The following is a 449,880-nucleotide window of genomic DNA, read 5'->3' on the forward strand; positions in this document are numbered from 1 at the left end:
GGCGCTGGCGCAAAACGCGCCGCCTGCGCCCGCCGACAAGAGCGAGCAGCAGAAGGCCGCCTACGCCGCGCTGGCCGATCTGCTGCAAGACGACAAAGCGCGCGCGGAACTCATCAATCACCTGAAACAGACCGCCGGCGACGCCCCCGCCGCAGCGCCGGCAACGTCGGAGGAATCGACGCCAGCCACGCTGAGCGACAGCCTGAACTCGCTGGCGCAGGAAGGCATCGGCACCTTTAACCAGAAGCTCGGCGCGCTGCAAAAGCTGATCGACTCCGGCCCGAAGCGCGTTTTCAATCCCGCCGGCTTTTTCCGCGCGCTGGGCTACTTTCTGCTGACGGTGGCGGTCACCTTTGCGCTGTTCCACCTGATCCGGCGGTTGATCGCGCCGCTGTACAAACGCATGGGCAGTTGGGGGCACAATGCGCGGCTGCAGCGCGGCCCGTGGTATAAGCGCCCCGCCGCCATTCTCGGCGCTTTCGCCGTCGATCTGCTGGTGCTGCTGCTGGCGCTGGCGGCGGGCAATCTGTTCGCCCGCCACGTCCACGCCGACAGCGCCACCATTCTGCGGCTGCAGACCCTGTTTCTCAGCGCCTTCGCGGTGATTGAATTTTTCAAGGCGGTTCTGCGGCTGATTTTCGCCCCTAACTTCGACTACCTGCGTCCCTTCCCCTTCAGCGACCAGAGCGCACGCTACTGGAACACGCGCCTCGCCTGGCTCAGCGGGCTGATCGGCTACGGTCTGATGGTGGTAGTGCCGGTGGTGGCGGTACAAATAAGCTACCCGGCCGCCGCCGCCGTCAACCTGGTGGTGATGCTGGCGCTGACGCTGTACGCCATTTGGCTGATCCTGCACAACCGCAAACCGATACAGCAACAGATCAACCTGCTGGCCGAACGGTCGATGGCGTTTTTCAGCGTGATCCTGCGCGGCCTGGGGCATATCTGGCACCTGCTGGCGATCGCCTATTTTCTGGTGTTGTTCGTGCTGTCCCAGTTCGACATCGGCAACAGCCTGCGCTTTATGATGAGCGCCACGGTGAAAAGCCTGCTGGTGGTCGGCGTCGGCGCCCTGCTGTCCGGCATGCTGACCCGCTGGATCTTCCGCCGCATTTCGCTGCCGACCGACGTCAATCTGCGCTATCCGATGCTCGAGCGGCGCATCAACTCCTACATCCCCAACGGGTTGAAGATACTGCGGGTGATGGTGGTGCTGGCGGTGACGCTGTTTCTGCTCGACGCCTGGCACCTGATCAACCTGTACCAGTGGGCGGGCAGCGAAAATGGCCAGCGGACGCTCGGCGGGCTGGTGCATATCCTGCTGATCCTGCTGATTGCCGTCTTCAGCTGGACGCTGATGGCCAGCATCATCGAACACCGCCTGGCGCTGGAACTGAGCAACGGCGTGCGGCCGAGCGCGCGTGAACGCACGTTGCTGACGCTGTTTCGCAACGTGCTGGCTATCGTTATCAGCACCATTACCGTGATGATCGTACTGTCGCAGGTCGGGCTGAACATCGCGCCGCTGCTGGCGGGCGCCGGCGCGCTGGGGCTGGCCATCAGCTTCGGCGCCCAGACGCTGGTGAAAGACGTGATCACCGGCGTGTTCATCCAGTTCGAAAATGGCATGAACACCGGCGAATACGTCACCGTCAGCGGCATCACCGGCACCGTGGAGCGCATGACCATCCGCTCGATCGGCCTGCGCGACGACTACGGCGTCTATCACATCGTGCCGTACTCTTCGATCACCACGCTGGCCAACTATGCGCGTGAGTTCGGGGTGTATCGCGCCAACTACACCGTCAGCCGCGACGAGGACATCGATCGGGTCAATGAGGTGCTGCATCAGGCCATCGAGGCGCTGAAGCAGGATGAACAGGTGAAGCATTTCCTGATTGGCGAGCCGGTCTTCAACGGCGTGGTGGCGCTGGGCGATCGCTCGTTCACCACCCGCGTGACGGTGCGCACGCAGGCGCTGAAACAGTGGGTGGTGCAATACGCCCTCGACCGGCTGGTGAAAATCCATTTCGATCGGGCCGGTATCGGCATGCCGCAACAGGCTATGCAGATCTCCCGCGCGCCGCAGCCGCACGAAGAACAGGCGCCGCCCGCGGCGATCTGAGGTTAGCGCCCGCGCCCGCAGGGCTGAGCGGCCAGGAAGGCCGCCACGTCCTGTCGGTAGGCATCGTATTGCACCGAGCGCGGCGCAAACAGGCCCACCACGTTGATCAGCCACGGATGGCGCGCGAACAGCGGTTTGATCATCACGTGGTCGGCTTCGTCGATGCGCGTCACCGTCAACAGCGAGGCCGGGACCGTTTGCCGATAAACGCGCTCGGTTTCGTCCGTGTCCACGTTGACGTCACGCCCGCCCAGTATCAGGTGTACCGGCGTGTTGAAATTTCGTAATCCCGCCGTCGCATCGCTGGCCATGTTGGCGCGAATAAAGCGCCAGCGGTCGGCGCTCAATGCGGCGGTGGCGCCATACTCACGGCGGTACTGCGCGTAGCCGTCCGGTTGTTCGAGCAGCGTTTGAATGTGGCGCCAGTGCGCCTCGCGCGCGGCGATCGACGCTTCATTGTCCCCTGCCGCCACCATCGCTGCCCGGGTGTTATAACGCCCTTGCCGCAGCCAGTTGATCGCCGGCGCCAACGCCAGCGTGAAGGCGATGTCGGGGCGCAAACGCGCCACCTCCGGCATCACCCACCCCGCCTGGCTGGTGCCCCAGAGCCCCACGCAGCGCGCATCGAAGCGCCCGTCCCGCCGGGCCCAGTCGATGATATCGGCGGTTTCCCGTGCGCGATCCGCCATGGTCTGATGCAGCCAGTTGCCGCCGGAGCCGCCAACGCCCGGCTTATCGAAGGATAAAACCGCATAGCCCTGCTGCGCCATCGCCTCCCAAATGCCGTAATAGCCTTCGTCGCGGCTGGCGTTAGCCGGCCCATCGCCGTGCACGAACACCACGATGCCGGGCTTGATCGGCGCATGCTGCGGCAACACCAGCGTGCCGGTCAACCGGTTGCCGCCGGCGGTCACCACGACCGGTTCGGTGACAAAGCGAAAGTCGTTGACGTAAATCACCCAGCCAAACGCCGCCAAAACCAGCGCCACGAGGCACAGCCCTATTTTGCGCACGTCGCCTCCCCGTTGCGTTTCTCCATCAATATCCAATCGGCCTGGCCGAACAGTAAGCCCAGCGAGGCGTAATGCTCTTCGCGCCGCACCTGAAAGCCGCAGCGCCGGTACAGACGCTGCGCATCCACGTTGCGCCGGCTGACGTGCAGGCTCAGACGCCGGCCTGTGCCTTGTTCGGCGGCGTAGTCGTTCATCCACTGCAGCAGCCGCCTGCCCACCCCTTTACCGCGCTGGTTCTCGGCCACCGCCAGGTAAGAGAGATACAGCTCACCGGCCGCCGGAGTGTGCTGCAGCACCGCAATTTGCAGATACATGCGCCAAACGTTCAGCCAGCCATAGCGGCGGCACATATTGCGCGCGAAATCATTTGATATCATTTTGAAAAAAATTTGATACTGTGCGTGCGATTAGAAAATAAAACATTTGATACCAAAGGTAAGATGCGGGTCATTAAATTTTAACAACCCGCGAGTTGAATGGCTTGTGAGTTATATTCCTAGGCGTGATGCAAGCACCGCATCCGCTTCAGACGCCGAATGTAGGTGTAACATATCCCTGAATGTTCCATAGCAGCCCGTTGTAGTGCTGCCAGGTGTACCGACTACCAGGGCAGCAGTCCGATCGCGCAGGTCTGCCAGGGCACCCGTTGACGAGGTCGTTTTCATCGCGAACTTACCCTTTTCATAACCGGTGATAACACCGGATGTCACATCGAATAATCCAGCCGCTGGCACGTAGTCTTCATACAGTGTGGCTGCAACCATCAACGCGCCACCAACATCCGCTGGCCAGCCTGAATCACGAGTACCAAAACGCCATGACTCAGTGATGGCTTGGTTGTTCGTAATCATCGTTCGCATATATGTCATCGGGAGCGATCCTATCGGATAGCCGAAAGTTAAACCGTTGCCATCAGCGCGACTACTATCGCTCATGCATCCGGCAAGCAGATAAGTTGCGGCCTTCTGCATCACGATACTGCCCCGGCTTTGGAGCCAGGTACCACCGTTAGACGTAATTTGAACATTGATCGAACGGGTCGATGTGTCATACAGCATCTGGCCAGGTGGTGTGCCTTTTGATACTGCCAATAGGTCGCCTGCCTCACCGAGCAAGTTATATACGGTCAGAACGTTACCCGCGCTGTCCGTTTTGATGCCAAAGGCCGGTGTCAGAGATACAACAGTTCGCTCATACATTGCATTGAGCAAAAGAAATTTAAACCGTTCGATACAGCCTGATTCGTCGGGAATATGCCCGCCGTCCGCCAGCACGCGGCTCTTGTAGCTAGCAAACAATGCTTGCGGATCAAGAATCGACGCTGAAAGATCAAGTGCGGGGCGGAACCCTGCATAGGCTTTTCCGGTGTTAATTGCAGCTACCATCAGATTTCTCCAGTCAAAGGAATACGGTCTAAGCACATCCAGTTATAAAGCGGGAACGGAACCCCGGAACGCGTCACCCATTTAGAAATGACAGGCGACGAGTCGCGGAAGCACGTTGTGGGGTAAACACTGCCGTTTGTGTGTGGTTGCGTATTCGTAAATCCGATTAGCAACACGTCGTCAGTAGCCGGAGCCTTATCAAATTCAACACGGATCGTATTACCGTCTACGATTGAGACATTCACCACGGTGGCGCTGTTGTGCTCCAGGCTGATGCCTTTACCAGGGCAGTCACGGATAAATGCGCTGTCGATGACAATTGGGGTGTAAGGGACATCACAGAGTAAATCCGCAATCGCGCCGTTCAGCGTTACATTTCGAATTTTCAGCCCAGTCCACGTGCCTTTCTTTTCCGTGTCGTAGAGATGCCAGTGGATAGCCTGCGCCGTATATTCGCCCTGGAGGACTTTACCGGCCGCATTTAAATGGCTCATCGTGCCGTCACTAAACAGCCAGTTCAGGGGATATTTGGGGCCATACATGATGGCTGTATCCGGGTTGTGGCGCACATACGCGGTCTGGTCAACCGCAGTGACTGAATATGGCTGTACGACGATAGTTTCCCCGGTAGGGTTTCCCTCTTCGTCAATTTCACCCGCTTTGGTATTCACACGGCTTCCAACCTGCCCAATAACAACCAGGAACGGTTCGGTTTGCCCCGTGATAGGCGTTACATCGGCTTGGAAATCAGAGAAGTACTCCGTCTCTTTAGCCAGATAATCGCCTGGATTTGGGTTATCGCCATTGTCGTTGTCGCTTTCACCATGCTCAATGGTCAGGAATTTAAATGAATAGGGTTTTCCAACGGCATCAGCAGCGGTTTTATAGAGTTGAATTAATGCCAACCCCTTGTTGTAAGGGACAGTGCCTTTTTTGATTTTGGAGAACGGGGCACCACCAACGGCGAACCCAGCGTGCATAAAGACCACGTTACCCGGTGTAAATGACATCAGCTTATTGTAGAGCGGCAAGACATTACCCTGCCGATAACCTGGGTATGACATATCATTAATCGTCGTTCTGTCAGCGTTCCCCATACCGCGCCCGCCATCACCTTCCGGTTTACCGTTGGTGGCGGCGAGTAACCGCCCACGATAGGCTGGGTCACGGTTCACCACGTTTGTATTGCCGGTTTTGTCGTATGGGGTATTCAAGGATTGGCCTGTCGATCCACCGCCATGAATTTCAGTCGCATCGAGCGGCATTTCACGAATAGACGGGATATACATTACTCCAGCACCAGAGGCAGCTTCTCCACCCGGCAAGTAGCTGAAAACCATCCCGGCATCAGTCAGTTTCTGAACGGTAAGAACGGGGCGCTCAGACCACACCACCGTATTATCCCATGCAGCCGCAGGAACCCCGCCAGAGGTCACCAGTTTGGCTCGTGATTCGCCCAATTTGTCTTGCAGCGGCCCATCAACCCCAGGAATGAATACGCCGCCATTATCATCAATAGCGAATAGAGCCGTTTTCAAATCAGCGGCAAAAATGACGTGCTGGAACCCCACAATGGTGCGAGAGAACGTTGTTGAACAGAGTGTGTCTAAGCGCTCTTGCAGTACATCATCGGTGCCGACGATGCGAATGTCGCCGTTGTCGTTAATCGTCAACAGGCCATCAATCCCATTTCTGGCAACGATAGCGTACTGCAAATTTTGATAGCGATTCGCCAGGTCTTTCGGAATAAGCTGCTCGACATAATCTTGCAGTGATGACGTCAGTCCGGCTACCCACAGGCCAAAATCATTATCAAGTGCGAGCGCCGTTTCAGAAGGCCCACGTAGGCTCGATAATATCCATTGCCAGTTGTTTGAACTGTACTGATTTAGAACTTCGGTCGTCTTCTGCAACGACGCCTGTTGTGCAGACAGTACAGCCATAAAGTCATTCAAAATCCTGACGGAGTTCGAGCTGGGCGCGTCAGTAATGAGTAACGCAGTGCCATTGTCGTTCTGATAATATTTGAACGATTGTTCGCTATCCAATCCCTGAGGAACACTAAAATATTGTCCATTTTCGGTTTTACTCAGCCCTTCCTCAACCGTATCAAATACGCTGGATTGCGCCGAAAGGCGTTCATTTATCAATGAAACAATAACCGTTGCGATTTGGTTATATTTAAACTTGTCTGGCGCGACATTTGATAGCTTGAGAATATTTAACAGCTCAAGCATGACGATATTAAACCAGTCTGCGCCTGGGTAAGACGCCTTGTCTTTTTCTTCGGTAAAAAAGCGAATGCTGGTGCTTTCAACATCGCTAACCTTTGGCATTACTTCGACGCCGCTTGGGTTGTCAATATGGAACATGATGGAGCTTCCTTAAGGCTTCGCAGGCCATTCAATGTTGGGGGCAAGTTCAGGTTCAACACGCATCAGCAAGACGCGGTAGCGGCTCCAGGCTTCAAGTTTGGCAATCTCATCTTCAGTGGCGATGCCGTATTTAACGGCGTCACTGAGGACGGCAATTTCTTCATCGGCTTCATTGCGTAATGCATTCTTTTTCATGCGGGCCTGCTCGACCTGGTTTTTTACCACTGCGTCCTGATTGGTTACCCAGCCGGTGCCGTTCCATTCGTCAAAGGGAGTGGCGGGCATAATGAATGTCAGGGTGTCAGGCAACGCGCCAACATCTGAAATGACGACAGGCGAGCCATCTTCAATGTGATAGGCAGTTTTTCCCCGGTGGTCTTCAACATAAACCCAGTCCAGACCTGCCCATTGGGTCGCGAACCCTAATTTAGGCTCTGGTGGTTCAACAAATGTATTACCTTCCGGAAGTATGAAATATGGCTCAGGGACAATATGAATACCGCCGAGATTATCGTAATATTTTTGCCCGGTTTTATCCTCAAGCTGTTGCCATTCCCCATGCTCGAACAGTAATACATATCCCGCGAGTTTTTTAGGTGGCTCAATGAGCGTCATACCGTCAGGAATAACGTCACTCAATTCCACGATAACTGAACCATTACCGAATTTATCCCAGTAGCGCGTCCCACGGTTATCACGCATGTAATCCCAGCCTGTCCCATTCCAAACGCCGGTAAAGCCACTCTGCGGATCACATTTAACTGTAGTGGTATTGGCAGGTAATCCCGTACCCGCCGGTATGATGGTCAGCCCACTACCGATAAACACACCCTTGGCGTCGAAGTGGAACAACCACAGAGCCTGGTTAGTGTCAGAGAAAGAAAATTCACTCATTACGCGAGCCTCACGATGTAATTAAATGCGATGTTCTTGACGGTGGTTTCTGGGTTGCCGTCGCCGTTAACCCGCCCTGTATGGCCGTGCCATCCCAGCACCATGGTGTGAAGGTGTTGCCCGGCCCAGCTCGTTAAATTCTTTGAGTAATCGCCGGTGTTATCCGTACCGGTATAAAATGGCGCATAAGCTGCCCCAGGAGCGGCAACGCCACCTTGGTGGTCGTGGCCCGGGTCGGTTGAGGTCTCTTTAGTTCCTAAATCGGTGCTGTCGATTTCCAGCCCATGGGCATGATATTTGTTGCCGTCAGCCTCATAGCTCAACAGCGCCCTATTTGCCGCCGGTAAGCCCTTGATACTTTGGCCGCGCATATCGGGGATGACCAGACCAGGATAGGCTTGTGCCAGCTTCGGATAGGCTGCGCCGTCGAACGCCTGGCCAACCATCAACGCGAACCCCGCAGGAGCAGACGAACCCGGCCATGGGTACGGGATGCCGACCGGCATCATGTAGTCGGTGGACATAAGACGAATGGCCTGGGCAAACTGATCCAGCTTGGTTTTGTCCGGTGCAATGCCCGCCAGCGTCAGCACGTTGAGCATTTCGGCCTGGATGATGTTGAACCAATCGCAGCCTGGGTAAGTTGGCTCTATGCCTTCACCGCCTTCGGTAAACCATCTGGGCTGAGTAAATAACTGCGGGTGAACCGTGGGCATTTCCGCCACACTGCTTGCATTATCGATATGGAACATTAATTCACCTCAAAAATATATTCGTAGCCGTAACCAGCCAGGCGATATTTGGTTAATACGCACTCCAGCATTTGGGTGTGGTATTCAATCAACGGCGTCAGCACATCTTCCACCACGGTAAACCGAGTGACCGGCGTGTCATGTACCGTAATGGACAGTAAAAACCGGTAGCGCTTGGGGTAAATACGCGCCATGCAATTACGCAGACAGTGATGCGGTAATATTTCCCGCACCGTGATATCGAATCCCAGCGCGTGCGCCACGTTTTGAATTTGCCACGGTGCCAGCCCGCCTTTGCGGTGATATTTCTCAACCACCGCAGCCCGGCGCGATAAAAAATCATTATTGGGAATATTGCACTCTGGCAATCCCAAATAATTTTCCCACTCAGGCAGGAGCTGAACGGTAGTTTCCGGGCGCATTTCCGCCAGCAATAAGTCGGCGTTAATTTCAAGCCGGTTTAAACGGTGGCTAACCCCCCTTATCAGCGCGGTTAAATTCGCCGTCTCTTCACGCGGCCAGGCACGACCGTGCGGCATCATTTGCTGAAGGGCATCCTGCCACTCGGTTACGCTGTGGGCCATACCACCTCCGTCAGGGTGATCAGTTCGCCACTGGCGCTGGTGATATCGCTGTTGATGTCGAGCTGGTAATCAGTCACGCCGGTGGCGGTACCGATAGCGGTGCGCAGGCTGGACAACAACAGCGTTGACCCGGGCGACAGGGTCTTTTGGAGTGCGATGAGGTTCGCCAGCGTGGCTTTGCGCGTCTCGTCGGTGTCCGGCACCAGTTTGATGGCGGGCCGGACTGGCTTGAGGGTCAGTGTGATGATCCACACCTCGATGCCGCCGGGCTTGCCGACAAAGTTGCCGGTCGCCGGATCGGCGTGGCGGAACAGGTAGGCATTCATCGCCGTGCGGTCTGCTGCCGTAGGCGTAATGTCAGGGCGGCTGTCGTACACCCATGCAAGGCCTACCGTACCGCCGCCGTGCCAGGCATCCCACGCCCAGGCACGAGACACCCCAGCCACCTCACGCGCCCAGATGACAAAGTCATGGACGGCACCGCCCACCGGTGGGTTGCGCTTGCGGAACAGCAGCCGATCAAGCAGCTCGCTGATGGGTTCAATATCGGTACCGCCGCTAAGGCCGTTGCCGTCTACCACGCCGGTGCTCTCGACACCGGGAATGGGGGAAACCAGCGTTAGCTGGGCGTCGGCATCAAGGTTGCCGGACGCGCCGACGTCGTCAGCCTGGATAGTGACGCTCTGCACACCGTTGGCCGGAGCGCTCGCGGTAATGACGTGGTAACCGTTACCGTTACGGGCCTGCATCTCGGTGTTGAGCGGTATGGGCTGAGCCCCTTTGAAGATGGCCTTGCCGGTGGCATAGGTCGCGGCCTTGCGGATGACGCCTTCGGCGTTGGCGGTGTCGATGATGGTCTGATCGTCAGACCGGGGTGACGGCACCACTTGATCGGCAATCCAGGTCTGGTGGTCGTACACGTCCCGAACGGCACCACTGAACGCGATGTTGAGGGCACGCTCAACGCCAACTGGCGGTAACTGCTCATCCAGTTCAATCTCAATATCCTGCTCGCCGGTCTTGATGATTTGGCGCAGGCTCTGCACGTTAAAGGGCATGGTCTAAAGCCTCCCAGCGTTTTTTAATGTCAACGGTCAGGGTTGATTTACCTGGGCGGGTCAGGACGACAGTGAAGTCGATACGTTCTGAAGAGACGATGGCGGCGGTGACCTGGGCAGTGCGGGCATAGCCGGATTGCAGCAGGGGCTGCATCGCCAGGCTGGCGTAGTTCTCCACGCGCAGGCGCACGCTCTCTGTGAGCTTCTCGCGGTCGAGCAGCCACAGCTTGGAACCCCATGAGAAATCACTGAATGAATCGCCAGGCCAGCCCCGACGGTCATCGGTGCCGTCTGGGATGATATCGCTGTTGGATGCCTGGGCGTCGGTAAAGAGACAAATCAGCACTAAAGTAACAAGGCCTTCGTCAGACGAAAGCCCATTGTGGGTTACTTCGATATCACCGCCTGCGGGGAGGTGCCAATTTATTCTGATGGTCATAACGGTTTCGTTGTATCAGCACCGTCGCCATCCTTATGAATATGGTCAAGGAAGCTTTTTTCCCCAACCGTTATATCTTCACTGAAGGTGGCTTTACCGGTGAAATTAATGAGTTTACTCACAATGTCACAGGATTCTTCAGCAACCAGATTAACCGCTTTCCCCCTAATTTCGATGATACCGTCTTTCTTCAGGGTGATGGTGTGGCCATCACGGTGATACACGCAAACGTCGCCGGGGTCCAGCCCTTTCGGCCGGGTAGTTTTGTCCTCGACGGCGATGGCGACCATGCCCGAGCGTCGCCCCCCAACGGCCACCACAATCGCTTCCGAGCCTGGGGGCGGCACCGATGACATGCCGTAGTTCTGGAAGCGTTCGACGCTGTCGTTGGTCTCGTTCGCCAGGGTTTGCACCTGGAGGTTTTGCCGCCCCAGGCTGTCGGTCACGATACGCACCACTGCGCGGTCCACCATCAGGCGCACGCGGCGTCCCATGGCGGTGATCGAGCGGGCGACGTTCGCCGGGTTCAGTCCCATGTAGCCTCCGTTTTGGCGGTTTTCTTCTTGCCTTTCTTGCCCTTGGCCTTCTCGGCGGGCAAGTCCATCGACTCCGGCGGCACCAGGCTGAGCACGGTTATGCGGCCATTGCTGCCGTGAGAAAACGATACGGTCTTGACCAGCCAATCCGCCTTCAACTGCTGAATGGGGTCATCGACTGACACCAGAATGTTGGTTTGCCATAGCGGGCCTGTGTCGCCGTTTTCCCGCCACCCGGTCACCGTAATCTCGGTGGTGTTGGCCTCGCCCAGGGCGCTGGCCTTGTACCACTCCCCACGTGCGCTCGCGCCGCCCACCGTCAAGTTATCCTCATTGACCAGGATTTTCGGGCGATAGCGGTTGATCTCCGGGTCGCTGACCACCGTTTGCCGTCCGCCGACGACCTTCACCGGCTGGTCATCCCAGGTAGCACCACCGGCGGCCACCGAGCCTTTGACGATGTACTGACTCGCTCGCTCGCGCCAACTGAAGCGGCCCCGCGCTGCCAGGATATTTCGCCCGAGCACCAGCGAGACGGTGGCTCGGCGGGTGGAGGCGCGGGTAATGACCAGTCGCCCCAGGGCGTCGGAGGTCATCAGCACCCCGCGCTGTTTCGCCAGGCGATCGAGCAGCTCGAAAGCCGTTTCGCCCTGTTCCAGGGTGACGCCGCCAAAGGCGTCGCCGGTGTCAGTCTCGGTGATGACCTGGATACCGTAGGGCTTGCATATGACCGTGGCGACTTGCTCCAGCTTCTGGCCGCTCCACTGGCCGGATTTATCCACCACGGAACTGTCCACCAGGTCACCGGTCTTGTCGCGCCCCATGACCCGCAGGGAAACGTTCCTGTCATCGTAACTCGGGATAAAGTCGTCGATGTAACCGGTCAACACGCGCTCCTGGCCGATATTGACGCTGCACGCCATCCCCGGCTTGATGGAGCGAGGTGCCGCCTGCGACCACTGCGCCGTCACCTCCAGGTCGAACTCTCCGGCAATGCTGTCCAGGCTGCGGTTGATGCTCATCTCCGTCCAGCCGCCCCAGATTTTGTTGTCCACGTTGAGGGTTAACTCATCAGACATTGTCGATCACCTCGATGATTTGCCCAGGTTGAATGAAGGAGGGATGGCGCAGCCGGTTACGCTGCACCAGGCTGTCCCGCTGCTCGGCATCGCCGCGTTCGCGCCAGGCCAGCAACATCACCGGCGTGGTGCGTACCGGATATACGCGACGCAGCTCCGGCAACTGAACGCTGCGCAGGCGGACGTCGTTGACCACGGCAAAGCGCAATTCACGCAGCGCACGCCACAAATCACGTTGCCCGGATTCCACCGCCACCGTGGCCTGTGTGCCCAGCAGCGCCGCCAGGTCGTCACCGGCACGGCGGGCTTCCTGGCTGGTCTCAAAGGTAGCGGTGGCGATGGTCTCTGCCTTGGCAATCAACGCAGCGGTGACCACCATCAGGGTAAAGTCGTCGATGTTGGCGGCCATCGGCGCAGAAATATCGACCAGGGCGGTGGGCGTCACGCTGCTGGCAAAACCGGTTTCCGGATTGACGGCCACGTTGTCCGACAGGGACTTGGTCGCGGCCCGCGCGGCCCGGTCTCCAGCCCACTTGTCGCGGAGTTGGTCATAGACGCGCAGCGCCCAGGGGGCTTCGGTGACCAGGTCTTTGATGTCGCTAACGAGGTTCGTGACATCGCGGATCAACTCACCGGGGGTCGCAACGATGATACCGGCCATGTCCTTGAAGCGGTTGAGGCGGTCCATCCAGTCGTTGAGCGCATCCGGCAACGTGGGCAAATTCGCCACCAGACCCTGCATATCATCCAGCAGCGTATCGACCATGCTGCCCAGGCCGTCGAGCGCCTCGAAGTAGTCACCGTTCGCCAGGGCGGCCTTGGCCTGATCGGCGGCGCTGAGCGTGGTGGCCGTGGTGTCTTCCTGGGCAGAAGGGAACAACTGCTGACCGGCTTCGAAGACCTCAAAGCTGATATAGGCGATGCCGCCTTCCTCAGTGCTCAGACGGTGGGTGACCTTGCCGACCTGCACCAGTTGCACGCCATACCAGGGATGCACCAGCTCGCCCGACCCGGGGGTATTGAGAGCGGCCAACAACTGCTTGAGCTGCGTCAGGTAGTCGTTGCCCAGGAGAATGCCGGTGACCTGCTGCTGGGTCAGTTCCGCGCCGTTGTCTTCCGTCCAGCCGACTTCCTTGCGCGGGTATGCCCGGGGAATGGCGCGACGGCCACCGTTACCCTCGATATCCTTGACGTAGAACGCCACGCCCCGGAACGCGGCATCATGCAAGTCTTCCCATTTTTCGTTCATCAGTCTTGCTCCACATTACGCACGCCGCTGGCGGCACTCAGGGTGACGCCGGGCGCATTCACATTGACCTTGGTGACCTGTACCCGGTCATCCTTCACCGTCACCTCAATGCTGCCTTGAAGCTGCTGGGGTACCATCGGATAGGTCGGGTTCTGGTTCTGTGGCTGGAGGGAGGCCCAGGGGGATGGGTCATGAAATTCTGGCGCCGACGTAAACCAGTTTTTGACGTCATCCCACATGGTCGAACGTTCGGCGTTCTCTTTGGCACGCTTGAGAATAGCGGCACGCTTTTCATCGGTATCCGGGAAGTCAATAAGGGAGGCAATTTCAGTGGCGGTGTTGATCGCCACCCCAAAGAGGCCTCCTTTATCATGCCTATTTTTACCTGGTGACTCAGGAAGTCCTAAACCGCTATCACCACTCCCCATGCCGCCCTGCATATTGGTGACGTACACTGGCATCACGCCTGAACCAAACACGTCGGCGATACCGGTTGGGATACCTTTTTTGCCGGGGCGTAGAAAGTCATAGGCACCTTTACCAATCTGGAAAGCTTTACGGGTGGCGACCAGTCCTGCACCAGCGATAGCGACGTTCTTTCCTATCTCCAGCCAGTTCTGGACCGTTTCCTGGTCAAGAGAATTCAACGCATCAGCTAGTTCCTGAACGGGGTGGGCAAGATTACTATTGGCAAATTTTTTCCAGGTCGTATTGAGTGACGACATCGCGGAAGTGAAGTCCTTAGATGCATACTCGGCATCTTTCATAATCCCTTGCCCATCGGCCACAACGCCGTTGTAGCGCTTGAGATTCTCTGCTCCCTTGCCTGACGTCACGCTACTTAACAACAGGATACTGTCCTGATTAAAACCCGCGCCAAGCAATCGAGCATTCTGTTTCTCTGCACCTTTACTACCTGACTTTTGGGCTATTTCCCCCATCAGCGTGGGTAAGTGGCGCATTTTCCCTTCTTTGTCGTAAACGCTGATGCCATTTTGTCGTAACGTCTTAACGACCTTCGGAATCTGTAAATCACGGATCAGGTTTTCAACCGCTGTGGAGGCCGTTGTTGTGTCGCCTGTAGCATCAACAGCACTTTCCAACGCCACACCAACACCCTTGATACCTTGAACCCCAGTTGCGCCTGCTGCGGCGTACATAGAGAACGCTTTAACACCGCGCTCGGCAATATCTTTCAGCTCAAACGCGCCTTCCTTACCGAGCTGATTAAGCGTATCCATTGCCTGTAAGGTTTCTTTTTCGCTGCCCAGATTAAATTTGGTGAACTGTGAAAACAGAGCGCCGATGCTTTCGCCATCAGAGCCGGATGCAGCAATCGACGGTGCGATGATGTTGCGGTTTTTGTAACCGAAATCAATGTCGCCGGTAACGGTGCCGACCTTCTCGATAGCGCTCACCACCTCAGAATCATCGACCCGAAACTTGATCGCCGAATCTTGCATACCGCTGTACATCTCGGCCATTTCTTTGCGTGTCTTTTCCGCCGCCAGCCCCATGCGAGTAATGCGGCGGTCGGTGGTGGCGAAGTCTCTCAGCATGGCGCTACCCGCAAATCCCGCGATTATCCCCGTGTAGCGGTTGCCGAGCGCATCCAGCCCACGACCCGCTGCTGCACTGGTGGCCTTCACCACGGACATGGCCCGCTCGTTACGGCGGGCGAACTCGGACATGTTGGCCCCGTATTGGCGTGCCTTGGCGGTCAAGTTGCCCGCCAGATTGATGATGATTTCAGTATCAAGGCGCTTTGCCATGCTGCTTCCTCAACTGAGCTGTAATGCGGAACAGCTGCCGCAAGGGCAACTGTTCCAGGTAAGACACGCTGAACCGTGCGGAGAGGTTGACGAGAAGGTTACTGAGCGCCGTCGCCATCGGCATTAGGTCGCCCCCGGTCGGCGACCTCCGTCAGCAAGTCGTCCAAGGCATCAGCCTTTGCCGTCAGCAGCTTCAGGTCTTCGGGGTGGAGCTGGTAAAGCTGTTTCAGACTCAGCGGCCCCGGGATGCTGCCGATGGAGGCAATCTGACGGCGGAGCAGTTCCAGGCCCATCAAGACCTCAGAGCAATAGGCTACCGCCTTGCCGTTCTCCCCAATCACTACGCGCTCAGCTGCGAGCTGCGCATCAACGATGTCTTTCGACCCCAGTTCACGCAGCGCCACCTCCTTGTGGGTGGTTTCATCCGTGGTGCCTTTGCCGGTTACCAGGCCGTGGATCAATGTCTCTGTCATCTGCGCCATGCTTACACCTTCACGCACTTGGTGCCGATGAACGTGACACTGATCTGGCCATTGTCTTCGCTCAGTTCAGCCGGGTTTTCTGCGGCGGCACCCGTCACCATATAGCTCTGGCCGTTGTCGCCCTCGAACATGACGGTAACTTGCTCCCACTGGCCAATCTCAATCACGTCCACGTCATCCCGGGCCGCCAGCGTGACCTGGACTGTCGGGTGGGTGGTCTTGCGGGAGTAGCCCCAGTTCTTGCCGCCGCCGCTGTGCATCGTGCGGTTATAGCCGCCGGGGTTCAGCGTGGACGTCCCTTTGGTCGGCAGTTCGCGTCCGTTCACGCGAATCGATGCTTCACCTAAAATCATGTTGCCCCCTTAGAGCTTGAACTGGATGAGGCCTGCCAACACACGCAGTTGGTTCACCAGGTTCGGGTGGATGATGAAATTCAGCCGGTTCTTGTCAGCGGTATCCCGCGTGACCTGCAATGTGGCTTTGTAGTCGTCGAAGTCCTCGACCAGCCCGGCAGGCTCCAGCTCGGTGATGAAGATATCCAGCAACTCCTGGGTGCAGAGTTTTGGGGTCATCACCGGCTGCCCTGGCTCCAGCGTTGCCAGGACATCATCGTCCGCCAACTTGTGACGCGGGTAGCGCGTGGTGAACCGGTTCTTGATGACGTACCGGATATGACCCAGCGTCGCCGGTGACGTGATATCCAGGTACGACACATCCGCATCGCCGAAGCGGTTGACGCGATATGTGGTAATTTCCCGCTCGATGCAGACGTTGCCGCCGGCATCCACGTAGTGTGTCGCCACGCCATCAAACAGGTGCAGGTTGCGCTCCGGCATGTCCCAGCGCACGGACTTGTCCGGCGGCAAAATACCCGGCAAGGCCAGCGTCTGGAGCGGACGCGCCGGGTCAATCGCAAGGTGGTATGCGGCAATCCCCGCATAGGCGGCTGCCCACAGGTACGACGGTTGCGGCGCGATATTGGTACCCATCGCGGTGATGAGGAAGTCATTGCGCGTGCTGCCCCAGGTGCCGGTTTGTGCATGGGTACCGCGCACGGCGGTGTAGGCGACAGCCTCAATCATCTTGAGCGCCCCCCAACGTTCCAGCAGTTCGTCACGCAGCGTGTTGAGGCTCGCCACGTCGTTGAACGGACAGACGATATGGTTGAACCACTCATCGCCCAGGGCGGCGACCACCGCCGTCAGGTCCGGGGTGCCGGTGCCGCCGGTGAATGGCGCAGCGGTGACGACGAGACCCGCCGGTGTCTGCTCGCCCGGGTAGTAATTGACGCGCACGTCGAGGTCGTTTCCGGTCTGCCCGCGCCAATTGGCCGTCAGGGTGAGTGTCTCCGGTGCATCGGCCTTAGCGGCTGCGGTGATCGGCAAGGTGGTATCCGCATTTACGGCCGCCAACACAGCAGCTGCAACGGTGGCGGCGCTGTCGTCCGCCTTGATGCCGACCTGGAGAGATTTGCCGCAGACCAGCAGCGCCAGTGTCCCGGCTGCGCTCGCCTTGCCGGTGACCGTCAGCGCAGACGTCGCCGCCGCGCCGGTCTGGTCACCCGGCTCGGCAATGCCCATGGCCCAGGTCTCGGTGTAGGTGTTGCCCTTGCGCAGAGCCTTAAGCATCTCCGCCAGCATCGAGCCACGGCCATACAACACCTCGGGGGCGCTGTCGCTGGTAATGCGGTTTTGCGTCAGCGCTGGAACGGTCGCGCCTTGACCCTGGTAGCCGATCACCAGGATTTTATGTTGTTGTGCCGGAGCGCCGTCCAGCGCCTGCGAGTTGTCGATCTCAATCGCAACCAGCGGCACGCGCAGATCATTGGGAATAGAGCCTAATGACATCGGTTACTTCTCCGCTTTGGTGGGTTTGGTGGCCGGGGCATTAACCTCGGCCGCATCGGTTTTTGGTACAGGGATGTCCTCAACCGTCACATCGCCTTCGGCATAACGTCGCCGCCAGAATGCGGTTAACATCAGCTCCTCGCCATCCGGCGACAGTTGGGTGCCGTCCGGTTTACGTACTTGCAGCGCCTCGGCACTGGGCTTAATCAGTTTCTTTTTCATCGTCGTTTTGCTCTCGCACGTTGATCACGCCGTTGATTTCTTCGCCGCCGTGGGCGGAGACCGTCATGCCCAGGCGTAGGAAGTCCGGCAGCGTGGTGATATCCACTTCCTCATCCAGCCTGAATGCCTGGTTCCAGGTCACCGTCCAGATGGTCACCCCCAGGCTGTCGAGACTGCCGCTGTAGATGTTGTCGGCGGTCATGTCCGTCGCCTTGCTCTCCGCCCCCAGGTTTTTGGCCGCACCGGGATGCGTTAACCGACGCGCCACTTTGCTCACCATGACCTCCGCCCGCAGGTCACGGCCATAGGCCCAGGCATCGGTGGTCATCACATACGCCGCCCAGGTCACCAGGCCGACCATGCCGCCCGATTGATGATGGATGTCCCGCACCCGTAACGCTGCCAGGCGGATACAGCCATCACGACCCGACAAATAACGCTTCACGTCCTCCGGGCTGCTGAACTGGCCGATATGACGCTCGACCATCTTCACCTGGTCAGGGTCGTCTCCCAGCAGCTCAGGCTTCAGCCAGGCAACAATTCGCTCGGCGGCACTCACTGTGCTGCCGAGGGTCACCAGGCTCGGGCGTTCGGTACTCATGGCAATACCTCCTTCCAGAAATCGCCAATCACGTGCAACAGCTCGTTGCTGTTAGCGTTCGACAGACCCAGCCATTCACGCTGGGGAATGTTCATCATGCGGCTATGTGCGCCAACGCTTTGCCACACCGGGTGTTTCAGCGCACGGCCAAACGCCTGGCGGATAAGACGTTGATGTGCGCCGACCGACACGCTACCGCTGAATCCTTCCTGGTGAACGCCCGCATAGCGCAGCGGCGTCCCGACGTGTACCCGGTCGCGTTCGACGACAAAGGTGACGCTGTCGAGCAGATCGCCGTTGCCCTGGAGCAAGCTTTGATTCCCGTGGCGGGTTTTGGCGTAACGGACGCTCCAGTCCTGCCACGGCTCGCCGCCGGGGGAGGCTTTCTCATCGGTGATGCGGCGGCGGGTTTGGGACTCGGCCACCGCACCGATGCTGTCGAGTAGCTCCGCACGCAAGCCGCTGTCGGCGAGGCGCTCCATGGCCATCTTGATATCGGCAAGCTTCGCCGTACCCAGGACTTCTACCTGAATGCCCATCAGAGCACGCCTTTCAGGCTGTTACGGGTGAACAGACGTGTGTTCTCGCCGACCATGATGACCTTGCCGCCGGTACCTTCCGTGGGTTGTTCCGTTGTCGGCAGGCCCAGGTCGCGTTGGCCGTTGGCGATATCCTTCAGCGTCTTGACCGCCTCGTCATAGCGCTTTTGCACCAGCTCGGTAACCTGGTTGTCTCGATCGGCCAGCCAGTAAAAAGCGATGGACACCGCCACCCGTTGCAGCAGACGCGGCACCGTTGTTTCCAGCGGTAACTTGAAGCGACGTGACAACCAGGAGTTGATCTCCTCGTCGGTGTCGTCCAGCGCCTGGCTGATGGCGGCTTCGTCAAGCTGCTCCGTCTCCGGGTTCATGGCGACGTTCCAGACAAAAGAGCCGTCAGCCGTCAGCAGGTCTTCACGGGTGGCGTATCTCATCATTCCCCCTTGTCGTCGGTGCTGACCGTTTCGACGACGGTAACATGGAGGTTTGGCTCTGCTTTGAGCCGTTCGGCAGTCGCAACGTTAATGAACGGCGTTGCGCCGTCTTCCGCCAGGCTGGCAGCATTATCGCCGTCCGGATCATCGCTGACGAAAGCATGGACACCTTCATGCGGCCAGAACCGCCCGGCCCGCCAGAAGCCATTGCCTGACACGGCTTTTACCAGCAACACCTCAACGCCTGCCGGAGTAGCAGCGCCGGGCGCTGCCAGCGTCTCAGTGGTCAACGTCTGTGCCTGATTGAGCTGCTCAGCGTCGAGTTGAGTACCGGTGGCGTCACCCGTTGCGGTTCCGGGGGTACCTTCGCCGGTCAGCTCAGGTGCTGGCGTATCCGGTTGCGATGGCGCACCGGGCTGGGTAACGGCCTGATAGTGTCCTGCAACAGGCGGAGTAATAACCGGCGCTTCAGGCGCTTTAACTTCTGCTGGAGCTGCCTGACCGGCTTGCTCCTGCTGTTTCTTGTTTGGCTTCCCACTCACTTTTCCATCCTCTTTCTGGTGGCTTTATCGGGTGTTTGTACACCCGATAAAGAGGGTGTAAACGCTGGTTAACCCGGCTTAGCCGCCGGACGGTGGCGCAGCAGGCGTCACGATGAACGGGCTGTTGAGGATATCCACATCCTTGTAATAGATGTTGGAGTCACCGCCATCGACCAGCATGGCGTCGATAACCCGTTTCGCGGCTGCGCGGTTTTTGCGCCCGACAACCAGCGTGGTCGGCCGGATGCCCAATGGGGAACCATCGGCACGTTGCATCCCCTGAAGGACTTCAACGGCTTTTTCATAGTTCGCCACGTTCAGCTGCGCGCGCGAACCCACGGCGGTTTGCCAGAAACCGAAACCAACGTTGCAGCGACCATCTACCCCATACAGAAACTCATTCTTCAGGAAGGTGTGCTCGCTGTTGAGGTCATCCAGGGAGACGAACTTAAAGGGACGACGGTTTTGGTACAGGATGGGCTTCAGCACTTGAGACTCATCAATCAGGAACCACGGCTCACCCGTCTCGGTACCGTCACCCACGATGTTGCTGTAGGTGCCACCGGCCATCGGGTGGTCAGTGTCGAAGAAGTTCTGGCCGTCAAAGCACAGCGTGTTGAAGCCTGCGACCAACAGCGGGAAGCTCAGCGTGTCCGGGAACTCGCTCACCTGGCGCCCGAACGCCTTGGCAATCACGCTGTATTGGCCAATCTGGTCATCTTCGATGTTTTCGCGCTTCACACGGATGGAGCTTTCCCAGGTCTTGTTGCTGATGGTGTAACCCTGCTGGCTCAGCACGGCGAGCTGGCGGTCGCTAATCCATTCCTTGATGCCCGGTAAATCTGACAACCAGCCGTAGGTGTTGGAGGCGGACCCGCTCGGCACTTCTGTGGCGATACGCAGGTATTGCGGCTCTACGCCTGACAGCCCGGCGGTAAACGCGGCGCTCAGGGAGGTTGTCAGGGCGTGCAAAATCTCTGCATTAGGTGTTGGCATTACGGTTATTCCTCAGTGGCGTTAGGTTTGGCGGCCAGGAACTCCGCCTCGGTGATACCCATGGAACGGCACATGGCCACCTCGGTTTCGGTCAGCGCCTGCTTGTCCTTCTGGCCTGGCTTTTTCGCCGTTTCGGTGTTCACAATCACCGGAGCGGCCTCGGTGAACGCACCGAACTGCTTGCGTCCTTCCTCAGTTCGGCAGGTTGCCAGGTACATATCACGGTTGGCCGGGGCGATTTTGCCTGCGGCAATCGCCGCATCCACCAGGCCTTCCGCGTCTTTCTCTGCGCGTTCTTTCAACGCGGTCTCCGCCGTTTCCGCACGATTGAGCGCCAACTGATGGGTCTCTTTCGGCACCCAGGACGTCAGATCGGGATTTTGCGCACGGTTCAATGCGATCTGTTCGGCGGTCTTCAGGCTCTGGATAGCAGTGACACCGGATTCAACGGTGGCATCTGCGCCCAGGCCCAAAGCTGCCGCAATCAGTTCAGGCAGTTTCATGTCGGTGTTCTCCGAGTTAAGGGCAGGTACAAATAAATTGGGTTTGTTGGTCAGACCGACGCTGGACAATTTCGTGACCAGGCCGCTGGCGGTGAAATGGAATGCCGGACTGTAGTAGAGGTACTTTTTCCCCTGGATGAGCGCAGCCCCCTCGGGGGTCCACTCAACGCGTGCCCAAATTTGATCACCGTCGATTTTCAGGTCGGTGATCCAACCGTAGGCGGGCGCGGGGTCGCCTTGCGGGCCTTTCAGCTCGGTGGCGTGCTCCATATCGAACGGCAGCTTGTTGTATTGCAGCGACGCGGCAATGACGGCTTCCGGTTCGTTGGTGATCCACGAACGGCCATCGCGCCCGGTGAACGAACCGATAGGCAGCATCGGCAGCCATTCAGGCAGCTTGTTGTCAATGGTGTCCGGCAGCTCGAAACAGAGCGCCAGCAATTCAACGGACATGGGGTCATCCACACAAAGAAATCGTATGGACAGTGTGCGGGGGAACGGAGGGAAAGGTGGATTAACCGCTTTCCCTCCAAATGCGGGAGAGAACCGTGTTTAAAACACGTTTAAAAGCGCACAGGAACGTTTAACAAATTTTCTATGCGCCATCGTACCACAGAGCGCGTTAGCGTCACTACGCGCGTTACAGTGAGGCTATCCGCCGGAGTTAGCGACCAGCATCAAAAGCCTGCTGCTTGGCATGGAGCTGACGCTCCAGTGCGGCCTGGCGACTGATGCCGGGGTTGTAGTTCCACCCAGGGTCAATGCCTTCCGGCACCAGTTCCTCCTCGCCAGTGCGCTTGTTCAACCATTTGACGTTCTTGACTGGCGGAGCCTGCGTTTTCAACGGCACCCTGGAGCGACTGACCTGTCCGGTGGGCTGGCCATTACCGTCGTACACTGGCGCAGCCTCTGTGACGCCGTTTTGCACCATCTGGTCATACTCGTATTTGCTGACCTGGCGCACACCGCATTTGCAGCCCCAGCCGTTCGGGCCGATGTGAGTCAACCAGAACGGGTGATCGACAGGCAGGCAAGTGTTGGCCCATTGGAGATGATCCACGCGGTGCTCCCTGGACGGCCCCAGGGTATAAATCAGGTACGGCATCGCGCGCTTGGTTCGCTCAATACGCTGCCACTGCCCGGCGCTGCGGGCGGTGCGCATGTTGGTGTTGTAGATAGTGCGCAGGCGGCTATCGCTGCCGAGCTGCACGACGCGGGTTTCGCCGGTCAACGGGTCGTCCATCTCCCGTACTCCCCACCATCCGCGTTTGACCAACAGCGGCTCCAATACTTTCTGAAAGTCGCGGAAGGTCTGGCCCTCGGCCAGCGCCTGGGTGACCAGGGCTTTCACATCGCTGAGCAAATCGAGCTGCGTCATCTTCGCCACGGTAAATGCGGCGCTGTGTTCCTCCAGCCACACATCACGATAATCAAAGCCAGGTTTAAGCTTTTTGGCCTTGAACCAGGTCAAGGCCTCCTTAGGGACAATGTCGTTATCAGCCATCGTTCATATCTCCCAGGCCGCGCGCCTTGAAGCACAGTTGCGTCAACCCTTCGATAAACTCGCTGGCATCCAGGCTGGCTTGCAGCTCCGGCAATCGCGCCAGGAACTCTTCATAGCTGCCAACCTCATTGACCAGTGCTAATACCGGATTGGTGAACGCCGTGCCAACGCGCTGCCAGTCGTTGATCCCCTCGTTGGCCAACAGGTCAATATCATCCGGTGCCGACTCGCGATTCAACGCCAACTGTTCGCGGTTAAGGGCGGGCAACATGGCATAGCCACTCTGGCTCCCGGCAGGTTGCAGGATATCGGAACCTTCTTCCGGCTCGTCCAGGCCAAACTTGTCACGCAGCGCCGACGACTGGATCTTCATCCCTCGGTCAATCAGCGGAACCAGCGCCTCCACCATGGCCTTCAGGTCTTCCGGCTCATTGATACGCAAGCAGACTTTCGGGTAATTGGCCTGCGGGCCATAGTTGAGCATGATGAATGGTCGCACCAGGAACTCATTGAGGGTGTTCTCCAGTTGGCGAGCATCCCACCTGGCGATATCCATGCGCACCCGGTCATGCACGTTGGCCTGGCTCTGACTGCTGCCGTTGTCGGTGGTCATCGTCTGCCCGAGAACCGCCTTACTGGTCTGCGCGTCACACCATTCCGCCATGCCCTTGAACAAGTCGCCGCCGCCCTGGCGGCTGGCGGTCTCGACCATGTCCACCTGCATGGTGGACGGGATGGCGCACCCGGCATCGGAAGCCAGAGACGCGATGGCGTCAATCAGGGTCTGAATATCTTCAGCGCTGGCGTTGTTACCATATTTGCCGATGGTGATCGGCAAACCGAACTTCTCACCGAACGCCCACCAGTCGCGCACCGTGAATGACTTCAGCATATACATGACCGCCACCAGACGCGCCAGACCGTTGCGCAGCGGCAAGCCGGATTTAAGGCGGGGCTGATGGATGATGTATTTGTACGCGGCCAACGGCTCGCCGTTGAACGGCTCCGCTTCGGTCAACACATGCACCTGGCGCAGCGTATCCGCGTCCATCTTGAGGAAGCGTGGATCAACCCAGGAATAATCACGCGGCATCCATGGCACGGTTGAGGTGTCCCAAAGGATCTCCGCCACACCAATGCCTTTACCCAACCCGTCAAGCAGGTCAAACAGCAGCTCAGGGAGCTGCGGGCGCTCAATCATCACGCGGACAGCATCGGCCAGCTCGACGTCGCGCGCATCATCGCTGGCGGCCTCGACCGTCGGGATAATACCGGCGACGGTGAGCTTGCGGGTGCGCAGCACGCTGGAGTAGTGGAGATCGCGCTCCTCCATCTCTTCGGCCAAGATGAAATAATCCAGCGCATTGCCGTCAGCCGCGTTGCGCAGCACCCCCGCCAGGCGTTGCGGTGTGATGGTGCTGGCGACGCTGATACCGGCGTTGGCACGGCGGGTACCGGTGGCGCGGGCGCGGGTTTGTTCTTCCTTCAGCAGGTCTTGACTTACCTCTACCTTGTCACCGGTGGCGGGGTGAAACAGGTTACGGATGGCTCCGGTCAGCTTGTTTAACATTACAACAGCCCTCGTTGATTTTTCAGCCCGCGCGTGATGCGCATTTGGCGGCGCTCATCGCGCTCCTCCGGCCGTTCGGGTTGATTGAGTCGGTGCAGCTCATAACGGCGGCAATCCTCTTTACTGGCCAGATAGGCCAGGAAAATAGCATAGGCGCTGTCACCGTGCCGCTTGTGGCCATCGCTGCCGGTATTCTCCCGGTCATCGATACCCGGCACGCCGCGCAAGACGACAATCTGTCCCAGGTCGTTGACAACATCCTCATGCTTCGGCACGACTAGTTCATCGTCTTCAAACGCTGCCTTGAAGCGCGGCATGTTCTCGCGGTAGTGGGCGACAGACGGCATCACAACTTCCACTTCGGCCCCGTAGCGTTCGGCGGCCTGCTCGGCCAGGTAGTTGCCGTTGCCGCGCCCATCAAGCTTGATGCCGTCACGATGCGGCAGACGGTCGCAGATGAAGAACAGCGCCTGCTCCTGCTGCTTGTAGGGGACGTTCGCCAACTCGACCAGGAACGGCACCGTTCGCGTGGTGTCATCGTTGATAGTGATCGGCGCAAAGACCGTCAGGTGACCGGAGCGCGCGAAGTCTTCGCCCAGCGCGTGGCGTTTATCGGGGAGCTGGTTAAGTACCGGCAGCACGGTGTTCTCCAGCCATTCCCGCATATCCAGCGCCCGCATCCCTTCCGGCAGAGCGTTGAACTCCGCCGAGCCGGTAAAGCGCAGAACGGGGCCGTCACCGCGTGCGGCACGCTCTCGGATTGAGCGGGCCAGGTAGGTGCCGCTGCCGTTCTTCGGTACGCAATAGTATTCCTCCAGCGCGTCATCTTGCGTGGCGGTATCACGCAACAGATCGGCTTTCCATTGGTCTTCGGCGGGCTGGCTCCATTCGCGCTTTTTCACCTGGCAGATGCGCTTGTACAAGCCATCGCGGCACGCATCATCCAGGGTGATGGTATGAACGGAATAGCGTTTCTTCCCGGCGCGACTGTCCTGGATCAACTCGTTGAACAGATTGTCCGTGCCGTTATGGGTGCTGATAAGGCGGACTTTTGCGCCCCACATGGTGAGCGCCAGCGCCGCCTTCAGCACCTCCGCCAGGCGTTCATGGAACGCCGCTTCGTCGATGGTCACGTTGCCTTGCATACCGCGCAGGTTGCTGGGATTGCTGGACAGCGCCTGCACCTTGAACCCGCTGGCGAAGTAGATGACAAACGTCAGAATGTCCTTATCGTCATCGGCCAGGACTTCTTCGCAAACGTCAGCCGCTGCCAGGTCGTAGGCTTTGGCCCACATCGCCGCCGCATCGATAAACTCGCGTGCCATCTCCTTGTTGGAGCCGACGTAAAAGTGGTTGGTGCCACCGGCGGTTTTGGCTTTCGATGCCGTTAAAGCGGCGTCTGCCGCTTCCGCCCAGGTGATACCGGTTCGGCGGGATTTCTCCGCAATCTTCAGCGGTGAGTCGTCGGCGATCCAGCGCCGCTGATAACCAAGGAGGACTTCGTTTTCATCGAAGTCCTCCCCGCCGTTAATGCCGGTCGCAATGGCGTTTAAGCTGGCTGTTAGCATCATGCAATCCCCAATATCTGGCGTTTGATATCTGCTGCCTTATCCGCAGACAGTCCCGCCTGAGACACGATTTTCTCCGCTGTGGCCGCCGCTTCTTCCGCGAATGCCTGGCGGATCTCTTTCTCGCGTTTGTGGCTGACCATCTGCGCGGCCTCGATACGCTGCGCGACCAATGCCAATTGGCCTAGCGCCTTAGGCTCAACGGTTTTCTCGGTCTCGGCCAATGCCATTGACGTTTCAAACGCCAGGGTTTTCACAAACTCCATCAACAATTTGCCGACGTCAGACGTCGGCGCGGAACCCAGCTTGGCAGCCCAAATTTCCGCCATCTCGCGGGAGGCGCGAATTTTGGAGCCGATGGCCTCCATGCGGCTGGCGTAGCGATTCAGGCCGGTACGGCTGAGCTGCATGTCGTCCGGCAACTCATGCTGGTCAATCAGCGCGTTGATAGCCTCGCGGATTTCTTCCTGGGTATGGCGTTTGTCGCGCAGCATCTGGTGCAGCGCATCACGGATGCTTTCCGGCAACAGGTCAATCTTTGACGGACGGCCACGGGTCGGCTTGTCATCGGCCATGCTTCGTTCTCCAGGCAGATATCTGCGCTTTACGCTCTTTGCCAATGGCCCGTCGTAGCGTATCCATGGCGCGCTTGTAAGATGGGTTGTTGTTCAAGAACGTGTTGGTGAAGCTGTCTGGTGACTCCCGGTCATAGGTTTTGCCGGTGGCCTTCTCAAAGGCTGGCGCAACCACATCGGACTCAATCTCCAGACAGACCATAACGGCGGCAAGGTGGTGGATCAGCCGCCGTTGTGCATCGGTATAGGGCTTAAGCTTTGCCATCCGTTACCCCCGTGCCCGTGGCTTTTTGACACCAGGCACGACGGCCCGGCCGTTGGCCACATCGTCGCCGCGTCCGGTGATCGTCGCGACATAACATCCGGCCACATCGCGCAGACTGACAAGTCGCTGCTCCGCCAGCCAGGCCAGATGCGTCCGTACCACATCACGGGATGTACTGTGCCCATACGCCTCAAGGCAGGTTTGCAGCACGGATTCGTTCGCGCTGTCACCGCACTCCAGCAAGGAACGCAGGATGACCAGTCGCTGATCGCTATCAAGAATTTCTCGCATGGCCATGGCCTCACTTATCCTTCAATTCGTTTTCCAGTAGGAGATCGCTGACGTGTTTCACCTGGCGAATGGCCGGGCCGAGTTCTCGTAGGTCTCCCCGTAAATTGCTCATTTCAAGCTGCAACTGGTGCAGGTCTTTTTGACTCGGTAGCCCGGCGATGGTGTTCTCCATCGATTGCAGACGTGTGCGGAACAACTCCAGCTCCTCACGCTTCACATAAGTTTTGGCGAGCAGTAACTGGATCACGTTGACGGCAGACATGAACAACGCCCAAATGATGGCCCAGTTGCCTTTAACGACTTCCCAATCCACGTTGGGCCTCCCGTTGCTCTCTGATTTGTTGGCAGGTCATGCAGCAGACAGCATCAGGTAACGACGCCAGCCGCCGCGCAGGAATGTCGTCACCGCAGTCATTGCAATAGCCATACTCGACAGGCGCCTCTTTAACCCGGTTTAAATGGGTATTTAACGCTCGCTTACGGTCTTCCATTTCCAGTTCGCTGGCGCGGTCGAACGCATCACCCATTACTTCACCACCGGCAGTTTGTGCTTGCTGGACTTGCTGAAGCGGGCGAACCCATCCAGCGTGCGGAAACCGAGATACCCCAGTGCCGGGGTCGCCAACATCAGGGCGATATCCCAATCCGGTGCAGGCATCGTCAGCGCATGACCGACAGCAGTGGCAATAGCCGCCGCTTGCTGTCCGACAGCCAGCAACAACACATAAGCGATGGAGCTGTAGAGTGACAGACGCGCCATCAACGGGCGGGTGCGGCGCACATAGTCATCAACGGCGTTGTCACCGTTGCGGATAGTTTCCTGCTGTTCGTGGTGGGCTGCCTGCTGATCGGCAAACCGGTTACGTTCACGTTCGGCCTGGATCTTCTCCAGCTCAGTCTTGAGTGACTCGAGCTGCACGAACTGCTCCGGCGGGAGTGACGCCAGCTTCTGCTCCAGGACGCGCTGGCGGTCCTGCGGGTTGACCGCACTGTTGACGGCTTCCACCATCCCGGCGACGGTGTCCGCTGTCTTGGCTGAGGCACTGCCGAACAAACCGCCGACGGCACGCAGCACGGATGGACCGGCTTTCATCAGCACCCCGGCAACGGTAGACACGGTTATTGGATCCACGGCAGCAGCCCCTTATAGCAAGCCAGACGTACAGCCAGCAGGCCGGTGGCAAAGGCCAGCAACTGGATACCGCCGAATGGCGCGATGAAGAAAGCCACCATCCCCAGGAAGTTACCGAGGGTGCTAAGCAATACGGAAAGCATCTCCCGGTGGGAAAATGCATTGCTTTTGTCCTCAAGCCAAATCCCCAGGTAAGCCAAGCCACCGCCGAGCAGCGCCAGCAGCCAATACCACAATGAGGCCTGCGGTAATCCGGTGGCCAGAATCAGGGAGATCAACAGCAAGATGCCGACCAACCAGGCAGAGTTAACGATGTTGTTCACGGTGTTCATGGTTATCACGGTGTTGTTCCTTGTAACGCTGGCACTGCCAGGCAATATCGCGTGGGCCGACGGACTCCCAGCCCTTCATGTAAAAGCTGGCATGAGTGCCGTCACAGCCCCGGTAGTTCACCGGCTCCGGTTTTGGGCCACCGGCCATGCGGTGGAGCACCTCTTTTTTGAGGCGATCGCGGCGGCCCTGGCGCATCGACTCATCCCAGCCTTTACCCATGGTGATTAGTTCCGAGCGACCGACGCCGAGCCGCCGACGACTTCCCATGCGGTATTCGCCACACTGTCCAGGCGGTTGAACCAACCGTTGAGATATTTACCCTGGGACGGATTGGACTTGATGATGTCGGCGTAGTAGCGGGCGCGGTAGACCAGGAAACGGGCCAGCAGCCATTCAGGGTCGGCACTGACAACGGCGGCTCTGGTTTTGGGACCAATGATGCCGTCAGCGGTTACACCTGCTGCCGACTGCAACATGGCGATGGCTTTCTTGACGCCATGCTGAACGGCGGCATCAAAGACCAACAGCGAGATGCCGTCCGGCCAGTCCGGGCAGTAGGCTGGATACCAGTAATCGCGGAAATAAATCTGACTGGCTTGTTCGAGGGTCAAGTCTTTGATGCGTGTGTCGGGCTTGCCGTCACCGTTAACGTCGGTCATGCCGTCGGCGATGCCATCGCGCTTGTCGGAAATGCCGTACTTGGTCTCACCGCCCTTGTCGGCAGGGTCATTGACGTAGCCGCCTTCTTTGCCCAGGACAAAAGCAACGGCGTGGGTAAACGCTGGGGTAGGATTGAACTGACTCACATTTGCACCTCTGGAAAGCTCGCTGTAAGAAATAAGCTGAGGCTTCCATAGTGCGACAGGCGTAAAAAAAGCCGGATTTACCGGCTTCCATTAAATCAACAGAGATTAGATGAACAAGATGTCTCTAAATGAGAACATCAGCAGAGCCGAGGTTATCAGGAAAAGAATAATAAAACCTGTACTCTTGTCAGTATCAACTGGGTTATCTATTGCTGATGTGATTAACGCTTTTCGGCGCACCAGATAAATAAAGAACATGAAAATGAATAGAGAACCAACCCCCCAAACTATAGGGGACAACCCCGTACTGTAGCCTTTGCTGTGTCCTTCTTTAATTTTATAAACACCAACTTTATGATTCGCTGCATCGTTAAATACCCAAAATGCACAAACGATTATCACCAAATTGACAAAAATAACACCTGCCATTTCTTACTCCATATCCAGAGATAGTTGCCTTTTCCCGACTTCAAGCTTACGCATCCGCTTGATGGCTTTATACACCGTTTTGTATGTGACATGGTATTTTTCTACAAGCTCATGAACATTGTCTCCAGTGAAATCACGCCAGATTCGCATATCACGAACAAGGTATTCTAACGCCTGGCCTCGTGGAAAATACACCTGCATACCGCCAATCTGTTTACTGATGGCTACAACCAGCTCAAGCGAATGGCGTGGGTCATAGCCTAATCGTACCAATTCAGTACGGAGCAGCGCGTTAAGCTCGGCTAATAGTGCAGGAAAACGACTGCCTTCATCGGCGTCGTCAAGATGGCTCAGCAGACTATCATCCTGGTCGTCGTCGAAAAGTTCAAGGTTATCAGCCATGGTTTCCCCCTCCATTACGTTCCAGCCACTCTGCACCGCCAGGCAATTTTGACACGTCCTGACCCAGGCGGTGCATATGGGCTAGATAATCGTCGCGGCTCTTATCCTGGTCAGTCTCACGCTTGCTTTCGTCGCGTTCACGTGCAGCGATATTGCTGGTCTGCGCGAACATCTGTTCAGAAGTGCGGTAAACCTCCCGCAAATAGCTGTGGCCACTCAGCGGCTTTTTGTCACCCTTGATGCGCTTTGCCCGTATACGCTCAACGGTTTCGCTCAGGGCATGGGTCAGCACTCGACCCGGCTGATGCTGTGCAAGCACTTCGTTGATGAGTTTCACAGCCCGAGAATGGGACAGGTTCGACTTCTCCGGGCGGAATAACCCTATATACGCCACCATCGCTTTGGCTGCTCCCCCCGGCAGTTTGGTTAACAACGTCAGCAACTCACGCCCAGCGTCGTCTTCCAGGATGGCGTCGAGATGCAAATCAGAATGACAGACAGGACAGCGGCCTAGCTTCATAGTGAATCCTCGTAAGCATCAAAGATAATGTCATAGCTCCGTGCCTCTTCACCGGTCAGCGGGTGTTGCGGGCGGGGCTTCTTGCGGGCGTCCAGCGTTGCCAGCATCATGCGGATATGCCATTGCTTCAGGCATTCCAGCACACGAAACGCCAGATAGCCGTCGAGCCAGCCCACCTCATCTACACCGGCACCGCCATTGAGCTGGCGACTCATGCGCTTGACGTAGTTGTTCAATGCGGTCTCTTCACCGCTTTCGACAAAGCCGTGACGGTGCATGGTGGCCCAGATGGCTCGAAGCTTGCTGATCTCCTCCACACGCGGTGCGCCCTTGGCGTTCTCACGCACACGCTTTGTGGTTTTCTTGAAGCTACGTTTGAACCCTTTACCTTGTAGCTCGGCATAGACGTCACGCAGCTCCATAACCGACATCTGGCTGCAACTGGTTTTCCCGTTTGCGGTGTTCGCCAGCAACGCACGATAGGCATCGTCAGGGATACTCAGCTTTCCCTTGGCTACATGAATCAATCGGATTAATTGCGGTTTATTCATATTAACTCCGAACCCATAAAATAAAGATTAAGCCCAAGGCCCAAAAGCATAATGAAGCGGCGAAAGTACAAATCCAGGCTGTCCGTTTCATTTCTGTCCTCCTCGATTTAGGCGTGAGTGCCCCCTGGCGCGACCACGCCTGATGAATTTGTTGAATTAATTAAACTGGGATAAGTGCAGTTACTTTGACGAAATATGGCGCTTTGTTTATTTCAACAACAGTGCCAGATTTTTTAAAGTCTCGTGCAGGCCCCAGTGTTTTAACCAGAATGAATAAAATTTCCTGTTCAGGCTGATATCGAAATACCGCCCCGATTTTATGCTGCCGATTAAACTCGTTGGCACTGACTGTCTTCATATCAGACCCCGGCAATATCTAGGCTAATTTGCTCGTACTTGCCGTTTGGCTGCCGCTCGTAAATCCGCAGGTACTGACTGGTACCTGTGACCCGGATAGAATCGGCGATGGCGTCCATCGCCTCTTGCCAGCGTGCGTCATCGATTTCAACCTGTCGCAGACCCAACACTTCATTCACATCAATGCGGCCTTGCTTGTTGACGCGAAAAGCATGGTCCACCAGCGCTTTCAGGTTGTCATTCGCACCGTCAGACCAGGCGATGACACAGTCATCAATCAGCTTTTTCGCCGCCTGAATGCGCTCATCGAAAACGCGGTGGTCACCCACGGCGCGCAGGATTTTGAACTGTCCGTCAAAACTCGGCAAGGTGACGTTGCCCTTGGTACCACCATACTCCACGCCGTACTCCTTCGATGACAGGTCAGTAAAATCACCGATTTTTTGCATGGAAGCGGTCTTGAAATCTACCATCGCCTGGCGCAATACCTTGGCGGCTTCGACGATGTCCAGTACGACATCGTCACGGAGCTTATCGACCGGGCGGATCAAGTCCTCGGGAACCAGATAACCCTGGGCGTTTTTGCGGTAGCCGGTTTGTTCAATTTCTTTATTCATGACGTTCACCTTTAATTAAATCTGCGTGTCGTTTGTTAGCAAGATTATAAAAATCAATTAATGCATCCATCGCTGAATGCTGGTCATCAGCTTCCGGTACGCCCGGAACCAACAGTTGCTCATTGGTACGGGAGTGTCGGGCTAATACCTCAATGACTTTTTTTACTTCTTTTTCTTGCCCAATGAGAATTGGCAATGCGCCACCAGGGAGAGTGCTGCCAAACTCGATTAAGCCGCTAGCCCAGGCATAGGCGATAAATTTCATGAGTTACCTCCAGTAAATAATGCAGCCCTGAATGGTGGCAGCAGAGATTGCGTGATAGTTGTGCGCTTTGCGCTTCAGGTCAGCATCAGGCGCGGCCACCTCGACAATGGGGTGTGAACGAGTGACGTTCACATGTTTGATTTCGACGTTGCGGCGTTGCAACCAGCCCAGTGCGTTTACCAACTTGGTCGGGTTAATCATGGTGTTAGCCTCTCAACAGGGTGGAAACATCAACATCCAAATCCAGATCGCGGAAGGCTTTCAGGATGTAGCTTTCGTTCACGGACTCACCGGCCCCGTGGGCGGTCATAGCAGCAAGGCGCAGGGAATGACTGAGGATGCGCAGCGCTCCCGGCTTCTGAGCAATTTGTTGCAGCAACTCCCGCTCTTTCTCACCATGGATGTGCCAGGCATCAGCAATAGCAGCCACATCCGCCTTTTTGGTTTTGTTGATGGCGACACGTTTGGCGATACGGGAGAACAGACGGGCGAACTCCACGGTGCGGTTGCCGCCGGTCATGTTGGAATAGACACGATGGTTTCCCATCAGCACCAGTCCGACACGTGTGGCTTCCTGCATCAGTCGCAGTTCTTCGAGGGTTTCAGCACCCAGGTGGTCGGCCTCATCGATGATGATGAGGCCCTGTGTACCCTCCAGGCGACGACGCAGCGCACGCGCCAGCGGCCCCTTACGGCGCGGGGCATCGTTCATGCCCAGTTCATAGGCTAACTCGGTCAGGCACTCAAGCACGCTGGCACAGGCTGGCGTGATGGTAATCATCCAAACGTTGTCGTTGCTGCGGCGGTATTCCCGCGCAGACTCAGACTTACCGACGCCAGGGTTACCGCAGACCACGCCGATGCATTCCGTCAGGTGTGCATAGCGGAAGGCTGTCCATATCTGCTTGACGGTCGGCGTCTCAATAAAGCGCGGAGGCTCCGGCAATTCGGCTACTGTGTGTTGCTTCTCGACCCAGCGCTGAATAGCCTTTTCCACACGGTCATTATCCCCGGCGTATTTGTTATTCATAAAGCCACTGACCACACTGGTAGACAGGCCGATTTCACGTGCCATACGGGCGAAAGTTACGCGCTCACCATCCACCAAGTTGCGGACAGCCTCGCGAATATCAGTAATATTCACTTCAGACATAATTAACTCCATTATTTGAACTGTATTTAATTGCTGTTAAATCGCGTTCTTGCGCTTATTTGATTCAAGAATATCCAGCGAGTTATTGAGATATTCATCTTCGCTGTACTCAGCATCCTCCACGTCTGCCAGCATCACAGGTGCTGTTCGTCGCACCGGTTTATAGACATTGCCTGGAAGCCAGTCCTGCTCTGCCGGTGCTGCCAGCGTATGCACGTTCTCAGCTTCAGCCAGGCGGACCTTCTCTTCTCCACGCTGCCGCATCCCTTTGATACGTTGTTGACGCTGGTGATATTCGGCAGTAACCGGGAATGCCTGCTGTTTGTTGCCATCCCAAATGGCTTCGCAAATAAACGAACCATCCAGGCGACGGACGATAACCTTTGAGGCATCATGCAGGTCATAATTCACCAGCACCTGATTACCGTGTTCATTGTTTAACTCGGGTGAGTAATAGAAGTTATTAAATAACCGAACTTCGCAGCGGCTTACATGACGCTCAATCTGTGGCATAAACATCTCACGCAGCTCCAGGTCAGACAGCCATTCGATCGCCGTGGCTTCTTTTTCCAACTTGTAGCGACGGAACTGCGCCGGAGTGAAGTGTTCGCCATCACCACGCAGGGGCAAAGAGTCGTGGGGGCGGTTGTTGTACCACTCTACGCCAGCCTTAATGGCATCAATCAGCGCCTCCCATGACGGCAGATCACGCAGGGTTTTCTCTTGTTTTGCGCTCAGTTCTTTACCCTTATTGGCAGCATTCGTTGCCGATTGCAGGGCCTTTGTCATGCGACGAACGGTGCTACGGTCTGCGCCGGTGCCGTAATAGGTGGCAAACTGGCGGGAGATGCGCATAGCCAATGAGCGGTTGAGTCGCTCAATGATGCCGCGACCCTGCGGATTCTCAGGGATACCCAGGCGGTGATCGATTCCCAGGCGGGGTAAAATACCGGTCAGCTCAGCATCGAAGGTGTTGTTGGTTTCACCGCCGCCGTTATCGGAGTAGTACAGGAAAGGCTTCCCGTGATTTTTGATGCCGTGGCGCAGCGCATCAGCAACGGCAATGACACTTTCCGACAGCGCCAGACTCCACCCGACAATAAAGCGACAGCTACCATCCAAAATGAACGTCACCTCTGGAGAGAACGGGTTGCCGTGGTCAGGGTGGGCAACCTTCATTTTCATGCCGTGACCGTCACCAATCCAGACGTAATTCACCGGCAGCGACTCCCAGTCACGGCGAATAAACCCCTCATACTGACGGAATTCACTGCCGGTGATGCGACCTTTTTGTTTGACGACAACAGGTAACTTATTCATGGCATAGCACACCTGATCATAAGAGGGGATGGCAGCGCGCATCAGGAGATCATCCTGATATCGCTCGACCCACTCCTTTGCGAAATCATCATAGGCTTCTTGAATGCCGCGCCCATCCGGTCGGCGATAGAAGCTAAGGAACTCGGGCAACCACTTGATTTCCTCCGGTTTAACGACTTGACGCTTACCGGGAGCAAGCAACAGCAGGCGCTCAGCGGCAGAACTCGTTTTATTGAAGTCTGCCACCCAGCGTTTGAGGGAGATTTCGCTCAGGGAGCGTGATGTTCCTTTCTTGGCATTTGCGGCGGCGGCCGCATTAGCCAGGCGTTCAGGCAACTCGCTTGCCTGAGCTTGACGCACGATCTCCCGGATAGCTTTGGCACGGCTGAATCCCGGCAAATCCCCGAGACGCATCACCTCAACAACCAGGGCCATACGGGCATCAGCGGTTTGGCGTTGGGCTGCCGTCAGAGTGTTCAGTTTCTGCTCCAGCAACGCCGGACACTTACGATAGACCGCGATTTTACTTTCGTCAGCGCCTTTGGCACGGGGTGCAGCCGGAGACTGAGGTTTCGCCGCTGGAAGTTCTTTTGCGGAATCGTTCATCAGTTCTTTAATCTGGCGTGCCCGCAGCGATTGCTGCGCAACATCCGGCAGGCAATCGATGTGATATTCGAAAGCCTTGCTGCCGGTACGCTTGCGCACAAGTGACTCTGAACCGGCAGAGAATCGGCACAGCGCTTCTCTGATGCCTTTCGCCGTTTTTGGCAGGCCTGGAATACCGACCAACTCCTTAGCAACAAAGAACATGATCAGACCGCCTTATTGATGTAACTGGTTGTTGTGTAACGGCTCGGCCAAATAGCTTCCGGTGTTACACCGAGAGCGTCAGCAACGATCTGTTGGTAGGGCTTGCAGGGAGTGCGCAGCACGCTCTTCAGTGAATCCTTACTGTATCCAGCCTGAAGGGAGAGCGCCCGGAAGGACAATCCACGCTTGTGGATCTCGGCTTTGATGGTCTCAGGATGCCAGTCGGCATTCAGATCTTCATTTCGGCTCATGATTCCTCTATCCTAAAAAGTTATCCGCGCGGATAACTGCGCGGGTATCCGTATGGATAAATCATAAGAACACAAAGAACACAAGTCAATGTTCTTTTGTGTTTTTCATGAGCATCGAATTTAGTTCACTGATATCAATTGGTTGCACACAAAGGAACATGGAATGAGAAAAGAACACGAACGTTCTTTACCTGATGATAGAAAAGAACCGATTATCGAGCGGATCTTTGCTCTGGTAGAGCGCTACCCTTCACGGAATGAAGCCGCAAAAGCTTGGGGTATTAATATCAATACGTTACAGAACTACTATAAGAGACGGGAATTAGCACCTACACCTAGGCATCAACTACTTGAAGTGATTGCCAATCATGAGGGTGTATCACTCGAATGGCTTACTGATGGTATTGGTGAGGCTCCGGTGAACACAAAGAATGAACACAAAAAAGAACACACCTCAACCGAGGTCGTTGATCCTGATGCAAGACTTGCCACTTTGTTTTCGATTCTGTCAGATCGCGAAAAGCAATCCCTGTTTGAAATCATTGTTCGCAAAGGGGTTGATACAGTGTTACGTCTTAGTGATGAACGGAACATCAAGTTGCTTCAATGCAATGATATGGAAAAGGAAAAATTCTTGGCTGGACTTGAAGGGAATATCAAAAAAGAGGCACTTACACATAGTCAGGACGTAGTAGCATCGAGCCTTTCAAACACTGGTAAGAAGGCCGGTTAATCTCTACATAGCTGTGTCAACCAGTACCGATTTTTTAACCGGCCTTTGGTTCTAGAAGTGTGTTAGAATTGATTTTGAACGCAGTACTTTAGTTTTAAACGTTAGCAACCAATAGTATCAAAAGTTTTGCCGATCGGCTCAATTTCCCCCTGGCTGGTATCAAATGCCTAAACTAGGCGAAGCCAGTAAATCCGCGAATTTCCGCCAAATCCCTTTTCTTTCCGGTAATATCAAATGATTTCCTTCATCACACACAGCCGCCAAATCGGCAAGGTGCGCGGACGCAGCCCGACGTTGTTCTCGCCAGCGGCCGCATTGAGCGCAAAGGCCGCCACCACCTGTTCATCTTGCTTCACCACGAAGCTGCGCTCCCGGCTGCCGCTTTGCTGCCAACTCCACAGCCGATAGAACAGACGCCACTGAAGGCGGGCGCTGAGACGGCGCGCGCGCTGAAACTTGTCGCTGAACGCGGCGTAGATCAGCGCCGCCGTTTGCAGGCGATCAGCGTCGCGATAAGGATCAATATGCAACATATCAACCTCGTCTAGGGTTGGCGGTAGAGCAGCTGCTCCAACAGCCGCACCGGCGCGGTCTCCTCCGGCGCAGGCGACGCAAAGATCGCCTGCCGCCAGGCCTGGCTTTCGATCACGTCCAGCACCAGCTGCGCGAGCGGTAACGGCGCTATCGCCGCTGCGATCTCACCGGTTTGCTGAGCCTCGGCGATCGTCGTCGCCAGCGCCTCAATCAGTTGCCGCTGGTTGGCGCTGAACGGCTCGGCCAACGCCGGGTTGCGTGCCACCTCCGCCACGATCTCCGCCGACAGTTGCACATTGGCCGGCTCGGCGACAAAGGCGTGATAGGCGGTGAAAAAGGCCGACAGCGCCTGTTTCGGCCGCGTTCTGTCGGCCCGCAATCCGGCGGCGAACTCGGCGAATATGCCGTTTTCCAGCAGCGCAATTTCGCCGATCAACGCCTCCTTGCCGGAAAAATGGTTATAGAGGTTGCCGACGCTGACGCCCGCTGCCTGCGCGATATCTCGCATGCTGGTCTGGTGAAATCCCTTATGGGTAAAGCTGTGCAGCGCGGCCTCGACAATCTTTTCTCGATTTCCCATCGTCAGTTCCCGAAACGGTGAAGGGGCGCCTGGCGCCACAAATTGACATCAACAAATGAACGAACGTTCGTTCATTATCAAGTCTAGCATAGACCGATAAAATTGAACCGCAGCTCAACGGCGCAGGAATCGGTAGGAAGAGGCAAACGCCGCCCCGCTTTTAGGAGCGGCGCCCGGCACACTCAGTGCAGCGCGTCGCCCTGCTTCACCGACGTAAACGCCTGCATCAGCTTCACGACGTCGTGCATGCCGATGTTGACCTGGTTGATCACTTCTCCGGCGTCATGGGTCAATGCCACGCCGCCGCCAGCCTGTTCCACGCAGGTCGCCATGCCGGCGATCGCCGCCGCCACGCCCTGCTGGATAGACTTGGTCATGCGTTCGATCTCGGTCGCCGCCTTGCGCGACTGCTCCGCCAGCGTGCGCACTTCGTTGGCCACCACGGCAAAACCGCGCCCGTGCTCACCGGCGTGGGCGGCTTCGATGGAGGCGTTAATCGCCAGCAGGTTGGTTTGGGAGGCGATTTTACGAATGGCTTCGACGATGGTGCCGATCTGCTGAGAGCACTTACCGAGCTCGGTGACCACGTCTGAGGTTTCGCGCGCCGCCGCTTCGACCTGCTGCATGCCCTTCACCGCCTGCTGCACGATGATCGCGCCCTGCGCCGCCTGCCGATCGGTATCGAGCGACAGATGATGCGCGTTGCGCACCATCTCTTCTTCGTGCTGCTGCTGTTGCATCAGCCGGGTGATGTCCTGGGCGATCTTCACCACTTTCACCACCTGGCCGTCGTTGTCGAGGATCGGGTTATAGCTGGCCTCCAGCCATACCCGTTCACCGCGCCGGTTGACGCGCTCAAAACGCCCGGTGATGAACTCGCCGCGCGCCAGGCGCTGCCAATGCCGCCGATAATCGTCGGAAGCGGCGAACTCCGGCGGGCACAGCACCGCATGCGACTGCCCACACGCCTCTTCCAGCCGATAGCCCATCAGCGCCAACATATTGTCGTTGGCGCTGACAATGGTGCCCTGCGGCGTGAAAGAAATCATCGCCATCGAGCGATTCAACGCCGCCAGCAGGCTGCGGTGTTCCTGCGCCTGCGTCACTCGCTCGGTCACTTCGCTGGCGATCTTGACGATTTCCACCACCTTACCCTGTTTATTCAGCACCGGCGCATAGGTGCCCTGCAGCCACACCGCCTCGCCGTTTTTCGCGATGCGCTTTATGGTGTCCGTGATGGGTTGGCCTTTATTCAGCGTCTCCCAATGTTTGCGATATAACGGGCTGGCGACATAGTTCGGATCGCAGAAAATACGGTGATGCTGACCTATCACGTCATCGCGTTGAAATCCCAGCGTGCTGAGGAAAAGATCGTTGGCGCGCAAGACCGTGCCGTCGAGCGAAAATACGATCATCGGAACGGCGTGTTCTATCGCGCTCAGCTCGGCGCCTTTGTGGGTAGTTAACTGACTGAATCGTAACAGCATAAGGTGTAGTCCTTGTGGCAGATGATGGCGCTTTTCTTATTTTTCCTGGCCACATGCCGCGCCCACACGCAGACGTGCCATCGCGGAAGGAACGGGCAGCGCCGCTCCTTCTGGTTATTGCTCTTAACCGGATTAAATTTATTTATTCAGTAAAGTAATTATTCGAATTTAAATAAACCAACAACCTAAGATTTTTATTATGAAAACTGTATTGAGAATAACGTAAGTGATGAAAATTGAAAGGTAAAATGCGGATTTTTGTCGGCGCCGGCAGGATAACCGGCGCCGGGAAGATTAACGCCAGCGTTCGGCTGCCCAGGCGGTCTGTTGCTCGGCGTCGTGGAAGGTCCAGGCGACGAAGCGGCTGATCTTCTGCCCTTGCGCCATCTCGATGGTGCGTACCTCGGCCGCCCCCGCCACTTTCAGCGCATGGTAGATGGCCGGCAGCGTGGTGTTTTTCGAGATGAGCGAAGTGAACCACAGGCAGTTGTTGGCCTTGCTGACGCTCTCTTCCACCATCTTGCGCACAAAGGCTTCTTCGCCGCCTTCGCACCACAGCTCGTTGTTCTTGCCGCCGAAGTTTTGCACCGGCTTGTCGGCCACTTCCCCTTTGCCCAATTTATGCAGCTTGCGGCGGGTGCTGGCGCGCGCTTCCTGCTCGGACGCGTGGAACGGCGGGTTGCACAGGGTGGCGTCGAATTTCTCGGCCGCGCCGATGATGCCGCTAAAAATCAGCTCAGGCTGTTTTTGCAGCCGCAGACGCACGCTATTGCGCAGTGTCGGGTTCATCTCGACGATCATCTTGGCCGCGTTGAGCGACACCGGATCGATTTCAGACCCGGTGAAACGCCAGCCGTATTCGCGCAGGCCGACGATCGGGTAGATGCAGTTGGCGCCGACGCCGACGTCGAGGATCGCCACGCCCTTGCCGCGCGGGATCTCGCCGCCGTTGCTGGTCGCCAGCAGATCCGCCAGGTGGTGCAGATAGTCGGCGCGGCCGGGGATCGGCGGGCACAGGTAATCAGCCGGAATATCCCAGTGTTCGATGCCGTAAAAGTGTTGCAGCAACGCACGGTTGAGCATTTTCACCGCCGCCGGATCGGCGAAATCCACCGAGACATCGCCCCAGGCGTTCGGTTTTACGAACGGCGCCAGCGCCGGGCAGCTGGCGATCAGCGCCGGGAAGTCGTAGCGCGAACGATGACGGTTGCGCGGATGCAGGCCGCTTTTCTGCTGCGGGAAGGTTTTCTTTTTTTCCACCGTGACGGGCTCTCTTGAAGGGATTTCCGGCGCGTAAGATAACACATCCGGCCCGCAATGGCGCAGCGGCGGGAAACCCGGCACAATGAAAGCTTCATCGATTGCCACAGGGGCCCCCATGAGCCGTGAATCTCGTTACTATTATGAACCCGCCGCCGGCCACGGCCTGCCGCACGATCCGCTGAACGCCATCGTCGGCCCGCGCCCCATCGGCTGGATCTCTTCCCGCAGCGCCGCCGGCTTGCGTAATCTCGCCCCCTACAGCTTTTTCAACTGCTTCAACTATCGCCCGCCCATCATCGGTTTCGCCAGCACCGGCTGGAAAGACAGCGTGGCGAATATCGTGGAAACCGGCGAGTTCGTTTGGAACCTGGCGACGCGCCCGCTGGCGGAAGCGATGAACAACAGTTCCATCACCCTGCCGCGCGGTGAGGACGAATTCGCCTTCGCCGGCGTCACGCCGCTGCCCGGGCGCCGGGTCAAAGCCGAGCGCGTGGCCGAAAGCCCGGTGAACTTCGAATGCCGCCTGACCCAGTGCATTCAGCTGCAAACCGCCGCCGGGGAACAGGTGGAAACCTGGCTGGTGTTGGGCGAAGTGGTGGCGGTGCACCTCGATCCGGCGCTGCTGGATGAACACGGCGTTTACCAGACCGCCGCCGCCGAACCGATCCTGCGCGCCGGCGGCCCGACCGCCTACTACGGCATTTCCGAACAGCACCGTTTCGATCTGACGCGCCCGACGCGCTGATCGCCTCCCCCCGTTTATCTCGAATGTGAACGGGGGAATTAATAATCAAAAATTCTGAACAAAACCATCAACACTCTCCGATTTCATCCCGCCTGTCACTGCGCAATAATCTTCCCATCGAAAGGCAAACCCCTTTCTCCCTAATTCACTTTGACAGGAATGACGAACATGAAATTCATCAAAACTTTTGCTGCTGTTATCGCTCTGGCTACCGTTTCTTTCACCACTTTCGCCGCTGAACACGTCAGCGCCCAGGATGCCGCCCAATTCGAAAAAGCCGGCGTGATCGTCGCCAGCGGCGCAACCGACCTGAGCAGCCTGACCTCTCAGCTGGCCGCCAAAGCCGATGCCGTAGGCGCCAAGGCTTTCACCATCACCTCTACCAGCGGCAATAACCTGATGCATGCCACCGCGGTTATCTACAAATAATCGCCGCCCCAGACGTCAAAAAGCCCGCCGGATATCATCCCGGCGGGCTTTTTTTATGTTCGCGTACGTCAGCGCTGAATGGGTACGACAGCAATTTTCCTATCGTCCGCTTTGTCAGCAACCCACGCGTCAACGACCCGGAAAATACCGTCGCCAACAGGCAGAAACCCTTTATTTAATGGGGTTTGCAGGCAGTTAAGCACACATTTTTTTACCACCCCATTGCTGGACTAACGGGAGAGGATGATTATCATGTTACGCAGACTACAGATGCAGAGAGCGTTGTATGCAACATATCATTGAAGGTTTCCTCAGTTTCCAGAAAGAGATTTTCCCGCAGCGTAAGGAACTCTTTCGCAGCCTGGCCTCCAGCCAAAATCCTAAAGCGCTTTTCATCTCCTGTTCTGACAGCCGTCTGGTGCCCGAGCTGGTGACGCAGCAAGAACCTGGGCAGCTTTTCGTTATCCGTAACGCCGGTAACATCGTCCCTTCCTTTGGCCCGGAGCCGGGTGGGGTTTCTGCGACTATCGAATACGCGGTGGTGGCGCTGGGCGTGACTGATATCGTGATTTGTGGCCACTCGAACTGTGGCGCCATGAAGGCTATCGCATCCTGTCAGTGCCTCGATCCCATGCCTGCCGTTGCCCACTGGCTGCACTACGCGGATGCGGCCAAAGCGGTGGTCGAGAAGAAAACCTGGGATAGCGAAACAGACAAAGTGAACGCTATGGTGGAAGAAAACGTCATAGCCCAGCTAAATAATATCAAAACCCACCCTTCTGTGGCGGTGGGTCTGCGCAACAGTGGGCTGCGCCTACACGGCTGGGTATACGACATCGAAAGCGGCGAAATTCGCACGCTGGATAGAAACACCAAGAGCTTCGTGTCTCTGGCCGATAATCCCGACGTCTATTTCGAATAAAATAACGCCCGGTTTTTATCATTAAATAAAATCCACGCCGCGGCGTGGATTTTATTGTCAGCCTTAAGGCAAGCGCGCCTCTATCGCCGCAGCGAAGTCGCGGCACATCCGCTCGTCACCCTCGGCGTTGTCCGCCAATACCGTCTCGCCATCCACCACCCGGATGTGCGCCTGCAAATCGAAATCTGCCGGCGGCTGCGGGCGCTTGGCTGCGGCGGCCATCGTCTGCTGCGCCTCATGCCACGCCTGTGCCACCGTCTGGTTGCAGGCCTGCGCCAGATAGTCAGGGTTAAACCCTTCGCCGGTCAGGCTGCGCAGCGTGTCGTCATGGCTGACGCTGTTGCCCGGCAACCAGTAGTGTTGCGCCAGATCCGGGCCAATGGCCGGGTTGTCCGTCAGGTAACCGTCGCGCTGCAGGAAGAAGTGACGGGTTTGCTCTACCGCCATCATCGCCAGCAGATAGCCCTGGTAGGAACAGGCGGATTCTAGCGACAGCAGGTGCGGGATCGCCAACGTCGGACGCGGGCTGCCGCTGATGCCGAGGATCTTTTGCTCGACCTCGCGCGCCAGCGCGGTAATGGCTTCCGGCGTGCGCTGCTCGTCATCCCACTGGTACAGCGCCCACTCGAAGTACGGCACCAGCAGGATGTGGCGTTCGTTGAACGCACGCATCGGCTGGCGCGCCGCGATGCCGGCCTCGATCAGCGCATCAGGCACCGCTTCGCCGGCGGCGTTTTTCGCATAGCGTTTCAGCCAGTCGGCGTCGTCCAGCAGGCTGTCGCAGAACATCGACTGGGTTTCGGCATAGGCCATCGAGGTCGGTGGGAACTCCTGCGAGAAGCACGGCGCATTCTGGCGAATGTTGGCGAAGTGCGCCGCGTGGCCGCCCTCGTGGAACAGGGTGTTGAGCCCGTAAGCGCCGCTGCCCACCTGCCCCGGCTGCGCCAGGCTGGTGAAGTTGATGCGCGCCGGCACCCATTCCCCCTGGCGCACAAACGGCGGCACCGGGCCGTGCATAAAGCCGTTCTCATACTTGCCTTTGCGCACCAGCAGATCGAGGTTCATCTCGGCGCCGCCAAAGCCGATGTGCAGGCGTTTGAAGCTGTCGACCCAGCGTTCCAGCGAACGAGAAAACGGGAAGTAAGGATCCAGTTGACGGGTGACGTCGCCGGCGCTGGCGAAGCGTACGTTCCACGGCTCCAGCGCCTGGCCGCCCTTGTCGGCCGCCAGCTGTTGCAGGCTGCGCGCGTTGGCCTCGCGGGTTTCCCGCTCGAAACGATCCAGAATGGCGAACAGCTGCTCCGGCGTCATGCGCTCGGTTTTGTTCACCTTGTAGTCGAAATAGTTGCGATAGCCCATCTGGCGCGCAAAGCGGTTGCGCAGGCCAATCAGCTCCGGCAGGCCGTTATGCAGCAGCCATTGCTCCAGGTCGCGCAGCGCCTGCTGCGAGCTGCGGCGGTAGTCTTCGTTCGGGTTGGTCGCCTGGTTGGTCAGCAGCTCGCCGAGCGAGGCCGCCACCCGCTGGCCGTCGGCGTTCAGGTGCGTGACCTGATAGCCCTTGCGGCGCGAGTAGAGATCGGATTCGGCATGGATGATCTGATCCAACAGCGCCTGCGCCTGCGGATCTTCAATGGCGTTACAGTCGAAGAAACGCAGCCAACCTTGCAGACCGAGGATCAGCGCATCGCGCTGCGCCTCCTGCGGCAGCGCTTCCAATCCGGCCAGCAGATTGCGGATCTCGGCCAGCCGGCGCGGTTCGGCGATAAAGCGCTTATAGGCGCTTTCCGCGGCGGAAAAGCGCGCCGACACGTCTTCACCGCCGGTGCCCATGTAGTTTTGCCAGAACAGCTCTTCTTTGGCGCGGTGAACGTCGAGGTAATCCTGGTTCAATTGATTGAAGTAATCGAGAGCCTGTTGCATAACCGTCCTTCTCAGCCGATGAGGAAATATCCCAGTATAGTCGCGCTTAGGCCTGACGCAGCCGCTGCAGCCCCTGCTCGAGCGTCTCGCTCTCGCCGGCGGCCACCAGACAACAGGCGACCTGCCGCTGGATGGCCTGCGGGATCGCCACCTCGCCCGCCAGGCAGCGCTCGGTCCAGCGTGCGGTGGTTTCCGCGTCTTTCGCCGCCGGCAATGCCGGCGTTTCATCCTGCAAGGTGCGCTCCAGCAATACGTGCTGTTCGCAGCCGACGATGTGGTGAATCTGCGGGCAGCGCTGCGGGTTGGCGTAGGCTTCGCCTTCGGTGCCGTGCATCAACAGCCCGCGGGCGCCGATCTGGCGGAAAAACGACGCCACCCGGCCAACATACTCCGGGTGAGAGACGCTGGCGAGGCGCAGCGCATCCTGTTCGCCGAACGGCGTCGCCAGCTTGGCCAGCGTATGGGCGCTGTTGCGCACCCCCATGCGCCAACGCAGCCCAAGCTGCTGCGCCAACGGCGCCGACAGCGCGGAAACCGGCATGAATACCGCCTCGCCGTTATCGAGGCGCTGCTGGGCATGAGCGGCCTGTTCCGACCACGGCAGCCCCAGGGCACGGAAAATCTCGGCGCTGGTCACACGGGTGCTGTCGTCCAGGATGCCGTGCACCACCACCGGCAGGCCCACTTTCGCGAGCAGCAGCGCCAGCAGCGGCGTCAGGTTGGCCTGCTTGCGCGCGCCGTTGTAGCTCGGCAGCACCACCGGCAGTGGCCGCCCCTGCGGCGCCTGCAGCGGCAAGACCTGCTGCTGCATCGCCTGATAGAAGCCCAGCATCTCCTCTTCGGCTTCGCCCTTGATGCGCAGCGCGATCAGAATGCCGCCCAGCTCCAGCTCGGGGACCTCCCCGGCCAGCATCGCCTGATACAGCTCAAAGGCGGTCTGCCGGTCCAGGTCGCGCGCATGATTTTTGCCGCGGCCTATTTCTTTGATAATTTTGGTGTAATCCATCCGAAGGTTCCCTCAGCTCACTCTTCGGTTAGCATACCCTATCCGCGCCGCCGCTCAACCTCCGCCGCCAGTCGCCGCTGCGCGTCATCGCCCTCGCGCAGCCCGGCGATCACCCCGCCGGCATCGTCGGCGCTGCGGTTTTGGCTCATTTTCCATTTGCCTTCGCGCCGGGTGACAGCAATCTCGATACCGACGATGCCTTTAAGCTGTGCGGCGATATAGTTGGCCGGCGCGTCGTCGAGCCGCCAGGGCGCCGGGCGGCGCCCTTCCTGTTGTGCCGTCAGGTCGATCAGCTGGCGGCGCAGCCAGGCCGGGTCGTCCATCACCGTCGGCACGCCATACAGCTGCACCATGCTGTAATTCCAGGTCGGCACCACTTTGCCGGTCTGGCGCTTGCTCGGGTACCAGCCGGGGGACACATAGCCCTCCACGCCCTGAAAAATCACCAGGCATTCCGCCGCGTGCTGCAGCCGTCGCCAGTGCGCGTTGGCGCGCGACAGGTGCGCCCGCAGCCGGATCTGCCCCTGTTCGACATCGGCCAGAAACGGCAGCGGATCGGCCGTCAATCCCTGCTCGCCGTGGCTGACCAATAGCCCCAACGGGTGGGCCCGCACCAGCGCCAGTTGGGCATCCAGATTGTCTTCGCGAAATGTGGCGGGTTGAAACATCAGTGTGGCTCCTTATCGCTCTCTCATGATGACAACAGTAAAGCACCCGCCGGCGGCCTACTTAAGATCCGCTTTCTGAGTATTTCGAGTGATCCGGTTTAACAACAGCAGGGCGATGCCCATCGCCAACAGATTAAATACCATGGCGCCGGCAAAGGCCTGGACATAGCGTTCCGCTGCGCCGCCGCTCGCCAACAGCGGCACAAAACCGACGCCGCTGCCCACGATGCCCAGCGCGCCCCCCACCTGCTGCACGGTGGCAACCAGACCCGCCGCCATGCCCGCCTGCCGCTCCGGCGCCAAACCGAGCACCAGATTCAGCAGCGGCGTCATGCTCAGCGCCTGACCGAACCCCAGCACCACTAACCCAGGCAGCAGCCGCAGCGGATGCGCCAGCGCCTCACCCCACAGCGCCTGCGCCATCAATAGCGCCAACCCGGCGGCGTAAATCGCCACGCCCACGCTCAGTACGCCATTACCCCAACGCAGCGCTAACCGGGGCGCCAACATCGAGGCCAGCATGAAGGCCGCGCTGGCCGGGGCGAACAGACTGCCCGCCTGAAAAGGCGTCAGCCCCGCCCCCGCCTGCAGCAGCAGTGCGAAACACAAGAAAAACGAGGAAGCGGTGGCATAAATCGCCAGCACCACCGCCATGCCCGGCGCGAAGCCCGCCTGACGGAACAGCGCCGGATCGAGCACCGCATCATCACCGCGCTGCGCCAGACGGCGCTCCCAACGCAGAAAGCCCCACAGCGTCAGCATCGCTAACGCCAACATCGGCGCTATCCACCACGGCCAGCCGCGCGCCGGCCCCTCCAGCAACGGCAGCAACAACAGCGACAGGCCGGTCGCCGCCAGCCACAGGCCAACGCCGTCCAGCCGCTGCGCCTGCGCCACGCGCGATTCGGGAATGCGCCGCGCCGCCCACAGCGCCAGTGCGCCGATCGGCAAATTGATCAAAAAGATCATGCGCCAGCCGCTGCCGAACAGGTTAGCCTCGATGATAAATCCGCCGAGGATCTGGCCGAAGATCGCCGCCAATCCCAGCGTCATGCCCAGCCAAGCGAAGGCGCGCCGCCGCTGTTGCGGCGCGTACAGGACCCGCATCAAGGCGTAAATTTGCGGGAACAACAGCGCCGCCGTCGCCCCCTGCAGAATACGCGCGGCGATCAGCAGGCCGAGCGATCCCGCCAGCCCGCACAACAGGGAGCTCAGCGTGAATCCCAGCATGCCGAGGCTGAACAAGCGCCGACGCCCGAAGCGATCGCCCAAACGCCCACCGGCGATCAACAGCACCCCAAACGCCAGCTCATAACCGGCGACGATCAAACCGATCCCGGCGAAATCGGCGGCGAACTGCCGCTGGATCACCGGCGCCGCCACGTTGACCACGAACAGATCGAACACCGTGACGAACCCGCCCAACAGCAGCACCGGCAGGCCGGGCAGCCCTCGCCGCTCACGAGATAATGAATGTTCCATACCACCTCCAGAGATTATGATGGCCGCAGTATGGAACAAGGTTTAAACTGTTACTATATAGCCATTTATACTATTACTGACAGCAACAGGACGGCCGACATGCCCCCACGCACCCTCGAACGCACCCGCCACGAACTGGGGGATTTTCTGCGGCAAAAGCGAGAACAACTGTCACCAGAGTCAGTCGGCTTGCCAAGCGGCAGCCGCCGCCGCACGCCGGGATTGCGGCGCGAGGAGGTGGCGGCGCTGGCCGGCGTCGGCCTCACCTGGTACACCTGGCTGGAGCAAGGCAGGGAAATCAATGCGTCGGTGACGTTTTTGGAAAATCTGGCGCGGGTGCTGCAGCTCGACGCCGCCGGCCGCTACCACCTGTTCTTATTGGCGCATCAACGCCCGCCGGTGCCGGTTGGGCATCAGTGGTGCCAGGTTTCGCCGTTGGTGCGGCGCCTGCTGGACGATTTGACGCTGCGGCCGGCCTACGTCATGAACCTGAGTTGGGACATCATCGCCTGGAATCCGGCGGCGCAGCGGCTGTTCGCCATCGGCGATCGCCCGGCGCAAGAGCGCAACATGTTGTGGATGCTGTTTGCCGATCCGCAGCTCAATGCGCGCCTGCTGGAGTGGCGGGCGCAGGCGCCGCAAATCCTGGCCAGCTTCCGCCGCGACTACGCCCGTGCGCCGGAGGATGAGGTGATGCGCCAACGGGTACAGGCGCTGGAGCAGGTATCGCCGCAATTCCGCCAGCTCTGGCGGCAGCATGACATTCACGGACGTTGCCAGGGGCGGCGCAGCTTCATCGTCCCGGCAATCGGCCCGGTCACCTTTGACCACGCCTCTTTCATCGTCGACGAAGAGAACCACCTGCGGCTGGTGATGTACAGCGCGCTGCCGGACGAACCGGCCAGCGCGGCGTTTGAAGCGCTGCTGCGCGAGGGTTAGCGGCGGCTGTCGAAAATGAGTTTGCAGGCCAGCCCGGCGAATACGCCGCTCAGCAGGTAGTTCGGCCAGCGGGCGCTGAAGCGGCGGCCGGCGAAGCGGCTTTTCATGCCGCTGACCGCCAGGATCACCCCGCCGTTAATCAGCAACCCCACCAGATTCAGCACCGTCGCCAGCGCCAGCATCTGTACCACCACCGAGCCGGCGCGCGGATCGATAAACTGCGGGAACAGCGCCAGCACGAACAGCGCCATTTTCGGGTTGAGGATGTTGGTGAACAGTCCCTGCCGGAAAATTCGCGCCGTCGGCACGGCCTGCAACCCGGCAGAAGCCTGCAGACTGCTGCCGGATCGCAGCGTTTTCCACGCCAGGTAGAGCAGATAGGCGGCGCCCAACATTCTCACCGCGTCGTAAGCCAGCGGCACCGCGACGAACAGTTGCGACAACCCCAGCGCCGCCGCCAGCGCATGGCAGTAAGTACCGAATTGAATGCCCGCCAGCGAAGCGAAACCGGCCCGCCGCCCCTGGCTGACGCTGCGCGAAGCGATCAGCAGCATATCCGGGCCGGGGGTCAGCGCCAGCGCCACGCAGGCACCGGAAAACAACAACAACGTTGCGGCATCAATCATGAATCACCTGATAAGAAGACGGACGGGGATGGAGCGTCCATCATAGCGACGCCGACGTGGCTTGTCAGCGCCGCTCACCTCAGATCACCCACAAATCGAGATACTCGTTGACCGGCATCTGCGCCAGCCGCTGGCGGTCCAGCGACACCTCGAGAATGCGCTGCTGCTGCAGGGCTGGGAACTGGCGCGCCAGGTTGGTTTTGAACTTCTCGATCAGCAGCGGGATGCCCTCTTCGCGCCGCCGCGCATGGCCGATAGGATACTCCACCGCCACCTCATCCAGACGGCTGCCGTCGGCGAACTCCACCGTCAGCGCATTGGCGATCGAGCGCTTTTCCGGATCGTGATAATCGCGCGTGAAAGCGGGATCTTCATGGCAGTGGATCTTGCTGCGCAATGCGTCGATGCGCGGATCCTCGGCCACCCGATCCTCGTAGTCCCCCGCCGTCAGCCGGCCGAACAGCAGCGGGATCGCCACCATATACTGAATGCAGTGATCGCGATCCGCCGGGTTATCCAGCGGCCCCTGCTTGTCGATAATGCGCAGGCAGGCCTCGTGGGTGCGGATGCTCACTCTGGCGATGTCGGCGGCGGTTTTGCCGGCGGCCTGCATCTGGCGGTGCAGCGTCATGGCCGCCTCCACGGCGGTCTGGGCATGGAACTCCGCCGGGAACGAAATTTTAAACAGCACGTTCTCCATCACATACGCGCCGTACGGCCGCTGGAAGCGGAAAGGCTTGCCGTTGAACGAGACGTCGTAAAACCCCCAGGTCGGCGCCGTCAACGCCGAGGGGTAGCCCATTTCGCCGGTGGCGGCCATCAGCGCCAGCCGCACCGCGCGGGCGGTTGCATCCCCCGCCGCCCAGGATTTTCGGGTGCCGGCGTTCGGCGCGTGGCGATAGGTACGCAGCGACTGCCCGTCCACCCACGCCAGCGACACCGCATTCAGGATCTCCTCGCGGTTCAGGCCGAGCAGCTGTGCCACCACCGCGGTGGACGCCACCTTCACCAGCAGCACGTGATCCAGTCCCACCCGGTTGAAGGCGTTTTCCAGCGCCAGACAGCCCTGGATCTCATGCGCCTTGATCATGGCGATCATCACCTGCCGCATGGTCAGCGGCGCCTTGCCTGCCGCCACCGCCTGGCGCGAGAGCCAGTCGGCCACCGCCAGGATCCCGCCCAGGTTATCCGACGGGTGGCCCCACTCCGCCGCCAGCCAGGTGTCGTTGAAGTCGAGCCAGCGGATCATGGCGCCGATATTGAACGCCGCCTGCACCGGATCCAGCTGGAAACGGGTGCCGGGCACCCGGCTGCCGTTCAGCACCTCGGCGCCCGGCACCACCGGCCCCATCAGTTTTTTGCAGGCCGGATAGCTCAGCGCCTCCAGCCCGCAGCCGAGGGTATCGAGCAGGCAATAGTGAGCGGTGCGGTACGCCGCCGGGGTATCGACGGCCTCTTTCATCACATAATCGACGATATCGACCATTTCGCGATCGAACGGCGGACGGCGGGTATTGGCAGACTCAAGCATCATGATTCCCAAAGGCTCCAGAGTGAAAATGACACGATAACGATCGGCGCTCAGCGCTGATCCAGCGGTACGAACGCCCGCGCTTCCGGCCCGGTATAGTTGGCGGACGGGCGAATGATTTTGTTGTCCTGCCGTTGCTCGATGATGTGCGCCGACCAGCCGCTCACCCGCGCCATGACGAACAGCGGCGTGAACATTTCGGTGGGCACCCCCAGCTGGTGGTAAGACACCGCCGAGAACCAGTCGAGGTTGGGGAACATGTTTTTGGTGTCGTGCATCACGCTTTCCAGCCGATCGGCGATGTCATACAGCTTCATCGCGCCCGCTTCCTGCGACAGGCGCAGCGCGATCTCTTTGATCACCTGATGGCGCGGATCGGAGACGGTGTACACCGGGTGCCCGAAGCCAATCACCACCTCTTTGTTGTCGATGCGGCGGCGAATGTCGGCTTCCGCTTCGTCCGGCGTTTCATAGCGTTGCTGGATCTCCAGCGACACCTCGTTGGCGCCGCCGTGCTTCGGCCCGCGCAGCGCGCCAATGGCGCCAACGATCGCCGAATAGACGTCGGATCCGGTGCCGGCGATCACCCGGCCGGCGAAGGTCGAGGCGTTGAATTCATGCTCGGCGTACAGGATCAATGACGCGTGCATCGCCTGCTCCCAACTGGCGGAAGGCGCCTCGCCGTGCAGCAGGTGCAGAAAGTGGCCGCCGATGGAATCGTCGTCGGTCTCCGGCTGAATGCGCTCGCCGTTGTGGCTGTAGTGATACCAATACAGCAGCATCGATCCCAACGATGCCAGCAGCCGATCGGCGATATCACGTGCGCCGGCCGCGCCGTGCTGCTCTTTTTCCGGCAGCGTGCAGCCGAGGGCCGAAACGCCGGTGCGCATCACGTCCATCGGGTGAGACGCCGCCGGTAGCGCCTCCAGCACCGTGCGCACGCTGGCGGGCAGGCCGCGCAGCGCTTTGAGACGGTGTTTATAGGCCTGCAGCTCGTCGCGGTTGGGCAACTTGCCGTGGATCAGCAGGTGGGCGACCTCTTCAAACTCGCAGTGGCGCGCGAGGTCGAGGATGTCGTAACCACGGTAGTGCAGATCGTTGCCGCTGCGCCCTACGGAACACAGCGCGGTATTCCCGGCGGGCACGCCGGATAACGCCACGGATTTTTTCGGCTTAACGCCAGTCGGGCTTTGCGGGGGGATCGCTTGGCTCATACTGTCCTCATTTGGCTTCTGCGTGAATAGCGCCTATTCGTCGCGCTGGCGAGCAAACAGGGCGTCGAGTTTCTCTTCAAACAAATAGTAGTTGATGCTTTCATACAGCTCGTTGCGGGTCTGCATGGTGTCGATGACGCTTTTCTGCGTGCCCTCCTCGCGCAAAGCGCGGTACACCCGCTCCGCCGCCCGGTTCATCGCCCGGAAGGCCGACAGCGGATACAGCGCCATATCCACCAGGGCGCTGCGCAGCTCCTCGGTCGTAAACAGCGGCGTCGCGCCGAATTCGGTAATGTTGGCAAGGATTGGCACCTGCGTCGCCTCGGCAAAGCGGCGGTACATGCCCAGCTCGGTGATCGCTTCCGGGAACAGCATGTCGGCCCCGGCCGCTACGTAAGCCTGAGCGCGCTCGATGGCCGCCTCCAGCCCCTCCACCGCCAGCGCATCGGTGCGCGCCATGATCACGAAGTCCGGATCGCTGCGCGCATCTACCGCCGCCTTGATGCGATCCACCATCTCTTCGGTGGAGACGATGGCCTTATTGGGCCGATGACCGCAGCGCTTGGCGCCGACCTGATCTTCGATATGCAGCGCCGCCGCCCCGGCCTTGCTCACCGAGCGCACCGTGCGGGCAACGTTAAACGCCGATGCGCCGAAACCGCTGTCGACATCCACCAGCAGCGGCAGCGGGCAGACGTCGGTGATGCGGCGAATATCGGTCAACACATCGTCCAGCGTCGAAATGCCCAGGTCCGGCAATCCCAGCGAACCGGCCGCCACACCGCCGCCGGAAAGATAGATGGCCTGGAATCCGGCCCGCTGAGCCAGCAAGGCATGGTTGGCGTTGATCGCGCCGGCGATTTGCAGGGGTTTTTCTTTACTCAGGGCCTGACGAAAGGCGAGCCCGGGTGAGCGCAGCGTCATGACGTTTTCTCCGATTAGCCAGATGAAACAGACAGAGCAAGGAGCGGGCCAGGTTTCACTTCGGTGAGGGGAAAAATTAAAAACGATAAAAATAAGTGAGTTACAACATATTCAGCGCCATTGGCCTGGCAAAGGGATAAAAAACGTTTCAGTTAACGTTTCAATCGTTGTTTCACACAGTAAATTTGAAACATAACTGAAACCGGGCTACACCTAATGCAGCCACTTCCATTCGGTAACCCACCATGAGCGATCACATCACGCCATCCCGCGCGCCGGACAAACCGGTGATCTGGACCGTCTCCATCACCCGCCTGTTCGATCTGTTCCGGGACATCAGCCTCGAGTTCGACCATCTGGCGACCATCACCCCGATCCGTCTCGGCTTCGAGGAGGCGGTGCAGCACATCCGCGCACGCCTGGCGACCGAACCGTGCGACGCCATCATCGCCGCCGGCTCCAACGGCGCCTACCTGAAAAGTCGCCTGTCGGTGCCGGTCATCCTGGTCAAGCCCGGCGGCTTCGACCTGCTGCAGGCGCTGAGCAAGGCGCGCAGAACCGCCGATCGGATCGGCGTCATCACCTATAAAACGCCTTTGCCCGCACTGATGGAGTTCCAGCAAACCTTCGATCTGCCGCTGGAACAGCGCAGTTACGTCACCGAAGAGGACGCCCGCGGCCAGATCGCCGAGCTGAAAGCCGCCGGTATTCAGGCGGTGGTCGGCGCCGGCCTCATCAGCGATCTGGCGGAAGAGGCCGGGCTCACCGCCATTTTTCTCTATTCCGCCGCCACCCTGCGCGCCGCCTTCAGCGATGCGCTGGACGTAACGCGCCTGATGCTGAGCGGCGGCAAACGCGGCGGCGATTACGCCGCACGCGATACCCTGCAGCCACGCTATGGGCTGGGCGATTTGCAGGGCGACTCCCCGCAGATGGAGCAGACCCGGCGCACCATCATGTTGTACGCCCGCTCGCCGGCGGCGGTATTAATTGAAGGAGAAACCGGCACTGGCAAAGAGCTGGCGGCGCAGGCAATCCACCGCGAATACTTTTCCCGGCGCGGCGCACCGTCCAGGGGGGCGACGCCGCCGTTCGTCGCCATCAACTGCGGCGCCATCGCCGAATCGCTGCTGGAGGCGGAACTGTTCGGCTATGAGGAAGGCGCCTTCACCGGATCACGGCGCGGCGGCCGGCGCGGGCTGCTGGAAACCGCCAACGGCGGCACTCTGTTTCTGGATGAGATCGGCGAAATGCCGCTGCACCTGCAAACGCGACTGCTGCGCGCGCTGGAAGAGAAAACTATCACCCGGGTGGGCGGGCAACAGCCGGTAACGGTCGACTTTCGCGTCATCAGCGCCACCCACACCCGCCTGGAGCAGGCGATTCAACGGGGCGGTTTTCGCGCCGATCTGTTTTATCGCCTGAGCGCCCTGCGGCTGCAGCTGCCGCCATTGCGGGCGCGCGGCGACGATATTGCGATGCTGGCGGAACACTTTCTGAAACAGTCGCTGGCGGCGCTCGATGTGCCGCTGACGGAGCCGCTGCGCACCGCCCTGGCCGGCTGTTACGCCGCGCTAAGCCATTACGCCTGGCCCGGCAACCTGCGCGAACTACGCAACATGATGGAACGGGTAGCGCTGATGCTGAGCACCGGCGCAGCGCCGAGCGGTGAAACGCTGCAGTGGCTGTTGCCGGAGCTGGCGGCGGTCACGCCGCCCGAGACGCAGGCGGCGCCCATCTCCGCCCACGAAGCCCTGGCGCGGTGCGGGGGCGACCACGCCGCCGCCGCCCGGTTGCTCGGGATCAGCCGCACCACCTTATGGCGCCGGCTGAAAAAACCGAACTGAGCATCAGCCGGCGCGCCGGCCGTCCGAGGCCGGCAGCAGTCGCGCTCGCCGATCGCCCAGCAGGTTCATGCCCGCCGCCGCCAGCAGGATGATCGCCGCGCCCAGCAGCTGCCACGCCGACAGGCGGTGGTCAAACGCCAGGCGATCCACCAGCATGGCGGCGATCGGGTAGATGAACGACAGCGAGCCGATCAGGTGAGTCGGCAGCTTCTGCAACGCGCCGTACATCAGCACGTACATCAGGCCGGTATGCAACACGCCGAGCGTCGCCAGCATCCCCCACTGCCCCACGCTGGCCGACGCATGAAAATCCACCAGCGGCAGCAGCATCACCGCCCCCACCGTTACCTGGATCAGCGCAATAAGATGGGGCGGCGTGCCCTTCAGCCGCTTGGCCGCCAGCGCCATCAGGGCGTAGAAAAACGCCGCGCCGAGCGCCAGCGCGATGCCCGCCAGATAATGGCTCTGCTCCCCCGCCTGCCGCGGCTGCGCCAGCACCACCAGCATCATGCCGCCGAACGCCAAGCCCAGCCACAGCAGCTTGCGGGCGGTCAGCCGTTCCCCCAGAAACAGCGCCCCCAGCCCCACCAGCATAAACGGCTGGGTGTTGTACACCGCGGTGGCGATGGAGATAGAGGCATAGGAATAGGCGGCAAACAGCAGCAGCCAGTTGATCACCAGCGCGACGCCGCCGGCGATCGCCAGCAGCAGCGTGGCGCGCGTCAGCGCATCGCGTCGCAGCTGCCCCAGTACGCCGCACACCGCCAGCAGCACCAGCGCGCCTACCGCGCAGCGCCAAAACACCACGTTGATAACCGGCTGGCCGGACATCAACACAAACCAGCCGATAGAGCCGGAAATCAACATCGCCGCCGCCATCTCCAGCGATCCGCGTTTTATCTCTGCATTCATTCTGCATTCCTCGAAGCTTGCCCAGAGACATAGCTTGCGGCTTCGCGGGGCGGCTTTCCATAGCATAAAAAAGGCAGATATGCTTAACTGCCTTTTTCTCGCAGCTATAATAAAGAAAATACCTAACGGAGGCGTTATGGATGATATCGATCGCCAAATCCTGACCATTCTGGCGGAAGATGCGCGTGCATCGTTGAAGACGCTGAGCGCGCAGGTGGGGCTGTCGTCGCCGAGCACGTCGGAAAGACTGCGGCGGCTGGAGGAAAGCGGCGTGATCCAGGGTTATACCCTGAACGTCAATCTGCAGGCGGTAGGCTATGCCTTCGAGTCGCTGGTGCGCATCAAGCCGCTGCCGGGCATGCTGAAGAAGGTCGAGCAGCTGATTCAGGCGATCCCGGAAGTGGTCGAATGCGATAAGGTGACCGGCGAAGACTGCTTTATCGTGCGGCTGGTGGCGCACTCGATGGAACAGCTCGACCATACCCTCGATCGGCTGGCCGAGCATGCGCAGAGCAACACCTCGATCGTGAAAACCACGCCGGTCAAGCGCCGCCTGCCGCCGCTGCTCTGATCAACGCCGCCGTTTGCGGGCGAACGGGTTGCCGCGCTTCTTCTCTTTTTTGGCCGCGTCGGCGGCGGATTTCAGCGCCGCCAGATGCGCCTTGTCGGCCTCCGGCACCGCGCGCTGCTCAATCGGGAACACCGGCAGCGACGCCAACAGCCGCGAACCGTAGTTTTTGGTCAACAGCCGGCGATCGTAGATCACGATCTCGCCGTAGCATTGGTTACTGCGGATCAGTCGGCCGACCTGCTGGATCAGGTTGAACGAGGCGCTCGGCAGGCTCTGCACTTCGAACGGATAGCGCTTCAGTGATTTCAGCCACTCGCCTTCGGTGATGATCACCGGGCTGTCGATCGGCGGGAACGCGATTTTGTGAATATGCACCTGGGTCAGCAGTTCGCCTTTCAGATCCAGCCCTTCGGCGAACGATTGCAGCCCCACCAGCACGCTGGCGACGCCCTTCTCCACCCGCTTGCGGTGCTCTTCCACCAGCCGGTAGCGCGGCTGGTCGCCCTGCACCAGCAGCATCAGCCGCAGATCGGTCACGTAGCTGAGGAAAGTCTGCATCGCCCGGTGGCTGCTGAACAGGATCAGCATGCCTTTGTGCTTGCCGCTCGCCTGCTCGGCGCGGAAAAACCGCGCCATCTCCTCGAGGTGCTCCGCCTCGTTGGCGAGCGCCGGTTCATAGCGCATCTGCGGAATGACAATTTTGCCCTGTTCGACGTGATTGAACGGCGAAGAGAGCGTTTCGAAGCGATCGCCGGCCTTCTCGCTCAGCCCGCTCATCTCCTGCAAACGCGCGAAGCTGTTCAGTGAACGCAGCGTGGCCGAGGTGACCACCACGTGCGGCACCTTGCGCCACAGCAGCTTCTCCAGCTGGTCGCTGACGCGGATGCCGACGCAGTGCAAATACAGATGGGTAACGTTATCGCGCAGCTCGCGCGTGACCCATTTGGAGATCGGCGCGTTGGACGACTTGTCGAGCGCCGCCAGCCGCCACAGCTTGCTCATCGCCTCCAGATAGCCCAGCGTGCGGCTCATCTGAATGATCGCGCGATGCAGACGCACGATGTCGTGCTTGCCGGTCTGCTCGGTAAGATCGTTAAGCACGAACTCCGCCAGCCCGCGTAATGCATCGGTCAGTTTAAACAGCCGCGCGCAGCTCTCCACCATCTCCGCGGGCAGCTCGCCCATTTCAAAACGGTGCTCGGCCGCCACGCTATCGCCGGGCAGGTAGGCGCTGACCTGATGCTCGAAGATCTGCACCAGCTCGCGCAGCTCTTCGCAATGGTTTTTCAGCCGTTCGCTGTTGGCCAGCCCCGGCGGATTCTTCGGCCGGTACTGCGTCATGCACTGCTCGACCTGGCGCACGATCATGTCCAACTGCAGGTTGGTCGACAGCGCGGTGATTTCCCCGTCGATCTCCAGCGCGTCGCGCGCCACCTCAGGCAAATGATGGCCTTCGTCCAGCACCAGCAGCAATTCTTTCGGGTTCGGCAGCACCGATTCCGTCTCCAGCGCCGCCATCACCAGCGCGTGGTTGGCCACCACCACGTCGGCGCTCTCGATCTCTTTGCGGGCAATATAGAACGGGCATTCGCGAATGTAGTGGCAGTTGCGCCCCAGGCAGTTGGCCTTGTCGGTGCTCAGCTTGGCCCACAGCGGATCGTCGATGCTCTGCTGATAGTGATCGCGCAGCCCGTCCCACTCGAAGCGAGCCAACGCCTTGGTCAGTTTCTGGCACAGCGCCTGCTCTTCGCCGCTGGACGGCGCCAGTTCGTCGTCGAGGAACAGCGTCAGATCGCCCTGTTGACTGACGTCGGTGCTCATCGCCGCCAGGTTACGCGGGCAGACGTAACGCCCGCGGCCAAAGGCACCGGTAAATTTCAGATCGGGGATAATCTTCTTCAGCAGCGGCAAATCTTTGCTGTAGATCTGGTCCTGTAGCGCCACGTTGGCGGTGCTCACCACCAGCGGCTTGCTCTCCGCCCGCCCGACGGCGATGCCCGGGATCAGATAAGACAGCGTTTTACCGACGCCGGTCGGCGCCTCGATCGCCAGATGGCGCGGGTAGTCACCGGCCAACGTCTTCGCCACCTCGGCGATCATCTGACGCTGGGGCGCGCGGGAAATGAAATCCGGTATTTGCTGCTGCAGGGCTTTGTACCACTGGCCAATCTGATCTTTAACTGCGGAGGAGAGCGCCATTCAACTCTTATCTAAACGAAATGATGGCGCTATTGTCCCACAGACCGCCGGCGACGTCAGCCCGAGTTACGCCTGCGGCTCGATCATCGAGACGCGACCACCGCCGAACGACCACTCGTCCAACTGGGTGGTGGCGATCACCACCATCACATCCTCGGGGTTCAGCCGCAGCTTTTCCATCAGCAACGCCGCCAGCCGTCGGTAGAAACGCCGCTTGGTGTCGCTGTCGCGCGGCCGCCCGGCGGTGATGTAAAACAGCACGAAATCCGCGCTGCGCGGCCCGCCGAGATAGTCGCGATCGTAGATAAGCTCACCGGGGCGGTATTGATCGATCACCTGAAATTTGTCCGTCGGCGGCACCTCGAACGCCTCTACCAGCGCCTGATGCAGGCTGTCGGACAAGGTTTGCAGGTAGTCAGCGGATTTGCCCTGATGCAGGGCGATGCGGCTAAACGGCATGGGGCGCCTCCGGTTCCAGCTCGCGCAGGCGCGCCACGGCCGATGCCGCTGCAGGCCAGCCGGCGTAGAACGCCAGATGGGTGATGAGCTCGGCCAGTTGCTGACGCGCCACGCCGTTGCGCTGCGCCAGCTGCAGGTGAAACGGCAGCTGTTCCACGCGGTTGAGCGCCACCAGCGCGGCGACGGTGATCAGGCTGCGCTCGCGCGGGCTCAGCTCTGGCCGCTGCCAGACATCGTCAAACAATATGTTGTCGCTGAGCTGCGCCAGCTTGGGGGCAATATCGCCGAACGCCTGTTGCCCGGCCTGGGATTCTGATGGCATCACACTCTCCTGTCAGTTGCGGATAGCCTTACGCTACCCGCCGCCGCAGCGAGTGAAAATCGGGATTTTCGGCAGTCTCGATTCAGAAAAACGAGAGGGTTCCCCGCCGGGCGGCGGGGAGGTTTCACGATTCCAGTGGGGCAACGCCGTCGAAATGGGCGCTCAGCAGCGCATTCAGCTCCGGCCGCTGCTCTACCCGTTCGGCGATGGCGTACAGCCGCGGGCAGTGCTGCCGGAACCATGCGCGGCCCGGCCGCCAGTTGCACATCACCGCCACGTACAGATCCAACGCGCTGAAGCTCTTGCCGAGAAACCACGGGCCCGCTGCGCCGGCGGCGGCGTTCAGCTGCTGCAATAAACGCTCGCGATAATCCATCACCGCATTTTTCAGCTGCTCCGCCCCCGCCGCCTGCGGCTGCCAGCGCTGCGGATGGTCGGCATAGGTGAAGGTGGGGTAAATCTCCGCGTTAATGAACAGCAGCCAGCGCAGAAAACGCGGCAACAGCGGCGAGCCGCCGGGCGGCGCCAGTTCAGCATGCGGTGCGCGATCGTGCAGCAGCAGGATAATCGCCGCGCTCTCCGTCATCACTTCGTCATTGGGCAACACCAAGGTAGGCACCTGGCCCAGAGGGTTTAGCGCCAGCAGGCGATCGCGCTCCGGGCCGTCCTGCGTGTAGTCCACCTCCTCATAGCCCCAGGGGAACGCGGTCAACGCCAACGCGGCGGCCACGATCGTCGAACCGCAACCCTGCGTGCCGAACAAAGTATAAGTATCGTGCATGATTCCTCCCGCAGCGGAACAAGGTATCGATAACTGTAGACCAGCCGCCGACCGTCGGCTGAAGAAAAAATTCACCCTTTGCGCGACTTTTTTAATCGTTCGACATGAAAATGAATTTTTTGTCATAAATGGATCACATTACTACGGTAAAAATTCTCCGCCGCCAACAATCAGGCGGCACAGTGAAACAGCAATGCAACTGATGATAAGCGTCTTTCAATCGAATAAAGCAGGGTAACCCATGAAACGTAATCTTCTGGCCGTTATTATTCCGGCACTTTTACTTGCGCAAGCGGCACAGGCAGCAGAAATCTACAATAAAGACGGCAACAAGCTCGATTTTTACGGCCGTGTAAAAGCCCTGCATTATTTCTCCGATGATGCCGGCAACGACGGTGATAAAACTTACGTCCGCATCGGCTTTAAAGGCGCGACTCAGATTAACGATATGCTGACCGGCTACGGCCAGTGGGAATATCAGATCGCCGCCAACCATACTGAATCCGACGGCACTAAAGACACTAAAACGCGTCTGGGTTTCGCCGGTCTGAAATATAAGGATCTCGGCTCCTTCGACTACGGCCGCAACTACGGCATCATTTACGACGTCGGCGCCTGGACGGATATGATCCCTGAATTCGGCGACGATGCTTATATCAAGACCGACAACTTCATGAACGGCCGCACCAACGGCGTCGCCACCTACCGTAATAACAACTTCTTCGGCCTGGTTGACGGCCTGAAATTTGCCGTGCAGTACCAGGGCAAGAACGAAAACGACGGCCGCTCCGCCAGCAAGGCGAACGGCGACGGTTGGGGCCTCTCCTCCAGCTACGAAATCATCGACGGTCTGAGCGTGGGTGCCGCCTATGCCTCTTCCAACCGCACCGCCACGCAAAAAGCGGGCACCTTCGGTAAAGGCGACAAGGCCGATATCTGGGCCGGTGGTCTGAAATACGACAACAACAACGTCTACCTGGCCGCGACTTATTCGCAGAGCCGCAATATTGCACCTATTTCCGGCACCGCCACCATCAATAACAATTCGACCTCCGTTAGCGGCTTCGCCAATAAAGCGGAAGGGATTGAATTGGTCGCGCAATATCAGTTCGACTTCGGTCTGCGCCCATCGCTGGGTTACGTTCAGCAGAAAGGCAAAGATATTGAAGGCATCGGCGATGTCGATCTGGTGAAATATTTCGACGTGGCGGCGACCTATTACTTCAACAAAAACATGTCCACTTATGTCGAATATAAAATCAACCAGCTCGATGACGACAACAAGCTGGGCCTGAAAAACGACGACGTCGTTGTTCTCGCCCTGACCTACCAGTTCTGATGTGATGAATGAATAACCACCACTGCAAACTTTAGCGTCACTTGATACCCAGAGTTTTATTTCGCCGGGCGGCTGCGTCCGGCTTTTTTGTTTTTATTTTCCCCGCCAACGAATCCCCCCGCTTGCCTTGCAAAACAAACGGGTCTACATGTATAGCTTTCCCCCGAGCGGAATCAGCCATGCACAACGACGGACGCTTCGACTTCCACAACGCCGTGCGCTACAGCAGCGACGAGCTGGCCAATATCCTCACCCACTGTTTTGAAAACTACATTGTGCGCTTCGTGCTCGACGGGCCGGCCTTCGCCGCCCGCTTCGGCGCCGAAGACCTCAGCCTGAACGACAGCCTGATCGTCACCCATCGCCAGGAACCGGTGGCGGTGGCGCTGATCGCCCGTCGCGGCCGACACAGCCGGGTCGCGGCCTTTTCCATACGCCCCGAGATGCGCGGTCAGGGGCTGGGTAAGGCGCTGATGCAGCGGGTGGTGGCGGATGCCCGCCAGCGCGGCGACCGGCGGCTGTCGCTGGAAGTGATCGAAGGCAACGAAGCCGCGCTGGCGCTGTACCATCGCGCCGGGCTGCGCATCGTGCGCACCCTGACCGGCCACCAGGCGCCGGCGGAAGTGCCGCCAGGCACGGCGGTGCTGCAGGCGGTCGATCCGTTGACCGTCAGCCATCGCCTGACGGCGGAAGGCGCCACCGACCTGCCCTGGCTGATTGCCCCCGAATCGCTGTTCAAGCTGCCGGGCACACCGCGAGCCTATACGCTCAATCGTCAGGCCTACGCCGTGGTGATGCCCGGCGCCGAGCACTGCTGGCTGCGCCTGATCTACGTGCCCCCGCAGCACCGCGGTCAGGGACATGCCCGCGCCTTGCTAGCCGCCCTGCAAGCGCAGTTCGCCCCTTTGCCGCTGACCGCCAACGTCTTTGTGCCCGAGGTGGCCGCCCCCTTCTTTACGCATCTTGGCTGGCGTCAGGAGCCCCTGCGCCAGTTCGAGATGGATATGCTGCTGGACAGCCCACAAGACTAAAACCGAGAGAGAGAACGATGGCAGGAAAACAGGCAAGGAAACTCACCCTTGGCGCGGCAGTTGGCGTCGCGCTGCTGACGCTGGCCGGTTGCGCGCAGCCGCCGTATACCGACGCTCAGGCCCAGCAGCAGCTGGCGGATCAGTCGGTGCTGGCGGTGAACTGGTTCCAACAGTCCGGTGAATACCAGGCGCTGGCGCATCAGGCGTTCAACAGCGCGCAGCGCGCCTTCGATCAGGCCAAGGCCGCACCGGGCCGCAAAAAGGCGGTGGTGGTCGATCTGGATGAAACCCTGCTGGACAACAGCGCCTACTCCGGCTGGCAGGCGCAGCAGGGCCAGCTGTACGACGGCGCCACCTGGGCCCGGTGGACGCAGGCCGAACAGGCCGGCGCGGTGCCGGGTGCCGTGTCGTTCGCCCGCTACGTTAACGCTCATCAGGGAACAATGTTCTACGTCTCGAACCGCAAGCAGAGCGAATACGCTGCCACGGTGGCCAACATGCAGAAGCTCGGCTTCACCGGCATGTCGGAAAAGACCGTCTTGCTCAGTACCGACACTTCCAATAAGCAGGCGCGCTTCGACGCCATCAAACAAGCCGGCTATGACATCGTGGTGTACGCGGGCGACAACCTGAACGACTTCGGCGCCGCGACTTACCACCAGGATAATGCGCAGCGCCGGGCGTTCGTCAGCGAGAACCAGAACAAGTTCGGCACCGAATTCATCGTGCTGCCCAACCCGCTGTACGGCGATTGGGAAAGCGGCCTGGCCCGCGACTACAACAAGCTGGCGCCACAGCAGAAGCTGCAGGTGCGCCAACAGGCGATCAAAGCCTGGCGCGGGCGCTAAGCCTCACAGCAGTTTGTACATATAGCAGGTGGCCTCCAACGCCCCGCCATCGCTGGCGCGGGCGTATTGCGGGATATCGCCCGCCGCCTCGAACCCCAATTGACGGTACAATCCCTGCGCCGCGCTGCCGCTCAGGGTGTCCAGCACCAACAGGCTGCGCCGATGACGCGCCGCCAGCGCCTGCACTTCCTGCATCAACAGCCGGGCGATGCCCTGCCGCCGCGCCTGCGGATGCACCATCAGCTTGACCACTTCCGCCCGGTGACGGCCGTTGTCCGGCATCGCCAACAGCAGTTGCACGGTGCCGACCGGCCGACCGTTCTCGAGCGCCACCAGCATCGCACGCTCTCCCCGCACCAGGGCCGGCAGCAGCCCCAGCCAAAACGCCTGCGCCTGTTCCAACGTAAAGGGCATGACAAAACCGATGCTGGCGCCGTGCGCCACGCTGGCGTGCAGCATCTCGGCCAACTCGGCCATGGCACTTTGCGCCGCATCGGCGTCCCACTGTTGCAATTCAATCATGGCTATGGCCTGCAGATAACGAGCGTGTAATGGGCCGGCTCATCGCCGGGGACATGGAAACGGGAGGCGCCGAACAGGCGGTAGCGCAGGCAGTCGCCGGGCGACAGCCGGAAAACGCGCCCTTCCAGCGTCAATTCCAGCTGCCCGGACAACAGCCAGAGGTGGTGCTCCAGCGCTGGAATCGACGGCAGGTCGTAATCGATCTGCGCGCCGGCATCCAGCCGGGCTTCGATAAACTCGGCCTTATACAATGCGGCGGGCGGGGAAACGGAGCGACGGTGAAAACCACTGGCCCGATCGACCCACACCGGCTGTTGCGGCGGCCGCAGCAGCTCCGGCGGTTCGTCTTCGATTTCGCTCAACAGGCGCGACATGGTTAACCCGTAGGCGGCGCACAGCCGGTTCAGCAACGATGCCGTCGGGCTGGTCTCGGCGCGCTCCACCCGCGAGAGCGTCGCCCGGCTAAGGCCGGTGCGCCGCGCCAACTCCTCCAGCGACCACGCCCGCTGCTGGCGCAAATCCGCCAGCCGCTGCGCCAACCTCAGGTCGGCCATCTCCAAACCGTTATCCATCGTTCATACTCCGCCTAAAAATCCCATATAAGAGAAGTAATCTCAGATTAGAGATATGGCAAGCGAATTTTAAAAAATGCCGCGCAGCGCGATGAAAATCAGCATGCTCAGCAACACCACCGCCAGCATATTGCGTAGAAAGAACGCCAGTATCACCGCAAACACCGCCCCCCACAGGTAAGGGTTATCCGGCGCGGCACGCAGCTGGTCGCCGCTGAAGGCGACAATCGGCCCGCAGATCGCCGTCAGCACCGCCGGCACGGAAAAGCTCAGCAGGGTTTTAACGCGCGGCGACAGACGCAGCGGCAACCCGGGCGCCAGAAAACAGTAGCGGTTGAAAAACACCACCAGCCCCATCAAAACGATCGTCAGCCAGATCATCGGCGCCCCCCGCTGCACAGCAGCCCGACCAGCATCGCCGCCACGGTGGCGATCACCAATGCGCCCGGCGTCTGGAAATGGTGCAACACGATGGAAAGCAGCAGCGCGGTCAGCACGCAGGCCAACACCGGCAGGCTGCGCACCAGCGGCACCACGATGGCGATAAAGGTGGCGGCGATGGAGAAATCCAACCCGTAACCGTCCAGATCGCCGGCGCTGCCGGCGGCCACGATGCCAAGCAGCGTGGAGAGAAACCAGCACAGGTAAAAGGTCAGCCCGGCGCCCAGCGCATACCAGCGGTTGAAACGCGCCGGCGTCTGTTCGCCGGTCAGCGCGAACAGTTCATCGGTGAGCAAGAATCCCAGCGCCAGCCGCCAGCGCAACGGCAGCGGCGCGATACGCTCCCGCAGCCGCAGCGCGTAAAGAAAATGCTGGGCGGTGACGAAAAAGGTCGACAGCAAGATCGCCAGCAGCCCGGCGCTGCCCTTGATCATGCCCATCGCCACCAGCTGCGACGCCCCGGCGAACACGATGGCCGACATGCCCAGCCCCTGCGCCGGCGTCAGGCCGCTTTGCAGGGCCATCGAGCCCGCCAGTACTCCCCACGGCACCACCGCCAGGCACAGCGGCAAGATAGCCACCCCGCCCTGCAGCGCGGGGCGCAGGCGGGCGGAGGGCGGCGTGATGAGGGGGATTGAATCAGTCATGGGCTTCTCCTTGAGTTGAAGAAGCCAGCTTACGGCGCAGGCGTACACGGGTATTGCACCCGATTGCCCGGCTATTTCAGCGATTTGACGTAGTCGCCCGGCGTGACGCCCATCGACTTGCGAAAATGGCGGTGGAAATGGCTTTGATCGTGAAAGCCGCAGCTCAACGCACTGTCCAGCACGCTGTTGCCGGCCTTCAGCATGCCGCGCGCCTTGCGCAGCCGCGCCTGAATTTGATAGGCGTGCGGCGGCAGGCCGGTGGCCTGCTGAAACTGCCGCAGCAGGTAATAAGGACTGAGCGCCACGCGCTCCGCCAGCTCCAGCAGCGAAATGTCCGCCTCGGGGAAATCGTCGAGAAAGGCTTTCACCCGCGCCACTTGGCTTTGCGCCCGGCTCTGCGGCGCAGGATCGATACGGCTTTTGCCGTGCCGCAGCATCAGCCAGGTCAGCGCCGAGAACACCATGGTCTCCTTCATCAGCCGGTTCTCATCGCTGCGCAGCAGGCTGAACGCCATGCGCAACTGGCCAGCCAGGCCGACGTCGTGCACCACCGGGTTGGGAAAATAAGGCGTCGCGCCGGCGCCGGTTTTCAGATCGCGCGATAAAAAGGCCAGTAGCTCCGGCGCCGGGTACATCGCCTGATACGACCAGCCCTCTTCGGTGGCGGAACTGCCAGTATGAATATCGTCGGCGTTGACCAGAATGATGCTGCCCAGCGGCGCCACGTGTTCGCCGCCGGTGCGGTAGAAGCGCTGGGCGCCATCGTCGATGACGCCCACGCAGAAGCCTTCATGGCTGTGGCGCGAGAAGGTTTGGCGGCGGTAGGTGGCCTGCAGCACTTCCAGCCCGCCAAGATCGTCGACGTGCATAAAATGAGCCTGCTCCCGGGATGCTTTGCGCGCTATGCCTTCCGCCTTCATCTTGCCTACCTCCGCTGAATGAGAGGCATTCTAGCACTCGCGCGAGGGCGGGTTTTGTACAAAATTGCCCGTCTCGGCCCCCGGCGGCGCGATCGCCGCGCAGCGCCAGGCGCTGAATACCGCCAGCAGCGGCGCCAGCGCGAACGCCAGGAACAGCCAACGCGCCGCCGATGCCGCGCCCGTCGCGCCACCCGGATCGTTCAGCCCCGCCAGGTTGGCGATCATCCCGGCCAGCGCCGCACCGAATGCGGTGGCGAACAGCTGCACCGTGGTAATTGAAGCGCCGGCGATATCTTTGTCCGCTTCAGGCGCCACCTGCAAAATGCGCGTCAGCAGGTGCGGCCAACCGAAGCCGATGCCGAATCCCACCAGCAACAGCGCAATGACGATCGGCGCCAACGCCTGCCAGTGGCCGCCGGACGGCATCGGCATCAGGATCGCCAGCGCCAGCAAGCCCACCAGCACGAACAGCGGCCCGCTGACGATCGCCCGGCGAATGCCCGCTCCGCGCCAGCCGGAGCTGAGGATCTCGGACAACGTCCAACCGGCGGCCATAGCGGCGGCGATATAGCCGGAGATCAGCGGCGACTGGCCGTGCAGCAGCTGCAGGAAATAAGGCACGAAGATTTCGCTGGTCATGCCGATCACCAGCAACGCGGTCGTGATGTACAACGCCGCCAGCGATGAGCCGCGCCGCAGTGCGCCGTGCGGCAACAGGCGGGCGCGCGAGTGCGCTTCGCGCTTCAGCAACCAGGCCATCAGCACCAGCGAGAGCGCGATGCCCGCCAGGTTGATCCAGGCACTGTGCGCCAGGCTGCCGGCGGACACCACCAGCACCGCCACGGTCAGCAACAGCAGCTGTGCGGTCGGCAACGGTGCGGCCGCCTGCTGCGCTTTGCCCTTGGGCAGGATCAGGAAGGTAAACGCGGCGTACAGCGCCATGATCGGCAGCAGAATGCCGAAGGCCCAGCGCCAGGCGTTCAGTTCGGCGAAAATACCGCCTACCGCCGGCCCCACCAGGGTGGCGATGCCCCACATCGCCGAGATGAGCGCCATGGCGCGCGGCCACAGCCGCTGCTCGAATACCAGATTGATCATCGCGTAGGAGAGCGCAAAGATCAGCCCGCCACCAAAGCCCTGCACCGTGCGGCCGATCAGCATCACCGGCATGCTCGGCGCCAGCGCGCACAGCGCCGCCCCGGCGATGAAGAACAGCGAAGCCACCAGATAGGCGCTGCGCGCACCGTAGCCGCTGAGCAAGCGGGCCGACAGCGCGGAGCCGAGGATAGACGCCACCACGAACAGCGTGGTGTTCCAGGCATAGAGATCCAGCCCGCCGATATCCTGCACCACCGAGGGCAAGATGGTGGTGGCGACCAGAATATTGATGGCATGCAGCGCCACGCCGAGCGAGAGCGCGATCGCACTGGCCGCATTTTTGCCAGAGAAAAGGTCGCTCCAGCGGCTATCGTCATGGGTTATCACGGTTGTCGTCCTGTTTTCAGAGGAATGGCATTGAGTTGATCATAAGATTGCGTTAAATTTAACAAGAGTTATCTTGGAATAAGTTAGGGCGAGGCGGAGAAATATGTCAAGAATAAACTTGGAAAATAGCGGAAAGACCGCACAATCGGTCAGTGACCGCTTGCTGACGCTATTGAAAACCCGCGGCCCGCAGCAAGCTTCTGACGCAGGAAAGGTGCTCGGCACCACCGGTGAGGCGGCCCGCCAGCAGTTCGTCAAGCTGGCGAAAGAGGGGCTGGTCGAAGCGGTGGCGGAAACGCGCGGCGTAGGCCGCCCGGTACAGCTGTGGCATTTGACCTCGGCCGGCAATGCGCGCTTTCCCGATACCCATGCGGACCTGACGGTTCAGCTGCTGCGCACCGTGCGCGACAAGCTGGGCGAACAGGCGCTCGACGTGCTGATCGAAACCCGCGAGCAGGAAAACCGCATCAACTACAAGCAGGCGATGATTGGCGCCGCCGATCTGCAGGAGCGCGTGGCGCGCCTGACCGAGATCCGCTGTCGCGAAGGGTATATGGCCGAATGGCGCCAGGAGGAGGACGGTGCCTATCTGCTGGTGGAAAACCACTGCCCGATCTGCGCCGCTGCCACCGTCTGCCAGGGCTTCTGCCGGGCGGAGCTGAGTATCTTCACCGAAGTGCTGCAGGCGCAGGTGGAGCGCGCCGAACACATTCTGGCCGGCTCGCGCCGCTGCGCCTACCGGATTTCGCTCCTGTAACACCGGTTTTTGCCCACGTTTTCAACCGGTACAGATTATTCTGCTTGTGCACCCCACACCTTCCCTTCTAAGGTTGAATTAACGAACATTCAGGCAAACAGCGGGCCTCGCGCCCGCTTGGCAAATCCGTCGGCGCTAAGCGCGCAGCGGCAGAGTAACCCCACGGGAGTTGAACGATGAAGAAGCCGCATGCCGGATTCTGGCTGGCGACGCTGGGACTGGGCGTTTGCTGGCTGCTGGCGCTGCTGACTCGCGATCGGCTCAACGGCCTACTGCTGGCCGGCGCGGCGCTGGCGCTGATCTTTACCCCTGCCACCCGCCGTAAGGGCGCGGCTCTGGCTGCCCTGGGCGGTATCGGCATGGATGGGCTATGGAGCTACAGCGGCGTGCTGCACTACAGCGGGCAACACGGCCTGCCGCTCTGGACCCTCGCGCTGTGGATCGGCTTCGGCTGCTGGTGGTATTGGCTGCTGGACGTGGTCAGAGCGGCGCCCTGGCCGCTGGCGGTGCTGGGCGCCGCCGTCGGTCCTTTCGCCTACGCCGTCTCCTGGAAGCTGGGCGTGTTACTGCCCGGCGTGCCGCCGGAGTTCATGCTGCTGTTGCTGGCCGTCGGCTGGTCGATTTACCTGCCGGCCGTCAGTTGGCTGCAGTGGAAGCGGCGGAACAGCTGAACGGCTTGCGGCAGTCGGGAAAAATAATGCCGAAAGCCATTGCTTATCGGTTGCCCAATCGGGTTTACTGAGCGTTCTAATAATAATCATCCCTGCAAAAACACATCCCTATGCTTAGCCAACAAAGCCGTAGCGTCCTGCCGTTGATCGGGGCGTTGTTCACGTTATATATCGTTTGGGGTTCCACCTATTTCGTCATTCGCCTCGGCGTCGCGCAGTGGCCGCCGCTGATGATGGCCGGGATTCGCTTTCTGATTGCCGGCATCGTGCTGTTCAGTTTCCTGGCCTGGCGCGGCCACGCGCTGCCGACGCCGAAGCAGTGGCTGGCCGCCGGCGCCATTGGCATTCTGTTGCTGGCGGTAGGCAACGGCCTGGTGACGGTGGCGGAACACCAACATGTGCCGTCCGGCATCGCCGCGGTGATGGTGGCGACGGTGCCGCTGTTCACCCTCTGCTTCAGCCTGCTGTGGGGCATGCGCAACACCAAACTGGAATGGGCCGGTATTGCGCTCGGGTTAGTGGGCATCGTGCTGCTCAACACCGGCAACAACCTGGTGGGCAACCCGACCGGCGCGCTGTTGATCTTGCTGGCGTCGGCCAGTTGGGCCTTTGGCTCGGTATTGGGATCGCGCATCTCGCTGCCGGCCGGGCCGATGGCCGGCGCGGCGGAGATGCTGGTCGCCGGCGTGGTGTTATTGGTCGCCAGCCGGCTGAGCGGCGAGCACCTGGCTCAGATGCCGAGCACCGGCGGCTTTCTGGCGCTCGGGTACTTGATTGTCTTCGGCTCGATGCTGGCGATCAGCGCCTATATGTTCTTGTTGAAGAATGTGCGCCCGGCGGTCGCCACCAGCTATGCCTACGTCAACCCGGTGGTGGCGGTGCTGCTCGGCATCGGTTTCGCCGGTGAATCGCTGGCGCCGCGCGAGTGGCTGGCGCTGGTGATCATCGTGGCGGCGGTGGTGCTGGTGACGCTGGGAAAATACCTGTTCGCCCGCCCGGCCAACGTACAGGCCATCGACTGCGAACGGCGGTGATCACAAAGGGCGGTCTGCGGGCCGCCGTTAAAAACGATTCTTGTTTCACCCGGCGAAGGGGCTATAATTCCCGCTGTTCCAAGCAACCTGCGAAATTATTCCTATGCTGAAAAAAGCGTTCCTCATCGTCATCGCCCTGTGCGCCTTCGGTTCTCTGGGCGGCGTATTCCTCGCCGGGCTGAACATCTACACCCGTTCCACCACCCCGCATGAAGAAAGCGCGCCTGCCGGGGATACCGCCGCCACGCCGGCGCAAACCGAAACCCTTCAGGCCAAGTGATCGTCCATCCAACGCTGACAGCGCTGCTGTAAAAAGCGCTGCAGCTGCCTGACGCGTTCCGACACCTGCGAGCGATGCGGGCAGACCAGATTGATCGGCACCGCGTCGCTGCGCCATTCCGGCAACAGCTGCACCAGCCGCCCGGCGCGAATGTCGGCCACCACGTCGATCGCCGACTTGCGCACCACCCCGTGGCCAGCCAGCGCCCAGCGCCGCGCCACCTCGCCATCATCGGTAAAATAGCTGCCGTTCAACGGCACTTCGATCAGTTCCTCACCGCGCCATAGCCGCCATTCCACCTGTCGTTTGCCGCTGGGCTGATACACCAGAATGCTGTGCCGAACCAGATCGGCCGGCGTTTGCGGCGCGCCATGCCGCCGCAGGTAATCGGGGCTGGCGCAGATCAGCCGCCGGTGCTGCGGCAAAATGGGCAGCGCCACCAGCGAAGAGTCGGCCAACGGCCCGAAACGGAGCGCCACATCCACCGGTTCGCGAAACAGATCGGCCTGCCGATCGTTGATCAGGAGCTGCAGCTGAATATGCGGGTGCTGCAGGCGGAACTCATCCAGCCAGCAGAGCAGCAAATTGCGGCCAAAATCCGACGGCGCGGAAATCTGCAGTACCCCGGACAGCCCCTGATGCTTCTCGCGGATCGCCTGCTCTCCTTCGGCCAACGCGCCCAGCGCCAGGCGCGCGCTGTCGAGATAGCGGGCGCCCTCCTCCGTCAACCTCAGGCTGCGGGTGGAACGCACCAGCAGCCGCGCGCCCAGCTGCTGCTCCAGCCTTTTCACCGCGATGCTGGCCGCCGCCGGCGTCATGTCCAGCGCGCGCGCCGCGGCGGAAAAACTGCCGCCATCCACCGTGCGGACAAACACCTCGAGATCGACAAATGAGGTCATGTATTTCCCCTCTTTTTAGCCCAATCAATTATTAATATTAATTTACAAGTGTTTGCTATTAGGCGGGCTTTTTTCCTCATTTTCAATCAGGAAAGATAGATCCCGTTGAAACTTACCTAAAAAGAGGCCTTAACATGACGATTCCCGACTCCCCCCTGAAACGACAAAAGCTGGTGATCCTGGGCGGCACCAGCGGCATTGGCGCCGCGGTGGCCTACGCGGCGGCGGCGCGCGGCGCTGAAGTGGTGCTGGCTTCACGTCGCCTTCCCCACGCCGGGGAGAAAAACGACGCGCTGCATCTGATGCAGGCCGACCTGACCGATGAAGCATCACTGCATGCGCTGTTTGCCGCCGTCGGCGCTTTCGACCATCTGGTGATCACCGCCGGGCCGTTGGTGGACGCGAAACCGCTGGCGGAGACTGCCTTTGAGCAGGCGCAGGCCGACTTCAACGTCAAATTCTGGGGCAGCTTGCGCGCGGTGCAGGCGGCGCTGCCGACGCTGGCGCCGCAGGGCTCGATCACCCTGACCTCCGGCCAACTGTCGCGTAAATACCTTGGCGGTCAGTTGATCAAAACCGGCATCAACGCCGCGCTGGAAGCGGTCGGCAAACAGTTGGCGAAGGAGCTGGCGCCGCGGCGGGTGAACGTGGTCAGCCCCGGCATCACCGCCACCGAAGCCTACGACGGCATGAGCGCCGCGCAGCGTCAGGCGCTGTTCGAGCGCGTAAGCGGCAGCCTGCCGGTCGGCCGGATCGGCCAGGCGGCCGACGTCGCGGCGGGTTACCTGCTGGCGATGGAGAACGGTTTCGTCACCGGCAGCGTGATCGACATCGACGGCGGCGGCCTGCTGTAACGGCGGCTAGAGCGCCGTCACGCCCTGTGCGGCGGCCTGCTGCTCCAGCACGGTGATAATCTGGTAGGCCGAGCGCGGCACCAGGCTGAAATCGCCGATCAGCAGGCGGTCGCTGACCGCCTCATCCAGCATCGCTCGGGCGCCGGCGCGCAGGATGTCCACCTGTTCCGGCGGCGTGCCGGCTGCGGTGATCAGCGGCAAACCGGGCACCGCCGCCGTGCGGCCGATGATTTTCAGCCCCTCCAGCGCCTGTGGCTGCGCGCGGCGCAGCAGTTCCATGCTGATGGAATCGATGGCGGCGATATCCGCCTGCCCGCTGCGGATCAGCTTCAGCGACTGGTAATGCGCCCCGGAGGCGATAGCCGCACCGAAGAATTTCCCGTCCTGCGCCAGCGGCGCGATCAGCGCGCGCAAGCCGTTGTAGCCGGACTGGGAATCGGTGCTGTTATACGCCACCGTCCGGCCGCGAAAATCCGCCAGCCGTTCGCCGGGGTCGCCCGCGCGCACCACCAGCCAGCTGCGGTAATTTGGCCCGTCGCACCCTTCCACCCGATAATGATAGGTTCCGATCAGCTGCACCTGCGGCAGGCTGCTGACCAACGGATAACCGCAGGTTTGGCTGAGCAAGAGATCCTCGCGCCGCCAATGCTGCGCCAGATCGTCCGGCCAGCTAAGCCGTTCCGGCGCCGCCGGCAACCCCAGCCGCAGCAGCTTGCCGCGCAAGACCTGCCAGAAGGATTCGGCCTGCTCCCGGCCAACGCCGTACATCGGTAGAGACACCTGCATCATTTCCCCCTTACTCCGCCGGAGTGGTCGCCAGCGTCTGCTGGCGCCAGGCGGTGAGATAACGCACCCAACGTTCGAACAGCATATCGGTGATAATAGCCAACAACGCCACGACCGCCGCGCCCTGGATCACATAGGCGGTGTTAAACCCGCTCAGGCCGATGATGATCGGCGAGCCGAGCGTCTTGGTGCCGACGGTGGAAGCGATGGCCGCCGTACCGATGTTAATGATCACCGACGTGCGGATCCCGGCGACAATCACCGGCGCCGCCAGCGGCAGTTCAACCCGCCACAGAATTTGCCAGGCGCTCATCCCCACGCCGCGGGCGATCTCGCGCGTGGCGGGCGGTACCGATTCGATGCCCGCCAGCGTGCCCTGCAGGATCGGCAGCAGGCCGTACAGCACCAACGCAATGATCGCCGGCTGCTCGCTGAAGCCCATCACCGGCACCGCTACCGCCAGCACCGCCACCGGCGGGAAGGTCTGCCCCACCGCCACTACCGTTTCCACCAGCGAACGAAACTCCCGGCCGCTGCGTCGGGTCACAGCGACGCCCGCCGCCACGCCGATTACCACCGCGATCAGGCTGGAGATCGCCACCAGCGACAGGTGCGCCCCCACCAGCGCGATAAAGCTGTCCTGCTGATAAATGGGCCGCTCCAAATCAGGGAACCAGGCGGCGAACAGGCCGCGCAGATGATCCATGTCGAACACCAGTGCCAACAGCAGCGCCAGCGTCCAGGGCAGCGGATCGCGCAGCAGGCGCCCGATGCGCCCGCTCATGACAGCGCCTGCCCGGCGATCAGATCGTTGAAATGCAACACCCCCAACGCTTCGCCCCGTTCATCCACCACCGGCAGGCAGTCGCTGCCGCGCGCCACGAACACCGACAGCGCCTCGCGTAGGCTCATGGCGGCGGCGATCGGCTCGCCCCCAGCGACGCCGGGCCGCACCCGCTCCGCCACCGTACCCAGCGACAGCAGCTTGATGCCGCGATCGCTGCGCCCGAAGAAATCGCGCACGAAATCGTTGGCCGGGGCGGTCAACAGCGTCAGCGGCGTGCCCTGTTGCACCACCCGCCCCTGATCGAGCAGCACCAGGCGATCCGCCAGGCCCAGCGCCTCGTCAATGTCGTGCGTCACCAGCACAATGGTGCGGCCCGAGATCTGATGAATACGGGCGATCTCCGCCTGCAGCGCCGCGCGGGTGACCGGATCCAACGCGCCGAACGGTTCGTCCATCAACAACACCTCGGGATCGGCGGCCAGCGCGCGCGCCACTCCGACCCGCTGCTGCTGCCCGCCGGACAGCTGGTGCGGGTAGCGATGGCGAAACAGATCCGGCTCCAGATGCAACAGCTCCAGCAACTCGGTAACCCGATCGCGGATGCGCGCACGCGGCCATTTCAGCAGTTGCGGCACGGTGGCGATGTTCTCCTCCACCGTCCAGTGCGGGAACAGACCGATCGATTGGATCGCATAGCCCATGCGCCGCCGCAGATCCTGCGGTTTAAACGACTGGATCTCTTCGCCGGCAAAGAGGATCTTGCCCCGATCGTGTTCGATCAGGCGATTGATCATTTTTAACGTCGTGGACTTGCCGGAACCCGAGGTGCCGATCAACACGGTGAATTCGCCCTCGGCGATGTGCAGCGTGAGATCGTCGACTGCCGGCTTGCCCTGAAAAATTTTGCTGACTTGCTCAAAGTGAATCATCGGCGCGATACGTCCAGGATTGAAACCCAAAATTTAAACAGCGAATCGACGATGACCGCCATCATAACCACCGGGATCACCCCCAGCAGAACCAGATCCAGCGCGCTGCTGAGCAGCCCCTGGAACACGATGGCGCCAAAGCCGCCGGCGCCGATCAGCGCCGCCACCACCGCCATGCCGACGGTTTGCACCGCCAGGATGCGCACGCCGGTCAGGAACAGCGGCAGCGCCAACGGCAGCTGCACGCGCAGGAAGATCTGTCCGCGCGTCAGCCCCATGCCGGTGGCGGATTCGATCACCCCGGCCGGCACGCTTTGCAGCCCCGCCACTACGCTGCGCACCAACGGCAACAGCGCGTACAGCACCAGCGCCACGATCGCCGGCGCCATGCCGATGCCGCTGACGCCGTGCTCCGCCAGCCAGGGCACCGCCGCCGCCAGCCCCGCCAGCGGCGCAATCAGCAGGCCGAACAGCGCGATGGAAGGCACGGTCTGGATAATGTTCAGCGCGGAGAAAATCGGCCGCTGCCAACGCTCGGAGCGAAAACACAGCACCCCGAGCGGCACGCCGATCGCCAGCGCCGGGGCCATCGTCGCCAGCAGAATGGTCAGGTGCTGCAACAGCGCGGCGTCAAACACCTCCTGACGATTGTGGTACTCCTTCAGCAGCGACAGCTGATCGAGCTGATGCCCGAACAGCAGCAGCGCCGGCGGCACCAGCACCAGCGCGTTGCCCAGCATGCGCCACAGGTGCGACGCGGTGAGGCGCGCCATGGCGTCGGCCGCGATCAGCAGGCTCAGCGCCATCGTCAGCCAGCAGCCGCTGCCCCAAGAGGTGCGCGCCAGGCGCGACCCCTCCTGCGCCAGGCGTTCGGCGGCCTGCCCGCTGATCCAGAACGCCAGCGTCAACACCCCGCAGGCGGCCAGCGCCGCCAGCAGCGCCCGCCCCCGCGTCGGCGGCAACAGGCTGAGGCTCGCCAACGCCGCCAGCGGCAACAGCAGCCACAGCGCCGGGCCGTGCAGCAGGGAGAACAAGGAGAGACTTTTGCCCGACAACAGGCGATTGGGGGCATAACTGAGGAACGGCAGGCCGAACGCGGCCAGCAGCAACAGCATGAACAGCGTCAACAAGACGCGATGTTTTACGGCGATAGTCAAAGAAACGCTCCGGCTCCCTCGGTTAACCCCCTCTCCCGACGGCAGAGGGGGCACCTCGGCATTATCCCTTAACAAACCCTTTCTCTTTCAGGTAAGCGGCCGCCACCTGTTTGGCGTCCTGGCCTTCCACGGCGATCTGCGCGTTGAGTTTTTGCAGCGTGGGCCCGTCCAGCGAGGCGAACACCGGCTTCAGCAGCTCAGGTAGATTGGCGTGCGCTTTCAGCGCCGCTTCGCGCACGATCGGCGCCGGCGCGTAGATCGGCTGTACGCCTTTCGGGTCCGCCAAGGTCTGCAACCCCAGCGCCGCTACCGGGCCATCGGTGCCGTAGGCCATCGCCGCGTTGACGCCGGAGGTCTGCTCCGCCGCCGCCTTGATGGTCACCGCCGTATCACCGCCGGCCAGGGACAGCAGCTGATCCTGATTCAGTTTGAAACCGTAGGCACTCTGGAACGCCGGCAGCGCATCCGGCCGTTCGATAAATTCCGCCGAGGCCGCCAGCTTGAACTTGCCGCCACCGTTGATCCACTTGCCGAGATCCGACAGCGTTTTCAGATGATTGGCCTCCGCCACGTCCTGGCGAATAGCGATGGTCCAGGTGTTGTTGGCCGGCGCCGCGTCCAGCCAGACGATTTTGTTTTTGTCGTAGTCGAGCTGTTTCACTTTCTCGAAGCCGGCCTGGGCGTTCTTCCACGCCGGATCTTTCTCATCGGAGAAGAAAAACGCGCCGTTGCCGGTGTACTCCGGGTAGATGTCGATCTCACCGGAGGTGATGGCGCCGCGCAGCACCTTGGTGGTGCCGAGCTGCAGCTTGTTGGTGGTCTTGATGCCGTTGGCTTCCAGCACCTGCACGATGATGTTGCCGAGCAGCGAACCTTCGGTATCGATCTTGGAGCCGACGCGCACCGAGTCGGCCGCCTGCGCCAGGCCGCCGGTGGCCAGCAGAGCCAGCGCGACGGCAAAGGAACGTCCGCGTGATAAGGTGATTGCCATACTTTTCCTCTGGTTATACGTTTTCCGGCTCATGGGCCAGTTAGGTTGGAAAATCCTGAGAAACGCGCTTCCAGCGCGCAATAAATTTTTCCGTCGGCAGGGCATCGCCTCCCCCCTGCGGTTCACCGGCGCGCAACGGATGCACGCCGACGTCGATCGGCGTCAGGGCGTAATCGCGCAGCCACTCGCCGTAACCTTGCGCGACAAATCCCTGACTGCGCCGCTGATACGCCTCACGCTCCGCCAGATAGACTTCGCGCAAACCATACCAGGGCAGGCCGGGCAGATCGTGATGCACTAAATGGTAGTTCAAATTGAGAAACAACAGCCGCCACGGCCAGCCCGCCTCATTAATAATAGAACGTGCCTGCGGTGCGTCCACGGCGCGATGCTCAAAAAACGATCTCACCTTGGTCAGCGCCAACGCCGGATAGCTGATGGCCAACAGGTAAAACGCCGTGCCGACACCCTGCATCTGCAACCAGTGCAGCAGTACCGCCAACAGCGACAGGTGCGCTAACCACCTCGCCCAGGCGCGCCACTCCCCTCCGGCGAGCGCTTTCACCGCCCCGGCCAGGGTCGCGGCAATATCCAGCGCCGGGCCGAGGAGCACCCGGCCGATCAGCGTATTGCGCACGGCGGCCAACAGCGGCAACAGGCGGGGATAACGCCGCCACTGCGCGGCGCTGAAGTAATAGCTTTCGGGATCTTCGTGCGGATCGGTCAGGTGGTCGTTGCGGTGGTGGCGCAGATGCGAATCGCGATACAGCCCATAGGGATACCACACCGCCAGCGGCAACAGGCCGAACAGCTGATTGACGCGCGGCCAGCGCGTCGGGTGGCCGTGGATCAGCTCGTGTTGCAACGACAGGTACCAGGTGGTCAGGAGGATCAGCAGCGGTGCGCCAAGCCACGGGCCCAGCGCCTGCCAAGAATACGCCACGCCGAACCAGCCGCCGTACACCGCCGCCATGATCCCCCAGGTGGGCAGCTCCAGCCGCCAATGCCGGCGCCGATAAAGCTGCCTGATTCGTTCGCGCTGTTCGGGGTGCAAATAGTGGGCGTGGGACATGCTGCGGCTCGCGGTAAGAGATTTTCTCTCAGTATCCGTGAGCCGTTGCGGCGTTCAAAATAACGAAAATGGCAAAGCTAAGTGAAAATTCAGCGGGTTGCGTACGCGGCATGCGGCTCACACGCCACCGGGAAATTCACCGAGTTGGCGATAAAGCACAGGTGATGCGCCTTCTCGTGAAGCTGTTGCGCCAGCTGCAGATCGTCGCCATCGCGCACCGTGACCTGCGGCCGCAGCGTCACCGAGGTGAAAAAGCCGCCGCGCGCGGCGTCTTCGCGCATCACGCCCACGGCATCGTCCTGATAGGCCAGCACCGAAATCCCCGAGGTGGCGCACAGATGCAGGTACCATAATTTGTGGCAAGCGCTGAGCGATGCCACCAGCAAATCCTCCGGATTCCAGCGCGTCGCGTCACCGCGGAAGGCCGGATCGGCTGAGCCGGCGATATCTGCCTTGCCCACGGCGCCGATCCTGTGATCGCGTCCATAAGCGCGATAATCTTCCGTGCCTGCGCCTACATTCCCCTGCCAGGTCACCGAGACCTGATAATGATGCTCGCCTTTCATGTCTTTTGCTCCCGTTGGCCGGCCAATGAAAAATTGTCTGGGTGCATGCCCGGAGAACACTATTGGCGGAAAAGCGTGAATACGCAAACGGCGAAACGAGAAAAAACGGGCCGCGCAGGCGGCCCGTCGGTCACATCCCTTCAGGGAACGAAATCGAGCACCACGGCGTTGAACAACGCGTACTCGGTGGCGTTGGCCATCGGCGGAAACTGCGCGTGCTGCACCGCCGCGCTGGCCGCCGCACACAGGGGCGCATCGCCCCTCACGATCTTGCTGCTCACCAGCTTGCCGTCCGGGCGCAGCCGTATGCTGATGGTGCAGCGTTGGCCGCGCGCGTGTTCCGGCAAACGCAGCTCGCGGCTCACCGCGTTATGCACCCGCACCGGATAGCTGAGCGGCATCGCAGTCTGCGCCTCGGCCTGCGGCCCCGGCAACGGGGTGCCGGCCTGATGGCCGGCCCCCGCGCCGCAGCCGCTCAACAACAACAGCGCCAACAGGCCTAGTGTCTTTTTCATTCCCGATGTCCTTATTGGGGATTAATCTTTATCGAGCGCCCTTACTGCGCCGCTGGGTAAGCCTCACCGTCATCCGCGTAACGCTGCAGGCGCTCGCGCCACCACTTGGCCGCCAGGCCGCTGGCGCTTTCACGCCAGCCGAAATAGGCAGCGTCGCTGCAGCGCTCAGATTCAACGCGTTTCGCTACCAGTTCGCCGCTGTTCAGGTAAGGTTCCGCCAGAGAACGCGGCAGATAGCCACAGCCCAGCCCGGCCAACTGCGCCTGCAGTTTGGCGTCAAAGCCGAAGACCGTCAGCGTATCCTGTTCTTCCAGCAGGTTCAGGCTCTGCGGCGCGTTGACGCGCGAGGTATCGCGCACCACCACCGCCCGGTGCTGACGGATCTCATCCTTCGGCAACGGTTCCGGCAGCGCCGCCAGCGGATGCTGCGGCGCGACGGCGAACACGTAATCCAGCTGCCCCAGGCGGCTGAACGCATAGCCCACCCGCGACGGCGGCTCGCAAATGGCGCCGATGATAATGTCGGCGCAACCGTAAACCAGCGACTCCCAGGAACCGGCCAGCACCTCGTGGCTGAAACGCAGCCGGGTATGGTGATGCTGCCGATAGAACTCGTCGATCAGCGGCAACAGGCGGGCAAACGGGAAGGAGGCGTCGATCCCGAGCGTGATCTCGCTTTCCCAGCCGTTCTCCACGTAGCGCGCCTGCTGTTCCAGATCCTGCGCCGCGCGCAGCAACACCCGCCCTTTTTCCAGCATCAGCTTGCCGGTATCGGTGAACTTCGCCCGATGGCCGGAGCGATCGAGCAGGGTGATGTCAAGATCGTTCTCGAGCTTTTGCACCATATAGCTCAGTGCCGAAGGGGTTTTAAACAGTGCGGCGGCCGCGGCGGCGAAAGATCCGTGCCGGTCCAGCGCGTCCAAAATCAGCAGCGCTTCCAGGTTTAATCTCATGCTTTCTCCCGTGTATAAAAAAACTCAACAAGTCGGCAAAAATTCTGCGGTATCTTTGAAATCGCCCTCTGCCTACCATGGGTTTTATCGGCGTTACACTCATCAGATGTTCAACCGAAATATCACTGGGAAGGTAAATTATGTCCAAGTTTCAACTGCTTGATAAAGACAATTCCGCACTGATTTTTATCGATCATCAACCACAAATGGCCTTCGGCGTGGCTAATATTGATCGTCAGCAACTGAAAAACAACGTTGTTGGTTTGGCGAAGGCAGGCAAAATTTTCAACGTCCCCACCCTTTTCACCTCGGTCGAAACCGAAAGCTTCAGCGGCTATATCTGGCCGGAACTGCTGGCGGTACACCCTGAAATCACCCCGATTGAACGTACCTCGATGAACTCCTGGGAAGACGCGGCCTTCGTTAAAGCCGTGGAAGCCACCGGCCGCAAAAAGCTGGTGATCTCCGCGCTATGGACCGAAGTTTGTTTGACCTTCCCGGCGCTGATGGCGCTGGAAGCCGGCTATGAAGTGTACGTGGTGACCGACACCTCCGGCGGCACCTCCGTCGATGCGCACGAACGCTCGATCGATCGCATGGTGCAGGCCGGCGCCGTACCGGTGACCTGGCAACAGGTGCTGCTGGAGTACCAACGCGACTGGGCACGCAAAGACACCTACGACGCGGTGATGGCGCTGGTGCGCGAACACAGCGGCGCGTACGGCATGGGCGTCGACTACGCTTACACCATGGTGCACCACGCACCGGCCCGCACGGTGAAATAATTCCCCCTGCCCCGGCCCCGCGCCGGGGTATTTTCAGGAGTCGGTTTTATGGCCCATCCGCAGCATGTCACGCTGGTGATCACCCACCGTTTGGCGCCGGGGAACGAGCAGGCCTATGAGGCCTGGCTGAACCGCATCATGCCGGACGCCGCGGGCTTCACCGGCCATCTGGGCGTCAACGTCATCCGCCCATCCGACAGCGAACAGGCCTATACGGTGCTGGTCCGCTTCGACAATGTCGACAATCTCTACCGCTGGCTCAACTCGCCGCTGCGCAAGCAATACATCGAAGAAGTCACTCCGCTGTTGCTGGAGAACGACCATATCGAGATCCGCCCCGGCGCGGAGTTCTGGTTTACCCCGCCCAACCCCAACGTGCGCCAGCCGCCCCAGTGGAAGCAGTTCATCATCACCCTGCTGGTGATCTTCCCTTCCACCAATCTGGTGCCCTGGTTTTGGGGGCTGGCGCTGCCGCAGTTGAACGGCACGCTGCTCGGCCATTTTCTCAATGACGCCACCGTGGTCGCCCTGGTGGTGTACCTGTGGATGCCCATCGTGACTCGCGTTTTTCATCAATGGCTGACCCGCCGCTAGGCGGTTCGCCGGGAGAATGTTATGAACCACCACGCTTCATTGATCATCACCAACGGCAAGTTTCACACCGTCGATCGCCAAAATCCTACCGCACAGGCGGTCGCCATCCGCGACGGCAAGTTTCTGGCGGTCGGCAGCGAAGCCGAAGTCATGCAGCACGCCGGGCCGGAAACCCAGGTGATCGATCTGCACGGCCACACCGCCATTCCGGGCCTGAACGACTCGCACCTGCACCTGATCCGCGGCGGCCTGAACTACAACCTGGAGCTGCGCTGGGAAGGCGTGCCTTCGCTGGCCGACGCGCTGCGCATGTTGAAAGAGCAGGCGCTGCGCACGCCGAGCCCGCAATGGGTGCGGGTGGTCGGCGGCTGGACCGAATTCCAGTTTGCCGAACGCCGCATGCCGACACTGGACGAAATCAACCAGGCGGCGCCGGACACGCCGGTATTTATTCTGCATCTCTACGATCGCGCGCTGCTCAACCGCGCGGCGCTGAAGGTAGTCGGCTACACCAAAGACACGCCGAACCCACCGGGCGGCGAGATCCAGCGCGACGCCAACGGCAACCCGACCGGCATGCTGATCGCCAAACCCAACGCCATGATCCTGTACGCCACGCTGGCGAAAGGGCCGAAGCTGCCGCTGGAACAGCAGGTCAACTCCACCCGCCAGTTCATGCGTGAGCTGAACCGCCTCGGCCTCACCAGCGCCATCGACGCCGGCGGCGGTTTCCAGAACTACCCGGAGGATTATCAGGTGATCGCCGAGCTGCACGAGAAAAAGCAGCTGACCATCCGTATCGCCTATAACCTGTTCACCCAGCGGCCGAAGCAGGAACTGGAAGACTTCGAGCTGTGGACTGATATGCTCAAGCCAGGCCAGGGCACCGATTTCTATCGCCACAACGGCGCCGGCGAGATGCTGGTGTTTTCCGCCGCCGACTTCGAAGACTTCCTGCAGCCGCGCCCGGATCTGCCGCCGGGCACCGAAGACGAGCTGGAGCGGGTGGTGCGCCATTTGGTCGAGCACCGCTGGCCGTTCCGCCTGCACGCCACCTATGACGAGTCCATCAGCCGCATGCTGGACGTGTTCGAGAAGGTGAACCGCGACATTCCGTTCAACGGGCTGCACTGGCTATTCGACCACGCCGAAACCATTACCGAACGCAATATCGAACGGGTCAAGGCGCTGGGCGGCGGCATTGCGGTGCAGCATCGCATGGCGTTCCAGGGCGAATATTTCGCCGATCGCTACGGCATCGAAGCCACCAAACATACGCCGCCGGTAGCGAAAATGCTGGCGGCTGAGCTGCCGGTCGGGCTGGGCACCGACGCCACCCGCGTCGCCAGCTACAACCCGTGGACGGCGCTGTACTGGCTGGTCTCCGGCCGCACCGTCGGCGGCATGGCGATGTACGACGACAGCGCCCGTCTGGATCGCGAAACGGCGCTGATGCTGTGGACGCAAGGGAGCGCCTGGTTCTCCACCGAACAGGGCAAGAAAGGCCAGATCAAGGTCGGTCAGTTGGCGGATATGGCGGTGCTGTCGCAGGACTATTTCAGCGTGCCGGAAGAGCAGATCAAAGGCATCGAGTCGGTGATGACGGTGGTGGATGGCAAAGTGGTCTACGCCGCTGGCAGCTTCTCGCCGCTGGCGCCACCGCCGCTGCCGGTGCTGCCGGAGTGGTCACCGGTCACCCAAGTGCCGGGCCATTACCGCTCCGCGCCGCCGTCGGCGGCAGCTCGCGTCGGGGTCGTGAGCCAGGCGCACCAATGCTGCGGCCCGTGCGGCGTACACGCGCATCAGCATGACATTGCGCGCCGCTCCAGCATCCCGGTGTCGGACGAGAATGCCTTCTGGGGCGCGTTCGGCTGTTCGTGCTTCTCGTTCTAAGTTGCCAGCCCAGCAACTTATTACGTAACTAGCTTAATAAGATACTAAGTTAGTAAAGTAGCAAATTAATGGCGCTGTCCGCGGAGAGCGCCATTTTATTGTCAATCGCGGTTGATCTCCAGCCAGCGCCGCTGCTCGGCGGAGGCGGCTATCGCATCCAGCACGCAAGACACCTTCCAGCCTTCTTCAAAGTCCGGCCACATGCGATCGCCCGCGGCGATGCCGTTGACCAGATCGCGGATCTCCACCGTCTTCTGATCGTTAAAACCAATGCCGTGCCCGGCGCTGATGCAAAACGCCGCATAGTCCGGGTGCTTCGGCCCCACCAGCAGCGTCTTGAACCCCTGCCGCTCCACCGGTTCATCGTGCCGATACAGCTTCAGCTCCGCCATCCGTTCCTGGGTATAGCTCAGCGTGCCTTTAGTGCCGGTGACCACATAGGTCAGCCCCATCTTGCGCCCGCAGGCGATGCGCGACGTTTCGATCGTGCCCATCGCCCCGCCGGCGAAACGCAGCAGTGCACTGGCCTGATCTTCGTTTTCCACCGGCAGCAGGCGCGCCGGGTCTTTCGGGTCCGGGCGCTGCTTGATCACGGTCTGCATATCGCCAGAGACCGCCACGATATCGCCCACCAGGTAGTGCGCCATGTTGACGATGTGCGCCGCCAGATCCCCCAACGCGCCCAGCCCGGCGCTGGCGCGGCGGCAGTGCCAGTCGATCGGCGTGCGCGGGTCGGCCAGGTAATCCTCATTGTGGGTGCCGTAAAAATGCACCACCTCGCCGATTTCGCCGTTGGCGATGATCTCGCACGCCAGCTGGCTGGTCGGGTTCTTCATGTAGTTGAAACCGACCAGCGTTTTCACGCCCTTGGCGCGGGCGGCCTGCACCATCTCCGCCGCGTCGGCGGCGTCCAGCGCCAGCGGTTTTTCCGAATATACGTGCTTGCCGTGGCGGATCGCCTCCAGCGCCATCTCTTTGTGTAAGAAGTTGGGGGCGCAGATGTCTACCACGTCGATCGCCGGATCGGCCACCAGCTGCCGCCAGTCGCCGGTCGAACGCGCAAAGCCGAACTCGGCCGCGCGCTGCGCCGCCAGCTCGGGCGTCACCTCCGCCAGCATCTCCAGCACCAGATCCCCTTTAAGGGGAAATACCGTGGGGGCCTGCGCATAAGCGATAGCGTGACAACGCCCGATATAACCGGTGCCGATTAACCCAACGCGTACCTGTTTCATCATTTTCTCCCGTGACCGAAATTCTGTGTAGAACCAGGCGCGGCTCAATGAAACGCGCCGATTGATAACGGGTTTATATGGAATATAAATTTCAATAACAAGCACGCGGGAAAATAAAGTTCATATTCGTGATGCCGTTCATGAAACGTTGACGGGATGATGCAATGAGGAAAGCCCGGACGCGGCTGGTCGTATCCGGACGGGATAAAATGAACCATTTATTTCATATTACGGCAAACCGTTGGCACCGTGTTGCACGTAACCAGGGCGTTGCAGCAGGCGCTGCTGATAGGCCGCCAGCGCCGCATAATTCGGCCGCTCGAACGGCGTCATCAGCCAGCGGTTCAGCGACAGCCCCAGCACCACGTCCGCCAGCGTGAAGGTAGCGCCGGCGGCATAAGGGCCGTGCTGCGCCAAATGCCTGTCCAGCAGCCCCATCAGCCGATTCCACTCGCGTTCGGCGGCGGCCAGGCTGGCGGCATCCTGGTAATCCGCATGCCCACGTACCCGCGACATGAACACATAGCGCCAGGCGCCGTTCAGATCGGTGGCCTGCCAGTCCATCCACATCTCCACCGCCGCGCGCGCGCCGGGTTCCTGCGGCAGCAGATCGCGGCGCCCTTCCCGCCCCACCAGATAGCGGCAAATGGTGTTCGACTCCCACAGCACCCGCTCGCCGTCAATCAGCACCGGCACCAGGCCGTTGGGATTCAGCGCCAGAAACGCCGGCTCCTGCGTGGAGCGAAAGCCGCTGCCCCAGTCTTCCCGTTCCAGCGTCAGCCCCAGCTCCTGACAGGTCCATAACACTTTGCGCACGTTGATTGATGAAGCCTTGCCCAAGACTCTCAGCATCGGTTTTCCTCTTATCTATTCTTTCCAGAAAGGTTTACATCCTTCACGCAGCGCTTCTGCACGCGACAAACCAATATCGATCAGCCGCGCATCGTCCAGCAATAATAATTCTTTTCGCGTCCTGTAGCGTTGCAGATACAGACGCCAGCGTGACCCACCGAATGAGCGCCGCCGCGGCGCGCCAGTAAACAGAGCCATCTTGTTATTCTCCCTGATGTTTTCGCGTTGCAGTCATCATGCTCGCCGAGAGAAAAACAATACAGATTCACGCTGGCGCTATTTTTTTCATACAGCTGCACCAAAAAACCCACTGAATGGTTTACTTTGAAAGCATCTGTACCGGTTTTTTAATTCTTACCGCCGATGAGAGGCCTCTGTATGACACGCTACGCCACGCTGGCCGCCATTCTCAGCCAACGCATTCAGCAAGGGTTGTATCCGGCCGGCCATCGCCTGCCTTCGGTGCGCGCATTGAGCCAGGAGCACGGCGTCAGCATCAGCACGGTGCAGCAAGCCTACCGGCTGCTCGAGGAACAGCGCCTGGTGGAAGCGCGGCCGAAGTCGGGCTACTTCGTGCATACGCGGCGCGCGCAGGCCGAGCTGCCCGCTATGACGGCGCCGGTGCAGCGGCCGGTGGACATTTCGCAATGGGAGCAGGTGCTGGAGCTGGTGCGCAGCCGGCCGCGCGAAGGCCTGATCCAACTGGGGCGCGGCATGCCGGACGTCGCCGAGCCGACGATGAAACCGCTGATTGTCGCCCTGCGCAACGCCGCCCGCCACGGCGACCTGCGCAGCCTTTATTACGACAGCATTCAGGGCGTGACCGCGCTGCGTGAACAGGTCGCTCGTCTGCTGCTGGATTCCGGCTGCCATATCGGTGCCGATCAGTTGCTGATCACCACCGGTTGCCAGGAAGCGATCTCCGCCGGGCTGCGCGCCGTTTGCCAACCCGGCGACATCGTGGCGGTCGATTCCCCCTGCTTCCACGGCACCATGCAAACGCTGAAGGGATTGGGCATCAAAGCGCTGGAAATCCCCACCGATCCGCTCACCGGCGTCAGCCTGGCCGCGCTGGAGATGGCCCTTGAACAGTGGCCGATCAAGGCCATTCTGCTGACGCCCAACTGCAACAACCCGCTGGGCTACATCATGCCCGACGCCCATAAACAGCGGCTGCTGACGCTGGCGCAACGCCACGATGCGGCGATCATCGAGGATGACGTTTACGGCGACATCGCCTATCACTACCCGCGGCCGCGCACCATCAAGTCGTTCGACGACGACGGCCGCGTGCTGCTGTGTAGCTCGTTTTCCAAAACGCTGGCGCCGGGACTGCGCGTGGGCTGGATCGCGCCCGGCCGCTATCTGGAGCGGGTGCTACACATGAAGTTCATCGGCTCCGGCGCCACCGCCACCCAGCCGCAGCTGGCGATCGCCGAATTTATCCGCAGCGGGCACTATCTGCAGCACCTGCGGCGCATGCGCGCCCGCTACCAGCAGAACCGCGATCGCATGACCGATCTGATCCTGAAATACTTCCCGGTCGGCACCCGCGTCAGCCGGCCGCGCGGCGGTTTTATGCTGTGGATCGAATTGGACGAGGCGTTCGACACCCTGCGGCTGAACCGCCATCTCGAGCAGCAAGGCGTACAAATCGCCGTCGGCAGCATTTTTTCCGCCGCCGGCAAGTACCGCAACTGTCTGCGCATCAACTATGCGCCGACGCTGACGACGGAGATCGAACAGGCGGTACAACGGGTCGGCGCCACCATCCAGGCGCTGATGCCAACCGACAGTTTGGCGCAATCGGATTAAATCTTGACGCGATCGGATTATCGGCGCACGGACAGGCTGTTTTAGAGTAATGCCTTCTCTTACCACTGGCAGGCAACAACCATGAGCAGCGATCAAATTCCGGTTTCCAACGCGTTGGCGGTGCGCCTCGCGGCGCAAGGCGTCGATCTCGAACGGGTCGGTCAGTTAGCCGGCTTGCCCGCCGGGCTGCTCAGCGAGCGGCGCGTAAAAGTGCGGTTGACCACCCACCAGTTCTTCGCCGTCTGGCGCGCCCTCGCCCAACTGAGCGACGATCCCGCCTTTGGTCTGCGGCTGGGCGGCGACGTCGCGCCGGAGCATTACGATATCGCGTCAGTCGCCGCACTGCACTCCGCCACGATGGGCGAGGCCCTGCGTAAAGTCGCGCGCTACAAACGGTTGGTGTGCCCGGAAGAACTGATGCTGGAGGAAGATGGCGACAGCGTTCGGCTGCATACGCGTTGGACGATGATCGAGGACCATACGCCGGAATTGCTGATAGACACCATGTTCGCCTCTATCACCACCCTGTGCCGCCGTGGCACCGGTTTACCGCTGCAGCCCAAGGCGCTTGAGGTGACCCGCCGTCGCGATCCCCACTCACCGCTGCTGCGCCACTTCGGCTGCCCGGTGCGATTCGATGCGCCGCAGGACGTGCTGGTGTTCGATCGCGCGCTGATGCGGCAGCCGCTCATCACTTATGATCAGGACATGTTGGCGCAGCTGCTGCCGGAGCTGGAGGCCGAGTTGGCCGAGGTGTGCGCCGAGCAAAACTTACCGATGCAGGTGATGGCGATCCTCGGCCGCAGCATGCGCGGCCAGCGCCCCAGCGTCAACAGCGTGGCCGCGGAGCTCTATCTCAGCCCGCGCACGCTGCAGCGCCGTCTGCAACGGCACGGCTACAGCTACCAGCAGCTGCTGGACAAAACCCGCCACCGCACCGCCTGCCGCTTGTTGGCGGATACCGATCTTGAGCCTGGGGAAATTGCCTTTGTGCTGGGATTCGAAGAGCTGAATTCGTTCAGCCGCGCCTTTATTCAGTGGGAAGCGCTGACGCCCAGCCGCTGGCGCACTCAGCGTGCAGCCGACCATCGGGAGGACAGAGCATGAAAGTGATTATCTTCGGCGCCAGCGGCATGGTGGGCCAGGGCGCGCTGCGAGAATGCCTGCGCGATCCGCGGGTCAGCGAAGTGCTCAGCATCGGCCGGCGCCCGTTGGCGCAGAGCCACGCCAAACTGCGCCAGCTCTCCCTGCCCGACCTGCGTGACCTGTCGGCGCTGGAGCCGCAGCTCGCCGGCTACGACGCCTGTTTCTTCTGTCTGGGGATTTCGTCCGCCGGCCTGAGCGAAGCCGAGTATCGCGCGGTGACTTACGACCTGACGCTGGCCGCGGCTCGCCCGTTGGCGACGCTGAACCCGACGATGGTCTTCATCTACGTTTCCGGCGTCGGCACCGACAGCAGCGAACGCGGCCGCAGCATGTGGGCCAGGGTCAAGGGCGCCACCGAAAACGCGCTGCTGGCGCTGCCGTTCCACGCGGTGATGTTCCGCCCCGGCGCCATTGTGCCGCTGCACGGCATTCGCTCCAAAGTCCGTACATACGATCTGATTTATCGGCTGTTCAAACCGCTGTGGCTCGGCGCATTGCGGCTGTTTCCCTCGCAGGTGAGCAGCACCGAACGAATCGGGCTGGCGATGCTGGCGGTGGCGCGCCGGGAAACCGCCTTGCGCATCCTGGAGCCGCCGCAGATCAATCAACTGGCGACGCGCTGAAATACCGTCATCAACCGCGCCGCCGCCAATACGCCGCCACCCGGCGGCGCAGATGCTCGATGCCCTGCGGATGCTCAATAAACTGCGCCACCGGCATCATCCGCCAGCGCTGGCCTTCGTCGCCAAAGCGAATGGCGGCGATCTGCGCCGGGGCGATCTCGCCGGCCATAAACCAGGTCGGCGGGGAGTCGGGCAGAACGCCAACGTAGCGCCGCCGCCAGACAACCTGACATTCCGCGATCGTCACGCCGAACTCTTCCTGCGTTTCCCGCTGCACGCACTGCAGCGGCGTTTCGCCGTTTTCCCGCCCGCCGCCAGGCAGATCCCATTGACCGGGCCATGGAATGCCCGGCTTGTCGTCCCGTTGGTAAACCAGCAAGCGATCGTCGCACAGCAGCGCGATCTTGGCCCCGCCAAACGCCTCGTCCGTCATGATTTCTCCGCTCCCGGCCCATCGCCTTTGACCGAACATCATACTTCATCCCCGCGCGGCCTGGTGTATAGTGAAAATCCGTTTTCACAACAGGCGAACAATAACGATGAACTCTCCGTTTCTGGTGACTCCCCAATGGCTTGCGCAACATATCAACGATGAAAATCTGGTGGTGATCGACGTTCGGATGTCGCCGGTGGGGCTAACGCCGAAAAAGGACATGCTTGCCGAGTTCGAACGCGGCCATATCCCCGGCGCGGTCTATTTTGATATCGACGACGTGGCGGACAAAAACACCGCGCTGCCGCACATGCTGCCGACGGCGGCGGAGTTTGGCGCGGCGGTGGGCAAGCTGGGCATCAGCGAGCGCGATACCCTGGTGATTTACGACGAGGGTAACCAGTTCTCCGCGCCGCGCGGCTGGTGGACCTTCCGCAATTTCGGCGCCCAGCATGTTTACGTACTGGACGAAGGGCTGAACGGCTGGACCGCGCTGGGGCAAGCGCTGGCAACCGGCCCGGCGCAGCCTGCCCCGCAGACGTTCAACGCCCAGTTCAACGCCGACGCGGTGGTGGATATGCAGCAAGTGGAACAGGCACTAGGCACGCCGGTGCAAATTCTCGACGCGCGCGCCGCGCCGCGCTTTTATGCCGAAGCGCCAGAGCCGCGCCCCGGCCTGCACCGCGGCCACATTCCGGGCAGCATCAACATTCCGTACGGCGAGCTGCTGGAGAACGGCCGTTTCAAATCGCTGGAGGCACTGCGCCAAACCTTCAGCGACAAGGGGGTGGACATCAACGGCCCGATCATCACCAGCTGCGGCTCCGGCGTGACGGCGGCGGTGCTGGCGTTTGGCTTGTTGTCGCTCGGCGCGCCGCAGGTCAAGCTGTATGACGGTGCCTGGAGCGAATGGGGCCAGCTGAGCGGCAAGCAGCCAATCGCCCAAGATTAGGTTTCGATCCGCTCGACCACGATCTGCGCCAGCCGCTGCACGGCGGCCGAAGGCTGATCCTCGGCGCGGTGCAGCACCACGCCAAGTTGGCCAAGAGCGGGCAGCAGATCGGGGGCCAGCGGTGACAGGCCGGGCGGTAAGCCCGCCGCCGTGCGCACCGTGACGCCCAACCCGGCGCTCACCGCCGCCCAAACGCCATTCAGGCTGCGGCTGGTAAAGGCGATGCGCCAGGGAATACCGGCGCGATCCAGCGCCTGCGTCGCCGCGCTGCGCATCAGACAGGGCGCGTCGAACATCACCAACGGCAAGGGCTCATCCCCTTCTCGCCACGGCGCCAGCGCGAAGCCGGGCGAGGCGATCCAGTGCAGCTGCCGCTGCCCCAGCGCCTGATGAAACGGCGTGCTCAAACCGCCATCCCACGCCAGCGACAGATCCAGCTGGCCTTTCAGCACCCAGTCGATCAGCTCGGCATTGCGGGCGATGCGCGCCTCGATGCGCACCTTCGGATTGGCGCGCGCGAAGCTGCCCAACACCTGCGGCAGAAACGTCTCGCCGAAATCCTCCTGCAACCCCAGCCGCACCGTGCCCTGCAGATCCAACCCGCGCACCGCGGCGGCGGCTTCGTCATTGAGCTCCAGCAGACGGCGCGCGTAGCCGAGCAGGGTTTCCCCCGCCTCGGTCATCACCATGCCGCGCCCAGCCTTGCGCAGGATCGGCGCGCCGACCTGCTGTTCCAGCTTTTTCAGGTGGGCGCTGACCGCCGACGTCGAACGCCCCAGCCGTTCAGCCGCCTTGGCGAAGCTGCCCAGCTCGACGCCGGTGACGAAGCTGCGCAAATCCTCGAGATCGAACGTTATTCGCCCCATGCTGACCGTCCTGATTTTTTGAACCATCAATCAAAATAATACCGATTTTACTGATAAAGATGGCGTGTCACGCTCTCCGGGTCAATGTCTTTCCGGAGAATCCTTATGCTCGCGATGCAATACCGTTTCACCCTGCCCGCCGATTACGACATGGCGATCGTCCGCCGCCGTATCGCCGATGTCGGCCACCGGCTCGACGCCTGCCCGCAGCTGATCGTCAAAGCCTATTTGTACGCGCAGCGCAGCGAAGGCAGCGCCGAGAATCTCTACGCCCCCTTCTACCTGTGGAACAGCAGCGCCGGCATGAGCGACTTCCTGATCGGCGAAGGTTTCAGGGGCCTCAGTCAGGCGTTCGGCTGGCCGCGCGTCAATCACTGGCTGCCGTGGCTGACGCATTTCGATCGCCCTCATTTGGCCGAGGCCGCCTGGGCGACCTGTCAGGAGCAGGTTATCGCCCCCTACAGCGATCTGCCTGCGCTGCGGCGCCAACAGCAGGTGGCGCCCGGTGCGCTAGCCTCCATCGTGGCGTTCGATCCCGCCGAGTGGCGGTTAGTGCGGCTGGATGTCTGGCGTGAACCCCCGCTGGCAGGGCCGCAAAACGGCCAACTGTTCCGCGTCGGCCATCTGTCCGCCCCCTTTGACCACACTGCGCCGCGGGTTGACAGTCAAACTTGATATTGATAATCATTATCAACATTAAACATTCACTTGCGGCTCGCGGGATGCGGGCCGCTCTCCGGGGTCAACCGCCATGTCGTCATCACCGATCACACCTTACGCCACCACCTGCTGCATCGTGGGGGGCGGCCCCGCCGGGCTGATGCTCGGCTATCTGCTGGCGCGGGCGGGGATCGACGTGACGGTGCTGGAGAAGCACGCCGATTTCCTGCGCGATTTTCGCGGTGACACCATTCACCCGTCGACGCTGGAAGTCATGCATCAACTGGGCCTGCTCGACGAACTGCTGACGCTGCCGCATCAGCGCGCGGAATCTCTGCACGCCGAAGTCGCCGGACGCGACATCAAGCTGGCGGATTTCACCCGCCTGCCGACGCGCTGCAAATTTATCGCCTTTATGCCGCAGTGGGAGTTCCTCAACTTTTTGGCCCAGCAGGCCGCCGCCTTCCCCAACTTCAGGCTGCTGACCTCAACGCAGGTTCACCAGCTGCTGTACGACCGCGGCCAGGTGTGCGGCGTGCTGGCCGACACGCCGGAAGGCCCGATCCGCGTGCGCAGCCAGTTGGTGATCGGCAGCGACGGCCGCAACTCGGTGGTGCGCGAACAGGCGGCGCTCAGCAGCCGATCCTTCGGCGCGCCGCGCGACGTATTGTGGATGAAGCTCAGCAAGCAGCCGGGCGATCCGGCCTGGTCGATGGGCCACACCGGGCCGAAACAGAACTTCATCATGATCGATCGCGGCGACTACTGGCAGTGCGGTTACTCGATCGACAAAGGCAGCTTCGATGCGATCCGCCACAGCGGGCTGGAGAAATTTTTACTGCACCTCGCCGAGGTGGCGCCATTCCAGGACGATCGCCTGCAGGAGATCGTCGAGTGGGATCAGGTCAAACTGCTGAGCATTCGCATCGATCGTCTGGATCGCTGGGCCAAACCGGGGGTGCTGTGCATCGGCGACGCCGCGCACGCCATGTCGCCGATCGGCGGTGTGGGCGTCAACCTGGCGATTCAGGACGCGGTGGCCGCCGCCAACGCCCTGATCCCGCCGCTGCGCCAGCATCGGCTGCAGCTGAAGCATCTGCTGAGCGTGCAGCGCCGGCGCGAATTCCCCACTCGCGCCATCCAGTTTTTGCAGATCAAAATGAGCCAGCGCAAGCCGGGCGAACGCCGCGCGGCGGGCGGCTCGCGCTTGATCGCCCGCGTCGGCAACAGCCGCTGGCTGCCGCGCCTGTTCGGCCGCATCATCGGCCTGGGTTTTCGCCGTGAAACACCGCGGCATCTGTCCAATGAAACCTGCCCGCCGGAATAGCATTGGTGATTTTTTCATCGCGCCGTATAATGGTTAAATCGAACGATTTAATTAACTGGAGCGATTAAATGTACGCACTCACCGCGAACGAGGCCAAAACCCAATTCGGCGATTTGCTGCTCAAGGCGCAGCGTGAACCGGTGCAAATCAATCGCAACGGCAAACCGGTCGCCGTCGTCATGTCTGTAGAAGATTACCAGGCGCTGGAAGATCTCAAATTAAGCGCACTGCAGCAAAAAATCGCGCAGGCTACCGCCGAGGAAGACGCCGGTAAAGCGGTAGACGGCGATGCCTTCTTCAACCGTCTGCTCACCGATGAAACAGACTGAGATGCCCGCGTTTCGCCTCACCCCGCAGGCCCAACAAGATCTGCTGGCTATTCGTCATTTCACCATCGAGCACGGGGGCCAAGCGCAATCTCGCCGCTATCTTGAGCAGTTGAGAGAGGTCATGCATCATTTGGCAGATATGCCGGAAGCGGGTAAAGCTCACTTCCACGATCTGGGCGAAGAGATACGCAGTTTTCCTTACGCCAGCCATAGGATCTACTACCGCAACCGCCCTGCCGGCATCACCGTTCTCGCCATTCTGCATCAGGCGATGGTGCCTCACCGGCATCTGGAACAACGGCTGTAATTTTTCTTACTCAAAGGGGCACTGATGTTCACCGTTCGTCAGGCATTGCTGGAAGATTTAACGCAAGTGCGCGATATCGGCATCCGCACCTACCGCGCCCACTTCGGTGAGCTGTGGCACTACCCGCACGAGCTGGAGGCCTTTTTGGCCGAGGATTTTTCCGTCTCCGCGCTGGAACAGACGCTGCGCGATCCCGACGTGTGCTGGCTGTTGGCCTATGAGAATGACGCCCTCGTCGGCTATGCGCGGCTCAACGTCGACAGCCTGCTGGCGCCAACGCAAACCCGTGGCGCAGAGCTGCAGAAAATCTATTTCCTGCCGGGCCATGCCGGCAATGGCTATGGCCAGCGCCTGTTCGAACAGGTGCAACAGCGGGCCATCGAGCGCCGGCAAAAGACGCTGTGGCTGGAGGTGCTGCAACGCAACACCGGCGCCCAACGCTTTTATCAGCGCCAGGGATTGAGCATTTGTGGCGAGACCTGCTACACCAGCGCCCAGGGCTCGATAGGCATCTGGTATATGAGCAAGGCGCTGTAACCGCGCCCCGCTCCGCCGTCGTTAGCGCGGCTCCCGCTGCAGCATCAGGAACAGCAAGGCAAACGCATTGGGCGCCAGGTAGATCAGCGCCCCCAGCTGCACCGCCAGCGGATCCTTCTTGGCCTGCCAGGCCATAAACCAGTCGCCGGCGACCACCATAAAACCGACGCCCCACACCGCAATTGCGCAAAGCGCCCCCAGCATCGCCCAGGCTTTGCCCTTGGCGAAGGCGGCGTAAGGGCCTTTCAATCGCCCGATCATCAGCACCACGCCCGCGGCCGCGAATAGGCCGGCCAGCGTTTCCAGCGTGGTGATGACCGCCAACCCCAACATGCAGGCCCAGTCGGCGCGGATCGCGCGCCACATCAGCCCCGGCGTTTGATAAGTATCCTGCATGGCAAGCAGCGGCCCCACCGCATTGCGCGCGGTGCCGGCGAAATCCGCCGTATTGTTCAACAGGCTGAACAGCCCCCACAGAGCCGGAAACAGAGACAGGACGATGCAACCGAGGCGTGACACAGTGATTTCGTTCATGGTTATCCTTAATGAATAAACGGGTGGCTCCCGTCCTCATGACGGGACCGCTATTGAGATCCTGATAGTTTGACGTGCACAATGTAAGAACTAATCTTACAATGACGCAGCATAGCCGAAAGTGAGGAGGAACAATGGGCAGAACACTAACGGTAGATCTGGGTGACGAACTGCGTAGCTTCGTCGAAGACCTGGTGGCCAGCGGCGATTACCGAACGCCCAGCGAAGTCATCCGCGAATCCGTGCGCACTTTGCGCGAACGTACCGCCGCCTCAAAACTGGAAGAGCTTAGGCGCTTGATCGCCGAAGGAGAGAACAGCGGCGAAGCCGTCGAATGGGATCGTGATGTGTTCATGGAAAGAATACGGAGCAAAGCAAAAGGATGCGCAGGAGAGTAACCGTTCGTCCAAAAGCGTTGGACGATATGGAAGAGATCTATTTTTACGGGTTGGCGCACTTTGGCTTGCAGGTGGCCGAAGATTATCTGCGCCGCCTGCATCAGGCTTTCGATAACCTTAGCCACCACCAACTCGGCAGAAACATCGATGCAATCGGCCCCGGCCTATGGGTATTGCCCGTCGCCAACCACCTGATTTATTTTCGACAGCACAGGCGGGAGGTGAATATCATCAGAGTGCTGCATCATTCCCGCGATCCGCTCAGCCAATCCTTTTTCAGCTGACCCAACGTTAAATCGCCACCAGCGCGCGGACGCCGTCCTGTTCCATAGCGCTGCCGGCGCCGCGCTGCACGATGCTGCCGCGCGACATCACCAGATAGCTATCCGCCAGGTCAGCGGCGAAGTCATAGAACTGCTCCACCAGCAGGATCGCCATATCGCCCCGCGCCGCCAGCTGTTTGATCACCGCGCCGATCTCCTTGATCACCGAAGGTTGGATCCCTTCCGTCGGTTCGTCGAGGATCAACAGCTGCGGCCGGCAGGCCAGCGCCCGGCCGATCGCCAGCTGCTGTTGCTGCCCGCCGGAGAGATCGCCGCCGCGCCGCTCCTTCATCTGCCGCAGCACCGGAAACAGTTCATAGATCGGATCCGGCACCGCGCGCGCGTCAGCGCCGGAAAAACGCGCCAGCCCCATCAGCAGATTTTCCTCCACCGTCAGGCGCGGGAAAATCTCCCGCCCCTGCGGCACATAGGCGATGCCCGCCTGCACCCGCTGATGCGGCTTTTTACCGGTGATGGTTTCGCCCCGCCAACGGACGCTGCCGCTGCGCGCCGGGATCAGCCCCATCAGGCATTTCAGCAGCGTGGTCTTGCCCACGCCATTGCGCCCCAGCAGGCAGGTCACCTCGCCGATACGCGCCTCGAACGACAGGCCGCGCAGAATGTGGCTGCCGCCGTAATACTGATTCAATTCCTCTACCTGCAGCATGATTACGCCTCCTCAGCGCCCCAGATATACCTCAATCACCCGTTCATCGGCCTGCACCTGCGCCAGCGATCCTTCCGCCAGCACCTGCCCCTGATGCAGCACCGTCACGCGATCGGCAATGGTTTCCACAAACCCCATGTCGTGCTCCACCACCATCAGCGAATGCTTGCCCGCCAGCTCGCGGAACAGTTCGGCGGTGTAGTCGGTTTCAGCGTCGGTCATGCCGGCCGCCGGCTCGTCGAGCAGCAGCAGGTGCGGCTCCTGCACCAGCAGCATGCCGATCTCGAGAAACTGTTTCTGCCCGTGGGACAGCAGCCCGGCGGGCCGGTGGCGCTCATGCCCCAGCCGCAGGGTCTTCAGCATCTCGTCGATGCGGTCGCGCTGTTCGCTGCTTAGGCGGGCGCGCAGGCAGGCCCACACCGACTTACGGGTTTTCTGCGCGATCTCCAGATTTTCGAACACCGTCAGCGCCTCGAACACCGTCGGTTTTTGAAACTTGCGGCCGATGCCGGCGTGGGCGATCTGCATCGGCGCCAGCCGGGTCAGATCGACGGTCTGATCGTAAAACACCCTGCCGCTGTCCGGCCGGGTTTTGCCGGTGATCACATCCATCAGCGTGGTCTTGCCGGCGCCGTTGGGGCCGATCACGCAGCGCAGTTCGCCGACGCCAATGCGCAACGACAGATCGGTCAGCGCGCGAAAACCGTCGAAGCTGACGTTGACGTTGTCGAGCTGCAGCACCGGATCGGTTTGCTGCCGGTATTTGTCCGCCGGCAGCGGATGAGTAAACAGTTCGTCGGTCACTTGCATCGCCTTCATGAGGATTTCCTCCGCCGCAGCAGGCCAATCACTCCTTTCGGGAGAAACAGCGTGACGACGATAAACATCAGGCCGAGAAAAAACTGCCAGTATTCGGGAATGGCCATGGTGAACCAGCTCTTGGCGCCGTTGACGATGCCGGCGCCGAGCAGCGGCCCCACCAGCGTCCCGCGCCCGCCGAGGGCGACCCAAATGGCGGCCTCGATCGAGTTGGTCGGCGACATTTCGCCGGGGTTGATGATGCCGACCTGCGGCACATAGAGCGCGCCGGCCAGCCCGCACAGCACCGCCGACAGCGTCCAGACGAACAGCTTGAAGCCCTTCGGATCGTAGCCGCAGAAGGTCAGGCGGTTTTCCGCATCGCGCACCGCGGTCAGCACCCGGCCGAACTTGCTGCGCGCCAGCGCAAAGCCGATGGCCAGGCTGGCGGCCAGCAGCAGCACCGTCGCCAGGAACAGCGCCACCCGCGTGCCGGCGGCGGTGATGGGAAAGCCGAGCAGCGTGGTGAAACCGGTAAAGCCGTTATTGCCGCCGAAACCGGTCTCGTTGCGAAAGAACAGCAGCATGCCGGCATAGGTCAGCGCCTGGGTCATGATCGAGAAGTACACCCCTTTGATTTTCGAGCGAAAGGCGAAGTAGCCGAATAGAAAGGCCAGCAGGCCCGGCACCAGCACGATCAGGCACAGCGCCCAGGCGAAATGCTGGGTGCCGCTCCAGAACCACGGCAGCTCGTTCCAGGAGAGGAACGCCATAAACGCCGGCAGCCCGTCGCCCGCCGCCTGCCGCATCAGGTACATGCCCATGGCGTAGCCGCCGAGCGCGAAGAACAGCCCGTGGCCGAGCGACAGCAGCCCGGCATAGCCCCACACCAGATCGAGCGCCACCGCCACCACCGCGTAGCACAGGATCTTGCCCGCCAGCGTCAGGGTATAGGTGGACACCGCCAGCGGATGATCCGCCGGCAACAACGTCATGAACGGCATCACCAGCAGCGCCAGCAATGCCAGCCCGCCGATGCTCAACGCCAGCCGGGGCGCTTTCTGCACGCCGGTTACGGTCAATGGTTGGCTCATCAGTCAATCACCCTGCCCTTAAGGGCGAACAGCCCCTGCGGACGCTTTTGAATAAACAGAACGATCAGCACCAGGATCAGGATCTTGCCCAACACGGCGCCGATCTGCGGCTCGAGGATCTTGTTGACGATGCCGAGGCCGAAGGCCGCCGCCACCGTCCCCGCCAGCTGGCCGACGCCGCCGAGCACCACCACCAGGAACGAATCGATGATGTAACCTTGCCCCAGCTCCGGCCCGACGTTGCCCAACTGCGACAGCGCCACCCCGCCAAGCCCGGCGATGCCGGATCCCAACCCGAAGGCCAGCATGTCCACCCGCCCGGTGGGCACGCCGCAGCAGGCCGCCATCGCGCGGTTTTGCGTCACCGCGCGCACGTTCATGCCGAGCCGGGTCTTGTTCAGCAGCAGCCAGGTCAACGCCAGCACCAGCAGCACGAACGCGATCACCGCGATGCGGTTCCACGGCAGCACCAGGTTCGGCAACAGCTGCACGCCGCCCGACAGCCACGCCGGGTTGGCGACCTCGACGTTCTGCGCGCCGAACAGCACCCGCACCAGCTGGATCAGCACCAGGCTGATGCCCCAGGTGGCCAGCAGGGTTTCCAGCGGCCGGCCGTACAGGTGGCGGATCACCGTGCGCTCCAGCAGCATGCCGATCCCGGCGGTGATGGCGAACGCCACCGGCAGCGCCGCCAGCGGGTAGAGCGCCAGCCACTGCGGCGCAAATTGCTGAAACAGCCCCTGCACCAGATAGGCGGAATAGGCGCCGAGCATCAGCATTTCGCCGTGCGCCATATTGATGACGCCGAGCAGGCCGTAGGTGATCGCCAGACCAAGCGCCGCCAACAGCAGGATCGAGCCGAGCGACAGGCCGCTGAACGCCTGGCCGAGCAGATCGCCGATCATCAGGCGGTGCTGCACGTGCTGCAGGCTGCGCTGTGCCTCGGCGCGCACCGCGGCGTCCGGCTCATTGGCCGCGTCGGTCAAGGCCTGCAGCCGCGCGCGGGTTTCCGGCTCGCCCGATTCCCCCAACAGCCGCACCGCATTGAAGCGCACCTGCGGGCTGGCGTCGGCCAATTGCAGGTTCGCCAGCGCAATGCTCAGCGCGTCGCGTACCTGCGGGTCTTTCTCCTGCGCCAGCCGCCGGGTCAACAGCGGCAACTGCTCGCCCTGCGCCTCGCGCTGCAGCGCGGTCGCCGCCTGCAGCCGCACCGCCGCGTCCGCGCTGACCAACCGCTGCGCCGACAACGCGTTGGCAATCAGAATGCGCAGCCGGTTGTTCAGCCACACTTTCTTCGGCTCGCCAACCGGGGCCGCCTCACCTTCAAGCGGCAGATAGCGGTCGCCCTGGCGGATAAAGGCGCGCTTCGCCTCGTCGATCGCCACGGTTTCCTGCTGCAGCCCCTGCAGCAGCGGCAGGCGCGCGGCGTCCGGCTCGGCCGCCCACGCCTGCAGCAGTTTGGCCTGCTGCGCGCGATTGGCCGCAGCGAACTCATCGGCCGGCCCGGCCTGCGCCAGCAGGGGCCAGGCGCACAGCAGCCACAGCCCGGCGCGCAGAGAGGATAAAAACGGAGATTGCATCAGCTGCCTCTTCTGTTGGGCCGGCGCGCGTCGAGCCGCGCCGGCGCTGAGTGACGTTACTTGCCGCCTTTCACCGGGTAATCCGGTTTTTTGTCGTTGCCGGCGATATACGGACTCCACGGCTGCGCGCGCACCGGCGCTTCGGTCTGCCACACCACGTTGAACTGCCCGTTGCCCTCGATTTCGCCGATCATCACCGGTTTGTGCAGGTGGTGATTGGTCTTGTCCATGGTCAGCGTGAAGCCCGACGGCGCGGCGAAGGTTTGCCCGGCCATCGCCGCGCGCACCTTATCGACGTCGGTAGTGCCGGCTTTTTCCACCGCCTGCGCCCACATGTGGAGGCCGACGTAGGTGGCCTCCATCGGATCGTTGGTCACCGCGGTGGCGTAATTCGGCAGATTGTGCGCCTTGGCGTAGGCTTTCCACTGGCTGACAAACTGTTTGTTGGTCGGGTTATCCAGCGATTCGAAGTAGTTCCAGGCCGCCAGGTTGCCCACCAGCGGTTTGGTGTCGATGCCGCGCAGCTCCTCCTCGCCGACCGAGAAGGCGATCACCGGCACGTCCGTGGCCTTGACGCCCTGGTTGGCGAGTTCTTTGTAGAACGGCACGTTGGAATCGCCGTTGATGGTGGAGATCACCGCGGTGTTGCCGCCGGCGGCGAATTTCTTGATGTTGGCGACGATGGTCTGGTAATCGCTGTAGCCGAACGGCGTATAGACCTCTTCGATATCCTTGTCCTGCACGCCTTTGCTGTGCAGGAAGGCGCGCAGGATCTTGTTGGTGGTGCGCGGATAGACGTAATCGGTGCCCAACAGGAAGAAGCGCTTGGCGCCGCCGCCGTCCTCGCTCAGCAGGTATTCCACTGCCGGGATCGCCTGCTGGTTCGGCGCCGCGCCGGTGTAGAACACGTTCGGCGACATCTCTTCGCCTTCGTATTGCACCGGATAGAACAGCAGCCCGTTCAGCTCCTCAAACACCGGCAGCACCGACTTGCGCGACACCGAAGTCCAGCAGCCAAACACCGCCGCCACCTTGTCCTGGCTCAGCAGCTGGCGCGCCTTTTCGGCGAACAGCGGCCAGTTGGAGGCCGGATCCACCACCACCGGCTCCAGCTTTTTGCCGAGCACCCCACCTTTGGCGTTGATCTCGTCGATGGTCATCAGCGCCACATCCTTCAGCGGCGTCTCGGAAATCGCCATGGTGCCGGAGAGCGAACTCAGAATGCCGACCTTGATGGTGTCGGCGGCCTGCGCGCTCCAGGCCAGGCCCAGGCCGACAGCGGCGGCGGACAGCGCAAAAGCTTTGATAAAACGACGACGTTGCATAGTTCAAACTCCTGATGTGTGTGAAATCAAAATCGTTACGCCGAGCGCGCTGGCTGCTGAGCCCGCGCCTGGTGCAACATGTGCAGCGTTATTTTTCGCACTTCTGCCTTGCTGACGGCGATATGCTCGCCGAGCAGCGTTTGCGCCTCCCCGCTTTGCCGCCGCAGGATCGCCTGCAAAATGGCGGCGTGCTCGCGGTAGGTGGCGTCCACCCGCGCCTGCTGGGTGAAATCCAGCCGGCGAATGATGCGGATCTTTTCGGTCAGCTCGCGGTGGATGCGCGCCATTTCGCCGTTGCCCGCCGCGGCCACCAACGCCTGATGAAACTGCTCATCGTGCTGCGACACCGCCTTGCCGTCCGCCAGACGCGGCGCTTCGGTCCAAAAACGGCTCAGCGCCGCCAGCGCGTCCGGCGTTTCCCCGGCCGGGCGTTCGCACAGCCGTTTCACCGCCTCTTGCTCCAGCACGATGCGCAGGTCGTACAGCTCTTCGAAGTAGGCGAAGTCGAACGGCCGCACCTGCCAGCCGCTGCGAAACAGCACCTCGACATAGCCTTCGCGCTCCAGCCGAAACAGCGCCTGACGCACCGGCGTGCGGCTGGCCGCCATGCGCTGCGCCACGTCGCTTTCGCTGAAGCGATCGCCTGGCAGCAGGCGAAACTCGAAGATGTCGGCCTTGAGCTGCAGATAAATGCGCTCCGCCAGCCCCTCCGGCCGCGCCTTGTGCTCTCCGTTGGTGATTTGCATCATCGCTCCTCCGTTCAGACCGCCTTTTCCAGCCACAGCAGGGCGTCGCCCGGCCCGACCGGCCGCCCCTGCCGGCAGCTGATGCGTTTAACGATCCCGGCGCGCGGTGCGGTGACCGCCAGCTCCATTTTCATCGCCTCGACCACGATCAGCGGCTGCCCGGCCGCCACCGCCTGCCCCGGTTCCACCAGGATCTTCCACACGCTGCCGTTCAGATCGGCGCTGACCAGATCGCCGTCGATGGCGTCTTCTTCCTCCGGCGGCAACAGCTGCGCCTCGGCCTCGTCGTCATCGCTGCGCCAGCGCGCCACTTCGGCGCTGAACGCCTGCTGCTGGCGATGCTGGAAGTCGGCGATCGCCCCGGCGTTGTCGGCCAGGAAACGGGTGTAGGCGGCGAAGTCGAATTCGCTCTCTTCGATGCGCACCTGCATGCGCCCTTCACGGAACGCTTCGCGCTGCTCGTCCAACTCTTGCTCGCTGACCGGATAGAAGCGCACCTGATCGAAGAAGCGCAGCAGCCAGGGTTCACCGGCGGTGAACTGCGGGTTTTTGAGGAATTTGTTCCAGATCGGCAGCGTGCGCCCGACCAACTGGTAACCGCCCGGCGAGTCCATGCCGTAGATGCACATGTACATGCCGCCGATGCCGACCGTCCCTTCGGCGGTGTGGGTGCGCGCCGGGTTATATTTGGAGCTCAGCAGGCGATGGCGCGGATCGAGCGGCACCGCGCAGGGCGCGCCGAGGTAGACGTCGCCCAGCCCGAGGATCAGGTAGCTGGCGTCGAACAGAATGTCGCGCACCTGCTCGCGTCGGCTCAGGCCATTGATGCGCTGAATGAAATCGACGTTGTTCGGCAGCCAGGGCGCCGAGGCGCGCACCGTCTGTTGATAGCGATCCACCGCCCCCAGCGTGGCCGAATCTTCGAACGCCATCGGCAGCCACACGGTGCGCGTCGGCACCTTCAGGTGGCTGACGTCCCCCAGCGCCCGTTCACGCGCCAGCAGGCGCTGCAGCAAGTCGGCCTGGCTAATCTGCCGGCTGTCGTAGCGGATCTGCAGTGAACGCACGCCCGGCGCCAGCTCCGCCACGCCCGGTATCACCTCCTCCCGCAGCGACTGCATCAGCAGATGAATGCGCAGCCGCAGCGCCAGATCGAGCACGTTGTCGCCGTACTCCATCAGGATGTAGCCGTCCCCCGCCTGGCGATACGCCACCGCCGGGCGCCCTTCCGCCGCCGGCAGCGCCGCCAGCACCGCGGCGGAAACGGTCTCCGCCGGGGCCAGATCCGGCGGCGGCAGGGTGATGGCCTTCACCGCCGCCAGCGCTTCGATGCTGCCGAGCTGCGCCTGCTCCAGCGACTGCGCCTGCCGGAAGCCGATCGGATGGAAACGGATGCGGTCGCCCGGCTTCACCTGCCCCACTTTCCATAGCTCGGCCTTGGCGATGGTCACCGGGCAGACGAAGCCGCCAAGGCTGGGCCCGTCGCGGGTTAGGATCACCGGGAAGTCGCCGGTGAAGTTGATGGCGCCGATGGCGTACTCGCAATCGTGCACGTTGGAAGGATGCAAACCGGCCTCGCCGCCGTCCTCCCGCGCCCACTCGGGCTTCGGCCCCGCCAGGCGCACCCCGAGGCGGTTGGAGTTGTAATGCACCTGCCAGTCGGTGGCAAAAAAGGCCTCTATCGATTCAGCGGTGAAAAAGTCCGGCGCGCCGTGCGGCCCGTACAGCACGCCGATGTGCCACTGGTCGCCGTAGTGCGGGATCAGGCTGTCGTCCATCGCCTGCGGCGCGGCGATCGGCGCCGGCGTAGTGCTGGCCGCCAGCGCCGGTTGGGCGATCGCCAACATGTCCGCCACGCGCAAGGTGCGCCCGGCGTGGCCGCCGAACTGGCCCAGCGCGAAGGTGGAGCGGCTGCCGAGATACACCGGCACGTCAAAGCCGTTACGTACCGCCAGATAGGTGCGGCAGCCTTGCGTGGCGCGCCCCAGCGTCAATACCTGCCCGGCCCGCACCGCGATCGGCCGCCAATACGCAACCGCTTCACCGTCCAGATCGGCCGGGCAGCTCGCGCCCGTCAGCGCGAGGGTGGCGTCGCAGTGAAAGCGCAGCGTCGGCCCCTGCAGGGTAAACTCCAACCCGGCGGCCGCCGGGTGGTTGCCGACGATGCGGTTGGCCAGCCGAAACGCGAAGTCGTCCATCGGGCCGGACGGCGGCACGCCGATGTCCCAATAGCCGAGGCGGCCGGGATAATCCTGCACGCTGCTGTAGGTACCGGGTTGCAGCACTTCGAGGCAGTGCGGCTGGAAACGCACATCGTCCAGCAGGCGCGTCCAGACGTCGCCGCGCTGAAATTGCGGCGTGGCGATCACCTGCCGCAGATAGTCGAGGTTGGTGGCGATGCCGTGCAAACGGGTCGCCGCCAACGCCACGCGCAATTTTTCCAGCGCCTGCGCCCGATCGGCGCCGTGCACGATCAGCTTGGCGATCATCGGGTCGTAAAACGCCGACACTTCGCTGCCAGTCGCCACCCACCCGTCGAGGCGCACGTCGTCAGGGAAATGCACCTCGGTCAGCACGCCGGGGCTGGGCTGGAAGTTTTTCAGCGGATCTTCGGCGTAGAGGCGCACTTCGATCGCCGCGCCCTGCGGCGCGCGCTGCAACGCCGCCCAATCCAGCGCGTCGCCCGCCGCCACCTGCAGCATGCATGCGATCAGATCCAGGCCGGTGACCATTTCGGTGACCGGGTGCTCGACCTGTAAGCGGGTGTTCACTTCCAGGAAATAAAACTCGTCGCGCGCGGCGTCATAGATAAATTCTACGGTGCCGGCGCTGCGGTAATTCACCGACTCGCCCAGCGCCACCGCCGCCCGGTGCAGCGCCTGGCGGGTCGCCGCCGGCAGATGCGGCGCCGGGGTTTCCTCCACCACCTTTTGGTTGCGCCGCTGCAGCGAACAGTCGCGCTCGCCGAGCGCCGCCACCCGCCCCTGGCCGTCGCCGAAAATCTGCACCTCGACGTGGCGCGCCCGATCGACGAAGCGTTCGATAAAGGCGCCGGCGTCGCGGAAGAACTGCTCTCCCAGCCGTTTGACGCTGTCGTACGCGTCGCGCAGCGCCGCCTCGTCGTCACAGCGCGTCAGACCGATGCCGCCACCGCCGGCGGTGCTTTTCAGCATCACCGGGTAGCCGATGCGCGCAGCGGCCGAGACCGCCTGCTCAACGCTCTCCAGCAAGCCGGTGCCCGGCGTCATCGGCACCCCGGCCAACGCCGCCAGCTCGCGCGCCCGGTGCTTGAGGCCGAACTCGCGGATCTGCGCCGCCGTCGGGCCGATAAAGGCGATGCCCGCCGCTTCGCAGGCATCGGCAAACTCGGCGCTCTCGGACAAAAAGCCGTAGCCGGGGTAGATCGCCTGCGCGCCGGTGGCCGCTGCCGCCGCGAGGATCTTGTCGATGCGCAGGTAGCTGTCGGCGGCCTTGTCGCCGCCAAGCGCCACCGCCCTGTCGGCCTCGGCGACGTGCGGCGCATTGCGGTCGGCGTCGGAATAGACCGCCACGCTGGTTACGCCCAGGCGTTTCAGGGTGCGAATGGCGCGGCAGGCGATTTCGCCGCGGTTAGCGATCAGTACGGTAGTAAACATGTTCATGCCCCCTTAACGCTGGCGAGATAGTCGCGCCAGCCGCCAAACTCAGTGATATCCGTCGCGTCTTCCAGCGCCCAGGCTTCGCAGATAAACCCCTTCACCCGCCGGCCGTCCGCCAGCAGCAGCGTGCCGATGCCCAATGGCGCCGGAATTTCCGCCACAAACTCGCCGAAACGGGCCAGCGGGATGTCCCACAGCTCAACGCGGATCGCCGCCCCCTGCGCCGCGCGCGCCAGCCCCGGCTTCGGCGGCTCGGTATCGGCCAGCGCATACAGGCGATAGCAGGGGGCGGTAGCGGTTTGCTCCACCTGCACCGCGTCGCGCTGTGTCAGCTGGACGTTGAGCGGCATGCCGCTAAGGTGAGCGCCCACTACCGCCAGACGCACGTGCCCTGTGGACGGCACAGGCACAGGCTGCGGCGGCAATGCCCGGCCGATAGCGCCGAGCGGCAAGGCGCTTTGCCGTTGCCAGCGCAGGCCAAACGCCGCCAGCGCCCGGTCATGCCAGGCGGGCGCAATCAGGGTGATGCCCGCCGGCAGGCCGTCTTCGCGCAGCGGCCCCGGCAGCGCCAACGCGCTCAGATCGGCCAGGTTGGTGAAATTGGTGTAAGTGCCGAACTGCGAATTGAACAGCACCGGCTCCTGCGCCATCTCCGCCAGGGTGCGGATAGTGGGCGCGGTCGGCACCACCAGCGCGTCGAACGGCGCCAGCCGCTGGGCGATTTGCCGCGCCAGCTCGGCACGCAGGTATTCCGCCTTGTAGGCGTCGCAGGCGCTGTAGCCCAGGCCGTTGCCGACGATGCCGCGCACCACCGGGTCGATAGCCTGCGGGCTCGCTTCCAGCACCTGCTCAATCGCCACGGTGCGCTCCGCCACCCAAGGGCCGTAATACAGCTGCTCCGCCAGGGTGCGAAACGGCGTGAAATCGAGGGGCTCCAGCGTGGCGCCGCCCGCCTGCAGCTGCGCCAGCGCACGGTGAAACGCCCGCTCGGCCTGAACGTCGCCGAAAAACTCCAGCTGGGCGGGAACGGCGAAACGCGGTGCGGCGGGGATATCCGCCGGCGCGGTATGCGGATCGGGGCGGGAATACGGGTCTGCCGCGTCAAAGCCGCTCGCCAACTCCGCCACCTGCGCGGCGTCGGCCACGGTCAGCGCGAAGACCGACACCGTATCGTTCAACCGACAGGCCGGCACCACGCCGCGGTTGGACAACCGCCCCTTGGTCGGCTTCAGCCCGACGATGTTGTTGAACCCGGCGGGCACGCGCCCCGAACCGGCGGTGTCGGTGCCGAGCGCGAACGGTACCAGGCCGCGTGCCACCACCGAGGCGGAGCCGGAGCTGGAACCGCCGCTGACGTAGCGGCTGTCGAAGCTGTTGACCACCGCGCCATACGGTGAGCGAGTGCCTACCAACCCGGTAGCGAACTGGTCGAGGTTGGTTTTACCGAGGGCGATCGCCCCGGCGGCGCGCAGGCGGGCGACCACGGTGGCGTCCGCCGCGGCCTGATAGGTGAACGCCGGGCAGGCGGCGCTGGTCGGCCAGCCGCCGACGTCGATATTGTCTTTGATGGCGAAGGGCACGCCGAACAGCGGCAGGCGGCTGAGATCGCCGGCGACCGCCTCGAGCCTCTGTGCCAGCTGCCGATACTGCTGCTCGCGCTGCGCCGGCGTAGCGAGATACAGCCAGGCGTTATCGTCTGGGTTCAGCCCGGCGACCAGCGTTTCGATCGTCGCACTGACGCAGGCAAGGCGCTCGCCCACCGGGCGGGTTTGGTAATGGTGCTGCCATTCACTGAGGGTAAAACCGCACGCTTCAACAGGGTCGCTCATCGGCTGAATTCCATCTGGTACACAAGATGGGATTCAACAGAGCAACCGGCGTGCCAATTTTTAATCTCATGATTTCAATAAATTATAATTAAAACTTATGACGACGAAGGTGAACGGCCTGCACCAGCGGCGCGCAGCGGGAGAACAAAAAGAGTGCAATGGCGGGATGACGAAGCGGAAAAACCGGGGCGGCGATACTTGCCGCCCCGCAGGTCGATGGGGATAGGTCAACCGCCAGCCGCAAGCTCAGTACCTACCATGTGGTGAGCGCTACCCTTCTCCAGGTATTGGCCGCCGTGCAAATATAAAAGAACGTGGAGTCTGCCGACCATTGGCCTATTTTACCGGGCGCAACGGCCGAAGCGGGGACAGCAACTCTGACACCTACAGGATCTCCGTTCACGTTCGCTGAATCATAAATATTCAACACTTTTATGTGGCCGGAGGAGAATTGGTTATTCGGCCCACCAATAGGATAAGCGCCGTTACCGGCCGGATAGATGCCATTATCCGCAACCGTTAACTGCTTGGTGTACAACCCGCTCCATTTAAATGAGGGTTGTCCTAAGGCGGTCGCGATATCCTTCTGCGGCGAAAAATCCGCCGGGGAGATGGATACGCCGCTGCTGGTCGTATTGTTATTAGCGCCAAGCGTAAACTTAGGTGAAAAACTAATTAAAGAAGCCCCGTCCTGAGCCAACCTGACGCCCGGTTCAAACCCCTGAAGGTTATTGCCTGGAGAAATGCCGCCAAAGTAATGGTAGCTGGTACTCCCTCCTTTGGCGGCATAGAACAGGTTATCGGAGCCGTCCTTGATACCATGGAAAATGGCCGGATAAGCGCCATGGCTGGCCCTGTCCGCCAAGGACCACGGAAGTTGCCTAGGAGCCATATCGGCGATTGCCGCGTTGGCGAATCTTGTCGTATTGCTCAGCATGTTATCAAACACAAATGCCGCCGCGATGCCGTTTACCGGTTCTGCAGCCACATTGTAAGTGGTATTACCCACGTTATAGAAACCGCCCCGACATTCAAAGGTGCTTCCATCACTCTGAAGAATGGTTTCACCTTCGCAAGTAAACTGCCCCAGGATGTTATCGGTGTTGGTTCGGGTGAGTTTGATCGCCGTAGCGCCGACGCCGCCGAACAGGTGGATATAGCAGAAACCGTTGTACCACGTTACGCTGTTGGCGTTTCCTCTCAACTCCAGCCCCACGCCGGCATCCGTATTTGTGCCACTATCGCCCGGATTGCCGGAGACCTTGATCTGACATTGAATTTCATGGAACCCCACGCCGTGGAAGGAGCTATCCCCGCCATTGCTTTCCATCAAGATGTTCGACAAGCCACGGTGGAACCGGCAAGAGTGAAAACTGACGAACTCGGTAAACGCACCGGCATAGCCGTTCAACAGATGTAAGTTCACAAAAAACTTCATAATCAGCAATCTTTCATGCCGCATGAAACAGGAACCATTGATCCGATAGCCGGTGCCCGTATATAACGCGCCCTTGGCCGGCGTAATCGTCACATCGCTGATATATCTGTTGGTATGGATCCCGGAACCGCCTTTCGACTCAAAACACGCATGATCATTAGACGTCGGCTTAAAGAAGAATTTCGTACTAATCCAATTTTCGCCCTCTATCGCAATGCCTTTATCTCCGGTGTAGTTTTCTCCCCCTAAATTTAAGGTATCTGTAATGTAATAGTTACCGGCAGGAACATAGAGCTTCTTGCAGCCTTGGCTAATCGCATAAGCGATAGCCTGTTTAAACGCCTGCGTATCATCCGTACCAACGCCAGCTGTATCATTCCAATCGCCCTTCGCGCCGAACATCTGAGGGGTAATGTGGGGCACGCCTTCATTCGGGAAGGAATACTGAATGAGTTGATTGCCCGTTACCCCTGCAATCGTAGAGAGAATCGGTTTAAAAGCGCAATCCCAGACGTTCTTGCCAATGAGAGTCGTTTCGTCAAATGCCCCGCCTAACTCCAGCGCCCGAGCGGGAGAAGCAAGCTTAATCACATTCCCTTCAATAATGGCGTTTTTCCCATTCAAAAAGCGGATATAGCCAAAATCAGAGTCCGTTACCCGGTTGCCGGAAAACACCGTACGGTCGCCATAGAGCTTGATCCATACCTGGCTGCTGGCCCACCCGGAGTTGGTTATCTTGTTACCGGTCATCACGCAGCTATTGGCGAACAGAGCGACCTTACAGTTATTGATAATATTGCCTGAAAGGGTCGCCTCCGTTGCGGCAATGCCATTGAAGGCCGACGTCGTGGAGGTACCACAGTAATTTAAAAAGTTATCTGCGATAACAGACTCCGCGACAGAAATATCGTTATTGCCGTGATAATCGATGCCATTCTCAACGGTATCTTCAACGTGATTCCCGATAATTCGTGAATTATTCGTAGGGATTTTGGTGGGGTTATTCACTAAGGAATAGTCGATCTGAATGCCGAACCTTTCGATCGTTTTGATGTAGTTATTAGAGATATTAATGTCACTGATTCCACCCAGCGAGATGCCATAGCTGGTATTAACAATATGGTTATTGGCAACGGTCAGGTTAGTGAATGAATGAGGCGTGCCGGTCACTTCATTATTCAATGTCACCCCGCCCCCTCTTTGCGTATGCCCGGCCCCAGCGGGTTTAGCGGGTTTATGTCCATCATGAATATGATTGTTCACAATCAAGATGTCATAAGCATCTCGGTTCACGCCCGTTTTCAGCAGGATCCCGTCACCCTGATGATTCGTCAGTTCGTTATTCTGGATTGTAATATGGCGTCCGCCACGAACGGCGATAGGTTCTTCACCCAGATCTTTAAGTAAATTGTTCTCAAGGGTAACTGACGTACAGTCAGAAAGGCCCAAAGCATCGGTATGCATGCTGATGACGCAATTTCTCACGGTGAAGTTTTCACAACGGGTGAAAGCCATGCCGGTACACGCGCGAGTGGCATACCACCAAATAGGATCTGCATCTTTCTGAGTCACCTTTCTCGTGATCCTCAGATCTTCCACGATGAAATTCGACTGTTCCACGGTATTAAAAATATTGATTTGAGGCGTATCGTCATCCAGGTGAATTTCACCACCGCCATAAATATGGCAGTTGCTGGGGATCTGTAGAGGCTGCCAAGCCGAACCCAACGTCAACCGATAGACATTCGCCATTCTGACCTGGCGTTTTTTCATCGAGTTAGCGGCGTCAATCGCCACTTTAGCGAACATGGCGCTGACGGCATCTCTATCGTCAGCCAGGCCATCGCCTACGGCGCCGAACTGTTCAGGGGTATATTCAGCGAATTCGCCGCCGTCATTGACCTGAGCGGCGGCATTTTTTGTGTTGAACTGTGGATCTTCTTTTGACATTTGAGCCATTGAATTACTCCTCTGGATTTTACGTTTCAATCGACATTGAACGAACCCTAGAAAAGTAACCGGACGGGCGGCACGCCCTCCATCGATGACGGGTGGCTGAGGGCCAGTACAACAACGGCGAGCGGGAGAGCGGCAATAAAAAAGGCGCAACCTTACGATTGCGCCTGATGTTCGGTGAACGCTGCGCGTTACTCGCCGCGAACGCGCTGCGCCAGCCCTTTGAGGAAGTAGCGCAGCATCTGATCGCCGCACGGGCGGTAGTTCTTGGTGCCCTCTTTGCGGAACAGCGCGCTCAGCTCCGGCTTGGAGATGCGGAAGTCCACCGCGGTGAAGATCTGGTGCATGTCGGTGTCTTTCAGCTCGAACGCCACGCGCAGCTTTTTCAGCACCAGGTTATTGGTGATCGGCAGCTCAACCGCCGGCGCCGGGAACTTGTCGTCCTTACCGCGCTTGAAGAACACCAGGCCGTTGAGGAAGTGCGCCATCACTTCGTCCGGGCACTTTTCGTAGCCCGGCTCGCCTTCTTTGATCACGTAAGCGTCCATCGCCGACACCGCCACCTCGAAATCGTCCAGTTTGATAATCTCGACCATTTTGGCGTTGTTAATGCTCAGCATATAGCGCACGCTGCGCAGCACGTCGTTGTTCATCATGGGATTGCATTGCCTTTACTTGTCTAACGGGGACGTGCGCATTGTAAAAAAATGCCCCATACCCAAAATAATTGGAGTTGCATCGCGGCGGCAAATTTGTAAGCCCCCGGAGCATAGTTAACTATGTGACCGGGGCGCGCAAATGCAGCCAACAAAGAGGCAGCTCCAAGTATGACGGGTATGGCCGCACACCTTGAATGTGCGGCAGTATAGGGATCGGCAAGGGGTTTCTCAATCGATTTGGCTTTTTTGCTGATACAGCGGGATGTCTTCGCCGATGATGTACTTGTTGCGCAGCATCGACGAGACCTTGTCCATGATCATCACCACCACCACCAGGATCAGGGTGATGAACATCACCACGTCCCAGTTCCACAGCCGCATATTCTCCGCATACACCAGGCCGATGCCGCCGGCGCCGACGAAGCCCAGCACCGCCGCTGAGCGGGTGTTGGACTCGATCTGGTACAGGCTGAGCGCCAGGAAGGTGGGGAACGACTGGGTGAAGATGCCGTAGCGGTGCTTCTGCAACCCGTTGGCGCCCACCGCCGTCAGGCCGCGGCTGGGGGACTTGTCCACCGCCTCATGGCCTTCGGCGTACAGTTTGCCCAGCAGCCCGACGTCCTGCATCACGATAGCCAACACCCCGGCCAGCGGCCCCATGCCGACGGCGCGCACGAAGATCAGCCCCCAGATCGCCATGTCGATGCCGCGCAGCACGTCCAGCAAGCGGCGCACCAGCACGGAGATCGGCCGCAGCAGCGGCGTCGACATCACGTTGCGCGCGGCGAAGAACGACAGCGGCAGCGCGATCAGCGACGCGGTGATGGTGCCGGCGAACACAATGGCGATGGTGATGCCGGTCTGCTGGAAGTAGTACATGAACGGCCAGTTGGCGAAGTCGTGCCAGACGAACATGCGCAGGAAATAGCGCCCCAGCTGCTGGCAGCCGTTGATAAACTGCGGCCAGCTAATGCCGAAGACCAGGAAGAAGAACACATAGTACAGCACGATCGCCAGCGCGATCAGGCCGACGGTGCGCAGGTAGCGCCCCTGCTGCGCGAAGATCGCCGGATGCTGCTGTTTCAACTGGCGCAGCGTTTCCGCCGATGCCGGAGTGCCCGCTATCATTTTGCCCCCTCCACCACACGCTTGCGCAGCTCGCCCGACACGTAGTCGAGCACGGAAACCACCACGATGATCAGCAGCAGCGTCATGCTGACCTGATCGTAACGGTCGAGTTTAATGTTGGTCATCAGCTCCTGGCCGATGCCGCCCGCGCCCACCAGCCCCAAAATGGTCGACTGACGAAAGTTGATCTCCAGCCGCATGAAGCTGTAGGAGAGAAACACCGGCTTCACCTGCGGCCACAGGCCAAAGCGCATGCGCTGCAGCGGCGTGGCGCCGCAGGCCGCCAGCCCGCGCACCGGCTTGTTGGAGGCGGTTTCGATCGATTCGTAGAACAGCTTGGTCAGGCTGCCGATGGTGTGCAGCGCCAGCGCCAGGAAGCCGGGAATGGCGCCGATGCCGAACGCCATCACGAACATCACCGCCCACGCCAGCTCCGGCATGGTGCGCAAGAACGCCACCAGCGTGCGGATTGCCAGCCGCACCGAGGCCGGGGTATAGGTATTGCCGGCCGCCAGAAACGCCAGCACGGTCGCCACCAGCACCGAAAAAATGGTCGCCGCCAGCGCTAGCTGCAGGGTCTCCCAGATCAGCGGCAGCTGGATGTTCAGGCGGTAACCCCAATAGGCCAGCGAACCTTCGGTGCGCCCATCGGCGAACATCAGGTGCCAGTGCAGCGTCGGCACGGTTTCGGCCAGGTAGTCGAAGAAGTGCGGAATAGACACCCAGACGGTGTGCAGGTTGAACTCGGCGAGGTTGCCGGCGCCCAGGTACAGCACCACCAGCCCGAGCGACCACAGCAGCGCTTCGCGTTTTTGCTTGCTGCGGATCCGTTGGTAATAGTGTGCGAAATCGGTATTCAAAGCAGGTCTTCCATCTTGATGGAACAAGGGGTTCAGCACGCTGAACCCCTTCATTCGGACGGCCGAGGCAGCCGGGAATTAACGGTCGCCTTTGGTCAGCTCGCGCTTCATATCGATGATGGTCTGGTATTCCGCCAGGGTAGTGTCGCCGATGTGCTGTTTGCCGCCCATCGCTTTGATAAAGCACTGGTGATCGTCTTTATCCAGCTTCTTGATGGCGGTGACCACTTTGGCTTTGAAGTCGGCCGGCAGCGAGTTGCTCACCAGGATCGGGCCGTTCGGGATCAGCGGCGACTGCCAGATGATGCGGATCTGTTTCATCAGGTCCGGGTGATCCATGCGGATCATGCGGGTGAACGCGCCGCTGGTGTAGCCGGTGTTGTAGTCGCCGATCATCGACGCCCAGGTCACCGCGCCTTCGAACTGGCCGTTCAGCACGCCAAGGATATCCTGCTCGTGGCCGCCGGAGAAGGTGACGCTGGAGAAGGTGTTGTTGTATTTGTTGTCGACCGTGCCGCCGAACAGCTTTTTAAACGCCTGATTCGGGATCAGGAAGCCGGAGGTGGAATCCGGATCGGCGAAGCCGATGGCCTTGCCCTTCAGATCTTCCAGTTTCTGGTACGGGCTGCCGGCCTTCACCACCACCACCGAGTGGTAGCCGCGCGACTGGTCGACGTCGTCGACCGCGATGCCGACGATGTCCACCGCTTTCGGATCCTTGATGTAGACCGAAGCGAACGATGACGGCGACATGCTCAGCACCAGGTCAATCTTGCCGCCCAGCAGGCCCTGGATCACACCGGAATAGTCGGACGAGTTGCGCAGCTTGGTATCGACATTCAGTTCCTTGTCCAGGAACTGCTTCACGCACTGGTTATCGCCGATCTGCTGGGTGGCGTTCTGGCCGCCGAGAATGCCCAGGTTCAGCTCTTTCGGCGCATCCGCTGCGGCAGCATTAAATACCATCATCACGCCGGCCATCAGGGTGGTCAGACTCAATACTTTTTTCATTAGGTGTGCCTTGTGTGTAAAGGTAAAGGGTAAAGGTCAAAAGTGCTTCAATGGATCTGATTGGCTTCTTCGCCATACAGCTGGTGCAGGATCCGTTCGTTCAGTTGCGAAGGATGCCCGTCAAACACGATCTTCCCGTGGGCGATGCCGATCACCCGCGAGCAATACTCTTTCACCAGTTCGACCGAGTGCAGGTTCACCATCACCGCGATGCCGTCTTCGCTGATTTTCTGCAGCGCGTCCATGATGCGGCGGGTGTTTTTCGGATCGAGCGACGCGACCGGCTCATCGGCCAGCAGGATTTGCGGGTTTTGCATCAGCGCGCGGCAGATGGCGACGCGCTGCATCTGGCCGCCGGAGAGGTGCTCGGCGCGCTGCAGCGCGTGTGGCAGCATGTTGAGCCACTGCAACAGCTCGATGGCGCGAGCGCGGTCGGCGTCATCGAACAGTTTGAAGAAGGATTTCAGGGTGGAGGTGTGGCTCAGGCGCCCCAGCAGCACGTTGGTCATCACGTCCAGCCGCGGCACCAGGCAGAAGTCCTGGAAGATCATGCCGCAGCGCGCGCGCCATTGGCGCATCTGGCGGCCGGCAAGCTGGGCGATATCCTGCGCCACGCCATCGTCTTCGAAGTGCAGCATCTCGCCGCAGCTGGAAGGAATGGTGCCGTTGAGGGTATGCAGCAGCGTGGACTTGCCTGCGCCGGAGCGGCCGATCACCGCCACGAACTCGCCGGCGTGCAGATCGAAATTGATGTCATCCAGCACGCGCTGCTGCGCTTTATAGGCCTTGCCGAGTCCCTTTACCGATAATACTTTGCGAGATGCGGCGGCGTGCTGCCCTGGAAAGTCGTGCTGTGCCAATTTTAACAGTGCCTGAGCCATATGATTTCTCTGGTTTCAGTGGCTAATCATTATGGGCACCTATTAACGGATAAGTTTATGACAGTGGGATGATGGTTTTATGGCCGGGGCGTGACGCGTGCCGCCCCGGCGTGCGCATCATTCCAGGCTAAAGAAGTCCAGCCCCAGCGCCATCTTGACCTGCTGCAGCGTCTGCTGGCTGACCTGATGCGCGCGGCGGGTGCCGTGCTGCAGGATACGCGTTAGCTCGCCTTTATCGGCAATGAATTCGGCGCGGCGGGTGCGGATCGGCTCGAGCAGGCTCTGCAGGCAATCCTCCAGCAGCCGTTTGATTTTCACGTCCCCCAACCCGCCGCGCCGATAGTGCGCCTTCAGCTCCGCCACCAGTGCGGCGTCTTCGCAGAAGGCGTCCAGATAGGTGAACACCATGTTGCCCTCCACCCGGCCGGGATCGCTGACGTTGAGATGGCCAGGATCGGTGAACATGCTCATCACCGCCTTGTGAACCTCGTCGGCGCCGGCGCCAAGCGGGATGGCGTTGCCGCGCGATTTCGACATCTTGCCCTGCCCGTCCAGCCCCGGCAGACGCCCGACGTTGCTCAACAGCGGCTGACACTCCGTTAATATCGGTTGGCCAACGATGTGGTTGAAGCGCCGCACGATCTCGTTGGTTTGCTCCAGCATCGGCAGCTGATCCTCGCCGACCGGCACGTGGGTGGCGCCGAAGGCGGTGATGTCCGCCGCCTGGCTGACCGGATAGATCAGAAAACCGGCCGGCAGGCTGCGGGCGAAATCCTTCTCGGCGATTTCGTTTTTCACCGTCGGGTTGCGTTCCAGCCGCGCCACGCTGACCAGATTGAGGTAGTACATCGTCAGCTCGGCCAACGCCGGCAGAGCCGACTGCAGGCAGATCGTGGTCTTGTGCGGATCGATGCCGACCGCCAGATAGTCGGCCACGACATTGAGCACGTTGGCGCTGATTTTTTGCGGGTTGTTGCCGTTGTCGGTCAGGCCCTGCAGATCCGCCACCATCACCGTTTGGTTATGCTGGTGCTGCAGTTCGACGCGTTGGCGCAGCGAGCCGACAAAGTGACCTAAATGCAGTGGGCCGGTAGCGCGATCGCCGGTAAGAATGGTGTAGCTCATGACAGTGCTCCTGAAGGTCTGTAGACCGCCGGATCAACGCCACAAAAGATAATGCCGCCAAACCGGCGGCATTAAAAAGAGATGTGAATACTCGTGCCGCCTCAGAAGAGGCGCCACCATGACTGATTGTGGGTGGAGTGCATCGATATATTCATGCCATCAAGGTATACCCGCAGCGGCAATGCGTCAATAGCCCGCCGCCGGCGCGTAAGACGGCGTTACACTCCAGCATTTGCGTTCCTGGCCCGGCGCGCTAGGGTAAAACCTTCAACCTGAAAAAGGAGCGCATGATGAAGATCGGATTTGCCGGACTGGGTGGGATGGGCAGCGCCATGGCAACTAACCTGGTGCAGGCGGGCTTCGCGTTGACGGTATGGAACCGCTCGCCGCAGGCGGCGCAGCCGCTGGTAAACGCCGGCGCGCGGCAGGCCGAACGGCCGGAGCAGTTGGCCGATGCCGACGTGCTGATCACCATGCTGGCCGACGATGCCGCCACGCAACAGGTGGTGGTGGACAGCGGATTGCTGCAGCGGATGAAACCGGGCGCGCTGCATATCAATATGGCGACCATCTCGGTCGAGCTCGCCAAACGCCTGACGACGCTGCATGCGGAACACGGCATCGGCTATCTCGCCGCACCGGTGCTGGGGCGGATCGACGTGGCCGCCGCCGGCAAGCTGAATATTCTGGCAGCCGGCGATAGCGAACGGCTGAAGCAAGCGCAGCCGCTGTTCGATGCCCTCGGCCAGAAAACCTGGCACTTCGGCGCCGACCCGGCGCAGGCCAACGTGGTCAAAATCGCCACCAACTTTACGCTGGCCAGCGCCATTGAAGCGATGGCGGAAGGCAGCGCGCTGGTGCGCAACTACGGCGTTTCCGGCGCCGACTACCTGCAGATGCTGAGCAGCACCGTCTTCGCCGCCCCGGCTTACCAGGGCTATGGTGCGCTGATCGCCGCCGAGAAGTATTCACCCGCCGGATTCCGGCTGGCGCTGGGGCTGAAGGACGTCGGGCTGGCGCTGGCCGCCGGCGCCGACAGCCATACGCCGATGCCGTTCGCCGGAGTGCTGAAGGACAACTTCCTCGACGCGATGGCGCAGGGGGATGCGGATCTGGACTGGGCCGCGCTGGCCAAGGTGGCGGCGCGGCGGGCGGGCCTGAAATAACGAACGGGGGCGCTGGCCCCCGTTTTCCGTTCTCAGAACACGATGTCCGCTGCGGGCACGGCGCGGATCGGCACGCCGAAGCTGTCGATATTCGACAGCGTCTCGTTATGGTGGGTACGGATCAGCAGGCCGTCGGCATAGGATTTGTCGTGGCAGGTGTGGGCATCCGCCGCCAGCGTCACCGGATAGCCGTGCGCCGCGGCGCTGCGCACCGTGGAATCGATGCAAAACGGCGTGGAGTAACCGCAAACCACCAACTGCGATACGCCGTTGGCGATCAGCAACGCGCCAAGCGAAGTGCGCAGGAACGAGTCCGGCGTGGTTTTATCCACCCGATGGTCGCTTGGCGCCACCTTCAGCGCCGCGAGCACTTGCCAGGCGGCGCTGCCGTGCGGCAGCTCGTCGTCCGGCGTATGGTGCTGAATGACGACAACCGGCACGCCCGCCCGGCGGGCGCGCTCGCTCAGCTGATTAATGCGCGTAACGGTGCCCGTGGCATCCGCCGGCGGCGGCGTAAACAATCCTTCCTGCACATCGATAATCAACAGCGCGGTGGTCATGGCGGCTCCCGAAGATTAAGCCGCGTCAGCACACCGGCTGGCGCGGGCGGAAAATATGATCGACGCCCTGCTCACGCAACCGGTTCACCAGATCGTGCCCGCCGTTCGGCGTGGCGTGCGCCAGCTGGCGCTCGGCGGTAAACACCGGGCTGGCCCAAAACAGGTTCACCGGGTCGCCGTACTGCTGCGGCAGAGTCAGGTGCGCGTGATGCGGGTAGAAGGACGACGATAAAATATAGCCCTCGTAGCCCAGCGGCGCCACGTCCGACTCCAGCGTATGCCCTTCGCCGATCCAGGTCAGCCGCGCCCAAGGCGCGTGCGCGAAACCGGCCAGCGCGCTGGCCATCTGCACCGCGTTGTCTTCGGTCATGTATTGGCTGTCGATGGCGATCGCCATCTCCATGCGGCGATAGCGCGAAGCCTCATCGTTGAACAGGATCTCCACCCACGGCATCGGCCGAATGCTGACGCCCATGGTGAGGAAGTAATAGATGCCGTCGCGCTCGTGCTGAGTGATGGCCATCGGCGGCCACTTGCCCTGATCGATGGCGTAGTATTTTACCGAAGGGCCGAAATGCGGCTCATAGCGCGCCTGAAAATCGCGCTGCATCTTCGGCCACGGATTGCCCTCTTCACGCTGCCAGCTGCGCCAAAACTGGCGGGTGCTTTCCGCCTGCGCATATTGCGTGTTGGTCGAGGCCGAACCGAGCGGATAGGCCAACGGGCTCTCCTTGATGCAGCTGGCCGAATAGCACACCGAATGGTCGATATACAGGCTCCAGCCGGGGATCACCGCCAGCAGTTGGCCGTAATACCACAGGGCCGCGCCGTCGTCGCTTTCGCTCCACACCACCATCAGCCCTTCCGGGTTCAGCGGCGCTTCCCCTTCCAGGTTGCGGCAAAATTCCGCCGCCAGCATCGGCGGCTGCCCCTGCTCCAGCGCGGCGCGATCTTCCTGCAGCGGCGCGGCGGCCAGATTGCGCAGCCAACAGGCGCGCACCTGATAGCGATCGCTGTAGGCTTCGGCGGGATAGATGTAAAAATAGGCTGCCCGGTGATCTTGCTGAACCACCGCGACCAGCGTCTGGTTCTCATTGCTGACTTCAGCAAGTACGTATGACTCGTTCATATCACCTCAATAGGGTCAGGGCGCGGCAGAATCGGCTGCGCGCAAAAAATGGAATGTGGCTTTGCCCCCAAGTGTAAAACGCATTACTGGCCGGATCACCCGTAAAAGTCTCAAAAGCGGCCGTAAACGAAGATAAACAAAGACTAATTATAGCGGCTGTGGCTCATGACGGCCGAGTAATGCGCCTCACCGCGCGCTGATAGGAACCGTTGCGCATCGACGCGCCCAGCACTTTGCCGAGGCCTGCGGCCCCCGTTCGCACCAACCGCCGCCGCAACGCGCCCGGGTGAAAGCCGAACTGCCGCTGCGCCCAATCGGGCAACAGATCGATGCCCGCCTGCATCACCACCCCGCCGAGCGGGCGCGCCAATGCGCTAGGTGCCGGCGCTTTCAGCAGAATGCGCGCCACCTCTAGCGTGCGTTCATCGCAGACCAGCTGCGGCCGCATCGCCTGCAGGTACTCTTCGACCTCCGCGCAGGACTGAGGAATGGCGGTCGCCCCCAGCGCGGCGGCCACGCGCGCCGCTTCGCGGTAGTATTGATCCTGCAAATCGCGGGAAAGATGCGGGTTACGGTAGCGCAGGTGGCTGGCCAGAAAACGGCTGCTCTCCGCCACGTGCACCCAGGTGAGCAGCGCCGGATCGCTGGCGGCATAAGGCGTGCCGTCGCTGCCGACGCCGGTCACCCGCAGATGGATGGCTTTGACTTTGGCGATCAGCCGCTCCGCCTCGGCGGTCGGGCCGAAGGTGGTGACCGACACGAACTGGCTGGTGCGGCGCAGGCGGCCAATCATATCGTCGCGGAAGTTGGAGTGATCCCATACGCCGGCCAGCGCCAACGGGTGCAGCATTTGCAACAGCAAGGCGCTGACGCCGCCGCACAGCATCGGGGTGAAATCGCGGTGTACCTGCCAGATGACCGACTGCGGGCCGAACAGCCCCGGATCGCCGGGCGGATTCTCAAAATCGACGCCGCCGAGCGCCAACCCGGTCAGGCTGAGCACCTGTTTTTCTATCGCTGCGCGTACCGCTTCCATCCTGCCGCCCTCTTGCTCATTCAGCGGCCAGTGTATCACGCGGCGAGCGCCTCATTGCGCCCTGCGGCGGTTGAAAGCATTAACTTACTGAATTACAGTTGTTATACCGCTTGCAACTAGGCGGGCCTATTCGATCCACTGCAGAGGCGCTTTGCAGGGCGTTAACCCACGTTAATTCGGCACTAACCCCACAAAACCTCTATCTAGTTTCTTTTCCTTCAACTTAGATAGCAGAGAGTTCGATGATTACCATCAGAGCACGCGCGGCGGAAGACAACGCGCAATTGGCAGATATCTGGCTGCGTTCGGTGCGCGCCACTCACCACTTTTTAACCGAAGACAACATCGCACAGCTGTTCCCGCTGGTGCTGAACGATTACCTGCCGGCGGTCAACGTTTGGGTGGCCGAAGAGCGGCCGGGGCATCCCTGCGGCTTTATCGGTCTGAACGGCAACAAGGTGGAGATGCTGTTTATCGACGCCGATCAGCGCGGCAAAGGGGTGGGCAAAGCGCTGCTGACCCACGCGGAAACGCTGCACGATGAGCTGCAGCTGGACGTGAACGAGCAAAATCCGCAGGCCAGCGGCTTCTACCGCCACTACGGTTTTGTCATCACCGGCCGCTCGCCGCTCGACGGCCAGGGCAACCCGTTCCCGCTGCTGCACATGAAGCTGGAAAAACGCTAGCCCTCCACCGGCCGCCCAGCGGCCGGTTTTCTCCCCCCCATGGCGCCCGCCGTTTAATATATCAAATCAGAATAAGTAATAGATTTTACATTCTTCCTGTCACTATCAACCCTCGGTAGGATTGCCCGGTATTCACCCGCAACAGAGGTTCCGTCCGCCACTTCCCGCCGGGTCGTGCCCCGCCGAAAAGCCGAACGATCCCTGTCCGGCGCAACGCGCTCCGGACGGAATGCTGTGATGTATCGATAAGGATCCGCTTCGTTATGATCGTTCTTTCGAACGTTTGCAAAACTTTTGACAGCGCACAGGGCCGCGTCGTGGCGGTAGACGACGTCAGTCTGGCGGTGGACGCCGGGCAAATTTACGGCATCATCGGCTACAGCGGCGCGGGCAAAAGCACGCTGATCCGCCTGCTCAACGGCCTGGAAACGCCCACCAGCGGCCGCATTGACGTGGGCGGTTTCGATATTGCCCGCGCCAAAGGCAGCCATCTGCGCCAGGCACGCCTGAAAATCAGCATGGTGTTCCAGCACTTCAACCTGCTGTGGTCGCGCACCGTCAGCCAGAATATCGCTTTTTCCATGCAGATCGCCGGCGTGCCCAAGGCGCAGATTGCGCCGCGCGTGGCGGAACTGATCGCGCTGGTCGGCCTGCAGGGGCGCGAAAACGCCTATCCGTCGCAGCTCAGCGGCGGCCAGAAACAGCGCGTCGGCATCGCCCGCGCGCTGGCCAATAACCCGAGCGTGCTGCTGTGCGACGAAGCCACCTCGGCGCTCGATCCGCAAACCACCGACGCCATTCTCGACCTGCTGCTGGACATCAATCGCCAGCTGAAATTGACCATCGTGCTGATCACCCACGAGATGCACGTGGTGCGCAAAATCTGCCACCGCGTGGCGGTAATGGAAAACGGCCGCATCGTCGAAGAAGGCCCGGTGCTTGACGTGTTCACCCGGCCACAACAGCCGATCACCCGGCAATTCGTCAAACAGGTGTCGCAGTATGCGGACACGGAAGAGAGCTTCAATCCACTGCTCACCGCTCATCTGCCGGGGGCGATTTTCAAGCTGACCTTCGTGGGCGTGCAAACCCATCAGGCGGTGATCTCCGAAGTGATCCGGCGCTACGCCCTGACCGTCAACATTCTGCACGGCAAGATCAGCCACACCCTCAACGGTTCGTTCGGCGAACTGTACATTCACGCCGAAGGCAACGAACAACAAGTCGCCGACATGCTCAGCCTGCTGCACGAAAGAGATATCGCCGTCGAGGTTATCCAACATGATTGAATCCCTGTTCCCCCACCTGCGCCTGGACCAACTGTGGGACGCCACCTGGGAAACGCTGTACATGACCGGCATCGCCGGTTTGGCCACGCTGGTGCTGGGCATCGTGCTCGGCGTGCTACTGTTTTTAACCTCGAAGGGCCAGTTGCTGCAGAACCGGGCGGTCTACTCGCTGATCTCCGTACTGGTCAACGTCTTCCGCTCCATTCCGTTCATCATTCTGATCGTGCTGCTGATCCCGTTCACCAAGTCGCTGATCGGCACCATTCTCGGTGCGGACGCCGCCCTGCCGGCGCTGATCGTCGGCGCCGCGCCGTTCTACGCCCGGCTGGTGGAGATCGCGCTGCGCGAGGTCGATAAAGGGGTAATCGAAGCGGCGCGCTCGATGGGCGCCAAAAACCGCACCCTGATTTTCCGCGTATTGCTGCCGGAGAGCTCGCCGGCGCTGGTTTCCGGCATCACCGTCACCCTGATCGCGCTGGTGAGCTACACCGCGATGGCCGGGGTGATCGGCGCCGGTGGCCTGGGCAACCTGGCCTATCTGGAAGGCTTCCAACGCAACCACAGTGACGTGACGCTGGTGGCGACGCTGACGATTCTGCTGATCGTTTTCGTCATTCAGTTCATTGGCGACACCCTGACAAGAACGCTCGATAAACGTTAATTAACCAAGGAAAACGATGATGAAAAAGCACTTACTGATGTTGGCTTTCGCCTCTGTCGCCACCCTCGCCTCTTACGGCGCCGCCGCGGCGACCAAGCTGGTGGTCGGCGCCTCCAACGTGCCGCACGCCGAGATCCTCGAACAGGCCAAACCGATACTGGCGAAGGAAGGCATCGATCTGCAGATCAAGCGCTTCCAGGATTACATTCTGCCGAACACCGCCTTGGCCAGCCACGACATCGACGCCAACTACTTCCAGCACGTGCCTTACCTGAACTCGGTGCTGAAAGACCACGCCGACGACAAGAGCTACGACTTCGTCAGCGCCGGCGCGATCCATATTGAGCCTATCGGCATCTACTCGAAGAAGTACAAGAGCCTGAAAGATCTGCCGGAAAACGGCAAAATCATCATGCGCGACGCGGTGGCGGAAGAAGGCCGCATCCTGTCAATTTTTGAGCAGCAAGGCGTGATCAAGCTGAAGCCAGGGGTGAGCAAGGTGGACGCGCGCATCACCGACGTGGTGGAAAACCCGAAACACCTGAAGTTCCAGGCGAACGTTGAAGGCGCGCTGCTGCCGCAGATGTACAACAACAACGAAGGTGACGCGGTGGTGATCAACGCCAACTACGCCATCGACGCCGGGCTGAATCCGACCAAGGATCCGATCGCGGTCGAAAGCGGCGAAAACAACCCGTACGCCAACATCATCACCGTGCACAAAGCTGACGTGAACAAGCCGGAGATCGTGGCGCTGGTGAAGGTGCTGCACTCCAAGCCGATTCAGGACTTTATCCGCGAGAAATACCAGGGCGCGGTGATCCCGGTCAATCAGTAGTAGGTTATACGGCCCGGTGAAAACCGGGCCTGTTGTTACACCTTATTGCCAATCTGGCTGAGCCGCGGCCACACCAGCATCAGCGCCTCCAGCAACCGCAACAGCTCGCTCCGGCTTGCCCCTTCTCGCGCCTGCACCGACATGCCTTCAATGGTGCAAATGACGTATTTCGCCAGCAGCGCGGTATCGGTTTTCGCCAACAATTCGCCCTGCTGCACCTTGCGATCGAAGCAGACTTTCAGCGCCGCTTCCTGGGCATGATGTTTTTTGCGCAGCATCTGGGCGACGTCGTCGGAAGCAGACGACAGTGCCGCGGAGGCGCACACCATAAAACAGCCTGACGGCGTATCGGGGTCGGTAAACACTTCGACGGAAGAGCGCACGTAGGCCTCGACGATCTCGGCCACCGGCACATCCTGTTCCAACAGCTGGTTGGTGCAGGTGGTGTATTTTTGCAGATAGCGTTCCACCGCCGCGCGGAACATCCCCTCTTTGTTGCCGAATTCCGCATACAGCGTCGGCGCCTTGGCGCCGGTCACTTCCACCAGATCGGCCAGCGAGGTGGCTTCATAACCGTGCCGCCAGAACAGATCGAGCGCGCTTTCCAGCGCCCGGTCGCGATCAAATTGTTTTGGTCTGCCACGGCTTTTCTTGCCGCAGACCGCTTCATTGATGCTCATCGTTCCTCTCCTATCCCGCTCCACGGCAGGCTTAGCACAAATAACTTAACGATCATTATAAAAAAATATTGCGCGTTCGTCGAGAACCGATTAGCATTTAGTTATCGATCGTTAAGATAATTTAACGAAGCAGATTAAAACCCTCTATTGACCGTTATCAGAAAGGAATTAACATCATGAAAAATTTAAAATTAACCTTAGCAGCTCTCACTCTGGCCAGCGTTTCCTTCGGCAGCTTCGCCGCCGATTTAGTCCAGAACCAACCGGCAGATCAACAGAAAGTGGGCGTCATCACCGTCAGCGGCGCATCCGATCTGACCTCGCTGGAAAGCAGCCTGGCCGCTAAAGCCGATCAGGCAGGCGCAAAATCCTTCCGCATCATCGGCGCCGGCGGTAACAACCAGCTGCATGGTACTGCAGAAATCTATCAATAACAAAGCATTAATCCTGTGGACTGCATACCCTTATTGCTCACAGCGCCAGGGCGTAAAAAAAATTAATTAACGAGCATTAAAAAAATACTTGCAATCCGTCAAACCGGCATCTAACATTAAATTATCGATCGTTAATCAATTTAACGACCTTACAAAACAAACATCGTAAAGAACAAAGATAGGAAATAAGACCATGAAAAACCTGAAAATGACCATCGCAGCCATCGCACTGGCTTCCGTCTCCTTCGGCAGCTTCGCCGCCGATCTGGTTAACGCACAACCCGCCGACCTGCAAAAAGCCGGCGTCGTCACCGTCAGCGGTGCGTCCGACCTGAGCAGCCTGGAAAACAAACTGGCGGCCAAAGCCGACGCGGCGGGCGCCAAATCCTTCCAGATCATCGCCACCACCGGTGACAACAAACTGCACGGCACCGCGATCATCTACAATTAATGGCCAGATAGGCAATCGTGCAAAAGGGCGGCTCAGGCCGCCTTTTGTTTGTTTTGACGCCAACGTTCTGTTGTAAGCTGTAGCCACCTTTTCTTGCTGAGCCGAGCAACGCCATGACTCCCCTGCTGTTTCACAAATATCACGGCCTGGGCAACGACTACCTGGTCTGCCACCGTTCGGTCGCCGATCGTCTGAGCCAGGAACAGATCCGCCTGTTGTGCCACCCGCATTACGGCATTGGTTCCGACGGCCTGCTGATCGACAGCGGTGACGCCGTCAATCCCACCCTGCGCATCATCAACCCGGACGGCTCCGAAGCGGAGAAAAGCGGCAACGGCCTGCGTATCTACGCGCGGTATCTGTTCGACAGCAGACGCGTGGCGCATCAGCCGTTTCTGGTGCACACCGCCGGCGGCGACGTGCGTTGCCAGGTGGCGGAAGACGCGCATCAGATAGCCGTGGAGATGGGGCGCGCCAATTTCAGCCCGGCGGCGCTGCCGGCCTTGATCGATCTGCCGGAGGTGCTGAACTATCCGCTGCCCCTGAAGGAGGAGACGTTAAGCGTTTCGCTGGTGTCGATGGGCAACCCGCACTGCGTGGTGCCGGTGGAAAAACTGGATCTGGCGCAGGTGCATCGGCTCGGACCGCAGATTGAGCGCCATCCGCTGTTCCCGAAACGCACCAATGTACAACTGGTGGAAGTGGTCGATCGCCAGACGCTGCGCATCGGCATCTGGGAGCGCGGCGCCGGCTTTACCCTTGCCTCCGGCAGCAGCAGCTGCGCCGCCGCCAGCGTGATGCGCAAGTTGGGACGAGTCGGCGATCGGGTTAGCGTGCGGATGCCGGGCGGCGAACTGCAGATCGCCTTCAGCGGCGATTTTCAGGTCAGCATGCGCGGGCCGGTGCATAAAATCGCCACCCTGACGCTGGACGAAGATTGTTTTGCCGGCGGTGCGGGGCTGTTTACGGGATCCACCCCAGCAGCCGGAACCACAGATAATCCAACGGCACCAGCAGTGCGAAGCTAAGCACGGCCAACAGCAGGCACAGCTTTAGCCCTTCGCGTGCCGGCACTTTGCCCATCCCCATCGCCACCACGATCGGCGAGGCCTGATACGGCAACAGCGGGGTGGCATAACCGATCACCTGGGTCATCAACACCGTCAGCAGCGGCAGGCCGCTGCCCGCGGACAGCGCCTGCGCCAGCGGGGTAAACAGCGCCGGCACGCCGTTGGCGGTCACCACGAAATTCAACAGCGCGGTGATCCCCACCAGCGAACCGAATGCGGTAAACGGCTTACCGTGCAGATCCGGCATCATCGCCAGCAGCGCGCCACCCAACCGATCGCCGAGCCCCGAGTGGCTGACCAATGCGGTCAGCCCCAGGATCCCCGCCACGTAAATGCAGGTGCGCACGTTAACGCCGGCGGCGAACTGTTCGCCGTTGAGAAAACCGATGCGCGGCAGCAGGCAGACGCAGGCCGCTGCCAACCCTATCCAGGCCGGGGCGATGCCGTGCCAGCTGTCGGTCATCCACAGCAACACCGTCATGCCCAACAGCGCGATCAGTCGCCACTCGGCGGCACTGAGCGGCGTTTGCCCCGCCTCGGCCACCACCGGTTGCGGCCGCGCCCGGAACAGGCCGCAGATGCACAACGTCAACAATGCGCCTTTGGCCACCCCGAGCACCGGGGCATGCAACAGCAGATAAGAGAGATAAGCGAAGTGGCTGCCGTAGGCGCTTTCCGCCGCGCCGCTCATCACCAGGTTGGGCACGTTGGCCGGCAAAATGCTGGCGGAGAGCTGGAAGGTGCCGAACCCCACCGCCAGCGCCAAACCGATGCGGCCGCGCGAGCCTTCCGCCAGACCTGCGCGATCGGCCAACGCCATGACGATCGGCATCAGCAGCGTAATCCGCCCCATGTTCGAGGGCATGACAAACGCCAACGCGTAGCTTATCGCCACCACGCCGCCCACCAGGCGCGGCCAGGAACCGGCCAGATGCGGCAAGAGGCGGTTGGCCAGGCGATCCGCCAAGCCGGTGCTGCGGATGGCGCTGCCCAACACGAAACCGCTGAGCACCAGCCAGAATGCGGAGGACGCGAAACCGGAAAAGGTCACCGCAGCGGGCGCCAGCTGCAATACCATCACCGCCGCAAAGAACAGCAGCGCGACCAAATACTCCGGCAAGCGGGCGCTGGCCCATAGCGCGATGACCACCAGCGTGACCAGCGCGGACAGCGCCATGGGATCCCCCAACATAGTTTCCTCCCTGATAAAACGTTGTGATTGTTATCAAACGGTTAACAGGGTGACACAAGGCGCGGGCGTTAACCTTGAAACCGCTCACATATCGTCGTTCTGCAGATTTTTCAGCATGCACACATTACAGCCGTGGTGGCCGGTATTGCCGCGCCGTTCCGTCAACAGCGTGAAACCCAGCGCGTAATACAGCCCAATCGCCTCTTTCAACTGTTCGGTGGTTTCCAGATAGCAATAGCGATACCCTGCCGCCCGCGCCGCCTTCAGCGCCTGCACCACCATATAGCGCGCCATGCCCAACCCACGCACACCGGGTTTGAAGAACAGTTTCTGCAGCTCACAATAGCCGGGCTCTTCGCCGGCCAGCGGCGCCATGCCGACGCCCCCCACCACCTGCCCGTCCCGCTCCAGCACCCAGTAGCGGCCGCCGTTGTCGTGATACAGGCCGGTCAGCCGATCGAGATCCGGATCGTGCAGGCTGACCCCTTCCATCTTGTCCATGCCGTACTCGCGAAACACGTCGCGAATGATCGCCGCCATCGCCGCATCGTCGCGCGCGGCGATCGGCCGCACCCGCAGGTTGGCGTCGCGCTGTTTGCGCGCGCTGTGCAGCGCCGCGGTCATCTTTTTCATCGCCGCAGTGGTGCTCGCCAGCTCATCGTCATCCAACTGCGCTAGCGCCGCCTGCATAAAACCGTCGGCGTCGCTCTCGATGCCGGCCAGCGCCTTGCCGCCCTGTTTACTCAGCCGATGCAGGTTGTGCCGCTTGTCATCCGGATGATCCACCGTTTCTATCACGCCGGCGGCGACCAGGCTGCGCAGCGCCCGGCTGGCGCTGGCCTTGTCGATGCAAAGCCGGGCCGCCAGCTCGGTGACGCCCAGCGGCTGCTCGCTGACTTCGATCATCAGATGGATCTGCAGCGGCGAAAAGCACGAGCCGTTGCTCTGCTTGTTCAACATGCCGAATTCTCTGACCAAACTGCGCGCCAATGCTCTGAAATCCCTGATGTTCACGGCGTTATGCTCCCTTGTACTTCCACCTTCACGCTGCGTTGGATGGATTATTGGTTGATAGTGTTACCTAATTTAGAACATAACGATAACGCATAAACAATTGCGAATGAATAACCAACGGGGCATCTGAATATGTCAAAACATTTCATTAACCAGAATTTAAAACCATTTAATTGATTATTTTAAAAACTTAAATACAAATTAATATTTAAAATTAAAATAAAAAACCAATAAAAATGAGATTAAAAACATCAAAATTTGACATAACAAAAAACAAAGCAAATATCTATTTGAAAAATAGTTAATAAAAACTAAAACGTGAAAACTTGATAGCAGCAACTTAATCGCTATCCCGTCAATATCGGTTACATATTTACGCCTGCCTTCGCGCGCCCCCCTACGCCATTGTCCCTTTTGCCAAAAGTAGCCCATGCTTTAACTGCTCCTTTCCTTCTGGCTAACCGGGACGCTGGCTCATGACGAAAAAAACCACCCTGCTGCAATTCTTCCACTGGTACTACCCCGACGGCGGCAAACTGTGGCAGGAGGCCGCCGAGCGCGCCCCGCACCTTGCCGAACTGGGCATCACCGATCTGTGGCTACCCCCCGCCTGCAAGGGCGCTTCCGGCGGCTACTCCGTCGGCTACGACACCTACGATCTGTTCGATCTGGGCGAATTTGACCAGAAAGGCAGCGTGGCCACCAAATACGGCGACAAGGCGGCGCTGGAACATGCCGCCACTACGCTGCGCGAACACGGCGTGGGGGTGATCTACGACGTGGTGTTCAACCACAAGCTCGGCGCGGACGAAAAAGAACGGGTACACGTGTTCAAGGTGGACGCCAACAACCGCAACGACATCAACGACCAGGGCTTCGACGCGCTGGCCTACACCCGCTTCACCTTTCCCGGCCGCCAGGGCGTGCATTCCGAGTTTATCTGGGATTACAAATGCTTCAGCGGCGTCGATTACGTTGAGCAGCCGGACGACAAAGGGGTGTTTAAAATCGCCAACGACTACGGCGACGACGGCTGGAACGATCAGGTCGACGACGAGAAAGGCAACTATGACTATCTGATGGGCGCCGACGTGGAGTTCCGCAATACCGCCGTGACGGAGGAGCTCAAATACTGGGCGCGCTGGCTGCTGGACACGCTGCCGTGCGACGGCTTCCGCCTCGACGCCGCCAAACACATCCCCGCCTGGTTTTTCAAAGAGTGGGCGGATCACGTGCGCGACAGCGCGCAGCGCGATCTGTTTATCGTTGCCGAATACTGGTCGCACGACCTCGGCGCGCTGCAACAATACATCGAGTTGGTGGACGGCAAGGTGATGCTGTTCGACGTGGCGCTGCACCTGAAGTTTCATCAGGCGTCGAAACAGGGCGACGGCTTCGACATGGCGCAGATCTTCACCGATACCCTGACCGCCGCCGATCCGGCCCACGCGGTGACGCTGGTCGCCAACCACGATACCCAGCCGCTGCAATCGCTGGAGGCGCCGGTGGAACCCTGGTTCAAACCGCTGGCCTACGCGCTGATCCTGCTGCGCGAACAGGGCGTGCCCTGCGTGTTTTACCCCGACCTGTATGGCGCCAGCTACCGCGACAAGGGGCGCGACGGCGGCGAGTACCAGATTGACATGCCGGCGATCCCGGAGCTGGAGAAGCTGATCGCCGCCCGCCAGCGCTTCGCCAACGGCCCGCAAACCGACTACTTCGATGACAGCCACTGCGTGGCCTTCAGCCGCGCCGGCACCGCCGAGGCCCCCGGCTGCGTGGTGGTGCTGACCAACGGCGGCGAGAGCGGCAAGACCGTCGCGCTGGGCGCCGATTTGGCGCACACCGCCTGGCGCGATTTCCTCGGCAACCGTCAGGAGGAAATCACCACCGACGACCAGGGCAGCGCCCATTTCCCGGTCAACGCCGGCAGCGTCAGCGTCTGGGTGCCGGCCGCCAGCCTGTGAGGACCCGCCGCCGCGCAATGATGACGCGGCGGCAAAACTAATGTTTGCCTTTCGGGTCTAACTTACGCTATCAACTGCGCAAGCCATTCACACCGGAGCCTAAATAGGGTACAAGGCTGCATGAAAATTCCAAAACGACTCCAGCCGCTGGTTGATGACGGGTTAATCGACGACGTCATCCGCCGGTTGAAAAGCGGCAAAGAAGCCGACGTGTTTATCGTGCGCTGCGGCGATGAGATCCGCTGCGCCAAAGTGTACAAAGAGGCCGAGAAGCGCAACTTCAAGCAGGCCGTTCACTATCAGGAAGGGCGCAAGGTGCGCAACAGCCGCGACGCGCGCGCCATGAGCAAAGGCTCCAAATTCGGCCGCCAGCAGCAGGAAGAAGCCTGGCAAAACACCGAAGTGGACGCGCTGTATCTGCTGGCCAAGGCCGGGGTGCGGGTGCCGCAGCCGGATATCTGCCTGGACGGCGTGCTGCTGATGGAGCTAATTACCGACGAAGAAGGTCTGGTGGCGCCGCGCCTGAGCGATGTCATCCTGACGCCGGAACAGGCGCGGGCCGATCACGCCCTGATGATGAACTACGCGGTGCGCATGCTGTGCGCCGGGCTGGTGCACGGCGATCTGTCGGAATTCAATGTGCTGATGGATAAAGACGGGCCGGTGATCATCGATCTGCCGCAGGTGGTGGACGCCGCCGCCAACAACCACGCCAAAAGCATGTTCGAGCGCGATATCAACAATTTGGCGGAATATTATGGCCAATTCGCGCCGGAACTGCGCGACAGCCAATACGCCAAAGAGATTTGGGCGCTGTATCAGGAAGGCAATCTGACGCCGGACAGCGCCCTCAGCGGCCGGTTCAGCGAAATCCAGAAGTGCGCCGATGTCGGCTCGGTGCTGGAAGAGATCCAGGCCGCCAGCGAGGAACACCAGCGCCGCATCATGGCGCGCAACGCGGAAGAGTAACGCGCCGCGCTATTCGACGCGAAACACGTCCGGCCGCTGCGGCGTCGCGGCCTCGTGATAAATATCCCCCAGATAGCCGGCGATCTCCTCTTCGCGCAGATCGGCCGGCAGCACGATATCGTGGCTGGGGGCATACTTGCGCTCCGGCAGCGTCACGCGGAACAGCCGCCACTCATCCCCGATGCGCTTCACGCCCAGCAGACGGCCGAACACGTTAAAAATCATCATCCGCCATTCCCCCTCTCGTCGCTTTCAGGCTATAACACTGTGATGCCACCGCAGTGAAAAGGAAAGCGTATGAGTGAAAAAACGCCGCAGTTCTGGCGCGATCCGCAGTTGCCGTTCGTCGAAGCCCGCGCCATCGCGGATGGCCGCCAGGCGTGTTACAGCCTGCACAGCCACGAATTCTTTTCCATCGGTGCCATCACCGGCGGCGTCAGCACCTATGTCAACGGCGAGCGGCGCATGCAGGTTAGCGCCGGCGATCTGGTTGTCATCAACCCGCAGCAGGCGCATGCCTGTAATCCGATCGCCGACCGCCGTTGGTCATACATCATGTTCTATCTCGATCTCGCCTGGATCGGCGCGCTGCAGCAGGAGCTGCTCGGGGGCGAAGGCGAGCGTTTTGTTCCCTTCAGCCAGCCGCACAGCCGCGATCCGGCGCTGTTCCACGGCCTGAATCGGCTTTATGCGCTGCTGACGGATCCGCTGTGCAGCGCGCTGGAAAAACAGATCGCCATGGTGGAGTATTTCAGCGCCCTGCAGCTCGGGCTGGGCAGCGGCCGCCAGCCGGAGACACCGCCGCATGCCCGGCTGGAAGCGGCGGCGGCGTTTATCGACGCGCACTGCACCCGGCCGCTGACGCTGGACGATATTTGCCGCGCCGCCGCGCTCTCGCCCTCTTACCTGATCCGCGCCTTCCGCCAGCGTTACGGCATGACGCCGCACGCCTATCTGGTCAACCGCCGCGTGCAGCACGGCCATCGGCTATTGAAAAGCGGCCTGCCGATCGCCGCGGCCGCCAGCGAAAGCGGCTTTGCCGATCAGGCGCACTTTCAGCGCACCTTCAAACAGCTGCTGGCCGCCACGCCCGGCCAGTATCAAAAACCCTCCGCCAACAGATAGCAGGCGCTGGCCGCCAGCAACGCCGCCATCACGCGGTTGAAACGCTGTACGTTGCGCGCCTGCCTGAGCAGGCCGCGCAGCATCGCACCGACATAGGCCCAGCAGGCCACTGAGGCATAGCAAATCACGAAGTAGAGCCCGGCGAATTGCCACAGCAGCCGGATGTCGCCGTCGCCGACAAAAGCGCCGAGGCTGGCCACCGACGCCAACCATGCCTTGGGATTCAGCCATTGCATCAGCGCGCCGTACCAACAGGAAGGCGCCTGCGCCGCGCCGTTGCCCAGCCTGCCGTCGTCAAACGCCAGCCGGTAGGCCATAAACAGCAGGAAGGCCACGCCGGCCCACTGAATCAAGCGGGTCAGCGCCGGCCACAGGATCAGCAGTTGGTGCATGCCCAATCCCAGCAGTAACAGCAACAGGGTAAACCCCAGCGTGGCGCCGAATACGTGACGCTGGGTCGCGCCAAAGCCGAATTGCGCCCCGGCGCTCAATGCGACGATGTTGACCGGGCCGGGGGTGATGGAGGCCGCCAGCGCGAACGCGGCCATGGAAAGGTAGATATTCATGATGGGCACCTGAGAAAATATTCACAGGTGCCAGAGTGCCGGGCCGCGCCGACAACGTATTGAACAGAATTGCCCTGTTCAATTTAGCGCACGGCGACGGCCCGGCGGCGCGGCAGCCCAAAGGTGTTGACCGCCATGCCGGCCAGCACCAGCAATGCGCCGCCGAACTGCGCCGGCGACAGCGCTTCGTCCAGCAGCAGCCAGGCGGCAAACAGCCCGACCAACGGTACCAGCAGCGTCAACGGCGCGACGCGCCAGGTTTCGTAGCGCCCCAGCAGGCTGCCCCACACAGAATAACCGAACAGCGTGGCGGCGAACGCCAGATAGGCAATCGCCAGCCAGGTGCCGACCTGCACATGGCTCAGGCTGGCGAGCACCACCTGCGGGCCGTCGAACAGCCAGCTGCAGACCAGGAACGGCACGACCGGGATCGGCGCGCTCCACACCACCAGCGACAAAATGTTGCGCTGCGGGAAACCGGCCAGGATCTTCTTGTTGGTCAGGTTGCCCAGCGCCCAGGAAAACGCCGCCGCCAGGGTCAGCAGCAGGCCCGCCAGGGGGACCGCGCCGCTGCCCGGCTTATGCAGGCTGGCCTGCGCCAGCACCAGCATGCCGCCGCTGGCGATAGCAATGCCGACGAAATGGTTGACGCGCAGCTTTTCGCCCATCAGCACGACACCCAACAGCAGGGTGAAAAACACCTGCGCCTGCAGCACCAGTGAGGCCAGCCCCGCCGGCATGCCCACCTTGATGGCGACGAACAAAAACGCGAACTGCGCGAAGCTCATGGTCATGCCGTACAGCAACAGCCATTTCCACGGGATCGTCGGGCGCGGAATAAAGAAGATCGCCGGCAACGCCACCAGCAAAAAGCGCATCCCAGCCAGCAGAAACGGGGGCATGCCCTGTAAACCGAACTTGATGACGACGAAATTCACACCCCAGATCACCACCACCAACAGCGCCAACAGCCGATCGCGCAATGTCATCCTCGCCCCGCTTATCCCATTGAAAATTCGCTTTACCTTGCAGATTACAACCAAACCGGGGACATGGACACCGGCAAACGCCGGCGCTTATTCCGGCATCAGGCCGATAAAGGTGGTTTTCTTGCGCGGGCCGGTCATCAGCGCTTCCAGCTTCTCCACGCACTGCAGGTAATGCGGGGTCTGCTTATGCGCCGCCACCGCCTGCTCGTCGCGATAGGCTTCGTAGATGTAAAACCGCGTCGGAATATGCTCATCCTGCAGCACGTCGAAGCGCAGGTTGCCCGGCTCTTCGATCGCCCCCAGATGATTGGCGCGGAAAACGTCGATAAATTCGTCGATTTTGTCCTGTTTAACGTTGATCTCTACCAATGTGACGTGCATGACAGCTCCTTGTTTGAACGGCGCGCCGTAGCATGGCGCTTTCCAACCATAGGTTCATTCCCGTCGATTGCCCTGCCGCAACGGCAATTTTGCCGCCTGGCTCACAAATCGCACCGGCGATGCCCACCCCACCCCCGGCGAGGGAAGACGGCGGCATCTATAGTTAACACTCCTCCCCCTGAGAGCATAGGCTATGGATAACTACTTGATGGCGCTGGATGCAGGAACAGGCAGCATTCGCGCCGTGATCTTCGATTTGGCGGGTAACCAGATCGCGCACGGCCAGGCGGAGTGGCAACACCTGGCGGTGCCGGGCGTACCCGGCTCAATGGAGTTTGACCTCAACCGCAACTGGCAGCTGGCCTGCCAGTGCATCCGCCAGGCAATGCAACGCGCTGGATTGAGCGCTCAGGCGATCCGCGCGGTGGCCTGCTGCTCGATGCGCGAAGGCATCGTTCTGTACGATCGCAACGGCGTGCCGATCTGGGCCTGTGCCAACGTCGATGCGCGCGCCAGCCATGAGGTCAGTGAACTGAAAGAGCTGCACAACCACGGCTTCGAACGCGAGGTGTATCAATACTCCGGCCAGACGCTGGCGCTGAGCGCCATGCCGCGCCTGCTATGGCTGGCGCACCACCGCCCGGACATCTATCGCCAGGCGGCGACGCTGACCATGATCAGCGACTGGCTGGCCAACATGCTGAGCGGCGAGCTGGCGGTCGATCCTTCCAACGCCGGCACCACCGGCATGCTGGATCTGAGCAGCCGTGACTGGCGGCCGGCGCTGCTCGATATGGCCGGGCTGCGCGCCGATATTCTGTCGCCGGTGAAAGAGACCGGCAGCGTGCTGGGGTGCGTCACCGAACAGGCGGCGCAGGAAAGCGGGCTGCTGCGCGGCACCCCGGTGGTGATGGGCGGCGGCGACGTGCAGCTCGGCAGCCTGGGGCTTGGCATCGTGCGCGCCGGGCAGACGGCGGTGCTCGGCGGCACCTTCTGGCAGCAAATCGTCAACCTGCCGGAGCCGGCCATCGATCCGGAGATGAACATCCGCATCAACCCTCACGTCATTCCCGGCATGGCGCAGGCAGAATCCATCAGCTTCTTTACCGGCCTGACCATGCGCTGGTTCCGCGACGCGTTCTGCGCCGAAGAGAAACTGCTGGCGGAGCGGCTGGGCGTCGATGCCTATAGCCTGCTGGAAGAGATGGCGGCCAGAGTGCCGCCGGGCGCCTACGGCGTGATGCCCATCTTTTCCGACGCCATGCATTTCAAAACCTGGTATCACGCGGCGCCGTCGTTCATCAACATGTCTATCGATCCGGAGCGCTGCAACAAACAGACGCTGTTCCGCGCGCTGGAGGAGAATGCCGCCATCGTCTCCGCCTGCAATCTGGAGCAGATCGCCGCCTTCTCCGGCGTGCAGGCGCGCTCGCTGGTGTTCGCCGGCGGCGGTGCCAAGGGCAAACTGTGGAGCCAGATCCTCAGCGACGTCACCGGGCTGACGGTACGGGTACCGGTGGTGAAAGAGGCCACCGCGCTGGGCTGCGCGATCGCCGCCGGCGTCGGCGCCGGGTTATACGAGTCGCTGGCCGAAACCGGCGAGCGATTGGTGCGCTGGGAGCGCGAGCATCAGCCGGACATGACCCACCACGCGCTGTATCAAGAACAGAAAGAAACGTGGCGGCGGGTCTACGCCGATCAGTTGACGCTGGTGGACAACGGCCTGACCACCTCGCTGTGGAAAGCGCCGGGGCTATAAGCGCCACGCGGCATTCGGTCATAACCTTATGCCGTTTTATTCCTTTCCCTTAGGCGCGGCGCAAGCCGCGTTTTCACTCGCCGCCGCGATTGTTCCCCCTCAGAAACAGTGTAACCACCGCAGATGGATTTATCCGCGACTTACACCTGCCGTAGATTGTGACTTCGGTCACACCGTGCCCCGAGCGCGGCCTGCGTATTCACCTGAGACGAGCGGCATTATGCTGAATAATAAAGATAACCCTGCATCATCCCCGTGGCCGGCGATCTTCTCGCTGACGGTCGCCTGTTTTGTCATGGTCACCACCGAGTTTTTGCCGATCGGCCTGCTGACCAACATCGCCCCTTCGCTCAGCGTCAGCACCGGCACCGCCGGGCTGATGGTCACCATGCCCGGTATCGTGGCCGCGGTGGCCGCCCCCGTATTGAGCCTGATGTCCGGCCGTCTGGATCGGCGTTTACTGATGCTGGGGCTATCGCTGCTGCTGATCGTCTCCAATCTGGTGGCGGCGCTGGCCGTCAACTTCCCGATGATGCTGCTGGGCCGCGTGCTGCTGGGCATCTGCGTCGGCGGTTTCTGGTCGTTCGCCGCCAACTACGGCCGCCATCTGGTGCCGGAAGCCAGCCAGGGCCGCGCCACCGCGCTGATCCTCAGCGGCATCTCGGTCGGCGCGGTGTGCGGCGTGCCGGCCGGGGCGCTGATCGGCGATCTGTTCGGCTGGCGCGCCGCCTTCTTCGGCGGTGCGGCATTGGCGGTCGGCGTGCTGTTGGCGCAGCTGCGTTTGCTGACCTCGGTACCACCGTCCCGGCCGGTCACACCGCGCGATCTGGTACTGCCGCTGCGCCTGCCGATGGCGCGCATCGGCCTGATCGCCATCGTGCTGTTGTTCATCGGCCACTTCGCCGCCTACACCTACCTGCGGCCCCTGCTGCAGCAGGTGTTCGTCCTCAGCCCATCGGCTATCTCACTGCAGCTGTTGGCCTATGGCGCCATCGGCCTGCTGGGCACCTTCCTCGGCGAGCGTCTGGGGGAATACAGCCTGCGCGCCACCTTCATACTGATCGCCGCCATGCTGGCGGGCATTTTGATCGTTTCGCCGCTGCTCAGCGGCCTCGCCGGCGCCACGCTGATGGTGCTGGTATGGGGGCTGGCCTTTGGCGCCGTGCCGGTCTGCGCCACCAACTGGATGTTCGCCGCCGTGCCGCAGGCGCCGGAAGCCGGTCAGGCGCTATTGGTGTGCGTCATCCAGATCGCGCTGGCTTCCGGCGCCCTGCTGGGCGGCGAGGTGGTGGACTGGCAGGGCGTCAGCAGCGCCATGCTGTTCGGCGGCGCGCTGATCCTTTCCGCCACGCTGGTATTCGGCCTCAGCTTGCGCTCCGGCGCGATTGGCGCTAAACAGTGTTAATCATTATCTATCTGCAGAAACATGCCCCGGCCGTCGCCGGGGCATGGCGTTGAGAACCTATGGACCATCATTTGCTCGCTATCCGGGTATTTAACCGCGTGGTGGAAACCGGCGGCTTTACCCGCGCCGCCGAGTCGCTGGGCATGCCGAAAGCGACGGTCACCAAGCTGATCCAGAATCTGGAGGATCACCTGCAGACCAAGCTGTTCCAGCGCACCACCCGCAGCGTGTCGGTCACCCGCGAAGGTGAATGCTATTACCAGAATACGGTGAAATGGCTGGCGGATTTGGAGCAGATGGAAGGCTGCCTGACCGAATCGCAAAGCTCTCCGCAGGGCGTGCTGCGTATCGACACCGGCGGTGGCACCGCACGTCGCTTACTGCTGCCGGCACTGCCCGACTTTCTGGCACGCTATCCGCAGATACAGATCGATCTGAGCGTCGGCGACCGCGTGATCGATCTGATCAGCGACAGCACCGACTGCGTGATCCGCAGCGGTCCGTTGGCCGACTCCAGCCTGATCGCCCGGCGCCTGTTCGATTTGGACTGGGTCAGCTGCGCCACCCCAGCCTACCTGGCGCTTCACGGTACGCCGCGCCACCCGTGCGATCTGGAACAGGGTTTTCCGATGGTGCACTATCGCCACCCGCTTAACGACCGCATCCACCCGCAGCGCTATGCCGAACACGGCAAAGAGATCGCCATTCAACAGCGCTCCCCGGTCAGCATCAATGAGGGCAACGCGCTGCTGGCGGCGAGCCTGGCCGGATTGGGCATCATCCAGATCTATCGGTTTATGGCGCAGCCGCACCTCGACAGCGGCGAGCTGGTCAGTCTGCTGCACGATTGGCAGCCGCCGCCGGAGCAAATGTACGTGGTCTACCCGTCCAATCGCCACCTCAGCGGCAAGCTGCGGGCGTTTATCGACTGGGCGGTGGAGACGTTTGACAACGGCAAGATGAGCCGCACGTTGTAGCCGCACGCAGTGTGGTATTATTTGCCGCATAGCTATTCACGACGGACAACCACCATGGCCTATATCCCCAAAAACTATGCGAAGCTGGAAACCGGCTACCGCGAAAAAGCGCTGAAACTGTTCCCCTGGGTGTGCGGGCGCTGCTCACGCGAATTCGTTTATTCCAACCTGCGCGAACTGACGGTGCACCATATCGATCACGATCACAGCAACAACCCCGAAGACGGCAGCAACTGGGAAATGCTGTGCCTGTATTGTCACGACCACGAGCACTCGAAATACACCGAGGCCGATCAATACGGTTCAACGGTGGTGGCCGGTGAAGACGCTCAGAAAGATATCGGCGTCGCCACCCACAACCCGTTCGCCAACCTGAAGGCGATGATGAAGAAGTAACGCCATCGACAGCTTAATGAGCCACTAACTTATTAAGCTGTTAAATTAACAAAAACTCTCTTCCGTTCCGCCACTTCCCAGAGAATTCCTACTTACCCACCCGGCCGATTCACCGCAAAATAAGCTGCGCAGTTAACAACATACTGGCTTGGCAAGCCGCCGCAGTTGGTGCATATTGTTCGCGAGTTGTTCTTGTTAACCTGTTTGATTATCAACCTAATAAGCATATTAACTTAATAAGTTATCAGCTTAATAACTTGAGAGATGGCAGCATGATTGTCCTGATTGGCTCGCAAAAAGGCGGCGTCGGCAAGTCGACGAAAGCGGTGAACATCGCCGGGTATCTGATTCTTAAGCAAGGCAAGACGGCGATCATCGTCGATGCCGACGACCAGAAATCGATCATGACCTGGTACAACGACCGTCAGAACGTCGAGGGGCTGCCGCACATTCCGGTGGTGGCCGCGTCGGGTAAAATCAAGGAAACGCTGCTGGAGCTCGATCGCCATTACGACTACGTGATCGTCGACACCGCCGGCCGCGACAGCGCCGAACTGCGCTCCGGCCTGCTGGCCGCCGATCTGTTCCTCTCGCCGCTGCGCCCTTCGCAGATGGATCTCGACACCATTGGCTATCTGTCGGAGATGTTCTCCACCGCGCAGGAATACAACGAGAAGGTCAAAGGCTACATCGTATTGAACATGTGCCCGACCAATATCTTCATTAATGAAGCCAACGAAGCGGCGCAGGTGCTGAGCGAATACCCGGAGTTCACCCTGGTGAGCAACCGCCTGTGCGACCGCAAGATTTACCGTGACGCCTGGGGTGAAGCCATCACCGTGCACGAGGCGAACAACGAAAAGGCGCAGAGCGAAATTGAATGCCTGGTGAAAGAGGTGATCTTGTGAAAAAACGCACCCCCTCCCACCGCATGTCGGAAGACGAATTCATCAACAGCGCCACCTCGCACACGCTGCCGGTCGCGGCGCCCGCGCCAGAAGCCAAACCGGCCGGCCGCAAGCGCACCTATAAGGCGATCTCCGTCAGCCTGACGGACAACCACATTGAGGCTATCGATGAAGTGATCGTGCAGGCGGCGCGCAACGGCATCGTGCGCATCACCCGTTCCGACATCATCAAACTGGCGATCGACGGATTGGCGGAGAAAAGCGAAGCGCAACTGCTGGCGCTGCTGAAAAAGCTCTGACCTCAGGACAACCGCCGGCTGGCCAAACCGGCGGCTGCCGTTACACCGACGAGAACTCGCGTGGGAACGGCATAGTACGATAGGTTTTACCGGTGGCCTTATGCAGCGCGCTGGCTATCGCCGGGGCGACCACCGCAGTCGATACTTCCCCGCATCCCTGCGGTGCACGCGCGCTATCGAGCACCACGACCTCCACCTTGGGCATTTCGGCGATCGCGAGCAGCGGATAGCGATCGAAATTCCCTTCCACCACGCCGCCCCGTTCAAAATGCAGCTCGCTGTGCAGACAGGTGGTCAGCGCAAAGCCGATGCCGCCCTCTACGTTGGCACGCACCAGGTTCGGGTTTATCACCTTGCCACAGTCAATCGCACATACCGCGCGCAGCACCCGTAGTCGCCCCCCCTGGATGGCGATTTCAACCACCAAACCGACGTAGGTGGTGAAAGCGTTATTGCGGCCGACCCAAATATTGCACGCCATACCGCGATAAACGCCCAGCGGCGGCTCATGCTGCCAACCGGCCGCCGCCGCGGTGGCGTCCAGGACGCGCAACGCTTCCGGGCTGTCCTGCAACAGATGCCGCCGATACGAATATTCGTCCCGGTTGGCCTTATGGCTGAGTTCGCTGATAAAGCTTTCCAAAAAGAACAGGCTGGCGACGCTGCCGACACCGCGCAGATAGCTCAGGGAGATCGGCTGATCGACGATGCCGGCCTCCACCTTCAGGTGTGGGATGCGATACGGCGTGCTGTAAACGCACTCCACCATACTTTCATCCCATCCCCCGGCCTCGTTGACCGTTTCGCGCCGCATTTGCCAGAAGAGAGACTGCCCGGCATAGCGCGCCCACAGCGCCTGCGGATAGTCGTTTTCATCCAACAGCGCCCGATAATGGCTGATACAGGCCGGACGATAGTATTCATGCCGCATGTCGATCTCGCGCGGATAGATCACTTTGACCGGTTTCCCCACCACCCGGGAGGCGGCGGTAGCATGCATCACGGCATCCGGCAGATATTTGCGCCCAAAGCTGCCCCCCAGATAGGTCGTATTCACCACCACATCCGTCGGCTTCAGCCCGAACATTTTCGCCAGAACGTTGCGTACCATGTCCTGGCCCTGGAAAGGGCCCCAGGTTTCGATACGGCCCTCGCCGTAATGGCTGGTGGCATTGCAAGGCTCCAGGGTGGCGTGCGCCACATAAGGTGCGCTGTAACGCGCCTCATGCAAGCGTGAACCTTGTTCAGCGCCACGAATCAACGCCGACGCCTCGCCGCGATCGACCGCCGGCACCAGCGTATCGCCATCCAGCATCGCCAGATTCTCTGCCGCAATCGCGCTATCGGTCAGCGCTTTTCCTACGCCCGGCAGCCAGTCGACCTCCAGCAAATCCGCCGCCTTTTTGGCCTGCCAGTAGCTCGCCGCCACCACGATCACCGTATTGAGCGACATATCGTGATCCAATCCGACCATGTTGTTCATCGACCACTGCCGGGTCAGCACCAGATCCACCACGCCCGGCATGGCCCGAATCTGCCGTTCATTGCGCACGGCGACCAACTTTCCGCTGAGATCGGGCACCATCCAGGGGACGCCGATCAGCATCTCCGGCAAGTCGATATCGATACCGTAAATCGCACTGCCGTCCACTTTCTCCGGCGTATCGACCCGCAACAGCGGCTTGCCAATGACACTCTCTCGCTCTTGCGCCTCACTCTTTAAACCAGGCTGCGGATCCAACGGCAGCTCGGCGGCATAGCGCACCAGATCGCCGTAGGCGACCTTGCGCTGTCCGCCTTTCTCAAGCACCCAGCCTTTCTCCGTGCGGCACTGCGCCGGTGAAAGCGCGAAATGTTTTGCGCCGGCCCGCAGAAAAAAATCTCTCGCCTGTGCACCGGCCAGCCGGGCACGCTGATAAAATTTGGTCATGGAGGTTGAGGCGGCGACAAACTGTGCGAAAGCCTCGCCCCCGGCAACCTGACGGTAAGCGTCACGGCCGGTGACGAATTTCACCGTCACCTGCGCCCAATCGGCATCCATCTCCGCCGCCACCACTTCGGCTAGGCCGGTGTAAATCCCCTGCCCGACCTCACATTGCGACACGCCGATAACGATGCGCCCATCGCGATCGATCCAGATCCAATCGTTCAATTCATGCTGACCGTCCGGTGGCGCCACGTCCTGTGAAACCACGGCCGCCAGGCTGCGCGTCGATATCGGCAGCAGCATGGCGGCCACTGCCAACGCGCTGCCTTTTATCAAGGCTCTGCGGGTGATCGCCATACTCAAGATCCTCCCTTGTCCGCAGCGCGGTGCACCGCCGCACGGATCCGGTGGTAGGTGGCGCAGCGGCACAGATTGGTCAGGCCCGTATCTATCTGCCGATCGTCCGGCCTCGGGTGTTCCGCCAGCAGCGCGCTGACCGCCATGATCATGCCTGATTGGCAGTAGCCGCACTGCGGCACATCCTCCGCAATCCAGGCCTGCTGCACCGGATGACGGCGATCGAGGGACAGCCCTTCGATGGTGGTCACCTGCCGATCGCGCACCAATTGCAGCGGATAGCAACATGAACGCACTGCCTTACCGTCGACATGTACCGTACAGGCGCCACAGGCGCCAATACCGCAGCCAAACTTGGTGCCGGTTAACTTAAAATGTTCTCGGATCACCCACAGCAGCGGCGTATCCGGCTCGCCGTTAAATTCGACCGCCTGGCCGTTCAAATTGAACTTCATGCCATCCTCTCTTGGATCAATGCTTCACCCGACGTTTCACCCACGCCCCAATGACGATCAATACCAGCAATACGCCGCCCCAGAACACATAAGGCAATGACGTAATCAACAACGGTTTTTCACCGCCCGCCCGCTGCCGAGCCACTTGCTCCGGCGTTATCCTGACCGCCGGATTGCCGAATTGCTGCAATACGTAATTGCCCAACTCGGCCAGTTGCCGGTCATCCAGGCTATCGGCGAACCCCGGCATCCAGGTCTGCAGCGTCTCCCCCTGGCGCTGCACGCCATGCAGCATCACCATGATCAGGTTATTGGCCTGCTCGCTGCCTACGGTGGAGTTGTGCGTCAAAGAAGGGAAATGGCCGTCGTAAGCCCCCTCGCCGCCCAGGCGATGGCAGCTGGCGCAGGCAGCGGCATACAGCGCCTGCCCAGCAGGGTCGCCTTGGCCACCTCCCTGATAGTGATAGGCCGCTTTCGTTCCTTGTACGGTGACAAGCGGCGGCGTCTGTTTGAGCCAGTCGGCGATGGCGTCGAGATCGTCGTCACTCAGGAAACGCAGGCTATGCTCCACCGCCTCCGCCATGCCGCCGGCCGCCTGAGCTTTATCATTGCGCCCGGTACGCAGATACTGCACCAATTCTTCCCGGCTCCAGCCGCCGATGCCGCTCACGGGATCCGAGGTGATATTCGGCGCGATCCAACCGCCTGCCTCCCCGCCCGCCAGGTAGCGATCGTCGCGTTCAGCCATCATCCCATTACGTGGGCTGTGACACGCCGAGCAATGCCCCAACACATCCACCAGATAGCGACCACGCGCCTTCTTCTCGTCTGCATCGACGGGCGTTTTTTTCAGAAACAGCCAGTTCCAGCCGTGGATCGCATAACGCCAGGAAAAAGGGAACCTCAGTTGGGTCTCAGGCACCGCACGATCGACCGGTGCGACCCCGGCCATAAAATAGCGATACAACGCGTGCAGATCGTCATCGCTCAACCCCTGATAAGCGGTATAGGGCATGGCGGGATACAAGGGTTGACCGTCCCGCCGAATGCCCTGCGTTAAGGCGCGGCGAAACTCCGGTTCACTGTAGTCGCCAATGCCGGTTCCTTTGGCGGGCGTGATATTACTGGCGATGATGTCGCCCATCGGCGAAGCGATGGCATAACCGCCGACATAGGGGGCGTCCTGTTGGGCGCTGCCGCGGTGACAAGCCGCGCAATCTGCGGCGGTAGCCAGATATTTTCCCCGTGCGATGACCTGTTGGTCATTCTGGCTGGCGAAGACCGAGCAGGAGAAGATCCCCAACGCGATAACGCACCGCTGTTGTGCTCTCCGCCAGCGGCCGTTCACGCTTCACCTTCCGGCTTCATCGCCCCCGCTCGCTCCTCCGCCAACAGCGCAAACTCGTCCGGCAACAGATTGTCCTGTTCGAGCATCGCTATCGCGTTATGTTTGATGCCAAACAATACGCGGTAAAAAGCCTCCAGATCGTCGGCCGAAATACCGTTGAGCAGTTTTTCCCGCGCTTGCTGGCTGGAATGATCCAACTGCGCCAACATCTCCTGCCCGGCCTCGGTCATTCTCACGCCTTTGGCGCGCTTATCTTCGGACAGAGCATCGCGAGCGATAAGCCGATTTTTTTCCAGAAACAGCAGCGCGCGCGACATCGTCGAGACTTCGGCGTTCAAATGCTGCGAAACGTCTTTCAACGTGCAGCCCTCCCCCAAGTCGGCAATCGCACTTAGCGCCAGCCAGTGCGGACGCGTCAGATTGGTCATTTTCACCGACTGGTCCATCGCCGTGCGCCACAGGCGATTGGTCACATCCAGATGGATGCCCAGTGCAGCAGGAAGTTTACGTGGTCGCGACATGTCGGGTTACTCTCGATTATTTATTTGCTTGTGCAAACAAATAATAGATCGAACATGAGAACAGGATCAAGCAGATGAGGGAAAATAAAGTAAAAACGAGTTAATACACTTGGTTAGTTTGTATCGCACGGCATACGCTCCCCCACGACGGGGAGCGATAAGAAAAACTCAGTTCCCCGCGACCTCGCACCGGTAATCCTGAATTTCACCGGCCGACCCCAGGTTGAGATCGGTCAACTTCAAACGGTTTGCCAACAACAGCATCTCGCCCTGCGGGCTGACCGCCAGCGCCAGGCCGTAATTGCCGATGCTGTCGCCCTGCTCGACCACGTAGTTTTGCAACAAGCGGAAAGGATCTTCGTGGGTTAAATCGGTGCCCGCCAATTTTCTGGCCAGATAGTGATGGCCGACCAATTTCACCGCCAGCGGCCGCCACTGTTGATCTAATTGCTCAGCCTGTTCCCCCAGCGCGTTATAGACATCCTGGCGCAAGCAGGCAACGTGAATATGCAACTGATTTTGAGAGCGGCCATATTTCGAATTGACCGCCAGAGAAACCCATGCGTCTTTTAACGGTTTACCCAGCTCGTTGGATATATGTTCGCGGTTATTCCAGGCCTGGGCGAAATAAGGCGGCGTTCGATCCGCTTGCAATATCGGGCTCTCGATGCCGCTGACCTTTTCGGTCGGCATCACCAGATCGTGATAGGGGCCTTTGCTGTCCTTAAACAGCACATAACCCTCGGTTAAATCAACCTTTAAGCAGGGCGCCGGATCGTGGTTTTGCTGCTGATTGGGCACGCACTGTTGGCTGACGATTTGCCACAGCGCATTCGGATTGCCGCGCCCAAAGAACCACCACAGCACCGCCGCCATCAGCAAAATGACAAGCAAAATAATTAATAGTCTGAAAAGTCTTTTCATCGCGACGCCGTGTTTATCTATTCCATACCGAAAGGAGCGCCAGCATAAACCAAGGCTCTGGCATCGACCAGAATATTATCCTTAATGTCACCTTTCATTGACGTCTTGTTAGCAATGGATAATTAAAAATAAGCCTCCACCTGAGTAATTTAAGGTAAATTAATACCGCAGGTTGAATATGAGTGTGATATAAGCAGCCGGGACTCTCTTTATATAAGGAACCGATAAGATGCCAACGATGGGCAAATCCCTCCATTACCTCGACGTAGGGTCGGGCTTTCCGTTGCTGCTGGGCCACAGCTATCTGTTCGATCTGAATATGTGGGCGCCGCAGTTTGAAGCGCTGGCTAAACGCTACCGCCTGATCGTGCCGGATCTCTGGGGCCACGGCGATTCACCGGCGCTGCCGCCCGGGCGAAATAGCCTGTCGGATATCGCCGCCGACCATTTGGCGCTGATGGATCGTTTGGATATCGAAGAGTTCGGCATCGTCGGCCTGTCCGTCGGCGGCATGTGGGGCGCCGAACTGGCGGCGCTGGCGCCGGAGCGGGTGAAAGTGCTGGCGCTGCTGGACAGCTACCTGGGCGACGAAACCCCAGAAGCGCGGCAGCGCTATATGGGCATGTTGGCCGCCGTGGAGCAGGCCGGCGCCATCACGTCGCCCCTGCTGGAACATGTCGCGTCGCTGTTTTATTCCGATGATGTCCCCGATGCCTTATTGCAATCGCTGTTGTGTCAGCTCCAGAACCTGCCTGCCGATCGCCTGCGCGAGAGCATCGTACCGCTGGGCCGGATGATCTTTGGCCGCCCCGACAAGCTGGCGCTGCTGGAACACATCTCCGCCGCCAGCATCGTCATTACCGGCGCACAGGATAAGCCGCGCCCACCGGCAGAGGGCCAGCGCATGGCGGATCTTCTCGGCTGCCAACATGTGCTGATCCCCAACGCCGGGCATATCAGCAACAAGGAAAACCCGGCGGCGGTCAACGAAACGCTGCTGGCATTTCTGGCTGAAAACACCACGCCGCTGTTCTGGTAAGATTCTCCGGGCCGCCAGGCCCGGCGAGTCATTCCGTACGCCGCATAAATCCGTGTCGGCTCAGTATGCCCTGCCCTTGTTCGCTCAAGATAAATGCGGCCAACCGCTGCGCACCGTCATCCAACAGGCATAAACCATAATCCGCCTCGATATCCAACGGTGGCGCCAGCGGCCGCACCGCCAACGCCGGGTAGGCCGCCAACGCCGGAGCATAGCTGGCGTAGCCGAGAAAAATATCTGCCTGCCCGCCGGCTATCAGATATTCCGCCGCCAGTCGGCCTGCCGGCACCGGGGCAGAATCTATCCCGCCGACTAACGGTAACGCCCGCCGGCGTAGCGCTTCCCCCTGCCCCGGCCAGTATTGCTCGCAGCGTTCAAAAAGCTGCAGCGCATAATCGCCGGAAGGATCCGCTCCCGGTGTCGAAGTGGCCAGCCGCCAGCGCGGATCGCACAATACCTCAGGAAGCGGACGCTCGGTTAATGCCGGCACGTTGCGAACCGTCACGCAGAGCCGATTGCGCGCAAAAACTTGCACCGCCCCCGCCATCCCGAGATCCGCCAACCTTTGCGGGTGCGCCACGTTGGCCGAGGCGAACAGCTGTGGCCGCTCGCCGTTCTCTATCCGTTGGCGCAACAACCCCGCCGGGCCGAATTCCGCCGAAACCTTTTGCCCGGTGTCGCGCTGAAATGCCGACAGCAGCGGCGTAAACGCCAGCCGCAGGCTGCCGGCGGCAAACAGCAGGATATCACTCATCATGTCGCTCCAATTGGCTGCGATACAGCGGCACCAGCGTCGCGTAGCGGCGGCCCGCCACCGTCAGCGGCACCCGTTCGATCGCCAGGCCGAACAAGGGTGACAGGGAATGTGCCGTTAACACCTCGCGGCAGGCACCGAGCTGGCTGCGCCCTTCCTTGCCCAGCAGCAAAGCCCGATCCGCCACCGCATGTGCATGGTTGGGCTGATGCGTGGAGAACACCACCGCCAACTGCTGTTCCCGCGCCAGGCGCGCCATCAGGCTCAATACCCGATCCTGGTAATGCAGATCCAGCGCCGAAGTCGGTTCATCCAGAATCAACACCTCGCAGCGCATCGCCAATGCGCGGGCGATCATCACCAACTGGCGTTGGCCGCCGGATAGGCTGCCAAACTCACGCTCTGCCAGGTGCTGTAAATCCAACGACTGCAACGCTTCTCTGGCCAGCCGATGATCCTTGGCTGACGGTGAACGGAACAGGCCAACATGGCGTGCTCGCCCCATCAACACGATATCCAGCACCCGATAGGCAAACGGCGGCGAAAAGTGCTGCGGGACAAAGCCTATCTCGCCGCGGCGCTCAATCTCGCCGGATTGCGGCGTCAGGCTGCCTAACAGCAGCTGCAGCAGCGTGCTTTTACCGCGCCCATTCGGGCCCAATACCGCCAGCACTTCACCGCGCCGCAGCTGAATATCCAGGTGTTGGAACAGCGGGGGCCCGCCAGGCCAGGCAAAACTCACGCCCTTGGCGGCCAATAACGTGTCAGTCATGCCAGCCTCTCACTTGCGCGCGGCGCAGCAGCAGTGCGAACAATGGCGCGCCAATCAGCGCAGTCAAAATGCCCAGCGGGATTTCGCTGCTGCTCAACGTGCGCGCCAAATCGTCGATCAACAGCATGTACAGGGCGCCCAGGCAAAGCGAAGCCGGCAACAGGCGCCGGTGATCCGGCCCCACCAGTCGTCTTGCGACGTGCGGGATCACCAAGCCGACCCACCCGATGCTGCCGCTGACCGCCACCTGAGCGGCCACGATGGCGGCACACAGCGTCAGTATCAGCCAGCGGGTACGCTCAACGTTGATGCCGAGCGCACCGGCATCTTCATCGCCTAACGACAGCAGATTGATGCGCCAGCGCAGCGCCAGCAGCAGACCGCCGGCCAACAGTAAAGGTAAAAACAGCATCAGCAGCTTTTGCCGATCGGCGGTGGCAAAGCTGCCGAGCAGCCAAAACACGATGCTCGGCAGCTTCTCTTCGGTATCCGCCAGATATTGCATCAGGCTAACGCAGGCGGAGAAAAAACCGCTGAGGATCACCCCCGCCAGTACCAACGAGAGAATATTGCGCCGTGCAATGACGCTGGTGAGGGTGAAAATCAACAGCAGTGCCGCCATGCCGAAAACAAAAGCCGACAGCAGCAGCGCCGCCAACGGCAGGCTGAGCAGGATAGCCAGCGTACCGCCAAAGGCCGCGCCGGAAGACACGCCGATAATATGCGGATCGACCAGCGGATTGCGAAAGACGCCTTGCAAAGCCGCGCCACACAGGGCCAGCGCCGCGCCGGCGCCCATCGCCAACAGCACCCGCGGCAAGCGCACCCCCAGGATCACCTGGCGTTGGACAGCATCGATGCCGGCATAATGCTGCCCGGTGAATGGCTCCAGCAAAATCATCAGGCTGTGCGTAATCGGCACCTGAAAGCGGCCAACGCCGAGCGAAAACAGCGCGCAGCACAGCGTCAGCAGCGCCAGCCAACCCAGCTTCATTGCCCGCTCTGGCAACAGGTGGCGCGGTAATAGCGTTGATAGTAAGTATCGACCCGCTGCTGCAGATGGATATCGGCAAAACGCTGCGGGTAAAGTTTTTTCGCCATCCACAACTCACCCAACGCCATCGCCTCCGGCATCGGATATCCCCAGGCCTTGGCGTACTCCGGCATCAGGTAGACCCGCTTATTCTTCACCGCGTCAATCGGCTGCCACTGCGGTGACGTCAGGATCTGTTTCACCACGTCCGGGTAGCGTTCTTGCACGAAAATCACCGCCGGATCCCACTTCAGGACATCCTCGATAGAAACCTGTTTAAACCCCTGGATCTCTTTCGCCGCCACGTTGAGCGCACCCGCGTGCCGCATCATCAACCCGGTATATTTGCCGGCACCGTAGGTGGTGAGATCGGGGTTGGCCATATACACCCGCACCCGCCGATCGTCCGGCAGCGTGCCCAGCCGTTCGGCGACCAGGGCACGCTGCTGAGTGACGTCCTTAATCAGCGCTTCGGCCTGAGGCTGACGCTCCATCACCTCGCCAATCAGCCGAATACCGTCCTGCAGCCCCAGCGTATAGGCCCGATCTTCATCGCTCAGTTGAGGGTTCATTTTGCCCGCCTGATCGGCCGCCTCGCGGCGCAGCGAGATAGCCACCACCGGAATGCCCACCCGTTCGATCTGTGCAATCATTTCCGGCGGCGCATAGTTGGCCACAAACACCACCTGTGGATGCAGGCCGAGCAGGCTTTCAATATTCACCGAAGTCAGATCGCCCGGCATCGGCAGGGTTGCCAGCGTCGGTGCCAGCCGCAGGTAGTTTGGCCCCAGCTGCTTTTTCCAACTGCTAAGCACGCCGACCACCTGCGGCATCGCATCAAGCTGCACCAATAGGTTCAGCGTCTGGTGTTGCAGCACCACGGCACGGGTAATGTGATCGGGCAGCGTGACCTGACGGTTGAGCTGATCGGTGACCTGGCGATCCGCCAGGGCGGCGGTAGAGAACAACGCGAGCGCCAGCATCAGGCGCGGGAGAAAGTTAAACATGGCAGTGACCGGTTGATTATCGTTATATATCTAATAATATAGCGATGAGCATGGCGAAACAATCAGCGAGATCAAACCCTATGCCATGTATGCAGGAAGAAAAACGAGGAGATAACGATGGGAAAGAAGCGGATCCGCCGGAACGCCGGCAGATCCTGAAAACCAGAACGAGCGCGTGAAAAGCGCTTATTGGCCGATAGACGTCAGGCCCTGGCGGATCCCTTCGTCAGCCTGCTGGCACCACGCCTGCAGACCCTGTGGCGCTTCCTTCTCCAACGCGACCACTTTGCCGTCGTCGTTCAGCACATTGCCTTCACGGCCCATCGCTTCACGCTTGTCGCCATCGCGGGTATCAACGCCGCCCGGAATAGCCGCCACGTAGGCCACCATTTTCTTGGCGTTGTCGATGCTCTCCGCTTTCAGGAAACCTTTATCGACGCAGTAGGACATCAGCCCGGCGGTATTACGCGTGATGTCATAGACGTTCTTCAACGCGGCAGGATCCATCCCTTCGGCATTGGCGGTGTTAAACAGGCCCAGAGTCGCGGCAATCATGCCGGTCAGAATGCTCTTTTTCATTGTTATCTCGTTTTAATAATGAAGTAGTTAATTTTTAATTATTCACAAAAAAATGTGAATGCCGGTACGATATAACGGCGCCCTAGATTAACACAACACTAACGCGTTAATAACTGTGGTTAAGTTAGCGCCTAATAAAATAAAAACGCATGGTGGGGTTATTGCCTCCTCTCGGCGTCAGTTTTTTACGTTCGACATTGACCGCGCTCAATTCAAATTTAAAATAGTCTCATCATGGAATTATTCGTAACGAAATCGTTGGCCCGCGGTCAATCACGTTCCGCACTTTGCCAACCCGCCCCGGCGTGGCATAGCCTGTTAAGACGCGCCATACCATAGTGGAAGGGGATTCGCTTGAACCCTTCCGTCCGGCCGCCGCAATGCGACGATAAAACCCTTCTCGATATCACGATGAATTTATATCTTTATCCGGCGGTGCTTATTGCGCACCGCTTGGGCATCTTTGAGTTTATTGCTCAGCCCCCCGCAGCCTGGCCAATATATGCACTCAGGCCAATCTGGAAAGACGCCCAGCGGAAACGTTGGCCATGGCGCTATTGGCATTGAAATTGATCGCCAGAGACGGCGATACATTCTCTCTCTAGCCGGAAGCGGAAACCTTTTTGTTAAAAAACAACCCGCATTACTTCGGTTATTTTTGGGATTTGATGATTGAAAACAGCGAGATTTTCTCGCTGAAAAACCTGGAAAACGCCATCAGAAAAAATACCTCGCCGATCTACGACGAGCAGGAGCTGTTCGAAGCGCATACGCTCGACGCCGACAGAATGCGGCGTTTTACCCACGCCATACCCAGCCTGAGCGTGGGATCGGCCAGCGTTTGGCCGCGCTGCCCCCCCTCGCTCGGCGCTGGATATCGCCGACCAACTGCTCGACGTCGGCGTCGGGCCTGCTCAATTACTGCCGTCGCTCGGCTACTACAGCATCGTGACGGCGCAAAAAACCCAGGCTTAGCGGTTCACCGAACGCGCCATGCGGCTGTAGGTGTGGCGCACGCCGCGAATCGCCACGCTGTAGGCGAAGATGTTTTCCGGCAGCGCCAGCCCCAGATAGCCGGTATCGCCGATATGGTGCAGGTCCGCGCCGGCCATTTTGCTCATCAGCGCAATCTGCCGCACGGTCTGCACGTCGGCCCCCTCTTGCGAGGTGCCGATCGCCGTCATCGCCAGCGCTCCCTGCCGCTGGGCATAGGCGATCAGCGCCGCCACTTTTTCCTGCGACATGCCGGGAATGGTGCCCGGCGCCGGCAATAGCACGATATCCGCACCGTTCTCCACGAACAGCGCGATGTCCTGCTCGCCGATCAGCTGGCTGCCGCTTTCGCGCACAATGCCGGCGCCGTGCATTTTGCCGGTCACCAGCACCATCTCGTCGCCCACTTCATCACGAATCGCTTTCAGCGCGGCGGCGATCGCCTGATTGCTGACGCCGTTGTTCGGGTTGCCGGTCAGCACCAGCATGCGCGCACCGAGCTGATACAGCTTGCGGGCATTCTCGGCGGTGGCGGCGCGGCCCGCCGTCATCTGCCAGAAGTCGTTATGTTCGGTGGCGAAAGCCGGATCGACGGCCTCCAGGTTCACCCCGATCACCCGCCCGGTCAGGCGCTGCAGCGTGCGCAGCGCCTCCTGCGGCGACACGTCGGCGGGCAGGCCCGCGATATGCGGACGATCGACGTCGAACAGGTTCAACAGCAGCAGGTCGGCGCCCTGGCTGGCCGCCAGTTCGGCGTTGGTGACGTTATTGAGCAGCGGCTGAGTGACCGCGATGGTTTCGCTGACCAAGATGCGCCCTTCGCTGGCGCGGATGGCATAGAGCAGATCGGCTTTGCCGATATCGGCCAGATCGCTGGCGCTGCAGTCCAGATAGCGTTTCATGAGGCAAGCTCCGGTGACGTTAGCGGAAAGGGATGGATGCCCCCTCTCCCACCGCAGTGAAAGAGGGGGAAAAGGTTACTTCAGCGTAAAGCTTTGCGCCTGCACGTTGTCGGAATCCAGGCCGACGAACACGTTGAATTTGCCCGGCTCCGCCCCCCATTTCAGGCTGGCGTTGTAGAACTTCAGATCGTCTTCGCTAATCGGCAGCTCAACCTGCTGCGACTGACCGGCCTTCAGCGTCACTTTCTTGAAGTTGCGCAGCTCTTTCACCGGGCGGCTGACCGAGGCGGTCACGTCCTGCAGATACAGCTGCACCACCGTGGCGCCGTCGTACTTGCCGGTATTCTTCAGCGTGACGCTGGCGGTTAACTTGCCGTTGCGCGCCATCGTCGGGCTGGACAATTTCAGGTCCGACAGGCTGAAGGTGGTGTAGCTCAGGCCGTAGCCGAACGGATACAGCGGGCCGTTCGGCGAATCGAAGTAGCGCGAGGTGTACTTGCCCGGATTCTCCTTGCCGAACGGCCGACCGGTGTTCAGGTGGTTGTAGTACATTGGGATCTGGCCGACCGAGCGCGGGAAGGTCATCGGCAGCTTGCCCGACGGGTTGTAATCGCCGAACAGCACGTCCGCCACCGCGTTGCCGCCCTCGGTGCCGCTGTACCAGGTTTCCAGCATCGCGTCCGCCTGCTCGCTCTCCCAGCTCAGCGCCAGCGGCCGGCCGTTCATCAGCACCAGCACCAGCGGCTTGCCGGTGGCTTTCAGCGCGGCAATCAGATCGCGTTGGCTCTGCGGGATCGTGATGTCGGCGCGGCTGGAGGCCTCGTGCGCCATGCCCTGCGATTCCCCCACCACCGCCACCACCACGTCGGCCTTGTTCGCCGCCTGTACCGCTTCGTCGATCATTTGCTGCGGCGAACGGGTATCGAACGCCACCGCCGGCTCATACTCGTTCAAATAGTCGATGATGCCTTTATCCTGCGTGACGTTGGCGCCCTTGGCGTACAGAATGCGCGCCTTGTCGCCCACCGCCCGCTCCAGCCCCTCACGCAGGGTGACCGACTGTTTGACCACCCCGGCGGCCGACCAACTGCCCATCACGTCACGCTGGCTGTCGGCCATCGGCCCGACCAGCGCGATGGTCGCCTGCTTGCTCAGCGGCAGCGTCTGCTTATCGTTCTTCAGCAGCACCATCGTCTTGCGCGCCACCACCCGCGCTTCGGCGCGGTGCAGGCGGCTTTCGGCGTTGGTGTCCTGCGGATCGGAACCCGCCGGGCCCAGATGCACGTAAGGATTGGTGAACAGCCCCATGTCGTATTTGGTGTTCAGCACGTCGCGGCAGGCGCGGTCGATATCGCTTTCAGGCACCAGCCCGTCTTTCACCAGGCCCGGCAGGTATTTGTCGTAAAACTCGTCGCTCATGCTCATGTCGACGCCGGAGGTGATCGCCAGCCGCACCGCGTCGCGCGCATCGGCGGCCACGCCGTGTTTAATCAGCTCTTTGATCGCGCCGTGGTCGCTGATGGTGATGCCTTTAAAGCCCCACTGCTCGCGCAGCAGATCTTTCAGCAGCCACGGGTTGGCGGTGGCCGGCACGCCGTTGATCGCGTTGAGCGACACCATCACCCCGCCGCTGCCGGCGTCCACCGCCGCTTTGTAAGGCGGCAGATAGTCCTGATGCATGCGCAGCGGGCTCATGTCGACGGTGTTGTAATCGCGGCCGCCTTCGACGGCGCCGTACAATGCAAAGTGCTTGACGCTGGCCATCACCGAACCGGGTTTGGCCGGATCGCCGTTCTGGAAACCGTCGACCATCACCTTGGCGATTTTCGAGACCAGCCAGGTGTCTTCGCCGAAGCCTTCGGAGACCCGGCCCCAGCGCGGATCGCGGGTGATATCGACCATCGGCGCGAAGGTCATGTTCAGGCCGTCGTCGCTGGCCTCTTGTGCCGCGACCCTGGCGCTGAGCGCGATGGCTTCCAGATCGAAGCTGGCCGCCAGCCCCAGGCTGATCGGGAACACGGTGCGCTGGCCGTGCACCACGTCATAGGCAAAGAACAACGGGATTTTCAGGCGGCTGAGCTGCATCGCCTGATCTTGCATCACCCGGATATCCGGCCGGGTGACGGTATTGAAGATGGCGCCGATCTGCCCTTTGCGAATTCCCTCGCGGATCGCTTCTTTCGGGTTATCCGGCCCGACGCTGATCAGCCGCAGCTGGCCGATCTTCTCTTCCAGCGTCATCTGCTTCATCAAATTGGACACGAAGGCGTCGCGCTGCTGGGCGTGAATGCCCTGCGTTATCGGCGTTTCCTGCGCAAAAGCCGGACTGAGGGCCAGACCGGACAACATACTCACCACACAAAGCCATTTCATCTTGTTTTATCTCAGGCGTGTTTCCGCCGCTAAAGCCGCGGGGTTTAATCGGAGTGAAGAAACAGTTTGCCACACTCTGTTTCATCGCCAAGGGAATTCGCATCGCTAATGTTTACAAAGCATTACAGGTCATCGGCAGGTAATTCTGTAGCCGGGCGCGGCTGTCGGCGGCCTCCGCCGCCAGAAAATCGACCAGCGCGGTTAACGTCGGCGGCGCCACCGTGCGTTCAGGATAGACCAAATAATAGGCCGCGCCGCTGCTGACGCAGAGCGGGAACGGCGTCACGATACGCTGCGCCTGAATATCCTCCTCCAGCAGGCACAGATCGCCGATGGCGATGCCAAACCCCTGCAGCGCGGCGCTCATCGCCAGATCGAGGGTATCAAAATGCTGGGCCTTGCCGGACGGCAACGCATCGGCGCCCGCTGCCTTCAGCCAGCGCAGCCAGTCGCGCCGATCGCGCGTCGGGTGCAGCAGGGTTTTGTCCGTCAAGTCCGTCAGCCGAGGCGTCGGCGGCAGAAATGTCGGCGTGCAGACCGGCGTGAGGATTTCATCGAACAGCAGATGCGCGGTCAGCTTTTTACCCGGCGGCCGGCCGAATACCACCGCGGCGTCAAACTGCTCGGTACTGAAATCCAGGCCGTGCGACACCGAAGCGGTCAGCTCGATATGCATGTCCGGCCGTTCATTTTGCAGGCGAATAATGCGCGGCAGCACCCAACGCATGGCGCAGGTCGGGCATTTGATGCGCAGCGCCCCTGGCGGGGCGGCGGCCCGCGTCAGGGCTTCATCCAATTGCCCCAGCGCTTGCTGCACCGGCGCCAGCAGCTGCGCGCCCTGCAGCGTCAGCGCCAAACCGCGCGCCTGACGGCTGAACAGCGGATAGCCCAGACGCTGTTCCAGCCCGAGAATTTGCCGGCTGACCGCCCCCTGCGTCAGGTGCAGCTGCCGGGCGGCATGGGTAAAGTTGAGGCGTTGCGCCACCACCACAAAGGTTTTCAATACGTCGAGCGACGGCAGGGATATCGGCATAGCGTGCCTCGATTAGGTATGATCGTAGTGCATGGCAAGTATGACAAACTTTCCCTTGTCCGCCTACGCCGGCTGATGCTTAATCGCTCAACACTTCCCTGTTTGCCTGGAGCCCATCATGCAGAGCGCCTGCTCACCCCGCTCGAAGCTGCCGGACGTCGGCACCACCATCTTCACCGTCATTGGCCAACTCAGCGCCGAACATCAGGCCCTCAACCTGTCGCAGGGCGCGCCCAATTTCGCCGGAGACCCGCAGCTGATCGAGGCAACGGCACAAGCCATGCGTGCAGGTCATAACCAATACGCGCCGATGAGCGGCGTGGCGGCATTACGTGCTGCTCTGGCGGAAAAAGCTGAACGATTGTATGGCGCGCGCTATGACGCCGACGAAGAAATCACGGTGATCGCCAGCGCCAGCGAAGGGCTGTACTCGGCGATCAGCGCGCTGGTGCATCCCGGCGACGAGGTGATCTATTTCGAACCGGCGTTCGACAGCTATGCGCCGATCGTGCGCCTGCAGGGCGCCACGCCGGTGGCGATCAAACTGTCGCTGCAGGATTTTCGCGTCGACTGGGACGAAGTGGCCGCCGCCATCAACGGCAAAACGCGCATGATCATCGTCAACACGCCGCACAACCCGACCGGCGCCGTGTTCGACGCGCAGGATATCGACCGCCTGACCGCCCTGACCCGCGACACCGACATCGTGATCCTGTCCGACGAGGTCTACGAGCACGTGGTGTTCGACGGCGATATTCACCACAGCATGGCGCGCTATCCGCAGTTGGCCGAACGCAGCGTGATCGTGTCGTCGTTCGGTAAAACCTACCACGTCACCGGCTGGCGCGTTGGCTATTGCCTGGCGCCGGCGGCGTTGATGGACGAGATCCGCAAGGTGCACCAGTTCATGGTGTTCTCCGCCGATACGCCGATGCAGCACGCCTTCGCCGCCGCGCTCGCCAACCCGCAGAGTTACCTGGGGCTGGCGGCGTTTTACCAACAAAAGCGCGATCTGCTGGCCAGCGCCCTGCAGGATTCGCGCTTTGAGCTGCTGCCCAGCCGCGGCAGCTTCTTCATGCTGGCCCGCTTTAGCGGCTTCAGCCACGAAAGCGACAATGATTTCGCCGTGCGCTTGATCCGCGAAGCGAAGGTGGCGACGATCCCGCTGTCGGCGTTCTACAGCGACGGCACCGATACCGGCCTTATTCGGCTGAGTTTTTCCAAAGATAACGAGACCCTGCTGGAAGGCGCGCGCCGTCTGAGCCAGGTGTAATTTTTTGTCCGACCATGGGAAAGGGGCACTGCCTATGAAAGCTTTAAAAACGCTGTTCGCCGCCGGATGCCTGCTGGCCGCCGGCTCTTCTCTGGCGGCGGAAAACAGCCTGCGCTTCGGTCTGGAAGCGCTGTATCCGCCGTTCGAATCCAAATCCGCCAGCGGCAAACTGGAAGGGTTCGACATTGAACTGGGCGACGCGGTGTGCGCCGCCGCGCAGTTGCAATGCAGCTGGGTGGAAACCTCGTTCGACAGCCTGATCCCGGCGCTGCAGGCGCGCAAGTTCGACGCCATCAACTCGGCGATGAACGTGACCGAACAGCGGCGCCAGGCGATCGCCTTTACCGACGCCATCTATCAGGTGCCGAACCGCCTGATCGCCAAGGCCGACAGCGGCCTGCTACCGGACGCCAAAGCGCTGGCAGGCAAACACGTGGGCGTGCTGCAAGGCTCGATTCAGGAGATTTACGCCAAAACCCATTGGGCGCCGGCGGGCGTGGACGTGGTGTCTTATCAGGATCAGAATCAGGTTTACCTTGACCTGGCGGCCGGTCGGCTCGACGCCACGCTGGTGATGGCACCGTCGGGGCAAAGCGGCTTCCTGTCGCAGCCGGACGGCAAGGGCTTCGCCTTCGTCGGCGAGGCGGTGCGCGACGACAAGATCCTCGGTGAAGGCATTGCCTTCGGCCTGCGTAAAGGGGATGAGGCGCTGAAGAAGAAACTGGATGCCGCCATCGCCAAAGTGAAACAGCAAGGCACAGTGGCGGCGCTGTCGAAGAAGTATTTCGGCGATATCGACGTGACGGTGAAGTGATGGACGGGGGCGGCACCGCCGCCCCCTGCCGCGTTTAGCGATCGAACACCGAACTGTTCAGCGCGCGATCCTGCTGGTGGCGCTCCAGCGCCAATTCGATCAGGCGCGTGATCAGCGCCTGGTAGCTGACGCCGCTGGCGGCCCACAGCTTGGGATACATGCTGATGTTGGTGAAGCCCGGCAGCGTGTTGATCTCGTTGATCACCACCTGGTTATCCGGCGTCAGGAACACATCCACCCGCGCCAGCCCGAAGCACTCCAGCGCGCGGAACGCCTTCAGCGCCACCTCACGGATGTGGTCGCTCACTTCCGGCGCGATCGCCGCCGGCACCACCACCTGAGCACCCTGCTCATTGATGTATTTGGTGTCGTAGGAGTAGAAAGCGTCGCTCAGCACGATCTCGCCGCACACGCTGGCCTGCGGATCGTCGTTCCCCAGCACCGCGCACTCGATCTCGCGGCCGACGATCGCCGACTCCACCAGCACTTTGTGATCGAAGCTGAAGGCCAGTGCCACCGCCGCGTCAAACTCGGCGCGGTTTTCCACCTTGCTGACCCCGACCGACGAGCCCTGGTTGGCCGGCTTGACGAACAGCGGCAGGCCTAGGCGCTCGCTCAGTTGCTCAAACGTGAACCCGGCGCGGTTGGCGCGGGTCAGGGTGACGAAAGGCGCCACCGCCAGCCCGGCGTCGCGCAGCAGGCGCTTGGTCACGTCTTTATCCATGCTGACCGCCGAGCCGAGCACGCCGGCGCCGACGAACGGCATATTGGCCATGCGCAGCAGCCCCTGCAGCGAGCCGTCTTCCCCCAGCGTGCCGTGTACGATCGGGAAAATGACGTCGAGCTGGCCCAGCGCACCGGCGCTACCCGCTTCGATCAGCTGCTGTTTTTCCTGGCCCGGGATCAGCGCCACGTTCTTGTTCGAGCGGTTCAGCGCGATCAGCGCCGGGTTCTCGGCGTTGAGCAGGTAGTTGGAGGCGTCGTTGATGTGCCACTGCCCCTGTTTGTCGATCCCCAGCAGCGTGACGTCAAACTTCTCTTTGTCGATTGCATCCACAATGTTTTTGGCCGACTGCAGCGACACCTCATGCTCCGCCGATTTACCGCCAAAAATCACCCCAACACGTAGTTTAGTCACGCCTTAAATCCTTCTGAAAAAATCATGGCAAAAAAGTCGTTCATCACAATAAACGCATTGCCTGGCGGCGGCAATCGTTGTTGCCAGAATCTTCTTACGCCACGGAATGCCACATCGCGACCATCCTAAACGTATACACTTCATATATTGTTTACTTATGGAGACGCCGATGGGCATCGTAAAAATTTCGGACGCGCTGCATGACGATCTGCGCCTCGCCAGCCTGACCATGACGCGTTCGATCAACGCGCAGGCCGAGTACTGGATCAAGATTGGCATGTTGGCGGAGTTCCATCCGGAACTGACTTACCCGCAACTGGTAAAAAAAATGATGAAAGATAACGCGCTGACGCTGAAGGAGATTGTCGGGTGAAAGAGATTGTGATTAAAACGCCGGAAGAGATTGCCAAAATGCGCCATTCCGGCGCCCTGCTGGCCAAAGTCTTTGCTATGCTCGATGAGGTCATCGTCGAAGGCATCTCCACCATGGAGATCAACGACCGCGCCGAGGCGTTTATCGTCGAAGAACTGAAATCGCGCCCGGCCAGCAAGGGGCAGTATGATTTCCCCTATGTGCTCAACACCTCAATCGACGATGTGGTGTGCCACGGGGTGCCGTCGGCCAGCAAAATCCTGCGTTCCGGTATGATTGTCAACGTAGATATCACGCTGGAAAACGGCGGCTACATCGCCGACTCCAGCAAGATGTACTGCATCGGCCAGGTGACGCCGCTGGCCAAACGGCTGGTGAACAACGTCTATGAATCGATGTGGCAGGGCATTCGCGCGGTGAAACCGGGCGCCACCCTGGGTGATATCGGCCACGCCATCCAGCGGCATGCCGAGCAGGCCGGCTACAGCATCGTGCGGGAGTATTGCGGCCACGGCATCGGCCGCGACATGCACGAAGAGCCGGCGGTATTGCACTACGGTCAACCCGGCAGCGGTCTGGTGCTGCAAGAGGGCATGATGTTCACCATCGAGCCGATGATCAACCAGGGCGACCGCCGCATCAAGCAGAAGAAGGACGGCTGGACGGTGGTGACGCGCGACAAAAAACTGTCGGCGCAGTGGGAACACACCGTAGCGGTCACCGCCGACGGCGTGGAGATCCTGACGCTGCGCGACGAAGAGCGCCGCGCCGGCTACGCCGAACGCTACTAAATACGCAAGCCATTAGCTTAACAAGCTGATAGCTTAATAAGTTATTCACTTGATAACCTCTTAGCTTATGTGCGGCACTCCGGCGCCGCGGTTAAAGCGACGGAGATGACAGGGAGACAGGCAGCATGCAGTCAGGCAATCAGACGTTTATCAATCAGCTCAAAGACATCGTCGGCGGCCCGCAACTGTTGACCGGCGATCGCAACACCGAGCGGTATCGCAAGGGGTTCCGCTCCGGCGAAGGCCAGGCGCTGGCGGTGGTGTTTCCCACTAGCCTGCTGCAGCTGTGGCGCATTTTGCAGGCCTGCGTGGCTGCCGACAAAATCGTCATTATGCAGGCCGCCAATACCGGCCTGACCGAAGGGTCAACCCCCAGCGGCAACGACTATGACCGCGACATCGTCATCGTCAGCACTCTGCGCCTCGATCATATTCAGGTGCTGGACAACGGCAAGCAGGTGGTCGGCTTCCCCGGCAGCACCCTGCACCACCTCGAGAAATTGCTCAAACCCTACGGCCGCGAACCGCATTCGGTGATCGGCTCCTCCTGCATCGGCGCCTCGGTGATCGGCGGCGTATGCAACAACTCCGGCGGCTCGCTGGTGAAACGCGGCCCGGCCTATACCGAAATGGCGCTGTACGCCCAGTTAGGGGAAGACGGCCAGCTGCGCCTGGTGAACCATCTGGGCATCCGGCTTGGCGACACGCCGGAAGAGATCCTCACCCGGTTAGAAAAAGGCGACTATCGCCCGACAGACGTCGAGTACGGCGAGTTGCGCGCCTCGGATAACGAATACGCCAGCCGGGTGCGCGACGTCGATGCCGACACCCCTTCCCGCTTCAACGCCGACAAACGCCGCCTGTACGAAGCTTCCGGCTGCGCCGGCAAGCTGGCGGTGTTCGCGGTGCGGCTCGACACCTTCGAGAAAGAAGGCAAAGAGCAGGTGTTCTATATCGGCACCAACCACACCGCGGTGCTGACCGAACTGCGCCGCCACATGCTGAGCAAATTCGAAAACCTGCCGGTGGCCGGTGAATACATGCACCGCGATATCTTCGACATCGCCGAGGTGTACGGCAAAGACACCTTCATGATGATCGACAAGCTCGGCACCGATCAGATGCCGCGCTTCTTCACCCTGAAAGGCCGCATGGATGCCAGCCTCAACAAGCTGCCGCTGCTGCCGCACAACCTGACCGATCGGCTGATGCAGGGCCTGAGCCATCTGGCACCGAGCCACCTGCCGAAGCGCATGAAGGAATACCGCGAACGTTTCGAACACCACCTGCTGCTGAAGATGGCCGGCCCCGGCGTAGACGAAGCACAGCGCTATCTGACCGACTATTTCGCCCAGGCCGAAGGCGCCTTCTTCGCCTGCACGCCTGACGAAGGCAAAAAGGCCTTCCTGCACCGCTTCGCCGCCGCCGGTGCCGCCGTGCGCTACCACGCGGTGCACGCCGACAAGGTGGAGGATATTCTGGCGCTGGATATCGCCCTGCGCCGCAACGACACCGACTGGTTTGAAACGCTGCCGCCGGAAATCGACAGCCAGCTGGTGCATAAGCTGTATTACGGCCACTTTATGTGCCACGTCTTCCATCAGGACTACGTGGTGAAAAAAGGCGTGGACAGCCATGCGCTGAAAGAAAAGATGCTCGAGATCCTCAACCGGCGCGGCGCCGAGTACCCGGCGGAGCATAACGTTGGCCACCTGTACCACGCCAAACCGGATCTGCAAACGTTCTACCGCACCGCCGATCCAACCAACAGCTTCAACCCTGGCATCGGCAAAACCAGCAAACGCAAAGGCTGGGCCGAAGACCCCCGCTAAACGCCTCACGATCGGCCCGCCGCCGCACCCGGCGCGGGCCTCCTCTGCCCTACCTGCCTCATCGCGATCTTTCTGCGCCTTTAAAGATGCATTTTTATTGCAACTTATAAAATTCCCGATTACCATTCACCCCATCATCGCAAATGAGAATTAATTACAAAGCTGTCATGACGGATACATGACATCCGCCGTGGCATTCACCGCGAAGTTAATGAGAAGGAACCTACCATGAGTCAAACCCTCGATTCCGCCCAGCTGCTGGCCGCGCTCGATAAAGTGATGGTGATCTCCACCACCGATCTGCAGGGCACCATCACCTACGTCAATGACCTGTTCTGTCAACTGACCGGTTTTTCCCGGGAAGAGCTGGTGGGCCAGCCCCACAGCATCGTGCGCCACCCTTCCGTGCCGAAAGCCGTTTACAAAGCGATGTGGGACACCATCAAGGCGGGCGGTATCTGGACCGGCATCATTCCGAACGTCGGCAAGGGCGGCGTGCTGTACGTGGTCGACACCACGGTGCAGCCGCTGTATGACGCCCAGGGCAATATCGAGGCCTATATCAGCATCCGCCGCGTGATCAACGATCTGATGACCGACTTCGAATCGGTGGAATTCGCCAAAGAACAGTTCGACAACCACTACGACAAGTAACCGCTATGGCCGACATCATCGAACGCATCCTGATTGGTTACGGTTCGGAGTCGGGCAACGCCCGGGCGCTGGCGATGCGCCTGGGCGAGCAAAGCAGCCTGCAACCCTACCGCCCCATGGTTAAAGAACTCAACGCCATCCAGCCCGCCGATGTGGGCGAGCGTGACATCCTGTTGATCGTCTCGAGCTCATTTGGCGACGGCGAACCGCCCGCCAACGCCGAGCGTTTTTCCGACGCGCTGGCGCAATGGCCGGATCCCCCCCGGTTGCGCTACGCCATCTTTGGTCTCGGCGACACCGCGTACCCGCATTTCTGCGGCTTCACGCAGGCGCTGGATGCGCGCCTGACGCAATACGGCGCCCGCGCCATCGTCAATCGCGTCGACGCCGACGTTAACTTCGAACCGTTCTTCACCACCTGGCTGACGACGCTGGGTAAGGTGCTGGCCGGCGATGCCCAGGCGGGTCGCGACTTGCATCTGCGCGTGACCGCCTACGGTGAAGACCATGCGTTCAGCGCCGCCCTCCTCGAACGACGGCCGCTCAGCGCTCGCACGCCGCAAGCCTGGCATCTGCGGCTGAATATCGCCGGCAGCGGCATCGTTTACCGGGCGGGAGATACCGTCTATCTGTTGCCGGAGAACGACGAAGGATTATTGTCCCGGCTGGCAGACTGGCTCGGCAGGCCGGAGGCCGTCGACGCGCTGCGGCGCCGGGAGCTGCGCCAGCTCAGCAAAACGACGCTGCGCGAACTGGCGCAGTTGGCCGACAGCGAAGAGCTCAAAGGCCTGCTGAAGATCCGTCAGCGCAAAGCCCTGGAGAGTTATCTGTACGGCGCCGATCTGCTGGACGTGCTGCACGATTTTTGCCCGCCGAACGCGATCACGCTGGAGAACCTGTTGGCGCTGCTGCCCGTTTGCCTACCGCGCGCCTACTCCATCGCTTCGGCAACGCGGGAAGAGAGCCTCGATCTGTGCGTTCGCGACGTGCGTTATGAACGCGGCGGCCGCACGCGGCGCGGCACGGCAACCGGCTGGCTGCTCAAGCATCCCGGTCCTTTCCGCCTTTTCTGCCGCGCCAACCCCGGCTTTTACCTGCCGCGCGACACCGCCTTGCCTGTGCTGCTTATCGGTACCGGTACCGGCATCGCACCGTTGATTGGCTTGCTGCGCGAAATGGCCGCCCAGGGCGAACGGCGTGAAACCGTCCTGATCTTCGGTGAGAAAAGGCGCGATGAAGACTTCCTGTATGGCGAGGAGTTGGTCACGCTGAACGCGACGGGCGTACTCACACGGCTCATCACGGCATTCTCGCGCGACGCCGCCGACAAGTATTACGTGCAACACGCCATCGACGATCGCGCCGATGTCGTCAGCGGCCTGCTGCAGCGGGGCGCGCATGTCTACCTGTGCGGCAATCGTCAGTATCTGGAACATGCCGTAGCGACGGCGCTGGAGCAAGCCTGCGGGGCGGAAAACCTGTGGCAGACGCTGATTGAGCAGCAGCGCCTGCACCTGGAACTCTATTGAGACAGGGCGGCGTTCACCGCTCCGCGCGCAGCAGCAAGGAGACGATGAACGCGCCCCCCAGCCCCGCCGTAATGATGCCGATGGGCAGCTCCTGATGGGGGATCAGGCTGCGGCTGAGCATGTCGCCGCCGGTCAGCAGCATCGCCCCCAGCAGGCCGCACATCGGCACGGACAAGCGATGGCGCACGCCCACCAGGCGCCGGGCCAGATAAGGCACCATCAGCCCGACAAACCCAATCACGCCCGTCAGCGAAACGAGAAACGCCGTAGACAATGCGCAGCACAGAAAGATCTCGGTGCGCAGGCGCGCCACATTGACCCCCATCGAATGGGCGGTTTGCTCGCCCGCCAGCAGCGCATCCAGCGCCCGCCAACGCAGCGCCGTAAACCCGGCCAGCAGCACAAAACTCGCCAGCGGAATGAACAGATTATCCCAACGCGCCAACCCCAGCCCGCCCAGCGACCAGAACAACACCGAACCGGCCGCCCGCTGATCGCCGGAAAACACCAGGTAGCTGGTGAGCGCGCTGAACAAAAACGAGACCGCCAGACCGCAGACGATCAGCTGCTCGGCGCGCCTGACCCGGCTGACGCGAAACAGGATCATCACCGCCATCGCCGACAAAATACCGCCGGCGAAAGCGGACAGCGGCAACGTCAGCGCGCCCAGCGCATCGCCAAAGCGCGTGATGACCAGCACCGCGCCGGCGGAGGCGCCGGAGGAGAGCCCAAACAAAAAAGGATCGGCCAGCTCATTGCGGGTGGTGGTCTGCAGCAGCGCGCCGGTCATCGCCAGCCCGGCGCCGGTTAACGCCGCTAACAAGGCCCTGGGCACCCGCAGTTGCACGACGATGGTGTCCAGCATGCCGGAAAGCGGCGCCGAACCGAGCCCTAACGCCGCAAACGCCTGTCGCCATGACAACGCGACGCTGCCCAACTGCAGGCTCCAGATCATTAGCCCGCACAACACTGACAGCGCCAGCGGTGCGAGCAGCATAAACCGCCGGGTCGGCAAATTCATTCAGCCTCCGGCGCGTACAGCGCCCGCGCCAGCTTTTCCACCGCGCCGATGTTGGCCGGCCCCGGCGTCAGCTCCGCATACTGCAGTTTCAGATAACGGTGGTGCCGTACGGCGGGGGTCAATTTCATCAACGGGTGAGACTCGAGGAAGCGCCGCAGCGCATCGGCGCCTGACCCGGTCTGGTAATCCAGCAGAATAATGAAGTCGGGCTCGGCCGCCGCCACCGCTTCCCAGGACGCCGTCGTCCAGCTCGCCGGCAAATCGTCCATCACGTTGCGGCCGCCCGCCGCTTCGACGATCGCCGTCGGCATAGCGTATCTGCCGCTGGTGAAAGGCTTCTCCTCCCCCGAGTCATAGACGAACACTTTAAGCGGCGGCTGGCCCGCCGGCCTGGCGGGAAGCGCAGCCAACCGGCGCTGCCAGCCCGCAACCAGCGCGGTGGCCTCTTGCTGCTTGCCGAAAATCTTGCCGAGCTTCAGCTCATCGTCATACAGCAGGTTCATATCGGCCTTTTGCGGCCGCCCGCCGGCCTGTACGCAGCTCTCGCTCAGCACCAGCGTTTTGATGCCGAACGGGGCGAGCGTCTCCGGTGTGACGTCACCGCCGATCTTCATGCCGTAATTCCAGCCGGCGAAGAAGAAATCCGGCTGCGCTGCCAGCAGCGTTTCCAGAGCAGGATATTTCGGCGCCAGTTCGGGAATGGCGCCCATCGCGGCCTTGAAGTCGGGCGTCAGTTTGTACCAGCCGGTGATGCCGGTCAGCCCGACAATGCGATCCTGCAAATGGAGCGCAAAGGCCATCTCGGCCATATTGATGTCGTTGATGACGGCGCGTTGCGGCGCCTGGTTGAAGGTGACCGGCGTACCGCAGCTTTCTACGGTGACGGGAAATTTTTCGGCCGCCGCCGCCCCGCCGGCCAGCAGCAGGAGCAGGGGGAATACGCGTGTGTTCATGTTTCTCTCTGGTTTATCAAGCGCAATGGGGAACGTCAAAAATACGCAGCGTTTTCCCGCTGACGGGGTGCGCCACCTTGAAACTGTTCATGCCGAACACCGGCAGAATCACCGGGGTCTGCAACACCGCCTCGGGCGTACCACAGGCTACCTGGCGGCTTTCGTTGAGCACCAGGATCCGATCGGCAAACGCCTCTGCCACGGGCAAATCGTGCAGCACTGCAATCACGGCAATGTCTTTATTTTTCACTAACGACAGCAGCGCCGAGCGCCCGGGCGGATCGAGGTGATTGGTCGGTTCATCCAGCAACAACAGATCGGGAGACTGCGCCAACGCCCGGGCCAGTGCAGCACGCTGACGCTGACCGCCCGAGAGCCGCCCCAACGGGCGGTGCCTGAGCGGCGCCAGCCCGGTTTCCCCGATGGCCTCGTCAACAATGCGCTTTCCCGTCGCAGAGCGTTCGCCATGCGGTAAACGGCCCAACGCCACGTAGTCCTCAACCGACAGCCGCAAATCCGGCAGATCGTTTTGTGCCAGAAAGGCGATGCTTCTGGCACGTTCCGCCGCCGACCACTCGGACAAGGCGCGCCCTCGCCAGTAAATGCCGCCGCTGTCCGGCCGCGTTTCGCCGATCAGGGCGCGCAACAGGCTGGACTTGCCGCTGCCGTTAGGGCCGATCACCGCCAGCTTTTCACTGGAACGGAGCGCGAAATGGATGTTGTCGAGTATCAATGCCCCGCCGTGGCCGGTCAGGCTAACGCCATCAACGCGGAGGGTGTCGTGAATTGAATTCATTATGCGTCAATTGTTATATTATAACATATCAATATTTTTACCACGATTCCGCGCCTTCTGCAAAAGCGAATCGCAACCTCTTTTGCCGCACGCGCTGCGTGCCGCGAGACTGGGAGCAAGCCGCGCCCCTGCGTCAACACTGCGCGGCAAAAGCAACATAGCACACCTTTTAATTAATGATAATGATTTTCATTATCATTTGAATCATTGTGATTTCCGATTGCACGCACCGCTGAACTTGGTTATGTTTGAAGCGATTAGTTTTATTTCCGGTTTGCAGGAACCCCTATGACTCCGTTGGCGCACAGCACAGATCCGACTCTTACGACCGCTCCGGCCGTCGTTTTGCTGTGTGCTTCCTCTGCCCCACCCGCCGTTTCCTCTGTCGTTTCAGCGGTTGCCGCTTACCCGCCACGCATTGTGGTTGTGCGCTAAGCCACACCGACTTTTACCTCCGGCTTATTGATCTGTTGCGTTCAGGCGTAGACCGCCGCGCGCGCCGGAGCCTGTAATTTTCACGACAGGTGAAATTGATATGCGATTACCTTCTCTCTGGGCCAATGCCGGCCTGGCTACGCTGTTCGTCCTGCTTTGGAGCAGCGGCGCGATCTTCTCCCGTTGGGGGTTGGAGCACGCCTCCGCCTTCGCTTTTCTGTTCTTCCGCTGCGCCATCGCGCTGGCGGTGCTGTTGGTCATCGGCCTGTGGCAGCGCCAGTGTCTCCCCGCCCCCGGCACCCGCTGGCGCGTCGTGCTGATCGGCGTGCTGATGATCGGCAGCTATCAAATCTGCTATCTGCTGGCGCTGGAACAAGGTATTACGCCCGGCGTGCTGGCGACGCTGCTCGGCGTACAGCCGATCCTCACCCAGTTCATCACCGAGCGGCGTTGCACCGGGCTGCGGGCACTCGGCCTGGCGCTGGCGATGGTCGGGCTGACGCTGGTGGTGTACCAAAGCCTGATGGTGGCCCACTTCTCGCTGAGCGGCATGCTGTTCGCCTTTATCGCGCTGGGCTGCATGACCGCCGGCACCCTGCTGCAAAAAGGCATGACGCAGCCGCCGCTGGCGGTCTTGCCGCTGCAGTATGCCGTCGGATTATTGATGTGTACGCTGGCACTGCCGTTTGAGCCGCTGCGGGTCGAATGGCGGCCGGCGTTCGTGCTGCCGCTGCTGTGGATGGCGGTGGTGATCTCGGTGCTGGCGACGTTCTTGCTGTATCGCCTTATCCAGCGCGGCAATCTGGTGCAGGTGACCAGCCTGTTCTACCTGATCCCGGCGGTGACCGCCCTGCTGGATTACCTGCTGCTCGGCCACGCGCTAGCAGCGCTGAGCCTGCTGGGCATGGCGGGCATCGTGCTCGGCGTGATGCTGGTTTTCCGCCGCGCATAAAAGCAAAAGCCCCCGCGCCGTTCCACCGGCGCGGGGGCAACAACAGCCGTTAACTCAGAACAACCAGGAACCGTACCCCCACAGCAGCACCGTCACCCCAAGCAGCAGCTCGAGCAACAGAATGCCGATGGCGAAGGTCGAGCTGGAGAAGATGAACCCTTCCTTACTGTCGATATTCAGGAAGTGCGGGATCCCCAGATTCAGCAGATAGCCCGAATAGCACAGGCCGATAATGCCGACAAACAGACACAGCCAGACGACCGGATAGAGCGCCACTACCCCGCTGAGGAACATCGGGGTCGCCACGTAGCCGGCGAACACCATGCAGCGGTGCAGGCTGGGGCGCGATTCATAACGCCGCGCCATCCAGTGAATGACTTTCCCCATGGCCGCTACGCCCGCCAGCATCAGCAGGTAGAACGCCACGGCGGTATAAAACGCGGTAAACATGTCGAGCCTGATGGCATGTCCCTCGCCGGAGAGCCAGCCCAACTGGGTGGTGCCGATAAAGGCGCAGACCACCGGGATGGCTGCCAAGAGCAACACGTGATGGGTGTATAGGTGCGAGACGCTTTCATTCTCGCTTTTGATCTGTTCGAACTCGGCGCTGGGATGCGCCAGAAGTCCCCAAACATGACTGACCATGAGACACCTCCTATCTCGCCGTAGGCCGCGATCGGCGAACGAATTTCACACCTCCGACGGACTGCTACCCGTGCGAGGATTGCGGCCACGGGGCTCTCTCCCCTGTACTAATTATAGTCTTTCGGCGAAAAAACGTGCGGAAAGCGCAACGCCGCAGCGCTTTGTCTTATACTCCCACCATAAAAACCAGGCTGCGAGGAAGGTCATGTCATCCGTAATCACCACCCGTCAGGCGGGGATCGTCGACGTCGACGCCGGGCGCAACGTTACCGTTGTCGAGCCCTGCAATCTTTACGGCTGCCGGCTCGGCGACGATGTCTTCGTCGGCCCGTTCGTCGAGATCCAGCGCCACGTCAGCATCGGCGCGCGCAGTAAAATTCAGTCGCACAGCTTTATCTGCGAATACGTCACCCTCGGCGAAGCGTGCTTTGTCGGCCACGGCGTTACCTTCGCCAACGATCTGTTCCGGGACGGCGCGCCCAACGCCGATCCGGCCAGTTGGGGGCGCACGCGCATCGGCGATCGGGTGTCCATCGGCTCCGGCGCCACGATCCTGGCGGTAGAGATCTGCAACGACGCGGTGATCGGCGCCGGGGCGGTGGTGACCCGCGATATCACCCGCAAGGGGATCTACGCCGGCAACCCGGCGCGTCTGCTGCGGGAGCTGCCGTAATGAACCCGGCCATCCGCATCGCGGCCATTGAGGCGTTGCCCGACGATTATCTGGCCCGCGGCGATTTCAGCTTCACCATCGCCTGTTACGCCCTGCCGCAGTTCGACAGCCCGGTGGACAGCTGGCCAACCCGCCCGGTGGCGCCATTTCGCAAACGGTATCCGCTGGCGCCGTTCGCCAACGAAGACAGCGTGACCTTCCTGGCGTATCGTCAGAACGACGCCGTTGGCCATATCACGCTGAGCAAAAACTGGAACGGTTACACCCTGATCGACGAGATCGCCGTCAGCGCTCATGCGCGCCGTCAGGGCATCGCCGGGGCACTGCTGGACTGCGCCAAACGGTGGGCGCGGCAGCAGGAAACCTCAGGTATGATGCTCGAAACGCAGAACAACAATCTGGCGGCCTGCCGCTGTTACCAGCATTACGGGTTTATCCTCGGCGGCATCGACCGTTTGCTGTACCGCGCCGAACCGGAGATCGCCGATCACGAAATCGCGCTGTTCTGGTATTTGCCGTTCAATAGCGAAATCGGTTACTGATTTATCGATTGCCATTGAGGTGATGTTTACTTTTTAACCCCTACCATCGGATGAGAACTGTTATCACTTACTCTGATAAGCCAGCGACACCCAGGGAGGGCCGTATGAACAAGAACAAGGCTGTTTTACTGATGTTAGCTATCGCTATGAGCGGATGCGCCGAACGCTCCACCGCCGTCTCCCCCGCGACGCCGCCGACCGACGTCACCGTTTCGCCGCCGGGCGTGCAGCCGGAGATGGACGCCAGCACCCGCAGCAAGCTGCGTGAGATCCTCGCGCTGCGCGCCGGTTGGCCCGCCGCGCAGCCGCATGGTCGCACCGTCGATTTGATTTCGCGCGAGTTTCTCGGCACGCCGTATCTCGCCAACCGTCTGATCGGTTCGCAGAACACGCCCGAGCAGCTGGTGATCGACTTCCGCGGACTGGATTGCTTCACCTACATCGATTATGTGGAAGCGCTCAGCACCGCCCGCAGCGAAGCCGAGTTCGTTCAGCGCCTGGTAGACATTCGCTACGTCGACGGCAACATCGCCTTCCCGCAGCGCAAACACTTCTTCACCGACTGGGCGCAGCGGCCGAAAAAAGTGGCCGAAGACATCACCGCCCAGCTCAGCCCGCACGCCGTCAGCCTCGTGAAAAACCTCAATCAAAAGGCGGACGGCAGCAGCTACCTGCCCGGCTTGCCCAACGTGCAGCGCAGCGTCACCTACATTCCCAGCGACAACGTCGACGACAAGGTGCTGGCCCAGCTGCGCACCGGCGACTACATCGGTATTTACACCAACCTCGCCGGGCTGGACGTGACCCACACCGGCATCTTCGTGATGACCGACCATGGCCCGGTGCTGCGCAACGCCTCCTCGCGCAAGGCCAACATGCAGGTCGTCGACTCACCCTTTATGGATTACGTGATGGCTACGCCGGGCATCGTGGTGCTGCGTTCGCTCAGCCGATAATCACCGCCGCATAACGGCTATAAGCTATAGCCGTTTATGCTGAACGAGCGTTTGACTTCGCCGGCGGTTCAGGCTTAGCTGTAAGGACAAAAACCAACTGATTTTATTGTTTTTTTCAGGGAGACTTCGATGACCTTACGCTGGCGTATCACCCCTCTGGCGGCGGCCTTCGCCGCCGTATTGGCGCTTCAGGGCTGCGATCAAAAAACCGACCAAAACCATATCAAAGTCGGCGTCATCAACGGCGCGGAACAGGACGTGGCGGAAGTCGCCAGGCAGGTGGCGAAAGAGAAATACGGGCTGGACGTCGAGCTGGTCGGCTTCAGCGGTTCGCTGCTGCCGAACGACGCCACCGACAAAGGCGAACTGGACGCCAACGTGTTTCAGCACCGCCCGTTCCTCGAACAGCAAAACAAAGATCACGGCTATAAGCTGGTGGCGGTCGGCAATACCTTCGTGTTCCCGATGGCCGGCTACTCCAAAAAGATAAAATCGCTGAAAGAACTGCCGGACGGCGCGGTGATCGCCATCCCGCTCGATCCGACCAACCTGGGGCGCGCCCTGCTGCTGCTGGAAAAAACCGGGCTGATTAGCCTGAAGCCTGGCAAAGGGTTGCTGCCCACCGCGCTGGATATCAGCGCCAACCCGCATCATTACCAGATCATGGAGCTGGAAGGTGCGCAGCTGCCGCACGTGTTAGACGATCCGAAAGTCACCGTCGCCGTCATCAGCACCACCTACATCAACCAGACCGGCCTGTCGCCGACCAAAAACGGCATCTTCATCGAGGATAAGGACTCGCCGTACACCAACATCATCGTCACCCGCGAAGACAACAAGGACGCGCCAAACGTACAGAACTTCATCAAGGCCTATGAGTCGGACGAAGTCGCCAAAGCCGCCGAGAAAATCTTCAACGGCGGCGCGGTGAAAGGCTGGTAAATTCGGCCACCATCAAGGCGGATTCTGCGCACGAATCCGCAATATTTCACTTTCATTCCCCGTTTCCTTACGCCACACCTTTCTCTAAAAGCAAAACGCCCGCATGCTCATTCCTCCATAACACGGATTGTTCACAACAAAGGAGTGTATCGATGCCGATCAAATTTGCCCCCAAGGTCGGGGAAATTCTCGAGTGCAACTATGGCAACTATCCCCTATCAGTCTGCCAACCGCATGAAGCCGGCTTTTATGATGGCCACATTCCACCAGAAATGGTGAAGAACCGTTTAGTTGTTGTGTTAAACGGCAAAATTAACGGCAACGCCTGCATTATCGTACCGCTGTCGACCACCAGAGATTCGAACAAGATCGAACGGGGATTGCACATCGAAATCACGCGTGAACTCATCGAAGATATGAGATTCCTTCATCCGCAAACGCGCTGGGCAAAGGGCGATCTGGTGCAGCAAGTCAGCCGCCAACGGCTGAACAGAGCCCGTAAAGAGAGAGGCTTTCTTACCCAGTGTCTGTCGCGCGAGCTTGTTGCTGACATACAACGCGCCGTCATTAAGTCGATCAATGCCAAAAATATGCTGTTCTGACCAGTACGCTGTTGTTGACAAAACAGACAAATCAGGTGAAATTGTCGCCGTAGCCGATAAAGGCCCTTATGCTATACCCTCCCTTTCAGGGACCTGCGAAGCCCAGCCATCCAGCTGGGCTTTTGCCTCTCTGGCGCCTACCGATTTTTAAAACGTCATCTTTTCTTCCCGCTCTTGACCCTTACGTGGCGTCAGGCTTTAGTATCCCGGCACGCACAAGGGAGGAGCTACATATGTTATTGAAAGTCGGCGAACTGGCGCGCCGTTCCGGCATTACCGTTCGCACACTGCATCACTATGACAGCATTGGTTTGCTGGTCCCTTCTGCGCGTTCCGACGCTGGTTATCGTTTATACAACCGGGCTGACATCACCCGCTTGCACCACATCCAGGCGCTGCGCCGGATGGGCGTTTCGCTGGCGGAAGTCGGGGCAATTCTCGCGCGTTCAGGGCCAGCGCTTCCGGCGGTGATTGAGCAGCAGATCGCCATGTTGGAGCAGCAGTTGGCACAGATCGCCGCATTGCGCGGCCGGCTGCAGCACATGCATGCCCAACTTTCCGCCGGGCACGAACCGGAACTGAACGACTGGCTGACTACGTTGGAGTTAATGACCATGTACGATAAATACTTTACCGCCGATGAGCTGATGCAACTACCATTCTACCAAGCTGATCCCACCCGCAATCAGGAATGGGCTGCATTGGTGAGCAGCGTGGGACAACTGATGGCGGAAGGCATCGAACCTCAGGCGCCACAGGCTCAGGCGATGGCACGCCGCTGGATGCTGATGCTGGAACGCGACACCGCCGGCAACCCGGCCTTTCTCACCCGGCTTAACGCCATGCACGCCGACGAACCGTCGATGCGCGAACAGACCGGCATTACACCGACGATGACGGACTACATCACCCGCGCCTTTGCCGAAACCAAGCTGGCTGTCTATCAAAAATACCTGTCGGTGGAAGAGTACGCCTACGTGCGTCAACACTATTTCACCCGCCTGCAGGAGTGGCCGGCTCTGATCGCTCAATTCCATCAAGCAATGAACGACGGCATACCTGCCGATTCGCCGGAGGCGGTGCGATTGGCGGCCGATTGGCTGGCGCTGTTCCAATCCTATGCCGGCACCAACCCGGCGACGCAGATGAAGATCCGTGAAGCGATGGAACGGGAACCCTCGCTGACCGAGGGCACCTGGCTGACTCCGCCGTTGCTGGCCTATCTGCGCCAGGCCGTGGCCCGGCTGATGCGCGGCTGAATAGCTCATAGGATTTTCTTATCTCACCATAAGAAAACCCGATTTATCCCGGCGGCGAGCGGCGCGCATAATGGCGTTTATCTGCTGATTTCCAAGGTAAACAGGCATTACCATGACGCTCTCCGCTCCCGTACTCAGCCTCCTCGATGCCACGCCGGACGATATGGCCGCCGTGCTGCAAATTTACACTCACCACGTGCTGTACGGTGCCGCCTCGTTTGAAGAACAGCCGCCGACCTTGGCGGAAATGCAGCTGCGGCTAGGCAAGGTGCGGGAAGCCGGGTTGCCCTGGCTGGTGGCGAAAAGCGAAGGCCGTGTTATGGGCTACTGCTATGCCACGCCATATCGCCCCCGGCCGGCCTATCGCTTTACCGTAGAAGACTCGGTGTATATCGCCGAAGGGCAACAGGGGAAAGGCGTCGGCAAGGCGCTGCTGAGCGCGCTGATCGCCCGCTGCGAGCAAGGCCCCTGGCGCCAGATGCTGGCGATCGTCGGCGATTCCGCCGCCAACCACGGCTCGCTGGCGCTACACCAGTCGCTCGGCTTTACCAGCGCCGGAACGTTAAAGGCCGTGGGGTTCAAACTGGGGGAATGGCGTGACACGCAGATTATGCAGCGCGCGCTGGGTGACGGCGACAATCGGCATCCTTGAATGCATGGCGACGCACGATAGGAAGTTAGCGTCTATAGTGAAGAGGGATTTCATTGAGTTAGCGCCAATCGCGCACGCCATCTAACCGGTAAGGGAGAAGTGAATGAAAATTATTCTGTGGATTGTCGCCATCATCTTCATCGTGGGTTTGTTGACGATTACCGGCGTTCTCAAACTGATCTTTTAATCCGTCTCATACGTCCCGCCCCTTCCGGGGCGAGACTTTTCATCATGCCTTGAAACGCGCGCGTACCGCGCCCAGCGCCGACACCACCGCCAGCACCACGCCGCCGGCCACCAGCCCGAACGCCACGTTCAGCAGTGCCGGAACCACACCCTGCAAAAGATGGCCAAACGTCGGCACCACGGTGGTGTACGAGGCCCAGTCTTCGAACAGGTGATGCACCGGCGGCAGGCCGTGGGTCAGGATGCCGCCGCCGACCATAAACATGGCAACAGTGCCGACGATCGACAGCGTTTTCATCAGATAAGGCGCGGCGCGCACGATGCCGCCGCCGAGGGAGCGCGCCACTGCGCTGCGTTTGCGGCTCAGATATAGCCCCAGATCGTCCAGCCGAACGATGCCGGCGACGATGCCGTACACGCCGAGCGTCATCACAACGGCGATGCCGCACAAGACGATCACCTGCTGGCTAAAGGTGGCGCCGGCGACGGTGCCCAAGGTAATGGCGATAATCTCGGCGGACAGCACGAAGTCGGTGCGTATTGCCCCCTTCACCTTGCGCTTCTCATAAGCCGCGGCGTCCTTATTGGCGCCGGGCCCGTCCGATTTTTCCTCCTGCGCCGCCTTGCCGTGGCTCAGGCTGTGAAACACCTTTTCGAACCCTTCGTAACACAGATAGGCGCCGCCCACCATCAGCAACGGCGTAATCGCCCAGGGCGCGAAGGCGCTGATCAGCAGCGCCAGCGGCACCAGGATCGCCTTGTTGATCAGCGAGCCTTTGGCGACGCTCCACACCACCGGCAGCTCGCGGTCGGCTTTAACGCCGGTGACCTGCTGCGCGTTGAGCGCCAGATCGTCCCCCAGCACCCCGGCGGTTTTTTTCGCCGCCATCTTGCTCATTAACGAGACATCGTCCAGCAACGAGGCAATGTCGTCGATGAGGGTAAGTAAGCTACTTCCTGCCAAAATAATTCATCCTTTTCATATTCACGGGCCATTCTATGTTTAGCATAGCGGTAAAGCATCATGAAAGGATATGGGAGGATCTCGGAAAATGCCGGGCGGGCGATTGCCGCCCGGCGCCGGCGTTAAAGCGCTACGCTGCCCAGGATGAAGGTGACGGTAATCACCGACAGCAGCGTCGTCCAGGTGATGATGGAGGCCATCGCTTCATGATCGCCCCCCATTTGCCGCGCCAGGATATAGGCGTTGCCGGCGCAAGGCACGGCGGAGTAGAGAATGGCGATGCTGGCCGGCACGCCGGTGGCGCCGAAATAGTGCACCAGCGCAATGGTAATCAGCGGCATGGCCACCAGTTTCAGCACGGTCGCATAAGAGATGGAAACCAGCTTGCGAATATGCATGCTGACGATCAACCCTGCGCCGACCGACATCAGGCTCAGCGGCGTGGCGGCGTTGGAGAGATAAACGAACAGCTGTTTAAGCGCGCCGGTGATGTGCAGGTTGCACAGGTTCATCAGCACCCCGAACAACGCGCCGATGATCAGCGGGTTTTTCGTCAGCGCCAGCAGCGCGCCGCTCAGGCTTTTCTTGCTGCCGGTGCCGTAATGGTTCATCACCAACACGCTCATGATGTTGGTCAGAATGATCATATAGGCCACGAAGAAACCGGACAGCGCCACCCCCTCGCTGCCGAACAGCGATTGCGACAGCGCGATGAATACATAAGAGTTATATCTGACTCCGCCCTGAAAAATGGAGGTAAACAGATCGGCCGACGTATTGAAAAACAGTTTGCCAACGAAAATAATCAACGCGATGGCCAGCGTGGAAACTATGGTCGCCACAACGGGATAAAAGCTGTCCGCGCCGCTAAAATCCGCCTCGCTGATATCCAATATCAACAGCGCCGGAAAAAACAGGTAATAAACGAATTTGTCTGAAAAGCCCCAAAATACGGCAACGTCTTTAACATAGAGCTTTGACAAATAGCCCAGCACGATTAACAAAAAAATCGGTAATATAGAAAGAAAAACGTTCAGCATGAATAATAACCTTAAATCGAGAAAATGCGCTCTTCAACCTGATTGAGGTTGCGGTGATTCCACAAGCTTGCCGAAATGAAGACGCGTTGTACCCAGCGCAACGGCGTATCTCTTTCATCGAAAGATGGCGTGAATTTATCGCGTGAATGCAGCGCAAAACGGTTATCGATATACACCAAATCGCCCGGGCAAATATCGATGCCGATGGCATTTTCTTTCACCAGCCCGTAGAAACGCTCCAGCGCGGCTTCCGCTCGCGGCGTGCTGGCGGCAATCATGCCGGGATAGAAAACGGCGCTCACATCCGGCAGAACATGGTTTTGCGAAATCAGCGGCACCAGCGCGGTTTCTTCGCGCCCGGCCTGCGTGGACTGGCGCCAACGGTATGGCAGCTTGATGCTGTACAGCGGGCTGGCCAGCGTTTCGACGTCCTCGCGGCTCAGTTGAGCGATAGCCAAACGCGAATCGGAGATACGCGTCATCGGGCTGTGCGGATCGCGGCGCACGCCGGCTAACAGCAACCCCATCGGCGAGACGTTGAACTGCTCCAGGTGTTTCAGGGCCGCATTTTCAATATGGAAATCCAATTCAACATCGAACCCCAGACCGGTATATTCTTTTTTGGCTTCGCGTTTGGGGATCAGATTATTAATCAGTTCTTTCCCTTCGAAATACATCGAATAGGGTTCACCAATTAGCGAAGAGATGCCGACCAACAGGTTTTCACTGATATTCCCTGATTTGGCCGAAGGCGTATATTGGTTCGGACAAGGGGAAAAGAACACTTCTTTATCCACCGGCACATTTTTTAAAATAAGATAAGGCCGTGGTTTGATTGACGCCTTTTGCTGGCTTAATGCGGCGCTTAATCTGTGGGGTAAGTGGGTGATCATGGCCGAACGTATAGCGTGAATATACGCATCACCGCCGGCGGGATCGTAAGCAATTTTATCTAATGCCGAAAATAACTCGTTTCTTTCCTGATCCGTCAATTGAAAGACGTTTTGGTAATCCATCCTGAGCATTCCTTGACAATAAGAATATCATTAGCAAGCCTAATGAAAGCGGCAGGATGTTAACATTATGCAATCAAATTCATAAAGATTTATTAACTAATTTCGTGATCTTAATCACCACTCCTCCGTCCAGTTAGCGGTGGAGAAGAAGTGATTAATAAACAAACAGCTACGCGCATACGTCTCAATCGGATGCGATAGCGAATACGCCCGAGAGATAGCGCAGGACATGACCGTGGGCCTCAAAAACGCACGATAAATGCGTACTGCCCTCAAGCAAGCCAAAGGCAACATGCGCACTGCCATGCTGTTCGACGAAGCGCTGCATCGCTTGCGCATTGAACAGCTCATCCTGCGCTGCCGCCAGCAGCAAGGTCGGTAATCGCAGCGCCGCCAGTTGCTTGGCCGGGGCGCGAGGCGTCAAGGCGTTAGCCATATTGACACTGTATTGGCAGACAAAATCAGGGGCGGCGGCCAGCACGGCTGGGGGAAAATTCAGGCTGACCGCCCGAGATTGCCCGAACCAGCGCCCACCGCTGAGCGCATTGGCCACAAAGGGCCATTGGCGCACCTGAGCAAAACGGGCCGCCGCCGTCAGATCGCGGGCTATGCCGGAAAATGGCCCCAGCTCCGGCGCCAGCATGATCAGGCTGTCCGCCTGCTGCTCGCAAGGATAACGGGTCAAGTAGTTGAGCAACATCCCGGCGCCGCTGGAATGGCCAAGCAGGTGCCTGCGCGCCATCGGAAACCGGCGGCGCATTTCTGCCAGGATGATATCGACATCGCGCCAAATACGCTCAGGCCGCTCAACCGTCCCCCGCTCTCCCGTGGAATCGCCATGTCCGCGAATATCGACCAGACACACCGCGAGCGTCGGCTCGGCGGCCAGCTGGCGCGCAAGGACATCATACCCGGCGGCGCTGTTAACCCCGCCGCCGTGATAGACCAGGATCACGTCTTCACTCTCGGCAGTGTGCCGATACAGACGATAGCTCAACCCATCTATACGACCGGACGACATGTCCACATGCCCGCCCGGCCACTCACCGTAAGACTTCGCTTGCTCAACATAGCGGTCAAAATCAATCAAAGCGCACCTTTCCATGAATATTGTCGGTATTTCCTACGGCAAAGCTCCTCGCCAAAATGGTTATAACAATATGAAATAACAGCAGTAATTACCATTCTTTTGCACATTCTCCCTTAGCGTCAGGGCAGATCGCCCGCCGGCACATTGAGCTGCCAGGAAAGGCCGAAACGATCGTTGAGCCAGCCGAAACGGGCGCTGAAGCCGTAGTCATCGAGCGGCATCAGCACCTTGCCGCCCTCCGCCAGCCGGTGGAACGCCCGCTCCAACGCTTCTTCGTTAGGCAGGTTGATGAACAGCGACACCGCCGGGGTGAAGCTAAAGTCATGGCTGATCGGGCTGTCGATAAACACCAGGTTCTGCCGATCGAAATCGATGGCAGCATGCTTGATCAATCGCCGGCCGTCCGGCGTCGGGTCGTAATGCTGTACCTGCATGAGCCGAAAACGCTCGAACACCTGGCTGTAGAGATCGATCGCCCGCTGCGCCTCTCCCTGGAACATGACAAAGGTCGAAACCTGACTCATAACATCCCCTCCGGCAAACGTTGTGGTATTAATGGAGGATAGCGGATTACCGTTGAAGCGGCGGAAAGGAGCAACCATGAGCATCATTCATCGCCTGGCGCAGCCGGACGATCTCAACGGCCTGTTAGCCTTGTATCGCGAGCTGCGCCCGCAGGACGCGCCGCTGCGCGCCGACGATGCGCGCCGAACCCTGCAACGTCTGCTGGACGATCCGGCGATCCGTCTGGTGGTGGCAGCGGACGAGGAACAACCGATCGCCACCTGCATGCTGGCGCTGATCCCGGGGCTGGCACACCAGGCGCAGCCGTTCGGTGTTATTGAGCATGTGGTGACGGCGGAGCCCTATCGCGGCCACGGCGTGGCGCTCGCGATGATCGAATACGCGCTGCAGCTGGCCTGGCGCAAGGGCTGTTACAAGGTGATGCTGCTGTCGGGGCAGCAACGCACCGGCGCGCACCAGCTTTATCTCAAAGCAGGTTTCGACGGCGATCGCGAGCGGGGATTTGTCATCAGGCGGCCCGAGGGCCGATAGCGGCCTGCTGCAAATGAGCAGGCCGCCAGGCGGGTCATTCGGTGGCGTTTTTCGCCAGGCTGGCGTCTTTTTGGCGACGATAGTCGCGGGCGGCGGCCGGGATCGGCGTCACCTTGCCGGTTTCGATCCAGCTGCGCAGACGGTTGGCGTCGGCGAAGTGGGTATATTTGCCGAAGGCGTCCAGCACCACCAGCGACACCGAGCGGTTACCGATCATGGTGCGCATCGCCAGGCAGTGCCCCGCCTGGTTGGTGAAGCCGGTCTTGGTCAGCTGAATGTTCCATTTCGGGTTGTACACCAGGTGGTTGGTGTTGCGGAACGGCAGCGTGTAGTTGGGATCCTTGAAGCTGGCCATGCGTTCGGTGGTGGTACTGAGCTGGCCGATCAACGGGTATTGTTTGGTGGCGATCAGCAGCTTGGTCAGATCGCGCGCCGTCGACACGTTATGAATAGAGAGCCCGGTCGGTTCCACATAATGGGTATTGGTCATGCCGAGCGCCCTGGCCTTGGCGTTCATCGCTTTGATGAAGGCGTTGTAGCCCCCCGGATAGTGGTGCGCCAGGCTGGCGGCCGCGCGGTTTTCCGACGACATCAGCGCGAGCAGCAGCATGTCCTTGCGGCTGATTTCGCTGTTCAGCCGTACCCGCGAATACACCCCTTTCATCTCCGGCGTCTGGTGGATGTCCACTGACAGCATCTCGTCGAGCGGCAGGTGCGCGTCCAGCGTGACCATGGCGGTCATCAGCTTGGTGATCGAGGCGATCGGCACCACTTCATCCGGGTTGCGCGCGTACATCACCTTATGGGTTTGCATATCGACAACCATCGCGCTGCCGGAGGCCAGCTCCGGCTGGGTGGCGTGTACGGCGGCGGCGTTGTCGCTGGCCAGCGCGCGCGGCGCAAAGCCTGCGCCCGCCTGCAAAGCGAGCAGGGTCAGAACCAAAACACGTATTTTCACAGGCATTACTCTGAAATGGGGGCTTGAACTCAGCGAATTATATGTGAGGGTTCAGCGCTTGGCACTGGGATTGTATGGCGGATTTGTGACAAATTCTGTCGGCCGAAAAACGACGCAGCCCGCGGGCGCTCTGGGATGAACGCCCGCGTAGAAAAAGTTACAGCGCCGGCTGCCAGGCCGACTGAGGCAGCAGGTACAGCCCCGGCGTTTGCCGCGCCCCGGCGCCGACGATATGGCCGATGCCGGCCGCCATCACCGCCAGCGTCACGTCGAAGGCGTTGAGGCTGTCGCCATAGCCGGCGGTCAGGTTGAACATCGAGCCATTGGCCAGCAAATAGACCGTCTTTTCATTCAGTTGGTAAGCGTTCACATAAGGCATCGGCTCGTGGTGCGGCAAGCCCTTGAGGAAGCCGACGTCGATCTCTTCCGCCACGTGGCCGACGTTGAGGATAAACACGCCGTCCTGCGCCTGTTGCAGATGCTGCGCCGAGAGCACGTTTTTCGCGCCGGTCGCGGTGGCGATCACGTCCGCCTGCGCGATCGCGCTCGCCAGATCCACCACCTGCCAGCCGTCATAACGCGCCTGCAGCGCGCGCGCCGGATCGATTTCCGCCACCATCACCTGGCCGCCGTAGGCCCTGGCCGCCGCTGCCGTCCCCTGCCCGACCAGGCCGTAACCGATCACCAGCACGCGCTTCTCGTGCAGCGTCAAATGGGTGGTCTGGAAGAAGGTATGCCAGGCGGTCAGCCCAACCATATGCCGATTGTGCAGCCCTTCTTTCACCGGCAGATCGTCCCAGTTGAAGATCGGATAGCGCGGCGCCACGCCGTTCAACCGGCTGATGCCCGAGCCGGTGGCCTCCAGCCCGGCGACGATCTGCGGGCCACCCGGCGACTGGTGCAGACGGGTGGTCAGATCCGCCCCCATTTCGCACAGGTGGGTCGGCCGCCAGGCCAGCGCGCGGTCGAAAGATTCCGACCATTCGCCGGCGCTCATGTCACGCCAGGCATAGGCCTGCGCGCCCCGCCGTTCCAGCCAGGCCACCACATCGTCCTGCACCGTGGTGGGATTGCAGGTGGTCAAGAAGATCGCCGCGCCCTTGTCCAGCAGGCCGGCCACCAGCGGCGCCATTTTCAAATCCAGGTGCATGTTGCACGCCAGCCGCACCCCGTGCAGGTCCGGCAACGCCGCCATCGCCGCCCGGGTGCGCGGCATATGACGCGTCGCCCAGCTCAATTCGCTCTCAAAGTCCTGATACATCCGTTGCTCCTCTGATGTGCCCCGCCGCCAGGCGTGGCAAAAAATTATCCCGCGCGGCCGAGCCGGCGGATCGCCTGCGGCGACAGGCCAAAGACGCGGATAAACGCCCGTCTCATGCGTTCTGGATCGCTGAACCCCACCGAACGGGCGATCGCCTCCAGCGGCTCGGCGCTCTCTTCGACACGTACCCTGGCCGCCTCTACCCGCAGCTGCTCGATCACCTTGGCCGGCGTCTGCCCGGTTTCGGCGCGGAACAGCCGGCCGAACTGACGCTCGCTCAGGCAGGCGGCGTCAGCCAGATCCGCTACCGACAGCGGCAAGTGCAAATGTTCGCGCGCGAACGACAGCGCTGTACGCATGCGATCCGACGACGGATTCAGCGCCAGCAGCAGCGAGTACTGCGACTGCCCGCCGGGGCGTCGGTGGTAGACCACCAGCTGCCGCGCCACGGCCGCCGCCAGGGTGGCGCCCAGATCGTCTTCGATCAGCGCCAACGCCAGATCGATGCCGGCACTGATGCCGGCCGAGGTCCAGATATCGCCATCGCGAATGAAAATGCGGTTGCTGTCGACACGGATACGCGGATAACTCTGCTGCAATCGCGCCGCGTGATACCAGTGGGTGGTGGCGCGCTTGCCGTCCAGCAAGCCGCAGGCCGCCAGAATAAACGCGCCGGTGCACACGCTGGCGATGCGCCGCGCACGCCGGCTATGGGTTGTCAGGAACCCCGTCAGCGCCGGTGACTGCGCCGCCATCACGTTGCCGCTGCCGCCAGCCACCACCAGCGTATCGAAACGCTCGTCGCCGCATGGCTGCGTGGCGAGCTCCACCCCGGCCGAGCTGGCGACCATGCCACCCTGCGGCGAAATCGCCACGCAGCGGTAGGCCGGCGGATCGGTAAACTGGTTGACGTTATCGAACGCCGCCAGCGGGCCGGCAAAGTCCAGCAGGTTGAAACCGGGAAAGACCACAAAACCGATCGTTTTCATGATGGCGCTTTTTGAGGGTTATCTGTCATATCAGCCAAAAACAGGGCGGCTATTATGGCCCAGGTCCAACGATAAAAATGAGGCGAATGTCATGTCTGAACCACTCGTGATTGTATTTCCCATCTATCAAGGCGTCACCCAACTCGACTTCACCGGCCCGCTGCAGTTTCTGCGCCGCATGCCGGGCGCGGAAATCATCGTCGCTTCGGTAGACGGCGCGGATGTCGAATCGGAAGGCTTGCACTTCACTCAGCTGCGCCCGCTGCCGGAGATCGCGCGCTGCGACGTGCTGTGCGTGCCGGGCGGCAGCGGCTGCACCCAGGCATTACAGGATGAAGCATTCATGCGGCAAATCCGTCGGCTGGGCGCCGATGCTCGCTACCTGACCTCGGTGTGTACCGGTTCGCTGATCCTAGCCGCCGCCGGGCTATTGCTGGGTAAACGCGCCGCCTGCCACTGGTCTATGCGCGATAGCCTGAAACTGTTCGGCGCCATACCCAGCGCTGCTCGCGTAGAACGCGACGGCAACGTAATCAGCGGCGGCGGCGTCACCGCCGGCATCGATTTCGCGCTGGCGCTGATCGCCGAACTGCACGGCGAAGACACCGCTCAGACGATCCAACTTTATCTGGAATACGCCCCGGCCCCGCCGTTCGAGAGCGGCACGCCGGAACTGGCCCCGCCGCACATTTACGCCAAGGTACAGGCACAAATGGCGGAAAGCCTGGCGTGGCGCAGAGCGTTGGTGGCCCAAATCGCCCAAGGCTAGCGATCGGGCGTATACTTGCCCTTATGCGTCAGCCACATAAGGAGTAAGGAATGACCGATTTGGCCCACTACATTACGGACTACGGTTACTGGGCGTTGTTTATCGGCTGCCTGGCGGAAGGGGAGACCATCACGCTGCTGGGCGGCATCGCCGCCCACGAAGGGCTGCTGCACTGGCCGTGGGTGATCGCGGTGGTGGCGCTGGGCGGCATGATGGGAGACCAGTTGCTGTACTTCGCCGGCCGCCGGTTTGAAGGCCGCGTCATCTCGCGGCTCAAGGGACAGGAAAAGCGCATCGCGCGCGCCAGAAGGCTGATCGCTCGCCACCCGATGCTGTTCGTTATCGGGGTGCGCTTTATGTACGGTTTCCGCATCATCGGCCCGGTGCTGATCGGCGCCAGCCGCCTGCCGCCGTCGCGCTTCGTACCGCTCAATATCCTCGGCGCTATTTTATGGGCGACGATCTTCGTCATGCTCGGTTATTTTGGTGGCCAGGCGATCGAACGCTTCGTTACCGGCTTCGACAAAAAACTCTCCGGCCTGCTGTTTGTCGCGCTGGCGATCGCCGCCATCCTGCTGGTGCGTTTCTGGTGGCGTAAACGCCACCCGGAATGAAGCTCAGCGGCTAAGCATCAGCTTGATGCCCAACAGCGCCAGCACGCCGCCGCTCAGGCGATCGAACCATGCCTTGAAGCGCAGATAAATCCGGCGCGGGCGCGGCGAAGAGAGCACGAAGGCGACAAAGGCGTACCACGCCACATCGACCGCCAGCGCGATCAAGGGTAGCGCCACATACATCCACGGCGCGATCGCGTGGCTGAGCAACGCGGCGAACACGCTGGCAAAGACGATGGCCGTATTCGGGTTGCCCAATTGAGTCAGCAGACCGGTGGTGAAGGCTTTACGCCATCCCAGCGGCTGCCCGCCCACTCCATCCACGTTTAGCGGCCGATTGGCGCCGCGCAACATGTTGAACGCCAGATAGATAAGATAGGCGCCACCCAACAGCTTCAACGTCCCGTAAAGCCACGGCAGCGCCAGCAACAACGACTGCAGACCAAGCAGGGCCAAGAGTGCAAAGACAAAGCATCCGACGCCCATTCCCAGCGCGACCGCCATGCCGTCGCCCCGTGAGGAAGCCACCGCCGTGCGCGCCACCAGAATAAAGCTTTGCCCCGGGCTCATCGCCCCCAGCGCAATCGCGCCGGTAATGCTTATTATCGACAGCACCGTCTCGCTCAACATGCCCACTCTCCCGTTGTCATTTTTTATTCAAACTAGCGCAGAGGTGAAAACAAAAGCAATGGCGATGCATCAAGATCCCTGCGGCGCCGCGCGCATCAGCTCGACCAGCTCGCGCGCCGCCTTGTCCAGCGGGCGGTTCTTCAGCCAGATCAAATGCATCGGCAAGCGCAGCTCGTTCTTGGTATTTTTGAATTTCAGCCGCACCAGCCGCCCCTGCGCCAGCAGCGGCTCGGCCAGCGACAGCGGGAAATTGCCCCACCCCAGCCCCGCCTCCACCATGTTCAGCGCCATCGGTAGGCTGTCGGTGCGCCAATACGCCTCCGCCACCTGCGGACGCAGATCGCCGATCGGCAGATCGCGGCTGGCCACCATGATCTGCCGCACGTTGACCAGATCTTCGAGAAACAGCTCACCCGCCGCGCCGTCCAGCGCCGGATGCTGCGGCGACAGCATCGCCACCAGCGATTCCGCGCCGACGAAGTGAAACTGTTCCGCGCTGTTGACGTTCAGCCCGCCGAACGCCAGACAAACGCCGATGCGCTCCTGATGCAGCATGTGCAGCACGTCGTCCTGCGGCGCGCTGAGCACTTCAATGTTCAGCAGCGGATAACGCTGCGACAGCGTTTTCACCGCCGCCAGCAGGCCGGCGCCGTTAATATCCGACGCCACGCCGATCGAAAGCCGGCTCTCCAGCCCCTGGGATAGCTCGATGGCGTGCACCTGCAGCTGCTTGAGCTGCCCGGCGATCAGGCGGGCGTGCGGCGCCAGGGCCAGCGCCAGCGCGGTCGGCGTCGGTTCGCGGTGAGAACGGTCGAACAAGGCGAAACCGAGCTCCGCCTCCATGTTGGCGATGCCCATGCTGACCGCAGACGGTACGCGCCGCAACGCGCGGGCGGCGGCGGAAAATGAGCCGCGGTCGAGCACCGCCAAAAACAGTTCGATGTTGTCGCTGGAAAAATTCATCGCTCAACCTGTCAGAAAAACTGACAGCTCCTGACTTTTTCTATCAATGTGATTGACGTTATCTTAGCCGCCGTCGCCACAGAGGCAACTAAAAACAGATCGGGAGAAAACGATGCAAGGCGTCAAACGCAAACTGGTGTATGTCACCGCTTATGAAATCATCGGCATGGCGATCTCGGCGCTGGGGCTGGCGCTGCTGTCGGGCCATGCGCCAAGCAGCACCGGGCCGCTGGCGGTGGTGATCACCACCATCGCGGTAAGCTGGAACTTTATTTACAACTATTTATTCGAGTGGTGGGAAAGCCGCCAGGTGTCGCGCACCCGCACGCTCAAACGCCGCATTTTGCACGCCGTCGGCTTTCAGCTGACGCTGGTGGTGTATCTGATCCCGCTGATCGCCTGGTGGATGGGCATCACGCTGTGGCAGGCGCTGCTGCTGGATATGGCGCTGATCGTCATCATTCCTTGCTACACCTTCCTGTTTAACTGGGCGTTCGACAAGCTGTTCGGCCTGCCGGCTTCGGCTCTGCCGGCCGGTGAATCCGCCTAAGCCTGCTCCTCGTCCGATTCGCCTGCGCACGCTCATTGCCGCGCAGGCGCCATCGCTTTATTTTCCGCCCGCCTTCCCCCCTCACGCGAAATAACCTCCAAATCCCTTTAATTTGCACGGTAATTATTATTCTGTGATTTCAATCACTTTTATCGTTCGATATTTCCGTGTTGATAATGAGACTCATCTTACTGAATAATATGCGCTTTTGTTTTCAGTTTAAAAAATACACACCATTGTTCACACTTTGTACGCAGGTTTTTTTGCCACATTTATCGGGAAACGGTAGCATGCCACGCCGTTATTTAATGGCGGCTGTATACACAATAAACAGCGGAATGATGCCACGACCTCATTCTCATTACGATTGTTAATGGCAATCGTTTGCTCTGCAGCTCAGAGCGGAGTTCATCATAGACAGGTAAACAGGACGGATAATGCACTCACAAAAAAAGTCGGCGGATGACAAACACGCCGCCAGAAGACGCTGGCTAGACTCTCATGAATCCGGTTATCACAAAAGCATGGGCAACCGGCAAATCCAAATGATCGCCATCGGTGGCTCCATCGGTACCGGCTTGTTCCTCGGTACCGGCGGCCGTCTCGAGTTGGCCGGGCCGGCGCTGGCGCTGGTCTACCTGGTGTGCGGGATTTTCTCTTTCTTCATCCTGCGCGCGCTGGGCGAACTGGTGCTGCATCGCCCTTCCAGCGGCAGCTTCGTTTCTTACGCCCGCGAGTTTCTCGGTGAGAAAGCCTCTTACGTCGCCGGCTGGATGTATTTCCTCAACTGGGCGATGACCGGCATCGTCGACATCACCGCGGTGGCGCTATATATGCACTACTGGGGCACCTTTGCCGACGTGCCGCAGTGGCTGTTTGCCCTCGGCGCGCTCGGCATCGTCGCCACCATGAACATGATCGGCGTGAAGTGGTTCGCCGAGATGGAGTTCTGGTTCGCGCTGATCAAGGTCGTCGCTATCGCGCTGTTCCTGATTGTCGGCGTCGTCTTCCTCGGCACCGGCACCCCGGTCGCCGGCCACACCACCGGCATGCACCTGATCACCGAAAACGGCGGCATGTTCCCGCACGGCCTGCTGCCGGCGCTGGTGCTGGTGCAAGGGGTGATCTTCGCCTTCGCCGGCATCGAGCTTATCGGCACCGCCGCCGGCGAGTGTAAAGATCCGGCTAAAATGATGCCCAAAGCGATCAACAGCGTGATCTGGCGTATCGGTCTGTTCTACGTCGGCTCCGTGGTGCTGCTGGTGCTGCTGCTGCCGTGGAACGCCTATCAGGCCGGCCAAAGCCCGTTCGTGACCTTCTTCAGCAAGCTGGGCGTGCCTTACATCGGCACCATCATGAACATCGTGGTGTTGACCGCCGCGCTGTCCAGCCTCAACTCCGGCCTCTATTCCACCGGCCGCATCCTACGTTCACTGGCGATGGGCGGCTCCGCGCCGAAGCTGATGGCTAAAATGAGCAGCCAGCAGGTGCCTTACGCCGGCATCCTGGTTACCTGCGGCATCTACGTGATCGGCGTGGTGCTCAACTACCTGGTGCCGTCGCGGGTTTTCGAGATCGTGCTAAACATCGCTTCGCTGGGCATCATCGCCTCCTGGGCGTTTATCATCGTTTGCCAGATGCGCCTGCGCAAAGCCGTGCGCGAAGGCCGTGCGCAGCCGGTATCGTTCAGAATGCCGGGCGCGCCGTTCACCTCCTGGCTGACGCTGGCGTTCCTGCTGGTCGTCGTGGTGATGATGGCGTTCGATTATCCGAACGGCACCTGGACCATCGCCACCATTCCGGTGCTGGCGGTGCTGCTGACGCTGGGCTGGTTCGGCCTGCGCAAGCGCGCGCAGGAAGTGAAGCGGGAGCAGCAGGCTCACGAAGAGCAGAACCCGCACTGAATCGACAAACCGCCCTCCGGGGCGGTTTTTTTATCCGCTATAACCGGCCGTAAAACGTCATTCTGGCGCTTTCCGACAGCATGACATCCGGCTGCGCATTGTAGGCCAGCACCACCAGCATGCGCGTGGTGTCGCCTTCGGTCGGCGTCACCCGGTGCATGGCGTTGCGCCCGCGAAACAGCACTAAATCCCCCTCCTCCATCGCCAGCTGTTTGACCGCCCGCTCACCGTCCAGCACCTGCGTGACCCCGGCATAGTTCATCTCGCCGCGGTCGGCGTCGCGCAGGTTCTCCACGTATTCGAAACGGCCGCCCCCCTGCGGTTTCTGGATCAGCAGCGCGATGGCGAATGAGGAGTTGTCAAAATGCCAGCCCAGTTCCTGACCGGTGTGGGCGTAATGCAGGTTGATCGACGACAGCCGATCGGCGTAGGGATACAGCTGCGCCTCATCCAACACCGCGCAGAGAAACTCGCGAAACGCAGGAGCATCGTACAGCGCACGCAGCGGCGACTGCGATGGGATATCCTCGTCGGTAATGCAGCCCTTGGATGACACCACCAGCCGGTTGCGCGCATGGTCGGCCGGCAGCGCGTCGTCCTGCGGCCGTAGATACACGTTGTGTTTGCTGCTGGCGTAAAACGCCGCGTGGTGCTGTTCGGCACCTTCCAGCCTTACCGTCGCCAGCGCGGCGGGGCGCAGAAATCCCGGCAGCACCAGCGCGCCGGCGCGCGCCAGCGTTTGCCTGCAACGGGCGCGGAATGCGGCGTCGTCGATGGGATGGGCGGACAGATCGATAATATCGGCAAGTTGCGGCATGACGTTCCCCTCGTGTGCGATAGCCGGATGCTTCTCACTGTAGCGAATGGCGCATTGCCGCCATAACAAAAATACGTTATGGATAAGCTAACGAATTCTTAGCGATAGTCCTGCCCATGCCGCCACCGTCCCGTGCTCGCCTGCCCAAGCTGAGCGCCATTCTGGCGTTCGAAACCGCCGCTCGCACCGGCAGCCTGGCCCGTGCGGCGGATGTGCTGGCGCTGACCGCCGCCGCCGTCAGCCAGCAAATCCGCCAGCTCGAACAGCATCTGGGCATCACGCTGTTCATTCGCGCCAAAAGCGGCGTCACGCTGACCGAACAGGGCGCGGACTACCTGGCCTACGTGCAGGAGGCGTTCGAAACGCTGCGCGTGGCGCAGCAGCACGTCGAACGCCAGCGCGGCAAACAGGCGCTGACGGTGTTCGCCCTGCCGGCGCTGGCGTCTAAATGGCTGAATCCGGCGCTGGGCGACTGGCTGGCGCAGTGCCCCGACGGCGATTTGCGGCTGCACGCCACCCATGCGGCGGTCGATTTCGCCCATTCGGCGGCGGATTTCGCCCTGTGCTTCGGCGCTCAGGATTACCCGCTGCTGGAAAAGGTGCAGCTGTTTCAGGATTGGGTGCAGCCGGTGTGCAGCCCGGCGCTGCGCGAGTGCGGCGACTGGACGCAGCTGCCGCTGATCCACGTCGACTGGGGCAAGGAGAGCCAGTTTTTGCCGGGCTGGCACGAGTGGTTCACCGCCGCCGATCGGCCGCCGCCGCCGCGGCGCGGGCTAACCTATAACCTGACGTCACTGGCCATCGACGCCGCCGTGCAAGGGCGCGGGGTGCTGCTCGGCCAGCGGCGGCTGATCGCCCGTGAACTGGCGGAAGGCCAGCTGGTCACCCTGGCCGAACCGGCGCTGCGGCTCAGCAAACCCTACTACGTAGTTTACCCGCCGCGCACGCTGGAAAAACCCGGCGCAGCGGCGTTTCTGGCCTGGTTGCAAACCCTCGTATCTACAGACCAAACCTGAACCCCGGCGGCGATGTTTGCTGGCGTCAGGCACAACCCTGAACGCTTAAGCCTCTCACCTCAGCCTGTTAATTTATCTCTGCCGACCGGGATCGCGAACCGATTCGCCCTTCGGCCACAATGTCATTTCCCTATGCCGCCGCCCCTGCAATCGCCATATTGCATCGGCCTCTTATTGTCCAAAACGAGGGCTATTCCATGATTTCATTAAATGATTACGCCAACCTGCGCAGCTATGCCGGTAGCGAAACCGCGGTGATGCTCGAAAACCGCTACCATCACGGCGTATTTACCCGAGACGATGCGGATACCACCAGCCAGGACAACGGCGTCACCCTGCTCGTCGACGCGCAAAACCGCCGCTGGAAGCGCATCATCAATGACGGCGATTACAGCATCGATTGGTGGCACCTGCCGGGCGATGAACTGGATTACTCGCTGACCATTACCCGCGCGTGCAACTTCTTGCAGGTCAAAGGCGAAGAGTGGTGGCAGTTGCCTATCCCAACGACCCCGGCGGGGATTACTCTGGTTGGCCCCGGCGGCGTTCGCTCTTGTAAAACCACCGCGAACCTGAAGCTGTGGAAAAACGCCGTCGATTTTAAGGGCACCATTCTGGACTTCAGCGGCGCCACCAACATCGAGTGCGTACGCGTGCAATATTCGCTGGGAGCGCCGGCGATTTATAACCTGCGCATCGTGGGTGCCCCTGGCGCGGCGGCCAACCTGCGCGGCCTGTGCGTCTACAGCGATGCCTCAAACATGCACGGCCTGCCGGCCTGCCAACTGCTGGTGCAAAACGTCTGGCTGACCAACCTGTATAAAGGCATCGTCTTTGGCAATAACGCCTATATTCAGAGCTGGCATAGCATCATGGTGCGCGGCTGCTTCTGGCCGATCTGGTCTGAAACCACCGCTAACGCCGGCGAAAAAATCGTCTTCTACAAATGCCTGTTCGGCGACAGCAGAAACTATTATCAGGGGGTGCATGCCTTGGCCTTCCGCGATTGTTCATTCGACTACAGCGGCTTTAGCAATGAAACCGAACAGTTGGCCAATACCGACTATGGTTTGTTCGACCTTAAGGGCGGCACGCTGGACTTCAAAAATTGCCACTTCGAATGGGGCAACGCCAATTGCCGCAACTACCGGCCGGTCTTTACCAGCAACAACGGCGGTACGGTAAAAATCAAAGACAGCCAATGGTACAGCGTGATGACCAACAACACCGATGCCGGCAGCAACGTGCCCTACCAATACGTCGAGTATTTCTTCTTCGATAAGTCCAGCGATCTGAGCGGAAAATGTTATATCGACGGTTTCGATCTGGTGAACGCCGACATTAAAAAAGGCTGGTCCAACAACCATATTGAGATGAAAAAGATCGTCGCGCCCGGCTACATCAACATGTGGCGCCTGCTCTATCTGGGCGATGGCGTCAACCATCTGCCGGAGCCGAGCTGGAAAGAGAGCGGCGCGCTGGCATTGAATAACGTCTATGCCTTCGGCGGCGCACGCCTCTCGCAAACGGAGACCGCCGATCTGGCGGTGACGCTGCAAAACGGCGTGCTGACCGCCACCACCAAAACGGCGACGACAACGGACAAACGCGTCGAGATCTACTTCCCAATCGCGAAAAACGATCTGGTACTGTGGCGCGCCACGCTGGCAAACCTGAAAGGCCAGAGCAGCCTTGATGTCACCATCGGCACTTACCAAGGCAAGTATGTCCTGAATGGCGATGCCGGCGTCACTACCCTACTTGAAAAAGCTTGCCAGTGGGGGCGCACCGGCACGGTAACGCCGGCCGCTTCGGCAACGATGACCTCGGATCGCATCACTGCGCTTAACTCGTCGGAATATTTGCCGTTGCCTGAGGGCTATGTCAATTATGCCCGCATCGCCATCGTGCTGAAAAACTTTGTCGGCAGCGCCGCTCAGCCCACCTCGGTGGACATCACCCAACTGTTGTGTCAAAAGATCGACATCGTCTCCCGCAACCCGCGTAAATCCTGGTAACCGAACGGGCCCCGTCAGGGGCCTGTTTGCCATTAACGCGCGGTATAACCGCCGTCGATGCTGTAAAACGCGCCGGTGGTGAAACTGCTGTCGTCCGAAAGCAGGAAAGCCACCGTTTTCGCCACCTCTTCCCGCGTCGCCATCCTCCCCATCGGGTGCGAAGCGGCCATCTGCGCCCGCGCCGACGCTGGCAGTTTCCCCATCGCTGGCGTATCCACATAGCCCGGCCCGACGGCATTAACGCGCACGCCGCGCGTGGCGAATTCCAGCGCCGCCGAGCGCGTCAGGCCCAGCACGCCATGCTTGGCGGCGGTATAAGGTGCGATCCCGGCAATGCCCACCACGCCGTTGGCGGAAGAGAGGTTCACCACCGCCCCGCCGCCGCCGGCGACGATCGCCGGCAGGCCGTACTTCATGCCGAAAAACGTGCCGCTCAGGCAGGTGGCGATCACCTCATGCCAATCGTCGACCGCGTACCGATCGATATCCACCTCGTGCGGGCCGGTGATCCCGGCGTTGTTGACCAGCAGATGCAGCGCGCCGCAGCGCCGCACGATCTCTTCAATACCCTGCCGCACCGACGGCGCATCGCGCACGTCCATCCGCAACGTCATCACCCGTCGGCCGTCGGGATCGAGCCGCGCGGCGGCGGCGGCGAGAGGCACTGCGTGGCGGCCGGTCATCACCACCGTGGCGCCGCGCCGAAACAGCTCGCCGGCGATCGCTTCGCCAATGCCGGTGGACGCGCCGGTCACCAGCGCCACCCGATGTTTGAAATCTTGCATAGCCGTTCTCCTGCAACGTTGAACTCAGGGGAACAGGCTAGCGCCGGCAAGTGACAATTTGCGGCAGCAGTGACAACGCAGCACGTAATGCGCTCACAAACGCCGCAAAGCCCGCTATTTTATGCCTACTTTTTCTCATGCGAGACACCCTGTGGATACCCAACGCTACCTGCAGCATATCGGCTTTACCGGCGGCGCCCGCCCTGACCTCCCCACGTTGCAACAGCTGCACCATCGCCACATGCTGAGCGTACCGTTCGAGAACCTGAGCATTATTTATCATCAGGGTATTCAGCTGACGCCGGAGGCGCTGTTCAGCAAGGTGGTCGAACGTAACCGCGGCGGTTTCTGTTATGAGCTGAACACGCTGTTTGCCCTGCTGCTGCGGGAGATCGGTTTCAAGGTGAGCTTCATCTCCGGCGAGATCCGCGCGCGCGACGGCCATTTCGGCCCGCCCTACGACCATCTGGCGCTGCGGGTGGATCTGGCGGGGCAGGCCTGGCTGGTGGACGTCGGTTTCGGCGATTCCTTCCTGACGCCGCTCAAAATCGTCGTTGCCGAGCCGCAACCGCAGGCCAGCGGCACCTTCCACCTGGAGCAGGAAGGCGAGTATTACCTGCTGGAGCGCCGCAACGGCGACCAACGCTCGCATGCCAAAACCCTGTATCGCTTTACCGTTCAGCCGCGCGAATTGCCTGAGTTCGACGAGATGTGCCACTTCCACAGCACCTCGCCGCAGTCGCATTTCACCCAACGCCTGGTGTGCTCACGGCCGACGGAGCACGGCCGGGTGACCCTCAGCGACATGAAGCTGATCGTGACCGAAGATCACCAGCGCCACGAAACGACGCTGCATTCGGAAGAGGAACGCCGCGCCGCGCTGTGGCAGCATTTCGCCATCGATTTGGATCGTTGACGACGCCGGTGGCGCCCTTTTATTACGATTCTGTTACATCGATTGCATAACCGCGCTTGGCTGATTGCCAGCACCGCGGCGGCAGGCATCATAGGGTCATGATTCGGCAACAGAGTGCGAAAATGATCCGTGTGATACTGGTGGATGACCATGTGGTGGTGCGCTCCGGCTTTGCGCAATTGCTCAGCCTCGAGGACGATATCGACGTGGTGGGGCAATACAGCAGCGCGGCGGCGGCCTGGCCGGCATTGCTGCGCGACGACGTCAGCGTCGCGGTGATGGACATCGCCATGCCGGATGAAAACGGCCTGAGCCTGTTGAAACGCCTGCGGGCGCAGAAGCCGCAGTTCCGCGCAATCATCCTCAGCATCTATGACTCCCCCACCTTCGTGCAGAGCGCGCTGGACGCCGGCGCCAGCGGCTATCTGACCAAACGCTGCGGGCCGGAAGAACTGGTGCAGGCGGTGCGCTCCGTCGAGATGGGCGGCCATTACCTGTGCGCCGACGCGCTGCGGGCGCTGCGCGGCGGCGAGCAGCCGGCCACGGCGCTGGAAGTGCTGACCCCGCGCGAGCGTGAAATATTCGATCTGCTGGTCAGAGGCGACAGCGTAAAGGAGATCGCTTTCAAGCTCGATCTCAGCCATAAAACGGTACACGTACATCGCGCCAACGTCCTGGGCAAGCTGCAGTGCAACAGCACCATTGAGCTGGTGCATTTCGCCCTCGATCATCAACTGCTGGCGGGGCATTGATGTCACTCCGTTCACGGCGCTGGGTTATCTCGCTGTTTATCCTGTTGGCCTGGGGCAGTGGCTGGCTGATGCTGTGGACGCTCGGCTTCTATCTGACCCACAACGGCAATCAGGCAGCGCTGTTTCTGTCTCACGGCGTCTATCTCGCGCTGCTGATCTTGCTGGCGCGCCGCTATTGGCCCGCTCTGATAATACCGCCGGTGCTGCTGCTGTTCTGGCTACACGGCGAACGCCTGCTGAGCGGCTACGGCCTGCTGGCCGCGCCGTTCATCACCCTGCTCCCGGCCGCGCTCGCGCAGCGATGCTGGCGCCGTTTTCCGCTCTACTGGCAGCGGCTGACGCTGCTGCTGGCTACCGTGACCGCCGCCTCGCTGCTCAATACCGCCCTGCTGTCGCCTTTCGCGCACAGCCCGGCGATGTTGCTCGGCCTGGCGTCGTTTACCGGCGGCGTTTTGCTGACCCCGTTCGTCTACCTGATCTTTGAATTTCTGCGCCAACAGCACCGTTACCACCTGCTGGGGCTGGACACCACCAATCCGCCGCTGCGCGCCTCCTTAATCATCTGGTGCAGCCTGTTTTTCGTTATCGGCATCGGTACGCAGATGGTGCTATCGCCGGAAATCGAGCGCCTGCTGCTGATCGTGGTGTTTTTGCCGAACGTGGTGATGGCGTGGAAGTTCGGTTGGCAGGGCGGCGTGTTGTCCGGCCTGCTCGGCAGCATGATGATCACCCTCGCCCGGCAGGTCGGCGTGGGGTTCGGCAATCTGGTCGAGCTGGAAATCTTTCTGGCGACGCAGGCGCTGCTCGGCATCGGCCTGGGCATCGCCATCAGCCGCCAGCAACACCTGGCGCAAAACCTGCACCATTATCGCCGACGCCTGGAAGAAGAGCTGGCGGCGCGGCGGGCGCTGACCGAAAAACTGATCCACACCGAAGAAGACACGCGAAAAAACCTGGCGCGCGAGCTGCACGATGAAATCGGCCAGAACATCACCGCGATTCAAATCCAGTCGCAGCTGGTCAAGCGGGCGCGCGATCCGGCGCAAACCCAGGCCGCCGCGAACCAGATAGCCGATCTCGCCCGGCGCATTCATCACTCCACGCGCCAGCTGCTGCGCCAGCTTCGCCCGCCCGCGCTGGACGAGCTGGCGTTCAAAGACGCGCTTCACCACCTGCTGAATGAATTCGCCTTTAGCGAACGGGGCATCCGTTGCCATTTCGACTACCGACTCATCGACACGCCCGCCGGCGAGACGGTGCGCTTCACCCTCTACCGGCTGCTGCAAGAGCTGCTCAACAACGTGTGCAAACACGCCGAAGCCAGCGAAGTCGCCATCGTCTTGTATCAACAGGGTGAGCTTTTGCACCTCGAGGTGCGTGACAACGGCATCGGCATCCGTGCGGACAAGGTGCCTGGCTTCGGCATTCAGGGGATGCGCGAACGGGTCAGCGCACTCGGCGGCGAACTGACGCTGGAAACGCAGCGCGGCACCCGGGTAATTGTTAACCTGCCCACAAATTTGCAACAAACCGCCGACTAACTAGGAAAAAGTCTTAGCCACTCCGGACTTTCTCTCATCCCCTTTCCCTTTCACCTTCTTATAGTCAGCACCAGGGAGGCGGCTATGCAAGCACGCTCGGCATCTGAAATCGATCATCGTTACCGCGCGCTGCGTCCGCGACTGCTGCTGTATATGGTCATCGGGTACGCCGCCTTTTACCTGACGCGCAAAAGCGTGAATTACGTGCTGCCGGCGCTGCAAACGGATTTGGGGCTGGATAAAGGGGACATTGGCCTGCTCGGCTCGCTGTTTTATCTGAGCTACGGCCTGTCGAAATTCGCCGCCGGGTTGTGGCACGACGGCCATGGGCAGCGCGGGTTTATGGGGATCGGCCTGTTCGCCACCGGTTTGCTGAACGTGGCGTTCGCCTTCGGCGAATCGCTGACGCTGCTGCTGGCGGTCTGGGCGCTGAACGGCTTCTTTCAAGGCTGGGGCTGGCCGCCCTGCGCGCGGCTGCTGACCCACTGGTATTCGCGCAATGAGCGCGGCTTCTGGTGGGGCTGCTGGAATATGTCGATCAACCTCGGCGGCGCGATCGTGCCGTTGATCAGCGCCTTCGCCGCCCAGCGCTGGGGCTGGCAGGCGGCGATGTTGATCCCGGGGGCCGTCAGCATGGTGCTGGGCATCTGGCTCACGCGGCAGCTGACAGGCACGCCGCAGGAAGAAGGCCTGCCGTCGGTCGGCCAGTGGCGCCACGATCCGCTGGAGCTGCGCCAGGAACAGCAAAGCCCGCCGATGGGGCTGTGGCAGATGTTGCGCACCACGATGCTGAAGAACCCGATGATCTGGCTGCTCGGCGTCTCTTACGTGCTGGTCTACCTGATCCGCATCGCGTTGAACGACTGGGGCAACCTGTGGCTGACGGAAAGCCACGGCGTCAACCTGCTCAGCGCCAATGCGACGGTGATGCTGTTCGAGATAGGCGGCCTGCTCGGTGCGCTGTTCGCCGGCTGGGGTTCGGATGTGCTGTTCGGCGGGCAGCGCGCGCCGATGATTTTGCTGTTCACGCTCGGGCTGATGGTTTCCGTCGCCGCGCTGTGGCTGGCGCCGGTGCATCACTACGCGCTGCTGGCGGGCTGTTTTTTCGCGGTGGGCTTCTTTGTCTTCGGCCCACAGATGCTGATTGGCCTCGCCGCCGTGGAATGCGGGCACAAAGGCGCCGCGGGCTCCATCACCGGCTTTCTCGGCCTGTTCGCCTATCTGGGGGCGGCGCTGGCGGGCTGGCCGCTGTCGCGGGTTATCGAAGGCTATGGCTGGTCAGGCATGTTCAGTTTGCTGTCGATCGCCGCCGTTCTTATGGGTTTATTGCTGATGCCGCTGCTGATGGCGAGCGTTACCACCTCTACCGAGAGAAGGATAAAACAATGAAAAAAACGTGGGTCACTACCCTGATAGCATCCGGCATCGCACTGGCCACGCTGAGCGGCGCCGCGCACGCCAAGGGCCGCCTGGTGGTTTACTGCAGCGCCACCAATGAAATGTGCGAAGCGGAAACCAAAGCCTTCGGCGAGAAATATGACGTGAAAACCGCGTTTATCCGCAACGGTTCCGGCAGCACGCTGGCAAAAGTGGACGCCGAGAAGAAGAACCCGCAGGCGGACGTCTGGTACGGCGGCACGCTCGATCCGCAATCCCAGGCCGGTGAAATGGGGCTGCTGCAACCGTACAAATCGCCCAACCTCGAACAAGTCATGACGCAATTCCGCGATCCAGCCAAGCTGAAAGGCAACTACTCCTCGGCGGTCTACGTCGGCATTCTCGGCTTTGGCGTCAATACCCAGCGCCTGAAAGAGAAAAACCTGCCGGTGCCCAAGTGCTGGAAAGACCTGACCAAACCGGAATACAAAGGCGAGATTCAAATCGCCGATCCGCAAAGTTCCGGCACCGCCTACACCGCGCTGGCGACCTTTGCCCAACTGTGGGGAGACGATCAGGCGTTCGATTACCTCAAGCAGCTGAACGCCAACGTTTCGCAGTACACCAAGTCCGGCATTGCCCCGGCGCGCAACGCCGCCCGCGGTGAAACGGCGATCGGCATCGGTTTCCTGCATGACTACTCGCTCGAAAAAGAACAGGGCGCGCCGCTTGAGCTGATCTCGCCGTGTGAAGGCACCGGCTACGAAATCGGCGGCGTCAGCATCCTCAAAGGCGCGCGCAACCTCGATAACGCCAAACTGTTCGTGGACTGGGTGCTGTCGAAAGAGGCGCAGGAGCTGGCGTGGAAGAAAGGCAAATCCTATCAGATCCTGACCAACACCACCGCCGATACCTCGCCGAACTCGCTGAAGCTCGACGATCTGAAACTGATCAACTACGACATGGACAAGTACGGCTCGACCGAGGTCCGCAAGGCGCTGATCAATAAATGGGTCAGCGAAGTCAAGATGGGTAAATAAACCCACATTCTGCGCCTGTTGCCGGGTAAGCTTCACGCCTTACCCGGCCTGAACATCCGGGAAACTTATGTCACATACACATGCACTCCATCTCGTGAAAAAACGAGATGCGATATTCCTTTGGGTTTTGCTTGGCTGGCTGGCGTTCGCCCTGCTGCCGAGCTGGAGCCTGGATTACGGCCTGCTGGAATCCACCGGCGATGAAATCCTCGCGGCCTACGGCTGGTCACACCGCAATATCAGCTGGCTTTGGTGCCTGTTGCCGAGCCTATTGCTGCTTCGCCCCTACGCCGCGGCGGGCGGTGAACGGCGGCGGCGGCACGCGTTCGATGCCGGCTGGGCGCTGCTGTGCATGGCCTTTATCGTCGTCAGCGCCACGGTGGCGGGACGCGGTTTAGGCTACGCCACCCTGGTGCAATTGACCGCGCTGGGCGCCATCATGACGCTGGCGCTGACCCGCCTCGACTGGCTGGGCGGCGACCGTTTCGTTATCGGTGCGCTGGTCACCATCGTGGCGCTGATCGGCGTCTTCATCGTCTGGCCGAGCATCGCGATTTTCATTCCGATGTTCACCGACCAGACGGGGGCATTCGCGCCGCTGGCGTTTATGAACGTGCTGTCGCAGGCGCATATCGTTCAGGTGATCCTCAACTCCATCGCCCTGTCGATCGCGGTGGGCGCCGGCTGCACCTTCTTCGGCCTGGTGCTGGCGATTTACACCACCCGCATCGCCAAGCGCAGCGCCATTATCGGCCGCATCTTCTCCATCCTGCCCATCGTCACGCCGCCGTTCGTCGTCGGCCTGGGCGTCACGCTGATGATGGGGCGTTCCGGCTACGTCACCGAGTGGATGGTGGCCTGGTTCGGCCTGACCAACACCAACTGGCTGTACGGCTTTACCGGCATCTGGCTGGCGCAGGTGCTGGCATTCACGCCGATGGCGTTCATGATCCTCGACGGCGCGATCAAGACCATTCATCCTTCGCTGGAAGAGGCCTCCTACACCCTGCGCGCCAGCCGCTGGCAAACCTTTAACGGCGTGTTCGTGCCGCTGCTGAAACCGGCGCTGGCCAACGCGTTTCTGATCGTGGTGGTGCAATCGCTGGCCGACTTCAGCAACCCGCTGGTGCTCGGCGGCAACTTCGACGTGCTGGCGACGCAAATCTATTTCTACATCACCGGCTCGCAGCTCGACTATCAGGCCGCCAGCACCCTCGGCGCCTTCCTGCTGCTGTTCTCGCTGCTGGTGTTCTGCATCCAGTACCTGTGGATCGGCAAGCGTTCCTACGTCACCGTGTCAGGCAAATCCTACCGCGGCGACGTACAGCCGCTGCCGGTCACGCTGGTGTGGGGCGTGATCGCGTTGCTGGCGGTGTGGATAGCCTTTAACGCCCTGCTCTACGGCAGCATTTTCTACGGCAGCTTCACCGTCAACTGGGGGGTGGATTACACGCTGACGCTGGATAACTTCATCAAGCTGTTCGGCCAGGGCATGAGCGACGGCGCGTGGCCTTCGCTGCTCGACACGCTGCTGTACGCCGGGATCGCCGCGCCGATCACCGCCGCCTTCGGCCTGCTGATCGCCTGGATCGTGGTGCGCCAGCAGTTCAAGGGCAAAAAGACCATCGAGTTCACCACCATGCTGTGCTTTGCGGTGCCGGGCACCGTGGCGGGCGTCTCTTACATTCTCGCCTTTAACAGCGCGCCGGTGTACCTCACCGGGACGGCCGCCATCGTGATTATCTCGATGGTGATGCGCAACGTGCCGGTGGGCATTCGCGCCGGGATCGCCGGGCTGGGCCAGATAGACAAATCGCTGGACGAAGCCTCGCTCAGCCTGCGCGCCGGCTCGCTGCGCACCATCACGCACATCCTGCTGCCGCTGCTGCGCCCGGCGATCCTGTCGGCGCTGATCTACAGCTTCGTGCGCGCCATCACTACCGTCAGCGCCATCGTCTTCCTGGTCACCCCCGATACCCGCGTGGCCACCGCCTACATCCTCAACCGCGTGGAAGACGGCGAATACGGCGTGGCGATCGCCTACGGTTCAATTCTGATCGTGGTGATGCTGGCGATTATTTTCCTCTTTGACTGGCTGATCGGTGAGGCACGCATCTCCCGTTCAAAAGCCAAAAACCAGGCGTAATGGAGCCCATGATGAGCCAGAAAAATTTCGTTGAACTGCGTAACGTCTCCAAACGGTTCGGCAGCAACACGGTAATCGATAACATCACGCTCACCATCCCACGGGGGCAAATGGTGACGCTGCTCGGCCCTTCCGGCTGCGGCAAGACCACCATTTTGCGCCTGGTCGCCGGGCTGGAGAAACCGAGCGACGGGCAGATATTCATTGATGGTGAAGACGTTACCCATCGTTCCATCCAGCAGCGTGACATCTGCATGGTGTTTCAGTCTTATGCCCTGTTCCCGCATATGTCGCTGGGGGAGAACGTCGGCTATGGGCTGAAGATGCTCGGCATTCCGCGCGCCGAAGTGAAAGCGCGCGTGCAGGAAGCGCTGGCGATGGTGGATCTGGCGGGGTTCGACGATCGCTATGTCGATCAGATCTCCGGCGGCCAACAGCAGCGCGTGGCGCTGGCGCGCGCGCTGATCCTCAAGCCGAAAGTGCTGCTGTTCGACGAGCCGTTGAGCAATCTCGACGCCAACCTGCGCCGCAGCATGCGCGAAAAGATCCGCGAGCTGCAAAAGCAGTTTGATATCACTTCGCTGTACGTTACCCACGATCAGAGCGAGGCTTTCGCGGTCTCCGACACCGTGCTGGTGATGAACAAGGGCCATATCATGCAGATGGGCTCGCCGCAGGATCTCTATCGGCAGCCGGCGTCGCGCTTTATGGCGAGCTTTATGGGGGACGCTAACCTGTTCCCGGCCAACTTCAGCGCCGATCATGTCGATATCAGCGGCTACCGCCTGCCGCGCCCCGCGCATTTTGCCGCCGAAGGCGCCGGCACGGTGGGCGTGCGACCGGAGGCGATCACGTTGAGTGAGCATGGCGATGAAAGCCAGCGCTGCGTGATCCAACATGTCGCCTACATGGGGCCGCAGTATGAGGTGACGGTGGCATGGCACGGGCAGCAGATTTTGCTGCAGGTTAACGCCACCCGCCTGCAGCCGAACGTCGGCGAGCACTATTATCTGGAAATTCATCCCTACGGCATGTTTATGCTGGCGGACGCGGCATAATAAGCATCACCCTTAAGCGTTAGAATAACGGTCATTCCGTATGGAATGACCGGAAATAATTGCCAAAAAAAACCGTATTTATCTATTTTTACAATTCCGCCCAACTCCTTGTTCAGCCGAGAAATAAATACATTCGCATTCATTAAAAAATAACCAATAAGGCCACCGAGGGTGATATTTTTATTTGGATAGGGTAAGCTTAATCCCGCAGTCGAAATTATTTAACGGCCAACTCAAGGAGAAATTCATGAGCAACAATGCAAACGCACAGGCGCAGCTGGATAATTTACGCAACGTCGCTTCCCAGCTGAAGGAAATGCGCCACTATGCGCAGGCGAATACCGAGACGCTCTCCGCACACTGGCTGGCCTTCGATCAGGGGGAATGCAAAAATAAGGCGTTCGCCGAAGCCATTAACGACCTGTTGAATAAACAGGGCGCCTGCCTGGAAGGGCTGGAAAAAACCATTCAGGATATCGAGATAGAATTAAATCGTCTTGATAAAGCCGCCTGATAATACATATTTAAATAAACCCGCCGCGCGCGGGTTTATTTTTAGCTGCGGCAGATGACGCGCGCAATATCCCCTGACGTCGTCAGCACGCGTATTTCGCTGAACAGTTCGGTAGCTTCGTCATATTCTTTACGCAAATAGCCCAGCCACTGTTTGATGCGCGCCACGTGATACAGACCGGTGTCGCCCTGCTTTTCCAGATGGACGTATTTTTGCAGCAGCTCAACCACCTGCGGCCAGGGCATACGCGGTTCGTTATACTTCACCACCCGGCTCAGGTTCGGCACGTTGAGCGCGCCGCGCCCCAACATGATGGCGTCGCAGCCGGTCGCCTGCAGGCAATCCTGCGCGCTCTGGTAATCCCAGATCTCGCCGTTGGCGACAACCGGGATGCTCAGCCGCTGACGGATCTCACCGATCGCCGCCCAGTTGATGCGATCCGCCTTGTAACCGTCCTCTTTGGTGCGGCCGTGCACCGTCAGTTCGCTGGCGCCCGCCTGCTGCACCGCATCGGCGATTTCAAAGCTGCGGCTGGAGGAATCCCAGCCCAGACGCACCTTCACCGTGACCGGCAGATGGGCCGGCACCGCCGCGCGCATCGCCTTGGCGCCCTGGTAGATCAATTCCGGATCTTTGAGCAGCGTCGCCCCGCCGCCGCTGCCGTTCACCAGCTTGGACGGGCAGCCGCAGTTGAGATCGACGCCGTAAGAGCCCAGCTCTACCGCACGCGCGGCGTTCTCCGCCAGCCACTGTGGGTACTGCCCCAGCAGCTGTACCCGCACCTGCGTGCCCGACGGCGTGCGGCTGGCGTGACGCAGCTCCGGGCACAGCCGGTAGAACGACTTGGCCGGCAGCAGCTGATCGACCACGCGCAAAAATTCGGTGATGCACAGATCGTAGTCGTTCACTTCGGTGAGCAACTCACGCACCAAAGAGTCGAGAACGCCCTCCATCGGAGCCAATAATACGCGCATGACCAATCCCAGCTAAAAAAAGACCCGCAATGATACGGGTGAATGCCCGCGCCAGACAAGCCTCTGCGGGCATTAAAAATGCCGTCAGCCTAGCCGGCGAATCGGTTGATCCGCGAGGAACGCCGCTATGTCCTCGACCGCCTCGGTGAAGTAGGCGCGATAGTTGTCGTCCGCCACGTAACCCACATGCGGCGTCGCCAGCACGTTGGGCAATTGACGGAATGCATCGTCGGCCGGCAGCGGCTCCGTCTCGAACACGTCCAGCCCGGCGCCGGCAATCTTCCGCTGTTGCAGCACGTCCACCAGCGCCACCCGATCGACGATCCCCGCGCGCGAGGTGTTGATCAGGTAAGCAGTGGGCTTCATCGCCATCAATTCGTCGCGCCCCACCAACCCGCGGCTGCGATCGCTCAGCACCAGGTGAATGGAGACAAAATCGCTCTGCTCAAACAGCGCCCGCTTGGACGGCGCCAGCAAAGCGCCCTCCTGCGCCGCCCGTTCCGCCGTCAGGTTCTGGCTCCAGGCCAGCACCCGCATGCCGAACGCCTGTGCCACCTTGGCCATTTGGCCGCCGATCTTGCCCAACCCCAGCAGCCCCAGCGTCTTGCCCTGCAGGGTGACGCCGAGATCCCGTTGCCACGGACCGTTGTTTTGCAGCCCGACGCTTTCCGGCACGATATGCTTCGCCAACCCGAGCAGCAGCGCCCAGGTCAGCTCCATCGGCGCCGCCGATCCGCTGCTGGTGCCGCATACCACCACGCCGCGCTCGGCGGCGGCGGCCAAATCGATAGAAGCGTTGCGCATGCCGGAGGTGATCAGCAGCTTCAGCTTCGGTAGCCGCGCCAGCAGCGAGGCAGTCATCGGCGTGCGTTCGCGCATGATGACCAGAATGTCGCACTCCTGCAGATGCACCGCCAGCTCCGTCTCATCGGTAAAGTGCGCGCTGATGGCGGACACCTCCACCCGATCGGCCAGCGCCGACCAGTCCGCCATCTTGAGCGCCACCTGCTGGTAATCATCGAGAATTGCGCACTTCAATTTCATCTCCGTCTCCTGGAATGTAGGGTTAGCCACCGTCCAGCCTAGTACGAAAATGCCGTTCCGCCAGGCAAAAAAAAAGCCGCCCGTATCGGCGGCTTACTCTTTGAGCAATCAGGCTTATTCGGCCGGTTTGCGACTACGTGGACGACGCGAGGCCGGCGCGCCGGAACGGCGTTGACCGTCACCCTGCGGGCGAGCGTTACCGTTACCGTTGCCACGGTTTTCACGCTGGCCGCCGTTCGCGTTACCGCTGCGCTGACCGCCGCCGTTACCGGAACGCTGGCCACCGCCGTTGCCGCGCGGCGCGCCGCGTCCGCCGCCCTGGCGGCCGTTGATGATCGGCTCGGCCTTGATGGTCGGATCCGGCTCGTAGCCCGGCAGCGCAATGCGCGGAATTTCACGCTTCAGCAGACGCTCGATGTCGCGCAGCAGCTTGTGTTCATCCACGCACACCAGCGAGATAGCTTCACCGGTGCGTTCCGCGCGGCCGGTGCGGCCGATGCGGTGCACGTAGTCTTCCGGCACGTTAGGCAGCTCGTAGTTCACCACGTGCGGCAGCTGGTCGATATCCAGACCGCGCGCCGCAATGTCGGTCGCCACCAGCACGCGGATGCGGCCGTCTTTAAAATCGGCCAGCGCACGGGTACGGGCACCCTGGCTCTTGTTGCCGTGGATCGCCGCAGCGGTGATGCCGTCTTTGTTCAGCTGTTCCGCCAGGTGGTTGGCGCCATGCTTGGTGCGGGTAAAGACCAGCACCTGTTTCCAGTCGCCTTCGCCGATCATCTGCGACAGCAGTTCCCGCTTACGCTTCTTGTCGACGAAGTGCACGCTCTGCTCGATCTGCTCGGACGCGGTATTGCGGCGCGCCACTTCCACCGAGGCCGGGTTATGCAGCAGTTTGTTGGCCAGCGCCTTGATGTCGTCGGAGAAGGTTGCGGAGAACAGCAGGTTCTGGCGCTTGGCCGGCAGCTTGGCCAGCACGCGACGGATGTCGTGGATAAAGCCCATGTCCAGCATGCGGTCCGCTTCGTCCAGCACCAGAATTTCGATTTTGGACAGGTCAACCGCGTTCTGATGTTCCAGATCCAGCAGACGGCCCGGCGTTGCCACCAGAATATCGACGCCGCCGCGCAGCTTCATCATCTGCGGGTTGATGCTCACGCCGCCAAACACCACCAGCGAACGCAGGCGCAGGTGTTTGCTGTAGGCCTCGACGTTTTCGCCGATCTGCGCCGCCAGCTCACGGGTTGGCGTCAGGATCAGCGCGCGCACCGGGCGGCGGCCTTTGACCGGATGGTCATGCTTGCTCAGCAGCTGCAACAGCGGCAGGGTAAAACCGGCGGTTTTACCGGTGCCGGTCTGGGCGCTGGCCATCAGGTCACGACCTTCCAGCACGACAGGGATAGCCTGACGCTGAATTGGCGTCGGTTCGCGATAGCCCTGTTCTTCAACAGCGCGCACAATTTCAGCACTTAAGCCGAGGGTTTCAAATGACATAAAGAGAAAAACTCCAGATCCCCCCTAACCTAACGGTGTTCGGTGCAGTTTCCTGGGAGGATGATCAGACGGGGCATTAAGCATGACCACGAGGGATTGGCACAAACTGCAGTGCACCAGGCGCCGATTGTAACAGAAGTCGCGCAATAAAAAGCACTTTTACGCACCTAGAGCACAATCTGCCGTAAATTCAGCATTGTCTGAAGCCGATCACATAACTCATTGTGGTTAGCGGTTGCGTTTTAGACAATCTGGCATAAAGTTAATCATATGATTGATTAACTTCGAGCGTGACCCATGTCAGCTTCCGTCCCTCATCAGGCCGCCGGCCGGGCGCGCGGCGAGCAAACGCGCCGGCAACTGCTCGCCGCGGCGACCGAACTGTTCGGTGAATATGGCCTGGAAGGCGCCACCACGCGCGACATCGCCCAGCGCGCCGGCCAGAATATCGCCGCCATCACCTACTACTTCAGCTCCAAAGAGGGGCTGTACCTGGCCGTGGCGCAGTCGCTCGCCGATTTCATTCAGCAGGCGTTCGCCCCGCTGGTCGCGGAAGTCGATCGCTTCCGGCAAGAACCAGCCGCACAACGGTCATCTGACGCGGCGCTGCGCTTGTTGCAACGTGGCCTGCTGGCCTTCAGCGAGCTGATGACCCAACCGCACACGCTGAACCTGAGCAAAATCATGTCGCGCGAACAGCTCGCCCCGACCGAGGCCTATCCGCTGATCCACAGCCAGGTGATCGCGCCGATGCACGAGCGGCTGTGCCGCCTGCTGTCGGCCGCCACCGGCATCGACGAACACGCCCCCCGCCTCGTATTGCATACCCATGCGCTGATCGGCGAGGTGCTGTCGTTCCGCGTGGCGCGCGAAACTATCCGCCGTCAGGCAGGTTGGCAAGACATTGGCGAGGGCGAAGCGGCGCAAATCGCGGCGGTACTGAGCGAACATATTGAGATTCTGGTTACTGGGCTGCGCCAACGTCATGGCGCGTAAATTCAGGCAGGGAGTGTTATGAACAAAAAACGCAGTGCCTTGATCGTGTTGTTAATTCTGCTGATCGCGGCCGTCGCATACGGGGTTTGGCATTACCAACAGCAGCAGGATCGGCCGCTGACGCTGTACGGCAACGTCGATATTCGCACGGTCAACCTCGGCTTTCGCGTCGACGGGCGCCTGGCGTCGCTGACGGTGGATGAAGGCGATACCGTTCAGCCGGGCCAGCTGCTTGGCAAGCTGGACGATGCCCCCTACCGCAACGCGCTGCAGCAGGCCGAAGCCAACGTCGGCAGCGCGCGCGCCAAACTGTCGCTGCTGCAGGCCGGCTACCGCAGCGAAGAGATAGCCCAGGTGCAGTCAGAAATGGCGCAGCGCCAGTCCGCCTTCACCTATGCCGACAGCTTCCTGAAACGCCAGCAGGGGCTGTGGGCGAAAAACGCCACCTCCGCCGACGCGCTGGAGGATGCGCGCACCGCCCGCAATCAGGCGCAGGCCAACCTGCAGGCGGCGAAGGACAAGCTGTCGCAATACCGCAGCGGCAACCGCCCGCAAGAGATTGAACAGGCCAAGGCCGATGTGGCGCAAAGCGAAGCGGCGCTGGCGCAGGCGCAGTTGAACCTGCAAGACACCACGCTGATCTCCCCTTCCGCCGGCACGGTGCTGACCCGCGCGGTGGAGCCGGGCACCATGCTCGGCGCCGGCGGCACGGTGTTCACCCTGTCGCTGACCCGGCCGGTGTGGGTGCGCGCCTACGTCAACGAAACCAGCCTGAACCAAGCGGTGCCCGGCACCGAGCTGGAGATCTACACCGACGGTCGCCCCGGCAAGCCTTACCACGGCAAGATCGGTTTCGTCTCGCCGACCGCGGAATTCACGCCGAAAAGCGTTGAAACGCCGGACCTGCGCACCGATCTGGTATACCGCCTGCGGGTGATCGTCACCGACGCCGACGACGCGCTGCGCCAGGGCATGCCGGTCACCCTGCGCTTCGCCAAACCCTGAGGCCGGCCATGGAACAGGCGCACACCATCGAGTTGGAAGGGCTGGAAAAGCGCTTCCCGTCGCTTGAGAAATCGGCGGTCGCCAGCCTGACCACCACCCTGCGCAGCGGCGCGGTCATCGGGCTGGTCGGCCCGGACGGCGCCGGTAAAACTACCCTGCTGCGCATGCTGGCCGGGCTGCTGCAGCCCAGCAGCGGCAAGCTGCGGGTCGCCGGGCTGGATCCGATCGCCCAGGATCGTCAACTGCACGCGATCCTCGGCTATATGCCGCAGAAGTTCGGGCTGTATGAGGATCTGACGGTGATGGAGAACCTGACGCTGTACGCCGATCTGCGCGGCGTCACCGGCGATCTTCGCCGCCAGACCTTCGAACGGCTGCTGAAATTCACCGATCTGACCCGCTTCACCGAGCGCCTGGCGGGCAAGCTGTCCGGCGGCATGAAGCAGAAACTCGGCCTGGCCTGCACGCTGGTGGGCGAACCTCAGGTGCTGTTGCTGGATGAACCGGGCGTCGGCGTCGATCCGATCTCGCGCCGCGAGCTGTGGCGCATGGTGCACGAGCTGGCCAACGACGGCATGTTGATCTTGTGGAGCACCTCTTACCTCGATGAGGCCGAGCAGTGCCGCGAAGTGCTGCTGCTCAACGAGGGCGAGCTGCTGTTCAGCGGCGCGCCGCAGGCGCTGACCCGCCGTATGGCCGGGCGCACGGTGTTGATCGCCGCGCCCCCCGGCAGCCATCGATCGTTGCTGCAGCGGGCGATCTGCCTGCCGGCGGTCACCGACGGCGTGATCCAGGGCAAGTACCTGCGCCTGATCCTGAAAGAAGGCGAAGATCACCGGCAGCTACTGCAGGCGCTGGATCTGCCGGACGCCGAACTGAACGAAGCGGATCCGCGCTTCGAGGATGCGTTTATCGATCTGCTCGGCGGCGGCCCCAACCATCGCTCGGCGCTGGCGGAGATCATGCCGACCGTTGACGGAGAAAGTGGTGAAACGGTGATCGAAGCGGTGCAGTTGACCAAGAAATTCGGCGATTTCGCCGCCACCGATCACGTCGATTTTCAGGTGCGGCGCGGCGAAATCTTCGGCCTGCTCGGCCCGAACGGCGCCGGCAAGTCCACCACCTTCAAAATGATGTGCGGCCTGCTGGTGCCGTCCGGCGGCAAGGCGCTGGTGCTGGGGATGGATCTGAAGACCAGTTCCGGCAAGGCGCGCCAACGCCTCGGCTACATGGCGCAAAAATTCTCGCTGTACGGCAACCTGACGGTGGCGCAGAACCTGAAGTTCTTCTCCGGGGTCTACGGCCTAAGCGGCAAGGCGCAGCGCGACAAAATCGACGAGATGTCCCGCGCCTTCAACTTCGCGCCGATCCTCGATCAGACGCCGGATGCCCTGCCGCTCGGCTTCAAGCAACGCCTGGCGCTGGCCTGCGCGCTGATGCACGAACCGGATATTCTGTTCCTCGACGAACCGACCTCCGGTGTCGATCCGCTGACGCGGCGCGAGTTCTGGCTGCACATCAACGGCATGGTCGACAAGGGCGTCACGGTGATGGTGACCACCCACTTTATGGACGAGGCGGAATACTGCGACCGCATCGGCCTGGTGTATCGCGGCAAGATCATCGCCGCCGGCACGCCGGACGATCTCAAACAGCAGGTAGCGCGCGACGACAACCCCAACCCCTCGATGGAACAGGCGTTTATCGAACTGGTGCAGGGCTACGACGAGGAGGAACCACGGTGAGCGACAACCGAGCCCCAATCGACGACGGCGGCTTCTCCTGGCGCCGACTGCGCGCGCTGTGCCTGAAGGAGACGCGGCAAATACTGCGCGATCCCAGCAGCGGCCTGATCGCCTTCGTTATCCCGCTGATGCTGCTGTTTATCTTCGGCTACGGCATCAACCTGGACTCCAGCAAGCTGCATCTGGGCATTCTGATGGAGCAACAGAGCGAAGACGCGCGCGATCTGGCCCACGCCTTCGCCGGTTCGCCCTATATCGAACCAACCATCAGCGACAACCGCCAGCAGCTGATCCAGCAGATGCAGGCCGGCACGATCCGCGGCCTGGTGGTGATCCCGGTGGATTTCGACCAGCGCATGGCGCGCCCGCACGACAGCGCCCCCATCCAGGTGATCACCGACGGCAGCGAGCCGAACACCGCCAACTTCGTGCAGGGCTATGCCCAGGGCGTATGGCAAGTTTGGCAGCAGCAACGCGCCGCCGATCGGGGGAGCAACGACAAGCCGCTGATTGACGTGCAGATGCGCTACTGGTTCAACCCGGCGGCCATCAGCCGGCACTACATCATCCCCGGCGCCATCACCATCATCATGACGGTGATCGGCGCCATTCTCACCTCGCTGGTGATCGCCCGCGAATGGGAGCGCGGCACCATGGAAGCCCTGCTGTCCACCCAGGTGACGCGCAGCGAGCTGCTGCTCTCCAAGCTGATCCCGTATTACTTCCTCGGCATGATCGCCATGGCGCTGTGCATGGCGGTGGCGGTGTGGGTGCTCGGCGTGCCCTATCGCGGTTCGCTGCCGATCCTGCTGCTGATCAGCAGCCTGTTCCTCGCCAGCACCCTCGGCATGGGCCTGCTGATCTCTACCCTCACCCGCAACCAGTTCAATGCGGCGATGGTGGCGCTGAACGCCGCCTTCCTGCCGTCGATCATGCTGTCCGGCTTCATCTTCCAGATCGACAGCATGCCAGCCATCGTGCGCGCGGTGACCTACATCATTCCGGCGCGCTACTTCGTCAGCACGCTGCAAACGCTGTTCCTGGCGGGTAACGTCGGCACCGTGCTGGCGATCAATCTGTTGTTCCTGATTGCTTCCGCCGTGGTGTTCATCGGCCTGACGGCCTGGAAAACCCAGCGCCGGCTGGATTGAGGAGAAAGAGCGATGTTTCATCGTCTGTTGACGCTCATCATCAAGGAAATGCAGGCGCTGCTGCGCGATCCGCAAACCCGTGCCATTTTAATCATGCCGGTGATCCTGCAGGTGCTGCTGTTCCCGTTCGCCGCGACGCTGGAAGTCACCAACGCCACCATCGCGGTCTACAGCGAAGACAGCGGCCAGGCCTCGGTGGAGTTGACCCAGCGCTTCGCCAAGGCCAAGGCCTTTCAACACGTGCTGCTGCTGCGCAGCCCGCAGGAGATAAAGACCACCATCGATAACCAACGGGCGCTGATGCTGATCCGCTTCCCGGCGCAGTTCTCGCGCGATATCGCCACCGGCAACACCGCGCCGCTGCAGCTGCTGCTCGACGGGCGCAACTCCAACAGCGCGCAGATCGCCGCCAACTACGTACAGCAGATCGTGCAGGAATATCAGAAGGAGCTGCTCGGCAACCGCGCCAAACCCAACAACAGCGAACTGGTGGTGCGCAACTGGTATAACCCGAATCTGGACTACAAATGGTTCGTGGTGCCGTCGCTGATCGCCATGATCACCACCATCGGCGTGCTGATCGTCACCTCGCTGTCGGTGGCGCGCGAACGCGAACAGGGCACGCTGGAACAGCTGCTGGTCTCGCCGCTCACCACCTGGCAGATCTTTATCGGCAAGGCGGTGCCGGCGCTGATCGTCGCCAGCTTCCAGGCCAGCATCGTGCTGTTGATCGGCATCTTCCTGTATCAGATCCCGTTCGCTGGATCGCTGCTGCTGTTCTACGCCACCATGTTGATCTACGGGCTGTCGCTGGTCGGTTTCGGCCTGCTGATCTCGTCGCTGTGCGCCACTCAGCAGCAGGCGTTTATCGGCGTGTTCGTGTTCATGATGCCGGCGATCCTGCTCTCGGGGTATGTCTCGCCGGTGGAGAATATGCCGGTGTGGCTGCAGGATCTGACCTGGGTGAACCCGATACGCCACTTCACCGACATCACCAAGCAGATCTACCTGAAGGACGCCAGCTTCAGCATTATCTGGCGCAGCCTGTGGCCGCTGCTGGTGATCACCGCCACCACCGGCAGCGCCGCCTACGCGCTGTTCCGCCGCAAGATCGCATAAAAAAAGCTCTGCATGTCACATGCAGAGCTTTTTGATCGCCAGATACCCTAAGGCTTGAAAGACAAGGGATTTAGCGGCGGTTGCCGAAAATGCGCAGCAACATCAGGAACAGGTTGATGAAGTCGAGATACAGCGTCAGCGCGCCGACGATGGCGTACTTGCGGAAGCTGTCTTTATCATCGGCGTTCAGCTGCTCACCCATCGCCTTGAGTTTTTGCGTGTCGTAGGCGGTCAGACCGACGAACACCACCACCCCGATGTAGGTAATCGCCCACATCAGCGCGGTGCTTTTCAGCCAGATGTTCACCAGCGAGGCCAGCACGATGCCGATCAGCGCCATGAACAGCATGCTGCCGAAGCCGCTCAGATCGCGCTTGGTGGTGTAGCCGTACAGGCTCATGGCACCGAACATGCCGGCGGTGACCACAAAGGTGCTAGCGATCGAGCTGTAGGTGTAGGCGATGAAAATGCTCGACAGCGTCAGCCCGGTCAGCGCCGAGTAAAGCATGAACAGCGAGGTGGCCACCGCGCCGCTCAGGCGGTTGACCATGCCGGAAATCACGAACACCAGCGCCAATTGGGCGATGATCAGACCGAAGAAGGTGATCTGGCTGGAGAAGATGAAGTTGAGGATCGCGGGCGTGTTGGCCGCATACCAGGAAACGAACGCCGTCAGCAGCAGACCGCAGGTCATCCAGCCGTAAACCTGCGCCATGTAGGCCTGAATGCCGCTGTTGGCACGTTCGACGATTGAACCATTAGAGCGTGGATATCGGTCCATGACGGTTACCTTTTGCGTTATAAACAAGATTCCGAAGCCCCGCGAACGGGGCTTCGCCTGCTATAAGCGTACCACAGAATAGGCCGCGCGAAAGCGGCAAAGGTCTTGATTTGTTTCCGCTGTTGACGCGTTATTTAGCCGCGTCGTGCCAGCGTTGCGCGGCCTCGCGATCGCTGTCGCGAGCGTCCACCCAACGATCACCCTGGCCCGTGGCTTCGCGCTTCCAGAATGGGGCGCGGGTCTTCAGATAGTCCATGATGAATTCGCTGGCGGCGAACGCCATGCTGCGGTGTGCGCCGGTCACGCCGACGAACACGATCTCGTCGCCGGGATACAGCGCACCGACGCGGTGGATCACCGTCACGCGCTGCAGCGGCCAACGGCTGCGCGCCTCGGCCACGATCTCCGCCAGCGCCTTCTCGGTCATGCCGGGGTAGTGTTCCAGCGTCAGCGCGCTGACGTCGTCCCCAAGGTTATGGTTGCGCACCTTGCCGGTGAAGGTCACCACCGCGCCATCGGCGTCGCACTGCGCCAGCCACTGGTACTCATCGCCGACGTTGAACGGCGCTTCGCCCACGCGAATGCGGGTATTTTCCATGCTTACCCCCCGGTAACCGGCGGGAAGAAGGCCACTTCATCGCCGGCGCGTAGCGGGTGATCCGCCGCCACCAGCGACTGATTGACCGCCGCCAACAGCTTGCCGGATTCCAGCGCCAGCGCCCAGCGATCGCCGCGCGCACACAGCGCCTGGCGCAGCGCCTCGACGGTCGGGTAATCCGCCGGCATCGACAGCGCGCCGGTGCCCACCAGTTCGCGCACCTGCGCGAAGAAAAGAATATCGATCATGCGTTCACCTTAAAATCACCGGATTTGCCGCCGCTTTTCGCCAGCAGGCGCACCGGGCCGATCACCATGTCTTTCTGTACCGCTTTGCACATGTCATAGATGGTCAATGCCGCCACCGAGGCGGCGGTCAGCGCTTCCATCTCGACGCCGGTTTTGCCGGTCAGCCGGCAGCAGGTTTCGATGCGTACCCGGCTGTGCTCCGTTTGCGCCTCTAGCTGCACTTCGACTTTGCTCAACATCAGCGGGTGGCACAGCGGGATCAGTTCCCAGGTGCGTTTGGCCGCCTGAATGCCGGCGATGCGCGCCGTGGCGAACACGTCGCCCTTGTGATGGCTGCCGTCGACGATCATCGCCAGCGTGGCGGGCAACATCTCGACGAAGGCTTCGGCGCGCGCCTCGCGCACCGTTTCGGCCTTGGCGGATACGTCGACCATATGGGCTTCGCCGGCGGCGTTAATGTGGGTTAGCTGTGTCATGACTCAGGGCTTCTTCAAATGGGGCTGGAAGTTGCACGGGCGATGGCGCGCGTCCAACTGCTCTTCGATAATCCGCTCCCAGGCGGTGCGGCAGGCGCGGGTGGAGCCCGGCATGGCGAAAATCACCGTGCGGTTCGCCAGGCCGGCCAGCGCGCGCGACTGGATCGTCGCGGTGCCGATCTCTTCGTACGACACCATGCGGAACAGTTCGCCGAACCCTTCCACCTCTCTGTCGAACAGCGGCAACAGCGCTTCCGGCGTGTTGTCGCGCGCGGTAAAACCAGTGCCGCCGGTGATCAGCACCGCCTGCACGTTGTCATCGGCGATCCACGCGGAAACCCGTGCGCGGATCTGGTAAATGTCATCTTTGACGATGGCGCGATCCACCACCTGATGGCCGGCTTCCTGCGCCGCGTCCTGCAGATATTGGCCGGAGGTGTCTTCCGCCGCGCCGCGGCTGTCGGACACGGTCAGGATGGCGATATGCGCCGGAATAAACTCGCTGCTCGCATGGCTCATGGTTCAATAAGCTCCTATTGGCTGTCAGCCGCCGATAAACGACAGGTTCTGGGTGATCCCGCTGTTGCCCTGATGCAGGAAATGGGTCTGCTTCTTGCTCAGCAACCCACTCTGGATGCGCGCCTTCAGCGCATCGAGCTGGCCGTCGTCCGCCAGCAGATCGCGCAGAGGCACCCCCTGCTCGCCGAACAGACACAGGTGCAGATTGCCGATGGAAGAAACGCGCAGCCGGTTGCAGCTGGCGCAGAAATCTTTTTCATACGGCATGATAAGACCCACCTCACCCTGGTAGTCCGGGTGGCTGAACACCTGCGCCGGGCCGTCGCTGCGGCCGCGCGCCTGGCGCTGCCAGCCCTGCTGCTCCAACTGCCGGCGAATCACTTCGCCGGAAACGTGGTGTTTGCGAAACAGCTCGCCGCCCTCGCCGGTTTCCATCAGTTCGATAAAGCGCAGCTGGATCGGCCGATCCTTGATCCAGGCGAGAAAGGCGCCAAGTTGCTGGTGGTTGACGTCGCGCATCAGCACCGCGTTGACCTTGACCTTGCTGAAACCGGCGCTGAAGGCGGCGTCGATGCCGTCCATCACCTGGCGGAACTTGTCCTGGCCGGTGATGGCGTGAAACTGGCGGGGATCCAGGCTGTCGACGCTGACGTTGATCGCCGTCAGACCGGCGTCACGCCAGGCGGCGACGTCGCGCGCCAGACGGTAGCCGTTAGTGGTGACCGCCAGGGTACGGATGGCCGGGTTTTCCCGCACGGCGGCGATGATCTCGGTAAAATCGCGGCGCAGCGAAGGCTCGCCGCCGGTCAGGCGCACCTTTTCGGTGCCCAGTTCGGCAAACGCGCGGCTGACGCGGCGGATTTCATCCAGCGACAGGAAGCTTTTCGGGCTGCCGCTCGGCTTGTAGCCGTCGGGCAGACAATAGGTGCAACGAAAGTTGCACACGTCGGTGATCGACAAACGCAGGTAATAGAACTTGCGCTCATAAGCATCAATGAGTTGCGGTACCATAACACCTTTCCAAAGTCGGGAGATGCGAGCGTTTCCCCTCTGCACCCTGGTGGCTAACTTCGCCACGGCCCAGGCGCCATATCGTTCCGGATGAACAACGTAGGCGCAGGGGCTAGGAGTTTGATTTCTCTTCCCGCTACCTTGAGTAGCCGGAATGAAACCGTGGTTTTCAGCAGAATTCTAGCGCTAATCGGCAACGATAGCCAACGCGTTAATTCGCTATATAATTTTCTATACAGCGTTTTTAGACGCCGCCTATTCGGGTAAACCATGATAAACATCGCTTGCGTGGACGAATTGACCAGAATCACGCAAATGACACTCTTTATCGCGTTTTTATGCCGGATCCGCTACCTTATGCGGGCAGTTCAGACCCTTTGTAAGGAAATTTATGCGTAATCGTACCCTGGCCGATCTCGACCGCGTGGTGGCGTTGGGCGGCGGACACGGCCTGGGCCGTGTGATGTCGGCCCTGTCGTCCTTAGGCTCCCGCCTGACCGGCATCGTCACCACCACCGACAACGGCGGTTCCACCGGCCGCATCCGCCGTTCGGAAGGCGGCATTGCCTGGGGCGATACCCGCAACTGTCTCAACCAGCTGATCACCGAACCGAGCGTCGCCTCGGCGATGTTCGAATACCGTTTCAGCGGCAACGGCGAACTGGCCGGCCATAACCTGGGCAACCTGATGCTGAAAGCGCTGGATCACCTGAGCGTGCGCCCGCTGGAAGCGATCAATCTGGTGCGCAGCTTGCTGAAGGTGGACGCGGCGCTGATCCCGATGTCGGAGCAGCCGGTGGATTTGATGGCGCACGATCACGAAGGCAATCACGTTTACGGTGAAGTGAATGTCGATCAACTGGCCCACATGCCGCAGGAGCTGATGCTGTCGCCCCCGGTCAACGCCACGCGCGAAGCGCTGGACGCCATCGCACAGGCCGACGTGATCCTGATCGGGCCGGGCAGCTTCCTCACCAGCCTGATGCCACTGCTGCTGCTGGACGATCTCACCCAGGCGCTGCGCCGCAGCAGCGCCAGCATGATCTATATCGGCAACCTCGGCCGCGAGCTGAGCGTGGCCGCCGCGGCGCTGTCGTTAAAGGATAAGCTGACGCTGATGGAAGAGAAGATCGGCCGCCGGATGATCGATGCGCTGATCGTCGGCCCGGCGGTGGATGCCAGTGAAGTGCAGGATCGGGTGGTGATTCAGCAACCGCTGGAAGCGAGCGACATCCCCTACCGCCACGATCGCCAGCTGCTGCGCCAGGCGCTGGATCACGCGCTGGTGGAGCTGGCCGCGCGCCGCTGACCGAATTTAACCGTCTCGCCCGCGCAGCCAGGGATTATCGCTGGCTGGGGCGGGATGGCTGACCATATCGATATACAGATCTTCCACCTCTTTGCGCGCCCAGGGCGTGCGACGCAAAAACTTCAGGCTGGACTTGATGCTCGGATCGCTGCGGAAGCAGTTGATGCGAATGCGCGCGCCCAGTTCGGACCAACCGTAGTGATCCACCAGTTTATTCAGCAGTTGCTCCAGCGTTACGCCGTGCAGCGGGTCTTTAGACTGGTGTTGGCTCATGTTCGGTACTCTTCGTGGTCAAATCGGGCCGCACACCATAACAGCTTTGGCGCGGCCGACAAGGAATTTTGACGCCCACGGCGCGGGCGCCGTCCAACGGTCAGGAAATCGCGATGAACTGCTCGCGCAGCTGGTGGATTTCGTCGCGCAGCGCAGCCGCCTGCTCGAACTCCAGGTTTTGCGCGTGGGTGTACATCTGCGCTTCCAGATCGCGAATTTTCTGATCCAGCGCTTTCGGCGTGAGGTTCTGCAGCTGAGCGCCGCCCTCCACCGCCTTGCCCTTGCCTTTGCTCTTGGTGCGGTTGACCGGTTGGCCGATCTGCAGAATGTCGCCGATCTTCTTGTTCAGCCCCTGCGGCACGATGCCGTTGGCTTCGTTGTAGGCCTGCTGCTTGGCGCGGCGCCGCTCGGTTTCACCGATCGCCTTGGCCATCGAATCGGTGATGCGATCGCCATACAGGATCGCCTTGCCGTTCAGGTTACGCGCCGCGCGGCCGATGGTCTGGATCAGCGAACGCTCGGAACGCAGGAAGCCTTCCTTGTCGGCGTCCAGAATCGCCACCAGCGACACCTCAGGCATGTCGAGCCCCTCACGCAACAGGTTGATGCCCACCAGCACGTCGAACTCGCCCAGACGCAGGTCACGGATGATTTCGACCCGTTCCACGGTATCGATGTCCGAGTGCAGGTAGCGCACGCGCTCGCCATGCTCTTCCAGGTATTCGGTCAGGTCTTCCGCCATGCGTTTAGTCAGGGTGGTCACCAGCACGCGCTCGTTGATCGTCGCGCGCTTGCGGATCTCGGAGAGCAGATCGTCCACCTGGGTGGCGACCGGCCGCACTTCCACGATCGGATCCAGCAACCCGGTCGGCCGCACCACCTGATCGATCAGATCGCCGCCGGATTTCTCCAGCTCATATTTGCCCGGCGTCGCGGAAACATAGATGGTCTGCGGCGCCAGCGCCTCAAACTCCTCGAAGCGCAGCGGGCGGTTGTCCAGCGCCGACGGCAAACGGAAGCCGTACTCCACCAGCGTTTCCTTGCGCGCGCGGTCACCCTTGAACATCGCGCCGATCTGCGGAATGGTGACGTGGGATTCGTCGACCACCAGCAGGCCGTCCGCCGGCAGGTAGTCGAACAACGTCGGCGGCGGCTCGCCCTCGGCGCGCCCGGACAGATAGCGCGAGTAGTTTTCGATGCCCGAGCAGTAACCCAGCTCGTTCATCATCTCCAGATCGAACTGGGTGCGCTGCGTCAGGCGCTGCTCTTCCAGCAGCTTGCTGTTGGCCAGCAGCACCTTGCGGCGGTCCGCCAGATCAACCTTGATCTCTTCCATCGCCTGCATGATCCGCTCACGCGGCGTCACGTAGTGCGATTTCGGGTAGATGGTAAAACGCGGCACCACCTGCTCAATCTGCCCGGTCAGCGGATCGAACAGCGACAGCCGTTCCACTTCTTCATCGAACAGTTCGACGCGCAGCGCCAGCTCGTCTGATTCCGCCGGGAAGATATCGATCACCTCGCCGCGCACGCGGAAGGTGGCGCGCTGGAAAGCCTGATCGTTGCGGGAATACTGCAGCTCCGCCAGGCGGCGCAAAATGGATCGCTGATCGATGATCATGCCCTGAGTCAGGTGCAGCATCATCTTCAGGTAAAGATCCGGATCGCCCAGGCCGTAGATCGCCGACACCGACGCCACCACCACCACGTCGCGCCGCTCCAGCAGCGCCTTGGTGGCGGAAAGACGCATCTGCTCGATGTGCTCGTTCACCGAAGCATCTTTTTCAATGAAGGTGTCGGAGCTGGGCACGTAGGCTTCCGGCTGGTAGTAGTCGTAGTAGGAGACGAAGTACTCCACCGCATTCTCCGGGAAAAACGCTTTCATTTCGCCGTACAGCTGCGCCGCCAGCGTCTTGTTCGGCGCCAGTACCATGGTCGGCCGATTCAGATCGGCTATCACGTTGGCGATAGTGAACGTCTTGCCCGAACCGGTAACCCCCAGCAGCGTCTGGTGCGCCAGGCCGTCTTCCAGCCCCTCTTCCAGCTTGCGGATGGCTTCCGGCTGATCGCCGGCCGGTTTGAACTCGGAATGCAGTTTGAAAAGTTTACTCATTGCTCGGCTACCCTGTGGAGATGCGCGCGCTCAGGCGGCCAGCCGGCTCTGCGCCGGATATGGCCCCTAATTATGGAAAGTGTCGGCGATTTGCGCCAGTGCCCATGATACTGGATATAAAACCAGCTTCAAGCGGATTCGTCGCTGCACCCGGCACTGCGGCAATGTCGTTGCACCGTGACGTTACAGCCGGGTGACATTTTTATTGTCAATAACAGATTTATCCCCAGAACTTGCCGCGAATTAACTTATTGATAGCACCGCGTCGAAAAATCATACATAGAGACCTGATCAATACCCCTGCGTCTTGATTTTAGTTAATATATTGATATATAACAGTTTTAATAAAAAGACGAGAATGCGGGCAAAGCGAACAGAACCCGCGTCCGCTCTCGCTTTACAGCGTTTTTCTAAATCTAATACACAAGGTTATCCACAGGAATAGTGGATAACTCTCACCGTCCCGCCCGGGGCGGGAGTTACGGAAAGAAAGCTTTTCGCCCTTTACACCCGCTAAAATGGCTTTTTTAGTTATTTTTTCATAAAAATATCGCTTTGTTTATGCCGATTAATACTAAAAATCCCCATTGCCAAAATCGCATCGGCCCCTTTCTCGCGGATCGCTCTTGACGGCGGCGCAATGCCTTGCACCATGTCCTCACCAAAGGGCACCACAAGAGTGCAAAAAACGTCCGGGTTAACTTCTCGGCGTATTTTCAGGCCACCGCGGCAGAGCGCGTCAGGCCTGGCAGAGGGTTAACAAAGCGATAACATCCCCCCTTTTCGGCCAGTAGCAAAACTGGCCTGGGAGTTGCTTTATCTTTCAGCATGCGAACGAGGCGCGACAGCATAATGCGCTGCCGAATGCGGCGTGCAACCACCGCCTGGCTACCCCTCGTAAAAGCGCGAGAACGACACCAAGTCGTCATAAACGTCGTTTTTCACGACATACTGACTGTCTTTCCGTCCACCGCAGACATTGCTCAGGTGAATCGGATGGACGGCATTTTGTTCCAGACATTGCCACACTCGGGAAATCAACCGCCAATGCGGCCTTTGTTGCACCCCACCAACGAGTGGATGGGCGCCTGTGTCTATGAGGAGAATGCCAAATGCTGAGCCTGAGATCGGTCAATCAATTTTACGGGCAAAATCATACCCTGTGGGACATCAACCTGGAGCTGCCGCGCGGCCAGTGTACCGTGCTGCTTGGGCGCAACGGCGTGGGCAAGACCACGCTGGTCAATTGCATCATGGGGCATGTGCCGGTGGTGAGCGGCAGCATGACCTGGCAGCCCGCGGATCAGCCGCCGCAAAATCTGCTGCTGCAACCGATGGAGCGCCGCGCCGCACTCGGCATCAGCCTCGTCCCGCAAGGGCGGCAACTCTTCTCGCAGCTGAGCGTGGAGGAGAATCTGCAGGTGGCGCAGATGGCCGGGCGCGGTGCCCCTCGCCGCATTCCGCCGCTGATCTACAGCCTGTTTCCCAATTTGCGCCAGATGCGTACCCGCCGCGCCGGCGATCTGTGCGAAGGCGCTCAACGCCAGTTGGCGATCGGTCGTGCGCTGGCGCAGGAGCCGGCGCTGCTGATCCTCGACGAACCGACGACGGGCGTGCCCCCTTCAATCGCCGCCGACATCGGCAACGTGATCCGCAGGCTCAACTATGAGTTGGGCATGACCATTTTACTGGTAGAGCATCAGCTGCCGTTCGTGCGCCGGGTGGCGGATCGTTTTTGTCTGTTGGATAGCGGTCGCACCGTGGCGCACGGCGCGCTGGCGCAGCTGGATGAGGCGCTGATCGGCGCCGGACTGACGGAGTAAGTGTTCGGGTGACCGATTAGGTTGCTGTTGTATCAGTCACGGCCGGTCTGTGCCTAATAGGCATGGGCCCGCCGTCTTTTCATACTCGATAGGGGCCACACCGACACCATAATATCGAGGGATATAAGCATGACAGACAACAACGCAGCATTTATTCAATACGTGGATTTACGCGACAAAAACTGGAGCCTGCAGGAACGTCTGAATATTGAAGGCATTTACGTCAGTTCGCGCGACGAACTGGTCGGGGCGCAGGACTTTATCATCAAAACGTTGAAACGTCCTGCGATTGTCAGATTCGCCGCACCTTTTGCCCTTTGGACGGCGCCTAAAACCGATATTAATGTCGGATTCGTCTATATCGACGGCAACGGCGTCAACATCACTACCGAGATCCCTAACGGCACGGAAAGCGACCATAACTACTTCCTGCGCTGCTATACCAGCAGCGGCGCGCTGGATAACAACGTTCCTATTCGACCGGCGCCGATCTTGAAAGATTTCACCGTCAAAGGCATTGGTGCCAAGGTTAACAAAGACAAGAATGAAACCCCGACCGAATATAACTATACCGATGGTATCCGTTTCCATTCGCCTGAAGGGCCGCTGGGCAACATCTCGGTGAATAACATCTATGTTTCCGGCTTCTACTTCGGTCTGTACTACGGAACCAATGCCTATATCGCCCACCATTACGCCTGTGAAATCATCCGCTGTTTTGAAAGTCTGCATATGCCCTCAACGAGCAGCGGAGCCCAAAACTTCGGCGAAGGTATCAACTTCTTCGGCGGCACCCTCGGCAATTCCCAGGGGCTGGCCGTTCGCAACGCTAACCCCAACGGCGCCTTCCGCCTGTTCGGCACCTCGATCGACTATGCCGGTTCGATAGCCTACGTTCAAGCCGGTAGCATTGAATTGCATGGCTGCCATATGGAATTCAACAACGATAATAGCCCGCTCACGGAAATCCCTTTCCGTTGCAGCGCCAATCAAAATGCATCGCTGTTGATTCACGGCGGCGAAATCATCGTCGCCGGCAGCCGACTGGCGCAAGCATCACTGTTTTACGCCGAGGCAGGCAGTAGTGGAATTATCGTCGACAGCGTGAAGTTCTATGGCGTAAGAACTGCCAGCGGTCGCTATTTCAGCGGTACCGGCGACTTTGTCATCGCCAATAGCCGACTGGATGGTGGTGGGGGTGGGGCCGGGATCCAGACGCTGGTCGGCGCCGTGAATAACAAACTCAAAGACGGCGATTTCGCCTTTTCCGCCAAACCGTTCGGCTGGGAAGTGACTGGCGGAACGATCGACGATCCCTTTACCTCTGACGCGGTGACTATCGGTATCGAAGCCGGCGCGGGCATCGGCGGCGGCAACGCCCTGAAAGTGAGCAAATTGGGCAACACCAATACCAACGCCGGGGTGAGAATGAGCGTGCCCGTCGCGCAGTATGAACAGCTGGGCGCCTGTTTTACCCTGAAAACGGTCAATGGCGGCACCGGCAATCTGTTTGCGACGCTACAGTACGCCTGTATTCAGGAGCATGCGGACAACGGCATCTCTATCGTTGCCAAAGCCGCGCCGGCAGCCTGGGATGCCGTCATGAAAGCCGATGCTTACACCGAGTACGCCGAATATCGTTTCAACGCCAATCGGCGAAAAGTCCCGGTCTGGGCGACCCATGTCGTCCTGACGTTCAACCTGTTTGCCCTGGCGAAAAATGGCGTGCTTTATCTCGATAACGCCTGCATTACCGCTATGTAAAAGCCAACGCCGGGCCATAAAACCCGGCGTTGTTACCAATCAGCCAGAACCTCTCACTGCGTCAGCAGGCTGATATCCAGATACTCCCCCAGCGGCGCCCGTTCGGCCTGCGGCAGGTGTGGTATTTCACCCAGCAGCGGCGCGGGCAGCATGCGGCGCAGCGTGGCCAGGTATTCCTGATGCCGCCGCCCCGGGGGCGCCACGTCGTTGGCGATCCAACCGGCCAGCGTCAACCCCGCCTGTTGCACCGCCTGCGCCGTCAGCACTGCGTGGTTGATGCAGCCCAGTTTAATGCCCACCACCAGGATCACCGGCAATTGTTCCTGCTGCACCCAGTCGGCGAAGGTGTACTCCGCCGACAGCGGGGTAAACCACCCGCCGGCGCCTTCGACCAGCACCCAGTCGGCGCGCTGCTCCAGCCGGCGCAGGCCGTCGGACAGCCGCGCCGCGTCGATCGGCCGACCTTCATCGGCGCTGACGATATGCGGCGAGGTCGGTTCGGCAAAAACGTAAGGATTCACTTCGTCGTAACGGAGCGCCACGCCGCTGTTGGCTTGCAGCGCCAGCGCGTCGCCGTTGCGCAGCCCCTCGGCGGTCATCTCGCTGCCGGAGGCCACCGGCTTATAGCCGGCACTGCGGTAGCCCGCCCGGTTGGCGGCCTGCAACAAGGCGCTGCTGGCAACGGTCTTCCCCACCTCGGTGTCGGTGCCGGTCACGAACCAACGTTTAATCACGATAAATCACTCCATAAGCCAGATGATAGCTGAGGGGGAACTGCCCCTGCCGGCACGGGTAAGCCGCCTGCAACGCGGCGAGACGGCCTCGCGACATCAGGCCGCCCTCGCGCCCCTGATGCAAATGCGTCGCCCCGATGCCCTTGAGCGAGCGCATCAGCGTCATCACGTCCGGGTAGTTCAGGGTGCGTAACTCCGTGACCAGCTCGTGCCGGTATTCAGCACAGGCGGCGCGGATCTGCGCCAGCGGCAGGAAGGCGTTCACGTGGCGCTCGCCGTCCACCTGTTGCCAGGCGTCCCCCAATTCCTGCAGCGATCCCGCCGCCAACGTGGAAAACAGGATCACGCCGCCGGGGCGGGTCACGCGATACAGCTCCGCCAGCGCGGCGGGCAGATCGCTGCACCACTGCACCACCAGGCTGCTGAAACAGATGTCCATCGCCGCATCGGGCAGCGGTACCTGTTCGATATCGCCCAGCAGATAATGGTGCGCCGCCTGCCGTTGGCGGGCGACCTCCAGCATGCCCGGCGCCAAATCGAGCGCGGTCACCTGCTTGCCGCGCTCGCGCCACAGGCGGCTGAAATAGCCGGTGCCGCAGCCGGCATCCAGCAGCTGCTCGCCCGGATGGGGACTCCCCATCCCCAGTAAGCGCTCGCCAACATCACGCTGCAGCGCGGCGGCGGCGTCGTAGCTGCCGGCCGCGCGGCTGAAGGCCGAGGCGACCGCCTGTTTGTTCACCGTGTCATTGGCTGACGTCATTCAGCACCTCCAGCAGGCGATCGATATCCTGCGGCTGATGCGCCGCCGTCAGGGTAATGCGTAGCCGCGCGCCGCCCGGCGGCACCGTCGGCGGGCGAATGGCGCTCACCCACAGTCCGCACTCGCGCAGGCGGGTCGCCAGATCGAGCGCGCGCTGATTATCCCCCACCAGCAGCGGCTGGATGGCGGTGTCGGAATCCGTCAGGGTCAGCGCCAGCGGCGCCGCGCCCTGACGGAAACGCCGAATGTTGTCCTGCAGCCGGGCACGCAGTTCATCGCCCTCGCGAATGCAGGCCAGCGCCGCCTGCAGCGCGCAGGCTTGCGCCGGCGGCATTGCGGTGCTGTAGATTAGATGGCGGGCGAACTGCAGCAGATACTCGGCGGTCGCCTCATCGCACAGCACTGCCGCGCCGCTGACGCCGAACGCCTTGCCGAAGGTCGCCACCAGCAGTTCAGGGCGCACGCCCTGCTGCCAGCAGCTGCCGCGGCCTTGCTCACCGCGCACGCCGACGCCGTGGGCATCGTCCACCATCAGCCAGGCGCCCGCCGCGCGGGTTAAGCGATGCAGCTCCGCCAACGGTGCGCCGTCGCCGTCCATGCTGAACACCCCTTCGGTCACCGCCAGCCGCTGCCCGTCGCAGGGTTTGGCCAGCAGATCCGCCAAGGCCTGCGGCTGATTGTGCTGGAACCGGCGCAGCTCGGCCGGCGACTGCGCCGCCGCCTCCAGCAGCGAGGCGTGGCTGAGGCGATCGGCCAAAATGCGATCGCCCTTCTGCATCAACGCCGCCAGCACCGCCTGATTGGCGGCATAGCCGGAGATGAACAGCAGCGCGCGCGGATAGCCGAGCCACGCCGCCAGTTGCTCTTCCAGCGCCTGATGCGCCACGCTAAAGCCGGTGACGTGGCCCGACCCGCCGCTGCCGACGCCGTAACGCTGCGCGCCCTGCTGCCAGGCGGCGATCACCCGCGTATCCTGGCTCAGCCCCAGGTAGTCGTTGCCCGAGAAGTTCAGATAGAGACGATCGCCGAGCCGGATCTGGCGGCCGTTGCCGCCCTCGGTGGTCTGTCGCCGACGGTAGGCGGCGTTGAGACGCCGTTCTGCCAGCGCCTGTTCGATACGTTGTTGCCAGCTCATCACAGCGCCGCGTTGTAAAACTCGGCGGTATCGGCGTTCAGCAGCTGCTTAGCCAGCACCTGCTGTTGCTGGTTGTCGCCATGTTCGGTGGCGGTCTGCTGCGGGTTCAGCCCCAGCTTGCGGAACAGCTGCAGATCCTTGTCTTCTTCCGGGTTCGGCGTGGTCAGCAGCTTGCAACCGTAGAAGATCGAGTTGGCGCCGGCCATAAAGCACATCGCCTGCGTCTGTTCGTTCATCTGTTCACGGCCGGCGGAAAGGCGGACATAAGAGGACGGCATCATGATGCGCGCTACCGCGATGGTGCGGATGAAATCGAACGGATCGACGTCGTCGTTATCCGCCAGCGGCGTGCCTTTTACCTTCACCAACATGTTGATCGGCACGCTCTCCGGCGGTTTCGGCAGGTTAGCCAGCTGCACCAGCAGCCCGGCGCGATCGCGCACCGTTTCCCCCAGCCCGACGATGCCGCCGGAGCACACTTTGATGCCGGCGTCGCGCACCTTGTCGAGCGTATCCAGGCGTTCCTGGTAGCTGCGGGTAGTGATGATGCTGCCGTAGAACTCCGGCGAGGTGTCGAGGTTATGGTTGTAATAATCCAGCCCGGCTTCCGCCAGCCGTTCGGCCTGAGTGCCGTCCAGCGTGCCCAGCGTCATGCAGGTTTCCATGCCCATCGCTTTCACGCCCTGCACCATCTGCTGCAGATAAGGCATATCGCGCTCGTGTGGGTTCTTCCACGCCGCGCCCATGCAAAAACGGGTCGAGCCGTTCGCTTTGGCCTTGCGTGCCGATTCCAGCACCTGCTCGACCTGCATCAACCGCTCCGACTCCAGGCCGGTCTTGTAGCGTGAGCTCTGCGGGCAGTATTTACAGTCTTCCGGGCAAGCGCCGGTCTTGATCGACAGCAGCGTGCTGACCTGCACCTGACGCGGGTCGAAGTGCTGGCGGTGTACGGTTTGCGCTTCGAACAGCAGTTCCAGCAGCGGTTTATCAAACAGGGCCTGGGCTTGCCCTACTGTCCAGTGAATGCGGTCGGCCATCATGGCGTCTCCAAAACGAAAAAGTGTCGCCAGTTTAAATATTGTGGATATACTGTCAACCAATCTTAATTCAATTTGGTTTACAAGTATGTCTGTGACCGCTTCCGACCTGGCGTTTGACCAACGTCATATCTGGCACCCCTACACCTCCATGAGCCGCCCGTTACCCTGTTACCCGATCGAATCGGCCAGCGGCGTCGAACTGCAGCTGGCGGACGGCCGGCGTCTGGTGGACGGCATGTCCTCCTGGTGGGCGGCGATCCACGGTTACAACCATCCGCACCTGAATCAGGCCGCCAGCCAGCAGTTGGAGAAGATGTCACACGTGATGTTCGGCGGTATTACCCATCCGTCCGCCATCTCGTTGTGCCGTCGGCTGGTGGAAATGACGCCAGAGGCGCTGCAGTGCGTGTTCCTGGCGGACTCCGGTTCGGTGGCGGTGGAAGTGTCGTTGAAGATGGCGCTGCAGTACTGGCAGGCGCGCGGCGAGCGCCGGCAGCGCATCCTGACGCTGCGCCACGGCTATCACGGCGATACCTTCGGCGCGATGTCGGTCTGCGATCCGGACAACTCGATGCACAGCCTCTATCAGGGCTATCTGGCGCCGCACCTGTTCGCGACCGCGCCGCAGTGCCGCTTCGACGAAGAATGGCGTGAAGAAGATATTGCACCGTTCGCCGCGCTGCTGGAGCAGCACGCCGGTGAAGTGGCGGCGGTGATCCTGGAACCGGTGGTGCAAGGCGCCGGCGGCATGCGCATCTACCACCCAACCTACCTCAAGCGGGTGCGCGAGCTGTGCGATCGCCATCGGGTGCTACTGATCGCCGACGAGATCGCCACCGGCTTCGGCCGCACCGGCAAGCTGTTCGCCTGCGAGCACGCGCAGGTGGTGCCGGACATTCTCTGCCTGGGCAAGGCGCTGACCGGCGGTTACATGACCCTGTCCGCCACCCTGACCACCCGCCATGTGGCGGAGACCATCAGCAACGGCGCGGCCGGCTGTTTTATGCACGGCCCGACCTTTATGGGCAATCCGTTGGCCTGCGCGGTGGCGGACGCCAGCATGGCGCTGCTGGCGGAAAATCGCTGGCAGGCGCAGGTGAGCGCCATCGAAGCCCAGCTGAAACAGGAACTGCTGCCGTTGGCGGCGCTGCCGAAGGTGGCGGACGTGCGGGTGCTGGGGGCGATTGGCGTGGTGGAAATGCGCGAACCGGTGAATGTCGCCGAGCTGCAGCGCGGGTTCGTCGAGCGCGGGGTATGGATCCGGCCGTTCGGCAAGCTGATTTACCTGATGCCGCCTTACATCATCGAAGCGGAACAGCTCAGCCGCCTGACCGCCGCCGTGGCCGCCGCCGCGCGTTAATGCCTTACCAATGCTGGTCCAGATAGCGGGCCAGCAACCCCAGACACAGCAGCCAGAGTAAAATGATCATCGCCGCCGCCATGCGGCCGGTGGGGTTGTCGACGCGTTTTTGCGCCTTCTCGCGCAGCTCGGCCATCAGCGGCTTGGGGATCAGGCGAACCGCCAGCATGATGCCCAACGGCACGATGATCACATCGTCCAGATAGCCCAACACCGGAATAAAATCCGGGATCAGATCGATCGGCGAGATCGCATAGCCGGCCACCAGCAGCGCGATCAGCTTGGCGTACCACGGGGTGCGCTTATCACGGGCGGCCAGCCACAGCGCGTAAATATCGCGCTTGATGCCTTTGGCCCAACGGCGCAGCCAGCCGAACCACGGCGTGCGTTTTTTCAGTGAAATCATGATTACTTCATATAAGAACGTAAAACGGTCATCAATTGCTCGATGTCCTGCTCGCGCTGATGTGGCGTAGCGTCCGCGGCAGCCAGATGTTCGCGCACATGCCCTTCCAGCACCTGCGCCATCAAACCGTTGACCGCGCCGCGCACCGCCGCGATCTGCTGCAGAACAGCCGAACATTCGCCGCCGCTCTCCAGCGCGCGTTCCAGCGCTTCGGCCTGCCCTTTAATGCGGCGCACCCGCGCCAACAGCTTCTTTTGATCTCTGTGGGTATGGCTCATCATTTCCGCCTGATTGTTATTTACTATACTGGGGTATAGTATATTTCAGCACACTATCTTTTGCTGAGGAACTTCACCATGACGTCTCACGCGCCCGTTTTGCACCGCGAACACAGCCACGTTTTTGACGATGGTAACCCATTGGCCGAAAGAAACACCAGATGGGCGGTGATACTCACCGCCAGTATGATGGCTATCGAGATCGCCGGCGGCTGGCTGTTTAACTCGATGGCGCTGCTGGCCGACGGCTGGCACATGAGTTCACACGCGCTGGCGCTGGGCCTGTCAGTGCTGGCTTACGGCGCCGCACGCCGGCTGGCCAAGGATCGCCGCTTTAGCCTCGGCACCTGGAAGATCGAAGTGCTGGCCGGTTACACCAGCGCGGTGTTGTTGGTGCTGGTGGCGGCGCTGATGCTGTTTCAGTCTGGGCAGCGGCTGCTGAATCCCAGCCCGATTCATTACAACGAAGCCATCGCCATCGGCGCGATCGGGCTGGCCGTCAACCTGCTCTGCGCCTGGCTGTTGCGCTGTGGCGGCCATCATCATCATCACGGGGATGACCACGACGACACTCATCATGACCTCAACCTGCGTTCCGCCTATGTTCACGTGCTCGCCGACGCCGCCACCTCGGTACTGGCGCTCATCGCGCTGTTCGGCGGTAAGCTTTGGGGCGCCGCCTGGCTCGATCCGCTGATGGGCATCGTCGGTGCGGCGATGGTGGCCGCCTGGGCCTATAGCCTGATGCGCGATAGCGGAAAGATTTTGCTGGATGCCGAAATGGACGCCCCCGTGGCGCAAGACATCCGCCAGGCCCTGGCCGCTTCCGGCCACGCGCTCACGCTGACCGATCTGCATGTAGGCCGCATCGGCAAAGGAAAATATCATTGCGTCCTCGCCCTGAGCAGCGCCGATCGCGCCCTCACCGCCGATCGGGTGCGCCAACTGTTGGCCACGCATCCCGAACTGGTGCATGTCACCGTCGAGATCAACCGTCCGCCGTTGGCGCAAGGGGTTGTATTGTTCCACCGAAAAGATCTAGCTTAAGGGTCCGCGTTTATCGACAACTGGGAGTCATTATGGCTTTTCGTTTGTACAGCAACGATCTGCAGGACGGCGGCACAATGCCGCAGACGCAGGTCTTCAACGGCATGGGCTACCACGGCGATAACCTGTCGCCGCACCTGGCCTGGGACGGCGTGCCCGCCGGCACCAAGAGCTTCGTCGTCACCCTGTACGATCCCGATGCCCCGACCGGCTCTGGCTGGTGGCACTGGGTGGTGGCCAATATTCCGGCCGACGTGCGTGAGCTGCCGCAGGGCGCAGGCTCCGGTAAAGCGCCGCTGCCGAGCGCCGCGCTGCAAACCCGTACCGACTTCGGCTCAGCCGGTTACGGCGGCGCAGCGCCGCCGAATGGCGAAAGCCACCGCTATCAGTTCACCGTGCATGCGCTGGACGTAGAAAGCATTGAGGTGGATGAAGGTTCCAGCGGCGCGCTGGTGGGCTTTAACGTGCATTTCCACAGCCTCGGCAGCGCCACGCTGACAGTGATGTTCAACTGATCTCCCACCCATAAAAAAGCGCGGCTCAACCGAACCGCGCTTTTTCCATACTCGTCTGACCGCCGAATTACTTCGCCAGCACGCTGACCCACATCGGGCCTTTGCCCACCGGATAACGTGCCAGCGTGGTCAGCTCGCCGCTGGCCTGGTCAATTTCATGCACCGCGATGTGATCGGACTTCTGGCCGGACGAAATCACGAAGCGGCCGCTGTGATCGATATTGAAACCGCGCGGCTGCGTTTCGGTCGGATAATAGCCGACCACGCTCAGCGTGCCGCCGTCTTCGGAAACGCTGAAGAGGGTCAGAATGCTGGCGGTGCGATCGCTGGTGTACAGGAAACGGCCGTTCGGCGTGATATGAATGTCCGCCGCCCAGCGGGTGCCGTCGAAGTCGGCCGGCATGATATCCAGTGTTTGCGTCACGGTGTATTTGCCGCCGTTTTCCGAAATGGCCAGCACGTCCACCGTGCCGTTCAGCTCATTGACACAGTAGGCGAACTTGTCGTTGTGGTGGAATGCCATATGGCGCGGACCGGCGCCGGCGGCGATATCCACCGCCTCCTGCACGTGCGGCGTCAGCTGGCCCGCCAGGCTCAGGTTGAACAGGCGGATGCGGTCCTCTTTCAGACACGGCACCAGCACCAGTTGGTTGGTCGGGTCGATGTTCGCCGAGTGCGGCGCGTTCAGGCCGTCAATCTGCTGAATAGGCGCCGTCACCACGCCGTCGTGGCCGATCGGGCTGATGCTGGCGCAGTTGCCGCTGTAGGAGGCGGAGAACAGGTAACGCCCCTGCAGATCGGTGGAGATATGGGTCGGGCTGCCCGGCAACGGCGCCATGCCCGCCTGCTGCAGCGTGCCGTCCGCCTCGATGCGGTAACTGACGATGCCGAACGCCGGACGCACGCCGACGTACAGGTGGGTCTTGTCCGGATGAAGGGTCATCGGCTGCACCTGGCCCGGCACGTCAACGGTTTGCAGCAGCGCCAGCGCGCCGGCGTCGTCCAACTGCCAGACGTGGATCTGCTGGCTCTCCGGGCTGGCGACATAAACGATTTGCTTCATGTGTTCTCCTTGCAAAGGGTAAAAGAGGAACCGGTTTCAGGCCGTTCGATTGCTCCTAGCTTACCGCACATCCGTCGCATGGCAACCCTGCTTAGCACCGGATGTTCACGCGGTTTTCTCCGTTGGCTATCCGGTGTACCATCGGATTAATTTTATGGCTAACGATAACGAGAACCCTATGAGCTACCGCGTCATCGCCCTCGATCTTGACGGCACCCTGCTGGACAATCAAAAACGCATCTTACCGCAGTCGCTGGAAGCGCTGGCGCAGGCGCGCGCCGCCGGCGTCCAGGTGGTGGTGGTCACCGGCCGCCATCACGTCGCCATCCATCCGTTCTACCAGGCGCTGCAGATAGACACGCCGGCCATCTGCTGCAACGGCACCTACCTGTATGATTTTCAGCAGAAAAAGGTGCTGGCCGCCGATCCGCTGGCGAAAGATCAGGCCAAACAGGTGCTGCAGATGCTCAAACAGACCGACATTCACGGGCTGATGTACGTTGACGACGCCATGCTGTATCAGGAACCGAGCGGCCACGTGACCCGTTCGCTGGCCTGGGCGGAAACCCTGCCTGCGGCGCAGCGCCCAACGCTGCTGCAGGTCGGCAGCCTGGCGCAGGCGGCCGACGACGCTCAGGCGATCTGGAAATTCGCCACCTCGCACGCCGATATTCCGGCGCTGCGCGAGTTTGCCGACACGGTGGAAAAAGAGCTGGGGTTGGCGTGCGAATGGTCCTGGCACGATCAGGTGGATATCGCCAAAGGCGGCAACAGCAAAGGCAAGCGCCTGCGCCAATGGGTGGAATCGCAGGGACTGAACATGGATCAGGTGGTGGCGTTCGGCGACAACTACAATGATATCAGCATGCTGGAAGCGGTCGGTTTGGGCGTGGCGATGGGCAACGCCGATGACGCGATCAAGGAACGCGCCGATCTGGTGATCGCCGATAACCTGCAGCCGGGCATCGCCGAGGTGATCCGCACCCGCGTACTCTAGTCTTTTCGCCCTCCCGCCGGGAGGGCCTGTCTTAGCGGCTCTCGCGGCTGATCGACACGCTCTTCACCTGCGCGTACAGCCACTGCCCGGGGCGGATCGCCAGTTCGTCTCGCGCCCACGGCGTGATCCGCGCCCACAGCACGTGTTCCCCGACCGCCAGCTTCACTTCCACCTGCCCGCCCACGTCCAGACACTCGCTGACCTTGGCCGGCAAAACGTTGCGAATGCTGCTGTTGACCGGCGGTTGCAGCACCAGCGAGACGTCGGCGGCATTGATGCGAATGCGCAGCTGAGTGCCCAGTTCGGCGTCGATGCCGCTGACCCACAGCCGCTGATCGCCGAGCGCCAGCGCGGTCATAGCATAGCGTTGATGATGCTCAATCACGCTGACGCGCAGCACGCTGCTCTGATCTTCACGCTGCAGCCACGGCCGCAGCGCGCTGCTGGCCCAGACGGCTTCCAGCCCGCCGAACGCGCGCACCTCGCCGCGATCCAGCACCATCACCTGCTCGGCCAGACGCAGGATCTCGTCCAGGCTGTGGCTGACGTAGAGGATAGGGATGTTGACGTCCTGCGCCAGCCGCTCCAGATACGGCAGCAGCTCGCGTTTGCGCGGCAGATCGAGCGAGGCCAGCGGTTCGTCCATCAGCAGCAGTTCCGGCGCGGTCAGCAGCGCGCGGCCGATCGCCACCCGCTGTTTTTCACCGCCGGAGAGCGTCAGCGGCAGCCGATTGAGCAGCGGCCCGATGCCCAACAGCTCGACAATAGTATTGAACTGCGCGCGCATGCCGGCCGCCATGCCGTACTGCAGGTTGCCGCGCACCCGATAATGCGGGAACAGGCGCGCATCCTGAAATACATAGCCGATACGGCGCTTTTCCGGCGGCAGGCAGAGGCCCGCGGCGGTATCCACCAGCGTGCGGCCATTGAGCGCGATGCGCCCCTGTTGCAAACGGGTCAGGCCGCCGATGGCGTTGATCAGGGAAGTTTTGCCCGCGCCGGACAGGCCGAAAATCGCGGTGATGCCCTGCGCCGGCAAATCGGCGCGGACGTTGAGATTAAGGTCGCCCAGCTGCTGCGAGAAATCCAGCTCCAGCATTTACACCCCCATCCGTTTGCGGCCCCAGCGGGCCAGCCATTCGGACACCATCAGGGAAGCCAGCGACAGCACGATGGCGATCACGCACAGACGCGCGGCGGCGGCTTCCGCCCCCGGCGTTTCGATCAGCGTATACATCGCCAGCGGAATGGTGCGGGTTTCACCGGGAATGTTGGAGACAAAGGTGATGGTGGCGCCGAACTCCCCCAGCGAACGGGCAAAGGCCAGCACCACGCCGACAATGACGCCGGGCAGCGACAGCGGCAGCGTGATGGTGAAAAACACCCGCCACGGGTTGGCGCCCAGCGTGCGCGCCGCCTGCTCCAGCCGGGTATCCACCGCCTCCAGCGCCAGCCGGATGGCGCGCACCATCAGCGGAAACGCCACCACCGCCGATGCCAGCGCGGCGCCGCGCCAGCTAAAGCTGAAGCTGAAGCCGAACCAGTCGTACAGCCACTCGCCGATGACGCCGCGCCGCCCCATGGCGATCAGCAGCAAATAGCCGACCACCACCGGGGGCAGCACCAGGGGCAGGTGAATGACGCCGTCCAGCAGCGCCTTGCCGGGAAAGCGGCAACGCACCAGCACCCAGGCCATCAGAATGCCGAACGGCAGGCTGCAGACCACCGCCAAACCGGAGACTTTCAGGCTCAGCTCAACCGCCTGCCACTCGTACTCACTCAGGATCATTTACGCGGGGTGAATCCATAATGTTCAAAAATAGCGGCGGCTTCCGGGCCCTTCAGATAGGTATAGAAAGCGCTGACCGTCGGATTTTGACGATCTTTCACCATCGCCATCGGATATTCAACAGGTTTGTGGCTGTCTTCCGGGAACACGCCTACCACTTTCACCTTGTCGCTGGCGACCGCGTCGGAGCCGTAGACGATGCCGAGCGGCGCTTCACCGCGCTCCACCAGCGCCATCGCGCTGCGCACGTTGTTGGCGCGCGCCAGTTTCGGCTCCAGCGCGCTCCAGGCGCCCAGATGCTCCAGCGCCTCTTTGGCGTAGATGCCGGCCGGCACGTGATCCGGATCGCCCACCGCCAGGCGGCCGCCGCTGAGCAACTTGGCCCAGTCGGTCTGCTTGTCGATGGCGATCTTGTCTTGTTTATCGCTCTTGGCGGCGATCAGCACCAGCTCGTTACCCAGCAGCGTGTAACGGGTGTCTTTCACCATCTGCTGCTTGTCGATGGCATAATCCATCCACTGCTGATCGGCGGAGATAAACAGATCGGCCGGGGCGCCCTGCTCAATTTGGCGCGCCAGCGTAGAAGACGACGCGAAGGAGGAAACCACCTGCACGTCCTTGCCTTTTTGATATTGGGTGGCGATGTCCTGCAGCGCGTTGGTCAGCGACGCGGCGGCGAACACGGTGATCTTTTCCGCCGCCGAGGCCTGAGCCACCAGGCCCGATGCCAACACGATCCCGCCAACCCATTGGGTCCATTGCTGTTTCATTGTTTTTCTCCGCAAGTTAACGTGCATTATCACTCTTCGTTATATAAAAAATAATATAACGTGGCGCGAAAGCTTGTCATGCGGTTTATCGGCAAAGCGTGAGATAACTTGAGGAATGCCCGCCGGGCGATGCCGACGGGTATCGGGATAGGGAACGGTCAGTGCTGGGTGCGGTTTTCTTTCGAACGGCCCACTTTGGAGAAGACGTTGAACACTTCGCCAAAACCGTAGATCAGGCCGAGAATGAGCGCCATGACCACCGGCACCATCACCACGGCGAATAACAGACTTTTCAATAATTCCAACATGATAGCCTCGCTTAACTGCCCATTGAGCGGCAAATGCCTTTCACCGCATATCGGGTTATTCTAACCCAAAAAAATCGCTAAAACCGGAGTTATTTTAGCCAGCGAGGCGAAATTGTGATCGGCCAAACGTGCCCTTTTGACCGATCTCATCCTGCCGCAGGGTAATAGATCAGCGGCGGCGCATAGCCGTCGGGCGCTGCCAGCCTGGCCTCCACCCCGTATACCGCGCGAATGTGCTCCGGCGTCAGCGCCTGCTGCGGCGTGCCCGCCGCACAGATCCCGCCCCGCTGCAGCAGCGCGACCCGATCGCAATAACAGGCCGCCAGATTCAGATCGTGCAGCGTCACCACCACGCTGAGCTTCAGCCGCCGCAGCAAGGCCATAAACTGCTGCTGATGAGCGATATCCAGATGATTAGCGGGTTCGTCCAGCAGCAGCCACGGCGTTTGCTGCGCCAACGCGCGCGCCAGATGCACCCGCTGCCGTTCACCGCCGGACAGCCGTTGCCAATCACGATCGGCCAGGTGGCTGATGCCCACTTGTTCCATCGCCTGCCCGGCGAGGCGGCGATCCTCGGTACCAAAACCGCGCCAGCGGCCGATGTGGGCCAGGCGCCCCAACAATACCGCCTCCTTCACCGGCAGCGCGAAGGCGCCGGGGGCGGATTGCTCGAGAAAGGCGATGCGCCTGGCGCGCTCCCGCGCGGAAAACGCGGCGATTTCGCGCCCTTCCAGCCAAACGCGGCCGCCGGCGGCGGGCTGCAGCCCGGCCAGCAGCTTGAGCAACGTGGATTTACCGCTGCCGTTGACGCCGAGCACGCCGGTGATTTCACCGGGCAAGGCGCAGAAACTGAGGTTTTCCAACACCGTGCGTTCGCCCACTCGCCAACTTACCGCCTCGGCGCACAGACCGGATTGCGTTTTTTCAACCGTCATGCATTGACCTTCCGATACAGCAACAGCAGGAATACCGGCACCCCCAACAGCGCCGTCAACACGCCGACCGGCAACTCGCGCGGGGCAAACAGCGTTCTGGCCAGGGTGTCCGCCGCCACGGCGAACAACGCGCCGCACAGCGCGCTGGCCGGCAACAGCTGACGATGCCGCGAGCCGACCAGCCGCCGGGCGACGTGCGGCACCGTCAACCCGATAAACCCCACCGCGCCGCTGAACGCGACGATCGCCGCCGTTAGCGCGGTGGTCGCCACATACAGCAGCAGCTTCAGCGGGGCCACCGCCACCCCCAGCGAAGCGGCGGTCACGCCGCCGAACGCCAGCGCGTCCAGCTCACCCGCCCGCAGCCAGCAAAGCAGCAGCGTCGCCGCCAGCGCCAGCCCGCACAGCCCGACCTGCGGCCAGCGCGCGTCGCTGAACGATCCCAGCAGCCAGAACATCACGCCGCGCGTGGCGTTGGCGTCCGCCTGCCAGAGGGTGATCAGCGAAGTCAACGCAGAAAGCAGCTGCGTCACCGCCACCCCGGCCAGAATAAACAGCGTGGACTCCCCCTGCAGCGAACGCCCGGCCAGCAACATCACCAGCGCAAATGCCCCCAGCGCGCCGCTAAACGCCCCGCCGGACACCGACAGCAGGCCGCCCCCCAGCCCCAATACCAGCACCGTCACCGCCCCCACGCCCGCGCCGGAGGAGATCCCCAGCACCCAGGGATCGGCCAGCGGGTTGCGGGTCAGCGACTGCAGCACGGTGCCCGCCAACGCCAGCCCGGCGCCGGCCACCGCCGCCAGCAGCGCGCGCGGCATCCGCAGCGACCAGATGATGCGCTGATACACCTCGGCATCGGTCGCCGCGCCGCCGCTAACGCCGAGCACGATGCGCCAGGCGTCGTGCCACGCGATCGGCGCAGGCCCCGACAAGGTGGCGCTCAGCAGGGCCATCGGCAGCGCCGCCGCCAGCAACAGCAGCCAGCCGGCCTCACGGCCGGGCAGTAACCGCCGGCTCATGCTATTTCCAGCCTGCGATCACATAGTCGTCCAACAGCTGCCACACCGTCCCCGCCTCGCTGAAACCGGCCTGCCTAAGGGCCGCGAGCTGGAAATCCACCGGCGTCGGCGGCGGCACCGGGCGGCCGGCGAACAGCGCCTCACGCTCGGCCTGATAAGCGGCCAACGCCGGTAATTGCAGCGCGCCGGCGAACCAGCGATCCCAATCCTCGACGCCGTTGTACCAGGCGCGTTGCTGGGTCTGCTCATCGTGCCGCTCGGCCAACGCCTTCAGCCGTGGCTGACGGTGGTCATAGCGCTGATGATCGGCATTGAGGAATACGCCGCCGTCGGCCAACAGCCCGGCGACGTTGCGGTACAGCGCCAGTTGCTGCTCCGGCATCAGCCAGTGCAGCGCCGTGCTGGACACCGCCGCCTGCGGCGCAGGGCCGGACAGCGCGGAAAAACAGGCAGGATCCGCCAGATCGGCCTGCAAAATGCGGATCCGATCGCCATACTCCGCCAGTGCGCCGCGCGCCACCGCCAGCAGCAACGGATCGAGATCGATGGCGGTTACCCTGGCCTGCGGAAAGCGCTGCAAAATGCGCAGGCTCAGCGATCCCGGGCCACAGGCTAGATCCACCACGTGAAAATCCTGGCCGGCGGCCAGCGCCAGCACCTCCAGCTGGGCGTTAAAACGCGCTTCCCGCTCGGCGATGTAGGCCGCCTGCTGGCGATCCCAGGAGTCCAGCAGCGAAGATAATGAAACGGCAGTCATATCAAGGTTCCTTGTTGGAAAAAGTCGCAGCCTGCGGCGGCAAGGCCGCCAGGCCTCGAATCAAACGGCCCAGCGCCGCCACGGTGCGGGCGGAAGGGTCCATGTCGTAACCGGGGAGGATCACGTAGCGCCGCTGACGCACGGCGCGCAGCGTAGCGGTCAGCGGGTGATGCTCCAGAAAGGCGATCTTGTCGGCCGCGCTGTCGCCGAAGCCGCCGCGCGGCAGATCGCCAAGCACGATCGCATCCGGATCGCGGGCGGCGATAACCTCCCAGGATACCGTCGGCCACAGCTCGGGCAGATCGCCGAACAGGTTCTCGCTGCCGACGCTTCGGCTCAGCGAACCTGGTGCGCCGCAGCAGCCCGCCACGTAGGGCGTCTGCGTGCCGGCATACCACCACAGCAGACGTAAATGCGGCAGCGGCGCGCGCTGCGCCTCAAACGCCTGGAGTTGCCCACGTAGCCGCGCGATCAGCGCTTCACCGCCGCGGCTGACGTTGAAAATGCGCGCAAGCTCCCGCAGCTCGGTGAAGATGTCTTCAAACGTCAGCGCAGCGGCGATCGCGCTTTGCTGGCCGCTGCAGGCGCCGGGAGAGAGGTAAGTGCCGATGCCCCATTCCGCCAGCCGCGTCCGATCGGGCGTTTCCGGGCTGTGCAGCCAGTAATAGCTGGCCGAATAGACAAAATCCGGCCGCATCAGCAGCAACGCTTCCGCCGTGGGCGGCGCCGGGCTGGTGGGCGCCCGCAGCGCATCGGCCGACGCCGTCGGCGCGGGATCGCGCATGCGGTCATACCCGACCACGCCGATTGCACGGGCGGCCAGCCCCAGCGCCAGCAGGTTTTCCAGCGCCGGATTGGCATAAACCAGCACCCGCTGCGGCGGCTGCGGGTAATCGCGCGTGACCCCGCAATTTTGCAGGCTGACGCTATCAGCACGCAGCGGCACGCCCCCGCCCAACCCCAGGGCGCACAACAACAGGCAAAGCCGGCGTTTCACGCCGTCAGAACCTGACCGACACGAAGGTTTCATAGCTGCGCGGCGGCGCGATCAGCGCCTGATCCGGGTAGGTGCGCTGATAGGCGTACAGCTGGTTGGTGGCGTTGCGAATGCGGAAACCGACATCGACGATCGGCGTCAGCTGATAATCCGCCGCCAGATCGAGCGTGGTGTACGCGCGCATCTTGCGCTGGTTGGCGTCGTCGTTATAACTGCTGCCGACGTAGCGCAGCGAAGAAGCCAGCCCCAGGCGCGCCGTCGCCTGATAATGCACGCTGAGGTTGGCGGTCCAGTCCGGGATATAGGCCGGGCGATTGCCGTTGTAGCTGCGCAGCGGGCTACCGCCGCGATAGTCGTCGTAGCGGGCGTGCGTGTAGGCGGCATTGCCGGCCAGCTCCCAACGATCGTCGGGACGCAGCACCACGCCAAGCTCGATGCCGCGCGACGTCTGCCTGCCTACCGCGTTCAACGCATCCGGCCGCTGCGCGTCGGGCACAAACAGGTTGTCCTTGCGCAGTTCGTACAGCGCCAGCGTCGCCTCGCCCTTGTTATCCCAAAACTGCCCTTTGGCGCCGGCCTCCCACTGGCGCGCTCGCGTCAGCGGCAGATCGGTCTGCGTCGGGCTGAGGAAGAACAAATCGTTGCCCGGCTCCTGGCCGGTGGTGTAGTTGGCGTAAAGCGTGAGGTTATCGGTCAGTGCATAGCTGGGGCCCAGGCTCCAGGTGCTGAAAACGTAGGTGCGCGCGCGGCTCTCTTCCTGCGGCCCCTGGAAGCGCCAATCCATGTTCATATGGTTGTAGCGCAGCTGGCCCAGCAGCGCTAAACGCTCGGTCAGGCTGAAGCGGTCTTCAAGAAAGGCGGCGTACTGATTCTGAGTGACGTGGCGCACCGGCGCACGCTGGCTGGCAGTGCCCTGAGCGAACGGCTCTCTGGGCGGCGCGCCGAGCGGCACGTCCTCGGAGCCGGGGAAACCGTTGGAGTAGTACTGAAAATGCCGCTTGCTCAGATCGAAGCCGACCAGTAACCGATTATCGAAACCGGCGATAGCGCGATCGAACACCAGCGAACTGCGGTTGCCGATCAGATCGTCGTCGTGCGCCAGAGCGCCGAAAGAGTCGCGGTTGACGTCGCCGGGCCGGGCCGCCGCCGCGACGCGGAAACGCTCGACGTTGCGCCATTCGCGAAAGCCGCTGTAGTAATAGAATTGGTTATGCCACTCCACTTCGGGCGTCATAAACCAGTCCAGACTGGCCTGAAATGCGGTGGCGTTGCTCTGGATACGGCTGTCGGTCAGGTTGTTGTAATTGATGTCGCGCAGCTCGCCGGCAATGCGCCCATTCAGCAGCGGCGTGCCGTAGTAAGGGTTGTTGGTGCGGTTGAGCATGCGGTCCAGGCTCAGCGTCAGCAACGCTTCGTCCGTCAATTTAAACAGCAGCGAGCCGGAAACCCGCTTCTGCCGATCGCGTTCATACTGCACGTTGCTGCCGCTGTCGTTGCCGCTGACGTCCAACCGGTACGCCACCGCATCGTCCACCAGCGCGCCGCCGGCCCCCAGATGCAGACGCTGGCTGCGGTAGCTGCCGAAGCCATAATCAAGCTCAACCGGCTGGCGGCTGAAGGTTGGCCGCCGCGAGATCAGGTTGACGCTGCCGCCCGCGGCGCTCAGCCCGTTCAATGCAGACCCCGGCCCGCGCAGTACCTCGATGCTGTCGTAATGCGCCGGATCGCCCAGTTGCAGCGTGCTGCCGGGCATCTCTACGCCGTTATACAGCCAGGCGATCGGCCGAAAACCGCGTGCGGAAAAGTTGTTGGACAACGTTGGCGAAGCGACGCCGGACAGACCGGTGGCGTGCTCGACGGCGGCGGCCAGCGAGCGATCGCCCCGCTGTTGGATCGCCCGCGCGCTGATAATATCGACGCTGCGCGGCGTCTCCCGAGCGCTCAGCCCGAGCTGTGACGCGCTGCGGCTCACGGCGTTCAACGCATCGTAACGCCCGGCGGGGGCTGCCGCCTCCACGGTGAGATGTTCTTCACATCCCGTGGCATTGCGGGCTTTATCGCAGTCGGCGGCGAAAGCCAGCGGCGCCGCCAGTGCACCGCCGACCCAGGCGGCGGCGAGGCATAAAGATTTCCTGGGCGCGTGAAGGCGCCGGCGTGTCGTACTCATATGGAGCATCCCTGTGGTGAAATAAAAATCGGCCGCAGCCGGAATAAAGCTTTATCGTTTCTTGTTATGTTATATTATTACAATATTGCAATACCAGTCTTTATTGCCCCGCTCTCCCACGCACGGCGTTTGGCGCTTTGCCGCCAAATCGGCGACAATAAGATTTTTGCTGCCGACAGGATGTGCGCAATGCAGGCCGAAATTCTTCTGACTCTCAAACTCCAGCAAAAGCTGTTCGCCGATCCGCGCCGCATCGCGCTGCTGAAACAGGTGCAGCACACCGGCTCCATCAGCCAGGGCGCCAAACTGGCGGGCATCAGCTACAAAAGCGCCTGGGACGCCATCAATGAGATGAACCAACTGGCGGAACATACGGTGGTGGACCGCGCCACCGGCGGCAAAGGCGGCGGCGGCGCGCAGCTGACGCACTACGGCCAACGGTTGATCCAGCTGTACGATCTGCTGGGCCAGGTGCAGCAAAAGGCCTTCGACGTGTTGCAGCAGGACGATCTGCCGCTCGACAGCCTGCTGGCGGCCATCTCGCGCTTCTCGCTGCAAACCAGCGCGCGCAATCAGTTCTTCGGCACCGTGATCGAACGCGATCATCAGCAGGTGCAGCAGCACCTGGCGATTTTGTTGAACGACGGCACCACTCGCCTGACGGCGGCCATCACCCAGCAAAGCGCCGACCGGCTGCAACTGGTGCCCGGCAAAGAGGTGCTGGCGCTGATCAAAGCGCCCTGGGTGCGGTTAAGCATCGAGACGGGGGAGCATACCGGTGCGGATAACGCGCTGGCGGGCGTGGTAGCCGGCATTCAGCCGGGGGCCGAACACAGCGAGGTGCTGGTGACGCTGGCGGGGGGCGAAACCCTGTGCGCCACCCTGACGACGGCGGAGTTGCAGCGCCTGCAGCTGAGCGTCGGTACCGCCGTACACGCCCTGTTCAACGCCGACCACGTGATTATCGCCACGTTGTGTTAAGCGCAACGTAACGTTGCGTTTTTGCTGATTGACATCACCGTGCAATGCGCCTATTTCTAAGGCAAATAATTGCAAAAAAAGGAACAGGTGATGTCGTCGTTGCACATTTCGCAAGGTTCATTCCGCTTAAGCGATACCCGTACCCTGACGCTGGATGCACTGGCGATCCAGGCCGGCGACAGCTGGGCCTTCGTCGGCGCCAACGGCAGCGGCAAATCCGCCCTGGCGCGCGCGCTGGCCGACGAACTGGTTCTGCTGAGCGGTGAACGCCGCAGCGACTTTCAGCATGCGGTGCGCATCTCCTTCGAACAGCTGCAAAAAATGGTCAGCGACGAGTGGCAACGCAACAACACCGACCTGCTCAGCGCGGACGAGGACGATACCGGCCGCACCGCGGCGGAGATCATTCAGGAAGAGGTGAAAGACGCCGCGCGCTGTGAGCGACTAGCCGCGCAGTTCGGCATCACCGCCCTGCTGACCCGCCGCTTTAAATACCTCTCCACCGGCGAAACGCGCAAGACCCTGCTGTGCCGGGCGCTGATGCCCGAGCCTGACCTGCTGATCCTCGACGAACCCTTCGACGGGCTGGACGTGCACTCGCGCGCACAGCTCGCCGCGTTGCTGAGCGAGCTTTCCTCCCAGGGCCAGACCGTGGTGCTGGTGCTCAACCGGTTCGACGAAATACCGGATTTTGTCCGGCAGGTGGGCGTGCTGGCGGACTGCACCCTAACCAGCCGCGGGCCGCGCAGCCAGGTGATGGCGGACGCGCTGGTGGCGCAGCTGGCGCACAGCGAAAACCTCAGCGGGCTGGCGCTGCCGGAAACCGAGGATCCGACGCAAAAAGTAGCCCTGCCGACGGACCGGCCGCTGATCGTCCTGCGCGACGGCGTGGTCAGCTATAACGATCGGCCGATCCTCAATCACCTCAACTGGCAGGTTAACCCCGGCGAGCACTGGCAAATCGTCGGTCCGAACGGCGCCGGAAAATCCACGCTGCTCAGCTTGATCACCGGCGATCATCCACAGGGCTACAGCAACGATCTGACGCTGTTCGGCCGCCGTCGCGGCAGCGGGGAAACCATCTGGGAGATCAAGCGCCATATCGGCTACGTCAGCAGCAGCCTGCATCTGGATTATCGCGTCAACACCAGCGTGCGCAACGTGGTGCTGTCGGGGTTCTTCGATTCGATCGGCATTTATCAGGCGGTCTCGGATCGTCAGCGGCAGCTGACCGAGCAATGGCTGGCGCTGCTCGGGCTCGACGGCGCGCGTGGTGATGCCCCGTTCCATAGCCTTTCCTGGGGCCAACAGCGGCTGGCGCTGATCGCCCGTGCGCTGGTGAAACACCCGGCGCTGCTGATCCTCGACGAACCGCTGCAAGGGCTGGATCCGCTCAATCGCCAGCTGGTGCGCCGCTTCATCGACGTGCTGATCGGCCAGGGCGCCACCCAGTTGCTGTTCGTTTCGCACCATGCCGAAGACGCGCCGCAGTGCATCACTCACCGCCTCAGCTTCGTGCCCGACAGCGAGGGCGGCTACGGCTATCAACACCAGCGGCTGGAGGCGGCCTCCGCCTGAAACGCGGCGTAAACATATCCGGCAACACTTCACCGCAGCACATCACATTTGGCCTTTTATCATAGAAAGAAAGAAGGCCATTTTCTGGAGACGCCATGTCCGCTGCGTTGATTATCATCGACCTGATCGAGGATCTGATCGGGCCCAAAGGGCGCGCCAGCCACTGCCGTGAACAGGTGGTGGCAACCCACCTGCTCGCTAACGTCAATGCCGCCACGGCCTATGCCCGGGTGCGAAAAATTCCGGTGATCTGGGTGCGGGTGGGATTCGCCGACGATTATCATGATATCCCGCCCCACTCGCCGTTGTTCAACCATCTCAAGCAGATCGGTGCGCTGCGGCTAAATGGCCCGGGCTGCCGCTGGGTGCCCGAACTGCATCAGGAAGAGACCGATCTGCAGTTTGAAAAAACGGCGGTTAGCGCCTTCTCCGGTAACAATTTGTTAGCCTGGCTGCGGCAACATCGGTGCCACCATTTGCTGCTGGCGGGTATCAGTACACCGCTCGCCATCGAGAGCACCGCGCGTCAGGCGCACGACGCCGGCTTTCAGGTGACCGTACTGCACGATCTGTGCGCAGCCCCTACGCAGGAGATCCACCAGCAGAGTCTGGATACCCTGCAAAACCTGGCCGAAATCACCCGTTCGCAGGCATGGATGAAAGGCTGACCCGCATCGCCGGCGATCGTGTGGGCCGGCATCATGCACGAATGCATCACTGCCCCGACCTTTAGCGTCATCCTGGTGTGCTACTATCCGCTCTAGCGCTCAATTTCGCCATCATCGCACGCCGCAAAGGCGCTGAGCGCCGTGTACATATTTTAAAGGGACATATTATGTGGGGCGTACTGGCTGCTTCGTTATTTTTCTTGCCGTTTAACCGGCTGATAGCCTGGGTGATCCTGGCCGCCTCGGCGGGTATGGGGCTTTATCATGGGGTACTGACGCCGCTCAGCCTGAGTTATATGCTGGCGATCGTAGCGCTAGCGGGGTTGCGTCACCATTTTCGCGCGCAGCGCAATCTGGCGATCGTGCTCGAAGGGTTGGTGGTCGCCGGCTGCGTGGCGCTGTTCTTGCATCTGGTGCCGGGCATCCACAACCAGCTGATGATCGACGGCGAAAGAGCCGGCCCGCTCAGCGCGCCGTTCACCATGTATTACAACTTCGATAAGGCGATGGTGCCCTTCCTGCTGTTCGCCTGCTTGCCCACGCTGTTTTCCGCCGAACCCGGCGGCAACGCCGGCAAAGTGGGCTGGATTGCGCTGCTGCTGGCCGTGCCGGCGCTGTTGCTGCTGGCCGTGGCGCTGGGCGGCTTAAAAATCGAGCTGCATGCGCCCGCCTGGATCCTGCCTTTCGTGATGGCGAACCTGTTCTTCGTCTGCATGGCCGAGGAAGCGCTGTTTCGCGGCTACCTGCAACAGCGCCTCAGCCAGTGGCTAGGCGCCTGGCCGGCGCTGATCGTCGCCTCCCTGGTGTTCGGCGCCGCACATTTGGCGGGCGGTATGCTGATGGTGATCTTCGCAACCCTCGCCGGGGTGATCTACGGCCTGGCGTGGATGTGGAGCGGCCGTCTGTGGGTGCCGATTCTGTTCCATTTCGGGCTTAATCTGACCCATCTGCTGTTCTTCACCTACCCGCTGTATCAGCATTCTTAACGGCTGACGCCGGCAGAGAGCCCCTTTCTGCCGGCTGGTCGGGTGAAAACGCTATCACTAGCACCTCACCGTATGACCTCAATCATGCCGCCCCCTGCTTTTCTCCGCCCGTACAGTGCTTTTCAATGAAGTGTAAACGATTCCATTTTTCGCGTTAGATCACCTTTTTACCGTCGCGAGCGTGCTATCTTTTTGCGCAATGACTTCTCCCTGTTCAGCAACGGGCGTATTAAAACGGTAATTGGAAGCGATTACACCCTTGTCGACGCCAAGAAGGAACCGTATGACGGAATTTAACCCTATCGACCATCCGCACCGCCGCTTTAACCCGCTGAGCGGCCAGTGGGTGCTGGTCTCACCGCACCGCGCCAAGCGCCCCTGGCAGGGCCAGCAGGAGACTGTCCCCACGGAAATGCTGCCGGCGCACGATCCCGACTGTTTCCTGTGCCCGGGCAACGCGCGCGTCACCGGCGATCGCAATCCGGAATATCGCGGCACCTATGTCTTTACCAACGATTTCGCCGCACTGATGAGCGATACGCCGCCGGCGCCCGACAGCCACGATCCGCTGATGCGCAGCCAGAGCGCGCGCGGCGTCAGCCGGGTGATCTGCTTCTCTCCCGATCACAGCAAGACTCTGCCCGAACTGACGCTGCCGGCGCTGGAGCAGGTGGTCACCACCTGGCAGGCGCAAACCGAGGAGCTGGGCAAGCACTACCCCTGGGTGCAATTGTTCGAAAACAAAGGCGCGGCGATGGGCTGCTCCAACCCGCACCCGCACGGGCAGGTCTGGGCCAACAGTTTTCTGCCAAACGAGGCCGAGCGCGAAGATCGCCTGCAACACGACTATTTCCGGGAACATGCCTCCCCGCTGCTGCTGGATTATGCGCAGCGCGAGCTGGCCGCAGGCGAACGCATCGTGGTGAACACCGAACACTGGCTGGCGGTGGTGCCCTACTGGGCCGCCTGGCCGTTTGAAACGCTGCTGCTGCCGAAAACGGCGGTGCAGCGCATCACCGATCTCAGCGCGGCGCAGAGCCGCGATCTGGCGCTGGCGCTGAAGAAGCTGACCAGCCGCTACGACAACCTGTTCCAGTGTTCTTTCCCCTATTCGATGGGATGGCACGGCGCGCCGTTCAACGGCGCCGACAACCGACACTGGCAGCTGCACGCCCATTTCTATCCGCCGCTGCTGCGTTCAGCCAGCGTGCGTAAATTTATGGTCGGTTACGAGATGCTGGCGGAAACCCAGCGCGATCTGACCGCCGAACAGGCCGCAGAGCGTCTGCGCGCCGTCAGCGATATTCATTACCGTGAAGCCGGAGCCCAAGCATGAGCCTGAAACCGCTTACCCATTCCCTGTTTACCGAACACTTCGGCTACGCGCCGGCGTTGACCATCCAGGCGCCGGGGCGGGTGAATTTGATCGGCGAGCATACCGATTACAACGACGGCTTCGTGTTGCCCTGCGCCATCGATTACCAAACCGTCATCGCCTGCGCCAAGCGCGACGACCGCCAGATCCGCGTACTGGCCGCCGATTATCAGAATCAGCAGGATCAATTCTCGCTCGACGAGCCGATCGTCAACCACCCCGATCAGCGCTGGTCCGACTATGTGCGCGGCGTGGTGAAACATCTTCAGCGACGCAACCCCGATTTCGGCGGCGCGGATCTGGTGATCGCCGGCAATGTGCCGCAGGGCGCGGGGCTCAGCTCCTCCGCCGCGCTGGAAGTGGCGGTAGGCCAGGCGCTGCAGGCGCTCTATCAGCTGCCGCTGGACGGCGTGGCGCTGGCGCTGAACGGCCAGGAGGCGGAAAACCAGTTCGTCGGCTGCAACTGCGGCATCATGGACCAGCTGATCTCCGCGCTCGGCCGGCGCGACAGCGCTCTGCTGATCGACTGCCGCTCGCTGGAGACCCGTGCGGTGCCGATGCCGGACAGCGTCGCGGTGGTGATCATCAACTCCAATGTGCAGCGCGGGCTGGTGGACAGCGAGTACAACACCCGCCGCAAACAGTGTGAAGAAGCGGCTCGGTTCTTCGGCGTCAAGGCGCTGCGTGACGTCAGCCCGGAACAGTTTGAAGCACGTCAACATCAGTTGGATCCGTTGGTGGCCAAACGCGCGCGCCATGTCATCAGCGAGAATGCCCGCACGCTGGCGGCGGCCGATGCGCTGGCGGCCGGCGATCTGCAACGCATGGGCCGGCTGATGGCGGAGTCCCACGCCTCGATGCGTGACGACTTCGAAATCACCGTGGCGCCAATCGATCGGTTGGTCGAGATTGTCAAAGCGACGATCGGCTCGCGCGGTGGCGTGCGCATGACCGGCGGCGGCTTTGGCGGTTGCATCGTCGCGCTGATGCCACAGGATCTCGTGGAGACGGTGCGTGCCGCCGTGGCGCACGAGTATCCGCGGCAAACCGGCGGATTACAGGAAACGTTCTATGTCTGCCAGGCTTCGCAGGGGGCCGGTACATGCTGACGATGAGCACGGCAGCGGCGCCCGATGGGGAGCCTTATCAGCTGACGCAGCTGCAAAACGCCGCCGGCATGACGGTGACGCTGATGGACTGGGGCGCCACCTGGCTGTCCGCCGTCTTGCCGCTCAAATCCGGTGAAAAACGCGAACTGCTGCTCGGCTGCCGCAGCCCGGCAGACTACCCGCGTCAGGGCGCCTATCTGGGCGCCACCGTCGGCCGTTACGCCAACCGCATCGCCAACGCCAGCCTGCCCATCGATGGGACTCCCCATGCGCTGGCCGCCAATCAGGGCGTCCACCAGCTGCACGGCGGCCCCGACGGTTTTCATGCCCGCCGCTGGCGCCGGGTCCAGCAGGATGCGCAACAGGTCTGCTATGCGCTGCACTCGGCGGAGGGCGATCAGGGTTTCCCCGGCAATCTCGACGTGCAGGTCTGCTACCGTCTGACCCCGGATAATCGTTTGGAAATCAGCTATCTGGCACAGGTCGATCGCCCCTGCCCGGTCAACCTGACCAACCACGCCTATTTCAATCTGGACGGCGCCGGCACCGACGCCCGCGCCCAGCGGCTGCAGCTGTTCGCCGATCGCTATCTGCCCGTCGACGCCGAGGGCATTCCCTGCGCCGATCTGACGCCGGTGGACGACAGCGGCATGGATTTTCGTCAGCCGAAAACGCTGCTGCAGGATTTCCTGCGCGATCGCGACCAGCAGCGGGTAAAAGGCTACGATCACGCATTCTTGCTGCACCGCACCTGCGGCGCGCTGGAGAGCCCGGCAGCCCATTTGTGGTCCGCCGACGGCCAGGTGCAAATGAGCGTGTTCACCGACGCGCCTGCACTGCAACTCTACAGCGGCAATTTTCTGGCCGGCACGCCGGCGCGCGATGGCGGCAGCTACGCCAACCATGCCGGCGTGGCGCTGGAGAGCGAGTTTTTGCCGGACAGCCCGCACCATCCCGAGTGGCCGCAGCCGGACTGCTGGCTGCAACCGGGGAGTCGCTACCGCAGCGCCACGCATTATCAGTTTTATCCTATCTGACCCGCTACGCCCCTCGCCGTGCGGCCGGGGGCAATTTGTTATAAATGCTTACCTTTTAGCGCTATCCCCCTACCGGCGCCCACCTTCCCTTATTCCAAAGCGCGCACTACACTCAGGCTACCGTGATAAGCACAACGCCTTGTGCAACGTCACCATTTTCGGCCGATGGCGGCCAATCAATAGCTGAAGGAACACCTATGCGTCTGATTACTGCACTTACATTGCTGGCGGGCTTAATGCTGAGCACCAATCTGATGGCGGCCGACGCGACGACGGCGACGAAAACGCCTTCTCCGGCGCAGGCCGCCCAACAGAAACGCATGACCGATTGCAACCAGCAGGCATCCACCAAATCGCTGAAAGGCGCCGATCGCTCCACCTTCATGAGCACCTGTCTGAAATCCGAAGGCTCCGCCGCGGCGGGCAAAACCCTGACGCCGCAGCAGCAGAAAATGAAAAGCTGCAACGCCGACGCCAAGACCAAGGATCTGAAGGGCGACGCGCGTAAAACCTTCATGAGCAACTGCCTGAAAAAATCGGCCTGATTTCCCCCACGCCACGGCGCGCCCGGAGCGATTTCGGCGCGCCGTTTCCCCCTCACAGCGCCAGCCTGAACGATTCAGCTTTTTCCTTTCGCCAGCCCTTACTTTGCGGCAAGAAATTGGCTATGGTTAGACACTATCGATTGCCGAGCCCCGGCCCGCGGCAATATAATGATTTTCGTTATCATTGAAATGTCAGATTATTAAGGAGTTAAGCTATGGCTGTAACTAAGCTGGTTCTGGTGCGTCACGGCGAAAGCCAGTGGAACCAAGAAAACCGCTTCACCGGTTGGTATGATGTTGATCTGTCCGACAAGGGCCGCACCGAAGCGAAAGCCGCAGGCAAGCTGTTGAAAGAAGAAGGTTTCACTTTCGACTTCGCTTACACCTCCGTACTGAAGCGCGCGATCCACACCCTGTGGAACATCCTCGACGAGCTGGATCAGGCCTGGTTGCCAACCGAAAAATCCTGGAAGCTGAACGAACGTCACTACGGTGCGCTGCAGGGTCTGAACAAAGCCGAAACCGCTGAAAAATACGGCGACGAGCAGGTGAAGCAATGGCGTCGCGGCTTCGCGGTGACCCCACCTGAGCTGACCAAAGAAGACGAACGTTACCCTGGCCACGATCCGCGCTACGCCTCCCTGACCGAACAAGAGCTGCCGCTGACCGAGAGCCTGGCGCTGACCATCGATCGCGTTATCCCTTACTGGGACGAAGAGATCCTGCCACGCATCAAGAGCGGCGAGCGCGTGATCGTTGCAGCACACGGCAACTCGCTGCGCGCGCTGGTGAAATACCTGGATAACCTGAGCGAAGACGAAATCCTCGAACTGAACATCCCAACCGGCGTGCCGTTGGTGTATGAGTTCGATGAGAACTTCAAGCCAACCAAACGTTACTACCTGGGTAACGCCGACGAAATCGCTGCAAAAGCGGCCGCCGTGGCGAACCAGGGTAAAGCGAAGTAATTTCGCCCGTTAACGAAAAAGCCCCCGGTTTTCACCGGGGGCTTTTTTATTACTGTCGCGGCTGCTGCGCCATCGCCTCGTTCACCGCGTCCAGCCGTTCCTGCATCGCCGGATGGGTGCTGAGCCAGGCAGGCAGCGCCCAGTCATCGGTCTTTTCTCGTTCAGGCACCTGCGCCAACGCGCGATAGATCGCCGCCATTTCCGCCAGCGAACGCCCCTGGCGCTGCATTTCCGCTATCGCAAACGCATCGGCCTCACGCTCCATCCCGCGAGAAAACTGCATCTCATTCACGAAGGACGCGGACTGCAGCAACGTGTCGCCGATGCCGCTGACGTCACCCGTCATCCACATCAGCGTCAACGCCACCAGTGACGAACGCACCAGCATGCGCATCGGATGACGATAAGCGTGATGCCCCATTTCGTGCAGCATCACCGCCGCCAAGCCATCGTCGTTTTTCGACAAAGTGACCAGCTCATCGCTGAGCACCAGCGTGCCGTCTGGCAACATAAAGGCGTTCGGCGCACCGGGCACCGCCATCAACTTCAGCGACAGCGGCGTGCGCTCCTGGCGCATCTCAGGCGGCATCACCTGCCGGAACAGCTGTTGCAACGCCTGCTGCCTCTCGACCGGGAGTGCGGAGGGCGCGAAGCCGCTCTGGTCCAAAAACGTCTGTGTATGCTCGCCCAGCGTCTGTTCCACCGAGGTGGGGATGCGCATGGCGATCTCGCTGCTCGCCCACGGCAGCACCACGTAAACGTAAGCCACTACCGCCAGCAGCGTCATCAGCAGCGCCAGGGCAACGCCGCGTTTATGGCGTTCCAGCCGATGTACCCACCCCGGCGAACGGCGCTGATAGAACCAGCGGCGAAAGGCCGCATCGTCATCCGGCACAAAGCGCGCACCGTCGCTAAAGGTGAGCGTCAGCGGAATATTGCCCAGCGCGGCAGAAACGGTGATGTCCGCCAGCGGGATGTAACGCTGTTCATCCTGCCGCTGCAGCGTCACGCCTTCGCCGCTTTCGTTCACCAGTAAACGGGCCGCCTCACGTGCGGCCCGCCCCGGCAATTGATAAGCGCCTTCAAGGATCATCGGCGCCTCAGAAGCTGCCGCCCAGATCCAGCGCCTGCACCGCTTCTTCGGCCACCGCGCTGTTGGCAGTTTCCTGATGCGCAGTAATGTTCAGCAGCGCCAAATCGCCTTCAACCGCCGTGCAGGCCGCCAGATAACGGGCATGGCGCACTTCCGCCACCGGCGCCGCCAAACCGAGCGAGAACAGGGTAATCAGGGTATTGGTGATCAACAATCCCATGTACGGCATCGTTTTCATTGAGGAATGCAGCTTGATGTCGCCGTTCAGCCTTGCCTGGTTAAACAGGTAGTTGCGTTGGGCGACAACCTGGTAACTGCTGGCCACCAGGGCGCCGATCAGCAGCACCACCATCATCAGCAGCAGGCTGCTGATATTGTCCAGCACCAGCACATCAATGGCTTCATTGGTCAACATGCCCATCAACACCATCTGATAGAGGGTAAGGAAGAACGAACCGATGCACACCAGCGCGACCAACATGAACGGCAGGAATATGAGCAGGCCAACCAAGGCAAATTTGATAAAGGCCGATTTCTTCAGTTCGGCAATAAACGGTGTCTTCCCGAAAAACAGGTTATTAACGTACAAGTCATGCTGCAGTGCGCTAATAATGCCGTTTACCGCCGCAAATGCCGGCACGGCCAAAATCAGCGTCAGCACCAGCATAAAAGCAATGGCGTTGATGCTGCCAAGACCGCTGCCAATGCCGAGCAAGACGATCAGACCGACATACAGCCCGATAATCAGCAATAACGGGCAGAACAGTAAAGCCCAATAGGCGCGCCCGGTGCGGCAGACATAATTAAAACGCACGCCGCGATAGCTCGACATAATCGCATTGTAACGCCAGCTGCGGATAACGATCCACGGCAACAGGGCAAGCAACACCAGCAAAGCCAGCAGCCCCAGCAGAGGCGTTATCGCCAGCAAGATATAAAACACGATGATGCCGCCGATCACCAACAGCCGCCCTTTCAGAATTTGCAGCGGTTGTGCATGATAATCGAAACGATCGCCGTCCAATTCCGTGTTGCCGTAAAAATAGCGACGACGACGCACCGTCGCCCAGGCGGAATAGATGCCCAGGGTCAGAGCCGTCAATAACGCGTTGACTAACCAAATAGCGAAGTACTCACCACCTTTCCCATGGAATTTAATCCGGTGCAGCCCCAGCGGCTGCGAGGTATTACTTGTCATAATTCTTTCGTCCTGAAAGGAATAGGTCATACCACTCCCCGCTTATTCGTCATGCGGAGTTTGTGGAATAAAAAAGCGTCTTATATAAGCACAATGCCGAGAGCGGTGACAATTATTCTTTTATTAAATAGGAATAATGCGAAGACGGTCGCTTAATGATTTAATAAGCCTATTAACTGTAGGCCTTAAATTGACAGGAGATATAAAAATTTAAGATAAATAGAAAAGGGCCCGCTGCCGGGCCCTTTCATTTTTGCGATTATCCGCGGCGCGCTTTCACCGCCGCCGCCAGATCGCGCAGCACGGTTTCGGTGTCCTGCCAACCGATGCAGCCGTCGGTCACGCTCTTGCCGTAAACCAGCGGTTCGCCGCTTTCGAGGTTCTGGTTGCCTTCCACCAGGTGGCTTTCGATCATCACGCCGATGATCGCTTTTTCACCGCCGCTGATCTGCCCGCAAACGTCAGCGCTCACGTCCATCTGCTTTTTGAACTGTTTGCTGCTGTTGGCATGGCTGAAGTCGATCATCACCTGCGCCGGCAGCCCGGCCTTGCTCAGACCGGCTTTGACGTCCTTCACGTGCGCCGCGCTGTAGTTCGGCTCTTTGCCGCCGCGCAGGATAATGTGGCAGTCGCCGTTGCCGCTGGTGTTAACGATCGCCGAGTGGCCCCATTTGGTCACCGACAGGAAACAGTGCGGCGCGCCGGCGGCGTTGATGGCGTCGATCGCCACCTTGATGGTGCCGTCGGTGCCGTTTTTGAAGCCGACCGGGCAAGAAAGGCCGGAGGCCAGCTCGCGGTGCACCTGCGATTCCGTGGTGCGCGCGCCGATGGCGCCCCAGCTCATCAGATCCGCCAGGTACTGTGGCGTGATCATGTCGAGGAATTCGCCGGCGGCCGGCAGGCCGCTGTCGTTGATCTCCACCAGCAGCTTGCGCGCCAGGCGCAGGCCGTCGTTGATGTTGAAGCTGTTGTCCATTTGCGGATCGTTGATCAGGCCTTTCCAGCCCACGGTGGTGCGCGGTTTTTCGAAGTATACGCGCATCACCACTTCCAGCTCGCCGCTCAGTTCTTCACGCAGCGCCAGCAGGCGCCCCGCGTACTCTTTGGCGGCTTGGGTATCGTGGATGGAGCAAGGGCCAATCACCACCAGCAGGCGATCGTCGCTGCCGCGGAGGATATTGTGAATTGCGCTGCGGGCTTGGGACACCGTCTTTGCCGCGCGTTCAGTGGCCGGGAATTTCTCCAGCAGAGCCACCGGCGGCAGGAGTTCCTTAATATCATTAATGCGTAAATCGTCGTTTTGGTAATTCATAGCTTTTCCATTCGGTATCGAGGGGTATTTCGCAGTGCGTAACGGTGTAGATCCCAACAATCTAGCCTGTGAGAATGGCGCTGTAAATCACCTTTGCCCCCCTCCGCTGGAACCGTCAAATTAACAGCAGATTGTGCTGTTTCATCTGGCGAGCGCAGAGCCTCCTTTTTCGCTATGCTAGCGATCGGAATATAAAGTGACCCGAGTTGAACATGCCCTCTCTGCTATTAGTTGATGACCACCCGGTGGTTCATGTCGCACTGGAAGCGGCGCTAATGAAATCATCCCGCGCCTACCGCCTGCAGGCGGCGCACGACGACGTTCAGGCGCTGGCCCTGCTGGCCGAGGCCGTTTTCGGTCTGGTGATCCTGGATATCGGCCTGCCGCAGGTCGACGGGCTGCAGCTGTTGAAAAAAATCCGCCGCCGCTATCCGCAACAAAAGATCCTGATCTATACCGCGCAGGAAGCCGATGTCTATGCGCGCATGGCGCATGCCGCCGGCGCCAACGGTTTCGTCAATAAAGGCAGCTCGCTGGCGGAATTGCTGCAAGCGATCGAGCAGGTGCTGGACGGTGAAACCTGCTTCCCCGCCGCCGCGCTGGCCGAAGAAGCGCCGACGGCGGACGGCGGGCTGCTCACCCCCAAGGAGCTCGAGGTGCTGGGCTTGCTGAGCCAGGGGCTGTCCAACCTGCAGATCGCCGACCGGCTGCACATCAGCAACAAGACCGTCAGCACGCACAAGAAAAACATCCAACGCAAAACCGGCGCCGGTAATTTGCTGGAGCTGGTGGCGGTGTTTAAAGAGCTGGCGCCATGATGCGCCGCGCCCTGCTGCTGCTGCTGTGGTGCGGTCTGGCGCAGGCGGCGGAGCCGGTGCGCTATCAGTTGGTCAGCAATCTGAATACCCCCGAGAACATGCTGATCGTCGGCGAGAAAAACCCCTGGCGCGACCGAACGCTGCGCGTCGGCATCATCAGTGAGAACACCAGCCCGTACAACATCATCGTGGATGACGATCTGTATGGGCTGAACGCCGATTATCTCGGCTATATCCAGCAGGTGACCGGCATTCGCTTTGCCATTTACGGCTTCGCCGATCTGACGCAGCTGGAGCAGGCGCTGCACGACGGCAAGATCGATCTGCTGTACGGCATCCCGCAAAGTGAAGCGCTGCACGGATTGGCGATCTCTCAGCCCTATTACGTCAGCAACCTGCGCGTATTGCGCGATCGCAGCAACGATCGCCCGGTGATGCTCAATTCCGCCAACGCCCGCGTCGCGATCGGCGCGCTGACCGACATGCAGTCCGGCGGCGCTTTGCAGGCGGTCGCGTCGCAGATCCAGCGCTATGACAATAATCTGCAGGCGGTCTACTCGCTGCTCAACGGCAGCAGTGACTACTTTATTGCCGATGAGGCCAGCGCCAGCTTTATCATCGACCAGCTGCAGCTCGGCCAGCTCTATCAGATTGAAAGCAACGAAAACCTGGGCAACCTCTCCTTCGTGTTCGCCGCCGCCGACCCGCGGCTGATGGACACGCTGGACACCGCCATCGCCGACGCGCCGATGGAACTGATGAACGCCCTGCAGAGCCGCTGGAGCAAGAAGATCCCCAGCTACCTCGACACCGGCAATGCCGATCTGACGGCGATGGAGAAAAACTGGGTGGCGAGCCACCGCGTGGTGTACTACGCCGCCATCGAGAACAACTTCCCGTTCGCCTACCGCGGCTCCGACGGCCAGCCGCGCGGCTACGCCATCGACATTCTCAACATCATCGCGCAAAACACCGGGCTGCGTTTCGCGCCGCTGTGGGCACGCAATGCCGAACAAGCCGATCAGCTGGTGCAGTCCGGCCAGGCCAGCTTCCGCGCCGCCCTGCCGCTGGCGCGCGGCGTCAAGGCGCGCTACGGCGCCAGCATGCCGATCCACCGTTCGCTGTGGGGCGTTTACGTCGGCCAATACGCCAACGGCATCTCGACCTGGAGCGATTTGGCCGGTAAGCGCATCGGCGTGCTGCAGGGCGATTTGGCGCAGGGGCTGGTGCCGGAACGGGAACCAACCATCAGCTTCGCCGACAGCAAGTCGATGTATGATGCGCTGGCCAACGGCCAGTTGGATGCGCTGGTGGATAACGTTATCTCCGCCAACTTTTTGGCGCTGTCGCGCTATTCCGGCGCCATCAAGCTGGCCTTTGCCGCCAACAACATCCCCTACCCGGTGGCCTTCGGCGTGCGCCGCGATCAACCTCTTCTGTTGGCCATCCTCGATAAGAACCTGATGCAGATCCCGGCGGACACCCTGCAATCGCTGCGCGACGAGTGGATCGTCGACCGCAGCAATCTGATCGACGCGGTGAACGACAACCGCATGCCGCCGCAGACCACCTGGCTGCTGGCGCTGCTGGCCGCCGCCACCGTGCTGCTGCTGGCGCTGACGCTGCGCCGTTTCATGCTGCAGCGCCGTGAAAAACGCGAACGCGAAGAGCTCGAGCACGCGCGCCGTCGCGCCGAAGCGGAAAACCGCATGAAGAGCAAATTCCTCGCCACCGTCAGCCACGAGTTGCGCACGCCAATGCACGCCATCCTCGGCCTGCTGGAGCTGGAGCTCAAACGCCAACCTGCGCCGGAAGGCCTGCCGGTGATATACAGCTCGGCCTCTTCGCTGCTCAACCTGCTCAACGACCTGCAGGATCACGCCAGGCTGGAAACCGGTTCGTTGACGCTGTCGCCGAAACCGGTGGCGCTGCGCCCCTGGGTCGCGCGCATCGACGCCCTCTACCGGCCGCTGATCGGCGAACGCCCGTTGACGCTGAGCGTGCTGGCGGATCCGGCGCTGCCGGAGGCGGTGATTATTGATGGTGAGCGTTTACTTCAGGTGGCTAACAACCTGATAAACAACGCGATAAAGTTCACGCCGCGCGGCGCCATTCAGGTCGAGGTCGGCTGGCGCGCGCAGGATGAGCGGCAGGGGGAATTGCATCTGACGGTGAACGACAGCGGCTGCGGCATCGCCGCCGATGAGATAGGCAAGCTGTTCCAACCGTTTTACCGTACGCGCAACGCGCAACGCATCTCGGTGCAAGGCACCGGTTTGGGGCTGTCGATCTGCAAAGAGATCGTCGAACAGATGGGCGGTCGCATCGAGCTGCAATCGCAACCGGGCGTCGGCACCCGTGTAGAGGTCGCGATACCGGTCGAGCTGAGCGGCACCGCGCCGGCTGCCGCCCCAGAAGAGCGTGCCTTTACTCTTCTGCCGTCTTCCGCCTTGCGTACCGCGCTGATCGACGATCATCCCACCAATCTATTGCTGCTGGAACGCCAGCTGCGCCACTTCGGGCTGCAGCCGGCCCGCTTTGAACAAGGCTACGCGCTGCTGAAGGCCCAGCGCCGGCAGCCTTTCGATCTGCTGTTTATCGACTATAACATGCCGCGTCCGGACGGCCTGACGTTGGCCAGACTGATCCGGCGCGACGAACAGCGGCTACGGCGCCCGCCTTGCCGCATCGTGCTCTGCTCGGCAGACGTGCAGGAGTTTACCCGCATCCCGCCGGGGCTGGTGGCGATCGACCACTTCCTGACCAAACCGATTTCGCTGTCGGCGATCGGCCAGGTATTGGCTCAACAGCCGCAGGCTCAGGAAGAAAAGTCAGTCCTTACTGACCTGCGGCAAACGCTGGCCGAAATGGCGGGTGGCGATCGCGCCATGCTGCAGCGGCTGGCGCAGACGCTCGGCGATACGCTGCGGCAAGACCGGCAGCGGCTCGCGGACGCCGTCGATGCGAACGACTGGCCGCGCCTGGAGCAGGCGGCGCACCGCATCAAGGGCAGCCTGCTGATGCTGCAGCTGCCGGAAACCGCGCAGCTGTGCCAGCAGCTGGTGGAAACCGCACGTCGGGGCGAGCTTGCCGGTACCGCTTATACTAAATTAAAGGCGTCAGTGGCGCGGATAGTGCCGGAGCTGGACGCTCTGCTCGCCGCCGCCCCCTCTTTGGCTATGCATAAGGATGAATAATGTCGGACACTCCACACGTACACCTGCCGAAAGACAGTAATAGTAAACGCCTACTGACCGCTTTTTTAGTCACCGCCGTTTTTATGGTGGCCGAAGTGGTCGGCGGCCTGTTGTCCGGGTCGTTGGCGCTGTTGGCCGACGCCGGCCACATGCTGACCGATGCCGCCGCGCTGTTGGTAGCATTGATGGCGGTGCACTTCTCTCAGCGCAAGCCCAATGCGCGTCACACCTTCGGCTATCTGCGCCTGACCACCCTGGCGGCCTTCCTCAACGCCGCGGCGCTGCTGGTGATCGTGGTATTCATCCTGTGGGAGGCGATACGGCGTTTCTTCGAACCGCAGCCGGTGATGGGTACTCCGATGCTGATCATCGCCATAGCGGGTCTGCTGGCGAACCTGTTCGCCTTCTGGCTGCTGCATCGCGGCAGCGAAGAGAAAAATATCAACGTGCGCGCCGCCGCGTTGCATGTGCTGGGCGATCTGCTCGGTTCGGTGGGCGCCATCGTCGCCGCCATCGTTATTCTTGCCACCGGCTGGACGCCGATTGACCCGATCCTGTCGGTGCTGGTCTCCTGTCTGGTGCTGCGCAGCGCCTGGCGACTGCTGAAGGAGAGTTTCCACGAACTGTTGGAAGGCACGCCGCAGGAGATCGACATCGCCAAGCTGCAAAAAGACCTGTGCCTGAATATCCCGGAAGTGCGCAACATCCACCACGTACACGTCTGGCAGATTGGCGAGCAGAAGCTGATGACGCTGCATGCTCAGGTGATCCCGCCGCATGATCATGATGGGCTGTTGCAACGCATTCAGGCTTATCTGTTGGAACACTACAAGATTGGCCACGTGACCATTCAGATGGAGTACCAACACTGCGAGACGCCGGACTGCGGTATCAACCGGGCGCCGGAGCCGAGTGAACACTCACATGCCGAAGCGCACTCCCATCTGGGACATCATCACTAAGTCAAAAGGGCGCCATCACGGCGCCCTCTGCGTTATTACGGTGCGGAAGAGAGCGGGTTGGAACGGTTGAGCCCTGCGCTCTTGATCCACAGCCAGGAGCCGTTCAGGGCGATCAGCGTCAGAATGACATACTCCAGCGCCATCGCGTACACGCCCTGGTAGGCGAAGATCGCCACGCTGATGACATCGATAACCACCCACAGCAGCCAGTTTTCCACGTATTTGCGCGTCATCAGGATCATCGCCACGATGGAGAGCACCATCATCGCCGAATCCCAGAACGGGAAGGCGTCCGGCTGCAGCTCAGGCATCTGTACGTTCAGCCCCAGCCCTTGCATCACCGCCACCGCAACCTGCGTCAGCCAGGCGAACACGCGGTCGATGTTAAAGGTCATCAGGCCGATGCCGATGACGCAGACCGCCGCCCAGGCCAACGCTTTCGGCAGCGGCAGCCAGCGGATCTGCAGCTCAGCCTGATTGTCCTGGGTCTGGCGGCTCCAGGCATACCAACCGTAAATGTTGGCACCGAAGAAGAACAGCTGCAGCAGCAGGCTGGCGTACAGCTGGATCTGGAAGAAAATCACCGCGAACAGCGTGACGTTGATCAGGCCGAACAGGTAGTTGATGATTTTTTCCTTGCTGGCGTACCAGATGCACAGCAACCCGAACAGCGTGCCGATGGCTTCGATCCACGACAGATCGTAACCGCCCGCGCCAAGCGGAATGTGCACCAGAATATTGCTGGTACTGAAGAAGCTCATGAGGTCATCCTTTTAAACGGTTAAGCGTTGCCTTTAACCTGCATCTTAAGCTGAGCGGCGAAATCCAGCATGCGGTTCAGCGGCACCAGCGCCTTTTCACGCAGCGCGGCGTCCACGTGGATTTCATGCTGCGCGCCCCCCTGCTCCAGCCCTTCGGCAATTGCCTTCAGGCCATTCATCGCCATCCACGGGCAATGCGCGCAACTGCGGCAGGTCGCCCCTTCTCCGGCGGTCGGTGCCTCGAACAACTCCTTGTCCGGGCAGGCCTGCTGCATCTTGTAAAAGATACCGCGATCGGTGGCGACGATCAGCTGTTGATGCGGCAATGTTTTCGCCGCCTGAATCAGTTGGCTGGTAGACCCCACCGCATCCGCCAGCTCGACCACCGCCTGAGGCGATTCGGGATGCACCAGGATCGCCGCCTGCGGATAAAGCGCCTTCATGCGCCGCAGCGCCTGGGTCTTGAATTCGTCATGCACAATGCAGGCGCCTTGCCAGCACAGCACGTCGGCACCGGTTTGCTTTTGCACGTAGCTGCCGAGATGGCGATCCGGCGCCCAGATGATCTTCTCGCCCAGGCTGTCCAGGTGTTCGATCAGCTCAACGGCGATGCTGGAAGTCACCACCCAGTCGGCGCGCGCTTTGACCGCCGCCGAGGTGTTCGCATAGACCACCACGGTGCGATCGGGATGGCTGTCGCAAAACGCATGAAACTCCTCTTCAGGGCAGCCCAGATCCAGCGAACATTCGGCAAACAGCGTCGGCATCAGCACCTGCTTTTCCGGGCTGAGGATTTTGGCGGTTTCCCCCATGAAACGCACGCCGGCCACCAACAGCGTGGAAGCCGGATGGGCGCTGCCGAAGCGCGCCATTTCCAGCGAATCCGCCACGCAGCCGCCGGTTTCTTCCGCCAGCGCCTGGATTTCCGGATCGGTATAATAGTGGGCGACCATCACCGCATTGCGCTGCTTGAGCAGGGTTTTGATCTTCTCGCGATAAAAGGCTTTTTCGGCTACGTCCAGCGGTACCGGTTTAGGCGGGAAGGGATACACCGCCGCATTGACATCAAACATTTCACTCATCGCTGCAATCTCATGCTAGGCTGGGCGCCTGCCGCGTGAATATCGCCTACCGCAACGCCCTTCGTTTTATATACTAAACAAAATACCTAAAATCGCGCGAAAAGTCCGCTGATATTTTCAATTTTGCGCACTCAATGTTTAATAGATTAAAAACATAGGCATTAGCCGCGCAGTTCACAGCGGATTAACAGCCTGAGGAGAACGTATAGCCGTTCAGAAAAGAGCGGGATGATAGTCGGTGTCATGTTGAAACGAGAAAGCAGCGGATTCAGATTGCGGTGATGCGGATACGAAAAAAGCGCCAAAAGGCGCTTTTTTCTGAATGGGTGGGTCGTGCAGGATTGATTCGGCCTGTGGCCTCACCCTACGGGCAACGCTGCGCGATGCTCGAACCTGAACGCAGGATCTCACCCGCACGACTCAGAGGGCTATGTCAGCAAGAAGATAAAGGTAGAGTCAGGTGGCGCAGATGCGAAAAAAGCGCCAAAAGGCGCTTTTTTCTGAATTGGTGGGTCGTGCAGGATTGATTCGGCCTGTGGCCTCACCCTACGGGCAACGCTGCGCGTTGTCGTATCGCTGCGCGATGCTCGAACCTGAACGCAGGATCTCACCCGCACGACTCACTGGGCTATGTCAGCAAGAAGATAAAGGTAAAGTCAGGTGGGCGCAGATGCGAAAAAAGCGCCAAAAGGCGCTTTTTTCTAAATTGGTGGGTCGTGCAGGATTCGAACCTGCGACCAATTGATTAAAAGTCAACTGCTCTACCAACTGAGCTAACGACCCGCAGTGTGGTGGGTGATGACGGGCTCGAACCGCCGACCCCCTCCGTGTAAAGGAGATGCTCTACCAACTGAGCTAATCACCCACTGCTGTGGTACTGCTATTTTCACTCTCAAAGAGTGGTGGGTCGTGCAGGATAACTCGGCCTTGGGCCTCGCCCTTCGGGCCATCACCGGAGTGATGTTGTCTCGCTTCGCGAGACTCGAACCTTTACGGTTCTCATCCTGACGATTTAACACCTTGCTCTATTAAAGAGTGGTGGGTCGTGCAGGATTCGAACCTGCGACCAATTGATTAAAAGTCAACTGCTCTACCAACTGAGCTAACGACCCACTGATGTGGTTTACTGCTGATGGCGAATAGGTTATTGGAACCGACTCGCGGAAAACAAGGATGGGGATGTTCAGGACAACTCGACGGGTACTCGACTCGGACCTTTACTTGCCACATCAAACCGATTCTGAAGCTGCCATTCTTAAAGAATGGTGGGTCGTGCAGGATAACTCGGCCTTTGGCCTCGCCCTTGCGGGCCATCACCGGAGTGATGTTGTCTCGCTGCGCGAGACTCGAACCTTTACGGTTCTCATCCTTTACGATTCTCTATCGCAGCCATTCGCGAAGAATGGTGGGTCGTGCAGGATTCGAACCTGCGACCAATTGATTAAAAGTCAACTGCTCTACCAACTGAGCTAACGACCCATAACAGTGGTGGGTGATGACGGGCTCGAACCGCCGACCCCCTCCGTGTAAAGGAGATGCTCTACCAACTGAGCTAATCACCCACTGTTGTGGTTACTGCTACTTCAGAAATTGGTGGGTCGTGCAGGATGACTCGGCCTTTAGCCTCGCCCTGACGGGCCATCACTTCGTGATGTTATCCTTCCCGATTCCACTTCATTTCTTGCTTCAAAATTGGTGGGTCGTGCAGGATTCGAACCTGCGACCAATTGATTAAAAGTCAACTGCTCTACCAACTGAGCTAACGACCCAATTTCCCTGCCGCTTTAACATCTTGCAAGATGTCTTGGCAACGGCGGCATATATTACTAATTTATCTTGGCAGCGCAACCTAAATTTTTTACCGATGCGTTCAACTGCTTGTTCTTCACGCGAATGAGCCCAGAAATCGGTCAAATCGACTAACTTCTGGGCTCATTTTTCTGACTGTTAACCGCCTACGCGACTTTTCGCCTGTTTGGCCGCCGCACTGGTTGGGTATTGTTTAATCACCTGCTGGAACACGGCTTTGGCTTTATCGGCCTGCCCTTTCTCCTGCATGATGATACCCACCTTGTACATGGCGTCCGGCGCCTTCGGTGATTTAGCGTAATTCTTCACCACCACCGCAAAATAGTAGGCCGCGTCGTCTTTTTTACCCTTGTTGTAGAACAACTGACCCAGCCAATAGTTGGCGTTGGGCTGATAGGTAGACTTCGGGTACTGTTTTACGAAGGACTGAAAGGCAGAAATCGCCTGGTCATACTGTTTTTTTTCCAGCGCCAGAGAAACAGCGGCGTTGTAGTCGCTGTTCTCATCACCGCCGCTCGGCGTTGCAGACGCGGCTGCAGGCGCGCTGCTGCCCGCATCGGAAGATGCGCCTGCGGCTGCCCCACCGGCAGCGCCCGCGGCCGCAGAGGCGCTCTGAGCGCCGCCCTGGCTGAGGCTATCCATCTGCTGATAGATTTGCTTCTGGCGTTCAACCACCTGATTCAACTGATACTGACTTTCCTGGATTTGCCCACGGAGAGAATCAATGTCGCGTTGGTTATCAGAGAGTTGTTGCTGGAGTTGGTTTAAAAGCTGGCCTTGAGCATTGCTGATGCGCTCAAGCGAGGTGACGCGGTCTTCGACCGAGCCGGAGCCGACATTACTGATTGGCGCTTGGGCAGTAGCGGCCCAGGGGGCCGCTACGCCAACCAGTAACGACAGACTCAACAGGTGACGTCTGAAGTTACTGTTCATGCGATTCTCTTAGTAAACCAGAACGGCACGACGGTTTTTAGCATAAGCCGCTTCGTCGTGGCCCAGTACTGCTGGTTTTTCTTTACCGTAAGAAACGATAGAGATCTGGTCAGCGGAAACGCCTTTACCCTGCAGGTACATTTTAACGGCGTTAGCACGGCGCTCACCCAGAGCGATGTTGTATTCCGGCGTGCCGCGTTCGTCAGCATGGCCTTCAACGGTCACTTTGTAAGACGGGTTGTTACGCAGGAATGCAGCGTGCGCGTCCAGCATCTGAGCGAATTCGGAGCTAACGTCATACTTGTCCAGGCCGAAGTAAACGATGTTGTTCTTCTGCAGTTCTTGCATCTGCAGACGAGCTTGTTCTTCGGAAGACAGGTTGCTGCTGCCGTTTTCCATACCAGTGCCAGCGCCCATACCAGATTGGTCGTTGTTCGCGCTTTTGTTAGAACTACAAGCTGCTACAGCCAGAACTGGCAGTGCCAGCAGAAGCCCTTTCAGCACTTTGTTCAGTTGCATTTCTTTGATCCTTTTATAGTTTGCCATACATATTTACACATGCATCACAGATACGGCGACCAGGCAGGGAATTTGACCTGTCCATCAGTTGCCGGAAGACGCGCTTTGAAACGCCCATCAGTTGACACCAACTGCAGCACGGAGCCCATACCTTGCGTGGAGCTATAGATCACCATGGTGCCGTTTGGCGCAATACTAGGCGTTTCATCCAGGAAGGTGCCGGTCAAAACCTGAACGGCGCCCGATCCAAGATCTTGTTTGGCGATGTGTTGTGCACCACTGTTGGTGCTCACCATCACCAGGAATTTACCGTCGGAGCTGACTTCAGAATCCTGGTTCTGAGAGCCTTCCCACGTCAGACGCTGTGCGGCACCGCCGCTGGCGCTGATTTTATAAATCTGCGGACGCCCGCCCTGGTCGGAGGTAAACGCCAGCGACTGGCCATCCGGGAACCAGGTCGGTTCGGTGTTGTTGTTGCGACCATCGGTCAGCTGCGTGATTTGGCCGGAGCCGAGGTTCATCACGTACAGGTTCAGGCTGCCGCTCTTGGACAGCGCGAACGCCAGCCTGCTGCCGTCCGGAGAGAACGCCGGCGCACCGTTGTGGCGCGGGAACGAGGCGATCTGGCGGATAGCGCCGTTAGCCAGGGTCTGTACCACCAGCGCGGAACGGCCGCTCTCGAAGGTCACGTAAGCCAGTTTGCTGCCGTCCGGCGACCAGGCCGGCGACATCAGCGGCTCAGGCGAACGGTGCACCGTGAACTGGTTGTAACCGTCGTAATCCGCTACGCGCAGCTCATACGGGAATTTCCCCCCGTTGGTCTGCACGACGTAGGCGATACGGGTACGGAACGCGCCCTTGATGCCGGTCAGCTTCTCGAACACTTCGTCGCTGGCGGTATGGGCAGAATAACGCAACCACTGTTTGGTCACTTTATACTGGTTCTGCGCCAATACGGTGCCCGGCGAACCCGAGGTGTCCACCAGCTGGTAGGAGATCAGGTAGCTGCCGTCGGCGCCAGGCTGAACCTGGCCGACAACCACGGCGTCGATGCCCAATGCAGTCCAGGCCGCCGGCGTCACTTCAGACGCGGAGGTCGGTTGCTGCGGCATGCGCGCCACGTCGATCGGGTTGAATTTGCCGCTGTTGCGCAGATCCGCGCCGACAATCTTGCCGATATCTTCCGGCGGCGTGCCTGGGCCCGCCCACTTAAACGGCACCACGCCAATCGGGCGAGCGGAGTCGACCCCTTGGGTGATTTCAATGCGAACTTCCGCGTGCAACACGGACGCCCACAGAATTAAAAAACCTAGCGCTACTCGAAATGCCTGCTTCATCTCATCTCCCTTATCCAGGCGGGATGCCTGCGATAAATTAGCAGAATTTTAACAAACCAACTTACGTAAAACTACATAATCCCTGTTGGTTACCTTAGTACATCCCTGTGATCTTACTCAGCTCAAACAACCATTATTAAGGTTTGAATTCAAGGGTAGCATTCTTAACATGCTGATAAACGGCATCGCTCGGCGGCTTCGGTATATGCGCCAACTTGGCGGCAGATACCGCGGCCTGGCACAATGCCGGATCGCCTCCCGCCGGTTGTACACTTATCAGCAGGCCGTCCGGCGCCAGCTTGATACGCAGGTCACAGGTTTTTCCGGCGAACGAACTGGCATCATAGAACTTGCTTTCAATCGCGTTTTTAACCTGCCCAATATAACCATTGATATCCGCCCCGCTGGCGCCTGCCGCCTTGGCATTGCCCTGCCCGGCCGGTTTACCATCACCTTTCGATTTGGCACCGCCGCCCTTCGGCGCGTTCTTGCCGTCCGCCAGGCCGCCAAACAGATCGCTAACTTCATCCGATTGTTTCGCAGCCTCAGCGGCGGCCTTCTTCTTGGCGTCCGCAGCGGCTTTCTTGGCTGCCGCAGCTTTCTCAGCGGCGGCCGCTTTCTTCTCTGCCTCAGCGGCAGCCTTCTTCTCGGCTTCCGCTGCGGCTTTTTTCTCGGCTTCAGCGGCCGCTTTCTTCTCCGCGGCCTCTGCGGCTTTTTGCTCTGCGGCGGCAGCTGCGGCTTTCTTCGCCTCTTCCGCCTGTTTCTTGGCGGCGGCAGCGGCGGCCGCTTCTTTCTTGGCTTCCGCTTCGGCTTTCTTCTGCGCGTCCGCCTGTGCCTTGGCGACCTTTTCCGCTTCGGCCTTCGCCTTGGCGGCGGCGGCTTCGGCGACCTTCTGTTGCTCTTTGGCCTTGGCTGCGGCGGCTTCCGCCGCTTTTTGCTGCTCGGCGGCCTGTTTCTGCTGCTCCGCTGCCTTCTGCTGTTGCTCAGCCTGCGCCTTGGCGTCCTGCGCAGCTTTCTCCTGCGCCGCCAAACGCTCTTTCTCCAGCTCCTTCAGGCGCTGCTGCTGCTCCGCCTGCTTCTGCTGAAGCTCTTCGGCCTGTTGCTCCGCCTTTTTCTGGCGCTGCTTCTCGGCACGCTGCGCATCGTTGCTCTGCTGCTGCTGGCGGTTGTATTGCTCCACCACCGCGCCAGGATCGACCATCACTGCGCCCACCACGGTGCCATCACCGCCACCGCCGGCGCCCATGTCGACCTTTTCCTGCAGCGATCCCCAAATCAGCAGGGCAATCAATATGAAGTGCAGAACGACCGAAACAATAACGGCGCGGTTCAGCTTATCGTTTTGCTCAGTTGCCTTTACCAAAATAGATTCCCAAAAACTGGTGTTGCTTATACGGGGTTCCTGGGCCGCAGCGCAGGAACCGGGTTGCCGTTCGCCTTACGGTCAGATCGGCTGGGTCATCAGCCCCACGGAAGCCACGCCCGCCTGATGGAGAATATTCAATGCCTTGATAATCTCATCGTAAGGGACTTCCTTCGCACCGCCGATCAAAAAGACCGTTTTCGGGTTAGCCGCCAAACGCGACTTGGCTTCGGCCGCGACTTGCTCAGGCGGCAGCAGCTCCATACGGTTGTGATCCACCACCAGGGTGTATTGACCTACGCCGGAAACCTCAAGGATCACCGGCGGATTGTCATCGCTGGACACCGTTTTGGAATCGGTGGCGTCCGGCAGGTCAACCTCCACGCTCTGCGTGATGATTGGCGCGGTTGCCATAAAGATCAGCAGCAGCACCAGCAACACGTCGAGCAGCGGAACAATGTTAATTTCGGACTTCAGCTCGCGCCGACTACGTCCACGTACTCTCGCCATGCTACCTCCTACTTATTTGCTGTCGCTGGAGAAGGCCTGACGATGCAGAATAGCGGTGAACTCTTCCATAAAGTTGTCGTAATTCTGCTCAAGCTTGTTGACGCGCTGGTTGAGACGGTTGTAGGCCATTACCGCCGGGATAGCGGCGAACAGACCGATCGCGGTGGCGATCAGCGCTTCGGCGATACCCGGCGCTACCATCTGCAGCGTGGCTTGTTTCACCGCGCCCAGCGCGATAAAGGCGTGCATGATCCCCCACACGGTGCCGAACAGGCCGATGTACGGGCTGATCGAACCGACGGTGCCGAGGAACGGAATATGGGTTTCCAGCGTTTCCAGCTCGCGGTTCATCGAAATGCGCATCGCGCGCGACGCCCCTTCGATCACCGACTCCGGCGCATGGTTGTTGGCGCGGTGCAGGCGGGCGAACTCTTTGAAGCCGGAATGGAAGATCTGCTCGGAACCGGTCAGGCTATCGCGACGCGCCTGACTTTCCTGGTACAGACGGGAAAGCTCGATACCGGACCAGAATTTGTCTTCAAAGGCTTCGGCGTCACGCGTCGCCGCATTGAGGATGCGGGTGCGCTGAATGATGATCGCCCAAGAGGCTACCGAGAAGCATATCAAAATCAACATGATAAGCTTAACCAGCAGGCTCGCCTTCAAGAATAAATCTAGGATGTTCATGTCAGTCACTGCTTAAACTCCGCGACAATAGACTTAGGAAGCGCTCTTGGCTTCATTTGGTGTGGATCAATACAGGCAATCAGGACATCTGCCTGGCTCAGTAGGGCCCCGTCAGAATTGACAATGCGTTGAGCAAACGTGAGAGAAGCCCCGCGCAGAGAGGTGATTTCACTCTGGACTTCCAGTTGCTCGTCGAGACGAGCCGGAGCCAGATAATCCACCGTCATGCGCCGGACGACAAAAGCGACTTGTTCACTGAGCAGCTGCTGTTGATGAAAGTTGTGCTGACGCAGCATCTCTGTGCGCGCTCTTTCAAAAAAGGCGACGTAGCGGGCGTGATAGACCACACCACTGGCATCGGTATCCTCGTAGTAAACGCGAACCGGCCATCGAAACAACGTATTACTCACTCTACTTCCCAGCAATGCAATTTAACGCTGCTACTATACGCAAGACGGATCGGGTTGGGAATGGGTTACAAGATGGGAATGAAAATAATTATGGGCCGTGAGGGCCCATAACAAGGGGACATCGGGGAGATTATAAAGAAACGTAAAGTAATCCTGCGCACAAGATCACAATGGCGGGAAGCGGCGCGAAAAAAGCGCGCCAGACGCTGCGCTGCGGGCGGAATCCGAAACCGTGGATCACCCCGGCGCACACCGCCCAAATCAGCAACAGCCCTTCCCAAATCTCCAGCGAGCTGGTTTTGGCGGCGAAACGCGTCGGATCCCAGAACACGCACCCCGCCAAAATCAACGCCAGCACCAGGGAAAGGGCCCGGATCGGGCCCTTGTCGGTGACAGCATACAGCTTGTCAATCACGGACGAGCTCATCACTTACCGTCTTGCTGAGCTTTGGTCGCTTCGCTCTGCTCAAGCGCCAGCGCCGTGATGATGCCGAAGGCGCAGGCAAGAAGCGTTCCGAGAATCCAGGCAAAATACCACATGGTTTAGCTCCTTATCCTTAGTACAGCGAGTGCTTGTTGTTTTCGATGTAGTTCTTGTCGAGGCGACCGAACATTTTGTAGTACGACCAGCTGGTGTACGCCAAAACGATAGGCACGAAGATCGCCGCCACGACGGTCATCACTTTCAGCGTCAACAGGCTCGAGGTCGCGTCCCACATGGTCAGGCTGACGTTAGGCACGGTGCTCGACGGCATCACGAACGGGAACATGGTGACCCCGGCGGTGAGGATGACGCAGGCGATGGTCAACGACGAGGTGACGAACGCCAGCGCGCCCTTCTCCAGACGCGAGAACAGGATGGTGAACAACGGCAGCACCACGCCCAGCGCAGGCAAGGCCCACAGCAGCGGATACTTGTTGAAGTTGATCAGCCAGGCACCGGCCTGGTGCGCCACTTCTTTACGCATCGGGTTGGATTCCGCCAGGGTGTCCAGCGCCGACGTCACGACGAAGCCGTCGATGCCTTTCACCAGCCATACGCCCGCCAACAGGAAGCACACCGCCATGATCAGCGTCGCGATCTGTGCCGCAGCGCGTGAACGCAGGTGGATCTCGCCGGTGGTGCGCATTTGCAGGTAGGTCGCGCCCTGGGTGACCAGCATGGTCAGGCTGACCACGCCCGCCAACAGACCGAACGGGTTCAGCAGTTGGAAGAAGTTGCCGGTGTAGAACAGGCGCATGTACTCGTCCATGTGGAACGGCACGCCCTGCAGCAGGTTACCGAACGCCACACCGAATACCACTGCCGGCACGAAGGAGCCGATGAAGATGCCCCAGTCCCACATGTTGCGCCAGCGGCTGCTCTCCAGCTTGGAGCGGTAGTCGAAACCGACCGGGCGGAAGAACAAGGCGGCCAGCACCAGGATCATGGCGACGTAGAAGCCGGAGAAGGCCGCTGCGTAGACCATCGGCCAGGCGGCGAACAGCGCGCCGCCGGCGGTGATCAGCCACACCTGGTTACCGTCCCAGTGCGGAGCGATGGAGTTGATCATCACCCGGCGCTCGGTGTCGGTTTTGCCGATGATGCGCACCAGAATGCCGACGCCCATGTCGAAACCGTCGGTGACGGCGAAGCCGATCAGCAGAACGCCAACCAGGACCCACCAAATAAATCGCAGTACTTCATAGTCAAACATACGTGGACTCCTGTTTAGCGCGCTTCCTGCACGGCGGCAGTCGGTTGTTCAAAGTGATAGCGGCCGGTTTTCAGGCTGCTTGGACCCAGACGCGCAAACTTAAACATCAGGTACAATTCAGCCACCAGGAACAGGGTGTACAAGCCGCAGATCAGCCCCATTGAGAACAGAATGTCGCCCGCGGTCAGCGAAGAGTTGGCGACCGCCGTCGGCAGCACCTCACCAATCGCCCACGGTTGACGGCCGTATTCCGCCACGAACCAACCCGACTCGATCGCGATCCAAGGCAGCGGCAAACCGTACAGCGCCGCGCGGTGCAGCCATTTTTTCTGGCCGATGCGGCCGCGGATCACGTTCCAGAACGACAGGCCGATGATCAACAGCATGATCACGCCACAGGCCACCATGATGCGGAAGGCGAAGTACAGCGGCGCCACGCGCGGAATGGAGTCCTTGGTCGCCAGCTGGATTTGCGCTTCCGTCGCGTCGGTGACGTTCGGGGTATAGCGCTTCAGCAACATGCCGTAGCCCAGGTCTTGCTTGGTTTTGTTGAATTCGGCACGCACCGCAGGATCGGTATTGCCGCCGCGCAGCTCTTCCAGCAGCTGGTAGGCTTTCATCCCGTTGCGGATACGCACTTCATGCTGCGCCATCAGATCTTTCAGGCCGGTGACCTGAGTGTCCGTGGAGCGGGTGGCGATCAGGCCAAGCGCATACGGGATCTGAATAGAGAAGGAGTTTTCCATCTTGTCCTGATCGGGAATGCCGAACAGGGTGAAGGAGGCCGGCGCCGGCTGGGTGTCCCATTCCGCTTCGATAGCGGCCAGTTTGGTTTTCTGCACGTCGCCCATTTCGTAGCCGGATTCATCACCCAGAACGATAACGGACAGAATGGCAGCCATACCAAAGCTGGCAGCGATGGCGAAGGAGCGCTTGGCAAAGGCGATGTCGCGGCCTTTCAGCAGATAGTAGGAACTGATACCCAGCACGAACATCGCGCCGCAGGTGTAGCCGGAAGCCACGGTGTGAACGAATTTCACCTGCGCAACCGGGTTAAGCACCAGTTCGGAGAAGCTGACCATCTCCATGCGCATGGTTTCGAAGTTGAAATCCGAAGCGATCGGGTTCTGCATCCAGCCGTTGGCGACCAGGATCCACAGCGCGGACAGGTTGGAGCCGAGAGCCACGAACCAGGTTACCGCCATGTGCTGCACCTTGCTCAGACGATCCCAGCCGAAGAAGAACAGGCCGACCAGCGTCGATTCAAGGAAGAACGCCATCAGACCTTCGATAGCCAGAGGGGCCCCGAAGATATCGCCGACGTAGTGAGAGAAATACGACCAGTTAGTCCCGAACTGGAACTCCATGGTCAAACCGGTGGCCACACCCAGAGCAAAGTTAATCGCAAATAACTTTCCCCAGAATTTGGTCATGTCTTTATAAATTTGTTTGCCAGACAGGACATATACCGTTTCCATAATTGCCAGCAAGAACGCCATACCGAGCGTTAATGGGACAAATAAGAAATGGTACATCGCCGTTAAAGCAAACTGTAAGCGCGACAGTTCGACAATATCAAACATCTTGACTCCTTGCTCCTCGCAGGAAGACTCCGACACGCGGTTATCGGCACGCTTCTTTCAAAGCTGCCAGTAACGCCCCGCAGTGAATGCCCTTAAACACAACAAATTTGATCCAGCTTCTCCGCTTTCAACCGCACACTCGGCCAATAGCCCCTCGGGCCCTCGACAAGCACGCCACTGAAAACCGACAACGGGTAACAAATGCAACAAGATCAACCATCCATAATCACAACATGGATGATACTCGCCCAATCCCACACAATAAATAGGTTTTTACGTGACGTGGGTTAGACTTTTGGTTACAGGTCAAATCTTAGCCGAAAGAGGTACTTCGGGCTAATTTGATCTGAGACAATTTAAGCCTATCCGCATCTTATTTCCATATTCATCAGCACATTTCGCATAATTTTCTTAGGGTCATGTTGCGCAATGGTTTAATTGTTTTTTAATGATATTTTTGTGTTAAATAAATGTAATTTAAAAGAGCCGCCATTGTATTATTACGCGCTTATTATGCGACATAATTAACCTTTTATTTCCAATAAGCCGTGACAGTGATAGCAGTCACAAAACAACAAATCTCTCTCCAATATTAGTCTATTTCTCGCGATGGGATCGTAAAGGTTGCGATTTTGTAGCAAAATGACCAATAATGTTAAAATTACATTGAGTGACAATAACTTATGAAAAAAATCATCTTTGCCTCTGTATTGGGACTCTCGGGAAACGTCATGGCCGCCGAAACGGTAAATATCACCTTGCTGGGTACTTCCGATCTGCACGGCACTTTCGTGCCCTGGGACTACGCCAGCGACACGGAAAATCTGGCGGGCAGCCTGAGCCAGATAGCCACTCAGGTCAAACAGGTGCGGGCCGAGCAGCCCGACCTGATCCTGGTGGACGCCGGCGACACCATTCAGGGCAACTTCGTCGAAACCTTCAAGCATGAGGCCGTCAGCCCGATGATGCTGGGCCTCAACGCGCTCAATTATGATGTCTGGGTAATGGGTAACCACGAGTTCGACTTCGGCCTGCCGGTGCTGGCGACGCCGCTCAAGCAGTTCAAGGGCGCGGCGCTGGCGGGCAATATCGTCTGGGACAGCGGCAAGCCCTACCTGCCGGCCTACACCATCGTCGAACGCCAGGGCGTGAAAATTGGCATTATCGGTATGGATACGCCGATGACCGCCGAATTCGCCAAGGGCACCGATCGCATCAAAGGGCTGAACTTCACCGATCCGGTGCAGGCGGTGAAACAGGTCATCAGGCAAATCGACGGCCAGGTCGACGCCATCGTGCTGGTGGCGCATATGGGCATCGACAACGAGAACCAGCGCCCCGGCACCGGCGTGGCCGACATCGCCAACGCCAACCCGGAGCTGGCGGCGATCGTCGCCGGCCACATGCATGTGAAGATCGATAAAGCGGTGGTTAATGGCGTCATCATCACCGAGCCGGATAAATACGGCCGCGCACTGTCGCGCATCGACCTGCAGTTTGAACACCGCGACGGCAAATTCACGCTGATCGACAAAAACAGCTACACCTACCCGATCAAAGGGCTGGCGCCGGACAGCGCCATGCAAGCGCTCTACCAGCCGTACCATGACATTTTGCGCGCCAACGCCAACCGGGTCGTGGCGAAGCTGAGCGGCAGCGATCTGGTGCCCGCCGACGAGTTTCGCGGCATTCCTCAGGTACACGTGCAGGATACCGGCATCAGCGCGCTGTTCCAGCAGGCCGCCCGCCACTATGCGCCGCTGGCGCAGGTGATTGCCCTGCAGATCGACAACGATCGCGCCAAATTGGACGTCGGCGACATCAAAGCTAAGGACATCGCTTTTAACTACCAATACGCCGGTGGCGAGATCACCGTGTATCAGCTCAACGGCAAAGCGCTTAAACGCTACATGGAGTGGTCCGCCGACTATTTCAATCAGCTGCAGCCTGGCGACGTCACCTACAGCTTTAACCCGGCGCGGCGATCGTCCAAATATTCCACCAACGATTTCTTCGGCGGCGTCACTTACACCATCGATCTGCGCCAGCCCGCCGGCTCGCGCATCGTCGATCTGCGCCTGGCGGACGGAACGCCGGTCACCGACGACATGCCGATCCGCCTGGGCATGAACAGTTACCGCATGGGCCACCTGACGCAAAAGGGCGGCGCGCTGGAGGGGCAATCCTTCCCGGTGCTGTTTGACAGCAAAGCGCAATACGGTGAAGAAGAAGGCACTATTCGCCACCTGGCTCTGCGCTACCTGACGGAAGTGAAACACGGCCAGTATCAGGGCGTGACGCCGCAGCGCTGGAAGCTGGTCGGCCTGGAGGGGTACGAACCGCAGCGGGCGATCGTCAAACGGTTGCTCAATGAAGGCGTTATCCAAGTGCCGACCACCGACGATGGCCGCTACACCAACGTCGCCTCGATCAACGTCAAAGACGCGCTGTTCCGCAACGCCGACGATTACCGCACCGCTCTCACCTCGCTGGAAAAACAGCGGCAAACTACCGTGGATCCGGTACAACAGCGCCGCCTGCAGGATCGGATCGCGCTGATCAAAGCACTCAACGATTTCTGATCTTCGCCCATAAAAAAGGCCACCCAATGGGTGGCCAAACATGTCGAGATATTATTATTTCGTACTAAGATCTTAGCGCTTCAGCACCGCTTTTACCGCGTCGCCGATGTCCGCCAGGCTGCGAACGGTTTTCACGCCCGCCGCTTCCAGCGCAGCAAACTTCTCGTCCGCCGTGCCTTTGCCGCCTGCGATGATGGCGCCCGCGTGGCCCATACGCTTGCCTTTCGGCGCGGTTACGCCGGCGATGTAGCCGACAACCGGTTTAGTGACGTGTTCTTTGATGTAAGCTGCCGCTTCTTCTTCAGCGCTGCCGCCGATCTCACCGATCATCACGATCGCTTCGGTCTGCGGATCCTGTTGGAACATCTTCAGGATATCGATGAAGTTGGAGCCCGGGATCGGGTCGCCGCCGATACCCACGCAGGTGGACTGGCCCAGACCGGCATCGGTGGTTTGTTTCACCGCTTCATAGGTCAGGGTACCGGAGCGGGAAACGATGCCCACTTTGCCCGGCAGGTGGATGTGGCCAGGCATGATGCCGATTTTGCACTCGCCCGGGGTGATCACGCCAGGGCAGTTCGGCCCGATCATGCGCACACCGGCTTCGTCCAGCTTCACTTTCACGGTCAGCATATCCAGGGTCGGGATGCCTTCGGTGATGGTGATGATCAGTTTGATGCCGGCATCGATCGCTTCCAGGATGGAGTCTTTGCAGAACGGCGCTGGAACGTAGATGACCGAGGCAGTCGCGCCGGTCGCTTCAACCGCTTCGCGCACGGTGTTGAACACCGGCAGACCCAGATGCTGAGTGCCACCTTTGCCCGGGGTGACGCCGCCAACCATTTTGGTGCCGTAAGCGATAGCTTGTTCGGAGTGGAAAGTCCCCTGGCTACCGGTGAAGCCCTGGCAAATTACTTTGGTGTTTTTATCGATTAAGATGGACATTATTTACCCTCCACTGCTGCAACAACTTGCTGAGCCGCATCAGTCAGGCTGGTCGCAGCAATGATATTCAGGCCGCTGTCCGCCAGTTTCTTGGCGCCCAGTTCGGCATTGTTCCCTTCCAGGCGCACCACGACCGGGACGTTAACGCCCACTTCGGCCACTGCGCCGATGATGCCGTCGGCGATCAGATCGCAACGTACGATACCACCGAAGATGTTAACCAGAACCGCTTTCACCTTGTCATCGGACAGGATGATTTTGAACGCTTCGGTCACGCGCTCTTTGGTCGCGCCGCCGCCAACGTCCAGGAAGTTGGCCGGTTCGCCGCCGTGCAGTTTAACGATGTCCATAGTGCCCATTGCCAGACCGGCGCCGTTAACCATGCAGCCGATGTTGCCGTCGAGGGCAACGTAGTTCAGCTCCCACTGAGCCGCACGGGATTCGCGCTCGTCTTCCTGCGAAGGGTCACGCATTTCACGCAGTTCCGGCTGGCGGAACAGGGCGTTACCGTCGGCGCCCAGTTTGCCGTCCAGGCACACCAGATCGCCCTGCTTGGTGATCACCAGCGGGTTGATCTCAACCATCGCCAGATCGCGCTCCAGGAACAGCGTCGCCAGGCCCATGAAGATCTTGGCGAACTGGCTGACTTGCTTACCGGTCAGACCCAGTTTGAAGGCCAGCTCACGACCCTGATAAGGCTGTGGACCCGCCAGCGGATCGATGGTCATTTTGTGGATCAGTTCTGGGGTTTCTTCCGCCACCTTCTCGATTTCCACGCCGCCTTCGGTAGACGCCATGAACACCACGCGACGGGTAGAACGATCCACTACCGCGCCCAGGTACAGCTCTTTATCGATGTCGGTCGCCGCTTCTACCAGGATCTGGTGAACCGGCTGGCCCAGCGCGTCAGTCTGGTAAGTCACCAGACGCTTGCCCAACCAGGCTTCCGCGAAAGCACGGATATCTTCTTTGCTGTTGACGACTTTAACGCCGCCCGCTTTACCGCGGCCGCCAGCATGAACCTGACATTTCACCACCCACGGGCCGGAGCCGATTTTGGATGCGGCTTCTTCTGCTTCACGCGGAGTGGTACAGGCGTAACCGGTTGGTGCCGGCATGCCATACCGAGCAAACAGCTGTTTTGCCTGATATTCGTGTAAATTCATGATGTTCTATCCATTCAGTTCTGAAGGTTTTTAGCCGGACCATTATTACGCGGTAAACCGCATGGTTTTCCGGCCACATAGCACAGAGTGCGGGCGCGGCACGCCGCGCCCGGCAAGGGTTACTAGACGTCCAGCAGCAGACGAGCCGGATCTTCCAGCATCTCTTTGACCGTCACCAGATAACCGACGGATTCTTTACCGTCGATCAGGCGGTGGTCATAAGACAGCGCCAGATACATCATCGGCTGGATCACCACCTGACCATTGACCGCCATTGGGCGATCTTTGATGGCGTGCATGCCCAGGATGGCGCTCTGCGGCGGGTTGATGATCGGGGTAGACATCAGGGAGCCGAATACGCCGCCGTTGGTAATGGTGAAGTTACCGCCGGTCAGCTCTTCAACGGTCAGTTTGCCGTCGCGGCCCTTAACGGCCAGCTCTTTGATTTTCTTCTCGATGTCAGCCATGCTCATGGCGTCTACATCGCGCAGTACCGGCGTCACCAGGCCGCGCGGGGTAGAAACCGCGATGCTGATGTCGAAGTAGTTGTGGTAAACCACGTCGGAACCGTCGATCGACGCGTTCACTTCCGGGAAGCGCTTCAGCGCTTCAACCACGGCCTTGATGTAGAAGGACATGAAGCCCAGACGCACGCCGTGGCGCTTCTCGAAGGCTTCGCCGTACTGCTTGCGCAGGTCCATGATCGGCTGCATGTTGATTTCGTTGAAGGTGGTCAGCATCGCGGTGCTGTTCTTCGCCTCCAGCAGACGCTCGGCAACGCGTTTGCGCAGGCGGGTCATCGGCACGCGTTTTTCGCTGCGGCCGGCCAGAACAGGCTGCGGTGCGGCTTCAGCGGCGGCGGCCGGTTTGGCAGCGGCGCCGCCTTTGGCCAGGTGCGCTTCCACGTCTTCACGCGTGATGCGGCCACCCACGCCGGTGCCTTTGATGGCGCCAGCATCGAGATCGTGTTCAGCAATCAGGCGGCGAATCGCCGGGCTGAGCGCGTCATTGCTTTCTTCTTCCAGGCTCGCGGTAGCGCGCTGTGCAGGCGTGGCTTCTTTCTCTTGGCTCTTCTCAGCGGTCGGCTTGCCGGAGCTGTCGCCCGGACGGATGCGGCCGAGCAGCTGGCGAGACAGCACGGTCGCGCCCTCTTCTTCCACGATAGCATCGAGAATACCCGCTTCACTGGCCGGCACTTCCAACACCACTTTGTCGGTTTCGATTTCAACCAGGACTTCATCACGCTGCACGCTGTCGCCCGGTTTTTTGTGCCAGGTGGCTACGGTCGCATCGGCAACCGATTCAGGAAGGTCAGGAACCAGAATATCTACGCTACTCATTTAGCTTTCCCTTAAGTTTTTTATCATCTGCTTGCCGGCCCTCGGCCGGCAAGCGAGCGAACATTAGTCAATATTCAGCGCGTCGTTCACCAGAGCCTGCTGCTGCTTCTGGTGTACGGACATATAGCCCACCGCCGGAGAGGCGGAGGCCGGACGTCCTGCGTAACGTAAAGAAGCCCCGAACGGCACCACTTCACGGAAGTTGTGTTGGCTGCAGTACCAGGCGCCCTGGTTCAGCGGCTCTTCCTGACACCAGACGAAATCATGCACGTGCGAGTATTGTTCCAGCACGGCCTGCACGGCCTGATGCGGGAACGGATACAGCTGCTCGATACGCACGATGGCCACGTCTTTCTGCTCGTTCTTGCGACGCTGTTCCAGCAGGTCGTAGTAGACCTTGCCGGAGCACAGCACGACGCGCTTGACCGCTTTCGGATCCAAGTCGTCGATCTCGCCGATCGCCGGCAGGAAGGTGCCGTTGGCCAGCTCGTCCAGCGAAGAAATCGCCAGCGGGTGACGCAGCAGCGACTTCGGCGACATCACCACCAGCGGACGGCGCATACCGCGCAGCGCCTGACGACGCAGCATATGGTAAACCTGCGCCGGCGTAGACGGGACGCACACCTGCATGTTCTGCTCTGCGCACAGCTGCAGATAGCGTTCCAGACGCGCGGAAGAGTGCTCAGGGCCCTGGCCTTCATAGCCGTGCGGCAGCAGCATCACCAGGCCGCACATACGGCCCCATTTTTGCTCGCCGGAGCTGATGAACTGGTCGATAACGACCTGTGCGCCGTTGGCGAAGTCACCGAACTGCGCTTCCCAGATGGTCAGCGTGCGCGGTTCCGCCGTGGCGTAGCCGTATTCGAACGCCAGCACCGCCTCTTCGGACAGCACGGAGTCCCAGACTTTGAATTCGCCCTGGCCGCTGTGGATGTTCGCCAGCGGAACATAGACGGAACCGTTTTTCTGGTTGTGCACCACCGCGTGACGGTGGAAGAAGGTGCCGCGGCCGGCGTCTTCACCGGAGATGCGGATCGGGATGCCCTCATCCGCCATGGTCGCGTAAGCCAGCGTTTCGGCAGCGCCCCAGTCGAACGGCTTGTTGCCCGCCGCCATCTCGGCGCGGTCAGCGTAGATTTTCGCCACGCGCGACTGCATTTCAATCGCTTCCGGCACGGTGCTGATGCGACGTGCCAGCTCTTGCAGGCGCTTCATCTCAACCTTGCTCGGGTACTCCTCGTCCCACTCATGGTTCAGATACGGTGACCAGGTGAAGGAGTGCAGGTTCATCGGACGCCACTCTTCAACCACGCAATCGCCGCGGTCGAGCGCGTCGCGGTACAGGTTGACCATTTCCGTGGCATCTTCCAGGCTGGCCACTTTCTGCTCGGTCAGCACGTCAGCGTAGATTTTGCGCGGCGTAGGGTGTTTCTTGATCTTCTGATACATCACCGGCTGGGTGGCGCTCGGCTCGTCGGCCTCGTTGTGCCCATGGCGACGGTAGCAGACCAGATCGATCATCACGTCACGCTTAAAGGTGTTACGGAAATCCAACGCCAGGCGGGTGACGAAGGCCACGGCCTCCGGATCGTCCGCGTTAACGTGGAAGATCGGCGACTGAACCATTTTGGCGATGTCGGTGCAGTATTCGGTAGAGCGCGCATCCAGCGGGTTGGAGGTGGTGAAGCCAACCTGGTTGTTGATGACGATACGCACGGTGCCGCCCACTTCGTAACCGCGAGCCTGAGACATGTTCAGGGTTTCCTGAACCACGCCCTGGCCGGTGATGGCGGCGTCGCCGTGGATGGTGATCGGCAGCACCATGTTGCTGCGCGCTTCGTCCAGACGATCGCGACGGGCACGTACCGAGCCCATGACCACCGGGCTGACGATCTCCAGGTGCGACGGGTTGAACGCCAGCGCCAGGTGAACCATGCCGCCTTCGGTTTCCACGTCGGAAGAGAAGCCCTGGTGATATTTCACGTCACCGGTGCCGAGGTGTTCTTTATGCTTACCGGCGAATTCGTCGAACAGATCGGCCGGCTTTTTGCCCAGCACGTTGATCAGCACGTTCAGACGGCCGCGGTGGGCCATGCCCAACACCACTTCGCGCGTGCCGTTCTTACCGGCGTGGCGCACCATCTCTTTCAGCATCGGCACCAACGCGTCGCCGCCTTCCAGCGAGAAGCGTTTGGCGCCCGGGAATTTGGCGCCCAGGTAGCGTTCCAGGCCTTCCGCCGCAGTCAGCTCGTTCAGGAAACGGCGTTTTTCGTCGGCGGTAAAGCTGGCGCGCCCCACCACCGATTCGATGCGCTGCTGGATCCAGCGTTTCTCTTCGGTGTTGGTGATATGCATGTACTCAGCACCGATCGACCCGCAATAGGTCTGCTTCAGCGCGGCGTACAGATCGCCCAGCTTCATGGTTTCTTTGCCGATGGCGAAAGAGCCCACGTTGAAGGTTTCCTGGAAATCGGCTTCGGTCAGGTTGTGGTAAGCGGGATCAAGGTCAGGAACTTGCTCGCGCTGCCACAGGCCGAGCGGATCGAGGTTGGCATGCTGATGCCCGCGGAAGCGGAAGGCGTTGATCAGCTGCAGTACCTTGACCTGTTTGGCGTCGGTTTCCGGATCGGTGATGGTGGTATTGTAGCGCGCGGAGTCTTTCGCCAGGCGGCGGAAGTAATCGCGCGTTTGAGAGTGAAGCTGATCGGGTTTGACACCCGCGGTTGGTAGCTGTTGAAAAATGGAACGCCAGCTATCTTCAACGGAACCCGGATCGGTTAAGAAGTCTTCATAGAGCTGTTCTATGTAAGACTGGTTCGCGCCCGCCAGATAGGAGGAATCCAGCCAGGCCTTCATTGCGCCGTTCTGCATCATGATCCCTTAAGCTTTGAAGCTTTAGTTTTCGCCGTGGTTAACATAATTACCGTGATGAATACGGTTTGCCGTAAAACGGTTCACTCGACGTACTTGCGGCCATGACGGCCCGATACGTTCTGTTATGGACCTTGCGGTCCCTTACAAGGAACCTCTAAAAACCGGCGGAAGAACCAGGCTGCATAGCGCCGCAGCCGCGGGTCAGTTTTTAGAGGTTCCCTCCCCTATGGGATGTGCGCCGGAAAAGAGCCCGGCGCAGCATCTCATTCCGTTTATGCGCCGCGTTGCAGCAGCATGGACTTGATATGCCCGATCGCACGCGTCGGGTTCAAGCCTTTAGGACATACACTGACACAATTCATAATGCTATGGCAGCGGAAAACACTAAAAGCGTCGTCCAGATCATCTAAACGTTCTTGCGTTTCCGTGTCACGGCTGTCGATCAGGAAGCGATACGCCGCCAACAGACCGGCTGGGCCAATGAACTTGTCCGGGTTCCACCAGAACGATGGGCAAGAGGTCGAGCAGCAGGCGCACAGGATGCACTCGTACAGACCGTCCAGCTTGGCGCGTTGGTCCGGCGACTGCAGGTGCTCGCGCGCCGGCGGGTTCTTGCCGTCGTTCAGCAGGTATGGCTTGATCTTTTCATACTGGGTATAGAACTGGCCCATATCCACCACCAGATCGCGCACCACCGGCAGGCCCGGCAGCGGACGGATCACGATCTTGCCGTTGCCTTTGCGCAGCGACGAAATCGGGGTGATGCACGCCAGGCCGTTTTTACCGTTCATGTTCAGGCCATCGGAACCGCATACGCCTTCACGGCATGAGCGACGGAACGACAGGGTCGGGTCTTTTTCTTTCAACTGGATCAACGCATCCAGCAGCATCATGTCGCGACCTTCTTCCGCTTCCAGGGTGTAATCCTGCATGTGCGGCGCGTCATCGACATCCGGGTTGTAGCGATAAATGGAAAATTCGAGTTTCATCTGTCGATCTCCGCAATTAGTAAGAACGCACTTTCGGCGGGAATGCCGGGCGCAGCTTCGGTTGCATGTTCACTTCACGACGCGTCATGCTTTCCGATTGCGGCAGATACAGCGAATGGCACAGCCAGTTGGCGTCATCGCGTTCCGGGTAGTCGAAGCGGCTGTGTGCGCCACGGCTCTCGGTACGGAAGTTGGCCGACACAGCGGTGGAATACGCGGTCTCCATCAGGTTATCCAACTCCAGGCACTCGATGCGCTGGGTGTTGAACTCGCTGGAGGTATCGTCCAGGCGTGCGTTCTTCAGACGTTCACGGATCACTTTCAGTTCTTCCAGGCCCTTGGCCATCGCATCGCCTTCGCGGAATACCGAGAAGTTGTGCTGCATGCAAGACTGCAGCGCTTTGCGAATTTCGACCGGGTCTTCACCGGAACGGGTGTTGTTCCAACGGTTCAGACGGTCCAACGAGGCTTCCACGTCGGAGTCGCTGGCGTCACGGCTCACGCCCTGCTCTTCCAGCGATTCCTGCAGGTGCATGCCGGCGGAACGGCCGAACACCACCAGGTCGAGCAGCGAGTTGCCGCCCAGGCGGTTGGCGCCGTGCACCGATACGCAGGCGATTTCGCCCACGGCGAACAGCCCCGGGATCACCACGTCTTCGCCCTTCTCGTTCACGGTCAGCGCCTGGCCGGTCACCTTGGTCGGAATCCCGCCCATCATATAGTGACAGGTTGGGATAACCGGGATCGGCTCTTTCACCGGATCGACGTGCGCGAAGGTGCGGGACAGCTCCAGAATGCCCGGCAGACGGGATTCCAGTACCTCTTTGCCCAGGTGATCCAGCTTCAGCTTGGCGTGCGGGCCCCAAGGACCGTCGCAACCGCGGCCTTCGCGGATTTCGATCATGATCGAACGGGCAACCACGTCGCGGCCCGCCAGATCTTTGGCATTCGGCGCATAACGCTCCATGAAGCGCTCGCCGTGTTTGTTCAGCAGGTAACCGCCTTCGCCGCGGCAGCCTTCAGTCACCAGTACGCCCGCGCCAGCGATGCCGGTCGGGTGGAACTGCCACATTTCCATGTCCTGCACCGGCACGCCAGCGCGCAGCGCCATGCCGACACCGTCGCCGGTGTTGATGTGGGCGTTGGTGGTGGACTGATAAATACGGCCTGCGCCGCCGGTCGCCAGCACGGTGGCCTTGGCTTTGAAGTAAACCACTTCACCGGTTTCGATGCAGATAGCCGTGGTGCCGACCACCGCGCCATCCTGGTTTTTCACCAGATCGAGCGCATACCACTCGGAGAAGATGGTGGTGTGGTTTTTCAGGTTCTGTTGGTACAGGGTGTGCAACAGCGCGTGACCGGTACGGTCGGCTGCGGCTGCGGTACGCGCCGCCTGCTCGCCGCCGAAGTTCAGCGACTGACCGCCGAACGGGCGCTGATAAATGCGGCCGTCGTCCAGACGAGAGAACGGCAGGCCCATGTGTTCCAGTTCCAGAATTGCTTCCGGGCCGGTTTTACACATATATTCGATGGCGTCCTGGTCACCGATATAGTCGGACCCTTTCACCGTGTCGTACATATGCCATTCCCAGTTGTCCTCGTGGCTGTTGCCCAGCGCGACGGTAATGCCGCCCTGTGCAGACACGGTATGGGAACGGGTCGGGAAAACTTTGGACAGCAGGGCACAGGTCGAGCCCGCTTGGGAAATTTGCAGCGCGGCACGCATGCCCGCACCGCCGGCGCCGATTACGACGGCATCAAACTCTCTGACTGGCAGTTTCATTTAAGCACCCCACACTACGATTGTTCCGTACAGTAAATAGACCAGCAACGCGACCACGACAGCCAGCTGCAACACCAGGCGAACCGCCAGCGGCTTGACGTAGTCCGTCAGCACCTGCCACAGCCCGATCCAGGCGTGCACCAGAATCGACAGCAAGGTCAGCAGAGTGAACACTTTCGTAATGGAAGTGGCGAAGAAACCGCGCCAAATGTCATAAGTGAGTTCCGGAGCCGTGACGAAAAAGCCCAGGATATACAGGACGTACAGGGTGATGATGATCGCGGAAGCACGCAGCAGCAGCCAATCGTGCACGCCGTTGCGCCCTAATGCAGAAACGTTGTTTACCATACGAGGACTCCAGCCAGAACTGACAGCACGACGGTCAGACCGATCGCCACCTGGGCGGAACGGGTACCGGCGGCCAAACTCTCTTCGATGTAGCCAAAATCCATTAACAAGTGACGGATGCCACCGCAAATGTGATAGGCCAGCGCCGTGAGGATGCCCCAGAATATGAATTTGACGATGAAGCTATTCATGATGGCGGCCGCCTGCAGGAACCCCTCTTGGGAAGAGAGTGACAGGCCCAGCAGCCAGAGGAGGATACCCACGGCAACGAAGGTAATTACGCCAGAGACTCGGTGTAAGATAGACGCTATCGCAGTTACGGGGAACCGGATCGTTTGCAGATCCAAGTTGACAGGTCGTTGTTTTTTCACGTATTTGCCCACACAGCTCTTATTATTTTCCTTCCTCCGGGCCTGGGCGGGGATCAGACAGCGTTAAGAGCCTAAAACCCTTACACGTCACGCGCTCAAACATCAACATCCTCTGTGCTCAAACGGCGCGCATTTATAACGCTGGGTGCTCCTACTTCAGGGTAATCCGGAGACCTGGCGGCAGTATAGGAGGATCACATTCTGATTACAATTCTCATACAACCGCTTTGATAACATTTCCCCCGAACAGTGATTCAGATCACGGATTTCACAATTAGTGCAAAATTAATTATCTGATTTGACAAGAGATCAACATTTCCATTACATATAGGGGCACAAACGGTCCTATGATGCGCTATGGGTCAGCAGATACACTTCCTCCCGGGTTCGAGTTATGCAACAGTGTATTTGGCGAACCTATCCCAATAGACGTTGTTTCCCGCTCGAGTTTGCCGGCGTCAAAAGCAAATAAAGCACATAAAAACAGATTATTGGGATAGGTTCACATCTCTTCGAACAGCTCATAGGTAAGATTAACAGACTATAACGAATTACTCTGAATCGTTAACAACTGGTCACCCGTCTCGTTCGCCTGGTCAGCACTCTGTACCCTACCCGCGCACAGTTGCGCAGTCGCTCACAGAGTTAGCGTCCGCACCATTTTTTGCGGGCAACCTGCAGAGATTTAAGGTATTTCAGTTGTTAGTGGTTTTTTAAAATAAGGCGCTAAGGAGACAGTAAATGACTGATAAGAAAGCGACGCTAACCATTAACGACAGCGAAGCTCCGATCGAACTGGGCGTATTGACACCGACACTGGGCCCTGATGTCCTCGATGTCCGCGCTCTGGGTTCCAAAGGTTATTTCACATTTGATCCCGGCTTTACCTCCACCGCTTCTTGCGAATCCAAGATTACCTTCATCGACGGCGACAAAGGCGTGCTGCTGCACCGCGGCTTCCCTATCGAGCAGCTGGCGAAAGAATCTTCCTACCTGGAAGTGTGCTACATCCTGCTGTACGGCGAGACCCCAACGCCAGAAGAGTTCGAAACCTTCAAGACGACCGTAACCCGTCACACCATGATCCACGACCAGATCACCCATCTGTTCCGTGGCTTCCGTCGCGACTCGCACCCGATGGCGGTGCTGTGCGGCGTGACCGGTGCGCTGGCGGCGTTCTACCACGATGCGCTGGACGTCAACAACGAACGTCACCGCGAAATCACCGCGTTCCGCCTGCTGTCCAAAATGCCGACCGTGGCCGCGATGTGCTACAAATACTCCCTGGGCCAGCCGTTCGTTTACCCGCGCAACGATCTGTCCTATGCCGGCAACTTCCTGCACATGATGTTCGCCACCCCGTGCGAAGAGTACGTGGTGAACCCGGTGCTGGAACGCGCCATGGACCGCATCCTGATCCTGCACGCCGACCATGAGCAGAACGCCTCTACCTCGACCGTGCGCACCGCCGGCTCTTCCGGCGCCAACCCGTTCGCCTGCATCGCGGCCGGTATCGCCTCCCTGTGGGGGCCGGCACACGGCGGCGCCAACGAAGCGGCGCTGAAAATGCTGGAAGAGATCAAGACCGTCGAGCACATTCCAGAGTTCATCAAGCGCGCCAAGGACAAGAACGACTCCTTCCGCCTGATGGGCTTCGGCCACCGCGTGTACAAGAACTACGATCCGCGCGCCACCGTGATGCGCGAAACCTGTCACGAAGTGCTGAAAGAGCTGAACAAGAAGGACGACAACCTGCTGCAGGTAGCGATGGAGCTGGAACACATCGCGCTGAACGACCCGTACTTCATCGAGAAGAAACTGTACCCGAACGTCGACTTCTACTCAGGCATCATCCTGAAGGCGATGGGCATTCCTTCTTCCATGTTCACCGTGATCTTCGCCATCGCACGCACCATCGGCTGGATCGCCCACTGGAACGAAATGCACGACGAAGGCATCAAAATTGCCCGTCCGCGTCAGCTGTACACCGGCTATGCCGAGCGTGATTTCAAATCCCAGCTGAAAAACAAGTAAGCCGCTTTCCTGGCTGAAACCGCACAGCGCCGCCCCTTCGGGCGGCGTTTTTTTTGGTTATTTCTGGCAGCCCGGGCACCAATAAAACGGCCGCGATGACAGCTCGGTGCGCACAATCATCGCGCCGCAGCGTTCGCAAGGCTCACCGCTGCGATGAAATACCTTGAAGCGAAACAGCGCGCCGTGATGCCGGTTGTCATCCGCCTGCCCGCGCGTCTGGTAGGAAAGGCGCGGCACTGCCAGCAACGCCTCCGCCAGACGGCGCAGCGCCTCTGGCGTCAGATCCTGCGGTTTATGCTGCGGCGCCAGTTCGGCCTGCCACAGGATTTCGGCACGCAGATAATTGCCCAATCCGGCAAGAAACGCCTGGTCGAGCAGCATGCCGCCCAGCTGCCTGCGACGGAAACGCGGCGTCAGCAACCGCTCCGCCACCTCGTCTACCGTCAGCGACATGTCCAACACGTCAGGGCCGATGCGTTGCAAAAACGGGTGTTGTTCTATTTCCTCGCGCGGCCCGACGGTAATGTCGGAAGCGCTGTAGAGCAATATCGCGCTGCGGGCGGTTTCCAGCCGCACCCGCAGATCGCGTTTGGTCTCCGGCGTCTCTCCTGCCGCCGCCACTTTCCACACGCCATACAGTTGGTTATGGCTGTACATCGTCAGCCCATTGGAGAAATGGGTCAGCAGCGCCTTGCCGCGCGGCTCGATGGCGACGATACGCTCGCCGATCAGACGCTGGCGATAGTGTTTCAACTGAGGAAAAGCGAAATCGACGGCGGTCAACGGCTGATCGATCACCGCCGCCGTCAGTTTGTCCGCCGCCCGGCGAATCTCCGGTCCTTCCGGCATAGACCACTCCTTGCGTAGACCCGGCGCAGCCCGATGCGCCGGGGATTCTCTTGATTAATGCGTCGCGCCGCCCACCACTTTCAGATCGTGTTCCACCTGCAAAGCAATGGAAACGGCCAGCTCCAGCGCAAACAGCACCGTCGAAGCCGCCATGCTCGGCGCACCGGGGTGGGCCGCCGCCTGTTCCGGCAGGTACGGAATATGGATAAAGCCGCCCTTCACCTCACGCTGGCCGCTCAAACGGTGCAACAGCCCATACATCACATGGTTGCACACGTAGGTGCCGGCAGTCTGCGAAACGGCGGCCGGAATGCCAGCTTCGCGCATCGAACTGACCATCGCTTTGATCGGCAAGGTGCTGAAATAGGCCGCCGGACCGCCGGCGACGATCGGCTCGTCCACCGGCTGCTGCCCCTGATTGTCGGGAATGCGCGCATCGTCGACGTTGATCGCCACCCGTTCAATCGTGATATCGGTGCGGCCGCCGGCCTGGCCGATAGCCAGCACCATCACCGGCTGCACCTCGTCGATCGCCGCATTGAGCGCCTCCAGCGCCGCGCCGAACACGCACGGCAGCTGGCGCGCCACGATGCGCGTGCCGACCAGCTCCATATCATTGAGCTGCTTCACCACTTCCCAGGAGGGGTTAAGGCGTTCGCCGCCAAACGGCTCAAAGCCGGTAATCAATACTTTTTGCATCCTTACTCCTACAGGAACATCAGGAAATACAGCAGGAACACGTTAACCAACAGCAGCAGCACGCCGGTCGGCACCTGCGCCTTGATCACCGCATTCTTGTCCGGCAGCTCCAGCAGCGCCGCCGGCACAATGTTGAAGTTCGCCGCCATCGGCGTCATCAGGGTGCCGCAATAGCCGGAGAACATGCCGATCGCCGCCATCACCGCCGGGTTGCCGCCATGCTGCAATACCAGGATCGGAATGCCGATGCCGGCGGTAACGATCGGGAAAGCGGCGAAGGCGTTGCCCATCACCATAGTCAGCACCGCCATACCGATAGCGTAGACCGCCACGGCGATAAAGCGGTTATCGACCGCCAGATACTCCTGGGTCAGATGCGAGATCGCAGTGCCGACGCCGGCGACGGTAAACAGCAGCCCCAGCGTGGCGAGGATCTGCGGCAGAATGAACGCCCAGCCGATCGAATCCAGCAGGCGCCGCGCTTCCTGTATTGGCTGCAGGGCCTTCTCATGGGTCATTTTCACGGCGATCGCCAGACCGATCAGGCAGCCGACGGTCATCGAGAACAGGGTGATCAGCGTCGCGTGGTTACCGCTGCCGAATACCGCGCTCTGCAACGCCGGCACGTTGTTGAACAGCAGCACGCCGATCACCGTCACCACCGGGATCGCCAACGCGGGGATAAACAGCTTGTTGCCCAAACGCTTGGCGCTGGTCTCGCGCTCCTGCGGCGTTCGCTGATGATAGCTGCCGAGGCGCACACCGCCGAAGCCGGCGATCAGGGCCATCACCACCACCACCCCGCCAACGATGATGTGCAGCATGCGTTTCTCGTTGCTGCCTTCGCCGAGCACGTCGCCCAGCAGGCGGTAAGTCCAGTCGCCGACCAGGAATACCAGGCCGTACAACCCCCAAAACAGCCCGGTGGTGATGCGGCGCGGGTTGGCGCGATCGCGGAAGGACATCACCGCCACAATCAGCAGCACCGCGCCGGCCAGCCAGTAGAGATATTGTTGCTGGAAATTCATCGTGCCTCCCCCTTCGCCTGCAGCGCCGACTGATTCAGCTGCGCCAGCTCGGCGCTCAGCTGTTTATCCATTCGATACAGCCGGAATGCGTGGATCAGGAAAGCGAAAATGGCGGTCGGAATGCCCCACAGCGCGATATGCAGCGGCTCGGTCTGGATGCCGCCGGACTCCAGCATAAAGTTGTGCATGAAGATGATCGCGCCGAAGGCCACGAAGATATCTTCGCCGAAGAACAGCCCGACGTTGTCGGTCGCGGCCGACATGGCGCGCAGGCGGTGGCGCGTACGCTCCGGCAGTTCGCCATAGCGGTTTTCCGTTGCCCCTTCCGCCATCGGCGCCAGCAGCGGCCGCACCATTTGCGGGTGCCCGCCCAGGCTGGTCAGCCCCATCGCCGCGGTGATCTCGCGCACGAACAGGTACACGATCAGCAAACGGCCGGCGGTGGCGCTTTTGATCTTGGCGATCCACGCCTGCGCCCGCTCCTTCAGCCCGTGGCGCTCCAGCAGGCCGATCACCGCCAGCGGCAGCAGCAGGATCAGCGGCAGGTTGCGGGTGTTGAGAAAGCCCTCGCCGAGCTTTTCCAGAATGACGTCCAGCGGCATCAGCGCCGCCAAACCGGTGATGATACCGGCGGCGATCACCACCAGCACCGGGTTGAAACGCAATACAAACCCGACCACGATGGCGGCGATGCCGATCAGTGGCCAGAGATTCACAGCCTGTTCCATAGTCTTCCCTCGATATTTTCTAATAGTTTTTTGCTTGTGATGTTGTGTCTTGCTTTACGGCTTTATTGCTCCGCGCTGACGCGAATACCCTGTTGAACAAAACTGTCCCGCAGCTTGCGCGCATACGCCAGCGCATGCTCGCCGTCCCCGTGCAGGCAGACAGTTTCCGCCTGAACGGCGGCCCAGACGCCATCCACGCTGCGCACCCGGTGATGGCGCACCATCTCCAGCGTTTGCGCCAGCGCCTGTTCGTCATCCTCGATCAATGCCCCCGGCAAACCGCGCGGCACCAGCGTGCCGTCGGCCTGATAACCGCGATCGGCGAACACCTCCTGCCGGGTGGTCAGACCGAGCCGTTGCCCGGCGCGGATCAGCTCGCTGCCGGCCAGCCCCACCAGCCGCAGCGCCGGATCGACCGCCTGCACCGCCCGGGCGATCGCTTCCGCCAGCGCCGGTTCAACCGCCGCCTGGTTATACAGCATGCCATGCGGCTTAACATGTACCATCACTCCCCCCTCAGCGCGGGCGATGGCCGCCAGCGCCCCGAGCTGATACACCACCTGCGCGTACACCGTTTCCGGCGGCAGCTGCATGCGGGTGCGGCCGAAGTTCTCCCGATCGGGAAAACTCGGATGGGCGCCGATCGCCACGCCGTACTGCAATGCCCAGCGCACCGATTGACGCATGGTCTGCGCATCGCCGGCGTGGAAGCCGCAGGCGATGTTGGCCGAGCTCACCAATTGCAACAGCGCCTGATCGTTGGCGCAGCCTTCGCCGAGATCGGCGTTCAAATCAACGATCATGTAACCCCCAGGCAATCTGTCGAAGGAAGAGATCCTGCTCGGCTTTGGCGCGCTGCGCCTCCGTCAGTGAGCAGAGAACGAAGTGGATCGGTTCGCCGAGACGGATCTGCGCCAAGTGGTAGAGATCGGCTTCGATCACGCAGGCAATACGCGGGTAACCGCCGGTGGTTTGTGCATCGGCCATCAGCACGATCGGCTGGCCGTTATGCGGCACCTGCACCACGCCGGGCATCAGGCCATGCGACAGCATCTCGCGGTCGGTGGTGCGCTCCAGCGGCGTACCGCCGTGCAGGCGGTAGCCCATGCGGTTGCTCTGCGGGCTGAGCTGCCAGGCGGTGCGCCAAAACGTATCCTGCGCCTCTTCGCTGAATTCGGCGTACTCCGGCCCCGGCAGCGCGCGGATGCGGTTGGTGAACAGCAGCTGTTTCACGCCGCAGCGATGTTGTGGTTGAGCGGCTGATTTGCCCAGCGGCAGCCGATCGCCGTCCTTCAGGTTACGGCCTTCGTGGCCGCCAAAGGCGGCTTTCATGTCGGTGCTGCACGAGCCCAGCATTTCCGGCACGGCGATACCGCCCGAGATCGCCAGGTAGCTGCGCATGCCGCGTTTCGGCGTGCCCAGCGCCAGCCGCTGCCCCTTTTTCACCGGGTAGCGCCAGCCGGTCCACAGCGGCTTGCCGTCCAGCTGCGCGTCGCAGCCGGCGCCGGTCAGGGCAATCCAGCCAGAGCGGGTAAACTCGGCGCTGAACTGGCCGAGCGTGATCTCCAGCCCGGCGGCCTCCGGCGCGTTGCCCACCAGCAGGTTGGCGATCTTCAGCGCCGGTTGATCCAACGCCCCGCCGGTGCTGATGCCCAGGCGGCGGAATCCCTCGCGGCCCAAATCCTGCACCGTGGTATAGATGCCGGCACGCAGAATAATCAGCATACGCCCTCCTTCTGCGGCACGAAGCGCACGCTATCGCCCGGGCGCAGCAGCGTCGGCGGCATTTCATGCGGATTGAACAACGCCAGCGGCGTGCGGCCAATCAGTTGCCAGCCGCCGGGTGTCACCAGCGGATAGATGCCGGTCTGGCCGCCGCCGATGCCGACGGAGCCGGCCGCCACCGCCAGACGCGGTTCGGCGCGGCGCGGCGTCGCCAATTTTTCCGGCATGCCGCCCAAATAGGAGAAGCCCGGCTGAAAGCCGAGGAAATAGACCACATAGGCCGCCGCCGCGTGGCATTCCACCACCTGCCGCGGGGTCATGCCGGTATGGCGCGCCACGTCATCCAGATCGGGGCCTTGCTCCCCGCCGTAGACCACCGGAATATCCACCTGGCGCGACTCCGGCGTCAGGCGCTCTTTGCTTTCCCAACCCTGCTGCAGCAACGCAAGCATCGCTTCGGCGTCGGCCTGCGGCGTATGCAGCAACAGCGTCAGGTTGTTCATCCCCGGCACCACTTCCCGCACGTCGGGGTGGTGATTCAGCTTTTCCGCCAGCGCCCAGATGCGCTGCTGGCTCGGTAAGGTCACCGGCGGCGACAGTTCAAGCACTACCGCTCTTTCACCCAACAGGTAATAACGTGCTTGTTGCACCCTTATTCTCCTTATTATTATCGCGATGAAAAACACACCAGTTATGCGTGACGCGGCCCCGGCTGTCAATAGAACGCAACCATAAGGAAAATAAGGAAATAGCGCGATAAAAGGATTCAGCCGGCGCACAGGCCGGGCTGGATCCGGGGAAGAAAAAAATCAGGCGGGATTCGGGATATCGATAAAGGTCACATCAAAGCCGTGGTGCTGGGCCAGCCAGTCCCCCAACGCTTTCACGCCACCGCGCTCGGTCGCATGGTGACCGGCGGCGAAGAAATGCACGCCCATTTCGCGCGCGCTATGAATGGTCTGTTCAGACACTTCACCGCTGATGAACGCATCGACGCCGAAGCGCGCCGCGCTGTCGATAAAGCCCTGGCCACCGCCGGTGCACCAGGCCACCCGGCGAATGTGCTCAGGCGCGTTATCGCCGCAGTGCAGCACCGCGCGCCCCAGCCGGCTTTCGATACGCTGCTGCAGCGCCTCGCCGGTCAGCGGCTGTTCAAATTCGCCGTGTGGCACCAGCGGCTCGACGTCGCCAATCACCCGAATGCCCAGCGCCTGCGCCAGCTGCGCGTTGTTACCCAGCACCGGATGCGCGTCCAGCGGCAGGTGGTAGCCGTACAGGTTAATATCGTGAGTCAACAGCGTTTTCAGACGATTGCGCTTCATGCCGCGCACCGCCGGCGCCTCATTTTTCCAGAAATAGCCGTGGTGCACGATAATCGCGTCGGCCTGATGCGCCACCGCGGCATCCAGCAGCGCCTGACAGGCGGTGACGCCGGTCACGATGCGCTGCACGTGCGGGCGGCCTTCTACCTGCAATCCGTTAGGGGCGTAGTCCTGAAACGCCGCGGCGTTCAGTTCCGTATTGATCAGTTGTTCCAGATCGAGGTTACGCATTCTCTTCTCTCTTCATAGTCAAAATGTCTGCCGGTCGCCCTGCGCCATCAGGATGAATTTCACGCCCAGATCGTTGCCCTGCGCCAGCTGCTGCGCAATGGCGGCGCGCGTGTCTTCGCCCTGCTTCAGGCTGGGCTTGATGTGGCTGATCACCACCGGCAGACCGTTCAGCGAACCTTCACCGCCGCTGTACTGCGTCAGGTTCTTCAACTCCTTCAGCAGCCAGGCCGGCGTCAAATGGCCGTACAGATGTTTATCCTCCATCCCATTGGGGTACGAGGTTTCGATAATCATGCCTTTGAGCTTTTTCTGCTCGACAAGCGGCCCCAGCGTGCGCCAGACGGTATCGAGATCGCGTGATTGCTCCACCTTATCCGGCCCGGTATCGCCGAAGTAGGCGAAGAACTCGCTGCCGTTGGAAATCAGCAGCATCGACGACGGGTAGCGATCGTGGCTAAGCGGGTACATCACGCCGGTCAACCCGGTCAGGCCGAGGGTAAAGCGCTGCTGCGGCCGCACCGTTTGCAGCCGGTAGGTGCCCAGCCGCGAACCGTTGCCGGCGTCGGTAAAGTTCGGCCAGGCCTTCCAGTTGAAGTAGTGATTACGCAGGGTCAGCACGGTGTCCGCCTGGGCGTAAACGGTTTTTTTATTGTCCTCGGGCGAGCCGACGATCAGCCCCGCCACGTGGTCCAGATGGCCATGGCTGATAAAGTAACTGCCGATCAACTGCCGGAACACATAGCCCTGCGGCGTGTAAGGCGCGGCCAGCTCGGGGGTCACCTGCGGGAAACTGCCCTTCTCCAACCCTTTGGCGATGCCCGGTAGCAGCGAGCCGGCGTCCAGCGCCACATACTGCGGCTGATTATCGCTGCGGATCAGATAAGAGGTCAGGTTGCCGTCGCTAACGCCGCCGTCGACGCCCAGCGCCACCACGTCAAAGCCGGCTATCGCCAGCGCCGAATAGCCGCTCAGGCACAGGGCCAGCACCTTTTTCATCATTGCGTCGCTCCTTGCAGTTGCCTCAAGACTCTCCCCGTTTCGCCGCCTCGAACGCCGCCAACGTCTCCATGCGGGCTTGTTTGTGATCGACGATCGGCAGCGGGTAGTTCAGCGTGCATCGCTGCTTTTCCGCCCAGCGATGGGGATGATGGATGTCATTGTCGGGCACATCCGCCAGTTCCGGCAACCATTTACGGATAAAAGTGCCTTGTGGATCAAAACGTTCACCCTGGGTGGTCGGGTTGAAGATGCGGAAATACGGCGCGGCGTCGGTGCCGGTGGAGGCCGCCCACTGCCAGCCGCCGTTGTTGGCCGCCAGATCCCCGTCCAGCAGTTGCGACATGAAATAGCGCTCCCCGGCGCGCCAGTCGATCAGCAGATCTTTCACCAGAAAACTGGCGCTGATCATGCGCAGCCGGTTGTGCATCCAGCCGGTGGCATTCAGTTGGCGCATGGCGGCATCGACGATCGGATAACCGGTTTCGCCCCGCTGCCAGGCCTGCAGCTTCGCCGCGTCATCGCACCAGCGCACCTTGTCCGTCCAGGCGATAAATGGCCGATAGCGGCACAACGCGGGATAAGCCACCAGCAGATGACGGTAGAACTCGCGCCAAATCAGCTCGTTCAGCCAGGCGAAAGCGCCGCTCTCGCGATCTTCCAGCAGCTGCGGGCATTCGGCGCGCAGGCGGTTGAAGCACTGGCGCGGCGACAGCGCACCGATCGCCAGATAGGGCGACAGGCTGCTGGTGCCGGCGATGGCGGGCAGATCGCGCTGCCGAAGGTAATCCTGCACCTGCTCACGACAAAAGGCGCGCAGCCGCTGCAGCGCGGCCTCCTCGCCGGCGGGATAGTCATCCCCAATTTCCGCCGCGGGATAATCGAACGCCGCCGGCGCCTCAGGCGCAGGCAACGCGCCCTCGGCACGGATCTTCGGCGCCGGCAGGCAGCTCACGTCGGACTCGGTCAGGCGCTGAATAAAGGCGTTGCGAAACGGCGTATAAACCTTGTACATCTCGCCGCCGCCGGTGAGCACGCTGCCCGGCGGCAACAGCAGGCTGTCATCAAAACCGTGGCACGTTACCCGTCCACTCAACTGCTGCTCCAGCCGCACATCGCGTCGCCGTTCATTCAGTTCATACTGGCGGTTGTAAAACAGCGCATCTACCTGCTCTCGCTCGCAATAGTCCGCCAGCCAGTCGATCGACGCGGCAAAGTCCGCACAGGCATGGCAATGCAGCGCAATGCCCTTTTGCGCCAGCGCCTGTTGCACCGCCTGCAGGCTGGCGTGGATCAGCGCCGCCTGCCGCGGCGCCATCTCATGTTGCCGCCACTGCTCCGGTGTGGCGATAAACACCGCCAGCACCCGGGCTTTCGGATCGCTGCAGGCGGCGTGCAGGGCTTTGTTGTCGGTGATACGCAGATCGTTACGCAACCAGACCAGATGCGTGGTCATAAAACTCCTTGTCAATCAATGGCCGTAACGCAAACGCAGCGCCTCCGGGTAAGGTTCGAAATAGCGTTGTTCCGCCAGATAGCGATCGGGGTATTCCGCCATGTAATGCTTGAGCAGCGCGATCGGCGCCAGCAGCGGCTGCATGCCCTGCCGGTAGCGATCGATCAGGTGCGCCAGCTCCTGGCGCTGCGCCGCGCTAAGCTGACGACGGAAATAGCCCTGCACGTGCATTAACACGTTGGTGTGGTTGCGCCGCGTCGCTTTGTGCGCCAACAGCGCCATCAGGCGGCTGCGGTATTCCACGGCGAAGGCCTCCAGCGAGTCCCAGCGGTGAATATCGGCGACGAAGCGCCCCAGCTCGCGGTACGCCGGCTGCGAATGCGCCAGCAGCGACAGCTTGTAGCGGCTGTGAAACGCGATCAGCCCGCCGCGGGTCAGCCCCTGACGCCACAGCATGTTCAACTCATACAGCGCGTACACTCGCTCGATAAAGTTTTCCCGCAGCGCCGCATCCTGCAATCGTCCATCTTCTTCCACCGGCAGCCACGGCATCTGACGCAGCAGCTCGGCGGTAAACAGCCCAACGCCGTTTTTACGCGAGTCCTTGCCGTTCTCGCTGTAGACCCGCACCCGTTCCAGGCCGCAGCTCGGCGACTTGGCGCAGACGATATAGCCGCACAGGTGCTGCAACGCGGCCACGCGCTGCGCTGAGAAACTGCGCATCTCCTCGGTCAGATCCACGCCGGCGTCGTTGCTGTAGCGCATCGCCGGCCACGGCTGCGCCTGTTTCACCAGGCGCAGCGCCGGGCGCGGCGTGGGCAGGCCGATCGCCATTTCCGGGCAAACGGGCTCAAAGCGCACATAGGGCGCCAACTGTTCCACCGCAAAAGCCAGCCGCTTGTGGCCACCGTCGAAACGCACCGCGTCGCCCAGTAAACAGGCGCTGATGCCGATAGGGATCTTGTCGCTCATACCGCTCTCCCATGTTGTTGACCGATGAGGAAAGTGTAGAAGAATGGCTTGCCAAATACGACCTTGCGCTTGATAGGGGTGGCCAGAGGCATAAAAAAACCCCCGCCACAGGGCGAGGGTTTTTTCGTGAATCGGCAGCGACTCAGTAGAAATCGCAGGACGCCAGTTCCGCCTGCTGCAGCCAGACCGGCTTATCGCTGGTTTTTGACCAGACGCGGTGCAGGTAGCTGTAAAAACGCCCGCGATCGCTGCGGAACAGCATCACCGGCAGGGCCAAAATGCCCGCGATAACCACTGCGCTGCGGCGCAGGAGAATCCGATGCAGTGAATAAGCGTGATAGGTCGTAGACATGCGAACCTCCTTAAAAACGCCTGCCGTTGATTTGTCAGGGAAAACGGCGTGGGCGTATCAAATGAACAATCGGTAATTTGGTAACTGAGCAAAATTTTAGCGCACTTGATGAAAGTTTACTACTCATCCGACCACTAAATCGCACAAAAAATCGCTAATCACCGCAGCGATTCGTAATTTTGTTACAGTCAGGTTAATTTTTAACTAATCATGGGTTACATTGTGGTTATTATCCGGTTCCTGCTTCCACGCCTCTGCCCTTGCTTATTCACTCATCAGGCGCAATCTCGCCACCGCCCTGATGGTTGAAATGCTGAATTTCCGCTGAAATTTCAGCCATTTTTATACTTTTTTTACACCCGCCCGCGCGATTTTTTCATCTTCTTTCTACCCCGCTCCCTACACTGCCTCTATCAAAAACAACACCTCTGGAGGTGTCCCGTGAGTTTCAGCGTTATTGGTGGTGCGCTGTTGGTTCTGCTGCTGTTGGCCTATTTGGTCTACGCCCTGTTTAACGCGGAGGATTTCTGATGGCGGCTTCAGCCTTTTTACTGATCGCCAGCTTCCTGCTGGTGCTTCTGCTGCTGGCCCGGCCGCTGGGCGGCTTTATGGCGCGCCTGATCGAAGGTGAGCCGCTGCCTGCGCTGCGCGGGGTGGAAGCCGGCGTCTGGCGCGCCTGCGGCATCCGCGCCACCGAGATGAACTGGTGGCAGTACGCGCTGGCGATCCTGGCGTTCAACCTGCTCGGCCTGGCGTTGCTGTTCGCCCTGCTGATGACGCAGGGCTCGCTGCCGCTCAACCCGCAAGGCTTCCCGGGCCTCTCCTGGGATCTGGCGCTCAACACCGCCGTCAGCTTCGTCACCAACACCAACTGGCAGGCCTACAGCGGTGAAAGCACTCTCAGCTATTTCAGCCAGATGGCCGGGCTGGCGGTGCAGAACTTCGTCTCCGCCTCCACCGGCATCGCCGTGGCCTTTGCGCTGATCCGCGCCTTTACCCGCCGCGCCGGCAAGACCGTCGGCAACGCCTGGGCCGATCTATTCCGCATCACGCTGTATGTGCTGCTGCCGATCGCGCTGCTGATCGCTCTGTTCTTCGTCAGCCAGGGCACGCTGCAAAACTTCCTGCCTTACCTGCACGTCACCACGCTCGAAGGTGCGCAGCAGACGCTGCCGATGGGGCCAGTGGCCTCGCAGGAAGCGATCAAGATGCTCGGCACCAACGGCGGCGGCTTCTTCGGCGCCAACTCGGCGCACCCGTTCGAGAACCCAACCGTGCTGACCAACTTCGTGCAGATGCTGGCCATCTTCCTGATCCCCTGCGCGCTGTGCTTCTCCTTCGGCCAGTTGGCCGGTGAAAACCGTCAGGGCCACGCGCTGATCTGGGCGATGGCGCTGATCTTCGTGGTGGCGGTGGTGGTGGTGATGGTCGCCGAGCTGGCGGGCAACCCGCACCTGAGCGCGCTGGGCGCCGACAGCAACATCAATATGGAAGGCAAAGAGTCGCGCTTCGGCATTCTCGCCACCAGCCTGTTCTCGGTGGTGACCACCGCCGCGTCCTGCGGGGCGGTCAACGCCATGCACGACTCCTTCACCGCGCTGGGCGGCATGGTACCGATGTGGCTGATGCAGATCGGTGAGGTGGTGTTCGGCGGCGTAGGCTCCGGCCTGTACGGCATGCTGCTGTTCGTACTGCTGACGGTATTTATCGCCGGTCTGATGATCGGCCGCACCCCGGAATACCTGGGCAAAAAGATCGACGTTTACGACATGAAGATGACCGCGCTAGCGATCCTGGTCACGCCGACGCTGGTGTTGCTGGGCAGCGCGCTGGCCATCGGCACCGACGCGGGCCGCGCCGGCATCCTCAACCCGGGCGCTCACGGCTTCAGCGAAGTGCTGTACGCCCTGTCCTCCGCCGCCAACAACAACGGCAGCGCCTTCGCCGGGTTGAGCGTCAATACGCCGTTCTACAACCTGCTGCTGGCCTTCGCCATGTTTGTCGGCCGCTTCGGGGTGATCCTGCCGGTGCTGGCGATCGCCGGTTCGCTGAGCGCCAAACAACGCCAGCCGGCGGGCAACGGCACCCTGCCGACCTATGGGCCGCTGTTTATCGGCCTGCTGATCGGCACCGTATTGCTGGTGGGCGCACTGACCTTCGTGCCGGCGCTGGCGCTGGGCCCGGTGGCCGAGCATTTGCAGCTTTGGTTGGCAAACTAACCGACGTCACAGAGAGAGAATAAGAGATGACTCGCAAACAACGCGCGCTGTTTGAACCCGCCCTGGTGCGCACCGCGCTGATCGATGCGGTGAAAAAACTGGACCCTCGCGTTCAATGGCGCAACCCGGTGATGTTCGTGGTGTATATCGGCAGCATTCTGACCACCGCCATCTGGCTGGCGATCCTCACCGGCCAAACCGACGGCGCCGCCGCCTTTACCGGCAGCGTCGCCCTGTGGTTATGGTTCACCGTGCTGTTCGCCAACTTCGCTGAGGCGCTGGCCGAAGGCCGCAGCAAAGCCCAGGCGGAAAGCCTGAGGGGCACCAAGAAAACCAGCTGGGCGAAAAAGCTGGCCGGCCCGCGCCGCGACGGCGCCACGGAGAAAGTGGCCGCCGAAAGCCTGCGCAAAGGTGATATCGTACTGGTGGAAGCCGGCGATACCGTCCCGTGCGACGGCGAAGTGCTGGAAGGCGGTGCCTCGGTAGATGAAAGCGCCATCACCGGCGAATCCGCCCCGGTGATCCGCGAATCCGGCGGGGACTTCTCCTCGGTCACCGGCGGCACCCGCGTGCTGTCCGACTGGCTGGTGGTACAGTGCAGCGTCAACCCGGGGGAAACCTTCCTCGATCGCATGATCGCCATGGTGGAAGGCGCCAAGCGCCGCAAAACGCCGAACGAGATCGCGCTGACTATTCTGCTGGTGGCGCTGACCATCGTGTTCGTCCTGGCCACCGCCACCCTGTTCCCGTTCTCGCAATACAGCGTGGAAGCGGCCGGCAGCGGCAGCGTGGTCACCATCACCGTGCTGGTCGCCTTGCTGGTTTGCCTGATCCCCACCACCATCGGTGGCCTGCTGTCCGCCATCGGCGTGGCCGGGATGAGCCGCATGCTCGGCGCCAACGTGATCGCCACCAGCGGCCGCGCGGTGGAAGCCGCCGGCGACGTGGACGTGCTTCTGCTGGATAAAACCGGCACCATCACGCTGGGCAACCGCCAGGCTTCAGAGTTCCTGCCGGCGCCGGGCGTGAAAGAGCAAGAGCTGGCGGACGCCGCGCAGCTGGCCTCGCTGGCGGACGAAACGCCGGAAGGCCGCAGCATCGTGGTGCTGGCCAAACAGCGCTTCAACCTGCGCGAACGCGATCTGCAGGCGCTGAACGCCACCTTCGTGCCCTTCTCCGCCCAGACCCGCATGAGCGGCGTCAACGTGCAGGAGCGCATGATCCGCAAAGGCGCGGTGGATGCCATTCGCCGTCACGTCGAAACCAATCAGGGGCACTTCCCGCGGGCGGTGGACGATCTGGTGGAAAGCGTGGCGCGCACCGGCGGCACGCCGCTGGTGGTGGCGGAAGGCGCCCGAGTGCTGGGCGTGGTGGCGCTGAAGGATATCGTCAAGGGCGGCATCAAGGAACGCTTCAATGAGCTGCGCAAGATGGGCATCAAAACGGTGATGATCACCGGCGATAACCCGCTGACCGCGGCGGCGATCGCCGCCGAAGCCGGAGTGGACGACTTCCTGTCGGAAGCCACGCCGGAAGCCAAGCTGGCGCTGATCCGCCAGTATCAGGCGGAAGGCCGTCTGGTGGCGATGACCGGCGACGGCACCAACGACGCCCCGGCGCTGGCGCAGGCCGATGTGGCGGTGGCGATGAACTCCGGCACCCAGGCCGCCAAAGAGGCGGGCAACATGGTCGATCTGGATTCCAATCCGACCAAGCTGATCGAAGTGGTACACATCGGCAAACAGATGCTGATGACGCGCGGCTCGCTGACCACCTTCAGCATCGCCAACGACGTGGCCAAATACTTCGCCATTATTCCGGCGGCGTTCGCGGCCACCTATCCGCAGCTGAACGCGCTGAACGTGATGCACCTGCACTCCCCTGCCTCCGCCATCATGTCGGCGGTGATCTTCAACGCCCTGGTGATCGTGTTCCTGATCCCGCTGGCGTTGAAAGGGGTGAGTTACAAACCGATGAGCGCCGCGGCCTTGCTGCGCCGCAACCTGTGGCTGTACGGGGTCGGCGGCCTGCTGGTGCCGTTCGTCGGCATCAAACTGATCGACCTGATCCTGGTCGCGCTGCACGTCGCCGGTTAACCATTGAGGGAAATGAACATGACGTATTTACGACCTGCGCTGGTGATGCTGATCCTGCTGACGTTGATCACCGGCATCGCCTATCCGCTGCTGACCACCGGGCTGGCGCAGCTGCTGTTTTCGGGGGCGGCCAACGGTTCGCTGCTGTACCAGGGCGACAAGGCGGTCGGCTCCGCACTGATCGGCCAGAACTTCACGCGCGCCGACTATTTCTGGGGCCGCCCATCGGCCACCGGCGATTCGGCCTATAATTCGCTGGCCTCCGCCGGCAGCAACCTGGCGGCCACCAACCCGGCGCTGGATAAGGCTATCGCCGAGCGCGCAGCGCAGCTGCGCCAGGCCAATCCTGCGATGAGCGGCCCGATCCCGGTCGATCTGCTGACCGCCTCCGGCAGTGGGTTGGATCCGCAGATCTCGATCGCCGCGGCGCGGTATCAGCTGGCGCGGGTCGCGGCGGCGCGTCATTTGCCGCCGAAACAGGTCGCCAAACTGATCGAAGACAACACCGATCGGGCCACGCCCAACTTCATGGGCGAATCGGTGGTGAACGTGTTGAAGCTGAACCTGGCGCTGGATGCGTTGAAGTAACGCGCCGTATTCAGCATAGTGATAGGGTTCGGCATGCCGAACCCCTTTTTGCTTGGTAACACAAGGAATTGTCATGGTCGAAGAAGAACAGCAGCGTCCCGATCCCGACAGCCTGCTGGCGCTGGCCAATGAAAAACCGCGCGGCCGGTTGAAGGTATTCTTCGGCGCCTGCGCCGGCGTCGGCAAGACCTACGCCATGCTGCAGGAGGCCCAGCGCTTGCGCGCTCAGGGGCTGGACGTGTTGGTCGGCGTGGTGGAAACCCACGGCCGCAGCGAGACCGCCGCCCTGCTCGACGGCCTGGCGCTGCTGCCGCAAAAGCGCATCCAGCATCGCGGGCGACTGGTGCATGAATTCGACCTCGACGCCGCGTTGGCGCGCCACCCGGCGCTGATCCTGATGGACGAACTGGCGCACAGCAACGCCCACGGTTCGCGCCACCCCAAACGCTGGCAGGATGTGGAAGAGCTGCTGGACGCCGGCATCGACGTGCTGACGACCGTCAACGTGCAACATTTGGAAAGTCTGAACGACGTGGTGGGCGGCGTGACCGGCGTGCGGGTGCGCGAAACGGTGCCCGACCACGTGTTTGACGAGGCCAGCGAAGTGGTGCTGGTCGATCTGCCGCCGGACGATCTGCGCCGACGGCTGCACGAAGGCAAAGTGTATATTCCCGGCCAAGCCGAGCGCGCCATCGAGCACTTCTTCCGCAAAGGTAACCTGATCGCCCTGCGCGAGCTGGCGCTGCGCCGCACCGCCGATCGGGTCGATGACCAGATGCGCGAATTTCGTGACACTCAGGGACGCGAGAAAGTGTGGCACACCCGCGACAGCATTCTGCTGTGCGTCGGCCACAATAGCGGCAACGAAAAGCTGGTGCGCATCGCCGCCCGGCTGGCGGCGCGGCTTGGCTGCCACTGGCATGCGGTCTACGTGGAAACCCCCAAGCTGCACCGGCTGCCGGAAAACCAGCGCCGCGCCATTCTGCGCGCGCTGCGGCTGGCGCAGGAACTGGGTGCCGAAACCGCTACCCTGGCCGATCCGTCCGAAGAGCGTGCGGTGCTGCGCTACGCCCGCGAGCATAACCTCGGCAAAATCATCATCGGCCGCCGCAGCGAGCAGCGCTGGAAGCTGCGCGGCAGCTTCGCCGATCGCCTCGGCCGGCTGGGCCCGGATCTCGATCTGGTGATCGTCGCGCTGGAGAGCGACGCCGCACAGCCGCCGCCGGGCAAGGAGCACGACGGCCGCAGCTTCAATGAGAAATGGCGCATGCAGCTGCGCGGCTGCGCGGTGGCGGTGGCGCTGTGCGCACTGATCACCCTGCTCTCGCAGTGGCTGCTGCCGGGCTTCGATCAGGCCAACCTGGTGATGGTCTACCTGCTCGGCGTGGCGATCGTCGCACTGTTCTTCGGCCGCTGGCCATCGGTGCTGGCAGCGGTGATCAACGTCGCCAGTTTCGATCTGTTCTTCGTTCAGCCCGAATGGTCGTTCGCCGTCAGCGATATGCAGTATCTGCTGACCTTCGGCGTGATGCTCGCCGTCGGCATCATCATCGGCAACCTGACCGCCGGGGTGCGTTATCAGGCCCGGGTGGCGCGCTATCGCGAGCAGCGGGCGCGCCATCTGTACGAAATGTCGCGCGGGCTGAGCCGCGCGCTGACCGTGGCCGACATCGCCAACACCAGCCGTCATTTCCTCTCCAGCAGCTTCCAGGCGAAAACCGTGCTGCTGCTGCCGCAGGAAGGCGGCCGGCTGCAGCAAATGGTCGGCGAGGAAGGCGGGCTGCTGTCGGTAGACGAAGCCATCGCGCGCTGGAGTTTCGATAAAGGCTTGCCGGCCGGCGCCGGCACCGACACCCTGCCCGGCGTGCCTTACCAACTTCTACCGCTCAATACCCCCAAGCAGACCTTCGGCCTGTTGGCGATCGAGCCCAATAACCTGCGCCAGCTGATGGTGCCGGAACAGCAGCGGTTGCTGCAAACCTTCGCAGTGCTGATCGCCAGCGCGCTGGAACGGCTGCACCTGGCGCGCAGCGCCGAAGAAGCCAAGCTGGACGCCGAACGCGAACAGCTGCGCAACTCGCTGCTGGCGGCGCTGTCGCACGATCTGCGCACGCCGCTGACGGTACTGTTCGGCCAGGCGGAAATCCTCACGCTGGACCTGGCGGCCGAAGGCTCCAATCACGCCACCCAGGCCAGCCAGATCCGCCAGCAGGTGCTGAGCACCACCCGGCTGGTGAACAACCTGCTGGATATGGCGCGCATCCAGTCCGGCGGTTTCAGCCTGCGCAAAGAGTGGCAGTCGCTGGAAGAGATCGTCGGCGCTTCGCTGCACATGCTGGAGCCGCTGCTCAGCCAGCATCCGATCGAGGTCGAGCTGCCGCCGGAACAGATCCTGGTCAACTGCGACGGTAGCCTGCTGGAACGGGTGTTCACCAACCTGTTGGAAAACGCCAATAAATACGCCGGCGCCGAGGCCACCATCGGCATTCGCGCCCGCACGCTGCCCGAGTGGCTGGAAGTCGAGGTCTGGGATAACGGCCCCGGCATCCCCGCCGATCAGCTGCAGCTAATTTTCGACAAGTTTTCACGCGGCAATAAAGAGTCGGCGATCCCCGGCGTCGGCTTGGGGTTAGCGATTTGTCGTGCCATTATTGAAGTGCATGACGGCCGCATCTGGGCGGAAAACGGCGCCAACGGCGGCGCCAGCTTCCGCTTCGTGCTGCCGCTGGAAAAACCGCCCGAGATCGACGGCGACGCCTTCGATCTGTAATCAACGCAGGGGAAACGTGAGCATAACGCCAACCAACATTCTGATTGTTGAAGATGAAAAAGAGATCCGCCGCTTCGTGCGCACCGCGCTGGAGAGCGAAGGCCTGCGGGTATTTGAAAGTGAAACGCTGCAGCGCGGGTTGATTGAAGCCGGCACGCGCAAACCGGATCTGATCATCCTGGATTTGGGCTTGCCGGACGGTGACGGGCTGAGCTACATCCGCGATCTGCGGCAGTGGAGCGCCATTCCAGTGATCGTGCTGTCGGCGCGCAACGCCGAAGAGGACAAGATCGCCGCGCTGGATGCCGGCGCCGACGACTACCTCAGCAAACCGTTCGGCATCGGCGAGCTGCTGGCGCGGGTGCGGGTCGCACTGCGCCGCCACTCAGCTAACCAACAGGAAAGCCCGCTGGTGAGCTTTTCGGCGATTACCGTCGATCTGGTGAATCGCCGGGTGCTGCGCAACGACGAAGATCTGCATCTGACGCCGATCGAGTTTCGCCTGCTGGCGGAGCTGCTGGCCAACGCCGGCAAGGTGATCACCCAACGCCAGCTGTTGAGCCACGTCTGGGGGCCGAACTACGTGGAGCACAGCCACTATCTGCGCATCTACATGGGCCATTTGCGGCAGAAGCTCGAAGCCGATCCGGCCCGGCCCAAACACCTGCTGACCGAAACCGGCGTCGGCTATCGCTTCATGCCTTAACCCCGGTGGGCGCGGTTTGCCGCGCCTTTACGCCGCCGGGCCCTTCTTCAATCCGACCATAAATTCCTTAAACGCCTCGCGCAGCGGAGCGAACACCGGGTGTTTGCGGTTTTCGATCATCACTTCGGAGAACAGCTTCAATCCTACGGCGAAGGCCGCGCTCTGCTCGGGGCCGAAGTTCAGATCGTCACGCGCCCGAATGCGCTCGACGATCTCGAGAATATCGTCGTGGTTGGTCACCTCAAAACTCAGCGGTGCTTTCTCGACGGGGTTGCCCTGGCGATCGCTCAGGGCTTCAACGGTAATGTTAAAACGGTGGCCGGGCATCAGTTCTTCTCCTGCTGCGTGGGTTGAATATGCATTTCGCTTTCGATCGCCGCCACGGCGGTCAGCAACGCGGCGTTGATGCGCTCCACCTGCTGCGGCGTGAGATCGGCGCGCATCACGTTGCCGCGCAGCAGGCTGCGCAGACGGTTCATGGCGTCGTAGATGCCTTCCGCCAGGTTGCCGTGCCGATGATGCTCGCGGCCGGCGCCCGCCAGGCGCGCCAGAATGACGTCAACCACCTGTTGATGCTTTTGCAGCTCGCCCTCGCCCGCCACGGTGATACGGTAGCTTTTGCGGCCGTTGCCGGTGGTGAGCGGCTCAAGGAAATCCTGTTCTTCCAGCAGCGTCAGCGTGGGGTAAATCACCCCCGGGCTCGGCACGTACAGGCCGGATGACGCTTCCTCGATCGCCTTGATCAATTCGTACCCGTGGCTGGGCTTGCGCGCCACCAACGCCAGCAACACCAGGCGCAGATCGCCGTGTTCGAACAGACGATGACGCCCGCCCCGGCCACCACGCCCACCTCGGCCGTGTTCTTCGCCTTCGCCGCCGAAGTGATGGCGCCCGCCGCGATGACGGCGGCCCTCTTCGCACTCATGATGGTGGTGGTGATGCCGGTGTAAATCTAATCGATGAAACATAAGGTGATACCTCGCTTAACAGTGAACATCAATACGAGGTTGTTTAGATATATCTAAACAGCGTCGATAGCGCTAATCTAGATCGATATATCTAAATGCGCAAGCACGTACCGTGAAAAAGATATATCTAAATTACAGGCATAAAAAAAGCGCTGTAAAAACAGCGCTTTTTATCCATCAAGAAAAGCGATTACTTGGCGGAAGCCAGCACTTCGCTGACGATCTCGACCGCTTCGTGCTCAATCTTCTCGCGGTGTTCCGCCCCGAGGAAGCTCTCGCAGTAGATCTTGTAAGCCTCTTCAGTACCGGAAGGACGGGCCGCGAACCAGCCATTGTCAGTCATCACTTTCAAGCCGCCGATCGACGCGCCGTTGCCCGGCGCCGCGGTCAGACGTGCGGTGATCGGATCCCCGCCCAGCGTACTGGCCTTGACCATCTCCGGCGACAGTTTGGACAGCGCCGCTTTCTGCGCATGGGTTGCCGGCGCCTGGATGCGGTTGTAGCTCGGCGCGCCGAAGCGCTTGGCCAGATCGTCATAATGATGCTGCGGGTTCTCACCGGTTACCGCGGTGATTTCAGCCGCCAGCAGGCACATGATGATACCGTCTTTGTCGGTCGACCACGGCTGGCCGTTGAAGCGCAGGAACGAGGCCCCAGCGCTTTCTTCGCCGCCGAAGCCCAGGCTGCCGTCGAACAGGCCGTCCACGAACCACTTGAAGCCGACCGGCACTTCCACCAGCTTGCGCCCCAGGTCAGCCACCACGCGGTCGATCATCGCGCTGGATACCAGCGTTTTACCTACCGCCACATCGGCGCCCCACTGCGGGCGATGTTGGAACAGGTAGTTGATGGCTACCGCCAGATAGTGGTTCGGGTTCATCAGGCCCTTCGGCGTGACGATGCCGTGACGGTCGTAATCCGGATCGTTGGCGAACGCCAGATCGAATTTGTCGCGCAGCGCCAGCAGGCCGGCCATCGCCGACTCGGACGAGCAGTCCATGCGGATGATGCCGTCATGGTCCAGGTGCATAAAGCGGAAGGTCTGATCGATGGAGTCGTTCACCAGCGTCAGATCCAGCTTGTAGTGTTCCGCCACCCGCTGCCAATAGGCGATGCCGGAGCCGCCGAGCGGATCCACGCCCAGCTTCAGGCCGGCGCGTTGAATGGCCGGCATGTCGACCACGTCAACCAGGCCTTCGACATAAGGCTGCACCAGATCTTTGGCATGCAGGTGGCCGCTGTTCCAGGCCTTATCCAGCGACTGACGCTGAACGCCTTTCAACTGCTGCGCCAGCAGTTCGTTGGCGCGCTTCTCGATCACCGACGTCAGGTTGGTGTCAGCCGGGCCGCCGTTCGGCGGATTGTATTTGATACCGCCATCTTCCGGCGGGTTATGGGACGGCGTAATGACGATGCCGTCGGCCTGCGCGCCGCCGCGGCGGTTGTGGCACAGAATGGCGTGCGATACCGCCGGCGTTGGCGTGAAGCCGTTGTTTTCCTGCACGATCACATCGACGCCGTTGGCGGTCAGCACTTCCAGCACGGAAATGAAGGCCGGCTCGGACAGTGCATGGGTGTCTTTGCCCACGTAGCACGGGCCGGTAGTGCCTTGCTGATGACGAACTTCGGCGATCGCCTGAGCGATGGCGAGGATGTGCGCTTCGTTGAAGCTGTGGCGCTGCGCGCTGCCGCGGTGGCCGGAGGTACCAAACTTCACCGCATGTGCGGCATTGCCGGCTTCCGGTTGCAGCACATAGTACTGCGACGTCAGCTGGGCTACGTTGATCAGATCGCTTTGGCGGGCGGGCTGCCCGGCACGTGGATTATTCGCCATCGACATATCTCCCTCATCCCTGTCGGTGACCGGGCAAATACGTCGCGCACGGCCATCATGACGGGCTGTTCGCTAAATTAGACGGTACCGCAAACTTTCTCGATCAGTTCCGCCGGGAACTGCATCGCCTGCATGATGTGTTCGATCATGCTGCGCTTGCGGCCGGTATTGGTATTGGTGATCACCCAGTAAGGGGTGCCCGGTACATGCTTCGGCTTGGTGTGCGTGCCGTTGGCCAGCAGGGTCTGCTGATCGCCGGCGAAATAGGTGCGGGTACGGCCGGTCAACGCCTCGGTAGCGGCGGCGAAACCGGCGGCATCGAGGGTGTACAGCGTGGACAGCACCAGCATGAAACGGTTGACCGCTTTGTTCTGCTCGGCGTATTCATCCGACAGCAGCAGTTCACGCACGGCGCGTACGCGATCGCGCGGACGCTGAGCCGGCACCGCTTTTTCCAGCTCGACGGACTGTGACGCACTGGCGGCAGGCAACGCGCGCACCGGTTGCCCGGCGGTGAATTTCAACATGCGGCGTAAAATATCGGACGCGCTTTCACCGATGTGTTGCGTGTGGCTGGCAATATAACGGTAAAGCTCTTCGTCGACTTCAATAGTTTTCATCTTTATCCAATACTGTTTTTTCTACTTAGAACCTGAAGCCAGATCCTGCATTCAAGCCATGGGATTATAAGGTTAAAAGCGCTGGGGCGAACACAACAATGTGCCTCCGGACGGCAAATGCAGACTAATACCTATAGCCGGCACTGCCAAGCCCGCGCCGCGAAAATTCCGCATGATTCATCGTGCGATTCAATCATGATACCCTAATCTGAATCTCTCTCAGTATGAACTTCGCCATGAAATTACATTATCAACTGCTGGCCGCCGAGTCAGACGTGCTGCCGGTGCTGCTGATCCACGGGCTGTTCGGCAATCTGGACAATCTGGGCGTGCTGGCGCGCGATCTGCATAAACAGCACAGTGTGATCAAGGTCGATCTGCGCAACCACGGCCTCTCCCCGCGCGCCGACGACATGAACTACCCCGCCATGGCGCAGGATCTGCTGGCGCTGCTCGACGAACTGCAGCTGGAAAAAGCGATCGTCATCGGCCATTCGATGGGCGGCAAAGCGGCGATGGCGCTGACCGCCATCGCGCCCGAGCGCATCGCCAGGCTGATCGTCATCGACGTCGCGCCCGTGGATTACCAAACCCGCCGCCACGACGAGATCTTCGCCGCGCTGAAGGCCGTCAGCGCCGCCGGCATTACCCAGCGCCAGGCGGCTGCCCAACTGATGCGCGACTACCTGCAGGAAGAAGGCGTGATCCAGTTCCTGCTGAAGTCCTTCCACAACGGTGAATGGCGCTTCAACCTGCCGGTACTGATCGAACGCTACGCAGACATTACCGGCTGGCAGGAAGTCCCGGCCTGGCCACACCCGACCCTGTTCATTCGCGGCGGCCTGTCGCCGTACGTGCAGGACAGCTACCGTGCAGACATCGCCCGCCAGTTCCCGCAGGCCCGCGCACACGTCGTCGCCGGCACCGGCCATTGGGTGCACGCCGAAAAACCGGAAGCGGTGCTGCGCGCCATCCACCGTTTCCTCGGCGAAGCCTGAAAAACGCACTCACCTGGCGAAAAAACGCGCTAAAGATAACGGCTTAGCGCGTTTAGCCCGCAGTTAGGCATTGTCGCCGCTCCATCTGCTGGGGTAATATGGCGCGCTATAATTTTGCCGCCGCGCCAGCGCGTTCGCGAACGCCGGTTCGGAGGTGAATTTGGGTTAGGGTTTATTGGCCCGAAGTGTGTTAACCGATGCCTCCGGAAGCGTGCGAGCGCTTTTTGATGCAAACTCCCTTGCAGTACCGCTACCTATGGCAAAAGAACAAACGGATCGCACGACGCTGGATCTGTTCGCAGATGAACGCCGTCCGGGGCGCCCGAAAACCAACCCGCTTTCCCGCGATGAACAGCTTAGAATCAATAAGCGCAATCAGTTACGGCGCGATAAAGTGCGTGGATTGCGACGCGTAGAGCTGAAAATCAACGCGGACGCGGTGGATGCCCTGAACAAACTGGCGGAACAGCGCAACATCAGCCGCAGCGAACTCATCGAGCAGATGCTGTTGGCACAACTGGCGGAAGAACAGCCGGAACATTGATCTCTTCGGCCGCACGCGCGGCGCGGCGTTAAGGACAACGCCGGATCGACCCCGCTTTTCTTCATTCTCCGGCATCGCATAAATGCGATAAAACCCCGGCGCCACTTTCTGGCATGATACGCATTTACCGGTAAGAGACTGCGCCTGTCGGCGCCCGCCCCGGAGGCGAAAGGCTCTTGCCATGGCATCATTTTAATCGGCGTCAGCGGCGGCAGTGCTGGCATCGAGTAATGCAATTACTTGAATTTAAAGGTTATACGCGATATGGCTACTGTAGGCATTTTCTTTGGCAGCGACACTGGCAATACCGAAAACATTGCCAAAATGATCCAGAAAATTCTCCAGAAACAGTTTGGCGACGACGTCTCTGAAGTGCATGACATCGCTAAAAGCAGCAAAGAAGACCTGGAAGGGTTCGATATCCTGCTGCTGGGTATCCCGACCTGGTACTACGGTGAAGCGCAGTGTGACTGGGATGATTTCTTCCCGACGCTGGAAGAAGTCGACTTCAACGGCAAACTGGTGGCGCTGTTCGGCTGCGGCGACCAGGAAGACTACGCGGAATACTTCTGTGACGCGATGGGCACCATCCGCGACATCATCGAACCGCGCGGCGCAGCCATCGTGGGCCACTGGCCGACCAAAGGCTACCACTTCGAGGCCTCCAAAGGCCTGGCGGACGACGATCACTTCATCGGTCTGGCGATCGACGAAGACCGTCAGCCGGAGCTGACCAACGAGCGCGTGGACGCTTGGGTCAAACAGATTGTCGAAGAGCTGAGCCTGGCCGATATCGTCGGCTAAACCCCGGCACTGGCGAAAGGTTGAACAAAGGCCCTGTAAAGTGCATAGTGTGCCGACAGGGCCGTCATCGGCAACAGGGATTGCTGCGATAGAAGCTACAGATTTGTAACTTCCCACCCCGTCACGGTAGACTGAGATATCGGTTTATCCCATCCATCAAGGCGTTGCATGCAAAACATGCAATAGTGCAATTATATCTTTGTTAACAACCGGCGGTTTCCATTTAGTACAACCGGTTCTATAATGAGACGCATTAACTCTTTGTGCCGACCGATGCCACAGGCGAGTACGCCTCAACTTGATTAGCATAGTAACAGGACTGAATTCGCATGACCGACAACAACATCGCATTGAAGAAGGCCGGCTTAAAAGTCACGCTTCCGCGACTCAAAATCCTGGAAGTACTGCAAAATCCGGAATGCCATCACGTCAGTGCGGAAGATTTGTACAAAAAACTGATTGATATGGGCGAAGAGATCGGGCTGGCAACGGTTTATCGCGTACTGAACCAGTTTGACGATGCGGGCATTGTGACACGTCACAATTTCGAAGGCGGCAAGTCCGTGTTCGAGCTGACCCAACAGCATCACCACGATCACCTGATTTGCCTGGACTGCGGCAAAGTGATCGAATTCAGCGACGAATCCATCGAAGTGCGCCAGCGTGATATCGCCAAGCAGCACGGTATCAAGCTCACCAACCACAGCCTGTACCTGTACGGCCACTGTGAAACCGGTGACTGCCGCGAAGACGAAACGCTGCACGACAAGAAGTAAGCCCTGACCGGCTATGAAAAACCGCCTCACACCGAGGCGGTTTTTTTATGCCCGCCGTACAACGGACAAAAAAATCCCCGGGCAAGCCGGGGGAAAATCATGTCATGAAATATCACAATTGCAGCGGCACAGCGACTCCACGTACTACTCTCACTACAACGTCCGCCCTACGCCGACACGCGTGGGCGAACGCATTCCCCCTTCGTTATACGGCCGCCGCCAGGGCAGCGGGCCGTTGCACCGGGCTTAGACCTTCTCGGCGCGGCTGTAGCGTTTGCCGTCCGGGCTGACCGAACGCACCTGCACTTCACCGGAGATCGCCGGCTTGGCCTTGGCATCATAGCGCTGCCACTGCTTGCCACCGTCGGTGGAGTACTCGATGCCCAACCCCGGCAGCGCGATATTCGCCTCCAGCTTGCCGCCCGCTACGCGTGCGCCCGGCACCGGCAGACGGTAAGCGACGCCGCCCTTGTCCAGCTTGGCCAGTTCACGCTGGCCCAGGATATTGGCAAAGCGCAGCCAGTCTTTCTCCAGCGTCTTGGTATCGACAAAGTGGGTTTCCCCGCCTTTGTATTCGCGGCCGGCGCGATAGTCCTGCTCCCAACCGGCGCGGTGCCAGGCACGTTCTGCCACCGAGAGCGCGCGTGGGAAGATCATGTATTCCATCTGCGGGTCGGTGCGCTGGGTTTCGCTCCACAGCTGAGCGGACAGCCCGTAGGCGCCCGGCCACGGCTTGTCGCTCTTGGCGTTGAAGTGGTTGCCGTCTCGGTCAACCGAGGTTTCCGCGTTCTGCGGCATGTTGTCCGGCGCGAAGCTGAACACCTTGCGTTCGTCGCTGAAGCGGGTACCCCAGTAGTAACCGCGCTCGTCCGGGTTCACCTCGTAAGGGAAGTCCATATAGACGTAGTCCGGGTTGGAGACCACCACTTCATACCCTTTATTGGCCCAGTCGTTAACGCTATCGAAACCGCCCCAATACAGGGTGTCCCAGAAGTTGACGCCCACGCGCGAGGTGGCGAACGCCTTCGAACTTTCGGCGTCTTTCAGACCGTCTTGCCAGGCCTGCATTCTGTCGATGCCGTGCGCCTTCACCAGCTTGCTGACCTCTTGGCCGAAGTAGCTCGGCAGGTGCTCCATGTCGGCCACTTTGCCCTCTTTGATCATCGTCTGGCAGACCTGCGACTTGGCCCACGGCTTGTCTTCGTTGCTCTGGTCGATGATGCCTTTGCCCGGCTCCGGTTTCACCTTGTCGGTATAGCCGGCGCCCAGGCGAATGTTTTTCGCTTCGTCGCCACCGAAGTGCCAGGTCTTGATCGGCTGGCCGGCTTCTTTATGCATCTGGGCAATCTCGCCAATCACCTTGTCGACAAAGCGCTGGGAAGAATCCAGACACGGGTTCAGGTAGCTCTGGCGGTTAAAGAATTGCACGGAGGTGGTGTTAGAGGTATCGGTCGGATCCACCAGGCGGAACTCGTTGGCCTCCTGCTCTTTGCCGGCGGCATGCAGTTTCTTGTAGCGCGCTTCCATCGAGACCACCGCCGCGCGGGCGTGTGCCGGCATGTCGATCTCCGGGATCACCTCAATCTGGCGCGCCTGGGCATATTTGATGATGTCGATATAGTCCTGACGGCTGAAGAAGCCGCTGTAGACGTCCGGCCCCTGGCCGTACTGCGGCAATAGGCAGGTGGTTTCGCTCAGATCGTGGCAGCGCTGGCCGCCGACTTCCGTCAGCTCCGGCAAACCGGGGATCTCAATACGCCAACCTTCGTCATCGCTCAGGTGGAAGTGGAATTTGTTGAGCTTGTAAGCCGCCATCTGATCCAACAGGCGCAGCACCGCATCCTTCTTATGGAAGTTACGCGCCACGTCGAGGAAAATGCCGCGATACTGGAAGCGCGGCGCGTCGCTGGCGTCGAGCGTAGCGATCTTGCCGCTGCCGTCGCTCGGCACTAACGACAGGATAGACTGCAGCCCGTAGAACACCCCGGCCTGATCGAAACCGATCACCCGCGCCTCTTTCTTGCCAATTTTTAGCTCATAGGCGCCCGGCACCGCCATCGCGCCTTTAAATTTGCCCGGCTGGATGTCGGTCTTGATCGGATAGCCGTTGGCCTGAACCGGCACGCCCAACAGCGCGAAGCGCTGGTTGACGACGTCCGCCGCCGGCTTGACCAGCGTGCTCAGATCCGGCGATACCCCTTTGCGCAGATCGGCGTCCTGCGCGTGGACCTTCACCTGCATCGGCGTCGGCACGATCTGGCCGCGCAGCGCGCCGGCAGGCAGCGTCTGCAGATCGGCGTTGCTGACAAAACGCGAGGTCGGCGTCATCAGAATGTTTTTGTCGTCCTTGGTGCGCTTCCACTGATCGCCGGTGAACGGCGCCACAAACTGATCCAGGTTTTCGGTGTCGGTATTCGCCAGCATTTTCGGCTTAGCGTCGCCGGAGGTGGCATACCAGCGCGGCAGGAAGTCGTTTCTGAACAGCTGCCAATATTCGGCGACCACCGGGATTTCCACCGCCTTACCGGCCGGGAAGCCGCTGAATTTGGCGGTCGGCTCCAGCTTGTACAGATCGCCGGTGAGGTGAGCGATCTTGAACTGGTCGTTGTCTACCCGCAGGGTCTGGCGCGGGCTGTGGAAATAGATGACCCAGTCTTTGCCGTCGATCGCCTGGCCGTCGTTGCTGAGGGTGAACAACACCCGGTTGCAAGAGGCCCAGTCAGCGCCCAGCGCCGCGCAATCCACGCCGTTTTCGCCGGCGCGGTTATCCAGCATTTTCACGTTCAGCTTCAGCTGGCTAAGCTGATCCACCAGCTGTTGATCGGCCATGGCGCTCCCCATGCCGCCCAGGAATCCCATCGTTGCCGTCAAGGCGGCAAGCGCGCTCAGTTTGAATGCGTTCATCTTCTTATCCTTCTTAATTATTGTTATCGCGAATTTCTTGCCACAGCTTGCCGCACTTGGCGTCGTAAGCCTGACCGTTACCGCTGTGCACCGCCATAATGCAGTTCTGATAATCCATCACCCGCACCGTTTCCTGCGCGGCGAACTGCTGGTGCTGCTTCTCTTGTTTCAGCACGTTCAGCACCGCCTTACAGGGCTGCAGACGCTCCGGCGAGCCTTCGGCAGTGTTGATGCAGGCGCTGTAAGCCTGCTTCAACTTGGCGTCTTCCGGCGGCGCGGTGGGTTGCGCGCAGGCGCTCAGGGCCGCAGCGGCCGCCAACATCAGCATGATTTTTTTCATCGTTGAATTCCCTTAACTGCCCCGGCGGCGAGGCCGGGGAACGCATCAGAAGATGGTGAATGGCGCGATGACCATGAACTTGACGTCTTTCTCGTCCTGGAAGATGTTGCCGTAACCGCCGCCCCAGCTCGGGATGTTGGTGTGGTTGTCATACTGGGTGTAGTGCAGTTTGATCAGGGTGCCCTTGGCGCGCCCTTCCTGGATGGTATACATCGCGTCCAGGCTCCAGGCGCTCTCTTTCAGGCGCTGGCTCTGATCGTAGATCGGGTTGGTGCTCGGCTTGGCGTCCCAGGCGTAAACGTAGGAGCCGCCGACCGCCATGCCCGGCAGGTTCCAGTTGCTGAGGTCATACATCACGCCGGCGTACACCGCTTTCTCGCCGTTGGCGTTAAAGTCGGAGCGGTTATCCCACCACACGTCCAAACGACCGTTGGACGAAGCGTAGGTCGGGGTCATGCGCTGCAGGAAGAAGCCCTGGTTGCCTTCCGCCTTGACCATGGTGCCTTCCAAACGCCAGTTGAACTGCCCGGTGGTGTAACCGAAGGTCAGCGCCTGCAGCCAGGCCAGACCGTCGTAGATGCTGTTCGGATCGTTCTTGTCGCTGATGCGGTCTTCCGCACCGTAGAACTGGTAACTGGTGGTCAGCGGGTTGCCCAGCAGATCGAATTTGTAAGACGCCTTGGTGAAGTATTGATTCACATACCCCTGTGCCTGGCCGAAGGCAGCTTCCAGCACCAAATCGTTTTTGAAATCGTACTTGGCGCCCAGCGAGTGCAGGTAGGAGACGCGGGTTTTCTTATCGTTCTGGCGGAAGTCATCCACCTCGATATGCCACGGCGCCTTGTATTTGTCGGCCCACATGTAGGAGAAGCTCAACGCGCCGGCATCGCCGTAATCGAACTTGGCGCCGGCTTCAGCCCCCTGATAGGTGCCCGGCATAAAGCTCCAGTGCGGCGCCAGCAGGGTTTGGCCGCTCGGCTGAATGTAACCGGCACGCGCCCAGACCGGGCCGTATTTGAATTTAGCGGCAGCTTTGTACAGGCTGACGCCACCTTTGTCACCGGAATAGTCTTCGTCGTAGGTACGGTTTTTAGAGGAGAACGCGATCTCGTTCGGGTGGCCGCTGGCGCTGGATTCCGCCAGCTCGATGGCGGTAAAGGCGCCGACGTCCAGACCGAACATGTCCCAGGCGTAGCCCGACGCGAAATCCAGGCTCAGGTTGGCGGTGGAGTGCGACAGGTTGGTGGTGTATTGGTTGTAATCCTTGCTGTCCGGATTGAGATCTTTACGGTCGCGCTCACGTTGCCAGTAATAAATGCCGCCGGTCAGCGTGGAATCATCGATAAACCCTGCGGCTTTCGCCTCAGGCGCCATGGCAAACCCTGTTCCCAACAGCGCGCCCGCGACTGCGAGCGCCAGCGTTTTACGCTGAGCACCGTGCGTACCCATAGTGAAATTCCTCTTTGACTTAACTTAAAAGTTGCAGCCGCCTGTGTTCACCACTGCCCTGCACGACTGCCAATAAAAAACCCGAACGGGTAAAAAATATTGCCGACGAGATGTTATTCCCACAGCACTAATTGCTACAGACAGACTATTTTTCGCGACGCGAATTATCAAATGAAAAATGCGGAAGATTTGTCAAAGTATGACAAGGAGCACATATCAGTGATATTTTGTTACGCCGGCGATCATGGAAGGTGTCGAATAAAAAATTCAATTAAATCAGAATAAATTGAGATACAAGGTCAACCAGAGACGATTAATGGTTTCAGCCTGACTAAATTCGTCAGGCAGACGATAAAAATTGAGAGCGCTCTCTAAATGAAATTAATTCGCATCACGAATATATAAGTGAAAATTAAGATTAATAAGGCCAATATCAGAAAACTTATGGCCTCACGCGCTGCGATTAATTAAACGCAGCCCAGATAAATGTGAGAGGAACAGATTATTCGCTAAATCGCAGGTATAAAAAAGCGCGGCCTAAGCCGCGCTGATTCATTAATTTTCGAGGCGAATAAGATTAGCCTTCGATTTTCGCCCAGGTGTCACGCAGGCCGACGGTGCGGTTAAACACCAGATGCTCGGCCGACGAGTAACGGTTGTCGGCGCAGAAGTAGCCTTCACGCTCGAACTGGTAGGCTTTCTCCGGCTGTGCGGCCGCCAGGCTCGGCTCAACGAAGCCGTGCTTGATCACCAGCGATTCCGGGTTGATGGTGGAGAGGAAGTCCTCCGCCGCGCCCGGGTTAGGCACGCTGAACAGGCGATCGTACAGGCGAATTTCCGCCGGCAGCGCGTGCGCCGCAGACACCCAGTGGATCACGCCCTTCACCTTGCGGCCGTCGGCAGGATCTTTGCTCAGCGTTTCCGCATCGTAGCTGCAGAAGATGGTGGTGATCTCGCCCGCTTCGTCCTTCTCGACGCGCTCGGCCTTGATCACGTACGCATTGCGCAGACGCACTTCTTTGCCCAGCACCAGACGCTTGTACTGCTTGTTGGCTTCCTCGCGGAAGTCGGCGCGATCGATATAGATTTCGCGGCTAAACGGCACATCGCGGCTGCCCATTTCCGGTTTGTTCGGGTGGTTAGGCATGGTGACCATTTCCACCGCATCGCCCATGTTCTCGATGACGATTTTCACCGGATCCAGCACCGCCATGGCGCGCGGGGCGTTCTCGTTCAGATCGTCACGGATGCAGGATTCCAGCGCCACCATCTCGACGTTGTTGTCTTGCTTGGTCACGCCGATGCGCAGGCAAAACTCGCGGATAGAGGCGGCGGTATAACCGCGACGGCGCAGACCGGAAACGGTCGGCATACGCGGATCGTCCCAGCCCTCAACGATCTTCTCGGCCACCAACTGGTGCAGCTTGCGCTTCGACATGATGGCGTATTCGAGGTTGAGGCGCGAAAACTCGTACTGACGCGGGTGGCAAGGAATGGTGATGTTATCCAGCACCCAGTCATACAGACGGCGGTTATCCTGGAATTCCAGAGTACACAGCGAGTGGGTGATCCCTTCCAGCGCATCGGAAATGCAGTGGGTGAAATCGTACATCGGATAGATGCACCATTTATTGCCGGTCTGGTGGTGTTCGGCGAACTTGATGCGGTACAGCACCGGATCGCGCATCACGATAAACGGCGAAGCCATATCGATCTTGGCGCGCAGGCAGGCGGCGCCTTCGGCAAACTCGCCGTTGCGCATCTTCTCGAACAGCGCCAGGTTCTCTTCCACGCTGCGATCGCGGTACGGGCTGTCTTTGCCCGGCGCGGTCAGCGTGCCGCGATATTCACGGATCTGCTCCGGCGACAGCTCATCGACGTAGGCCAGGCCCTTGGAGATCAGCTCAACCGCATACTGATGCAGCTGATCGAAATAGTCTGAGGAGTAACGAACGTTGCCGCTCCACTCAAAGCCCAGCCACTCCACGTCGTGCTTGATTGACTCCACGAACTCGATGTCTTCTTTCACCGGGTTGGTGTCATCGAAACGCAGGTTGCACTGGCCCTGATAGTCCTTGGCGATGCCGAAGTTCAGGCAGATGGACTTGGCGTGGCCGATATGCAGATAGCCGTTAGGCTCCGGCGGGAAGCGGGTATGTACCGACGTGTGTTTCCCCGACGCCAGATCTTCATCGACGATCTGACGGATAAAATTGGTTGGGCGGGCTTCAGCCTCACTCATTTCACTGTTCCTCAATGCAAAGCGCTACACATAACCGCCTATGATCCAACAAGCCACGTCTGGAAACAACCGTTTGTTTCACGAAAAATGCGGCGCGTTGCACCATCGGCGCGCAGCGCACCGCCATGGGGCGAAACGGAATAAAAAAAGCGGGAAGAGATCGCTCTCTTCCCGCCAAGTCGGGGCAAACTCCGCCATGATGCGTGACCGGCCCCGGATACTACTCAGGTAAAAACGGCCTTACTTTTGGATCTCGTACAGCTTGGTCTGACCGGCGACCACCGAGCCGCTGGCCAGCGCCGCCAGGCCGGCGTAGTCGTCAGCGTTGCTGACCACCACCGGGCTTATCATCGAGCGCGCGTTAGCGTTCAGGTAATCCAGATCCAGTTCCAGAATCGGTTGACCGGCTTTCACTTCCGCGCCCTCTTCCACCAGGCGTTTGAAGCCCTGGCCTTCCAGCGCGACGGTGTCGATCCCCATGTGTACCACGACCTCAGCGCCCTTGTCGGTTTCCAGGCAGAACGCGTGGTTGGTATTGAAGATTTTCACCACGGTGCCATCCGCCGGCGCCACCACGATCTTGTCGGTCGGGCGAATCGCCAGGCCGTCACCGACCGCCTTGCTGGCGAAAGCTTCGTCCGGCACCTGATCGAGCGCCACGACTTCACCCGTCACCGGCGCCACCAGCGTTTCAAACGCGACTTTCGGTGCGTTCGGCACCGCCTGCGGTTTGACTTCCGCGGCAGGGGCCGCCGCCGGAGCCGCCGCAGCCGCTACCGGGCCGGCCGCAATTACGTTGCGCATTGCGCTGGCAATCAGCTCGGCACGGGTGCCGACGATCACTTGTACGCTCTGCTTGTTCAGACGAATAACGCCCGACGCACCAAGGCGTTTCGCCAATGCGTCGTTCACCAGCGCAGAGTCCTTCACGTTCAAACGCAGGCGGGTGATGCAGGCGTCGATGCCGGTCAGGTTGTCGGAGCCGCCGATCGCGCCGACGTAGCGACGGGCCAGCGTGGTGGTTTCGTTCTCGTCTTTACCGGCGCTGCTGTTGACGTTGACGTCATAACCGTCGGTTTCGTCACCGGCAACCGCCAGCTCGCGGCCCGGGGTCATCAGGTTGAACTTGTTGATGGTGAAGCGGAACACCACATAGTAGATAACGAAGAACACCAGGCCCTGCGGGATCAGCATGTACCAGTGGGTCGCCAGCGGGTTACGCACCCACAGCATCATATCCACCAGGCCGGCGCTGAAACCGAAGCCTGAAATCCAATGCATGTTAGCGGCGATGAACACCGAGATACCGGTCAGTACGGCGTGGATCACGTACAGCACCGGTGCCACGAACATGAAGGAGAACTCCAGCGGTTCGGTGATGCCGGTAAAGAAGGCAGCGAATGCCCCTGCCATCATGATCCCCAGCACCTTCGCCTTATTCTCAGGACGCGCGCAGTGATAGATGGCCAGCGCCGCGCCCGGCAGACCGAACATCATGATCGGGAAGAAGCCCGCCTGATAACGGCCGGTGATGCCAACAACCGCTTTACCCGCGTCAATCGACTGCTGGCCGCCGAGGAAGTTAGGGATATCGTTGATGCCGGCCACGTCGAACCAGAACACCGAGTTCAGCGCGTGGTGCAAGCCGACCGGGATCAGCAGGCGGTTGAAGAAGGCATAGATACCCGCGCCGACGGAGCCCAATTTTTGGATGTGTTCGCCGAAGCTCACCAGAGCGCCGAACACGACCGGCCAGACGAACATCAGGATGTAAGCGACCAGGATCATCAGGAAGGAAATGAGGATCGGCACCAAACGGCGGCCGCTGAAGAACGACAGCGCCTTAGGCAACTCGACACCGCTGAAGCGGTTGTACACTTCGGCGGAGATGATACCCACCAGAATACCAACGAACTGGTTCTCAATCTTGCCGAACGCGGCAGGCACCTGATCGAGCGGGATCTTCTGAATCATCGACACGGCGGCCGGTGAACAGAGGGTCGTCAGCACCAGGAAACCGACGAAACCGGTCAGTGCGGCAGAGCCGTCCTTATCTTTGGACATGCCGTAGGCGACACCAACGGCGAACAACACCGCCATATGATCGATAATCGCAGAGCCAGACTTAATCAATAAGGCAGCGAAAGCGTTGTCGCCGCCCCAACCAACAGGGTCAATCCAGTACCCGACGCCCATCAAGATGGCGGCGGCGGGCAGCGTGGCGACCGGCACCATCAGCGCCCGTCCCACCTTTTGCAAATAACTAAGAATGTTCACCTTTTCCCCCTATGTTGTCCGCGGACGGACCCTATTAGTAGTTTATTTGGAGCTCTCACTACCTTTTTAGAAACAATGCTTGGCACGTATCACTCATGCCGAGTGTAAAAAATTTATTTTGTATCGCAAATTAAAACCTCCTTTTTTGTGATAAATATCACCAAAAAGTAGTCTTTCCCTCCCAGATTGCTGGCCATCACACAAAACTTATTTTATCATTCAAAAAATCAACCGGACGGACGATTCACGCGAGAATCATAAAGCTGGGTTACGCTTAGGACTCCCGCAGGCCCGTACAGTATAGCTTTAGTTTACTTATCCCAAGAGGTGTTAGATGAGACTTATCCCACTGAAAGATACCGCACAAGTCGGCAAATGGGCCGCGCGTCATATCGTTCAACGCATCAACGCATTCAAGCCAACCGCAGAGCGCCCGTTTGTCCTCGGCCTGCCTACCGGCGGCACGCCGCTGGAAGCCTACAAACATCTGATTGCGATGCACAAAGCAGGTGAAGTAAGCTTTAAGCATGTTGTGACTTTCAACATGGACGAGTACGTTGGCCTGCCGCAGGAACACCCGGAAAGCTACCACACCTTCATGTACCGCAACTTCTTTGACCACGTTGATATCCCTCGTGAAAATATCAACCTGCTGAACGGCAACGCCGCGGATGTCGACGCCGAGTGCCGCCAGTACGAAGAGAAGATCAAATCTTACGGCAAAATTAACCTGTTCATGGGCGGCGTGGGTATCGACGGCCATATCGCGTTCAACGAGCCGGCTTCGTCCCTGGCTTCGCGCACCCGCATCAAAACGCTGACCGAAGACACCCGCATCGCCAACTCGCGCTTCTTCGGCGGCGACGTCAGCCTGGTGCCGAAATATGCGCTGACCGTCGGCGTGGGCACGCTGCTGGATGCCGAAGAAGTGATGATCCTGGTGACCGGCCACGCCAAGGCGCAGGCGCTGGAAGCCGCTGTGGAAGGCAATATCAACCACATGTGGACCATCAGCTGCCTGCAGCTGCACGCCAAAGCGGTGGTGGTGTGCGACGAACCGGCCACCATGGAACTGAAAGTCAAAACCGTCAAATATTTCCGCGAGTTAGAAGCGGAAAGCGTGAAAAGTCTTTAATCTTTGCAGGGGGCTACGATGTTCGCTTTAACCCACGGCCGAATCTATACCGGCCACGACGTACTTGATGACCATGCAGTCATTATCGCTGATGGGCTGATCGAGAGAGTCTGCCCGGTGGCTGAATTGCCCGCCGGCATCGAAACGCGCGACCTGGGTGGCGCCATCCTGGCCCCCGGGCTTATTGACGTGCAGCTGAACGGCTGCGGCGGCGTCCAGTTCAACGATTCGCTGGAAGCAATCTCGGAAGAAACGCTGGAGATCATGCAGCGCGCCAACGAGAAATCCGGCTGCACCAGCTATCTGCCGACGCTGATCACCAGCAGCGACGAATTCATGAAGCACAGCGTCGACGTGATGCGCGCTTATCTGAAAAAGCACCAAAACCAGGCGTTGGGCCTGCACCTGGAGGGGCCGTACCTCAGCCCGGTAAAAAAAGGCACTCACAACCCGGCGTTCATTCGCAAGCCAACGCAGGACATGATCGATTACCTGTGCGCCAACGCCGACGTGATCACCAAGGTGACGCTGGCACCGGAAATGGTTGAGCCGCACGTTATTAAACAGCTGACCGAGGCCGGCATCGTGGTCTCCGCCGGCCACTCGAATGCCACCTACGATCAGGCGCGCACCGGCTTCGCCGCCGGCATCAGCTTCGCCACCCACCTGTACAACGCCATGCCGTATATCACCGGCCGCGAACCGGGGCTGATGGGGGCGATATTCGATACGCCAGAGGTCTATACCGGCATCATCGCCGACGGCCATCACGTGGCCTGGGCGAGTATCCGTAACGCCAAACGCCTGAAAGGTGATAAATTGGTCTTGGTCACCGACGCGACCGCACCGGCGGGTGCAGATATTGACCAATTTATTTTCGCCGGTAAAACAATATACTATCGGGATGGGCTGTGCGTGGATGAGAACGGCACCCTGAGCGGTTCCGCGCTGACCATGATCGAAGCGGTGCAAAACAGCGTCGAGCATATCGGCATCGCGCTGGACGAAGCGCTGCGCATGGCGACGCTGTATCCGGCGCGCGCCATTGGCGTCGATCACCGTCTGGGCACCCTCGAAGCCGGCAAGGTGGCTAACCTGACCGCCTTCACCCGTGATTTCAAGATCACCAAAACGCTCGTTAACGGTAACGAGGTTTAATTCAATGAACAGCGAGTAACATTATTGATGAGCACTGGCGGACAAGCACAAATAGGGAACGTTGACTTAGTCAAACAACTTAACGGCGCAGCAGTTTACCGCCTGATCGACCAGCAGGGCCCGATCTCGCGCATTCAAATTGCCGAACTCAGCCAGCTTGCTCCCGCCAGCGTCACCAAAATTACTCGCCAGTTGCTGGAGCGCGGGCTGATCAAAGAAGTCGATCAGCAAGCCTCCACCGGCGGCCGCCGCGCGATCTCCATCGTGTCGGAAACCCGTCATTTCCATACCGTCGCGGTGCGTCTCGGCCGCCACGACGCCACCATCACCCTGTATGACATGAGCGGTAAATCGCTCAGCGAAGAACACTATCCGCTGCCGGAACGCACCCAGGAAACGCTGGAGAATGCGCTGTTCGCCGCCATCGCCCAATTCATCGATGCTAACCAGCGCCGCCTGCGCGAGCTGATCGCCATCGCGGTGATCCTGCCCGGCCTGGTGGATCCGGCGCTGGGCGTGGTGCGCTATATGCCGCACATCAGCGTCAGCAACTGGGCGCTGGTGGACAACCTGCAGCAGCGCTTCAACGTCACCAGTTTCGTCGGCCACGACATCCGCAGCCTGGCGCTGGCGGAGCACTACTTCGGCGCCACCCGCGACTGCGAAGACTCGATTCTGGTGCGCCTGCACCGCGGCACCGGCGCCGGCATCATCGTCAACGGGCAGATTTTTCTCGGCAACAACGGCAACGTCGGCGAGATCGGCCATATCCAGATCGATCCGCTGGGGGAACGCTGCCACTGCGGCAACTTCGGCTGCCTGGAAACCGTGGCCGCCAACGCCGCGATCGAACAGCGCGTGCGCCAGTTGCTGAGCCAGGGCTACCCGAGCAAACTGACGCTGGAAGACTGCGGCATCAACGCCATCTGCAAGGCCGCCAACCGCGGCGATCTGCTGGCCAGCGAAGTGATCGAACACGTCGGCCGCTATCTGGGCAAGGCGGTGGCCATCGCCATCAACCTGTTCAATCCGCAGAAGGTGGTGATCGCCGGTGAGATCACCGAAGCGGACAAGGTGCTGCTGCCGGCGATCCAGAGCTGCATCAATACCCAGGTGCTGAAGGACTTCCGCAAAAATCTGCCGGTGGTGACCTCCGAACTCAATCATCGCTCGGCGATCGGCGCTTTCGCCCTGGCCAAACGCGCGATGCTCAACGGCGTGCTCTTGCAGCGATTGCTGGAAAGCTGATCCGCCGCTTCTGGCAGGCGTGTTATCGTCACCTCTTGCCTGCCGTAATCATGAGAAACAGCGACAAATGAAAATCAAAAACGTTATATGCGATATCGACGGCGTGCTGCTGCATGACAATACGCCGGTGCCCGGCGCCGATCTGTTCCTGGCGCGCATCCAGGAACAAGGCATGCCGCTGGTGGTGCTGACCAACTACCCGTCACAGACCGCGCAGGATCTGGCGAACCGCTTCGCCGCCGCCGGGCTGGAAGTGCCGGAGAGCGCGTTCTATACCTCGGCGATGGCCACCGCCGACTTCCTGCGCCGGCAGGAAGGCAAAAAAGCCTATGTGGTCGGCGAAGGTGCGCTGATCCATGAGCTGTACAAAGCCGGTTTCACCATCACCGACATCAACCCGGATTTTGTGATCGTCGGTGAAACCCGCTCTTACAACTGGGACATGATGCACAAAGCCGCCTACTTCGTCAGTAACGGCGCGCGCTTTATCGCGACCAATCCGGATAGCCACGGCCACGGCTTCTCGCCGGCCTGCGGCGCACTGTGTGCCCCCATCGAGAAGATCACCGGCCGCAAGCCGTTTTACGTCGGCAAGCCCAGCCCGTGGATCATTCGCGCCGCACTGAACAAAATGCAGGCGCACTCGGAAGAAACGGTGATCGTCGGCGACAACCTGCGTACCGACATCCTGGCGGGTTTCCAGGCCGGCCTGGAAACCGTTCTGGTGCTGTCCGGTGTCTCCACGCTGAGCGACATCGAAACCATGCCGTTCCGCCCGAGCTATGTCTACCCTTCCGTCGCCGATATCACTATCTTCTGATGCGGCCATGGCGGCCGCCCGGCCGCCATTATTTCCTTCTCCCTCAGCGTCAGTTTGAATTTAATTCGTTCATGGCAGCAAAAGGTTTCAGCCTGCCTGCATTAAAAATCCTCATTATAACTTTACGCCCCGCCAATAGCTGATATTGCCGGCGAGCGGAAAACCCTTACCCCTTATCAATGAGGCTACCATGAGCACAAATAACATTATTAATGCCGTCGCCGCCGATGACGCAGCCATTATGCCGTCTATCGCCAATAAAAAGATCCTGATGGGTTTCTGGCACAACTGGGCCGCCGGCGTCAGTGACGGCTATCAGCAAGGCCAGTTCACCAATATGAACCTGACCGACATTCCCGCCGAGTACAACGTGGTGGCCGTCGCCTTTATGAAAGGCCAGGGCATCCCGACCTTCAAACCTTACAACCTGTCCGACGCCGAGTTTCGCCGCCAGGTAGGCGTGCTGAACAGCCAGGGCCGCGCGGTGCTGATCTCCCTCGGCGGCGCAGACGCGCATATCGAGCTGAAAACCGGCGACGAAGACAAGCTGAAAGACGAGATTATTCGCCTGGTGGAAGTCTATGGCTTCGACGGCCTGGATATCGATCTGGAACAGGCGGCGATCGGCGCCGCCAATAATAAAACCGTCTTGCCTGCGGCGCTGAAAAAAGTAAAAGACCATTACGCCGCCCAGGGGAAAAACTTTATTATCAGCATGGCGCCGGAATTCCCGTATTTGCGCACCAACGGCACCTACCTGGATTATATTAACGCCCTCGAAGGCTATTACGACTTTATCGCGCCGCAATATTATAACCAGGGCGGCGACGGTATTTGGGTGGATGAACTCAACGCCTGGATCACGCAGAATAACGACGCCATGAAAGAGGACTTCCTCTACTACCTGACGGAAAGCCTGGTTACCGGCACCCGCGGCTATGCGAAGATCCCGGCGGCGAAATTCGTCATCGGCCTGCCGAGCAACAACGATGCCGCCGCCACCGGCTACGTGGTCAACAAACAGGCGGTGTATAACGCTTTCTCGCGTCTCGACGCCAAAAACCTGTCGATCAAGGGCCTGATGACCTGGTCAATCAACTGGGATAACGGCAAGAGCAAAGCCGGCGTCGCCTACAATTGGGAGTTCAAAACCCGCTATGCGCCGCTGATTCAGGGCGGCGTCACCCCGCCGCCGGGAAAGCCTAATGCGCCGACGGCGCTGACGGTCTCCGAGCTGGGCGCCACCTCGCTGAAACTGAGCTGGGCCGCCGCCACCGGCGCCTCACCGATCGCCAGCTACACCGTCTACCGCAACGGCAACCCGATCGGCCAAACCGCCGGTCTGTCGCTGGCCGACAGCGGTCTGACGCCGGCAACCCAGTACAGCTACTTCGTTACCGCGACCGACACCCTGGGCAATACCTCCCTGCCGAGCAGTGCGCTGGCGGTCAAAACCGCCAACGACGGCACGCCGCCCGATCCGGGCGCGCCCGAATGGCAGAACAACCACAGCTACAAAGCCGGCGACGTCGTGAGTTATAAAGGCAAGAAATACACCTGTATTCAGGCGCACACCTCCAATGCCGGCTGGACGCCGGATGCCGCGTTCACCCTCTGGCAGCTCATCGCCTAATCGCTAATCGATTGCCGGTCAAACTGGCCGGCAATCCCGCCATCACGCTAAAAATTGCATAATCGACAATTTTTTACGCCAATAACTGAAAATCCGTTAAAAACCTCAGCCACGCAAACAACTATTTCTCAGCGCATGGCTAAAACGCTTGCATCCTCCGCAGCTTTTGGCGCATTTTCATAACCACAGCGCAGCAAAACCGCGTTATCGCTGATAAATCGGCAATGCTGCCCATAACAGTAAAAACAACATCACAGTCATAAAAGCCCGTTAGGAGAGTTGTATGTGTTCTATTTTCGGTGTGCTCGATCTGAAGTCCGATCCCGTTGAACTGCGTAAGAAAGCGCTGGAGCTGTCACGTCTGATGCGCCACCGCGGCCCGGATTGGTCCGGCGTTTACGCCAGCGACAAAGCCATTTTGGCCCACGAACGCCTGTCGATCGTCGACGTCAACAACGGCGCTCAACCGCTGTACAACGCTGCGCACACCCACGTTTTGGCGGTCAACGGCGAAATTTACAACCACCAGGCGCTGCGCCAACAGCTGAGCGACCGCTATGCGTTCCAGACCGGTTCCGACTGTGAAGTAATCCTGGCGCTGTATCAGGAGAAAGGACCGGACTTCCTCGACGATCTGCAAGGCATGTTCGCTTTTGCCCTGTATGACACTGAAAAAGACGCCTACCTGATCGGCCGCGATCACCTGGGCATCATCCCGCTGTACATGGGCCATGACGAACACGGCAACCTGTACGTTGCCTCGGAAATGAAAGCGCTGGTGCCGGTGTGCCGCACCATCAAGGAATTCCCGGCCGGCAGCTACCTGTGGAGCCAGGACGGTGAGATCCGCGAATATTATCGCCGCGACTGGTTCGATTACGACAGCGTCAAGGACAACGTGACCGACGCCGCCGCCCTGCGCACCGCGCTGGAAGAGTCGGTGAAAAGCCACCTGATGTCCGACGTACCCTACGGCGTGCTGCTGTCGGGCGGGCTGGATTCCTCGGTCATCTCGGCGATCACCAAGAAGTACGCTGCGCGCCGCGTGGAAGATCAGGAACGCAGCGAGGCCTGGTGGCCGCAGCTGCACTCCTTCGCCGTCGGGCTGGAAGGCTCGCCGGATCTGCGCGCCGCGCAAGAGGTGGCTAACCACCTGGGCACCGTGCACCATGAGATCCACTTCACCGTGCAGGAAGGGCTGGACGCCATCCGCGACGTGATTTATCACATCGAAACCTACGACGTCACCACCATTCGCGCCTCGACGCCGATGTACCTGATGTCGCGCAAAATCAAGGCGATGGGCATCAAGATGGTGCTTTCCGGCGAAGGCGCGGACGAAGTGTTCGGCGGCTACCTGTACTTCCATAAGGCGCCGGACGCCCGCGAATTCCACGAAGAGACCGTGCGCAAACTGCTGGCGCTGCACATGTTCGACTGCGCGCGCGCCAACAAGGCGATGTCCGCCTGGGGCGTCGAAGCCCGCGTGCCGTTCCTGGACAAGAAATTCCTCGACGTGGCGATGCGCATCAACCCGAAAGATAAAATGTGCGGCAACGGCAAAATGGAAAAACACATCGTTCGCGAATGTTTCGAGTCCTATTTGCCCGCCAGCGTGGCCTGGCGCCAGAAAGAGCAGTTCTCCGACGGCGTCGGCTATAGCTGGATCGACACGTTAAAAGAGGTGGCTGCGCAGCAAATTAGCGATCAACAGCTCGAAACCGCGCGTTTCCGCTTCCCGTACAACACGCCAACGTCGAAAGAAGGCTACCTGTACCGCGAAATCTTCGAAGAGCTGTTCCCGCTGCCGAGCGCCGCCGAATGCGTACCGGGCGGCCCGTCCGTCGCCTGCTCGTCCGCCAAGGCCATCGAGTGGGATGAATCGTTCAAGAAGATGGACGATCCTTCCGGCCGCGCCGTTGGCGTGCACCAGGCCGCCTATAAATAATTGCGCGGCATTTCCCTCAGGGCGGGCCTTTTGGCCCGCCTTTTTGTTGCCTTTTCCCCCCGCCAACTACCTGAATTGCCGATTTTATCGCCATAATGTTCACAACCCAGACAAACGGCGCTTCCGGGCGCTTTTTCGGGAAAAAACTTGTTGACGCAAATCGGTCATATACGCATAATGCGCCCCGCAACGCCGATGAAGGCAAAGCAAAAAAAGAGGGCTACGTAGCTCAGCTGGTTAGAGCACATCACTCATAATGATGGGGTCACAGGTTCGAATCCCGTCGTAGCCACCATCTCTTTTTTGTATTTGCGGGAGTGGCGAAATTGGTAGACGCACCAGATTTAGGTTCTGGCGCCGCAAGGTGTGCGAGTTCAAGTCTCGCCTCCCGCACCATTTCTCTTCATCGTCGGCGCAGTATGTTGATGGGGTATCGCCAAGCGGTAAGGCACCGGTTTTTGATACCGGCATTCCCTGGTTCGAATCCAGGTACCCCAGCCATATTCTTTCGGGAATGGGGTTTCAACATAAGATTTGTTTGCAGGTGGGGTATCGCCAAGCGGTAAGGCACCGGTTTTTGATACCGGCATTCCCTGGTTCGAATCCAGGTACCCCAGCCATAACAAACTGCTTGCAAATCAAAGAAGTAAAAAGTAACATCGGCTACGTAGCTCAGCTGGTTAGAGCACATCACTCATAATGATGGGGTCACAGGTTCAAATCCCGTCGTAGCCACCATAATTGGGGTGTCGCCAAGCGGTAAGGCTCTGGTTTCTGATACCAGCATACCCAGGTTCGAATCCTGGCACCCCAGCCATATTTAGAAAAGCCCGCTTCGGCGGGCTTTTTGCTGTCTGGCGTTCGGCCAATCCTAACGGGCCCAGCCACCGCTGAGCCCTGTCGGTTACAATCCCAACGCGTACTTCAACGCATGCTCTTTCAGCTTGCCCGCCCGCTGCGCGGCCATCAGCGCCAGATTGCGCGCGACGTTCAGCGGCGCCAGGTTATTGCTGAAGGCGGTATAAAACAGATCCATGCCGCTCTGCATCAGCAGATTGTCGGTGCGACGGCGACGCTGATAACGCAACAGTACCGCCTCGCCGCTCCAGTCTTCTCCCTGATCCCGCGCCTCGCTCAACACATTCAACAAGGCATCCACATCGCGATACCCCAGATTGACGCCCTGCCCGGCCAGCGGGTTGATGGTATGCGCGGCATCCCCCACCAGCGCCAGCCCCGGCAGCACGTAGCGCTGCGCATGACGCCGCGTCAGCGGGAACGATCCGGCAGCGTGCACCTTGACCGGGCCCAGTCGCGTCGGAAAAGCGGTAGCGATTTCGCGCTCCAGCTGCGCCGGCGGCATCGCCTGCAGTTGGCGAATGCGCTGCGGGCTGTCATACCACACCAGCGACGCCCAGCTGTCGTACAGCGGCAGGAAGGCGCGGGGCCCGGACGGGAAGAAGCGCTGCCAGGTCACATCCTGCTGCGGCGCGCCGGTATCGACGGTGATCAACATGCACGCCTGACGATATTGCCAGCCGTTGGTGCCGATCGCCGCCAGCTTGCGCACCTGCGAGTTGGCCCCGTCGGCACCGACAACCAGCCGCGCTTGCAGCGTCTCGCCGCTGTCCAGCGTCAGCTGCCAGGCATTGTCCGCCCGCTGCAGCGATTGCAGCCTGGCGGGGCACAGCAGCGTCAGGTTGGCGCACTGCGCGAACTGTTGCCACAGCCCCAGCTGCAGAATGCGGTTTTCCACCATAAAGCCCAGCTCGGGCAGCCCCAGGGACACCGCGTCGAACGCCACGCGCGACGACGCCCACTCCCAGGTCTCCAGCCGGCGATACGGCGCCGTACGCATCGCCGTCACGGCCTGCCAGGTGCCGAGCTGTTTCAGCAGCCCCACCGAGGTGCAGCCGATCGCGGAAATGCGCAGGTCCGGCGGGCTTTGCGCCTCGAACGCCTGCGGCGCCTGATGTTCCAGCAACGCCACCGACCAGCCCGCCTGCGCCAGCCCCAGGGCCGCCGCCGCGCCGACCATGCCGCCACCCACCACCACCGCGTCATACCGATTTTGAGATGTCTTCATATTGGCTATGTTTTCTATGTGAATGCTCGCCATCCCACCCGACATGGCGTTTTGCGCAGTGTACCGGATTTTCGCTTCGGCTTCAGGTTGCGTGCCATTTTCCCCCGCGCTGGTCACAACGGCGGCAAATGATTACAATACGCGCCCTGCATGTCGCGTAACGCAACTTTCGCTCCGCACTGAGTAATGGCAAGTCAATGACGAAAAAACTACATATCAAAACCTGGGGCTGCCAGATGAATGAGTACGATTCATCGAAAATGGCCGACCTGTTGAACAGCACGCACGGCTTCGAGTGGACCGACAACGCCGAGGAAGCGGACGTGCTGTTGCTGAACACCTGCTCGATCCGTGAAAAAGCGCAGGAGAAAGTTTTCGCCATGCTGGGGCGCTGGCGCTTGCTGAAAGAGAAGAACCCGTCGGTCATCATCGGCGTCGGCGGTTGCGTGGCCTCGCAAGAAGGCGAACTGATCCGCAGCCGCGCGCCTTGCGTCGACGTGGTATTCGGCCCGCAGACCCTGCACCGCCTGCCGGAAATGATCAATCACGTTCAGGGCACCCGCAGCCCGGTGGTCGATATCAGCTTCCCGGAGATCGAAAAATTCGACCGCCTGCCGGAGCCGCGCGCCGAAGGCCCGACCGCCTTCGTGTCGATCATGGAAGGCTGCAACAAATACTGCACTTTCTGCGTGGTGCCTTACACCCGCGGCGAGGAAGTGAGCCGCCCGAGCGACGACGTGCTGTTCGAAATCGCCCAGCTGGCGGCGCAGGGCGTGCGCGAGGTCAACCTGCTCGGCCAAAACGTCAACGCTTACCGCGGCGCGACGCATGACGGCGATATCTGCTCGTTCGCCGAACTGCTGCGCCTGGTGGCGGCCATCGACGGCATCGATCGCATTCGCTTCACCACCAGCCACCCGATCGAGTTCACCGACGACATTATCGCGGTGTACGAAGACACGCCGGAGCTGGTCAGCTTCCTGCATCTGCCGGTGCAGAGCGGTTCGGACCGCATCCTGACCATGATGAAACGCGCGCACACCGCGCTGGAGTATAAGGCGATTATCCGCAAGCTGCGCAAGGCGCGGCCGGCCATCCAGCTCAGCTCCGATTTCATCGTCGGTTTCCCGGGCGAAAGCCAGGCCGACTTCGAACAGACCATGAACCTGATCGCCGACGTCAACTTCGACGTCAGCTTCAGCTTCATCTATTCGTCGCGCCCCGGTACGCCGGCGGCGGACATGGTCGACGACGTCAGCGAAGAAGAGAAAAAGCAGCGGCTGTACATTCTGCAGGATCGCATCAACCAGCAGGCGCTGCAGTTCAGCCGTCGCATGCTCGGCACCGTCCAGCGCATTCTGGTGGAGGGCACCTCGCGTAAAAGCGTGATGGAGCTGGCCGGGCGCACGGAGTGCAACCGTGTGGTAAACTTCGAAGGCACGCCCGACATGATCGGCCAATTTGTCGACGTGGAAATTACCGAGGTGCTGACCAACACCCTGCGTGGCGCAGTGGTGCGCACCGAACAGCAGATGGATCTGCGCGTACATGAATCCCCGCAGTCGGTGATCGCCCGTACCCGCAAAGAAAACGCGCTGGGCGTCGGCATTTACCAGCCCTGACGCCGCGGCGGCCGCCTTATCGCCGCCCGTTCGCGCTACTCCTTACCGTTTCTCCGCCGGGCGTCCGCGCCCGGTGATGTTCTTTTTTTATTTTTTTATTGTTGAAGAGGCGACATAACATGCAACTCCCACACTGCCCGAAGTGCAACTCCGAATACACCTACCAGGACAATGCCCTGTTCATCTGCCCTGAGTGCGCCCACGAGTGGAGCGACAGCGCCCCGGCGGAAGATCAGGACGCGCTGATCGTCAAAGACGCCAACGGCAACCTGCTGGCGGACGGCGACGCGGTCACCGTGATCAAGGATCTGAAGGTCAAAGGCAGCTCCTCGATGCTGAAGATCGGCACCAAGGTGAAAAACATTCGCCTGGTGGAAGGCGATCACAACATCGACTGCAAAATCGACGGTTTCGGCCCGATGAAGCTGAAATCCGAGTTCGTGAAAAAGAACTGATTCTCGGCGGCCTTGTTCTGTGATGACGCGGCGGGCTTTGCGCCCCGCCGCGTTTTTTCCTTATCTTCCCTTGAATTCCGCCGACGGCGCACAGATAGATCAGCGGTAAACTTGCGCCGTTGCGGCGCACCATGAATAATTCAAGAAAGAGAGTATTCAGGCTCGCCCTGAACGCGCGCGTCCCGGACGCGCTATGTGACATCAACCAGGCCCGATGTGACCTAGAGGAATAGTTTGAACGTCGCAACACAAGAAATTTTGTTAGAGCCCGCAGACAACAAGCGTTTGCTCAGCCTGTGCGGCCCGTTTGATGACAACATCAAGCAACTCGAGCGCCGATTGGGCATCGAAATCAATCGCCGCGACAACCGTTTCAAGCTGGTCGGCAAAAACCTGTGCGTGGTTGCCGCCGCCGATATCCTGCGCCATCTGTACGTGGATACCGCGCCGATTCGCGGCGTGATCCCGGATATCGATCCGGAGCAAATCCATCTGGCGATCAAAGAGAGTCGGGTGCTGGAACAGGTGGCGGACAGCGTGCCGGATTACGGCAAGGCGGTCACCATCAAAACCAAGCGCGGTATGGTGAAACCGCGCACGCCTAACCAGGCGCAGTACATCGCCAATATTCTCGATCACGACATCACCTTCGGCATCGGCCCGGCGGGCACCGGCAAAACCTACCTGGCGGTCGCCGCTGCGGTGGATGCGCTGGAACGCCAGGAAATTCGCCGCATACTGCTGACCCGCCCTGCGGTCGAAGCCGGCGAAAAGCTGGGCTTCCTGCCCGGCGATCTGAGCCAGAAGGTCGATCCTTATCTGCGCCCGTTGTACGACGCCCTGTTCGAAATGCTGGGCTTCGAGCGCGTGGAGAAGCTCATCGAACGCAATGTGATCGAAGTCGCGCCGCTGGCCTATATGCGCGGCCGCACGCTGAACGACGCCTTTATCATCCTGGATGAGAGCCAGAACACCACCATCGAGCAGATGAAGATGTTCCTGACACGCATCGGCTTCAACTCGAAGGCGGTCATCACCGGCGACGTCACCCAGATCGACCTGCCGCGCAACCAGAAATCCGGCCTGCGCCATGCGGTGGAAGTGCTGTCGGACGTGGAGGAGCTGAGCTTCAACTTCTTCCACAGCGAAGACGTGGTGCGCCACCCGGTGGTGGCCCGCGTGGTCATCGCCTATGAGGCCTGGGAAGCCGCCGAACAGAAACGCAAAGACGCGATTGCCGAGCAACGTAAGCGCGAGGCGCTCGCCGCCTCCGAGCAGGAGACACCATGAGTCAGGTGATTTTGGATCTGCAGATTGCCTGTGAAAGCAGCGACGGCCTGCCGGATGAGGCCACCTTCCAGCGCTGGCTGGAAGGCGTGCTGCCGCAATTTCAGGAAGAGGCCGAGGTCACCGTGCGTCTGGTGGACGAAGCGGAAAGCCACGAGCTGAACCTGACCTACCGCGGCAAAGACAAGCCGACCAACGTGCTCTCTTTCCCGTTCGAAGCCCCGCCGGGCATCGAGCTGCCGCTGCTCGGCGATCTGATCATCTGCCGCCAGGTGGTTGAGCAGGAAGCGATTGAGCAAGGCAAAACGCTGGAGGCCCACTGGGCGCATATGGTTGTCCACGGCAGTCTTCATCTGCTAGGGTATGACCACATCGAAGACGATGAAGCCGAAGAAATGGAGTCTTTGGAAACCGAAATCATGCACGGACTGGGTTATCCTGATCCGTACCTGGCGGAAAAAGACCCCGTCTGACGTCAGCCGTTTACCCCACAGCCCCCATGCGGGGCTGTCGCTGACGCCCCTTAACTCTGACATGAGTGACAGTAACTAAAACGCCATGAGCGACGACCATTCACAAAGCAATGACAGCCCCAGTCCCAAGAAGGGGTTCTTTACTCTTATCCTTAACCAGCTGTTCCACGGCGAGCCCAAAAACCGTGGCGATCTGGTCGAGCTGATCCGTGATTCCGAACAAAACGACCTGATCGATCCCGATACCCGCGACATGCTGGAAGGCGTGATGGATATCGCCGAACAGCGCGTGCGCGACATCATGATCCCCCGCTCCCAGATGGTGACGCTCAAGCGCAACCAGACGCTGGAAGAGTGCCTGGACGTGATTATCGACTCCGCCCACTCGCGCTTCCCGGTGATCAGCGAAGATAAAGATCACATCGAAGGCATCCTGATGGCCAAGGATCTGCTGCCGTTCATGCGCGCAGACTCCGAGCCGTTCAGCATCGACAAAGTGCTGCGTACCGCGGTGGTGGTGCCGGAAAGCAAGCGCGTCGACCGGATGCTGAAAGAGTTTCGCTCCCAGCGCTATCACATGGCGATTGTCATTGACGAATTCGGCGGCGTGTCCGGCCTGGTCACCATCGAAGATATCCTGGAGCTGATCGTCGGCGAGATTGAAGACGAATACGACGACGAAGACGATCTGGATATCCGCCAGCTCAGCCGCCACATGTACACCGTGCGCGCGCTGGCGCCGATCGAAGACTTCAACGACGCCTTCGGCACCCATTTCAGCGACGACGAGGTCGATACCATCGGCGGTCTGGTGATGCAGGCCTTCGGCCACCTGCCGGCGCGCGGGGAAACCATTGAAATCGAAGGTTACCTATTTAAAGTTGCCATGGCAGACAGTCGACGTATCATCCAGGTTCATGTAAAAATTCCGGACGACTCTCCACCACCGAAACTGGAAGATTAAATCCAACATGGCTAAAGCCTCATTACTTGAACGCCAGTGGGTTCGCGCCCTGCTGGCGCTGTTGTCAGGTGCCGGCGGGACGCTGGCGTTCTCGCCCTACGATTTCTGGCCCGCGGCCATCGTCTCCCTGTTCGGCCTGCTGGCCGTTACCCTCAATCGCACCACCAAACAGTCTGCCCTGCTCGGCTTTGTCTGGGGCTTCGGGTTGTTCGGCAGCGGGATCAACTGGGTGTATGTCAGCATCGCCGATTTCGGCGGCATGCCCTTCGCCGTCAACATCTTCCTGGTGGCGCTGCTCGCCGCTTACCTGTCGCTGTATACCGGGCTGTTCGCCGGGCTGCTGACGCGCCTGTGGCCGGCCACCCGCTGGTGGCGGCTGGCCATCGCCGCGCCGGTGCTGTGGCAGGTGACCGAATTCCTGCGCGGCTGGGTGCTGACCGGCTTCCCGTGGCTGCAGTTCGGCTATAGCCAGATCAACGGCCCGCTGAAGGGCATCGCGCCGCTGCTGGGCGTCGACGCCATCACCTTTGTGCTGATGGCCATCGCCGGCCTGCTGGTGTACGCCGTCAATCAGCGCCGTCTCTCGGCAGCCGTGATTGCCGCCGCGCTGCTGCTGTTGCCGTGGCCGCTGCGCCAGCTGCAGTGGTTTACCCCGCAGCCGGAGAAAGCGGTGAACGTCGCCATGGTGCAAGGCAACATCGCTCAATCGATGAAATGGGATCCGAAAGTGCTGGTCAGCACGCTGCAAACCTATCTGGACGAAACCCGTCCCTACATGGGCAAGGCGCCGATCGTCATCTGGCCGGAATCCGCCATTCCGGATTATGAAGCCAATCAGAACGGCTTCCTGACGATGATGGACGACCTGATGCGGGCGAAGAACAGCAGCCTGATCACCGGCATCGTCGACGTGCGTGCCACGCCGCAGGGCCAGCAAATCTACAACAGTGCCATCGTGCTCGGTGAACCGACGCCGTACAGTTACCCGGCCAACGATCGCTACAACAAGCACCACCTGGTACCGTTCGGCGAGTTCGTGCCGCTCGAGACGCTGCTGCGGCCCCTGGCGCCGTTCTTCGACCTGCCGATGTCCTCCTTCAGCCGCGGCGACTACGTACAACCGCAGCTCAGCGTACGCGGCTACAACCTGACGGCGGCCATCTGCTACGAAATCGTGTTGGGCCAGCAGGTGCGCGATAACTTCCGCCCGGACACCAACTTCCTGCTGACCATCTCCAACGATGCCTGGTTCGGCCACTCCATCGGCCCGTGGCAGCACTTCCAGATGGCACGCATGCGGGCGCTGGAGCTCGGCCGACCGCTGCTGCGCAGCACCAATAACGGCGTCACCGCCGCGGTGGACGCGAATGGCGAGGTGATCGCCGAGATCCCGCAGTTCACCCGTCAGGTACTCGAAGTGAAAGTCACGCCGACCACCGGCCTCACGCCTTATGCGCGCTTCGGCGCCACGCCGCTGTGGGTGATGACCCTGTTGCTGGGCGGCTGGGCGCTGATGTTGGGCCTGCGCCGCAAATAGCCCTCTTCGTCGGGGCGCACCCGCTGCGCCCCGCTTTCCCGTCAAATCTTCCCTCAGTCAGAAAACGCCGTTAAATCAACGCGGCTGGCACACTCCTTGCTTTTATCTATGGCGACATCGCGCGCCGGTTTACTTTTGCTGACGTTTTGTCGCACCTGCGCACATTTTGGGTGCATTGAACGCACCGCACGGGTGCGCCGACGTTTTGTTGCATTAATTTGGTGCGCGCGGCGTCTCAAAAAATGAAACATTTTAGTTTCAAGGTGTTCACAATCGGTTATTTTTTAACAGCGTTCAGTTCATAAGACTATCTTTATAACTTGAGCAATAAACAGTCGATTTAACCTGACGCTCTTTAGTCAGAGCCACAACAACAGTAAAGGAGTTGGACCATGCAAATGCGTAAATTGGCGTTATCGTTACTGCTGCTCGGTGCGGCAGGTAGCGTGGCGCACGCGGAAGACCTGACCGGTACGCTGAAGAAAATCAAAGACAATGGCGTGATCGTTGTCGGCCACCGCGAATCGTCAGTGCCGTTCTCCTACTACGACAACCAACAAAAAGTTGTGGGCTACTCTCAGGACTACTCCAACCAAATCGTTGAAGCCGTTAAGAAAAAGCTGAATGCACCGAATCTGCAGGTGAAAATGCTGCCGATTACCTCGCAGAACCGCATCCCGCTGCTGCAAAACGGCACCTATGATTTCGAGTGCGGCTCCACCACCAATAACCTCGAGCGCCAGAAACAGGCCGCCTTCTCCGACACCATTTTCGTGGTCGGCACCCGCTTGCTGGTGAAAAAAGGCTCCGACATCAAAGACTTTAAAGACCTGGCCGGCAAACCGGTGGTGGTCACCTCCGGCACCACCTCCGAAGTGCTGCTGAACAAGCTGAACGACAGCGGCAAGATGAACATGCGCATCATCAGCGCCAAAGACCACGGCGACTCCTTCCGCACTCTGGAAAGCGGCCGCGCGGTGGCCTTCATGATGGACGACGCCCTGCTGGCGGGCGAGCGCGCCAAGGCCAAGAAGCCGGATCAGTGGGAAATCATCGGCACACCGCAGTCGAAAGAAGCCTACGGCTGCATGCTGCGTAAAGACGATCCTGCGTTCAAGAAACTGGTCGATGACACTATCGCCCAGGCGCAAACCTCCGGCGAAGCGGCCAAGTGGTTTGATAAATGGTTCAAGCAGCCGATTCCACCGAAAAACCTCAACATGAACTTCGAACTGTCGGACGACATGAAGCAGCTGTTCAAAGAACCTAACGACAAGGCATTGAACTAAATAGAATGACAGCCGGGGCGGCCGCCAGGCCAAACCGGCCCAGTTGATGACTGGGACAGACAGGTATGAGGGGGGCCGTTCCCCTCCCTCATTTTCCCCAAGGCGCATCACCGACATCCGCACACAATAAGCCAGCCAGACTGGCCGCGCGGCGATCGGCGCTCATCAAGTCATCAATCTTCGGCGCTCTGCGCCCGTTTACCGGAGTTTGTTATGTCAATAGATTGGAACTGGGGTATCTTCCTGCAGCAGGCCCCGTTTGGGAACACCACTTACCTCGGCTGGATCTGGTCCGGCTTTCAGGTCACGGTGGCCCTCTCCGTCTGTGCATGGATTATCGCTTTCTTCGTCGGTTCGCTGTTCGGTATCTTGCGTACCGTACCCAACCGCTTTCTTTCCGCCCTCGGCACCTGTTACGTCGAACTGTTCCGCAACGTGCCGCTGATCGTGCAATTCTTTACCTGGTATCTGGTGATCCCCGAGCTGCTGCCGGCCAATATCGGCACCTGGTTTAAAAGCGAGCTGGATCCCAACGTGCAGTTCTTCGTCTCTTCCATGCTTTGCCTGGGATTGTTTACCGCCGCCCGCGTTTGCGAACAGGTGCGCGCCGCCATCCAGTCCCTGCCGCGCGGCCAGAAAGCGGCCGGGCTGGCGATGGGCCTGACGCTGCCGCAAACCTACCGCTACGTGTTGCTGCCGAACGCCTACCGGGTGATCGTGCCGCCGATGACCTCGGAGATGCTCAACCTGGTCAAAAACTCCGCCATCGCCTCTACCATCGGGCTGGTGGACATGGCCGCGCAGGCCGGCAAGCTGTTGGATTACTCCGCACACGCCTATGAATCCTTTACCGCCATCACGCTGGCTTATATCGGCATCAACGCCGTTATCATGCTGTTTATGCGTCTGGTCGAAAAGAAAGTGCAGTTGCCTGGCAACCTGGGGAGTAAATAATGTACGAATTTGACTGGGCGTCGATCGTCCCAAGCTTCCCGTTTCTGCTGCAGGGTATGGTAATCACGCTGAAGATCACCGTGACCGCCATCGTGGTCGGCATTCTGTGGGGTACCGTGCTGGCGGTGATGCGCCTGTCGCCGTTCAAACCGATCAGCTGGTTCGCCACCCTGTACGTCAACCTGTTCCGCTCGGTGCCGCTGGTGATGGTGCTGCTGTGGTTCTACCTGGTGGTTCCAAGCTTATTACAACAGGTTCTAGGCTTATCGCCGAAAACCGATATTCGCCTGATCTCGGCTATGGTAGCCTTTTCCCTGTTTGAAGCGGCCTATTACTCGGAAATCATCCGCGCCGGCATCATCAGCATCTCGCGCGGCCAATCCTCCGCCGCGCTGGCGCTGGGCATGACCCATTGGCAATCCATGCGGCTGGTGATCCTGCCGCAGGCGTTCCGCGCCATGGTGCCGCTGCTGCTGACCCAGGGCATCGTCCTGTTCCAGGATACCTCGCTGGTTTACGTACTGAGCCTGGCCGACTTCTTCCGCACCGCGTCGACCATCGGCGAACGCGACGGCACCCAGGTTGAAATGATCCTGTTCGCCGGCTTTGTCTATTTTGTTATCAGCCTCGCCGCCTCGGCGCTGGTAAGCTATTTGAAGAAAAGGACTGTTTGATGATATCCCTGAAAAATGTTTCTAAGTGGTACGGTCACTTTCAGGTGTTGACCGATTGCACCACCGAAGTGAAAAAAGGCGAAGTGGTCGTCGTCTGCGGTCCTTCAGGTTCCGGCAAGTCCACCCTGATCAAAACCGTCAACGGCCTCGAGCCGATCCAGCAGGGCAATATCCTGGTGAACGGCACGCCGGTCAACGACAAGAAAACCAACCTGGCGCAGCTGCGTGCCAAGGTAGGCATGGTGTTCCAACACTTTGAGCTGTTCCCGCACCTGTCTATCATCGACAACCTGACGCTGGCGCAGGTGAAAGTGCTCAAGCGCGACAAATCCGCCTCACGCGAGAAGGGTCTGAAGCTGCTGGAGCGCGTCGGCCTCTCCGCCCATGCCAACAAGTTCCCCGGTCAGCTGTCCGGCGGCCAGCAGCAGCGCGTCGCCATCGCCCGTGCGCTGTGCATGGATCCTATCGCCATGCTGTTCGATGAGCCGACCTCTGCGCTCGATCCGGAAATGATCAACGAAGTGCTGGACGTGATGGTCGAACTGGCGAACGAAGGCATGACCATGATGGTGGTAACCCACGAAATGGGCTTCGCCCGCAAGGTGGCGAATCGAGTGATCTTTATGGACGAAGGCAAAATCGTCGAAGACCGCAACAAAGACGATTTCTTCAACAACCCCGAGTCCGATCGCGCCAAGGATTTTCTGGCCAAGATCCTGCACTAAACGCTCTGCCTATGCGCCCCGCCAGGGGCGCATCTTTTCCCCCGGCACTAAAAGCGCTTGTTTCTCCCCGGTTTTGATCCGATGCTCGCTGGATAACAAACAGAGGAGAAAGAACATGCCCCGCCCTATTATCATCGATTGCGATCCCGGCCTCGACGACGCCATCGCGCTGGCTATGGCGCTGCGTTCGTCAGAACTGGACATCAAAGCCATCACCACCTCCGCCGGCAACCAGACGCCGGAGAAAACCCTGCATAACGCGCTGGGCCTGTTGACCCTGATGCAGCGCGAGGACATACCGGTCGCCGCCGGCGCCAGCGGCCCGCTGATGCGCGAACTGGTGATCGCCGACTATGTCCACGGCAAAACCGGCATGGGCAACACCCACCTGCCGACGCCGACAATCAAACCCGATCCCCGCGGCGCCGTCGAGCTGATCGCCGACTTGCTGCGCGCCAGCCCGCAGCCGATAACCCTGGTGGTGACCGGCCCGATGACCAATATCGCCCTGCTGCTGGCCCAGCATGCCGAGCTGAAAAGCCATATCGAACGCATCGTATTCATGGGCGGCGGTATGAACGCCGGCAATACTACGCCTGTCGCGGAGTTCAACATCTTCGTCGATCCCGAAGCCGCCGAAATGGTGCTGAAATCCGGGGTGCCGCTGACCATGGCCGGGCTGAACGTCACCCATCAAGCGCTGGTGTTGCCGCAGGATATCGAGCGCATTCGCCAGATAGACAATCCGGTCGCGCAGGCGGTCGCGGAGATGCTCGATTTTTACCTGCCGCTGTACCTCAGCCATCCGCGCGGCCTGCCCGGCGCTGCGATGCACGATCCCTGCACCATCGCCTGGCTGCTGGCGCCGCAGCTGTTCACCGGCGTAGAACGCTGGGTCGGTGTGGAGACCAAAGGGGAATACACCGTCGGCATGACGGTGGTGGACTATTTCCAGCAAACCGGCAACGCGGCCAACGTGGAAGTGCTGACCAGCATCAACCGCGAGGGTTTTATCGATCTGCTGGCCGAGCGCCTGGCGCGTTATTGATCCCATCGGGGCGCGCTCGCGCCCCTCATTCAACTTTTTTGATTTAACTCAGCGAATTTTTGCGCTATCACTGTTGATGGCTTGCCTCTACCATGCGTTTACACCGACTGACATCGTCACCGATTAAACTTCGCCTGGAGATAAGCCAATGAGCCGCGTACTGGTCCTGAAATCAAGTATTCTGGGTGAATATTCCCAGTCTGGAAAATTAGTCGATTTTTTTGTTGAACAATGGCATGAAGCTCACCCAGAAGACACGTTCACCGTGCGCGACTTGGCTAACCCAACGCTGCCGGAGCTGGATGGCGAAGTGATGGCTGGCTTTACCGCCGGCGACAACCCGCTGACGCCGCATCAGCAGAGCACCCTGGCGCTTTCCGATGAGCTGATTGCCGAGCTGAAGTCGCACGACACGCTGATCATCAGCGCCCCGATGTACAACTTCAACATCCCGACGCAGCTGAAAATCTACTTCGATCTGATCGCCCGCGCCGGTCAGACGTTCCGCTACACCTCCGCCGGTGCCGAAGGGCTGGTGACGGGCAAGAAAGCGATCGTCATCTCCAGCCGCGGCGGCATCCACGCCGACACGCCGACGGATCTGATCACGCCGTACGTGAAGCTGTTCCTGGGCTTTATCGGCATCACCGACGTTGAATTCGTACTGGCGGAAGGCTTCGCCTACGGCCCGGAAGCGGCGGAGAAAGCCGCCCAGGACAGCCGCGTCGCGGTCGCGCAGAAAATCCCGGCCGGCGTCGCCGTACCGGCCAGCGCACCGGCGCAGGCGCAAGCCGCCCCAGCAGCCGTCAGCGGCGGTTTCCTGAGCAACCTGCTGAAGAAACTGTTCCGTTAAACGCCGGCCTTAGTGTTCCCCGCCCTGGCGGGGAACGTCATCAAGGCTCAAACGGCCGACGCTGGAACTGGTCGTGACCGCATTTCGGGCAAAGCGGCAGCACCTCCGGCGTGTAAAACGCCAGATGGTAGTGACACTGCTCGCACACCAGATTGCCCAACCCCACCACTTCACCGCTGTGATAAACGCCGTGATGGCTGACATCCTTGAACACTTCACGCCACTCCAGCTGGGTTTTGTCGGTGATATCCGCCAGTTCCTGCCACAGGCTCTCTTTGATCACCCGCATAAACACGCTGTCGGTAAACTCGTCCCGGCTTTCCTGATAGCTGCGGGCGAACTCTTCCAGATCGCGCCGCACCGCCTGCGTCACCTGCCGCACCTCGTCGCGGGTCAGATCTTCGGCCTCGTTCAACCGCCGCTCCGCGCTGGCCACCAGTTCGTCGATATCGCGTTCACCGTTTTTCAGGCGTTCGGTCAGTGATGCCACCAATTCGCGGTAATACTGAGCAACCTTGTTCATAGACTCTCCTCGATAAACGCTGCGCCGGGCTTGGCTGTAGGGATACCCCTAAGCTACTTGTTCTTATTTTAGCCGTAAATGACTGATGTCACTTGGCAAGACGCGGGATCCGCAGGTTGTGAGCCGCGTCATGGCGGCGTTTTTTTTAAATGCGCCGAGTCAGGCGCTTGGAGTTGTTGCCGAGAGGTCTTATCAGCTATGCTATGCGGATCTACGAATACTAAATGTTCATTGCGTTGCCTCTGACCGGGGCAACGGTTTACACCTACAGGACCACCGGCCGCCATGCAAGAGCAATACCGTCCAGAAGACATAGAATCGAACGTACAGCTTCACTGGCAAGAGAAGCAGACTTTCAAAGTTACCGAAGACGACAGCAAGGAAAAGTACTACTGCCTATCCATGCTGCCTTACCCGTCCGGCCGACTGCACATGGGCCACGTTCGTAACTACACTATCGGCGACGTGATCTCGCGCTATCAGCGCATGCTGGGTAAAAACGTACTGCAGCCGATCGGCTGGGATGCGTTCGGCCTGCCGGCGGAAGGTGCGGCGGTGAAAAACAACACCGCACCGGCCCCGTGGACCTACGACAACATCGAATACATGAAGAACCAGCTGAAACTGCTGGGCTTCGGCTACGACTGGGATCGCGAAATCGCTACCTGCCAGCCGGAATACTACCGCTGGGAACAGTGGTTCTTCACCAAGCTGTATGAAAAAGGCCTGGTCTACAAGAAGACCTCGGCGGTGAACTGGTGTCCGCACGATCTGACCGTGCTGGCCAACGAACAGGTTATCGACGGCTGCTGCTGGCGCTGCGACACCAAGGTCGAGCGTAAAGAGATCCCGCAGTGGTTCATCAAAATCACCGCTTACGCCGATCAGCTGCTGAACGATCTGGACACGCTGGAAAGCTGGCCGGAGCAGGTGAAAACCATGCAGCGCAACTGGATTGGCCGCTCCGAAGGCGTGGAAATCACCTTCGACGTGGCGGACAGCGAAGAGAAGCTGACGGTTTACACCACCCGTCCCGACACCTTCATGGGCGCCACCTACGTGGCGGTCGCCGCGGGCCACCCGCTGGCGCAACAGGGCGCGCGCAACAATCCGGCGCTGACCGACTTCATCGACGAATGCCGCAACACCAAAGTGGCCGAAGCCGAAATGGCGACGATGGAGAAGAAAGGCATGCCAACCGGCCTGTTCGTTGTCCACCCGCTGAGCGGCGAGAAGCTGCCGGTGTGGGTCGCCAACTTCGTGCTGATGGAATACGGCACCGGCGCCGTGATGGCGGTACCGGCGCACGACCAGCGCGACTGGGAATTCGCCACCAAATACGATTTGCCGATCAAACCGGTGATCCTGAACCTCGACGGCAGCCAACCTGACGTGAGCGCCGAAGCGATGACCGACAAAGGCGCGCTGTTCAACTCCGGCGAGTTTGACGGTCTGGACAACGAAGCCGGCTTTAACGCCATCGCCGACAAACTGGTCGCCAAGGGCGTGGGCCAGCGCAAGGTCAACTACCGTCTGCGCGACTGGGGCGTCTCCCGTCAGCGTTACTGGGGCGCGCCAATCCCGATGGTGACGCTGGAAGACGGCACCGTGATGCCGACGCCGGAAGATCAGCTGCCGGTGATCTTGCCGGAAGACGTGGTCATGGACGGCATCACCAGCCCGATCAAGGCCGACCCTGAGTGGGCGAAGACCACCGTTGACGGCCAGCCGGCGCTGCGTGAAACCGACACCTTCGACACCTTTATGGAGTCTTCCTGGTACTACGCGCGCTATACCTGCCCGCAGTACGACCAGGGCATGCTGGATCCGGCCGCCGCCAACTACTGGCTGCCGGTCGATCAATATATCGGCGGTATCGAACACGCCATCATGCACCTGATGTACTTCCGCTTCTTCCACAAGCTGATGCGCGATGCGGGCCTGGTGGATTCCGACGAGCCGGCCAAGCGCCTGCTGTGTCAGGGCATGGTGCTGGCCGACGCCTTCTACTACACCGGCAACAGCGGCGAGCGCGTCTGGGTATCTCCGGTTGACGCCACGGTCGAGCGCGACGACAAGGGCCGCATCATCAAGGCCACCGATCCGCAAGGCCGTGAACTGGTCTATGCTGGCATGAGCAAAATGTCGAAGTCGAAGAACAACGGCATCGACCCGCAGGAAATGGTGGAAAAATACGGCGCGGACACCGTGCGTCTGTTCATGATGTTCGCTTCACCGGCAGAAATGACGCTGGAGTGGCAGGAATCCGGCGTAGAAGGGGCTAACCGCTTCCTGAAACGCGTGTGGAAACTGGCCTACGATCACGTGGCAAAAGGCGCGGTACAGCCGCTGGATGTGGCGTCGCTGAACGAAGATCAGAAAGCGCTGCGCCGCGATCTGCACAAAACCATCGCCAAGGTGACCGACGATATCGGCCGCCGTCAGACCTTCAACACCGCGATCGCCGCCGTGATGGAGCTGATGAACAAGCTGGCCCGCGCGCCGCAGGAGAGCGAGCAGGATCGCGCGCTGCTGCAGGAAGCGCTGCTGGCCGTGGTTCGCATGCTGTATCCGTTCACCCCGCACGTGTGCTTCACCCTGTGGCAGGCGCTGGGCGGCGAAGGCGACGTGGACACCGCGCCATGGCCGGTTGCCGACGAACAGGCGATGGTCGAGGACTCCAAGCTGGTGGTGGTGCAGGTGAACGGCAAGGTTCGCGCTAAAATCACCGTATCTGCCGATGCGACCGAAGAGCAAGTGCGCGCGCGCGCTGCCGAAGAGCATCTGGTGGCTAAATATCTGGACGGCGTCACGATTCGCAAAGTGATCTACGTTCCGGGCAAACTGCTTAACCTGGTTGTGGGTTAACACAAGGAGGAGTTGTGCGACAACGTATTCTGACGCTGTTGCTGGGGTTGGCGGTGCTGGTCACCGCCGGCTGCGGTTTTCACCTGCGTGGCACCACGCAGGTGCCTAATGAAATGAAAACGCTGATCCTGGACAGTTCGGATCCTTACGGACCATTGACGCGCGCGGTGCGTGAGCAGCTGCGTTTGAACGCCGTGACCATCGTCAGCGATCCGAAGCGTAAAGACGTGCCTTCTCTGCGCATCGTCGGCGCGACGGAAAGCCAGGATACCGCCTCGATCTTCCAGGACGGTAAAACCGCCGAGTACCAGCTGGTGCTGACCGTGCAGGCCCAGGTGCTGCTCCCGGGCCACGACCTGTACCCGCTGTCGGTAAAAGTGTTCCGTTCGTTCTTCGACAACCCGCTGACCGCGCTGGCCAAAGACTCCGAGCAGGAGATCATTCGCCAGGAAATGCGTGAGCAGGCGGCGCAACAGCTGGTGCGCAAACTGCTGACCGTGCACGCGGCGGAAGAAGAAAACCGGCAGAAAGCCGCTGCCGTCGGCGAACGAGCGGCAAGCCAAACCGCACAATGATCCGCATTTATCCGGAACAACTTGCCGCGCAGCTCCGAGAGGGGCTGCGCGCTTGTTATTTATTGAGCGGCAATGAACCGCTACTGCTGCAGGAAAGCCAGGATCTGCTCCGGCAGGCTGCGCAACAGCAGCAGTTCAGCGAGCACTACAGCATTTCCCTCGACGCCCATACCGACTGGGACGCCATCTTCGGCATCTGCCAGGCGATGAGCCTGTTCGCCAGCCGCCAGACGCTGCTGCTGATCTTCCCGGAAAACGGCCCGACGGCGCCGATCGGCGAACAGCTGACCAAGCTTGCCACGCTGCTGCACGAGGATATTCTGCTGATCCTGCGCGGCCCGCGCCTCACCAAAGCGCAGGAAAACAGCGCCTGGTTCAAGGCGCTCAGCCCACACGGCGCCCTCGTCAGTTGCCAGACGCCGGAACAGGCACAGCTGCCGCGCTGGGTCGCCACGCGCGCCAAGGCGATGAAGCTGGAATTGGACGACGCGGCCAATCAGCTGTTGTGCTACTGCTACGAAGGCAACCTGCTGGCGCTGTCGCAGGCGCTGGAGCGGCTGTCGCTGCTGCACCCGGACGGCAAACTCACGCTGCCGCGCGTCGAACAGGCGGTGAACGACGCCGCCCACTTCACGCCGTTCCACTGGCTGGATGCCCTGCTGGCCGGCAAAAGCAAGCGCGCCTGGCATATCTTGCAGCAGCTGCAGCAAGAGGACGTGGAGCCGGTGATCCTGCTGCGCACCTTACAGCGCGAACTGCTGCTGTTGCTGACGCTGCAGCGCCGCATGGCGTCCGCGCCGCTGCGCACGCTGTTCGATCAGCACAAGGTTTGGCAGAACCGCCGCCCGCTGGTGACCCAGGCGCTGCAACGCCTGTCCGGCGCCCAGCTGCAGCAAGCGGTACAGCTGCTGACGCAAATCGAGCTGACTCTTAAGCAGGACTATGGCCAGTCGGTCTGGCCGGAACTGGAAACCCTGTCGATGCTGCTGTGCGGCAAACCCCTGGCCACGAGTTTTAGCGATGCCCACTAATCCGGAACACCCCACCGTTTTGCACGCGCTGTTCGGCGGCACCTTCGATCCGATCCACTATGGCCACCTGCGGCCGGTGGAGGCGTTGGCCGCCGAAGTGGGCCTGAATCGCGTCACGCTGCTGCCTAACCACGTGCCGCCGCACCGCCCGCAGCCGGAGGCCAATGCGCAGCAACGCTTGAAGATGGTCGAGCTGGCGATCGCCGGCAACCCGCTGTTTGCGGTCGACGATCGCGAACTGCACCGCACTACCCCCTCCTACACCATCGAGACGTTGGAAACGATTCGTAAAGAGCGTGGCGCCGCCCAGCCGCTGGCGTTTATTATTGGCCAGGACTCGCTGCTGACATTGCATAAATGGCACCGCTGGCAGGCGCTGTTGGACGTCTGCCACCTGCTGGTGTTGGCGCGCCCGGGCTATAACGATCGCATGGACACGCCGGAACTGCAGCAGTGGCTGGAACGCCATCGCACCGTCGATCCGGCGCAGCTCAGCCGTCGCCCGCACGGCCACATCTATTTGGCCGATACGCCGGAATTGGAAATTTCCGCCACCGAGATCCGCCAGCGCCGCCATCAGGGCCTCAACTGCGACGACCTGCTGCCACGCCCGGTGCAGCGCTATATCGAGTTGCAGGGTTTATATCGCTAGCGAAAGGTGCGTGATATACTGCGCCGCTATTTTTCAGGTATCCGCTGAAAACCCCGGAAACCTTAGCTGGCCGGGCAGTCACCAGTTAGCTGGCTTTCAGCGGCAGCCTGCCGAAATCATTATCCGGTTACGCCGCAGCGTGCGCATATTGCCCGCTGCAGTCGACTGAACAGAACACACCCGAGGGGGAACCTTTGCAAGGTAAAGCGCTCCAAGATTTCGTCATCGATAAAATCGATGACCTGAAAGGCCAAGACATTATCGCTCTGGACGTACAGGGCAAATCCAGCATCACCGATTGCATGATCATCTGCACCGGCACATCGACTCGCCACGTGATGTCGATCGCCAACCACGTGGTACAGGAATCCCGTGCCGTAGGCATGGAGCTGTTTGGCATGAAAGGCCAGGAAGCCTCCGACTGGATCGTAGTCGATCTGGGCGAAGTGATCGTGCACGTGATGCAGGAAGAGAGCCGTCGCCTGTACGAGCTGGAAAAACTCTGGAGCTAAGCGGTGAAACTGCAATTGGTGGCGGTCGGCACCAAAATGCCAGACTGGGTGCAAACCGGCTTTATGGATTACCTGCACCGCTTTCCCAAAGATATGCCGTTTGAGCTGACCGAGATCCCGGCGGGCAAACGCGGCAAAAACGCCGACATCAAGCGCATTCTGGACAAGGAAGGCGAACAGATGCTGGCGGCGGTGGGCAAAGGCAACCGCATCGTTACGCTGGATATCCCAGGCACGCCGTGGGAAACGCCGCAGCTGGCGCAGCAGCTTGAGCGCTGGAAGCAGGATGGCCGCAACGTCAGCCTGCTGATCGGCGGCCCGGAAGGGCTGGCGCCCGCCTGCAAAGCCGCTGCCGAGCAGAGCTGGTCGCTTTCTCCGTTGACGCTGCCGCATCCTTTGGTGCGCGTCCTGGTGGCCGAAAGCCTCTACCGCGCCTGGAGTATTACAACAAATCATCCTTACCACCGGGAATAGCCGGTGGTGACCGTGACAGAGTGAAATAAAGCAGCGGGATGAAAATAGAACGTAACCCTTTTCGCGACTATACGGCTGAATCCGCCCTGTTTGTACGCCGCGCCCTGGTGGCGTTCCTGGTCATCCTGGTGCTGTCCGGCATCCTGATCGCCAACCTGTATAATCTGCAAGTGGTCCGCGTCGAGGATTACCGCACCCGCTCCAACGAAAACCGCATCAAGCTGGTGCCCATCGCGCCCAGCCGCGGCATTATCTACGATCGCAACGGCACCCCGCTGGCACTCAACCGCACCATTTATCAGCTGGAGCTGATGCCGGAGAAGGTTGACGATCTCAAAGCCACGCTGCAGGCGCTGCGCACGGTGGTCGATCTGACCGACGACGACATCACCAATTTCGAAAAAGAGCGCAAGCGTTCGCGTCGTTTCGTCTCCATTCCGGTGAAAACCGCGCTAACCGAGGTGCAGGTCGCCCGCTTTGCGGTCAATCAGTTCCGCTTCCCCGGCGTGGAAGTAAAAGGCTACCAGCGCCGCTACTACCCCTACGGTTCCGCCCTCACCCACGTCACCGGCTATGTGTCGAAGATCAACGACCGCGACGTCGAACGCCTGGATAAAGACGGCAAGCTGGCCAACTACGCCGCCACCCACGATATCGGCAAGCTGGGCATCGAACGCTATTACGAAGACACGCTGCACGGCAAAACCGGCTATGAAGAGGTCGAGGTCAACAACCGTGGCCGGGTGATCCGCCAATTGCACGAACAGCCGCCTTCCGCCGGTCAGGACGTTTACCTGACGCTCGATCTTGATTTGCAGCGCTATATCGAGCAGCTGCTGGTCGGCAGCCGCGCCGCGGTGGTGGTGAGCGATCCACGCACCGGCGCCATCCTGGCGATGGTGTCCAACCCGAGTTACGATCCAAACCTGTTCGTCGACGGCATTTCCAGCAAGGACTACCAGGGGCTGTTGAACGATCCGAATCGCCCGCTGATCAACCGCGCCACGCAGGGGGTCTATCCGCCTGCATCAACGGTGAAGCCTTACATCGCGGTGTCGGCGCTGAGCGCCGGAGTGATCACCAAAAACACCGTGGTGTTCGATCCCGGTTGGTGGCAACTGCCCGGCTCGGAAAAACGCTTCCGCGACTGGAAAAAATGGGGCCACGGCCGCCTGAACGTCACCAAGGCGCTGGAAGAGTCCGCAGATACCTATTTCTATCAGGTCGCCTATGACATGGGGATCGATCGGCTGTCGACCTGGCTGACCAAATTCGGTTACGGCCAGTACACCGGCATCGATCTGTCCGAAGAACGATCCGGCCTAATGCCGACGCGCGAGTGGAAGCTGAAACGCTATAAAAAGCCGTGGTATCAGGGCGACACCATTCCGGTGGGTATCGGCCAGGGTTACTGGACCGCCACGCCGATCCAGATGGCCAAAGCACTGAACACCCTGATCAACGACGGCACCGTCAAAACGCCGCACCTGCTGCAGAGTACCCGCGTCAACGGCGCGCTGGTGCCGTTCAAACAGGAAGAGAGCACGCAGATCGGCGATATTCACTCCGGCTTCTGGGAAATCGCCAAAGACGGCATGTATGGTGTGGCCAACCGTCCGAACGGGACGGCGCGCAAATACTTTGCGGACGCACCTTATAAAGCCGCGGCGAAATCGGGTACCGCACAGGTATTCGGCTATGAAACCTACAACGCCCACAAACTGGCGGAGCACCTGCGCGATCACAAACTGATGACCGCCTTCGCACCGTTCAACAATCCGACGGTGTCGGTCGCCATCATTCTGGAAAACGGCGGCTCCGGTCCGGCGGTGGGAACCATCACCCGCCAGATCCTCGACCACATTCTGCTGGGCGACAACAATACGCAATTGCCAAGCGAGGCCCCGCTGCCGCCTGGCGTAGAAGGTGACTAAGGTAGAACATGACTGAAAGCCAACAAAAAGGCTCGATCTGGACCAAAATCCACATCGACCCGACGTTCCTGCTGCTGATCCTGGCCCTGTTGGTCTACAGCGCCTTCGTGATGTGGAGCGCCAGCGGCCAGGACATCGGCATGATGGAGCGCAAGATCGGGCAGATCGTCATGGGGCTGATCGTGATGGCCGTCATGGCGCAAATCCCGCCACGCGTGTACGAAAGCTGGGCGCCCTATCTGTATATTTTCTGCGTGATTTTGCTGATCCTCGTGGACGCCTTCGGCCAGATAAGTAAAGGCGCGCAGCGCTGGCTGGATCTCGGCGTGGTGCGCTTCCAGCCGTCGGAAATCGCCAAGATCGCCGTGCCGCTGATGGTGGCGCGCTTTATGAACCGCGATGTCTGCCCGCCTTCGCTGAAAAACACCGCCATCGCGCTGGTGCTGATCTTCCTGCCAACGCTGCTGGTGGCCGCGCAGCCAGATCTGGGCACCTCGATCCTGATCGCCGCCTCCGGCCTGTTCGTGCTGTTCCTGTCGGGCATGAGCTGGAAATTGATCGCCGTCGCCGCCGTCGCACTGGCGGCCTTTATCCCGGTGCTGTGGTTCTTCCTGATGCACGGCTATCAGCGCGACCGCGTCATGATGCTGCTCGATCCGGAGAGCGACCCACTCGGCGCCGGCTATCACATCATTCAATCCAAGATAGCCATCGGCTCCGGCGGCCTGTCCGGCAAGGGCTGGCTGCACGGCACCCAGTCGCAGCTGGAGTTTCTGCCGGAGCGCCATACCGACTTTATCTTCGCCGTGTTGGCCGAAGAGCTGGGGCTGATCGGGGTATTGGTGCTGCTGGCGCTCTACCTGCTGGTGATCATTCGCGGGCTGATGATCGCCGCCAAGGCGCAAACCACCTTCGGCCGCGTCATGGTCGGCGGCTTGATGCTGATTTTGTTCGTTTATGTCTTTGTTAACATCGGTATGGTCAGTGGCATTTTGCCGGTAGTTGGCGTACCTTTGCCTCTGGTCAGTTACGGGGGTTCGGCGCTGATAGTATTGATGGCCGGTTTCGGCATCATCATGTCGATCCACACGCATCGGAAAATGCTGTCTAAAAGTTTATAAGAGGTGAGTAATGCGTAAGGAATGGCTTTGGATCGGCGTCGCGGCGGTGTTGCTCTCCGCCTGTACCGCCCCGACCACGGAACAGCAGGCACCACAGCAGCCGTACAACGGCCCGGTGGTGGAGATCGGTGGCGTCGAGCCTCAATATGAACCCTATAACCCTAATAACATGCAGGATTATAAGGTTAATGGCGATACTTACCGCATCGTAAAAGATCCGCAGAACTTCTCGCAGACCGGCCTGGCGGCCTGGTATGGCGAAGAAGCCAACGGCAACACCACGGCGCTGGGCGAGCAGTTCGACCCCAACGGTCTGACTGCGGCGCACCCGACCTTACCGATCCCAAGCTATGTGCGCGTCACTAACCTGGCCAACGGCCGTCAGCTGGTGGTGCGCGTCAACGATCGCGGGCCTTACACCAAGGGCCGTATTATCGATCTGTCGAAAGCCGCCGCCGATCGCCTCAACCTGTCGAACAACACCAAGGTCAAAGTCGATTTCATCAACGTGGCGCCGGACGGCACGCTGAGCGGCCCAGGCACCATCGGTACCATCGTGGCGAAGCAGAGCTATGCCCTGCCGTCGCGCCCGGATCTCGGCGCCAGCGGCATGGGCACCCCCATCCAACAGGACGTGCCGGTCGCCAGCGGCGCGGCGGTACGCCCGATCGATAACAGCACCCTGCGCACCGACGACGACAACGCCCCAGCAACTGGCGGCAACACCGGTAGCGGCCGCAGCGGTTTCCTCGGCGCGCCAAGCGCATTGCCGGCCGGCGTGCTGGAAGGTTCGGAGCCTGAAGCCGCCGCCGTGGCTGCACCGGTCGCGGCCGGCGCCGCAGCTGCCGGCATGGCTGCCGCTTCGTCCTCCGGCGGTTACGTGGTGCAGGTCGGTGCGCTGAGCAGCGCCGAGCGTGCCCAGAGCTGGCAGCAAAGCCTGAGCCAACAGTTTGGCGTCCCGGGCAAAGTGGCGGCCAACGGCAACGTTTATCGCGTCCAGCTCGGCCCGTTCAGCAGCCGTCAGCAGGCGGCCCAGCTGCAGCAACGCCTGGCGAGCGAAGCGCAACAACAGTCTTTCGTTACTGCTGCACCCTGAGCATTAAGCCCGGTGGGCATTCACGGCCGATAAGCGGTTATTTAGCTGAAACATTTTCTTGCAGCTAAAAGGGCACTAACCGCAATTAGTCAGATGAATGGGTAATGCCTGCCGGGATCGCATCTGCTATAGTGTGGCTCGTTTTTTAACTTTACTTTCACGGATGTTGTAGTCCCGATCATGAAACAAGTAACTTCTTTTCGCTTAATCAAAAGCATCGCCCTCGGCACCGTTATCGCAATGAGCGCAGCCTCCGTTGCGCACGCCGATGACGTTAACATCAAAACCATGATCCCAGGTGTCCCGCAGATCGATGCGGAAGCGTACATCCTGATTGATTACAACTCCGGCAAGGTGCTGGCCGAGATGAACGCCGATGCGCGTCGCGATCCGGCCAGCCTGACCAAAATGATGACCAGCTACGTCATCGGCCAGGCGCTGAAAGCGGGTAAAATCGGCCAGGACGATCTGGTGACCGTCGGCCAGGACGCCTGGGCGACCGGCAACCCGGTGTTCAAAGGCTCCTCGCTGATGTTCCTGAAGCCGGGCGATCGCGTGCCGGTCTCCAAACTGACCCGCGGCATCAACCTGCAGTCCGGTAACGACGCCTGCGTGGCGATGGCCGACTACGTCGCCGGCAGCCAGGACGCGTTCGTTAACCTGATGAACACCTACGTCAGCAAGCTGGGCCTGCAGAACACTCACTTCCAGACGGTACACGGCCTGGATGCCCAGGGCCAGTACAGTTCGGCGCGCGACATGGCGCTGATCGGCCAGGCGCTGATCCGCGACGTGCCGGAAGAGTACGCGATCTACAAAGAAAAAGAGTTCACCTTCAACAATATCCGCCAGATGAACCGCAACGGTCTGCTGTGGGATAACAGCCTGAACGTCGACGGCATCAAAACCGGCCATACCGACGCGGCGGGTTACAACCTGGTGGCTTCGGCGACCGAAGGCCAAATGCGCCTGATCTCCGCCGTGATGGGCGGCCGCACCTACAAAGGCCGTGAAGCCGAAAGCAAGAAACTGCTGACCTGGGGCTTCCGCTTCTTCGAAACCGTGGCGCCGCTGAAAGTCGGTAAAGAGTTCGCCTCCGAGCCTGTCTGGTTCGGCGATGCCGACCGCGTTGAGCTCGGCGTGGACAAAGACGTCTACCTGACCATTCCGCGCGGCCGCATGAAAGATCTGAAGGCCAGCTACGTGCTGAACACGCCGGAAATTCACGCGCCGCTGGCGAAAAACCAGGTGGTGGGCAGCATCAACTTCCAGCTGGACGGCAAAACCATCGATCAGCGCCCGCTGGTGGTGATGAACGAAGTGAAAGAAGGCGGTTTCTTCAGCCGCATCGTGGACTACATCAAACTGATGTTCCACCACTGGTTCGGTTAACGGTTGAAACGGGCGAAATTGCCCCCATATACTGAATAACATTAACTCCCGCCCCGGCGGGAGTTATAATTTATAGATTAGCTAGCACTCTGGAGCGCACGCACATGCAAAAAACTAAACTGAACGAACTGCTCGAATTCCCTTGCTCGTTTACCTACAAGGTGATGGGCCTGGCGCAGCCTGAGCTGGTTGACCAGGTAGTTGAAGTGGTGCAGCGCCATGCGCCGGGCGATTACAACCCGCAGGTCAAGCCAAGCAGCAAAGGCAACTACCACTCCGTCTCCATCACCATCAATGCCACTCACATCGAGCAGGTCGAAACCCTGTACGAAGAGTTAGGCAACATTGAAATTGTTCGCATGGTGCTGTAATTCCAGCATAAACCCCTGCTTATCAACCCGGGATGGCGCAGCGTCTTCCCGGGTTGCGCATTTTTGGTCAGCGAAAGGCTGGCCGCAAGCCGGAGCGCCCGGTATAATGGCTTTACCACTTCTGTAACCTGACGATGACTCTTTTGCAACCAGACAAGATCATTTTGCGTCAGCTGGGGTTGCAGCCCTACGCGCCTGTATCCCAAGCCATGCATAACTTCACCGACAGTCGTACCGAGACTACGCCGGACGAACTGTGGCTGGTACAGCATCACCCGGTGTTCACCCAAGGCCAGGCCGGCAAAGCCGAGCATGTGCTGATGCCCGGTGATATCCCGGTGGTCCAGAGCGATCGCGGCGGCCAGGTGACCTACCACGGCCCGGGTCAGCAGGTGATGTACGTGATGGTCGATCTGAAACGCAACAAGGTCGGCGTACGTCAATTGGTCACGGCGATAGAAGATACGGTTATCAACACCCTCGCCCACTTTCGCCTCGCATCGCGCGCCCGTCCGGATGCGCCTGGCGTGTACGTGGGGGAGCAGAAAATCTGTTCGTTGGGTTTGCGGATCCGCAAAGGCAGCTCATTCCACGGCCTGGCCCTGAATGTGGCGATGGATCTCAGCCCCTTCCAACGCATCAACCCTTGCGGTTACGCCGGCATGCAGATGACGCAGGTCAGCGCGCTGGCGCCCGGCGTTGGCATTGAAGACATACACCCAATCCTGGTACAGGAATTTGTTCATTTACTCGGCTACCAGACGGTCGAGCTTCGTAACTGGAACCTGCACGATTATGAGTAAACCAATTCAGATGGAACGCGGCGTCAAATACCGCGATGCTGACAAAATGGCGCTGATCCCGGTCAAAACGGTGGTCACCGAACGGCAGGAGCTGTTGCGTAAACCCGAGTGGATGAAGATCAAACTGCCTGCCGACTCAACGCGCATTCAGGGCATCAAAGCCGCGATGCGTAAAAACGGCCTGCACTCCGTCTGTGAGGAAGCCTCGTGCCCTAACCTGTCCGAGTGTTTCAACCACGGTACCGCCACCTTTATGATCCTCGGCGCTATCTGCACCCGCCGCTGCCCGTTCTGCGACGTGGCCCACGGCCGCCCGATCGCGCCAGACGCTAACGAGCCGGAAAAGCTGGCGCAAACCATCGCCGACATGGCGCTGCGTTACGTGGTGATCACCTCGGTTGACCGCGACGACCTGCGCGACGGCGGTGCTCAGCACTTTGCCGACTGCATCTCGGCCATCCGCGCCAAGAGTCCGAACATCAAAATTGAAACGCTGGTGCCGGACTTCCGCGGCCGTATGGATCGCGCTCTGGAGATCCTCACCGCCACGCCGCCGGACGTGTTTAACCACAACCTGGAAAACGTGCCGCGCGTCTACCGCCAGGTGCGCCCGGGCGCCAACTATGAGTGGTCGCTGAAGCTGCTGGAGCGCTTTAAAGAAGCTCACCCGGATATCCCGACCAAATCCGGCCTGATGGTCGGCCTGGGCGAAACCAACGCGGAAATCGTTGAAGTGATGCGCGATCTGCGTCGCCACGGCGTGACCATGCTGACGCTGGGCCAGTACCTGCAGCCGAGCCGTCACCACCTGCCGGTGCAGCGCTACGTCAGCCCGGCCGAGTTTGACGAGATGAAAGAAGAAGCGATGGCGATGGGCTTCACCCACGCCGCCTGCGGCCCGTTCGTGCGTTCGTCTTACCACGCCGATCTGCAGGCCAAAGGGATGGAAGTGAAATAACGCGTAATAGTTTGTTACGCTAAAGACGGCGGAAACGCCAAAAAACGGATGTCCGCAAGGCATCCGTTTTTTATTGCGAGCAGTCAGACGGAATTAAACGTCTTTCTTTTCGACGCTCTGCTGAGCGGACTGGCTCTCGGCGGTGCTGTTGCCGGCGGCCGGCGGCGTGCTGTCGTCGCCCACCGCTTTTTTAAAGCCTTTCAGCGCCGCGCCAAGATCGGCGCCGAGCGTGCGCAGTTTGCTGGTGCCGAACAGTAAAATCACCAACACCGCAATCACCAGAAGTTTGGTAATGCTGATACCTTCCATACTCACCTTCTTATCATAGAGCGCTGTGTGAACAGCGAGAAAAACTGACCTTGCCTGCGAATATTTAGCGACTTTCCTTCGGCTCACACAACCGCAACATGTAACAGAGTGAGATCCGTTGCAGGAATGTCACGCAACCTCGCGGCGTGAATCCCAGACTATTCTTAGTTTATCACCCGCATGATACGCTGCCGTGATACTCATCAGGGAGATGCCGGATGTATATTGCCCCATCCATTTTCGATGCCCGAAAATCCGGCCTCAGCTTCGCCAAACGCACCTATCTGCCCCGCGTCGCCGGTCTGGGGCTCGGGTTTATCTGCGTTTGCGCCGCGCTCTATCCCTTGGCTCCGCCCGCGGCGGTCTGGCTATTGCTGGCCTTTCACGGCTTTCTCTGGCCGCATCTGGCCTATCGCCTGGCCTACCGCGCCAAAGATCCGTTCAAAGCCGAGATCCGCAACCTCTTGATCGACTCCGCCTTCGGCGGCTTCTGGGCAGCGATGATGGCATTCAATGCCCTGCCGGCGATCGTCATCCTGTCGATGATGAGCATGAACAACATCGCTTCGGCCGGCAAAGCGCTGTTTGTCAAAGGATTGGCGATTCAATTGGCCACGGCGATGCTCACCGGCGCGCTGCTCGGCTTCCCGTTTCATCCATACAGCACGCCGCTGCAAGTCTATCTGTGCCTGCCGATGATCTACCTTTATCCGACGTTGCTGGGGCTGGTGACCTACCGCACCGCCAAACGGCTGGCGGAAAAAAAACAGGAGCTGCAACGCATCAGCACCCGCGATGGGCTGACCGGCTTATATAACCGTCGCCACTGGGAACATCTTCTGCATCGCCAGTTCGATAGCTGCCGCCGCTACCAGGACAACGCCACGCTGATCCTGATGGACATCGACCGCTTCAAAACCATCAACGACACCTTCGGCCATGCGCTGGGGGATGAAGCCCTGGCGGTATTGGCGGAAGAGCTGCTGATCGGCTTGCGCAACGTGGATATCGTCGGGCGCTACGGCGGCGACGAGTTTGGCGCGGTGCTGCCGAACACTAACGCCGAACAGGCGGAAATCGTCCTGCACCGCATCCAGCAGCGGCTGGACGCGGTCAGTTTCAAGGAGGCGCCGCAGCTGCGGCTGCAGATCAGCGCAGGCATCGCTAACTACCACCCCGCGCTGGGCGGCTATCTTGACTGGCTGAAAGCGGCCGACGGTGCGCTCTATCGGGCGAAGCATAATGGCCGCAACCGGCTGGAAACGGCAGTGCCGCCAGGGGAGTAACTTACTGACTTAATAACTTGGCAAAATACTTCGGCGCTTCGACAAAGCCTTCGCGCCGGTAAAACGTATGCGCTCGCTCGCGGCGACTGTGGCAATGGACCTCTAACCGATCGCAGCCGCGACGGTGCGCCAGCGCCTCGCCCTCCGCCAGCAGCCGCCGGCCTACGCCCGCGCCGCGCGCTCGGTCATCGACGCAAAAATAGCTGATGCGGCCAATGTCGCCGGCCAACGCCAGCTGCGGCAGGAAATGCAGCGACAACACGCCCAACACCTGCTCCCCGTCCGTCGCCACCAGCAGCGCCTCATCCGGATGCGCCAACAGTTGCTGCATGCGCTGCGTCAGAAACGCCTCGGTGCCGGGATAATCCAACGCCGTCATTAATTCGGCGATAGCATGGCGATCGCTCAGGCGCGCCGTTCTGATTTGCATAGGGTGACCTCGCAGAGTGTCGATACTACAAAATAGATGGCGTTAGGTGTAACATCCACCGGGTACGGCAAAAAAGGCCGTGCGGCACGCTGGAGATGACATTCCTCCCTAACCGCCTTCACAGGCTGATGATGTCTACGTAACCTCTCGGAGAGAGGCGCGTAGCGTTACGCCTGTCCCTTTCCGAGTCCCGTGAATTTCTCTGATTGAAAGGTAGTTGCCCCATGTTGAGTTCTTTACTGGCCGTATTTATCGGCGGCGGCGTCGGCAGCGTTTTGCGCTGGGCGGTAAGCATGAAAATGAATCCGCTGAATGCCCACATTCCGCTCGGTACGCTGATGGTCAATCTGATCGGTGGTTTTATCATCGGCCTGGCGATGGCGATTTTCACCCGCATGACGCATCTGGATCCCACCTGGAAATTACTGATTACCACCGGGTTCTGCGGCGGCCTGACTACCTTCTCCACCTTTTCGCTGGAGGTGGTATACCTGATGCAAGATGGCCGCTTCGGCTGGGCGCTGGCCAACATGCTGCTCAACCTGGCCGGCTCGCTGGCGATGACGCTGCTGGCCTTTATGCTGGTAATGTGGCTCAACGGGCGCTAAGCCCTTAATGTTTCCTTAATCTTGCATGCGCATAATCTCATCCAGTACTCCTGACTGGATGAGAAACCGCTATGTTTAGCCTGCCGAAAACCGCCGCCGAAGCGATTGCCATTGCGCTGTGCGTCCTGATCGTCGCCGCCTTTATCAAATCCTACCTGTTCGCTTAAGCGCCCTTACCCGCAGCACGCGTTCATCTTGCGTCTTTCCGGCCGTTTACACTACAATTGAGAATGAACGTTCACACCCAAAAATGTGAACCCGGCTCACGCGTAGCAAAGGATCGGGCAGATGCTCTCCCCCAACGACAGTAAACAGGCCAAGGTGCAGGCGCGCCGCGATCAGATCGTCGAAGCGGCGAAAATCAGTTTCCGCCGCCACGGCTTCCACGCCGCCAGCATGGCGGAGATCGCCCAAGGCTCGCAGCTCAGCGTCGGTCAAATCTATCGTTATTTCGCCAATAAAGACGCGATTATCGAAGAGATCGTCAACCGCATCATCACTAACAAGATGCAGCGGCTGGAAAACCTTGGCGATCACATCAACCTGATCGCCGGTACGTTGGCGGCGCGCACGCTGTTTCAGCAGCCGGGCGAGAGCGAAACCGATCACATGCTGATGCTGGAAGTGACCGCCGAGGCCACGCGCAACCCGGTGGTGGCCAAACTGCTCAGCGATGCGGAAGCGCGGCTGTTTCGCCACGTGTGCCACAATCTGCAGCGGCTGTATCCCCATTTCAGCGCGGAAGAGATCGCCGCGCGGGTGGAATTTATCGCCGTCATGAGCGAAGGCACCGGTTACCGTATCCTTACCACGCAAAAAGCCGATGCGTCCCTGCTGCGCGATCTGTATCAGCAGGCCATTTCTCACCTGTTCAGGAAACTCTAATCTCCCATGACCAAACACTTAGCCAGACAGCGTCTGGTGTACGCCGTCGTGCTTGGCCTGCTGGCCGCGCTGGGGCCGCTGTGCACCGATCTCTACCTGCCCGCCCTGCCGGAAATGGCGGGTGAGCTGAATACCTCCACCGCCGCCGCGCAGCTCAGCCTGACCACCGGGCTGCTCGGTCTGGGCGTCGGCCAGCTGATTTTCGGCCCTTACAGCGACAAATTGGGCCGTATGCGCCCGCTGCTGCTGTCGCTGATCCTGCTGCTGGGCGCTTCGCTGTGGTGTGCGCTGGCGCCCACCATCGACCAACTGCTGATCGCCCGCCTGCTGCAAGGCATCGCCGGTGCCGGCGGCGCGGTGATTTCCCGCGCCATTGCTCGCGATCTGTACGCCGGCCATGAGCTGACCCGTTTCTTCGCCTTGCTGATGCTGGTTAACGGCCTGGCGCCGATCGTCGCACCGGTGCTGGGCGGCGTGATGCTGCAGGTAATGAATTGGCGCGGTATCTTCGGCGTGCTGGCGGCCATCGCCGTGCTGCTGTTCAGCCTGTCGGCGCTGAAGCTGCGCGAATCCCTGCCGGTCGAGCGCCGCAGCCAGGGCGGTATCCTGGCGATGCTGATGTCGCTCGGCGGGTTGCTGACCCAGCGCTATTTCATGGGCCTGTGCCTGACACAGGGCTTCGTGATGGCCGGCATGTTCGCCTATATCGGCGCCTCGCCTTTCGTCTTGCAGCAGATCTACGGCCTCAGCCCGCAGATGTTCAGCCTATGCTTCGCCATTAACGGCGTCGGCTTGATCATTGCGGCACAGCTGGCCAGCCGTCTCAGTTCGCGTTGGGGGGAACGCCGGGTATTGAGGGGAGGGTTAACGCTGGCGGCCGTCGCGTCGCTGTTGCTGCTGTTGGCCGCCGCGCTGCATGCGCCGCTGGTCGTGTTGCTGGTGCCGCTGTTCTTCTCGGTAGCGGTGATCGGCATCGTCGGCCCGACCGCCTCTTCGCTGGCGATGCAAAGCCAGGGAGACAAAGCGGGCAGCGCCTCGGCCTTGATCGGCGTGTGCATGTTCGCCCTCGGCGCCTGCGCCGTGCCGCTCACCGGGCTGGGCGGCACCTCGGGCCTGTCGATGGCGCTGACCATCGTCGGCTGTTACGCCATCGCCATCCTGCTGTTCGGCCTGTTGGCCCGCCGCAACGACGCATAACGCGCCCAATAAAAAACCCGCTCAATGAGCGGGTTTTAAGAAATTCAGCTACGCAGCTTAGATAGCAGTAACGTTAGCGGCAGATGGGCCCTTGGCACCGTTCGTGATTTCAAATTCTACACGCTGGCCTTCAGCAAGCGTTTTGAAACCGTTGCTAACGATGGCAGAGAAGTGGACGAAAACGTCCTTGCTACCATCTTCCGGAGTAATGAAACCGAAGCCTTTGGATTCATTAAACCACTTAACGCTACCTTTAATCTTAGACATCAAACTTACCTTTAACGTGAATGAAAGACACAAAACCTGTGTCGATTACAGTACAGCAAGCAGGCAGGATTTTGTCCACCACCGCGATCACAGAAATCCGATAAAGAGTGAAAAAATCCGTGTTGTCCGGTGTAAATGGATTGCACCGGTTGCGATACGTTACCGTTCCAGGCCAAACCTCTCCCTGCGCCGGCGAACAACGAGCGAACGCCCAAACTCGCCCGCTTCCCCCTGTGTTGACGCCCCCATGCAGACGCAATCGCTATGAAATATAACCAGATGGTCTTTTTGCTTCGGCGGTCCCTGCACTAGGGTTAGGGTTTATTTCCCACTGTGAGCCAAGCCTATGACCAGCCAATTGGCAGACAAAATCATCGCCTATCGGCGTGAGCTGCACCAAAACCCGGAACTTTCCAATCACGAATTCGCCACCACCGCCCGGCTGACCCGCTGGCTGGAAGAGGCAGGCATCCGTCTGCTGCCGCTGGCGCTGAAAACCGGCGTCGTGGCGGAGATCGGCAGCGGCAAGGGGCCGATTATCGCGCTGCGCGGCGACATTGATGCCCTGCCGATCGACGAAATCGCCGACGTGCCCTTCAGCTCGCAAAACAGCGGCGTAATGCACGCCTGCGGCCACGACTTTCACACCTCGGTGATGCTCGGCGCCGCGCACCTGCTCAAAGCGCGTGAGGCCGAGCTGCCCGGCACGGTGCGCATCTTCTTCCAGCCGGCGGAAGAGACCTTCAACGGCGCCCGGCACCTGATCGACGCCGGCGCGCTGGATAACGTTGCGGCGGTATTTGGCCTGCATAACGCGCCGGAGCTGCCCACCGGCACCTTCGCCACCCGCGCCGGGCCGTTCTACGCCAACGTCGATCGATTCCAGATCCTCATCACCGGCAAAGGCGCCCACGCCGCCAAACCGGAACAGGGCGTCGATACCATCGTCACCGCCAGCCAGATCGTCGGCGCGCTGCAGACGCTGCCCAGCCGCAGCTTCAGCTCGCTGGAATCGCTGGTGGTGAGCGTGACGCGCATCGAAGGCGGCAATACCTGGAACGTGCTGCCGCAAACCGTGGAGCTGGAAGGCACGGTGCGCACCCACAGCGACGCGGTGCGCCGCCAGGTGCCTGATAAAATTCGCCAGGTGATCGACGGCGTTGCCGCCGCTCTCGGCGCGCAGGCCGAACTCCACTGGCAGCCGGGGCCGCCGGCGGTGATCAACGACGCCCATTGGGCGGCGTTCAGCAAAACCGTCGCCGCCGAGGCCGGCTACCGGGTCGAAGAGGCGGAGCTGCAAATGGGGGGTGAAGATTTCGCGCTGTATCTGCATCACGTGCCGGGCGTCTTCGTCAGTATCGGCTCCGCCAGCGAGTTCGGCCTGCATCATCCGCGTTTCAATCCCGATGAACGCGCCCTGTTCCCCGCGGCACAATATTTTACGCTGCTGGCGGAACGCACGCTGCAACAGCTCACTACCGCGCCAGAAAAAGCCCTCAGCAACGCCTGAATAACGTGAAATAGTATTTCCCCGACGCCGCAGATACCGCGCCGGGGATTATTATTTTCGCTCGCCGTGATATTTGCAGTTTTCAACATTTGAATATGCTGTTTTGTTGTTTTACATCCCGTTGCCGCTCATCAATAGTGGACACATCAGACACCGCGCGCCTTTGCGGCGCATGACAGGATAATCACGATGAGCGACAACGCGAATAATCAACGGCAATTACGGCTGGGCGCCATTCTGCACGGCGCATCGGGAAATATGTCCGCCTGGCGCCACCCGGATGCCACCGCCGACGCCAGCATCAACCTCGAATTTAATATCGCCTCGGCGAAAAAAGCCGAACAGGGGAAATTCGATTTCGTGTTTGTCGCCGATGGGTTATATATCAACGAAAAATCCATTCCGCATTTTCTTAATCGTTTCGAACCGCTCACCCTGCTGGCCGCGCTCGCCGCCGCCACCGATAAAATCGGCCTGGTAGGCACCCTTTCCACCTCTTACAGCGATCCGTTCACAGTCGCCCGCCAGTTCGCCAGCCTCGACCACCTGAGCAACGGCCGCGCCGGCTGGAACGTGGTGACGTCGCCGCTTGAAGGCTCGGCCAAAAACTTCTCGCGCGCCGAACACCCGGAACACAGCCTGCGTTACCGCATCGCCGGCGAATTTCTCGACGTCGCCAAAGGGCTGTGGGATTCCTGGGAAGACGATGCCTTTGTGCGCAACAAGGCTAGCGGCGAATTCTTCCGCACCGGCAAGCTACACACCCTCAATCACCAGGGAGAGTTCTTCTCGGTGCAGGGGCCGCTGAACATTGGCCGCACGCCGCAGGGGCGCCCGATCCTGTTCCAGGCCGGCGCCTCCGAAGACGGCAAACGGCTGGCGGCTCAACACGCCGATGCGATCTTCACCCATCACGACACGCTGGAGCAGGCGCAGGATTTTTATCAGGACGTGAAGCGGCAGCTGGTGGAACAGGGGCGCGAGCCGGACGACCTGCGCATCTTCCAGGGCGTCAGCGTGATCGTCGGCGACGACGACGCGGACGTCGAGCGCCAGTACCAGGAGACCGCCCGCCTGGTCAGCATTGAGAACGCCCTCAACTATCTTGGCCGCTACTTCGAACATTACGACTTTTCCCGCCATCCGCTGGACGCGCCCTTCCCGGACATCGGCGATCTGGGGCAAAACAGCTTCCGCAGCACTACCGACGCCATCAAGCGCAACGCCCGCGAACGTAACCTCACGCTGCGCCAGGTGGCGCTGGAAGCCGCCTCGCCGCGCCCGGTGTTCAGCGGCACGCCGGAAGCGGTGGCGGACGGCCTGCAACGCTGGTTCGACGGTGAAGCCGCCGACGGTTTCATCATCAGCGGCGGTACGCCCAACGCCTTCGGCCACTTCGTCGATCGGGTGGTACCCATCCTGCAACAGCGTGGCCTGTTCCGTCAGGCGTACCACGGCGATACGCTGCGCGAGCACCTGGGCCTGAAGCGCCCGTTGAACAGATTCACCCAATAATAAGATCGTTTTCAGGGATATCCGCTATGCAGAAAACCGTTACCGCCGCCCTCGTGGCGGCCTTGCTGAGCCTGACCGGCGCCGCGCAGGCGGGCACCGGCATCGATTTACAGGCCAATGAAATCCCGATCCACGCGCCGAAAAACCCGCAGGCGATCGCCAAACTGCCGGCCGATTTCCACTTCGTGAAGCCGGGCCAATTCACCGTTGCAATCGCCGCGCTCAACACGCCGCCGCTGGCGCTGTTCGCCGCCGATAACCGGCGGCTGATCGGCAGCGAAGTGGATATCGCGCAGCTGGTGGCCGACAGCCTGGGGCTTGAATTAAACGTGGTGCAAACCTCGTGGGAAGACTGGCCGCTGGGGGTGGTTTCCGGCAAATATGACGCAGCCATCACCAACGTCACCGTCACCAAAGAGCGCAAAACCCGCTTCGACTTTGCCACCTACCGCATCGATTCGCTCGGCTTTTACGTCAAAACCGGCGGCAAGATCGCGACGATCAAACAGCCTGCCGATATCGCCGGATTAAAGATCATCGTTGGCTCCGGCACCAATCAGGAAGCAATTTTGCTGGCGTGGGACAAACAGAACCGGCAGCAGGGGCTCAAACCCTTCCAGCCGATCTACGTGACCGACGATGCGGCCGCCACGCTGGCGATCCAGTCCGGCCGCGCCGACGCCTACTTCGGGCCGAACGTGCTGGGCGCCTATAAAGCGGCGCTGAACGGCCGCACCCGGCTGGCGGGCACGGTGGAAGGCGGTTGGCCCAAGGCGGCACACATCGCCGTCACCACCCGTAAAGGCAACGGCCTGGTGCAGGCGGTGAATGAAGCGCTGAACGGCACGATCCGCGGCGGGCAGTACGATCGGGTGCTCAACCGCTGGGGCGAGAGCGTCGAACGCCTTGCGCAGTCGGAAATCAACCCGCCCGGCCTGGGCGATTAGGAGCGCGCGATGACGCAAGACACTTTCATTCAGACGCTGCCGACCGACCCGCTGATCGCCCCGGTGATCGAGGGGCTGTTCGGCGAATATCGCCAGCGTTACGGCGACTATTTTGGTGACCAGGAACCGGAAGCGCTGGATCTGTACGCGCCGCCGCAAGGGGCCTTCATCGTGCTGCTGCGCGCCGGTGCGCCGATCGCCATGGGCGCCTTCAAACGCTATGACGCACAGACCGCCGAGCTGAAGCGCATCTGGACGCGAGGCGATCTGCGCCGCCAGGGCCTGGCACAGCGGGTGTTGCAGCAGTTGGAAACGCTGGCGTTGGCGCAAGGATATCGCCAGCTCTATCTGACCACCGGCTTTCGCCAGCCCGAAGCGGTGGGCCTGTATCTGAACAACGGGTATCAGCCGCAGTTCGATCCCACCGTCGACAGCGAGGTTTACAGCCGCCCGCCCTACGATGGCCGCCTGCCGTTCCGCAAAAGCCTGATTGCAGAGGATGCGTGTTGTTGCGCGTCGGAAAGGAAAATCGCCTAAGGCCCCTTTATCTGTATCAGGAGACATGACATGTCCAAACAAGAAGTCTTGAAAGTGGTGCCCGCCCGCTATCCGCTGCGGCTGATCGGCGCGCTGTTTTCGCTGTTTATTCTGGCCGCCATCGTACAATCGGTGGCGGGTAACGAGCGCTGGGAATGGGGCGTGTTCGCCGAGTGGTTCTTCGCGCCGGCGGTACTGGCGGGGCTGGGGCAAACCCTGCTGCTGACGCTGCTCGGTACGCTGTTCAGCATCCTGTTCGGCACCCTGTTGGCGCTGGCGCGCCTGTCGCGCTCCTACCTGCTGGCGTCGCTGGCCTGGGGCTATATCTGGCTGTTTCGCTCTCTGCCGCTGATCCTGGTGCTGATCATTCTGTACAACTTCTCCTATCTGTATGACGCCATCTCGCTGGGCATTCCCTTCACCTCCGTGGTGTTCGCCAGCTTTCCCACCATCGACATTCTCGGCCAGTTCGCCGTGGCGGTGCTGGGCCTGACGCTGGTGCAGTCCGCCTACACCGCCGAGATCATCCGCGGCGGCATCCTGGGCGTGGATTACGGCCAGCACGAGGCGGCGGCGGCGCTGGGCCTGCCGGGCTATCGTCGCACCTTCCGTATCATTCTGCCGCAGGCACTGCGCTCCATTATTCCGACCGGCTTCAACGAGATCATCAGCCTGGCGAAAGGCACCTCAATCGTTTACGTGCTGGCGCTGCCGGAGCTGTTTTACACCATTCAGGTTATCTATAACCGCACCCAGCAGGTGATACCGCTGCTGATGGTCGCCACCGTCTGGTACCTGTTCATCACCACCGCGCTGTCGGTGATCCAATACTATATCGAGCGCTATTTCGCCCGGGGCGCGGTGCGCGAACTGCCGCCGACGCCCTGGCAGAAACTGGCCGGCTGGCTAAAACGTTAGGAGACCCACATGTCTGAAGCCATTGATTATTACGCCTTGCCCGAGCAGCCGGTACGCAATCTCACCCCGGTGCCGGCACGCGGCCTGATCGAAATCAGCAACGTCAGCAAGTTCTTCGGCAAACACAAGGCGCTGGACGACGTCAGCCTGACGCTGCAGCCGGGCACCGTTACCGTGATCCTCGGCCCTTCCGGCTCCGGCAAATCGACGCTGCTGCGGGCGATCAACCACCTGGAGCGCGTCGACGAGGGCTTTATCCGCATCGACGGCGACTACGTCGGCTACCGCCGCAAGGGCAACCGGCTGTACGAGCTGAAGGAAAAGGCCATCCTCCGGCAGCGCATCAACGTCGGCTATGTGTTCCAGAATTTCAATCTGTTCCCGCACCTGACGGTGCTGGAAAACATCATCGAAGCGCCGGTGGTGCACAAAATTCACTCCCGCGAGCGGGCGAAGGCGGTAGCCTATGAGCTGCTGGATACCGTCGGGCTGCGCCACAAGGCGGACGCCTACCCGCGCCACCTCTCCGGCGGCCAACAGCAACGCATCGCCATCGCGCGCGCGCTGGCGCTGAACCCGAAGGTGATCCTGTTCGATGAGCCGACCTCCGCGCTCGATCCCGAGCTGGTCGGCGAAGTGCTGGACGTGATTAAGGGGTTGGCGGATCTGGGCGTCACGCTGGTGGTGGTCACGCATGAAATCGGCTTTGCGCGCGAAGCGGCGGATCGGGTGGTGTTTATGGTCGACGGGCAGATCGTCGAACAGGGCGACGCCAGGCAAGTGTTGGCTCAGCCGCAGCACCCGCGCACCGTTAATTTCCTCAACAAAGTGCTGTGATCGTCGGGGCGCTGCGGCGCCCCGTACCCGAGCCGCTTACCGGCCGGCGAAACGCCGTTTTTCGGCGGCAAAATCCAGCGGGCGGATCCCCTGCTGGTTTTTGTCCTCGTCGGTCAACAGCGCCGGGGGAATAAACCAGGTCACCTCGAACAGCAGCCCGTCCGGATCGTGACCATAAATGCTTTTGTGCACGCCATGATCCTCTTCCAGCCCGAGAATACCGCGTTCGGCCAACTGGTGACGAATGCGCTCCAGCTCTTCCAGACTGTCCACTTCCCAGGCCAGATGGTACAGCCCGGCCGGTGGCTCATGCTCCGCCGGCGGCTCGTTGTTGGCGCGAAACACCCCGGCGCGCTGCTGGCCCAGATTCTTGCTGAACAGCGCCAAATCGTGATCGTTTTCCGAATCGGCGGCCTGGGTAAATACCGCGCGATCGGGGCTGTCGGACGGCTTCAGCTTGAAGCCCAAGACCTGATGATAAAAGTCGGCGCTCTGCCGCACATCGCTGACATACAGCACGGCGTGATTGAGACGTTTGATGCCCATCGATATTCCTTTTTCGCATTGAATGAAGTCAGCATGAACATAGCATGTGGCCAGGAAGCCGCTAAATGCCGTTATCGCATGACTAAATGCCGCCCGCGCAATCTGTCGCTGCAAGGCATTCCGCGCTATCATAAGCGCTGTATTGAACCCTTTTGTGAGAATAGCGATGAATGGCAAGATAACGACTTTTTTTGAAGACAAAGGCTTCGGCTTTATTACCGACGAGAACGGAGAAAATCGTTATTTTCACGTGATTAAAGTGCAGAACCCGGAGCTGATTAAGAAAAACGCGGCGGTCACCTTCGAGCCAACCAACAACACCAAAGGCCCGTCGGCTTATGCGGTAAAAGTGTTGGCGCCCAGCAAATACATCATCATCGCCAATGAAAGAATCAAGATCACCAGCATCAAGTCTTTTAATACCTTCACCAAGGAAGTGCCGGTCAAAGCCGACGTGGATAAAGAGAACACCGTGCTGTCGGTCGGCCTGCTGATGAACCGCATTCGCCCACAGTCCGAAGATCAGGCGCAGACCATGCAAACGCTGCGCATGCTGACCATTACCACCTTCCAGAACACCACCCATACCTTCTCCGAGCACGAGATCGATATGGATGAAACCATCAAGGCGCTGAAAAGCCTGTAAGTATCTGCGTACGGAAAATAACCAACGAAATTTGTCGTTGCCTGTGTTAGCGTGAGTTTTCACCTGACACAGGCTATTGATATGTCCGATTCCAGCAGCGTCAAAGGTTTTATCAACCGCTCCACCCAAATCGTCTGCCCTAAATGCGGCTATGTTACCCGGCAAAAATGCGCAGCAATGCTGCAAGATGTGATACTGATTTGCCCTAATTGCGAAACCCGCTTCGAGCCCAGGCAAGGCTGAAAACGGTTAACGGAACAGGATATGCTCGACGCTGTTGCCGTTGATCACGTTGAACGACTCCACCCGATTACGCCCCTGCGATTTGGCGCGATACAGCGCGATATCCGCCATATTCATCAGCTGTTCCAACGATTTCACCTCATTCATCGCCAGGCTGGCGACGCCGACGCTGATGGTGATTTTCAACGTCTGCTTGCCTTCCGCCTGCAGCTCCGTCTGCTCCACCAGCCGGCGCAAATGTTCCCCCAGCGCCACGCCCTGCGCCGCCAGCGCGCGCGGCAGCATGATAGCAAACTCTTCCCCGCCCAAGCGGCCGAACAGCTGATCGTGACGCAGCTCGCGCCGCACGATGTGCGCGAACGACGCCAAAACCTGATCGCCGGCGCTGTGACCGTGCGTATCGTTGATCTGCTTGAAATGATCAATGTCGATCAGCAGCAGCGACACCGCCTCTTTGGAACGGTGTTTATGCTCCAGCAACTCGCCCGCTTTGCGGGTCATCGCGCTGCGCGCCAGCACCCCGGTCAGAAAATCGTGGTTGGCACTGTGCTCCAGACGTCGCATCAGCTTGCGGTTGGCGGCGATGGAGCTGGCGAGGATCAGCGGCCCCATCACCAGCATGGCGATGCCCAATCGGGCGGACATCAGGGTATCGAGGAAGGCGTTGTGGTTGTTCGGCGTTTCATAAAGCACCAGGTTGGCAGAAATGCTGCTGATCTCGGTCATGCCGGTCAACAGCGTCAGCAACGTCACGGGGAACAGCGGGTAGCGTACCGCGCACCACAGCAGCGCCGGGATCGGGAAGGCGATGGCGCCCGGCCCGCCGATATAGACGCTGAACGCCAGCGACAGCAGCAACGCCAGTAGCGGCAGGCAGCCTTTCAGGCGCCAACGCACCTGCATGCGCAGCAGTTGCTTCAGCCGCGGCGCCGCCATCAGCACCGGCAACAGCAGCAAGGTCGTCGAGAATTGCTCACTGAACCAAGCCAGCCAGGCGATCACCACCGTGTTGTTATAGAGGCTATCATTACGCAGCACCGACAGCGTCGACGCCACCGCCGCGCCGGCCAAACTGGCGCTGAACATATAGAGTATCGCCTGGGGCTTGCCCATGCGCCGTTGAGATTGTGGCAGCATCAGCATGATGCCGTAACCGACGGCGATCAGCGACATGTTGCAGGCGTTCAGCCACAGCGCCAGAGACCAACCTTCGCCGGTGCTGAGATCGGCGGCGACCATGCCCAGATAGGTGGTAAGCCAGCCGAGCGGCGTGCCGTAAATGGGTTTGCGCAGCAGCAGACCGAGCAGAATCGCATTCACCGGCCAAAATAAGGAAAGCGAGCCAATCGGCCGGCTAAGAATACCCACCAGGGAAAGCAAAAAAGCCAGCATGAAAAGATTGATCAGCTGAACCGTTAGCGGCAGGCCATGCCTGGCGTTTATTCTGGCGTTCATCGCCTTGCCCATATTTTGCTAATAACCAGAATAATAATGTGCATACTCTCTCGCCCGGCCAGTGAGGGATAGTCAACCCGGATTTCAACCAAAAAAGCCAGACAAATCAATAATAAAAAACGTTAACATTTAATTAACAGACTTTTCTTAGCCCCGTTCGGCTGCGGCGGGCACACCCGCGTAGCGTCAGCAAATAATGGCTACTCTGCTGTCAGCATAGCGCATAGCGTAATAGGTCGCCGACGGCGTCAATTACATTAATAAGCTTGTGGTTATTGGTCGTTGAATGATGTTTGAATAACTGCGCGATTATTTTCCTGCAACTGGGCCGCCCGTGCAATAACAACCCAAAAAAAGCCCGCATGAAGCGGGCTTGCTTGAACAACAGCAAATCGACAGTTACAACACGGCCATGCCTTGCATGCCCGTGTTGCCACGCAGTATAGCGGTGAAAGCTTAAGCAGACCTTAGCAACAAAAAACCCGGCCTAGGAACCGGGAATATTTGTACGAAATGCAGTGTTAGCCCAAGCAGGCTAATAACATTTCGCAGCCTACACGCCAATTGTGCAGAGAAAATGAACGCGGCATCCGTTCAACCGCACCGCCACCCCATCTACACGGTAAGGCCTTACGCCAGTTTGGCGGCAAAGCCCGCTACGCGCTGGCCATAGAGCTTGGCGGTCGCCAGATCGCCCGACAGCATCTCATCCACGCCGGCATCCGCCGGGGTCTGCACCAGCAGCCCCACCGAACCGCCCAGGTTATTGACGTCGGTACGCTGCGCCGATTTGGTGTTGGCCGGCAGCAGCCCCAGACTGACCCACAGGCCGCCATGTTGCGAAGCCAGCGTCTGCAGCGCGATCAACGTGACCTGCTTGTCGCCGTTCAGGCTGGCGCTGTTGGTAAAGCCGCCGAACACTTTGTCCTGCCACTTGCGGCCGAACCAGGCTTTGGAGCTCGCGTCGGCGAATTTCTTGAACTGCCAGGACGGGCCGCCCATATAGGTCGGCGAGCCAAAGATGATGGCGTCCGCCTCATCCAACGTCTGCCAGGCTTCGTCGCTGATGTCACCGTTCTGATCGATGGCGATCAGTTCCGCCCCCGCACCTTCCGCCACGACTTTCGCCAAACGCTCGGTATGGCCGTAGCCGGAATGAAACACCACTACTGTCTTCGCCATAGAAATTCTCCACTCATTGCACAAAGGCGCCGACGGCGCCCCTCTCGCGTTCAATCTAATCAAGCGCGCAGCGGCTGAATACCGAATAAAACTGACGGTGTTATTCAAAAAAATCGCGCTACGCACCGCCGGGTATGCGCAGATAAAAAAAATCCCGCACAAGGCGGGATAAACTTAACAGGGATGGGGTAATACACTACAGGGAATGGATAACACACAACATCATCGGGTAGAGCTACAGTACCAATCCCAATGTATAGAACTGTCATCCCCGCGTAAGTTTGCTCGGCCAGATGTAACGCCGAATGGGAAATATGACATTTTGCTCAACGCACCACGAACAGGCGCGACTCAAAGCCGCCGCTCTTGAAGGTGCCGGTATTGACCCACTCGGGCGGCGAACGGCCGAAGTCCTGATTGAAATCGCCGCCGCTGACCAGCCAGACCCGGCGATGGCCTTTCGCTAACGTGCTGAGATTATCGACGTAAGTCTGCGCCGCCCGATCGTGGAAAAAGGTGCCGAAACCATAGGCATTGGGCTTGCCCGAAATGCCGTTGGGCCTGGCCGGGGTATACAACAGGGCGCGATAGCCCTGCTTGTTGTAATACACATAGCTCAGGTAGTTGAACATGTTGCTGACCACCACCGCATCGTTAGGCTGATAGAGACTGTTGATGTAGTGCACCATCACTTTGAACTCATCTTTCTCGACCGGGTAATCGTTACGCACGCCGCAGCCGAACAGCAAACTGAAGAACAGCAGCAAAGAAATCCCGCGCACCCGGCTTTTCGTGCCGGCGATCAGCACGCCCAACACCAGCGGAATGCCGAGCGCAGCCGAGTAGAGATAGCGATCGACAAACAGCGGCGAGCGCCAGGAAATGGCGAATACCAACGTCACCGGGATCAGAATGCCGCCGAGCAGCAGCAGCGAGAATGTTCTCGGCGTCTCCCGCCGCCACAGTAGCAATGAACATAAGGCGATAAACATCGCCGGCAGCAGCCAGAGAATGACCGTCGGATAATTGCTGCCATCATGCCCAGTGAGAAAACGCCAATACATCGCCGGCAGATCGCCCCAGGAAACCTGAGGGATCCAACCGACGTCGCCGCCGACCCGCAGCTCGGCGATATGCGCCAGCAGATTGAACAGCACCAGCAGCCAGGGAATGTAGGCCACCCCGATCGCCACATTGGCCAGCCACCACGCCGGCTGCTTGATGTAACGTACGCCTTCGCGGCGGCACGACAGCGCCAGCAGCACCAGCCAGTGAGCGATCAGCGTAAAAATCGTGAAGTAGTGGGTATAAAAGCTCAGCGTCATCAACAGCGCATACAGCGCCAGATAGCGGCGGTTATCCGGTGTTTTCAGCCATTTCGCCAGCACCATGGCGGCGGCGATCGCCAGCATCCCCATCAGCGCGTACATGCGCGCCTCCTGGCTGTAACGCACCGCCATCGGCATGATTGCCATCAGCCACCCCGCTATCAGCGCCGCCCGCTCATTGGTCAACCAACGGGTAAAACGCATCGCCAGCGCCACCGTCATCACGCCGAACACCAGGCTCAGCGAGCGGGCCGCCATGATGCCGTCGCCAAACAGCGCCATCCAGCCATGCAGCAACAGGTAATAAAGCGGCGGGTGAACATCGAAAGAAGCGTGGTACAGCAAAGCGCCCACGTCATAGCGGCTGGTCAGTACGCTGGAGGCTTCATCGCACCAAAAATACCGATCTGATAAGGAAATAAATCGCACGATCGCCGAAAACGCCACGATCGCCAACGCGTAATGTTTGTAACCGATGCCCTTTAAGCCGTTGTTGCTCAAAGAAACATTCGATACCTGCTGCAGTGACATAACGGCATTCCGCCCAAGAGAACCACACCGTGTGGAGACGCAGCGTCATCATTGCCGACGGCGGGTAAATGGCGGGTAAATCAGTGCGAAAAAGTCGGTGCAATCACCGCGGCGCCGCACGGCCCTCAGCGGATTTCAACGCTGATATCCGGGTAGGCTTTCTCCCCGTCGCTGAGGTAATGCCCCAACGCCCGGTAAGCCATGACGTACAGCACGGCGGCGGCGCACAGGCACAGCAAGGTCACGAGCAGGAATCTGGATTTGCGCACGATAGGCTCCATGGGGAAATTTTCGCCTATTGTAGCGCGGCAAAATAAACGAAAGTTCAATTGCCGGCGGGTCAAGCGCCTCGCACTCACTCGGCGAGGCGGCTTCATCTCATTTCTTCAACATGTAGATAAACGAATCGACGGTTTCGCCGCCGGCGGTGGAGACGCTGACCGCCACCCGTTCATACCCCTCACCTTCGAACGCATCGATAGTCGGCCAGTGGTTGACGAGATTAGCTGAACGGAACAGAAAACCGTTCACGCGATTGCCGCTGTTATCCAACACGATGCCTGGGTAGCCCATCTCGGCGCCCCAGCCTTCGTTAAGCAGCGATCCGCCGACGCTGCCTTCTTCCCAGCTGCCGCCGATGGCTTCCATAATGTGCGCGTTGGGTCTGCCCGGCCCCAGGGTGCCGTAAACGAATAAGCTTTGCATGTTGCTCTCTGCCACTGACTAAAAGTTAGCGAACGAACATAGCATGGCGCTCAATGGCGAGCCAACGAGAGTATGGATTACGCAGTCGAATTTTTGAGGGAACAAGTCGGGGGGAAGAAAATCAAGGAAGTAATGGCACGCCCTATAGGATTCGAACCTATGACCTACGGCTTAGAAGGCCGTTGCTCTATCCAACTGAGCTAAGGGCGCATTGAGATGCGGCAACCTGTGGTTGCGGGTTGCGATTATACGGTCAGAGGTTAGCGAGTCAATGCCTTTTCATGACGTTACGGCGGCGACGGCGCTTTATGGCGTTTTTTCCGCCAGCGCCCGCGCTATGTTACGGTGCGCCAGGCCGACCGCGGTATCGCCTGGTGTGCGCTCAGCCTCTTGCCGCCCACCGCCCCGCCGCAGACAAAGGCGCGTAGACTGTACCACTGCGGCAATATCCCCCCAATCGGCATGCTCAACCACCTGCATATTGCAGGTCGCTTCCCCCCTTTCCCCCAATGCGGAGTCAGGGCGTGCGCTGTTTAAGGATGCCTGGCTCCACGGCGCCCAAGCCAGCAATAGCGCGCAACCTCCCCATGCGCTGCCGTTCATGCGCACAGCTTCCGCCACAGCGCGCTCAGGCGCGCCCGCCACGACGGCGCTGCCTGGTGCTGGCCGAGCTGATGCAGCGCGGTGAGTTGCGCACTGCCCGCCGGATGCCGTGAAGAATCGAACACCGTCTCCCCTACGTGTTTAGGCTCCGCCGGTTGCTGATCAGGTTGATGATGCAACGGATAAAGCCGGGTTATCGCTCTCATGATCCTGCCCTCTTTCGCCCTGTGTATGGCCCCAGCGTATGCAAATGCAGGTAAAAATGGCGTAGAGGATCCTGAGGCCGATATAAAAAAAGCGTAAATCGCCGTCGGCAACGGCGGCGAGGGTGATTCTGCGCCTGACAGCGCGCTCAGCTTCTGCCAGAATAGCGGCATCCCCGCTTTTCTTAATTGATGGATTTCCACACTGATGTCAGCAAAGATTATTGATGGTAAAACGATTGCGCAGCAGGTTAGAAACGAAGTGGCTGAGCAAGTGAAACAACGTCTGGCGGCCGGCAAGCGCGCCCCAGGGCTGGCGGTTGTGTTGGTCGGCGAGAATCCGGCTTCGCAAATTTACGTCGCCAGCAAGCGCCGCGCCTGCGATGAAGTCGGCTTCCTTTCCCGCTCCTACGACCTGCCCGCTGCCACCAGTGAAGCCGAGCTGCTGGCGTTGATCGACCAGCTGAACGCCGACGCAGAAATCGACGGCATTCTGGTGCAGCTGCCGCTGCCGGCCGGCATCGATAACGTCAAGGTGCTGGAACGCATCCACCCGGACAAAGACGTCGACGGCTTCCACCCGTACAACGTCGGCCGCCTGTGCCAGCGCGCGCCTAAGCTGCGCCCGTGCACGCCGCGCGGCATCGTTACCCTGCTGGAGCGTTATAACATCGATACCTACGGCCTGAATGCCGTGGTGGTCGGCGCGTCCAACATCGTCGGCCGCCCGATGAGCATGGAGCTGCTGCTGGCCGGCTGCACCACCACCGTCACCCACCGCTTCACCAAGAATCTGCGTCATCACGTCGAAAACGCCGATCTGCTGGTGGTGGCGGTCGGCAAACCGGGCTTCATTCCGGGCGACTGGATCAAACTGGGCGCCATCGTGGTGGACGTCGGCATCAACCGCTTGGAAAGCGGTAAAGTGGTGGGCGACGTCGATTTCGACGCCGCCAGCGAGCGCGCCGCCTACATCACCCCGGTGCCGGGTGGCGTTGGCCCGATGACCGTTGCTACACTGATCCAAAATACCTTGCAGGCCTGCGAGGAATATCACGACGTTCAACCTAAATAAGTAAGGCAGTATGGAAATTTTCAATCTGGACAATCATCCCCACGTCGAACTGTGCGATCTGCTGAAGTTCCAGGGCTGGTGTGAAAGCGGCGGCGCCGCCAAAGAAGTGATCGCTGAAGGGCAGGTGAAAGTCGACGGCAAGGTCGAAACCCGCAAGCGCTGCAAGATCGTCGCCGATCAGGTCGTGGAGTTCAACGGCGGCAAGGTCATGGTTAAACCCTAACCCGCAGCCATAGAAAAAGGCGCTGAATTCAGCGCCTTTTTTGTTTTTCCCTGCGGCCGGATTATTTACGGCGCCAGGTGGTGCCCTGCGGGCCGTCTTCCAGCACGATGTTCATCTCGTTCAACCGATCGCGAGCGGCATCCGCCAGCGCCCAGTCTTTGGCGGCACGCGCTTCGTTACGCTGTTTGATCAGCGCTTCAATCTCCGCTACTTCGTCGTCATCAACCTGAGCGCCCCCTTGCAGGAACTGCTCCGGCTCCTGCTGCAGCAGGCCGAGCACTTTCGCCAGCTTGCGCAGTTCCGCCGCCATGCCGTTGGCCGCCGCCATGTCTTCACCCTTGAGGCGGTTAACCTCGCGCGCCAGATCGAACAGCGCCGAGTAGGCTTCCGGGGTATTGAAGTCGTCGTCCATCGCTTCGCGGAAACGGGCTTCGAACGCTTCGCCGCCGGCCGGTGCGGCGTCGGCATCGGTGCCGCGCAGCGCGGTATAGAGGCGCTCCAGCGCGGTGCGCGCCTGCTTGAGGTTCTCTTCGCTGTAGTTCAGCTGGCTGCGATAGTGGCCGGACATCAGGAAGTAACGCACCGTTTCCGCATCGTAATGGCCGAGCACGTCGCGGATGGTGAAGAAGTTATCCAGCGATTTGGACATCTTCTCTTTGTCGATCATCACCATGCCGGAGTGCATCCAGTAATTGACGTACGGGCCGTCGTGGGCGCAGCTCGACTGCGCGATCTCGTTCTCGTGGTGCGGGAACATCAGATCGGAACCGCCGCCGTGGATGTCGAAGTGGGTGCCCAGCTGTTTGCAGTTCATGGCGGAGCATTCGATATGCCAGCCCGGACGGCCCGGCCCCCACGGCGACTGCCAGCTCGGCTCGCCCGGCTTGGACATTTTCCACAGCACGAAGTCCATCGGGTTGCGCTTCACGTCGTCGATTTCCACGCGCGCGCCGGCCTGCAGCTGATCCAGATCCTGGCGCGACAACAGCCCGTATTGCGGATCGCTGTCGATGGAGAACATCACGTCGCCGTTGCTGGCCACATAGGCGTGATCGCGATCGATCAGGCGCTGCGTGATCTCGATGATCTCGGCGATATGCTGGGTCGCGCGCGGCTCTTGATCCGGACGATCGATCAGCAGCGCGTCGAAGTCGGCGTGCATTTCCGCCAGCATGCGTTCGGTCAGCTGGTCGCAGGTCTCATGATTTTCCGCCGCGCGGCGGATGATTTTGTCGTCCACGTCGGTGACGTTGCGCACGTAGTTCAGCGAATAGCCGAGATAGCGCAGGTAACGCGCCACCACGTCGAAAGCGACAAAGGTACGACCGTGGCCGATGTGACACAGGTCATAAATGGTTACCCCGCACACGTACATGCCCACTTTCCCGGCATGAATGGGTTTGAATTCCTCTTTTTGACGACTCAGGGTATTAAAAATCTTTAGCATCGGGAGATTCCGTGGTGTGCGTGATAACAAAAAAGATAACCGGGCTTCAGGTTTCCGCCCGGTAGCGTATTGAAACCTGAAGCCTGATCTATTGCAAGGTTAAGGCCATGCTTTGCTGGCTTCACGCGAAGAAAACGCGCAAAATTCGGCGGTCAGCGCAATTGTTATAATATAACATAAACACAATTACCACAGACAGTGCGCGGTTGAGCCGCTGCTGACTCGCTAGGGCGGATATGTTATAAGGGCGGTCTGAATGTTCACTCGCTTTACGTGACGTCTCACTTCACCTTGTTAGGATTAAAACTATGGTTACTTTCCACACCAATCACGGCGATATCGTTATCAAGACCTTTGCTGACAAAGCGCCGGTTACCGTTGAAAACTTCCTGAACTACTGCCGCGCCGGTTTCTACGACAACACCATCTTCCACCGTGTGATCAACGGCTTCATGATCCAGGGCGGCGGTTTCGAGCCGGGCATGAACCAGAAAGCGACCAACGCGACTATCAAGAACGAAGCCAACAACGGTCTGAAAAACACCATCGGCACCCTGGCAATGGCACGTACCAACGATCCGCACTCCGCCACCGCACAGTTCTTCATCAACGTGGCTGACAACGACTTCCTGAACTTCCGCGGCGAAAACGCGCAAGGTTGGGGCTACTGCGTGTTTGCAGAAGTGGTTGAAGGCATGGACGTGGTCAACAAGATCAAAGGCGTGAAAACCGGCCGCAGCGGCATGCACCAGGACGTACCGGTAGAAGACGTCGTGATCAATAGCGTGACCGTCAGCGAGTAATCGCGGCTGCATGAGTACGCTGTTCATCGCAGATCTGCACTTGTGCGCACAGGAACCGGCAATCACTGCCGGTTTTCTGCGTTTTTTACGGCGCGAAGCGATGCACGCCGACGCGCTGTACATCCTCGGCGACCTGTTTGAAGCCTGGATCGGCGACGACGATCCCGAGCCGCTGCACGCGGAGATCGCCGCGGCGCTGAAAGCGCTGCAACAGGCCGGTGTGCCCTGCTATTTCATCCACGGCAACCGCGATTTTCTGCTCGGCAAACGCTTCGCCCGCGCCAGCGGCATGCAGCTGCTGCCGGAAGAAAAAGTGCTGGAGCTGTACGGCCGCAGGATCCTGATCCTGCACGGCGACACCCTGTGCACTGACGATCAAGCCTATCAGCAATTCCGCCGTAAAGTGCACAACCCGCTGATTCAAAAACTGTTCCTCGCGATGCCGCTGCGCTGGCGACTGAAGATCGCCGCCAAGATGCGCGCCCGCAGCCAGCAATCCAACCAGTACAAGTCGGACGCCATCATGGACGTCAACCCGCAGGCGGTCGAGCAAACCATGCTGCGCCACGACGTGCACTGGATGATCCACGGCCATACCCATCGCCCGGCGGTGCATCGGCTGGCATTGAGCAACGGCGAAGCCCATCGCGCGGTGCTGGGTGCCTGGCACGTCGAAGGATCGATGATCAAAGTCAGCGCCGACGCCGTCGAGCTGATCTCATTCCCATTCTGAATTCCGCACTGGCGCGCGAGTAAAAATTCGCGCTTTCGACGGTGAAAACCGGCGACGCAACCGTTTTCCTCGCCGTGCGCTCATGGTATGCTCTACGCCCTCATTCGGCCCTCAGCCGACGCCAGAAAAATCACAGGAGCCTTACACCCATGGGAGCCAACGCCGCTTCAGCCGCCACTACCGGGGCTAAAATCGCAATTGTAATGGGATCGAAAAGTGACTGGGCCACCATGCAGTTCGCCGCCGAAGTCCTGACCCAGCTCGATGTCCCCTTCCATGTCGAAGTCGTTTCCGCTCACCGCACGCCGGACAAGCTGTTCAGCTTCGCCGAGCAGGCTGCCGCCAACGGCTTTGACGTGATCATCGCCGGCGCCGGCGGTGCGGCGCACCTGCCGGGCATGCTGGCGGCGAAAACCCTGGTGCCGGTGCTGGGTGTGCCGGTGCAAAGCGCCGCGCTGAGCGGCGTAGACAGCCTGTACTCCATCGTACAGATGCCGCGCGGCATTCCGGTGGGCACGCTGGCGATCGGCAAAGCCGGCGCCGCCAACGCCGGGCTGCTGGCGATGCAGATCCTGGCGCTGCACGACGCCGCGCTGGCGCAGCGTTTGGCGGACTGGCGTCAGGCGCAGACCGAAGACGTCTTGAACCACCCCGATCCGCGGGAGGACGCATGAAGCCGGTTTGCGTACTGGGCAACGGTCAACTGGGGCGCATGCTGCGCCAGGCCGGCGAACCGCTGGGCATCGCCGTCTACCCTGTCGGCATCGATGCCGAACCTGAAGCGGTGCCGTATCAGAACAGCGTCATTACCGCCGAGATCGAACGCTGGCCAGAAACCGCGCTGACGCGCGAGCTGGCGACCCACAGCGCCTTCGTCAACCGTGACATCTTCCCGCGTCTGGCGGATCGCCTGACGCAAAAACAGCTGCTCGACCAGCTCGGCCTGGCGACCGCGCCGTGGCAGCTGCTGGCGAGCGCCGCCGAATGGCCGCAGGTGTTCGCTGCGCTGGGCGAGCTGGCGATCGTCAAACGCCGGGTCGGCGGCTATGACGGCCGCGGCCAATGGCGCTTGCGCCCGGGCCAGGAAGCCGAACTGCCGGCCGACGCCTATGGCGAGTGCATCGTCGAGCAAGGCATCAATTTCTCCGGCGAAGTGTCGCTGGTGGGCGCGCGCGGCCACGACGGCCGTTCGGTATTCTACCCGCTGACCCACAACCTGCATGAAGACGGCATCCTGCGCACCAGCGTGGCGCTGCCGCAGCCCAACCCGGCACTGCAGCAACAGGCCGAGCAGATGCTGGCGGCGATCCTGAACGAGCTGAACTACGTCGGCGTGATGGCGATGGAGTGCTTTATCGTCGGCGATCGGCTGCTGATCAACGAACTGGCGCCGCGCGTGCACAACAGCGGCCACTGGACGCAAAACGGCGCGTCCATCAGCCAGTTCGAATTGCACCTGCGCGCGATTCTCGGCCTGCCGCTGCCGCAGCCGGTGGTGAGCACGCCGTCGGTGATGGTCAACCTGATCGGCACCGCCGTCAACGAACAGTGGCTGTCGCTGCCGCTGGTGCATCTGCACTGGTATGAGAAAGAGGTGCGCCCGGGCCGCAAGGTCGGCCACCTCAATCTGAACGACCCGAGCGCCGCCGATCTGCGCCAGGCGCTGCAGGCGCTGGCACCGCTGCTGCCGGGTGAATACCAAAGCGGGCTGGCCTGGGCACAGCAGAAGCTGGCTTAACGGTTTATACCGCCGAAAAGAAGAAGGTTCAGCCCAGGCTGAACCTTTTTTTTGCCGCAAAGATCAACGCGAGCCGATGTTACGCAACGGTTTGCCGGCCATCAGATTGCGTTCAATATGTTCCAGAGAAATATTTTTCGTTTCCGGGATCAGCGCCAGCGTGATGAAAACAAACAGCACGTTAAGCCCCGCATAGACCCAAAAGGTGTGAGCGCTACCCAACGAATTCAGCATGGTCAGGAATGTCGCCCCCACGATCATATTGGCGATCCAGTTAGTGGCGGTGGAACAGGTGATGCCGAAATCGCGGCCTTTCAATGGCTGGATCTCTGAGCACAGCACCCAAATCAGCGGGCCGGCGCTCATGGCAAAGCCGACGATAAACATCAGCAGCATGACGATGGCGAAATATTGCTCCGCCGCCGAGTTCATGCCGATGTTCATCATGGTTCCCAGCGCCCCCATGCCGACGGCCATCACGATAAACCCAAGGATCAAAGTGGGCTTGCGGCCCCAGCGGTCTACCAGCCCAATAGCGATAAAGGTGGCCAGCACGTTGACCAGACCGACGATCACCGTGCCCCACATCTGCTGTTCCGTACTGGCGAAGCCCGCCAGACCGAAAATTTTCGGCGCGTAATACATGGTGACGTTCATCCCGGTGAACTGCTGCATCACCTGAAGAAGAATGCCAAGGAAAACCGCGCGGCGGAAATTTTTATTGCCTTTGAACAACGCCCAACCGCTTTGCTTCAGTTTGAGGCTTTCACGAATTTCATTCAGTTCATACTGCGCCTGGGCACTGCTGTCGCGCAGCTTCTCCAACACCTGACGCGCCTGCTCATGACGATTGCGCGAGGCCAACCACCGCGGGCTGTCAGGTAAAAAGAACACGCCGACCAACAACAGCCCGGCCGGGATGGTGATGACGCCCAACATCCAGCGCCAAGCACCGGTATAGCTGAATGCCGTATCAGACAGGTAAGCGGCCAGAATGCCGATGGTGATCATCAATTGATACATCGAGATCATGCTGCCGCGGATTTTCTCCGGCGCGATTTCAGAAAGATAAATCGGCGCGGTATAAGAAGCGATCCCCACCGCCAATCCCAGCAGAATACGTGAAACGATCAACACCTCCACGTTGGGGGCGAACGCAGAACACAGCGATCCCGCTACGAAGAGGATAGCGCCGATCATCAAACTGTATTTGCGCCCCAGCCGGAAGTTCATCCAGCCGCTGCCGATAGCGCCGACGGCGGCGCCAAACATCATTGAGCTGACCACCCACTCCTGCTGAGAGCTGGTGATCTGAAAAGTCTCGGTAATAAACGGCAGGGCGCCGGCGATCACGCCGATATCAAGACCGAACAGCAGGCCGGCCAAGGCGGCTAAAAAACAGACGAAAAAAGTCATGCCGACATGAGTCGGGCTTTTCTCCGCCGGTGTCACTTTGACGGTATCGCTCATACAGCCTCCAGGAGAAAACGGTCATCAGTGTGCGACATGATAGGAGGCAATGCGTCGAAGATAAGTGAGTGCGATCACATTAGTGAAAACGGTTACATTCCATTAAAAATGGATATGCTGTTTTTCAAGGTGGATAAAGTCGCTTAATTTATGCATAACCCTATAAATTAATGCATAAAATAGGCGAAACCAACCTGATATCCGTTGCACCGATTATCAAAGGTAGCCGTATTGACACAACATAAATGTAATCGATTTCACTCAAGGTAGGCATGAAGAGGAATAGCACCAGTAACGCGCCCAAGAAAAACGGCAGGCCCGGCCACGCTTGGCGGCAACGGACCTGCGACAGCAAGATCAACCCTCATAACTGCGGAACAGCGCCCGGCCGCGCAGCAGGCGCACGCCCAGCCAGCCGCCGCACAGCGACAGCAGCAGCGCGCTGGCCAGCGGCAGCGCCCACCACAGCACCGGCGTCGGCGTCCACGGGAAGTCAAACACCCGGCTCTGCAGCAGCCACAGCGCCGCCTCGGCGCCTACCGCCGCCGCGATGCCCGCCACCAGCCCCAGCAGGGCGAACTCGCACCACAGCGTGCGGCGCAGCAGCCGTTTGCCGGCCCCCAGCGTGCGGTACACCACCAGCTCCTGGCGGCGCTGACGCATGCCGACCTGCACCTGTGCCAGCAGCAGTAGGCCGCCGCACAGCACCACCAGAACCACCATCACCTCCAGCGCGCGGCTGACCTGTTGCAGCACGCCGCCGACCTGTTTCAGGATCGCGCCGATGTCCAGCAGGCTGAGCGTTGGGAACTGGCGGTTGAGCTGGGTCAGCATCTGGCCGTCGCCGTCGTAGCGGAAGCTGGTGAGCCAGGTCTGCGGCTGGCCGTCCAGCGCGCCCGGCGGGAAGATAAAGTAAAAGTTCGGCTTCAGGCTTTCCCAATCCACCTGGCGCAGGCTGGTGACTTTGGCGCTGAACGCCTGGGTATCGCCGCTGAAGGTCAGCGTGTCGCCCAGCGTGATCTTCAGCCGCCCGGCGATACCTTCATCCATCGAGACTTCGCCGCTTTTCGGCGGCCAATTGCCCGCCACCAACGGATTGTGATCCGGCAGTTCGGCCAGCCAGGTCAGGTTCAGCTCACGGTTCACCGCCTCGCCGCCCGGATCGTCTTCATGCACCCGTTCGGTCGCCACCTGCTGGTTTATCTCGGTCAGGCGCACCCGGACGATCGGGTAATAGGTTTCCGGTTTGATCTGGTGCTGCTGCAGGAAGGTTTTCACCTGCGGCACCTGCGCCTCGGTCATGTTGAGCAGGAAATAGTTCGGGCTGTCCGGCGGCAGCTGTTGCTGCCAGCGTTCGAGCAGATCGCCGCGCAGCACCAACAGCAGCGCCAGCAGCATGAACGACAGCGAGAACGCCGCCAGCTGGCTGATGGTTACCCACGGCTGATGCAGCAGGCGGTTGACCGCCAGCCGCAGCGCCAGGCTCTTGAGCGTGATGCGGCGCAGCAGCAGCAGGCTGCCCCAGCCGATGCCGCCCAGCAGCAGCGCCAGTACCGCCATACCCGCCAGGATCGCCCACAGCAGCGTGCTGGCCCCCATCAGCGTCACCAACAGCGCCACCACGATCGCCACCGTCACCGGCAGAAAGTAGCGCAGCGGCCAGACGTTGGCCACCACATCGCGGCGCAGCACCCGCAGCGGCTGGGTAGCCAGCAGCTGGCGATACGGCCGCAACCCGACCAGCAGCGAAATCAGCACCAGCGCGCCGAGCGCCCACAGCCACGGCCAGGCGCCGGCGGCGGGCAATGCAGCCGGCAACACCGGTTTCAGCAGGCGAATCAGCAGCGCTTCGAACGCCAGCCCGATCGCCCCGCCGCACACCGCCGCCAGCGCCATCACCGCCAGCCACTGGCCGACGATCAATTTACGCAGCGCGCCGCGCCCGGCACCAAGAGTTTTCAGCACCGCAATCAGATCGTAGCGGCTGCGGCAATAGTGGCTCATCGCCACCGCCACAGCGGCGATCGACAACAGCAGCGTCAGCAGAGCCGACAGCAGCAGGAACTGTTGGGAGCGCTGCAGCGACTTGCCGAGCGCGCTGCCGGACTCCTGTAGCCCGAACCAGCGCTGATCCGGCGTCAACTGCGGCGTCAACCGCGCTTCGTAACGCTGAATATCCGGCTCGACGCCGGCGAACATGTAGCGGTAGGTCAGCCGGCTACCCGGCTGCACTGCGCCGGTCTTATCGACGTCCGCCAGGTTGATCATGATGCGCGGCGCGGTCTGGAACGGATTGAAACCGGCGTCCGGCTCCTGAATGATTTCACCGGCGATGCGCAGCGTGGTGTCGCCCACCTCGAGCGAATCCCCCACTTTCACGTTCAGCAGCGCCAGCAAACGCGGCGCCACCAGCACGCTGCCCGGTTCGGGCTGGATGTTGGCCGGGCGAGTTTCCAGCTTGCCGTACAGCGGATAGGCCAGATCGGTGGCTTTCACGTCCGCCAGCTGCGGCCGATCGCCGGCATAGGTCATGGTGGTGAACGACAGCTGACGACTCACCTTCAGCCCCTGTTGCTGCGCGTCCAGCAGCCAGCCTTCCGGCACCGGATGCGCGCTGCGCAACACCCGATCGCCGGCGATAAAGTCACGGCTCTGCTGGCTGAGCCCTTTGTCCATGCGATCGCTGATGCTGCCCAGCGCCAGCACGCAGGCCACGGAGAGCGTCAACGCCAACCAAACGATCAGCAGCGACGGCGAGCGCCATTCGCGCCAGAACCAGCGCCAGATCATGCTTCCTCCCACAGCTTGCCTTCACGCAGCCGCAGCCGCCGCTGGCAGCGCGCCGCCAGGGTTTCGTCATGGGTCACCAGGATCAGGGTAGTGTCAAAATCGCGGTTGAGGGAAAACAGCAGGTCGGCGATGCGATCGCCGGTCTGACGATCGAGGTTGCCGGTCGGTTCATCGGCGAACAGCACCCGCGGTCGGCCGCTGAAGGCGCGCGCCAGCGCCACGCGCTGCTGCTCGCCGCCGGACAGCTGCGCCGGCAGGTGATCGAGCCGTTTCCCCAGCCCCAACTGATCGAGCAGTTGCACCGCCTGCTCGCGGCTCTGTCTGTCGCTCTCGCCGCGCAACAGCGCCGGCAGCTGCACGTTCTCCAGCGCGTTCAGCGTCGGCACCAGCATGAACGACTGAAACACGAAGCCGACATTCCTGGCGCGCAGCGCGGCGCGCCCCTCTTCGTCCAGCGCGGTCAGCGACTCGCCGAGCAAGCGCACCTCGCCTTCGCTGCCGTCATCCAGCCCGGCCAAAATGCCCAGCAAGGTCGATTTCCCCGATCCGGATTCGCCGATCAGAGCGATCGTCTGCGCGGGTTTGACAAGCAGCTCGACTCCGGTAAGGATGGTGAGCTGATGCTCACCCTGACCAACGTGTTTACTAAGATGATGAACTTCAAGAACGTTTTCCGCTGGCATCTTCCCTTCCTTTTGCTGTTGGGATTATTCAGTTTACGCGCTGCCGCCGCCGATACCTTGTTGATTTTGGGCGACAGTTTAAGCGCCGGCTACCGCCTGCCGATCGAGCGGGCGTGGCCGACGCTGTTGGCCGAACAGTGGCAGAAAAAACCGGGCGCGCCGCAGCTGGTCAACGCCAGCATCAGCGGCGACACCGCCGCGCAGGGGCTGGCGCGTCTGCCTGCGCTGCTGAAACAGCATCAGCCGCGCTGGGTGCTGATCGAGCTGGGCGCCAACGACGGCCTGCGCGGCTTCCCGGCGCAGGACGTACAGCGCGATCTCGGCCAAATCATCACGTTGGTGCAGCAGGCCGGCGCGCAGCCGCTGCTGATGCAGATCCGCATCCCGCCGAACTACGGCCGCCGCTATACTGAAGCGTTCGGCGCCGTCTACCCGGCGCTGGCCAAGCAGTTCAACATTCCGCTGCTGCCGTTCTATATGGAACAGGTGGTGGTGAAGCCGGAATGGATGCAGGATGACGGATTGCACCCCAATGGGGACGCCCAGCCGTTTATCGCCACCTGGATGGCGGAGCGCCTGGAGCCTCTAGTAAAGCATGAGTCTCACTAAATTAGGGTCGTACACTAGGTAAAGTTATGCAAAAAGCGGTATTGATAACCGGCTGTTCCAGCGGGATAGGCTTGATTGCGGCGCAGGATCTGCGCAACCGCGGCTACCGGGTGCTGGCTGCCTGCCGCAAACCGCAGGACGTGGAAAACATGCGCCAGCTCGGGCTGGAAGGCATCGAGCTGGATCTGGACGACAGCGCCAGCGTCGAGCGCGCCGCCGCCGAGGTGATCGCGCTGACCGACGGCCGCCTGTACGGCCTGTTCAATAACGGCGGTTTCGGCGTTTACGGCCCGCTCAGCCGCATTTCGCGCAGCCAGCTGGAGCGGCAGTTCGCCACCAACCTGTTCGGCACCCACCAACTGACCCAACTGTTGTTACCCGCGATGTTGCCGCACGGCGAAGGGCGCATTATTCAGACCAGTTCGGTGATGGGCCTGGTTTCCAGCGCCGGGCGCGGCGCCTACGCCGCCAGCAAGTTCGCGCTGGAAGCCTGGTCGGACGCGCTGCGCATGGAGCTGCACGGCAGCGGCATTCAGGTCAGCCTGATCGAACCGGGGCCGATCTCCACCCACTTTAGCCAGAACGTCAACCAGGCGCAGAGCGACAAGCCGGTGCACAATCCCGGCATCGCCAAGCGCCTGACGCTGCCGCCGGAGGCCATTCTGCCCAAATTGCGCCACGCGCTGGAAAGCCCGCGCGCCAAATTGCGCTACCCGGTGACCCTGCTGGCGCACGCCATGAGCGTGCTGCGCCGCATTTTGCCGGGCCGCTGTCTGGATTGGCTGCTGCGCAGCAACGCTTAATTCGCCCGCCGGGGTTGAAGAATGGCGGCGCGCCCCCATCTACACCCCATGGCTCCGCACGATCAGAGAGAAAAAAGATGCTAGCTCAAGCTGTTGTTGATATTAACGAAACTAACCTGCACCAGACGCTGGAACAGTCGATGTCCATTCCGGTGCTGTTCTACTTCTGGTCCGAGCGCAGCCAACACTGCCTGCAGCTCACGCCGGTGCTGGACAAGCTGGCGGCGGAATACGCCGGTCAGTTCATTCTGGCCAAGGTGGACTGCGACGCCGAACAGATGATCGCCTCCCAATTCGGGTTGCGTTCGATTCCGACGGTCTACCTGTTTAAAGACGGTCAGCCGGTCGATGGCTTCCAGGGCCCGCAGCCGGAAGAAGCGATCCGCGACTTGCTGCAGCGTTTCCTGCCGAAGGAAGAAGATCTGAAACTGGCGCAGGCGCAAGAATTGCTGGCCGCCGGCAACGCCGCCGAAGCGCTGCCGCTGCTGAAAGACGCCTGGCAGAGCAGCCAGCAGCGCAGCGACATCGGTCTGACGTTGGCCGAAACCCAGATCGCCCTCAGCCGCAGCGAAGATGCCGAAGCTGTGCTGGCGACCATCCCGCTGCAGGATCGCGATACCCGCTATCAGGGCCTGGTGGCGCAGATTGAACTGTTGAAGCAGGCGGCGGACACGCCGCAAATCCAGCAGCTGCAACAACAGGTGCACCAGCAGCCGGACAACGTCGAACTGGCGGTGCAGCTGGCGCTGCAGCTGCATCAGGTCGGGCGTAACGAAGAAGCGCTGGAACTGCTGATGGGGCATCTGAAGAAAGATCTGGCCGCCGCCAACGGCAGCGCGCGCAAAACCCTGATGGACATTCTGGCCGCGCTCGGCACCGGCGACGCGCTGGCCGCTAAATATCGCCGCCAGCTGTACTCCCTGCTGTACTGATATCCGTCATACTTGAAGCTGCATCCAGGCGGCAAATGTGAAAAGCCCTGGGAGCTTAGATAACTAAGTGACCAGGGCTCGAACGTGCAGCCAGCTTGAAATATGACGGGGATTAGCGATAGACCCGCACCCCGCCCTCCACGCCCGCCGGGCTGAACAACACCTGCCACAGCTGAATGTTGCGCGAACGGAACGCGCCGGCGCAGGCGTTCAGGTAATAGGTGAACATGCGTTCGAAGCGCTCGGAATAACCGCCCATCAGATCCGGCCACGCCCGTTTGAAATTCTCCAGCCAGGCCATCAGCGTGCGATCGTAATCGGCGCCAAAGTTGTGCCAATCCTCCATCACGAAACGCCCTTCGCTGGCCTCGGCGATATGCCGCACCGAAGGCAGGCAGCCGTTGGGGAAGATGTATTTGTCTATCCAGGCGTCGACGTTGAGATCGGTTTGATTGGAACCGATAGTGTGCAACAGGAACAGACCGTCGGGCTTCAGGTTGCGCGCCGCGACGCTGAAGTAGGTCTCGTAGTTTTTCGGCCCGACGTGCTCGAACATGCCGACCGACACGATGCGATCAAACTGACGATCCAGATCGCGGTAATCCTGCAGCAAGATCTCGACGTCCAGCCCGGCGCAGCGTTCCTGCGCCAGCTTCTGCTGCTCGGCCGAAATGGTCACGCCGTGCACCGAGACGCCGTAGTTTTGCGCTGCAAACTGCGCCAGCCCGCCCCAGCCGCAGCCGATATCCAGCAGCGTCATGCCCGGTTTCAGCTGCAGTTTCTCGCAGATCATCCTGAGCTTGTCCTGCTGCGCCTGCTCCAGCGTCTGCGCCTCTTTCCAGTAGCCGCAGGAGTATTGCATGTAAGGGTCGAGCATCGCCCGGAACAGGTCGTTGCCGATGTCGTAGTGTTCTTTGCCCACCTGCCAGGCACGCTTGCGCGATTGGCGGTTGAACAGCCGGGCATAGGCGATGCGCGCGATGTCGCTCAGGCTTTTCGGCAGCCGCTCATCGACGCCGGCCTGCAAAATGCGGGTGAACAGCATATCCAGCCGTTCGCACTCCCACCAGCCGTCCATATAACCTTCGCCGAAGCCGAGCGAGCCTTCCTGCAAAATGCGTTTGAACAGCGCCGGGTTATGCACGCGGATATCCCAGGCGCGCGGGCCGTTGATGGCGACGCCGGCTTCCGCCAACATCTCCTCCACAATGCGATACCAACGATCCTTCTTCTGGGCGAGTTCATCAACACTGAGCGAATCCATAACAATCCTTGGCCGAAATGTCATTTCAAAAAGCATAGTCGCAAATAAAAATGACAACTTTTTGACGGTAAATACAGGGGGTGTTTTTACTCTAGCCAAGGCGAGCAACAGCATGAAATGAATAAAAATTATTGAAATCATGCCATTTAGGCATACTTATTTTTCAGCTGTGCCACACTTGTCGTGACAACACTCTGTTCCAGACGCGGGATCCACCGCTCGCGGGTTGCGTCAGCGCCCTGGATTAAGTCGCGGTATCAGTAGGCATTTTTCCGGCGCTGACGTAATATCTGTTTACATATGTCTGACAGGAGGTTTGCATGCTTACTTTTATTCCCATCGTGATCGTCGTCGCGCTGATTGTGGTGTTCGCCGGCGTCAAAATTGTGCCGCAGGGGTTCCAATGGACGGTAGAACGCTTCGGCCGCTACACCAAAACGCTGATGCCGGGGCTGAACCTGGTGGTGCCGTTCATGGACCGCATCGGCCGCAAAATCAACATGATGGAGCAGGTGCTGGATATCCCTTCCCAAGAGGTGATTTCCCGCGATAACGCCAACGTCGCCATCGACGCGGTGTGCTTCATCCAGGTGGTCGATCCGGCGCGCGCCGCCTACGAGGTTAGCAACCTCGAACAGGCGATCGTCAACCTGACCATGACCAACTTCCGCACCGTGCTCGGCTCAATGGAGCTCGACGAAATGCTGTCGCAGCGCGACAGCATCAACAGCCGCCTGCTGCACATCGTCGATGAAGCGACCAATCCTTGGGGGGTGAAAATCACCCGTATCGAGATCCGCGACGTGCGGCCGCCGGCGGAACTGATCGCCTCGATGAACGCCCAGATGAAGGCCGAGCGCACCAAGCGTGCCGACATCCTGGAGGCAGAGGGGGTGCGTCAGGCGGCCATTCTGCGCGCCGAGGGGGAGAAACAATCGCAGATCCTGAAGGCCGAGGGCGAACGCCAGTCGGCGTTCCTGCAGGCGGAAGCGCGTGAACGCGCCGCCGAGGCCGAGGCGCGCGCCACCCAGCTGGTATCCGACGCCATCGCCAGCGGCAACATTCAGGCGGTGAACTACTTCGTGGCGCAGAAATACACCGACGCGCTGCAAAAGATTGGTTCCTCCAACAACAGCAAAGTGGTGATGATGCCGCTGGACGCCAGCAGCCTGCTCGGCTCGATCGGCGGCATTACCGAATTGCTGAAAGAAAGCAAAGGCAAATAATCATGCTCGAACTGATCGCGGCGAATCCGCTGTGGTTCTGGCTCTCTCTCGGGGGCGTGTTGCTGGCGGCGGAAATGCTCGGCGCCGGCGGCTACCTGCTGTGGAGCGGTGTGGCGGCGCTGTTGGTCGGCGCCCTGATCTGGCTACTGCCGCCGCTTTCCTGGGCATGGCAAGGCATGATCTTCGCCGTCCTGACCGTCGTCGTCGCTTACCTGTGGTGGTACTGGCTGCGTCGGCGCCCGGCAGCCGCATCCGGCGGGTCGCCGGTGCTCAACCAGCGCAACCGCCAGCTGATCGGCACCCGCGCCACGCTGACGGAGCCGATGCACAACGGTATGGGGCGCATTAATATCGGCGACAGCAGCTGGCGCGCGCAGGCGGCGGAAGATCTGCCCGCCGGCACCGAGGTGGAAGTGGTGGCGGTGGAAGGGGTCACGCTGGTGATCCGCGCCATCAGCCGTTAATTAGAACGACAACACCCCGCCAGGTTATTGATGATGGGGCACTCCGCCCCCTCATCGCCCGGGCATTGTTCCGCCAGCGTCAGCAGGCGCTGGCGCATGTTCCCCAGCTCGCTGATGTGCTTTTCGATCTCCGCCACCTTCTGCAGCGTGCGCGCCTTCACGTCGGCGCTGTGGCGGGCCGGATCGTTGAACAACGCCACCAGTTCGCGGCACTCGTCCAGGTTGAAGCCCACCTGCCGCGCCTGACGCAGCAGCGTCAGCTCTTCGACATGCTTGGCGGAATAGTGGCGGTAACCGTTGTCGCTGCGGATCGGGGCGGTAATCAGCGCTTTCTCTTCGTAAAAACGAATCGTCTTGCTGGTTAACCCGGTTTTTTTCGCGACGTCGCTAATATTCATTTCCCCTCCTTGACCTTACCCTTGCTGGAAGGTTTAAGCTCCATTCTTAGTGAAAACAGGTCCGGCGGTCAACCTTTAAACACCGCCCTTTAAGCAAGGAGTTCAATCATGTCACACACCACTATGCTGGCATTGCAGGGGCTGTCCTGCATGAACTGCGCACAGCGGGTGAAAAAAGCCCTGGAAAGCCGCAGCGATGTCGAACAGGCGGAGGTTAACGTCCATTACGCCAAAGTGACCGGCGAAGCGCCGGACAGCGCGCTGATCGACAGCGTGATCGCCGCCGGTTATCAGGCAGAAGTCGCGCCGCGCGCCGACACCGAACTGCAGCTGAGCGGTCTGAGCTGCATGCACTGCGTCGGCAGCACCCGCAAGGCGCTGGAAGCGGTGCCGGAGGTGTTCGCCGCCGAGGTCGAGATCGACAGCGCGAAAGTGTACGGCGATGCCGATCCGCAGGCGCTGATCGCCGCGGTGGAACATGCCGGTTATCACGCCAGCGTGGCGGGTGCCGTCGTCCCAAAAACTGAGCCGTTGACTGACGCAACACCTTCGTTGCCGGACGTTCAGCCAGCGGCGCAGCCTCCCCTTCCGGCAACCGACAACGCGGACGACAGCGTACAGCTGCTGCTCAGCGGCATGACCTGCGCCAGCTGTGTCAATAAAGTGCAGCATGCGCTGCAAAGCGTCCCCGGCGTTGAACACGCGCGCGTCAACCTGGCGGAGCGCAGTGCGCTGGTCACCGGCGCCGCCGATGCGCAGGCACTGGTAGCGGCGGTGGAAAAAGCCGGCTACGGTGCCGAGATGATTCAGGACGAGACCGAACGTCGCGAACGCCAACAGCAGACCGCACGCGCCAACATGAAGCGCTTTAGCTGGCAGGCAGCGCTGGGGCTGGCGTTGGGTATCCCGCTGATGGCCTGGGGGCTGTTCGGCGGCAGCATGACGCTGACGCCGGAAACCCAGCGCCCCTGGCTGCTGGTCGGCGTCATCACCCTGGCGGTGATGGTGTTTGCCGGCGGGCACTTCTACCGCAACGCCTGGCGCGCGCTGATGAACGGCAGCGCCACCATGGATACCCTGGTGGCACTCGGCACCGGCGCCGCCTGGCTTTACTCGATCGCCGTCAACATTTGGCCCGATTTCTTCCCGACGGAAGCGCGCCACCTCTATTACGAGGCCAGCGCGATGATCATCGGTTTGATCAACCTCGGCCATGCGCTGGAGCAGCGCGCTCGTCAGCGTTCTTCACAGGCGCTGGAGCGGTTACTGGATCTGACACCGCCCACCGCGCGGCTGGTGACCGACGACGGCGAACGCGATATCCCGCTGGCGGAGGTGCAGCTCGGCATGACGCTGCGGCTGACCACCGGCGATCGCGTGCCGGTCGACGGTGAAATCGTGCAGGGCGAAGTCTGGCTCGATGAAGCGATGCTGACCGGCGAAGCGGTGCCACAGCAGAAAGGCCCCGGCGATACGGTGCATGCCGGGACGGTGGTCGACGACGGCAGCGTGCTGTTCCGCGCCGCCGCCATCGGTAGCCAAACCACGCTGGCGCGCATCATCAAACTGGTGCGTCAGGCGCAGAGCAGTAAACCGGCGATTGGCCAGTTGGCTGACCGCGTCTCGGCGGTGTTCGTGCCGGCGGTGGTGGCGATCGCCCTGTTCAGCGCAGCGATGTGGTACTTCTTCGGCCCGCAGCCGCAGCTGGTCTATACGCTGGTGATCGCCACTACGGTGCTGATCATTGCCTGCCCGTGCGCATTGGGCCTGGCAACGCCGATGTCGATCATCTCCGGCGTCGGCCGCGCGGCGGAGTTCGGCGTGCTGGTTCGCGACGCCGACGCCCTGCAACAGGCCAGCCAGTTGGACACCCTGGTGTTCGACAAAACCGGCACCCTGACCGAAGGGAAACCGCAGGTGGTGGAGATCCTGACCTTCAATCAGGTCAGCGAGCAGCAGGCGATCGGCTGGGCCGCCGCGCTGGAACAAGGCTCCAACCACCCGCTGGCGCGCGCCATCATGGAACGCGCCGCCGGGCAAACGCTGCCGCAGGTGGCGCAGTTCCGCACCCTGCGCGGCGCCGGGGTCAGCGGGGAGATCGACGGCGCGCAGTTGCTGCTGGGTAACGCCGCGCTGCTGGAACAGCATCAGGTCGCGACCGCCGAACTGGATGCGCCGATGCGCGCCCAGGCCGAACGCGGCGTGACGCCGGTGCTGCTGGCCGTTGACGGTAAACCGGCCGCGCTGTTCGCCATTCGCGATCCGCTGCGCGAGGACAGCATCGCGGCGCTGCAGCGCCTGCACCAGCAGGGATATCAGCTGGTGATGCTGACCGGCGACAACCCGGTGACCGCCAACGCCATCGCCAAAGAGGCCGGTATCGATCGGGTGATTGCCGGCGTGCTGCCGGACGGCAAAGCGGCGGCGATCAAACAGCTGCAGGCGCAGGGCCAACGCGTGGCGATGGTCGGCGACGGCATCAACGACGCCCCGGCGCTGGCGCAGGCCGACGTGGGCATCGCGATGGGCGGCGGCAGCGACATCGCCATCGAGACCGCCGCCATCACCCTGATGCGTCATAGCCTGCACGGGGTGGCGGATGCGGTGGAACTGTCGAAGGCCACGCTGCGCAACATGAAGCAGAACCTGTTCGGCGCCTTTATCTACAATACGCTGGGCATTCCAATCGCCGCCGGCGTGCTCTACCCGCTGACCGGCACGCTGCTCAGCCCGGTGGTGGCGGGCGCGGCGATGGCGCTGTCATCGATTACCGTAGTCAGCAACGCCAACCGGCTGCTGCGTTTTAAACCCAGGAAGTGAGCTCCGGGGCGCCGTCAAGGCGCCCCGCTGTTTTCCGGGCTTCCCTGCGCGGCGGATAGCGTTTAGCATGAATGACGATTTTACCTCGCCTTGCACGCGAAAACGCGCACCCGTTATTCAGGAGCCACGCCGTATGGGTCAACTGTTACGCCGCCTCGCCGCCTTTCTCGGCCTGATCTCGCCCAAAAGTTACGCTTATCCGGCGCTGGACATCACCCTGCCGGGCGAACGTCGGCTGCATCTGGTGGGCAGCATCCATATGGGCACCGTCGATATGTCGCCGCTGCCGCCCCGGCTGGCCGCCCGGCTGCAACAGGCCGACGCGCTGATCGTCGAAGCCGATATCACCGGCGCCGCCTCCCCTTTCGACCACGCCGAACAGCAGCCGGAGCTGGAACAGCGCCTGTCCGCCGAAGAGTATCAACAGCTGCTGGCGCTGTGCCACGAACTGGGCGCCGATCCGCACGCCTTCGCCACCCTGCCCGGCTGGCAGGTGGCGCTGATGATGCAGGCGCGGCAGGCTCAGCGTCTGGGGCTGCGCGCAGAGTACGGCGTAGATTATCAGCTGCTGCAGGCCGCCCGGGCGCAGGACAAACCGGTGATCGAACTTGAAGGGGCGCAGCAGCAGTTGGCAATGCTGGAACAGCTGCCGGAAGGCGGCATCGCACTGCTGCGCGATACGCTGGAACACTGGCATACCAACGCGCGGCTGCTGCAAACCATGGTGAGCTGGTGGCTGGACGCCAAACCGCGCGGCACGCTGGACACGCTGCCGGCCACCTTCAGCGCTGGGCTGTACGACGTGCTGATGCATCAGCGCAATCGCGACTGGCGGCGTCAGCTGGAGGCGCTGCCGGCCGGGGACTATGTGGTGGCGGTTGGCGCATTGCACCTGTATGGCGAGGATAACCTGCCGGCGATGCTGCAGCCACAGGGGTAAAAAAGTGGCCAATATCGCTATTGGCCAGTCAAAGAGGAATTTCTTGTATTCTAGTTATACGCATAGCAACCGTGTTAACGGTTACAGTAAACAGGGTAGCAACCCGGTGAATATCTTGGCAACCCGCTTTATGCAACAGCCGCTCAGGTTGCCGTGCAGGTTGGATTTTTGTATTTTTAAGGCTGGTTATCACCCCTTCCCCGCTGGGGACATTTTGGACAACACATCATGACGCCCGCAGTCGTTCTGCTTGAAAAACAAAAGGTCGCCTTCACCCTCCATCCTTATCACCACGACAGCGACGAAACTAATTTCGGCGACGAGGCGGTGAGAAAGCTGGGGCTGGATGCCGATCGGGTTTACAAAACCTTGCTGGTGGCGCTGAACGGCGACGCCAAACACCTGGCGGTGGCGGTCACGCCGGTCGCCACCCAGCTGGATCTGAAAAAGGTTGCCCGCGCCCTCGGCGCCAAAAAGGCCGAGATGGCCGATCCGCAGCTGGCGCAGCGCGTCACCGGGTATCTGGTGGGCGGCATCAGCCCGCTGGGGCAGAAAAAACGGCTGCCGACGGTGATCGACAGCCCGGCGCAAGCGTTCGCCACCATCTACGTTTCCGGCGGCAAACGCGGGCTGGACATCGAGCTGGCCGCCGCCGATCTGTGCCGCCTGCTGGCCGGCAGCTTCGCCGACATCGCCAAACGCGACTGACGCCGCGTACTCAGCGGCACACCACCGTGGCGTCACAGGCTGCCAGCGTCTCCACCAGGCGGTCCTCCAGCGCCTTCACCTCCGCGCCGGGCACCAGATAGTTGTTGCTGATAATGGCGAACGCCAGCGGCCGTCCGGTCGCCGAATCGACATAGCCGCTGAGCGATGAGACCCCGGTCATGGAGCCGCTCTTGGCGTGGGCGCGCCCCGCCGCCGCGCTTTTTACCATACGGTGCTGCAGCGTGCCGCCCACCAGCAACCCCGGCTGGCCCGCGACGGGCAAAGCGCGATACCAGTCGGCGAACCACGGCTGTTTTCTGGCCGCCAACAGCAGCGTCGTCAGCTGTTGCGGCGTGATCTGGTTCATGCGCGACAGCCCTGAACCGTCCACCTGACGGTACGCGCCGGCCGCGATGCCCTGGCTTTGCACAAACTGGCCGATCGCCTGCAGGCCGGCGGCCCAATCCCCCTTACCCTGCGTTTTGCGGCCCATCGCTTTGGTCAGTACCTCACCGTAACCGTTATTGGACACTTTCAGGAAGGTGACGACCAGGCGGGAGAGCGGCGGCGAGTTTTTTTGCGCCAGCAGCTGTGCGCCGGCCGGCGTCACGCCCTCTTCAGCATTACCGTGCAGGGTAATGCCGTGCGCGCGCAGGGCATTTTGCAGTAAGGCGCCAACCACGCGGGTGGGTTGATCGACAGTGATCAATCGCGAATGGGCCTCCGCCTGCGCGGCGATGGTGCCGCTGACCACAACCCGATTACTGCCCGGCTGGCGCTCGAACGTCAGTGCGGTGTCGCCGCCGGTGCTGGTACGGTTGACCAGCGTCACCGCGTCATTGGCGGGATAGAAGCTCACCCGCCCCGGCGCACCGGCGCGGGCGCCCGGTTGCACATCCACCCGCACCACGTTGATATCGCCGCCGGGGGTAAAGGCGTAGTTTAGCGCCGAGATCGGTGCAGCGAAGGCAAAGGGTTCATCGTCCCAGCTCCAGCCGGCGCCGAATGGCGTTTGATCGAACGCGCTGGCGTCCAGGATCAGCCGCCCATGAATCTGGCGAACGCCGCGCTGCGCCAGCGTGGCGGCGAAGGTGTCGAGATCGTCAGGATGCAACGTCGGATCGCCGCTGCCCTGCAGATAGAGATCCCCCTGCAAGGTGTTGCCGCGCTGTTCACCGGTGGTCAGCAGCCGGGTTTCAAACCGGTAATCCGCCCCCAGCACGCCGAACGCCGCCAGAGAAGTGAACATCTTCATGTTGGAAGCCGGCGCCAAACGCTGCTCCGCGTGCGCCTGATAAAGCACGGTGCCGCTCTCGGCATCGCGCACCATCACGCCGCTCGATGCCCCAACCAGCGCCTTGTCCTGGCCGAGGGCCGCCAGCGCCTGGCTAAGCGTTTGCTCATGACCTTGGCCGGATGACGAACACCCCGCCAGCGCCAGGATGGCGGGCAGCAGCCAGCCTGCGGTTTTCAACATGTCATCTTCCTGTTTGCGTTATCAAAACCAAATTGTCGCTCAGGCTATCATTGGAAGGCAGCGGTGGCGAGAATGTCCGCCCCGTTTATCATTCAGCTACGCGCAGGCAACGCCAAACGACGCTCGTTGTGCGCCACCCGCCACGCCAACAGCAGCACGCAGAGGCTGCAGAGCGACAGCACGGCACCCAGGTGCAGCGACAGCCCCGCCAGCACCAGGCCACCGCCGAGCATCAGGTAATACATCAGGCCAAGGATGGCGCCGGCGGTGCCCATGCAGTCTTTATAATGGCGCAGCGCGCGCGCCAGAATATTGGGAATGGCGATGCCGTACGCCATCACCACCAGCATCATCGGCAGAACAAACCACAAGGTCCCTTCCAGCAGCAATACCAGTAGGCCGCCGGTCAGCGACAGCGCGCAGGCCAGCATCAACAGTGCGGGGAACAGCCAGCGTTTGCCGATCAAAAACTTGTTGATCGCCGCGCCGATACCCACTCCGACCGCCAATACCAAACCGGTATAACCGAACCACTGCGTCGGCAATCCCAACGCTAAGAAGTGGAATGGCGCCAGTTGGTAATAGCTGAACATGCAAATATTGAACAACGCCACCAACAGCGCACAGAGCCAAATATCCCCGTCCTTGATCATCCGCCCCAGCGTGCCGAAAAATGAACTCTTCACCACCTGTTGCGGACGCGTCTCCGGCAGTTGCCAACCGGCATAGCCCAACAACAGCGCCGCCAACAGCGCCAAACCGCCGAACACCCCCTGATAGCCCCAATAGTAAGTCAGCACTGCGCCGCTCAACACGCCAACCGCCGGACTGATCGCCATGGCGATCCCCATCACCGAGAACACCCGCGCCAACTCATAACCGTCGAAGCGATCGCGAATCGCCGTTTGCGTCCCGACCGAGCCGACCGCCGCGCCAAAGGCGGCCAGAACACGCGCCGCCAGCAGCACGCTGAAGCTGCCGCTGAACAGCGCGATGATAGAAGCCAGCAGATAGAGCGTCAGCCCGGCCAAAATGGTAGGACGCCGCCCGATGACGTCGCACATCCGCCCCCATACCACCACGCCGAGCGCAAAAGCGAAAAAGTAACAAGAGAGCGTTTGCGCCGCCATCTCCGCACTGACCCGGAAACCGTGCGCAATGTGCGTCAATGCCGGGCTGTAGATGGTCTCCACCACCTGGGGAAACATCATCATCGACGTCGCCAACGTCAGCGTCAGTTTACGTTGCATAACAGATCCTGTAGCCAAGAATAGGCTGCACAAGGTAGCATCAGCTCCCCGGTACCGATTACAATATAAAAGACAATAAATTTACAAAATCGGACATACTATGGCGTGGCTTCAGGCGCAGGACAGTTTTAATCCGGATACGCTCGACAACGGGGTACTCGGGATCGCCGCCGAACTGGCGCAGCACGACTCGGGCACGCATTGGCATGACAGGGGGCAGTTGCTGTTCTGTCAGCAAGGCAGCATGCGCATCACGCTCAACCAAAGCATCTGTATGCTGCCGCCGGGCAGAGTCGCCTGGATCCCGCCGCAGGTGGCTCACCGCGTTCAGGTCAACGGCGTCGTCGGTTACCGTTCGCTTTATCTCGACGCCAATCGCTATGCCTGTCTGCCTGCGCAGCTTGCCGTACTGACAGCCTCGCCGCTGCTGCGCGAGGTGTTGGAACGCATCGCGTTCGCCGCCTTCGACACCGACTGGCAGCACGGGCCTCACGCCAATATTCTGGCGGTCTGCCTCGACGAGATCGCCGCCGCACCGCGCGAACTGACGTTGCTGCAGCTGCCCAGCGACCGGCGCCTGCGCCATCTGGCCAATCTGGACATGCTTCCGCCGCTGCACGAGCTATCGCGCTATAGCGGCGCTTCCGAGAAAACCATCAGCCGGATTTTCCGCCGTGAAACCGGTCTCAGTTATCAACAGTGGCGTCAGCAATGGCGCCTGATCAAAGCGATAGAGATGTTGGCCGCAGGGCTGAGCCAATCCGAGGTCGCCGGCCAGCTGGCGTTTTCCAGCGACAGCGCCTTCGCCACTTTTTTCAAGAATATGATGGGTTGCCCAGCGAGGGCGTATATGGAGAGACGAAAGTAAGACGCCGTCTAAAACGGCAACGCCGACAGAAGGCGTTGATGGAGAGGAGGCTCGCGAAGGCGGGAACGGCGCCCCCGCGACAAGCGAGAACGCCGTTCCGCTACACCTCTATCGATAGACGATCTCGCCCTTTGGCTCGTAGGCCGCCGCATCCAGCGGCGAGTGTTTCTCGATGTACTGCTTCAGCACTTCGGCATCGATAAAGCCGGTGTTGACGTAGCTCGGCAGCCCGTCCAGCTTCGGATAGCCGTCGCCGCCCAGCGCATTGAAGTTCAGTGTCGCCATGCGGTAGGTTTTATCCGCCTGCAGCGGCTGGCCGTTGATCTTCACCTCGCTGACGCCCTTGCCGTCCGCCACTAGGCTGACGTTGGCGAACTGGGCGTAGGCGCCGGAGTCCGGCTTCATGTTGGCCACCACCGCCAGATACTGTTCAACCTCACGGCCTTTCATATCGACATGCACCAACGTGTTGCCAAACGGCTGCACCTTGAGCACGTTCTTGTAGGTGATATCGCCGCTTTCAATCGAATCGCGCACCCCGCCGCCGCTCATCACGGCGAAGTCGGCGTCGGCGCGCTCCCTCTGCGCCGCCAGCATCACCCGAGCCAGGTTGGTCTGCACGAAGCGCACCTTGCTGCGATCGCCTTCAAGCTTGCCGTTGACGCTGCCGATCTTCACGCCCAGCTGCGCCTTGCCCTTATCCTGGAACGGCGTCAGCAGCTTCATCATGGTCGGATCTTCCGCAATCTGCTGGGTGTAGTACACCCGCTCGCTGGTGCCGTCCGCCTTCTCCACCTTCTTCTTCAGGTTTACCGGGATCAGCTGATAATGCACCAGCTTCAGCTCGCCGTTGCGGAATTCGAAGTCGGCGCGACCCACGTATTTCCCCCACTCATGCGCTTGCACGATCCAGGTGCCGTTCTGGCGATCCGGCGAGCACGGCGTGCCCGGCACATAATCCACCTGTTTGCGGTTGTCGCCGGCCATACACACCGGATCCTGTGAGTGGCCGCCGACGATCATGTCGAGATATCCGGCCGGCAGGCTGCGCGCCATCTCCACGTCGCCCGGCGCGTTCGAGCCGTGTTCGCCGTTATCGTAGTGCCCCATGTGGGTGGCGGCGATAATCACGTCCGGCTTCTCGTCCTTGCGCAGTTGCTCCACCACCTGCTTCGCTTCCTGCGCCGGCACGCGGAACTCCATGTCGGTGAAGTACTCCGGGTTGCCAATCTTAGCAGTGTCGTCGGTCGTCAGGCCGATAACGGCAATCTTGATGCCCTGCTTGTCGAACAAGGCGTAAGGCTTGAACAGGCGTTGGCCGGTGCTTTTCTGATAGATATTGGCGGACAGCAGCGGGAAAGTTGCCCATTTCTCCTGCTGGCGCAGTACGCTCAGCGGGTTGTCGAATTCGTGGTTGCCGATCGCCATCGCGTCATAGCCCACCAGGTTCATGCCGCGGAAGTCCGGCTCGGCGTCCTGCAAATCCGATTCCGGCACGCCGGTGTTGATATCGCCGCCGGACAGCAACAGCAGGCTGCCGCCCTGCGCCGCCACTTCCTGACGAATGCCGTCCACCAGCGTTTTCTGCGCGCCCAGACCGTATTCGCCGTGATCGTTCTGCCAGAAGTGACCGTGATGATCGTTGGTATGCAGAATGGTGATGGCGTAGGTCTTATCCTTTTCCCAGGCACTGGCGGCCCCCGACAGCAACGTCAGGGAAACGGCCAGCGCGCATGCGGTGGTTTTCAGCGAAAAACGCATGGCGGATCTCCGTGTATTCAATAGCTTTTATGATGAGGGCGGAATTGTAGCGCGAATTAATGACAGCTGATTTCAAATTTTTGCGATGTGAGTCTGATTATTTCAGATATGGTAAAAATTGGGCGCCCTGCCTAAGATGTCATCTCTGTGCTCAACAACTTCTCAGGCTAATAATAATATGACCGACAGTAGCCAAAGCGCGATGCCGCCCGCCAAGGGCAGTGCGGTGAAGGGAACCGCCTTCTCCATCCTTGGCGCCATCAGCGTGTCTCACCTGCTCAACGATATGATCCAGTCGCTGATCCTGGCGATCTACCCGATCTTGCAAGCCGATTTCCACCTCAGTTTCGTGCAGATCGGCATGATCACCCTGACCTATCAGCTAACCGCCTCGCTGCTGCAGCCGCTGATCGGGTATTACACCGATAAACACCCGCAGCCTTACTCGTTGCCGATCGGCATGGGCTTTACCCTGTCCGGCCTGCTGCTGCTGTCGGTGGCGAGCACCTTCCCGCTGGTGCTGCTGGCGGCGGCGCTGGTGGGCACCGGCTCATCGGTCTTCCACCCGGAATCCTCGCGCGTGGCGCGCATGGCCTCCGGCGGACGACACGGCCTGGCGCAGTCGCTGTTCCAGGTCGGCGGCAACTTCGGCAGCTCGCTCGGCCCGCTGCTGGCCGCGCTGATCATCGCGCCTTACGGCAAAGGCAACGTCGCCTGGTTCACGCTGGCGGCACTGCTGGCGATCGTGGTATTGCTGCAGGTCAGCAAGTGGTATCAACATCAGCACCGGGCAACTAAAGGGCAGCCGAAAAGCCCGTCGATGCTGAAACCGCTGCCAAAACGTACCATTGCCTACTCGCTGGGCATTCTTCTGGTGCTAATTTTCTCCAAATACTTCTACTTGGCCAGCATTAGCAGCTATTACACCTTTTATCTGATACATAAGTTCGGCGTTTCAGTGCAGAATGCGCAAATTCATCTGTTCGCCTTCCTGTTCGCAGTAGCGGCTGGCACCATTATCGGCGGGCCTCTTGGCGATAAGATAGGCCGTAAATACGTTATTTGGGGCTCTATTCTCGGCGCTGCGCCATTTACCCTTGTTTTACCCTATGCATCACTCTATTGGACCGGCATTTTAACGGTGATCATTGGAGTTATTCTCGCCTCGGCGTTCTCCGCCATTCTGGTCTACGCTCAGGAGCTTATCCCCGGTAAAGTCGGCATGGTTTCCGGCTTATTCTTCGGTTTTGCTTTCGGTATGGGCGGGTTAGGCGCGGCAGTTCTTGGTTATGTCGCCGATTTAACCAGTATCGAACTGGTCTACCAAATCTGTGCTTTCCTACCGCTGATCGGCATTATTACCGCGCTACTGCCCAATATGGAGCATAAACCGCAATAACCCCGCGAACCGCCCGGATGAAATTATTTATTCATCCGGGTTATCCTACGGATAAATCAATGTTATTTGGCTTATCTGACACAAAACTCCCTTATTGCCCCGCCTTAAGTGAAATCCTCTGCTTTTTTACAAAAAAGGCCAAATTAGCCAAGCAAGCCGCGAACAAATGCAATAAACTAAATGTATCTTTTCGTAACTTTGTTGCGTTTCTCCCGTACCGCGATGCATAGCCAGAAGGAGTATGGATGCATAATTCAACACCGCTCATTACCACCATCGTCGGAGGGTTAGTACTCGCCTTCCTCCTCGGCATGCTGGCGAACCGCCTGCGCATCTCCCCTCTGGTGGGGTATCTGGCCGCAGGGGTACTCGCCGGCCCGTTCACCCCCGGTTTCGTTGCTGATACCTCACTGGCGCCGGAACTGGCGGAAATCGGCGTTATCCTGTTGATGTTCGGTGTTGGCCTGCACTTCTCTTTGAAAGACCTCCTCGCAGTAAAATCTATCGCCATACCCGGCGCCGTGGCGCAGATAGCCGTCGCTACCCTGCTCGGCATGGGGCTGTCCAAGCTGCTTGGCTGGGATCTGATCTCCGGGCTGGTGTTCGGCCTCTGTCTCTCCACCGCCAGCACCGTGGTGCTGCTGCGCGCGCTGGAGGAACGGCAACTGATCGACAGCCAGCGCGGGCAAATCGCCATCGGCTGGCTGATCGTCGAAGATTTGGCGATGGTGCTGACGCTGGTGTTACTGCCGGCCTTCGGCAACATGCTGGGCAACAACAACGCCAGCAGCGGCCAACTGCTGATGGAGCTGGCGCTGACCATTGGTAAGGTCATCGCCTTCATCGCGCTGATGATCGTGGTCGGCCGCCGTCTGGTACCGTGGATCCTGTCGAAAACCGCCAGCACCGGTTCGCGCGAACTGTTCACCCTGGCGGTATTGGCGCTGGCGCTCGGCATCGCCTACGGCGCGGTGAAACTGTTCGACGTCTCCTTCGCCCTGGGCGCCTTCTTCGCCGGCATGGTGCTGAACGAGTCCGAACTGAGCCACCGCGCGGCGCACGATACCCTGCCGCTGCGCGACGCGTTCGCGGTGCTGTTCTTCGTCTCGGTCGGCATGCTGTTCGATCCGATGATCGTGATTAACGAACCGCTGGCGGTGCTGGCGACGCTGGCGATCATCGTGTTCGGCAAATCCGCCGCTGCGTTCCTGCTGGTGAAAATGTTCGGCCACTCCAAGCGCACCGCGCTGACCATCTCCGCCAGCCTGGCACAGATCGGCGAGTTCGCCTTTATTCTGGCGGGCCTTGGCATCACGCTCGGCATGATGTCGGAACACGGTCGCAATCTGGTGCTGGCAGGCGCTATCCTGTCGATCATGCTCAACCCGCTGTTGTTCACCCTGCTGGAGCGCTATCTGGCCAAGACCGAAACCATCGAAGAGCAAATCCTCGAAGAGGCGGTGGAAGAAGAGAAGCAGATCCCGGTAGAGATGTGCAACCATGCGCTGGTGGTCGGCTACGGCCGCGTCGGCAGCCTGCTGGGCGGCAAACTGGCCGAGGCGGGCATTCCGCTGGTGGTGATCGAAAACTCCCGCCCGCGGGTGGAAGCGCTGCGCGAGCAAGGCATCAAGACGGTGTTGGGCAACGCCGCCAATCCGGAAGTGATGGATCTGGCGCGGCTCGACTGCGCACGCTGGCTGCTGCTGACTATCCCCAACGGCTATGAGGCCGGCGAGATCGTCGCCTCGGCGCGCGCCAAGCGCCCGAACATCGAGATCATCGCCCGCGCCCACTACGACGACGAGGTGGCCTACATCACCGATCGCGGCGCCAATCAGGTAGTGATGGGCGAACGGGAGATCGCCAACAGCATGCTGAACATCCTGCAGCTGGACACCCTGAGCGAAGAAGAAAAAATGGGCGGCTGCCCGATCTGAAGCGCCCCGCGCGCACAAAAAAAGGTCCGGCATGCCGGACCTTTTCTTTTTCAGCGGGTTAACGCTCCCAGTAAGACTCTTCCAGGCTGTCTTCGCGCTCCGGCAGGCCGCGAGTGAGGCGCGGCGAATGCTGGTTCAACACCTGGTAGCTGACGCGGTTGGCGTATTTGCACACCTGCGCCAATGAGGAGTATGTCAGGTAACTGCGCACGTGCTTGCTGGAATTCGGCACGTTATGGCGGTGATAGCCGTTGGCGGCGATATCGTGCAGCAACGCCGACAGTGCGCCGTCGCCGGCGCCGTTGGTGTTCATGATCCTCTCGGGGCCGCCCATATAAGGCGCGATGTGCGAATAAACGCGCAGCGGATTTTCACAATGCTCGCGGCGCATGGCGCGGCTGAATTCGTAGCGGTTGAACTCGGCGATATGCCCCGGCAGCAGCGGGTGCTGGGTCTGGCGCTTGTTGGCTTCTTCGGTGTAACCCGCCATATACAGGCCGTTCGGCCCGGCGGTGCACAGCACCAGATCCACCCACTCCAGCGCCATGTCCGAGGCGGTCAGCGGATCGCTCAGCCCGGTCAGCTCCAGCGCTTCGTCTTCATTCATCGCCAGAATGGTCACGTTTTCCTTCAGGAAGTCGCGCCACCACTGCGGGTTGTCGGCGATCACGTACTTGGTGCCCAGCGTCAACACCACCGGCACGTCGTGTTTTTTGGCATATTCGATCGCCTGCAGGGTGGCGGCCTTCATCGGCTCCCCCTCCTTACAGCGCACCAGATAAGAGCTCAGCACCAGCGCCGACGCGCCGGCGATCACCTCTTCAGGAATGCTTTCCGGGCGCAGCTGGTTCATTTGGCCAGGGTTGATGGCGAAGGTGCGCTCGCCGCTTTCCCCGATCAGCGTGAAGCAGCGGCCGATGGCGCCGTCTACGCCCTGCAGATAGTTGAGATCGGTACGGCTGGAGGTATTGCACAGGTAACGGTAGGCGTAGCTGCCGATTTTCACGTTGCTGCACATCACGCCGAGCAGCACCGAGCGATCGTCCGCCAGCACCGAATAGTTGTGCATGGTGTTACCGATGGTGCCGCCGGCGAACTGATGGGTAACCAGGTTGTTTTCGTTCAGTTCCTGATACAGCGCCTCGGCGACGTCGTCTTCGATCACCAGAGAGTGGCCCAGGCTCAGGCCGTAGCGCTGGACAAAAGCGTCGTCCACTTTCGCCTCGATATCCACCAGCGTCTGATCGATGCCGACGATATACGAGGTGCTGATTTCACTTTCGGGCTGAGCCTGCTGCAGAAGCGGATCGCGGGCGCTCACCGGGAAATAGTGTTTGGACTTGCGTTTACCAGGAAATTTCATGTGATTGGCGGTGGTGACGGTTTAACAAGCGGAGAATGTTAACACATCCCCGCCCGATCACGATGCATCTAATAGACAGATTATGGATGATTACAGGCGCTGCGCCACCAGCTGCTGCATCATATCGATATGCGCCGGCTCGTCGTTCAACGCCGAGATATATTCAAACTTCTCGCCGCCGGCCTTGAGGAAGATCTCGCGGTTCTGTTCTTTGATCTCTTCCAGCGTTTCCAGGCAGTCCGCCGAGAAACCGGGGCAAATCAGCTGAATGTGCTTCACGCCCTGCGCCGGCAGCCCCTTCAGGGTCTCATCGGTGTATGGCGTCAGCCACGGCTCGCGGCCAAAGCGCGATTGGTACGTCATCATCACGCGCTCCGGCGCCAGCGGCAGCGTGGCGCTCAGCGCACGCAGCGTATCCTCGCAGCGCTGCGGGTAGTCGTCGCCCAGGCGCGCATAGCGTTTGGGGATGCCGTGGAACGACAGCACCAGCCGATCCGGCTGGCCGTGCTCGGCGAACGAGCGCTCCACGCTTTGCTGCAGCGCGGCGATATAGGCCGGGTGTTCGGCGTAATCGCGGATGAAGGCCACCGACGGCAAGCGGCGATAGCCTTTCAGCACTCGCGCTACGCCATCCCATACCGCCGCGCTGGTGGAACAGGAGTATTGCGGGTAGAGCGGCAGCACCACCAGGTTGGTCACACCTTGCACCAGCAGCTTGTCGATGGCTTCCGCCAAACTTGGCGAGCCGTAGCTCATTCCCAGCTCCACCGGCGTATTCGGCATGCGCGCCGCCAGCGCCCGCTGTTGGCGGCGGCTGTATACCAGCAGCGGCGAGCCTTCTTCCATCCACACCGACTGATAGAGCTTCGCCACGCGCGGCGAGCGGATCGGCAGGATCGCGCCGTTGAGGATCGGCCACCAGATCAGCGGCGCCGTGTCGACCACGCGATCGTCACTGAGGAATTCCTTCAGATAGCGTTTGACCGCCGACGAGGTCGGCGCATCTGGTGTGCCCAGGTTCACCAGCAATACGCCGTGTTTCTCTTGCTTCATCTCAGTTCCCCTCATTTCCTTTCCGGCCGGCATTCCGTTCTGGGTCGGGATGTCAGCAGCCATTAATGCCGGCTATTGTAACGGAAAAGTCCTGCGTCGGAACCGATAACAGCAACAGGCTATCCCTGTGGGCTTCCCCCTTGCGCCAGTTGCCATACCGCCGCCACGTTGCGCGCCGTCACCTGCAGATTGCGATCGGCGTCCGCCAGCGCGTCTTCCAGCGTCACGATGCGATCGAGCACCGAAAACGCCGCATCGATGCCGTGTTGATGCACCACCGAATAATCCGGCGTCAGGCTGCCGGCGATGGCGATCACCGGCACGCCGTGACGCTTGGCCACTCGCGCCACGCCGATCGGCGTTTTGCCGTGGATCGACTGGCTGTCCAGCCGCCCTTCGCCGGTGATCACCAAGTCGGCATCGCGCACCGCTTCATCCAGGCGCAGGGTTTCGGTGACAATCTCGATGCCCGGCCGCAAGCGCGCTTCGAGCATGCCAAGCAGCGCCGCCCCCATGCCGCCCGCCGCGCCCGCCCCTGGCTGGGTCAGCACGGCGCGGCCGGTTTCCCGCTCCAGCAGTTCGCCATAGTGATGCAGCGCCGCATCGAGCTGGGCCACCATCTCCGGCGTCGCCCCCTTCTGCGGCCCGAACACCGCCGACGCGCCCTTTTCGCCGCACAGCGGGTTATCCACGTCGCAGGCGGCGGTTACGCTCACCCGTTGCCAACGCGCGTCCAGCTCGGCGAGATCGAGATGCGCCAGCTGCGCCAGTGCCGCACCGCCCACCGGCAGCGGCCGGCGATCCTTATCCAGCAATTTAACGCCCAGCGCCTGCATCATCCCAGCGCCGCCGTCGTTGGTGGCGCTACCGCCGATGCCGAGAATAATCGCCTTCACGCCGCGCTCCAGCGCCGCCAGCATCAGCTCACCGGTGCCGTAACTGGTGGTGATGCGCGGATCGCGCCGGTTGGGCGGCGCCAAATGCAGCCCGGAAGCGGCGGCCATTTCAATCACCGCGGTTTCGCCGTCGCCCAGCAGGCCATAAAATCCCAACACCGGCTCCCCCAGCGGCCCGGTGACCGTCACCTGGACGATTTCGCCGCCGGTGGCCGCCACCATCGACTCCACTGTGCCTTCGCCGCCGTCCGCCATCGGCAGCTTCACGTAGTGCGCCTGCGGGTAAATTTGGCGGAATCCCCGCTCGATGGCGTCAGCGACGCCGAGCGCGCTCAGGCTCTCTTTGAAAGAATCCGGGGCAATAACCACTTTTTTCAGCGTTTTCATCACTGTTCCTTATCCCGCCAGGTTAAATACGCCAAACATCAGCGCCGAGATTGCCGCAATGGTGAACCCCACCAGCGTTTCATACGGCAGCAGCTTCAGCCGCTCGTGCACCGCCATATTGACGCTGCCGCCGGTGGCGTGGAAGAAGCTGCCGTGCGGCAGGTGATCCAGCACCGTGGCGCCCGCATGGATCATCGCCGCACCGGCCAATCCGCTCACCCCCAGCTCGAGCAGCGTGGAGCTGAACACCCCGGAAGCCACGGCGGTGCCGGCGGTGGTCGAGGCGGTCGCCATCGACATCAGCGCGCCGGACAGCGGCGCCAGCAGCCAGGCCGGTAGCCCGGTGTGCGTCAAACCGTTAATCAAGACATCCTTCAGCGCCGAGTTGGCGATAATGCCCGCCAGCGTGCCGGTGCCGAGCAGCATAATCGCCACCGGCGCCATGCGCGACAGGCCGGAAACCATAAACTGATTGCACTGGCGGATGCGCCCCATCAGCAGCGCGCCCGCCAATCCGCCAGCAGGCAGCGCGATCAGCGGATCGACGGCGATACCGGCGATCGGCCGCAGCGACAGCAGCAGGATCGCCACCAGCGGCGCGCTGATCGCCGCAGCGAAGCCCGGCCGCGCCCCTTCGGCATGCTGAGTCAGCTCTTCAGCCATCACCCTGCCGCCTTTATCGCTCAGGCGGCGCGCCAGCAGATAGGCCACCACCAGGCCGCACAGCCCCGGCACGATGCCGGCCATCATCACCGAAGTGAGCGGCACGTGGAAGTTGTCCGCCGCCGCGATGGTGTTCGGGTTGGGAGACATCACGTTGCCGGCCTTGCCGCCGCCGATCATCGCCAGCAGGATCGCCGCGCGTGAAATGCCGGCCCTCTGGGCGATCGACAGCGCGATCGGCGCGACGGTGATCACCGCCACATCGATAAACACCCCCACCGCCGTCAGGATCAGTGTAGCCACCGCCAGCGCCAGCAGCGCGCGGGTTTCGCCCACTTTGCGCACGATGGTTTCGGCGATGGTGTGCGCCGCGCCGGATTCGATCAGCACCCCGGCCAATACCCCCGCCGCCAGAATGCGCATCACGGCGTTGGTGATGCCCTGCGCCCCGCCGATCATCAGCGTTACGGTCTGCACCAGATCGGCGCCGCCGCACAGCCCGCCCGCCAGCGCGCCGGCAATCATGCCGTAAGCCGGCGGCACCTTGCGTAGGATCAGAACGATGGCGACGGCTAACGCCACCAGCGCTCCCAGAGTGGATACGGTTGTCATTGTTGTTTTCTCCGTGGTTGATGTGCAGGCCAACATATCCCGCGCGCCCGGCGTTGACCTGAGGGGAAACAACAAAAAATTGCCGAAGGAACGGCGCGAAATTTGTGGGTTGGCACAACTCAGTCGTGCATCAGCATGCCGATATACAACCGCAGAGCGTCGGTTAATTGATTGATTTTCATGCCAGTTATGGCTTCGATGCGCTGCAGGCGGTAGCGCAGGGTATTGACGTGAATATGCAGCTGCGCGGCGGCCTGCGTCTGATCACAATTCTGCGAAAAATAGTGGCGCAGCGTGGCGCGCAGCACGCCTTTTTCATCCTGTTCGCCCAGCGTCCGCCAGGGGCGCCCCAGCTCTTGCGCTCGCCAGTCCTCCCCGAGATCGCACAGCAGCGACGGCAGCGGATAGTCGTGGTAGAACAGCGTGGCGTGACGCAGTTTCAGGCGCTGCGCCATTGCCTGGGTGGCACGCGCCGTCAGGCTGGAACGGTAGGCGCTTTGCGGATCGTCATAAAAACCGCCGACGATCAGCCGCACCCGAAAGCGGTGTTTTAGCTGGTTTTGCAAACGCTGCGCCTGCTGGCGCTCCAGCTTCAAACTCCATTCGCCCTGAGCCATGCAGGCCGGGCGCAACAGGGTCATTTCATTGAAGCCGGTAATGGCGATCAACGCGTCGCGCTGGGTGGCCTCCAGCTCCGCCAACAGCTCACGCAGCAGGTGCGGCTGCGCCTCTTGCAGCTCGACGATCCAGACGATGCGCGCCTGGCGCAGATCCAATCCCAGATACGCCGCCATCGCCTCCAGCGACGCGGTGTTCGGCTGCGGTTGCAGCAGCTGATTCGCCAGCTCTTCCCGGTAACGTTTTTCCCACTGGTGCTGATCCAGCAGCGCCGCCTGCTCCACCATCATCTCCGCCGCCATCTTCACCAGTTCAGCGTAGGCGCGCACCTCGGCCGGCTCGCCGGAGATGCCGATCACCCCCACCCGCTGATTGCGAAAGCTGAACGGCAGGTTGATGCCGGGCCGCACGCCCTTCAGGTGTTCGGCGGTGGCGCGGTCGATTTCCACCACCCGGTTCTCCGCCAGCGCCAGCACCGCGCCTTCATGACGCTGGAACAGGCGCTGCGGGTTGCCGGAGGCGATGATCACGCCGTTGCTGTCCATCACGTTGACGGAATGGCTGATGATGCCCATCGCCCGCTGGACGATCTGGCGCGCGGTGGCTTCCGCCAGAAGATTGGTTTGTCTGAGCATGCCCGGCTCCCTGCTGAGGGTGAAAACGCAGGCTTGTTATACGCCATTTGGCGCGGGCGATTAACGGGCACGGCCGCAACAAGCTGCCGCGATCACAATTTGGCGGGAAAACGGCAAAAAAAAACGCCGGACCACAGGCCCGGCGTCATGCACTGCCAGTTTGCTATCAACCGAGGATAGTCGCCAGCTCTGCGCTCACTTCGGCCACCTTGCGGGTGCCGTCGATTTTGCGGTATTGGGTGTTGCCCGCTGCCGCTTCTTTGCTGTAGTAAGAGATCAGCGGCGCGGTCATCTGATGGTATTCCACCAGGCGCTTGCGCACGGTCTCTTCCTGATCGTCCTTGCGCGTGGTCAGCTCTTCGCCGGTCACGTCGTCTTTGCCTTCCACCTGCGGCGGGTTGAACTTCACGTGGTAGACGCGGCCGGACGGCGCGTGTACGCGGCGGCCAACGATGCGGTCAACGATCAGCTCGTCCGGCACGTCGAACTCCAGCACGAAGTCCACGTTGATGCCGGCTTCTTTCATCGCGTCAGCCTGCGGAATGGTGCGTGGGAAGCCGTCCAGCAGGAAGCCCTTGCGGCAATCTTCCTGCGTGATGCGCTCTTTGACCAGCGCGATCACCAGCTCATCGGTCACCAGCTTGCCGGCGTCCATGATCTCTTTCGCCTGCTTGCCCAGTTCACTGCCGGCCTTCACGGCTGCGCGCAACATGTCACCGGTGGAGATTTGCGGAATGCCGTATTTCTCCATGATGAATTGAGCCTGAGTACCTTTACCAGCGCCCGGAGCGCCCAGCAGAATGATACGCATTGCGTAAATCCCCTTGCTATGTAGTTTTTATAAAATTGCGAAAACGCTCAACGATACCATTTCAGGGGGGGCAGGCTCAAGGCGCGCGAAGGAAATCGATTGCGGAATGTGCAAAAAAACGGACGAACAAAAGGCAAGAAAAAGCGGGGAAAAACCGGAAATACGCCCCTAACGGTGTCGTTAAGGGCGCATATCTTCAGCTTTTAAGCGGACAGCAACTTATTCATGCGACGGATGAACAAGTTCGGATCCTCCAGCGTGCCGCGTTCTGCCAGCAGCGCCTGATCCAATAACAGGTCGATCCATTCGGCGAAATGTTCGTTATCGCCCACGTCGGATGCTCGTTTGACCAGCGCATGCTCGGGATTAAGCTCGAAAATGTACTTCACTTCCGGCGCCTGCTGACCGGCGGCGGCGAACAGCTTGGCCATCTGGGTGCTCATTTCGTCGGCGTCGGTCACCACGATCGCCGGCGTATCGGTCAGGCGGTGCGTCAGGCGTACATCCTTCACGCGCTCGCCCAGCAGGGTTTTCACGCGTTCGATGAACGGTTCCAGCTGCTTCTCGGCCGCCTTCTGCTCTTCGGTTTCATCCGCCAGTTTATCCAGCGTTTCATCCGCTTTGCTGACCGACTGGAACGGCTTGCCGTCGAACTCGGTCAGGTAGCTCATCATCCACTCGTCGATGCGATCGGACAACAGCAACACTTCGATGCCTTTCTTGCGGAACAGCTCCAGATGCGGGCTGCTCTTGGCGGCGGCGTAGCTGTCGGCGGTGATGTAGTAAATCTTTTCCTGCCCTTCCGCCATGCGGCCGACGTACTCTTCCAGCGACACGGTCTGCGCCGAGCTGTCGCCGTGGGTGGTCGCGAAGCGCAGCAGTTTGGCGATCGCTTCCTGGTTGCCGTTGTCTTCCGCCGGGCCTTCTTTCAGCACCAGACCGAACTGCTGCCAGAATTTCTGGTAGCCTTCGGCGTCGTCTTTGGCCAGCTTATCCAGCATCTGCAGCACACGCTTGGTCAGCGCACCGCGCAGGTTCTGCGTCACACGGCTGTCTTGCAGGATCTCGCGCGACACGTTCAGCGGCAGATCGTTGGAATCGATCAGGCCGCGCACGAAGCGCAGGTAGTTCGGCATGAACTGCTCGGCGTCGTCCATGATGAACACGCGCTGCACGTACAGCTTCAGGCCGTGTTTGTGATCGCGGTTCCACATGTCCCACGGCGCCTGCGCCGGGATATACAGCAGGCTGGTGTACTCCTGCTTGCCTTCCACCCGGTTATGGCTCCAGCTCAGCGGATCGGTGAAGTCATGGGCGATGTGCTTGTAGAACTCTTTGTACTCTTCGTCGGCGACGTCAGCCTTGCTGCGGGTCCACAGGGCCTGCGCCTTGTTGATCTTCTCCCAGGTGACGGTGCCGTCTTCTTCGTTCTTGCTTTCGATCTCTACCGGCAGGGCGATGTGATCGGAATATTTGCCGATCACCGAGCGCAAGCGCCAGGCGTCGAGGTACTCATCTTCGCCTTCGCGCAGATGCAGGGTGATTTCGGTGCCGCGGGTCTCTTTGGTGATGTCGGCGATGGTGTAGTCGCCTTCACCGGCGGACTCCCAGAACACGCCTTCGTCATCGGCGGCGCCGGCAGCGCGGGTGCGCACGGTCACTTTGTCCGCCACGATGAACGCCGAGTAGAAACCGACGCCGAACTGGCCGATCAGCTGGCTGTCTTTCGCCTGATCTGAACCGATGGATTCCAGGAACGCTTTGGTGCCCGATTTGGCGATGGTGCCGAGGTTTTCGATCACTTCTTCGCGGCGCATGCCGATACCGTTGTCGGCGATGGTCAGGGTGCGCTGCTCTTTATCGAAGGACAAGCGCACGCGCAGCTCGCCGTCGCCGGCATACAGCTCTGGCGCGGACAGGGCGCGGAAGCGCAGCTTGTCGGCGGCGTCAGAGGCGTTGGAAATCAGCTCGCGCAGGAAAATTTCTTTGTTGGAGTACAGCGAATGGATCATCAAATGAAGCAGCTGTTTTACTTCAGACTGGAACCCGCGGGTTTCTTGACCTTTCATACTCATTGATTACCTCAAAAGACAATGGCTACCAAAATCGAACAATGAGGATCAGATGAGGGTCAGGGTCTTGTTTTTCAAGCGGACGGCGGGAAATTTTTGGCAAAAAAACGACGGGGCCGAGTGGCCCCGTCCGGGAAAACATCAGAACTTGATGGCGTGACGCCCGGCCAGCGAATGCGACAGCGTGGTGCCGTCGACCATCTCCAGCTCGCCACCCACCGGTACGCCGTGGGCGATGCGGCTGGCGAGCACGCCATACTGGCCGCACATCTCGGCGATGTAGTTGGCAGTCGCTTCCCCTTCCACCGTCGGGTTGGTGGCGAGGATCACTTCGGTGATGCTTTCCTTTTCCAGCCGTTGCTCCAGGCGATCGAGACCGATATCCCCCGGCCCGATGCCATCTAGCGGCGACAGATGGCCCATCAGCACAAAGTAGCGCCCGGCGAACTGGCCGGTCTGCTCGATGGCGTGAATATCCGCCGGGCTTTCCACCACACAAATCTGGCCGTTTTGCTGACGGCGCGGATTGGCGCAGATGGTGCAGATGTCCTGCTCGGTGAAGGTGCGGCAGTCGGCGCAGTGGCCGATTTCCGACATCGCGCGCGTCAACGCCTGCGCCAGGCGCATGCCGCCGCTGCGATCGCGCTGCAGCAACTGAAACGCCATGCGCTGCGCCGATTTCGGGCCGACGCCCGGCAGGCAGCGCAGCGCCTCCATCAGGGATTCAAGGAGCGGGCTGGTTTGCATCAGAACGGCATCTTGAAGCCAGGCGGCAACTGCATGCCGCTGGAAACGGAGGCCATTTTCTCTTTCTGAGTCTCTTCGATGCGGCGCGCGGCGTCGTTAAACGCGGCGGCGATCAGATCTTCCAGCATGTCTTTGTCATCTTCCATCAGGCTAGGATCGATCTCCACGCGGCGGCAGTTGTGTGCGCCGTTGATGGTGACTTTCACCAGGCCTGCGCCAGACTCGCCGGTCACTTCCAATTTGGCGACTTCTTCCTGCATCTGCTGCATTTTTTCTTGCATTTGCTGGGCTTGCTTCATCAGGTTGCCCAGACCGCCTTTACCAAACATAGTCGTCTCTCGTCGCTAGGGCCGCGCACCTCGCGCGGCGTTTAAAGGGGGCGGATACTCTCTTCATCCAGATCCGCGTCGAAGAACCGGCACAGCGTCTGGATATGGGTATCCGCAACGATGGACTGGCGCGCCTGCGCCAGCTTTTCTTCATAGATGGCTTGTCGCCACTCCAGCGGGGTGCGCTCCGCCGGATTATCGTCCTCCACCACGGTCAGCTCAACCGGGCTGCCGTACAGCTCGCCGAGCGCTTCGGCCAGCGTCTTCTGCGCCGAAGGCGAATTCAGATGGCGCTGCGAAGACCGCAGATGGAGGTTAATCTTGCCCGCTTCCGGCTGCTGCTTGAAGGCGTTCAACGCCAGCTGCTGCACCAGTTTCGGGATCTTGAGCTTATCGATTTCCGCCGCCCAGGCGTCGCGCTCCAGCGATTCCACCACCAGCTTGGCGGCCAGCTCCGGCGTTTTCTCGTGCTCCAACGCCGTGCGCAGCGCTTTCGGCGTCGCCAACGGTTCCGGCGCCGCTTCCGGCTCGGTCTGCGCGCGCCAGCGATAGGCTTCCGGCTTCGCCGGTTTTTCCGGCACCTTCTTCTCCGCCAGGCGCTGCTGGCTACGCTCGGTCACGGAAGCCAAACGCCCCAGCGCCGAGTTTGCCGGCCGCGCTATTCCTGGCGCCGCCGGCTCATTCTTTTTTGGTGTGGATGCTCCCTGCTGCCGTTGCAGCTGGGACCGCGCTTTCAACAGCTGGGCGGTGGCATCCGGTAAAGGGGTCGATGATTGTCGCTGCGGCGCGGCCGGCTGCCCTAGCGGGGGCGGCACGTCCTGAAACTGCGGCGGCTGTGGCGATGTGGCCTGCTGCGGTTGCGCCATCGGCGCCGGCGCGGTCTGCACCAACGCCACCGGCTCCGGGATCACCGCTTTCGGGTGAAACGCCAGCGCACGCAGCAGGGTCATCTCAACCCCCATGCGACGATCCGGCGCATAGGCCAGCTCTTTGCGGCCCACCAACAGCGTTTGGTAATAGAGTTGCACATCGGCCGGCGGCAGAGTGCGCGCCAGCTCACGCAGCCGTTGTTCTACGGCGGCGTAGTGGTTGTCGAGCATCGAAGGCAGCAGTTGCACCATCGCAATGCGGTGCAGCAACGCCAGCGTCTCCACCAGCAGGTTTTCCCAGTCCACGCCGCGCGAAGCGGCCTGCGCGACCTGCGCCATCACCTTTTCGCCGTCGGCGCTGACCAGCGCTTCGAGGATCGCCAGCGGCTGCTCGTCATCGAGCGTGCCGAGCATCTGGCTGACGGTGGCGGCGGTCACCTGCCCCTGCCCCATGGCGATCGCCTGATCGGTCAGGCTCAGCGCATCGCGCATGCTGCCGTCGGCGGCGCGCGCCAGCAGTTGCAGCGCGCGGGCGTCGCTGGTGATCTGCTCCGCCGTCAGCACCGTTTCCAGCTGCTGACGGATCTGATCGACGTCCAGCGCTTTGAGGTGAAACTGCAGGCAGCGGGAAAGAATGGTCACCGGCAATTTTTGCGGATCGGTGGTGGCCAACAGGAATTTCACGTGCGATGGCGGCTCTTCCAGCGTCTTCAGCAACGCGTTGAAGCTGTGGCGCGAGAGCATGTGCACTTCATCGATCAGGTAGACCTTGAAGCGGCCGCGCGCCGGCGCGTACTGAACGTTGTCCAGCAGATCGCGGGTATCTTCCACCTTGGTTCGGGAAGCGGCGTCGATCTCGATCAGATCGACGAAACGCCCCTGTTCGATCTCACGGCAGTTGTCGCATTGGCCGCACGGCGTGGCGGTGATGCCGGTTTCACAGTTCAGGCCTTTAGCCAGCAGGCGCGCGATGGTGGTTTTCCCCACGCCGCGGGTGCCCGAGAACAGATAGGCGTGATGGATCCGCCCCAGCGAGAGGCCGTTGGCCAGCGCGGTCAGGACATGTTCCTGGCCGACCACGTCTGCGAACGTTTGAGGGCGCCACTTACGGGCGAGAACCTGATAGCTCATTAATACCGGAGAAGTCGAGTAATCTGGAGGGTCATGCTAACACAGCCCCGCGGCGATCCGCGAGGCCGTTGTGCCCAAGGGGCGATGCCGCATCAATGGCCGGCGAAGTCCACCAGGCAGTAGCAGTCGATACCCAGCTTGTTCAGACGCGCTTCCCCGCCCAGATCCGGCAGGTTGATGATGAACGCGGCGTCTTTCACTTCACCGCCCAGACGGCGGATCAGTTTGGTGGTTGCTTCGATGGTGCCGCCGGTCGCCAGCAGATCGTCCACCACCAGCACTTTGTCACCCGCGGTGATGGCGTCGGTGTGGATCTCCAGCTTGTCGGTGCCGTACTCCAGCTCATAGCTTTCGCTGAGCGTGGCACGCGGCAGTTTGCCCGGTTTGCGCACCGGCACGAAACCGACGCCCAGCGCCAGCGCGACGGGCGCGCCGAACAGGAAACCACGCGCTTCGGTACCCACCACCTTGGTCACGCCCGCTTCGCGATAGCGCTCAACCAGCAGCTCGATGCTGGCGGCGTAGGCCAACGGGTTTTCCAGCAGGCTGGTCACGTCGCGGAACAGGATGCCCGGCTTCGGATAATCCGGGATGGTTTTGATACTGTCTTTAATAAACTGAAGCTGCTGCGCAGTAGCGGTCATAATTGTTGCCTGATAAAGCTGCCTGAAAACCGGCGCGCCGCTCACCCGCCGCCTCTGGGTGAAACACACCGGAGAAGGAATGGCAGGCGATCCGCGCACGAAAACGCCCAAATCTATGCAAACTGGCGGACAAATGCAACCAGCGGCGCACAATCAGCGCTGTTTTTGTTGCGGCAGGTCAATAACCGGCAGGCGCAGCATAAAGGTCAGCAAAATAGCCAACATCAGCAGCAACAGACCGCGCACCCACCAGATTTTCACCAGCCACAGCGAACAGGCGAAGGTCAGCACGATCACTAGCACCGCCTTCCACTTCGCTCCCGGCGGCAGCGCGCGATGCTGCTGCCAGTGGCGCAGATAAGGGCCAAACCAGGAACGGTACAGCAGCCAGTGATGAAAGCGCGGCGAAGAGCGGGCGAAGCACCAGGCAGCCAACAGCAGGAACGGCGTGGTCGGCAACAGCGGCAGCACCACGCCCAACGTCGCCAGCACCACCGCCAGCCAGCCCAAAATGATCAATAACCCACGCGTCATGCGGCTCTTCGCTCCTCAATCGGTTGCGGCTTACTGTAGCATCGGCGCCGCGCCGGCGGAATATGCATGCGGCGCTTGTTTCAGGGCGGCATCGCGGGCAAGCTTACGCCTGTTGAAATCAAGAGGGAGCTTATGTGAGCACTCAGCGTCTATTACAGGTGTTGGCGCAGCAGATCGCGGCGCTGGCGGCCGAAGTCACTCCGCGCGGCGACGCCCCGATCCCGCAGGCGCGCTTCGACGCCGCCCTGTTCGCCAACCGCGGCACGCGGCTGCGCGACTACCTGGCCGAGGTGGAGAAAAACTTCGCCCAGCTGCAAAACGCCGCTAACGACAGCCGCGCCAGCCAGGTGGCCTTTCTGGCCGAAAAACTGGTTGCCCAAATCTCTGCCCTGCAGCGCGAGCTGGCAACCCAGGCGCTACGGCGCAAGAATCAGCCGAAGGAAGCCCCCGAGGCCGATCTGTACCACAAGCTGGCCGAGCACCAGGATTACGAACGCCGGCTGATCGCCATGATTCAGGATCGGGAAAGCCTGCTGGGGCGCCAGACCACGCTGGCGGCGCAGCAAAAGCTGCAGCACGAGCTGGCGGCGCTGGAGGGGAGACTGATGCGCTGCCGTCAGGCGCTGGCGCGCATCGAGCGCAATATCGAGCGCAAAGAAAACGGTTTTTGAAGATTTATCACAATATTTTAATGATTATTCCCGGTTGCGCGCCGGGTTCACTATACTCTGCCGAGACACGAGTTTTTCATCCCATTAATTAATAAGCGCAGGTGCTATGTCTCTGGAAAATGCCTCACCCGAACTGCAGCTGGCGGTAGACTTGATTTACCTGCTGGAATGCAACGAGATCGATCCGGCTACCGCGTTGGCAGCACTGGATATCGTCAAACGGGATTATCAGGAAAAGCTGCAGCGCGCCGGCGTCACCTCTCCCTATTTGCCTGCCGGACAGTAATCAGGGACAGCCCGCTGTCCCTTCCATCTTTCAACGCACATCAGCCCGCCGTCTGGCCGCCTTCATCCGGCGAGAGCGTTCTTTTCACTTCCTGCACTTCATTGCCCTGCTGGTTATGCAGATACACCTCCAGCTGATTGAAGGCAATGTCGATGTCGTTTTCCCGGCACAAGCGGTCGATTGAGCGGTTCAGTTCGTCCACCGTGTAGCTGCGATCGCGCAGTTCCCGTACATAGAGCCGCAGTTCGTGATCCAGCGTGCTGGCCCCGAAGTTGAGGAAGAACACCTGCGGTTCGGGATCGGTCATCACCCGCGGGTTGTCGTGCGCCGCCTGCAGCAGCACCTTTTTCACCTTGTCGAGATCGGAACCGTAGGCCACGCCCACCTTGATCAGCACGCGGGTGATGGTGTCGGACAGTGACCAGTTGATCAGCCGCTCGGTGACGAACGCCTTGTTCGGAATGATCACCTCTTTACGGTCGAAGTCGGTAATGGTGGTGGCGCGAATGCGGATCTTGCTGACCGAACCGGAGAAGGTGCCGATGGTGATGGTATCGCCGATGCGGATCGGGCGTTCGAACAGAATGATCAGGCCGGAGACGAAGTTGGCGAAGATCTCCTGCAGGCCAAAGCCAAGCCCGACCGTCAGACCGGCGGCCAGCCATTGCAGTTTGTCCCAGGATACGCCCAGCGATCCCAGCGCAACCACGGCACCCACGGCGGTGATCAGGTAAGTGAGCACGGTGGTGATGGCATAAGACGCCCCCTGCCGCAGCTGCAGCCGCGACAGCACCACCACCTCCAGCAGGCCGGGCAAGTTGCGGGTGAGCACATAAGCGACGATCACCGCGGCGATCGCCACCATCATGTTACCCAGCGTCACCGCCTGCGACACGCTGCTGCCCGCCACGGTGCTGGTGTAATGCCACAGCGTGATGCTGTCCAGGTAAGCGATGACCGTCACCAGATCCGACCAAATGGCGTAGAAGGCGCTGGCGAAGATGGCGAACAGCACCAGGGTGGTCAGGCGCAGCGACTGCTGGTTGATCTGATCGAGCGCTAGCGGCGGCTCTTCCACCACCGCTTCGCCGCCTTCGGCCCCCTCTTTCACCACGTTTTGCCGCCGCGCCAGCGCGCGCCGGTAGGCCAAACGCCGCGCCGCCACGCTCAGGCCGCGCAGGGCAGTCAGATACACGATATTCCACAGGAAGAACAGATACAGGCTGTCTATCCAGCGGCTGGCCAGCCGCAGCGTGGTATAGAAGTAACCGGCGAACATCAGCCCCAGCAGGATCAGCGGTGTGGCGGCAAGCGCGGTCACCACCACCAGCCGCACGGCATGCGAGCCCTTTTCACGCCAGCTATCGCGGCACAGCGGGAACACCAGCACCGCAAGCAGCGCCAGCGTCAACATCACCACGATCTGGCCGATGACGTCTTCCACCAGACGCAGCGGCGCTTTCTCGCCCAATACCGACCAGAAGATCAGCGGCTGCAGCGCCAGCCCCAGCCGCAGCGTCTGGCGGCGGTAATGCGCGCACAGGTTAGCGCCGAAGTTGAAATGCCGCTCGGCGATGCCGCCCGGTTTCAGCATGCGATAGCTGAAGCCGAACACCAGCCACGACAACGCCAGCTGCTGCGACAACGCCCAAATAAAGTCGCTGATACCCAAATCCGCGCGATACATCCAGAAACCGACGCCGAGCAGCAGCGCGGCGCCAGGCAACACCTTCAGCAAGGTCAGCGCGATGGCCTTCGGCGTGTGCAGCTGGCCGTCGCGCTTCAGTTGCCCCACGTCGTTGGCCAGCTTTTGCAAATGACTGTCGATCAACCGGTAGCGCCAGCGCAATACCCCGATCGCCAACAGCAGCGGGATCAGGAACACCAGCGCATTCAAGCCGCCCTGCAATAGCTTGCCACCGTCGAATTTGATATCGAGCCCGGCGAGCTGATCGCGCACCGCCTCCGGCATTGCCTTCAGCCACGCCAGATCGACCGGCTTGTTGCTGTTGACCCAGAAAATCTGCTGGGTCAGCGTATCCTGCAGCGAGCCGTAGACGCTGGTGAGCTGCTGTTGGTTGATCTGCAGGTTGATCGACAGCGACAGCTGGTTGCTGAGCTGCTTGTTCAACTGATCCAGCAGTTCGCGGCGCATGTCGACGATCTCGTTCAGTGCGTCGATCACTTCCGGGCCGGCCTTTTCCTTGCTTTCGGCCACCAGCTGGTTGATGTAATCCTCACCCTTGAACAGATCGTCGCGTTGCTGATTGATATCGAACTGCTCCAGCCGCAGATCGGCGATGCGCGTGTCTATATCAGCCAGCAGCGTGCCCTGCGGCAGGCTCTGCTGCTGCTGATACAGAATGCGTGACAGCACCAGGCTGCCCTTCAGCACCTGGATCTGCTCTTTCAGGTTACGTTCCGCCTGCAGACCGCGATCGAGCCAGTTTTTGACCCGAATATTCTGCTGGAACAGGGTGTTGCTCTCTTCAGTGGCGGCAATCAGCTGTTGGCTCAACTGTCGGTTGACGTCCAGCTGCTTGCTGACCAGCTGATCGTGCTGGATATCGGTGGCGTCTTCCGGGTTCTGCGCCTCTTTGGCGGTTTTTTCAGACAGCGTCAGGCGCTTGCTGTTGACGAGCTCCTGCAGCAGCTGCACCGACCGATCCAGCGCATCGATATGCGCCGTGGTGTAATCACGCTGTTTTTGCAGCAGATCTTGTAGCGTGGTGTTGGCTTCCAGGCTCTTGCGCTGCAGCTCCAACTGCGCGTTGAGCAGCGCCTGTTCGGTGGCCAGCATGACCTGCTGGCTATTGCGCAGCGAATCTTGCCCCGGCGTCTGGCCGCTGAGCTGGCTGCGGATCTCCTGCAGGCGCTGCGAAGCGGCGTACATGGTGCTCTGCACCCGTTCAGGCTGGGTTTGCAGCGACACCAGTTGGCTGTTGTAGGTCGAGAGGCTCTCCTGCGCGCTTTGCAGCTCGTCGAGCGTTTGATACAGCCGGCTTTCCAGCTGGCGCAGCGACAGCGGCAACAGCGCGGCGCGCGCGGCCGCGTTGTCCGTCGGCTGCTTCAGCGCATCCAGTTCGGCGGTGACCTGATTGAGCTTCGCCGGCGCCTGCTGCACCTGCTGTTTAAGCTGTGCGACGTCTTGCCGGTTGCGCTCGATGGCATCCAGCAGTTCCAGCGTGCGGGTCAAATCCTGCTGGGAGAGCTTTTCGACCGGCGTCAGGGCTTTTTGTTTGTTCAGCGTTTCCAGCTGGCTTTGCACTTCGCTGCGCTGCGGCAGATCGCCGTTCAGCGCCGCCTGTGCCGGCAAGCAACACGCAAAAATCAGGAAAAGGAGTGTCACGGCGGCGATGCGCCGCCGGCATGCGCCGACAAACGTGAGCGGCGTCAGAGAAGGCAGAGTCAACCAGCGATGCATGATTTGGCTTCGGATCGGTAAAGAAGCCTGAAGATTATCACGACCGCCGGCGGGCAACGAACAACAAAAACGTTGCCGGTGATGTCTCGTTGTCGCGAAATCAGAAAGTCAGCACTTTCTCCGCCGCCAGCGTCCACTGCGCCAGCTCGACCAAGGTGCCGATCGCCACGCCGTCCGCCAGCGGCAAGCGGCTGACGCCGCGCGCGTCGGCGCAGGTCTTGCACAGCTTGACCGGCACCTGCTGCGCGGTGAGGATCTCCAGCATCTGCTGCAGATGGTACCCTTCGTGCGGCTGCTGTCCGGCCAGCCCGGCCACCACCGCGTCGGACATCAGAAACAGCCGCAGGTCGAGGCTGCTCTGCTGCTCTTTCATGGCGATGGCCAACCGCAGCGCATTGAACAAGGATTCATGGCCATAGGCGGCGCCATTGGCAATAAGAACAACTGATGACATGAAATCTCTCCTTATAAAGGAAGGCGGTCGGCGTCAGGCGTCACCGCGTCGGGTTTGAGGCGCAAGGTGGGGCAAAACTGCAGCATCTCCAAAAACGCGTCCACCAGCGCTTCGGCTTCGGCCCGCAGATCGAAACTTTCCGGCATAAACAGCCAGTTTTCCATCAGGCCGGTGATATAACCGCGCAGGATGATCGCCGCACGGCGGGTATGTAAATCGGCGGGCAATTGCCCGTGGTGAATGCAGTTATACAGCACCGCTTCGATGCGTTCATAGCCGGCGAGGTACAGCACCTTGCGCGAATCCAGCAGCGGCATCATTTCACCGACAAACTCGCATTTGTGGAATATAATTTCCATCAACGCCCGCCTACGGCCGTCTTCAACCGTAGACGTCAGAATGTAAATCAGAATTTCTCGGATAACCCGCAGTGGATTATCGGGAAACTTTGCCTGATACTCTGTTTCGAGCTGGTCAATTTTCGGCTCGGTAGATTCCCAAACTTCATTAAACAGGTCTACCTTATTCTTGAAGTGCCAGTAGATGGCTCCACGCGTAACCCCGGCAGCGGTGGCAATATCTGTCAGTGACGTTGCAGCAACGCCACGTTCAGAGAACTCTCTCACCGCAGCATCAAGGATTTGCTGTCGGGTTTCTTGCGCCTGCTGTTTGGTTTTTCGTGCCATGGCATTGTTATTTAGGGGGAGTGTGATTTACATACATTCGCGAATGTATGTACCATAGCACGCACATATAATTAACGCAGCAATGGGTTTTAAAGCTTGTGATCCATTGATCATTTTGAAATCGGACACTTGAGGTTTTTCTATGAACAAAAACAGAGGGTTAACGCCTCTGGCGGCCGTTCTGATGCTTTCAGGCAGCTTAGTGCTAACAGGATGTAACGATAAAGAAACCCAACAGCAAGGCGCCCAACAACAGGCGCCTGAAGTGGGCGTAGTCACCTTGAAGGCTGAGCCTCTCAACATTACTACCGATCTTCCTGGCCGCACCGCTGCGTATCGTATCGCCGAAGTTCGCCCTCAGGTCAGCGGCATCATCCTGAAGCGCAACTTCGTTGAAGGCAGCGATATCAAGGCCGGGACGTCTCTGTACCAAATCGATCCCGCAACCTATCAAGCCAGCTACGACAGCGCGAAAGGCGATTTGGCCAAAGCACAGGCCAGCGCTTCCATCGCACGCGTGACGGTAAACCGCTACAAGCCATTGCTGGGCACGAGCTACATCAGTAAACAGGACTACGACAACGCCGTCTCCACGCTGCAGCAGGCGGACGCCGCCGTCGTGGCCGCCAAGGCCGCCGTGGAAACCGCGCGCATCAACCTGGCGTACACCAAGGTGACCTCTCCGATCTCCGGCCGCATCGGCAAGTCCGCCGTGACCGAAGGCGCTCTGGTCAGCAACGGCCAGGCAACCGCACTGTCTACCGTGCAGCAGCTGGATCCGATGTATGTCGACGTCACCCAGTCAAGCACTGATTTCCTGCGCCTGAAGCAAGAGCTGGCCAGCGGCGCGCTGAAGCAGGAAAACGGCAAGGCAAAAGTGAAACTGATGCTGGAAAACGGCACCGAATACGCGCAGGAAGGCACGCTGGAGTTCTCTGACGTCACCGTCGATGAAACCACTGGCTCCATCACCATTCGCGCCCTGTTCCCTAACCCGAACGATACGCTGTTGCCGGGCATGTTCGTACGCGCCCGTCTGGACGAAGGCGTGCGCAGCGATGCGCTGCTGGTGCCTCAGCAAGGCGTTACCCGCAACCCGCGCGGCGACGCGACGGCGTTGGTGGTAGGGGCAGACGACAAAGTTGAGCTGCGCACGCTGAAGGCCGACCAGGCAATCGGCGACAAATGGCTGGTTACCGATGGCCTGAAATCCGGCGATCGCGTGATCGTCTCCGGCCTGATGAAAGTGCATCCGGGCGCGCAGGTAAAAGTGCAGGAAGTTGACACTCAGGCGCAAAAACAGCCGCAGTCTGAAGCGCAGAAGTCATAAAAAGGAGCCTGTAATACATGGCTAAGTTCTTTATAGATCGCCCGATTTTCGCCTGGGTAATCGCCATCATCGTCATGTTGGCGGGGGTGCTTGCAATAATGAAACTGCCAATCGCGCAGTATCCCACTATTGCACCGCCGGCGGTGAGTATTTCCGCCAACTACCCGGGCGCAGATGCCAAAACGGTGCAGGATACCGTCACGCAGATTATCGAACAGAACATGAACGGTATCGATAACCTGATGTACATGTCCTCCACCAGTGATTCCTCTGGTAGCGTCACCATTACCCTGACGTTTGATTCCGGCACCGATCCTGACATCGCGCAGGTTCAGGTTCAGAACAAACTGTCGTTGGCCACCCCGTTGCTGCCGCAAGAAGTTCAGCAACAGGGCCTGAAAGTAGAAAAATCCAGCAGCAGCTTCCTGATGGTGGCCGGCTTCGTTTCCGACGATCCGAACATGACTCAGGACGATATTGCGGACTACGTGGCGTCCAACATCAAGGACCCGATCAGCCGTTCGTCCGGCGTGGGTGAAGTGCAGCTGTTCGGTGCCCAGTACGCGATGCGTATTTGGCTGGATCCGAACAAGCTGAACAACTTCCAGCTGACGACCACGGACGTGACCTCCGCCATCACCGAGCAGAACAACCAGATCGCCGCAGGCCAGCTGGGCGGCCTGCCGCCGGTGCCGGGGCAGCAGTTGAACGCCTCGATCATCGCGCAGACCCGTCTGACTTCGCCGGAAGAGTTCGGCAAGATCCTGCTGAAAGTGAATACCGACGGTTCTCAGGTACGCCTGCGCGACGTCGCTCATATCGAGCGCGGCGCGGAAAGCTATGCCGTTACCGCTCGCTACAACGGCAAGCCTGCCGCCGGCCTGGGTATCAAACTGGCGACCGGCGCCAACGCCTTGAACACTGCCAAAGGTGTGAAAGACGAGCTGGCCAAGATGGCGCCCTTCTTCCCGCAAGGGATGAAAGTGGTTTATCCGTACGACACCACCCCGTTCGTTAAAATCTCCATCAACGAAGTGGTGAAAACGCTGATCGAAGCCATCATCCTGGTCTTCCTGGTGATGTATCTGTTCCTGCAGAACTTCCGCGCGACGCTGATCCCAACCATCGCGGTGCCGGTAGTACTGCTGGGGACCTTTGCGATCCTCGCCGCGTTCGGCTTCTCGATAAACACCCTGACGATGTTCGGCATGGTGTTGGCGATCGGCCTGCTGGTGGATGACGCCATCGTGGTGGTGGAAAACGTCGAGCGCGTCATGTCCGAAGAGGGGCTGCCGCCGAAAGAAGCTACCCGTAAATCGATGGGCCAGATCCAGGGCGCGCTGGTGGGTATCGCCATGGTGCTGTCGGCGGTATTCGTGCCGATGGCGTTCTTCGGCGGTTCAACCGGCGCCATCTATCGCCAGTTCTCGATCACCATCGTGTCCGCGATGGCGCTGTCGGTGCTGGTGGCCTTGATCCTGACGCCGGCGCTGTGCGCCACCCTACTCAAACCGATCCCGAAAGGCGATCACGGGGTTAAAACAGGCTTCTTCGGCTGGTTTAACCGCATGTTCGAGAAGAGCACGCATCACTATACCGACAGCGTGGGCAACATCCTGCGCAGCACCGGCCGCTATCTGATCATCTACCTGTTGATCGTGGTTGGCATGGGCCTGCTGTTCCTGCGCCTGCCTTCCTCGTTCCTGCCGGACGAAGATCAGGGCATTCTGTTGACCATGGTGCAGTTGCCTGCCGGTGCCACCGAGTCCCGTACCAACAAAGTGCTGGAAGAAGTCTCCGACTACTTCCTGAACAAGGAAAAGGACAACGTGGTTTCGGTGTTTACCGTCGCGGGCTTCGGCTTCAACGGTAACGGCCAGAACAACGGCCTGGCATTCGTCAGCCTGAAAGACTGGGGTGAGCGTCCAGGGGCCGGGAACAAGGTCGAGGCGATCGCGGGCCGTGCCATGGGTGCCTTCTCGCAGATTAAAGAAGGCCTGGTGTTCCCGTTCAACCTGCCGGCGATCATCGAACTCGGTACCGCAACCGGCTTCGACTTCGAGTTGATTGACCAGGGTGGCCTGGGGCACGAAAAACTGACCGAAGCGCGTAACCAGCTGTTGGGCATGGTTGCTCAGCATCCGGACGTGCTGGTGGGTGTGCGCCCGAACGGCCTGGAAGATACGCCGCAGTTCAAACTGATCGTCGATCAGGAGAAAGCCAAGGCGCTGGGCGTCAGCATCACTACCATCAACAGCACGCTGAGCACCGCCCTGGGTGGTTCGTACGTCAACGACTTCATCGACCGCGGTCGTGTGAAGAAGGTGTATGTACAGGCCGACGCGCCGTTCCGTATGCTGCCGGAAGACATCAACAAGTGGTACGTGCGCGGTACCAGCGGCCAGATGGTGCCATTCTCCGCCTTCTCTTCGGCGAAGTGGGAATACGGCTCACCGCGTCTGGAACGCTATAACGGCCTGCCGTCGATGGAAATTCTGGGCCAGGCCGCACCGGGCAAGAGTACCGGTGAAGCGATGAACCTGATGGAACAGCTGGCATCCAAACTGCCAAGTGGCATCGGTTACGACTGGACCGGTATGTCCTATCAGGAACGTCTGTCGGGCAACCAGGCGCCGGCGCTGTACGCCATCTCGATTCTGGTGGTGTTCCTGTGTCTGGCAGCGCTGTATGAAAGCTGGTCCGTGCCGTTCTCGGTCATGCTGGTATTGCCGCTGGGGGTTATCGGTGCGTTGCTGGCCGCGACGATGCGCGGCATGAACAACGACGTGTACTTCCAGGTGGGGCTGCTGACCACCATCGGTCTATCGGCGAAGAACGCCATCCTGATCGTTGAGTTCGCCAAGGATCTGATGGAGAAAGAAGGCAAAGGTCTGATCGAAGCGACGTTGGAAGCGGTGCGTATGCGTTTGCGTCCAATCCTCATGACGTCCCTGGCCTTCATCCTCGGGGTTCTGCCGCTGGTTATCAGCAGCGGCGCAGGCTCCGGCGCACAGAACGCGGTAGGTACCGGCGTAATGGGCGGGATGATCACTGCCACCGTCTTGGCGATCTTCTTCGTGCCGGTGTTCTTCGTGGTGGTTCGCCGCCGCTTCAGCAAGAAGAACGAGGACCTGGAACACAGCCATCCGGTAGAGCACCACTGATCGCTCAGTGATGTGAGCTCCACCCGATAACCGAAAAGGCCGCGCATGCGGCCTTTTTCTTTTGCTTCAGTTGCTTAATGCAAACCGTTCTCATTAATTCACTTTTGTGTGCAATTTGCGCTTGATCGCGATGCCAGGTCGGCGCATAATTATTGTTATAGTATAACATTACACGAGAGGGCCATTATGAAACCCGGCATCCACCCCGATTACCGCACCGTGGTGTTCCACGACGTCAGCGCCAATGCCTACTTCAAAGTGGGATCGACCATCAAAACCGATCGCACCATCGAACTGGACGGCGAAAGCTGGCCGTATGTCACCCTTGACGTCTCTTCTGCTTCGCATCCGTATTACACCGGCAAGCAGAAAGACTATTCCAAAGAAGGCAGCACGGCGCGCTTCCAGCAGCGCTTTGGCCGCTTTATCGGCAATAAGTAACAAGGAAATCCCATGCAGGTATTGAGTTCATTGCGTTCGGCGAAAAACCGCCACCCGGATTGCAAAGTCGTGCGTCGTCGTGGCCGCATCTATGTGATCTGTAAAAGCAATCCGCGATTCAAAGCGGTACAGGGACGTAAGAAAAAGCGTTAACTCCAAAGTGTCATCTGTCGCAAAGCCCCGTTGCTGCTCAACGGGGCTTTTTTTTTACGGCGAGAAAGTACCTGCAAGCCGTCCCCCGCCGGCAGGCGGGGGCGGAGATTACTTCATGCTGCTCAGCAGCGCGTCGACATTGTGCTTGAACGCCTGCTCATAGGTGGCCGCCGGGCCGCCCGCGCGGGAGAGCGCTTCAGGGTACAGCTCGCCGCCCGCCTTGGCGCCGGTGGCGGCGGCGATCTGTTTCACCAACCGCGGATCGGTCTGATTTTCGATAAAGTAAGCGTTGACCTTTTCCTGTTTGATTTGCTTGATCAGATTGGCCACGTCGCTGGCGCTGGCTTCGGCCTCGGTGGAAAACCCGACCGGGGCAAGGAAGGTGACGCCGTACTCTTGCCCAAAGTAGCCAAACGCATCATGGCTGGTCAGCACCTTACGTTTCTGTGGCGGCACTGCGGCGAACTGGGTTTTGGCCCACTGGTCCAGTTTTTGCAACTGCTGAATGTATTCGGCTCCGCGCTGGCGAAAATAGTTGGCATCCTCGGGATCGGCGGCAATCAGGGCGTTCATCACGTTAGTGGCGTACTGTACGCCGTTTTTCATGCTGTTCCAGGCGTGAGGATCGGTAATCGGTTTGCCGTCCTCTTCCATCTGGCGGGTACTGATCCCCTGTGAAGCGGTGATCACCTGCCCTTTATAACCCGAAGCGCTGACCAAGCGATCGATCCACCCTTCCAGCCCCAGACCGCTGACGAACACCACATCAGCCTGAGCCAGCTTCTTGCCGTCCTGCGGCGAAGGCTCGAAGCTGTGCGGATCGCCATCCGGCCCCACCAGCGTGCTGACCTTGACGTGATCGCCGCCCACCTCTTTGACGATATCACCCAGAATGGAAAAGCTGGCGACGGCGTCGACGGTCTTCGCCATCGCCCATGGGCTGGCCAGCAGAGCAGCAACCGCCAGCGATATAGGTAAACGTTTCATACTTTCTCCTTGCAAATGGCACTTCTCAACGGCGCGCGAAGGCGCAAATGCCTCCGCGCGTTCCAAACAGGATCGAGACGAAAAAGATGACGCTGGCGCTGAGCACGATCGCCGGGCCGGCAGGCAACGACGCGTAATAGGACCACACCAGCCCAATCACGCTGGACAGCGCGCCGATGCCCATCGCCGTCGCCAGCGTCTGCGGCAGATTGCGCGCCCAGAAGCGCGCGCTGGCGGCGGGCAGCATCATCAGCCCCACCGACATCAGGGTGCCGAGGATCTGGAATCCTGCCACCAGATTGACCACAACCAGCGCCAGAAATAGGCCGTGGATCAGTGCCAACCGGCGCGGGGCGTTGACGCGCAGAAAAGTCACGTCGAAGGATTCGATCACTAACGCGCGGTACAGCGCCGCCAATGCCAGCAGCGAAACCGAGGCGATCGCACCGACCATCAGCATGGCCTGCGCATCCACCGCCAAAATCGAACCGAACAGCACGTGCAGCAGATCCACGCTGGAACCGCGCAGCGAGACCAGCGTGACCCCCAGCGCCAGTGACCCCAGATAGAACCCGGCGAAGCTGGCATCTTCTTTTAACGGCGTGCGGCGGCTCACCAGGCCGGACAGCATCGCCACCGCCAACCCGGCGATAAAACCGCCCACCCCCATCGCCACCAGCGACATGCCGGAGATCAGATAACCGATCGCCGCGCCCGGCAACACCGCGTGGGACAATGCGTCCCCGACCAGGCTCATGCGGCGCAGCAGCAGAAACACGCCCAGCGGGGCGGCGCTGAGCGACAACGCCAGACAGGCCATGAGCGCGCGGCGCATAAAACCGAAAGAGAGGAAAGGATCGATAAGCCCATGCAACAACATCATGGCGCCACCGCCCGCAGATCCGGCTGCCGTTCGGCGGCGTGATACCTCGGCACCTGTTCCAGCACCCGCTTGGCCGCGCCCCAGTGGCAAGCCTGCGGCGTCAGCAACAGTACCTGTGAAAAATGCTCGGCGACCATCGACATATCGTGCAGCACGGCGATCACCGTTTTCCCCTGCCGGTGCAGTTGCGCAATCACCTGCAGCAAAATTTGCGTGGTGGCGCTGTCGATACCGGTGAAAGGTTCATCCAGCAAAATCAGCGGCGCCTGTTGGACCAGCAGGCGCGCAAACAACACCCTCTGCAGCTGGCCGCCGGACAGTTCACCCACCGGAGTGTGCGCCAGCGCGCTCATGCCAACGCTCGCCAACGCCTCGTTGACCTGGCTCGCCGCACGCTTGCTCATGCCGCCGAACATGCCACTTTGCGGCCAACAGCCCATCGCCACCAGATCGCTTACCGCAATCGGGAATTGCCGATCCAGCTCCGCCTGTTGCGGTAGATAAGCTCTGCGCGGCGGCTTTCCGCCGATAAAACTCAGGCTGCCGCCCAGCGGCGGCAACAATCCGGCGAAGGTTTTCAGCAGCGTCGACTTACCTGCCCCGTTGACGCCCACCACCGCGGTGAGCGATCCGGCGGTAAACTGCCCGCTCAGCGGCGGGAAAAGCGGCGTGGCGCCATAGCCTATCGCCAGCTGACGCAAGGTAATCATGGCAGCGACACCGCCCAGAAGATGCCGAGCCACAGCAGGGCCAGCAGCATAACGGCACCTGCGCAACGCGCGGCAGCAGAGGTGGTGAACAACGAATTCAGTGACGGCGTGGCGTCATGTTGCGAAGTGGGAGTCAATGTCGTAGCCAAAAATGATGGGTTTATAGTTATAATATAACATCACATACACTGTCGCATCTCAAGCTATGGCGCGACAATAATGCAACGGAACGTAACAATCTCTCGCGCAGCGGCACTTTCCCCCCAAGCCTCCTTATCAAATCCAGGGATATTCCCATTCGGTTGAAATGTTGGCGTAAGGTAAAGAACAGCGGTAAATCGAAAAATTTACCGACGAGGGAGGAAAAGGAGTAAGATAAGCAGATAACATTGCTGTTGGCCGAGATTAATGCTTGTTACCCTTGCCTGTAACCTGGATGTCAACGCACTTTCTGTTAACAAATTAAAGAAAGTGATTAATGACAATATAGCGGAGTTAGTGCCGGCGCTGACCAGCGGACTCAGTTTTTATTCTGAAAGCGCACGCTATGCCGAAGATTCATTAGAAATACTTGATATAGTGCAACAGGGTGGTAGCGATTATTCAATGAGTTATCGTTATAAGTGGGGCATTTTTAATGCCTGCCTGGATATCAACAGCGAAGACACTCTCAGCGATAGCGTCCGGTTCCGTGTGACAGAACGGGGTTTAATCTTCGACATCATTGATAACTCACGTCCATCTACAGCGGATGAATTGTAAGTTTACGTAATAACTACAGGCCAAACGCGAAAAAATGATTTATATTCACTTTACGGGAAGTTTATTTAAAGACCGTTAAGCTGCCTCCGTCCATGATGTAAATCAGCTTACTCACATAGTGTTATCACACCGCAATTAAGACTTACGGAGGGGATGATATGGATGAGTATTCGCCTAAGCGACACGACATTGCTCAGCTCAAATTCTTGTGCGAAAATTTGTATGATGAAGGTATCGCTACCCTGGGAGACAGTCATCATGGGTGGGTCAACGATCCGACGTCCTCCGTCAACCTGCAGCTTAATGAGTTGATCGAACATATCGCTTCGTTTGTGATGAGCTATAAAATTAAATACATGGACGAATCTGACCTGTCGGAGTTAGTCGAAGAATATCTCGATGATACCTATACGCTGTTCAGCAGTTACGGTATCAATGATTCCGACCTGCGCCGCTGGCAAAAAACCAAGGCGAGATTATTCAGAATGTTCTCAGGAGAGGACATCTGTACGACAATGAAAACTTAAGGGATAATTATTCCCGAGCTATTTTTACGGTTATTAAACTAAAGGCCACCATGACTAAAACCGACTATCTGATGCGTTTACGTAAATGCACCACGATTGATACTCTCGAACGTGTTATTGAGAAAAATAAGTACGAGCTTTCCGATGATGAACTGGAGCTGTTTTACTCAGCGGCCGATCACCGTCTGGCAGAGCTCACCATGAACAAACTGTATGACAAAATCCCCACCTCCGTTTGGAAATATGTCAGATAATCAGACCCCCAACGCGTTGAGCCGATGCTTTTATCGGCTTCAATGTTCAAGCTGAATACGTACTTTTCCTATTGACAGTAAAACTTCATTTGCACTCCCCCTTTCAATAATAATATTGCCTGGAAGCAATTTTCTTTTTAAATCGAGACAGGTTACGTCATCGCCCCCTCATTATGCTTGCATCCAGAACCGCTAATTCATTATCCAAAAGATCCAAAAGAATTGAGGGCGGGAAGAAAAGAAATGCCTTGTCGCTCTGCCTGATGACAGAAAGGGATAATCGATGAGTAGAAGAGAAACGGCAAAAGTGCGGATTGGCGAAGGCCAAATGGGTGGGGACCCTGCCAGCTACATCCCGGCACACACGTCACCTGCTGCGGCTGCTTCCTTCCGGACCTGACCGAGTTCACAAGTTAGTGTTGCGGGAGAACCAACAGGGCCCCCATTGACGGCTTCTGTACTCTGAAGCGGTGGGCATTATCGGCGATGCCCCGCCAAATAGCAAGCCAACCGGGGCTAACCGCTGTTTTCTTACCCACCTGCACTGTGGCACACTCTTCGCCTGGGTTTTGACTCGCGCAGGAACAGCAATATGCAACCAGAAGATGCCTCTTTCAGCCAGCGGGTATTCCACATCGTGGCCGCCATTCCTTACGGCAAAGTCACCACCTACGGCGAAGTCGCCCGGCTGGCCGGTTCACCGCGCGCCGCGCGCCAGGTTGGCGGCGTGCTGCGGCGTTTGCCGGAAGGCAGCGCGCTGCCCTGGCACCGGGTGATCAACCGGCACGGACAGATCTCGCAGCAGGGGGAGGATTTTCAACGGCAACGGCAGGCACTGCTGGCGGAAGGGATTATTTTCGGCCCGCACAGCACGGTCGATTTCGAGCGCTACGGCTGGCGCTGGTAAAACAAAACAGCCTTTGGCCGAAGCGCAAAGGCTGTTGATTTCATCTTGCTGTACCGCAGGAAATTTACTGCATGGCGGTTGGCGCAGCCTGAATCGGCACACCCTGAACCGGAACCAGCAGCAGATCGGCGCGGGTACCGTTGCGGTTAACCACTTCCTGGATAGTGTCGGTAATAAACATCAGTCGCCCGTTGACCGTCACCGCCGCGCTCAGAATGATACGCGCATTCGGTTGGATGTCTGACGGATTGTACGGTAGCGTAAAGTTGAATGGCGCCTGTTGCCCTTCAGTACGTATCGCGCGCTGTGCAATCACTTTGGACGGTGCATCCGCCAGCGAGGCGTCAGAGAGGGTGACCGTCAGTACGGCGTCCGGCGGCAGCGCAATACGCTGACGTATATTAACCGAACCTGTCACCGCCGGGCCTTGAATCTGCGTTTGCGCAGCCGCCGGATTACCGGCCGCCTGTGTAGGCACATCAGCACTCTTTTGCGCGCATCCTGCCAGCGTGATCGTCAGTGCCGCGGCACCGCCTACGATTTGCCAGAGTTTCATGGATCGGTCTCCTTTTTTATTATCAACATGTTGGTGGCTTTCACCACCGCACTTATTAAACCTAGCACAAAACACTGATAAATCCACTTTACCCCGCCTATTAATCACTTAAACAGCCCAAGGCGCCCACGATTAAGAGCATTCTCATCGGCCCTGTAATGCAAAATGTTGACGCCACGCCGTGATATTCCGCACACTGCGCAAAATGATTATTAGAAAGGTAACAATTTTATGAGCCAGGCATTGCAAAACCTCCTTGATCTGCTGGATCTGGAGAAAATCGAAGAAGGACTGTTCCGCGGCCAAAGCGAAGATCTGGGGCTGCGCCAGGTGTTCGGTGGACAGGTTGTCGGCCAAGCGCTCTACGCCGCCAAGCAGACGGTGCCGGACGAGCGCAGCGTGCACTCGTTCCACAGCTACTTCCTGCGCCCGGGCGACAGCAGCAAACCCATCGTTTACGACGTAGAAACCCTGCGCGACGGCAACAGCTTCAGCGCCCGTCGCGTCAGCGCTATTCAGCACGGCAAACCTATTTTCTATATGACCGCCTCTTTCCAAAGCCCGGAAACCGGTTTCGAGCACCAGAACCTGATGCCGGACGTGCCGCCTCCAGAAGGGCTGCTGTCCGAGTCAGAGATCGCCCAGAAGCTGGCGCATATGCTGCCGGAAAAAGTGCGCGAAAAATTTATCGGCCAGAAGCCGATCGAAATGCGCCCGGTGAAATTCCACAATCCGTTGAAGGGCAGCGTGGAAGAGCCGCATCGCTACGTGTGGTTCCGTGCCAACGGCAGCATGCCGGACGATCAGCGCATCCACCAATATCTGCTGGGCTACGCGTCGGACTTTAACTTCCTGCCGACGGCGCTGCAGCCACACGGCGTCGGCTTCCTCGAGCCGGGCATGCAGGTGGCCACCATTGACCACTCAATGTGGTTCCACCGTCCGTTCCGTATGGATGACTGGTTGCTGTACGCGGTGGAGAGCTCCTCCGCCTCCGGCGCACGGGGCTTTGTGCGCGGCCAGATCTACACTCGCGACGGCGTACTGGTCGCCACCACCGTGCAGGAAGGGGTGATTCGCCAGCGCGACGCCTAATCCGCAATATAAAGTAAGGGGCGATGTTTCCATCGCCCCTTTTTGCTTCATCATTATTTTAGTCTTTCGCGCACTGCCCTGCTTCGAGTCTTATTGGTTGTAGGCGCTCTCGCCGTGGCTGTTGACATCCAGCCCTTCGCGCTCCTGCTCTTCCGGCACTCTCAGCCCCACCATCGCGCCCGCAATCTTGAAGGCGATAAAGGCGGCGATGCTTGACCACACCAGCGTAATCACGACGCTCAGCAGCTGGATCCACACCTGATGCCCCATCGTCACCCCTTCGGCATAGCCGGTGCCGCCGAGGGAAGAAGCGGTGAACACGCCGGTCAGCAGACAGCCGACGATGCCGCACACGCCGTGCACGCCGAACACGTCGCAGGTGTCGTCCACTTTCAGCCATTTCTTCAACGTCACGACGCCCCACAGGCCGGCGACACCGCCCACCAGGCCGATGATCAACGCGCCGCCCACGCCGACGGTGCCCGCCGCCGGCGTCACCGCAACCAGCCCGGCGATCATGCCGGAGCAGGCGCCCAGCAGCGAAGGCTTGCCGCGCAGCACCCACTCGGCGAAGGTCCAGGAGAGAATGGCGCCCGCGGTAGCCACCACCGTGTTGAGGAATGCCAGGGCCGCGATGCCGTTGGCCGCGCTGGCGGAACCGGCGTTGAAGCCGAACCAGCCGATATACAGGATGGACGCCCCGGTAAACACCATCGGCAGGTTGTGCGGTTTGAACGCCTCTTTACCGAAGCCGGCGCGTTTGCCGAGCAGATAGGCGCCGATCAGCCCCGCGCTGGCGGCGTTGATGTGTACCACGGTGCCGCCGGCGAAGTCCAGCGCGCCGTCGGTGGCCAGATAGCCACCGCCCCACACCATGTGCGCGATCGGCAGGTAAGACAGGGTGAACCACAGGATCGCGAAGATCAGCACCGCCGAGAAGCGAATGCGTTCGGCGAAGCCCCCCACCACCAGCGCCACGGTAATGCAGGCGAAGGAGGCTTGGAAAGCGACGTGGATCATCTGGCTGATGCTGCCAGTGACGCTGTCGATGCCGATGCCTTTCAGCATCGCCGTCTCGAATCCGCCGAACACCGCATTGCCTTCGCTGAACGCCAGGCTGTAGCCATACAGCACCCACAGCACGCAGACCAGCGCGAAGGTGACGGTGACCTGCGTCAGCATCGACAGCACGTTTTTGCCGCGCAGCAGGCCGCCGTAAAACAGCGCGATGCCCGGCAGCGTCATGAACAGCACCAACGCGGTGCAGATCATCATAAAGGCGTTGTCGGCCTTATCGGCGACCGCCGGGGCGGCCAGGGCCAAAGAAGGAACCAGGGTTACCGAACTCAGGCCCAACATGGATAACAGTCTTTTCATTATCAATCCATCCCCATTGCTTAACTGAGTTCGTGGTTACAGTGCCGATTCGTCGGTTTCGCCGGTGCGAATGCGGATCACGCGTTGCAATTCGGCAACGAAAATTTTGCCGTCGCCGATTTTGCCGGTATAGGCGGCTTTGCTAATCACATCAACCACTTCATCCAACTGATCGTCGGCGATAGCGATATCGATTTTGACCTTGGGCAGGAAGTTGACGTTATATTCGGCGCCGCGATACAGCTCGGCATGCCCCTTCTGGCGGCCAAAGCCCTTCACTTCGGTTACGGTCAACCCCTGAATGCCCACGGAGGACAGAGCCTCGCGCACATCCTCCAGCTTGAACGGTTTGATTACCACGGTCACCAGCTTCATATTGCCCCTCCACGAATTAAGCCCAAACTCACCCCTGGTACGCGTCATATGTAGCAAGGGCTGTGCCAAATTTAATTTTGCATGACGATTCAGCGGATTAGCGCACACGCGGGCGCCGCCGCGACGCAGCGCAGCGCCGATACCTTGAATGGGTTAAATAATGCGCACTAATTTGGTGCGCATCGCGTCGAAAAAGTGCAGAAAGGGGGCGTAGCTTGGGCGAGTTGCCTGCTTGTGGTGCGTTGGGAAAAATAAGGGCCGCGAATGCGGCCCCTGGGATCAGGCGGGTTGACTCTCCTCGCGCACCGCTTCCGCCAACTGCTCGCCCGCCAGCTGCAGCTGATACATCTGGTAGTAGCGCCCCTGCTGCGCCAGCAGCTGTTGATGGTTGCCCTGCTCCACTGCCTGGCCGCGATGCAGCACCAGGATGGAGTCGGCATCGACGATGGTCGACAGCCGGTGGGCGATCACCACCAGCGTGGTGTGCTCGCGGATCGCACGCAGCGCCCGCTGGATCGCCTGTTCGGTGCCCGAGTCGATATTGGCAGTCGCCTCGTCGAGAATCAAAATCTGCGGCGCCTGCACCAAGACCCGCGCCATCGCCAGCAGCTGTTTCTGCCCGACCGACAGGTTATTGCCCTGCTCCCCCAGGCGGGTGTGGATACCCTGCGGGAAGCCGCGCACCAGACTCGCCAACTGCACCGTTTCCAGCGCCCGCCAAACGGCGTCTTCCTCGATGTTACGCCCCAACGTGACGTTGGCCAGTACCGAATCGGCGATCACCACCGGATCCTGCTGCACCATCGCTACACCCTGACGCAGCGTGCGGTGCGACAGGCTGGATATCGGGCGTCCATCGAGACGCACTTCCCCCTCGCTGACCGGGTAATAGCCCATCAGCAAGTTGGCCAAGGTGCTCTTGCCGCTGCCGGTATGTCCGACCAGCGCCACGAAGCCGCGTGAGGGCACCGCCAGCGAAATATGCTGCAGCACCTTTTTGTCCGCACGGTAAGCGAAGCTCAGATCGGTGATGTCGATGCGGCCACCGGCCAGAGGACGATCGTCGGCACCGTAACTCTGCTGGCTGCGATCCATCAGCTCGAAAATGCGTTCGCCGGCCACCACCGCCTGCTGCAGGATCGACTGCTGTGACGTCAGCTCGATCAGCGGTTCATTCAGGCGCCCCAGGTAGTTGATGAAGGCGTAGAGGACGCCGACGCCAATCACGCCCTCGCCGCTGAAGCCGAACAGCATCAACAGGCCGCACAGCACCAGCGCTGAAAACAGGCTGAGCAGCGGCCGCAGCAGAAAACCGTCGAGCCGCAGGGTCTGCATACGCGCAAGATAATGCGACTGGCTGGCGGCGCTCATGCGCTCGCCGAAGCGCACCTGCTGGCGGAACTGCTGAATCACGCCCATGCCGTTGATCACTTCGTTGAAACCGTCGTTGATGTCCGCCAGATAACTGCGCACCCGGCGCACAATCGGCGTGCTGTAGTATTGATAGATGCCCATCACCACGAACACCGCCGGGAAGATGCAGATAGCCACCAGCGCCATGCGCCAGTCGAGGCTGAACATCGCCACCAGCATGGCGCCGATCAGCGCGGCGCTTTTCAGCACCGTGGAGACCACCATCACGTACAGATCCTTGATCACTTCGGTGTCGTTGGTAACGCGCGAGATCAATTGCCCGACCGGTTGTGTGTCAAAGGCGCTGAGCGGTTGGCGCAGCGCGGCGTCCATCACGTCGGTACGCAGCCGCTGCACCACGCCCACCGCCGCCTGGTTGAACAACAGCGCCTGGAAGTAGTGCAGCGCCGCCGCCAGCAGCTCCAGCAGAATGTAGGCCGCCGCCAGCCCGCCGACAATCACCAGCGGCAGTTGCCCTTTGGCGACGTAATTATCGATAAAATAGCTGACCAGGATCGGCCCGGCGACTTCCGCCGCCGCCGCTATCCACAGCATCAGCACCGCCAGCCCCAGCGGTTTGCGGTACGGCGAGCCGTAGGCCAGCAGCCGCTTCAGCGTCGGCCACAGCTTTTGCACTTTATTCATTGGCCAACGCCTCCTCGCCGTTTTCCGGCGCTTCGTCCAGCGCCGCTTCCAGCTGCTGATAACGGTACATATCGCGATACCAGCCCGGCTGCGCCGCCAGCGCCGCCGGATCGCCGCGCTGTGCAACGCCACCGTGCTGCATCACCAGGATTTCGCTGGCTTCGGTCAATGCCGACAGCCGGTGCGCGCTGATGATCACCGTGCGATCTTGCCCCCAGCTGCGCAGGTTGTGCAGGATTTGGTGTTCGGTACGGCCGTCCACCGCCGACAGCGCGTCGTCGAGGATCAAGATCTCTGCATCCAGCAGCAGCGCACGCGCAATGGAGATGCGCTGTTTCTGCCCGCCCGACAACATCACGCCGCGTTCGCCCACCTCGGTGTCATAGCCCTGCGGCAACCGCAAAATGTCCTCATGGACGCTGGCCAGCCGCGCTGCCTGTTCGATCTGCGCCTGCGTCGCGCCCGGATGGCCCAGCGCGATGTTGTTCGCCACGGTATCGGAGAACAGGAACGGCGTTTGGCTCACCACCGACAGTCGCGAACGCCAGTCGTCAAGTTTGACCTGCGGCAACGGCAGGCCGTGATAGCGGATCTGCCCTTGGTCGACGTCGAACTGACGCTGGATCAGCGACAACAGCGTCGATTTACCGGCCCCGGTCGGCCCGCACAGCCCCAGCATTTGCCCTGGTTTCAGCGTCACCGCCACATCGTGCAGCGCCGGATGTGGGTTTTCCGGGTAGTGGAACGCGCGGATATCTACGTCCAGCACGCCGCGCCCGGCCGGCAGCGCCTGTGGGCCATCCTGCACCGCCGGCGCCTCATCAAGCAGGCTGCGGATGCGGCTGTAGGCCGCGCTGCCGCGTTCGACGATGTTGAACATCCAGGCCAGTGCCAGCATCGGCCAGATCATCAGGCCGAGATACATCACAAAGCTGGTCAGTTGCCCGAGCGTCAGCGAACCGTTCACCACCATCCAGCTGCCGCCGCCAATGGCCAGCAGGTTAGACGCACCGATGGCGATATAAATGGTCGGATCGAAGCGCGCATCCACCCGCGCCACGTGCATGTTCTTGGCCCCGGTCTGCGCCGCCACCTCGGCGAAGCGGTTGGATTGGTGATCTTCCAGCCCGAAGGCCTTGATCATGCGGATGCTGGTCATGCTTTCCTGCGCCTGATCGTTCAGGCTGGAAAACGCCGCCTGTGCCGATTTAAAGCGCTGGTGCAGCTGATCGCCGTAATATTTGATGGCGATCGCCATCAACGGCATCGGGATCAACGCCAGCACTGTCAGTTGCCAGCTGATTTGGGTGCTCATCACCACCAACACCACCAACCCCATCACCAGCGAATCCACCAGCGTCAGCACGCCTTCACCGGCGGCGAATACCACGCGATCCACGTCGTTGGTGGCGCGCGCCATCAGATCGCCAGTGCGGTGACGCAGGTAAAACGCGGGGTTTTGCCGGCTGAGCTGACGGTAAAAGTTTTCGCGCAGCTCGACCGCGAGCTGGTAGGACGCGCCGAACAGCAACACCCGCCACACATAGCGCAGCAGGTAAACGACGATCGCGGTACCGATCATCAACCCGAGCCAGGCCATCAGCACGCCGGTGGACATCTGTTTTTCGGTGACGCCGTCCACGATGATGCCGACCAGCTTAGGCGGCAGCAGTTGCAGGATGGCGATGACGATCAGCAGCACCACCGCCCCGAGGTAGCGGCGCCACTCCCGGCGGAAGTACCAGCCGATTTGAGCAAATAATCTCACGCAGTTTGATTCCAGGGTTTTATGGGATTTGTCTCTTTTTCTGCTTCAGCAGAGCAGGATACCACCGTTGAGCCGCCCGTCCGGTGAACTTTTCACTCCGGCACCGGCAGCGCGGTGGTGTATTTGATTTTTTCCATGGCAAAGCTCGAGGTGACGTCGATGAGGCCCGGTACGCCGTTCACCAGACGCTTATAAAAGCCGTCGTAGCTTTTCATGTCCGCCACTTCGACCTGCATCAGGTAGTCGTACTCTCCCGCCATGCGGTAAAACGCCAGCACCTCGGGCATCTGGCTGGTCAGCTGCACAAAAGCCTGATACCACTCGCTGCTGTGCTGCTGGGTTTTGATCAGCACGAACGCCGTCAGCCCCAGGCCGAGCTTTTCATTATCCAGCAAGGCCACCCGACCGCGGATATAGCCCTCGTCTTCCAGACGCTTCAGGCGTTTCCAGCACGGCGTCGAGGTCAAATTGACCGCATCCGCCAGCGCCTGCAGCGACTGGGTGCAATCTTGCTGCAGCATGCACAGCAGCTTACGGTCTGTTTTATCTAACATAGCGGCCACCAGGAGAAAAATTTTCTCTCATTAGGCGATTAAACAGGAAAAATGGCAATCCTTTTTTCCCGCCGACAGGCTATGCTACGCCATAAATCAGCCCCCTATTCTGAGGCCAAATCATGACAAACTCTTGGGTAAAATATGCTATCGGTGAAATAGAAGCGGATTTTCAACGCTCCGCCGATACGCACCTAATTCGCCTGAACCTGCCGGCGTTTCCCGGCATCTGCCTGTACCTGAAAGATGAGAGCACCCACCCGACCGGCAGCCTGAAACACCGCCTGGCGCGCTCGCTGTTCCTTTACGGCCTGTGCAACGGCTGGATCACCGAGAACACCACCATCATCGAGGCCTCTTCCGGCAGCACCGCGGTGTCCGAAGCCTACTTCGCTCGCCTGATCGGCCTGCCGTTCATCGCGGTGATGCCGTCCTGCACCGCGCGCCGCAAGGTGGAACAGATCGCCTTTTACGGCGGCCGCTGTCACTTCGTCGATCACGCCGCCCAGATCTACGCCGCCTCCGAACAGCTGGCGAAAGAGCTGAACGGCCACTATATGGATCAGTTCACCTACGCCGAGCGCGCCACCGACTGGCGCGGCAACAACAACATCGCCGACAGCATCTTCCGCCAGATGGCGCGCGAACCCTTCCCGGTGCCGAAACACATCGTAATGAGCGCCGGCACCGGCGGCACCTCCGCCACGCTGGGGCGCTACATCCGCTATCAGGGGCACGACACCCGGTTGACGGTGGTCGATCCGGAAAACTCGGTGTTCTATGACTGCTTCCACCACGGCGATCGCACCCTGATCGGCAGCTGCGGCAGCCGTATCGAAGGCATCGGCCGCCCACGCGCCGAGCCGTCGTTCATCCCATCGGTGGTCGACAACATGCTGCGCGTGCCGGATGCTGCCAGCGTCGCTACTATTCACTGGCTGGAAGGCGTGCTGGGCCGCAAGGTTGGCGCCTCTACCGGCACCAACGTTTGGGGTGCGCTGCAGTTGGCGAAGCAGATGCGGGAAAACGGCGAGCAAGGATCGATCGTCACCCTGCTGTGCGACAGCGGCGAGCGTTACCTGGATACCTATTACAACCCGGAATGGGTCAGCAACAACATCGGCGATCTGCAGCCGTATCTGGCGCAGTTGGCGGATTTGTAACGCCAGGCGTTAGGTAAAAAAAAAGCCGGGTAGTCATACCCGGCCGGCTGTAAGGAGAACCTCATTCTTCGGGGGAATAGGTGAGGCAAGGTGAACGCAGCCAATGTTGTAAATAGTGGGCCACCGCCTGTTGCTGGCAATAGCCGATAACCGGTAGCTGCGGCAGCAGGGATTTCAGCTGCGGCAGGGCGTTGCCCATCACCACGCCGTGCCCCACCGCCCCCAGCATCTCTTTGTCGTTCATTGCGTCGCCGAACGCCATGCAGTCGGCCATCGTCAGCCCCAGATGGCGGCTCAGCCGGTCCAGCGCCGTACCCTTGTTGCAACCGAGCGGCAACACCTCCAGGCAGTCGTAGGCGGAAAAGCACAGATCGGCCTCACCACCCAGCTGTGCCCGCAGCTGCACCTGCAAGGCCAGCAATTCCTCATGCGGCGCGACAAAACACACCTTGCTGTTGCCGAACGCCGGCAGGCGGCGCACGTCGGCCAACTGAAAACGAAAGCCGCTCAGGTGATGCGCCCGCAGCATCTCTTCCGGCACGGGGAATTCGGTCAGCCAACCTTCGTCGCGGAACACATGCATGCTGGCGCAGGTGCGCCAATGATGATGCAGCACCTCTTCGGCGACCGCCGCCGGCAGATCGGTGGCATGCAGCTGCTGGCCGCGGTTGTCATACACCCGCGTGCCATTGCCGGTGATCAGGTAGCCCTGCAGCCCCAGCTGCGCCATGATCGGTTGCGCATCGAGGTAGTGCCGTCCGGTGGCGAACGTCACCACCATCTCCCGTTCCACCAGCTGGTTCAGCACCGCCAGCGTTTCCGGGCCAACCCGGTGATCCGGCATCAACAGCGTGCCGTCCATATCGAAAGCTGCCAGGCGATACATAGAGACCTCTGAATGTGAACGCGATTACAATCACTGCAGTATGGGATGGCATTTGCGGAAGTAATAGTGAACAATTTGAGAAAACTGTTCCGGATTTCTACTCATGCGCCTGGTTCACCGTCTCAGCCAATATCAACGCCTGTACCATCAGCTCGGCAGCGCGCCGGTCGCCGTGACCATCGGCGAACTGGCGGCGATGTTCTATTGCAGCGAGCGACACGCCCGCACGCTGGTGCAACAGCTGCAGGATCAAGGCTGGTTGAGCTGGCATTCGCAGCCCGGCCGCGGCAAACGCGCTCGCCTGCACTGCCTGAAAACCCCGGATGAACTGCGCGCGCAGCTACTGCAACAGCTACTGCAACAGGGCAACCATCAGGGGGCGCTGGAGATGGCGCAACTCGATCCGCAACACCTGCAGGATCTGCTCAGCCCGCACCTCGGCGGGCAATGGCAGGCCGGCAGCCCGACGCTGCGCATTCCCTATTACCGCACGCTGGAAGCGCTCGATCCGCTCACGCTGACCGGCCGCGCCGAACAACATCTGGTGTCGACCCTGCACGCCGGGCTGACGCGCCTGGTGACCGGTAACCCGGAACCGCAGCCCGATCTGGCGCACCACTGGCAGATTGACGATCGCGGCCTGCGCTGGCGCTTCTTTCTGCGCAGCCAGCTGCGCTGGCACAACGGTGAACCGCTGACCGGCCACCAGCTGCTGCAAACGCTGGAAAAACTGCAGCGCCACCCGCGTAGCCAACCCAGCTTGGCCAACGTCGCGAACATCAGCCTGCCGCATCCGCTGTGCATTCAGTTTGATCTGCAGTTGCCGGACTATTGGCTGGCCCACCGGCTGGCGGAGCTGCCTTGTCTGATGACCCATCCGGAGCTGCCGGCCATCGGCGCCGGCCCGTTCAAACTGACGTTGAATGAACCGCAGCTGGTGCGGCTAGAACAGCACGCCGGTTACCATCTGCAGCATCCGTATCTGGACACCATCGAATACTGGATCACCCCCGATCTGCCCACCGCCGGCGCCGACGCCAGCTGCCAGCATCCGGTGCGCATCACCATCGGTCAGCAAGACGATTTGGCGCAGGCCCGGCCGGTACAGCGCAGCATGAGCCTGGGCTGGTGTTATTTGGCGCTGAACCTGCGCCACGGCGTGCTGAGCGAAGCCCAGGGGCAAAAGCTGCTGATGCTGATCCAGCAGTCAGGCCTGCTGAACCATCTGCCGATCCCCAACAGCGTGATCACCCCCAGCCATGAAATGCTGCCCGGCTGGCGCATTCCCAGCCAACAGATTGAAGAAGATGTCCCCCTGCCTGCCCGGCTGACGCTGCTGTATCGGCCGCCGGTCGAGCTGGAAACGGTGACGGTCGCGCTGCAACAGCTGTTGGCGCAGCACGGCTGCGAGCTGGAGGTGCGCTACTACGCCGGCAAGCGCTGGCAAAGCGAGGAACAGATCGCCCAGGCCGACCTGCTGTTGGCGGACAACCTGATCGGCGAAGCGCCTGAGGCGACGCTGGAGAGCTGGCTGCGGCAGGATACGCTGTGGCGCGGCATCCTGACGGAAAGCCGCTGGCAGCAGCAACAGGAGACGCTGCAGCAGATCCAGCAGCTGCAGGCGCAGCAACCGCGCTTCGAGCGGCTGCAGGCCTATTACCAACGGCTGATGGCCGCCGCCATCATCACGCCGCTGTTCCACTACCAGTATCAGATCAGCGCGCCGCCGCGCATGCATGGCGTGACGCTGACCGCGCACGGCTGGTTCGATTTTTGCCAGGCGTGGCTGCCGCCGCCGGTGGACGACGCACCGATCTGAGCCGAACCGCCCTGCGCCTGGCGGCCCTTTCTGCTACTATTGTCGCCGCAACGCAATATTTATCCTGCCGCCCGAATGTGTATCGGGAATGGCCAAAGTCCAAAAAGGTGATTTTATGAAGCGCGCGGTTGTCGTTTTCAGCGGTGGACAAGACTCCACGACCTGCTTGATCCAGGCATTGCAACAGTATGACGAAGTTCACTGCGTCACGTTCGATTATGGCCAGCGCCATCGCGCCGAGATTGAAGTGGCTCAAGAGCTGTCGGTGGCCCTCGGCGCCAAAGCGCACAAGGTGCTGGACGTAACGCTGCTCAATGAGCTGGCCGTCAGCAGCCTGACGCGCGACAATATTCCGGTTCCCGCCTACGATCCCAACCAGAAAAACGCGCTGCCGAGCACCTTCGTGCCGGGCCGCAATATCCTGTTCCTGACGCTGGCGGCGATCTACGCCTACCAGGTGGAAGCGGAAGCGGTGATCACGGGCGTGTGTGAAACCGACTTCTCCGGCTACCCGGATTGCCGCGACGAGTTCGTTAAAGCGCTGAACAAAGCGGTGACGCTGGGCATCGCCCGCGATATCCGCTTCGAAACGCCGCTGATGTGGCTGAACAAGGCCGAGACCTGGGCGCTGGCGGATTATTACCACCAGTTGGATCGCGTGCGGCAGGATACGCTGACCTGTTACAACGGCATCAAGGGTGACGGCTGTGGTGAATGCGCTGCCTGCAACCTGCGCGCCAATGGCCTGATGCAGTACCGGGCCAACCAGGCGGAAGTGATGGCGGCGTTGAAACAGAAGGCCGCTCTGGCCTGAGGCAGTGACGGCGGCAACCTCTGCCGCCCGTGAGTTTACTGCGGGTTTTCCTTCAGCGTGAGCGCCTCCAGGTGCTCGCGCAATTCGCCTTCAATAGGCAGCGCCCGCTGCGTTTTCAGATCGACGCACACGAAAGTCAGCAGCGCGTCGGCCACCGACGTCCCCGCCGGATCCTGCGTCACCTTTTGGCTCAGCACCCCGCTCTTGCCGTTGAGCTGCACCATCTGGCTGTCGATACGCAGCTTATCCCCCAATACTGCCGGGCTGCGGTAATTGATATTGATGTTCACCACGATGAAAGCGATGTTGTTTTCCGTCATCCAGCGGAACCCGGCCTCGTTTTCCAGCCACTCCCAGCGCGCCTCTTCCAGAAACTCCAGATAGCGGGCGTTGTTAACGTGCTGGTAAACATCAAGGTGATAACCGCGAACTTTGATAAAGGTTTGCATAGGGAACGATCGCTCCTGCCTGGTGATTACAGAAAGAGGGAGCCGCAGAGGCTCCCTCGCCCGTTTGGTCAACGCGCCAAACTGGTAAGACCTGTAAAATGTAGCAGAGGAGTCACGGCCTCAGCGGCATTTTGCCACGCAGCCGCGACCGGGATCACATTTTCAGTCGGGTGCGGTTCTTCTCGAACAGCGCCGGCCCGATGCCCGGCACCTCCTGCAACTGCTCAACCTGGGTGAACGGCCCGTTCTGTTCGCGGTAGCGCACGATGCCTTCCGCCTTCTTCAGACCGACACCGCTCAGAGCCGCTGCGAGCTGTTCGGCGGTGGCCTGATTGATGCTGACCGCCGTCTCTTCGGCCGCCTTGGTCATCACCTGTTGCCCGCCATTGCCCGCCGGTGTTGAGAGCATCGGCGCCGGCGCATCGGCTTTATCCGTCGCGGCGGCTGGCCCCGCGAGGCATAACAACAGCGCGGTCAGCGCCGCTTTGACGTGATGACGGTAACCTGATAACGCTTTTTTCTCTGTATGTTGCATGCTGTATCCTCCTTGTGTGTGACAGCACGGCTACCTTGCCGCGGTGGCGGATATTCAGCAATCGGCGGATATCAGATGTGGAAAAGGCCGCGAAAGCGGCCTTTGTTTGTTGCACTGCGTTGCAGAAAAATGCGGCGATTACTGCGGCTGTTGCTCAGCGGCGCCCATTTTGATTTTGGCTTCTTTACGCAGGCTCGCCAGCAGCGAATCGAAGGAAACGCCGGTCGCGCCCTCTTCCATCTTGCCGACGAAGGTTTTCATTTCGTCTTCCGGCAGCGTGCCTGGCTTCACCGCATCGAGTGCGATCAGCACCACGTTGTCCTGGCGATCCTGCGACATGCCGTACACCGGTTTGCCGTCCTGCGGGTGCGGCAGCGCGAACACGCTCTCCACCAGCTGGCTGTCTTCCGGCGCGCGCGCCATCTTCTGCACGGCGCCAAAGCTCAGGCCGGCGGCTTTCATCGCCTCGTCGCCCTTGCCCTGCTTCAGCTCAACCAGCAGCTTCTCACCCTGCAGCTTCGCTGCCTGCAGCGCCTTGTTGCGCTTCACCAGATCTGCCACGCGGTCTTTGACCTGGTCGAACGGCTCGATGCCTTCCGGCTTGTGGCCACTCACGCGCACCACGAAGGCGCGGTCGCCGTCTACGGTGATAACGTCAGAGTTGCTGCCCGGCGCGCCGTTCTCGCCGATCAGCGAGCCGTCGAAGATCGCCTGCACGACCGGCTTGAAGTTCAGCGCGGCGGGAATGTTGTCGCGGGTGAACCAGTCGCTTTGCGCCGCTTTCACGCCGGCCGCTTCTTCAGCCGAGGCCAGTGATTCGTTGTCGCTGGTCGCCGCTTCGCTCACCTTCTGCTGCAGCGCGTAATACGCGTCTACCGCTTTCTCCTGCTGCACCTGCTTGGCGATAGCATCATGCACTTCGCTCAGCGGTTTCAGTTTCTCAGGTTCGATGTCGTTCAAACGCACGATCAGGAAGCCGACAGAGGATTTCACCACGCCGGACAGCTGCCCTTTCTCGGTCAGGTTAGCCTGTTTCAGCTCGTCGGCGGTGGTTTCCGGCTCCAGCCAACCCAGCTCACCGCCGGTACGGCGTGAGATGATGTCGGTGGATTTCTCTTTCGCCAGGGTGGCGAAATCGGCACCCTTCTTCAGCTCGTCCAGCGCCGCGTTGGCTTCCGCCTCGGATTTCAGCTGGATCACGCTGTAGTTTTTACGCTCCGGCTGGCCATAGCTGCTCTTGTGCTGGTCATAGTAAGCGCTGATGTCCTCTTCGCTCACTTTCACCTTGTCCTGCATGGACGCGGCATCCAGCGGGATATAGCTCACCTTCACCT

Annotated in this window: 453 protein-coding genes, 13 tRNA genes, 5 other RNA genes, 2 riboswitches and 1 other annotated feature (2 of these 474 running past the window's edge); of the genes, 195 read left to right on the forward strand and 276 right to left on the reverse strand. The window is 60.5% G+C overall.

Annotated features, from left to right (window positions below; translation table 11 throughout):
• A protein-coding gene (gene ybiO / locus N6G83_RS11190; protein WP_197758631.1) for a mechanosensitive channel protein crosses the window boundary here: on the forward strand, window positions 1-2,125 show its 3' portion. The gene continues 95 nt to the left of window position 1, outside the view; the window shows 2,125 of its 2,220 coding nt (coding positions 96-2,220); its start codon lies beyond the left edge, outside the window; it ends in the stop codon at window positions 2,123-2,125.
• Between the two features lie 2 nt (window positions 2,126-2,127).
• Here the strand turns inward: ybiO and N6G83_RS11195 are convergent, their stop codons facing one another.
• From N6G83_RS11195 to N6G83_RS11420, 46 genes are all read right to left on the reverse strand, one after another.
• Window positions 2,128-3,138 (reverse strand): alpha/beta hydrolase family protein, encoded by a 1,011-nt coding sequence (locus N6G83_RS11195; protein ID WP_099816768.1) that lies wholly within the window; start codon window positions 3,136-3,138, stop codon window positions 2,128-2,130.
• The gene (locus N6G83_RS11200; RefSeq protein ID WP_260523933.1) at window positions 3,126-3,515 is read right to left on the reverse strand and encodes an N-acetyltransferase; all 390 of its coding nucleotides are present in this window, start codon (window positions 3,513-3,515) and stop codon (window positions 3,126-3,128) included. Before N6G83_RS11200 ends, N6G83_RS11195 begins: the two co-directional genes overlap by 13 nt.
• A 111-nt stretch (window positions 3,516-3,626) precedes the next feature.
• Complete coding sequence (locus N6G83_RS11205) at window positions 3,627-4,523, reverse strand: hypothetical protein (protein ID WP_110663192.1); 897 nt, start codon at window positions 4,521-4,523, stop codon at window positions 3,627-3,629.
• The gene (locus tag N6G83_RS11210; RefSeq protein WP_110663194.1) at window positions 4,523-6,895 is read right to left on the reverse strand and encodes a hypothetical protein; all 2,373 of its coding nucleotides are present in this window, start codon (window positions 6,893-6,895) and stop codon (window positions 4,523-4,525) included. The genes N6G83_RS11205 and N6G83_RS11210 overlap by 1 nt, the downstream gene beginning before the upstream one ends.
• 12 nt (window positions 6,896-6,907) lie before the next feature.
• Window positions 6,908-7,792: a tail fiber assembly protein gene (locus N6G83_RS11215; protein ID WP_110663196.1), complete on the reverse strand. Its 885-nt coding sequence runs from the start codon at window positions 7,790-7,792 to the stop codon at window positions 6,908-6,910.
• A complete protein-coding gene (locus tag N6G83_RS11220) occupies window positions 7,792-8,544 on the reverse strand; it encodes a phage tail protein (RefSeq protein ID WP_110663198.1) in 753 nt (250 codons plus the stop codon). The genes N6G83_RS11215 and N6G83_RS11220 overlap by 1 nt, the downstream gene beginning before the upstream one ends.
• The gene (locus N6G83_RS11225; protein WP_110663200.1) at window positions 8,544-9,128 is read right to left on the reverse strand and encodes a YmfQ family protein; all 585 of its coding nucleotides are present in this window, start codon (window positions 9,126-9,128) and stop codon (window positions 8,544-8,546) included. Before N6G83_RS11225 ends, N6G83_RS11220 begins: the two co-directional genes overlap by 1 nt.
• On the reverse strand, window positions 9,113-10,186 hold the full coding sequence (locus N6G83_RS11230) for a baseplate J/gp47 family protein (RefSeq protein WP_110663202.1): 1,074 nt from the start codon (window positions 10,184-10,186) through the stop codon (window positions 9,113-9,115). Before N6G83_RS11230 ends, N6G83_RS11225 begins: the two co-directional genes overlap by 16 nt.
• Window positions 10,176-10,625 (reverse strand): phage GP46 family protein, encoded by a 450-nt coding sequence (locus N6G83_RS11235; RefSeq protein WP_110663204.1) that lies wholly within the window; start codon window positions 10,623-10,625, stop codon window positions 10,176-10,178. Before N6G83_RS11235 ends, N6G83_RS11230 begins: the two co-directional genes overlap by 11 nt.
• Window positions 10,622-11,161 carry a phage baseplate assembly protein V gene (locus N6G83_RS11240; RefSeq protein WP_110663206.1) on the reverse strand — a complete coding sequence of 180 codons (540 nt, stop codon included), beginning with the start codon at window positions 11,159-11,161 and terminating at the stop codon, window positions 10,622-10,624. Before N6G83_RS11240 ends, N6G83_RS11235 begins: the two co-directional genes overlap by 4 nt.
• On the reverse strand, window positions 11,152-12,240 hold the full coding sequence (locus tag N6G83_RS11245) for a phage baseplate assembly protein (protein ID WP_110663208.1): 1,089 nt from the start codon (window positions 12,238-12,240) through the stop codon (window positions 11,152-11,154). The genes N6G83_RS11240 and N6G83_RS11245 overlap by 10 nt, the downstream gene beginning before the upstream one ends.
• Window positions 12,233-13,489: a DNA circularization protein gene (locus tag N6G83_RS11250; RefSeq protein WP_181423217.1), complete on the reverse strand. Its 1,257-nt coding sequence runs from the start codon at window positions 13,487-13,489 to the stop codon at window positions 12,233-12,235. The genes N6G83_RS11245 and N6G83_RS11250 overlap by 8 nt, the downstream gene beginning before the upstream one ends.
• Window positions 13,489-15,261 (reverse strand): phage tail tape measure protein, encoded by a 1,773-nt coding sequence (locus tag N6G83_RS11255; protein WP_110663212.1) that lies wholly within the window; start codon window positions 15,259-15,261, stop codon window positions 13,489-13,491. Before N6G83_RS11255 ends, N6G83_RS11250 begins: the two co-directional genes overlap by 1 nt.
• A gap of 98 nt (window positions 15,262-15,359) precedes the next feature.
• Window positions 15,360-15,743 (reverse strand): phage tail assembly protein, encoded by a 384-nt coding sequence (locus tag N6G83_RS11260; protein WP_085286426.1) that lies wholly within the window; start codon window positions 15,741-15,743, stop codon window positions 15,360-15,362.
• Between the two features lie 2 nt (window positions 15,744-15,745).
• A complete protein-coding gene (locus N6G83_RS11265; RefSeq protein WP_080490581.1) occupies window positions 15,746-16,096 on the reverse strand; it encodes a phage tail tube protein in 351 nt (116 codons plus the stop codon).
• A 9-nt stretch (window positions 16,097-16,105) separates the two neighbouring features.
• Window positions 16,106-17,590: a phage tail sheath subtilisin-like domain-containing protein gene (locus N6G83_RS11270; RefSeq protein ID WP_085286427.1), complete on the reverse strand. Its 1,485-nt coding sequence runs from the start codon at window positions 17,588-17,590 to the stop codon at window positions 16,106-16,108.
• A 3-nt stretch (window positions 17,591-17,593) separates the two neighbouring features.
• Entirely contained in the window at window positions 17,594-17,812 is a 219-nt protein-coding gene (locus N6G83_RS11275; RefSeq protein WP_070559279.1) for a DUF2635 domain-containing protein, read from the reverse strand.
• On the reverse strand, window positions 17,793-18,413 hold the full coding sequence (locus N6G83_RS11280) for a hypothetical protein (RefSeq protein ID WP_085286428.1): 621 nt from the start codon (window positions 18,411-18,413) through the stop codon (window positions 17,793-17,795). The genes N6G83_RS11275 and N6G83_RS11280 overlap by 20 nt, the downstream gene beginning before the upstream one ends.
• Window positions 18,410-18,952, reverse strand: coding sequence for a phage virion morphogenesis protein (locus N6G83_RS11285; protein ID WP_110663214.1), 543 nt, complete (start codon window positions 18,950-18,952; stop codon window positions 18,410-18,412). Before N6G83_RS11285 ends, N6G83_RS11280 begins: the two co-directional genes overlap by 4 nt.
• Window positions 18,952-19,389, reverse strand: a complete 438-nt coding sequence (locus N6G83_RS11290) for a gp436 family protein (RefSeq protein WP_110663216.1) — start codon at window positions 19,387-19,389, stop codon at window positions 18,952-18,954. The genes N6G83_RS11285 and N6G83_RS11290 overlap by 1 nt, the downstream gene beginning before the upstream one ends.
• Window positions 19,386-19,928 carry a hypothetical protein gene (locus N6G83_RS11295; RefSeq protein WP_220037102.1) on the reverse strand — a complete coding sequence of 181 codons (543 nt, stop codon included), beginning with the start codon at window positions 19,926-19,928 and terminating at the stop codon, window positions 19,386-19,388. The genes N6G83_RS11290 and N6G83_RS11295 overlap by 4 nt, the downstream gene beginning before the upstream one ends.
• 78 nt (window positions 19,929-20,006) lie before the next feature.
• The gene (locus N6G83_RS11300; RefSeq protein WP_110663218.1) at window positions 20,007-20,924 is read right to left on the reverse strand and encodes a Mu-like prophage major head subunit gpT family protein; all 918 of its coding nucleotides are present in this window, start codon (window positions 20,922-20,924) and stop codon (window positions 20,007-20,009) included.
• 5 nt (window positions 20,925-20,929) lie between these two features.
• Window positions 20,930-21,880, reverse strand: a complete 951-nt coding sequence (locus N6G83_RS11305; protein WP_110663220.1) for a phage protease — start codon at window positions 21,878-21,880, stop codon at window positions 20,930-20,932.
• A gap of 211 nt (window positions 21,881-22,091) precedes the next feature.
• A complete protein-coding gene (locus N6G83_RS11310; RefSeq protein WP_110663222.1) occupies window positions 22,092-22,931 on the reverse strand; it encodes a phage minor head protein in 840 nt (279 codons plus the stop codon).
• The gene (locus N6G83_RS11315) at window positions 22,924-24,501 is read right to left on the reverse strand and encodes a DUF935 domain-containing protein (RefSeq protein WP_110663224.1); all 1,578 of its coding nucleotides are present in this window, start codon (window positions 24,499-24,501) and stop codon (window positions 22,924-22,926) included. The genes N6G83_RS11310 and N6G83_RS11315 overlap by 8 nt, the downstream gene beginning before the upstream one ends.
• The gene (locus N6G83_RS11320; RefSeq protein WP_260515340.1) at window positions 24,501-26,069 is read right to left on the reverse strand and encodes a hypothetical protein; all 1,569 of its coding nucleotides are present in this window, start codon (window positions 26,067-26,069) and stop codon (window positions 24,501-24,503) included. Before N6G83_RS11320 ends, N6G83_RS11315 begins: the two co-directional genes overlap by 1 nt.
• Complete coding sequence (locus N6G83_RS11325; protein ID WP_060446308.1) at window positions 26,069-26,644, reverse strand: DUF3486 family protein; 576 nt, start codon at window positions 26,642-26,644, stop codon at window positions 26,069-26,071. The genes N6G83_RS11320 and N6G83_RS11325 overlap by 1 nt, the downstream gene beginning before the upstream one ends.
• On the reverse strand, window positions 26,634-26,909 hold the full coding sequence (locus tag N6G83_RS11330) for a hypothetical protein (RefSeq protein ID WP_085286434.1): 276 nt from the start codon (window positions 26,907-26,909) through the stop codon (window positions 26,634-26,636). Before N6G83_RS11330 ends, N6G83_RS11325 begins: the two co-directional genes overlap by 11 nt.
• Window positions 26,910-26,912: 3 nt before the next feature.
• Window positions 26,913-27,200 (reverse strand): hypothetical protein, encoded by a 288-nt coding sequence (locus N6G83_RS11335; RefSeq protein WP_060430912.1) that lies wholly within the window; start codon window positions 27,198-27,200, stop codon window positions 26,913-26,915.
• Window positions 27,201-27,210: 10 nt separating this feature from the next.
• The gene (locus tag N6G83_RS11340; protein WP_060430672.1) at window positions 27,211-27,513 is read right to left on the reverse strand and encodes a DUF2730 domain-containing protein; all 303 of its coding nucleotides are present in this window, start codon (window positions 27,511-27,513) and stop codon (window positions 27,211-27,213) included.
• Complete coding sequence (locus N6G83_RS11345) at window positions 27,494-27,727, reverse strand: TraR/DksA family transcriptional regulator (RefSeq protein WP_072270004.1); 234 nt, start codon at window positions 27,725-27,727, stop codon at window positions 27,494-27,496. Before N6G83_RS11345 ends, N6G83_RS11340 begins: the two co-directional genes overlap by 20 nt.
• Window positions 27,727-28,332, reverse strand: a complete 606-nt coding sequence (locus N6G83_RS11350) for a hypothetical protein (RefSeq protein ID WP_110663142.1) — start codon at window positions 28,330-28,332, stop codon at window positions 27,727-27,729. Before N6G83_RS11350 ends, N6G83_RS11345 begins: the two co-directional genes overlap by 1 nt.
• Window positions 28,320-28,673 (reverse strand): hypothetical protein, encoded by a 354-nt coding sequence (locus N6G83_RS11355; RefSeq protein ID WP_139156054.1) that lies wholly within the window; start codon window positions 28,671-28,673, stop codon window positions 28,320-28,322. Before N6G83_RS11355 ends, N6G83_RS11350 begins: the two co-directional genes overlap by 13 nt.
• Entirely contained in the window at window positions 28,639-28,884 is a 246-nt protein-coding gene (locus N6G83_RS11360; RefSeq protein ID WP_080490567.1) for a hypothetical protein, read from the reverse strand. The genes N6G83_RS11355 and N6G83_RS11360 overlap by 35 nt, the downstream gene beginning before the upstream one ends.
• Before the next feature lie 5 nt (window positions 28,885-28,889).
• On the reverse strand, window positions 28,890-29,471 hold the full coding sequence (locus N6G83_RS11365; protein WP_110663145.1) for a glycoside hydrolase family 108 protein: 582 nt from the start codon (window positions 29,469-29,471) through the stop codon (window positions 28,890-28,892).
• 105 nt (window positions 29,472-29,576) lie between these two features.
• Window positions 29,577-29,900, reverse strand: a complete 324-nt coding sequence (locus N6G83_RS11370) for a hypothetical protein (protein WP_060446312.1) — start codon at window positions 29,898-29,900, stop codon at window positions 29,577-29,579.
• Window positions 29,901-29,903: 3 nt separating this feature from the next.
• The gene (locus tag N6G83_RS11375; RefSeq protein ID WP_060446337.1) at window positions 29,904-30,302 is read right to left on the reverse strand and encodes a Mor transcription activator family protein; all 399 of its coding nucleotides are present in this window, start codon (window positions 30,300-30,302) and stop codon (window positions 29,904-29,906) included.
• Window positions 30,295-30,822, reverse strand: a complete 528-nt coding sequence (locus tag N6G83_RS11380) for a hypothetical protein (protein ID WP_110663147.1) — start codon at window positions 30,820-30,822, stop codon at window positions 30,295-30,297. The genes N6G83_RS11375 and N6G83_RS11380 overlap by 8 nt, the downstream gene beginning before the upstream one ends.
• A complete protein-coding gene (locus N6G83_RS11385) occupies window positions 30,819-31,373 on the reverse strand; it encodes a gp16 family protein (protein ID WP_060446314.1) in 555 nt (184 codons plus the stop codon). Before N6G83_RS11385 ends, N6G83_RS11380 begins: the two co-directional genes overlap by 4 nt.
• Before the next feature lie 160 nt (window positions 31,374-31,533).
• On the reverse strand, window positions 31,534-31,731 hold the full coding sequence (locus N6G83_RS11390; RefSeq protein WP_110663149.1) for a hypothetical protein: 198 nt from the start codon (window positions 31,729-31,731) through the stop codon (window positions 31,534-31,536).
• A gap of 1 nt (window position 31,732) precedes the next feature.
• On the reverse strand, window positions 31,733-32,347 hold the full coding sequence (locus tag N6G83_RS11395; RefSeq protein WP_110157975.1) for a DUF3164 family protein: 615 nt from the start codon (window positions 32,345-32,347) through the stop codon (window positions 31,733-31,735).
• On the reverse strand, window positions 32,340-32,612 hold the full coding sequence (locus N6G83_RS11400) for a host nuclease inhibitor protein (protein WP_110663151.1): 273 nt from the start codon (window positions 32,610-32,612) through the stop codon (window positions 32,340-32,342). Before N6G83_RS11400 ends, N6G83_RS11395 begins: the two co-directional genes overlap by 8 nt.
• A 3-nt stretch (window positions 32,613-32,615) precedes the next feature.
• A complete protein-coding gene (locus N6G83_RS11405; RefSeq protein ID WP_110663153.1) occupies window positions 32,616-32,813 on the reverse strand; it encodes a hypothetical protein in 198 nt (65 codons plus the stop codon).
• 4 nt (window positions 32,814-32,817) lie between these two features.
• On the reverse strand, window positions 32,818-33,765 hold the full coding sequence (locus N6G83_RS11410) for an AAA family ATPase (protein ID WP_060430653.1): 948 nt from the start codon (window positions 33,763-33,765) through the stop codon (window positions 32,818-32,820).
• A 36-nt stretch (window positions 33,766-33,801) separates the two neighbouring features.
• Entirely contained in the window at window positions 33,802-35,895 is a 2,094-nt protein-coding gene (locus N6G83_RS11415; RefSeq protein ID WP_110663155.1) for a Mu transposase C-terminal domain-containing protein, read from the reverse strand.
• Window positions 35,896-35,897: 2 nt separating this feature from the next.
• Window positions 35,898-36,146 carry a transcriptional regulator gene (locus N6G83_RS11420; RefSeq protein ID WP_085286443.1) on the reverse strand — a complete coding sequence of 83 codons (249 nt, stop codon included), beginning with the start codon at window positions 36,144-36,146 and terminating at the stop codon, window positions 35,898-35,900.
• 163 nt (window positions 36,147-36,309) lie between these two features.
• Between N6G83_RS11420 and N6G83_RS11425 the strand changes: the two genes are divergently transcribed.
• Window positions 36,310-36,879: a hypothetical protein gene (locus N6G83_RS11425; RefSeq protein WP_085286444.1), complete on the forward strand. Its 570-nt coding sequence runs from the start codon at window positions 36,310-36,312 to the stop codon at window positions 36,877-36,879.
• Window positions 36,880-37,109: 230 nt separating this feature from the next.
• Here N6G83_RS11425 and N6G83_RS11430 read toward each other — a convergent pair whose 3' ends face one another.
• From N6G83_RS11430 to rlmF, 4 genes are all read right to left on the reverse strand, one after another.
• Window positions 37,110-37,412, reverse strand: a complete 303-nt coding sequence (locus N6G83_RS11430) for a hypothetical protein (protein ID WP_260515347.1) — start codon at window positions 37,410-37,412, stop codon at window positions 37,110-37,112.
• Window positions 37,413-37,423: 11 nt separating this feature from the next.
• On the reverse strand, window positions 37,424-37,993 hold the full coding sequence (locus tag N6G83_RS11435; RefSeq protein WP_025302081.1) for a TetR/AcrR family transcriptional regulator: 570 nt from the start codon (window positions 37,991-37,993) through the stop codon (window positions 37,424-37,426).
• A gap of 182 nt (window positions 37,994-38,175) precedes the next feature.
• Window positions 38,176-39,480, reverse strand: a complete 1,305-nt coding sequence (locus N6G83_RS11440; RefSeq protein WP_043137084.1) for a PAS domain S-box protein — start codon at window positions 39,478-39,480, stop codon at window positions 38,176-38,178.
• Window positions 39,481-39,774: 294 nt separating this feature from the next.
• A complete protein-coding gene (gene rlmF / locus N6G83_RS11445) occupies window positions 39,775-40,740 on the reverse strand; it encodes a 23S rRNA (adenine(1618)-N(6))-methyltransferase RlmF (protein ID WP_169540363.1) in 966 nt (321 codons plus the stop codon).
• Between the two features lie 118 nt (window positions 40,741-40,858).
• Here rlmF and N6G83_RS11450 point away from each other — a divergent pair, with 118 nt between their 5' ends.
• From N6G83_RS11450 to N6G83_RS11460, 3 genes are all read left to right on the forward strand, one after another.
• A complete protein-coding gene (locus N6G83_RS11450; protein ID WP_046686671.1) occupies window positions 40,859-41,488 on the forward strand; it encodes a flavin reductase family protein in 630 nt (209 codons plus the stop codon).
• A gap of 168 nt (window positions 41,489-41,656) precedes the next feature.
• Window positions 41,657-41,917 carry a multiple stress resistance protein BhsA gene (bhsA, locus tag N6G83_RS11455; RefSeq protein WP_260515349.1) on the forward strand — a complete coding sequence of 87 codons (261 nt, stop codon included), beginning with the start codon at window positions 41,657-41,659 and terminating at the stop codon, window positions 41,915-41,917.
• A 286-nt stretch (window positions 41,918-42,203) separates the two neighbouring features.
• Window positions 42,204-42,839: a carbonic anhydrase gene (locus tag N6G83_RS11460; protein ID WP_025302076.1), complete on the forward strand. Its 636-nt coding sequence runs from the start codon at window positions 42,204-42,206 to the stop codon at window positions 42,837-42,839.
• A 63-nt stretch (window positions 42,840-42,902) separates the two neighbouring features.
• On the opposite strand, the gene N6G83_RS11465 is transcribed toward N6G83_RS11460, so the two are convergent.
• Genes N6G83_RS11465 through N6G83_RS11480 form a run of 4 tightly spaced genes read right to left on the reverse strand, consistent with a single transcriptional unit; the run spans window position 42,903 to window position 47,915 of the window.
• Window positions 42,903-44,759, reverse strand: a complete 1,857-nt coding sequence (locus N6G83_RS11465; protein ID WP_260515350.1) for a M3 family metallopeptidase — start codon at window positions 44,757-44,759, stop codon at window positions 42,903-42,905.
• A 46-nt stretch (window positions 44,760-44,805) separates the two neighbouring features.
• Window positions 44,806-45,765 (reverse strand): DNA-binding protein YbiB, encoded by a 960-nt coding sequence (gene ybiB / locus N6G83_RS11470; RefSeq protein ID WP_260515352.1) that lies wholly within the window; start codon window positions 45,763-45,765, stop codon window positions 44,806-44,808.
• 38 nt (window positions 45,766-45,803) lie between these two features.
• A complete protein-coding gene (locus N6G83_RS11475; protein ID WP_260515353.1) occupies window positions 45,804-46,433 on the reverse strand; it encodes an FMN-binding negative transcriptional regulator in 630 nt (209 codons plus the stop codon).
• A 57-nt stretch (window positions 46,434-46,490) separates the two neighbouring features.
• The gene (locus tag N6G83_RS11480; RefSeq protein ID WP_260515354.1) at window positions 46,491-47,915 is read right to left on the reverse strand and encodes an MFS transporter; all 1,425 of its coding nucleotides are present in this window, start codon (window positions 47,913-47,915) and stop codon (window positions 46,491-46,493) included.
• Window positions 47,916-48,014: 99 nt separating this feature from the next.
• Here N6G83_RS11480 and N6G83_RS11485 point away from each other — a divergent pair, with 99 nt between their 5' ends.
• Window positions 48,015-48,854 carry a helix-turn-helix transcriptional regulator gene (locus N6G83_RS11485; RefSeq protein WP_060447562.1) on the forward strand — a complete coding sequence of 280 codons (840 nt, stop codon included), beginning with the start codon at window positions 48,015-48,017 and terminating at the stop codon, window positions 48,852-48,854.
• Here the strand turns inward: N6G83_RS11485 and N6G83_RS11490 are convergent.
• From N6G83_RS11490 to prpB, 4 genes are all read right to left on the reverse strand, one after another.
• Window positions 48,851-49,480 (reverse strand): LysE family translocator, encoded by a 630-nt coding sequence (locus N6G83_RS11490; protein ID WP_148123247.1) that lies wholly within the window; start codon window positions 49,478-49,480, stop codon window positions 48,851-48,853. The two genes, N6G83_RS11485 and N6G83_RS11490, sit on opposite strands and share 4 nt — an antisense overlap.
• Window positions 49,481-49,559: 79 nt before the next feature.
• Window positions 49,560-51,011: a bifunctional 2-methylcitrate dehydratase/aconitate hydratase gene (locus tag N6G83_RS11495; RefSeq protein ID WP_260515590.1), complete on the reverse strand. Its 1,452-nt coding sequence runs from the start codon at window positions 51,009-51,011 to the stop codon at window positions 49,560-49,562.
• Window positions 51,012-51,061: 50 nt separating this feature from the next.
• Window positions 51,062-52,225: a 2-methylcitrate synthase gene (gene prpC / locus N6G83_RS11500; protein WP_089180679.1), complete on the reverse strand. Its 1,164-nt coding sequence runs from the start codon at window positions 52,223-52,225 to the stop codon at window positions 51,062-51,064.
• Window positions 52,226-52,258: 33 nt separating this feature from the next.
• Window positions 52,259-53,149, reverse strand: a complete 891-nt coding sequence (gene prpB, locus N6G83_RS11505) for a methylisocitrate lyase (protein ID WP_202669169.1) — start codon at window positions 53,147-53,149, stop codon at window positions 52,259-52,261.
• A 245-nt stretch (window positions 53,150-53,394) separates the two neighbouring features.
• Between prpB and prpR the strand changes: the two genes are divergently transcribed.
• The gene (gene prpR / locus N6G83_RS11510) at window positions 53,395-54,996 is read left to right on the forward strand and encodes a propionate catabolism operon regulatory protein PrpR (protein ID WP_025302066.1); all 1,602 of its coding nucleotides are present in this window, start codon (window positions 53,395-53,397) and stop codon (window positions 54,994-54,996) included.
• A gap of 3 nt (window positions 54,997-54,999) precedes the next feature.
• Here prpR and N6G83_RS11515 read toward each other — a convergent pair whose 3' ends face one another.
• Entirely contained in the window at window positions 55,000-55,908 is a 909-nt protein-coding gene (locus N6G83_RS11515) for a DMT family transporter (RefSeq protein ID WP_260515357.1), read from the reverse strand.
• Between the two features lie 136 nt (window positions 55,909-56,044).
• Here N6G83_RS11515 and N6G83_RS11520 point away from each other — a divergent pair, with 136 nt between their 5' ends.
• Entirely contained in the window at window positions 56,045-56,479 is a 435-nt protein-coding gene (locus N6G83_RS11520) for an Lrp/AsnC family transcriptional regulator (protein WP_025302064.1), read from the forward strand.
• On the opposite strand, the gene dinG is transcribed toward N6G83_RS11520, so the two are convergent.
• From dinG to N6G83_RS11540, 4 genes are all read right to left on the reverse strand, one after another.
• Window positions 56,480-58,678: an ATP-dependent DNA helicase DinG gene (dinG, locus tag N6G83_RS11525; RefSeq protein ID WP_025302063.1), complete on the reverse strand. Its 2,199-nt coding sequence runs from the start codon at window positions 58,676-58,678 to the stop codon at window positions 56,480-56,482.
• Between the two features lie 66 nt (window positions 58,679-58,744).
• Window positions 58,745-59,137 (reverse strand): tautomerase family protein, encoded by a 393-nt coding sequence (locus N6G83_RS11530; protein ID WP_089195663.1) that lies wholly within the window; start codon window positions 59,135-59,137, stop codon window positions 58,745-58,747.
• Window positions 59,127-59,459, reverse strand: a complete 333-nt coding sequence (locus N6G83_RS11535) for a carboxymuconolactone decarboxylase family protein (RefSeq protein ID WP_025302061.1) — start codon at window positions 59,457-59,459, stop codon at window positions 59,127-59,129. Before N6G83_RS11535 ends, N6G83_RS11530 begins: the two co-directional genes overlap by 11 nt.
• Before the next feature lie 124 nt (window positions 59,460-59,583).
• Window positions 59,584-60,240, reverse strand: a complete 657-nt coding sequence (locus N6G83_RS11540; protein WP_025302060.1) for a glutathione S-transferase family protein — start codon at window positions 60,238-60,240, stop codon at window positions 59,584-59,586.
• 241 nt (window positions 60,241-60,481) lie between these two features.
• Here N6G83_RS11540 and ompC point away from each other — a divergent pair, with 241 nt between their 5' ends.
• The 3 genes from ompC to N6G83_RS11555 all read left to right on the forward strand — a co-directional run bounded on the left by ompC (window position 60,482) and on the right by N6G83_RS11555 (window position 63,458).
• Window positions 60,482-61,579, forward strand: a complete 1,098-nt coding sequence (gene ompC / locus N6G83_RS11545) for a porin OmpC (RefSeq protein WP_025302059.1) — start codon at window positions 60,482-60,484, stop codon at window positions 61,577-61,579.
• A 179-nt stretch (window positions 61,580-61,758) separates the two neighbouring features.
• Window positions 61,759-62,610 (forward strand): GNAT family N-acetyltransferase, encoded by an 852-nt coding sequence (locus N6G83_RS11550; RefSeq protein ID WP_060447565.1) that lies wholly within the window; start codon window positions 61,759-61,761, stop codon window positions 62,608-62,610.
• A gap of 17 nt (window positions 62,611-62,627) precedes the next feature.
• Entirely contained in the window at window positions 62,628-63,458 is an 831-nt protein-coding gene (locus tag N6G83_RS11555) for a 5'-nucleotidase, lipoprotein e(P4) family (protein ID WP_260515359.1), read from the forward strand.
• A 3-nt stretch (window positions 63,459-63,461) separates the two neighbouring features.
• Here N6G83_RS11555 and N6G83_RS11560 read toward each other — a convergent pair whose 3' ends face one another.
• The 6 genes from N6G83_RS11560 to N6G83_RS11585 form a co-directional block, all read right to left on the reverse strand.
• Window positions 63,462-63,980: a GNAT family N-acetyltransferase gene (locus N6G83_RS11560; protein ID WP_043137032.1), complete on the reverse strand. Its 519-nt coding sequence runs from the start codon at window positions 63,978-63,980 to the stop codon at window positions 63,462-63,464.
• A 2-nt stretch (window positions 63,981-63,982) separates the two neighbouring features.
• Window positions 63,983-64,552, reverse strand: coding sequence for a helix-turn-helix domain-containing protein (locus N6G83_RS11565; RefSeq protein ID WP_089195661.1), 570 nt, complete (start codon window positions 64,550-64,552; stop codon window positions 63,983-63,985).
• 69 nt (window positions 64,553-64,621) lie between these two features.
• Entirely contained in the window at window positions 64,622-64,933 is a 312-nt protein-coding gene (locus N6G83_RS11570; protein WP_043137027.1) for an AzlD domain-containing protein, read from the reverse strand.
• Window positions 64,930-65,640 carry an AzlC family ABC transporter permease gene (locus tag N6G83_RS11575; protein WP_043137025.1) on the reverse strand — a complete coding sequence of 237 codons (711 nt, stop codon included), beginning with the start codon at window positions 65,638-65,640 and terminating at the stop codon, window positions 64,930-64,932. The genes N6G83_RS11570 and N6G83_RS11575 overlap by 4 nt, the downstream gene beginning before the upstream one ends.
• A gap of 71 nt (window positions 65,641-65,711) precedes the next feature.
• Complete coding sequence (locus N6G83_RS11580) at window positions 65,712-66,560, reverse strand: helix-turn-helix transcriptional regulator (RefSeq protein ID WP_151429128.1); 849 nt, start codon at window positions 66,558-66,560, stop codon at window positions 65,712-65,714.
• A gap of 30 nt (window positions 66,561-66,590) precedes the next feature.
• On the reverse strand, window positions 66,591-68,045 hold the full coding sequence (locus tag N6G83_RS11585; protein WP_025302051.1) for an MFS transporter: 1,455 nt from the start codon (window positions 68,043-68,045) through the stop codon (window positions 66,591-66,593).
• A gap of 103 nt (window positions 68,046-68,148) precedes the next feature.
• Here N6G83_RS11585 and N6G83_RS11590 point away from each other — a divergent pair, with 103 nt between their 5' ends.
• The 4 genes from N6G83_RS11590 (at window position 68,149) to N6G83_RS11605 (ending at window position 70,787) form a co-directional block, all read left to right on the forward strand.
• Entirely contained in the window at window positions 68,149-68,802 is a 654-nt protein-coding gene (locus N6G83_RS11590; RefSeq protein WP_025302050.1) for a helix-turn-helix transcriptional regulator, read from the forward strand.
• Between the two features lie 176 nt (window positions 68,803-68,978).
• Window positions 68,979-69,473 (forward strand): DUF2878 domain-containing protein, encoded by a 495-nt coding sequence (locus N6G83_RS11595; protein ID WP_025302049.1) that lies wholly within the window; start codon window positions 68,979-68,981, stop codon window positions 69,471-69,473.
• Window positions 69,474-69,583: 110 nt separating this feature from the next.
• Complete coding sequence (gene yedA, locus N6G83_RS11600; RefSeq protein WP_025302048.1) at window positions 69,584-70,507, forward strand: drug/metabolite exporter YedA; 924 nt, start codon at window positions 69,584-69,586, stop codon at window positions 70,505-70,507.
• Between the two features lie 103 nt (window positions 70,508-70,610).
• The gene (locus N6G83_RS11605) at window positions 70,611-70,787 is read left to right on the forward strand and encodes a hypothetical protein (protein ID WP_162837922.1); all 177 of its coding nucleotides are present in this window, start codon (window positions 70,611-70,613) and stop codon (window positions 70,785-70,787) included.
• On the opposite strand, the gene N6G83_RS11610 is transcribed toward N6G83_RS11605, so the two are convergent.
• Window positions 70,775-71,686 carry a LysR family transcriptional regulator gene (locus N6G83_RS11610; protein ID WP_025302047.1) on the reverse strand — a complete coding sequence of 304 codons (912 nt, stop codon included), beginning with the start codon at window positions 71,684-71,686 and terminating at the stop codon, window positions 70,775-70,777. The genes N6G83_RS11605 and N6G83_RS11610 overlap by 13 nt on opposite strands.
• 134 nt (window positions 71,687-71,820) lie before the next feature.
• On the opposite strand from N6G83_RS11610, the gene N6G83_RS11615 reads away from it, so the two are divergent.
• Window positions 71,821-72,540, forward strand: coding sequence for an SDR family oxidoreductase (locus tag N6G83_RS11615; RefSeq protein ID WP_025302046.1), 720 nt, complete (start codon window positions 71,821-71,823; stop codon window positions 72,538-72,540).
• Window positions 72,541-72,546: 6 nt separating this feature from the next.
• On the opposite strand, the gene N6G83_RS11620 is transcribed toward N6G83_RS11615, so the two are convergent.
• From N6G83_RS11620 to N6G83_RS11660, 9 genes are all read right to left on the reverse strand, one after another.
• On the reverse strand, window positions 72,547-73,308 hold the full coding sequence (locus N6G83_RS11620; protein ID WP_080433008.1) for a phosphate/phosphite/phosphonate ABC transporter substrate-binding protein: 762 nt from the start codon (window positions 73,306-73,308) through the stop codon (window positions 72,547-72,549).
• Between the two features lie 28 nt (window positions 73,309-73,336).
• Window positions 73,337-74,110 (reverse strand): ABC transporter permease, encoded by a 774-nt coding sequence (locus tag N6G83_RS11625; protein WP_260515361.1) that lies wholly within the window; start codon window positions 74,108-74,110, stop codon window positions 73,337-73,339.
• Window positions 74,107-75,042 (reverse strand): ABC transporter ATP-binding protein, encoded by a 936-nt coding sequence (locus tag N6G83_RS11630; protein ID WP_260515362.1) that lies wholly within the window; start codon window positions 75,040-75,042, stop codon window positions 74,107-74,109. Before N6G83_RS11630 ends, N6G83_RS11625 begins: the two co-directional genes overlap by 4 nt.
• Window positions 75,039-76,199 carry an ABC transporter permease gene (locus tag N6G83_RS11635; protein ID WP_099816760.1) on the reverse strand — a complete coding sequence of 387 codons (1,161 nt, stop codon included), beginning with the start codon at window positions 76,197-76,199 and terminating at the stop codon, window positions 75,039-75,041. The genes N6G83_RS11630 and N6G83_RS11635 overlap by 4 nt, the downstream gene beginning before the upstream one ends.
• Window positions 76,200-76,260: 61 nt before the next feature.
• Window positions 76,261-77,190, reverse strand: coding sequence for an ABC transporter substrate-binding protein (locus N6G83_RS11640; protein WP_025302041.1), 930 nt, complete (start codon window positions 77,188-77,190; stop codon window positions 76,261-76,263).
• A 40-nt stretch (window positions 77,191-77,230) separates the two neighbouring features.
• Complete coding sequence (locus tag N6G83_RS11645; protein WP_260515365.1) at window positions 77,231-78,262, reverse strand: fatty acid desaturase; 1,032 nt, start codon at window positions 78,260-78,262, stop codon at window positions 77,231-77,233.
• Window positions 78,263-78,351: 89 nt separating this feature from the next.
• Window positions 78,352-78,828 (reverse strand): OsmC family protein, encoded by a 477-nt coding sequence (locus N6G83_RS11650; RefSeq protein WP_043136993.1) that lies wholly within the window; start codon window positions 78,826-78,828, stop codon window positions 78,352-78,354.
• A 140-nt stretch (window positions 78,829-78,968) separates the two neighbouring features.
• Window positions 78,969-79,343, reverse strand: coding sequence for a cell envelope integrity protein TolA (locus N6G83_RS11655; protein ID WP_142590639.1), 375 nt, complete (start codon window positions 79,341-79,343; stop codon window positions 78,969-78,971).
• Window positions 79,344-79,384: 41 nt separating this feature from the next.
• Complete coding sequence (locus tag N6G83_RS11660) at window positions 79,385-80,296, reverse strand: LysR substrate-binding domain-containing protein (protein ID WP_025302038.1); 912 nt, start codon at window positions 80,294-80,296, stop codon at window positions 79,385-79,387.
• Window positions 80,297-80,436: 140 nt separating this feature from the next.
• On the opposite strand from N6G83_RS11660, the gene N6G83_RS11665 reads away from it, so the two are divergent.
• Genes N6G83_RS11665 through N6G83_RS11675 form a run of 3 tightly spaced genes read left to right on the forward strand, consistent with a single transcriptional unit; the run spans window position 80,437 to window position 83,568 of the window.
• The gene (locus N6G83_RS11665) at window positions 80,437-81,081 is read left to right on the forward strand and encodes a hydrolase (protein ID WP_004939390.1); all 645 of its coding nucleotides are present in this window, start codon (window positions 80,437-80,439) and stop codon (window positions 81,079-81,081) included.
• A gap of 48 nt (window positions 81,082-81,129) precedes the next feature.
• Window positions 81,130-81,675 carry an antibiotic biosynthesis monooxygenase gene (locus tag N6G83_RS11670; protein ID WP_099816756.1) on the forward strand — a complete coding sequence of 182 codons (546 nt, stop codon included), beginning with the start codon at window positions 81,130-81,132 and terminating at the stop codon, window positions 81,673-81,675.
• 21 nt (window positions 81,676-81,696) lie between these two features.
• Window positions 81,697-83,568, forward strand: coding sequence for an amidohydrolase (locus N6G83_RS11675; protein ID WP_025302036.1), 1,872 nt, complete (start codon window positions 81,697-81,699; stop codon window positions 83,566-83,568).
• 101 nt (window positions 83,569-83,669) lie between these two features.
• Here the strand turns inward: N6G83_RS11675 and N6G83_RS11680 are convergent, their stop codons facing one another.
• The 3 genes from N6G83_RS11680 to N6G83_RS11690 all read right to left on the reverse strand — a co-directional run bounded on the left by N6G83_RS11680 (window position 83,670) and on the right by N6G83_RS11690 (window position 85,850).
• Window positions 83,670-84,800, reverse strand: a complete 1,131-nt coding sequence (locus N6G83_RS11680; RefSeq protein WP_260515367.1) for a Gfo/Idh/MocA family protein — start codon at window positions 84,798-84,800, stop codon at window positions 83,670-83,672.
• A 228-nt stretch (window positions 84,801-85,028) separates the two neighbouring features.
• Window positions 85,029-85,652 (reverse strand): glutathione S-transferase family protein, encoded by a 624-nt coding sequence (locus N6G83_RS11685; RefSeq protein WP_025302034.1) that lies wholly within the window; start codon window positions 85,650-85,652, stop codon window positions 85,029-85,031.
• A gap of 15 nt (window positions 85,653-85,667) precedes the next feature.
• The gene (locus N6G83_RS11690) at window positions 85,668-85,850 is read right to left on the reverse strand and encodes a DUF1127 domain-containing protein (RefSeq protein WP_016928567.1); all 183 of its coding nucleotides are present in this window, start codon (window positions 85,848-85,850) and stop codon (window positions 85,668-85,670) included.
• A gap of 180 nt (window positions 85,851-86,030) precedes the next feature.
• On the opposite strand from N6G83_RS11690, the gene N6G83_RS11695 reads away from it, so the two are divergent.
• From N6G83_RS11695 to N6G83_RS11705, 3 genes are all read left to right on the forward strand, one after another.
• Window positions 86,031-87,467: a PLP-dependent aminotransferase family protein gene (locus N6G83_RS11695; protein ID WP_260515369.1), complete on the forward strand. Its 1,437-nt coding sequence runs from the start codon at window positions 86,031-86,033 to the stop codon at window positions 87,465-87,467.
• An 81-nt stretch (window positions 87,468-87,548) separates the two neighbouring features.
• Complete coding sequence (locus N6G83_RS11700) at window positions 87,549-88,574, forward strand: AraC family transcriptional regulator (protein ID WP_260515371.1); 1,026 nt, start codon at window positions 87,549-87,551, stop codon at window positions 88,572-88,574.
• The gene (locus N6G83_RS11705) at window positions 88,571-89,236 is read left to right on the forward strand and encodes an epimerase (RefSeq protein ID WP_260515372.1); all 666 of its coding nucleotides are present in this window, start codon (window positions 88,571-88,573) and stop codon (window positions 89,234-89,236) included. Before N6G83_RS11700 ends, N6G83_RS11705 begins: the two co-directional genes overlap by 4 nt.
• Before the next feature lie 10 nt (window positions 89,237-89,246).
• On the opposite strand, the gene N6G83_RS11710 is transcribed toward N6G83_RS11705, so the two are convergent.
• A complete protein-coding gene (locus N6G83_RS11710) occupies window positions 89,247-89,669 on the reverse strand; it encodes an NUDIX hydrolase (protein WP_141997555.1) in 423 nt (140 codons plus the stop codon).
• A gap of 106 nt (window positions 89,670-89,775) precedes the next feature.
• Here N6G83_RS11710 and sseA point away from each other — a divergent pair, with 106 nt between their 5' ends.
• Entirely contained in the window at window positions 89,776-90,621 is an 846-nt protein-coding gene (sseA, locus tag N6G83_RS11715; protein ID WP_141997553.1) for a 3-mercaptopyruvate sulfurtransferase, read from the forward strand.
• Here sseA and N6G83_RS11720 read toward each other — a convergent pair.
• Complete coding sequence (locus N6G83_RS11720; RefSeq protein ID WP_025302028.1) at window positions 90,618-91,487, reverse strand: LysR substrate-binding domain-containing protein; 870 nt, start codon at window positions 91,485-91,487, stop codon at window positions 90,618-90,620. The genes sseA and N6G83_RS11720 overlap by 4 nt on opposite strands.
• 105 nt (window positions 91,488-91,592) lie before the next feature.
• On the opposite strand from N6G83_RS11720, the gene N6G83_RS11725 reads away from it, so the two are divergent.
• The 5 genes from N6G83_RS11725 to N6G83_RS11745 all read left to right on the forward strand — a co-directional run bounded on the left by N6G83_RS11725 (window position 91,593) and on the right by N6G83_RS11745 (window position 94,647).
• Window positions 91,593-92,162 (forward strand): DUF4865 family protein, encoded by a 570-nt coding sequence (locus tag N6G83_RS11725; RefSeq protein ID WP_260515374.1) that lies wholly within the window; start codon window positions 91,593-91,595, stop codon window positions 92,160-92,162.
• A 76-nt stretch (window positions 92,163-92,238) separates the two neighbouring features.
• Entirely contained in the window at window positions 92,239-93,474 is a 1,236-nt protein-coding gene (locus tag N6G83_RS11730) for an FAD-dependent oxidoreductase (protein WP_260515375.1), read from the forward strand.
• A gap of 68 nt (window positions 93,475-93,542) precedes the next feature.
• Complete coding sequence (locus N6G83_RS11735; RefSeq protein ID WP_016928576.1) at window positions 93,543-93,803, forward strand: type II toxin-antitoxin system Phd/YefM family antitoxin; 261 nt, start codon at window positions 93,543-93,545, stop codon at window positions 93,801-93,803.
• Window positions 93,763-94,110 (forward strand): type II toxin-antitoxin system RelE/ParE family toxin, encoded by a 348-nt coding sequence (locus N6G83_RS11740; RefSeq protein ID WP_049208921.1) that lies wholly within the window; start codon window positions 93,763-93,765, stop codon window positions 94,108-94,110. The genes N6G83_RS11735 and N6G83_RS11740 overlap by 41 nt, the downstream gene beginning before the upstream one ends.
• A gap of 24 nt (window positions 94,111-94,134) precedes the next feature.
• Entirely contained in the window at window positions 94,135-94,647 is a 513-nt protein-coding gene (locus N6G83_RS11745; RefSeq protein ID WP_049208922.1) for a GNAT family N-acetyltransferase, read from the forward strand.
• Between the two features lie 21 nt (window positions 94,648-94,668).
• On the opposite strand, the gene N6G83_RS11750 is transcribed toward N6G83_RS11745, so the two are convergent.
• Complete coding sequence (locus N6G83_RS11750) at window positions 94,669-95,181, reverse strand: DUF2165 family protein (protein WP_004939438.1); 513 nt, start codon at window positions 95,179-95,181, stop codon at window positions 94,669-94,671.
• A 134-nt stretch (window positions 95,182-95,315) separates the two neighbouring features.
• Between N6G83_RS11750 and N6G83_RS11755 the strand changes: the two genes are divergently transcribed.
• Together N6G83_RS11755 and N6G83_RS11760 are read left to right on the forward strand one after the other, a co-directional pair.
• Window positions 95,316-95,579 carry a type II toxin-antitoxin system ParD family antitoxin gene (locus N6G83_RS11755; protein ID WP_004939442.1) on the forward strand — a complete coding sequence of 88 codons (264 nt, stop codon included), beginning with the start codon at window positions 95,316-95,318 and terminating at the stop codon, window positions 95,577-95,579.
• Window positions 95,564-95,863 carry a type II toxin-antitoxin system RelE/ParE family toxin gene (locus N6G83_RS11760; RefSeq protein ID WP_049295232.1) on the forward strand — a complete coding sequence of 100 codons (300 nt, stop codon included), beginning with the start codon at window positions 95,564-95,566 and terminating at the stop codon, window positions 95,861-95,863. Before N6G83_RS11755 ends, N6G83_RS11760 begins: the two co-directional genes overlap by 16 nt.
• 7 nt (window positions 95,864-95,870) lie before the next feature.
• Here the strand turns inward: N6G83_RS11760 and urtE are convergent, their stop codons facing one another.
• From urtE to trpS, 15 genes are all read right to left on the reverse strand, one after another.
• Entirely contained in the window at window positions 95,871-96,569 is a 699-nt protein-coding gene (gene urtE, locus N6G83_RS11765; protein ID WP_260515377.1) for an urea ABC transporter ATP-binding subunit UrtE, read from the reverse strand.
• Between the two features lie 12 nt (window positions 96,570-96,581).
• On the reverse strand, window positions 96,582-97,388 hold the full coding sequence (urtD, locus tag N6G83_RS11770) for an urea ABC transporter ATP-binding protein UrtD (RefSeq protein WP_015377102.1): 807 nt from the start codon (window positions 97,386-97,388) through the stop codon (window positions 96,582-96,584).
• Window positions 97,385-98,461, reverse strand: coding sequence for an urea ABC transporter permease subunit UrtC (urtC, locus tag N6G83_RS11775; RefSeq protein WP_025302022.1), 1,077 nt, complete (start codon window positions 98,459-98,461; stop codon window positions 97,385-97,387). The genes urtD and urtC overlap by 4 nt, the downstream gene beginning before the upstream one ends.
• Window positions 98,461-100,041, reverse strand: a complete 1,581-nt coding sequence (gene urtB, locus N6G83_RS11780; protein ID WP_260515379.1) for an urea ABC transporter permease subunit UrtB — start codon at window positions 100,039-100,041, stop codon at window positions 98,461-98,463. Before urtB ends, urtC begins: the two co-directional genes overlap by 1 nt.
• Before the next feature lie 56 nt (window positions 100,042-100,097).
• Window positions 100,098-101,366, reverse strand: coding sequence for an urea ABC transporter substrate-binding protein (gene urtA / locus N6G83_RS11785; protein WP_025302020.1), 1,269 nt, complete (start codon window positions 101,364-101,366; stop codon window positions 100,098-100,100).
• A gap of 35 nt (window positions 101,367-101,401) precedes the next feature.
• Window positions 101,402-102,112 (reverse strand): GntR family transcriptional regulator, encoded by a 711-nt coding sequence (locus N6G83_RS11790; protein ID WP_049203931.1) that lies wholly within the window; start codon window positions 102,110-102,112, stop codon window positions 101,402-101,404.
• 14 nt (window positions 102,113-102,126) lie between these two features.
• Window positions 102,127-105,747: an urea carboxylase gene (gene uca / locus N6G83_RS11795; RefSeq protein WP_260515380.1), complete on the reverse strand. Its 3,621-nt coding sequence runs from the start codon at window positions 105,745-105,747 to the stop codon at window positions 102,127-102,129.
• Window positions 105,748-105,749: 2 nt separating this feature from the next.
• A complete protein-coding gene (gene atzF / locus N6G83_RS11800) occupies window positions 105,750-107,579 on the reverse strand; it encodes an allophanate hydrolase (protein WP_197825081.1) in 1,830 nt (609 codons plus the stop codon).
• 253 nt (window positions 107,580-107,832) lie between these two features.
• Entirely contained in the window at window positions 107,833-110,976 is a 3,144-nt protein-coding gene (locus tag N6G83_RS11805) for a right-handed parallel beta-helix repeat-containing protein (RefSeq protein ID WP_197825080.1), read from the reverse strand.
• 188 nt (window positions 110,977-111,164) lie between these two features.
• Window positions 111,165-111,629, reverse strand: coding sequence for a DUF1456 family protein (locus tag N6G83_RS11810; RefSeq protein ID WP_004939471.1), 465 nt, complete (start codon window positions 111,627-111,629; stop codon window positions 111,165-111,167).
• 231 nt (window positions 111,630-111,860) lie between these two features.
• Complete coding sequence (gene phnE, locus N6G83_RS11815) at window positions 111,861-112,760, reverse strand: phosphonate ABC transporter, permease protein PhnE (protein WP_197825079.1); 900 nt, start codon at window positions 112,758-112,760, stop codon at window positions 111,861-111,863.
• The gene (phnE, locus tag N6G83_RS11820) at window positions 112,757-113,620 is read right to left on the reverse strand and encodes a phosphonate ABC transporter, permease protein PhnE (protein WP_197825078.1); all 864 of its coding nucleotides are present in this window, start codon (window positions 113,618-113,620) and stop codon (window positions 112,757-112,759) included. Before phnE (N6G83_RS11820) ends, phnE (N6G83_RS11815) begins: the two co-directional genes overlap by 4 nt.
• Before the next feature lie 78 nt (window positions 113,621-113,698).
• Window positions 113,699-114,631, reverse strand: coding sequence for a phosphonate ABC transporter substrate-binding protein (gene phnD / locus N6G83_RS11825; RefSeq protein ID WP_197811162.1), 933 nt, complete (start codon window positions 114,629-114,631; stop codon window positions 113,699-113,701).
• Between the two features lie 47 nt (window positions 114,632-114,678).
• Complete coding sequence (gene phnC / locus N6G83_RS11830; protein WP_019454697.1) at window positions 114,679-115,512, reverse strand: phosphonate ABC transporter ATP-binding protein; 834 nt, start codon at window positions 115,510-115,512, stop codon at window positions 114,679-114,681.
• A 117-nt stretch (window positions 115,513-115,629) separates the two neighbouring features.
• The gene (gene trpS, locus N6G83_RS11835) at window positions 115,630-116,637 is read right to left on the reverse strand and encodes a tryptophan--tRNA ligase (protein WP_043136919.1); all 1,008 of its coding nucleotides are present in this window, start codon (window positions 116,635-116,637) and stop codon (window positions 115,630-115,632) included.
• Window positions 116,638-116,927: 290 nt separating this feature from the next.
• On the opposite strand from trpS, the gene N6G83_RS11840 reads away from it, so the two are divergent.
• On the forward strand, window positions 116,928-117,803 hold the full coding sequence (locus tag N6G83_RS11840) for an NAD(P)-dependent oxidoreductase (protein WP_025302011.1): 876 nt from the start codon (window positions 116,928-116,930) through the stop codon (window positions 117,801-117,803).
• Window positions 117,804-117,835: 32 nt separating this feature from the next.
• Here the strand turns inward: N6G83_RS11840 and N6G83_RS11845 are convergent, their stop codons facing one another.
• The 3 genes from N6G83_RS11845 to N6G83_RS11855 form a co-directional block, all read right to left on the reverse strand.
• Complete coding sequence (locus N6G83_RS11845) at window positions 117,836-118,363, reverse strand: cysteine hydrolase family protein (RefSeq protein WP_043136914.1); 528 nt, start codon at window positions 118,361-118,363, stop codon at window positions 117,836-117,838.
• 25 nt (window positions 118,364-118,388) lie between these two features.
• Complete coding sequence (locus N6G83_RS11850; RefSeq protein WP_025302009.1) at window positions 118,389-119,492, reverse strand: suppressor of fused domain protein; 1,104 nt, start codon at window positions 119,490-119,492, stop codon at window positions 118,389-118,391.
• Window positions 119,493-119,655: 163 nt separating this feature from the next.
• A complete protein-coding gene (locus N6G83_RS11855) occupies window positions 119,656-120,528 on the reverse strand; it encodes an oxygenase MpaB family protein (RefSeq protein WP_197819380.1) in 873 nt (290 codons plus the stop codon).
• Window positions 120,529-120,770: 242 nt separating this feature from the next.
• Between N6G83_RS11855 and N6G83_RS11860 the strand changes: the two genes are divergently transcribed.
• The 4 genes from N6G83_RS11860 (at window position 120,771) to N6G83_RS11875 (ending at window position 124,002) form a co-directional block, all read left to right on the forward strand.
• On the forward strand, window positions 120,771-121,214 hold the full coding sequence (locus N6G83_RS11860) for an acetyltransferase (protein WP_016928596.1): 444 nt from the start codon (window positions 120,771-120,773) through the stop codon (window positions 121,212-121,214).
• A 263-nt stretch (window positions 121,215-121,477) separates the two neighbouring features.
• Window positions 121,478-122,503, forward strand: coding sequence for a methionine ABC transporter ATP-binding protein (locus tag N6G83_RS11865; protein WP_025302007.1), 1,026 nt, complete (start codon window positions 121,478-121,480; stop codon window positions 122,501-122,503).
• Window positions 122,496-123,164, forward strand: coding sequence for a methionine ABC transporter permease (locus tag N6G83_RS11870; protein ID WP_004939505.1), 669 nt, complete (start codon window positions 122,496-122,498; stop codon window positions 123,162-123,164). The genes N6G83_RS11865 and N6G83_RS11870 overlap by 8 nt, the downstream gene beginning before the upstream one ends.
• A gap of 19 nt (window positions 123,165-123,183) precedes the next feature.
• On the forward strand, window positions 123,184-124,002 hold the full coding sequence (locus N6G83_RS11875; RefSeq protein ID WP_043136906.1) for a MetQ/NlpA family ABC transporter substrate-binding protein: 819 nt from the start codon (window positions 123,184-123,186) through the stop codon (window positions 124,000-124,002).
• A gap of 35 nt (window positions 124,003-124,037) precedes the next feature.
• Here the strand turns inward: N6G83_RS11875 and N6G83_RS11880 are convergent, their stop codons facing one another.
• A complete protein-coding gene (locus tag N6G83_RS11880; RefSeq protein ID WP_049203879.1) occupies window positions 124,038-124,682 on the reverse strand; it encodes a TetR/AcrR family transcriptional regulator in 645 nt (214 codons plus the stop codon).
• 176 nt (window positions 124,683-124,858) lie between these two features.
• Here N6G83_RS11880 and bhsA (N6G83_RS11885) point away from each other — a divergent pair, with 176 nt between their 5' ends.
• The 3 genes from bhsA (N6G83_RS11885) (at window position 124,859) to dapF (ending at window position 126,595) form a co-directional block, all read left to right on the forward strand.
• A complete protein-coding gene (bhsA, locus tag N6G83_RS11885) occupies window positions 124,859-125,116 on the forward strand; it encodes a multiple stress resistance protein BhsA (protein WP_033637578.1) in 258 nt (85 codons plus the stop codon).
• 193 nt (window positions 125,117-125,309) lie between these two features.
• Entirely contained in the window at window positions 125,310-125,567 is a 258-nt protein-coding gene (bhsA, locus tag N6G83_RS11890; RefSeq protein WP_016928601.1) for a multiple stress resistance protein BhsA, read from the forward strand.
• Window positions 125,568-125,680: 113 nt separating this feature from the next.
• Window positions 125,681-126,595 (forward strand): diaminopimelate epimerase, encoded by a 915-nt coding sequence (gene dapF, locus N6G83_RS11895; RefSeq protein ID WP_260515385.1) that lies wholly within the window; start codon window positions 125,681-125,683, stop codon window positions 126,593-126,595.
• Here the strand turns inward: dapF and N6G83_RS11900 are convergent.
• On the reverse strand, window positions 126,531-127,829 hold the full coding sequence (locus N6G83_RS11900; RefSeq protein WP_049295226.1) for an SLC13 family permease: 1,299 nt from the start codon (window positions 127,827-127,829) through the stop codon (window positions 126,531-126,533). The two genes, dapF and N6G83_RS11900, sit on opposite strands and share 65 nt — an antisense overlap.
• Window positions 127,830-127,913: 84 nt before the next feature.
• Entirely contained in the window at window positions 127,914-128,819 is a 906-nt protein-coding gene (locus N6G83_RS11905; protein ID WP_308317664.1) for a helix-turn-helix domain-containing GNAT family N-acetyltransferase, read from the reverse strand.
• A gap of 500 nt (window positions 128,820-129,319) precedes the next feature.
• On the opposite strand from N6G83_RS11905, the gene amyA reads away from it, so the two are divergent.
• Complete coding sequence (amyA, locus tag N6G83_RS11910) at window positions 129,320-130,810, forward strand: alpha-amylase (RefSeq protein WP_260515388.1); 1,491 nt, start codon at window positions 129,320-129,322, stop codon at window positions 130,808-130,810.
• A gap of 120 nt (window positions 130,811-130,930) precedes the next feature.
• Window positions 130,931-131,779 (forward strand): PA4780 family RIO1-like protein kinase, encoded by an 849-nt coding sequence (locus N6G83_RS11915; RefSeq protein WP_099816737.1) that lies wholly within the window; start codon window positions 130,931-130,933, stop codon window positions 131,777-131,779.
• 9 nt (window positions 131,780-131,788) lie between these two features.
• Here N6G83_RS11915 and N6G83_RS11920 read toward each other — a convergent pair whose 3' ends face one another.
• Window positions 131,789-132,007, reverse strand: coding sequence for a hypothetical protein (locus tag N6G83_RS11920; protein WP_025301999.1), 219 nt, complete (start codon window positions 132,005-132,007; stop codon window positions 131,789-131,791).
• Between the two features lie 69 nt (window positions 132,008-132,076).
• Between N6G83_RS11920 and N6G83_RS11925 the strand changes: the two genes are divergently transcribed.
• A complete protein-coding gene (locus tag N6G83_RS11925; RefSeq protein WP_025301998.1) occupies window positions 132,077-132,904 on the forward strand; it encodes an AraC family transcriptional regulator in 828 nt (275 codons plus the stop codon).
• Here the strand turns inward: N6G83_RS11925 and N6G83_RS11930 are convergent.
• The 3 genes from N6G83_RS11930 to lsrG all read right to left on the reverse strand — a co-directional run bounded on the left by N6G83_RS11930 (window position 132,880) and on the right by lsrG (window position 134,840).
• Entirely contained in the window at window positions 132,880-133,470 is a 591-nt protein-coding gene (locus tag N6G83_RS11930) for a LysE family translocator (protein WP_043136876.1), read from the reverse strand. The two genes, N6G83_RS11925 and N6G83_RS11930, sit on opposite strands and share 25 nt — an antisense overlap.
• 83 nt (window positions 133,471-133,553) lie before the next feature.
• The gene (locus N6G83_RS11935; RefSeq protein ID WP_025301996.1) at window positions 133,554-134,459 is read right to left on the reverse strand and encodes an EamA family transporter; all 906 of its coding nucleotides are present in this window, start codon (window positions 134,457-134,459) and stop codon (window positions 133,554-133,556) included.
• A gap of 87 nt (window positions 134,460-134,546) precedes the next feature.
• A complete protein-coding gene (gene lsrG / locus N6G83_RS11940; RefSeq protein ID WP_033642299.1) occupies window positions 134,547-134,840 on the reverse strand; it encodes a (4S)-4-hydroxy-5-phosphonooxypentane-2,3-dione isomerase in 294 nt (97 codons plus the stop codon).
• 193 nt (window positions 134,841-135,033) lie between these two features.
• Between lsrG and lsrK the strand changes: the two genes are divergently transcribed.
• From lsrK to N6G83_RS11970, 6 genes are all read left to right on the forward strand, one after another.
• A complete protein-coding gene (gene lsrK / locus N6G83_RS11945; RefSeq protein WP_025301994.1) occupies window positions 135,034-136,599 on the forward strand; it encodes an autoinducer-2 kinase in 1,566 nt (521 codons plus the stop codon).
• A gap of 220 nt (window positions 136,600-136,819) precedes the next feature.
• Window positions 136,820-138,004, forward strand: a complete 1,185-nt coding sequence (locus N6G83_RS11950; protein WP_197819316.1) for an MFS transporter — start codon at window positions 136,820-136,822, stop codon at window positions 138,002-138,004.
• Window positions 138,005-138,063: 59 nt separating this feature from the next.
• A complete protein-coding gene (locus N6G83_RS11955; protein ID WP_043136865.1) occupies window positions 138,064-138,981 on the forward strand; it encodes a LysR family transcriptional regulator in 918 nt (305 codons plus the stop codon).
• Window positions 138,982-139,035: 54 nt separating this feature from the next.
• Window positions 139,036-139,377 carry an HNH nuclease YajD gene (gene yajD, locus N6G83_RS11960; RefSeq protein ID WP_004939576.1) on the forward strand — a complete coding sequence of 114 codons (342 nt, stop codon included), beginning with the start codon at window positions 139,036-139,038 and terminating at the stop codon, window positions 139,375-139,377.
• 272 nt (window positions 139,378-139,649) lie between these two features.
• A complete protein-coding gene (locus N6G83_RS11965; protein ID WP_025301991.1) occupies window positions 139,650-140,285 on the forward strand; it encodes an AAA family ATPase in 636 nt (211 codons plus the stop codon).
• Window positions 140,282-140,584, forward strand: coding sequence for a hypothetical protein (locus tag N6G83_RS11970; RefSeq protein ID WP_049208936.1), 303 nt, complete (start codon window positions 140,282-140,284; stop codon window positions 140,582-140,584). The genes N6G83_RS11965 and N6G83_RS11970 overlap by 4 nt, the downstream gene beginning before the upstream one ends.
• A gap of 40 nt (window positions 140,585-140,624) precedes the next feature.
• Here the strand turns inward: N6G83_RS11970 and N6G83_RS11975 are convergent, their stop codons facing one another.
• The 5 genes from N6G83_RS11975 to N6G83_RS11995 form a co-directional block, all read right to left on the reverse strand.
• Complete coding sequence (locus N6G83_RS11975) at window positions 140,625-142,868, reverse strand: xanthine dehydrogenase family protein molybdopterin-binding subunit (protein WP_049203861.1); 2,244 nt, start codon at window positions 142,866-142,868, stop codon at window positions 140,625-140,627.
• A 2-nt stretch (window positions 142,869-142,870) separates the two neighbouring features.
• The gene (locus N6G83_RS11980; RefSeq protein ID WP_060432653.1) at window positions 142,871-143,323 is read right to left on the reverse strand and encodes a (2Fe-2S)-binding protein; all 453 of its coding nucleotides are present in this window, start codon (window positions 143,321-143,323) and stop codon (window positions 142,871-142,873) included.
• 16 nt (window positions 143,324-143,339) lie between these two features.
• Window positions 143,340-144,671 (reverse strand): c-type cytochrome, encoded by a 1,332-nt coding sequence (locus N6G83_RS11985; protein WP_235614433.1) that lies wholly within the window; start codon window positions 144,669-144,671, stop codon window positions 143,340-143,342.
• Window positions 144,668-145,192, reverse strand: a complete 525-nt coding sequence (locus N6G83_RS11990) for a MarR family winged helix-turn-helix transcriptional regulator (RefSeq protein ID WP_080352595.1) — start codon at window positions 145,190-145,192, stop codon at window positions 144,668-144,670. Before N6G83_RS11990 ends, N6G83_RS11985 begins: the two co-directional genes overlap by 4 nt.
• Before the next feature lie 168 nt (window positions 145,193-145,360).
• Complete coding sequence (locus N6G83_RS11995; RefSeq protein ID WP_197819318.1) at window positions 145,361-146,116, reverse strand: CDP-diacylglycerol diphosphatase; 756 nt, start codon at window positions 146,114-146,116, stop codon at window positions 145,361-145,363.
• Between the two features lie 238 nt (window positions 146,117-146,354).
• Between N6G83_RS11995 and N6G83_RS12000 the strand changes: the two genes are divergently transcribed.
• Entirely contained in the window at window positions 146,355-147,155 is an 801-nt protein-coding gene (locus N6G83_RS12000) for an alpha/beta fold hydrolase (protein ID WP_197819381.1), read from the forward strand.
• Window positions 147,156-147,183: 28 nt separating this feature from the next.
• Here the strand turns inward: N6G83_RS12000 and N6G83_RS12005 are convergent, their stop codons facing one another.
• From N6G83_RS12005 to N6G83_RS12040, 8 genes are all read right to left on the reverse strand, one after another.
• Window positions 147,184-147,909, reverse strand: a complete 726-nt coding sequence (locus N6G83_RS12005; RefSeq protein WP_025301983.1) for a substrate-binding domain-containing protein — start codon at window positions 147,907-147,909, stop codon at window positions 147,184-147,186.
• A complete protein-coding gene (locus N6G83_RS12010; protein WP_089180660.1) occupies window positions 147,902-148,681 on the reverse strand; it encodes an ABC transporter ATP-binding protein in 780 nt (259 codons plus the stop codon). Before N6G83_RS12010 ends, N6G83_RS12005 begins: the two co-directional genes overlap by 8 nt.
• Window positions 148,674-149,675, reverse strand: a complete 1,002-nt coding sequence (locus N6G83_RS12015; protein ID WP_025301981.1) for a FecCD family ABC transporter permease — start codon at window positions 149,673-149,675, stop codon at window positions 148,674-148,676. Before N6G83_RS12015 ends, N6G83_RS12010 begins: the two co-directional genes overlap by 8 nt.
• Window positions 149,672-150,721, reverse strand: coding sequence for an ABC transporter substrate-binding protein (locus tag N6G83_RS12020; protein ID WP_025301980.1), 1,050 nt, complete (start codon window positions 150,719-150,721; stop codon window positions 149,672-149,674). The genes N6G83_RS12015 and N6G83_RS12020 overlap by 4 nt, the downstream gene beginning before the upstream one ends.
• Window positions 150,722-150,907: 186 nt before the next feature.
• Window positions 150,908-151,300: a hypothetical protein gene (locus N6G83_RS12025; protein ID WP_025301979.1), complete on the reverse strand. Its 393-nt coding sequence runs from the start codon at window positions 151,298-151,300 to the stop codon at window positions 150,908-150,910.
• A gap of 971 nt (window positions 151,301-152,271) precedes the next feature.
• The gene (locus N6G83_RS12030; protein ID WP_043136840.1) at window positions 152,272-153,195 is read right to left on the reverse strand and encodes a PEP phosphonomutase; all 924 of its coding nucleotides are present in this window, start codon (window positions 153,193-153,195) and stop codon (window positions 152,272-152,274) included.
• A 75-nt stretch (window positions 153,196-153,270) separates the two neighbouring features.
• The gene (bglX, locus tag N6G83_RS12035; RefSeq protein ID WP_025301977.1) at window positions 153,271-155,568 is read right to left on the reverse strand and encodes a beta-glucosidase BglX; all 2,298 of its coding nucleotides are present in this window, start codon (window positions 155,566-155,568) and stop codon (window positions 153,271-153,273) included.
• A 112-nt stretch (window positions 155,569-155,680) separates the two neighbouring features.
• Window positions 155,681-156,601, reverse strand: coding sequence for a LysR substrate-binding domain-containing protein (locus N6G83_RS12040; protein ID WP_260515395.1), 921 nt, complete (start codon window positions 156,599-156,601; stop codon window positions 155,681-155,683).
• 118 nt (window positions 156,602-156,719) lie between these two features.
• Here N6G83_RS12040 and N6G83_RS12045 point away from each other — a divergent pair, with 118 nt between their 5' ends.
• On the forward strand, window positions 156,720-157,874 hold the full coding sequence (locus tag N6G83_RS12045) for a pyridoxal phosphate-dependent aminotransferase (protein ID WP_049295213.1): 1,155 nt from the start codon (window positions 156,720-156,722) through the stop codon (window positions 157,872-157,874).
• A 34-nt stretch (window positions 157,875-157,908) separates the two neighbouring features.
• A complete protein-coding gene (locus N6G83_RS12050) occupies window positions 157,909-158,688 on the forward strand; it encodes an ABC transporter substrate-binding protein (RefSeq protein ID WP_015377062.1) in 780 nt (259 codons plus the stop codon).
• Between the two features lie 34 nt (window positions 158,689-158,722).
• On the opposite strand, the gene ddlA is transcribed toward N6G83_RS12050, so the two are convergent.
• Entirely contained in the window at window positions 158,723-159,826 is a 1,104-nt protein-coding gene (gene ddlA, locus N6G83_RS12055) for a D-alanine--D-alanine ligase (protein ID WP_015377061.1), read from the reverse strand.
• 169 nt (window positions 159,827-159,995) lie between these two features.
• Between ddlA and N6G83_RS12060 the strand changes: the two genes are divergently transcribed.
• The 5 genes from N6G83_RS12060 to N6G83_RS12080 all read left to right on the forward strand — a co-directional run bounded on the left by N6G83_RS12060 (window position 159,996) and on the right by N6G83_RS12080 (window position 165,005).
• Window positions 159,996-160,199, forward strand: coding sequence for a ParD-like family protein (locus N6G83_RS12060; protein ID WP_006324220.1), 204 nt, complete (start codon window positions 159,996-159,998; stop codon window positions 160,197-160,199).
• Window positions 160,196-160,990 carry a type I methionyl aminopeptidase gene (gene map, locus N6G83_RS12065; RefSeq protein ID WP_197819319.1) on the forward strand — a complete coding sequence of 265 codons (795 nt, stop codon included), beginning with the start codon at window positions 160,196-160,198 and terminating at the stop codon, window positions 160,988-160,990. Before N6G83_RS12060 ends, map begins: the two co-directional genes overlap by 4 nt.
• Before the next feature lie 125 nt (window positions 160,991-161,115).
• Window positions 161,116-162,822 carry a D-lactate dehydrogenase gene (gene dld, locus N6G83_RS12070; RefSeq protein ID WP_025301973.1) on the forward strand — a complete coding sequence of 569 codons (1,707 nt, stop codon included), beginning with the start codon at window positions 161,116-161,118 and terminating at the stop codon, window positions 162,820-162,822.
• 228 nt (window positions 162,823-163,050) lie between these two features.
• Complete coding sequence (locus N6G83_RS12075; protein WP_023447580.1) at window positions 163,051-163,476, forward strand: PAS domain-containing protein; 426 nt, start codon at window positions 163,051-163,053, stop codon at window positions 163,474-163,476.
• Window positions 163,477-163,481: 5 nt separating this feature from the next.
• Window positions 163,482-165,005, forward strand: a complete 1,524-nt coding sequence (locus tag N6G83_RS12080; RefSeq protein WP_149570878.1) for a flavodoxin domain-containing protein — start codon at window positions 163,482-163,484, stop codon at window positions 165,003-165,005.
• A 13-nt stretch (window positions 165,006-165,018) separates the two neighbouring features.
• Here the strand turns inward: N6G83_RS12080 and N6G83_RS12085 are convergent, their stop codons facing one another.
• From N6G83_RS12085 to N6G83_RS12095, 3 genes are read right to left on the reverse strand one after another with little or no spacing between them, the layout of a single operon-like run.
• Window positions 165,019-166,026: an iron ABC transporter permease gene (locus tag N6G83_RS12085; protein ID WP_197819320.1), complete on the reverse strand. Its 1,008-nt coding sequence runs from the start codon at window positions 166,024-166,026 to the stop codon at window positions 165,019-165,021.
• A complete protein-coding gene (locus tag N6G83_RS12090; protein ID WP_025301970.1) occupies window positions 166,023-166,979 on the reverse strand; it encodes an ABC transporter substrate-binding protein in 957 nt (318 codons plus the stop codon). Before N6G83_RS12090 ends, N6G83_RS12085 begins: the two co-directional genes overlap by 4 nt.
• A 16-nt stretch (window positions 166,980-166,995) precedes the next feature.
• Window positions 166,996-167,712 carry an ABC transporter ATP-binding protein gene (locus N6G83_RS12095; RefSeq protein ID WP_127146460.1) on the reverse strand — a complete coding sequence of 239 codons (717 nt, stop codon included), beginning with the start codon at window positions 167,710-167,712 and terminating at the stop codon, window positions 166,996-166,998.
• 64 nt (window positions 167,713-167,776) lie between these two features.
• Between N6G83_RS12095 and N6G83_RS12100 the strand changes: the two genes are divergently transcribed.
• Window positions 167,777-168,067, forward strand: coding sequence for a hypothetical protein (locus N6G83_RS12100; protein WP_127146440.1), 291 nt, complete (start codon window positions 167,777-167,779; stop codon window positions 168,065-168,067).
• Window positions 168,068-168,310: 243 nt separating this feature from the next.
• Window positions 168,311-169,162: a DMT family transporter gene (locus N6G83_RS12105; protein WP_025301968.1), complete on the forward strand. Its 852-nt coding sequence runs from the start codon at window positions 168,311-168,313 to the stop codon at window positions 169,160-169,162.
• A gap of 54 nt (window positions 169,163-169,216) precedes the next feature.
• Here the strand turns inward: N6G83_RS12105 and N6G83_RS12110 are convergent, their stop codons facing one another.
• Window positions 169,217-169,807, reverse strand: a complete 591-nt coding sequence (locus N6G83_RS12110; RefSeq protein WP_019453944.1) for a Yip1 family protein — start codon at window positions 169,805-169,807, stop codon at window positions 169,217-169,219.
• A gap of 205 nt (window positions 169,808-170,012) precedes the next feature.
• Between N6G83_RS12110 and N6G83_RS12115 the strand changes: the two genes are divergently transcribed.
• The 7 genes from N6G83_RS12115 to N6G83_RS12145 all read left to right on the forward strand — a co-directional run bounded on the left by N6G83_RS12115 (window position 170,013) and on the right by N6G83_RS12145 (window position 175,433).
• Complete coding sequence (locus tag N6G83_RS12115) at window positions 170,013-170,480, forward strand: acyltransferase (RefSeq protein WP_099816722.1); 468 nt, start codon at window positions 170,013-170,015, stop codon at window positions 170,478-170,480.
• Window positions 170,480-171,022, forward strand: a complete 543-nt coding sequence (locus N6G83_RS12120) for a GNAT family N-acetyltransferase (RefSeq protein ID WP_043136785.1) — start codon at window positions 170,480-170,482, stop codon at window positions 171,020-171,022. Before N6G83_RS12115 ends, N6G83_RS12120 begins: the two co-directional genes overlap by 1 nt.
• 104 nt (window positions 171,023-171,126) lie before the next feature.
• Window positions 171,127-171,978: a DUF1460 domain-containing protein gene (locus tag N6G83_RS12125; protein WP_049208950.1), complete on the forward strand. Its 852-nt coding sequence runs from the start codon at window positions 171,127-171,129 to the stop codon at window positions 171,976-171,978.
• A 129-nt stretch (window positions 171,979-172,107) separates the two neighbouring features.
• Window positions 172,108-172,920, forward strand: a complete 813-nt coding sequence (locus N6G83_RS12130) for a MetQ/NlpA family lipoprotein (protein ID WP_025301963.1) — start codon at window positions 172,108-172,110, stop codon at window positions 172,918-172,920.
• Between the two features lie 152 nt (window positions 172,921-173,072).
• Complete coding sequence (locus N6G83_RS12135; protein ID WP_049208951.1) at window positions 173,073-173,522, forward strand: type II toxin-antitoxin system PemK/MazF family toxin; 450 nt, start codon at window positions 173,073-173,075, stop codon at window positions 173,520-173,522.
• A 233-nt stretch (window positions 173,523-173,755) separates the two neighbouring features.
• Complete coding sequence (locus tag N6G83_RS12140; protein WP_025301962.1) at window positions 173,756-174,781, forward strand: MerR family transcriptional regulator; 1,026 nt, start codon at window positions 173,756-173,758, stop codon at window positions 174,779-174,781.
• A 112-nt stretch (window positions 174,782-174,893) separates the two neighbouring features.
• The gene (locus N6G83_RS12145; RefSeq protein ID WP_025301961.1) at window positions 174,894-175,433 is read left to right on the forward strand and encodes a GNAT family N-acetyltransferase; all 540 of its coding nucleotides are present in this window, start codon (window positions 174,894-174,896) and stop codon (window positions 175,431-175,433) included.
• A gap of 229 nt (window positions 175,434-175,662) precedes the next feature.
• Here N6G83_RS12145 and N6G83_RS12150 read toward each other — a convergent pair whose 3' ends face one another.
• The 5 genes from N6G83_RS12150 to N6G83_RS12170 all read right to left on the reverse strand — a co-directional run bounded on the left by N6G83_RS12150 (window position 175,663) and on the right by N6G83_RS12170 (window position 180,253).
• The gene (locus N6G83_RS12150) at window positions 175,663-176,583 is read right to left on the reverse strand and encodes a DUF808 domain-containing protein (RefSeq protein WP_260515399.1); all 921 of its coding nucleotides are present in this window, start codon (window positions 176,581-176,583) and stop codon (window positions 175,663-175,665) included.
• 122 nt (window positions 176,584-176,705) lie between these two features.
• Window positions 176,706-177,623, reverse strand: coding sequence for an AEC family transporter (locus N6G83_RS12155; protein ID WP_025301959.1), 918 nt, complete (start codon window positions 177,621-177,623; stop codon window positions 176,706-176,708).
• A gap of 11 nt (window positions 177,624-177,634) precedes the next feature.
• Entirely contained in the window at window positions 177,635-178,639 is a 1,005-nt protein-coding gene (locus N6G83_RS12160; protein WP_025301958.1) for a TauD/TfdA family dioxygenase, read from the reverse strand.
• Window positions 178,640-178,823: 184 nt separating this feature from the next.
• Window positions 178,824-179,729: a lysophospholipase gene (locus N6G83_RS12165; RefSeq protein WP_260515401.1), complete on the reverse strand. Its 906-nt coding sequence runs from the start codon at window positions 179,727-179,729 to the stop codon at window positions 178,824-178,826.
• Window positions 179,730-179,848: 119 nt separating this feature from the next.
• Window positions 179,849-180,253 carry a VOC family protein gene (locus N6G83_RS12170; RefSeq protein WP_049203833.1) on the reverse strand — a complete coding sequence of 135 codons (405 nt, stop codon included), beginning with the start codon at window positions 180,251-180,253 and terminating at the stop codon, window positions 179,849-179,851.
• A gap of 76 nt (window positions 180,254-180,329) precedes the next feature.
• Between N6G83_RS12170 and N6G83_RS12175 the strand changes: the two genes are divergently transcribed.
• Window positions 180,330-180,785 (forward strand): GNAT family N-acetyltransferase, encoded by a 456-nt coding sequence (locus N6G83_RS12175; protein WP_016928647.1) that lies wholly within the window; start codon window positions 180,330-180,332, stop codon window positions 180,783-180,785.
• 34 nt (window positions 180,786-180,819) lie between these two features.
• On the opposite strand, the gene pbpG is transcribed toward N6G83_RS12175, so the two are convergent.
• The 3 genes from pbpG to N6G83_RS12190 all read right to left on the reverse strand — a co-directional run bounded on the left by pbpG (window position 180,820) and on the right by N6G83_RS12190 (window position 183,993).
• Window positions 180,820-181,749 (reverse strand): D-alanyl-D-alanine endopeptidase, encoded by a 930-nt coding sequence (gene pbpG, locus N6G83_RS12180; RefSeq protein WP_025301951.1) that lies wholly within the window; start codon window positions 181,747-181,749, stop codon window positions 180,820-180,822.
• A 151-nt stretch (window positions 181,750-181,900) separates the two neighbouring features.
• A complete protein-coding gene (locus tag N6G83_RS12185) occupies window positions 181,901-183,004 on the reverse strand; it encodes an adenosylhomocysteinase (protein WP_025301950.1) in 1,104 nt (367 codons plus the stop codon).
• Window positions 183,005-183,048: 44 nt separating this feature from the next.
• Window positions 183,049-183,993, reverse strand: a complete 945-nt coding sequence (locus N6G83_RS12190; protein ID WP_260515403.1) for a GlxA family transcriptional regulator — start codon at window positions 183,991-183,993, stop codon at window positions 183,049-183,051.
• 91 nt (window positions 183,994-184,084) lie between these two features.
• Here N6G83_RS12190 and N6G83_RS12195 point away from each other — a divergent pair, with 91 nt between their 5' ends.
• Together N6G83_RS12195 and N6G83_RS12200 are read left to right on the forward strand one after the other, a co-directional pair.
• Window positions 184,085-184,762 carry a DJ-1/PfpI family protein gene (locus N6G83_RS12195; RefSeq protein ID WP_260515405.1) on the forward strand — a complete coding sequence of 226 codons (678 nt, stop codon included), beginning with the start codon at window positions 184,085-184,087 and terminating at the stop codon, window positions 184,760-184,762.
• Between the two features lie 50 nt (window positions 184,763-184,812).
• Complete coding sequence (locus tag N6G83_RS12200; RefSeq protein WP_025301947.1) at window positions 184,813-185,376, forward strand: DedA family protein; 564 nt, start codon at window positions 184,813-184,815, stop codon at window positions 185,374-185,376.
• Between the two features lie 3 nt (window positions 185,377-185,379).
• On the opposite strand, the gene N6G83_RS12205 is transcribed toward N6G83_RS12200, so the two are convergent.
• Both N6G83_RS12205 and N6G83_RS12210 read right to left on the reverse strand, forming a co-directional pair.
• Complete coding sequence (locus tag N6G83_RS12205; protein ID WP_169540403.1) at window positions 185,380-186,006, reverse strand: LysE family translocator; 627 nt, start codon at window positions 186,004-186,006, stop codon at window positions 185,380-185,382.
• Window positions 186,007-186,075: 69 nt separating this feature from the next.
• On the reverse strand, window positions 186,076-186,969 hold the full coding sequence (locus N6G83_RS12210; RefSeq protein ID WP_049295202.1) for a LysR family transcriptional regulator: 894 nt from the start codon (window positions 186,967-186,969) through the stop codon (window positions 186,076-186,078).
• Between the two features lie 112 nt (window positions 186,970-187,081).
• Between N6G83_RS12210 and N6G83_RS12215 the strand changes: the two genes are divergently transcribed.
• Complete coding sequence (locus N6G83_RS12215) at window positions 187,082-187,519, forward strand: PACE efflux transporter (RefSeq protein WP_004939694.1); 438 nt, start codon at window positions 187,082-187,084, stop codon at window positions 187,517-187,519.
• A 437-nt stretch (window positions 187,520-187,956) separates the two neighbouring features.
• Complete coding sequence (gene ansP, locus N6G83_RS12220) at window positions 187,957-189,423, forward strand: L-asparagine permease (protein ID WP_025301945.1); 1,467 nt, start codon at window positions 187,957-187,959, stop codon at window positions 189,421-189,423.
• Between the two features lie 37 nt (window positions 189,424-189,460).
• On the opposite strand, the gene N6G83_RS12225 is transcribed toward ansP, so the two are convergent.
• Entirely contained in the window at window positions 189,461-190,240 is a 780-nt protein-coding gene (locus N6G83_RS12225) for a 2OG-Fe(II) oxygenase (RefSeq protein WP_260515407.1), read from the reverse strand.
• A 116-nt stretch (window positions 190,241-190,356) separates the two neighbouring features.
• On the opposite strand from N6G83_RS12225, the gene N6G83_RS12230 reads away from it, so the two are divergent.
• Both N6G83_RS12230 and N6G83_RS12235 read left to right on the forward strand, forming a co-directional pair.
• Entirely contained in the window at window positions 190,357-191,256 is a 900-nt protein-coding gene (locus tag N6G83_RS12230) for a LysR substrate-binding domain-containing protein (RefSeq protein ID WP_197758569.1), read from the forward strand.
• A gap of 197 nt (window positions 191,257-191,453) precedes the next feature.
• Window positions 191,454-193,274, forward strand: a complete 1,821-nt coding sequence (locus N6G83_RS12235) for a hypothetical protein (protein ID WP_260515408.1) — start codon at window positions 191,454-191,456, stop codon at window positions 193,272-193,274.
• 32 nt (window positions 193,275-193,306) lie between these two features.
• Here the strand turns inward: N6G83_RS12235 and N6G83_RS12240 are convergent, their stop codons facing one another.
• On the reverse strand, window positions 193,307-194,059 hold the full coding sequence (locus tag N6G83_RS12240) for an SDR family NAD(P)-dependent oxidoreductase (protein ID WP_060447604.1): 753 nt from the start codon (window positions 194,057-194,059) through the stop codon (window positions 193,307-193,309).
• Window positions 194,060-194,210: 151 nt separating this feature from the next.
• Here N6G83_RS12240 and N6G83_RS12245 point away from each other — a divergent pair, with 151 nt between their 5' ends.
• The 8 genes from N6G83_RS12245 to N6G83_RS12280 all read left to right on the forward strand — a co-directional run bounded on the left by N6G83_RS12245 (window position 194,211) and on the right by N6G83_RS12280 (window position 203,403).
• Window positions 194,211-194,975 (forward strand): arylamine N-acetyltransferase family protein, encoded by a 765-nt coding sequence (locus N6G83_RS12245; protein WP_197822661.1) that lies wholly within the window; start codon window positions 194,211-194,213, stop codon window positions 194,973-194,975.
• Window positions 194,976-195,097: 122 nt separating this feature from the next.
• Window positions 195,098-195,727 (forward strand): response regulator transcription factor, encoded by a 630-nt coding sequence (locus N6G83_RS12250; RefSeq protein ID WP_025301940.1) that lies wholly within the window; start codon window positions 195,098-195,100, stop codon window positions 195,725-195,727.
• A complete protein-coding gene (locus N6G83_RS12255; RefSeq protein WP_260515409.1) occupies window positions 195,727-197,268 on the forward strand; it encodes an MASE1 domain-containing protein in 1,542 nt (513 codons plus the stop codon). Before N6G83_RS12250 ends, N6G83_RS12255 begins: the two co-directional genes overlap by 1 nt.
• A gap of 60 nt (window positions 197,269-197,328) precedes the next feature.
• Window positions 197,329-198,657 carry an MFS transporter family glucose-6-phosphate receptor UhpC gene (gene uhpC / locus N6G83_RS12260; RefSeq protein ID WP_227257841.1) on the forward strand — a complete coding sequence of 443 codons (1,329 nt, stop codon included), beginning with the start codon at window positions 197,329-197,331 and terminating at the stop codon, window positions 198,655-198,657.
• Window positions 198,654-199,685, forward strand: coding sequence for an ABC transporter substrate-binding protein (locus N6G83_RS12265; protein WP_043136733.1), 1,032 nt, complete (start codon window positions 198,654-198,656; stop codon window positions 199,683-199,685). The genes uhpC and N6G83_RS12265 overlap by 4 nt, the downstream gene beginning before the upstream one ends.
• A gap of 67 nt (window positions 199,686-199,752) precedes the next feature.
• Complete coding sequence (locus N6G83_RS12270) at window positions 199,753-201,831, forward strand: ABC transporter permease (protein ID WP_060447606.1); 2,079 nt, start codon at window positions 199,753-199,755, stop codon at window positions 201,829-201,831.
• Window positions 201,832-201,842: 11 nt separating this feature from the next.
• Complete coding sequence (gene fbpC / locus N6G83_RS12275; protein ID WP_060432622.1) at window positions 201,843-202,889, forward strand: ferric ABC transporter ATP-binding protein; 1,047 nt, start codon at window positions 201,843-201,845, stop codon at window positions 202,887-202,889.
• Window positions 202,890-203,136: 247 nt separating this feature from the next.
• Complete coding sequence (locus N6G83_RS12280; RefSeq protein ID WP_004939738.1) at window positions 203,137-203,403, forward strand: hypothetical protein; 267 nt, start codon at window positions 203,137-203,139, stop codon at window positions 203,401-203,403.
• Between the two features lie 41 nt (window positions 203,404-203,444).
• Here N6G83_RS12280 and dusC read toward each other — a convergent pair whose 3' ends face one another.
• From dusC to rhlE, 3 genes are all read right to left on the reverse strand, one after another.
• Window positions 203,445-204,377, reverse strand: a complete 933-nt coding sequence (gene dusC, locus N6G83_RS12285; protein WP_260515412.1) for a tRNA dihydrouridine(16) synthase DusC — start codon at window positions 204,375-204,377, stop codon at window positions 203,445-203,447.
• Between the two features lie 84 nt (window positions 204,378-204,461).
• Window positions 204,462-205,421, reverse strand: coding sequence for a D-2-hydroxyacid dehydrogenase family protein (locus N6G83_RS12290; RefSeq protein ID WP_141997496.1), 960 nt, complete (start codon window positions 205,419-205,421; stop codon window positions 204,462-204,464).
• Window positions 205,422-205,535: 114 nt separating this feature from the next.
• A complete protein-coding gene (rhlE, locus tag N6G83_RS12295) occupies window positions 205,536-206,915 on the reverse strand; it encodes an ATP-dependent RNA helicase RhlE (RefSeq protein ID WP_025301932.1) in 1,380 nt (459 codons plus the stop codon).
• Window positions 206,916-207,212: 297 nt separating this feature from the next.
• Between rhlE and cecR the strand changes: the two genes are divergently transcribed.
• The 5 genes from cecR to N6G83_RS12320 are packed head-to-tail and all read left to right on the forward strand — an operon-like array spanning window position 207,213 to window position 212,931.
• Window positions 207,213-207,911 carry a transcriptional regulator CecR gene (gene cecR / locus N6G83_RS12300; RefSeq protein ID WP_049208961.1) on the forward strand — a complete coding sequence of 233 codons (699 nt, stop codon included), beginning with the start codon at window positions 207,213-207,215 and terminating at the stop codon, window positions 207,909-207,911.
• 18 nt (window positions 207,912-207,929) lie between these two features.
• Window positions 207,930-208,916 carry a secretion protein HlyD gene (gene hlyD, locus N6G83_RS12305; protein ID WP_099816711.1) on the forward strand — a complete coding sequence of 329 codons (987 nt, stop codon included), beginning with the start codon at window positions 207,930-207,932 and terminating at the stop codon, window positions 208,914-208,916.
• A gap of 8 nt (window positions 208,917-208,924) precedes the next feature.
• A complete protein-coding gene (locus N6G83_RS12310) occupies window positions 208,925-210,661 on the forward strand; it encodes an ATP-binding cassette domain-containing protein (RefSeq protein WP_197823896.1) in 1,737 nt (578 codons plus the stop codon).
• Window positions 210,658-211,812, forward strand: coding sequence for an ABC transporter permease (locus tag N6G83_RS12315; RefSeq protein WP_197823895.1), 1,155 nt, complete (start codon window positions 210,658-210,660; stop codon window positions 211,810-211,812). Before N6G83_RS12310 ends, N6G83_RS12315 begins: the two co-directional genes overlap by 4 nt.
• Before the next feature lie 12 nt (window positions 211,813-211,824).
• The gene (locus N6G83_RS12320) at window positions 211,825-212,931 is read left to right on the forward strand and encodes an ABC transporter permease (RefSeq protein ID WP_197819328.1); all 1,107 of its coding nucleotides are present in this window, start codon (window positions 211,825-211,827) and stop codon (window positions 212,929-212,931) included.
• A gap of 70 nt (window positions 212,932-213,001) precedes the next feature.
• On the opposite strand, the gene N6G83_RS12325 is transcribed toward N6G83_RS12320, so the two are convergent.
• From N6G83_RS12325 to moaA, 6 genes are all read right to left on the reverse strand, one after another.
• On the reverse strand, window positions 213,002-213,712 hold the full coding sequence (locus tag N6G83_RS12325; RefSeq protein ID WP_033637508.1) for a Bax inhibitor-1 family protein: 711 nt from the start codon (window positions 213,710-213,712) through the stop codon (window positions 213,002-213,004).
• A 130-nt stretch (window positions 213,713-213,842) separates the two neighbouring features.
• Window positions 213,843-214,310 carry a molybdopterin synthase catalytic subunit MoaE gene (gene moaE / locus N6G83_RS12330; RefSeq protein ID WP_004939764.1) on the reverse strand — a complete coding sequence of 156 codons (468 nt, stop codon included), beginning with the start codon at window positions 214,308-214,310 and terminating at the stop codon, window positions 213,843-213,845.
• 2 nt (window positions 214,311-214,312) lie between these two features.
• Window positions 214,313-214,558: a molybdopterin synthase sulfur carrier subunit gene (gene moaD, locus N6G83_RS12335; protein WP_004939768.1), complete on the reverse strand. Its 246-nt coding sequence runs from the start codon at window positions 214,556-214,558 to the stop codon at window positions 214,313-214,315.
• The gene (gene moaC / locus N6G83_RS12340; RefSeq protein ID WP_004939770.1) at window positions 214,555-215,034 is read right to left on the reverse strand and encodes a cyclic pyranopterin monophosphate synthase MoaC; all 480 of its coding nucleotides are present in this window, start codon (window positions 215,032-215,034) and stop codon (window positions 214,555-214,557) included. Before moaC ends, moaD begins: the two co-directional genes overlap by 4 nt.
• A 3-nt stretch (window positions 215,035-215,037) precedes the next feature.
• The gene (gene moaB, locus N6G83_RS12345; RefSeq protein ID WP_025301928.1) at window positions 215,038-215,553 is read right to left on the reverse strand and encodes a molybdenum cofactor biosynthesis protein B; all 516 of its coding nucleotides are present in this window, start codon (window positions 215,551-215,553) and stop codon (window positions 215,038-215,040) included.
• Between the two features lie 24 nt (window positions 215,554-215,577).
• Window positions 215,578-216,564 carry a GTP 3',8-cyclase MoaA gene (moaA, locus tag N6G83_RS12350; protein ID WP_004939778.1) on the reverse strand — a complete coding sequence of 329 codons (987 nt, stop codon included), beginning with the start codon at window positions 216,562-216,564 and terminating at the stop codon, window positions 215,578-215,580.
• Window positions 216,551-216,695, reverse strand: a riboswitch (molybdenum cofactor riboswitch). Its footprint overlaps the gene before it by 14 nt.
• A 260-nt stretch (window positions 216,696-216,955) precedes the next feature.
• On the opposite strand from moaA, the gene yvcK reads away from it, so the two are divergent.
• Window positions 216,956-217,873, forward strand: coding sequence for a uridine diphosphate-N-acetylglucosamine-binding protein YvcK (yvcK, locus tag N6G83_RS12355; protein WP_025301926.1), 918 nt, complete (start codon window positions 216,956-216,958; stop codon window positions 217,871-217,873).
• A gap of 6 nt (window positions 217,874-217,879) precedes the next feature.
• Here yvcK and N6G83_RS12360 read toward each other — a convergent pair whose 3' ends face one another.
• The 3 genes from N6G83_RS12360 to N6G83_RS12370 form a co-directional block, all read right to left on the reverse strand.
• Window positions 217,880-218,146, reverse strand: a complete 267-nt coding sequence (locus N6G83_RS12360; protein ID WP_004939783.1) for a VF530 family DNA-binding protein — start codon at window positions 218,144-218,146, stop codon at window positions 217,880-217,882.
• 100 nt (window positions 218,147-218,246) lie between these two features.
• Window positions 218,247-220,259 carry an excinuclease ABC subunit UvrB gene (uvrB, locus tag N6G83_RS12365; RefSeq protein WP_025301925.1) on the reverse strand — a complete coding sequence of 671 codons (2,013 nt, stop codon included), beginning with the start codon at window positions 220,257-220,259 and terminating at the stop codon, window positions 218,247-218,249.
• Window positions 220,260-220,790: 531 nt separating this feature from the next.
• Window positions 220,791-220,913, reverse strand: coding sequence for a hypothetical protein (locus N6G83_RS12370; RefSeq protein ID WP_255703093.1), 123 nt, complete (start codon window positions 220,911-220,913; stop codon window positions 220,791-220,793).
• Window positions 220,914-221,371: 458 nt separating this feature from the next.
• Between N6G83_RS12370 and N6G83_RS12375 the strand changes: the two genes are divergently transcribed.
• The gene (locus tag N6G83_RS12375; protein WP_089195619.1) at window positions 221,372-222,082 is read left to right on the forward strand and encodes an ATP-binding cassette domain-containing protein; all 711 of its coding nucleotides are present in this window, start codon (window positions 221,372-221,374) and stop codon (window positions 222,080-222,082) included.
• Between the two features lie 129 nt (window positions 222,083-222,211).
• Entirely contained in the window at window positions 222,212-223,846 is a 1,635-nt protein-coding gene (locus tag N6G83_RS12380) for a hypothetical protein (RefSeq protein ID WP_025301922.1), read from the forward strand.
• 53 nt (window positions 223,847-223,899) lie between these two features.
• Here the strand turns inward: N6G83_RS12380 and bioD are convergent, their stop codons facing one another.
• The 4 genes from bioD to bioB are packed head-to-tail and all read right to left on the reverse strand — an operon-like array spanning window position 223,900 to window position 227,512.
• Complete coding sequence (gene bioD / locus N6G83_RS12385; protein ID WP_164099927.1) at window positions 223,900-224,580, reverse strand: dethiobiotin synthase; 681 nt, start codon at window positions 224,578-224,580, stop codon at window positions 223,900-223,902.
• Window positions 224,573-225,340 (reverse strand): malonyl-ACP O-methyltransferase BioC, encoded by a 768-nt coding sequence (gene bioC, locus N6G83_RS12390; protein WP_049208970.1) that lies wholly within the window; start codon window positions 225,338-225,340, stop codon window positions 224,573-224,575. The genes bioD and bioC overlap by 8 nt, the downstream gene beginning before the upstream one ends.
• Entirely contained in the window at window positions 225,324-226,475 is a 1,152-nt protein-coding gene (bioF, locus tag N6G83_RS12395; protein WP_142590701.1) for an 8-amino-7-oxononanoate synthase, read from the reverse strand. The genes bioC and bioF overlap by 17 nt, the downstream gene beginning before the upstream one ends.
• Window positions 226,475-227,512, reverse strand: a complete 1,038-nt coding sequence (bioB, locus tag N6G83_RS12400; protein ID WP_025301918.1) for a biotin synthase BioB — start codon at window positions 227,510-227,512, stop codon at window positions 226,475-226,477. The genes bioF and bioB overlap by 1 nt, the downstream gene beginning before the upstream one ends.
• Window positions 227,513-227,600: 88 nt before the next feature.
• Here bioB and bioA point away from each other — a divergent pair, with 88 nt between their 5' ends.
• A complete protein-coding gene (bioA, locus tag N6G83_RS12405; protein WP_049208971.1) occupies window positions 227,601-228,875 on the forward strand; it encodes an adenosylmethionine--8-amino-7-oxononanoate transaminase in 1,275 nt (424 codons plus the stop codon).
• A gap of 4 nt (window positions 228,876-228,879) precedes the next feature.
• Here bioA and N6G83_RS12410 read toward each other — a convergent pair whose 3' ends face one another.
• Together N6G83_RS12410 and N6G83_RS12415 are read right to left on the reverse strand one after the other, a co-directional pair.
• Window positions 228,880-229,281, reverse strand: a complete 402-nt coding sequence (locus tag N6G83_RS12410) for a YkvA family protein (protein ID WP_025301916.1) — start codon at window positions 229,279-229,281, stop codon at window positions 228,880-228,882.
• A gap of 2 nt (window positions 229,282-229,283) precedes the next feature.
• Window positions 229,284-229,559 carry a metal/formaldehyde-sensitive transcriptional repressor gene (locus tag N6G83_RS12415; protein WP_043136668.1) on the reverse strand — a complete coding sequence of 92 codons (276 nt, stop codon included), beginning with the start codon at window positions 229,557-229,559 and terminating at the stop codon, window positions 229,284-229,286.
• A 78-nt stretch (window positions 229,560-229,637) separates the two neighbouring features.
• Between N6G83_RS12415 and dmeF the strand changes: the two genes are divergently transcribed.
• Together dmeF and N6G83_RS12425 are read left to right on the forward strand one after the other, a co-directional pair.
• Window positions 229,638-230,606, forward strand: coding sequence for a CDF family Co(II)/Ni(II) efflux transporter DmeF (gene dmeF / locus N6G83_RS12420; RefSeq protein ID WP_260515416.1), 969 nt, complete (start codon window positions 229,638-229,640; stop codon window positions 230,604-230,606).
• 32 nt (window positions 230,607-230,638) lie between these two features.
• Window positions 230,639-231,121, forward strand: coding sequence for a kinase inhibitor (locus N6G83_RS12425; protein ID WP_025301913.1), 483 nt, complete (start codon window positions 230,639-230,641; stop codon window positions 231,119-231,121).
• A 67-nt stretch (window positions 231,122-231,188) separates the two neighbouring features.
• Here the strand turns inward: N6G83_RS12425 and pgl are convergent, their stop codons facing one another.
• The gene (gene pgl / locus N6G83_RS12430; protein ID WP_025301912.1) at window positions 231,189-232,184 is read right to left on the reverse strand and encodes a 6-phosphogluconolactonase; all 996 of its coding nucleotides are present in this window, start codon (window positions 232,182-232,184) and stop codon (window positions 231,189-231,191) included.
• Between the two features lie 178 nt (window positions 232,185-232,362).
• Here pgl and N6G83_RS12435 point away from each other — a divergent pair, with 178 nt between their 5' ends.
• Window positions 232,363-233,181, forward strand: coding sequence for a pyridoxal phosphatase (locus tag N6G83_RS12435; RefSeq protein ID WP_043137190.1), 819 nt, complete (start codon window positions 232,363-232,365; stop codon window positions 233,179-233,181).
• A 31-nt stretch (window positions 233,182-233,212) separates the two neighbouring features.
• Here the strand turns inward: N6G83_RS12435 and modC are convergent, their stop codons facing one another.
• The 9 genes from modC to N6G83_RS12480 all read right to left on the reverse strand — a co-directional run bounded on the left by modC (window position 233,213) and on the right by N6G83_RS12480 (window position 241,926).
• The gene (gene modC / locus N6G83_RS12440; RefSeq protein ID WP_043136662.1) at window positions 233,213-234,280 is read right to left on the reverse strand and encodes a molybdenum ABC transporter ATP-binding protein ModC; all 1,068 of its coding nucleotides are present in this window, start codon (window positions 234,278-234,280) and stop codon (window positions 233,213-233,215) included.
• Window positions 234,281-234,970, reverse strand: a complete 690-nt coding sequence (modB, locus tag N6G83_RS12445; RefSeq protein ID WP_015377003.1) for a molybdate ABC transporter permease subunit — start codon at window positions 234,968-234,970, stop codon at window positions 234,281-234,283. It abuts the gene before it with no gap.
• Window positions 234,967-235,740 (reverse strand): molybdate ABC transporter substrate-binding protein, encoded by a 774-nt coding sequence (gene modA / locus N6G83_RS12450; RefSeq protein WP_060447615.1) that lies wholly within the window; start codon window positions 235,738-235,740, stop codon window positions 234,967-234,969. Before modA ends, modB begins: the two co-directional genes overlap by 4 nt.
• 158 nt (window positions 235,741-235,898) lie before the next feature.
• Entirely contained in the window at window positions 235,899-236,048 is a 150-nt protein-coding gene (locus tag N6G83_RS12455) for an AcrZ family multidrug efflux pump-associated protein (RefSeq protein WP_004939813.1), read from the reverse strand.
• A gap of 146 nt (window positions 236,049-236,194) precedes the next feature.
• The gene (locus N6G83_RS12460) at window positions 236,195-236,983 is read right to left on the reverse strand and encodes an ABC transporter ATP-binding protein (protein WP_260515419.1); all 789 of its coding nucleotides are present in this window, start codon (window positions 236,981-236,983) and stop codon (window positions 236,195-236,197) included.
• The gene (locus N6G83_RS12465; RefSeq protein WP_260515420.1) at window positions 236,980-238,005 is read right to left on the reverse strand and encodes an iron ABC transporter permease; all 1,026 of its coding nucleotides are present in this window, start codon (window positions 238,003-238,005) and stop codon (window positions 236,980-236,982) included. Before N6G83_RS12465 ends, N6G83_RS12460 begins: the two co-directional genes overlap by 4 nt.
• A gap of 1 nt (window position 238,006) precedes the next feature.
• Entirely contained in the window at window positions 238,007-238,762 is a 756-nt protein-coding gene (locus N6G83_RS12470; RefSeq protein WP_089180640.1) for a class I SAM-dependent methyltransferase, read from the reverse strand.
• Between the two features lies 1 nt (window position 238,763).
• Window positions 238,764-239,759 (reverse strand): ABC transporter substrate-binding protein, encoded by a 996-nt coding sequence (locus N6G83_RS12475; protein WP_260515422.1) that lies wholly within the window; start codon window positions 239,757-239,759, stop codon window positions 238,764-238,766.
• A 4-nt stretch (window positions 239,760-239,763) separates the two neighbouring features.
• Window positions 239,764-241,926 (reverse strand): TonB-dependent receptor, encoded by a 2,163-nt coding sequence (locus N6G83_RS12480; RefSeq protein ID WP_142590704.1) that lies wholly within the window; start codon window positions 241,924-241,926, stop codon window positions 239,764-239,766.
• Between the two features lie 189 nt (window positions 241,927-242,115).
• Here N6G83_RS12480 and modE point away from each other — a divergent pair, with 189 nt between their 5' ends.
• The 9 genes from modE (at window position 242,116) to gpmA (ending at window position 251,173) form a co-directional block, all read left to right on the forward strand.
• Window positions 242,116-242,907, forward strand: a complete 792-nt coding sequence (modE, locus tag N6G83_RS12485; RefSeq protein ID WP_049295182.1) for a molybdenum-dependent transcriptional regulator — start codon at window positions 242,116-242,118, stop codon at window positions 242,905-242,907.
• Window positions 242,908-242,997: 90 nt separating this feature from the next.
• Window positions 242,998-244,485, forward strand: a complete 1,488-nt coding sequence (gene modF / locus N6G83_RS12490; protein WP_089181663.1) for a molybdate ABC transporter ATP-binding protein ModF — start codon at window positions 242,998-243,000, stop codon at window positions 244,483-244,485.
• 95 nt (window positions 244,486-244,580) lie between these two features.
• Window positions 244,581-245,153: a cysteine hydrolase family protein gene (locus tag N6G83_RS12495; protein WP_049295181.1), complete on the forward strand. Its 573-nt coding sequence runs from the start codon at window positions 244,581-244,583 to the stop codon at window positions 245,151-245,153.
• Between the two features lie 167 nt (window positions 245,154-245,320).
• Window positions 245,321-246,139, forward strand: coding sequence for a CPBP family intramembrane glutamic endopeptidase (locus N6G83_RS12500; protein ID WP_164068760.1), 819 nt, complete (start codon window positions 245,321-245,323; stop codon window positions 246,137-246,139).
• A 283-nt stretch (window positions 246,140-246,422) separates the two neighbouring features.
• On the forward strand, window positions 246,423-247,475 hold the full coding sequence (gene galT / locus N6G83_RS12505) for a galactose-1-phosphate uridylyltransferase (protein WP_043136628.1): 1,053 nt from the start codon (window positions 246,423-246,425) through the stop codon (window positions 247,473-247,475).
• Complete coding sequence (galK, locus tag N6G83_RS12510; RefSeq protein ID WP_025301898.1) at window positions 247,472-248,623, forward strand: galactokinase; 1,152 nt, start codon at window positions 247,472-247,474, stop codon at window positions 248,621-248,623. The genes galT and galK overlap by 4 nt, the downstream gene beginning before the upstream one ends.
• Window positions 248,617-249,660, forward strand: coding sequence for a galactose-1-epimerase (gene galM / locus N6G83_RS12515; protein ID WP_025301897.1), 1,044 nt, complete (start codon window positions 248,617-248,619; stop codon window positions 249,658-249,660). Before galK ends, galM begins: the two co-directional genes overlap by 7 nt.
• Before the next feature lie 197 nt (window positions 249,661-249,857).
• Window positions 249,858-250,205 (forward strand): PsiF family protein, encoded by a 348-nt coding sequence (locus tag N6G83_RS12520; protein ID WP_127146241.1) that lies wholly within the window; start codon window positions 249,858-249,860, stop codon window positions 250,203-250,205.
• Window positions 250,206-250,420: 215 nt separating this feature from the next.
• Complete coding sequence (gene gpmA / locus N6G83_RS12525; protein ID WP_004939834.1) at window positions 250,421-251,173, forward strand: 2,3-diphosphoglycerate-dependent phosphoglycerate mutase; 753 nt, start codon at window positions 250,421-250,423, stop codon at window positions 251,171-251,173.
• A gap of 49 nt (window positions 251,174-251,222) precedes the next feature.
• Here gpmA and N6G83_RS12530 read toward each other — a convergent pair whose 3' ends face one another.
• The 3 genes from N6G83_RS12530 to aroG form a co-directional block, all read right to left on the reverse strand.
• Window positions 251,223-252,266, reverse strand: coding sequence for a M48 family metallopeptidase (locus N6G83_RS12530; RefSeq protein ID WP_197819334.1), 1,044 nt, complete (start codon window positions 252,264-252,266; stop codon window positions 251,223-251,225).
• Window positions 252,267-252,273: 7 nt separating this feature from the next.
• The gene (locus N6G83_RS12535) at window positions 252,274-253,464 is read right to left on the reverse strand and encodes a YjgN family protein (protein ID WP_025301894.1); all 1,191 of its coding nucleotides are present in this window, start codon (window positions 253,462-253,464) and stop codon (window positions 252,274-252,276) included.
• Window positions 253,465-253,723: 259 nt separating this feature from the next.
• Window positions 253,724-254,776: a 3-deoxy-7-phosphoheptulonate synthase AroG gene (aroG, locus tag N6G83_RS12540; protein WP_016928717.1), complete on the reverse strand. Its 1,053-nt coding sequence runs from the start codon at window positions 254,774-254,776 to the stop codon at window positions 253,724-253,726.
• 212 nt (window positions 254,777-254,988) lie between these two features.
• On the opposite strand from aroG, the gene N6G83_RS12545 reads away from it, so the two are divergent.
• The 3 genes from N6G83_RS12545 to zitB are packed head-to-tail and all read left to right on the forward strand — an operon-like array spanning window position 254,989 to window position 259,753.
• A complete protein-coding gene (locus tag N6G83_RS12545) occupies window positions 254,989-255,594 on the forward strand; it encodes a response regulator transcription factor (protein WP_197819335.1) in 606 nt (201 codons plus the stop codon).
• A complete protein-coding gene (locus N6G83_RS12550; protein ID WP_260515426.1) occupies window positions 255,591-258,791 on the forward strand; it encodes an ATP-binding protein in 3,201 nt (1,066 codons plus the stop codon). The genes N6G83_RS12545 and N6G83_RS12550 overlap by 4 nt, the downstream gene beginning before the upstream one ends.
• Window positions 258,791-259,753 carry a CDF family zinc transporter ZitB gene (gene zitB, locus N6G83_RS12555; RefSeq protein ID WP_260515428.1) on the forward strand — a complete coding sequence of 321 codons (963 nt, stop codon included), beginning with the start codon at window positions 258,791-258,793 and terminating at the stop codon, window positions 259,751-259,753. The genes N6G83_RS12550 and zitB overlap by 1 nt, the downstream gene beginning before the upstream one ends.
• Window positions 259,754-259,788: 35 nt before the next feature.
• Here zitB and pnuC read toward each other — a convergent pair whose 3' ends face one another.
• From pnuC to cydA, 23 genes are all read right to left on the reverse strand, one after another.
• The gene (gene pnuC / locus N6G83_RS12560; RefSeq protein WP_260515430.1) at window positions 259,789-260,514 is read right to left on the reverse strand and encodes a nicotinamide riboside transporter PnuC; all 726 of its coding nucleotides are present in this window, start codon (window positions 260,512-260,514) and stop codon (window positions 259,789-259,791) included.
• A gap of 20 nt (window positions 260,515-260,534) precedes the next feature.
• A complete protein-coding gene (gene nadA / locus N6G83_RS12565; protein ID WP_015376982.1) occupies window positions 260,535-261,596 on the reverse strand; it encodes a quinolinate synthase NadA in 1,062 nt (353 codons plus the stop codon).
• Window positions 261,597-261,920: 324 nt separating this feature from the next.
• A non-coding RNA gene (locus tag N6G83_RS12570) (RtT sRNA) lies at window positions 261,921-262,027 on the reverse strand.
• Window positions 262,028-262,102: 75 nt separating this feature from the next.
• A non-coding RNA gene (locus tag N6G83_RS12575) (RtT sRNA) lies at window positions 262,103-262,227 on the reverse strand.
• 76 nt (window positions 262,228-262,303) lie between these two features.
• Window positions 262,304-262,379, reverse strand: a tRNA-Lys gene (locus tag N6G83_RS12580).
• Window positions 262,380-262,385: 6 nt separating this feature from the next.
• Window positions 262,386-262,461, reverse strand: a tRNA-Val gene (locus N6G83_RS12585).
• 35 nt (window positions 262,462-262,496) lie between these two features.
• A non-coding RNA gene (locus N6G83_RS12590) (RtT sRNA) lies at window positions 262,497-262,619 on the reverse strand.
• Between the two features lie 13 nt (window positions 262,620-262,632).
• A tRNA-Lys gene (locus tag N6G83_RS12595) sits at window positions 262,633-262,708 on the reverse strand.
• A gap of 151 nt (window positions 262,709-262,859) precedes the next feature.
• Window positions 262,860-262,984, reverse strand: a non-coding RNA gene (locus N6G83_RS12600) — RtT sRNA.
• A gap of 15 nt (window positions 262,985-262,999) precedes the next feature.
• A tRNA-Lys gene (locus tag N6G83_RS12605) sits at window positions 263,000-263,075 on the reverse strand.
• A gap of 7 nt (window positions 263,076-263,082) precedes the next feature.
• Window positions 263,083-263,158, reverse strand: a tRNA-Val gene (locus N6G83_RS12610).
• 131 nt (window positions 263,159-263,289) lie between these two features.
• Window positions 263,290-263,365 (reverse strand) — tRNA-Lys (locus tag N6G83_RS12615).
• 178 nt (window positions 263,366-263,543) lie between these two features.
• Window positions 263,544-264,338 (reverse strand): cell division protein CpoB, encoded by a 795-nt coding sequence (gene cpoB / locus N6G83_RS12620; protein ID WP_004939852.1) that lies wholly within the window; start codon window positions 264,336-264,338, stop codon window positions 263,544-263,546.
• 9 nt (window positions 264,339-264,347) lie between these two features.
• Window positions 264,348-264,857 carry a peptidoglycan-associated lipoprotein Pal gene (gene pal, locus N6G83_RS12625; RefSeq protein ID WP_025160033.1) on the reverse strand — a complete coding sequence of 170 codons (510 nt, stop codon included), beginning with the start codon at window positions 264,855-264,857 and terminating at the stop codon, window positions 264,348-264,350.
• Window positions 264,858-264,901: 44 nt separating this feature from the next.
• Window positions 264,902-266,194 carry a Tol-Pal system beta propeller repeat protein TolB gene (tolB, locus tag N6G83_RS12630; RefSeq protein WP_025301887.1) on the reverse strand — a complete coding sequence of 431 codons (1,293 nt, stop codon included), beginning with the start codon at window positions 266,192-266,194 and terminating at the stop codon, window positions 264,902-264,904.
• 136 nt (window positions 266,195-266,330) lie between these two features.
• Window positions 266,331-267,557, reverse strand: a complete 1,227-nt coding sequence (gene tolA / locus N6G83_RS12635) for a cell envelope integrity protein TolA (RefSeq protein WP_025301886.1) — start codon at window positions 267,555-267,557, stop codon at window positions 266,331-266,333.
• A gap of 81 nt (window positions 267,558-267,638) precedes the next feature.
• On the reverse strand, window positions 267,639-268,067 hold the full coding sequence (gene tolR, locus N6G83_RS12640) for a colicin uptake protein TolR (protein ID WP_004939859.1): 429 nt from the start codon (window positions 268,065-268,067) through the stop codon (window positions 267,639-267,641).
• A 12-nt stretch (window positions 268,068-268,079) separates the two neighbouring features.
• On the reverse strand, window positions 268,080-268,763 hold the full coding sequence (gene tolQ, locus N6G83_RS12645; RefSeq protein WP_004939862.1) for a Tol-Pal system protein TolQ: 684 nt from the start codon (window positions 268,761-268,763) through the stop codon (window positions 268,080-268,082).
• On the reverse strand, window positions 268,760-269,164 hold the full coding sequence (gene ybgC / locus N6G83_RS12650) for a tol-pal system-associated acyl-CoA thioesterase (protein WP_004939863.1): 405 nt from the start codon (window positions 269,162-269,164) through the stop codon (window positions 268,760-268,762). The genes tolQ and ybgC overlap by 4 nt, the downstream gene beginning before the upstream one ends.
• A 130-nt stretch (window positions 269,165-269,294) precedes the next feature.
• Window positions 269,295-269,591 carry a cyd operon protein YbgE gene (gene ybgE, locus N6G83_RS12655; protein WP_019454032.1) on the reverse strand — a complete coding sequence of 99 codons (297 nt, stop codon included), beginning with the start codon at window positions 269,589-269,591 and terminating at the stop codon, window positions 269,295-269,297.
• On the reverse strand, window positions 269,591-269,704 hold the full coding sequence (gene cydX / locus N6G83_RS12660) for a cytochrome bd-I oxidase subunit CydX (RefSeq protein WP_004939868.1): 114 nt from the start codon (window positions 269,702-269,704) through the stop codon (window positions 269,591-269,593). Before cydX ends, ybgE begins: the two co-directional genes overlap by 1 nt.
• A 17-nt stretch (window positions 269,705-269,721) precedes the next feature.
• A complete protein-coding gene (gene cydB / locus N6G83_RS12665) occupies window positions 269,722-270,861 on the reverse strand; it encodes a cytochrome d ubiquinol oxidase subunit II (RefSeq protein ID WP_019454033.1) in 1,140 nt (379 codons plus the stop codon).
• Between the two features lie 14 nt (window positions 270,862-270,875).
• Window positions 270,876-272,444, reverse strand: a complete 1,569-nt coding sequence (cydA, locus tag N6G83_RS12670; RefSeq protein ID WP_019454034.1) for a cytochrome ubiquinol oxidase subunit I — start codon at window positions 272,442-272,444, stop codon at window positions 270,876-270,878.
• Window positions 272,445-273,127: 683 nt separating this feature from the next.
• Here cydA and N6G83_RS12675 point away from each other — a divergent pair.
• Window positions 273,128-275,026: a bifunctional UDP-sugar hydrolase/5'-nucleotidase gene (locus N6G83_RS12675; protein ID WP_260515435.1), complete on the forward strand. Its 1,899-nt coding sequence runs from the start codon at window positions 273,128-273,130 to the stop codon at window positions 275,024-275,026.
• A gap of 72 nt (window positions 275,027-275,098) precedes the next feature.
• On the opposite strand, the gene sucD is transcribed toward N6G83_RS12675, so the two are convergent.
• From sucD to sdhC, 8 genes are all read right to left on the reverse strand, one after another.
• Window positions 275,099-275,971 (reverse strand): succinate--CoA ligase subunit alpha, encoded by an 873-nt coding sequence (gene sucD, locus N6G83_RS12680; RefSeq protein ID WP_004939878.1) that lies wholly within the window; start codon window positions 275,969-275,971, stop codon window positions 275,099-275,101.
• Window positions 275,971-277,137 carry an ADP-forming succinate--CoA ligase subunit beta gene (gene sucC / locus N6G83_RS12685; RefSeq protein ID WP_025301883.1) on the reverse strand — a complete coding sequence of 389 codons (1,167 nt, stop codon included), beginning with the start codon at window positions 277,135-277,137 and terminating at the stop codon, window positions 275,971-275,973. Before sucC ends, sucD begins: the two co-directional genes overlap by 1 nt.
• A gap of 122 nt (window positions 277,138-277,259) precedes the next feature.
• The gene (gene odhB, locus N6G83_RS12690; RefSeq protein WP_060447623.1) at window positions 277,260-278,477 is read right to left on the reverse strand and encodes a 2-oxoglutarate dehydrogenase complex dihydrolipoyllysine-residue succinyltransferase; all 1,218 of its coding nucleotides are present in this window, start codon (window positions 278,475-278,477) and stop codon (window positions 277,260-277,262) included.
• Between the two features lie 63 nt (window positions 278,478-278,540).
• On the reverse strand, window positions 278,541-281,348 hold the full coding sequence (sucA, locus tag N6G83_RS12695; RefSeq protein WP_025301881.1) for a 2-oxoglutarate dehydrogenase E1 component: 2,808 nt from the start codon (window positions 281,346-281,348) through the stop codon (window positions 278,541-278,543).
• Window positions 281,349-281,623: 275 nt separating this feature from the next.
• Window positions 281,624-282,340 (reverse strand): succinate dehydrogenase iron-sulfur subunit, encoded by a 717-nt coding sequence (locus N6G83_RS12700; protein ID WP_025301880.1) that lies wholly within the window; start codon window positions 282,338-282,340, stop codon window positions 281,624-281,626.
• Between the two features lie 16 nt (window positions 282,341-282,356).
• Window positions 282,357-284,123 (reverse strand): succinate dehydrogenase flavoprotein subunit, encoded by a 1,767-nt coding sequence (gene sdhA, locus N6G83_RS12705; protein ID WP_015376974.1) that lies wholly within the window; start codon window positions 284,121-284,123, stop codon window positions 282,357-282,359.
• The gene (gene sdhD / locus N6G83_RS12710) at window positions 284,124-284,471 is read right to left on the reverse strand and encodes a succinate dehydrogenase membrane anchor subunit (protein WP_004939891.1); all 348 of its coding nucleotides are present in this window, start codon (window positions 284,469-284,471) and stop codon (window positions 284,124-284,126) included. It abuts the gene before it with no gap.
• The gene (gene sdhC / locus N6G83_RS12715) at window positions 284,465-284,854 is read right to left on the reverse strand and encodes a succinate dehydrogenase cytochrome b556 subunit (protein ID WP_004939893.1); all 390 of its coding nucleotides are present in this window, start codon (window positions 284,852-284,854) and stop codon (window positions 284,465-284,467) included. Before sdhC ends, sdhD begins: the two co-directional genes overlap by 7 nt.
• 729 nt (window positions 284,855-285,583) lie before the next feature.
• Between sdhC and N6G83_RS12720 the strand changes: the two genes are divergently transcribed.
• Window positions 285,584-286,876: a citrate synthase gene (locus N6G83_RS12720; RefSeq protein WP_016928730.1), complete on the forward strand. Its 1,293-nt coding sequence runs from the start codon at window positions 285,584-285,586 to the stop codon at window positions 286,874-286,876.
• A gap of 57 nt (window positions 286,877-286,933) precedes the next feature.
• Here the strand turns inward: N6G83_RS12720 and nei are convergent, their stop codons facing one another.
• The 12 genes from nei to N6G83_RS12780 form a co-directional block, all read right to left on the reverse strand.
• On the reverse strand, window positions 286,934-287,725 hold the full coding sequence (gene nei / locus N6G83_RS12725; protein WP_099816697.1) for an endonuclease VIII: 792 nt from the start codon (window positions 287,723-287,725) through the stop codon (window positions 286,934-286,936).
• A gap of 54 nt (window positions 287,726-287,779) precedes the next feature.
• Window positions 287,780-288,424: a pyroglutamyl-peptidase I gene (gene pcp / locus N6G83_RS12730; RefSeq protein WP_016928732.1), complete on the reverse strand. Its 645-nt coding sequence runs from the start codon at window positions 288,422-288,424 to the stop codon at window positions 287,780-287,782.
• Between the two features lie 8 nt (window positions 288,425-288,432).
• On the reverse strand, window positions 288,433-289,452 hold the full coding sequence (locus tag N6G83_RS12735; protein ID WP_127146244.1) for a DUF979 domain-containing protein: 1,020 nt from the start codon (window positions 289,450-289,452) through the stop codon (window positions 288,433-288,435).
• Window positions 289,449-290,180 carry a DUF969 domain-containing protein gene (locus N6G83_RS12740; protein ID WP_127146245.1) on the reverse strand — a complete coding sequence of 244 codons (732 nt, stop codon included), beginning with the start codon at window positions 290,178-290,180 and terminating at the stop codon, window positions 289,449-289,451. The genes N6G83_RS12735 and N6G83_RS12740 overlap by 4 nt, the downstream gene beginning before the upstream one ends.
• Window positions 290,181-290,242: 62 nt before the next feature.
• Window positions 290,243-290,983: a 5-oxoprolinase subunit PxpA gene (gene pxpA / locus N6G83_RS12745; protein ID WP_043136590.1), complete on the reverse strand. Its 741-nt coding sequence runs from the start codon at window positions 290,981-290,983 to the stop codon at window positions 290,243-290,245.
• A complete protein-coding gene (gene pxpC / locus N6G83_RS12750) occupies window positions 290,973-291,905 on the reverse strand; it encodes a 5-oxoprolinase subunit PxpC (RefSeq protein WP_025301875.1) in 933 nt (310 codons plus the stop codon). Before pxpC ends, pxpA begins: the two co-directional genes overlap by 11 nt.
• A complete protein-coding gene (gene pxpB / locus N6G83_RS12755; protein WP_025301874.1) occupies window positions 291,899-292,555 on the reverse strand; it encodes a 5-oxoprolinase subunit PxpB in 657 nt (218 codons plus the stop codon). The genes pxpC and pxpB overlap by 7 nt, the downstream gene beginning before the upstream one ends.
• A 159-nt stretch (window positions 292,556-292,714) precedes the next feature.
• Window positions 292,715-293,458, reverse strand: a complete 744-nt coding sequence (locus N6G83_RS12760; RefSeq protein ID WP_025301873.1) for a type 2 GTP cyclohydrolase I — start codon at window positions 293,456-293,458, stop codon at window positions 292,715-292,717.
• 18 nt (window positions 293,459-293,476) lie between these two features.
• Entirely contained in the window at window positions 293,477-294,457 is a 981-nt protein-coding gene (locus N6G83_RS12765; RefSeq protein WP_025301872.1) for an MBL fold metallo-hydrolase, read from the reverse strand.
• 22 nt (window positions 294,458-294,479) lie between these two features.
• Window positions 294,480-295,910: a deoxyribodipyrimidine photo-lyase gene (gene phrB, locus N6G83_RS12770; RefSeq protein ID WP_260515439.1), complete on the reverse strand. Its 1,431-nt coding sequence runs from the start codon at window positions 295,908-295,910 to the stop codon at window positions 294,480-294,482.
• 15 nt (window positions 295,911-295,925) lie between these two features.
• Window positions 295,926-296,882, reverse strand: coding sequence for a YbgA family protein (locus tag N6G83_RS12775; protein WP_025301870.1), 957 nt, complete (start codon window positions 296,880-296,882; stop codon window positions 295,926-295,928).
• 142 nt (window positions 296,883-297,024) lie between these two features.
• Entirely contained in the window at window positions 297,025-297,234 is a 210-nt protein-coding gene (locus N6G83_RS12780; RefSeq protein WP_004939916.1) for a YbfA family protein, read from the reverse strand.
• A 441-nt stretch (window positions 297,235-297,675) separates the two neighbouring features.
• On the opposite strand from N6G83_RS12780, the gene N6G83_RS12785 reads away from it, so the two are divergent.
• The 6 genes from N6G83_RS12785 (at window position 297,676) to kdpE (ending at window position 305,613) form a co-directional block, all read left to right on the forward strand.
• On the forward strand, window positions 297,676-297,765 hold the full coding sequence (locus tag N6G83_RS12785; RefSeq protein WP_016928742.1) for a K(+)-transporting ATPase subunit F: 90 nt from the start codon (window positions 297,676-297,678) through the stop codon (window positions 297,763-297,765).
• Window positions 297,765-299,453 (forward strand): potassium-transporting ATPase subunit KdpA, encoded by a 1,689-nt coding sequence (gene kdpA / locus N6G83_RS12790; RefSeq protein ID WP_193402526.1) that lies wholly within the window; start codon window positions 297,765-297,767, stop codon window positions 299,451-299,453. The genes N6G83_RS12785 and kdpA overlap by 1 nt, the downstream gene beginning before the upstream one ends.
• Before the next feature lie 26 nt (window positions 299,454-299,479).
• On the forward strand, window positions 299,480-301,549 hold the full coding sequence (kdpB, locus tag N6G83_RS12795) for a potassium-transporting ATPase subunit KdpB (RefSeq protein ID WP_049295169.1): 2,070 nt from the start codon (window positions 299,480-299,482) through the stop codon (window positions 301,547-301,549).
• Window positions 301,550-301,567: 18 nt separating this feature from the next.
• Window positions 301,568-302,137: a potassium-transporting ATPase subunit KdpC gene (kdpC, locus tag N6G83_RS12800; protein ID WP_141997469.1), complete on the forward strand. Its 570-nt coding sequence runs from the start codon at window positions 301,568-301,570 to the stop codon at window positions 302,135-302,137.
• 73 nt (window positions 302,138-302,210) lie between these two features.
• Window positions 302,211-304,907 (forward strand): two-component system sensor histidine kinase KdpD, encoded by a 2,697-nt coding sequence (gene kdpD, locus N6G83_RS12805; protein ID WP_043136571.1) that lies wholly within the window; start codon window positions 302,211-302,213, stop codon window positions 304,905-304,907.
• 16 nt (window positions 304,908-304,923) lie between these two features.
• Window positions 304,924-305,613, forward strand: coding sequence for a two-component system response regulator KdpE (gene kdpE, locus N6G83_RS12810; RefSeq protein ID WP_016928747.1), 690 nt, complete (start codon window positions 304,924-304,926; stop codon window positions 305,611-305,613).
• A gap of 27 nt (window positions 305,614-305,640) precedes the next feature.
• Here the strand turns inward: kdpE and N6G83_RS12815 are convergent, their stop codons facing one another.
• The 4 genes from N6G83_RS12815 to seqA form a co-directional block, all read right to left on the reverse strand.
• Complete coding sequence (locus tag N6G83_RS12815; protein ID WP_004939927.1) at window positions 305,641-305,940, reverse strand: DUF3861 domain-containing protein; 300 nt, start codon at window positions 305,938-305,940, stop codon at window positions 305,641-305,643.
• Window positions 305,940-306,581, reverse strand: coding sequence for a PadR family transcriptional regulator (locus N6G83_RS12820; protein WP_141997465.1), 642 nt, complete (start codon window positions 306,579-306,581; stop codon window positions 305,940-305,942). Before N6G83_RS12820 ends, N6G83_RS12815 begins: the two co-directional genes overlap by 1 nt.
• 190 nt (window positions 306,582-306,771) lie before the next feature.
• Entirely contained in the window at window positions 306,772-308,415 is a 1,644-nt protein-coding gene (gene pgm, locus N6G83_RS12825; RefSeq protein WP_016928750.1) for a phosphoglucomutase (alpha-D-glucose-1,6-bisphosphate-dependent), read from the reverse strand.
• Between the two features lie 77 nt (window positions 308,416-308,492).
• On the reverse strand, window positions 308,493-309,035 hold the full coding sequence (seqA, locus tag N6G83_RS12830; RefSeq protein WP_025301864.1) for a replication initiation negative regulator SeqA: 543 nt from the start codon (window positions 309,033-309,035) through the stop codon (window positions 308,493-308,495).
• 224 nt (window positions 309,036-309,259) lie between these two features.
• On the opposite strand from seqA, the gene ybfF reads away from it, so the two are divergent.
• From ybfF to fur, 4 genes are all read left to right on the forward strand, one after another.
• Complete coding sequence (ybfF, locus tag N6G83_RS12835) at window positions 309,260-310,033, forward strand: esterase (RefSeq protein WP_197837005.1); 774 nt, start codon at window positions 309,260-309,262, stop codon at window positions 310,031-310,033.
• A 256-nt stretch (window positions 310,034-310,289) separates the two neighbouring features.
• Complete coding sequence (gene ybfE / locus N6G83_RS12840; RefSeq protein WP_004939936.1) at window positions 310,290-310,577, forward strand: LexA regulated protein; 288 nt, start codon at window positions 310,290-310,292, stop codon at window positions 310,575-310,577.
• 264 nt (window positions 310,578-310,841) lie between these two features.
• Entirely contained in the window at window positions 310,842-311,381 is a 540-nt protein-coding gene (gene fldA / locus N6G83_RS12845) for a flavodoxin FldA (protein WP_025301862.1), read from the forward strand.
• Window positions 311,382-311,710: 329 nt separating this feature from the next.
• Entirely contained in the window at window positions 311,711-312,157 is a 447-nt protein-coding gene (gene fur / locus N6G83_RS12850) for a ferric iron uptake transcriptional regulator (RefSeq protein WP_019454058.1), read from the forward strand.
• Between the two features lie 246 nt (window positions 312,158-312,403).
• Here the strand turns inward: fur and N6G83_RS12855 are convergent, their stop codons facing one another.
• The 5 genes from N6G83_RS12855 to nagE form a co-directional block, all read right to left on the reverse strand.
• Window positions 312,404-315,061: a beta-N-acetylhexosaminidase gene (locus tag N6G83_RS12855; protein ID WP_260515443.1), complete on the reverse strand. Its 2,658-nt coding sequence runs from the start codon at window positions 315,059-315,061 to the stop codon at window positions 312,404-312,406.
• A gap of 13 nt (window positions 315,062-315,074) precedes the next feature.
• Window positions 315,075-315,401 carry a ChiQ/YbfN family lipoprotein gene (gene chiQ / locus N6G83_RS12860; protein WP_025301860.1) on the reverse strand — a complete coding sequence of 109 codons (327 nt, stop codon included), beginning with the start codon at window positions 315,399-315,401 and terminating at the stop codon, window positions 315,075-315,077.
• Window positions 315,402-315,446: 45 nt separating this feature from the next.
• Window positions 315,447-316,850: a chitoporin ChiP gene (gene chiP, locus N6G83_RS12865; protein WP_025301859.1), complete on the reverse strand. Its 1,404-nt coding sequence runs from the start codon at window positions 316,848-316,850 to the stop codon at window positions 315,447-315,449.
• Between the two features lie 577 nt (window positions 316,851-317,427).
• Window positions 317,428-319,092 carry a glutamine--tRNA ligase gene (gene glnS / locus N6G83_RS12870; protein ID WP_025301858.1) on the reverse strand — a complete coding sequence of 555 codons (1,665 nt, stop codon included), beginning with the start codon at window positions 319,090-319,092 and terminating at the stop codon, window positions 317,428-317,430.
• Between the two features lie 240 nt (window positions 319,093-319,332).
• The gene (nagE, locus tag N6G83_RS12875) at window positions 319,333-321,369 is read right to left on the reverse strand and encodes an N-acetylglucosamine-specific PTS transporter subunit IIBC (RefSeq protein ID WP_025301857.1); all 2,037 of its coding nucleotides are present in this window, start codon (window positions 321,367-321,369) and stop codon (window positions 319,333-319,335) included.
• A 334-nt stretch (window positions 321,370-321,703) separates the two neighbouring features.
• Here nagE and nagB point away from each other — a divergent pair, with 334 nt between their 5' ends.
• The 12 genes from nagB (at window position 321,704) to N6G83_RS12935 (ending at window position 330,128) form a co-directional block, all read left to right on the forward strand.
• Complete coding sequence (gene nagB, locus N6G83_RS12880) at window positions 321,704-322,504, forward strand: glucosamine-6-phosphate deaminase (protein ID WP_004939952.1); 801 nt, start codon at window positions 321,704-321,706, stop codon at window positions 322,502-322,504.
• An 18-nt stretch (window positions 322,505-322,522) separates the two neighbouring features.
• A complete protein-coding gene (nagA, locus tag N6G83_RS12885) occupies window positions 322,523-323,662 on the forward strand; it encodes an N-acetylglucosamine-6-phosphate deacetylase (protein ID WP_025301856.1) in 1,140 nt (379 codons plus the stop codon).
• A 27-nt stretch (window positions 323,663-323,689) separates the two neighbouring features.
• On the forward strand, window positions 323,690-324,910 hold the full coding sequence (locus tag N6G83_RS12890) for an N-acetylglucosamine repressor (protein WP_019454064.1): 1,221 nt from the start codon (window positions 323,690-323,692) through the stop codon (window positions 324,908-324,910).
• 67 nt (window positions 324,911-324,977) lie between these two features.
• Window positions 324,978-325,730: an HAD-IIA family hydrolase gene (locus tag N6G83_RS12895; RefSeq protein WP_004939957.1), complete on the forward strand. Its 753-nt coding sequence runs from the start codon at window positions 324,978-324,980 to the stop codon at window positions 325,728-325,730.
• A gap of 190 nt (window positions 325,731-325,920) precedes the next feature.
• Entirely contained in the window at window positions 325,921-327,363 is a 1,443-nt protein-coding gene (locus tag N6G83_RS12900; protein WP_060447626.1) for a carbohydrate-binding protein, read from the forward strand.
• 283 nt (window positions 327,364-327,646) lie between these two features.
• The gene (asnB, locus tag N6G83_RS12905; RefSeq protein WP_004939961.1) at window positions 327,647-329,311 is read left to right on the forward strand and encodes an asparagine synthase B; all 1,665 of its coding nucleotides are present in this window, start codon (window positions 327,647-327,649) and stop codon (window positions 329,309-329,311) included.
• 218 nt (window positions 329,312-329,529) lie between these two features.
• Window positions 329,530-329,606 (forward strand) — tRNA-Met (locus N6G83_RS12910).
• Window positions 329,607-329,622: 16 nt separating this feature from the next.
• A tRNA-Leu gene (locus N6G83_RS12915) sits at window positions 329,623-329,707 on the forward strand.
• A gap of 30 nt (window positions 329,708-329,737) precedes the next feature.
• Window positions 329,738-329,812 (forward strand) — tRNA-Gln (locus N6G83_RS12920).
• 44 nt (window positions 329,813-329,856) lie between these two features.
• Window positions 329,857-329,931: transfer RNA gene (locus N6G83_RS12925), tRNA-Gln, on the forward strand.
• Between the two features lie 41 nt (window positions 329,932-329,972).
• Window positions 329,973-330,049: transfer RNA gene (locus N6G83_RS12930), tRNA-Met, on the forward strand.
• Between the two features lie 4 nt (window positions 330,050-330,053).
• A tRNA-Gln gene (locus tag N6G83_RS12935) sits at window positions 330,054-330,128 on the forward strand.
• An 87-nt stretch (window positions 330,129-330,215) separates the two neighbouring features.
• Here the strand turns inward: N6G83_RS12935 and ubiF are convergent.
• Window positions 330,216-331,397 (reverse strand): 3-demethoxyubiquinol 3-hydroxylase, encoded by a 1,182-nt coding sequence (gene ubiF / locus N6G83_RS12940; protein WP_060432591.1) that lies wholly within the window; start codon window positions 331,395-331,397, stop codon window positions 330,216-330,218.
• Between the two features lie 197 nt (window positions 331,398-331,594).
• Here ubiF and miaB point away from each other — a divergent pair, with 197 nt between their 5' ends.
• The 12 genes from miaB to N6G83_RS13000 all read left to right on the forward strand — a co-directional run bounded on the left by miaB (window position 331,595) and on the right by N6G83_RS13000 (window position 343,278).
• Window positions 331,595-333,019: a tRNA (N6-isopentenyl adenosine(37)-C2)-methylthiotransferase MiaB gene (gene miaB / locus N6G83_RS12945; protein WP_025301853.1), complete on the forward strand. Its 1,425-nt coding sequence runs from the start codon at window positions 331,595-331,597 to the stop codon at window positions 333,017-333,019.
• Window positions 333,020-333,138: 119 nt separating this feature from the next.
• Window positions 333,139-333,474: a zinc ribbon domain-containing protein YjdM gene (locus N6G83_RS12950; RefSeq protein WP_004939967.1), complete on the forward strand. Its 336-nt coding sequence runs from the start codon at window positions 333,139-333,141 to the stop codon at window positions 333,472-333,474.
• A gap of 234 nt (window positions 333,475-333,708) precedes the next feature.
• The gene (locus N6G83_RS12955) at window positions 333,709-334,764 is read left to right on the forward strand and encodes a PhoH family protein (protein ID WP_025301852.1); all 1,056 of its coding nucleotides are present in this window, start codon (window positions 333,709-333,711) and stop codon (window positions 334,762-334,764) included.
• On the forward strand, window positions 334,761-335,234 hold the full coding sequence (gene ybeY / locus N6G83_RS12960) for an rRNA maturation RNase YbeY (RefSeq protein WP_016928766.1): 474 nt from the start codon (window positions 334,761-334,763) through the stop codon (window positions 335,232-335,234). Before N6G83_RS12955 ends, ybeY begins: the two co-directional genes overlap by 4 nt.
• Window positions 335,235-335,319: 85 nt before the next feature.
• A complete protein-coding gene (corC, locus tag N6G83_RS12965; protein ID WP_025301851.1) occupies window positions 335,320-336,198 on the forward strand; it encodes a CNNM family magnesium/cobalt transport protein CorC in 879 nt (292 codons plus the stop codon).
• Window positions 336,199-336,205: 7 nt separating this feature from the next.
• Entirely contained in the window at window positions 336,206-337,735 is a 1,530-nt protein-coding gene (gene lnt / locus N6G83_RS12970; protein WP_260515448.1) for an apolipoprotein N-acyltransferase, read from the forward strand.
• 392 nt (window positions 337,736-338,127) lie between these two features.
• Window positions 338,128-339,024: an amino acid ABC transporter substrate-binding protein gene (locus tag N6G83_RS12975; protein WP_025301849.1), complete on the forward strand. Its 897-nt coding sequence runs from the start codon at window positions 338,128-338,130 to the stop codon at window positions 339,022-339,024.
• A gap of 213 nt (window positions 339,025-339,237) precedes the next feature.
• Window positions 339,238-339,978 (forward strand): amino acid ABC transporter permease, encoded by a 741-nt coding sequence (locus N6G83_RS12980; protein WP_019454074.1) that lies wholly within the window; start codon window positions 339,238-339,240, stop codon window positions 339,976-339,978.
• Window positions 339,978-340,652 (forward strand): glutamate/aspartate ABC transporter permease GltK, encoded by a 675-nt coding sequence (gene gltK, locus N6G83_RS12985; RefSeq protein WP_025301848.1) that lies wholly within the window; start codon window positions 339,978-339,980, stop codon window positions 340,650-340,652. Before N6G83_RS12980 ends, gltK begins: the two co-directional genes overlap by 1 nt.
• Window positions 340,652-341,377 carry an amino acid ABC transporter ATP-binding protein gene (locus N6G83_RS12990; protein ID WP_025301847.1) on the forward strand — a complete coding sequence of 242 codons (726 nt, stop codon included), beginning with the start codon at window positions 340,652-340,654 and terminating at the stop codon, window positions 341,375-341,377. Before gltK ends, N6G83_RS12990 begins: the two co-directional genes overlap by 1 nt.
• A 115-nt stretch (window positions 341,378-341,492) precedes the next feature.
• On the forward strand, window positions 341,493-342,425 hold the full coding sequence (rihA, locus tag N6G83_RS12995; RefSeq protein WP_043135761.1) for a pyrimidine-specific ribonucleoside hydrolase RihA: 933 nt from the start codon (window positions 341,493-341,495) through the stop codon (window positions 342,423-342,425).
• A 148-nt stretch (window positions 342,426-342,573) separates the two neighbouring features.
• The gene (locus tag N6G83_RS13000; protein WP_197826203.1) at window positions 342,574-343,278 is read left to right on the forward strand and encodes an FMN-dependent NADH-azoreductase; all 705 of its coding nucleotides are present in this window, start codon (window positions 342,574-342,576) and stop codon (window positions 343,276-343,278) included.
• A 40-nt stretch (window positions 343,279-343,318) separates the two neighbouring features.
• Here N6G83_RS13000 and N6G83_RS13005 read toward each other — a convergent pair whose 3' ends face one another.
• On the reverse strand, window positions 343,319-343,801 hold the full coding sequence (locus N6G83_RS13005) for a zinc ribbon-containing protein (protein ID WP_025301844.1): 483 nt from the start codon (window positions 343,799-343,801) through the stop codon (window positions 343,319-343,321).
• Window positions 343,802-344,086: 285 nt separating this feature from the next.
• Here N6G83_RS13005 and leuS point away from each other — a divergent pair, with 285 nt between their 5' ends.
• The 13 genes from leuS (at window position 344,087) to lipA (ending at window position 357,588) form a co-directional block, all read left to right on the forward strand.
• Entirely contained in the window at window positions 344,087-346,669 is a 2,583-nt protein-coding gene (gene leuS, locus N6G83_RS13010; RefSeq protein ID WP_164099554.1) for a leucine--tRNA ligase, read from the forward strand.
• 14 nt (window positions 346,670-346,683) lie between these two features.
• Window positions 346,684-347,244: an LPS assembly lipoprotein LptE gene (lptE, locus tag N6G83_RS13015; RefSeq protein WP_049242706.1), complete on the forward strand. Its 561-nt coding sequence runs from the start codon at window positions 346,684-346,686 to the stop codon at window positions 347,242-347,244.
• The gene (gene holA / locus N6G83_RS13020; RefSeq protein WP_149570297.1) at window positions 347,241-348,275 is read left to right on the forward strand and encodes a DNA polymerase III subunit delta; all 1,035 of its coding nucleotides are present in this window, start codon (window positions 347,241-347,243) and stop codon (window positions 348,273-348,275) included. Before lptE ends, holA begins: the two co-directional genes overlap by 4 nt.
• On the forward strand, window positions 348,265-348,927 hold the full coding sequence (nadD, locus tag N6G83_RS13025; protein ID WP_049206179.1) for a nicotinate-nucleotide adenylyltransferase: 663 nt from the start codon (window positions 348,265-348,267) through the stop codon (window positions 348,925-348,927). The genes holA and nadD overlap by 11 nt, the downstream gene beginning before the upstream one ends.
• A 194-nt stretch (window positions 348,928-349,121) precedes the next feature.
• Complete coding sequence (rsfS, locus tag N6G83_RS13030; protein WP_025301839.1) at window positions 349,122-349,439, forward strand: ribosome silencing factor; 318 nt, start codon at window positions 349,122-349,124, stop codon at window positions 349,437-349,439.
• Between the two features lie 3 nt (window positions 349,440-349,442).
• Window positions 349,443-349,913, forward strand: coding sequence for a 23S rRNA (pseudouridine(1915)-N(3))-methyltransferase RlmH (gene rlmH / locus N6G83_RS13035; RefSeq protein WP_004940002.1), 471 nt, complete (start codon window positions 349,443-349,445; stop codon window positions 349,911-349,913).
• 38 nt (window positions 349,914-349,951) lie between these two features.
• A complete protein-coding gene (mrdA, locus tag N6G83_RS13040) occupies window positions 349,952-351,847 on the forward strand; it encodes a peptidoglycan DD-transpeptidase MrdA (protein WP_025301838.1) in 1,896 nt (631 codons plus the stop codon).
• 8 nt (window positions 351,848-351,855) lie between these two features.
• On the forward strand, window positions 351,856-352,968 hold the full coding sequence (gene mrdB, locus N6G83_RS13045) for a peptidoglycan glycosyltransferase MrdB (RefSeq protein ID WP_004940006.1): 1,113 nt from the start codon (window positions 351,856-351,858) through the stop codon (window positions 352,966-352,968).
• A 10-nt stretch (window positions 352,969-352,978) separates the two neighbouring features.
• Entirely contained in the window at window positions 352,979-354,064 is a 1,086-nt protein-coding gene (rlpA, locus tag N6G83_RS13050; protein ID WP_151429082.1) for an endolytic peptidoglycan transglycosylase RlpA, read from the forward strand.
• A gap of 180 nt (window positions 354,065-354,244) precedes the next feature.
• A complete protein-coding gene (gene dacA / locus N6G83_RS13055; protein WP_004940010.1) occupies window positions 354,245-355,456 on the forward strand; it encodes a D-alanyl-D-alanine carboxypeptidase DacA in 1,212 nt (403 codons plus the stop codon).
• A gap of 104 nt (window positions 355,457-355,560) precedes the next feature.
• Window positions 355,561-355,827 carry a DUF493 family protein YbeD gene (gene ybeD, locus N6G83_RS13060; RefSeq protein WP_004940012.1) on the forward strand — a complete coding sequence of 89 codons (267 nt, stop codon included), beginning with the start codon at window positions 355,561-355,563 and terminating at the stop codon, window positions 355,825-355,827.
• Window positions 355,828-355,961: 134 nt separating this feature from the next.
• Window positions 355,962-356,630, forward strand: a complete 669-nt coding sequence (gene lipB / locus N6G83_RS13065; RefSeq protein ID WP_015376934.1) for a lipoyl(octanoyl) transferase LipB — start codon at window positions 355,962-355,964, stop codon at window positions 356,628-356,630.
• Window positions 356,623-357,588: a lipoyl synthase gene (lipA, locus tag N6G83_RS13070; protein WP_025301835.1), complete on the forward strand. Its 966-nt coding sequence runs from the start codon at window positions 356,623-356,625 to the stop codon at window positions 357,586-357,588. The genes lipB and lipA overlap by 8 nt, the downstream gene beginning before the upstream one ends.
• 93 nt (window positions 357,589-357,681) lie before the next feature.
• Here the strand turns inward: lipA and tatA are convergent, their stop codons facing one another.
• Window positions 357,682-357,897 carry a Sec-independent protein translocase subunit TatA gene (gene tatA / locus N6G83_RS13075; RefSeq protein WP_025301834.1) on the reverse strand — a complete coding sequence of 72 codons (216 nt, stop codon included), beginning with the start codon at window positions 357,895-357,897 and terminating at the stop codon, window positions 357,682-357,684.
• 218 nt (window positions 357,898-358,115) lie between these two features.
• Here tatA and N6G83_RS13080 point away from each other — a divergent pair, with 218 nt between their 5' ends.
• The gene (locus N6G83_RS13080; protein ID WP_049206181.1) at window positions 358,116-359,183 is read left to right on the forward strand and encodes a diguanylate cyclase; all 1,068 of its coding nucleotides are present in this window, start codon (window positions 358,116-358,118) and stop codon (window positions 359,181-359,183) included.
• A 1-nt stretch (window position 359,184) separates the two neighbouring features.
• Here the strand turns inward: N6G83_RS13080 and N6G83_RS13085 are convergent, their stop codons facing one another.
• Window positions 359,185-359,613 carry a GNAT family N-acetyltransferase gene (locus N6G83_RS13085; RefSeq protein WP_049206182.1) on the reverse strand — a complete coding sequence of 143 codons (429 nt, stop codon included), beginning with the start codon at window positions 359,611-359,613 and terminating at the stop codon, window positions 359,185-359,187.
• An 82-nt stretch (window positions 359,614-359,695) separates the two neighbouring features.
• Window positions 359,696-359,758: riboswitch (Fluoride riboswitch) on the forward strand.
• A gap of 79 nt (window positions 359,759-359,837) precedes the next feature.
• Between N6G83_RS13085 and crcB the strand changes: the two genes are divergently transcribed.
• The 3 genes from crcB to N6G83_RS13100 all read left to right on the forward strand — a co-directional run bounded on the left by crcB (window position 359,838) and on the right by N6G83_RS13100 (window position 362,303).
• Window positions 359,838-360,221, forward strand: coding sequence for a fluoride efflux transporter CrcB (gene crcB, locus N6G83_RS13090; RefSeq protein ID WP_016928782.1), 384 nt, complete (start codon window positions 359,838-359,840; stop codon window positions 360,219-360,221).
• A gap of 288 nt (window positions 360,222-360,509) precedes the next feature.
• Window positions 360,510-361,106, forward strand: coding sequence for a TetR/AcrR family transcriptional regulator (locus N6G83_RS13095; RefSeq protein ID WP_025301831.1), 597 nt, complete (start codon window positions 360,510-360,512; stop codon window positions 361,104-361,106).
• 6 nt (window positions 361,107-361,112) lie between these two features.
• A complete protein-coding gene (locus N6G83_RS13100) occupies window positions 361,113-362,303 on the forward strand; it encodes a multidrug effflux MFS transporter (RefSeq protein WP_025301830.1) in 1,191 nt (396 codons plus the stop codon).
• Between the two features lie 57 nt (window positions 362,304-362,360).
• Here the strand turns inward: N6G83_RS13100 and cspE are convergent, their stop codons facing one another.
• On the reverse strand, window positions 362,361-362,570 hold the full coding sequence (gene cspE / locus N6G83_RS13105) for a transcription antiterminator/RNA stability regulator CspE (RefSeq protein WP_004940030.1): 210 nt from the start codon (window positions 362,568-362,570) through the stop codon (window positions 362,361-362,363).
• A 346-nt stretch (window positions 362,571-362,916) separates the two neighbouring features.
• On the opposite strand from cspE, the gene N6G83_RS13110 reads away from it, so the two are divergent.
• The 6 genes from N6G83_RS13110 to N6G83_RS13135 all read left to right on the forward strand — a co-directional run bounded on the left by N6G83_RS13110 (window position 362,917) and on the right by N6G83_RS13135 (window position 368,834).
• Window positions 362,917-364,080 (forward strand): M20 peptidase aminoacylase family protein, encoded by a 1,164-nt coding sequence (locus tag N6G83_RS13110; RefSeq protein WP_043135741.1) that lies wholly within the window; start codon window positions 362,917-362,919, stop codon window positions 364,078-364,080.
• A 189-nt stretch (window positions 364,081-364,269) separates the two neighbouring features.
• Window positions 364,270-365,595 (forward strand): LLM class flavin-dependent oxidoreductase, encoded by a 1,326-nt coding sequence (locus N6G83_RS13115; RefSeq protein ID WP_049295155.1) that lies wholly within the window; start codon window positions 364,270-364,272, stop codon window positions 365,593-365,595.
• A 26-nt stretch (window positions 365,596-365,621) separates the two neighbouring features.
• A complete protein-coding gene (locus tag N6G83_RS13120) occupies window positions 365,622-366,542 on the forward strand; it encodes an ABC transporter substrate-binding protein (RefSeq protein ID WP_025301827.1) in 921 nt (306 codons plus the stop codon).
• A 9-nt stretch (window positions 366,543-366,551) separates the two neighbouring features.
• Window positions 366,552-367,079 (forward strand): GNAT family N-acetyltransferase, encoded by a 528-nt coding sequence (locus N6G83_RS13125; protein ID WP_025301826.1) that lies wholly within the window; start codon window positions 366,552-366,554, stop codon window positions 367,077-367,079.
• Window positions 367,080-367,109: 30 nt separating this feature from the next.
• Window positions 367,110-367,997, forward strand: coding sequence for an amino acid ABC transporter permease (locus N6G83_RS13130; RefSeq protein ID WP_260515455.1), 888 nt, complete (start codon window positions 367,110-367,112; stop codon window positions 367,995-367,997).
• A 9-nt stretch (window positions 367,998-368,006) separates the two neighbouring features.
• Window positions 368,007-368,834, forward strand: coding sequence for an amino acid ABC transporter ATP-binding protein (locus N6G83_RS13135; protein ID WP_049235221.1), 828 nt, complete (start codon window positions 368,007-368,009; stop codon window positions 368,832-368,834).
• Between the two features lie 36 nt (window positions 368,835-368,870).
• Here N6G83_RS13135 and N6G83_RS13140 read toward each other — a convergent pair whose 3' ends face one another.
• Window positions 368,871-369,380 carry a VOC family protein gene (locus tag N6G83_RS13140; RefSeq protein ID WP_049295154.1) on the reverse strand — a complete coding sequence of 170 codons (510 nt, stop codon included), beginning with the start codon at window positions 369,378-369,380 and terminating at the stop codon, window positions 368,871-368,873.
• A 166-nt stretch (window positions 369,381-369,546) separates the two neighbouring features.
• Here N6G83_RS13140 and N6G83_RS13145 point away from each other — a divergent pair, with 166 nt between their 5' ends.
• Both N6G83_RS13145 and N6G83_RS13150 read left to right on the forward strand, forming a co-directional pair.
• Window positions 369,547-370,026: a cold-shock protein gene (locus tag N6G83_RS13145; protein ID WP_025301823.1), complete on the forward strand. Its 480-nt coding sequence runs from the start codon at window positions 369,547-369,549 to the stop codon at window positions 370,024-370,026.
• 81 nt (window positions 370,027-370,107) lie between these two features.
• Complete coding sequence (locus tag N6G83_RS13150) at window positions 370,108-370,269, forward strand: YnfU family zinc-binding protein (RefSeq protein WP_015376921.1); 162 nt, start codon at window positions 370,108-370,110, stop codon at window positions 370,267-370,269.
• A gap of 6 nt (window positions 370,270-370,275) precedes the next feature.
• Here N6G83_RS13150 and N6G83_RS13155 read toward each other — a convergent pair whose 3' ends face one another.
• From N6G83_RS13155 to N6G83_RS13190, 8 genes are all read right to left on the reverse strand, one after another.
• Window positions 370,276-371,724, reverse strand: a complete 1,449-nt coding sequence (locus N6G83_RS13155) for a GGDEF domain-containing protein (protein ID WP_038628979.1) — start codon at window positions 371,722-371,724, stop codon at window positions 370,276-370,278.
• Window positions 371,725-372,354: 630 nt separating this feature from the next.
• Window positions 372,355-372,906, reverse strand: coding sequence for a flavodoxin family protein (locus N6G83_RS13160; RefSeq protein WP_004940045.1), 552 nt, complete (start codon window positions 372,904-372,906; stop codon window positions 372,355-372,357).
• A 326-nt stretch (window positions 372,907-373,232) separates the two neighbouring features.
• The gene (locus N6G83_RS13165; RefSeq protein WP_260515458.1) at window positions 373,233-374,765 is read right to left on the reverse strand and encodes a glycosyltransferase family 39 protein; all 1,533 of its coding nucleotides are present in this window, start codon (window positions 374,763-374,765) and stop codon (window positions 373,233-373,235) included.
• A 125-nt stretch (window positions 374,766-374,890) separates the two neighbouring features.
• Window positions 374,891-375,034 carry a hypothetical protein gene (locus tag N6G83_RS13170; RefSeq protein ID WP_016928795.1) on the reverse strand — a complete coding sequence of 48 codons (144 nt, stop codon included), beginning with the start codon at window positions 375,032-375,034 and terminating at the stop codon, window positions 374,891-374,893.
• Between the two features lie 109 nt (window positions 375,035-375,143).
• Complete coding sequence (locus N6G83_RS13175) at window positions 375,144-375,470, reverse strand: gamma-glutamylcyclotransferase (RefSeq protein ID WP_025301820.1); 327 nt, start codon at window positions 375,468-375,470, stop codon at window positions 375,144-375,146.
• Window positions 375,471-375,603: 133 nt separating this feature from the next.
• A tRNA-Arg gene (locus N6G83_RS13180) sits at window positions 375,604-375,680 on the reverse strand.
• A gap of 96 nt (window positions 375,681-375,776) precedes the next feature.
• Entirely contained in the window at window positions 375,777-376,073 is a 297-nt protein-coding gene (locus N6G83_RS13185) for a hypothetical protein (protein ID WP_043135724.1), read from the reverse strand.
• Window positions 376,070-376,279, reverse strand: coding sequence for a hypothetical protein (locus N6G83_RS13190; protein ID WP_025301819.1), 210 nt, complete (start codon window positions 376,277-376,279; stop codon window positions 376,070-376,072). Before N6G83_RS13190 ends, N6G83_RS13185 begins: the two co-directional genes overlap by 4 nt.
• Before the next feature lie 205 nt (window positions 376,280-376,484).
• Between N6G83_RS13190 and folD the strand changes: the two genes are divergently transcribed.
• Both folD and ybcJ read left to right on the forward strand, forming a co-directional pair.
• Window positions 376,485-377,351 (forward strand): bifunctional methylenetetrahydrofolate dehydrogenase/methenyltetrahydrofolate cyclohydrolase FolD, encoded by an 867-nt coding sequence (gene folD, locus N6G83_RS13195; protein WP_193402534.1) that lies wholly within the window; start codon window positions 376,485-376,487, stop codon window positions 377,349-377,351.
• A 10-nt stretch (window positions 377,352-377,361) separates the two neighbouring features.
• Window positions 377,362-377,574, forward strand: a complete 213-nt coding sequence (gene ybcJ, locus N6G83_RS13200; protein WP_033637394.1) for a ribosome-associated protein YbcJ — start codon at window positions 377,362-377,364, stop codon at window positions 377,572-377,574.
• A 61-nt stretch (window positions 377,575-377,635) separates the two neighbouring features.
• On the opposite strand, the gene cysS is transcribed toward ybcJ, so the two are convergent.
• Complete coding sequence (cysS, locus tag N6G83_RS13205; protein ID WP_260515462.1) at window positions 377,636-379,021, reverse strand: cysteine--tRNA ligase; 1,386 nt, start codon at window positions 379,019-379,021, stop codon at window positions 377,636-377,638.
• A gap of 308 nt (window positions 379,022-379,329) precedes the next feature.
• On the opposite strand from cysS, the gene ppiB reads away from it, so the two are divergent.
• The 4 genes from ppiB (at window position 379,330) to purK (ending at window position 382,295) form a co-directional block, all read left to right on the forward strand.
• Window positions 379,330-379,824 (forward strand): peptidylprolyl isomerase B, encoded by a 495-nt coding sequence (ppiB, locus tag N6G83_RS13210; protein ID WP_025301816.1) that lies wholly within the window; start codon window positions 379,330-379,332, stop codon window positions 379,822-379,824.
• Between the two features lie 10 nt (window positions 379,825-379,834).
• The gene (locus tag N6G83_RS13215; protein WP_016928801.1) at window positions 379,835-380,557 is read left to right on the forward strand and encodes a UDP-2,3-diacylglucosamine diphosphatase; all 723 of its coding nucleotides are present in this window, start codon (window positions 379,835-379,837) and stop codon (window positions 380,555-380,557) included.
• 149 nt (window positions 380,558-380,706) lie between these two features.
• Window positions 380,707-381,231: a 5-(carboxyamino)imidazole ribonucleotide mutase gene (gene purE, locus N6G83_RS13220; RefSeq protein WP_025301815.1), complete on the forward strand. Its 525-nt coding sequence runs from the start codon at window positions 380,707-380,709 to the stop codon at window positions 381,229-381,231.
• The gene (gene purK, locus N6G83_RS13225; protein ID WP_004940189.1) at window positions 381,228-382,295 is read left to right on the forward strand and encodes a 5-(carboxyamino)imidazole ribonucleotide synthase; all 1,068 of its coding nucleotides are present in this window, start codon (window positions 381,228-381,230) and stop codon (window positions 382,293-382,295) included. The genes purE and purK overlap by 4 nt, the downstream gene beginning before the upstream one ends.
• Window positions 382,296-382,358: 63 nt before the next feature.
• Here purK and N6G83_RS13230 read toward each other — a convergent pair whose 3' ends face one another.
• The 3 genes from N6G83_RS13230 to ybbA form a co-directional block, all read right to left on the reverse strand.
• Window positions 382,359-383,765, reverse strand: coding sequence for a sugar porter family MFS transporter (locus N6G83_RS13230; RefSeq protein ID WP_043135713.1), 1,407 nt, complete (start codon window positions 383,763-383,765; stop codon window positions 382,359-382,361).
• 357 nt (window positions 383,766-384,122) lie between these two features.
• Window positions 384,123-386,555 carry a putative ABC transporter permease subunit YbbP gene (gene ybbP / locus N6G83_RS13235; protein ID WP_260515465.1) on the reverse strand — a complete coding sequence of 811 codons (2,433 nt, stop codon included), beginning with the start codon at window positions 386,553-386,555 and terminating at the stop codon, window positions 384,123-384,125.
• Window positions 386,552-387,238 carry a putative ABC transporter ATP-binding protein YbbA gene (ybbA, locus tag N6G83_RS13240; protein WP_025301812.1) on the reverse strand — a complete coding sequence of 229 codons (687 nt, stop codon included), beginning with the start codon at window positions 387,236-387,238 and terminating at the stop codon, window positions 386,552-386,554. The genes ybbP and ybbA overlap by 4 nt, the downstream gene beginning before the upstream one ends.
• On the opposite strand from ybbA, the gene tesA reads away from it, so the two are divergent.
• The 3 genes from tesA to N6G83_RS13255 all read left to right on the forward strand — a co-directional run bounded on the left by tesA (window position 387,209) and on the right by N6G83_RS13255 (window position 389,582).
• A complete protein-coding gene (gene tesA, locus N6G83_RS13245) occupies window positions 387,209-387,847 on the forward strand; it encodes a multifunctional acyl-CoA thioesterase I/protease I/lysophospholipase L1 (RefSeq protein ID WP_162472522.1) in 639 nt (212 codons plus the stop codon). The two genes, ybbA and tesA, sit on opposite strands and share 30 nt — an antisense overlap.
• A 26-nt stretch (window positions 387,848-387,873) precedes the next feature.
• Complete coding sequence (locus tag N6G83_RS13250; RefSeq protein ID WP_004940195.1) at window positions 387,874-388,650, forward strand: SDR family oxidoreductase; 777 nt, start codon at window positions 387,874-387,876, stop codon at window positions 388,648-388,650.
• Window positions 388,651-388,727: 77 nt separating this feature from the next.
• Window positions 388,728-389,582, forward strand: a complete 855-nt coding sequence (locus N6G83_RS13255) for a co-chaperone YbbN (protein ID WP_260515468.1) — start codon at window positions 388,728-388,730, stop codon at window positions 389,580-389,582.
• 112 nt (window positions 389,583-389,694) lie between these two features.
• Here the strand turns inward: N6G83_RS13255 and cfa are convergent, their stop codons facing one another.
• On the reverse strand, window positions 389,695-390,846 hold the full coding sequence (gene cfa / locus N6G83_RS13260) for a cyclopropane fatty acyl phospholipid synthase (RefSeq protein ID WP_260515469.1): 1,152 nt from the start codon (window positions 390,844-390,846) through the stop codon (window positions 389,695-389,697).
• A gap of 320 nt (window positions 390,847-391,166) precedes the next feature.
• On the opposite strand from cfa, the gene N6G83_RS13265 reads away from it, so the two are divergent.
• Window positions 391,167-392,072, forward strand: coding sequence for an SPFH domain-containing protein (locus N6G83_RS13265; RefSeq protein ID WP_004940203.1), 906 nt, complete (start codon window positions 391,167-391,169; stop codon window positions 392,070-392,072).
• Between the two features lie 2 nt (window positions 392,073-392,074).
• Complete coding sequence (locus N6G83_RS13270; protein WP_025301808.1) at window positions 392,075-392,536, forward strand: NfeD family protein; 462 nt, start codon at window positions 392,075-392,077, stop codon at window positions 392,534-392,536.
• On the opposite strand, the gene cueR is transcribed toward N6G83_RS13270, so the two are convergent.
• Window positions 392,533-392,934, reverse strand: a complete 402-nt coding sequence (cueR, locus tag N6G83_RS13275; RefSeq protein ID WP_025301807.1) for a Cu(I)-responsive transcriptional regulator — start codon at window positions 392,932-392,934, stop codon at window positions 392,533-392,535. The genes N6G83_RS13270 and cueR overlap by 4 nt on opposite strands.
• Before the next feature lie 108 nt (window positions 392,935-393,042).
• Between cueR and copA the strand changes: the two genes are divergently transcribed.
• The 3 genes from copA (at window position 393,043) to ybaK (ending at window position 397,402) form a co-directional block, all read left to right on the forward strand.
• Window positions 393,043-395,754 carry a copper-exporting P-type ATPase CopA gene (copA, locus tag N6G83_RS13280; RefSeq protein WP_260515472.1) on the forward strand — a complete coding sequence of 904 codons (2,712 nt, stop codon included), beginning with the start codon at window positions 393,043-393,045 and terminating at the stop codon, window positions 395,752-395,754.
• A gap of 133 nt (window positions 395,755-395,887) precedes the next feature.
• Window positions 395,888-396,694, forward strand: coding sequence for a TraB/GumN family protein (locus N6G83_RS13285; protein ID WP_025301805.1), 807 nt, complete (start codon window positions 395,888-395,890; stop codon window positions 396,692-396,694).
• Between the two features lie 228 nt (window positions 396,695-396,922).
• On the forward strand, window positions 396,923-397,402 hold the full coding sequence (ybaK, locus tag N6G83_RS13290) for a Cys-tRNA(Pro)/Cys-tRNA(Cys) deacylase YbaK (protein WP_004940240.1): 480 nt from the start codon (window positions 396,923-396,925) through the stop codon (window positions 397,400-397,402).
• Window positions 397,403-397,412: 10 nt separating this feature from the next.
• Here ybaK and dacB read toward each other — a convergent pair whose 3' ends face one another.
• A complete protein-coding gene (gene dacB, locus N6G83_RS13295) occupies window positions 397,413-398,879 on the reverse strand; it encodes a D-alanyl-D-alanine carboxypeptidase/D-alanyl-D-alanine-endopeptidase (RefSeq protein ID WP_260515474.1) in 1,467 nt (488 codons plus the stop codon).
• Window positions 398,880-398,971: 92 nt separating this feature from the next.
• Window positions 398,972-400,129 (reverse strand): MFS transporter, encoded by a 1,158-nt coding sequence (locus tag N6G83_RS13300; protein WP_260515476.1) that lies wholly within the window; start codon window positions 400,127-400,129, stop codon window positions 398,972-398,974.
• 100 nt (window positions 400,130-400,229) lie between these two features.
• On the opposite strand from N6G83_RS13300, the gene N6G83_RS13305 reads away from it, so the two are divergent.
• Window positions 400,230-400,997, forward strand: a complete 768-nt coding sequence (locus tag N6G83_RS13305) for an AraC family transcriptional regulator (RefSeq protein ID WP_025301801.1) — start codon at window positions 400,230-400,232, stop codon at window positions 400,995-400,997.
• A gap of 108 nt (window positions 400,998-401,105) precedes the next feature.
• Here N6G83_RS13305 and ushA read toward each other — a convergent pair whose 3' ends face one another.
• The gene (gene ushA, locus N6G83_RS13310) at window positions 401,106-402,758 is read right to left on the reverse strand and encodes a bifunctional UDP-sugar hydrolase/5'-nucleotidase UshA (RefSeq protein ID WP_025301800.1); all 1,653 of its coding nucleotides are present in this window, start codon (window positions 402,756-402,758) and stop codon (window positions 401,106-401,108) included.
• Between the two features lie 178 nt (window positions 402,759-402,936).
• Here ushA and N6G83_RS13315 point away from each other — a divergent pair, with 178 nt between their 5' ends.
• Window positions 402,937-404,157, forward strand: a complete 1,221-nt coding sequence (locus N6G83_RS13315) for an MFS transporter (protein WP_197790682.1) — start codon at window positions 402,937-402,939, stop codon at window positions 404,155-404,157.
• Window positions 404,158-404,402: 245 nt separating this feature from the next.
• The gene (ybaL, locus tag N6G83_RS13320) at window positions 404,403-406,094 is read left to right on the forward strand and encodes a YbaL family putative K(+) efflux transporter (protein ID WP_025301798.1); all 1,692 of its coding nucleotides are present in this window, start codon (window positions 404,403-404,405) and stop codon (window positions 406,092-406,094) included.
• A gap of 58 nt (window positions 406,095-406,152) precedes the next feature.
• Here ybaL and N6G83_RS13325 read toward each other — a convergent pair whose 3' ends face one another.
• The 12 genes from N6G83_RS13325 to N6G83_RS13380 form a co-directional block, all read right to left on the reverse strand.
• Window positions 406,153-407,457, reverse strand: coding sequence for an inosine/guanosine kinase (locus tag N6G83_RS13325; RefSeq protein ID WP_025301797.1), 1,305 nt, complete (start codon window positions 407,455-407,457; stop codon window positions 406,153-406,155).
• A gap of 90 nt (window positions 407,458-407,547) precedes the next feature.
• Window positions 407,548-408,510, reverse strand: coding sequence for a ferrochelatase (gene hemH, locus N6G83_RS13330; protein ID WP_260515480.1), 963 nt, complete (start codon window positions 408,508-408,510; stop codon window positions 407,548-407,550).
• Window positions 408,511-408,629: 119 nt separating this feature from the next.
• Complete coding sequence (locus tag N6G83_RS13335) at window positions 408,630-409,793, reverse strand: glycerate kinase (RefSeq protein WP_049295146.1); 1,164 nt, start codon at window positions 409,791-409,793, stop codon at window positions 408,630-408,632.
• Window positions 409,794-409,802: 9 nt separating this feature from the next.
• Window positions 409,803-411,068, reverse strand: coding sequence for a GntP family permease (locus tag N6G83_RS13340; RefSeq protein WP_025301795.1), 1,266 nt, complete (start codon window positions 411,066-411,068; stop codon window positions 409,803-409,805).
• 119 nt (window positions 411,069-411,187) lie between these two features.
• Window positions 411,188-412,321 carry a sugar diacid recognition domain-containing protein gene (locus N6G83_RS13345; protein WP_025301794.1) on the reverse strand — a complete coding sequence of 378 codons (1,134 nt, stop codon included), beginning with the start codon at window positions 412,319-412,321 and terminating at the stop codon, window positions 411,188-411,190.
• Between the two features lie 166 nt (window positions 412,322-412,487).
• Window positions 412,488-413,132 carry an adenylate kinase gene (adk, locus tag N6G83_RS13350; RefSeq protein ID WP_025301793.1) on the reverse strand — a complete coding sequence of 215 codons (645 nt, stop codon included), beginning with the start codon at window positions 413,130-413,132 and terminating at the stop codon, window positions 412,488-412,490.
• Between the two features lie 203 nt (window positions 413,133-413,335).
• Window positions 413,336-415,201: a molecular chaperone HtpG gene (htpG, locus tag N6G83_RS13355; protein WP_164066258.1), complete on the reverse strand. Its 1,866-nt coding sequence runs from the start codon at window positions 415,199-415,201 to the stop codon at window positions 413,336-413,338.
• Between the two features lie 144 nt (window positions 415,202-415,345).
• A complete protein-coding gene (gene recR, locus N6G83_RS13360) occupies window positions 415,346-415,951 on the reverse strand; it encodes a recombination mediator RecR (protein ID WP_025301791.1) in 606 nt (201 codons plus the stop codon).
• Window positions 415,951-416,280 (reverse strand): YbaB/EbfC family nucleoid-associated protein, encoded by a 330-nt coding sequence (locus N6G83_RS13365; protein WP_025301790.1) that lies wholly within the window; start codon window positions 416,278-416,280, stop codon window positions 415,951-415,953. Before N6G83_RS13365 ends, recR begins: the two co-directional genes overlap by 1 nt.
• Window positions 416,281-416,321: 41 nt before the next feature.
• Window positions 416,322-418,280 (reverse strand): DNA polymerase III subunit gamma/tau, encoded by a 1,959-nt coding sequence (gene dnaX / locus N6G83_RS13370; RefSeq protein ID WP_127146258.1) that lies wholly within the window; start codon window positions 418,278-418,280, stop codon window positions 416,322-416,324.
• Window positions 416,925-416,989, reverse strand: a sequence feature (DnaX frameshifting element). It overlaps the preceding gene by 65 nt.
• Before the next feature lie 92 nt (window positions 418,281-418,372).
• Window positions 418,373-418,924, reverse strand: coding sequence for an adenine phosphoribosyltransferase (gene apt / locus N6G83_RS13375; protein ID WP_019454166.1), 552 nt, complete (start codon window positions 418,922-418,924; stop codon window positions 418,373-418,375).
• A gap of 153 nt (window positions 418,925-419,077) precedes the next feature.
• Entirely contained in the window at window positions 419,078-419,458 is a 381-nt protein-coding gene (locus N6G83_RS13380) for a DUF454 family protein (RefSeq protein ID WP_016928835.1), read from the reverse strand.
• A 134-nt stretch (window positions 419,459-419,592) separates the two neighbouring features.
• Between N6G83_RS13380 and priC the strand changes: the two genes are divergently transcribed.
• Together priC and rsmS are read left to right on the forward strand one after the other, a co-directional pair.
• A complete protein-coding gene (gene priC / locus N6G83_RS13385; RefSeq protein ID WP_025301787.1) occupies window positions 419,593-420,129 on the forward strand; it encodes a primosomal replication protein PriC in 537 nt (178 codons plus the stop codon).
• Between the two features lie 106 nt (window positions 420,130-420,235).
• A complete protein-coding gene (gene rsmS / locus N6G83_RS13390) occupies window positions 420,236-420,415 on the forward strand; it encodes a pleiotropic regulatory protein RsmS (RefSeq protein ID WP_016928837.1) in 180 nt (59 codons plus the stop codon).
• A 40-nt stretch (window positions 420,416-420,455) separates the two neighbouring features.
• Here rsmS and mscK read toward each other — a convergent pair whose 3' ends face one another.
• The 3 genes from mscK to acrR form a co-directional block, all read right to left on the reverse strand.
• Window positions 420,456-423,839 (reverse strand): mechanosensitive channel MscK, encoded by a 3,384-nt coding sequence (mscK, locus tag N6G83_RS13395; protein ID WP_060447639.1) that lies wholly within the window; start codon window positions 423,837-423,839, stop codon window positions 420,456-420,458.
• Window positions 423,840-423,939: 100 nt separating this feature from the next.
• Window positions 423,940-424,293 (reverse strand): DsrE/DsrF/TusD sulfur relay family protein, encoded by a 354-nt coding sequence (locus tag N6G83_RS13400; RefSeq protein WP_004940282.1) that lies wholly within the window; start codon window positions 424,291-424,293, stop codon window positions 423,940-423,942.
• A gap of 11 nt (window positions 424,294-424,304) precedes the next feature.
• Window positions 424,305-424,979 (reverse strand): multidrug efflux transporter transcriptional repressor AcrR, encoded by a 675-nt coding sequence (gene acrR, locus N6G83_RS13405; protein ID WP_025301785.1) that lies wholly within the window; start codon window positions 424,977-424,979, stop codon window positions 424,305-424,307.
• Window positions 424,980-425,121: 142 nt separating this feature from the next.
• Between acrR and sdeX the strand changes: the two genes are divergently transcribed.
• From sdeX to ykgO, 4 genes are all read left to right on the forward strand, one after another.
• On the forward strand, window positions 425,122-426,309 hold the full coding sequence (gene sdeX, locus N6G83_RS13410; RefSeq protein WP_025301784.1) for a multidrug efflux RND transporter periplasmic adaptor subunit SdeX: 1,188 nt from the start codon (window positions 425,122-425,124) through the stop codon (window positions 426,307-426,309).
• A gap of 17 nt (window positions 426,310-426,326) precedes the next feature.
• Window positions 426,327-429,473, forward strand: coding sequence for a multidrug efflux RND transporter permease subunit SdeY (gene sdeY, locus N6G83_RS13415; protein WP_025301783.1), 3,147 nt, complete (start codon window positions 426,327-426,329; stop codon window positions 429,471-429,473).
• 186 nt (window positions 429,474-429,659) lie between these two features.
• Window positions 429,660-429,914 carry a type B 50S ribosomal protein L31 gene (locus N6G83_RS13420; RefSeq protein ID WP_004940303.1) on the forward strand — a complete coding sequence of 85 codons (255 nt, stop codon included), beginning with the start codon at window positions 429,660-429,662 and terminating at the stop codon, window positions 429,912-429,914.
• 12 nt (window positions 429,915-429,926) lie between these two features.
• Window positions 429,927-430,067, forward strand: a complete 141-nt coding sequence (gene ykgO, locus N6G83_RS13425; protein ID WP_004940304.1) for a type B 50S ribosomal protein L36 — start codon at window positions 429,927-429,929, stop codon at window positions 430,065-430,067.
• Between the two features lie 108 nt (window positions 430,068-430,175).
• Here the strand turns inward: ykgO and N6G83_RS13430 are convergent, their stop codons facing one another.
• Genes N6G83_RS13430 through N6G83_RS13445 form a run of 4 tightly spaced genes read right to left on the reverse strand, consistent with a single transcriptional unit; the run spans window position 430,176 to window position 432,784 of the window.
• Entirely contained in the window at window positions 430,176-431,054 is an 879-nt protein-coding gene (locus N6G83_RS13430; protein ID WP_025301782.1) for a metal ABC transporter substrate-binding protein, read from the reverse strand.
• Between the two features lie 25 nt (window positions 431,055-431,079).
• Window positions 431,080-431,937: a metal ABC transporter permease gene (locus N6G83_RS13435; RefSeq protein ID WP_043135664.1), complete on the reverse strand. Its 858-nt coding sequence runs from the start codon at window positions 431,935-431,937 to the stop codon at window positions 431,080-431,082.
• Entirely contained in the window at window positions 431,934-432,647 is a 714-nt protein-coding gene (locus N6G83_RS13440; protein ID WP_060447642.1) for a metal ABC transporter ATP-binding protein, read from the reverse strand. Before N6G83_RS13440 ends, N6G83_RS13435 begins: the two co-directional genes overlap by 4 nt.
• Window positions 432,644-432,784, reverse strand: coding sequence for a hypothetical protein (locus tag N6G83_RS13445; RefSeq protein ID WP_260523934.1), 141 nt, complete (start codon window positions 432,782-432,784; stop codon window positions 432,644-432,646). The genes N6G83_RS13440 and N6G83_RS13445 overlap by 4 nt, the downstream gene beginning before the upstream one ends.
• Window positions 432,785-433,055: 271 nt before the next feature.
• Between N6G83_RS13445 and N6G83_RS13450 the strand changes: the two genes are divergently transcribed.
• The 3 genes from N6G83_RS13450 (at window position 433,056) to N6G83_RS13460 (ending at window position 434,190) form a co-directional block, all read left to right on the forward strand.
• A complete protein-coding gene (locus N6G83_RS13450) occupies window positions 433,056-433,409 on the forward strand; it encodes a hypothetical protein (RefSeq protein ID WP_025301779.1) in 354 nt (117 codons plus the stop codon).
• Between the two features lie 158 nt (window positions 433,410-433,567).
• On the forward strand, window positions 433,568-433,936 hold the full coding sequence (tomB, locus tag N6G83_RS13455) for an Hha toxicity modulator TomB (RefSeq protein ID WP_004940312.1): 369 nt from the start codon (window positions 433,568-433,570) through the stop codon (window positions 433,934-433,936).
• Between the two features lie 50 nt (window positions 433,937-433,986).
• Complete coding sequence (locus tag N6G83_RS13460) at window positions 433,987-434,190, forward strand: HHA domain-containing protein (protein ID WP_004940313.1); 204 nt, start codon at window positions 433,987-433,989, stop codon at window positions 434,188-434,190.
• A gap of 339 nt (window positions 434,191-434,529) precedes the next feature.
• Here the strand turns inward: N6G83_RS13460 and ffs are convergent.
• An RNA gene (gene ffs, locus N6G83_RS13465) (signal recognition particle sRNA small type) lies at window positions 434,530-434,626 on the reverse strand.
• A gap of 156 nt (window positions 434,627-434,782) precedes the next feature.
• Here ffs and N6G83_RS13470 point away from each other — a divergent pair.
• Window positions 434,783-435,097 carry an MGMT family protein gene (locus N6G83_RS13470; protein WP_025301778.1) on the forward strand — a complete coding sequence of 105 codons (315 nt, stop codon included), beginning with the start codon at window positions 434,783-434,785 and terminating at the stop codon, window positions 435,095-435,097.
• Between the two features lie 64 nt (window positions 435,098-435,161).
• Here N6G83_RS13470 and N6G83_RS13475 read toward each other — a convergent pair whose 3' ends face one another.
• Window positions 435,162-435,653 carry a YbaY family lipoprotein gene (locus tag N6G83_RS13475; RefSeq protein WP_025301777.1) on the reverse strand — a complete coding sequence of 164 codons (492 nt, stop codon included), beginning with the start codon at window positions 435,651-435,653 and terminating at the stop codon, window positions 435,162-435,164.
• A 231-nt stretch (window positions 435,654-435,884) separates the two neighbouring features.
• Here N6G83_RS13475 and tesB point away from each other — a divergent pair, with 231 nt between their 5' ends.
• Entirely contained in the window at window positions 435,885-436,748 is an 864-nt protein-coding gene (gene tesB / locus N6G83_RS13480; protein WP_016928847.1) for an acyl-CoA thioesterase II, read from the forward strand.
• Window positions 436,749-436,838: 90 nt separating this feature from the next.
• On the opposite strand, the gene amtB is transcribed toward tesB, so the two are convergent.
• The 5 genes from amtB to N6G83_RS13505 form a co-directional block, all read right to left on the reverse strand.
• Entirely contained in the window at window positions 436,839-438,125 is a 1,287-nt protein-coding gene (gene amtB / locus N6G83_RS13485) for an ammonium transporter AmtB (RefSeq protein WP_144334749.1), read from the reverse strand.
• Window positions 438,126-438,161: 36 nt separating this feature from the next.
• Complete coding sequence (gene glnK, locus N6G83_RS13490) at window positions 438,162-438,500, reverse strand: P-II family nitrogen regulator (RefSeq protein ID WP_004940327.1); 339 nt, start codon at window positions 438,498-438,500, stop codon at window positions 438,162-438,164.
• 279 nt (window positions 438,501-438,779) lie between these two features.
• Complete coding sequence (smdB, locus tag N6G83_RS13495; protein ID WP_260515488.1) at window positions 438,780-440,558, reverse strand: multidrug efflux ABC transporter permease/ATP-binding subunit SmdB; 1,779 nt, start codon at window positions 440,556-440,558, stop codon at window positions 438,780-438,782.
• Window positions 440,551-442,326: a multidrug efflux ABC transporter permease/ATP-binding subunit SmdA gene (smdA, locus tag N6G83_RS13500; protein WP_043135657.1), complete on the reverse strand. Its 1,776-nt coding sequence runs from the start codon at window positions 442,324-442,326 to the stop codon at window positions 440,551-440,553. The genes smdB and smdA overlap by 8 nt, the downstream gene beginning before the upstream one ends.
• Window positions 442,327-442,418: 92 nt before the next feature.
• A complete protein-coding gene (locus tag N6G83_RS13505) occupies window positions 442,419-442,880 on the reverse strand; it encodes an Lrp/AsnC family transcriptional regulator (protein ID WP_004940330.1) in 462 nt (153 codons plus the stop codon).
• A gap of 122 nt (window positions 442,881-443,002) precedes the next feature.
• Between N6G83_RS13505 and N6G83_RS13510 the strand changes: the two genes are divergently transcribed.
• Window positions 443,003-444,043, forward strand: a complete 1,041-nt coding sequence (locus N6G83_RS13510) for a PLP-dependent cysteine synthase family protein (RefSeq protein WP_025301773.1) — start codon at window positions 443,003-443,005, stop codon at window positions 444,041-444,043.
• 61 nt (window positions 444,044-444,104) lie between these two features.
• Here N6G83_RS13510 and cof read toward each other — a convergent pair whose 3' ends face one another.
• Window positions 444,105-444,929: an HMP-PP phosphatase gene (gene cof / locus N6G83_RS13515; protein WP_260515489.1), complete on the reverse strand. Its 825-nt coding sequence runs from the start codon at window positions 444,927-444,929 to the stop codon at window positions 444,105-444,107.
• Window positions 444,930-445,032: 103 nt separating this feature from the next.
• Here cof and N6G83_RS13520 point away from each other — a divergent pair, with 103 nt between their 5' ends.
• Complete coding sequence (locus N6G83_RS13520) at window positions 445,033-446,748, forward strand: SgrR family transcriptional regulator (RefSeq protein WP_260515490.1); 1,716 nt, start codon at window positions 445,033-445,035, stop codon at window positions 446,746-446,748.
• 115 nt (window positions 446,749-446,863) lie between these two features.
• The gene (gene queC / locus N6G83_RS13525; RefSeq protein ID WP_025301770.1) at window positions 446,864-447,562 is read left to right on the forward strand and encodes a 7-cyano-7-deazaguanine synthase QueC; all 699 of its coding nucleotides are present in this window, start codon (window positions 446,864-446,866) and stop codon (window positions 447,560-447,562) included.
• Window positions 447,563-447,597: 35 nt separating this feature from the next.
• Here queC and N6G83_RS13530 read toward each other — a convergent pair whose 3' ends face one another.
• The 3 genes from N6G83_RS13530 to ppiD all read right to left on the reverse strand — a co-directional run.
• A complete protein-coding gene (locus N6G83_RS13530; protein ID WP_049206198.1) occupies window positions 447,598-448,011 on the reverse strand; it encodes an acyl-CoA thioesterase in 414 nt (137 codons plus the stop codon).
• A gap of 154 nt (window positions 448,012-448,165) precedes the next feature.
• On the reverse strand, window positions 448,166-448,546 hold the full coding sequence (locus N6G83_RS13535) for a ComEA family DNA-binding protein (protein ID WP_089180601.1): 381 nt from the start codon (window positions 448,544-448,546) through the stop codon (window positions 448,166-448,168).
• A 138-nt stretch (window positions 448,547-448,684) separates the two neighbouring features.
• Window positions 448,685-449,880: the 3' portion of a peptidylprolyl isomerase gene (gene ppiD, locus N6G83_RS13540; protein ID WP_025301767.1), read on the reverse strand. 688 nt of this gene lie beyond the right edge of the window; only the last 1,196 of its 1,884 coding nucleotides appear in the window; the start codon falls outside the window, past its right edge — the gene reads right to left on this strand; the stop codon is at window positions 448,685-448,687.

The sequence above is a fragment of the Serratia sp. PL7 genome (genome assembly GCF_945957435.1).

Excerpts from the sequence above, each read along its gene's own strand:
- N6G83_RS11200 (WP_260523933.1), bottom strand. The coding sequence starts at position 3,515 with ATGATATCAAATGATTTCGCGCGCAATATGTGCCGCCGCTATGGCTGG.
- N6G83_RS11205 (WP_110663192.1), bottom strand. The coding sequence starts at position 4,523 with ATGGTAGCTGCAATTAACACCGGAAAAGCCTATGCAGGGTTCCGCCCC.
- N6G83_RS11210 (WP_110663194.1), bottom strand. The coding sequence starts at position 6,895 with ATGTTCCATATTGACAACCCAAGCGGCGTCGAAGTAATGCCAAAGGTT.
- N6G83_RS11215 (WP_110663196.1), bottom strand. The coding sequence starts at position 7,792 with ATGAGTGAATTTTCTTTCTCTGACACTAACCAGGCTCTGTGGTTGTTC.
- N6G83_RS11220 (WP_110663198.1), bottom strand. The coding sequence starts at position 8,544 with ATGTTCCATATCGATAATGCAAGCAGTGTGGCGGAAATGCCCACGGTT.
- N6G83_RS11225 (WP_110663200.1), bottom strand. The coding sequence starts at position 9,128 with ATGGCCCACAGCGTAACCGAGTGGCAGGATGCCCTTCAGCAAATGATG.
- N6G83_RS11230 (WP_110663202.1), bottom strand. The coding sequence starts at position 10,186 with ATGCCCTTTAACGTGCAGAGCCTGCGCCAAATCATCAAGACCGGCGAG.
- N6G83_RS11235 (WP_110663204.1), bottom strand. The coding sequence starts at position 10,625 with ATGACCATCAGAATAAATTGGCACCTCCCCGCAGGCGGTGATATCGAA.
- N6G83_RS11240 (WP_110663206.1), bottom strand. The coding sequence starts at position 11,161 with ATGGGACTGAACCCGGCGAACGTCGCCCGCTCGATCACCGCCATGGGA.
- N6G83_RS11245 (WP_110663208.1), bottom strand. The coding sequence starts at position 12,240 with ATGTCTGATGAGTTAACCCTCAACGTGGACAACAAAATCTGGGGCGGC.
- N6G83_RS11250 (WP_181423217.1), bottom strand. The coding sequence starts at position 13,489 with ATGAACGAAAAATGGGAAGACTTGCATGATGCCGCGTTCCGGGGCGTG.
- N6G83_RS11255 (WP_110663212.1), bottom strand. The coding sequence starts at position 15,261 with ATGGCAAAGCGCCTTGATACTGAAATCATCATCAATCTGGCGGGCAAC.
- N6G83_RS11260 (WP_085286426.1), bottom strand. The coding sequence starts at position 15,743 with ATGGCGCAGATGACAGAGACATTGATCCACGGCCTGGTAACCGGCAAA.
- N6G83_RS11265 (WP_080490581.1), bottom strand. The coding sequence starts at position 16,096 with ATGATTTTAGGTGAAGCATCGATTCGCGTGAACGGACGCGAACTGCCG.
- N6G83_RS11270 (WP_085286427.1), bottom strand. The coding sequence starts at position 17,590 with ATGTCATTAGGCTCTATTCCCAATGATCTGCGCGTGCCGCTGGTTGCG.
- N6G83_RS11275 (WP_070559279.1), bottom strand. The coding sequence starts at position 17,812 with ATGAAAAAGAAACTGATTAAGCCCAGTGCCGAGGCGCTGCAAGTACGT.
- N6G83_RS11280 (WP_085286428.1), bottom strand. The coding sequence starts at position 18,413 with ATGAGTACCGAACGCCCGAGCCTGGTGACCCTCGGCAGCACAGTGAGT.
- N6G83_RS11285 (WP_110663214.1), bottom strand. The coding sequence starts at position 18,952 with ATGGGCATTCAGGTAGAAGTCCTGGGTACGGCGAAGCTTGCCGATATC.
- N6G83_RS11290 (WP_110663216.1), bottom strand. The coding sequence starts at position 19,389 with ATGATGAGATACGCCACCCGTGAAGACCTGCTGACGGCTGACGGCTCT.
- N6G83_RS11300 (WP_110663218.1), bottom strand. The coding sequence starts at position 20,924 with ATGCCAACACCTAATGCAGAGATTTTGCACGCCCTGACAACCTCCCTG.
- N6G83_RS11305 (WP_110663220.1), bottom strand. The coding sequence starts at position 21,880 with ATGTCCGTTGAATTGCTGGCGCTCTGTTTCGAGCTGCCGGACACCATT.
- N6G83_RS11310 (WP_110663222.1), bottom strand. The coding sequence starts at position 22,931 with ATGGCTGATAACGACATTGTCCCTAAGGAGGCCTTGACCTGGTTCAAG.
- N6G83_RS11315 (WP_110663224.1), bottom strand. The coding sequence starts at position 24,501 with ATGTTAAACAAGCTGACCGGAGCCATCCGTAACCTGTTTCACCCCGCC.
- N6G83_RS11320 (WP_260515340.1), bottom strand. The coding sequence starts at position 26,069 with ATGCTAACAGCCAGCTTAAACGCCATTGCGACCGGCATTAACGGCGGG.
- N6G83_RS11325 (WP_060446308.1), bottom strand. The coding sequence starts at position 26,644 with ATGGCCGATGACAAGCCGACCCGTGGCCGTCCGTCAAAGATTGACCTG.
- N6G83_RS11330 (WP_085286434.1), bottom strand. The coding sequence starts at position 26,909 with ATGGCAAAGCTTAAGCCCTATACCGATGCACAACGGCGGCTGATCCAC.
- N6G83_RS11335 (WP_060430912.1), bottom strand. The coding sequence starts at position 27,200 with ATGCGAGAAATTCTTGATAGCGATCAGCGACTGGTCATCCTGCGTTCC.
- N6G83_RS11345 (WP_072270004.1), bottom strand. The coding sequence starts at position 27,727 with ATGGGTGATGCGTTCGACCGCGCCAGCGAACTGGAAATGGAAGACCGT.
- N6G83_RS11360 (WP_080490567.1), bottom strand. The coding sequence starts at position 28,884 with ATGGGTAAAGGCTGGGATGAGTCGATGCGCCAGGGCCGCCGCGATCGC.
- N6G83_RS11370 (WP_060446312.1), bottom strand. The coding sequence starts at position 29,900 with ATGGCAGGTGTTATTTTTGTCAATTTGGTGATAATCGTTTGTGCATTT.
- N6G83_RS11375 (WP_060446337.1), bottom strand. The coding sequence starts at position 30,302 with ATGGCTGATAACCTTGAACTTTTCGACGACGACCAGGATGATAGTCTG.
- N6G83_RS11380 (WP_110663147.1), bottom strand. The coding sequence starts at position 30,822 with ATGAAGCTAGGCCGCTGTCCTGTCTGTCATTCTGATTTGCATCTCGAC.
- N6G83_RS11385 (WP_060446314.1), bottom strand. The coding sequence starts at position 31,373 with ATGAATAAACCGCAATTAATCCGATTGATTCATGTAGCCAAGGGAAAG.
- N6G83_RS11390 (WP_110663149.1), bottom strand. The coding sequence starts at position 31,731 with ATGAAGACAGTCAGTGCCAACGAGTTTAATCGGCAGCATAAAATCGGG.
- N6G83_RS11395 (WP_110157975.1), bottom strand. The coding sequence starts at position 32,347 with ATGAATAAAGAAATTGAACAAACCGGCTACCGCAAAAACGCCCAGGGT.
- N6G83_RS11400 (WP_110663151.1), bottom strand. The coding sequence starts at position 32,612 with ATGAAATTTATCGCCTATGCCTGGGCTAGCGGCTTAATCGAGTTTGGC.
- N6G83_RS11405 (WP_110663153.1), bottom strand. The coding sequence starts at position 32,813 with ATGATTAACCCGACCAAGTTGGTAAACGCACTGGGCTGGTTGCAACGC.
- N6G83_RS11410 (WP_060430653.1), bottom strand. The coding sequence starts at position 33,765 with ATGTCTGAAGTGAATATTACTGATATTCGCGAGGCTGTCCGCAACTTG.
- N6G83_RS11415 (WP_110663155.1), bottom strand. The coding sequence starts at position 35,895 with ATGTTCTTTGTTGCTAAGGAGTTGGTCGGTATTCCAGGCCTGCCAAAA.
- N6G83_RS11420 (WP_085286443.1), bottom strand. The coding sequence starts at position 36,146 with ATGAGCCGAAATGAAGATCTGAATGCCGACTGGCATCCTGAGACCATC.
- N6G83_RS11425 (WP_085286444.1), top strand. The coding sequence starts at position 36,310 with ATGAGAAAAGAACACGAACGTTCTTTACCTGATGATAGAAAAGAACCG.
- N6G83_RS11430 (WP_260515347.1), bottom strand. The coding sequence starts at position 37,412 with ATGTTGCATATTGATCCTTATCGCGACGCTGATCGCCTGCAAACGGCG.
- N6G83_RS11435 (WP_025302081.1), bottom strand. The coding sequence starts at position 37,993 with ATGGGAAATCGAGAAAAGATTGTCGAGGCCGCGCTGCACAGCTTTACC.
- N6G83_RS11440 (WP_043137084.1), bottom strand. The coding sequence starts at position 39,480 with ATGCTGTTACGATTCAGTCAGTTAACTACCCACAAAGGCGCCGAGCTG.
- N6G83_RS11450 (WP_046686671.1), top strand. The coding sequence starts at position 40,859 with ATGAGCCGTGAATCTCGTTACTATTATGAACCCGCCGCCGGCCACGGC.
- bhsA (WP_260515349.1), top strand. The coding sequence starts at position 41,657 with ATGAAATTCATCAAAACTTTTGCTGCTGTTATCGCTCTGGCTACCGTT.
- N6G83_RS11460 (WP_025302076.1), top strand. The coding sequence starts at position 42,204 with ATGCAACATATCATTGAAGGTTTCCTCAGTTTCCAGAAAGAGATTTTC.
- N6G83_RS11465 (WP_260515350.1), bottom strand. The coding sequence starts at position 44,759 with ATGCAACAGGCTCTCGATTACTTCAATCAATTGAACCAGGATTACCTC.
- ybiB (WP_260515352.1), bottom strand. The coding sequence starts at position 45,765 with ATGGATTACACCAAAATTATCAAAGAAATAGGCCGCGGCAAAAATCAT.
- N6G83_RS11475 (WP_260515353.1), bottom strand. The coding sequence starts at position 46,433 with ATGTTTCAACCCGCCACATTTCGCGAAGACAATCTGGATGCCCAACTG.
- N6G83_RS11480 (WP_260515354.1), bottom strand. The coding sequence starts at position 47,915 with ATGGAACATTCATTATCTCGTGAGCGGCGAGGGCTGCCCGGCCTGCCG.
- N6G83_RS11485 (WP_060447562.1), top strand. The coding sequence starts at position 48,015 with ATGCCCCCACGCACCCTCGAACGCACCCGCCACGAACTGGGGGATTTT.
- N6G83_RS11490 (WP_148123247.1), bottom strand. The coding sequence starts at position 49,480 with ATGATTGATGCCGCAACGTTGTTGTTGTTTTCCGGTGCCTGCGTGGCG.
- N6G83_RS11495 (WP_260515590.1), bottom strand. The coding sequence starts at position 51,011 with ATGCTTGAGTCTGCCAATACCCGCCGTCCGCCGTTCGATCGCGAAATG.
- prpC (WP_089180679.1), bottom strand. The coding sequence starts at position 52,225 with ATGAGCCAAGCGATCCCCCCGCAAAGCCCGACTGGCGTTAAGCCGAAA.
- prpB (WP_202669169.1), bottom strand. The coding sequence starts at position 53,149 with ATGACGCTGCGCTCACCCGGGCTCGCCTTTCGTCAGGCCCTGAGTAAA.
- prpR (WP_025302066.1), top strand. The coding sequence starts at position 53,395 with ATGAGCGATCACATCACGCCATCCCGCGCGCCGGACAAACCGGTGATC.
- N6G83_RS11515 (WP_260515357.1), bottom strand. The coding sequence starts at position 55,908 with ATGAATGCAGAGATAAAACGCGGATCGCTGGAGATGGCGGCGGCGATG.
- N6G83_RS11520 (WP_025302064.1), top strand. The coding sequence starts at position 56,045 with ATGGATGATATCGATCGCCAAATCCTGACCATTCTGGCGGAAGATGCG.
- dinG (WP_025302063.1), bottom strand. The coding sequence starts at position 58,678 with ATGGCGCTCTCCTCCGCAGTTAAAGATCAGATTGGCCAGTGGTACAAA.
- N6G83_RS11530 (WP_089195663.1), bottom strand. The coding sequence starts at position 59,137 with ATGCCGTTTAGCCGCATCGCCCTGCATCAGGGCAAATCCGCTGACTAC.
- N6G83_RS11535 (WP_025302061.1), bottom strand. The coding sequence starts at position 59,459 with ATGCCATCAGAATCCCAGGCCGGGCAACAGGCGTTCGGCGATATTGCC.
- N6G83_RS11540 (WP_025302060.1), bottom strand. The coding sequence starts at position 60,240 with ATGCACGATACTTATACTTTGTTCGGCACGCAGGGTTGCGGTTCGACG.
- ompC (WP_025302059.1), top strand. The coding sequence starts at position 60,482 with ATGAAACGTAATCTTCTGGCCGTTATTATTCCGGCACTTTTACTTGCG.
- N6G83_RS11550 (WP_060447565.1), top strand. The coding sequence starts at position 61,759 with ATGCACAACGACGGACGCTTCGACTTCCACAACGCCGTGCGCTACAGC.
- N6G83_RS11555 (WP_260515359.1), top strand. The coding sequence starts at position 62,628 with ATGGCAGGAAAACAGGCAAGGAAACTCACCCTTGGCGCGGCAGTTGGC.
- N6G83_RS11560 (WP_043137032.1), bottom strand. The coding sequence starts at position 63,980 with ATGATTGAATTGCAACAGTGGGACGCCGATGCGGCGCAAAGTGCCATG.
- N6G83_RS11565 (WP_089195661.1), bottom strand. The coding sequence starts at position 64,552 with ATGGATAACGGTTTGGAGATGGCCGACCTGAGGTTGGCGCAGCGGCTG.
- N6G83_RS11570 (WP_043137027.1), bottom strand. The coding sequence starts at position 64,933 with ATGATCTGGCTGACGATCGTTTTGATGGGGCTGGTGGTGTTTTTCAAC.
- N6G83_RS11575 (WP_043137025.1), bottom strand. The coding sequence starts at position 65,640 with ATGACTGATTCAATCCCCCTCATCACGCCGCCCTCCGCCCGCCTGCGC.
- N6G83_RS11580 (WP_151429128.1), bottom strand. The coding sequence starts at position 66,560 with ATGAAGGCGGAAGGCATAGCGCGCAAAGCATCCCGGGAGCAGGCTCAT.
- N6G83_RS11590 (WP_025302050.1), top strand. The coding sequence starts at position 68,149 with ATGTCAAGAATAAACTTGGAAAATAGCGGAAAGACCGCACAATCGGTC.
- N6G83_RS11595 (WP_025302049.1), top strand. The coding sequence starts at position 68,979 with ATGAAGAAGCCGCATGCCGGATTCTGGCTGGCGACGCTGGGACTGGGC.
- yedA (WP_025302048.1), top strand. The coding sequence starts at position 69,584 with ATGCTTAGCCAACAAAGCCGTAGCGTCCTGCCGTTGATCGGGGCGTTG.
- N6G83_RS11605 (WP_162837922.1), top strand. The coding sequence starts at position 70,611 with ATGCTGAAAAAAGCGTTCCTCATCGTCATCGCCCTGTGCGCCTTCGGT.
- N6G83_RS11610 (WP_025302047.1), bottom strand. The coding sequence starts at position 71,686 with ATGACCTCATTTGTCGATCTCGAGGTGTTTGTCCGCACGGTGGATGGC.
- N6G83_RS11615 (WP_025302046.1), top strand. The coding sequence starts at position 71,821 with ATGACGATTCCCGACTCCCCCCTGAAACGACAAAAGCTGGTGATCCTG.
- N6G83_RS11620 (WP_080433008.1), bottom strand. The coding sequence starts at position 73,308 with ATGTACGGCGTTGGCCGGGAGCAGGCCGAATCCTTCTGGCAGGTCTTG.
- N6G83_RS11625 (WP_260515361.1), bottom strand. The coding sequence starts at position 74,110 with ATGAGCGGGCGCATCGGGCGCCTGCTGCGCGATCCGCTGCCCTGGACG.
- N6G83_RS11630 (WP_260515362.1), bottom strand. The coding sequence starts at position 75,042 with ATGATTCACTTTGAGCAAGTCAGCAAAATTTTTCAGGGCAAGCCGGCA.
- N6G83_RS11640 (WP_025302041.1), bottom strand. The coding sequence starts at position 77,190 with ATGGCAATCACCTTATCACGCGGACGTTCCTTTGCCGTCGCGCTGGCT.
- N6G83_RS11645 (WP_260515365.1), bottom strand. The coding sequence starts at position 78,262 with ATGTCCCACGCCCACTATTTGCACCCCGAACAGCGCGAACGAATCAGG.
- N6G83_RS11650 (WP_043136993.1), bottom strand. The coding sequence starts at position 78,828 with ATGAAAGGCGAGCATCATTATCAGGTCTCGGTGACCTGGCAGGGGAAT.
- N6G83_RS11655 (WP_142590639.1), bottom strand. The coding sequence starts at position 79,343 with ATGAAAAAGACACTAGGCCTGTTGGCGCTGTTGTTGTTGAGCGGCTGC.
- N6G83_RS11660 (WP_025302038.1), bottom strand. The coding sequence starts at position 80,296 with ATGAGATTAAACCTGGAAGCGCTGCTGATTTTGGACGCGCTGGACCGG.
- N6G83_RS11665 (WP_004939390.1), top strand. The coding sequence starts at position 80,437 with ATGTCCAAGTTTCAACTGCTTGATAAAGACAATTCCGCACTGATTTTT.
- N6G83_RS11670 (WP_099816756.1), top strand. The coding sequence starts at position 81,130 with ATGGCCCATCCGCAGCATGTCACGCTGGTGATCACCCACCGTTTGGCG.
- N6G83_RS11675 (WP_025302036.1), top strand. The coding sequence starts at position 81,697 with ATGAACCACCACGCTTCATTGATCATCACCAACGGCAAGTTTCACACC.
- N6G83_RS11680 (WP_260515367.1), bottom strand. The coding sequence starts at position 84,800 with ATGAAACAGGTACGCGTTGGGTTAATCGGCACCGGTTATATCGGGCGT.
- N6G83_RS11685 (WP_025302034.1), bottom strand. The coding sequence starts at position 85,652 with ATGCTGAGAGTCTTGGGCAAGGCTTCATCAATCAACGTGCGCAAAGTG.
- N6G83_RS11690 (WP_016928567.1), bottom strand. The coding sequence starts at position 85,850 with ATGGCTCTGTTTACTGGCGCGCCGCGGCGGCGCTCATTCGGTGGGTCA.
- N6G83_RS11695 (WP_260515369.1), top strand. The coding sequence starts at position 86,031 with ATGACACGCTACGCCACGCTGGCCGCCATTCTCAGCCAACGCATTCAG.
- N6G83_RS11700 (WP_260515371.1), top strand. The coding sequence starts at position 87,549 with ATGAGCAGCGATCAAATTCCGGTTTCCAACGCGTTGGCGGTGCGCCTC.
- N6G83_RS11705 (WP_260515372.1), top strand. The coding sequence starts at position 88,571 with ATGAAAGTGATTATCTTCGGCGCCAGCGGCATGGTGGGCCAGGGCGCG.
- N6G83_RS11710 (WP_141997555.1), bottom strand. The coding sequence starts at position 89,669 with ATGACGGACGAGGCGTTTGGCGGGGCCAAGATCGCGCTGCTGTGCGAC.
- sseA (WP_141997553.1), top strand. The coding sequence starts at position 89,776 with ATGAACTCTCCGTTTCTGGTGACTCCCCAATGGCTTGCGCAACATATC.
- N6G83_RS11720 (WP_025302028.1), bottom strand. The coding sequence starts at position 91,487 with ATGGGGCGAATAACGTTCGATCTCGAGGATTTGCGCAGCTTCGTCACC.
- N6G83_RS11725 (WP_260515374.1), top strand. The coding sequence starts at position 91,593 with ATGCTCGCGATGCAATACCGTTTCACCCTGCCCGCCGATTACGACATG.
- N6G83_RS11730 (WP_260515375.1), top strand. The coding sequence starts at position 92,239 with ATGTCGTCATCACCGATCACACCTTACGCCACCACCTGCTGCATCGTG.
- N6G83_RS11735 (WP_016928576.1), top strand. The coding sequence starts at position 93,543 with ATGTACGCACTCACCGCGAACGAGGCCAAAACCCAATTCGGCGATTTG.
- N6G83_RS11740 (WP_049208921.1), top strand. The coding sequence starts at position 93,763 with ATGCCTTCTTCAACCGTCTGCTCACCGATGAAACAGACTGAGATGCCC.
- N6G83_RS11745 (WP_049208922.1), top strand. The coding sequence starts at position 94,135 with ATGTTCACCGTTCGTCAGGCATTGCTGGAAGATTTAACGCAAGTGCGC.
- N6G83_RS11750 (WP_004939438.1), bottom strand. The coding sequence starts at position 95,181 with ATGAACGAAATCACTGTGTCACGCCTCGGTTGCATCGTCCTGTCTCTG.
- N6G83_RS11755 (WP_004939442.1), top strand. The coding sequence starts at position 95,316 with ATGGGCAGAACACTAACGGTAGATCTGGGTGACGAACTGCGTAGCTTC.
- N6G83_RS11760 (WP_049295232.1), top strand. The coding sequence starts at position 95,564 with ATGCGCAGGAGAGTAACCGTTCGTCCAAAAGCGTTGGACGATATGGAA.
- urtE (WP_260515377.1), bottom strand. The coding sequence starts at position 96,569 with ATGCTGCAGGTAGAGGAATTGAATCAGTATTACGGCGGCAGCCACATT.
- urtD (WP_015377102.1), bottom strand. The coding sequence starts at position 97,388 with ATGAAGGCGATGCAAGTGACCGACGAACTGTTTACTCATCCGCTGCCG.
- urtC (WP_025302022.1), bottom strand. The coding sequence starts at position 98,461 with ATGAGCCAACCATTGACCGTAACCGGCGTGCAGAAAGCGCCCCGGCTG.
- urtB (WP_260515379.1), bottom strand. The coding sequence starts at position 100,041 with ATGCAATCTCCGTTTTTATCCTCTCTGCGCGCCGGGCTGTGGCTGCTG.
- urtA (WP_025302020.1), bottom strand. The coding sequence starts at position 101,366 with ATGCAACGTCGTCGTTTTATCAAAGCTTTTGCGCTGTCCGCCGCCGCT.
- N6G83_RS11790 (WP_049203931.1), bottom strand. The coding sequence starts at position 102,112 with ATGCAAATCACCAACGGAGAGCACAAGGCGCGGCCGGAGGGGCTGGCG.
- uca (WP_260515380.1), bottom strand. The coding sequence starts at position 105,747 with ATGTTTACTACCGTACTGATCGCTAACCGCGGCGAAATCGCCTGCCGC.
- atzF (WP_197825081.1), bottom strand. The coding sequence starts at position 107,579 with ATGAGCGACCCTGTTGAAGCGTGCGGTTTTACCCTCAGTGAATGGCAG.
- N6G83_RS11805 (WP_197825080.1), bottom strand. The coding sequence starts at position 110,976 with ATGGCTCAAATGTCAAAAGAAGATCCACAGTTCAACACAAAAAATGCC.
- N6G83_RS11810 (WP_004939471.1), bottom strand. The coding sequence starts at position 111,629 with ATGATGAACAACGACGTGCTGCGCAGCGTGCGCTATATGCTGAGCATT.
- phnE (WP_197825079.1), bottom strand. The coding sequence starts at position 112,760 with ATGATAGCGGGCACTCCGGCATCGGCGGAAACGCTGCGCCAGTTGAAA.
- phnD (WP_197811162.1), bottom strand. The coding sequence starts at position 114,631 with ATGAAAAAAGTATTGAGTCTGACCACCCTGATGGCCGGCGTGATGATG.
- phnC (WP_019454697.1), bottom strand. The coding sequence starts at position 115,512 with ATGGCTCAGGCACTGTTAAAATTGGCACAGCACGACTTTCCAGGGCAG.
- trpS (WP_043136919.1), bottom strand. The coding sequence starts at position 116,637 with ATGAGCTACACCATTCTTACCGGCGATCGCGCTACCGGCCCACTGCAT.
- N6G83_RS11840 (WP_025302011.1), top strand. The coding sequence starts at position 116,928 with ATGAAGATCGGATTTGCCGGACTGGGTGGGATGGGCAGCGCCATGGCA.
- N6G83_RS11845 (WP_043136914.1), bottom strand. The coding sequence starts at position 118,363 with ATGACCACCGCGCTGTTGATTATCGATGTGCAGGAAGGATTGTTTACG.
- N6G83_RS11850 (WP_025302009.1), bottom strand. The coding sequence starts at position 119,492 with ATGAACGAGTCATACGTACTTGCTGAAGTCAGCAATGAGAACCAGACG.
- N6G83_RS11855 (WP_197819380.1), bottom strand. The coding sequence starts at position 120,528 with ATGGAAGCGGTACGCGCAGCGATAGAAAAACAGGTGCTCAGCCTGACC.
- N6G83_RS11860 (WP_016928596.1), top strand. The coding sequence starts at position 120,771 with ATGATTACCATCAGAGCACGCGCGGCGGAAGACAACGCGCAATTGGCA.
- N6G83_RS11865 (WP_025302007.1), top strand. The coding sequence starts at position 121,478 with ATGATCGTTCTTTCGAACGTTTGCAAAACTTTTGACAGCGCACAGGGC.
- N6G83_RS11870 (WP_004939505.1), top strand. The coding sequence starts at position 122,496 with ATGATTGAATCCCTGTTCCCCCACCTGCGCCTGGACCAACTGTGGGAC.
- N6G83_RS11875 (WP_043136906.1), top strand. The coding sequence starts at position 123,184 with ATGAAAAAGCACTTACTGATGTTGGCTTTCGCCTCTGTCGCCACCCTC.
- N6G83_RS11880 (WP_049203879.1), bottom strand. The coding sequence starts at position 124,682 with ATGAGCATCAATGAAGCGGTCTGCGGCAAGAAAAGCCGTGGCAGACCA.
- bhsA (WP_033637578.1), top strand. The coding sequence starts at position 124,859 with ATGAAAAATTTAAAATTAACCTTAGCAGCTCTCACTCTGGCCAGCGTT.
- bhsA (WP_016928601.1), top strand. The coding sequence starts at position 125,310 with ATGAAAAACCTGAAAATGACCATCGCAGCCATCGCACTGGCTTCCGTC.
- dapF (WP_260515385.1), top strand. The coding sequence starts at position 125,681 with ATGACTCCCCTGCTGTTTCACAAATATCACGGCCTGGGCAACGACTAC.
- N6G83_RS11900 (WP_049295226.1), bottom strand. The coding sequence starts at position 127,829 with ATGTTGGGGGATCCCATGGCGCTGTCCGCGCTGGTCACGCTGGTGGTC.
- amyA (WP_260515388.1), top strand. The coding sequence starts at position 129,320 with ATGACGAAAAAAACCACCCTGCTGCAATTCTTCCACTGGTACTACCCC.
- N6G83_RS11915 (WP_099816737.1), top strand. The coding sequence starts at position 130,931 with ATGAAAATTCCAAAACGACTCCAGCCGCTGGTTGATGACGGGTTAATC.
- N6G83_RS11920 (WP_025301999.1), bottom strand. The coding sequence starts at position 132,007 with ATGATGATTTTTAACGTGTTCGGCCGTCTGCTGGGCGTGAAGCGCATC.
- N6G83_RS11925 (WP_025301998.1), top strand. The coding sequence starts at position 132,077 with ATGAGTGAAAAAACGCCGCAGTTCTGGCGCGATCCGCAGTTGCCGTTC.
- N6G83_RS11930 (WP_043136876.1), bottom strand. The coding sequence starts at position 133,470 with ATGAATATCTACCTTTCCATGGCCGCGTTCGCGCTGGCGGCCTCCATC.
- N6G83_RS11935 (WP_025301996.1), bottom strand. The coding sequence starts at position 134,459 with ATGACATTGCGCGATCGGCTGTTGGCGCTGTTGGTGGTGGTGATCTGG.
- lsrG (WP_033642299.1), bottom strand. The coding sequence starts at position 134,840 with ATGCACGTCACATTGGTAGAGATCAACGTTAAACAGGACAAAATCGAC.
- lsrK (WP_025301994.1), top strand. The coding sequence starts at position 135,034 with ATGGATAACTACTTGATGGCGCTGGATGCAGGAACAGGCAGCATTCGC.
- N6G83_RS11950 (WP_197819316.1), top strand. The coding sequence starts at position 136,820 with ATGCTGAATAATAAAGATAACCCTGCATCATCCCCGTGGCCGGCGATC.
- N6G83_RS11955 (WP_043136865.1), top strand. The coding sequence starts at position 138,064 with ATGGACCATCATTTGCTCGCTATCCGGGTATTTAACCGCGTGGTGGAA.
- yajD (WP_004939576.1), top strand. The coding sequence starts at position 139,036 with ATGGCCTATATCCCCAAAAACTATGCGAAGCTGGAAACCGGCTACCGC.
- N6G83_RS11965 (WP_025301991.1), top strand. The coding sequence starts at position 139,650 with ATGATTGTCCTGATTGGCTCGCAAAAAGGCGGCGTCGGCAAGTCGACG.
- N6G83_RS11975 (WP_049203861.1), bottom strand. The coding sequence starts at position 142,868 with ATGGCGATCACCCGCAGAGCCTTGATAAAAGGCAGCGCGTTGGCAGTG.
- N6G83_RS11980 (WP_060432653.1), bottom strand. The coding sequence starts at position 143,323 with ATGAAGTTCAATTTGAACGGCCAGGCGGTCGAATTTAACGGCGAGCCG.
- N6G83_RS11990 (WP_080352595.1), bottom strand. The coding sequence starts at position 145,192 with ATGTCGCGACCACGTAAACTTCCTGCTGCACTGGGCATCCATCTGGAT.
- N6G83_RS11995 (WP_197819318.1), bottom strand. The coding sequence starts at position 146,116 with ATGAAAAGACTTTTCAGACTATTAATTATTTTGCTTGTCATTTTGCTG.
- N6G83_RS12000 (WP_197819381.1), top strand. The coding sequence starts at position 146,355 with ATGGGCAAATCCCTCCATTACCTCGACGTAGGGTCGGGCTTTCCGTTG.
- N6G83_RS12005 (WP_025301983.1), bottom strand. The coding sequence starts at position 147,909 with ATGAGTGATATCCTGCTGTTTGCCGCCGGCAGCCTGCGGCTGGCGTTT.
- N6G83_RS12010 (WP_089180660.1), bottom strand. The coding sequence starts at position 148,681 with ATGACTGACACGTTATTGGCCGCCAAGGGCGTGAGTTTTGCCTGGCCT.
- N6G83_RS12015 (WP_025301981.1), bottom strand. The coding sequence starts at position 149,675 with ATGAAGCTGGGTTGGCTGGCGCTGCTGACGCTGTGCTGCGCGCTGTTT.
- N6G83_RS12020 (WP_025301980.1), bottom strand. The coding sequence starts at position 150,721 with ATGTTTAACTTTCTCCCGCGCCTGATGCTGGCGCTCGCGTTGTTCTCT.
- N6G83_RS12025 (WP_025301979.1), bottom strand. The coding sequence starts at position 151,300 with ATGAAAAAGAGCATTCTGACCGGCATGATTGCCGCGACTCTGGGCCTG.
- N6G83_RS12030 (WP_043136840.1), bottom strand. The coding sequence starts at position 153,195 with ATGAAACGCTATCTGGACTGCAGCGCCAGCGATCTGGCCGATATCGGC.
- bglX (WP_025301977.1), bottom strand. The coding sequence starts at position 155,568 with ATGAAATGGCTTTGTGTGGTGAGTATGTTGTCCGGTCTGGCCCTCAGT.
- N6G83_RS12040 (WP_260515395.1), bottom strand. The coding sequence starts at position 156,601 with ATGCCGATATCCCTGCCGTCGCTCGACGTATTGAAAACCTTTGTGGTG.
- N6G83_RS12045 (WP_049295213.1), top strand. The coding sequence starts at position 156,720 with ATGCAGAGCGCCTGCTCACCCCGCTCGAAGCTGCCGGACGTCGGCACC.
- N6G83_RS12050 (WP_015377062.1), top strand. The coding sequence starts at position 157,909 with ATGAAAGCTTTAAAAACGCTGTTCGCCGCCGGATGCCTGCTGGCCGCC.
- N6G83_RS12060 (WP_006324220.1), top strand. The coding sequence starts at position 159,996 with ATGGGCATCGTAAAAATTTCGGACGCGCTGCATGACGATCTGCGCCTC.
- dld (WP_025301973.1), top strand. The coding sequence starts at position 161,116 with ATGCAGTCAGGCAATCAGACGTTTATCAATCAGCTCAAAGACATCGTC.
- N6G83_RS12075 (WP_023447580.1), top strand. The coding sequence starts at position 163,051 with ATGAGTCAAACCCTCGATTCCGCCCAGCTGCTGGCCGCGCTCGATAAA.
- N6G83_RS12080 (WP_149570878.1), top strand. The coding sequence starts at position 163,482 with ATGGCCGACATCATCGAACGCATCCTGATTGGTTACGGTTCGGAGTCG.
- N6G83_RS12085 (WP_197819320.1), bottom strand. The coding sequence starts at position 166,026 with ATGAATTTGCCGACCCGGCGGTTTATGCTGCTCGCACCGCTGGCGCTG.
- N6G83_RS12090 (WP_025301970.1), bottom strand. The coding sequence starts at position 166,979 with ATGAACACACGCGTATTCCCCCTGCTCCTGCTGCTGGCCGGCGGGGCG.
- N6G83_RS12100 (WP_127146440.1), top strand. The coding sequence starts at position 167,777 with ATGCGTCAATTGTTATATTATAACATATCAATATTTTTACCACGATTC.
- N6G83_RS12105 (WP_025301968.1), top strand. The coding sequence starts at position 168,311 with ATGCGATTACCTTCTCTCTGGGCCAATGCCGGCCTGGCTACGCTGTTC.
- N6G83_RS12110 (WP_019453944.1), bottom strand. The coding sequence starts at position 169,807 with ATGGTCAGTCATGTTTGGGGACTTCTGGCGCATCCCAGCGCCGAGTTC.
- N6G83_RS12115 (WP_099816722.1), top strand. The coding sequence starts at position 170,013 with ATGTCATCCGTAATCACCACCCGTCAGGCGGGGATCGTCGACGTCGAC.
- N6G83_RS12120 (WP_043136785.1), top strand. The coding sequence starts at position 170,480 with ATGAACCCGGCCATCCGCATCGCGGCCATTGAGGCGTTGCCCGACGAT.
- N6G83_RS12125 (WP_049208950.1), top strand. The coding sequence starts at position 171,127 with ATGAACAAGAACAAGGCTGTTTTACTGATGTTAGCTATCGCTATGAGC.
- N6G83_RS12130 (WP_025301963.1), top strand. The coding sequence starts at position 172,108 with ATGACCTTACGCTGGCGTATCACCCCTCTGGCGGCGGCCTTCGCCGCC.
- N6G83_RS12135 (WP_049208951.1), top strand. The coding sequence starts at position 173,073 with ATGCCGATCAAATTTGCCCCCAAGGTCGGGGAAATTCTCGAGTGCAAC.
- N6G83_RS12140 (WP_025301962.1), top strand. The coding sequence starts at position 173,756 with ATGTTATTGAAAGTCGGCGAACTGGCGCGCCGTTCCGGCATTACCGTT.
- N6G83_RS12145 (WP_025301961.1), top strand. The coding sequence starts at position 174,894 with ATGACGCTCTCCGCTCCCGTACTCAGCCTCCTCGATGCCACGCCGGAC.
- N6G83_RS12155 (WP_025301959.1), bottom strand. The coding sequence starts at position 177,623 with ATGCTGAACGTTTTTCTTTCTATATTACCGATTTTTTTGTTAATCGTG.
- N6G83_RS12160 (WP_025301958.1), bottom strand. The coding sequence starts at position 178,639 with ATGGATTACCAAAACGTCTTTCAATTGACGGATCAGGAAAGAAACGAG.
- N6G83_RS12170 (WP_049203833.1), bottom strand. The coding sequence starts at position 180,253 with ATGAGTCAGGTTTCGACCTTTGTCATGTTCCAGGGAGAGGCGCAGCGG.
- N6G83_RS12175 (WP_016928647.1), top strand. The coding sequence starts at position 180,330 with ATGAGCATCATTCATCGCCTGGCGCAGCCGGACGATCTCAACGGCCTG.
- pbpG (WP_025301951.1), bottom strand. The coding sequence starts at position 181,749 with ATGCCTGTGAAAATACGTGTTTTGGTTCTGACCCTGCTCGCTTTGCAG.
- N6G83_RS12185 (WP_025301950.1), bottom strand. The coding sequence starts at position 183,004 with ATGTATCAGGACTTTGAGAGCGAATTGAGCTGGGCGACGCGTCATATG.
- N6G83_RS12190 (WP_260515403.1), bottom strand. The coding sequence starts at position 183,993 with ATGAAAACGATCGGTTTTGTGGTCTTTCCCGGTTTCAACCTGCTGGAC.
- N6G83_RS12195 (WP_260515405.1), top strand. The coding sequence starts at position 184,085 with ATGTCTGAACCACTCGTGATTGTATTTCCCATCTATCAAGGCGTCACC.
- N6G83_RS12200 (WP_025301947.1), top strand. The coding sequence starts at position 184,813 with ATGACCGATTTGGCCCACTACATTACGGACTACGGTTACTGGGCGTTG.
- N6G83_RS12205 (WP_169540403.1), bottom strand. The coding sequence starts at position 186,006 with ATGTTGAGCGAGACGGTGCTGTCGATAATAAGCATTACCGGCGCGATT.
- N6G83_RS12210 (WP_049295202.1), bottom strand. The coding sequence starts at position 186,969 with ATGAATTTTTCCAGCGACAACATCGAACTGTTTTTGGCGGTGCTCGAC.
- N6G83_RS12215 (WP_004939694.1), top strand. The coding sequence starts at position 187,082 with ATGCAAGGCGTCAAACGCAAACTGGTGTATGTCACCGCTTATGAAATC.
- ansP (WP_025301945.1), top strand. The coding sequence starts at position 187,957 with ATGCACTCACAAAAAAAGTCGGCGGATGACAAACACGCCGCCAGAAGA.
- N6G83_RS12225 (WP_260515407.1), bottom strand. The coding sequence starts at position 190,240 with ATGCCGCAACTTGCCGATATTATCGATCTGTCCGCCCATCCCATCGAC.
- N6G83_RS12230 (WP_197758569.1), top strand. The coding sequence starts at position 190,357 with ATGCCGCCACCGTCCCGTGCTCGCCTGCCCAAGCTGAGCGCCATTCTG.
- N6G83_RS12235 (WP_260515408.1), top strand. The coding sequence starts at position 191,454 with ATGATTTCATTAAATGATTACGCCAACCTGCGCAGCTATGCCGGTAGC.
- N6G83_RS12240 (WP_060447604.1), bottom strand. The coding sequence starts at position 194,059 with ATGCAAGATTTCAAACATCGGGTGGCGCTGGTGACCGGCGCGTCCACC.
- N6G83_RS12250 (WP_025301940.1), top strand. The coding sequence starts at position 195,098 with ATGATCCGTGTGATACTGGTGGATGACCATGTGGTGGTGCGCTCCGGC.
- N6G83_RS12255 (WP_260515409.1), top strand. The coding sequence starts at position 195,727 with ATGTCACTCCGTTCACGGCGCTGGGTTATCTCGCTGTTTATCCTGTTG.
- N6G83_RS12265 (WP_043136733.1), top strand. The coding sequence starts at position 198,654 with ATGAAAAAAACGTGGGTCACTACCCTGATAGCATCCGGCATCGCACTG.
- N6G83_RS12270 (WP_060447606.1), top strand. The coding sequence starts at position 199,753 with ATGTCACATACACATGCACTCCATCTCGTGAAAAAACGAGATGCGATA.
- fbpC (WP_060432622.1), top strand. The coding sequence starts at position 201,843 with ATGAGCCAGAAAAATTTCGTTGAACTGCGTAACGTCTCCAAACGGTTC.
- N6G83_RS12280 (WP_004939738.1), top strand. The coding sequence starts at position 203,137 with ATGAGCAACAATGCAAACGCACAGGCGCAGCTGGATAATTTACGCAAC.
- dusC (WP_260515412.1), bottom strand. The coding sequence starts at position 204,377 with ATGCGCGTATTATTGGCTCCGATGGAGGGCGTTCTCGACTCTTTGGTG.
- N6G83_RS12290 (WP_141997496.1), bottom strand. The coding sequence starts at position 205,421 with ATGAAATTGAAGTGCGCAATTCTCGATGATTACCAGCAGGTGGCGCTC.
- rhlE (WP_025301932.1), bottom strand. The coding sequence starts at position 206,915 with ATGTCATTTGAAACCCTCGGCTTAAGTGCTGAAATTGTGCGCGCTGTT.
- cecR (WP_049208961.1), top strand. The coding sequence starts at position 207,213 with ATGTCAGCTTCCGTCCCTCATCAGGCCGCCGGCCGGGCGCGCGGCGAG.
- hlyD (WP_099816711.1), top strand. The coding sequence starts at position 207,930 with ATGAACAAAAAACGCAGTGCCTTGATCGTGTTGTTAATTCTGCTGATC.
- N6G83_RS12310 (WP_197823896.1), top strand. The coding sequence starts at position 208,925 with ATGGAACAGGCGCACACCATCGAGTTGGAAGGGCTGGAAAAGCGCTTC.
- N6G83_RS12320 (WP_197819328.1), top strand. The coding sequence starts at position 211,825 with ATGTTTCATCGTCTGTTGACGCTCATCATCAAGGAAATGCAGGCGCTG.
- N6G83_RS12325 (WP_033637508.1), bottom strand. The coding sequence starts at position 213,712 with ATGGACCGATATCCACGCTCTAATGGTTCAATCGTCGAACGTGCCAAC.
- moaE (WP_004939764.1), bottom strand. The coding sequence starts at position 214,310 with ATGGAAAATACCCGCATTCGCGTGGGCGAAGCGCCGTTCAACGTCGGC.
- moaD (WP_004939768.1), bottom strand. The coding sequence starts at position 214,558 with ATGATCGATATTCTTTTCTTCGCGCAGGTGCGCGAACTGGTGGGCACC.
- moaC (WP_004939770.1), bottom strand. The coding sequence starts at position 215,034 with ATGACACAGCTAACCCACATTAACGCCGCCGGCGAAGCCCATATGGTC.
- moaB (WP_025301928.1), bottom strand. The coding sequence starts at position 215,553 with ATGAGCCATGCGAGCAGCGAGTTTATTCCGGCGCATATCGCCATCCTG.
- moaA (WP_004939778.1), bottom strand. The coding sequence starts at position 216,564 with ATGGTACCGCAACTCATTGATGCTTATGAGCGCAAGTTCTATTACCTG.
- yvcK (WP_025301926.1), top strand. The coding sequence starts at position 216,956 with ATGCGTAATCGTACCCTGGCCGATCTCGACCGCGTGGTGGCGTTGGGC.
- N6G83_RS12360 (WP_004939783.1), bottom strand. The coding sequence starts at position 218,146 with ATGAGCCAACACCAGTCTAAAGACCCGCTGCACGGCGTAACGCTGGAG.
- uvrB (WP_025301925.1), bottom strand. The coding sequence starts at position 220,259 with ATGAGTAAACTTTTCAAACTGCATTCCGAGTTCAAACCGGCCGGCGAT.
- N6G83_RS12370 (WP_255703093.1), bottom strand. The coding sequence starts at position 220,913 with ATGGTGCAAGGCATTGCGCCGCCGTCAAGAGCGATCCGCGAGAAAGGG.
- N6G83_RS12375 (WP_089195619.1), top strand. The coding sequence starts at position 221,372 with ATGCTGAGCCTGAGATCGGTCAATCAATTTTACGGGCAAAATCATACC.
- N6G83_RS12380 (WP_025301922.1), top strand. The coding sequence starts at position 222,212 with ATGACAGACAACAACGCAGCATTTATTCAATACGTGGATTTACGCGAC.
- bioC (WP_049208970.1), bottom strand. The coding sequence starts at position 225,340 with ATGACGTCAGCCAATGACACGGTGAACAAACAGGCGGTCGCCTCGGCC.
- bioF (WP_142590701.1), bottom strand. The coding sequence starts at position 226,475 with ATGAGCTGGCAACAACGTATCGAACAGGCGCTGGCAGAACGGCGTCTC.
- bioB (WP_025301918.1), bottom strand. The coding sequence starts at position 227,512 with ATGGCCGACCGCATTCACTGGACAGTAGGGCAAGCCCAGGCCCTGTTT.
- bioA (WP_049208971.1), top strand. The coding sequence starts at position 227,601 with ATGTCTGTGACCGCTTCCGACCTGGCGTTTGACCAACGTCATATCTGG.
- N6G83_RS12410 (WP_025301916.1), bottom strand. The coding sequence starts at position 229,281 with ATGATTTCACTGAAAAAACGCACGCCGTGGTTCGGCTGGCTGCGCCGT.
- N6G83_RS12415 (WP_043136668.1), bottom strand. The coding sequence starts at position 229,559 with ATGAGCCATACCCACAGAGATCAAAAGAAGCTGTTGGCGCGGGTGCGC.
- dmeF (WP_260515416.1), top strand. The coding sequence starts at position 229,638 with ATGACGTCTCACGCGCCCGTTTTGCACCGCGAACACAGCCACGTTTTT.
- N6G83_RS12425 (WP_025301913.1), top strand. The coding sequence starts at position 230,639 with ATGGCTTTTCGTTTGTACAGCAACGATCTGCAGGACGGCGGCACAATG.
- pgl (WP_025301912.1), bottom strand. The coding sequence starts at position 232,184 with ATGAAGCAAATCGTTTATGTCGCCAGCCCGGAGAGCCAGCAGATCCAC.
- N6G83_RS12435 (WP_043137190.1), top strand. The coding sequence starts at position 232,363 with ATGAGCTACCGCGTCATCGCCCTCGATCTTGACGGCACCCTGCTGGAC.
- modC (WP_043136662.1), bottom strand. The coding sequence starts at position 234,280 with ATGCTGGAGCTGGATTTCTCGCAGCAGCTGGGCGACCTTAATCTCAAC.
- modB (WP_015377003.1), bottom strand. The coding sequence starts at position 234,970 with ATGATCCTGAGTGAGTACGAGTGGCAGGCGGTTGAGCTGAGCCTGAAA.
- modA (WP_060447615.1), bottom strand. The coding sequence starts at position 235,740 with ATGAAACAGCAATGGACCCAATGGGTTGGCGGGATCGTGTTGGCATCG.
- N6G83_RS12455 (WP_004939813.1), bottom strand. The coding sequence starts at position 236,048 with ATGTTGGAATTATTGAAAAGTCTGTTATTCGCCGTGGTGATGGTGCCG.
- N6G83_RS12460 (WP_260515419.1), bottom strand. The coding sequence starts at position 236,983 with ATGACGGTTGAAAAAACGCAATCCGGTCTGTGCGCCGAGGCGGTAAGT.
- N6G83_RS12465 (WP_260515420.1), bottom strand. The coding sequence starts at position 238,005 with ATGAGCCGGCGGTTACTGCCCGGCCGTGAGGCCGGCTGGCTGCTGTTG.
- N6G83_RS12470 (WP_089180640.1), bottom strand. The coding sequence starts at position 238,762 with ATGACTGCCGTTTCATTATCTTCGCTGCTGGACTCCTGGGATCGCCAG.
- N6G83_RS12480 (WP_142590704.1), bottom strand. The coding sequence starts at position 241,926 with ATGAGTACGACACGCCGGCGCCTTCACGCGCCCAGGAAATCTTTATGC.
- modE (WP_049295182.1), top strand. The coding sequence starts at position 242,116 with ATGCAGGCCGAAATTCTTCTGACTCTCAAACTCCAGCAAAAGCTGTTC.
- modF (WP_089181663.1), top strand. The coding sequence starts at position 242,998 with ATGTCGTCGTTGCACATTTCGCAAGGTTCATTCCGCTTAAGCGATACC.
- N6G83_RS12495 (WP_049295181.1), top strand. The coding sequence starts at position 244,581 with ATGTCCGCTGCGTTGATTATCATCGACCTGATCGAGGATCTGATCGGG.
- N6G83_RS12500 (WP_164068760.1), top strand. The coding sequence starts at position 245,321 with ATGTGGGGCGTACTGGCTGCTTCGTTATTTTTCTTGCCGTTTAACCGG.
- galT (WP_043136628.1), top strand. The coding sequence starts at position 246,423 with ATGACGGAATTTAACCCTATCGACCATCCGCACCGCCGCTTTAACCCG.
- galK (WP_025301898.1), top strand. The coding sequence starts at position 247,472 with ATGAGCCTGAAACCGCTTACCCATTCCCTGTTTACCGAACACTTCGGC.
- galM (WP_025301897.1), top strand. The coding sequence starts at position 248,617 with ATGCTGACGATGAGCACGGCAGCGGCGCCCGATGGGGAGCCTTATCAG.
- N6G83_RS12520 (WP_127146241.1), top strand. The coding sequence starts at position 249,858 with ATGCGTCTGATTACTGCACTTACATTGCTGGCGGGCTTAATGCTGAGC.
- gpmA (WP_004939834.1), top strand. The coding sequence starts at position 250,421 with ATGGCTGTAACTAAGCTGGTTCTGGTGCGTCACGGCGAAAGCCAGTGG.
- N6G83_RS12530 (WP_197819334.1), bottom strand. The coding sequence starts at position 252,266 with ATGATCCTTGAAGGCGCTTATCAATTGCCGGGGCGGGCCGCACGTGAG.
- N6G83_RS12535 (WP_025301894.1), bottom strand. The coding sequence starts at position 253,464 with ATGACAAGTAATACCTCGCAGCCGCTGGGGCTGCACCGGATTAAATTC.
- aroG (WP_016928717.1), bottom strand. The coding sequence starts at position 254,776 with ATGAATTACCAAAACGACGATTTACGCATTAATGATATTAAGGAACTC.
- N6G83_RS12545 (WP_197819335.1), top strand. The coding sequence starts at position 254,989 with ATGCCCTCTCTGCTATTAGTTGATGACCACCCGGTGGTTCATGTCGCA.
- N6G83_RS12550 (WP_260515426.1), top strand. The coding sequence starts at position 255,591 with ATGATGCGCCGCGCCCTGCTGCTGCTGCTGTGGTGCGGTCTGGCGCAG.
- zitB (WP_260515428.1), top strand. The coding sequence starts at position 258,791 with ATGTCGGACACTCCACACGTACACCTGCCGAAAGACAGTAATAGTAAA.
- pnuC (WP_260515430.1), bottom strand. The coding sequence starts at position 260,514 with ATGAGCTTCTTCAGTACCAGCAATATTCTGGTGCACATTCCGCTTGGC.
- nadA (WP_015376982.1), bottom strand. The coding sequence starts at position 261,596 with ATGAGTGAAATGTTTGATGTCAATGCGGCGGTGTATCCCTTCCCGCCT.
- cpoB (WP_004939852.1), bottom strand. The coding sequence starts at position 264,338 with ATGAACAGTAACTTCAGACGTCACCTGTTGAGTCTGTCGTTACTGGTT.
- pal (WP_025160033.1), bottom strand. The coding sequence starts at position 264,857 with ATGCAACTGAACAAAGTGCTGAAAGGGCTTCTGCTGGCACTGCCAGTT.
- tolB (WP_025301887.1), bottom strand. The coding sequence starts at position 266,194 with ATGAAGCAGGCATTTCGAGTAGCGCTAGGTTTTTTAATTCTGTGGGCG.
- tolR (WP_004939859.1), bottom strand. The coding sequence starts at position 268,067 with ATGGCGAGAGTACGTGGACGTAGTCGGCGCGAGCTGAAGTCCGAAATT.
- ybgE (WP_019454032.1), bottom strand. The coding sequence starts at position 269,591 with ATGAGCTCGTCCGTGATTGACAAGCTGTATGCTGTCACCGACAAGGGC.
- cydX (WP_004939868.1), bottom strand. The coding sequence starts at position 269,704 with ATGTGGTATTTTGCCTGGATTCTCGGAACGCTTCTTGCCTGCGCCTTC.
- cydB (WP_019454033.1), bottom strand. The coding sequence starts at position 270,861 with ATGTTTGACTATGAAGTACTGCGATTTATTTGGTGGGTCCTGGTTGGC.
- cydA (WP_019454034.1), bottom strand. The coding sequence starts at position 272,444 with ATGTTTGATATTGTCGAACTGTCGCGCTTACAGTTTGCTTTAACGGCG.
- N6G83_RS12675 (WP_260515435.1), top strand. The coding sequence starts at position 273,128 with ATGAAAAAAATCATCTTTGCCTCTGTATTGGGACTCTCGGGAAACGTC.
- sucD (WP_004939878.1), bottom strand. The coding sequence starts at position 275,971 with ATGTCCATCTTAATCGATAAAAACACCAAAGTAATTTGCCAGGGCTTC.
- sucC (WP_025301883.1), bottom strand. The coding sequence starts at position 277,137 with ATGAATTTACACGAATATCAGGCAAAACAGCTGTTTGCTCGGTATGGC.
- odhB (WP_060447623.1), bottom strand. The coding sequence starts at position 278,477 with ATGAGTAGCGTAGATATTCTGGTTCCTGACCTTCCTGAATCGGTTGCC.
- sucA (WP_025301881.1), bottom strand. The coding sequence starts at position 281,348 with ATGCAGAACGGCGCAATGAAGGCCTGGCTGGATTCCTCCTATCTGGCG.
- N6G83_RS12700 (WP_025301880.1), bottom strand. The coding sequence starts at position 282,340 with ATGAAACTCGAATTTTCCATTTATCGCTACAACCCGGATGTCGATGAC.
- sdhA (WP_015376974.1), bottom strand. The coding sequence starts at position 284,123 with ATGAAACTGCCAGTCAGAGAGTTTGATGCCGTCGTAATCGGCGCCGGC.
- sdhD (WP_004939891.1), bottom strand. The coding sequence starts at position 284,471 with ATGGTAAACAACGTTTCTGCATTAGGGCGCAACGGCGTGCACGATTGG.
- N6G83_RS12720 (WP_016928730.1), top strand. The coding sequence starts at position 285,584 with ATGACTGATAAGAAAGCGACGCTAACCATTAACGACAGCGAAGCTCCG.
- nei (WP_099816697.1), bottom strand. The coding sequence starts at position 287,725 with ATGCCGGAAGGACCGGAGATTCGCCGGGCGGCGGACAAACTGACGGCG.
- pcp (WP_016928732.1), bottom strand. The coding sequence starts at position 288,424 with ATGCAAAAAGTATTGATTACCGGCTTTGAGCCGTTTGGCGGCGAACGC.
- N6G83_RS12735 (WP_127146244.1), bottom strand. The coding sequence starts at position 289,452 with ATGAATTTCCAGCAACAATATCTCTACTGGCTGGCCGGCGCGGTGCTG.
- N6G83_RS12740 (WP_127146245.1), bottom strand. The coding sequence starts at position 290,180 with ATGGAACAGGCTGTGAATCTCTGGCCACTGATCGGCATCGCCGCCATC.
- pxpA (WP_043136590.1), bottom strand. The coding sequence starts at position 290,983 with ATGATCGTTGATTTGAACGCCGATCTCGGCGAAGGCTGCGCCAACGAT.
- pxpC (WP_025301875.1), bottom strand. The coding sequence starts at position 291,905 with ATGCTGATTATTCTGCGTGCCGGCATCTATACCACGGTGCAGGATTTG.
- N6G83_RS12760 (WP_025301873.1), bottom strand. The coding sequence starts at position 293,458 with ATGCGTAACCTCGATCTGGAACAACTGATCAATACGGAACTGAACGCC.
- N6G83_RS12765 (WP_025301872.1), bottom strand. The coding sequence starts at position 294,457 with ATGATGAAAAAGGTGCTGGCCCTGTGCCTGAGCGGCTATTCGGCGCTG.
- phrB (WP_260515439.1), bottom strand. The coding sequence starts at position 295,910 with ATGACCACGCATCTGGTCTGGTTGCGTAACGATCTGCGTATCACCGAC.
- N6G83_RS12775 (WP_025301870.1), bottom strand. The coding sequence starts at position 296,882 with ATGAGCGACAAGATCCCTATCGGCATCAGCGCCTGTTTACTGGGCGAC.
- N6G83_RS12780 (WP_004939916.1), bottom strand. The coding sequence starts at position 297,234 with ATGTCTACGACCTATCACGCTTATTCACTGCATCGGATTCTCCTGCGC.
- kdpA (WP_193402526.1), top strand. The coding sequence starts at position 297,765 with ATGGCGGCTTCAGCCTTTTTACTGATCGCCAGCTTCCTGCTGGTGCTT.
- kdpB (WP_049295169.1), top strand. The coding sequence starts at position 299,480 with ATGACTCGCAAACAACGCGCGCTGTTTGAACCCGCCCTGGTGCGCACC.
- kdpC (WP_141997469.1), top strand. The coding sequence starts at position 301,568 with ATGACGTATTTACGACCTGCGCTGGTGATGCTGATCCTGCTGACGTTG.
- kdpD (WP_043136571.1), top strand. The coding sequence starts at position 302,211 with ATGGTCGAAGAAGAACAGCAGCGTCCCGATCCCGACAGCCTGCTGGCG.
- N6G83_RS12815 (WP_004939927.1), bottom strand. The coding sequence starts at position 305,940 with ATGCCCGGCCACCGTTTTAACATTACCGTTGAAGCCCTGAGCGATCGC.
- N6G83_RS12820 (WP_141997465.1), bottom strand. The coding sequence starts at position 306,581 with ATGTTTCATCGATTAGATTTACACCGGCATCACCACCACCATCATGAG.
- pgm (WP_016928750.1), bottom strand. The coding sequence starts at position 308,415 with ATGGCGAATAATCCACGTGCCGGGCAGCCCGCCCGCCAAAGCGATCTG.
- seqA (WP_025301864.1), bottom strand. The coding sequence starts at position 309,035 with ATGAAAACTATTGAAGTCGACGAAGAGCTTTACCGTTATATTGCCAGC.
- ybfF (WP_197837005.1), top strand. The coding sequence starts at position 309,260 with ATGAACTTCGCCATGAAATTACATTATCAACTGCTGGCCGCCGAGTCA.
- ybfE (WP_004939936.1), top strand. The coding sequence starts at position 310,290 with ATGGCAAAAGAACAAACGGATCGCACGACGCTGGATCTGTTCGCAGAT.
- fldA (WP_025301862.1), top strand. The coding sequence starts at position 310,842 with ATGGCTACTGTAGGCATTTTCTTTGGCAGCGACACTGGCAATACCGAA.
- fur (WP_019454058.1), top strand. The coding sequence starts at position 311,711 with ATGACCGACAACAACATCGCATTGAAGAAGGCCGGCTTAAAAGTCACG.
- N6G83_RS12855 (WP_260515443.1), bottom strand. The coding sequence starts at position 315,061 with ATGAACGCATTCAAACTGAGCGCGCTTGCCGCCTTGACGGCAACGATG.
- chiQ (WP_025301860.1), bottom strand. The coding sequence starts at position 315,401 with ATGAAAAAAATCATGCTGATGTTGGCGGCCGCTGCGGCCCTGAGCGCC.
- chiP (WP_025301859.1), bottom strand. The coding sequence starts at position 316,850 with ATGGGTACGCACGGTGCTCAGCGTAAAACGCTGGCGCTCGCAGTCGCG.
- glnS (WP_025301858.1), bottom strand. The coding sequence starts at position 319,092 with ATGAGTGAGGCTGAAGCCCGCCCAACCAATTTTATCCGTCAGATCGTC.
- nagB (WP_004939952.1), top strand. The coding sequence starts at position 321,704 with ATGAGACTTATCCCACTGAAAGATACCGCACAAGTCGGCAAATGGGCC.
- nagA (WP_025301856.1), top strand. The coding sequence starts at position 322,523 with ATGTTCGCTTTAACCCACGGCCGAATCTATACCGGCCACGACGTACTT.
- N6G83_RS12890 (WP_019454064.1), top strand. The coding sequence starts at position 323,690 with ATGAGCACTGGCGGACAAGCACAAATAGGGAACGTTGACTTAGTCAAA.
- N6G83_RS12895 (WP_004939957.1), top strand. The coding sequence starts at position 324,978 with ATGAAAATCAAAAACGTTATATGCGATATCGACGGCGTGCTGCTGCAT.
- N6G83_RS12900 (WP_060447626.1), top strand. The coding sequence starts at position 325,921 with ATGAGCACAAATAACATTATTAATGCCGTCGCCGCCGATGACGCAGCC.
- asnB (WP_004939961.1), top strand. The coding sequence starts at position 327,647 with ATGTGTTCTATTTTCGGTGTGCTCGATCTGAAGTCCGATCCCGTTGAA.
- ubiF (WP_060432591.1), bottom strand. The coding sequence starts at position 331,397 with ATGAAGACATCTCAAAATCGGTATGACGCGGTGGTGGTGGGTGGCGGC.
- miaB (WP_025301853.1), top strand. The coding sequence starts at position 331,595 with ATGACGAAAAAACTACATATCAAAACCTGGGGCTGCCAGATGAATGAG.
- N6G83_RS12950 (WP_004939967.1), top strand. The coding sequence starts at position 333,139 with ATGCAACTCCCACACTGCCCGAAGTGCAACTCCGAATACACCTACCAG.
- ybeY (WP_016928766.1), top strand. The coding sequence starts at position 334,761 with ATGAGTCAGGTGATTTTGGATCTGCAGATTGCCTGTGAAAGCAGCGAC.
- corC (WP_025301851.1), top strand. The coding sequence starts at position 335,320 with ATGAGCGACGACCATTCACAAAGCAATGACAGCCCCAGTCCCAAGAAG.
- lnt (WP_260515448.1), top strand. The coding sequence starts at position 336,206 with ATGGCTAAAGCCTCATTACTTGAACGCCAGTGGGTTCGCGCCCTGCTG.
- N6G83_RS12975 (WP_025301849.1), top strand. The coding sequence starts at position 338,128 with ATGCAAATGCGTAAATTGGCGTTATCGTTACTGCTGCTCGGTGCGGCA.
- N6G83_RS12980 (WP_019454074.1), top strand. The coding sequence starts at position 339,238 with ATGTCAATAGATTGGAACTGGGGTATCTTCCTGCAGCAGGCCCCGTTT.
- gltK (WP_025301848.1), top strand. The coding sequence starts at position 339,978 with ATGTACGAATTTGACTGGGCGTCGATCGTCCCAAGCTTCCCGTTTCTG.
- N6G83_RS12990 (WP_025301847.1), top strand. The coding sequence starts at position 340,652 with ATGATATCCCTGAAAAATGTTTCTAAGTGGTACGGTCACTTTCAGGTG.
- rihA (WP_043135761.1), top strand. The coding sequence starts at position 341,493 with ATGCCCCGCCCTATTATCATCGATTGCGATCCCGGCCTCGACGACGCC.
- N6G83_RS13000 (WP_197826203.1), top strand. The coding sequence starts at position 342,574 with ATGAGCCGCGTACTGGTCCTGAAATCAAGTATTCTGGGTGAATATTCC.
- N6G83_RS13005 (WP_025301844.1), bottom strand. The coding sequence starts at position 343,801 with ATGAACAAGGTTGCTCAGTATTACCGCGAATTGGTGGCATCACTGACC.
- leuS (WP_164099554.1), top strand. The coding sequence starts at position 344,087 with ATGCAAGAGCAATACCGTCCAGAAGACATAGAATCGAACGTACAGCTT.
- holA (WP_149570297.1), top strand. The coding sequence starts at position 347,241 with ATGATCCGCATTTATCCGGAACAACTTGCCGCGCAGCTCCGAGAGGGG.
- nadD (WP_049206179.1), top strand. The coding sequence starts at position 348,265 with ATGCCCACTAATCCGGAACACCCCACCGTTTTGCACGCGCTGTTCGGC.
- mrdA (WP_025301838.1), top strand. The coding sequence starts at position 349,952 with ATGAAAATAGAACGTAACCCTTTTCGCGACTATACGGCTGAATCCGCC.
- mrdB (WP_004940006.1), top strand. The coding sequence starts at position 351,856 with ATGACTGAAAGCCAACAAAAAGGCTCGATCTGGACCAAAATCCACATC.
- rlpA (WP_151429082.1), top strand. The coding sequence starts at position 352,979 with ATGCGTAAGGAATGGCTTTGGATCGGCGTCGCGGCGGTGTTGCTCTCC.
- dacA (WP_004940010.1), top strand. The coding sequence starts at position 354,245 with ATGAAACAAGTAACTTCTTTTCGCTTAATCAAAAGCATCGCCCTCGGC.
- ybeD (WP_004940012.1), top strand. The coding sequence starts at position 355,561 with ATGCAAAAAACTAAACTGAACGAACTGCTCGAATTCCCTTGCTCGTTT.
- lipB (WP_015376934.1), top strand. The coding sequence starts at position 355,962 with ATGACTCTTTTGCAACCAGACAAGATCATTTTGCGTCAGCTGGGGTTG.
- lipA (WP_025301835.1), top strand. The coding sequence starts at position 356,623 with ATGAGTAAACCAATTCAGATGGAACGCGGCGTCAAATACCGCGATGCT.
- tatA (WP_025301834.1), bottom strand. The coding sequence starts at position 357,897 with ATGGAAGGTATCAGCATTACCAAACTTCTGGTGATTGCGGTGTTGGTG.
- N6G83_RS13080 (WP_049206181.1), top strand. The coding sequence starts at position 358,116 with ATGTATATTGCCCCATCCATTTTCGATGCCCGAAAATCCGGCCTCAGC.
- N6G83_RS13085 (WP_049206182.1), bottom strand. The coding sequence starts at position 359,613 with ATGCAAATCAGAACGGCGCGCCTGAGCGATCGCCATGCTATCGCCGAA.
- crcB (WP_016928782.1), top strand. The coding sequence starts at position 359,838 with ATGTTGAGTTCTTTACTGGCCGTATTTATCGGCGGCGGCGTCGGCAGC.
- N6G83_RS13095 (WP_025301831.1), top strand. The coding sequence starts at position 360,510 with ATGCTCTCCCCCAACGACAGTAAACAGGCCAAGGTGCAGGCGCGCCGC.
- N6G83_RS13100 (WP_025301830.1), top strand. The coding sequence starts at position 361,113 with ATGACCAAACACTTAGCCAGACAGCGTCTGGTGTACGCCGTCGTGCTT.
- cspE (WP_004940030.1), bottom strand. The coding sequence starts at position 362,570 with ATGTCTAAGATTAAAGGTAGCGTTAAGTGGTTTAATGAATCCAAAGGC.
- N6G83_RS13110 (WP_043135741.1), top strand. The coding sequence starts at position 362,917 with ATGACCAGCCAATTGGCAGACAAAATCATCGCCTATCGGCGTGAGCTG.
- N6G83_RS13115 (WP_049295155.1), top strand. The coding sequence starts at position 364,270 with ATGAGCGACAACGCGAATAATCAACGGCAATTACGGCTGGGCGCCATT.
- N6G83_RS13120 (WP_025301827.1), top strand. The coding sequence starts at position 365,622 with ATGCAGAAAACCGTTACCGCCGCCCTCGTGGCGGCCTTGCTGAGCCTG.
- N6G83_RS13125 (WP_025301826.1), top strand. The coding sequence starts at position 366,552 with ATGACGCAAGACACTTTCATTCAGACGCTGCCGACCGACCCGCTGATC.
- N6G83_RS13130 (WP_260515455.1), top strand. The coding sequence starts at position 367,110 with ATGTCCAAACAAGAAGTCTTGAAAGTGGTGCCCGCCCGCTATCCGCTG.
- N6G83_RS13135 (WP_049235221.1), top strand. The coding sequence starts at position 368,007 with ATGTCTGAAGCCATTGATTATTACGCCTTGCCCGAGCAGCCGGTACGC.
- N6G83_RS13140 (WP_049295154.1), bottom strand. The coding sequence starts at position 369,380 with ATGGGCATCAAACGTCTCAATCACGCCGTGCTGTATGTCAGCGATGTG.
- N6G83_RS13145 (WP_025301823.1), top strand. The coding sequence starts at position 369,547 with ATGAATGGCAAGATAACGACTTTTTTTGAAGACAAAGGCTTCGGCTTT.
- N6G83_RS13150 (WP_015376921.1), top strand. The coding sequence starts at position 370,108 with ATGTCCGATTCCAGCAGCGTCAAAGGTTTTATCAACCGCTCCACCCAA.
- N6G83_RS13155 (WP_038628979.1), bottom strand. The coding sequence starts at position 371,724 with ATGAACGCCAGAATAAACGCCAGGCATGGCCTGCCGCTAACGGTTCAG.
- N6G83_RS13160 (WP_004940045.1), bottom strand. The coding sequence starts at position 372,906 with ATGGCGAAGACAGTAGTGGTGTTTCATTCCGGCTACGGCCATACCGAG.
- N6G83_RS13165 (WP_260515458.1), bottom strand. The coding sequence starts at position 374,765 with ATGTCACTGCAGCAGGTATCGAATGTTTCTTTGAGCAACAACGGCTTA.
- N6G83_RS13175 (WP_025301820.1), bottom strand. The coding sequence starts at position 375,470 with ATGCAAAGCTTATTCGTTTACGGCACCCTGGGGCCGGGCAGACCCAAC.
- N6G83_RS13185 (WP_043135724.1), bottom strand. The coding sequence starts at position 376,073 with ATGAACGGCAGCGCATGGGGAGGTTGCGCGCTATTGCTGGCTTGGGCG.
- N6G83_RS13190 (WP_025301819.1), bottom strand. The coding sequence starts at position 376,279 with ATGAGAGCGATAACCCGGCTTTATCCGTTGCATCATCAACCTGATCAG.
- folD (WP_193402534.1), top strand. The coding sequence starts at position 376,485 with ATGTCAGCAAAGATTATTGATGGTAAAACGATTGCGCAGCAGGTTAGA.
- ybcJ (WP_033637394.1), top strand. The coding sequence starts at position 377,362 with ATGGAAATTTTCAATCTGGACAATCATCCCCACGTCGAACTGTGCGAT.
- cysS (WP_260515462.1), bottom strand. The coding sequence starts at position 379,021 with ATGCTAAAGATTTTTAATACCCTGAGTCGTCAAAAAGAGGAATTCAAA.
- ppiB (WP_025301816.1), top strand. The coding sequence starts at position 379,330 with ATGGTTACTTTCCACACCAATCACGGCGATATCGTTATCAAGACCTTT.
- N6G83_RS13215 (WP_016928801.1), top strand. The coding sequence starts at position 379,835 with ATGAGTACGCTGTTCATCGCAGATCTGCACTTGTGCGCACAGGAACCG.
- purE (WP_025301815.1), top strand. The coding sequence starts at position 380,707 with ATGGGAGCCAACGCCGCTTCAGCCGCCACTACCGGGGCTAAAATCGCA.
- purK (WP_004940189.1), top strand. The coding sequence starts at position 381,228 with ATGAAGCCGGTTTGCGTACTGGGCAACGGTCAACTGGGGCGCATGCTG.
- N6G83_RS13230 (WP_043135713.1), bottom strand. The coding sequence starts at position 383,765 with ATGAGCGATACCGTCAAAGTGACACCGGCGGAGAAAAGCCCGACTCAT.
- ybbP (WP_260515465.1), bottom strand. The coding sequence starts at position 386,555 with ATGATCTGGCGCTGGTTCTGGCGCGAATGGCGCTCGCCGTCGCTGCTG.
- tesA (WP_162472522.1), top strand. The coding sequence starts at position 387,209 with ATGAACTTCAAGAACGTTTTCCGCTGGCATCTTCCCTTCCTTTTGCTG.
- ybbA (WP_025301812.1), bottom strand. The coding sequence starts at position 387,238 with ATGCCAGCGGAAAACGTTCTTGAAGTTCATCATCTTAGTAAACACGTT.
- N6G83_RS13250 (WP_004940195.1), top strand. The coding sequence starts at position 387,874 with ATGCAAAAAGCGGTATTGATAACCGGCTGTTCCAGCGGGATAGGCTTG.
- N6G83_RS13255 (WP_260515468.1), top strand. The coding sequence starts at position 388,728 with ATGCTAGCTCAAGCTGTTGTTGATATTAACGAAACTAACCTGCACCAG.
- cfa (WP_260515469.1), bottom strand. The coding sequence starts at position 390,846 with ATGGATTCGCTCAGTGTTGATGAACTCGCCCAGAAGAAGGATCGTTGG.
- N6G83_RS13265 (WP_004940203.1), top strand. The coding sequence starts at position 391,167 with ATGCTTACTTTTATTCCCATCGTGATCGTCGTCGCGCTGATTGTGGTG.
- N6G83_RS13270 (WP_025301808.1), top strand. The coding sequence starts at position 392,075 with ATGCTCGAACTGATCGCGGCGAATCCGCTGTGGTTCTGGCTCTCTCTC.
- cueR (WP_025301807.1), bottom strand. The coding sequence starts at position 392,934 with ATGAATATTAGCGACGTCGCGAAAAAAACCGGGTTAACCAGCAAGACG.
- copA (WP_260515472.1), top strand. The coding sequence starts at position 393,043 with ATGTCACACACCACTATGCTGGCATTGCAGGGGCTGTCCTGCATGAAC.
- N6G83_RS13285 (WP_025301805.1), top strand. The coding sequence starts at position 395,888 with ATGGGTCAACTGTTACGCCGCCTCGCCGCCTTTCTCGGCCTGATCTCG.
- ybaK (WP_004940240.1), top strand. The coding sequence starts at position 396,923 with ATGACGCCCGCAGTCGTTCTGCTTGAAAAACAAAAGGTCGCCTTCACC.
- dacB (WP_260515474.1), bottom strand. The coding sequence starts at position 398,879 with ATGTTGAAAACCGCAGGCTGGCTGCTGCCCGCCATCCTGGCGCTGGCG.
- N6G83_RS13300 (WP_260515476.1), bottom strand. The coding sequence starts at position 400,129 with ATGCAACGTAAACTGACGCTGACGTTGGCGACGTCGATGATGATGTTT.
- N6G83_RS13305 (WP_025301801.1), top strand. The coding sequence starts at position 400,230 with ATGGCGTGGCTTCAGGCGCAGGACAGTTTTAATCCGGATACGCTCGAC.
- ushA (WP_025301800.1), bottom strand. The coding sequence starts at position 402,758 with ATGCGTTTTTCGCTGAAAACCACCGCATGCGCGCTGGCCGTTTCCCTG.
- N6G83_RS13315 (WP_197790682.1), top strand. The coding sequence starts at position 402,937 with ATGACCGACAGTAGCCAAAGCGCGATGCCGCCCGCCAAGGGCAGTGCG.
- ybaL (WP_025301798.1), top strand. The coding sequence starts at position 404,403 with ATGCATAATTCAACACCGCTCATTACCACCATCGTCGGAGGGTTAGTA.
- N6G83_RS13325 (WP_025301797.1), bottom strand. The coding sequence starts at position 407,457 with ATGAAATTTCCTGGTAAACGCAAGTCCAAACACTATTTCCCGGTGAGC.
- hemH (WP_260515480.1), bottom strand. The coding sequence starts at position 408,510 with ATGAAGCAAGAGAAACACGGCGTATTGCTGGTGAACCTGGGCACACCA.
- N6G83_RS13335 (WP_049295146.1), bottom strand. The coding sequence starts at position 409,793 with ATGAAAACGCTGAAAAAAGTGGTTATTGCCCCGGATTCTTTCAAAGAG.
- N6G83_RS13340 (WP_025301795.1), bottom strand. The coding sequence starts at position 411,068 with ATGACAACCGTATCCACTCTGGGAGCGCTGGTGGCGTTAGCCGTCGCC.
- N6G83_RS13345 (WP_025301794.1), bottom strand. The coding sequence starts at position 412,321 with ATGCTCAGACAAACCAATCTTCTGGCGGAAGCCACCGCGCGCCAGATC.
- adk (WP_025301793.1), bottom strand. The coding sequence starts at position 413,132 with ATGCGTATCATTCTGCTGGGCGCTCCGGGCGCTGGTAAAGGTACTCAG.
- htpG (WP_164066258.1), bottom strand. The coding sequence starts at position 415,201 with ATGAAAGGTCAAGAAACCCGCGGGTTCCAGTCTGAAGTAAAACAGCTG.
- recR (WP_025301791.1), bottom strand. The coding sequence starts at position 415,951 with ATGCAAACCAGCCCGCTCCTTGAATCCCTGATGGAGGCGCTGCGCTGC.
- N6G83_RS13365 (WP_025301790.1), bottom strand. The coding sequence starts at position 416,280 with ATGTTTGGTAAAGGCGGTCTGGGCAACCTGATGAAGCAAGCCCAGCAA.
- dnaX (WP_127146258.1), bottom strand. The coding sequence starts at position 418,280 with ATGAGCTATCAGGTTCTCGCCCGTAAGTGGCGCCCTCAAACGTTCGCA.
- apt (WP_019454166.1), bottom strand. The coding sequence starts at position 418,924 with ATGACCGCTACTGCGCAGCAGCTTCAGTTTATTAAAGACAGTATCAAA.
- N6G83_RS13380 (WP_016928835.1), bottom strand. The coding sequence starts at position 419,458 with ATGACGCGTGGGTTATTGATCATTTTGGGCTGGCTGGCGGTGGTGCTG.
- rsmS (WP_016928837.1), top strand. The coding sequence starts at position 420,236 with ATGTCTCTGGAAAATGCCTCACCCGAACTGCAGCTGGCGGTAGACTTG.
- mscK (WP_060447639.1), bottom strand. The coding sequence starts at position 423,839 with ATGCATCGCTGGTTGACTCTGCCTTCTCTGACGCCGCTCACGTTTGTC.
- N6G83_RS13400 (WP_004940282.1), bottom strand. The coding sequence starts at position 424,293 with ATGTCATCAGTTGTTCTTATTGCCAATGGCGCCGCCTATGGCCATGAA.
- acrR (WP_025301785.1), bottom strand. The coding sequence starts at position 424,979 with ATGGCACGAAAAACCAAACAGCAGGCGCAAGAAACCCGACAGCAAATC.
- sdeX (WP_025301784.1), top strand. The coding sequence starts at position 425,122 with ATGAACAAAAACAGAGGGTTAACGCCTCTGGCGGCCGTTCTGATGCTT.
- sdeY (WP_025301783.1), top strand. The coding sequence starts at position 426,327 with ATGGCTAAGTTCTTTATAGATCGCCCGATTTTCGCCTGGGTAATCGCC.
- N6G83_RS13420 (WP_004940303.1), top strand. The coding sequence starts at position 429,660 with ATGAAACCCGGCATCCACCCCGATTACCGCACCGTGGTGTTCCACGAC.
- ykgO (WP_004940304.1), top strand. The coding sequence starts at position 429,927 with ATGCAGGTATTGAGTTCATTGCGTTCGGCGAAAAACCGCCACCCGGAT.
- N6G83_RS13430 (WP_025301782.1), bottom strand. The coding sequence starts at position 431,054 with ATGAAACGTTTACCTATATCGCTGGCGGTTGCTGCTCTGCTGGCCAGC.
- N6G83_RS13435 (WP_043135664.1), bottom strand. The coding sequence starts at position 431,937 with ATGATGTTGTTGCATGGGCTTATCGATCCTTTCCTCTCTTTCGGTTTT.
- N6G83_RS13440 (WP_060447642.1), bottom strand. The coding sequence starts at position 432,647 with ATGATTACCTTGCGTCAGCTGGCGATAGGCTATGGCGCCACGCCGCTT.
- N6G83_RS13450 (WP_025301779.1), top strand. The coding sequence starts at position 433,056 with ATGCTTGTTACCCTTGCCTGTAACCTGGATGTCAACGCACTTTCTGTT.
- tomB (WP_004940312.1), top strand. The coding sequence starts at position 433,568 with ATGGATGAGTATTCGCCTAAGCGACACGACATTGCTCAGCTCAAATTC.
- N6G83_RS13460 (WP_004940313.1), top strand. The coding sequence starts at position 433,987 with ATGACTAAAACCGACTATCTGATGCGTTTACGTAAATGCACCACGATT.
- N6G83_RS13470 (WP_025301778.1), top strand. The coding sequence starts at position 434,783 with ATGCAACCAGAAGATGCCTCTTTCAGCCAGCGGGTATTCCACATCGTG.
- N6G83_RS13475 (WP_025301777.1), bottom strand. The coding sequence starts at position 435,653 with ATGAAACTCTGGCAAATCGTAGGCGGTGCCGCGGCACTGACGATCACG.
- tesB (WP_016928847.1), top strand. The coding sequence starts at position 435,885 with ATGAGCCAGGCATTGCAAAACCTCCTTGATCTGCTGGATCTGGAGAAA.
- amtB (WP_144334749.1), bottom strand. The coding sequence starts at position 438,125 with ATGAAAAGACTGTTATCCATGTTGGGCCTGAGTTCGGTAACCCTGGTT.
- glnK (WP_004940327.1), bottom strand. The coding sequence starts at position 438,500 with ATGAAGCTGGTGACCGTGGTAATCAAACCGTTCAAGCTGGAGGATGTG.
- smdB (WP_260515488.1), bottom strand. The coding sequence starts at position 440,558 with ATGAATAAAGTGCAAAAGCTGTGGCCGACGCTGAAGCGGCTGCTGGCC.
- N6G83_RS13505 (WP_004940330.1), bottom strand. The coding sequence starts at position 442,880 with ATGTTAGATAAAACAGACCGTAAGCTGCTGTGCATGCTGCAGCAAGAT.
- N6G83_RS13510 (WP_025301773.1), top strand. The coding sequence starts at position 443,003 with ATGACAAACTCTTGGGTAAAATATGCTATCGGTGAAATAGAAGCGGAT.
- cof (WP_260515489.1), bottom strand. The coding sequence starts at position 444,929 with ATGTATCGCCTGGCAGCTTTCGATATGGACGGCACGCTGTTGATGCCG.
- N6G83_RS13520 (WP_260515490.1), top strand. The coding sequence starts at position 445,033 with ATGCGCCTGGTTCACCGTCTCAGCCAATATCAACGCCTGTACCATCAG.
- queC (WP_025301770.1), top strand. The coding sequence starts at position 446,864 with ATGAAGCGCGCGGTTGTCGTTTTCAGCGGTGGACAAGACTCCACGACC.
- N6G83_RS13530 (WP_049206198.1), bottom strand. The coding sequence starts at position 448,011 with ATGCAAACCTTTATCAAAGTTCGCGGTTATCACCTTGATGTTTACCAG.
- N6G83_RS13535 (WP_089180601.1), bottom strand. The coding sequence starts at position 448,546 with ATGCAACATACAGAGAAAAAAGCGTTATCAGGTTACCGTCATCACGTC.